This window comes from Paenarthrobacter sp. GQ52 (genome assembly GCF_059759005.1).
In genome coordinates, this window is sequence record NZ_JCAXEJ010000001.1 from 227,569 (window position 1) to 688,941 (window position 461,373).

Annotated in this window: 393 protein-coding genes, 5 tRNA genes, 2 pseudogenes and 2 riboswitches (2 of these 402 cut by a window edge); of the genes and pseudogenes, 229 read left to right on the forward strand and 171 right to left on the reverse strand. The window is 62.6% G+C overall.

Translation table 11 applies throughout. The features are described 5' to 3' along the window. Positions 1–94, reverse strand: the 5' end (the start) of a protein-coding gene (locus AC6CH8_RS01030) for a zinc-dependent alcohol dehydrogenase (protein WP_498188319.1). Its footprint begins 1,082 nt before the window's first position; 94 of the gene's 1,176 nt are visible here — the first part of the coding sequence; it begins with the start codon at positions 92–94; the stop codon falls past the left edge of the window. A 127-nt stretch (positions 95–221) separates the two neighbouring features. On the opposite strand from AC6CH8_RS01030, the gene AC6CH8_RS01035 reads away from it, so the two are divergent. From AC6CH8_RS01035 to AC6CH8_RS01100, 14 genes are all read left to right on the forward strand, one after another. Next, positions 222–425 (forward strand): hypothetical protein, encoded by a 204-nt coding sequence (locus AC6CH8_RS01035; RefSeq protein ID WP_498188321.1) that lies wholly within the window; start codon positions 222–224, stop codon positions 423–425. A 91-nt stretch (positions 426–516) separates the two neighbouring features. Further along, positions 517–939 carry a hypothetical protein gene (locus AC6CH8_RS01040; protein ID WP_498188655.1) on the forward strand — a complete coding sequence of 141 codons (423 nt, stop codon included), beginning with the start codon at positions 517–519 and terminating at the stop codon, positions 937–939. A gap of 110 nt (positions 940–1,049) precedes the next feature. After that, positions 1,050–1,580 (forward strand): hypothetical protein, encoded by a 531-nt coding sequence (locus AC6CH8_RS01045; RefSeq protein WP_498188322.1) that lies wholly within the window; start codon positions 1,050–1,052, stop codon positions 1,578–1,580. Between the two features lie 27 nt (positions 1,581–1,607). After that, positions 1,608–2,231, forward strand: coding sequence for an SIS domain-containing protein (locus AC6CH8_RS01050; protein ID WP_498188324.1), 624 nt, complete (start codon positions 1,608–1,610; stop codon positions 2,229–2,231). A gap of 54 nt (positions 2,232–2,285) precedes the next feature. Then, on the forward strand, positions 2,286–2,948 hold the full coding sequence (locus AC6CH8_RS01055; protein ID WP_498188325.1) for a hypothetical protein: 663 nt from the start codon (positions 2,286–2,288) through the stop codon (positions 2,946–2,948). Between the two features lie 91 nt (positions 2,949–3,039). Beyond that, positions 3,040–4,110 (forward strand): alkene reductase, encoded by a 1,071-nt coding sequence (locus AC6CH8_RS01060; protein WP_476116356.1) that lies wholly within the window; start codon positions 3,040–3,042, stop codon positions 4,108–4,110. Between the two features lie 70 nt (positions 4,111–4,180). Then, complete coding sequence (locus AC6CH8_RS01065) at positions 4,181–4,879, forward strand: GntR family transcriptional regulator (RefSeq protein ID WP_498188327.1); 699 nt, start codon at positions 4,181–4,183, stop codon at positions 4,877–4,879. Positions 4,880–5,164: 285 nt separating this feature from the next. Next, a complete protein-coding gene (locus tag AC6CH8_RS01070; RefSeq protein WP_498188328.1) occupies positions 5,165–6,166 on the forward strand; it encodes a sugar phosphate isomerase/epimerase family protein in 1,002 nt (333 codons plus the stop codon). Between the two features lie 3 nt (positions 6,167–6,169). Further along, the gene (dhaL, locus tag AC6CH8_RS01075) at positions 6,170–7,924 is read left to right on the forward strand and encodes a dihydroxyacetone kinase subunit DhaL (RefSeq protein ID WP_498188330.1); all 1,755 of its coding nucleotides are present in this window, start codon (positions 6,170–6,172) and stop codon (positions 7,922–7,924) included. Further along, on the forward strand, positions 7,921–8,403 hold the full coding sequence (locus AC6CH8_RS01080) for a ribose-5-phosphate isomerase (RefSeq protein WP_498188332.1): 483 nt from the start codon (positions 7,921–7,923) through the stop codon (positions 8,401–8,403). The genes dhaL and AC6CH8_RS01080 overlap by 4 nt, the downstream gene beginning before the upstream one ends. 2 nt (positions 8,404–8,405) lie before the next feature. Then, positions 8,406–9,392 (forward strand): 3-hydroxyacyl-CoA dehydrogenase family protein, encoded by a 987-nt coding sequence (locus tag AC6CH8_RS01085; protein ID WP_498188334.1) that lies wholly within the window; start codon positions 8,406–8,408, stop codon positions 9,390–9,392. Between the two features lie 20 nt (positions 9,393–9,412). Further along, positions 9,413–10,177 (forward strand): SDR family NAD(P)-dependent oxidoreductase, encoded by a 765-nt coding sequence (locus tag AC6CH8_RS01090; protein WP_498188336.1) that lies wholly within the window; start codon positions 9,413–9,415, stop codon positions 10,175–10,177. Between the two features lie 147 nt (positions 10,178–10,324). Then, complete coding sequence (locus tag AC6CH8_RS01095) at positions 10,325–11,674, forward strand: MFS transporter (protein WP_091465855.1); 1,350 nt, start codon at positions 10,325–10,327, stop codon at positions 11,672–11,674. A 6-nt stretch (positions 11,675–11,680) separates the two neighbouring features. Continuing rightward, on the forward strand, positions 11,681–12,448 hold the full coding sequence (locus AC6CH8_RS01100; RefSeq protein WP_498188338.1) for a triose-phosphate isomerase family protein: 768 nt from the start codon (positions 11,681–11,683) through the stop codon (positions 12,446–12,448). Positions 12,449–12,480: 32 nt separating this feature from the next. Here the strand turns inward: AC6CH8_RS01100 and AC6CH8_RS01105 are convergent, their stop codons facing one another. After that, positions 12,481–15,909, reverse strand: a complete 3,429-nt coding sequence (locus AC6CH8_RS01105) for a TM0106 family RecB-like putative nuclease (protein WP_498188339.1) — start codon at positions 15,907–15,909, stop codon at positions 12,481–12,483. A gap of 254 nt (positions 15,910–16,163) precedes the next feature. Here AC6CH8_RS01105 and AC6CH8_RS01110 point away from each other — a divergent pair, with 254 nt between their 5' ends. Further along, positions 16,164–16,616, forward strand: coding sequence for a nucleoside deaminase (locus AC6CH8_RS01110; RefSeq protein ID WP_498188341.1), 453 nt, complete (start codon positions 16,164–16,166; stop codon positions 16,614–16,616). A gap of 81 nt (positions 16,617–16,697) precedes the next feature. Here the strand turns inward: AC6CH8_RS01110 and AC6CH8_RS01115 are convergent, their stop codons facing one another. Further along, entirely contained in the window at positions 16,698–18,983 is a 2,286-nt protein-coding gene (locus tag AC6CH8_RS01115) for a hypothetical protein (RefSeq protein ID WP_498188343.1), read from the reverse strand. Positions 18,984–19,305: 322 nt separating this feature from the next. Here AC6CH8_RS01115 and AC6CH8_RS01120 point away from each other — a divergent pair, with 322 nt between their 5' ends. Beyond that, entirely contained in the window at positions 19,306–19,740 is a 435-nt protein-coding gene (locus tag AC6CH8_RS01120) for a CBS domain-containing protein (protein ID WP_091465862.1), read from the forward strand. A gap of 47 nt (positions 19,741–19,787) precedes the next feature. Here AC6CH8_RS01120 and AC6CH8_RS01125 read toward each other — a convergent pair whose 3' ends face one another. Further along, positions 19,788–20,084: a hypothetical protein gene (locus tag AC6CH8_RS01125; protein ID WP_420180379.1), complete on the reverse strand. Its 297-nt coding sequence runs from the start codon at positions 20,082–20,084 to the stop codon at positions 19,788–19,790. Between the two features lie 88 nt (positions 20,085–20,172). Here AC6CH8_RS01125 and AC6CH8_RS01130 point away from each other — a divergent pair, with 88 nt between their 5' ends. Next, positions 20,173–22,659 carry a Tex family protein gene (locus tag AC6CH8_RS01130; protein WP_498188345.1) on the forward strand — a complete coding sequence of 829 codons (2,487 nt, stop codon included), beginning with the start codon at positions 20,173–20,175 and terminating at the stop codon, positions 22,657–22,659. A 91-nt stretch (positions 22,660–22,750) separates the two neighbouring features. Here the strand turns inward: AC6CH8_RS01130 and AC6CH8_RS01135 are convergent, their stop codons facing one another. Then, positions 22,751–23,782 carry an alpha/beta hydrolase gene (locus AC6CH8_RS01135; protein ID WP_498188346.1) on the reverse strand — a complete coding sequence of 344 codons (1,032 nt, stop codon included), beginning with the start codon at positions 23,780–23,782 and terminating at the stop codon, positions 22,751–22,753. Positions 23,783–24,133: 351 nt separating this feature from the next. Continuing rightward, positions 24,134–25,048 carry an MSMEG_6728 family protein gene (locus AC6CH8_RS01140; RefSeq protein WP_091465870.1) on the reverse strand — a complete coding sequence of 305 codons (915 nt, stop codon included), beginning with the start codon at positions 25,046–25,048 and terminating at the stop codon, positions 24,134–24,136. Positions 25,049–25,131: 83 nt separating this feature from the next. Between AC6CH8_RS01140 and AC6CH8_RS01145 the strand changes: the two genes are divergently transcribed. The 3 genes from AC6CH8_RS01145 to AC6CH8_RS01155 all read left to right on the forward strand — a co-directional run bounded on the left by AC6CH8_RS01145 (position 25,132) and on the right by AC6CH8_RS01155 (position 27,614). Continuing rightward, on the forward strand, positions 25,132–26,163 hold the full coding sequence (locus AC6CH8_RS01145; RefSeq protein WP_091465871.1) for an adenosine deaminase: 1,032 nt from the start codon (positions 25,132–25,134) through the stop codon (positions 26,161–26,163). Between the two features lie 145 nt (positions 26,164–26,308). Beyond that, positions 26,309–27,235 carry a pullulanase X25 domain-containing protein gene (locus tag AC6CH8_RS01150; protein WP_498188347.1) on the forward strand — a complete coding sequence of 309 codons (927 nt, stop codon included), beginning with the start codon at positions 26,309–26,311 and terminating at the stop codon, positions 27,233–27,235. A 94-nt stretch (positions 27,236–27,329) separates the two neighbouring features. Next, entirely contained in the window at positions 27,330–27,614 is a 285-nt protein-coding gene (locus tag AC6CH8_RS01155; RefSeq protein ID WP_498188348.1) for an acylphosphatase, read from the forward strand. Positions 27,615–27,621: 7 nt separating this feature from the next. Here the strand turns inward: AC6CH8_RS01155 and AC6CH8_RS01160 are convergent, their stop codons facing one another. The 4 genes from AC6CH8_RS01160 to AC6CH8_RS01175 are packed head-to-tail and all read right to left on the reverse strand — an operon-like array spanning position 27,622 to position 30,036. Continuing rightward, a complete protein-coding gene (locus tag AC6CH8_RS01160; RefSeq protein ID WP_498188350.1) occupies positions 27,622–28,014 on the reverse strand; it encodes a type II toxin-antitoxin system VapC family toxin in 393 nt (130 codons plus the stop codon). Next, complete coding sequence (locus AC6CH8_RS01165) at positions 28,011–28,277, reverse strand: type II toxin-antitoxin system Phd/YefM family antitoxin (protein WP_498188351.1); 267 nt, start codon at positions 28,275–28,277, stop codon at positions 28,011–28,013. The genes AC6CH8_RS01160 and AC6CH8_RS01165 overlap by 4 nt, the downstream gene beginning before the upstream one ends. Positions 28,278–28,331: 54 nt before the next feature. Next, positions 28,332–29,225, reverse strand: a complete 894-nt coding sequence (locus AC6CH8_RS01170) for a ribokinase (RefSeq protein ID WP_498188353.1) — start codon at positions 29,223–29,225, stop codon at positions 28,332–28,334. 37 nt (positions 29,226–29,262) lie between these two features. Beyond that, complete coding sequence (locus tag AC6CH8_RS01175; RefSeq protein ID WP_420180387.1) at positions 29,263–30,036, reverse strand: GntR family transcriptional regulator; 774 nt, start codon at positions 30,034–30,036, stop codon at positions 29,263–29,265. 134 nt (positions 30,037–30,170) lie between these two features. Here AC6CH8_RS01175 and AC6CH8_RS01180 point away from each other — a divergent pair, with 134 nt between their 5' ends. Both AC6CH8_RS01180 and AC6CH8_RS01185 read left to right on the forward strand, forming a co-directional pair. Next, complete coding sequence (locus AC6CH8_RS01180) at positions 30,171–31,643, forward strand: MFS transporter (protein WP_498188355.1); 1,473 nt, start codon at positions 30,171–30,173, stop codon at positions 31,641–31,643. 97 nt (positions 31,644–31,740) lie between these two features. After that, positions 31,741–32,733 (forward strand): nucleoside hydrolase, encoded by a 993-nt coding sequence (locus AC6CH8_RS01185; protein WP_498188357.1) that lies wholly within the window; start codon positions 31,741–31,743, stop codon positions 32,731–32,733. A gap of 82 nt (positions 32,734–32,815) precedes the next feature. Here AC6CH8_RS01185 and AC6CH8_RS01190 read toward each other — a convergent pair whose 3' ends face one another. The 4 genes and pseudogenes from AC6CH8_RS01190 to AC6CH8_RS01205 form a co-directional block, all read right to left on the reverse strand. Beyond that, positions 32,816–33,568 carry an ArsR/SmtB family transcription factor gene (locus tag AC6CH8_RS01190; RefSeq protein WP_091467577.1) on the reverse strand — a complete coding sequence of 251 codons (753 nt, stop codon included), beginning with the start codon at positions 33,566–33,568 and terminating at the stop codon, positions 32,816–32,818. A 55-nt stretch (positions 33,569–33,623) separates the two neighbouring features. Then, positions 33,624–35,548, reverse strand: a pseudogene (locus AC6CH8_RS01195) (HNH endonuclease signature motif containing protein). Between the two features lie 44 nt (positions 35,549–35,592). Continuing rightward, entirely contained in the window at positions 35,593–36,087 is a 495-nt protein-coding gene (locus AC6CH8_RS01200; protein WP_498188359.1) for a DinB family protein, read from the reverse strand. Next, entirely contained in the window at positions 36,084–36,515 is a 432-nt protein-coding gene (locus AC6CH8_RS01205; RefSeq protein WP_498188361.1) for a VOC family protein, read from the reverse strand. The genes AC6CH8_RS01200 and AC6CH8_RS01205 overlap by 4 nt, the downstream gene beginning before the upstream one ends. 268 nt (positions 36,516–36,783) lie before the next feature. Here AC6CH8_RS01205 and AC6CH8_RS01210 point away from each other — a divergent pair, with 268 nt between their 5' ends. Both AC6CH8_RS01210 and AC6CH8_RS01215 read left to right on the forward strand, forming a co-directional pair. Then, positions 36,784–37,149, forward strand: a complete 366-nt coding sequence (locus AC6CH8_RS01210; RefSeq protein WP_498188362.1) for a hypothetical protein — start codon at positions 36,784–36,786, stop codon at positions 37,147–37,149. Between the two features lie 55 nt (positions 37,150–37,204). After that, complete coding sequence (locus AC6CH8_RS01215) at positions 37,205–37,894, forward strand: hypothetical protein (RefSeq protein ID WP_091465892.1); 690 nt, start codon at positions 37,205–37,207, stop codon at positions 37,892–37,894. A 115-nt stretch (positions 37,895–38,009) separates the two neighbouring features. On the opposite strand, the gene AC6CH8_RS01220 is transcribed toward AC6CH8_RS01215, so the two are convergent. Together AC6CH8_RS01220 and AC6CH8_RS01225 are read right to left on the reverse strand one after the other, a co-directional pair. After that, positions 38,010–38,510, reverse strand: a complete 501-nt coding sequence (locus tag AC6CH8_RS01220) for a GNAT family N-acetyltransferase (protein ID WP_498188363.1) — start codon at positions 38,508–38,510, stop codon at positions 38,010–38,012. Positions 38,511–38,658: 148 nt separating this feature from the next. Continuing rightward, positions 38,659–39,078, reverse strand: coding sequence for a hypothetical protein (locus AC6CH8_RS01225; RefSeq protein WP_498188365.1), 420 nt, complete (start codon positions 39,076–39,078; stop codon positions 38,659–38,661). A gap of 268 nt (positions 39,079–39,346) precedes the next feature. On the opposite strand from AC6CH8_RS01225, the gene AC6CH8_RS01230 reads away from it, so the two are divergent. Continuing rightward, complete coding sequence (locus tag AC6CH8_RS01230) at positions 39,347–40,084, forward strand: GAF and ANTAR domain-containing protein (protein ID WP_498188366.1); 738 nt, start codon at positions 39,347–39,349, stop codon at positions 40,082–40,084. A 57-nt stretch (positions 40,085–40,141) separates the two neighbouring features. Beyond that, complete coding sequence (locus tag AC6CH8_RS01235; protein ID WP_498188367.1) at positions 40,142–41,506, forward strand: MFS transporter; 1,365 nt, start codon at positions 40,142–40,144, stop codon at positions 41,504–41,506. A 78-nt stretch (positions 41,507–41,584) separates the two neighbouring features. On the opposite strand, the gene AC6CH8_RS01240 is transcribed toward AC6CH8_RS01235, so the two are convergent. Next, positions 41,585–41,797 (reverse strand): metallothionein, encoded by a 213-nt coding sequence (locus tag AC6CH8_RS01240; protein ID WP_498188369.1) that lies wholly within the window; start codon positions 41,795–41,797, stop codon positions 41,585–41,587. 180 nt (positions 41,798–41,977) lie between these two features. Between AC6CH8_RS01240 and AC6CH8_RS01245 the strand changes: the two genes are divergently transcribed. From AC6CH8_RS01245 to AC6CH8_RS01255, 3 genes are read left to right on the forward strand one after another with little or no spacing between them, the layout of a single operon-like run. After that, positions 41,978–42,973, forward strand: a complete 996-nt coding sequence (locus tag AC6CH8_RS01245; RefSeq protein WP_498188371.1) for an NADP-dependent oxidoreductase — start codon at positions 41,978–41,980, stop codon at positions 42,971–42,973. A gap of 32 nt (positions 42,974–43,005) precedes the next feature. Further along, positions 43,006–43,860 (forward strand): alpha/beta fold hydrolase, encoded by an 855-nt coding sequence (locus tag AC6CH8_RS01250; protein ID WP_498188373.1) that lies wholly within the window; start codon positions 43,006–43,008, stop codon positions 43,858–43,860. Between the two features lie 28 nt (positions 43,861–43,888). Beyond that, complete coding sequence (locus AC6CH8_RS01255; RefSeq protein WP_498188374.1) at positions 43,889–44,491, forward strand: TetR/AcrR family transcriptional regulator; 603 nt, start codon at positions 43,889–43,891, stop codon at positions 44,489–44,491. Between the two features lie 13 nt (positions 44,492–44,504). On the opposite strand, the gene AC6CH8_RS01260 is transcribed toward AC6CH8_RS01255, so the two are convergent. Then, positions 44,505–45,692, reverse strand: coding sequence for a TerC/Alx family metal homeostasis membrane protein (locus AC6CH8_RS01260; protein WP_498188376.1), 1,188 nt, complete (start codon positions 45,690–45,692; stop codon positions 44,505–44,507). 185 nt (positions 45,693–45,877) lie between these two features. Between AC6CH8_RS01260 and AC6CH8_RS01265 the strand changes: the two genes are divergently transcribed. Both AC6CH8_RS01265 and AC6CH8_RS01270 read left to right on the forward strand, forming a co-directional pair. Beyond that, on the forward strand, positions 45,878–46,321 hold the full coding sequence (locus AC6CH8_RS01265; RefSeq protein WP_498188378.1) for a hypothetical protein: 444 nt from the start codon (positions 45,878–45,880) through the stop codon (positions 46,319–46,321). Then, positions 46,318–46,623, forward strand: a complete 306-nt coding sequence (locus AC6CH8_RS01270) for a winged helix-turn-helix domain-containing protein (RefSeq protein WP_498188379.1) — start codon at positions 46,318–46,320, stop codon at positions 46,621–46,623. Before AC6CH8_RS01265 ends, AC6CH8_RS01270 begins: the two co-directional genes overlap by 4 nt. Positions 46,624–47,017: 394 nt before the next feature. Here AC6CH8_RS01270 and AC6CH8_RS01275 read toward each other — a convergent pair whose 3' ends face one another. The 5 genes from AC6CH8_RS01275 to AC6CH8_RS01295 all read right to left on the reverse strand — a co-directional run bounded on the left by AC6CH8_RS01275 (position 47,018) and on the right by AC6CH8_RS01295 (position 52,637). After that, positions 47,018–48,937: an ABC transporter ATP-binding protein/permease gene (locus AC6CH8_RS01275; RefSeq protein WP_498188380.1), complete on the reverse strand. Its 1,920-nt coding sequence runs from the start codon at positions 48,935–48,937 to the stop codon at positions 47,018–47,020. 41 nt (positions 48,938–48,978) lie between these two features. Further along, positions 48,979–50,121, reverse strand: coding sequence for an efflux RND transporter periplasmic adaptor subunit (locus tag AC6CH8_RS01280; protein ID WP_498188381.1), 1,143 nt, complete (start codon positions 50,119–50,121; stop codon positions 48,979–48,981). A 10-nt stretch (positions 50,122–50,131) separates the two neighbouring features. Beyond that, positions 50,132–50,956, reverse strand: a complete 825-nt coding sequence (locus tag AC6CH8_RS01285) for a hypothetical protein (RefSeq protein ID WP_498188383.1) — start codon at positions 50,954–50,956, stop codon at positions 50,132–50,134. 42 nt (positions 50,957–50,998) lie between these two features. Beyond that, positions 50,999–51,394: a peptidase inhibitor family I36 protein gene (locus AC6CH8_RS01290; RefSeq protein ID WP_498188385.1), complete on the reverse strand. Its 396-nt coding sequence runs from the start codon at positions 51,392–51,394 to the stop codon at positions 50,999–51,001. A 688-nt stretch (positions 51,395–52,082) separates the two neighbouring features. Continuing rightward, positions 52,083–52,637, reverse strand: coding sequence for a MarR family winged helix-turn-helix transcriptional regulator (locus AC6CH8_RS01295; protein WP_498188386.1), 555 nt, complete (start codon positions 52,635–52,637; stop codon positions 52,083–52,085). A gap of 36 nt (positions 52,638–52,673) precedes the next feature. On the opposite strand from AC6CH8_RS01295, the gene AC6CH8_RS01300 reads away from it, so the two are divergent. Further along, positions 52,674–53,573: an EamA family transporter gene (locus AC6CH8_RS01300; protein ID WP_498188387.1), complete on the forward strand. Its 900-nt coding sequence runs from the start codon at positions 52,674–52,676 to the stop codon at positions 53,571–53,573. 160 nt (positions 53,574–53,733) lie between these two features. Here the strand turns inward: AC6CH8_RS01300 and AC6CH8_RS01305 are convergent, their stop codons facing one another. From AC6CH8_RS01305 to AC6CH8_RS01370, 14 genes are all read right to left on the reverse strand, one after another. After that, complete coding sequence (locus AC6CH8_RS01305; protein WP_498188656.1) at positions 53,734–53,925, reverse strand: EcoRII N-terminal effector-binding domain-containing protein; 192 nt, start codon at positions 53,923–53,925, stop codon at positions 53,734–53,736. A gap of 331 nt (positions 53,926–54,256) precedes the next feature. Further along, positions 54,257–56,236 (reverse strand): AIPR family protein, encoded by a 1,980-nt coding sequence (locus AC6CH8_RS01310; protein WP_498188657.1) that lies wholly within the window; start codon positions 56,234–56,236, stop codon positions 54,257–54,259. 92 nt (positions 56,237–56,328) lie between these two features. Continuing rightward, on the reverse strand, positions 56,329–57,330 hold the full coding sequence (locus tag AC6CH8_RS01315) for a PD-(D/E)XK motif protein (protein WP_498188389.1): 1,002 nt from the start codon (positions 57,328–57,330) through the stop codon (positions 56,329–56,331). Further along, positions 57,323–60,043 (reverse strand): Z1 domain-containing protein, encoded by a 2,721-nt coding sequence (locus AC6CH8_RS01320; RefSeq protein WP_498188391.1) that lies wholly within the window; start codon positions 60,041–60,043, stop codon positions 57,323–57,325. The genes AC6CH8_RS01315 and AC6CH8_RS01320 overlap by 8 nt, the downstream gene beginning before the upstream one ends. Further along, complete coding sequence (locus AC6CH8_RS01325; RefSeq protein WP_498188392.1) at positions 60,040–60,498, reverse strand: hypothetical protein; 459 nt, start codon at positions 60,496–60,498, stop codon at positions 60,040–60,042. Before AC6CH8_RS01325 ends, AC6CH8_RS01320 begins: the two co-directional genes overlap by 4 nt. A 5-nt stretch (positions 60,499–60,503) precedes the next feature. Then, complete coding sequence (locus AC6CH8_RS01330) at positions 60,504–61,514, reverse strand: ATP-binding protein (RefSeq protein WP_498188393.1); 1,011 nt, start codon at positions 61,512–61,514, stop codon at positions 60,504–60,506. A 226-nt stretch (positions 61,515–61,740) separates the two neighbouring features. Beyond that, entirely contained in the window at positions 61,741–63,006 is a 1,266-nt protein-coding gene (locus AC6CH8_RS01335) for a type II restriction endonuclease (RefSeq protein WP_498188395.1), read from the reverse strand. 98 nt (positions 63,007–63,104) lie between these two features. Next, positions 63,105–64,352, reverse strand: coding sequence for a DNA (cytosine-5-)-methyltransferase (gene dcm, locus AC6CH8_RS01340; protein ID WP_498188396.1), 1,248 nt, complete (start codon positions 64,350–64,352; stop codon positions 63,105–63,107). Positions 64,353–64,694: 342 nt separating this feature from the next. Next, on the reverse strand, positions 64,695–65,567 hold the full coding sequence (locus AC6CH8_RS01345; protein ID WP_498188398.1) for an SDR family NAD(P)-dependent oxidoreductase: 873 nt from the start codon (positions 65,565–65,567) through the stop codon (positions 64,695–64,697). A gap of 67 nt (positions 65,568–65,634) precedes the next feature. Continuing rightward, positions 65,635–66,000 (reverse strand): TfoX/Sxy family protein, encoded by a 366-nt coding sequence (locus tag AC6CH8_RS01350; protein ID WP_498188400.1) that lies wholly within the window; start codon positions 65,998–66,000, stop codon positions 65,635–65,637. Positions 66,001–66,334: 334 nt separating this feature from the next. Beyond that, positions 66,335–67,615 (reverse strand): Wadjet anti-phage system protein JetD domain-containing protein, encoded by a 1,281-nt coding sequence (locus AC6CH8_RS01355; RefSeq protein ID WP_498188402.1) that lies wholly within the window; start codon positions 67,613–67,615, stop codon positions 66,335–66,337. Then, positions 67,605–71,021 (reverse strand): ATP-binding protein, encoded by a 3,417-nt coding sequence (locus tag AC6CH8_RS01360; protein WP_498188403.1) that lies wholly within the window; start codon positions 71,019–71,021, stop codon positions 67,605–67,607. Before AC6CH8_RS01360 ends, AC6CH8_RS01355 begins: the two co-directional genes overlap by 11 nt. Before the next feature lie 2 nt (positions 71,022–71,023). Next, on the reverse strand, positions 71,024–71,611 hold the full coding sequence (locus AC6CH8_RS01365; protein ID WP_454809909.1) for a DUF4194 domain-containing protein: 588 nt from the start codon (positions 71,609–71,611) through the stop codon (positions 71,024–71,026). After that, the gene (locus AC6CH8_RS01370; RefSeq protein WP_498188405.1) at positions 71,608–73,050 is read right to left on the reverse strand and encodes a DUF3375 domain-containing protein; all 1,443 of its coding nucleotides are present in this window, start codon (positions 73,048–73,050) and stop codon (positions 71,608–71,610) included. The genes AC6CH8_RS01365 and AC6CH8_RS01370 overlap by 4 nt, the downstream gene beginning before the upstream one ends. 303 nt (positions 73,051–73,353) lie before the next feature. Between AC6CH8_RS01370 and cspE the strand changes: the two genes are divergently transcribed. The 3 genes from cspE to AC6CH8_RS01385 all read left to right on the forward strand — a co-directional run bounded on the left by cspE (position 73,354) and on the right by AC6CH8_RS01385 (position 77,790). Next, complete coding sequence (cspE, locus tag AC6CH8_RS01375) at positions 73,354–73,557, forward strand: transcription antiterminator/RNA stability regulator CspE (protein WP_024819996.1); 204 nt, start codon at positions 73,354–73,356, stop codon at positions 73,555–73,557. Between the two features lie 391 nt (positions 73,558–73,948). Continuing rightward, positions 73,949–76,507, forward strand: a complete 2,559-nt coding sequence (locus AC6CH8_RS01380) for a helix-turn-helix transcriptional regulator (RefSeq protein WP_498188406.1) — start codon at positions 73,949–73,951, stop codon at positions 76,505–76,507. 20 nt (positions 76,508–76,527) lie between these two features. Further along, the gene (locus tag AC6CH8_RS01385) at positions 76,528–77,790 is read left to right on the forward strand and encodes an APC family permease (RefSeq protein WP_498188407.1); all 1,263 of its coding nucleotides are present in this window, start codon (positions 76,528–76,530) and stop codon (positions 77,788–77,790) included. A gap of 236 nt (positions 77,791–78,026) precedes the next feature. Here the strand turns inward: AC6CH8_RS01385 and AC6CH8_RS01390 are convergent, their stop codons facing one another. Further along, positions 78,027–78,440, reverse strand: a complete 414-nt coding sequence (locus AC6CH8_RS01390) for a hypothetical protein (protein ID WP_309074621.1) — start codon at positions 78,438–78,440, stop codon at positions 78,027–78,029. Positions 78,441–79,010: 570 nt separating this feature from the next. On the opposite strand from AC6CH8_RS01390, the gene AC6CH8_RS01395 reads away from it, so the two are divergent. After that, a complete protein-coding gene (locus tag AC6CH8_RS01395) occupies positions 79,011–79,598 on the forward strand; it encodes a hypothetical protein (RefSeq protein WP_498188408.1) in 588 nt (195 codons plus the stop codon). A 191-nt stretch (positions 79,599–79,789) separates the two neighbouring features. Here AC6CH8_RS01395 and AC6CH8_RS01400 read toward each other — a convergent pair whose 3' ends face one another. From AC6CH8_RS01400 to AC6CH8_RS01415, 4 genes are all read right to left on the reverse strand, one after another. Further along, complete coding sequence (locus AC6CH8_RS01400) at positions 79,790–81,205, reverse strand: UDP-glucose dehydrogenase family protein (protein WP_498188409.1); 1,416 nt, start codon at positions 81,203–81,205, stop codon at positions 79,790–79,792. Then, complete coding sequence (locus AC6CH8_RS01405) at positions 81,202–82,371, reverse strand: glycosyltransferase family 4 protein (protein WP_498188410.1); 1,170 nt, start codon at positions 82,369–82,371, stop codon at positions 81,202–81,204. Before AC6CH8_RS01405 ends, AC6CH8_RS01400 begins: the two co-directional genes overlap by 4 nt. A gap of 481 nt (positions 82,372–82,852) precedes the next feature. Then, on the reverse strand, positions 82,853–83,605 hold the full coding sequence (locus AC6CH8_RS01410) for a hypothetical protein (protein ID WP_498188411.1): 753 nt from the start codon (positions 83,603–83,605) through the stop codon (positions 82,853–82,855). Positions 83,606–83,879: 274 nt separating this feature from the next. Beyond that, positions 83,880–84,323, reverse strand: coding sequence for a MerR family transcriptional regulator (locus tag AC6CH8_RS01415; RefSeq protein ID WP_498188412.1), 444 nt, complete (start codon positions 84,321–84,323; stop codon positions 83,880–83,882). Between the two features lie 154 nt (positions 84,324–84,477). On the opposite strand from AC6CH8_RS01415, the gene AC6CH8_RS01420 reads away from it, so the two are divergent. The 4 genes from AC6CH8_RS01420 to AC6CH8_RS01435 all read left to right on the forward strand — a co-directional run bounded on the left by AC6CH8_RS01420 (position 84,478) and on the right by AC6CH8_RS01435 (position 87,717). After that, a complete protein-coding gene (locus AC6CH8_RS01420) occupies positions 84,478–84,900 on the forward strand; it encodes an Hsp20/alpha crystallin family protein (protein WP_091465968.1) in 423 nt (140 codons plus the stop codon). A gap of 225 nt (positions 84,901–85,125) precedes the next feature. Further along, a complete protein-coding gene (locus AC6CH8_RS01425; RefSeq protein WP_498188413.1) occupies positions 85,126–85,551 on the forward strand; it encodes a J domain-containing protein in 426 nt (141 codons plus the stop codon). After that, on the forward strand, positions 85,548–85,925 hold the full coding sequence (locus AC6CH8_RS01430) for a hypothetical protein (protein WP_179019331.1): 378 nt from the start codon (positions 85,548–85,550) through the stop codon (positions 85,923–85,925). Before AC6CH8_RS01425 ends, AC6CH8_RS01430 begins: the two co-directional genes overlap by 4 nt. Positions 85,926–86,385: 460 nt before the next feature. Next, positions 86,386–87,717 carry a cell division protein PerM gene (locus tag AC6CH8_RS01435; protein WP_178997746.1) on the forward strand — a complete coding sequence of 444 codons (1,332 nt, stop codon included), beginning with the start codon at positions 86,386–86,388 and terminating at the stop codon, positions 87,715–87,717. A gap of 25 nt (positions 87,718–87,742) precedes the next feature. Here AC6CH8_RS01435 and AC6CH8_RS01440 read toward each other — a convergent pair whose 3' ends face one another. Continuing rightward, on the reverse strand, positions 87,743–88,192 hold the full coding sequence (locus tag AC6CH8_RS01440; RefSeq protein WP_091465976.1) for a hypothetical protein: 450 nt from the start codon (positions 88,190–88,192) through the stop codon (positions 87,743–87,745). An 11-nt stretch (positions 88,193–88,203) separates the two neighbouring features. Here AC6CH8_RS01440 and purN point away from each other — a divergent pair, with 11 nt between their 5' ends. Both purN and AC6CH8_RS01450 read left to right on the forward strand, forming a co-directional pair. Then, complete coding sequence (gene purN / locus AC6CH8_RS01445) at positions 88,204–88,776, forward strand: phosphoribosylglycinamide formyltransferase (RefSeq protein WP_498188414.1); 573 nt, start codon at positions 88,204–88,206, stop codon at positions 88,774–88,776. 429 nt (positions 88,777–89,205) lie between these two features. Beyond that, positions 89,206–89,841, forward strand: coding sequence for a hypothetical protein (locus AC6CH8_RS01450; RefSeq protein WP_498188415.1), 636 nt, complete (start codon positions 89,206–89,208; stop codon positions 89,839–89,841). 74 nt (positions 89,842–89,915) lie between these two features. On the opposite strand, the gene AC6CH8_RS01455 is transcribed toward AC6CH8_RS01450, so the two are convergent. From AC6CH8_RS01455 to AC6CH8_RS01465, 3 genes are read right to left on the reverse strand one after another with little or no spacing between them, the layout of a single operon-like run. Then, positions 89,916–91,268 carry an MFS transporter gene (locus AC6CH8_RS01455; protein ID WP_498188416.1) on the reverse strand — a complete coding sequence of 451 codons (1,353 nt, stop codon included), beginning with the start codon at positions 91,266–91,268 and terminating at the stop codon, positions 89,916–89,918. Between the two features lie 51 nt (positions 91,269–91,319). After that, positions 91,320–92,270 (reverse strand): N-acetylmuramic acid 6-phosphate etherase, encoded by a 951-nt coding sequence (gene murQ, locus AC6CH8_RS01460; RefSeq protein ID WP_476116227.1) that lies wholly within the window; start codon positions 92,268–92,270, stop codon positions 91,320–91,322. Continuing rightward, positions 92,245–93,192 (reverse strand): N-acetylglucosamine kinase, encoded by a 948-nt coding sequence (locus AC6CH8_RS01465; protein ID WP_498188417.1) that lies wholly within the window; start codon positions 93,190–93,192, stop codon positions 92,245–92,247. Before AC6CH8_RS01465 ends, murQ begins: the two co-directional genes overlap by 26 nt. A gap of 191 nt (positions 93,193–93,383) precedes the next feature. Between AC6CH8_RS01465 and AC6CH8_RS01470 the strand changes: the two genes are divergently transcribed. Next, positions 93,384–94,358, forward strand: a complete 975-nt coding sequence (locus AC6CH8_RS01470; RefSeq protein WP_498188418.1) for an endonuclease domain-containing protein — start codon at positions 93,384–93,386, stop codon at positions 94,356–94,358. Between the two features lie 185 nt (positions 94,359–94,543). Beyond that, entirely contained in the window at positions 94,544–96,214 is a 1,671-nt protein-coding gene (purH, locus tag AC6CH8_RS01475; RefSeq protein WP_178997758.1) for a bifunctional phosphoribosylaminoimidazolecarboxamide formyltransferase/IMP cyclohydrolase, read from the forward strand. 130 nt (positions 96,215–96,344) lie between these two features. On the opposite strand, the gene AC6CH8_RS01480 is transcribed toward purH, so the two are convergent. Beyond that, complete coding sequence (locus AC6CH8_RS01480) at positions 96,345–97,454, reverse strand: trypsin-like serine peptidase (protein ID WP_498188419.1); 1,110 nt, start codon at positions 97,452–97,454, stop codon at positions 96,345–96,347. Positions 97,455–97,703: 249 nt separating this feature from the next. Here AC6CH8_RS01480 and AC6CH8_RS01485 point away from each other — a divergent pair, with 249 nt between their 5' ends. Further along, a complete protein-coding gene (locus AC6CH8_RS01485) occupies positions 97,704–99,923 on the forward strand; it encodes an NADP-dependent isocitrate dehydrogenase (protein WP_498188420.1) in 2,220 nt (739 codons plus the stop codon). Between the two features lie 63 nt (positions 99,924–99,986). Here the strand turns inward: AC6CH8_RS01485 and AC6CH8_RS01490 are convergent, their stop codons facing one another. From AC6CH8_RS01490 to AC6CH8_RS01510, 5 genes are all read right to left on the reverse strand, one after another. Beyond that, complete coding sequence (locus tag AC6CH8_RS01490) at positions 99,987–101,096, reverse strand: FAD-dependent oxidoreductase (RefSeq protein WP_498188421.1); 1,110 nt, start codon at positions 101,094–101,096, stop codon at positions 99,987–99,989. A 155-nt stretch (positions 101,097–101,251) separates the two neighbouring features. Continuing rightward, positions 101,252–102,106 (reverse strand): phosphonate ABC transporter, permease protein PhnE, encoded by an 855-nt coding sequence (gene phnE, locus AC6CH8_RS01495; RefSeq protein ID WP_091465995.1) that lies wholly within the window; start codon positions 102,104–102,106, stop codon positions 101,252–101,254. Continuing rightward, on the reverse strand, positions 102,103–102,888 hold the full coding sequence (locus tag AC6CH8_RS01500; protein ID WP_498188422.1) for a phosphonate ABC transporter ATP-binding protein: 786 nt from the start codon (positions 102,886–102,888) through the stop codon (positions 102,103–102,105). Before AC6CH8_RS01500 ends, phnE begins: the two co-directional genes overlap by 4 nt. Next, positions 102,888–103,802, reverse strand: a complete 915-nt coding sequence (locus tag AC6CH8_RS01505) for a phosphate/phosphite/phosphonate ABC transporter substrate-binding protein (protein WP_498188423.1) — start codon at positions 103,800–103,802, stop codon at positions 102,888–102,890. Before AC6CH8_RS01505 ends, AC6CH8_RS01500 begins: the two co-directional genes overlap by 1 nt. A gap of 53 nt (positions 103,803–103,855) precedes the next feature. Beyond that, complete coding sequence (locus tag AC6CH8_RS01510) at positions 103,856–105,073, reverse strand: TIGR03364 family FAD-dependent oxidoreductase (RefSeq protein ID WP_498188424.1); 1,218 nt, start codon at positions 105,071–105,073, stop codon at positions 103,856–103,858. 163 nt (positions 105,074–105,236) lie between these two features. On the opposite strand from AC6CH8_RS01510, the gene AC6CH8_RS01515 reads away from it, so the two are divergent. From AC6CH8_RS01515 to AC6CH8_RS01525, 3 genes are all read left to right on the forward strand, one after another. After that, entirely contained in the window at positions 105,237–106,004 is a 768-nt protein-coding gene (locus AC6CH8_RS01515) for a GntR family transcriptional regulator (protein ID WP_178997770.1), read from the forward strand. Next, the gene (locus AC6CH8_RS01520) at positions 106,001–106,672 is read left to right on the forward strand and encodes a phosphonatase-like hydrolase (protein WP_454809943.1); all 672 of its coding nucleotides are present in this window, start codon (positions 106,001–106,003) and stop codon (positions 106,670–106,672) included. The genes AC6CH8_RS01515 and AC6CH8_RS01520 overlap by 4 nt, the downstream gene beginning before the upstream one ends. 79 nt (positions 106,673–106,751) lie before the next feature. Continuing rightward, entirely contained in the window at positions 106,752–107,192 is a 441-nt protein-coding gene (locus tag AC6CH8_RS01525; protein ID WP_091466003.1) for a DoxX family protein, read from the forward strand. Between the two features lie 76 nt (positions 107,193–107,268). Here AC6CH8_RS01525 and AC6CH8_RS01530 read toward each other — a convergent pair whose 3' ends face one another. Continuing rightward, positions 107,269–108,339, reverse strand: coding sequence for a Gfo/Idh/MocA family protein (locus AC6CH8_RS01530; RefSeq protein ID WP_498188425.1), 1,071 nt, complete (start codon positions 108,337–108,339; stop codon positions 107,269–107,271). Positions 108,340–108,825: 486 nt separating this feature from the next. Here AC6CH8_RS01530 and AC6CH8_RS01535 point away from each other — a divergent pair, with 486 nt between their 5' ends. Genes AC6CH8_RS01535 through AC6CH8_RS01545 form a run of 3 tightly spaced genes read left to right on the forward strand, consistent with a single transcriptional unit; the run spans position 108,826 to position 111,839 of the window. Next, complete coding sequence (locus AC6CH8_RS01535) at positions 108,826–109,920, forward strand: efflux RND transporter periplasmic adaptor subunit (RefSeq protein WP_498188426.1); 1,095 nt, start codon at positions 108,826–108,828, stop codon at positions 109,918–109,920. Positions 109,921–109,932: 12 nt separating this feature from the next. Further along, a complete protein-coding gene (locus AC6CH8_RS01540; protein ID WP_498188427.1) occupies positions 109,933–110,661 on the forward strand; it encodes an ABC transporter ATP-binding protein in 729 nt (242 codons plus the stop codon). Further along, positions 110,658–111,839: an ABC transporter permease gene (locus AC6CH8_RS01545; protein ID WP_498188428.1), complete on the forward strand. Its 1,182-nt coding sequence runs from the start codon at positions 110,658–110,660 to the stop codon at positions 111,837–111,839. The genes AC6CH8_RS01540 and AC6CH8_RS01545 overlap by 4 nt, the downstream gene beginning before the upstream one ends. On the opposite strand, the gene AC6CH8_RS01550 is transcribed toward AC6CH8_RS01545, so the two are convergent. The 6 genes from AC6CH8_RS01550 to AC6CH8_RS01575 form a co-directional block, all read right to left on the reverse strand. After that, positions 111,817–112,509 carry an ABC transporter ATP-binding protein gene (locus AC6CH8_RS01550; RefSeq protein WP_498188429.1) on the reverse strand — a complete coding sequence of 231 codons (693 nt, stop codon included), beginning with the start codon at positions 112,507–112,509 and terminating at the stop codon, positions 111,817–111,819. The genes AC6CH8_RS01545 and AC6CH8_RS01550 overlap by 23 nt on opposite strands. Before the next feature lie 2 nt (positions 112,510–112,511). Beyond that, entirely contained in the window at positions 112,512–113,981 is a 1,470-nt protein-coding gene (locus tag AC6CH8_RS01555) for an ABC transporter permease (protein ID WP_498188430.1), read from the reverse strand. Positions 113,982–114,206: 225 nt separating this feature from the next. Next, complete coding sequence (locus tag AC6CH8_RS01560) at positions 114,207–115,304, reverse strand: substrate-binding domain-containing protein (protein WP_091466013.1); 1,098 nt, start codon at positions 115,302–115,304, stop codon at positions 114,207–114,209. Positions 115,305–115,358: 54 nt separating this feature from the next. Continuing rightward, positions 115,359–116,627 (reverse strand): multiple monosaccharide ABC transporter permease, encoded by a 1,269-nt coding sequence (gene mmsB / locus AC6CH8_RS01565; protein WP_091466014.1) that lies wholly within the window; start codon positions 116,625–116,627, stop codon positions 115,359–115,361. Between the two features lie 45 nt (positions 116,628–116,672). Next, the gene (gene mmsA, locus AC6CH8_RS01570; RefSeq protein ID WP_091466016.1) at positions 116,673–118,229 is read right to left on the reverse strand and encodes a multiple monosaccharide ABC transporter ATP-binding protein; all 1,557 of its coding nucleotides are present in this window, start codon (positions 118,227–118,229) and stop codon (positions 116,673–116,675) included. Between the two features lie 129 nt (positions 118,230–118,358). After that, positions 118,359–119,549, reverse strand: a complete 1,191-nt coding sequence (locus AC6CH8_RS01575; RefSeq protein WP_091466018.1) for an ROK family transcriptional regulator — start codon at positions 119,547–119,549, stop codon at positions 118,359–118,361. Positions 119,550–119,859: 310 nt separating this feature from the next. Here AC6CH8_RS01575 and AC6CH8_RS01580 point away from each other — a divergent pair, with 310 nt between their 5' ends. After that, a complete protein-coding gene (locus tag AC6CH8_RS01580; RefSeq protein ID WP_498188431.1) occupies positions 119,860–120,663 on the forward strand; it encodes a carbon-nitrogen hydrolase family protein in 804 nt (267 codons plus the stop codon). On the opposite strand, the gene AC6CH8_RS01585 is transcribed toward AC6CH8_RS01580, so the two are convergent. Both AC6CH8_RS01585 and alr read right to left on the reverse strand, forming a co-directional pair. Next, positions 120,660–122,273: a PucR family transcriptional regulator gene (locus AC6CH8_RS01585; protein WP_498188432.1), complete on the reverse strand. Its 1,614-nt coding sequence runs from the start codon at positions 122,271–122,273 to the stop codon at positions 120,660–120,662. The two genes, AC6CH8_RS01580 and AC6CH8_RS01585, sit on opposite strands and share 4 nt — an antisense overlap. Further along, positions 122,263–123,510, reverse strand: coding sequence for an alanine racemase (gene alr, locus AC6CH8_RS01590; RefSeq protein ID WP_498188433.1), 1,248 nt, complete (start codon positions 123,508–123,510; stop codon positions 122,263–122,265). The genes AC6CH8_RS01585 and alr overlap by 11 nt, the downstream gene beginning before the upstream one ends. Before the next feature lie 194 nt (positions 123,511–123,704). Between alr and AC6CH8_RS01595 the strand changes: the two genes are divergently transcribed. Together AC6CH8_RS01595 and AC6CH8_RS01600 are read left to right on the forward strand one after the other, a co-directional pair. Then, on the forward strand, positions 123,705–125,135 hold the full coding sequence (locus AC6CH8_RS01595; RefSeq protein WP_498188658.1) for an amino acid permease: 1,431 nt from the start codon (positions 123,705–123,707) through the stop codon (positions 125,133–125,135). Continuing rightward, positions 125,132–126,838, forward strand: coding sequence for a flavin monoamine oxidase family protein (locus AC6CH8_RS01600; RefSeq protein WP_498188434.1), 1,707 nt, complete (start codon positions 125,132–125,134; stop codon positions 126,836–126,838). Before AC6CH8_RS01595 ends, AC6CH8_RS01600 begins: the two co-directional genes overlap by 4 nt. Before the next feature lie 76 nt (positions 126,839–126,914). Here AC6CH8_RS01600 and AC6CH8_RS01605 read toward each other — a convergent pair whose 3' ends face one another. The 3 genes from AC6CH8_RS01605 to purU all read right to left on the reverse strand — a co-directional run bounded on the left by AC6CH8_RS01605 (position 126,915) and on the right by purU (position 129,044). Then, positions 126,915–127,433, reverse strand: coding sequence for a gamma carbonic anhydrase family protein (locus AC6CH8_RS01605; protein ID WP_498188435.1), 519 nt, complete (start codon positions 127,431–127,433; stop codon positions 126,915–126,917). A 72-nt stretch (positions 127,434–127,505) separates the two neighbouring features. Continuing rightward, positions 127,506–128,171 carry a class I SAM-dependent methyltransferase gene (locus tag AC6CH8_RS01610; RefSeq protein ID WP_498188436.1) on the reverse strand — a complete coding sequence of 222 codons (666 nt, stop codon included), beginning with the start codon at positions 128,169–128,171 and terminating at the stop codon, positions 127,506–127,508. Positions 128,172–128,192: 21 nt separating this feature from the next. Next, positions 128,193–129,044, reverse strand: coding sequence for a formyltetrahydrofolate deformylase (gene purU, locus AC6CH8_RS01615; protein WP_091466029.1), 852 nt, complete (start codon positions 129,042–129,044; stop codon positions 128,193–128,195). Positions 129,045–129,079: 35 nt separating this feature from the next. After that, positions 129,080–129,165: riboswitch (ZMP/ZTP riboswitch) on the forward strand. A 115-nt stretch (positions 129,166–129,280) separates the two neighbouring features. On the opposite strand from purU, the gene glyA reads away from it, so the two are divergent. The 5 genes from glyA to AC6CH8_RS01640 all read left to right on the forward strand — a co-directional run bounded on the left by glyA (position 129,281) and on the right by AC6CH8_RS01640 (position 134,427). Further along, entirely contained in the window at positions 129,281–130,576 is a 1,296-nt protein-coding gene (gene glyA / locus AC6CH8_RS01620) for a serine hydroxymethyltransferase (protein ID WP_364308261.1), read from the forward strand. Positions 130,577–130,717: 141 nt separating this feature from the next. Continuing rightward, a complete protein-coding gene (locus AC6CH8_RS01625; protein WP_498188437.1) occupies positions 130,718–131,611 on the forward strand; it encodes a bifunctional methylenetetrahydrofolate dehydrogenase/methenyltetrahydrofolate cyclohydrolase in 894 nt (297 codons plus the stop codon). Positions 131,612–131,811: 200 nt separating this feature from the next. Further along, on the forward strand, positions 131,812–132,741 hold the full coding sequence (locus AC6CH8_RS01630; RefSeq protein WP_091466034.1) for an ABC transporter ATP-binding protein: 930 nt from the start codon (positions 131,812–131,814) through the stop codon (positions 132,739–132,741). Next, complete coding sequence (locus tag AC6CH8_RS01635) at positions 132,701–133,597, forward strand: ABC transporter permease (RefSeq protein ID WP_498188438.1); 897 nt, start codon at positions 132,701–132,703, stop codon at positions 133,595–133,597. Before AC6CH8_RS01630 ends, AC6CH8_RS01635 begins: the two co-directional genes overlap by 41 nt. Further along, positions 133,594–134,427, forward strand: a complete 834-nt coding sequence (locus AC6CH8_RS01640; protein WP_498188439.1) for an ABC transporter permease — start codon at positions 133,594–133,596, stop codon at positions 134,425–134,427. Before AC6CH8_RS01635 ends, AC6CH8_RS01640 begins: the two co-directional genes overlap by 4 nt. A gap of 27 nt (positions 134,428–134,454) precedes the next feature. Here the strand turns inward: AC6CH8_RS01640 and AC6CH8_RS01645 are convergent, their stop codons facing one another. Beyond that, entirely contained in the window at positions 134,455–135,780 is a 1,326-nt protein-coding gene (locus AC6CH8_RS01645; protein WP_498188440.1) for an MFS transporter, read from the reverse strand. A gap of 50 nt (positions 135,781–135,830) precedes the next feature. Then, on the reverse strand, positions 135,831–136,922 hold the full coding sequence (locus AC6CH8_RS01650; RefSeq protein ID WP_498188441.1) for a C45 family autoproteolytic acyltransferase/hydrolase: 1,092 nt from the start codon (positions 136,920–136,922) through the stop codon (positions 135,831–135,833). A gap of 179 nt (positions 136,923–137,101) precedes the next feature. Here AC6CH8_RS01650 and AC6CH8_RS01655 point away from each other — a divergent pair, with 179 nt between their 5' ends. The 7 genes from AC6CH8_RS01655 (at position 137,102) to AC6CH8_RS01685 (ending at position 142,642) form a co-directional block, all read left to right on the forward strand. Continuing rightward, positions 137,102–138,154: a LacI family DNA-binding transcriptional regulator gene (locus tag AC6CH8_RS01655; RefSeq protein ID WP_498188442.1), complete on the forward strand. Its 1,053-nt coding sequence runs from the start codon at positions 137,102–137,104 to the stop codon at positions 138,152–138,154. A gap of 64 nt (positions 138,155–138,218) precedes the next feature. Beyond that, positions 138,219–138,785 (forward strand): hypothetical protein, encoded by a 567-nt coding sequence (locus tag AC6CH8_RS01660; protein ID WP_091466044.1) that lies wholly within the window; start codon positions 138,219–138,221, stop codon positions 138,783–138,785. Positions 138,786–138,795: 10 nt separating this feature from the next. After that, positions 138,796–139,629 carry an exodeoxyribonuclease III gene (locus tag AC6CH8_RS01665; protein WP_498188443.1) on the forward strand — a complete coding sequence of 278 codons (834 nt, stop codon included), beginning with the start codon at positions 138,796–138,798 and terminating at the stop codon, positions 139,627–139,629. 20 nt (positions 139,630–139,649) lie between these two features. Beyond that, a complete protein-coding gene (gene trpS / locus AC6CH8_RS01670; RefSeq protein WP_498188444.1) occupies positions 139,650–140,774 on the forward strand; it encodes a tryptophan--tRNA ligase in 1,125 nt (374 codons plus the stop codon). Between the two features lie 4 nt (positions 140,775–140,778). Then, the gene (locus AC6CH8_RS01675) at positions 140,779–141,456 is read left to right on the forward strand and encodes a 2'-5' RNA ligase family protein (RefSeq protein WP_091466047.1); all 678 of its coding nucleotides are present in this window, start codon (positions 140,779–140,781) and stop codon (positions 141,454–141,456) included. Further along, positions 141,383–142,468, forward strand: a complete 1,086-nt coding sequence (locus AC6CH8_RS01680; RefSeq protein ID WP_498188445.1) for a YihY/virulence factor BrkB family protein — start codon at positions 141,383–141,385, stop codon at positions 142,466–142,468. The genes AC6CH8_RS01675 and AC6CH8_RS01680 overlap by 74 nt, the downstream gene beginning before the upstream one ends. A 21-nt stretch (positions 142,469–142,489) precedes the next feature. Beyond that, complete coding sequence (locus AC6CH8_RS01685) at positions 142,490–142,642, forward strand: glycine zipper domain-containing protein (protein ID WP_166660232.1); 153 nt, start codon at positions 142,490–142,492, stop codon at positions 142,640–142,642. Between the two features lie 57 nt (positions 142,643–142,699). On the opposite strand, the gene AC6CH8_RS01690 is transcribed toward AC6CH8_RS01685, so the two are convergent. After that, on the reverse strand, positions 142,700–144,883 hold the full coding sequence (locus tag AC6CH8_RS01690) for a hypothetical protein (protein WP_498188659.1): 2,184 nt from the start codon (positions 144,881–144,883) through the stop codon (positions 142,700–142,702). 105 nt (positions 144,884–144,988) lie between these two features. Next, positions 144,989–145,837: pseudogene (locus AC6CH8_RS01695) on the reverse strand (glycoside hydrolase family 43 protein); the annotation flags it as partial. 79 nt (positions 145,838–145,916) lie between these two features. Between AC6CH8_RS01695 and AC6CH8_RS01700 the strand changes: the two are divergent. After that, the gene (locus tag AC6CH8_RS01700; protein WP_498188446.1) at positions 145,917–147,218 is read left to right on the forward strand and encodes an ABC transporter substrate-binding protein; all 1,302 of its coding nucleotides are present in this window, start codon (positions 145,917–145,919) and stop codon (positions 147,216–147,218) included. 81 nt (positions 147,219–147,299) lie between these two features. On the opposite strand, the gene AC6CH8_RS01705 is transcribed toward AC6CH8_RS01700, so the two are convergent. The 5 genes from AC6CH8_RS01705 to sdhC form a co-directional block, all read right to left on the reverse strand. Continuing rightward, positions 147,300–148,076: an alpha/beta hydrolase family protein gene (locus tag AC6CH8_RS01705; RefSeq protein WP_091466051.1), complete on the reverse strand. Its 777-nt coding sequence runs from the start codon at positions 148,074–148,076 to the stop codon at positions 147,300–147,302. A gap of 132 nt (positions 148,077–148,208) precedes the next feature. Further along, positions 148,209–148,991 (reverse strand): succinate dehydrogenase iron-sulfur subunit, encoded by a 783-nt coding sequence (locus tag AC6CH8_RS01710; RefSeq protein ID WP_011773975.1) that lies wholly within the window; start codon positions 148,989–148,991, stop codon positions 148,209–148,211. Continuing rightward, a complete protein-coding gene (gene sdhA / locus AC6CH8_RS01715; RefSeq protein ID WP_089594136.1) occupies positions 148,991–150,790 on the reverse strand; it encodes a succinate dehydrogenase flavoprotein subunit in 1,800 nt (599 codons plus the stop codon). Before sdhA ends, AC6CH8_RS01710 begins: the two co-directional genes overlap by 1 nt. 99 nt (positions 150,791–150,889) lie before the next feature. Further along, complete coding sequence (locus AC6CH8_RS01720) at positions 150,890–151,366, reverse strand: succinate dehydrogenase hydrophobic membrane anchor subunit (RefSeq protein ID WP_026542860.1); 477 nt, start codon at positions 151,364–151,366, stop codon at positions 150,890–150,892. 3 nt (positions 151,367–151,369) lie between these two features. Beyond that, on the reverse strand, positions 151,370–151,750 hold the full coding sequence (gene sdhC / locus AC6CH8_RS01725; protein ID WP_011773978.1) for a succinate dehydrogenase, cytochrome b556 subunit: 381 nt from the start codon (positions 151,748–151,750) through the stop codon (positions 151,370–151,372). Between the two features lie 255 nt (positions 151,751–152,005). On the opposite strand from sdhC, the gene AC6CH8_RS01730 reads away from it, so the two are divergent. The 24 genes from AC6CH8_RS01730 (at position 152,006) to AC6CH8_RS01845 (ending at position 176,964) form a co-directional block, all read left to right on the forward strand. After that, positions 152,006–153,139, forward strand: coding sequence for a mannose-1-phosphate guanylyltransferase (locus AC6CH8_RS01730; protein ID WP_498188447.1), 1,134 nt, complete (start codon positions 152,006–152,008; stop codon positions 153,137–153,139). A gap of 110 nt (positions 153,140–153,249) precedes the next feature. Beyond that, positions 153,250–154,455, forward strand: coding sequence for an amidohydrolase (locus tag AC6CH8_RS01735; protein ID WP_091466055.1), 1,206 nt, complete (start codon positions 153,250–153,252; stop codon positions 154,453–154,455). Between the two features lie 121 nt (positions 154,456–154,576). Continuing rightward, the gene (locus AC6CH8_RS01740; RefSeq protein WP_498188448.1) at positions 154,577–155,011 is read left to right on the forward strand and encodes a MarR family winged helix-turn-helix transcriptional regulator; all 435 of its coding nucleotides are present in this window, start codon (positions 154,577–154,579) and stop codon (positions 155,009–155,011) included. Between the two features lie 52 nt (positions 155,012–155,063). After that, on the forward strand, positions 155,064–155,495 hold the full coding sequence (locus AC6CH8_RS01745) for an organic hydroperoxide resistance protein (protein WP_091466059.1): 432 nt from the start codon (positions 155,064–155,066) through the stop codon (positions 155,493–155,495). Continuing rightward, a complete protein-coding gene (locus tag AC6CH8_RS01750; protein ID WP_498188449.1) occupies positions 155,492–156,505 on the forward strand; it encodes an NADP-dependent oxidoreductase in 1,014 nt (337 codons plus the stop codon). Before AC6CH8_RS01745 ends, AC6CH8_RS01750 begins: the two co-directional genes overlap by 4 nt. A 245-nt stretch (positions 156,506–156,750) precedes the next feature. After that, complete coding sequence (locus AC6CH8_RS01755) at positions 156,751–157,857, forward strand: BMP family lipoprotein (RefSeq protein ID WP_414698783.1); 1,107 nt, start codon at positions 156,751–156,753, stop codon at positions 157,855–157,857. A 135-nt stretch (positions 157,858–157,992) separates the two neighbouring features. Continuing rightward, positions 157,993–159,513, forward strand: a complete 1,521-nt coding sequence (locus AC6CH8_RS01760) for an ABC transporter ATP-binding protein (protein ID WP_179019259.1) — start codon at positions 157,993–157,995, stop codon at positions 159,511–159,513. Beyond that, the gene (locus tag AC6CH8_RS01765; protein ID WP_454809975.1) at positions 159,503–160,849 is read left to right on the forward strand and encodes an ABC transporter permease; all 1,347 of its coding nucleotides are present in this window, start codon (positions 159,503–159,505) and stop codon (positions 160,847–160,849) included. The genes AC6CH8_RS01760 and AC6CH8_RS01765 overlap by 11 nt, the downstream gene beginning before the upstream one ends. Beyond that, positions 160,846–162,135 (forward strand): ABC transporter permease, encoded by a 1,290-nt coding sequence (locus AC6CH8_RS01770; RefSeq protein WP_420180478.1) that lies wholly within the window; start codon positions 160,846–160,848, stop codon positions 162,133–162,135. The genes AC6CH8_RS01765 and AC6CH8_RS01770 overlap by 4 nt, the downstream gene beginning before the upstream one ends. Positions 162,136–162,137: 2 nt before the next feature. Beyond that, entirely contained in the window at positions 162,138–162,542 is a 405-nt protein-coding gene (locus AC6CH8_RS01775; protein WP_420180479.1) for a cytidine deaminase, read from the forward strand. Next, positions 162,539–163,849 carry a thymidine phosphorylase gene (locus AC6CH8_RS01780; protein WP_498188450.1) on the forward strand — a complete coding sequence of 437 codons (1,311 nt, stop codon included), beginning with the start codon at positions 162,539–162,541 and terminating at the stop codon, positions 163,847–163,849. The genes AC6CH8_RS01775 and AC6CH8_RS01780 overlap by 4 nt, the downstream gene beginning before the upstream one ends. A gap of 86 nt (positions 163,850–163,935) precedes the next feature. After that, positions 163,936–164,586, forward strand: a complete 651-nt coding sequence (locus AC6CH8_RS01785) for a DedA family protein (protein WP_091466072.1) — start codon at positions 163,936–163,938, stop codon at positions 164,584–164,586. 192 nt (positions 164,587–164,778) lie between these two features. Continuing rightward, on the forward strand, positions 164,779–165,468 hold the full coding sequence (locus tag AC6CH8_RS01790; protein ID WP_498188660.1) for a DedA family protein: 690 nt from the start codon (positions 164,779–164,781) through the stop codon (positions 165,466–165,468). 39 nt (positions 165,469–165,507) lie between these two features. After that, on the forward strand, positions 165,508–166,650 hold the full coding sequence (locus AC6CH8_RS01795) for an adenosine deaminase (protein ID WP_017198716.1): 1,143 nt from the start codon (positions 165,508–165,510) through the stop codon (positions 166,648–166,650). 115 nt (positions 166,651–166,765) lie between these two features. Beyond that, positions 166,766–167,365, forward strand: coding sequence for a MazG nucleotide pyrophosphohydrolase domain-containing protein (locus AC6CH8_RS01800; RefSeq protein WP_498188661.1), 600 nt, complete (start codon positions 166,766–166,768; stop codon positions 167,363–167,365). A gap of 116 nt (positions 167,366–167,481) precedes the next feature. Beyond that, entirely contained in the window at positions 167,482–168,762 is a 1,281-nt protein-coding gene (gene eno / locus AC6CH8_RS01805) for a phosphopyruvate hydratase (RefSeq protein ID WP_091466077.1), read from the forward strand. A 148-nt stretch (positions 168,763–168,910) separates the two neighbouring features. Then, positions 168,911–169,654, forward strand: a complete 744-nt coding sequence (locus AC6CH8_RS01810) for an FtsB family cell division protein (protein WP_498188451.1) — start codon at positions 168,911–168,913, stop codon at positions 169,652–169,654. 68 nt (positions 169,655–169,722) lie between these two features. After that, positions 169,723–170,406: a DUF501 domain-containing protein gene (locus AC6CH8_RS01815; protein WP_178997842.1), complete on the forward strand. Its 684-nt coding sequence runs from the start codon at positions 169,723–169,725 to the stop codon at positions 170,404–170,406. After that, complete coding sequence (locus tag AC6CH8_RS01820; RefSeq protein ID WP_498188452.1) at positions 170,403–171,365, forward strand: Ppx/GppA phosphatase family protein; 963 nt, start codon at positions 170,403–170,405, stop codon at positions 171,363–171,365. Before AC6CH8_RS01815 ends, AC6CH8_RS01820 begins: the two co-directional genes overlap by 4 nt. Further along, positions 171,362–172,774, forward strand: a complete 1,413-nt coding sequence (locus AC6CH8_RS01825) for a S8 family serine peptidase (protein WP_498188453.1) — start codon at positions 171,362–171,364, stop codon at positions 172,772–172,774. Before AC6CH8_RS01820 ends, AC6CH8_RS01825 begins: the two co-directional genes overlap by 4 nt. A gap of 38 nt (positions 172,775–172,812) precedes the next feature. Beyond that, the gene (locus tag AC6CH8_RS01830; protein WP_364308279.1) at positions 172,813–174,267 is read left to right on the forward strand and encodes an NAD(P)/FAD-dependent oxidoreductase; all 1,455 of its coding nucleotides are present in this window, start codon (positions 172,813–172,815) and stop codon (positions 174,265–174,267) included. Positions 174,268–174,369: 102 nt separating this feature from the next. Further along, on the forward strand, positions 174,370–175,290 hold the full coding sequence (locus AC6CH8_RS01835) for an N-acetyltransferase (RefSeq protein ID WP_498188454.1): 921 nt from the start codon (positions 174,370–174,372) through the stop codon (positions 175,288–175,290). A 21-nt stretch (positions 175,291–175,311) separates the two neighbouring features. Further along, positions 175,312–175,385: transfer RNA gene (locus AC6CH8_RS01840), tRNA-Leu, on the forward strand. 223 nt (positions 175,386–175,608) lie between these two features. After that, positions 175,609–176,964 carry an ABC transporter substrate-binding protein gene (locus tag AC6CH8_RS01845; protein WP_498188455.1) on the forward strand — a complete coding sequence of 452 codons (1,356 nt, stop codon included), beginning with the start codon at positions 175,609–175,611 and terminating at the stop codon, positions 176,962–176,964. Between the two features lie 438 nt (positions 176,965–177,402). Here the strand turns inward: AC6CH8_RS01845 and AC6CH8_RS01850 are convergent, their stop codons facing one another. From AC6CH8_RS01850 to AC6CH8_RS01865, 4 genes are read right to left on the reverse strand one after another with little or no spacing between them, the layout of a single operon-like run. Then, positions 177,403–178,176 (reverse strand): ABC transporter ATP-binding protein, encoded by a 774-nt coding sequence (locus AC6CH8_RS01850; RefSeq protein WP_498188456.1) that lies wholly within the window; start codon positions 178,174–178,176, stop codon positions 177,403–177,405. Further along, positions 178,173–179,165, reverse strand: coding sequence for an ABC transporter ATP-binding protein (locus AC6CH8_RS01855; RefSeq protein ID WP_498188457.1), 993 nt, complete (start codon positions 179,163–179,165; stop codon positions 178,173–178,175). Before AC6CH8_RS01855 ends, AC6CH8_RS01850 begins: the two co-directional genes overlap by 4 nt. Then, positions 179,162–180,130: a branched-chain amino acid ABC transporter permease gene (locus tag AC6CH8_RS01860; RefSeq protein WP_420180492.1), complete on the reverse strand. Its 969-nt coding sequence runs from the start codon at positions 180,128–180,130 to the stop codon at positions 179,162–179,164. Before AC6CH8_RS01860 ends, AC6CH8_RS01855 begins: the two co-directional genes overlap by 4 nt. 9 nt (positions 180,131–180,139) lie before the next feature. Further along, positions 180,140–181,537, reverse strand: coding sequence for a branched-chain amino acid ABC transporter permease (locus tag AC6CH8_RS01865; protein ID WP_091466096.1), 1,398 nt, complete (start codon positions 181,535–181,537; stop codon positions 180,140–180,142). A gap of 342 nt (positions 181,538–181,879) precedes the next feature. Here AC6CH8_RS01865 and AC6CH8_RS01870 point away from each other — a divergent pair, with 342 nt between their 5' ends. Further along, positions 181,880–182,791, forward strand: a complete 912-nt coding sequence (locus AC6CH8_RS01870) for a Bax inhibitor-1/YccA family protein (RefSeq protein WP_420180493.1) — start codon at positions 181,880–181,882, stop codon at positions 182,789–182,791. A 74-nt stretch (positions 182,792–182,865) separates the two neighbouring features. Here AC6CH8_RS01870 and AC6CH8_RS01875 read toward each other — a convergent pair whose 3' ends face one another. The 3 genes from AC6CH8_RS01875 to galT form a co-directional block, all read right to left on the reverse strand. Next, the gene (locus AC6CH8_RS01875; RefSeq protein ID WP_498188458.1) at positions 182,866–184,104 is read right to left on the reverse strand and encodes an acetyl-CoA C-acetyltransferase; all 1,239 of its coding nucleotides are present in this window, start codon (positions 184,102–184,104) and stop codon (positions 182,866–182,868) included. Between the two features lie 62 nt (positions 184,105–184,166). Then, the gene (galK, locus tag AC6CH8_RS01880) at positions 184,167–185,327 is read right to left on the reverse strand and encodes a galactokinase (protein ID WP_498188459.1); all 1,161 of its coding nucleotides are present in this window, start codon (positions 185,325–185,327) and stop codon (positions 184,167–184,169) included. Beyond that, positions 185,324–186,472, reverse strand: a complete 1,149-nt coding sequence (gene galT / locus AC6CH8_RS01885; protein ID WP_498188460.1) for a galactose-1-phosphate uridylyltransferase — start codon at positions 186,470–186,472, stop codon at positions 185,324–185,326. Before galT ends, galK begins: the two co-directional genes overlap by 4 nt. Positions 186,473–186,569: 97 nt before the next feature. Between galT and AC6CH8_RS01890 the strand changes: the two genes are divergently transcribed. The 4 genes from AC6CH8_RS01890 (at position 186,570) to AC6CH8_RS01905 (ending at position 190,766) form a co-directional block, all read left to right on the forward strand. After that, complete coding sequence (locus AC6CH8_RS01890; protein WP_498188461.1) at positions 186,570–187,520, forward strand: aldose 1-epimerase family protein; 951 nt, start codon at positions 186,570–186,572, stop codon at positions 187,518–187,520. A 94-nt stretch (positions 187,521–187,614) separates the two neighbouring features. Further along, complete coding sequence (locus AC6CH8_RS01895) at positions 187,615–188,895, forward strand: AI-2E family transporter (RefSeq protein ID WP_498188462.1); 1,281 nt, start codon at positions 187,615–187,617, stop codon at positions 188,893–188,895. Between the two features lie 3 nt (positions 188,896–188,898). Next, positions 188,899–190,137, forward strand: coding sequence for a threonine ammonia-lyase (ilvA, locus tag AC6CH8_RS01900; protein ID WP_091466109.1), 1,239 nt, complete (start codon positions 188,899–188,901; stop codon positions 190,135–190,137). Between the two features lie 14 nt (positions 190,138–190,151). Continuing rightward, complete coding sequence (locus tag AC6CH8_RS01905) at positions 190,152–190,766, forward strand: rhomboid family intramembrane serine protease (protein WP_498188463.1); 615 nt, start codon at positions 190,152–190,154, stop codon at positions 190,764–190,766. Between the two features lie 144 nt (positions 190,767–190,910). Here AC6CH8_RS01905 and greA read toward each other — a convergent pair whose 3' ends face one another. Continuing rightward, positions 190,911–191,405, reverse strand: coding sequence for a transcription elongation factor GreA (gene greA / locus AC6CH8_RS01910; protein WP_026542824.1), 495 nt, complete (start codon positions 191,403–191,405; stop codon positions 190,911–190,913). 152 nt (positions 191,406–191,557) lie between these two features. Continuing rightward, on the reverse strand, positions 191,558–192,016 hold the full coding sequence (locus AC6CH8_RS01915; protein ID WP_091466113.1) for a DUF4307 domain-containing protein: 459 nt from the start codon (positions 192,014–192,016) through the stop codon (positions 191,558–191,560). A 75-nt stretch (positions 192,017–192,091) separates the two neighbouring features. Between AC6CH8_RS01915 and mca the strand changes: the two genes are divergently transcribed. From mca to AC6CH8_RS01930, 3 genes are all read left to right on the forward strand, one after another. Next, positions 192,092–192,997, forward strand: coding sequence for a mycothiol conjugate amidase Mca (gene mca, locus AC6CH8_RS01920; protein ID WP_364308292.1), 906 nt, complete (start codon positions 192,092–192,094; stop codon positions 192,995–192,997). Between the two features lie 106 nt (positions 192,998–193,103). After that, positions 193,104–193,415 carry a hypothetical protein gene (locus tag AC6CH8_RS01925; protein ID WP_498188464.1) on the forward strand — a complete coding sequence of 104 codons (312 nt, stop codon included), beginning with the start codon at positions 193,104–193,106 and terminating at the stop codon, positions 193,413–193,415. Beyond that, the gene (locus AC6CH8_RS01930) at positions 193,393–195,567 is read left to right on the forward strand and encodes a thioredoxin domain-containing protein (protein ID WP_498188465.1); all 2,175 of its coding nucleotides are present in this window, start codon (positions 193,393–193,395) and stop codon (positions 195,565–195,567) included. The genes AC6CH8_RS01925 and AC6CH8_RS01930 overlap by 23 nt, the downstream gene beginning before the upstream one ends. A 21-nt stretch (positions 195,568–195,588) precedes the next feature. Here the strand turns inward: AC6CH8_RS01930 and trhA are convergent, their stop codons facing one another. After that, positions 195,589–196,230: a PAQR family membrane homeostasis protein TrhA gene (gene trhA / locus AC6CH8_RS01935; protein ID WP_498188466.1), complete on the reverse strand. Its 642-nt coding sequence runs from the start codon at positions 196,228–196,230 to the stop codon at positions 195,589–195,591. Between the two features lie 108 nt (positions 196,231–196,338). On the opposite strand from trhA, the gene AC6CH8_RS01940 reads away from it, so the two are divergent. Then, positions 196,339–197,145 (forward strand): isoprenyl transferase, encoded by an 807-nt coding sequence (locus AC6CH8_RS01940; RefSeq protein ID WP_017198688.1) that lies wholly within the window; start codon positions 196,339–196,341, stop codon positions 197,143–197,145. 237 nt (positions 197,146–197,382) lie between these two features. Beyond that, positions 197,383–198,777: an RNA 5'-3' helicase PhoH2 gene (phoH2, locus tag AC6CH8_RS01945; protein ID WP_498188467.1), complete on the forward strand. Its 1,395-nt coding sequence runs from the start codon at positions 197,383–197,385 to the stop codon at positions 198,775–198,777. A 168-nt stretch (positions 198,778–198,945) separates the two neighbouring features. Here the strand turns inward: phoH2 and AC6CH8_RS01950 are convergent, their stop codons facing one another. Both AC6CH8_RS01950 and AC6CH8_RS01955 read right to left on the reverse strand, forming a co-directional pair. Continuing rightward, on the reverse strand, positions 198,946–199,590 hold the full coding sequence (locus AC6CH8_RS01950; RefSeq protein ID WP_498188468.1) for a GNAT family N-acetyltransferase: 645 nt from the start codon (positions 199,588–199,590) through the stop codon (positions 198,946–198,948). A 32-nt stretch (positions 199,591–199,622) separates the two neighbouring features. Continuing rightward, a complete protein-coding gene (locus AC6CH8_RS01955) occupies positions 199,623–200,384 on the reverse strand; it encodes a hypothetical protein (protein WP_498188469.1) in 762 nt (253 codons plus the stop codon). Positions 200,385–200,443: 59 nt separating this feature from the next. Here AC6CH8_RS01955 and AC6CH8_RS01960 point away from each other — a divergent pair, with 59 nt between their 5' ends. From AC6CH8_RS01960 to AC6CH8_RS01970, 3 genes are all read left to right on the forward strand, one after another. Beyond that, entirely contained in the window at positions 200,444–200,995 is a 552-nt protein-coding gene (locus AC6CH8_RS01960) for a prepilin peptidase (RefSeq protein WP_498188470.1), read from the forward strand. A 133-nt stretch (positions 200,996–201,128) separates the two neighbouring features. Next, the gene (locus tag AC6CH8_RS01965) at positions 201,129–201,686 is read left to right on the forward strand and encodes an META domain-containing protein (RefSeq protein ID WP_309074520.1); all 558 of its coding nucleotides are present in this window, start codon (positions 201,129–201,131) and stop codon (positions 201,684–201,686) included. A 4-nt stretch (positions 201,687–201,690) separates the two neighbouring features. Next, positions 201,691–202,167 carry an NUDIX hydrolase gene (locus tag AC6CH8_RS01970; protein WP_178997886.1) on the forward strand — a complete coding sequence of 159 codons (477 nt, stop codon included), beginning with the start codon at positions 201,691–201,693 and terminating at the stop codon, positions 202,165–202,167. A 2-nt stretch (positions 202,168–202,169) separates the two neighbouring features. Here AC6CH8_RS01970 and AC6CH8_RS01975 read toward each other — a convergent pair whose 3' ends face one another. The 5 genes from AC6CH8_RS01975 to AC6CH8_RS01995 form a co-directional block, all read right to left on the reverse strand. Then, complete coding sequence (locus tag AC6CH8_RS01975; protein ID WP_498188471.1) at positions 202,170–203,846, reverse strand: MDR family MFS transporter; 1,677 nt, start codon at positions 203,844–203,846, stop codon at positions 202,170–202,172. Next, on the reverse strand, positions 203,843–204,529 hold the full coding sequence (locus AC6CH8_RS01980; protein WP_498188472.1) for a TetR/AcrR family transcriptional regulator: 687 nt from the start codon (positions 204,527–204,529) through the stop codon (positions 203,843–203,845). The genes AC6CH8_RS01975 and AC6CH8_RS01980 overlap by 4 nt, the downstream gene beginning before the upstream one ends. Before the next feature lie 130 nt (positions 204,530–204,659). Beyond that, complete coding sequence (locus AC6CH8_RS01985; protein ID WP_091466132.1) at positions 204,660–206,087, reverse strand: class II fumarate hydratase; 1,428 nt, start codon at positions 206,085–206,087, stop codon at positions 204,660–204,662. Between the two features lie 87 nt (positions 206,088–206,174). Continuing rightward, positions 206,175–206,789, reverse strand: a complete 615-nt coding sequence (locus AC6CH8_RS01990; protein ID WP_011774029.1) for a carbonic anhydrase — start codon at positions 206,787–206,789, stop codon at positions 206,175–206,177. Between the two features lie 52 nt (positions 206,790–206,841). Further along, positions 206,842–207,543 carry a DUF4245 domain-containing protein gene (locus AC6CH8_RS01995; RefSeq protein ID WP_498188473.1) on the reverse strand — a complete coding sequence of 234 codons (702 nt, stop codon included), beginning with the start codon at positions 207,541–207,543 and terminating at the stop codon, positions 206,842–206,844. A 200-nt stretch (positions 207,544–207,743) separates the two neighbouring features. On the opposite strand from AC6CH8_RS01995, the gene glpX reads away from it, so the two are divergent. After that, positions 207,744–208,766 (forward strand): class II fructose-bisphosphatase, encoded by a 1,023-nt coding sequence (gene glpX / locus AC6CH8_RS02000; RefSeq protein WP_017198677.1) that lies wholly within the window; start codon positions 207,744–207,746, stop codon positions 208,764–208,766. A gap of 1,447 nt (positions 208,767–210,213) precedes the next feature. On the opposite strand, the gene AC6CH8_RS02005 is transcribed toward glpX, so the two are convergent. Genes AC6CH8_RS02005 through AC6CH8_RS02025 form a run of 5 tightly spaced genes read right to left on the reverse strand, consistent with a single transcriptional unit; the run spans position 210,214 to position 215,838 of the window. Further along, on the reverse strand, positions 210,214–211,149 hold the full coding sequence (locus tag AC6CH8_RS02005) for a lipid II:glycine glycyltransferase FemX (protein WP_498188474.1): 936 nt from the start codon (positions 211,147–211,149) through the stop codon (positions 210,214–210,216). A gap of 3 nt (positions 211,150–211,152) precedes the next feature. Next, positions 211,153–212,403, reverse strand: coding sequence for a mannose-6-phosphate isomerase, class I (gene manA / locus AC6CH8_RS02010; RefSeq protein WP_498188475.1), 1,251 nt, complete (start codon positions 212,401–212,403; stop codon positions 211,153–211,155). Between the two features lie 50 nt (positions 212,404–212,453). Then, entirely contained in the window at positions 212,454–214,076 is a 1,623-nt protein-coding gene (locus AC6CH8_RS02015) for an LCP family protein (protein WP_498188476.1), read from the reverse strand. 14 nt (positions 214,077–214,090) lie between these two features. After that, positions 214,091–214,654, reverse strand: coding sequence for a 5-(carboxyamino)imidazole ribonucleotide mutase (gene purE / locus AC6CH8_RS02020; RefSeq protein WP_498188477.1), 564 nt, complete (start codon positions 214,652–214,654; stop codon positions 214,091–214,093). After that, positions 214,651–215,838 (reverse strand): 5-(carboxyamino)imidazole ribonucleotide synthase, encoded by a 1,188-nt coding sequence (locus tag AC6CH8_RS02025; RefSeq protein WP_498188478.1) that lies wholly within the window; start codon positions 215,836–215,838, stop codon positions 214,651–214,653. The genes purE and AC6CH8_RS02025 overlap by 4 nt, the downstream gene beginning before the upstream one ends. 179 nt (positions 215,839–216,017) lie before the next feature. Here AC6CH8_RS02025 and AC6CH8_RS02030 point away from each other — a divergent pair, with 179 nt between their 5' ends. Beyond that, the gene (locus AC6CH8_RS02030; RefSeq protein ID WP_091466143.1) at positions 216,018–216,584 is read left to right on the forward strand and encodes a GtrA family protein; all 567 of its coding nucleotides are present in this window, start codon (positions 216,018–216,020) and stop codon (positions 216,582–216,584) included. Positions 216,585–216,604: 20 nt separating this feature from the next. Here AC6CH8_RS02030 and AC6CH8_RS02035 read toward each other — a convergent pair whose 3' ends face one another. After that, positions 216,605–217,300 carry a TIGR03089 family protein gene (locus tag AC6CH8_RS02035; protein ID WP_091466145.1) on the reverse strand — a complete coding sequence of 232 codons (696 nt, stop codon included), beginning with the start codon at positions 217,298–217,300 and terminating at the stop codon, positions 216,605–216,607. 376 nt (positions 217,301–217,676) lie between these two features. Between AC6CH8_RS02035 and AC6CH8_RS02040 the strand changes: the two genes are divergently transcribed. The 3 genes from AC6CH8_RS02040 to AC6CH8_RS02050 are packed head-to-tail and all read left to right on the forward strand — an operon-like array spanning position 217,677 to position 223,304. Then, the gene (locus tag AC6CH8_RS02040) at positions 217,677–218,219 is read left to right on the forward strand and encodes a WhiB family transcriptional regulator (protein ID WP_091466146.1); all 543 of its coding nucleotides are present in this window, start codon (positions 217,677–217,679) and stop codon (positions 218,217–218,219) included. An 11-nt stretch (positions 218,220–218,230) separates the two neighbouring features. Then, positions 218,231–221,584, forward strand: coding sequence for a glycosyltransferase family 2 protein (locus tag AC6CH8_RS02045; RefSeq protein ID WP_498188479.1), 3,354 nt, complete (start codon positions 218,231–218,233; stop codon positions 221,582–221,584). Beyond that, positions 221,577–223,304, forward strand: a complete 1,728-nt coding sequence (locus tag AC6CH8_RS02050; protein WP_498188480.1) for a DUF5719 family protein — start codon at positions 221,577–221,579, stop codon at positions 223,302–223,304. The genes AC6CH8_RS02045 and AC6CH8_RS02050 overlap by 8 nt, the downstream gene beginning before the upstream one ends. A 5-nt stretch (positions 223,305–223,309) precedes the next feature. Here AC6CH8_RS02050 and AC6CH8_RS02055 read toward each other — a convergent pair whose 3' ends face one another. Next, positions 223,310–223,828: a metallopeptidase family protein gene (locus AC6CH8_RS02055; protein WP_091466152.1), complete on the reverse strand. Its 519-nt coding sequence runs from the start codon at positions 223,826–223,828 to the stop codon at positions 223,310–223,312. A 121-nt stretch (positions 223,829–223,949) separates the two neighbouring features. On the opposite strand from AC6CH8_RS02055, the gene AC6CH8_RS02060 reads away from it, so the two are divergent. From AC6CH8_RS02060 to AC6CH8_RS02080, 5 genes are all read left to right on the forward strand, one after another. After that, positions 223,950–224,348 (forward strand): DUF3499 domain-containing protein, encoded by a 399-nt coding sequence (locus tag AC6CH8_RS02060; protein ID WP_091466154.1) that lies wholly within the window; start codon positions 223,950–223,952, stop codon positions 224,346–224,348. A 150-nt stretch (positions 224,349–224,498) separates the two neighbouring features. Further along, positions 224,499–224,717: a Trm112 family protein gene (locus tag AC6CH8_RS02065; protein WP_017198664.1), complete on the forward strand. Its 219-nt coding sequence runs from the start codon at positions 224,499–224,501 to the stop codon at positions 224,715–224,717. Positions 224,718–224,762: 45 nt separating this feature from the next. Then, positions 224,763–226,241, forward strand: coding sequence for an adenosylhomocysteinase (ahcY, locus tag AC6CH8_RS02070; protein ID WP_178997908.1), 1,479 nt, complete (start codon positions 224,763–224,765; stop codon positions 226,239–226,241). Between the two features lie 128 nt (positions 226,242–226,369). Continuing rightward, on the forward strand, positions 226,370–227,590 hold the full coding sequence (locus AC6CH8_RS02075) for a L,D-transpeptidase (RefSeq protein ID WP_498188481.1): 1,221 nt from the start codon (positions 226,370–226,372) through the stop codon (positions 227,588–227,590). 187 nt (positions 227,591–227,777) lie between these two features. Then, positions 227,778–228,620 (forward strand): pentapeptide repeat-containing protein, encoded by an 843-nt coding sequence (locus AC6CH8_RS02080; protein ID WP_498188482.1) that lies wholly within the window; start codon positions 227,778–227,780, stop codon positions 228,618–228,620. A 122-nt stretch (positions 228,621–228,742) separates the two neighbouring features. Here AC6CH8_RS02080 and AC6CH8_RS02085 read toward each other — a convergent pair whose 3' ends face one another. Continuing rightward, on the reverse strand, positions 228,743–229,549 hold the full coding sequence (locus tag AC6CH8_RS02085; RefSeq protein WP_498188483.1) for an RDD family protein: 807 nt from the start codon (positions 229,547–229,549) through the stop codon (positions 228,743–228,745). A 105-nt stretch (positions 229,550–229,654) separates the two neighbouring features. Here AC6CH8_RS02085 and AC6CH8_RS02090 point away from each other — a divergent pair, with 105 nt between their 5' ends. Together AC6CH8_RS02090 and AC6CH8_RS02095 are read left to right on the forward strand one after the other, a co-directional pair. Next, positions 229,655–230,650 carry a stage II sporulation protein M gene (locus AC6CH8_RS02090; protein WP_420180522.1) on the forward strand — a complete coding sequence of 332 codons (996 nt, stop codon included), beginning with the start codon at positions 229,655–229,657 and terminating at the stop codon, positions 230,648–230,650. A 139-nt stretch (positions 230,651–230,789) separates the two neighbouring features. Beyond that, positions 230,790–231,989 carry a TIGR01906 family membrane protein gene (locus AC6CH8_RS02095; protein ID WP_498188484.1) on the forward strand — a complete coding sequence of 400 codons (1,200 nt, stop codon included), beginning with the start codon at positions 230,790–230,792 and terminating at the stop codon, positions 231,987–231,989. A 4-nt stretch (positions 231,990–231,993) separates the two neighbouring features. Here the strand turns inward: AC6CH8_RS02095 and AC6CH8_RS02100 are convergent, their stop codons facing one another. Both AC6CH8_RS02100 and AC6CH8_RS02105 read right to left on the reverse strand, forming a co-directional pair. Then, on the reverse strand, positions 231,994–233,826 hold the full coding sequence (locus tag AC6CH8_RS02100) for an AMP-dependent synthetase/ligase (protein ID WP_498188485.1): 1,833 nt from the start codon (positions 233,824–233,826) through the stop codon (positions 231,994–231,996). A gap of 13 nt (positions 233,827–233,839) precedes the next feature. Continuing rightward, a complete protein-coding gene (locus tag AC6CH8_RS02105) occupies positions 233,840–235,657 on the reverse strand; it encodes a dolichyl-phosphate-mannose--protein mannosyltransferase (RefSeq protein WP_498188486.1) in 1,818 nt (605 codons plus the stop codon). Between the two features lie 133 nt (positions 235,658–235,790). Here AC6CH8_RS02105 and rsmI point away from each other — a divergent pair, with 133 nt between their 5' ends. Then, positions 235,791–236,666: a 16S rRNA (cytidine(1402)-2'-O)-methyltransferase gene (gene rsmI / locus AC6CH8_RS02110; RefSeq protein WP_091467602.1), complete on the forward strand. Its 876-nt coding sequence runs from the start codon at positions 235,791–235,793 to the stop codon at positions 236,664–236,666. A gap of 160 nt (positions 236,667–236,826) precedes the next feature. Beyond that, positions 236,827–238,308, forward strand: a complete 1,482-nt coding sequence (locus tag AC6CH8_RS02115; protein WP_026542786.1) for an NAD-dependent succinate-semialdehyde dehydrogenase — start codon at positions 236,827–236,829, stop codon at positions 238,306–238,308. Positions 238,309–238,449: 141 nt separating this feature from the next. Here AC6CH8_RS02115 and AC6CH8_RS02120 read toward each other — a convergent pair whose 3' ends face one another. The 3 genes from AC6CH8_RS02120 to AC6CH8_RS02130 are packed head-to-tail and all read right to left on the reverse strand — an operon-like array spanning position 238,450 to position 243,492. Continuing rightward, positions 238,450–240,945, reverse strand: a complete 2,496-nt coding sequence (locus tag AC6CH8_RS02120) for a transglutaminase TgpA family protein (RefSeq protein WP_498188487.1) — start codon at positions 240,943–240,945, stop codon at positions 238,450–238,452. Then, the gene (locus tag AC6CH8_RS02125) at positions 240,942–242,390 is read right to left on the reverse strand and encodes a DUF58 domain-containing protein (RefSeq protein WP_420180528.1); all 1,449 of its coding nucleotides are present in this window, start codon (positions 242,388–242,390) and stop codon (positions 240,942–240,944) included. The genes AC6CH8_RS02120 and AC6CH8_RS02125 overlap by 4 nt, the downstream gene beginning before the upstream one ends. A 13-nt stretch (positions 242,391–242,403) precedes the next feature. Further along, a complete protein-coding gene (locus AC6CH8_RS02130) occupies positions 242,404–243,492 on the reverse strand; it encodes an AAA family ATPase (RefSeq protein ID WP_178997928.1) in 1,089 nt (362 codons plus the stop codon). Between the two features lie 196 nt (positions 243,493–243,688). Here AC6CH8_RS02130 and AC6CH8_RS02135 point away from each other — a divergent pair, with 196 nt between their 5' ends. The 5 genes from AC6CH8_RS02135 to AC6CH8_RS02155 all read left to right on the forward strand — a co-directional run bounded on the left by AC6CH8_RS02135 (position 243,689) and on the right by AC6CH8_RS02155 (position 249,811). Further along, positions 243,689–244,585, forward strand: coding sequence for a TatD family hydrolase (locus AC6CH8_RS02135; protein ID WP_364308312.1), 897 nt, complete (start codon positions 243,689–243,691; stop codon positions 244,583–244,585). Positions 244,586–244,876: 291 nt separating this feature from the next. Then, on the forward strand, positions 244,877–246,046 hold the full coding sequence (locus AC6CH8_RS02140) for a resuscitation-promoting factor (RefSeq protein WP_420180531.1): 1,170 nt from the start codon (positions 244,877–244,879) through the stop codon (positions 246,044–246,046). 26 nt (positions 246,047–246,072) lie between these two features. After that, the gene (rsmA, locus tag AC6CH8_RS02145) at positions 246,073–246,954 is read left to right on the forward strand and encodes a 16S rRNA (adenine(1518)-N(6)/adenine(1519)-N(6))-dimethyltransferase RsmA (protein ID WP_091466175.1); all 882 of its coding nucleotides are present in this window, start codon (positions 246,073–246,075) and stop codon (positions 246,952–246,954) included. Next, the gene (locus AC6CH8_RS02150; RefSeq protein WP_498188488.1) at positions 246,951–247,943 is read left to right on the forward strand and encodes a 4-(cytidine 5'-diphospho)-2-C-methyl-D-erythritol kinase; all 993 of its coding nucleotides are present in this window, start codon (positions 246,951–246,953) and stop codon (positions 247,941–247,943) included. The genes rsmA and AC6CH8_RS02150 overlap by 4 nt, the downstream gene beginning before the upstream one ends. 35 nt (positions 247,944–247,978) lie before the next feature. Next, positions 247,979–249,811 (forward strand): ABC-F family ATP-binding cassette domain-containing protein, encoded by a 1,833-nt coding sequence (locus tag AC6CH8_RS02155; protein ID WP_498188489.1) that lies wholly within the window; start codon positions 247,979–247,981, stop codon positions 249,809–249,811. Between the two features lie 308 nt (positions 249,812–250,119). Here the strand turns inward: AC6CH8_RS02155 and AC6CH8_RS02160 are convergent, their stop codons facing one another. After that, a complete protein-coding gene (locus AC6CH8_RS02160; protein ID WP_498188490.1) occupies positions 250,120–250,527 on the reverse strand; it encodes a VOC family protein in 408 nt (135 codons plus the stop codon). A gap of 291 nt (positions 250,528–250,818) precedes the next feature. Then, a complete protein-coding gene (locus AC6CH8_RS02165; RefSeq protein WP_498188662.1) occupies positions 250,819–251,418 on the reverse strand; it encodes a TetR/AcrR family transcriptional regulator in 600 nt (199 codons plus the stop codon). A 288-nt stretch (positions 251,419–251,706) separates the two neighbouring features. On the opposite strand from AC6CH8_RS02165, the gene AC6CH8_RS02170 reads away from it, so the two are divergent. From AC6CH8_RS02170 to sufU, 10 genes are all read left to right on the forward strand, one after another. Then, a tRNA-Gln gene (locus AC6CH8_RS02170) sits at positions 251,707–251,778 on the forward strand. Between the two features lie 123 nt (positions 251,779–251,901). Then, complete coding sequence (gene glmU / locus AC6CH8_RS02175) at positions 251,902–253,401, forward strand: bifunctional UDP-N-acetylglucosamine diphosphorylase/glucosamine-1-phosphate N-acetyltransferase GlmU (protein ID WP_498188491.1); 1,500 nt, start codon at positions 251,902–251,904, stop codon at positions 253,399–253,401. Then, entirely contained in the window at positions 253,398–254,378 is a 981-nt protein-coding gene (locus tag AC6CH8_RS02180; protein ID WP_011774071.1) for a ribose-phosphate diphosphokinase, read from the forward strand. The genes glmU and AC6CH8_RS02180 overlap by 4 nt, the downstream gene beginning before the upstream one ends. Positions 254,379–254,697: 319 nt before the next feature. Next, positions 254,698–255,273, forward strand: coding sequence for a 50S ribosomal protein L25/general stress protein Ctc (locus AC6CH8_RS02185; protein ID WP_091466180.1), 576 nt, complete (start codon positions 254,698–254,700; stop codon positions 255,271–255,273). Positions 255,274–255,392: 119 nt separating this feature from the next. Beyond that, a complete protein-coding gene (gene pth, locus AC6CH8_RS02190) occupies positions 255,393–255,977 on the forward strand; it encodes an aminoacyl-tRNA hydrolase (RefSeq protein ID WP_498188492.1) in 585 nt (194 codons plus the stop codon). Positions 255,978–256,118: 141 nt separating this feature from the next. Beyond that, entirely contained in the window at positions 256,119–258,851 is a 2,733-nt protein-coding gene (locus AC6CH8_RS02195) for a helix-turn-helix transcriptional regulator (RefSeq protein WP_420180536.1), read from the forward strand. Positions 258,852–258,892: 41 nt separating this feature from the next. Continuing rightward, positions 258,893–261,550, forward strand: coding sequence for an AAA family ATPase (locus AC6CH8_RS02200; protein WP_498188493.1), 2,658 nt, complete (start codon positions 258,893–258,895; stop codon positions 261,548–261,550). Between the two features lie 472 nt (positions 261,551–262,022). Continuing rightward, entirely contained in the window at positions 262,023–264,506 is a 2,484-nt protein-coding gene (locus tag AC6CH8_RS02205; RefSeq protein ID WP_498188494.1) for an ATP-binding protein, read from the forward strand. 79 nt (positions 264,507–264,585) lie between these two features. Then, positions 264,586–265,911 (forward strand): cysteine desulfurase, encoded by a 1,326-nt coding sequence (locus AC6CH8_RS02210; protein WP_498188495.1) that lies wholly within the window; start codon positions 264,586–264,588, stop codon positions 265,909–265,911. 69 nt (positions 265,912–265,980) lie between these two features. After that, on the forward strand, positions 265,981–266,433 hold the full coding sequence (sufU, locus tag AC6CH8_RS02215; RefSeq protein ID WP_420180540.1) for a Fe-S cluster assembly sulfur transfer protein SufU: 453 nt from the start codon (positions 265,981–265,983) through the stop codon (positions 266,431–266,433). Between the two features lie 16 nt (positions 266,434–266,449). On the opposite strand, the gene nhaA is transcribed toward sufU, so the two are convergent. The 4 genes from nhaA to AC6CH8_RS02235 form a co-directional block, all read right to left on the reverse strand. Next, positions 266,450–267,784, reverse strand: coding sequence for a Na+/H+ antiporter NhaA (nhaA, locus tag AC6CH8_RS02220; RefSeq protein ID WP_498188496.1), 1,335 nt, complete (start codon positions 267,782–267,784; stop codon positions 266,450–266,452). A 158-nt stretch (positions 267,785–267,942) separates the two neighbouring features. Next, complete coding sequence (locus AC6CH8_RS02225; RefSeq protein WP_498188497.1) at positions 267,943–268,164, reverse strand: SCO4848 family membrane protein; 222 nt, start codon at positions 268,162–268,164, stop codon at positions 267,943–267,945. Between the two features lies 1 nt (position 268,165). Beyond that, positions 268,166–268,663 carry a DUF2505 domain-containing protein gene (locus AC6CH8_RS02230; protein WP_498188498.1) on the reverse strand — a complete coding sequence of 166 codons (498 nt, stop codon included), beginning with the start codon at positions 268,661–268,663 and terminating at the stop codon, positions 268,166–268,168. Between the two features lie 47 nt (positions 268,664–268,710). Further along, positions 268,711–270,237 (reverse strand): SDR family oxidoreductase, encoded by a 1,527-nt coding sequence (locus AC6CH8_RS02235; RefSeq protein WP_498188499.1) that lies wholly within the window; start codon positions 270,235–270,237, stop codon positions 268,711–268,713. Between the two features lie 109 nt (positions 270,238–270,346). Between AC6CH8_RS02235 and mfd the strand changes: the two genes are divergently transcribed. Further along, positions 270,347–273,979 (forward strand): transcription-repair coupling factor, encoded by a 3,633-nt coding sequence (gene mfd, locus AC6CH8_RS02240; protein WP_498188500.1) that lies wholly within the window; start codon positions 270,347–270,349, stop codon positions 273,977–273,979. 4 nt (positions 273,980–273,983) lie between these two features. Continuing rightward, the gene (locus AC6CH8_RS02245) at positions 273,984–274,793 is read left to right on the forward strand and encodes a metal-dependent hydrolase (protein ID WP_014921147.1); all 810 of its coding nucleotides are present in this window, start codon (positions 273,984–273,986) and stop codon (positions 274,791–274,793) included. Positions 274,794–274,805: 12 nt separating this feature from the next. On the opposite strand, the gene AC6CH8_RS02250 is transcribed toward AC6CH8_RS02245, so the two are convergent. The 4 genes from AC6CH8_RS02250 to AC6CH8_RS02265 form a co-directional block, all read right to left on the reverse strand. Next, positions 274,806–275,942, reverse strand: a complete 1,137-nt coding sequence (locus AC6CH8_RS02250) for a right-handed parallel beta-helix repeat-containing protein (protein WP_498188501.1) — start codon at positions 275,940–275,942, stop codon at positions 274,806–274,808. A 9-nt stretch (positions 275,943–275,951) separates the two neighbouring features. Further along, positions 275,952–276,179: a hypothetical protein gene (locus AC6CH8_RS02255; protein WP_091466197.1), complete on the reverse strand. Its 228-nt coding sequence runs from the start codon at positions 276,177–276,179 to the stop codon at positions 275,952–275,954. A gap of 52 nt (positions 276,180–276,231) precedes the next feature. Continuing rightward, complete coding sequence (gene deoC, locus AC6CH8_RS02260) at positions 276,232–276,924, reverse strand: deoxyribose-phosphate aldolase (RefSeq protein ID WP_420180547.1); 693 nt, start codon at positions 276,922–276,924, stop codon at positions 276,232–276,234. Positions 276,925–277,039: 115 nt separating this feature from the next. Continuing rightward, positions 277,040–277,927 carry an FAD-dependent oxidoreductase gene (locus tag AC6CH8_RS02265; protein ID WP_498188502.1) on the reverse strand — a complete coding sequence of 296 codons (888 nt, stop codon included), beginning with the start codon at positions 277,925–277,927 and terminating at the stop codon, positions 277,040–277,042. A gap of 189 nt (positions 277,928–278,116) precedes the next feature. Here AC6CH8_RS02265 and AC6CH8_RS02270 point away from each other — a divergent pair, with 189 nt between their 5' ends. Both AC6CH8_RS02270 and AC6CH8_RS02275 read left to right on the forward strand, forming a co-directional pair. Beyond that, entirely contained in the window at positions 278,117–278,713 is a 597-nt protein-coding gene (locus tag AC6CH8_RS02270) for a dihydrofolate reductase family protein (RefSeq protein ID WP_498188503.1), read from the forward strand. 425 nt (positions 278,714–279,138) lie between these two features. Beyond that, positions 279,139–279,570 (forward strand): LexA family protein, encoded by a 432-nt coding sequence (locus AC6CH8_RS02275; protein WP_017199306.1) that lies wholly within the window; start codon positions 279,139–279,141, stop codon positions 279,568–279,570. Positions 279,571–279,758: 188 nt separating this feature from the next. On the opposite strand, the gene AC6CH8_RS02280 is transcribed toward AC6CH8_RS02275, so the two are convergent. From AC6CH8_RS02280 to AC6CH8_RS02290, 3 genes are read right to left on the reverse strand one after another with little or no spacing between them, the layout of a single operon-like run. Then, positions 279,759–280,247, reverse strand: a complete 489-nt coding sequence (locus AC6CH8_RS02280) for a GNAT family N-acetyltransferase (protein ID WP_498188504.1) — start codon at positions 280,245–280,247, stop codon at positions 279,759–279,761. Positions 280,248–280,270: 23 nt separating this feature from the next. After that, positions 280,271–280,618: an ArsR/SmtB family transcription factor gene (locus tag AC6CH8_RS02285; RefSeq protein WP_420180550.1), complete on the reverse strand. Its 348-nt coding sequence runs from the start codon at positions 280,616–280,618 to the stop codon at positions 280,271–280,273. A 59-nt stretch (positions 280,619–280,677) separates the two neighbouring features. Beyond that, the gene (locus AC6CH8_RS02290) at positions 280,678–281,418 is read right to left on the reverse strand and encodes an MIP/aquaporin family protein (RefSeq protein WP_498188505.1); all 741 of its coding nucleotides are present in this window, start codon (positions 281,416–281,418) and stop codon (positions 280,678–280,680) included. A gap of 45 nt (positions 281,419–281,463) precedes the next feature. Here AC6CH8_RS02290 and AC6CH8_RS02295 point away from each other — a divergent pair, with 45 nt between their 5' ends. The 8 genes from AC6CH8_RS02295 (at position 281,464) to AC6CH8_RS02330 (ending at position 288,217) form a co-directional block, all read left to right on the forward strand. Continuing rightward, complete coding sequence (locus AC6CH8_RS02295) at positions 281,464–282,138, forward strand: arsenate reductase/protein-tyrosine-phosphatase family protein (RefSeq protein ID WP_498188506.1); 675 nt, start codon at positions 281,464–281,466, stop codon at positions 282,136–282,138. A 156-nt stretch (positions 282,139–282,294) separates the two neighbouring features. Beyond that, a complete protein-coding gene (locus tag AC6CH8_RS02300; RefSeq protein ID WP_167269519.1) occupies positions 282,295–282,717 on the forward strand; it encodes an arsenate reductase/protein-tyrosine-phosphatase family protein in 423 nt (140 codons plus the stop codon). 31 nt (positions 282,718–282,748) lie between these two features. Then, positions 282,749–283,738, forward strand: a complete 990-nt coding sequence (trxB, locus tag AC6CH8_RS02305) for a thioredoxin-disulfide reductase (RefSeq protein WP_498188507.1) — start codon at positions 282,749–282,751, stop codon at positions 283,736–283,738. Positions 283,739–283,918: 180 nt separating this feature from the next. Continuing rightward, entirely contained in the window at positions 283,919–285,307 is a 1,389-nt protein-coding gene (locus AC6CH8_RS02310) for an FAD-dependent oxidoreductase (protein ID WP_498188508.1), read from the forward strand. 31 nt (positions 285,308–285,338) lie between these two features. After that, entirely contained in the window at positions 285,339–285,995 is a 657-nt protein-coding gene (locus AC6CH8_RS02315) for an arsenate reductase ArsC (RefSeq protein ID WP_420180556.1), read from the forward strand. Further along, positions 285,995–286,411 (forward strand): arsenate-mycothiol transferase ArsC, encoded by a 417-nt coding sequence (locus AC6CH8_RS02320; RefSeq protein ID WP_498188509.1) that lies wholly within the window; start codon positions 285,995–285,997, stop codon positions 286,409–286,411. Before AC6CH8_RS02315 ends, AC6CH8_RS02320 begins: the two co-directional genes overlap by 1 nt. 182 nt (positions 286,412–286,593) lie before the next feature. Further along, the gene (locus AC6CH8_RS02325) at positions 286,594–287,880 is read left to right on the forward strand and encodes an MFS transporter (protein WP_498188510.1); all 1,287 of its coding nucleotides are present in this window, start codon (positions 286,594–286,596) and stop codon (positions 287,878–287,880) included. Next, positions 287,840–288,217, forward strand: a complete 378-nt coding sequence (locus AC6CH8_RS02330) for an ArsR/SmtB family transcription factor (RefSeq protein WP_498188511.1) — start codon at positions 287,840–287,842, stop codon at positions 288,215–288,217. The genes AC6CH8_RS02325 and AC6CH8_RS02330 overlap by 41 nt, the downstream gene beginning before the upstream one ends. A gap of 125 nt (positions 288,218–288,342) precedes the next feature. Here the strand turns inward: AC6CH8_RS02330 and AC6CH8_RS02335 are convergent, their stop codons facing one another. Continuing rightward, the gene (locus AC6CH8_RS02335; RefSeq protein WP_498188512.1) at positions 288,343–289,371 is read right to left on the reverse strand and encodes a LacI family DNA-binding transcriptional regulator; all 1,029 of its coding nucleotides are present in this window, start codon (positions 289,369–289,371) and stop codon (positions 288,343–288,345) included. A 135-nt stretch (positions 289,372–289,506) separates the two neighbouring features. Here AC6CH8_RS02335 and AC6CH8_RS02340 point away from each other — a divergent pair, with 135 nt between their 5' ends. Next, positions 289,507–290,973 (forward strand): sugar porter family MFS transporter, encoded by a 1,467-nt coding sequence (locus AC6CH8_RS02340; RefSeq protein ID WP_498188513.1) that lies wholly within the window; start codon positions 289,507–289,509, stop codon positions 290,971–290,973. Between the two features lie 170 nt (positions 290,974–291,143). Beyond that, positions 291,144–292,442: a Y-family DNA polymerase gene (locus tag AC6CH8_RS02345; RefSeq protein WP_498188514.1), complete on the forward strand. Its 1,299-nt coding sequence runs from the start codon at positions 291,144–291,146 to the stop codon at positions 292,440–292,442. A 37-nt stretch (positions 292,443–292,479) separates the two neighbouring features. Here the strand turns inward: AC6CH8_RS02345 and AC6CH8_RS02350 are convergent, their stop codons facing one another. From AC6CH8_RS02350 to nirB, 4 genes are all read right to left on the reverse strand, one after another. After that, positions 292,480–293,268: a hypothetical protein gene (locus AC6CH8_RS02350; protein WP_498188515.1), complete on the reverse strand. Its 789-nt coding sequence runs from the start codon at positions 293,266–293,268 to the stop codon at positions 292,480–292,482. A gap of 259 nt (positions 293,269–293,527) precedes the next feature. After that, positions 293,528–294,685: a uroporphyrinogen-III synthase gene (locus AC6CH8_RS02355; RefSeq protein ID WP_091466214.1), complete on the reverse strand. Its 1,158-nt coding sequence runs from the start codon at positions 294,683–294,685 to the stop codon at positions 293,528–293,530. A gap of 12 nt (positions 294,686–294,697) precedes the next feature. Further along, positions 294,698–295,732 carry a uroporphyrinogen-III C-methyltransferase gene (gene cobA / locus AC6CH8_RS02360; RefSeq protein WP_091466215.1) on the reverse strand — a complete coding sequence of 345 codons (1,035 nt, stop codon included), beginning with the start codon at positions 295,730–295,732 and terminating at the stop codon, positions 294,698–294,700. 9 nt (positions 295,733–295,741) lie between these two features. Continuing rightward, positions 295,742–298,372 (reverse strand): nitrite reductase large subunit NirB, encoded by a 2,631-nt coding sequence (gene nirB, locus AC6CH8_RS02365; RefSeq protein ID WP_498188516.1) that lies wholly within the window; start codon positions 298,370–298,372, stop codon positions 295,742–295,744. Between the two features lie 281 nt (positions 298,373–298,653). On the opposite strand from nirB, the gene nirD reads away from it, so the two are divergent. Continuing rightward, positions 298,654–299,016, forward strand: a complete 363-nt coding sequence (gene nirD, locus AC6CH8_RS02370; protein ID WP_017199318.1) for a nitrite reductase small subunit NirD — start codon at positions 298,654–298,656, stop codon at positions 299,014–299,016. Positions 299,017–299,021: 5 nt separating this feature from the next. Here nirD and AC6CH8_RS02375 read toward each other — a convergent pair whose 3' ends face one another. From AC6CH8_RS02375 to AC6CH8_RS02395, 5 genes are all read right to left on the reverse strand, one after another. Continuing rightward, positions 299,022–300,767, reverse strand: coding sequence for a phospho-sugar mutase (locus tag AC6CH8_RS02375; protein ID WP_498188517.1), 1,746 nt, complete (start codon positions 300,765–300,767; stop codon positions 299,022–299,024). Positions 300,768–300,868: 101 nt separating this feature from the next. Then, positions 300,869–302,491: a glycoside hydrolase family 32 protein gene (locus AC6CH8_RS02380; protein WP_498188518.1), complete on the reverse strand. Its 1,623-nt coding sequence runs from the start codon at positions 302,489–302,491 to the stop codon at positions 300,869–300,871. 90 nt (positions 302,492–302,581) lie between these two features. Continuing rightward, a complete protein-coding gene (locus AC6CH8_RS02385; RefSeq protein ID WP_420180568.1) occupies positions 302,582–304,180 on the reverse strand; it encodes a glycoside hydrolase family 68 protein in 1,599 nt (532 codons plus the stop codon). Positions 304,181–304,255: 75 nt separating this feature from the next. Continuing rightward, positions 304,256–304,387: a hypothetical protein gene (locus AC6CH8_RS02390; RefSeq protein ID WP_498188519.1), complete on the reverse strand. Its 132-nt coding sequence runs from the start codon at positions 304,385–304,387 to the stop codon at positions 304,256–304,258. A gap of 254 nt (positions 304,388–304,641) precedes the next feature. Next, a complete protein-coding gene (locus tag AC6CH8_RS02395) occupies positions 304,642–305,442 on the reverse strand; it encodes a purine-nucleoside phosphorylase (protein WP_179019401.1) in 801 nt (266 codons plus the stop codon). A gap of 121 nt (positions 305,443–305,563) precedes the next feature. Here AC6CH8_RS02395 and AC6CH8_RS02400 point away from each other — a divergent pair, with 121 nt between their 5' ends. Beyond that, complete coding sequence (locus AC6CH8_RS02400; RefSeq protein ID WP_091466225.1) at positions 305,564–306,973, forward strand: NAD(P)H-quinone dehydrogenase; 1,410 nt, start codon at positions 305,564–305,566, stop codon at positions 306,971–306,973. A gap of 109 nt (positions 306,974–307,082) precedes the next feature. Here AC6CH8_RS02400 and AC6CH8_RS02405 read toward each other — a convergent pair whose 3' ends face one another. From AC6CH8_RS02405 to AC6CH8_RS02415, 3 genes are read right to left on the reverse strand one after another with little or no spacing between them, the layout of a single operon-like run. Next, on the reverse strand, positions 307,083–308,645 hold the full coding sequence (locus AC6CH8_RS02405) for an FAD-dependent oxidoreductase (protein ID WP_498188520.1): 1,563 nt from the start codon (positions 308,643–308,645) through the stop codon (positions 307,083–307,085). Beyond that, a complete protein-coding gene (locus AC6CH8_RS02410; RefSeq protein WP_498188521.1) occupies positions 308,642–310,828 on the reverse strand; it encodes a molybdopterin oxidoreductase family protein in 2,187 nt (728 codons plus the stop codon). The genes AC6CH8_RS02405 and AC6CH8_RS02410 overlap by 4 nt, the downstream gene beginning before the upstream one ends. Beyond that, positions 310,829–312,241, reverse strand: coding sequence for an MFS transporter (locus AC6CH8_RS02415; RefSeq protein ID WP_091466229.1), 1,413 nt, complete (start codon positions 312,239–312,241; stop codon positions 310,829–310,831). A 294-nt stretch (positions 312,242–312,535) separates the two neighbouring features. On the opposite strand from AC6CH8_RS02415, the gene AC6CH8_RS02420 reads away from it, so the two are divergent. Further along, a complete protein-coding gene (locus tag AC6CH8_RS02420) occupies positions 312,536–313,945 on the forward strand; it encodes an MFS transporter (protein WP_091466231.1) in 1,410 nt (469 codons plus the stop codon). 69 nt (positions 313,946–314,014) lie between these two features. On the opposite strand, the gene AC6CH8_RS02425 is transcribed toward AC6CH8_RS02420, so the two are convergent. From AC6CH8_RS02425 to AC6CH8_RS02465, 9 genes are all read right to left on the reverse strand, one after another. Next, positions 314,015–315,886 (reverse strand): acetyl/propionyl/methylcrotonyl-CoA carboxylase subunit alpha, encoded by a 1,872-nt coding sequence (locus AC6CH8_RS02425; protein ID WP_498188522.1) that lies wholly within the window; start codon positions 315,884–315,886, stop codon positions 314,015–314,017. A 60-nt stretch (positions 315,887–315,946) separates the two neighbouring features. Beyond that, positions 315,947–316,618, reverse strand: a complete 672-nt coding sequence (locus AC6CH8_RS02430) for a Maf family protein (RefSeq protein WP_429331603.1) — start codon at positions 316,616–316,618, stop codon at positions 315,947–315,949. A 149-nt stretch (positions 316,619–316,767) separates the two neighbouring features. Further along, positions 316,768–319,293, reverse strand: a complete 2,526-nt coding sequence (locus AC6CH8_RS02435; RefSeq protein WP_498188523.1) for an MMPL family transporter — start codon at positions 319,291–319,293, stop codon at positions 316,768–316,770. Position 319,294: 1 nt separating this feature from the next. After that, a complete protein-coding gene (locus tag AC6CH8_RS02440; RefSeq protein WP_498188524.1) occupies positions 319,295–320,020 on the reverse strand; it encodes a TetR/AcrR family transcriptional regulator in 726 nt (241 codons plus the stop codon). 138 nt (positions 320,021–320,158) lie between these two features. Beyond that, positions 320,159–320,599: a YbjQ family protein gene (locus AC6CH8_RS02445; RefSeq protein ID WP_091466238.1), complete on the reverse strand. Its 441-nt coding sequence runs from the start codon at positions 320,597–320,599 to the stop codon at positions 320,159–320,161. 94 nt (positions 320,600–320,693) lie between these two features. Continuing rightward, positions 320,694–322,127 carry a dicarboxylate/amino acid:cation symporter gene (locus tag AC6CH8_RS02450; RefSeq protein WP_091466240.1) on the reverse strand — a complete coding sequence of 478 codons (1,434 nt, stop codon included), beginning with the start codon at positions 322,125–322,127 and terminating at the stop codon, positions 320,694–320,696. Positions 322,128–322,392: 265 nt separating this feature from the next. After that, positions 322,393–324,075 carry a DUF885 domain-containing protein gene (locus AC6CH8_RS02455; RefSeq protein ID WP_498188525.1) on the reverse strand — a complete coding sequence of 561 codons (1,683 nt, stop codon included), beginning with the start codon at positions 324,073–324,075 and terminating at the stop codon, positions 322,393–322,395. Between the two features lie 65 nt (positions 324,076–324,140). Continuing rightward, the gene (locus tag AC6CH8_RS02460; protein ID WP_498188526.1) at positions 324,141–324,398 is read right to left on the reverse strand and encodes an acyl-CoA carboxylase subunit epsilon; all 258 of its coding nucleotides are present in this window, start codon (positions 324,396–324,398) and stop codon (positions 324,141–324,143) included. Then, the gene (locus AC6CH8_RS02465; RefSeq protein WP_178996528.1) at positions 324,395–325,978 is read right to left on the reverse strand and encodes an acyl-CoA carboxylase subunit beta; all 1,584 of its coding nucleotides are present in this window, start codon (positions 325,976–325,978) and stop codon (positions 324,395–324,397) included. The genes AC6CH8_RS02460 and AC6CH8_RS02465 overlap by 4 nt, the downstream gene beginning before the upstream one ends. Positions 325,979–326,195: 217 nt before the next feature. Between AC6CH8_RS02465 and AC6CH8_RS02470 the strand changes: the two genes are divergently transcribed. The 19 genes from AC6CH8_RS02470 to AC6CH8_RS02560 all read left to right on the forward strand — a co-directional run bounded on the left by AC6CH8_RS02470 (position 326,196) and on the right by AC6CH8_RS02560 (position 363,905). Further along, on the forward strand, positions 326,196–327,086 hold the full coding sequence (locus tag AC6CH8_RS02470) for an SDR family oxidoreductase (protein ID WP_498188527.1): 891 nt from the start codon (positions 326,196–326,198) through the stop codon (positions 327,084–327,086). 67 nt (positions 327,087–327,153) lie between these two features. Continuing rightward, positions 327,154–328,104, forward strand: a complete 951-nt coding sequence (locus AC6CH8_RS02475) for a biotin--[acetyl-CoA-carboxylase] ligase (protein WP_091466251.1) — start codon at positions 327,154–327,156, stop codon at positions 328,102–328,104. Further along, on the forward strand, positions 328,097–328,690 hold the full coding sequence (locus tag AC6CH8_RS02480; protein WP_498188528.1) for a PH domain-containing protein: 594 nt from the start codon (positions 328,097–328,099) through the stop codon (positions 328,688–328,690). Before AC6CH8_RS02475 ends, AC6CH8_RS02480 begins: the two co-directional genes overlap by 8 nt. Beyond that, on the forward strand, positions 328,680–329,858 hold the full coding sequence (locus AC6CH8_RS02485; RefSeq protein WP_091466255.1) for an adenylate/guanylate cyclase domain-containing protein: 1,179 nt from the start codon (positions 328,680–328,682) through the stop codon (positions 329,856–329,858). The genes AC6CH8_RS02480 and AC6CH8_RS02485 overlap by 11 nt, the downstream gene beginning before the upstream one ends. A 277-nt stretch (positions 329,859–330,135) precedes the next feature. Continuing rightward, a complete protein-coding gene (locus tag AC6CH8_RS02490; protein ID WP_498188529.1) occupies positions 330,136–336,270 on the forward strand; it encodes an Ig-like domain-containing protein in 6,135 nt (2,044 codons plus the stop codon). A gap of 250 nt (positions 336,271–336,520) precedes the next feature. Continuing rightward, positions 336,521–342,613: an Ig-like domain-containing protein gene (locus tag AC6CH8_RS02495; protein WP_498188530.1), complete on the forward strand. Its 6,093-nt coding sequence runs from the start codon at positions 336,521–336,523 to the stop codon at positions 342,611–342,613. A gap of 61 nt (positions 342,614–342,674) precedes the next feature. Beyond that, on the forward strand, positions 342,675–343,646 hold the full coding sequence (locus tag AC6CH8_RS02500; protein ID WP_091466258.1) for an AAA family ATPase: 972 nt from the start codon (positions 342,675–342,677) through the stop codon (positions 343,644–343,646). A gap of 42 nt (positions 343,647–343,688) precedes the next feature. Then, on the forward strand, positions 343,689–345,092 hold the full coding sequence (locus AC6CH8_RS02505) for a DUF58 domain-containing protein (RefSeq protein WP_498188531.1): 1,404 nt from the start codon (positions 343,689–343,691) through the stop codon (positions 345,090–345,092). Beyond that, on the forward strand, positions 345,089–347,572 hold the full coding sequence (locus AC6CH8_RS02510; protein WP_498188532.1) for a transglutaminase TgpA family protein: 2,484 nt from the start codon (positions 345,089–345,091) through the stop codon (positions 347,570–347,572). The genes AC6CH8_RS02505 and AC6CH8_RS02510 overlap by 4 nt, the downstream gene beginning before the upstream one ends. Next, complete coding sequence (locus AC6CH8_RS02515; protein WP_498188533.1) at positions 347,562–349,109, forward strand: RDD family protein; 1,548 nt, start codon at positions 347,562–347,564, stop codon at positions 349,107–349,109. The genes AC6CH8_RS02510 and AC6CH8_RS02515 overlap by 11 nt, the downstream gene beginning before the upstream one ends. Then, positions 349,106–350,032 (forward strand): PP2C family protein-serine/threonine phosphatase, encoded by a 927-nt coding sequence (locus AC6CH8_RS02520; RefSeq protein ID WP_498188534.1) that lies wholly within the window; start codon positions 349,106–349,108, stop codon positions 350,030–350,032. The genes AC6CH8_RS02515 and AC6CH8_RS02520 overlap by 4 nt, the downstream gene beginning before the upstream one ends. Continuing rightward, the gene (locus AC6CH8_RS02525) at positions 350,019–351,878 is read left to right on the forward strand and encodes an FHA domain-containing protein (RefSeq protein WP_498188535.1); all 1,860 of its coding nucleotides are present in this window, start codon (positions 350,019–350,021) and stop codon (positions 351,876–351,878) included. The genes AC6CH8_RS02520 and AC6CH8_RS02525 overlap by 14 nt, the downstream gene beginning before the upstream one ends. Continuing rightward, on the forward strand, positions 351,875–353,653 hold the full coding sequence (locus tag AC6CH8_RS02530) for a serine/threonine-protein kinase (RefSeq protein WP_498188536.1): 1,779 nt from the start codon (positions 351,875–351,877) through the stop codon (positions 353,651–353,653). The genes AC6CH8_RS02525 and AC6CH8_RS02530 overlap by 4 nt, the downstream gene beginning before the upstream one ends. Positions 353,654–353,698: 45 nt before the next feature. Next, a complete protein-coding gene (locus AC6CH8_RS02535) occupies positions 353,699–354,403 on the forward strand; it encodes a hypothetical protein (protein ID WP_017199350.1) in 705 nt (234 codons plus the stop codon). Next, positions 354,400–358,854 (forward strand): type VII secretion EssC family protein, encoded by a 4,455-nt coding sequence (locus AC6CH8_RS02540; RefSeq protein ID WP_420180590.1) that lies wholly within the window; start codon positions 354,400–354,402, stop codon positions 358,852–358,854. Before AC6CH8_RS02535 ends, AC6CH8_RS02540 begins: the two co-directional genes overlap by 4 nt. A 12-nt stretch (positions 358,855–358,866) precedes the next feature. Further along, positions 358,867–359,505, forward strand: a complete 639-nt coding sequence (locus tag AC6CH8_RS02545; RefSeq protein WP_498188537.1) for a hypothetical protein — start codon at positions 358,867–358,869, stop codon at positions 359,503–359,505. A gap of 39 nt (positions 359,506–359,544) precedes the next feature. Continuing rightward, positions 359,545–361,851 (forward strand): NAD-dependent DNA ligase LigA, encoded by a 2,307-nt coding sequence (gene ligA, locus AC6CH8_RS02550; protein ID WP_498188538.1) that lies wholly within the window; start codon positions 359,545–359,547, stop codon positions 361,849–361,851. After that, entirely contained in the window at positions 361,848–362,672 is an 825-nt protein-coding gene (locus tag AC6CH8_RS02555; protein ID WP_498188539.1) for an inositol monophosphatase family protein, read from the forward strand. Before ligA ends, AC6CH8_RS02555 begins: the two co-directional genes overlap by 4 nt. A 24-nt stretch (positions 362,673–362,696) precedes the next feature. Continuing rightward, complete coding sequence (locus AC6CH8_RS02560) at positions 362,697–363,905, forward strand: AAA family ATPase (RefSeq protein WP_498188663.1); 1,209 nt, start codon at positions 362,697–362,699, stop codon at positions 363,903–363,905. Positions 363,906–363,920: 15 nt separating this feature from the next. Here AC6CH8_RS02560 and AC6CH8_RS02565 read toward each other — a convergent pair whose 3' ends face one another. Continuing rightward, the gene (locus tag AC6CH8_RS02565) at positions 363,921–365,288 is read right to left on the reverse strand and encodes an LLM class flavin-dependent oxidoreductase (protein WP_498188540.1); all 1,368 of its coding nucleotides are present in this window, start codon (positions 365,286–365,288) and stop codon (positions 363,921–363,923) included. A gap of 296 nt (positions 365,289–365,584) precedes the next feature. On the opposite strand from AC6CH8_RS02565, the gene AC6CH8_RS02570 reads away from it, so the two are divergent. Both AC6CH8_RS02570 and AC6CH8_RS02575 read left to right on the forward strand, forming a co-directional pair. Further along, entirely contained in the window at positions 365,585–366,097 is a 513-nt protein-coding gene (locus AC6CH8_RS02570; RefSeq protein ID WP_498188541.1) for a GNAT family N-acetyltransferase, read from the forward strand. A 58-nt stretch (positions 366,098–366,155) separates the two neighbouring features. Continuing rightward, positions 366,156–366,548: a RidA family protein gene (locus AC6CH8_RS02575; protein WP_011774164.1), complete on the forward strand. Its 393-nt coding sequence runs from the start codon at positions 366,156–366,158 to the stop codon at positions 366,546–366,548. 79 nt (positions 366,549–366,627) lie between these two features. On the opposite strand, the gene AC6CH8_RS02580 is transcribed toward AC6CH8_RS02575, so the two are convergent. Together AC6CH8_RS02580 and AC6CH8_RS02585 are read right to left on the reverse strand one after the other, a co-directional pair. Beyond that, on the reverse strand, positions 366,628–367,287 hold the full coding sequence (locus AC6CH8_RS02580) for a response regulator (protein ID WP_498188542.1): 660 nt from the start codon (positions 367,285–367,287) through the stop codon (positions 366,628–366,630). Further along, positions 367,280–368,980, reverse strand: a complete 1,701-nt coding sequence (locus AC6CH8_RS02585) for a sensor histidine kinase (RefSeq protein WP_420181136.1) — start codon at positions 368,978–368,980, stop codon at positions 367,280–367,282. The genes AC6CH8_RS02580 and AC6CH8_RS02585 overlap by 8 nt, the downstream gene beginning before the upstream one ends. Positions 368,981–369,178: 198 nt before the next feature. Between AC6CH8_RS02585 and AC6CH8_RS02590 the strand changes: the two genes are divergently transcribed. The 5 genes from AC6CH8_RS02590 to AC6CH8_RS02610 all read left to right on the forward strand — a co-directional run bounded on the left by AC6CH8_RS02590 (position 369,179) and on the right by AC6CH8_RS02610 (position 375,256). Further along, positions 369,179–370,675, forward strand: a complete 1,497-nt coding sequence (locus AC6CH8_RS02590) for a CitMHS family transporter (RefSeq protein WP_498188543.1) — start codon at positions 369,179–369,181, stop codon at positions 370,673–370,675. Positions 370,676–371,225: 550 nt separating this feature from the next. After that, the gene (gene gatC, locus AC6CH8_RS02595) at positions 371,226–371,522 is read left to right on the forward strand and encodes an Asp-tRNA(Asn)/Glu-tRNA(Gln) amidotransferase subunit GatC (protein WP_017199363.1); all 297 of its coding nucleotides are present in this window, start codon (positions 371,226–371,228) and stop codon (positions 371,520–371,522) included. Between the two features lie 5 nt (positions 371,523–371,527). Continuing rightward, positions 371,528–373,081, forward strand: coding sequence for an Asp-tRNA(Asn)/Glu-tRNA(Gln) amidotransferase subunit GatA (gene gatA / locus AC6CH8_RS02600; protein ID WP_364306071.1), 1,554 nt, complete (start codon positions 371,528–371,530; stop codon positions 373,079–373,081). After that, the gene (gatB, locus tag AC6CH8_RS02605; protein ID WP_498188544.1) at positions 373,081–374,589 is read left to right on the forward strand and encodes an Asp-tRNA(Asn)/Glu-tRNA(Gln) amidotransferase subunit GatB; all 1,509 of its coding nucleotides are present in this window, start codon (positions 373,081–373,083) and stop codon (positions 374,587–374,589) included. Before gatA ends, gatB begins: the two co-directional genes overlap by 1 nt. 106 nt (positions 374,590–374,695) lie before the next feature. Continuing rightward, positions 374,696–375,256 (forward strand): DUF5666 domain-containing protein, encoded by a 561-nt coding sequence (locus tag AC6CH8_RS02610; RefSeq protein ID WP_498188545.1) that lies wholly within the window; start codon positions 374,696–374,698, stop codon positions 375,254–375,256. Here AC6CH8_RS02610 and AC6CH8_RS02615 read toward each other — a convergent pair. Beyond that, a complete protein-coding gene (locus AC6CH8_RS02615; RefSeq protein ID WP_498188664.1) occupies positions 375,253–376,269 on the reverse strand; it encodes a formylglycine-generating enzyme family protein in 1,017 nt (338 codons plus the stop codon). The genes AC6CH8_RS02610 and AC6CH8_RS02615 overlap by 4 nt on opposite strands. A gap of 390 nt (positions 376,270–376,659) precedes the next feature. On the opposite strand from AC6CH8_RS02615, the gene AC6CH8_RS02620 reads away from it, so the two are divergent. The 5 genes from AC6CH8_RS02620 (at position 376,660) to AC6CH8_RS02640 (ending at position 382,707) form a co-directional block, all read left to right on the forward strand. Further along, positions 376,660–377,694 carry an ABC transporter permease gene (locus tag AC6CH8_RS02620; RefSeq protein ID WP_420180601.1) on the forward strand — a complete coding sequence of 345 codons (1,035 nt, stop codon included), beginning with the start codon at positions 376,660–376,662 and terminating at the stop codon, positions 377,692–377,694. Positions 377,695–377,736: 42 nt separating this feature from the next. Continuing rightward, positions 377,737–378,660: a carbohydrate ABC transporter permease gene (locus tag AC6CH8_RS02625; protein ID WP_091466299.1), complete on the forward strand. Its 924-nt coding sequence runs from the start codon at positions 377,737–377,739 to the stop codon at positions 378,658–378,660. Positions 378,661–378,728: 68 nt separating this feature from the next. Beyond that, positions 378,729–380,387, forward strand: coding sequence for a type 2 periplasmic-binding domain-containing protein (locus AC6CH8_RS02630; protein ID WP_498188546.1), 1,659 nt, complete (start codon positions 378,729–378,731; stop codon positions 380,385–380,387). A gap of 56 nt (positions 380,388–380,443) precedes the next feature. Beyond that, positions 380,444–381,487: a LacI family DNA-binding transcriptional regulator gene (locus AC6CH8_RS02635; RefSeq protein ID WP_498188547.1), complete on the forward strand. Its 1,044-nt coding sequence runs from the start codon at positions 380,444–380,446 to the stop codon at positions 381,485–381,487. 17 nt (positions 381,488–381,504) lie between these two features. After that, on the forward strand, positions 381,505–382,707 hold the full coding sequence (locus AC6CH8_RS02640; protein WP_498188548.1) for a Gfo/Idh/MocA family protein: 1,203 nt from the start codon (positions 381,505–381,507) through the stop codon (positions 382,705–382,707). Positions 382,708–382,755: 48 nt separating this feature from the next. On the opposite strand, the gene AC6CH8_RS02645 is transcribed toward AC6CH8_RS02640, so the two are convergent. Beyond that, the gene (locus AC6CH8_RS02645; RefSeq protein ID WP_498188549.1) at positions 382,756–383,691 is read right to left on the reverse strand and encodes a LysR family transcriptional regulator; all 936 of its coding nucleotides are present in this window, start codon (positions 383,689–383,691) and stop codon (positions 382,756–382,758) included. A 107-nt stretch (positions 383,692–383,798) separates the two neighbouring features. Here AC6CH8_RS02645 and tdh point away from each other — a divergent pair, with 107 nt between their 5' ends. The 9 genes from tdh (at position 383,799) to AC6CH8_RS02690 (ending at position 393,302) form a co-directional block, all read left to right on the forward strand. Continuing rightward, positions 383,799–384,845: an L-threonine 3-dehydrogenase gene (gene tdh, locus AC6CH8_RS02650; RefSeq protein ID WP_454810122.1), complete on the forward strand. Its 1,047-nt coding sequence runs from the start codon at positions 383,799–383,801 to the stop codon at positions 384,843–384,845. A gap of 44 nt (positions 384,846–384,889) precedes the next feature. Further along, positions 384,890–386,083, forward strand: a complete 1,194-nt coding sequence (locus AC6CH8_RS02655) for a glycine C-acetyltransferase (RefSeq protein WP_498188550.1) — start codon at positions 384,890–384,892, stop codon at positions 386,081–386,083. 189 nt (positions 386,084–386,272) lie between these two features. Continuing rightward, entirely contained in the window at positions 386,273–387,370 is a 1,098-nt protein-coding gene (locus AC6CH8_RS02660) for an NAD(P)/FAD-dependent oxidoreductase (protein WP_498188551.1), read from the forward strand. An 11-nt stretch (positions 387,371–387,381) separates the two neighbouring features. Next, complete coding sequence (gene hutI / locus AC6CH8_RS02665) at positions 387,382–388,620, forward strand: imidazolonepropionase (RefSeq protein WP_498188552.1); 1,239 nt, start codon at positions 387,382–387,384, stop codon at positions 388,618–388,620. Between the two features lie 201 nt (positions 388,621–388,821). Beyond that, positions 388,822–389,739 (forward strand): SIS domain-containing protein, encoded by a 918-nt coding sequence (locus AC6CH8_RS02670; protein WP_498188553.1) that lies wholly within the window; start codon positions 388,822–388,824, stop codon positions 389,737–389,739. A gap of 10 nt (positions 389,740–389,749) precedes the next feature. Continuing rightward, a complete protein-coding gene (locus AC6CH8_RS02675) occupies positions 389,750–390,685 on the forward strand; it encodes an ROK family protein (protein ID WP_498188554.1) in 936 nt (311 codons plus the stop codon). Beyond that, positions 390,682–391,650: a 1-phosphofructokinase family hexose kinase gene (locus AC6CH8_RS02680; protein ID WP_017199380.1), complete on the forward strand. Its 969-nt coding sequence runs from the start codon at positions 390,682–390,684 to the stop codon at positions 391,648–391,650. Before AC6CH8_RS02675 ends, AC6CH8_RS02680 begins: the two co-directional genes overlap by 4 nt. Beyond that, a complete protein-coding gene (locus AC6CH8_RS02685; protein WP_498188555.1) occupies positions 391,632–392,486 on the forward strand; it encodes a class II fructose-bisphosphate aldolase in 855 nt (284 codons plus the stop codon). The genes AC6CH8_RS02680 and AC6CH8_RS02685 overlap by 19 nt, the downstream gene beginning before the upstream one ends. Positions 392,487–392,510: 24 nt before the next feature. Beyond that, positions 392,511–393,302 (forward strand): DeoR/GlpR family DNA-binding transcription regulator, encoded by a 792-nt coding sequence (locus AC6CH8_RS02690; RefSeq protein ID WP_178996457.1) that lies wholly within the window; start codon positions 392,511–392,513, stop codon positions 393,300–393,302. A gap of 24 nt (positions 393,303–393,326) precedes the next feature. On the opposite strand, the gene AC6CH8_RS02695 is transcribed toward AC6CH8_RS02690, so the two are convergent. Beyond that, positions 393,327–394,007: a histidine phosphatase family protein gene (locus AC6CH8_RS02695; protein WP_498188556.1), complete on the reverse strand. Its 681-nt coding sequence runs from the start codon at positions 394,005–394,007 to the stop codon at positions 393,327–393,329. A gap of 23 nt (positions 394,008–394,030) precedes the next feature. Here AC6CH8_RS02695 and AC6CH8_RS02700 point away from each other — a divergent pair, with 23 nt between their 5' ends. Further along, positions 394,031–394,804: a CPBP family intramembrane glutamic endopeptidase gene (locus tag AC6CH8_RS02700; RefSeq protein ID WP_498188557.1), complete on the forward strand. Its 774-nt coding sequence runs from the start codon at positions 394,031–394,033 to the stop codon at positions 394,802–394,804. 139 nt (positions 394,805–394,943) lie between these two features. On the opposite strand, the gene AC6CH8_RS02705 is transcribed toward AC6CH8_RS02700, so the two are convergent. Further along, complete coding sequence (locus AC6CH8_RS02705) at positions 394,944–395,582, reverse strand: VOC family protein (protein WP_026005588.1); 639 nt, start codon at positions 395,580–395,582, stop codon at positions 394,944–394,946. Between the two features lie 203 nt (positions 395,583–395,785). Between AC6CH8_RS02705 and AC6CH8_RS02710 the strand changes: the two genes are divergently transcribed. Further along, a complete protein-coding gene (locus AC6CH8_RS02710; protein WP_256870782.1) occupies positions 395,786–397,126 on the forward strand; it encodes a bifunctional o-acetylhomoserine/o-acetylserine sulfhydrylase in 1,341 nt (446 codons plus the stop codon). Positions 397,127–397,288: 162 nt separating this feature from the next. Continuing rightward, a riboswitch (SAM riboswitch) is annotated at positions 397,289–397,405 on the forward strand. 15 nt (positions 397,406–397,420) lie between these two features. Then, positions 397,421–398,542: a homoserine O-acetyltransferase MetX gene (gene metX / locus AC6CH8_RS02715; protein ID WP_498188558.1), complete on the forward strand. Its 1,122-nt coding sequence runs from the start codon at positions 397,421–397,423 to the stop codon at positions 398,540–398,542. A gap of 2 nt (positions 398,543–398,544) precedes the next feature. Here metX and AC6CH8_RS02720 read toward each other — a convergent pair whose 3' ends face one another. The 3 genes from AC6CH8_RS02720 to AC6CH8_RS02730 form a co-directional block, all read right to left on the reverse strand. After that, a complete protein-coding gene (locus tag AC6CH8_RS02720) occupies positions 398,545–398,994 on the reverse strand; it encodes a hypothetical protein (RefSeq protein ID WP_091466325.1) in 450 nt (149 codons plus the stop codon). A gap of 62 nt (positions 398,995–399,056) precedes the next feature. Next, entirely contained in the window at positions 399,057–400,235 is a 1,179-nt protein-coding gene (locus AC6CH8_RS02725) for a winged helix DNA-binding domain-containing protein (protein WP_498188559.1), read from the reverse strand. Between the two features lies 1 nt (position 400,236). After that, entirely contained in the window at positions 400,237–401,079 is an 843-nt protein-coding gene (locus AC6CH8_RS02730) for an SGNH/GDSL hydrolase family protein (protein WP_091466329.1), read from the reverse strand. A 70-nt stretch (positions 401,080–401,149) separates the two neighbouring features. Between AC6CH8_RS02730 and AC6CH8_RS02735 the strand changes: the two genes are divergently transcribed. After that, on the forward strand, positions 401,150–401,800 hold the full coding sequence (locus AC6CH8_RS02735) for an alpha/beta hydrolase (protein WP_091466330.1): 651 nt from the start codon (positions 401,150–401,152) through the stop codon (positions 401,798–401,800). Between the two features lie 12 nt (positions 401,801–401,812). On the opposite strand, the gene AC6CH8_RS02740 is transcribed toward AC6CH8_RS02735, so the two are convergent. Next, positions 401,813–402,040 (reverse strand): RNA-binding S4 domain-containing protein, encoded by a 228-nt coding sequence (locus tag AC6CH8_RS02740; RefSeq protein WP_062067368.1) that lies wholly within the window; start codon positions 402,038–402,040, stop codon positions 401,813–401,815. 23 nt (positions 402,041–402,063) lie between these two features. Between AC6CH8_RS02740 and AC6CH8_RS02745 the strand changes: the two genes are divergently transcribed. From AC6CH8_RS02745 to AC6CH8_RS02785, 9 genes are all read left to right on the forward strand, one after another. Then, entirely contained in the window at positions 402,064–403,068 is a 1,005-nt protein-coding gene (locus tag AC6CH8_RS02745) for a DMT family transporter (protein WP_498188560.1), read from the forward strand. Between the two features lie 113 nt (positions 403,069–403,181). Continuing rightward, on the forward strand, positions 403,182–404,567 hold the full coding sequence (locus AC6CH8_RS02750) for a glycine--tRNA ligase (RefSeq protein WP_091466335.1): 1,386 nt from the start codon (positions 403,182–403,184) through the stop codon (positions 404,565–404,567). Between the two features lie 2 nt (positions 404,568–404,569). After that, the gene (locus tag AC6CH8_RS02755; RefSeq protein WP_178996446.1) at positions 404,570–405,532 is read left to right on the forward strand and encodes a GNAT family N-acetyltransferase; all 963 of its coding nucleotides are present in this window, start codon (positions 404,570–404,572) and stop codon (positions 405,530–405,532) included. Between the two features lie 232 nt (positions 405,533–405,764). Further along, a complete protein-coding gene (locus AC6CH8_RS02760) occupies positions 405,765–407,246 on the forward strand; it encodes a YibE/F family protein (protein ID WP_498188561.1) in 1,482 nt (493 codons plus the stop codon). A gap of 113 nt (positions 407,247–407,359) precedes the next feature. Beyond that, entirely contained in the window at positions 407,360–408,541 is a 1,182-nt protein-coding gene (dusB, locus tag AC6CH8_RS02765) for a tRNA dihydrouridine synthase DusB (protein WP_179019072.1), read from the forward strand. A gap of 64 nt (positions 408,542–408,605) precedes the next feature. After that, positions 408,606–409,922: a deoxyguanosinetriphosphate triphosphohydrolase gene (locus AC6CH8_RS02770; protein ID WP_091466343.1), complete on the forward strand. Its 1,317-nt coding sequence runs from the start codon at positions 408,606–408,608 to the stop codon at positions 409,920–409,922. Between the two features lie 58 nt (positions 409,923–409,980). Then, positions 409,981–411,876 (forward strand): DNA primase, encoded by a 1,896-nt coding sequence (gene dnaG, locus AC6CH8_RS02775; RefSeq protein ID WP_498188562.1) that lies wholly within the window; start codon positions 409,981–409,983, stop codon positions 411,874–411,876. A gap of 52 nt (positions 411,877–411,928) precedes the next feature. Next, positions 411,929–412,001: transfer RNA gene (locus AC6CH8_RS02780), tRNA-Asn, on the forward strand. A gap of 116 nt (positions 412,002–412,117) precedes the next feature. Then, a tRNA-Asn gene (locus AC6CH8_RS02785) sits at positions 412,118–412,190 on the forward strand. 49 nt (positions 412,191–412,239) lie between these two features. On the opposite strand, the gene AC6CH8_RS02790 is transcribed toward AC6CH8_RS02785, so the two are convergent. The 5 genes from AC6CH8_RS02790 to AC6CH8_RS02810 form a co-directional block, all read right to left on the reverse strand. Continuing rightward, on the reverse strand, positions 412,240–412,647 hold the full coding sequence (locus AC6CH8_RS02790; RefSeq protein WP_011774207.1) for a hypothetical protein: 408 nt from the start codon (positions 412,645–412,647) through the stop codon (positions 412,240–412,242). Between the two features lie 44 nt (positions 412,648–412,691). Then, entirely contained in the window at positions 412,692–413,975 is a 1,284-nt protein-coding gene (locus AC6CH8_RS02795; RefSeq protein WP_498188563.1) for an alpha/beta hydrolase, read from the reverse strand. 22 nt (positions 413,976–413,997) lie between these two features. Beyond that, entirely contained in the window at positions 413,998–416,511 is a 2,514-nt protein-coding gene (locus AC6CH8_RS02800; RefSeq protein ID WP_498188564.1) for a bifunctional lysylphosphatidylglycerol flippase/synthetase MprF, read from the reverse strand. Between the two features lie 124 nt (positions 416,512–416,635). Next, a complete protein-coding gene (locus AC6CH8_RS02805; protein ID WP_017199401.1) occupies positions 416,636–416,815 on the reverse strand; it encodes a YMGG-like glycine zipper-containing protein in 180 nt (59 codons plus the stop codon). Between the two features lie 23 nt (positions 416,816–416,838). Next, positions 416,839–418,068 (reverse strand): multidrug effflux MFS transporter, encoded by a 1,230-nt coding sequence (locus AC6CH8_RS02810; protein ID WP_179019066.1) that lies wholly within the window; start codon positions 418,066–418,068, stop codon positions 416,839–416,841. A 172-nt stretch (positions 418,069–418,240) separates the two neighbouring features. On the opposite strand from AC6CH8_RS02810, the gene AC6CH8_RS02815 reads away from it, so the two are divergent. From AC6CH8_RS02815 to AC6CH8_RS02835, 5 genes are all read left to right on the forward strand, one after another. Next, the gene (locus AC6CH8_RS02815) at positions 418,241–419,089 is read left to right on the forward strand and encodes a phage holin family protein (protein WP_420180625.1); all 849 of its coding nucleotides are present in this window, start codon (positions 418,241–418,243) and stop codon (positions 419,087–419,089) included. Positions 419,090–419,136: 47 nt separating this feature from the next. Continuing rightward, positions 419,137–419,760, forward strand: coding sequence for a CDP-alcohol phosphatidyltransferase family protein (locus tag AC6CH8_RS02820; RefSeq protein WP_178996431.1), 624 nt, complete (start codon positions 419,137–419,139; stop codon positions 419,758–419,760). After that, positions 419,760–420,665 carry a DMT family transporter gene (locus tag AC6CH8_RS02825; RefSeq protein WP_091466355.1) on the forward strand — a complete coding sequence of 302 codons (906 nt, stop codon included), beginning with the start codon at positions 419,760–419,762 and terminating at the stop codon, positions 420,663–420,665. The genes AC6CH8_RS02820 and AC6CH8_RS02825 overlap by 1 nt, the downstream gene beginning before the upstream one ends. Before the next feature lie 107 nt (positions 420,666–420,772). After that, positions 420,773–421,969 (forward strand): glycosyltransferase, encoded by a 1,197-nt coding sequence (locus AC6CH8_RS02830; RefSeq protein ID WP_091466357.1) that lies wholly within the window; start codon positions 420,773–420,775, stop codon positions 421,967–421,969. Between the two features lie 84 nt (positions 421,970–422,053). Beyond that, positions 422,054–422,127, forward strand: a tRNA-Ile gene (locus AC6CH8_RS02835). Positions 422,128–422,192: 65 nt separating this feature from the next. On the opposite strand, the gene AC6CH8_RS02840 is transcribed toward AC6CH8_RS02835, so the two are convergent. Beyond that, positions 422,193–424,961: an AAA domain-containing protein gene (locus AC6CH8_RS02840; protein WP_498188565.1), complete on the reverse strand. Its 2,769-nt coding sequence runs from the start codon at positions 424,959–424,961 to the stop codon at positions 422,193–422,195. A 246-nt stretch (positions 424,962–425,207) separates the two neighbouring features. Between AC6CH8_RS02840 and AC6CH8_RS02845 the strand changes: the two genes are divergently transcribed. Then, positions 425,208–426,398, forward strand: coding sequence for an acyl-CoA dehydrogenase family protein (locus AC6CH8_RS02845; RefSeq protein WP_498188566.1), 1,191 nt, complete (start codon positions 425,208–425,210; stop codon positions 426,396–426,398). 65 nt (positions 426,399–426,463) lie between these two features. Here AC6CH8_RS02845 and AC6CH8_RS02850 read toward each other — a convergent pair whose 3' ends face one another. Beyond that, positions 426,464–426,958, reverse strand: a complete 495-nt coding sequence (locus AC6CH8_RS02850) for a M23 family metallopeptidase (protein ID WP_498188567.1) — start codon at positions 426,956–426,958, stop codon at positions 426,464–426,466. A 407-nt stretch (positions 426,959–427,365) separates the two neighbouring features. Here AC6CH8_RS02850 and rpsB point away from each other — a divergent pair, with 407 nt between their 5' ends. The 6 genes from rpsB to AC6CH8_RS02880 all read left to right on the forward strand — a co-directional run bounded on the left by rpsB (position 427,366) and on the right by AC6CH8_RS02880 (position 432,254). Continuing rightward, a complete protein-coding gene (rpsB, locus tag AC6CH8_RS02855; RefSeq protein WP_017199410.1) occupies positions 427,366–428,238 on the forward strand; it encodes a 30S ribosomal protein S2 in 873 nt (290 codons plus the stop codon). A 121-nt stretch (positions 428,239–428,359) separates the two neighbouring features. Next, positions 428,360–429,196, forward strand: coding sequence for a translation elongation factor Ts (gene tsf / locus AC6CH8_RS02860; protein ID WP_026541489.1), 837 nt, complete (start codon positions 428,360–428,362; stop codon positions 429,194–429,196). A 121-nt stretch (positions 429,197–429,317) separates the two neighbouring features. After that, positions 429,318–430,055: a UMP kinase gene (pyrH, locus tag AC6CH8_RS02865; protein ID WP_014921238.1), complete on the forward strand. Its 738-nt coding sequence runs from the start codon at positions 429,318–429,320 to the stop codon at positions 430,053–430,055. A gap of 101 nt (positions 430,056–430,156) precedes the next feature. Next, complete coding sequence (gene frr / locus AC6CH8_RS02870) at positions 430,157–430,714, forward strand: ribosome recycling factor (RefSeq protein ID WP_011774219.1); 558 nt, start codon at positions 430,157–430,159, stop codon at positions 430,712–430,714. Then, entirely contained in the window at positions 430,714–431,649 is a 936-nt protein-coding gene (locus AC6CH8_RS02875; RefSeq protein ID WP_091466361.1) for a phosphatidate cytidylyltransferase, read from the forward strand. Before frr ends, AC6CH8_RS02875 begins: the two co-directional genes overlap by 1 nt. Positions 431,650–431,669: 20 nt before the next feature. Beyond that, the gene (locus tag AC6CH8_RS02880; RefSeq protein WP_178996423.1) at positions 431,670–432,254 is read left to right on the forward strand and encodes a DivIVA domain-containing protein; all 585 of its coding nucleotides are present in this window, start codon (positions 431,670–431,672) and stop codon (positions 432,252–432,254) included. Between the two features lie 27 nt (positions 432,255–432,281). Here the strand turns inward: AC6CH8_RS02880 and AC6CH8_RS02885 are convergent, their stop codons facing one another. From AC6CH8_RS02885 to AC6CH8_RS02905, 5 genes are read right to left on the reverse strand one after another with little or no spacing between them, the layout of a single operon-like run. Then, entirely contained in the window at positions 432,282–432,980 is a 699-nt protein-coding gene (locus tag AC6CH8_RS02885) for a hypothetical protein (RefSeq protein WP_498188568.1), read from the reverse strand. A gap of 48 nt (positions 432,981–433,028) precedes the next feature. Then, the gene (locus AC6CH8_RS02890) at positions 433,029–434,495 is read right to left on the reverse strand and encodes a sodium/solute symporter (protein WP_454810146.1); all 1,467 of its coding nucleotides are present in this window, start codon (positions 434,493–434,495) and stop codon (positions 433,029–433,031) included. Beyond that, complete coding sequence (locus AC6CH8_RS02895) at positions 434,492–434,863, reverse strand: DUF485 domain-containing protein (protein ID WP_091466368.1); 372 nt, start codon at positions 434,861–434,863, stop codon at positions 434,492–434,494. The genes AC6CH8_RS02890 and AC6CH8_RS02895 overlap by 4 nt, the downstream gene beginning before the upstream one ends. Next, complete coding sequence (locus AC6CH8_RS02900) at positions 434,860–435,579, reverse strand: LytR/AlgR family response regulator transcription factor (RefSeq protein WP_091466370.1); 720 nt, start codon at positions 435,577–435,579, stop codon at positions 434,860–434,862. The genes AC6CH8_RS02895 and AC6CH8_RS02900 overlap by 4 nt, the downstream gene beginning before the upstream one ends. A 19-nt stretch (positions 435,580–435,598) precedes the next feature. Further along, a complete protein-coding gene (locus AC6CH8_RS02905) occupies positions 435,599–436,798 on the reverse strand; it encodes a sensor histidine kinase (RefSeq protein ID WP_091467619.1) in 1,200 nt (399 codons plus the stop codon). A gap of 208 nt (positions 436,799–437,006) precedes the next feature. Here AC6CH8_RS02905 and AC6CH8_RS02910 point away from each other — a divergent pair, with 208 nt between their 5' ends. Beyond that, positions 437,007–437,387 carry a DUF485 domain-containing protein gene (locus AC6CH8_RS02910; protein WP_498188569.1) on the forward strand — a complete coding sequence of 127 codons (381 nt, stop codon included), beginning with the start codon at positions 437,007–437,009 and terminating at the stop codon, positions 437,385–437,387. Then, positions 437,384–439,003, forward strand: a complete 1,620-nt coding sequence (locus tag AC6CH8_RS02915) for a monocarboxylic acid transporter (protein WP_498188570.1) — start codon at positions 437,384–437,386, stop codon at positions 439,001–439,003. Before AC6CH8_RS02910 ends, AC6CH8_RS02915 begins: the two co-directional genes overlap by 4 nt. An 87-nt stretch (positions 439,004–439,090) precedes the next feature. On the opposite strand, the gene AC6CH8_RS02920 is transcribed toward AC6CH8_RS02915, so the two are convergent. The 5 genes from AC6CH8_RS02920 to AC6CH8_RS02940 all read right to left on the reverse strand — a co-directional run bounded on the left by AC6CH8_RS02920 (position 439,091) and on the right by AC6CH8_RS02940 (position 442,689). Beyond that, positions 439,091–440,110: a PHP domain-containing protein gene (locus tag AC6CH8_RS02920; protein WP_420180634.1), complete on the reverse strand. Its 1,020-nt coding sequence runs from the start codon at positions 440,108–440,110 to the stop codon at positions 439,091–439,093. A 73-nt stretch (positions 440,111–440,183) separates the two neighbouring features. Beyond that, a complete protein-coding gene (locus AC6CH8_RS02925; protein ID WP_498188571.1) occupies positions 440,184–440,789 on the reverse strand; it encodes a hypothetical protein in 606 nt (201 codons plus the stop codon). Positions 440,790–440,832: 43 nt separating this feature from the next. After that, positions 440,833–441,240 carry a DUF4383 domain-containing protein gene (locus AC6CH8_RS02930; RefSeq protein WP_011774231.1) on the reverse strand — a complete coding sequence of 136 codons (408 nt, stop codon included), beginning with the start codon at positions 441,238–441,240 and terminating at the stop codon, positions 440,833–440,835. A 129-nt stretch (positions 441,241–441,369) separates the two neighbouring features. Continuing rightward, positions 441,370–442,071, reverse strand: coding sequence for a hypothetical protein (locus AC6CH8_RS02935; RefSeq protein WP_498188572.1), 702 nt, complete (start codon positions 442,069–442,071; stop codon positions 441,370–441,372). 147 nt (positions 442,072–442,218) lie between these two features. After that, a complete protein-coding gene (locus AC6CH8_RS02940) occupies positions 442,219–442,689 on the reverse strand; it encodes an Lrp/AsnC family transcriptional regulator (protein ID WP_091466379.1) in 471 nt (156 codons plus the stop codon). A gap of 195 nt (positions 442,690–442,884) precedes the next feature. Here AC6CH8_RS02940 and pdhA point away from each other — a divergent pair, with 195 nt between their 5' ends. From pdhA to AC6CH8_RS02955, 3 genes are read left to right on the forward strand one after another with little or no spacing between them, the layout of a single operon-like run. Further along, positions 442,885–444,054 carry a pyruvate dehydrogenase (acetyl-transferring) E1 component subunit alpha gene (gene pdhA / locus AC6CH8_RS02945; protein WP_498188573.1) on the forward strand — a complete coding sequence of 390 codons (1,170 nt, stop codon included), beginning with the start codon at positions 442,885–442,887 and terminating at the stop codon, positions 444,052–444,054. After that, the gene (locus AC6CH8_RS02950) at positions 444,054–445,064 is read left to right on the forward strand and encodes an alpha-ketoacid dehydrogenase subunit beta (RefSeq protein WP_498188574.1); all 1,011 of its coding nucleotides are present in this window, start codon (positions 444,054–444,056) and stop codon (positions 445,062–445,064) included. Before pdhA ends, AC6CH8_RS02950 begins: the two co-directional genes overlap by 1 nt. Then, positions 445,061–446,488: a dihydrolipoamide acetyltransferase family protein gene (locus tag AC6CH8_RS02955; protein ID WP_498188575.1), complete on the forward strand. Its 1,428-nt coding sequence runs from the start codon at positions 445,061–445,063 to the stop codon at positions 446,486–446,488. Before AC6CH8_RS02950 ends, AC6CH8_RS02955 begins: the two co-directional genes overlap by 4 nt. A gap of 94 nt (positions 446,489–446,582) precedes the next feature. Here the strand turns inward: AC6CH8_RS02955 and AC6CH8_RS02960 are convergent, their stop codons facing one another. Beyond that, positions 446,583–447,455, reverse strand: a complete 873-nt coding sequence (locus AC6CH8_RS02960; protein ID WP_091466385.1) for an NAD-dependent epimerase/dehydratase family protein — start codon at positions 447,453–447,455, stop codon at positions 446,583–446,585. Between the two features lie 206 nt (positions 447,456–447,661). Between AC6CH8_RS02960 and AC6CH8_RS02965 the strand changes: the two genes are divergently transcribed. Together AC6CH8_RS02965 and AC6CH8_RS02970 are read left to right on the forward strand one after the other, a co-directional pair. Next, positions 447,662–448,261: a TetR/AcrR family transcriptional regulator gene (locus tag AC6CH8_RS02965; protein ID WP_498188576.1), complete on the forward strand. Its 600-nt coding sequence runs from the start codon at positions 447,662–447,664 to the stop codon at positions 448,259–448,261. Beyond that, positions 448,258–450,051 (forward strand): alpha/beta fold hydrolase, encoded by a 1,794-nt coding sequence (locus AC6CH8_RS02970; protein ID WP_498188577.1) that lies wholly within the window; start codon positions 448,258–448,260, stop codon positions 450,049–450,051. Before AC6CH8_RS02965 ends, AC6CH8_RS02970 begins: the two co-directional genes overlap by 4 nt. A gap of 47 nt (positions 450,052–450,098) precedes the next feature. On the opposite strand, the gene AC6CH8_RS02975 is transcribed toward AC6CH8_RS02970, so the two are convergent. After that, positions 450,099–450,731 carry an SACE_7040 family transcriptional regulator gene (locus AC6CH8_RS02975; protein ID WP_091467621.1) on the reverse strand — a complete coding sequence of 211 codons (633 nt, stop codon included), beginning with the start codon at positions 450,729–450,731 and terminating at the stop codon, positions 450,099–450,101. Between the two features lie 139 nt (positions 450,732–450,870). On the opposite strand from AC6CH8_RS02975, the gene AC6CH8_RS02980 reads away from it, so the two are divergent. Genes AC6CH8_RS02980 through AC6CH8_RS03010 form a run of 7 tightly spaced genes read left to right on the forward strand, consistent with a single transcriptional unit; the run spans position 450,871 to position 458,704 of the window. Beyond that, entirely contained in the window at positions 450,871–452,481 is a 1,611-nt protein-coding gene (locus AC6CH8_RS02980) for a carboxyl transferase domain-containing protein (protein ID WP_498188578.1), read from the forward strand. A 2-nt stretch (positions 452,482–452,483) separates the two neighbouring features. Then, positions 452,484–454,625 carry an acetyl/propionyl/methylcrotonyl-CoA carboxylase subunit alpha gene (locus AC6CH8_RS02985; RefSeq protein ID WP_498188579.1) on the forward strand — a complete coding sequence of 714 codons (2,142 nt, stop codon included), beginning with the start codon at positions 452,484–452,486 and terminating at the stop codon, positions 454,623–454,625. Beyond that, entirely contained in the window at positions 454,622–455,785 is a 1,164-nt protein-coding gene (locus AC6CH8_RS02990; RefSeq protein ID WP_091466394.1) for an acyl-CoA dehydrogenase family protein, read from the forward strand. Before AC6CH8_RS02985 ends, AC6CH8_RS02990 begins: the two co-directional genes overlap by 4 nt. A 20-nt stretch (positions 455,786–455,805) precedes the next feature. Continuing rightward, positions 455,806–456,573 carry a CoA transferase subunit A gene (locus AC6CH8_RS02995; protein WP_178996401.1) on the forward strand — a complete coding sequence of 256 codons (768 nt, stop codon included), beginning with the start codon at positions 455,806–455,808 and terminating at the stop codon, positions 456,571–456,573. Next, a complete protein-coding gene (locus AC6CH8_RS03000) occupies positions 456,570–457,322 on the forward strand; it encodes a CoA transferase subunit B (RefSeq protein ID WP_364305595.1) in 753 nt (250 codons plus the stop codon). The genes AC6CH8_RS02995 and AC6CH8_RS03000 overlap by 4 nt, the downstream gene beginning before the upstream one ends. Further along, positions 457,319–457,804, forward strand: a complete 486-nt coding sequence (locus AC6CH8_RS03005) for a MaoC family dehydratase (RefSeq protein WP_498188580.1) — start codon at positions 457,319–457,321, stop codon at positions 457,802–457,804. The genes AC6CH8_RS03000 and AC6CH8_RS03005 overlap by 4 nt, the downstream gene beginning before the upstream one ends. Positions 457,805–457,849: 45 nt before the next feature. Beyond that, a complete protein-coding gene (locus tag AC6CH8_RS03010; protein WP_498188581.1) occupies positions 457,850–458,704 on the forward strand; it encodes an HpcH/HpaI aldolase/citrate lyase family protein in 855 nt (284 codons plus the stop codon). A 58-nt stretch (positions 458,705–458,762) separates the two neighbouring features. Here the strand turns inward: AC6CH8_RS03010 and AC6CH8_RS03015 are convergent, their stop codons facing one another. The 3 genes in view from AC6CH8_RS03015 to AC6CH8_RS03025 are tightly spaced (at most 49 nt apart) and all read right to left on the reverse strand, a layout consistent with a single transcriptional unit that may run on beyond the window. Then, on the reverse strand, positions 458,763–459,893 hold the full coding sequence (locus AC6CH8_RS03015; protein ID WP_498188582.1) for a Gfo/Idh/MocA family protein: 1,131 nt from the start codon (positions 459,891–459,893) through the stop codon (positions 458,763–458,765). Further along, positions 459,878–460,579: a ThuA domain-containing protein gene (locus AC6CH8_RS03020; RefSeq protein ID WP_498188583.1), complete on the reverse strand. Its 702-nt coding sequence runs from the start codon at positions 460,577–460,579 to the stop codon at positions 459,878–459,880. The genes AC6CH8_RS03015 and AC6CH8_RS03020 overlap by 16 nt, the downstream gene beginning before the upstream one ends. Positions 460,580–460,628: 49 nt before the next feature. Then, positions 460,629–461,373, reverse strand: partial view of a sugar phosphate isomerase/epimerase family protein gene (locus AC6CH8_RS03025; protein WP_498188584.1) — the 3' portion only. 260 nt of this gene lie beyond the right edge of the window; 745 of the gene's 1,005 nt are visible here — the last part of the coding sequence; its start codon lies off the right edge, out of view; it ends in the stop codon at positions 460,629–460,631.

A 461,373-nucleotide genomic window follows, 5' to 3' on the forward strand; every position in this document is an offset into this window, starting at 1 on the left:
TCCGGACTATCGCGTCTGTGGGTTCCTGGATGGAGGGATCGGGTACGTCTTCGACGCTGACGGAGCGCCGGCCTTGCCATGTCACTGCTTTCACGATTGATTCTCCCTGCGTTTCGGCTGGGTCCCTCGCTGCTGGAGACCCTCCCAGCGAAGCAGAGATGGTAGAGGTGCACAAGGCTGCCAGCCTCGACACCGCCAAGGGGCAGGCTTAGATTGAGGCTATGAGCGAAGAACCGAGCGAATCTGAACAGGCGCCCTCCAGAGCCTCGGAACCCGAGGTGCCTGCCGCCGTCGAGAATGACAACGATGCCGCGGGCGCGGGCGACTTCACCACTGAACTGGACCCAACCTTCATCCCGGACGAAAGTGCTGAGACGTCGGAAGAGAAGCGCGCCAGGGAGCACCCGGAAGCCACCGGAAGCTGAAACTAGTAAGCATCCTGATTATTAGTGTTAATATGGTGGAGGGAGAGAGTTTTCGGGCAGAGCTGACCGAGGAGTGATCGCATTGTCCACTATGAAGAACCCGCTGGTTACCGGGGGCGTATCGCACCTGCCTGCGAAAGCGCTTAGCTGCACCAAGTGCCGGACGAGTGATCGCCTGAGCTTGGAGACTATCGAATCCATCGAACCGCATGCAGGCGAATTGATGGTCTGGGTTTCCTACACCTGCTTGGGCTGCGAGGCATCCTATGCTCACAACGCGGCCTTCCGGGACGTCGCCGCCGTCCTTAACCGGAACGGTGCCGTGTCCGGCTTGCTCCAGTTCGGTGGGTCATATTTTCACTGTGGCGAGCCCATGTCTTTCGCTAAATCCTCTGCTCGCAGCGTGTACGCCCCCATAACAACCGACGACGTGGATGATGGCCTGCTGGATGTCTACCTGAAGACCCGCGTTATCCAATGCCGGTGTGGCTTCAGGATGGAGCTGCCCGCCTGAGAGTCCGGAATCGTTTCGAGGTGGCCCTATTGGGGTACACCTGAGGTACCAACCACAGCGTGGGCCACGGGCGGCGCCCACAGAAGCCGCTCACCAGGGAGGTAATCCACATGGATACAGGACAACTGGTACTTATTATCGTGCTGGCCGTCATCGTCATAGCCGCTGTGATTGTGGCTGTTGTTGTTGGGCGCCGCAAAAAGGCCGAGGTCAACCGCCACCGTGCCGAGGAGCTGCGTGAGAAGGCGGCTGAAGAAGCCATCGGTGCACACCAGGCGAAAGCTGAATCAGCACAAGCGGAGGCGGCCGCGCTGCAGGCAGAAGTCGAGGCGAATCGACTCCGTAAGGACGCGGAACGCCACGCCGAGAAGGCCAACGAAGCCCACGGACGCGTCGAGGAACACCTTCGCCATGCCGACAAACTTGACCCGAATGCGAATCCGGACGAGTCAAATGCTGCCGACAGGAGCAGGGGTGGGGACATGGACCGCGATCGTCCGGCGGACGCAGATCGCTCACGCGAAGTAGACCGCTCGCAGGACGCGGACCGCGATCGCTCCCATGTTGTCGAGGGAGAGCGCCTCACCCGGGACCGCAGCGGGCGTGAGGGCTCAACACGCGATGGTGACAGGAACCTATAGTTTCAACGGAGAAGCGGAGGCAGGGAAGTGAGTATCGTGGTGAGGCGAACAGGTCAGGCGATGCGGGCCACTGAGACGAATGCCCACAGGCATGCAGTTGACGTGGTATTGGGGCACTTGGGTGAAATCGGGCCGGCTGTCGCAGCCCTGCGCCGCGAATCTTCGAGGCTTGCAGAGTGGGGCGAAGAACTGGCCCGTGTCAGGTTGCGCGGTGGGAGTGTTTTCGCCGCAGGAAGCGACGGATCCTCGCACGAAGCGCAGAGGTTCACTTCAGAATTGAACGCCCACGATCCTGTGAGCGGGTCTGGGTTCAAAGCCATCTCCATCACCAAGGGCGCGGCCGGTTCCAATGGCTCTTCCGGAAGCATGGGCGACCAGGTAACCAAACAGGTTCGCCAGGGTGACATCGTGGTCCTGCTCGCCGCGAAGGGCATCACCGAGGAACTCCGGGAAGCTGCCGCCGCCGCTAAGTCGTTGGGTGCGCGTGTGTGGGCGCTGACTGGCAAGGAGTCCAAGGATCTCGCTCAGTCGGTCAACGAGGCAATATGCATCGACACGGATCCACCTCATGCGGAAGAAGCTCACCTTGTGGCGGTCTTGGCCCTGTGCGAGTGCTTCGAAGATGCCCTGAAGGCCGTCAACCCGGAGTAGATGCATGCGTGGCCAACACAGGTTCCCCTCGAGCCGTGTGTCACTGTGTTGTTCGTGAAGAATACTGTTATCGCCTACTTCGGTTTTCTGGCGCTCTCCGGGCTAGTCGCGTTAAGCCTGCTTGGGGCGTCACTGCTCCAAAACCGCGATCCCCTTGGCGTCCCGGTCTTGGCCATCGTGGTGAGTGGGTTGCTGCTGACCTTCATCCATGAGGTGGTCGCTGACCGCAGGACCCAAGCACAACGGGCAGATGCGGCCGTAGCACCCGACTTCAGGACCACCACAACAACGAGTTCCGCGGAGTACCGGTATTCCCCCGCTGCCGTCTGGTCTGCCATCCGGCCTGCAGAGTCCGCTCCGGCGTTGGACAGCGATGTCGCGCACGCTTTTACTGTTCCAGCCATCCCGGATGGACCACACGAACGGCAGTGCTTTTTTGGCTGGAATGGCAGTATCTCAATCATTGAAGTCCTCGAGGAAGTGCCGGAGCGGCTTGCCGTGACCCAACCGCTTTTCCCTCGCGGTGATGCCCTCGAGAAGGTGGTGTACCGACTCGATCCGACCTCTGTGGGTTGTAGGTTGACAGTCGAAGCCAGCGTTGAGATGCCCGACTACCTGGCTCCCAATCAAGCGGCTATGCAGGAATACAGCGATTCGTTCCTTGAGAACATAGAACAACTGCTGCAGAAGCGGGCGCTGGAGGAGGCCCGCGAGTAGCATCCAGTGTGATGTCCGGCTCATCAGGAATAGTTGCAGACGCCATGCAGTTGGGCAGAATGAACCTGTTTCATTCTGAAAGGAACTGCGCATGCTGTTTTCCCCACTGGCCCTCGGCGAACTTGAACTTTCCAACCGACTGGTGATGGCCCCTTTGACCCGGCTCCGCGCAGGACAGAACGGCGTGCCAGGTTCATTGATCGCCGAACATTACCGCCAGCGGGCCTCCCTCGGCCTGATCGTCAGCGAAGGAACGTACCCGACGCCTGCGGGCCAGTCGTACCCGGGACAGCCGGGACTTGTAACAGAGGAGCAAATTGCTGGCTGGAAGAAGGCCACCGACGCTGTTCACGCTGAGGGCGGCCGCATCTTCGCGCAGATCATGCACGGTGGGCGGGTTTCACACGCAGACATCACCGGGGGACACGAGATCGTTGGCCCCAGCGCTGTCGCGATTGATGGCGAGGTCCGCACCCCCAACGGCAAGCAGCCTTACCCGGTACCGCGTGAACTCCGCACCGACGAACTCCCGGGAGTCATCCAGGAGATCGTCACCGCCTCCAAGAACGCGATTGAGGCAGGTTTCGACGGCGTAGAGCTCCACTCCGCCAACGGTTACCTCCTTCACGAATTCCTGGCCCCGAATTCCAACGTCCGTACCGACAGCTACGGCGGCTCGCCGGAAAACCGTGCCCGCTTCGTTATCGAGACCGTCAACGCAGTAGTCGAGGCCCTCGGCGCCAACCGCGTAGGAATCCGCATCTCCCCGGAGCACAACGTCCAAGGCATTGCCGAAATTGATCCCGCCGACGTCCGCGCGACCTACGAGGTGTTGGTGGAAACCATCGCTCCGCTGAACCTGGCCTACCTGAGCATCCTTCACCACGATCCCAAGAGTGACTTGGTGCAGGACCTCCGCGAGCGTTTCAACGGCACATTCCTGGTGAACACCGGCTTCAGCGAAATCACTACCCGCGATGAAGCATTCGCGATCATCGAAGACGGCCTCGCCGACGCCGTGGTGGTTGGTCGCCCTGCCATCGCCAACCCGGACCTCGCCCGCCGCTGGCGTGAAAGCCTGCCGCTCAACGAGCCGGATGCTTCCACCTTCTACGCCGACGGCGCCGAGGGTTACACCGACTACCCGTTCTACGCGAACTAAAGCTGTACAAAACTCCGACGTCGGCACTCGCCTGAGTGCCGACGTCGTGCGTTCCTATAGGATTTGTGGCATGGCTGATCCTTCCTCGACCGTTGTCCGCGCTGGCTTTCCTGTCAGCCGGCAAGTGCTGGCCGACCATGTTTACGAGGCCCTCCTGGAGTGGCTCATGGATGGTCGGCTGGAGCCAGGAGCAGCAGTCAGCATTGACGGAATGGCGAGGGAACTCGACGTTTCGCCGACTCCTGTACGGGAGGCGTTGGCCCGTTTGGAGCACACAGGTATGGTGCGGCGTGTTGCTCTGAAGGGCTATCGGGTGGCTCCGGTCTTCACGCGAGAGGACTTCGCTGAACTCATGGAAGCGCGGTTGTCCATTGAGCCGGTGAACGCACGGTTGGCCTGTTCGCGTATGACGCCCGACGGCCTCGACGCATTGAAGCAAGCGGTGGAGGACCTCAAGACTGCTCCGCGAGGCGGTACCTTCGCTGAGTATCGCAGTTACCTCGAAGCAGATGAACGCTTCCATCAGCTCATCGCCGCGCAGGCCAACAATCAATTCCTGCTCGCGGCGTACAACACCTTGGGCGGCCAGATCCAGCGCTTCCGGCTGTTTGGGGGAGTGGGCATCACCGACGCCGAACAAGCAATTGCCGAGCACCAGGCAGTGCTCGATGCCATGACCAGCGGCGACCCGGAGAAGGCCGCGGCCATGATGGTGGATCACGTCGAAAAAGTACGCGGCCGGGCGATGGCGGACGCTCCGGAGGACTAATTCCGGCGCCCTCGCTTGAGGGGTACCACGTTCGCGCCCATTTCCGCCGGGCGCGCCCGTTCGTGCTTGGTGTCGCCCCCTTTCGCGCCGAATGCACCGGAGGTTACGGGTGCGATCGGCGGGTAGGGGTGCGCCCCCCGAAGCACTCCCCGTGAGCCAATTCGTGACCCTCTTCACACCCATATGTATGACATATAGGATCTAGGAAGTTTCGCAAAAGGGTTGACAGCTCCACTCGGTTCGTAAATCCTATAGGAAACAGGATTCCACGAAGGAGTGATCATCATGGCGTACACCGCCGAGAATTGGCCCATCACCGCGGCCCTCCTGCAGTTCCCCGGCACCGATGCCGCAGGACAGCACGTCAACGACGCCGACGCTTCGGTCTGGGCGTCCGTCCTCCAAGAAGTGAAAGAGGCTGGGTTCGCAAACGCAGACCTCACAGACAGCTGGGTCCGCCCGGGCGACCTCAGCAAGGAACGCCTCGTCGAGTTCAAGCAGACGGCCGACGAAGTGGGAATCGGCGTCCCCGTCATCTCCGCCATTCGCCGCAGCGTCATCCACGCGACGGATTGGGCCGACAACCTCGCCTACAGCCACCGCACCATCGACGCCGCTGCAGAGCTTGGCTGCGAAGTAGTCTCCTTCGGACTCCACCAGGCCATCACCCCCGAACAGCAGAAGCAGCTGTGGTTCTGGACCGTCGAGGGTTACAAGGACCCGGTCGGAGACAATGCAGCGTGGGGCAACGCGGTTTCCCGGATCCGTGAGCTCGGAAAGCATGCAGCAGAAGCCGGGATCCTCATTTCTCTGGAAATGTACGAGGACACCTACCTCGGCACCGCTGATTCCTCCGTGCAACTGGTCCAGGACATTGGCTTGGACAACGTTGGCCTGAATCCGGACCTCGGCAACCTGATCCGCCTGCACCGGCCTATCGAGGACTGGCGGGAGATGGTGGCGAAGACCCTGCCGTACTCCAACTACTGGCACATGAAGAACTACATCCGCGACGAAGATGTGGCCCGCGACAGCTACATCACCATGCCGGCCCCCATGGAAAGCGGGCTCATCAACTACCGCGAGGCATTCAAGGTGGCGCTGTCCGTCGGCTTCCAGGGCATCCTCTGCACAGAGCACTACGGCGGCGATGGCTTGAGCGTCACGGCCAGCAACCAGGACTACCTCCGCCGCCATGTCCTGCCGAAGTCCGAAGGCTACGAACTCGGCAACAGCCAGGTAGCCCAGGGACGTCAGGTACCGGCAACCCAGCTCGCAGGAGTTTAGGAAATGACACAGATTTTCGACAACCCGGCAGACTTTGCCGATGAAGCGCTGGACGGCTTTGTAGCCGCCAACCGCGGCTATGTTGCCCGAGTGGACGGCGGTGTAGTCCGCTCCACGGAGGTTCCCTCCGGCCGGGTGGCCCTGGTAGTCGGCGGCGGTTCGGGACACTACCCGGCTTTCGCTGGACTGGTAGGCCCCGGACTGGCGACGGGATCAGCCTGCGGCAACATGTTCGCCTCACCGGCAGCCGGCCAGGTGTACCGGGTAGCCAAGGCGGCCAACGCCGGCGGCGGCGTCCTGCTCAGCTACGGCAACTACGCCGGCGACGTCCTGCATTTCGGCCAGGCACAGCTCCGGCTCAACGCCGAGGGTATCGAAACCCGCACCGTCACCGTTACCGATGACATTGCCAGCGCGCCAATCGAGCAACTGGAGAAGCGCCGCGGAATCGCCGGCGACCTGACAGTTTTCAAGATTGCCGGCGCCGCCGCAGAAGCAGGACTGAACCTTGACGACGTCGAGCGGTTGGCCATCAAGACCAACTACCGGACGCGGTCGCTGGGCGTGGCCTTTGACGGTTGCACGCTCCCCGGCGCCAAGGATCCGCTGTTCCACGTTCCTGCCGGACAAATGTCGCTGGGCCTCGGAATTCATGGCGAGCCCGGAATCTCGGAGCACCCGATGCCCACTGCCTCCGAGCTGGCGGAGCTGCTGGTGACCAAGCTGCTCGCGGACAAACCTGAGGACGCCGGGGACCGGGTTGTGGCTATCGTCAACGGCCTTGGCACGGTGAAGTATGACGAACTCTTCCTCCTGTTCGGCAAGATCGAGAAGCTTCTCAGCGCTGCGGGCCTCACCGTGGTGGAGCCCGAATGCGGTGAGCTGGTGACCAGCCTGGACATGTCCGGGCTCTCGCTGACGTTGCTGTGGTTGGACGATGAACTTGAGCAGTACTGGGCTGCACCGGCCGACACTCCGGCGTTCCGCAAGGGCAGCATGTCGCCTCGCGCCCCTCGCGCTGAGGCAGCAGTCGACGACGCCGAAACCGCCGACGTCGAGCAGCCCACCCCGGCAGCCGCTGAACTCGGGCGGCAGGCTGTGGCCATTCTCGCCCAGGTGCGTGACGTCGTCGTCGAGCATGAAGAGGACCTCGGGAAGCTGGACGCGATCGCCGGCGACGGTGACCACGGTATCGGCATGCGGCGCGGCGTCGATGCTGCAGCCGCCGCAAGCGAAGGCGCCGAAGGTGCCTCGGTTGCTCGCGTTCTGACCGCAGCCGGGGAAGCCTGGAGCGAACGGGCCGGCGGGACGTCCGGGGCGCTCTGGGGTTCCGCAGTGATCGCTGCCGGGCTGTCGCTGGGCAACCGTGAAACGTATACCTCGGAGGACGCGGCGGCCGCTGTGAGGGACTTCGTCCGCGCCATTACCGAACTCGGCAAAGCCGATCCCGGGGACAAAACCATGGTGGACGCGCTCCTGCCCTTCCGGGACACCTTCCTCACGGAGCTCGACGGCGGGACTCCGGTTGACCGGGCCTTGGCAGTTGCCGCTGCGGCAGCTGAGTCCGCTGCCGCGAAGACAGCTGAACTCCGGCCGCTCAAGGGCCGGGCGCGTCCCCTCGCGGAAAAGAGCATCGGCCACCCTGATCCAGGCGCAGTGTCCTTTGGCTTGATCGCCGCCAGAATTTCCCACTTCATCGATTCACAACTGGCCACCGCGTCTTCAGCGGCAGCAGCAGGAAACGGAGCCCAAGCATGAGCAAAACCCACGGCTGGCGCATCATCGTCGGCAACGATGAGGCCGGTGTCGAGTACAAGCAGGCACTCGTTGCCTTGCTGGAAGCAGACCCGCGCGTGGCCTCGGTGACGGATGTCGGCGTCGGATTCAATGACTCCACCGCCTACCCGCACGTCGCCGTCGATGCCGCCCGCAAGGTGGCCGACGGGGAAGCTGACCGCGCACTCTTGATCTGCGGCACCGGACTTGGAGTGGCCATTGCGGCGAACAAGGTCCCGGGAATCCGCGCCGTCACAGCCCACGACAGCTACTCCGTTGAACGGTCAGTGCTGAGCAACAACGCCCAGGTCCTGACGCTCGGACAGCGGGTGATTGGCTTGGAGCTGGCCAAAAAGCTCGTAGGGGAGTGGCTCGACCACCGCTTCGACCAAACCTCGTCCTCCGCCGCCAAGGTGGACGCCATCTGCTCGTACGAGCCCGATTACACGAAGGCAGTCTGAACATGACCACTCCTGAAGAAGAACCCACCGCAAACAACGCAGCCCGGAAGATCGCCGTCGTCGGCTCCGGCTACATGGGCGGCGGCATCGCTCAAGTGCTGGCGCTCGGTGGCGCGCGCGTTGCCCTTGCCGATGTGTCTGCCGAGATCGCGCAGAAGAATTACGACCGCCTGCTGGTGGAGTCGGACCAGTTCATCGCCGATGGACTCTTCCCGGCGGGATCCACAGAGATCCTCAAGCAGAACCTGTGGGCAGCCAAGGACATTGAGGAAGCTGTAGCCGACGCTGACTTCATCGAGGAGTGCGTTCCCGAGGTACTGGAGATCAAGCACCAGTCCTTGGCCCGGATCAGCGCCGCAGCCCGCCCCGATGCCGTGATCGGTTCCAACACGTCCACCATTTCCATCGCTGCCCTCGCTGAAGCCGTGACCCATCCCGAGCGCTTCCTGGGTGTGCACTTCTCCAACCCGTCGCCGTTCATTCCCGGTGTCGAGATCATCCCCCACGCTGAGACTTCTGCCGGAACGGTGGCCGCATCGCGCGAGCTGGTCCATGCGGCCGGTAAGCAGACCGCAGTCGTCAAGGACGTCACGGGCTTCGTGCTGAACCGCCTGCAGTACGCGCTGTTCCACGAGGCAGCCCAGCTGGTTGAGCAGGGAATCGCAACGGCGGACGACGTCGACACTCTGGTGCGTACGACGTTCGGCTTCCGTTTGCCCTTCTTTGGTCCGTTCGCCATCGCGGACATGGCCGGCCTGGACGTCTACAACTTCTGCTACAAGTCGCTGCAGACCGGTTTCCCGGAACGCTTCGCGACGCCGAAGATCCTCTCCGACCTTGTGGAAGCGGGCAAGCTCGGCACCAAGACCGGCGCAGGCTTCCTCAACGTGCCCGCCGAGCGCACTCCGGAACTCATCGCCTACCGCAACAAGGCCTACGTCGCCATGCAGAAGCTCATTGAAGAGCTCGGCCCGGCCCCCATCAACTAACTCTTCCTAGGAGAAAACACATGACTTTCCCCGCTGAACGCACCGCAATCGTCACCGGCGCCGTCTCTGAACGCGGTATTGGCCGCGCTACCGTCAACTATCTGGCCGCCCAAGGCTGGAACATCGGCATCATCGATCTTGATGACGCCGCCTGCAAGATCGCAGCCAAGGAAATCGCCGCTGAGTATGGTGTGCGGGCACACGGCGTTGGCGCAAATGTGGCAAGTGAAGCCGAGGTCCGTACGGCCATTGACGAACTTGAGGCCGAACTGCCGCAGATCGTCGCACTGGCCAACGTTGCCGGTGTCAGCTCGCCGGTTGGCTACCTTGAGCTCGAACCCGCTGAGTGGGACCGCGTCCTGAACATCAACCTCAACGGCGTCCACTACGCCACCCGCCGCGTGGCCGAATCCATGGTCAAGAACCGGATCGGTCGCATCGTGAACATCTCATCGGTCTCCGCCCAGCGCGGCGGCGGCACGTTCTCCAAGACCCCGTACTCCGTGGCCAAAGCCGGTGTCATCGGTTTGACCCGCGCTACCGCCCGTGAACTTGGTGAGTACGACATCACCGTCAACGCTATCTCTCCAGGCCCAATCGACACAGACATCATGGGCGGAACCCTGAGCCAGGAACGCAAGGATGAGCTCACCAAGGACCTGGTAGTGAACCGTGTGGGCTCCACCCGGGACATCGCCGCCGCCATCGCCTTCCTCATCAGCGAGGACTCCGGATACATTTCCGGCCAGACGCTGAATGTGGATGGCGGACTGTACATGCACTAGGGCCCGTGCCGTGAAGACCTGGACACGAGAACGCAAGATCTACCTTGCCGTGGGCGTCCTCGCCTGCGCAGTGGGCATGGTGCTCATTTTCTTCCCGCGCTGATCGCGCTGCTCTAGTCATTTCCTGTCACTCAAAGAGGAGTTTCAATGTCTGTTGCCACCAATTCCACTAAGGAGTTGCTGGATACGCCGGTCTTGAAGTCGGCGATTTCCAAAGCCTCGCGGCGGCTCATGCCGATGCTCGTCATCCTGTACGTGGTGGCCTTCCTGGACCGCACCAACGTTGGCTTCGCCGAAGCCGCGCTGGAAGTGGATAAGGGTATTACCGCAGGTGCTTACGCGCTGGGCGCCGGTATCTTCTTCATCGGCTATGCACTGTTCGAGATCCCCAGCAACCTGCTGCTCACCAAGTTCGGAGCGAAGGTGTGGCTCGCCCGCATCGCCATTACGTGGGGCATCGTTTCGGCGTGCTTCGCTTTCGTCCAGGGTGAGACGTCCTTCATCATTCTTCGGTTCCTGTTGGGCGTCACAGAGGCCGGCCTCTTCCCGGGTGTCATCATGTTCCTGGCCGCATGGTTCCCCAACAAGGTCCGCGTGAAGATGTTCGCCATCTTCTACCTGGCCCAGCCGTTCTCCCAGATGATGGGCGCACCGCTGTCGGGGTGGCTCATCAACATCGGTGACCAGGTTCCGGGCGTAGCTGGCTGGCAGGTCATGTTCTTCGTAGAAGGCATGCTCGCCGTCGTGGCCGGTATCGCCGCCTACTTCTTCCTCATCAACAGCCCCCAGGACGCCAAGTTCCTCACCAAGGAAGAGAAACGGGCACTGTCCGATGTCATGGCACTGGAGGACACCGTGAAAGAAGAAACGGGTCCACGCGGCGTTCTGGCATCCATGCGCAACGGCCGGGTCTGGTACTTCACCGTCATCTACTTCTGCCTGCAGGTTGCGGTCTACGGCGTGACGTTCTACCTGCCACAGCAGGTGGCGCAGTTGACCGGTCAGAAGGTGGGTATCGCCGTCGGACTCCTGGCCGCGATCCCGTGGTTCTTCGGCATCTTCGCTTGCTACTTCATCGGCAAAGCTGCCAACACTGTGGAACGCCGCCGCCGTTGGGGCACCGCATTGTTCATCTCCACAGGCCTCTGCATCTTCGGCTCCGCATGGGCGGGTGCGAACCAGATGCCGGCCGTCGGCATCATCTTCATCACCCTCGCGGTGTGCAGCTTCCTGTCGACGGGCCCCATCTGCTGGTCATACCCGACGGCGTTCCTCACCGGAACTGCTGCGGCTGCGGGTATCGGGCTGATCAACTCCCTCGGAAACCTGGGTGGGTTCGTTGCCCCGATCCTGCGCACCACCGTCAACCAGGTCACCGCCTCGGACACCGGCACCATGGGTGTCTACGCGCTGGGTGTGCTGCCCTTCGTGGCGGCTGTCCTGATGTTCGGCACCAAGCGCTTCAGCAACAAAGCCGACGAACTGCTGGGGAAGTAGTCGTCCGTGAAGCTGCCCGCTACTGACGCACTGTTCATCGGTGTGAGCACCAAGATGTACATGGGCTACGCGCAGAGCCTGGAATGGCTGGAACAGTTGGTAGCTGAAGTGGACGCCCGTCCGGCCCTCGTGGCCGGGCGGGTGGTCCCGTTTGTGATCCCGTCGTTTCCGGTGCTGCCCGAGGCGGCGCGGTTGCTTGAAGGCACGCCATTGGTCCTGGGCGCCCAAAACTGTGGCTGGTCCGATGGTCCTTGGACGGGCGAGGTTTCGCCGTCGATGCTGGGGGAACTCGGTGTCGATCTCGTAGAGATCGGCCATGCAGAGCGTCGCCGGTACTTCGCTGAGGATGAGTCGATGATTGCGCTTAAGGTGAGTGCCGCCGTCGACGCCGGACTGACGCCACTGCTGTGCGTGGGGGAGCCTGAAACCCTGGCCCCGGCGGCAGCAGCTGACACGGTTTACCGGCAGATCAAGGCAGCTGTGTCCGGCGACTGGTCCGTTGCCTCTGGGCTGGTCATTGCCTACGAGCCTGTATGGGCGATCGGTGCAGCCGAGCCGGCTTCGGCAGGGTACGTTTCCCAAGTGGTGGACGCACTGCGGGATTCACTGGCACAGCATGGCCTGGCCCGATTGCCCATCATCTACGGGGGTTCGGCTAAACCGGGGCTCCTGCCGCAGCTGAACGGGGTGTCCGGGCTTTTCCTCGGCCGTTTCGCGCACGACGCCACCAACTTCGGCAGGGTGCTGGACGAAGCCCTTGCCGTCCCCAACTAAGTGCTACCCAGTTGGGTGGGGGAGACGGGTGGTCAGGGACGCGCCGGGGCGACTGCCCGCTGGCAGAGGGCCACGAAGCCACCAAGATTCTCAAGACCCTCGGGATGCGTCGGCAGGTAGTTGGTCAGTTCGGGTGAACGCACGACGACGGCACGCCACTGACCGCGCGACACCGCCACGTTGATGCGGTTCCGGGACAGCAGGAACTCCATACCCCGCGGGACTTCTCCGGCAGCTGACGCGGCCATGGAAACGATCACTACCGGAGCTTGCTGACCTTGGAACTTGTCAACGGTACCCACCCGCACCTTGCCTAGTCCGGCGACCCGGAGATGGTGTTTGATTAGCTGGACCTGGGCGTTGTACGCGGCGACCACCAGGACGTCGGTCTCTTCGAGGGGACGGGGCGCCGGCGATTCCGAAGGGTCGAGCCAAGTCAGGCCGAGGTGGGCCTGGACCTGCCGGACCACCTCCGCTGCTTCCTCGGGTGAGGACGTTGAGTTACCGGTATGCGGGACGTAGACGCAGGAAATGCCCGGAGCAACACCGTCCAGGTGCCGTTCCTTGGCCGCTGGGGCTGCCTCAAGTCGGTTGTCGTACGAAAGCTCGGAAACTGCGCCGCAAAGCTCTGGATGCATGCGCCATGAGAGCGCCAAAAAGTAGCCGAGTTCAGGCGGCAACGTGTTGTACCCGTCTGACAGCCAGCCGAGTGCTGATTCATCAACAGGTTCCGGATGCTTCCCTTGGGTGACCTGCGGAAGCTGCTGAGGGTCGCCTAAAAGCAGAAGCCGTTTTGCAGCCCGGCTAACGGCCATGGTGTTTGCCAAGGAGAACTGTCCGGCTTCGTCGATGACCAGGAGATCCAGCGAGCCCGCCGGAACCGAACTGCCCACCATGGTCCAGGCTGTTCCGCCAATCAAGGCCCCGCCCGGCTTGGACAACAGTTCTTCGACGTCGCCTTTGGCGCACTGTGTCCACGGCACGGGGTCGTCGTGTTTGACTTCCTTCGCCACCCGCTGGGGATCCGCACCGGCCTTCTCCACGGCAGCGCAGAGCATGTTCTCCACGACGGCATGCGACTGGGCCACGACGCCCACTTTCCAGCCAGCGGCGACGAGTCGGGCGATGACGTGGGATCCGACATACGTTTTGCCGCTCCCCGGAGGTCCCTGGACGGCCAGGTAGGAATTGTCCAAATCCTCGACCGCAGTTGTGATCGCGTCAACGTAGCCGTCCGCTCCGGCCGCGACGGCTGGCAGAGCTGGCAGTGTACGAAGCTTCGGAGGCTGCCTCCGCACAAGATCCAAGGAACAGTCGCGCGGCCACTGCGGAAGGGCAGCACTGAGTTTTGTGGCTAAAGCCGCGAGTGCTGCCCGCTGCCCGTTGGTGGCAATGGGCGGATCGGGGGTCAGCGCCATGGGCAGTTGGCTGAACTCCGTGGAGTCCTTGCGAAGGCCTTCGGAGATGGTGACTGTTTCGAAGTCCTCGTCGTCTCCCACCTCTGTGACCAAAGTTCCGTTCCAGCCTGCACGGCCAAGCGCGGCGGATTCCTTCGCCTGGAGCGAGTCCGGCAGAGGAGAGCCGTACATGCGGAAGTATTTCTTACCGGGTTCCAGCCCGGCGCCGTCACCGGACCGGCCATAGAGTTTCACGAGCCGCGCAGGGTTGCTCCGAGGTGTCGGTTTTGCCCAGTCCTGCAGCAGTTCGGCGTGGTCGACAACGAAGAGGTCGCGCTCGTCAGGCCACTGGGAGGTTGGTTTTTCCAAACGGTCGAAGTGTCCCCACCAGTGCTGCTTATCCTCGCGACGGTGATACCCGACGCCTGCGGCGACGATGCCAATAGCTCGGGAATCGGGAGTGGCTCTCAGGTCCTCGGGCAACGCGGCGAGGTAGTCGAAGAGTGCTTTCTCTTCCGGAGCCGCCTCATACTGATCCGGTTCGGTCTTATCCGGTTCGGTATCTTCGGGGGGCGCTTCGTCCGCACCCCCTGGCACGATGGAACGCTCCGCAGCACGGGCAAGCAACCAGTTCCGCAGTTCCAGAGTCGAAAGGCAGTCGTATTCGTTGTAGTCCCGGATGCCTTCGAGGATCACTGCTGCTTCTTCAGGGTTTCCGGTATCCCTGGCCATGCAGTAGTCCGCGTAGGCAACAACTGAGGCGCCGGCGTCGGTCACGTCACCCGAGCGCAGGTGTTGGCCCATGTAGAGAGGCTCGAGCTTTTTGATGCTGTAAGAGTTCTCTGAGGTCCGGATGCTGTGCCGGACGGTGTCGTAGAGGTCCACCAGAACGCCTTGGCGCAGGAGGTCGTCGACGGCGGATTCGCCCACCACGTGCGTCAAAGACAGGTTGCGCAGGGCCGTCTTTTCGTAGGCAGCGTAGTGGTAGATGTGCATGCCCGGATATTGTGCCCGCCGCTTGGCCACGTACTCAAGGAAGTCCACAAAGGCCTTGCCTTCTTCAGCCCGTGAGTGCGCCCAGAAGGGCCTGAACACCGGCTCGGTACCAGGTTCTACAGGGTTCTCAATGACCCCGAACAGGTACTCCAATCCCCACTTTTCGGTGACGGGGTCCTGCCACAGGGGATCGCCTTCGAAGTCGAAGAAGATGTCGCCCGGATCCGGTGCGGGTAGCCTGCCCAATGTGTGGTCCGGCAGGACGTTGTAACTGATGGCTTTGGCTTCGCCGGACTTGGCCGTGTACTTGACCGTGCCATCAGGCGCACCTGTTCCGGTCTGCAGCCGCGCCTGCTCACGGAGCCGCAGCAACGTGGGGTCGCCCGCCTCGGGCATGACTGCCAGTCCGTCAATGGTGGTAACGCCGGCCTCGATCAGCTTCTTGCGCCGACTGATCCGCATGCCGGCCACCATGAGGAGATCCCGATGAAGTTGTACTTGCTCAGCGCAGTAATCACACCGGCCACAGGCGGAATAGCGGTCGTCACCCCATTCCACAGGCCCGTTTTCCGAAACGTGCGCCTCGGTCATGCCAAGGAAGCGTTCCCGCCGTTCCCTGAAGACGGGAAGGACCTGGGCAAGGGGGTGGTCGCTGTGGACGCGGTTGCCCAGCACCAGGGTGACAGTGGGATGCGGTGTGATCCCAGCCTGGATGAGTTGATCTCCATAGGCTGCCAGCTGCAGGAGGGCTGTGACCTTGGCGTGCCGTGCGAGCTTGGTGTCGAAGACGGCATACTGCCCGCCGGGGCGCCTCACCAGGAAGTCGGAGCGGCCATGGAATTGGCCATCGAAGAAGGCGGCTTGGAAGACGACGTCCGCTCCGGAGCCCAGGGCGTCGATGGATTCCGCATGCTTGGCCGAAAGGGTGGCGCGGTCCATCGCTGTGGCGGGGACGACGTCGTAAACGCCTTTTCCTGCGGCCGCATCCCATGGCCCGAACTCAGCAACGAAATCATCCAGGACCCGGTGCTCGTGGACGTCGCCCAGCTTGGCTGTGCGCTCCAACATGGCGTCAGTTGCGAAGTCCGGCTTAGGCGTGCGGCCCAGTTTTTCGTCGAGTTTCCGGAGTAACTGGTACTCGCAGGTGGCGGCGATAACGAGGTCGCTGGCCGAGAACACCAAGTCCTGCGGGGCGCCCGCGATCTGAGGATCGAGAAAGAACAAAGCGACCCACCTGCCTTTCGATGCCGTGATTAAACCCTTGCAGCCAAGCTATCAGCGGGCCCTGACAATATAGAGCGCAGCCACTTTAGACTGCTCGCATGACTGAAACAGCCCCGACCCCGGACCTCGCATTCGAAGCCGCCTACCAAGCCGCACAAAAGAGCCTCAGCGAGGGCGGTATCCCCATCGGAGCCGCGTTGGCCCGTGGTGGGGAAGTCATTGCCAGCGGCCACAACGAACGCGTCCAGCACGGCGACCCGATCGCGCACGGAGAGATGGCCGCGCTGAGGGCGGCCGGGCGTCAGAAGAGCTACCGCGACACCACCCTCTACACCACCTTGGCACCATGCGCGATGTGCACGGGAACCATCATCCAGTTCAAAATCCCCCGAGTGGTGGTAGGTGAGGCCGAAACGTTCCCCGGTGAATTCGACCTCCTGCGTTCACGAGGCGTGGAGGTCGTGGTGCTGGACGACCCCCGGTGTGTGGACATGATGCGCACTTTCCAGGAGGATCACCCGGAACTCTGGGCAGAGGACATCGCGGAATAGCCACCGCAGCAGAAGAGGGAACGACGGCGGCACCAAGGGCGGGATGCCGCCGTCGCCGGCTGCGGGGGAGCCAGTTACCACCTAGCCATCCGACGGCCTTTTGGAGGGCTTCCCCGGAGACGACCGGCGGGAACGGGCCGCCGGAGTTGATGGGATCATTTCCTTGACCTGTGCTACCACAGCAGCGTTGGCCCCGCGGGTGCCCAGATCCTTGACCAGGGTCTCCACCTCAGTTTTTGCAGCCGCAGAATCGTCCGCTTTGGCATGCAACTCCGTCCGCAATTCCACCAGGCCTCGGTAGGCAAGGTTGCTCGCCGCGCCCCCTGTCTGCTGGTAACTGGCGAGACCTGCATCTGTCAGATCGAGGGCGCGCTGCGGATCTGCGCTATGGTGCTTGACCATTTTTTCGTCCCTGCGCCGGTAGAAGTCATCTCCCACGGACTGCGCGACGGCGGTTGCCGCCTTGACGCCCAAAGGCTCGCCTCCGAACCGCTCGGCCGCCTCGGTTAGAGCATCCAGTCCCTTAGCCAAATAGGGTGACATGGAACCTTCAAACGCCAGCGTCAATCCGACTTCGCGGGTGAAAAATTCCGGCGCAAAACGATCCTCTTCGCGTGTAACAGGAAAACCGACGCGAAGGGGCAGCGTATTGGACGCTTGGATGATGCCGTCCGTGGAGTAGACAGCGCGGATCAAGTACTGCCCGGGCTCGTCGAAAGCGAAGCCCTCCACGCCAAAGGCGAGCTGGACCAGTTGGCTGTAGCGGTCACCGCCATCGCTTTCGCCACCCGGTGCGGGGTCAAGTTCTATCATCTCGGGGAGGCCGTAAAAGCACACCACCGATTCATGCAGCACGATGCTCCCGTTCGGCTTTTGGACGTAAACCGTGGTGTTGCCGTAGCGAGGATCCAACCTGCCATCCACCAGCACCGGTGCATCGCTGGTGTTGCGCAGCCGGAACTCCACGAAGACCGGCTCCATGTAGTCAAAATGTGTCTTGGCCGATAGCGTCAGTTCGATATCACTGCCTGGGCCGCTCACCGTCATGGCGCCCGCAGGGGATTCCAAGTGGCCGCCGGACGCCCACGGATCGCCGCCCATGATCACGGCTGCACGATCACCGTGACGCATGTGGAGCAGCTCGTCGTCGTCGAACCGGAAGCGGAAGTTACCCCAAAAAGTGTCTGTGCCGTTGCGCTGATCGTATTTCCAGTCGTAGTTCATCCAGGACAACGAGTCCGGTCTGGCCTTGTCCCACGCATGCAGGAAATTGAAAGCATGCCCGGCCTCGTGGACCCAGGTGTAGAGGAAATGGCGCATGGCCCAGGCCTCGTCTTGGGTGGTCGGGTTGGCGACAAGGTCGGTGAACCAGGAGTGGTTCCGGAATACCGCAAAACCCTGGCGATCGGGTCCGCGACCCGCGCCACCGAAGCCTGCTGCGGCGTCGAACATGATGCCACCTACCCCGGCGCTGTCGAAAATGCCGGCCTGGATGCCCCACATATTCCAAGCAGGCCAGCCTGAGTTGAACTTGCCGAACGAGGTTTCCATGGCGTCATGGAGTTCGCCGACACTCCAGGAAGCGAAACCGGGAGCACTGTCGTCGATGACAGTATGCACCGGATCAACCGTGACGGCGATCCCGGCGTCCCGATACGAGGACTCGATGGTGATGTTCCTGTTGGAAAGATCGGCCGGACGGTTGTTGTGCGCGTGGCTGTTGTAGGCCGGAATCTTCGGTTCAACGTCCACAGAGGAGCAGTAGTCCAACTCCAGGTTCATATCTCGGAAGGAATCCGAGCGATAAGCGCAGGAGTATGGCCTGCCGGCAACACCGCCGGCAGTAAAGGAAGCCACGGCACCGGTGATAGCCCCTTGGAACCATGAGACCAGGATGTCCACTGCGGTGGCCGGGTGGCTTCCTTTCCAGTAGCGGACTGTTCCGGAAATGCGGGCGTTGCAGCGGGTGATGGACACGGTGGGGTTATCCACGACCCACGACTCGACATACGTTTTCACCAGTTGGAAACGGCCGGCGATTCGCACGAATCGCGTGCTGTAGAAGTCACCACTGACCTTGTTCAGGACTGGAGATTCCACGCTGCGGCGGGGATCGATATCCAAACGGAGGTCCAGCGAACTCCCAATCAGGGCTGGCCCGGCCTGGGTTCCTTCATAGCGACCACTGATGGGTGAGGAACGCCAACACCTCCACCAATCGTCCGGTGGCCGGGGGATGGGAAATGGTTGTGGGAAGGGCGGTTCCGGAAACGGCGAAGGGTCCGGAGGAAACGGCGGGACCGGGGTAGGGGTAGGGCCGTCAGGGACAGGGGTGTACTGGGAACCGGGGACGTTGGGGGAGTCCATGGGGGGATCTTTCTCGCTCTGCAAGCAGCCAATATGCGTCCGCACAGGCGCTGCTGCGGATGTGCGACATGACGGTTCAGGGCGGAGGGGTGCGCGTGGGAAAGCTCAGAAAGAGCCAAAGTGGCCAATGCCCAGAAGCCGTGTATAAACCCATCCTGAGGATACTCCAGCGAATGGATTATATCTAGGGGTGAACGTGATTTTCCTCCTCACTGCCGCCCGAATCATCTGGTCAGGAATAGACGCCGAGCGTAGGCTGGCATCATCGGCGTCGGTGCCGAGAGGCCCCGCGTCGATAACCCCAATCGATGAAGGAGGATCCATGAGTGTCGTACGTGAATTCATGACAACCAACGCGCAGTGCATCGAAGAGGACAAAACTCTTCAGGAAGCCGCCAGGCTGATGCGGGACATGGACTGCGGTTCACTTCCCATCTGCGGCCACGACGGCAAACTCACTGGCTTCATCACCGACCGCGACATCGTGGTCAAGTGTTTGGCAGAAGGTAAGGACGCCCGGGAAGTACGCGCCAGCGAACTCGCCACCGGCAAGCCCTTCTGGGTGGACGCCGATGCCAACGTTGACGAGGCCGTCACCATGATGGAAGAACACCAGGTGCGCCGCCTGCCCGTCATCAGCGACCACAAGTTGGTAGGCATCATCAGCCAGGGCGATATCGCGCGCAACCACTATGCAGAACAGCGCCTCGGCGAGATGGTGGAGCACATTTCAGCCAAGGAGCGCATGTCGCACTGATACCAAAGCCAACTGATAACCCAACCCAGCCGCCGCGAGGCATCCCTTTACAGGAACGCCTCGCGGCCCGTTCCCTCACGCAACACGAGTTCGCCGTCTTCAATCGAGACGAGCAGGCTCTTGGGTTTCCCCGCGAGCTTCTTCGTGGCGCTAAGCCTTCGGCTGCTGACCTCAACGCCCACGGTGGCACCCTTCGCGGGCAGCTCCACTGTTAGTTCATCGGCCATCCCCAACAGCATCTTTGTGGATACATCCCGCTCGGACACGGCCTCCTTGCCGTTGACGGTAACGGTCACGTCATCGGAAACAAACCCGTCCTGAAGGATGATGAGCAGTTCCTGCATGGTCCAACTACAGCACTAACTGCCCCCACGGGATAGGCCTTCCTAGTACCCGCCTTCGGAAACTGTCGGCCAGGTGAGGCAAACTGTCATGGTGACTTCAAATCTCCAACACCAGTCAGCTGACTCCGCCATCCACGCCATGATTGCCGAAGAACTCGGCGTCAAGACCTGGCAAGTCAAAGCCGCGGTGGAACTGCTCGACGCCGGATCCACCGTCCCTTTCATCGCCCGCTACCGTAAGGAAGTCACCGGGACGCTCGATGACACCCAGCTCCGCGACCTCGAGGAACGCCTCAGATATCTGCGTGAGCTGGAAGAACGACGCAAGTCCGTCTTGGAAGCGATCGCCGCCCAAGGCAAGCTGACCCCGGAACTGGAAGCCGCCGTCGTCGGGGCCGATACCAAGGCGCGCCTCGAGGACATTTACCTCCCGTTCAAATCCAAGCGCCGCACCAAGGCCCAGATCGCGCGCGAAGCCGGGCTGGAGCCGCTGGCCGATGTCCTGCTGGCCAACCCGCAACTGGACCCCGCCACCGAAGCCGCAAAGTACTTGAACGCCGAGCACTCCATCGACGACGCCGCCACAGCGCTCGCGGGAGCCCGCGCAATCCTGGTGGAGCGCGTAGGGCAGGACGCAGACCTCGCGGAGGACCTCCGTGAACGCCTCTGGAAGCAGGGACGCATGGTGTCGCGCGTCAAGAAAGGCATGGAGGCTGAAGGCCAGAAATTCAAGGACTACTTCGATTTCACGCAGGTGCCTTCCGGCATGCCGTCGCACCGTGTTCTTGCCCTGTTGCGCGGTGAGAAGGACGGCGTCCTTGAGTTGGATCTCGCCGAAGCAGACCCAGCCGACGACGACGCCCTGGCCGCCGCCCGCGGCCGCTATGAAAACGCTGTGGCCAAGTGCCTTGGGGTCGCCAATAACGGGCGGCCCGCGGATGCCTGGTTGACGCAAACCGCGCAGCTGGCTTGGCGGGGTCGCATCCTGGACCGGCTGACCACGGACCTTCGCGGACGCATGTTCGCCGACGCGGAAGATGAAGCTGTTCGCGTGTTCGCCGCCAACCTGCGCGATGTCCTGCTTGCCGCACCTGCCGGCAACCGGGCAACGCTTGGCCTCGACCCCGGACTCCGGACCGGCGTGAAAGTGGCTGTCGTGGACGGCACCGGCAAAGTTGTCACCACGGACACCATCTACCCGCACGCACCGGCGAAAAAGTGGGACGAGGCGTTGGCCACGCTCGGACGGCTCGCGAAGCAGTACAACGTGGAGTTGGTGGCGATCGGCAACGGAACGGCTTCCCGCGAAACGGACAAATTGGCGACGGAACTCATCAAGTCATTCGAAGCTTCAGGCTCCAAGGGGATCCAGAAGCTGGTGGTGTCAGAGGCCGGGGCTTCGGTGTACTCAGCCTCGGCCCTCGCGGCTTCCGAACTCCCTGGCATGGACGTCTCGCTTCGGGGTGCTGTTTCCATCGCCCGCCGGCTTCAGGACCCCTTGGCCGAGTTGGTCAAGATCGAACCCAAGTCCATCGGCGTGGGGCAGTACCAGCACGATGTCACCGCCGCCAAGCTCGACCGCTCGCTGGATGCCGTGGTGGAAGACTGCGTGAACGCCGTGGGCGTGGACGTGAACACGGCATCGCCCGCGCTGCTTAGCCGCGTGGCCGGCGTCGGGCCGCTGCTGAGCGAGAACATCGTGGCCTATCGGAACGAGAATGGGCCGTTCGCCAAGCGCAGCGACCTCAAGAAGGTGCCCCGGCTGGGTGCCAAGGCGTTCGAGCAATGCGCGGGCTTCCTCCGGATCACCGGGGGAGCGGAGCCATTGGATGCCTCCAGCGTGCACCCGGAAGCGTACTCCGTGGCTCGGAAGATCCTCGTAGCTGCCGGTGGCGGTCCCGCCACGGCGTTGGATCCGCAGGCATTCGTCGATGGCACGTTCGGCCTACCGACCGTCAAGGACATCATGTCCGAGCTGGAAAAGCCCGGCCGCGACCCCCGTCCCGCGTTCAAGGCGGCCTCCTTCTCTGAAGGCATCGAGAAGATCTCCGACCTCAAGCCCGGAATGATCCTGGAGGGCACTGTCACCAACGTGGCTGCGTTCGGCGCCTTCGTGGACGTCGGAGTGCATCAGGACGGGCTGGTCCACGTCTCGGCACTGTCCAACAAGTTCGTCTCGGATCCACGGGAGATCGTGAAGTCCGGCCAGGTGGTGCGGGTCAAGGTGTTGGAGGCCGATCCCGAGCGCAAGCGGATCTCCCTGACCTTGAGGCTCGACGACGAACCCGGCACTGCTGGTGGACGCACCTCGGGTGGACGTACTTCAGGCGGCGAACGTGCTGGTGGTCAGCGCGGCGGCGGTCAGGGTGCTGCCGAGCGCGGCGGCAGCCAAGATGCCCAGCGCGGCGGCCAAGCCGGGCAGCGTTCGGGCCAACCTGGCCAGGGTTCACAACGGCAGGGCCAGGGTGATCGGCGTCAGGGCGGCGCTCGCCAAGGCAAACCCCAGCAGGCTCCGGCCGCTCCTGCCAACACAGCAATGGCTGAAGCATTGCGAAGGGCCGGACTGGGTAAGTAAGCCCCGCTGCCAACGAATCCCGCCCTTGTTCGTGTGCCGTCCCGTTCTACGGTGAGTCGGACGAACACGGGACGGATTCGTGAGCGGATGCCTACAAACCCGCGGTCCGGGCCTCCCACGCCTCTGCGTTCGAAGCCTGCAGAGCCATCGGTAGCCAGCGCCCGATACGTTCGAACGCCTGGCGCCTGACCGGTTCCGGCGACAGGAAAATGTCGTGGAACGCGTTCGGCAGCCGGCTCACCGTGACGGTGTCCGCCAGGGACAACGCGCGGTGGGCCACGGCGTCGACGTTGAGTGCCACGTCAGCGGTGAGCGCGTCGGCGGACCACTTTGGTTGGAGATAGCTCTTGTCCGAGAGCAACACGAGTACCGGAACTTCGATGCCCAAACCTGCTGCGACGGTTGCCTGGCCACGAAACACGGCGTCGAGGAAGGCCGGAGTGATAGGGAATCCGCGGTCAGGCCGCCACTCGAGGTTGTAGTCCCATTCGCCGTCAAGAGTGGCTGATACGGCCCGGGTGTAGATGCCCGGATCCACTGGCGGCAGCGGCGTCAAGGGATGAAGACGGGCGTGGAGTCCCACGAGGGGTGCGATCGCCCGCCTGCCGAGTTCGGTCGCCTGGAATTCCAGCCAAGGGCTGTTGAGGATCACAGCCGATGCGATGCCGGTATGGCGGGCGGCCCACAGGCTGAGGGTGAGCCCACCGGTGGAGTGTCCCAACAGGATGAGCGGCCGGTCCACGCCCGAAACACCAGAGCGGCCCATAGCTGAAAGCGCTGCTTCGATGTCGGCGTCGTAGTCCGCGAGGTTGGTGACGAAGCCCGGCACCATTCCAGGGCTTAGGCTGCGACCATAATTATGCAGGTCCAGGGCGTAGAAGCGAGCGCCTGCCCGATGCCAGAACTCGGCCACATGCTTTTGAAAGAAGTAGTCGGACCAGCCATGGACGTACAGGACGTCGGCGTCGATTCCAGCGTCGTCGGGAATTTCGCCGGGGACCGCGAGCCACTCCGGGGCGACCCCGAGGTACCGCACCAAGGTGGCGGTAGCGCCGCCGTCGAGCTTTAGCGTTTGTTGCTCAAATCCCTCGCCAAGAATGTCCGGGGTCCACGGCTGCGTCATGCGGTTTTTTCCTTCTGCCACGGCCAGCGGCCCGTTATTTCGAGCTCAAGCATGGCCCTCTCTGCCTAGGTGCGTGCCTCCACCGTCTCACAGAGCAATCGCCAGCACGCACCTGTTGCCGCCGATTGCCCCTGTAACCGCTGGTGCGAATGGCGCGATGGGGTGCGGTGCCGGTGATCGTGTGGTGCGCGGCGCGGGAAAGGGTGCGCCGGGCGGGCGAGGGCGGGGTGTCACTTGGCTGTGCCAGGGGGTGCACGCAGCAAACAACGACGGCGGCAGCCGGGTTCCGTTCAGAAGAACCTGGCTGCCGCCGTCGGGCGTTGGTGAAAGGTGCCGCTACAGCGCCGGCCGCTACAGCGCCGGGGCCGGTACCGGGAAGAAGACCCGTGGATCCTGAAGCAGTGCGGGGTAGTCGAAGTCGGTGCGCTTGATCACCTTGGTGACCTCGAAGTTGCGCGCGAACCGGCCGTCAACGGTAATGGGTCGGCCCTGGATCAGGCCAACAGCGAAGGTTTGTCCACCGTCGAAGGGAACGGCAAGTTCGGTCTTGCCGGGCAGGGTGTTGAATGCCTGCTCCTGGGCCTGACGCTTGCGCGTGGGCTTCTTCTCTTGCTGCTTAACGGGCCGCTTCTTTGGGCCCTTAACCTGACGGCGGGACTTTTCCTCCGCGTACACGAACTGGTACTCGTCGGGGTCTGCCGGGGCAGCGGCACGGGCCTTGCCGTGCGGCGGCATGGCGACGGTGGTGAGCTGCTCCGGACGGAGGTCCTCCACGTTGGCGCGCAGGATCAGCAGGCGATCCTCTTCCGGGTCCTCCGGGTGGAACTCGTGCTTGGGTTCCGGCCACACGTACTCGAGCTTTTCCTCGGTGCCGGGGAAGATCAGGGAGTAGTGCTTGGGATCCTTGGAAATCAGCTTGGAGCGGTGGCTGAGGTGCAGGTCCTCGTGTCCGAGCCACGGCGGCATGACGATCCTGGAGGCGTAGTCAGGGTGGGCCGCCTGCGGGGCGAACTCCGTGATGTTGGTGCGCGTGTTGTCCGGGTGGCCGCGAGCAATCCACTCGTCGGCCATGGCCAGGCCGTACATGGTGAGCGCGGGGACGTGGCCCATCCACATGCGCACGGCGGGGTGGGACTGCCAACCGTACTCCGGGATCACCAACGCGCGGAGAACCTGGAGGGCTTCGACGCGCTGTTTGCCGAGCCTTGAAGTGTCGAGCGCCGCGGCACTCTCACGGAAATCGGCGAAAGGGAGGAAAGTCTGCATCCTTTCAGTTTGAGGGTGCCGGGCGTAAGAACCAAGTTGAGTGCTCCGGGACACGTGCCGGTGTTGGGGCCTAGAGTTGTCGGGTGGAAACTTTTGGCGAGAAAACTACGACCACGGCGCCTCCGGTTGCCGAACTGCACCTGCACATCGAAGGGACTCTCCAGCCAGAGCTGATCTTTGCCCTGGCCGAACGAAACGGCATCGAACTGCCATACGAAGACATTGAGGAACTCCGGGAAAAGTACGAGTTCACTGACCTGCAGTCTTTCCTGGACCTCTACTACGCCAACATGGCCGTCCTGCAGACCGAGCAGGACTTCACTGACATGACGCGCGCCTACCTGAAGCGGGCTGCGGCCGGGGGAGTGCGCCACGCGGAAATCATGATGGACCCCCAGGCCCACACCTCCCGAGGCGTGGCCTTGGAAACCTGCGTCAATGGTGTGGCCAACGCACTGGCCACCTCCGAGGAAGATTTCGGTGTCTCCACCCTCCTCATCGCTGCGTTCCTGCGTGACATGTCGGAGGACTCGGCTCTTGAGGTGCTGGACCAGCTCCTGGCAATGCACGCTCCGATCGCCGGAATCGGTTTGGACTCCGCGGAGGTGGGCAATCCGCCGTCGAAATTCGAGCGCCTGTACCAGCGCGCCAGCGAGGCCGGTTTGCGGAGGATCGCGCACGCGGGCGAGGAAGGACCTGCCTCCTACATCACCGAGGCCTTGGACGTACTTCACGTAGAACGGATCGATCACGGCATCCGCTGCATGGAAGACACGGATGTAGTGCAACGACTCGTCGCTGAGCAGGTTCCCTTGACCGTCTGCCCGCTCTCCAATGTCCGGCTCCGTGCGGTGGATAAGCTGGCTGACCACCCCTTGCCGGAGATGTTGGCAATTGGGCTGAACGTTTGCGTGAATTCGGACGACCCCGCATACTTCGGCGGTTACGTGGACGACAACTTCGAGCAACTGGTCAAGGTCCTGGAGTTCTCGGTTCCGGAGCAGGCCACCTTGGCTGCCAACTCCATCCGGTCCTCCTTTGCCAGTGACGCCCGCAAAGCGGTGCTGTTGGACGAGGTCACGGAGTGGGTCAAGGCATCCGTGACCCCCGCTTAAAGCACGGCAGCCGAGACCCGTGGATCACTTGCGGCGTCTGTGATGTCACACTCAGTCACGACACACGGTGTTTACCTTCCGCAGTCGCGGGAATTAACAATTCATTGGCAAACTTCTAGGGAGTATCCACCGTTGAAGGAGAAGCATGGGCGCGAACACCGCCGAGAACACCAACCTTCGTCTGAAGGCCGTACTGGACATCCTCGCTGAGAGCGTATGGTCCGGGGCTACGTTGAACGCCGGCGAGGTGCTGGCCGAAGCGATCGTCCGAGTACCTTTCAATGACCACGAGGCTGAACTTCTCAGTGGCGGCATCCCTCGCGGCCACAAGACCCTGACGTCCGCCTCGGCCAAGTTGGTCAAGGCTGGCTGGCTGGTCAAGGGCCGCTCGGGTTGGACCATTCCGGAGGACGGCCTGGGTGCGACTGTGGCCTTCCCGGACGCGCAGGCATTTGGAGCAGCGCTCGACGCCGGAACTCCGGTACCGGCCGACGTCGCCGTTCCGACGGCCCCGCCTGTGAAGCCACAAGCCAAGAAGACAGCTGCCACCAAGCGGGCCGCTGCGAAGAAGGCCACTGAGCCTAAAGTCGCAGCCGCTGATGTAGCTGAGCCGAAGGTTGCTGCCGCCAAGGTCTCCGCGCCGAAGGCCAAAGCTGCAACAGCCAAGGCTTCCTCCGCCGCGGCTGCACCCACCGCTACGAAGTCCACTGCGAAGAAGTCCACCCGCAAGACGCCGGCGAAAGCAGCAGCCGCCTCCGCCGTCGAGACCCTGCCGCAGCCTGACGCCGTGGCGATCGCCGGGGACTTCAACAAGATCCTGGGAGCACCCGAGGATTGGGCGCCGCAGTACGACGAAGCCCAGATGGAGTTCAACCCGCTGGTCCAGGTGTGGACGCTGACGGCTGAGCTGCCCGCCGGCTTTTACACCTACAAGATCGCGCTGAACCGTTCATGGGACGAGAACTACGGTGCGTTCGGCGCCCGTGATGGTGCGAACCACGAGTTGAACCACGACGGCGGTCCGATCACCATCACGTACAGCCACGCGACGCGGGACATTGTGGTCGGCTAGGTCTATTTCCGGCTCGAAACCTGCCCTTGTTCGTCCCACGTCCCGTTGTACGGTGAGTGGGACGAATGAGGGCAGGTCTCGTTAAGGTGGTTCCATGACTGACGAAACCCTTCGCCTCACAGCCCGCATCACCGGAGTGGTCCAAGGGGTCGGGTTCCGCTACTGGACGGCCCGTAAAGCTGACGAGCTCATGTTGAAGGGAACAGTCCGCAACGACCACGACGGCTCGGTGCTGTTGGTCGCTGAGGGGGAGCCATCCGAGGTCAGTCAGCTCACCTCCTGGCTCCACTCCACCCGGGCACCTGGGCGCGTGGACAACGTTGACTTTGAGATTTCCGAAGCAACCGGGGAGTTCGACGACTTCCGCATTGTGGGCTGAGCCGTTGCTAGGCCCCGGGCGATGCCGTGGTGAGCCCTGATTCGGTAGCGGCGAGGAGCAGCCCGTGGTCGTAAGCGACCAGCCTGTCGGTCTGCAGTCGAATGGCTGCTGCCAAGTGAATAGCGTCCGCACTCCTCAACTGTCTCGGGAGTGCCGCTGCGTACATGAGGTCTGAGCGGGCCACGTCTACCAAGTTGATTCCGGCCAAAACGGCGTTGACGACGTCGAACGGCAAATTCCTCCGACGAGCTGCGCAGTGCAGTTCCGTGTAGAGGAGCATGGAAGCCACGAGATGCGCTCCTGAGGCTGCCATCTCCACCAAGTAGGCAGCAGCGGCGGCTGATTCCTGTTCGTCAACCACCAACTTCATGGCGGCGGAAGTGTCAACGTAAACGATCACCGGTCACCGCGCAGATCGGCCAGGATATCGGCTGTAGTCATGTCGCTGCTGATGCGAGGCAGTATGGTGAAGTCCACAGGTGTCGCGCTTGCCGGCCGGACGCTACCTGCTTGAAGCAATCGCTCAAAAGGCGAAGCCGATGGTGGAATGAGGGTTGCCGCCACCTCGCCATTGTTGGTCACGTCAATGACTTCGCCATTCTTCACGCGTTCCAGAATCTTACTGCTCTGGTTACGCAGTTCCCGGTGCGGAATAGTTGTCATGATCGGCCTCCGTAGCAATCGTAGCATCCTGCGCGCCGACAGCGTTTCCGCTGGTCAGGCAGGCTGAGCTGCAGTCCGCGTCGCCTCGACGTAGTGCTCCAGCGGCTGCAGCGCAGGCTGCGAGGAGCTGTCCCTGACAGCGTCGGCACCAACGGCGTTGGCTACTGACAAGGCGTGCGCGTACTCAAGTTCGGACTGGAGCGCCAGGACCAGCGCGGCGCAGAAGGCGTCCCCGGCACCGATGGTGTTGGCAATGTCGGTGACTCGCACCGCCGGAGCGCCGGCCACCCGTTCGCCGTCGACGAAGATCGCCGAACCTTCGCCCCCGTAGGTCACTGCAACCAGCGGAGCGTCGCGGAGGGCCGGGATCAGTTGGTACTCTGTCTCGTTCACGATCACCAGGTCGCAACGTTCCAAGAGCTCGGGAATGATCGGTGCAGCAGGGGCGGCGTTCAGGACAAAGAACCCCTTGGCTTGGCGTGCGGCTTCCAGCACAACCTCCTGGTCCACTTCGAGTTGGCACAGGACGGCCTCGTCGTCAGCGAACGCAACACCCTCCACGCTCACCGAAGCGTTGGCGCCGGGGCACACCACTATCTGGTTCTCGCCCCCACCGTCTACCAGCACCAGGGCGGTTCCAGTGGCAGCATCCGCCCGGGAAACGTCCTGAACGTCGACGCCGGCGGCCGCCATCGCGCTGAGAAGGCTGGCGCCGGCGTCGTCCTGGCCCACGGCCCCCACCATGCGGGAGTGTCCGGTGAGCCGGGCCGCAGCAACAGCCTGGTTGGCGCCCTTCCCGCCGGGTTGTTGGCGGAGAACGCCTCCGCCAACGGTTTCACCGGGCGAGGGGAGACGGTTGGCTGTCGCCGTGATGTCGAGGTTAATGCTGCCCACCACCGTGAGCGTGGGGGCCAATTTGGGCGCAGGGGACTGCAGGGACGTGCTCATGGGAGAACCCTTTCGGGATATTAGCGGAGGGGAGATTTCAGGAGGACTGGATGACGGAGAGGTGGCCGGCCTTGGCGGCCACCAGGCATTTGGCGAGATAGAACGGAGAACCATTCCGGCGGACGTATTGGGTGAGGACCAGCACGGGATCGGAGGGGCGGAGGCCCAGCAACTTCGCGCGGCTGGGGCCGGCGGTGCTCAGGCTGATCTGGCATTCGCCGGGGCCAAGGGTCGCGCCGGGCAGCCCGCTGAGGACTTCCAAGAGCGTTGACGCGGAAAGCGTGGGAGCTTCTGCAGCTTCAGCCAGGGCCTCGGCTTCGGGGATTCCCTGGGCGACGTTCTCCTGGAGATGGGCCAGGGGCTCACCGTTCCGGATGAGCACACTTTCCCAGAACCACACGTCCTCGTCAGGCTGGACACCAATGCCTGGCGCCACGAATTCCGACGCCGGTTGCTTGATTGCGGCTACCCGTTTGACCTGGATGTCCTGGTCCGGTCCGCCAAGAAGCTGATCGAAAGGTCGAATGTGTTCAATGCCGATGCGGGGGAGCGAATCGGCAACAAACCGGCCAACTCCGCGTCGTGCCCGGGTGAGGCCGTCTTCTTCCAGCAACATCAGCGCTTCCCGGATCACGGTACGGCTGACGTCCATCATGCTGCCCAGCTCCGTCTCCGTGGGGAGCAGGGAACCCGGCGGCAGGATTTTGGTCCGGATCGCTTCGGCGATGCGGGAGTAGGCTGCGACGCGCAAAGGCTGCCCGGGTTGGGCGGCGATGGGTCGCGACAGGAACTGGACGGCGTTGTCGGTCAAGGGTGCCTCACTTGAGATGGGTTACGGATACTGTACCGGATGACTGTGATAGGTTGCACAAGCTCGTAATACATGCTTGTATAACAACTCACATCTTGTGGCGCCGCCCGCGCCCTCGGACAAAGGAGTTTGATGTGAACATCCCCAATACCGCGGTTGACCCGCAGTCTGTAGATCCCCAGCCTGTTGACCGGCAGTCTCCATCACAGGTGACATCAACTGAAGCAGCCGCAGACGAAGGCCGCTTTCACGGCAAGGCAGCCGCGCTGCTCATCACTACGCTGGTCCTGGCGGTGCTGGCATTCCAGCTCAACGCCAGCATGATCACCCCGGCACTGCCACACATCGGCTCCTTCTTCGGCGAAACTCCCGAAGCCGTGGCCCAAGTGCAGTCGATGTTCTTCCTCGCCGGCGCCATCGCTGGACCCGTGATTGGCCGCTGGAGCGATTTCATCGGACGCCGTAATGCACTCCTGCTGGTGCTGGCCATCATGGGCGCGGGAACCGTGCTGTGTATCTTCGCACCCACCCTGCCGTTGCTGGTCACCGGCCGCTTCATGCAGGGTGTTTCCAGTGCCATCTTTGCGCTCTCCTACATCGTCCTGAACGAGTACCTGCCTGTCCGACTCTTCGGAACATCCATAGGCATCATCGCTGCCATCAACGGTGGGGTTGGCGGCGTGGATGGCTACTTCGGAGGGCTCATGGCTGAGACCCTTGGCTTCCAGTCGATCTTCGTCGCAGTCCTGGTACTGGCCGCGATCGCCGTCGTGTGTGTCATTAAAGTGGTCCCGAGTGGCAGGTCCGCCGTTGCTCCCGGCCGGATGGACTGGTGGGGCGCAGGTTCGCTGTCCGTGTTCCTGGTGTTCATCACCTATTTCGTGTCCACGGGCTCTTCGGCGGGTTGGACCTCACCGGCAGCCCTTGCCCTGCTTGCCGGCAGCATCGCGTCCTTCACGGCCTTCTGGCTCATCGAGAAGAAGCGCGAAACCCCTCTTGTGGCCGTTCACCACCTCCGTTCACGTCAGGTGTGGCCCGTCATCGCCACCACCGTACTGACGCTCGCGGGCATCTTCGCCATCATCAACTTCACTGTGGTGTTGCTGAGCCAGGACAAGGAAAACGGCTTCGGATTGTCGGCTTCGGTCGCTGCCTTGCTGTTCCTCACACCCGCAGCACTCATTGGAGTGTTCGCGGCTCCGCTCGCCGGGTGGATCGCCGACCGCCGCGGCTGGATCAAGACCGTCCGCGTCGGCACGGCAACCAGCCTGGCCTGCGCAATCATCGCGGCGCTATTCGCCCACAACCAGGTAGCAGTGCTCATCGCCATCGCCGCTCTGGGCATCTTCTACAACGGCTTCTTCCTCACCGCCATCAACGGCCTGTCCGTGCTGCTCTCGCCAAAGGAAGCGCGGGCCGCGCTGCCGGGCATCAACGGTGCTTCCTTCGGCATCGGGGCGAGCCTTGGCGTTGTGGTCGTTGCACCGTTCGCAGGTCAGGGCACCGCAGCCGGATACTCTGCGGCCCTCTGGATTTCGGTGTCCATCACGGCGCTTGCCTTCATAGTCAGCCTGTTCATCGCGGCCCCCAAGGGCGAAAAGATCTAACGCACGACGCCGGCACGCGGCTGCGCGTGCAACTCACCGCAGCTTCAGCCCACTCCGCACAACAAGCAGTCCGCTTCACCTGAAACGAGAGACCAAAATGACCCAGCCCGCCCCCTTCTTCCTTGACTGCGATACCGGCATCGACGACGCCCTCGCCTTGGCCTACCTCCTCGCCTCCCCTCGGGCGGACCTCGTGGGCATTGGCACCGTGAGCGGCAACGTCAGTGCGGCAGGCGGGGCACGGAATACGCTGGACCTGCTGAACTTGGCCGGCCACCCGGACATTCCCGTGGCTATCGGCGCCCACGATCCGCAGGTTGGCACTTTTCACGGCGGCGCTCCGCACGTCCACGGTGATAACGGCATCGGCGGGGTAGATCTGGCCCCGTCGGACCGTGAGCCCGTCAAGGCCACGGCCGCGGAGCTGCTGGTTCAATTGGCGCACAAATATGCGGGGGAGCTTCGCCTTGTGGCCATTGGCCCGTTGACCAACATCGCCGAAGCCCTGCGCCTGGAACCGAAACTGCCCGAGCTGATCGCCGAGGTCACCATCATGGGCGGCGCAGCGTTGGCCCCGGGAAACATCACGCCTGTTGCCGAGGCCAACATCGCCAACGATCCTGAGGCTGCCGCCGAAGTCCTGGCCGCCGACTGGAACGTGACGCTGGTGCCGTTGGATGTCACCATGACTAACGTCCTGGAGGAAAACCACCGCCAGGAACTGCTCGCCACCGAGCACCCGGTCTCGCAGGCACTGGGCGAAATGCTTGGTTACTACTTCGGCTTCTACGTCGACATCTTCGGCCGGGCTTGCTCGGCGATGCACGATCCCCTTGCTGCGGCCATCGCTGTTAGGGGTGTGGAACTCGCACTGGCACCGACCGTCCGGGTCCAGGTAGATACCACCGACGGACCCGGCCGCGGCCAGACGGTCTGCGATCTCCGTGGCCAGTACGCGGGATTCCCGGCGCAGCGCGGCGCACGTTGCCGAGTGGTGCTGGAAATCGGCGAGGACTTCGCGCCACACCTGCTGGGTACCATGCAGGCGGCCTGGCTTACTGAGGCACAAGCGGTGGCACCGGTCGCCTGACTGGCGGAAGACTGAGGTATCGGCGACGACGGCGGCAGCGGCCCGCCGTCGTCGCCCTCTTTAAGCTGTAGTCCTCTGGCGACTACGCGTACATGAGCGAGCCGGGCGTGGTGAGGGTTTCGCCGGTTTCCAGCCAGGTTTTGAGGCCCGAGAGGATCATGGGCCAGCCGCCGTACAGTTGGTCGTTCGCGCCTTCGCGGAGCTGATCGTGCGTCACAGTGAGGTGGCATGAGTCGCCGACGGGCTCAATTTCCCAGGTGATCCGCGACGTTCCCTCGGCCTTCACATCCTCGCCCCAGAGCGCACGCATGGTTTGGACGAGCCGACGTGGGGGATCCACTTCGATGTTTTCGCCCTCGCCGAGTGGCGCGTCCGCCTTGACGTTGTGCATCTCGAAGCGGCTGCCCGGGGTCCAGTCCGAGGTGAAGGTGTTTCCGAACTGGTATTTGCTGCGGATCTCGCTGTTGGTTATGGCTTCCCAGAGCCGCTCCGGGGTGGTCTTGATGTAAATTTCGAAGATCTTTTCCATGGGACTTTCCAATCTGGATTTGAGGTCGCTGAGGGCAGCGGCCCATGGTTCTGCGTATTTGCTCACCCATCGATCGTGAATGAGTCGGATGGGAACTGGATTCAGGAAGTGCAGCTTTTCGCGCCCCCGACGGCGGGTGACCACCAAGCCCGCATCCTCCAACAGCTTGAGGTGCTTGGCGATACCGAAGCGGGTCATCTCGAACCGTGCCCCCAAGGCGGAGGCAGACTGACCGTCCTCGCGGAACAGCTCATCCAGCAGTTCCCTGCGGGTCGGGTCTGCCAGGGCCTTGAACACTACGTCCATGGGCTCAGAATAGGTGACCAATTGGTCACATGTCAATGGATTTTCTGTTGGGCTTTTATGTTCTCTGGGGTGTGTGGTGGTGGTTGCGTCGTGGTGTTTGTTGGGGGTCGAGGTGGGGTGGGGGGATGAACCAGGGGACTCCGGTGGTGATGTCGATGCGCCATTGTTCTTTGTGGATGAGGTGGTGGTGGTGGCTGCAGAGCAGGGTGCCGTTGTTGGTTGATGTGGTGCCGCCGCGGGACCAGTAGGTGGTGTGGTGGGCTTCGCACCAGGGTGCTGGGATGGTGCAGTCGGGGAAGGCGCAGCCGCCGTCGCGGGCGGTGATGGCTTTGCGGATGTGGGGTGGGAAGATCCGGGTGGTGCGGCCGATGTCCAGGACGCGGGAGTCGCTGCCGAGCAGGACGGGGATGATGTCGGCGTCGCAGGCGATTTTGCGGATGGTGTCGGGTGAATGGGGCCGGTGAAGGTTGCTGTGCCGGTGCTGAGCGGATTCAGGGCCGCTCCGGTGTTGCCGTGGTCGCTAGGTCGTGAGTTGTGGGTGAGTTGTTCGAAGAGGTCGCGGTGGTCGATGGTGACGGTGAGTTGGGGTCGGAGTCCGCCGTTGGAGGGCAGTTTCCCGGTGGTCATGGCGAGGGCGCAGGCTCCGACGAGGCCGTTGAGGAGTTTCTGGGCCCGGCTGCGGCGGTCCAGGTCCGGGCCGGTGGGCTTGGTGCCGGTGGGATGGTTGCCGGTGGTGAGTCGTGGGTTGGTGGCGGTGTTCATGGCGGTGGTGAGGGTTTCGTATTGTTCGGCGGTGGCGAAGATTTCGAGGTGGTGGAGTCCGTGGCGGCGTCGGCGGCGGAGGAACGCGCCTTGGAGTTGGCGGAGGACTTCTTCGGATGGTTCGGTACCGTCCTGGTCGATCCTGTCGGTCCAGCGTTTGGTCATTTTGGTGACAAAGTCCGGGTCGGATTCCATCGCGGTGGTGGTGAGGGCGTGTTCCATCCGGGTGATGGTGTCCTCATCGGTGAGTTGCCGGACGGTGTCCAGGGCGGTGCTGATGATCGTCGCCGAACGGGACGGTACCAGGGCTGAGGCCAGGGCGTCGGCCAGGACTTCGCGTCGGGCCGGGATTTGTTGCCCTGCGATTCCCGTCTGGGGGAGGACATCGGCCGCGAGGGCGAGCCTGCGGCGGGCTTCACCGATGCTGATCCGCAGCCGGGCCCGAAGGAACTCGGCCGCAGTCCGGTATCCGTCATCCAAAGGGCTCACTGTTGAATCGGCGGCCCGTCCTCCGGAACCCGCGCCGACGACGGAACCGGCCAGAGTTGCTGACTCCATACCGGTCACGGAATCTGCCCCGCGCACGGAAGCTCCTGCGCTTATGGAGCGTGCTTCACCAACGGAAACCGGCGCCACATCGGATCCTGGCTCTGGTTCAGTCCACCCTGTCCGCCACTCTGGCGCGCCAGCTGACGACCCCGGCGACGCTTGCTGTCCTTCCTTCCGGGTCCGTTCCACCGCCTGCGCCGCGACGACCTGCAAGTACTCCAACGACCGGGAGATCTCCTCGACCCTACCCGCGAAATCGGCAGCCTCAACAAAACCAAACAACCGCGCCTCATGGACTACGGATTCACGAAGCAACCCCAGGGCTTCGCTCGCCTGCTCAAGCGGCTGGCCCACAGCACTGGGTGAAGGCCGGCTGGCTTCGATCAGACTTGCTCTGCGCTTGATGTCGGCCGCCAAGACTACTGGCAAACCAGGCGCAGCGTCCAAGGAGTTCACGCCGTCACCGGTGCTGAAATCCGGTAAGCCGCTCAAAGACTCCAATCCGGGAAGCAGCCCAGCGCCTCGAGGGCTACCCGCGAAAGTGTCGGCCGCCGTCGAACCCCTTAACGTGGCCGTCCGGACAGGGACACTCGTGGACCTCAGGGACCGCTGACGCAGCAGGGCATCGGCACGCGGCGAACCCGCCCGCCGCTGCCCGATTGCTCCCATAAACCAACCCTGTCATGGAGCTCTGACATTATTAGCACGAGCAGTTACCGGGTGATCTGTTCGCGCAGGATATCGGCGTGACCACAGTGCTGTGCGAGTTCGCGGAGCATGTGCAGGTAAACCCACCTGAGGGGCAGCGGACCGCGTCGGTTGCCCAGCACCAGATCATCGAGTCCAAGGGGAGTGGCCGCCCGTCTGGAGGTTTCGCACGCCTCTCGATGCGCTGCCTGAATACTGGCAATGGTGTCTTCGTCGTCCAGAATGAACGACTCGTCAGGTGTGGCCGGGATGCCGATCTCGCTCCGCGGCCGAGAGGTGATGGCTTCGTCGAACCAGACTTTCTCCACGAACGTCACGTGCTTAACCAAGCCCAGAAGTGTTGTTCGGGAAGACACCAAGGATCGGCGTGCCTGCTCCTCCGTGAGTCCATCCAAGCACTCGTTGAGGGTTCGACGGTGCTCGTCGAGGAAGGCGTCGAACTGCGTCCGGGCATCGGATTTGATGACATCATCAGCCAAGGTCTGCGGTGTGGCACTCATCCGAAAACCACCGTGCCGTCGTCGTCAATGCTCCAGCCGGGGTTGTGCGCGATTTCCCAAACAATCCCATTCGGGTCCTGGACGTGACCGTGGAAGATGCCGCCAAACGCACCGGACTGGGCGGGTTTCACCACAGTTGCCCCGGCCGACGCCAGGGAGTCGATGGTGCTGGACACCTCAGCCGGGCTGCCGACGTTGTGTGAGAGCGTCACGCCACTGACTCCTGAAGTAGGAGTAGTGGTGCCGAGGTCCTGATCGAACTTTTCGGCGTCAAACAGGCCGAGCATTAGTCCCGGCGCAACCTGGAAGAAAAGGATCTCGCCGGGAATATCCATAGCCGGATCCCAGCCGAGCCCGTCCTTGTAGAAGGCGCGGGCGGCGTCGAGGTCCTTTGTGGCGAACGTGAGGAAATGCAGTCGCTGGTCCATACGGGAATCGTAGCGGGAAGGTACGACGGCGGTAGCCGACTATCGTCGCGGCGGCAGACCCGCGTAGGTGCTTCTGCAACGATCCGGTGGTCATTCGTGGGAATCAGGAACGCTGGCTGTCCACTCGCGGCAACAATGGGGCATGAGTTCTTCTGCACGCCCGACCCGGAGTCGGCTTCAACGCGCGGCCCTGCCGATATCAGTGGCGATGTTGGTGAGCTTGGCTTCTGCAGGTTGCGGTGCCTCGGTAGGAGGGGCACCGCCTTGCTTGCCGCCGGAACATACCGTCAATCCTTCCTCGGCGAAACCGGGCGATTCAGTCACTGTTTCTGCACTGGATGCCAAGTGCGATCCCCAATACGGTGACGACGCTCGGATCAGTATCGTCTTCGTTGATGCGGTCGGGGTCGAGGTACTCAACACGACAGCACCCATGGCCGACGCCGGCGGGTTCAACTTCACCGCGGAAGTCCCTTTGAACTCCGCCCCAGGCGTCATGGCTGTGAATGCCATGCCCCATGGCGTCGATTGGTGTGACGACACCGGCAAGAACAACCGGGTAAGCCAGGGCGAGCTTCCACTCGAGAGGGCATCCTGCGTCCTCCCCACGAAGCCACTCAACATCACCAATTAGGCCGACTTGCCGGGTCTTGTTGAGGCCCGGTCAAAGCTGGTGGGAGGATGGAGCAGTGGAACCCCTCTTCGACTTCCTTGGCAGTTACTGGTGGCTCATTTTTCCTATCGGCGGGATGGCTGGTGGCTGGGCAAGGTCGTGGTCGAAGGCCAGCGAGGAGCGCCACCGGCGCAAGGTTGAGTTGCTGAAGTTACGGAACCAACTGGCGGTCCACGAAGAAGCCAATCAAGCCGAGGTTGTTTCGCTGATTGCCGCGCATGATTCGGTGAACCACCGGTGGCTGGAGTACGAGCTCGACGTAGGGAACCTTATTGATTTCCCGCTTATGACGGACGTCCGCGAACCCCTTACGGTCGCGTTCCTACGAGCCAAAAAGGAAGCCGACGGCTTACGCCCAGCTGCACCCGAGGACATTTCGACGCCGGCCCGGTTGGCTGAGTACCGGACAGCTGTCCACAGTTTCGAACTCGCTTTCGACGTTGCCGAACGGGAAGCCCGGCGCATCAAGGACGGCAACTTCAGCGGCCCGGAACGGCAGCGATTGGCTACGGCAAGGAAGCTGCTCCGGATTGCTGAAGACACCGCAGCCACCCCAGCCGAACGCCAAACGGCGTACAAACGTGCCCGCAAAGAACTCGATGGCCTGATCGTCCTGCCTGAGGCAACGGTCGCCGCTCTTGAAAGCAAGATCATCAGCATGTTGGACACCCGCAAGGACCCCGACACGGACGTCCGGTTCGCTTGAGGCTCCGGTGGTGTGGCTTCCTGACCCTCTTTGAACCCGCAACGGGAGCCATTCAACCGAAATAGGGTGCTTTCTAATACCTCGGGATCCAAAGTGGATCGGGACGGCACAGCAGCTAACCAAACTCGACACCCATCACGGTCCGCACCAACGCCCCGCCCTGATCGTCCTCGAGCTGCCGCATTCCCAGCCGCTCAGCCACCCGACGCGAGGCTACGTTGTCCGGGTGGATAATCGCCACCAGGCGCCCAACCCTAAGAACATCCCGAGCAAGTTCCAGGCAGGCCAAAGCCGCCTCCGTGCCGTAACCGTGCCCCTGAAGGTCCCGGCGAACGTGGTAACCGACTTCGAGCTCGGACCGTCCGTTGACTTGTTGCCGCGTCAGCCCGCAGTCGCCGACGAACCCGCCGTCGTGCGTTTCGACGATCCACAACCCAAAACCGTCGCGAGCGTAATTCGTCTGGTTCCACTCGATCCAAGCCAGTGCTTCGCTCCGCGTTTTGGGCGCTGGGTAGTACCTCATTACTGCGGGATCGCCGAGCATCGAGCTCATTACCTCGAGATCGGCGAGCGTCATCTCGCGAAAGCGGAGGCGGGCTGTCGGGTGGGGGAGCATCCTCGAAGCCTAGCTGCAGCAGGGCTGTACCTTCACCACCTTCTTTGAACTCGGCAGGGCCCTAAAACAACCGTAATCGGCTGAATTAGAGCCCCTAAGAATCCAAAGTGGGTGGTGACGGCACGCCGTCTCTAGCCCGAGCCTCCTATTAGCCCCGGCCCATGCTGGTCGAGGGGTCGCCGCCGCCTTCTGAGGGGTCGGCGCGTAGGTCATCAGGGTCACCGCTCGGCAGACCGGCCGGGCCTGACACGTCGCCTGCGCCGGCAGAAGCGTCAGCGTCCGCCTGGCCGTCCCGGTGCGCGCCGGCGTCGTGCGTTCCGCCGTCATGCGCGCCGGCGTCGCGGTGCCTTGGCGCATCACCTGTCCCGGTGTGGCTCCGCTGGGCGTCATTCGGAGAGAGGTCCTCATCCATGGCGTTGGAGCCTTCGCTGATGGAGGAGTGAACCTGGACGTCGTCGTCTTTGTCGCCCGGCTCGGGGACGCGCCCGTCGTTGACGGGATCGGAGGTGCCGGCCAGGTCTTCCATCGCGTTTTCGGTGGCCTTGCGGATGCTGTCTTCAACGCCCATGAGATGACTCCTTTGCACGAATAGTCCGTATCACGGATCTCGGTTTGCATTAGTAAGCTTACTTACTTCCGCGAGCATACGAAACCCTTCCCTAGGTTGACAAACGCCTCTCTGTTACTCATGTATCCGCAGGTCAAGGCCGGTTGGGGCTGCACTTTGTACCGGTGATCGTTGGGCGATAAGGTATTGCCAGACCGTTTTGCAGAGGGCGGCCCTTATCGCTCCTTTGCTGTCTGCTGGGGACGCATTTCAGTCAGTAGGAACGTGCATGGTCAACCCCCGCCCTGAGCAGGAAGCTCTCCAGAATGGATACTTTTTGGATCTAGTCCTGGGCAGCGAAGACGTCGAAGCTTTTCTCGGCGAGCTCGCGGCTTTCTCCGCCGAAAGCCTCTCGCACCCGGAAGCGCCCGTCTTCTGTGGCATCACCGTATTGCGTCGTAAGAAGTCGGCCACCGCGGCCAGCAGCGATGATCGCGCCAGAGCAATGGATGAGCTTCAGAACGACTTTGATGGCCCTTGTTTCACGGCCATGGATAAGCTGACGCCGGTGATGGTGCCGGACCTTCTTCGGGAACACCGGTGGCCAGGGTATGTGAAGGCCGCGTCGCACCAAGGCTTGCGATCCATTCTGAGTGTCCCCCTCCTGGTGGAAGGCGATACACGTGCTGCGTTGAACCTGTACTCGGAGCAGCCGGATGCATTCAGCAACGACGACATTGAGCGGGCTGAAGTTTTCGCCTCCCACGCCTCAAAGTCGTTGCGCCTCGCCCTGAAGATTGCACAACTCAGCGATGCTCGTAATGATCTCGCAGCGGCCATGCAGTCCCGCACCGTGATCGATCTGGCGGTCGGGGCCATCATGGCGCAGAACCACTGCAGTCAGGACGAGGCCTTCACCATCCTCCGCACCGCATCCAGCAACCGCAACATCAAGCTGCGGCACTTGGCGAAGTCCATCATCTCGGCCGTTTCGTCAGGGAAGATCACCACGCATTTCGAGGAGTAGGTCCGCCTACCGAACCTGTTTCGTGACCCGAGGCAACCATGGAGCAGACTTAGACGGGTGACCGCCAATAAGCCCCGCCCCGGCCTTGCAATTGCTGCGCTGAGCCTCGGGACGGCGCTGAATCCGTTGAACTCGTCCATGATCGCTGTGGCGCTGGTGGTCTTGCGGGAGCATTTCGAGCTCGACGTCGCCACCGTCACTTGGGTGATCACCTCGTTCTATCTCGCGTCCGCCGCGGGCCAGCCGCTCATGGGCCGGCTCGCCGACCGCTTCGGTCCGCGCCGCCTGTTCATGTTCGGCATGGCATTGGTGGCGGTCACGTGCGCAATCGCACCGTTCCTGCCTAACTTCGCGTTGGTCTGCGTGGCCCGCGCGCTGATGGCTGTAGGGACCGCGACGGCGTACCCGTCCGCCGTCGTGATGGTCACCGAGTTGAGCCGGCTAATGAACCTGCCGTCCACGCGGCCATTGGGCCGGATCCAGATGGCGAACACATCTGCCGCGGCTGTGGGCCCTGTGGTGGGCGGGCTTTTGGTGAGTTTGGTGGGGTGGCAGGCGTTGTTCGCGATCAATGTCCCCATCGCTTTGTTGGCGATGATCGTGGTGTACAAGGTGGCACCGGTGGATTCCGGGCGCGAGACCGGCAAGCTCGGGCAGCTAATCCGCGATTCCGACATCCCCGGCATCCTCGCGTTCGTCACTTCGCTGATGCTGGCCATGATGGCGCTGCTCAACGTGATGCCCGGCTACCGCTGGTACCTGTTGGGTGCCGCCACGGTGATCGGCGCGCTGTTCGCCTGGCGCGAGCTGCGTTTCCAGCCGCCGTTCCTGGACCTCCGTTTGCTGGGCCGGAACCGGCCGTTGCTGCTGGTCTACTTGCTGTTTGTGGTGTTCAGCGGCGTCTACTACTTTGCGTTTTTCGGACTTCCGCAATTGCTGCAGGAGGCGGGAAATTACGACGCCGGCGTGGTGGGCCTGCTGATGCTGCCACTTGCGGCGTTGTCGGTTGTGGTGACGCCACTGACCGTGCGGTTCATTGAGCGCTTCGGCGTGCGTTCCGTACTGATCACCGGGGTGTTGATCCTGACGATCGCGACCGGCGCACTCGGGTTCCTGACAATGACCCTGTGGGCGCCGCTGGTCTTCGTCCTGACTGCCTTGATGGGTGTCCCGTATGGGGTGGTCAGCACGGCGTCGAACCAGGGCCTTTACGTTTCCGCCCGCCCCGGAGAGAGGGGAGTGGCCTCCGGGATCTTCCAGACCTGCCGCTACCTCGGGGCCATCACCGCCACTGTACTGATCGGCGTGCTCTATGGCCCGGGCGTGAACCAGGCGAACTGGGGGATCATGGTGCTGGTGATGCTTGGCCTCAGTGCTGTGGTGTTGTTGCTGGCTGTGATGTGGCGGAAGCCAGCGTTATAACGCCCCGAGCTCGCCCCTTCGTGTACCTAACTCGTTCGTGTACCTTACTCGCGCGGGTTGCTTACGTTCCGGTGTGGCCTATGCGCCGGTCTGCTGCGCGCAGTGCTCGCAGCAGAACATGCCGCGTTCGTTTTCCACACCGTGACCCAGAATGCGACAGCCGCAGTGTCCGCAGTTGGGGGCCATGGCGTGGATGGCGCATTCGAAGCTGTCGTAGGTGCCGGTTCGCTCGCCTTGGGTGATGGTGAAGGTCTTGTCGTAATCGTTGCCACATGTATCGCACGTTGCCATGGTGGAGCTCCATTTCGAAGAGGCGGACCCGGCTCCCGCTGGAGGTGGGAGCCGGGATGTTCTTAACATAAGCATGCTTACTTTTCCTCATCAAGATGCTGTCGAAAACGATCTCTTGACGAAATAATTGAGTCTGCTCATAATTGAGTTGAGTCAGTAATTAGTCAAGGGAGAGTTTCAGTGAAAGCCTTCGTCCTTACTCAGTACAAAGAACCGTTGCAGCAGGTTGATGTCCCGGAGCCGGTGCTCGGAGACCGCGACGTGCTGGTCGAAGTGAAAGCTGCCGGCCTGAACCAGTTGGACGAGAAGATCAGACTCGGGGAACTCAAGCAGATCCTCCCTTACAAATTGCCGCAGGTTCTTGGCCACGATGTCGCAGGCGTGGTTCTGCGGGTCGGGGCGAAGGTTCGGTCCTTCAATCCGGGCGACGAGGTGTTTGCCCGTCCCGGAAATGACAGCATCGGCACGTTCGCGGAGCGCATCGCCGTAGCCGAGGAAGACCTGGCTATCAAACCGGCAACCATCAGCATGGAAGAGGCCGGGTCGCTTCCGCTGGTGGCGTTGACCGCCTGGCAGGCGCTGGTAGAGCGGGGCTCGGTGCGCCCCGGCCAGAAGGTGCTCATCCACGCGGGTGCCGGGGGAGTGGGCTCCATCGCTATCCAGCTAGCCAAGTACCTCGGGGCCACGGTGGCTACTACGGTCAGTGCCGGGAACAAGGACTTTGTTCGGGACCTCGGCGCGGATGTGGTGATCGACTACAGGACCGAGGACTTCCCGGAGATCCTTCACGACTACGACCTTGTCCTGGACAGCCTCGGTGGCGAGAACCAGGAGCGCTCGCTGACAGTCCTGAAGCCCGGCGGAAAAGTCATCGGCATTGCCGGGCCTCCGGACGCAGGCTTCGCTCGCCAAATAGGTGCGAACGCCCTGTTGCGGGGTGTCATGACCCTGATCAGTTCAGGTGTGCGACGCAAAGCCAAGCGCCTTGGCGTCACCTACGAGTTCCTCTTCATGCAGGCCAGCGGCAAGCAGTTGAGGGAAATTGCGGCACTCATCGATGCCGGAGACATCAAGCCGGTAGTGGGACGAGTGGTTCCGTGCGATCAGACCTCCGATGTCCTGGCAGCACTTGAAAAGGGCGGCGTCCGTGGCAAGACCGTCGTCAGCCGTATCTAGCCACAACCATCCGAAACGTCAGGACCGAAACCATGAGCAGTGAACAGCAAAACCAGAGCAGTTACTTCCAGGTGCCCGCGAAAACAGTGACGGCCAACGGCGTCAGCTACGCATACCGCGAATTGGGGACCAAGGGTGGTGTCCCGGTGGTTTTCCTCATTCATCTTGCCGGGAACATGGACAATTGGGACCCGCGCATCATCGATCCCATCGCCGAAAAACATCACGTGATCACCTTTAGCAACCGCGGTGTGGGGGCGTCCACGGGAAGTGTTCCGGACAGTATCGTAGGCATGGCGGACGACGCTGCCACCTTCATCAAAGCCCTTGGTTATCCGAAGGTGGATCTCTTCGGCTTCTCGCTCGGTGGCATGATCGCCCAGTCGCTGGTGGTCAAGCATCCCGGGCTGGTCCGCAAACTTGTGCTCGCCGGCACGGGTCCTGCTGGTGGAGAAGGAATCCAGAAGATCATCGGAACCACGTGCTACGACATAGTCCGGGGTACTTTGACCCGGCAAGATCCTAAGGAGTTCCTGTTCTTCAACCGCAACTCTGCAGGCAAACTTGCTGCGCGGGCTTTCATCGAGCGACTGAAAGAGCGCACCACCAATCGCGAGGCACCCGTCAAGCTCCAGGCGTTCCAGACGCAACTGAAGGCCATCCGCAGGTGGGGACTGTCGCCGTCGGCCGATCTGGGCGTCATCATCCAGCCGACGCTGATCGCTAACGGTGACAACGACCGCATGGTGCCCTCGGTTCTGTCGAGCGACATGCACCGGAGGATTCCCGGCAGCGAGCTGGTCATCTACCCCGACTCCGGGCACGGTGGCATCTTCCAGTTCCATGACAGGTTTGTCCCTGTAGCCCTCGAATTCCTGGGCCGCTGATTTGTCGGGCCGCTGATACGGTAGCTGAATGCAGCCTGCGCCCCAGACACTTGGCCGACGTGAGCGGAATAAGCAGGAAAAGCTTGACCGCATCACCGCGGCCGCACGAGAACTTTTCACCCAGTACGGAGTAGACGAGGTCACCACCCAGCAGGTGGCTGAGAAGGCCGACGTCGGATCGGGAACCTTGTTCTTGTACGCCAAGACCAAGGCGGAGCTACTTCTCCTGGTGCACAACGTGAAATACGCCCAAGCCCTCGACTCGGGAATCGAAGCCGCCTCCACGGAAAAATCGGTACTCGACGCCGTGATGGCCATCATTCGCCCCATCATCGAGTGCAACCGCGTTCAGATCGAAAACGGCCGCACTTACCTGAGGGAAATCGTCTTCGGCGATCCTTCCGAGCCGCACCATGCAGAGGCGTTGTCGCACACTATTCGCACCGAAGCCGCCATTGCAGAGATCTTTTCCCGGGATGAGCAGCTGGTGGCCCGTGATCCGGAGAAGCTGGCCCGGATCGTCTCGTCGATCATGTTCATCAGCATGACGTCATCAGCCAACATCGGACACACGGACGCCCAGGTTGGCGACGAGATCCGGGATCAGATCAGCGTGCTCCTGGGCGCCTGACTTTGAGTGGGCTTTAGCGGTTGAGGAAGGCCTCGTGCTGGCGGTGCGCTTCGGCCACCTGCTCGCGGATCGTTTCCACGTCCTTGGCCTTGTTCCTGTACTTCAGGGGCATCTGAACGATCTGCGCTTCCTCTGCGGTCAACGCACGATAGATACGCTCGCGCTCGTTCGCGTCGGCCGTGTAGTCGAGGTCGAGGTAATTGACGGCATGCCGGCGGGCGTTGTTGATAGCTGTCTGGGCCTTGCCGGCAGGGCTGAGAAGCGAGAGCACCACGGTGATGATCAGCGTACCGACGATGACACTCAGGGAGAGGCCGGTGGTGATTTCGATGACGTTGACGTGCTCGCCGTCGTTGATAAACGGCAGGTTGTTCTCGTGCAGGGCGTGCAGGATCAGCTTGACGCCAATGAACGCGAGGATGGCCGCCAGGCCGTAGGAAAGGTAGATCAGGCGATCCAGCAGGCCGTCGATGAGGAAGTAGAGCTGGCGCAGGCCCATTAGCGAGAACGCGGTGGCCGTGAAGACGATGAAGACGTTCTGTGTGAGGCCGAAGATCGCCGGGATGGAGTCGAGGGCGAAGAGGATGTCCGTGCCGCCGATGGCCACCATCACCAGGAGCATGGGGGTGAGGGCCCGCTTGCCATTGACCACGGTGAAGAGCTTGTCGCCGTCGTACTTGTCCGTGGTGTGGAAGAACCTCTTGGCGAGCCGGATCATGAAGTTATTGGCTTGATCGTCGCCGTGGCCGTCGGGCTTGAGCAGGTTTCCTGCCGTCAGCAGCAGGATCAGACCGAAGATGTAGAACACCCAGGCGAACGAGTTGATCAGCGCGGCGCCCAGGAAAATGAAGCCTGTCCGGGCGATCAGGGAGAACACGATGCCGAAAAGCAGGACCTTCTGCTGATCCTCACGCGGTACCCGGAAGCTCGCCATGATGATCAGGAACACGAAGAGGTTGTCCACTGAGAGGGCCTTCTCCGTGATGTAGCCGGCGAAGTACTCCGACCCCATTTGGCCGCCGCCGAAGATCAGCACCAGGATGCCGAAGACCACAGCCAGTCCCACGTAGATGGAGGACCAGACGGCCGCTTCCTTCAGGGTGGGGACGTGCGCCTTCCGGATGTGGAAGAAGTAGTCGAAGGCGAGCAGCGCCAGAATGACGACGATGGTGATGCCCCAAATGAGGGGAGAGACGGTCATATGATCCTGCTTTCGTGAGGTGCGGCGTGGTACTCACCGAGGGTCAGAACTTCTGGGCTCAAATTTACCGGCTTCGTTGCGGCGGGTGATAACTGGATGACACTGCGCTGGTCAGGAAAGTAATTGACAAGTTGGAAAGTACTTTCCTAAAGTCAGGTCATTGGAAGCGACAATTTGGGGGAATCATGAACGAGAACACAGGCAGCGTGTCAGCAGCTGAAGCGCGCGAACTTCTGGCTAAGGCGGATTCGTTGGGCGCAACATCAATCAACGCTGCAGCTTGGCCCGTCGCCGTCACTTTCACGAGCCTGGCAATCATGGGTTCTCTGCTGATGATCGGTATGCACATCGTTGCCCACACCGGATACGGGGCGGCCCTTCTGGCCTGTTCAGTGGGCGCCTGGGGTGCGATCACTGCGTGCATCTGGCCCATGTTCCAAAGGTCAACGAAAGCCGGCTTCACCAAACGCTTCCTCACGTCCCTCATCGCCTACCTTGCCCTGTACGTTGTGGCGCTTGTTGGCGGTGCGTACTTCTTCCCGGACGGTAGTCTCTGGTTCTACATCCCGGCCGCTATCGCCCTGGCTGCCATCGGACTTGCCGCTGCCTTCCGTGAGCTGCGCGCATGAGCACGCCCACAGAACACCCGCGGCACAAGCTCAACGAGCTCGTCCACTCGCCAGTCCGTTTCTCCATCATGGCGGCCCTCTCCGGGGCGGAGTCGTTGGACTTCAAGGACCTGCGAGACGCCATACAGGTGAGCGACTCGGTGTTGAGCAAGCAGCTCTCAATTTTGGAGAAGGCCGAGTTCGTGAAGATCAAAAAGAGCTTCGCCGGCAAGATGCCCCGAACGTCGGCTAGCCTGACGGCTGCCGGCCGGGACGTATGGGCGGTGCACTTGCAGACGCTGCGGGAGATTGCTGGCGGCTGACGCGTTGTGGTGGTGATGGCCAATCACGGCAGTCGGGGCAGGCTGTTGCGAAAGATGCCGGTACCGATTGGTGGTTACTCAATGTTTCGGACCCTGAACTGACCCAGATTTTCTCAGAATCTTTCTGGTCCGAGAGCGGGCCAGCGTCAGGTAGAGCCGGTGCTGCACCTAGTCAGGATGGATGAGGACTGCGGTGCCGTGTGACCTGACCGTCAAGTGACAGGGGCCTATTTGAAGGGGACCGCATCGTCAACGACGTCTGGATGAGATGGATGCTCCTGGCAGTTGATCGCCCTGAGGACTTTCTCGAATGCTACCTTCCAATAGCCCACTATCACCGTTCTATTTTAGGCGGGCACAGGGCCGGGTTCTGGGCAGCATCGACCTTGGGCGCTCAACCTCGTATTGCCTGAGCAGGATCTGCTCGCGCGGCCGCGAACGCAGGATATATGGACGAGACAATCCCTGTGATGCCGCCAGCGGATATGCCTACTCCTACAGAATTCAGGGCCAGCACGGGTGACCAGCCCTGAATCGAACAGATAATCAGGACAGCGAAGATGCCAATGGCCGAACCAGTTACACCGCCGGCCAACCCCACAAGTGTCCCTTCGATTGTGAAAAGTTGCCTGATACTGTGGCGGCTGCTTCCGAGCGCGCGACGGAGGGCAATCTCTGCCGAGCGCGCTTGTACGGAGAGGTACATGGATGTGGCCGCAGATAGGCTGGCCAACGCGAGTAGGACCCAAGAGATAATTCCAATGAAGGTGCCCAAATCGTTTGCTACCCCAAAACGCAGTGCTCGTAGGTCCGCAACAGTGTTGACCTTGATGCTGGCGGGATTTCCAGGCGCAAGTATTTTCGGTATGGATTCAGAGAGGGGTGCAGGATATCCAGGCTGTGTGCGAACAACGAGCGATCCAGTGCCGTCGGACAACTCTGAGTGCCTTGAAATGATGACGCTGTTGACTAAAGCGCTGTCGCGGTTTGCTTCAGTCAAGATTGCGATGACATTCAACGGCGTTCCGTTGACCCAGACCCGTTTACCGGGTCCAGGCACTGAGATACCCAGCGCTTGGGCTGCTTTCTCGCCGACAATAGCGTTGGCTCTTCCATCAGATGCGTCAAGGGCATAACTCATGTGTGCAGGCGCGAGTTTGGCTTCGGAAAGGCTCAGGAGCGCTTCGTCTGCAACTACGACAGTTCCTTCGAAACCCGATTGACTCTGGAAACTAGATGGAGGCAGCAGGCTGACCGGTGCTTCGGCTGCCGGAAGGCTTTGGCGGTACCCGACGCCTCGCACTCCGTCGAGCGACAGAATTGCTGATTTTGCCGCATCAGCATCCATGGACGGGGTTGTGGTCACAATGACCTCGTCCAACGCGGCCTGGGTAAGGCGGTCGGAAACCTGAACGGCTGCACTCTGGCTGATTCCGACCGCCGTGACCAACCCTCCGGTGCCGAGCACAAAGGCCATGATCAACATCAGTGAGCGCAGGGGTTTCGAGGAAAGAGAAGACAGCGCATCGGAAATGTCATCAAGTAATCCACGCCAAGCCAAAAGGGCTTGCTTTGGCCTGCCTGCAGGTTTACTGCTTTGTTCTGGTTTCTGAGGTCGAGGCGATTCAAATTCAGTAGTCGAACCTGTCAGTTCACCATCAGTGATTAGAATCTGCCGGTTCGCCGCCGCGGCAACGTCCGGGTCATGAGTGATCACGACGATGGTTGTCCCCCGTTGGTTGAGCTTCTGCAAATACTCGATAACGAGGGAACTGTTGGCAGAGTCGAGGTTTCCTGTTGGTTCGTCGGCCAGCAGGACTTTAGGGGAGGTTGCAACGGCGCGAGCAAGTGCGAGCCTTTGTCGTTCACCGCCGGAGAGATTCTTGGCTGTTCTTTCCGCAGTGTGTGTCAAACCAAACTGGTTGAGAACGGCGGCCACGATGACTTCTCTACGAGAGCGCCGGAGCCCTTGGATTCTGATACCAAAAGCAGCGTTTCGTGCTGCTGATTCTTCAAGAATGACGTTTGAAGATTGGAACACAAAGCCAAACGTCTCCGCCCTCAGCCGGTCTCTCTCGGCTTCTTTGAGTCTGTGGGTTGCCACCCCATCAACGTTGTAGGTGCCGGCGTCAGGTCTATCCAGGAGCCCAATGATGTTCAGTAGAGTCGACTTCCCTGAGCCGGACGGACCCACTATGGCGACGAACTCGCCCCTCGAAATTTCAAGGTCAGCTCGACAGAGGGCCACGCTGGCGGAATTGGCTTTCCCATAGGCTCTCGCTACACCAACAAGTTGGAGAATAGGGTCATTCATTTTTCAGCCTCTACTACTCTTCTTGAGATTGGAAGCCACCCTCAAATCAGGACCTTTGCTCCTACGGGCAGTTCAGCGTTGGTTTCGATAGCGGCCCATCCATCGGCTTCCCGCAGTATCTTGACGTAGACCCTGTGCTCAGGTTGGGGAGTGGTTTCTGCCACGGTTTTAGGAGTGTAGCGAAGGACGTAGACACCTTCTGCATCTTGTCGAATCGCAATAACTGGTATGGCAGGGGAGCTCGGGGAATCAGTTCCATAGGTCACAAGAACCGGATCGTTGGGTCGGAAGTCGTTTCTAGCCTCATCCGGAACGGAGATAGCTATATCCATTCCGGCCGGCTTGTTCTGCTTCTCGTCCCCGGGGCTGAATGCGCTGGTCGATAGAATCCGCCCGGTTCTCGGCGTTCCGTCACCAGTCTGTATCCGGACGGTCTCACCCGTCTTCAGCTTGTCTGACTGCAGGACGGTGATGCGGGCTAAGACAACATCCGGTGCGGTTTGAATTACTGCAAAGGGTTGATCAAGCAAGACGGTTCCGACAGCGGAAGTTGAGAGAAACACCCCGCTGTCCCCAGGTATCTGGGTGAACTCACGCCAATCTATGTAGGCGTCCTTGCCAGTCCCGCCGGGAGGGATGACTTCAAATCTCTCGTATAGTCCTCGAACTGAAGCAAGGGTTTGTCTGTCTACTTTTCCCGTCGACGTGGTCGGGAACCCGAGATCCGTGAGGGCTAACTGGAACGTCCTGACGTCTTCACCTTGGTCATTTTCACGCATGTTGCGGTACAACGGCACCGATGACTGCAAGGTAATGAGTGGGCGACCCGAAATCATGGCCAGGAGTTGCCCGCTCGTGACGTTGTCGCCTGGATTCACGAACAGTTCTGATACGACCGCGCGGTCAGTTCCCTGGGGCGCCGCTGCCTTCACGTCAAACTTTGATCCAGGGACGACTGCTCCTTGGAGGGTGAGCCGATCTGTTACCACACGGTCTTCGATAGGAACGGCCGCGGGGATCTGAAAACTTGAAGCATCGATTGCTTTGGACCCGGGTGACTTTATTGTTGTTCCCAGGAAAAAGCCAATGAGGATGGAGACGATAAGGGCTGTAACGAATATCCAAAGCCTCAGAGGATGCGAGAAGAAAGGTATTCGTACTCTTCTTGTCTGTTCTGACAACATTTTCGTGGCCTTAGGAGCCGTACGACGAGACTACTTGGTCAGCCTTGGCCAGAACTTCGTCTCTCTTCTTCTGTTCGGCGATGAGCGCCGCGTGATTCTTGCCGATGTATTCTGACTGGAACCTAGCTAGAACATCACCAAGTCTTTGGACAAGTCGTACTTCCGTCTTGCACGCGACGTCCTGGGAAGCGATCCTAATCTGGCCTTCCCTGTCGTCGGGCAGTTCGGGACCCCATTGATTGTCAGCCCGTCTCGGTTTCAGGCCGTTCGCCTCCTGGCATTCGAACCAGTCTTCACGGGCTTGCTTCCAGTCGCTTGATGACGCGGCTTGCGACTTGGATTCATCTAGTCCCTTCTGAACAGGACTGCTGGTTCCAGCAACATTCGGTAGCAGCACAGGGAGCAGCTCTTCTGACAGCTTTTCCTTGCAACCTTCGAAGGTTGCGATGGACGCTTCTGTCGTTTCCGAGACGCCTGAGGCGTAGCCGATCTTAGTTAACCCGGGGACAGGGTCGTATCCATATCTCTCTGCGAACCCTGGGACCCAAATCCCGAAGCGTCGGTCGTCACCGATGGTGGCCGTGGTTTCGGCTGGCACCATTGGCTGGCCGGCGGCCGTCACACAGTCTTCTAGCAGCAAGTTGTTTGCCCTGTCGATCAGCAAGAATTGCTCTTTCGTCACTGAGTAATCGTCAAGAGGCAGCGAAATACTTCCAATGGACGGATCAAGTTTGGCGGTGCTGGTCCCGTCGGGCACTTTGGAATCGGCGGGTGAGCAGGCAGTAAACGCGAAAACTATGGATACTGCGAGACAAACTTGGATTGGCTTCTTCATCACTGTTCTCCAACGGATATATCGACAGGGCAAACGGCTTACTTAGTGGATACCGCGTTGGTGACTCTCGATTTCGTCATTCCATGACCATCCGGGGGCCCTGCCGGCATACACGTCCGAAAGCCACGGTTCCTGCTGACCTGAGGCCCAGTACACCGCATCTCCGCCGTAGTTGGCGTCTGCGTGAAACGTGATGTAATCGCCATAGCCCACGGCCAGGGCCGATGAGGCGTTGGATACCCATGAACCGACGTAATTACTGGTTCCATCCGGATCCGCGTAGACGTCACCCCCAAACCCCTCTTCACGCCAAAGGCAAGCGTTGTAACTGGAGCACGAGGCTGCCATCGCCGGTGCCGCGCCGAGGGTTATGCCTGCTATGCCCGCAATGACAGTTGCTGCAGCTGCAGTTGTTCGAATTACTCCTATTATCTGCATGATTCCCCAATTCTGTAACAATTCCGGTTACTAGATTGCGGGAAAGAGTAAAGGTTGATCAAGCCGATGCTGTCTCCCAAAACAGGAGCGTACTCAGCAGAGATCGAAATGCAACATTTGCGGAGGATCTGGATTAATCGCGGCAAATTGGTCGTCATAAAGAAAAAATTTGAGAAATCGTCGTCATGATCCCGGAGAGTCAGACACTGTATCTGTGGGGGAGTCTCTGCGGCAGGTTCGATCGGATCAGCTGGGCCCTATGATCGCCAAGTTATCCTTGTGTCGCGCTGCTGACAGGGGGACGGCGAGTGCTAGGGGCAGTCCGTTTCGGAGCGGTGCTCCATGTCAGAAAAGAAGCCTATAACGAAGCCTGTTTAGACGCAGCTTCCCTACAAGAGGTCGGCAACGGCCCGGTGAGAAACAACCTGTACACACTGGCTATTTTGACTTTGTGGGTTGGACCAAGCCTCTTCGAGAGGTGCCGGTACTCCCTACATGCAATTCTCTGCTTGATCGTTGGGAGACTTCGCACCGGCTAACGACGATGCCAGGAGCTTGGATGGCTGAGTCATGCTAAAAGGCTTTCACGAGGCAGCTCATCTTGAGGAGCAGATAGCTGCTCAGGCCCTTCCGATTACGATCGCCAGCTGCTCTGTGGAAGTGTCCACGCCTGATTACATGGGTGCGCTTAGGAGGGTTCGCCGTCGTTGTTTGTTAGTAGGAACTTGCGCAAGAGATTGGCGAGCTGCGTCCGCTCGGTCTTGGACAGTCCTTCGAGCATCTTGTGCTGGTTCTCCACGTGGTGCTCTACCACCTCCTCCACCAAGGCGAGTCCCTCAGGGGTGAGGCTGATCAGCAGTTGCCGGCGGTTGTCCGGGTTGGTCTCACGATGAACCAGCCCCCGGTTTACGAGTCGGTCCACGCGGTTGGTCATGGCTGCGGAACCGATCATGGTCAGGCTGGCCAATCGTCCGGGAGTCAGCGGCGCTTCTGCTGCCGAGCGCCGGAGCGTTGCCAGCACGTCGAACTCCCACGGCTCCAGGCCGAACTGGCTCATGAACTTCTGCACGTCCAGTGATGCCAGGCGGCTGGCCCTGTTCAGCCGGCCCAGAACGCCCATCGAACTGACGTCCAGGTCGGGGCGCTCCTTGTTCCATTGCTCAAGAATCGTGTCTACTGCGTCGCGGTCCATCATCCCTCCAAGCTTGACCTCAAACAGTACACCACCTAGATTGTCGTACATCAAATAGTTCGACATCAAAATATATGGAAGTGGACAATGGCTAAGGCGTCTCCTCGGGATCTATTCATCACTGCACTGGCGCCCATGGTCTGGGGATCGACTTACTTGGTGACCACCGAGTTTCTGCCCGCCGACCGGCCGCTCCTGGCCGCAACCGTCCGTGCCCTTCCGGCTGGCATCGTGCTGATGCTCGTCACCCGCACATGGCCGCGGGGGAGCTGGTGGTTCAAGGCGGCCGCCCTGGGCGCACTCAACATCGGGCTGTTCTTCTTCCTCCTGTTTTTCACCGCCTACCAACTGCCCGGCGGGGTGGCGGCGCTGGTCGGGTCGATTCAGCCGCTGTTCGTGTTGCTTCTTGGAGTGCCGCTGCTGGGGGAGCGGATCCGCATGACGCACATCGTCGCGTGCGCTGTGGGAGCGGCCGGTGTCGGCCTGCTGGTCCTGCGGTCCACCGCGACGCTGACGGTTATCGGTGTGCTTGCCGGGATGGCCGGCGCGCTGAGCATGGCGGCGGGGATTGTGCTCACCAAGCGCTGGGGAAGGCCCGACGGCGTGGGGCTGCTTGGGTTCACCGGCCTGCAGTTGGCGATGGGCGGGGCCATGCTCCTGCCGGTGACGCTGGTGGTTGAAGGGCTGCCGGGGTCGGTCTCGGTGCCTAACCTGGCAGGCTTTGCTTACCTCAGCGTGATCGGCGCTTTAGTGGCCTATGCCGTGTGGTTCCGGGGGATCCAGCGGCTGCCCACGATGGTGGTGTCGTTCCTGGGATTCCTGAGCCCGCTCGTTGCCACGGTGTTGGGGTTTGCGTTCCTGGGGGAGGCGTTGTCGGGCTGGCAGATTGTGGGGGCTCTGTTAGTCCTGGCGGCTGTGTTTTTGGTGCAGCGGCCGGTGGCTGGTGAGCATCTGGAACATCCGCGGAAGGCGGAAGCGATCAGATGACAGATGAGCGAAATGTTCGACGGCGCGGGCGCGATACTTTGGCGGTATGCTGTCGCCAGCTGGCGAGATGCGTTCCGTCTTGGGCACCCTCGGTTGGTTGCTGGCGGCAGTGGGCAATCCTTATGGGACGTACCCGGGTGCGAAACTGGTTGTTCGATACTCATTTTGCTTTTCCACACCACTTGATTTTTGATTCAGTTATTCGCCCATCTTGGCATTCAATCTGAACATCACTTTCTTGGTTCACGCCTTGCTTTGGTGGCGTAGGTGTAAAGATTTTCCAAGCATTCTTTGGCAAGTAGAAGCCCCGTTGGTGTGACTTTGTGGGCCCACAGTCGTTGGGAGGACGAATTTGAGGAGCGCAGCACCGAACTTCATTGCGGCCTGAATGGCAGCGTCTGAAAGGCTTGTCACGAGTTCTCTAAGGTTTGCTTTGGTCCATGATTGGGAGCTTAGCCAAGATTGCCGCAAAGGCTCTTAGGCATGATTCTGGTGGACAATCTGCTTCAATAGCGGAACGGAGCCGGTCATGCGACGCCATTCACAGAGCAGATCCCGGAACATATATTGGGCCATGGAGCATCGTAACGTTGGATCTTAGCGTTATGGCGCTCTTGCTAGATCAGTTGAAGACAATCCATCCGTGAGCGAGTGCGTCCTCGCCAACGATCAGACGTCGGCTGTCATATTTTGCTGAAACCAAGGTCCTGTATCTTCTGAAGGGCTCCAAGGATGAGTGCGCTCTGACGGTCTGTAGGGATGGAAGGGACGGGCTTTGCCACGAGTTTGAGGACACTGAGTTCCTTTTCTGTGAGCGCTCGATGCTGCTGGCCGTAGGTAATGGCTTCGGCCCAATCTGCGGGTGGGATCTGCATCACTTTCATTGTTGCGTTGATTCCATTGTCTATTTTTTGCGTAGCCGCGGCTTGGCGCCGTCGATCGATCTGTTCTGTAGGGGAGACAAGTACTTCAAGAAATGACTGCGGGACGTCGACGGGAATCTGCTGGATCAGAGTCCAACACTCGGCGCGTTTGGCCCATTCGGTCACGTTGTCAACGGGTCGGTTCGGAGAATTGAGCGCTTCGAGAACTAGCCTGCCAATGTCGACGGAAAATTCTCGTAGAGGTTGTGGGAGTGACTGCTGCGCCCAAATCGCATTGAAGTCCATTAGTCGACCACGGCCATTTTTCTCGATTTCCCACGAAATCTTGGCCATTGTGTAGGTGACAATATTGGCTAGGTAGCCCTTGTCGTACCAGTCAGCTTTGGCAACGTCGGCGCGGATGGTGTTGAACATGATCGCCCGGGCAACGATGTTTTTAAAGTACAGCTCGTTGAAGTCCGACTCCGAGCGCTCCCAGGTTTCCGCCACGGAGCTGGCGAAAGCCATGAAGTTTTTCTGAGCGCCTTGGCTGACGATATGGGGCTTTTGCTGCCAGGAAAGCTCGAATTTTGCCACATCCGTTTTTGTCATTACCTGGGTCTTCGGATTGCGCGCCTCGAATGCCTTGGCTTGGGCAGCGCCGCCGCGGGATTTTTCGTTCAGGTACTGTCCCCGGGTTCGTTCGTAGAACCAGTAGGTTTGGTACGACTTGCCTGCCATTGCAGGCGCTACCACTCGCCTGGATAGTTCCTCAACACGGCGGTGGAACGCACTGTTGGAGAAGAAGTCCGCGGCGCTGACCTTGTTTTGGCTGTTTGCATAGCGGGAGACGTCCGGGACGATCTCTTCTGCCTTTGTGGCCTCGACGACTATGAGTTTCATCTGGACGAAAATATTGGACAGGTCCGGCTTGGGGGATGTGTCCTTCCGCAGGTTGTAGAGCGAAGCTGTGGTTTGGCCACCGTTGACTATCTGGAGGTTGTTTATCCCGCGGAGGGCCGGCATACCTGAAGACGTATCGACCGACACTGCGGTTGCGGTAGCGGTAATGCCGTTGTTGTACGCAAGGAACATCTCCGGCTTGGAAAGGGCTGTGGTTTTTATGCCTTTGTTAACCTGTCCGCGGGCGCTGAGGTAGCTACGCACGTTGCTTTCGAGGAGCCGACTTCCGTACTGGCCGTACAGGTCGGCAACAACGTTCCCAGGCACGGATGCGAGGTACGTGACGAAATCGGCACTTTTTCCCTCGGTCTTCAGTACCGGAAGGCCTTTCGGGAGCCATGGGTCGAGATCGATTTCTATTTCGGAACGACCGCTGTTGGATTCTTGGATCTGGTGGAGCCGCTGCAGATCCCAGATGTGATATTCGATGGGGACTCCATTGAGTTCCGAACTAACCACGTCTTTTAGTCGGTCGCTGGTGCGTCCATCGGTCAGTAGGTACAGGCGGTAGCGGCTGACGTTACGCCCACGGGAACGAAGGTCCCGAGCGAGCTGGTAAGCGATGGAGCTTTCCTCCAGCGCGTCTTCCAAAAAGTTTTGGACAGATTCCGTCAGGAAATATTCAAGCGCCTTAAGCCGCTTTTTGGCGTCGGTTGTAGAAATGACTGCAATGCCTTCGGAGTCTCGCCAATCGACGACGGCGAGGGAGATTTGACCGTCGGTGTCATCAAGGTCGAATCCGTCGATGGCCAAGTTCTGACGTTTTGAGCCCAGACCCTCGTAGTGGAACACCTGAAGGTTGTCGATTTCTTCGACGTCGGACAGTCGCTCCGCCATCAGGCTGGCGAAGGCGCCGGCTGCGAAGTCATTTTCCGCTTCCGCCCGCGCCCTGACATCTGAGTTCAGATTCAGGTGGAATTCTTCGATGTTCATGGGCTGGCTTCTCCGGGGCTGGGAACGGATGTTGGTTCTTGGAGTTCGGAACTGAATGTCAAAAAAGGATTCAGGGCTGGAATCTTGATGCTGTAGGAAACATCAACCAACTCCGTGGCGATTTTGGAGGAGCGGATCGAAGGGAAGTCCGGGGAAACGGCAAAGCCCCGGTAACCCATTGGAAGGTAGTGATGTTCGGCGTAGTAGGGGTTGCTCTTGTCTACGCGGAGCTTATGTTCGAGCTTGAAGGCCAAGCTTTCAAGACTGGATAGGTCGCCGGCGTGCAGCTCTTCCACGTAGATGATGAGATCATGCAGCGTCCATGAACCGTCCACCTTCACAGGGGTTTCAGTGAGGGTGACTAGAACGAGGTCCATGGATGGTGCGTCCAGCTGCTCTGCTGAGGAAATTCGTACTGCTGCGGAGTCCGTATGAACGGATTTGACCTCGTAGAAGTGATCGCTGAACTTATAGTCTTGGTCGCTTCCCAACGGGCCCTGCCATGCCGTCTGGATCTGTTCTAAAGGCGCGGGGAAATGGCCAGAGACGAACCCGAACCACATTTCTGCCATCAATCCGCGAACCTGGGACTCAGAAAGGGTGTCCGAGTCGTGGAAGGTCATCAGCTTTTTCCACTCCCCGAGGGCAGCGGCAAACAGTGAAAGTCCCTCGGCTTCAGAGGAAGCATCTTTGCTGCGTTCGGCAAGGTCCCAACACAGACTCATGAATGTCTTTTTGAAGCGCAAGTCGGTCAGGGCGAACGTCATGGCCCACTCTCCGTCGTGTCGCAGACCCAGATCCACCCGGACGGCTGCCGAGACATCAGGTTTCCGTGGCCTGATGCTGGAGCGGACAAAGAATATGGGTTCCCCATTGTCTCCGTCGCCGAAATGGATTTTCAGGGGATGCCCGAGGGCCAGAAGCCGCTGCCGGCCTTCCTTACGCCGGAGGAGTTCCTCCCAAGAGGCCACGACGTCTTCTGGAACTTGGTTATTCATCGCCCCCACCATCAACATCCTCCGGGCCCATCATCTTGCGGAGCATCGATTTGGTGATCATGTACTCGATATCTTCGGTTCCATCCGAAGGGTCAGAGGACCCGTGCGGGAACGCCAGTTTGATGGCAATGACAGGGTCTTTGGGTTTTCGGTGCCCTGCGCCGTTGTCCTCTATCTTTTCGGGGTCCATTGCGTAGACGAAGAGGGCAGGGCGGTCTAATATCCGGATGTATTCCGACTCGGGAGGGTTGGAGGACGTATTGGTCTCCGCATACTTCTTCTCCATCGTCGAGACAGCTTGGGCGTCGATTACCAAACGAAAATCGCTGCTGCTGCCAAGCCGGCGGCCACTTCCGGCCACGGCATAGGAGTCGTCCGTCAGGGCAACCGCCCGCTGGTTCAAAGTAATCGTCCTGCCCCCGATTTCCTTGGTGGGCGCTTTCGCCGTTCCTGCCATAAAGACCACGTCCCAGTTGTCATAGTGCGACCCTGAACGCACGTGCCGTTCCAGAGCCGTCGAGAACTGGAAGTCCTTGAGATGGGCTGTGAACCCGCCGAGGAAGTCTGCGACGTGCCGGCGGTCGACCTGCGTCCAGCGGTGGCTGAGGGTCTTTTCCCGTGGGACGTACGTTGCTGCGGTGTCCTCTTCAATGGCCAGGACCAGTTTTTCCGCGGCTGCATAGTTGCTCTTGATGTGAGATGGTCGGGCAGACAGTTTGGTGGTTTCTGGTGACCTCCCCGAGAAGGACACGCGCACTTTCCACTCCGTTGCTGTTTTCATCTTGTTTCGGGCGGTGATCAGCATTGCGCCGGGGTGTTTGCGGACCGCGACACCGAAATCTGCCGGTGTATAGCCGTCGTTGTGCATGCTGATCAGGTCAGCCCTGAGCTCTTTCACGGACCGGTCGATGTAGGCGAAGTTGGCGGCCTGCTCAGCGGTAATCCACACCCGGCAGAGATCCTCATAACCCTCCCTGTAGCCAAACCAGCGTGCCATTTGAAGGAGGGTGTCCGTCGCCGTCGCATGGCGGAAGAAGTAGCTGACCATAAGGCCATCGAGGGTCAGACCGCGGCTGAGGACATCACCACCCACTACAATCTGTCGTGCCTGCTGTTTTTGACTCAGCGGTTCCGCTGTTTGCTTCTTGTTCAGCGAGGAGTTGATTACCACGGGTGTGATGTCAGCGACGGCTGAAGGCAGCTCCGTAAGCACTTCTTCCCAGCTAACCCCGGCCTGTGCATACTGCTTGGTGTAGGTCTCCTTGAGCTGATCCATCACTTGGTTGGCTTGGCCGGCCGCATAGGTTTTCGTGTGGAGGCCGATGGTGTTCTGCAGGTGAGTTAGTTCGCTGGTGACAAGCGTCAGTACCTGGTCCTGGACGTTGATGAACCGTGAAACATTGACCAGCATGGACCTTAGCTCGTCTTTATCTCCCCGGACGTCCCGGATGGCGTTGGCGACCAGATAAGTCCTGATCGCCTCGCGGAGGCTTTCGGGGATTCCGGAAACTACGAGTGAGGACTTGTGCTTGGGAGGGAAGAACGCGTCGGCGTCGGTCAAGTCCACGACAGGGTCCGTTGTATCGCCGTCTTCGGAGTTGAAGACCTTGTCCGCCCCTACATAGTTCGAGGGTGCTTGGAGAGCGTAGATGTAGTCTTTCGGGAACAGATCGTCTTCAACGTCGCTGTCGATGAAGATGTTAGCAAAAGGCGTTGCAGAGAACCCGATGTAGGAGCTGCGCTCGAACTTTGTGAGCAGTTCCCGAATGAGGGCGTTGATTACCGTGGGGTCATCATCTTCCTTGCTCGTGTCGACGGAGGCATAGTCCGATTCGTCATCCAGCAAGATCATTGGCAGTTCGAGTTTCCCGTTAGAACCGGTCTGTTCCTGAAATTCATTAACCAAGCTCTGGAGTATGTGTTTGTTCTTTTTAACGACAAACACGAAGGTCTGATCCGGCATTTTGCCGACATGGATCAGGGTCGTCTGCTGGGTGGCGGAGTTGAAATCTGACCAAACACTCGTCCTCGCTGCGACCCGGCCGACGAGCTCCCTGTTATTGACTCCGATGCCTACATAGCGTTCCGGGGATGCGTCCGTGCCGAGCTTGGAGCCTGGCATGGGTTTTGACATTCCGACGACGCCTTCGTCGACGCGTTTTTGAGTCTGCTGGCGAAGGTATCCTGTGTGTCCGCCCAGAACGACGATCAGCCTGTACCCGGCGTCGATCGCTTTGTTGAACAGTCCTAAGTAGGTTCCGGTCTTGCCGGACTGGACATCTCCCAGTACCAAGCCCACCCGGTTCCACGCCCCCGAACGGCGTGGGTCACCCACGAGGTCAAGAATGTCATCGGTCAGCACGCCCATGTCTTTTACTACACGCGGGGAGATGCCCTTTTCGTTCACCAGCCAGTCTTGGTAGGCGGTCCACCGTTGCCAGTCAATCTGGCCGCGTTGTTGCTTCACCCACGGCTCATAGTTCTCGGCGGTGAGGACCGTCCCGCGGTCCATAGAGACACCCATGGCCGCTTGGATTCGCTGGGCAATGCCGGCCAAATCGTTGGGGTCCAAATGCTGTCCGAACATCCCGGCCAGCAAGGTCAAATTGTTGTTCACTACGTCTTCTGTTACGGACTCTCCCACGAGCTGCGATTTCAGCATTCGTTCGAGCTGAGCCGACTCTTGAGCACGGATTTCTTCAAGAGTCGTCATGGCGTAACTCCCAGTCCAGTAACTTCGGTCAGTAGGGCATGCGTGTCCCGGCACCGGGAAAACTGTTCGGCCGCCTTGAACCCGTTGATGAAGTCCTCAGCGGATCCCCCGCCGGCGGACCACTGTCGCCAGTAGTCGATGGCAAGATTCTTCAGAGCAGTCTCCGTCGTTTCGGGCGACTTCTGAGGCTGGTCCCCGCTCAGCTTCACGTAAGCATCCGTGACAGGGAAGGAGGACTCGATGGCCTTCAAAGCCGTGTCGAAGGCAAGTAACTGTTCGGCGTTGAGCTGATCGATAAGGTTCTCCACGAGAGGATGCTCCCGGTTTATCTGGTAGTAGAACCCCTCCCTGCTGCTCAAACCCAACCACGTGCGCATCACACCGCGCCCGGAATCGTCAGCGACACCCTTATGGCGAAACGCCCTCTCGCTGGGCTGGATGATGCGATCGATCACTAGCTTCAAAGCCTGTCGAATTGCGGGCGGCGGACTGGCTGCGGACTTCTTGATATCCAAGGCCCTAGGTGGTCAAGGGTGTTGGGAATGTCCACCTGAACCCGGGCGAGTTTCCCCAGTTCACCTCGCGGAATCAACCGGAACCATGTTCCCCAGATCACCAGACGCTTGGCGCGGTAGATATAGAAGCCTTGGTTGTCTCTCAGCGGACCATTGAGCTGAGCTTGGCTCCGTTCTTTGGCAGACATCTTGTTAATGAACGGCAGGGTGTAGGGCCGGAAGGTGATTTCCCCGCCCTCGACACGGATCCGTTCCCGGTGCCCTGACTGAGTAGCCCTGTTGCGGCTGAGAAATGGGTCCGCTGGCTCGATTTTGTCCAAGTTCAGTCGGATGCTGATTTTCTGCCCATCTTCACCCTCCAAGAACCGGTGATAGACAAGGGCCAGATGTTCCTTAGCGGCGGCCATTCTAGCCGTAAAATCTTCGGTGAACCTCTGAGGGTCAGGGTCTGAAATGTCAATGTTTTCCCACAAGACAACGGTCCCCGACACTTTGTCGTCGAGGTAACGGGCGTGTGGCAGCTTGAGGAGGTCTTCATCGGAAAGGACTAACAGTTGCCACTGGCCTGATTCTGCGAGTCGGTCAAGATTCCACTGGACTCCCACCAAGCTTCCATTCCGCTTACTCATCAGAGTCAGAACTCGGCAATGTGAAAGAGAAGCAGTTTTCAGGCCCAGACCGAACCGTCCGAGATCAGAGGACGCTCTGGTGGACGTGGAGTTCCGGCCAGCAAGTTTCATCGCATTGCGCACCCCGTCGGCATCCATGCCGACTCCGTTGTCACTGATCGATACGTAAGTGTTGCCCGCCTCTGCGCTGAAGTTGATGTCGATTGTTGTTGCTTCTGCTGTTATCGAGTTATCAACGACATCCGCGATGGCCGTCTTCAGCGAGTAACCAACCGCCCTCATCGATTCCATGAGCTGCGGCCCCGGCGGCACTACTTCAAAATCCATTGTTTCCCCGATCCCTTAATACCTCGCAAACTTACATTAGCGCTGCGACATTAAGCGACAGGACGACAGAAACGGGCGTTGTTCGAGGGGCGGGGCTAGTGGCAGCCGGTAATGCCTGTTCACAGGTGTAAGCAATTCGGGACTATTGGACTTGGTTCGGTGTCAACATGCAGTACATACACGGCTTTTGATGATGCCAGGGCGTATCACAACGGGTCGGTGAGAGTCACTGGCTCGACGCAATTGGGGAAGGGTGTCCCGTCGAGGTTCGACGGTCGCGTTCTTTGGCCATTGCGATGAAATCGTCTACGTTCATTAGCCATCGTTGTTGCTCGGGCTTGTATGGTCCGTGCAAGGGTTGGGGGATGACGAGCTGAATTCTGTGATCCTTCATCTCGTCCGTTTGTGCCGGACTGATAGGGCTTTCCAGTGTCAGGAGGTGCTTGTGGTCTATTCGTTTTGCTTCACTAAGCACTTGTCGCCATCTGTCCTTGCACGTGGTCTTAACGCCGAGCATGGTGAGATCCGGTGAAGGAAAACTGGTGTCCCGGTATTGGTCAATGCTTGGGAAGACGAAGTCCGGCCGGGCCCTGTTCTCTGTGACGGGATTGAAAGTGTTGCGGACGTTCAACATCTTAAAGAGTGCGATGAGGTGGTTTTCCAGACCCTTGCCAGCTCTGCTTTTGCGTCTGTTGTGTAGGGAAAGTGATACCTCTATGAAGCTGTCGACATCCACGTGTCCGTCTGCATAGAGCGCATCGAGGGTGTCAGCCGCTAAGTGTCGTTCCAAAGTTCTGAAGAGCATTTCTTCCTGTTCGATCCAAGCCATGAGTACACCGTCCGGGTTATGGGCAGGGTGGAGATCGGGCAGGGTAGAACGGGCGAAGGCGCCGAATTCCGCCGACGTAGGGAACCGGGGCCCGAACTTTTGCAGAATCCTGTCGAGCCAGTCCTCGTTGCCTGGCTCGACGGCAATACCGAGCATGTCCAGCAAATACATTGCGGGCAGGCTAAGGCTGTCGTGGCCGGTCTCGAGGCCGCTCCGGACTGAGAAGCCTCGGTGTTGCAAGACGTCCGTGCCGAAGAGCCAGTCGAGCTGAGCGGCGACGCTTGAGTTCGCCGGTGCCACGATGAACAGGACGCCACCGGTCTTCTGTTTTGCGATGAAGACGATGTCGCCAGGCTGGGCCATCTTCATCGCATTGATGGATGCCGGATAGTAGAGACGGTATTCAGACCGGTTCGGAATGTTGATGCGGGCGTCGTAAAACGTCAAAATCCCGTCCTCAGTAACAGGTTCATCCGAGTCGTCGGAAACCTGAAGAAACCGGGTGGGAACGAAAAGTTTCTCGGTTGGGCGGCCGAATAATGCTTGGAGTGCTCGCACTCCGTCGAGCTCGTGCTGATTCGAGCTGCGGCCGACAGTTTCGACTGCGCTCAGAATCTTGGCCGCAACGCCGTCAAAGTGGTCTGCCAAGTCTCCGAAGTCCATAAGTCCCCCATGCCGCCGTGAGCTGGTGTGTTCGAGCATTGACAGTATCGTGGCGCCTGCCTAGAGCGGGCGCCACGACACGTCCGGAAGCCGCCGGATCAGGCAGAAATCGGCTCGGCGGCGGCCTCCTTGTCCGTAATTTTCAAGATGTGAGGCGTCATGATCCGGGCGATTTCGGACATCACCGGGGTGACGACACTGTTTCCGAACTGCTTGTAGGCCTGCGTGTCGCTGACAGGGATCCGGAAGGTGTCCTCGTAGCCCATCAGTCGGGCACATTCCCGCGGCGTGAGCCTGCGAGGCCGAAGCCCGTCCTGTGCCACAAGGATCTCGGAACCGTCCTTGTAGTACCTGGCAGACAGTGTCCGACTCGTCCCCGTGGGGTGAACTAGACCGAAGCCAAAGCCGTTACCCGCGGCCTTGTGCTTGGCGGCGTACGCCTGAAGATAGGCCCACAGTTTGGGGGTCAGAGTGAACTTGGGCTGCACTTCTGCATTGTCATGATCAAAGAAGCGGTCCCCATCCCACTCTAGGAACGGTTCAGTGCCGTCGGTCCTGTGCAGGATGGTGTCCAGTTTCGGGCCAACGGGCGGGATCTCCAGATCCTCCCAAGTGAAGTCAGTTTGCTCCCGGAATCCGACGATGATGATTCGCTCGCGGTGCTGTGGGGTGAATTTTATGGCGTCGATGACCTTCGTGTGGACTTCGTAGCCGAGCTCTTCTTGCAAGGTTTCCATAATCACTGCAAAGGTCCGGCCCTTGTCGTGCGAGCGGAGGTTCTTGACGTTCTCGAGCATGAAGCCGGCCGGGCGCTTTTCGTTGATGATCCGGGCCACGTCGAAGAATAAGGTGCCTTGGGTGGCGTCTTCAAAACCGTGCAGCCGGCCGAGGGAGTTTTTCTTGCTTACGCCGGCGATGGAAAACGGTTGGCAGGGGAAGCCGCCCAACAGGATGTCATGGTCAGGGACATCGCTGGCCGGGAACGGCTGGATGTCGCCGACGAAGGTGTGCGACTCTCCTTGGTCATCGGGGAAGTTGGTTAGGTACGTCTTTTCGGCATACTTGTTCCACTCGCTCGTGAACACGCAGCGGCCACCGTGGGCTTCAAAGCCTTTGCGAATGCCTCCGATTCCGGCAAAGAGGTCGATGAATGTGAAATCATCCGAGCCAACATCCGGGCGGATGCCAAGGAGTTCTTTTAATGCTGGGGCAAGCATCGTCGGACATGCTGTTTCTCCGCTTTCCCACCGCGCCACGGTGCGGTCTGAGACGTTGAGTTGCTCCGCGAGCTGTCGTTGTGTGTATCGTGCGCGGGCTTGATTGAGAAGCGCGGTTACCTTGTCCATTACGTCCTATCTGGGTTGTTCACCCGACATTCTGTCGTATTTTTGACCCGGATTCCGAATGACGCGCCGGTCCCCGGAGCAGTTTTGCTTGCTCTGAGGCCAGCAGGCCACGACAAAGCTCGTTCGTCGGAGGTTCCGATTTGCGGATGCGATTCCTACGCTGCCCTCAGGCTCTGACATTTTTGATGGGTTGTCGTTCACGTCGGGCTCGCATGGGCGCGTGCGTGGTCTATCCGGCCCTTCCTGACTCGCGGATTCCGCAAGCCTGCCCCGCAGTTGGAGCTTGAGCAAGGTTAGAGGCCGATAGTTCGGAAGACATCCTCTACGAGGACACTGCCCAGGTCACAGAATTTTCGACAGCCGCGTGCACTCTTCCCACAGCCGCTTCCGCGCGGCTGGATCAGAGCCCATACCCGGCGTCGGAAGTTCCTTGCGCTTCGCCCAGAGCTTGCCCGATACAGCCGCAGTTTCTGGCGAGGTGGCCAACCAGACGGCCGTGTCAGCTGCTTTCTCTGCGGGCCTGCCGAAGGTGTTCGTTATCCAACGGAACGGTCCGCCAACATCTTGCAGGAGACCGGTGTTCTTGACGAGGCCCGGGTGCACCGCGTTGACCACCACGTTTGATCCGCGAAGGCGCTCCGCGAACTCCTGAGTCAACAAAACCCTGCCCAGCATCGTCGGCGGGGTTGATCGCAGGTAACTGTAGGTGCCTTTCGCAGTTTGAAGGTCGTCGAAATCGATCTTGGTGACCGACGGGCCGCCCGAATACTTTGAGGCGATGTTTACGACCCGCGATGGCTGCCCCTGATCCCTGCTCGCGCCACGTTTGAGCGCATCCAGGAGCAGATTCGTGAGAAGGAAGTAGCCCATCACGTTGGTAGCGAATGTGACCTCGAGGCCATCCTCTGACACGTGGCGTTCCTTGCGGAAGACGCCGGCCGCGTTAACGAGTACGTGAACTTCATCGTGAAGGGAAAGGAACTCTTCAGCCGCCAAACGGATTGACGCCTGGCTTGAGAGATCGCAGGTAAGCGGCTCGAGGATTGCGTCCGGGACTGCGGCCCGAATGTCGCGCATAGCCTCTTCTGCCCGTGCTTCTGTCCGTCCAACCACGACGACGGTGGCACCTTCGCGGGCTAGTGCCGTGGCGATGGCCTTGGCAAGACCACCCGTTGCGCCGGTTACGAGCGCTGTTCGTCCTTTCATCGAGGCCATGGCTTGATCTCAGCACGAAAGGGCGGGTTTTGCGAGGGTCCTGCGATGCTTGCTGAGCGGACAGTGGTTACTTCTTGGGCGGACGCGACTTTGGCGCTTTCGGCGGGAACGAGGCCACATTGTCAAAGGCCTTGGCCACCCAGGGCTCGGCCTTCTCAGCGTCATCGTTCCAAGCTGCGGGAAGACCTGTGTATCCGCCCATGGGACGTTCTTCAGGGCCGAACGGTTGAGTTTGGTGGTTAGCTTCTAGCTCAGCTTTGTCAGCCTCGGAAAGGCGGACGCCGATGGTGGGGCCGAAGAGTCCAGCAAACATGTTGCCATTCACGAAAGCGCCAAGATTTCCGAACATTGGCTTGACGATGACATCCGGATGATCGGGCAGCACCGAACGGAAACGTTCCTTATCGGCGTCAGAGGGCTTGGGCATCTGCATGTGGTTGTCCTCCTGCCTTTGTCACGGCGTTCATGTCCGGACCCAAGGCTCCGGTCAGCGCGCCCTATGCAGGCTCCGGGGAAAGAGCGCTGGCAGGAAGGAAACCCCGGATAGCTGCCATGGGTGAACTTTACTCTGGCGTGCGCCGATGATCTATAAGGCGAGGGACCCCGGAGAGAACCTCTAGTTCGTAACAAGCATCAGGCACGTCGATAGAAGCTTGCAGGGCGTCGAAGACGGCGGGCGCCATAACGGTGACGTCATTACTGGCCGCGTCCCAGCTGGTTTCAGGATCTGCCACGAGTCCACCTCCGCCGCAACGCTACACGGGACCTCAGCGTCCGCGGCTGAGCCGCGCCAGTGCCCATTCCCAGCCAATCAATTCCTGCTCCAGCCGAACATTTTCACCATAGCTGCCTGCCTGCAATCCCTCGTAGACGCGAGCCTCCTCAGAGGTGAGTCGTCCCAACACAGCCTTTGAAGTGGAGGCTTCCACGCCCCAGGCATCTCGGTGTGCCAGCAGTGTTTCCTCGTCCATCAGGACGCTCGACACGTGCAGATGGACTGAGCGCAGTTGATCCAGGATTCGGAAGCCGTGCGTATCCAGATCACCCCAGTAAAGGACCTCACAATCCTGACGCCATGCCGCATCCCGGAGAGAGGTGAAGCCGTATCCGGCGCCGAAGATCGCCAGGGTGTCCGGACGATCCGGGAGGGCTAGGAAGTTCACGAGGTTCTCGGTGATGATCACTGTGCTCACCGGAAGTCTGAGGGACTCAAACGCCGAAGCAGTCATCGTGATGTCGCGGGCGTCACCCAGCAATGGGATTGCCGCATCCAACGCACGGAAGCGGACCTGCTCCGGCTGGTGAAGGAAACCGTGTCGCTCCGCAAACCGCGCGGCGGGTGTTCGGGCAATCGGTCGCCCCAGCAAGGACTCATCGACAGCCGAAGAATCGGCAACCTTTAGCAGCTCGTCGTCAGGCGCCCCGCCAAGGAATTGATCAGAACCTTCCAATGGCTCCAACACCGCCGCCATCTCATCAATTGTCCGGCGGTGCATCTCGATGAACTTGGTGTGAACCCCAGGCAGGCTCAGCTGTCGCACATAGATAGTAGGGGAGTGATGATCGCGTAGCCACAGCGCCACTCGTGCAGCAGTCAATGCTGCGTCGCCCAGCGCCAACAGCGCAAGTGGTCGCTTCAAAGCCCACCCCGTAAGAGCGGGGTCAAGTGCTACAAGCGAAGAAGCAAGAGAACGGAAACGCTCCAACTCTCGCGACTTACCAACAAACGCAACCTCGTCCTCCACCGAAGCAAACATGGCCACAGCGGGAAGCTGGTTGGATCCGATAGTGGTGCGGCCGACGTCGACCGTTTCCAGGCTGTACCGCCCAGCCGCGGCGAACAGCTCGGCAGCCCATTCGCGGGCGGCAGCGTAGTGGTCCCGCAGTTCCGTGGCGGATGGTCGCTTCAACACCCGACGCCGCGGATACAAGTCAGTCGGTTCCAGAGCCTCGCGCAGCAGTTGTCCACGGTCCCAGGCAGTTGCAGACAACGATCGCAGCCCTGCCAACGTCGTCCAACGACGGGACGGCGCAGACTTAGCCGGCACGTTTCTCCCGTTCCTCGCGATACTCGGTGATGGTCATGTTGCGCAGCTGGGAGTCGTTGCCGTTGGTGTTGGCGACGAAGCCCACGTGTGCCACAAAGGGCTCGATGACGTTGATCTTCTGAAGTGGTGTGACGATCAGCAGCTGCAGTTTCATCCGCTGGAAGAGCTCCATCCCGTAGCGGGCGGACTCGTCCGAGCCACGACCAAACGCTTCGTCGATCACCACAAACCGGAAGCTCCTCCCCTTGGCAGGACCGACTGCGCTGGAGCGTGAGGCGCCTCTAACCGAAGCCAATCCAAACTGGAACGCCAAGGCAGCGGCAAGGATCGTGTAAGCGAGCTTCTCTTTCTGTCCGCCGGACTTGCCGCCGGAATCCGTGAAGTGCTCAAACTCCTCGCCGGTCTCTGTCCACTTCTCCGATGCCGAGAACGTAAACCAGTTCCGCACGTCCGTCACCTTTGACGTCCAGCGCTCGTCCAAGGTGGTAAACCCCTCACGGCCACGGAAACGCTCAATCAGCCGCTCCACCTGCAGGTACTTCTGCTCCGAATACTGATCATCATCGCCAATGGTGCCCTCGGAGCAGGCCCTGAGGTCGATCCCAAACTGCCGCACATCCAAGTCCGTCGAGTTCTGATGCTCCAGTTGGATGTGCCTGCCCGGGTTGTACTCGATCTCCGCCAGGGACAGGTTGATCTCACTGATCCGGTTCACGATGTCCTGTCGGCGGCTGTCCAGGAACGCGTTGAAGGCCACCACTTCATGGATGGTGTTCTGCGTCAGTGAGTCCTTGAAACGCGCCTCGAACCTGGGCAGGTCATCGCGCTCCAGCTGTTCGAGGAGCCGGTTAAACTCGTCTGCAGCCTCCAGCGTCGCGTCGATGTCCGTGGTCTCGTTCGGGTACTTGTTGCGGAAGTCCGCCATGAGCCGCACCGTGGAAGCTGCAGCCGTCGCGATCTTTTTGGTCAGCGCATCAATCGTTCCGGTCAACCCGGAACGGACCGAACTTTCCGTAGAAACTGTATTCCGGTAGGTAAGGGACTTTTCACCGAGCGCCTTGGCGGTGAGCCGCGCTACGGCAGCCAGCACGTCGCCGTCGTCCGTTAGCGGTTGTTCCTGCAAGGTCAGGCGACATTCCTCGATCACCGCTGCGATGTCCCGGGAGTCCTTCTCGTTAGCCCCGAGCCTCTGCTGAACCTTGTCAGAGCGTTCCTGAAGCTTCTCGATCCTGGCAGAGACCTCAGACTCCTTGATCGTCAGCTGCTGCAGTACGCTGCTCGCCTGCTGGAGCTGCAGTTTCTCATCCTTGAGCTCCTGGACCCGGCGAGCGGTCACTTGCCAGCTGATCTCCGAAAACTCGGTTACGGACCCAACGTTGCCCAGCAAGCGGTTCAGCCGGGCGGCGTCACCCAAGGACGTGTCCACCTTCGCCAGCTGCGCCCCGATACTGCGATGTTTGCCGTCAACATCGTCCCGCTCAGCCCGAATCCGCACGATCTTTTCGTGATTGTCCCAGCCCAGGACAAACGTCCGCCGGTCCGTCAGGCCAGTGCGGTCGTCCTTCTCATGCCTTCCCCGCGAGCCTTTCAACTGACCATTGACTGTCAGAGCCTTGGGATGCCTGCGGAAGTCCTCCATAGTGTCGCAGCAGACGTAATCGAACCTGGTGCTGAGTTCATCCAGCAGAAAGTCGCGGAACGGCGTGCCCTGCTTGATTGCAATCTTTGCGCCGAGCGTCCCGGGTGCGGGAGGCCGTTGCGGGTACGAGTCACCGATCCGCCGGTACACCAGCTTGCCCTTGAGATCATTCGCGTCCACCCATGAGCTCACCACCGCGTAGTGGTCAGCGGATACCAGCAGCTGAAGTGCAAAGCTCCTCAGCGTACGTTCCGCCGCGCCTTCCCACTCGGCCTCGCCGTCGCGGACGCGCGACAGTTCGGCTGCGTAGGGGAGCGCGGACTCCGCAATGCCAGTGCCCACACAAATACGACGCCGGAGCTCAAGCTGCGGACGAGCCAACAGAGTCTGCCGGGAGCCGAGGCTGGCCAGTTCGGCGTCGAGGTCCTCCCTGCGCGCGGCCAGCTCCCTGAGCTCGGAATGCAAAGCCGTTCGCCTGTCCTGCAACTCCTCACCCTGGGCGGCGAGGTCCTGCTCAACCTGGCTCAAACGTTGCCGGTTAGCATCGAACAGCACCCGGTCTTCGGGAGTGTCCAATCCAAGTTCGACGGCGGCACTTGTGTATTGCTCGAAGCGATTGCGCTGCGCTTGGGACGCCGTTTCAAGCTGCGCCACTTCAGCGTCGATGGCAGCAAGCCTGCCGCCACCGCTGGTCCGAATGTCCTCTTGCACGATCGCAAGTTCGTGCCGTAGCCGGGCAATGTCCGAGGTCAGCTGGGTGCTGTCTTCGCGGAGCTTCTGTCCCGTCCGCTCCAGCTCAGCCTGATGTTCCAAACTCAGTGTCAACTGCTGATCGGTGAACCACGGATGCAGCTGATCCCGTTGCTTGCGTGCCTGGTTTTCGTCTGCGCTGAGCTTCTGGTGCGTGTCGGCACCTTCCCGGATCGGCTTCAGCAGGTCGATCTGGTCCTTGGCCCGGACCACGGCTTCGTGTGCTTTCTTGAGATCGTCAAAGTGGCCGATCAGCTTGCTGATCCTTGCTTCGACGTCATCATCTTCCAGCATGTTGGTTCGGACGAAGTGGGTGATGTTCTCCACTTGCTTCATGGAGACCGTTCGGTGGAACAGTTCCATGGCCTGATTGCCGCTGATGCCAAAGTGTCGTTTGAATGCGGCCGCATACGGATCGAAGGTGTCGTGAACGGTGACGCCTTCAGCACGTAGCTTCTTCTTCAGCTTGGCGGGATCCTGGCCGAAGTTGGAGAAGTCCTGAGCGATCGACTGCTCCTTCTCAGCCAAAGAGTAGAACCGTGTCGGCTGTCCCGCTTCCTGCATTGTCCACAAGGTGATGGCCAGTGTGACCGTCTTGTTGAGCACCGCGTTGTGAAAAACGCCGAGGACCACTGACAACGTGCCCGGTGCCCGCAGCGCTACGGGCTTGGAGTACTCGCCGCCGGTGCTCCTGGTGCTTTTATGGAAGCCCCTTACATAGGACATCAGCGTGCGTTCCCGCTTTTGCGCGCCGGCGGCCTTGTTGTACTCGATGCGGTTAGCCGGCAGAAGGAGCGTCGTGATTGCGTCCACCACAGTTGACTTCCCTGAACCGATATCGCCGGTCAGCAGGCTGTTGGCGCCATCCAAACGGAAGGTCCGCACCCCGCCGTGGAACGTGCCCCAGTTCAGCAATTCCAAACGCTGCAGTCTGAACCCGGGCGGCAGGCCGCCGTCGTGCGCCTTTCCCACTGTTTCATCGATGCTGAACAGCGTGTCCTGAGCGTCAGTGGTCATGGTCACTTGCTTCCGGTGAGAGAGTCACGATAGTCAGCCAACCGCGCGTCGAACTCTTCCAGCCACTGCGCGTCGACGTAAGCCTTCAAAATGCGCATCACTTCGTACGCTTCCGTTTCGCCCTTCAGTCTCCGCAAGAACCCGAGTTCCACGACCTTTTTGACGTTGGTCCCCAGCCGGTCCAGAATCCGAGCCTCATTGCTGGACTCGGGCAGGAAAACTGACACCATATCCTTGATTTCGGCCTCGGACATGATCAGCCGGAGCTCGCTGCTATTGGTATCGAACTCCAGCATCCGCTTCCGGAGGAGGGCGAGCAGCAGGCTGACATCGAAGGTGAGTTGCCTTCGGGGGATGAGCCGGGGGAGCGTGCCCTCAGGATCCTCGCGCGACTTCAGAAAGGCGTAGCCCTCCGACTCGTCAAGGATCAGGTTGAGCCCAAGCACCGCCACGTAATCCCTCACCTGGGACGTGAGCGTGATCAGCGACTGCCAGATCTTTTGATCGGTCTCCGCATACACCACGCCCTTGAAGAGCCTGGTCACGACAGCGGGCAGTTCCTCGGGGGTGCTTGCTGTTTCGGTTGTCATACCGGCCTCACGAAGATGATCTGGTCAATGGTTGCCTCTTTTAGCGTGCCATCCGGGAGTTGCCACTGGAGGTTCTGGGTTGTTTCCGCATCGACAGTGGCCCAGTCCGACTCGACCGCCAGCTGGTAATACTGCACCAGCTCCGCGAGCCCCTGGGTCAATGGATGTGCGGCGGTGATGTCTGCGAGCGTTGCCTGGTCCGCTTGTTCAAGGACATCGTCGATGTTCGACTTCAGACGTTCCCTGTCCACGTGGAATTGGCTGAACAGCGCGCTTGCATCCAAATCCTGGTCGTCCGCGGTGACTACGTCGTCCATCACCATCACACGGCTGCCGGGCTCGTAAAGCGGCCGCTCGAACGGCAGCGCTACGTCCACAGACGGCGCGTCGATCTCCATAAAAACATTCGACGGCGGGTTGTCCCGTGTGTCCAACGCGCTCGCCTCAACGCTTCGGATCAGTTGCATGATGCGTTTGTTCTCAAGGAAGACCTTGTCATCCAAAAGCCTGCGCATCTGCTGGGAGAGTTGCCGCACTGTGCTCTGTGTCTGCTCAACCGCCGGCAACCAGTCCTGGTGGAGGTTGGTGATGGTGTGGAGGTTGTCCGCTTGCGACAACGCCTCGATCTGTGTGGCTCGCTGGAGAAGGTCGTTCAGCTCGTTCCGCAGCTGGGGCGACATGAGGTAATCCCAGAAGCCCTGGAACGTGCGGCCTTGGAGGGAGCTGCCGATGTCCTGCTGATTTGCGAAGATCGTGTCCAGCAGTTCGCCTTGGGTGCCGTCCCACGTGGCGATCTGCTCGCGAACTTGGCGGTCCAGTTTCCGGAAGTTTTGTTCGACCTCCCGGAAATCGGACAGCAAGTCCTTGGCCAGCGCCGTGAGCTGCTGGAAATGATCCAGGGCCTCGGGACCGCTCATGACCTTGACGTCGCCCGCACGGATCCGCTGCATCTCCTGATCTATCTGGTCCCTTTGCTGCTGCAGTTCAGCTAGCCGCACATCCGGATCGGTTTCCGATTGCTGCACCAAGGTTTTCAGGACAGCGAAGATGCTGGTGAGCCTGGACTGCGTGGCCACGAACTCACGGCCCCTGAGGCTCTCCACCCACCTGACGACGTCCTCTGCCGCGGCTGTGAGATCGTAGTGGGGCTCGTCCTCACCGGGAACGTAGTACTTGCGCAGCCAAGCACGTTCCGGTGCTGCCCAGTCGTCAAGATACTCCGACGCGCTGCGGGGGAACTTGTCCTCGCCAAAGGTTTCCCGGACGCCGAACAAGGTGTCGTCCAAAGTATCAATCAGTTGCTGGCGGCCGACGTTGCGTTGGTTGGGGTCTGTGAAAGCTGCCATGAAGAAGTGCAGTGCCAGCGGGGCGTTCTGGGCGCGAAGGAGGGACCACCCTGCGTGGTTCTCACGCAGGGAATTTATGGCGTAGAAGTCCATGTGATCTCTCGACGGTCCGGGTCTGTACCGGCTCGGTGCCGGTCTCCTCATTCACAGGCTAAGGCAGATCACCGACACTTTTTGAGTCTTCTGATCAACATCGGATGGATAAATATTTCCCAGCACTAGCCATCTGCTCAAATCTCTGTAGACTAGTTGGTGTTGTTGTGTTTGGCATTTGGTAGTTCAGGCAGTCCCCACGATCCTTCCGGATCGTGACTTTCTGAAGTAACTGTGGAGAACACCCCACACCCGGAGACCCGAAAGTCGGGACAATCTCCACCTTCAGTAAGGACTGAAAAAATGGCTACAGGTACCGTAAAATGGTTCAACTCCGAAAAGGGCTTCGGCTTCATCTCTCCTGAAGATGGCAGCCAGGACGTTTTCGCTCACTACTCTGCGATCAACTCCTCGGGCTACCGCTCCCTCGAAGAGAACCAGAAGGTTTCCTTCGACGTCGAGCAGGGCCCCAAGGGTCCCCAGGCAGTAAACATCCAGGCTGTCTAGTCTTCGGATAACTCAAAAAGCAGGGCCGGTCACTGACCGGCCCTGCTTTTTTGTCTGCCCTCAGCAAGAAGATGTCTTCTAGTGCTTCTTTTGGTCATAGAACATATATCCACATAGTGAATTACACCCATGTAATTCACTTCCGGCTCTCCGTAACGTGGAACGTAGTCCACCCGCAGAGCTGAAGGAGCATCCTCATGGATCGCCCATTATTCGAACAGCCCCACCACCTAGACGGATCGTGCCAGCACCTAGTTTCGCCCGAATCACCACCTAGGCGGCCCCAAATCGGTCTGTGCAAGGCCGTTTTGCCACCTAGTCCCGTTTTCAAGATCTAGCCTGCGAAGTGAGCCTCATGTCGGGCATCCATAAAAACAGAAGGCTAGGTCGCGTGTTCGATTCAGAGGTTCAGCGAATCCTCGACTTTGTTGCCCGTGGCATTGGTGTCAGGGTTGTTGGCGCCCCGGGTAGCGGTAAGACGTCGGTGGTACGCAGCGTCATGAGCAATCTGGAGAAGACCGGAGTTTCCGTGCACTTCATCAGCGGACTCCGTACACACCGCACCATCCCGTACTCGGCCATCAAGGGGCTCGGTCTGGAAATGAGGCCTGGCCGTAGCGGTGTCTTCGATATTGCTGATGTGTTCTCGAGCCAGCTGGCCAAGGCCGGCAAACACCTGCTGGTAGTAGACGATCTCCACCTGGTGGATAGTGAATCGTTGGCAGTCTTGGAGGCTGTGAGGCGGAGATCCGATTGTCCTATGGTGGCCACGGCCCCGGAAACATGGGCTTTCTCCAGGGGTCAGTTGGCCGTGCTCAACAACGGTAGGGAGGCGCACCTGCAGTTGGATCCACTCCACTATGAGCAGGTCCACCTACTGATCGCGCAGGTTCTTGGTGCACCCGCAGACGCAGACACAACAGCGCGCATCCTCACCAAGTCGGCCGGAAACCCGCGGCTCATCGTGCGGATCGCAGAGACCGCCTCGCTGAGCAACCTCTTGGTCATGAAGAACAAGCAATGGTGCATGACTGCCGACACCCTATGGAACGAACACCTTCGCGGCACGCTGGAGGCCCTCCTGGCTGAACTGAGTGCTGAGGAGTTCACGGCGCTGCACATCATGGCGATTCTCGGCACCGCACGGGTTGATGTCCTCCACAAAGTCATCCAGCCCGATGCCTTGGAAGGCTTGGAGCGCAGGGGATTCCTGTCCGTCCTGGCGGACCACCACAATGGCTCAATAGCGGCCATCAGTCCGCCCGTCATCGCTGACTACTTCCGAGGGAACAAGAAGCTCCGGGACCGCAAACTGCTCCGCAGCAAGATCGCCGGCGTCCTTGAAGCTGCCCCTCAGGTGGCTCCGGAGAAGCACACCACGGCAGACTGCCTCTCCCGCGTGCTTTCATCGCTCCGTCTGGAGAAGGGCGACGACGACGCCATAACTTCCAGGCACTTCCACGACCACAACGCGGACCGGGAACGCATCCGCTTCGAACGCTGGCAAGCCAACAAGTCAGCCGCCAATGCCGCAGCCCTCCTCCGTATCTACTGGGGTGCCCCCGTGGATGTGGAGCGTGCCTGTCTCGTCTGCGCCGAAACAACAGACTTCGACGCCGATCCCAGAGACCGCCTGTTTGTCACCATCACTGAGGCCATGCTTGCGATCCACACGGGCCGCGGGCCAGGTGCCGCCGTCGACATCCTCCAAAAGTTCGCCGGGGACAATGCGCAGCTGGTAGCTGAAGTAGAGAACGCCATTCTGTTCATCAGCGCTTCCCACGGCAGGGTTCCAGCTGATCCCGCTGACGAACCAGGCGTTTCTGGCGGCCAAGGATCGGGAATGGGGATGTTGGTCCATGGGTTGCTGGAGCTGTACCGCTTCAAGCCAGCTGCAGCGTTGGAAGCCGTTGACGGCGGAGGAGATGATGATGCTTTTTCCCATCTCCGGCCGTTCATACACGGCTTCGCACTCTTTGCCGCCGGCCGCGTAGAGGAGTCGTTGGTCTTCGCTCTGGACTGGCGGGCAGAAGCCCGCAAGAATCTGGACCAGTTCGGCGTGGTCACCAGCAGCTACGTGGCCGCACACGGCCTGCTTTACCGAGGACACTTTGAAGAGGCCGAGTACCTCATGAGCAGTGTCTTTGCGATGGGGCGGCCGGGCTTCGTCGTCGACTCGCTCTACGACGCGATGCTCAGGTTGGCTGGGCTCCGGCACGCGACAACTGCCATAGTGCCGACGCTTTCCATAGCCGCACAGGCGCGGACGGAGGTGCCGGACGTTGGTCCGATACCCGGCATCGGCAAGGGAGCTTACGAGCTCATCGCTCACCACAACGCCCAACCTTCAGTGTTCGACCGCAAAGCCGCCAAACTCATCAAGCGGCAGTTGAAGAGCGGCTACGTCCTTGAAGCCATGATGACTGCGCTGCTTTGTACGTGCCTTTGCCCGGGCCGGCCAGTTTTGGATCTACTGCAGAAGATCTTGCGGGAGAGCGGCGTGACAGTCCATGACCAGCTCATTGCCATCGCTACCGCAGTGGTTGAAGGTGACCATAAGCTGCTGGGGCTGCTCCTCAAGCACTACGAACCTGACATCGACACCTACCAGGTGGGGATGCTGCTCCGAGGAGCCCTCAAGCGCCACGTGATCGACGGTGACGCTGCAGCAGCTGACGCATTGGCGCAGGCTTCATCCATCTTCGCTGTCCGCTTCCCATCGGCCAATGAGCAGCTCTCCTTCAATTCCTTCAGGACCACACCGCTGACCGAAAGAGAGATCGAGGTCGCCGTCTTAGCAGGACACCGCACCAACGTGGAAATCGCGGAACATCTCGGCATCAGCGCGAGGACAGTCGAAAACCACATCTCCAACGCGCTGCGGAAGACTGGTGCAACATCCCGCAATAGTCTTTTCATGCTGGTGGGGAATTCACTTCCGCCGCGCTGACCCGGATAGGCTGGATATCCGTGAGCAACTCTCCGGCTTTGGCCCGCCGACTAGGCACGTTCGACGCATCGCTGATCGGTTTGGGATCAATGATCGGTGCCGGTGTGTTCGCGGCGTTCACCCCAGCCGCTGCTGCCGCGGGATCAGGGCTGCTGATCGGGTTGGTAGTGGCTGCCTTCGTCGCCTTCTGCAACGCGACCTCATCGGCCCAACTGGCTGCGGCCTATCCAACGTCCGGCGGTACCTACATCTACGGTCGGGAACGGCTCGGCCCTTGGTCCGGCTTCCTGGCAGGATGGGGATTCGTCATCGGCAAAACGGCGAGTGCCGCTGCCATGGCGATGACCTTTGCGGCCTATGCCGCACCGCAAGGTTGGGAGCGCCCGGTGGCGATTGCCGCCGTCGTGATTTTGACTGCTGTGAACTATCACGGCGTGACTCGCACAGCCGGGCTTACGCGCGTGCTGGTAGTCGCCGTACTTGCCGCCCTGGCGATTGCTGTCGCGGCGGTCTGGGGTGGCTCTGGTCCTGACTTTGACAGCTTTATGGGCGAGGGGCTGCTGGCCCAAGGCTGGTACGGCATCCTGCAATCAGCGGGGCTGCTGTTCTTCGCGTTTGCCGGGTATGCGAGGATCGCGACGATGGGTGAGGAAGTGCGTGAGCCCAAGCGCACCATACCCCGGGCCATCAGCATTGCACTGGGGATCACCATCATCATCTACGCCGTCATAGCCATTACTTTGCTGGCGGCTCTCGGCCCCGACGGCGTGGCTGCTACGGCGACCCCCTTGGCCGACGCGGTAGGTGCGGGCACTTTGGCTTGGGCTTCGCCCGTGGTTCGCGTCGGTGCAGCCGTTGCGTCTCTGGGTGCGTTGTTGGCACTTGTCGCAGGGCTCGGCCGGACGAGCCTGGCCATGGCGCGCGAACACGATCTGCCGCACTGGCTCTCCGCTGTGCATCCGCGCTACAAGGTCCCGCATCGCGCTGAAGTCACGCTAGCCGTGGTGGTCTGCTTGATCATCGCAGTTGCTGATCTTCGCGGGGCAATCGGCTTCTCGTCATTCGGAGTGCTGCTCTACTACTTGGTTGCCAACATCGCCGCCTACACCCAGCCGTTGGAAGACCGCCGCTACCCGAAGTTCTTTCAGGTGGCGGGTGCTGTTGCGTGCGTGGTTCTTGTTGCCACCCTTCCGCCTGTGTCAGCCGGATTGGGTGTGCTGATGTTCGCGGTGGGCATCGTGTACCGTCTGGTGCGTCTGCGGATTAGTCGTCCTGCCAGCTGATGTTCCGGCTGGGCACGGCCCCACCTGGGGGTAGTCGGATGGAGCCGTGCCGCAGTGCCTCCTACGCGTGGAGCGAGTGGGGTAACCCGCCGGACACCGGGAATCCCGCCCCGAGAGGCACAAAAAGAGACTATGACCGGCAATCGGCCTCTAGGTGTTCAAATCCTCAAACTAGGTGGTCGAGAGACGCATAATTGGGGGCAAATTCATCAAAATTAGGTGCTGAGCGGCAGCGTCTAGGTGTTGGCCCGCCGTCGAGCGTTCCTGCGTTCCACGGACTCCATGTAGGTAACGATGCTCGCAATGGTCAGGGCTACCGAGCAGACAACAGCCAGCGCAGTGGACGCCTCCTGGAAGGGAACCACCACCAGAGGGCTGAGCATCATGGCATTGCCAAAGCCGGATGCGGCGAAGAGTCCTGCTTTCAGGAGCAGACAGGTGAACGGTTCGGCAATCAACATCGCTACGGGCGCCACAACTCCCAGCGCCATTGTGAGAACGACAGCCGTGGTCCGCAAATCTGAAGGATCAAGGATTTCCAGGCCTTCTGGAGGGGGCGCAGTTCCTAACAGGGTGGCCGACACCGCCGAGCAAACAGCTATGACGCAGGTGATGATGCGAAGCGCTGCTGGGTAGAAGTGCGTGATCACTGGTAAGTCCTTGTCGTTGTAGGTTCAACCCCCGTCCGTAGTGGTAGTAGTCCGTGCCAATGACATATGACGCGAAACTTCTCTTCGCGCTGAGAGAACTGCGAAGATTCGGGGAAGGGCGTTCTCAGCTGAGAAGAACCGATGCTGTTCCTGACGGGAGAAGTCTTTTCTTTTGGTTGGGTCGTCTAATGACTGCCATCGATGGCGTCGCTGGCAGCTGCAAATCAAACTCGCTCAGGATCTGGCTCCAGCCGTGCGGGAGCGCTCCCTTGTGACCAGCCGCGTTGACGATGTTCTCGCCCCGCCGGAAACTCGGGCTTCCGAAATATGTCACCGAAGGTCCGGCCGATCGTGCTACATCACCCGCATCAGAGAGTATCCAACCCAGACTCCTGGGGCGCGCCATAACCGGACAGCTCCTGCTTGCGTATACGGTTTGAAAGGACTTGAAACGGCGCTCTGTGTGGTCAGCGAACACTACAGAGTTGCGAAGGCGTACCTACGTCGTACAGAACTGGAGATTGAATCGTCATGGTCTTTTTCAGGGTAAGAGTTCTGCTCTGGCCTCTCGTGCTGATCACCCTGATGGTCGTTGCCGGAGTGGGCACCGCTTTCGCTTCCGGTGGGCTGAACGCTCTCGCTCTCGGTTCGCTGCTAACGAGCAGCTCGAACGAACGTGATTCGCAAGTGATGCAGTCTGTCACCCGCGTGCAGGAGGTTGCCTTGGTTAGCCTTCACATCGAGGGTGTCGCGAGGCACGAAAGCAATGGAGAGATTCTTGGCGTTGCCGTACCGGCTAGCGAGAAAACGACACTGATCCAGTACAGGTTCGATGCAAAACTTGGCATCGATGGGTCAGAGGTGAAGATCGAATCCACCGGCCCGGAGTCTTACCGGGTGACCATCCCTGAATTCATCGGCATCGGTTTCGACGATCCCGTCTTCGAAGACCCCCTAGAGAGCAGCGAGGCGTTTAGCTGGCTGACGCCATCAGCCGTTCAAACCCGCATGATCAACAATATTCTCAGCGATGAGAATAAGCAGAAGTACATCACCCAAAATGAAGCAGCGCTAAAAGAGCAGGCCAAGGTTTTCTACGCCGGGATCTTCGCGGGCGTCGATCCGGAAATCGACATCGAGTTTGAGTTCGCAAGGTAGCATCCACCGCAGCCTGTTGCGATGATCGCTAGAAACCGCCGAGAGACGGGGGAAACCCGGACCCAAACCATCCATCGATGCAGCGATATGTCGGTGCGCAGCGGCTCCACTGCGAGTACCCCCAGCAGTGGCCACGGCAACGCGGACAATGGAAAACACGCATCCTGTTGAGCCGCTCTCGATCGCTGAAGCTAGGCAACGCCAGCGATAGTGCAGCGCTTCACGCGCGCTGCGTGCTTTTTCCTGTCGGCGGGCTTCGCCTGGCCTCCGTCAGTGCCAACAACCGAAGCACCCGTCCCCAAGCCGCGGACCGTCCAACCTGCGCTCCGCCAAGCCTCAGCGTCCAGGACGTTGCGAGCGTCCAGCACCATCCGGCGTCGTACGAGTGCTCCCGCAACAACGGGCGAGAGCGACACGTATTCGTTCCATTCGGTGAGCAGCAGCACCAGTTCGGCGCCTTCGAGGGCGCGTTTGGTGGAGGCTTCGAAGCGGATTTGCGGGTAGCGGATCCAGGCATTGTTGATGGCTTTGGGGTCCGTGACGGTCACGTGTGCGCCGGCGGCCGCCAGCTGTTGGGCGACGTCAAGGGCGGGGGAGTCGCGGATGTCGTCGGTGTCGGGCTTGAACGCGGCACCAAGGATTGTCACCGTGCGGCCGGACAGGAAGCCGCGGCACATCTCGCGGGCGACCTCAACAGCGCGGGAACGCTGGTCCAGGTTCACCGAATCAACCAGGGCCATCCACTCATCCACAGACGGCACCGAAAGCTCGCGCGCCTGGGCACGGAATGACCTGATGTCCTTGGGCAGGCAGCCGCCGCCGAAGCCGAGCCCGGCGTGCAGGTATCGGTTGCCGATGCGCGGATCCAGGCCCATTGCTTCGCTGAGCTCGCTTACGTCGGCGCCCGATGCGTCGCACAGCTCAGCCATCGCGTTGATGAAGCTGACCTTCGTGGCTAGGAACGCATTCGACGCCGACTTGATGAGCTCCGCCGTCGCGAAATTGCAGACCAGCCGCGGGATACCGGCGCTGATCAGCGGCTCGTACACCGCATCCAGCACTGCAGTAATCGGCGCGCCTGCCGCGGCACCCTTGCCGCCAGGGACGCCGTAAACCAGGCGGTCAGGCACCAGCGAATCCTTGACGGCCGTGCCCTGACGCAGAAATTCGGGGTTCCAGCCGAGCAACACGTCCGAGCGGCGAGCCAAGATTGCGCGGAGCGTCTCAACCGTGCCTACCGGCACTGTTGATTTACCCACGACGGCGGCGCCCTTGGCCAGGTACGGCAGGAGGCTCTTCGTAGCGCCCATCAGGTACGAGAGGTCGGCGGTGTCTGAGGTCTTGGACTGCGGTGTACCCACGCAGAGGAAGTGGACTTGGGCATCAGCGGCAGCCGCGAAGTCCGTGGTGAACAGGAGCCGGCCGGTGGTGCGTCCATCTTTGAGGAGCTCATCCAACCCGGGCTCGTGGAAGGGCGCCATCGCCTTGTTGAGCTGCTCAACCTTGGAGGAGTCGACGTCGATACCCACCACGGTGTGGCCCATCGAAGCGAGCGTTGCTGCATGGACTGCGCCGAGGTAGCCGCAGCCGATCACGGAGATCTTCATGAGGAGGGTCCTTTGCTTGAGGTGAATTCGCTGGGCCCGATTGTTCCGCTGGGCACGCCGGAGATGACTTCGTTGTAATGGCGCACCAGGTCTGCGCTGAGGACAGGCCACGTCCGCCCTTGGACTGAAGCGGTAGCTGCCGTTGCGAACGCGCGGCGCTTGGCGTCGTCGCCGATCAAGTCCTGCACATAGCCGCGCAGCTGGCCAAGGTTGCCGGGCTCATACAGCCAGCCCGTGCGTGAGTTCTCGACGAGGTCCAAGGGGCCGCCGCGGCCGGTCGCGACCACAGGAACGCCCGATGCCATGGCTTCCTGGATGGTTTGGCAGAAGGTCTCGAACTCGCCGGGATGGACGAACAGGTCGAAACCGGCGACAGCTTGAGCCAGCGCATCCCCACCGAGGAAGCCGGCGAAGTGGGCGTTCGGCAGGGCCGCTTGGAGCGCTTCACGTTGCGGGCCGTCACCAACGATGACCACTTTCGTGTTCGGCAAATCCGCCAGTACGGCCAGATCCTCAATCTGTTTCTCGACGGCGAGCCGGCCAACGTAGCCGATGATGCGGTGACCGTCGGGCGCCACTGAGCTGCGCCACGCCGTCGAACGCTTAGCGGGATTGAAGCGCGCGGTATCCACACCGCGGCGCCACATGTCCACGCGCAGAATGCCGCGTCCGCGCAACTGGTTCAGCGCGAACGTTGACGGCACCAGTGTTCGGGTGGCCAGGAGGTGGATGTTGTCCACGCGGTTCCAAGCCCAGTTCTCCAGGAACGGCACACCGTACCGGGCGGCGTAGCTGGGGACTTCGGTTTGGTAGATCGCGACAGTCGGGATGCCGAGCTGATGGGCGGCCTGCACGGCGCGCCAGCCGAGGACGAAAGGGGAAGCGAGGTGCACGACGTCGGGGGAGAAATCGGCAAGGATTCGCTTGACCCGATTCACACCACCCAACGCAACCCGCACATTCGTGTAGCCGGCCAGCGGCACCGAAGGAAGCCGGTGCACATACGCACCCTTCTCGACGCTCGAAACATCAGTGTCCGACGTCGACGGCGCGATCACCATCACCTCATCCCCACGCTCCTGCAGATGCTCCAGCACTCGCAGTATCGAATGGGTTACCCCATTCATCAGTGGCAGGAATGATTCGGCGACGATTGCGATCCTCACGCCTACAACGTTGGTCGCGACGGTTGGCTTAGCGGGTTCGAACGGGTGGCTTGTGGGGGAAGAGTTGGTTAACAGGTGGGTGAGATGTTTGTCTCAGTGTGGCTATGGCTCATCGACTGGCTGGGCGGTCATGACTTCTGGAGTTTGTCACGTTTGCTGGGGGAAGGATCTCCTCTCGCACAGATGTCGACGCCGATGTTGGGGAAGGTACGGTCGTCGTCCAGGAGGTTCTGGCACTCTTGTCTGTGTCACTGTGGACCCGGTGGAAAGAGATGACGACGTTTCTTAGCGGAAGATGCATAGACCTGTGTCGCCACTGCTTGCTGCGGACAGTAATATGAATCGCTGCCTAACAATCCTCGGGAAAGGGATGACAAAGCCCCGGCATATGGTGGCTCTTCAAAGGTTGGACCAATAAGTTGGTTTCCGAATCAAGAAGGGCGACGCCATCTGCCAGGGCTTTGTGGTTCTCCTAGAATGTTTACTTGGTTGCTACGAATACTTTGTCGCCGAGCATTCCTGGTCGGACTGCGAGGACGCCCTGACCGGCAGTAGCGCTAGGTACCTCAAATGCTTTGTTCCCTGTAGCAGTGGCACCCTTGTACAGGGTGCTCATGTTGTCAATTGATTCCGGCGCCATTATGAGTTTATCGAGCCCATCAACCGTTTTACCTTCCGGCGTCACGTACTCAACGGACACAAAAGCCGGCATTTGTCCATTAGCGTCGTCACCTTTGTAGGTAGCGGAGTAGTTGACGAGAACGTACTCCGACCCTGCGGCCGGTGCTTCATTGAATTGGTTGGCCGCAATCACAGCATCCGTAGCCGCAAGCGTGACTGAGTTAATCACCACTCGCCAGTCCTCGGACTCGATCACTGAACCGATGGGGTATGGCTTCTCACGAGTTCCGGCGTTGTCGCCCGTGTCCGTCTTAGTGCCACCGTCGGGTGCGGCATCGTTGGAGGGTTCTACCACCGTGGTGTCGCCACTGCCCAAGGCGTTATCGAATGATGTCGCAACAACGGCAGTAAATACGACGACGCCGACTATTGTGCCGACGACGGATGTAATTAGGGCTGTGATTCCCATCCACTTGGCCTTGTCTTTGAGGAACAGCGAGACGAGGGCAAGTATGAATGCGATCGGCAGCAGAATCCAACCGACGATGAGTGCACCGGGTATGCACGCAAAAATAAAGCCGAGGACGGCCGTAATGAGCGCAATGAGACCCAATACGTTTAGCTGCTTTTTTGTGTTCAATGGTTGCGCTGGGAGTGTGTAGGTCGGAGTGCCTGCACCGTATGTGTGAGGTGTCTGCTGGTGATGGGGCGAAGGCTGCTGGGAGCCCTCCCCAGGGAGCTCTGGAGTTGTCATGGCATAACTATGGCAGAGCAAAGGGATTCCCTACTTTTAAGACACGATGCCAAAAACGGTGCGTTAGGAATTTGGCTACTCGTCGGCGTTCACTGTCACGCAAATGAAACCGTACTGTCAGATGATGGGGCGCTTATGACGCTCGGTCGCGCGCCCTCTTCAGATCCTTCCGCAACCCCCGGTTGTCCGCCCGCAGTTCCCGGTTATCGTCAGCCAACCCGCGGTTGTCCTCCGTCAGCCCCCGGTTCTCGGCCTCCAACTCCAGCACCAGCTTCACCCCGGCCAGGTTCAGCCCCTCGTCCAACAACACCCCGATCCTGCGCAGCGTCGCGAGGTCGCTTTCGCTGTAGCGGCGAGTGCCGCCGTCGGTCCTTTCCGGGGTGAGCAGGCCTTTGCGCTCGTACTGCCTGATGTTCTGCTGCCCCGTGCCGACAAGTTCAGCTGCCACCGAGATCGCGTAGACCCCGCGCGCGTCCCGGTCGTTAGCCGAACCCTCACCCGAGGTGCCGTCCGCACCAGAAGGAGCCAGGCCGCCGTCGTACTCTTCAGCGGCAGTCTCAACATCCGAAGCTGCCATCAAAAACCTCCAAAAATCTTCCGGAAAACTACTTGCATCAACTCTCTCACCGGTGCTATAAAAAATCTATACCAGCCAACATAGATCGAGCAGGACTGAGCAGGCTGGTACCCACAACAGAATCAGCATCAAGATCCAAAGGAGTGAGAACCACATGCTGATGCGCACTGACCCGTTCCGCGAATTCGACAGGCTCGCCCAACAGGTTTTTGGCACAACAGCACGCCCGGCCGGAATGCCGATGGATGCATGGCAGGAGGACGGACAATTTGTTGTTGCCTTCGATCTGCCCGGCGTAAGCCCTGATTCAGTTGAGCTGGACGTCGAACGGAACGTCCTCACGGTAAAGGCAGAACGCAAGTCGCCCGCAGGCGAGAACACCGAGATGATCGCCGCCGAGCGCCCACAGGGCATCTTCAGCCGGCAGCTCATCCTCGGTGACACCTTGGATACCGACGGCGTCCAGGCCAGCTACGACGCCGGGGTGCTCACCCTCCGCATCCCCGTCGCCGAGAAGGCCAAGCCGCGGCGCATCGAGATCCAATCCAGCGGGCAGAGGCAGGAAATCAACGCCTAATCCCGTCCGCCCTGCCGGAAGGCTCACCCGGGGTGGCCAACCGGCAGGGCGTCAGCCGGGAACAACGGAGGCGGCCGCATCGGAATAGTTGGGCGCAGGCTTCGCGCCACGTCACAGCGTTTTTTAACGCACATGAAAGCGGCCCCCGCCCGTCGTCTCCCGATTGATGGCCCCCGGTTCAGCCGGGGGCCATCTCCAAATCCGCAGCAGGAACCGGAACCAGCAGTGAGCACCCAACCTAACCACTACGCCGCTCTTCACCTGTCGCCGGACGCGACGGCCCGCGAGATCAGCCGCGCCTACCGCGCGCTGCTCCGGACCCATCACCCGGACACGCGCCAAAGGGTCGACGACGGCGACACCACCTCCGCGGCCGACCTCCAGGAACTGCACGCCATCATGCAGGCGTACGTCGTTTTGTCGGACCCAGAGAAGCGGGCGGCATACGACCGTGCGCGGCTGAGTCCTGTCGGTAAGAGCGGATCGGGCGGTACGGGCGGAACGCCTGTGAAGGTTCGGTTCCATCGGCGCGAACCTACCCCGGGACGAGAGTCTGCCGGCCGCGAAAGGGACCAGTCGCCGCTCGCGTTTGGGCCACCCCGCTGGGAACCTTCACCCCGCAATATGAGATCACCGAGGAGTAATCCATGAGTGCTTGGCGTCCGTACGACGGTCACATCATTCCAGCGTTCTACGAGCGGTTCGAGAAACGCTGGGGGAGAGGGACGGCCCCGTTCCTGGACCCCGAAGTCCACGAACAACCCATGCCACGTGCTCAATGGATCAATCCGGACACCGGGGCTGCCGTCGCCGTGGTCCCCATCTGGACCGACGACCCCGAGCACCGCTCCTTCGGCGTCTTCTACCTGCCGCCGGCCGGGGATATCTGGATGCTCCGCCCAGGGCCAACGACGTTCATGGAACCGAGCGGGGGAGCCAGTGGGGAGCAGGTGACTCTCCGCAATGACGCCTTCAAGAAGGCCGTCAACCACGCCAAGGAGTTCATCTACGGGCCCCAGCTCTGATGGCCGGCGGGGTCGGCACGTAGTTAACGCCCGCCGTCGACCATTCCTGACACCCAAATTCCTGAGGGCTGTCGATGACCACCCGCGCCACCTGGATGTGAGCAGCGACAGTGAATATACGTGGCGCAGGTCGGATTGGGCGGCGCAGGAACAACCAAAAAAGAAGGCTGGTGCAGCCTCTGGAAAGAATCCCAAGGCGGCTGCACCAGCTGCTAGTACGACTTTCTGTTATGAGTTGTGACACCTATCCATTGGCCGCTCCTAGTTCCCGGCTTCGATTGTTTCCGGGCCTTTCAAATCCTGTGCAGGGCGGGACGAAGCTGAGGTGGTCGTTGAGGGCTCCGTCCCCGGGAGAACACCTCCCATTTTACGGCGGCCTATGGGAAAAAGCGCTGGAATTCCCTGTATTTCAGGGGTGCCTGCCGGGGGAGTGCTGCCTACCGTGGCACGATAGATCACGATGAAACTGCGCGCTGATCAGACCGGAAACCGTGGCCTCCCGATGCCCCTTTGGCTACAGGGTGGTTTGGAAGCGGCTCAGGCAGCGTTCATTTCAGCCATTGTCGTGATTCTTCCGCTGGTGGGAGTGTGGGCTACCGACGGCTTCCAGAACCGGAACGTGGACGCCTTGGCGCGCCTGGCCGGCCAAGCATGGCTGCTGATCCACGGTGTCCCGCTGGAGTTGGCGCACGTCAACCTCGGCACTGCTGCCCAACCCGGTTCGGGTTTACTGTCCCTCATCCCGCTTGGCCTGACACTCATTCCGTTCCTGCTCGCTTGGCGTGCCGGCCGTCGACTCGCCCGGGCGTCGTACACCGACCAACTGTGGCAGGCGTTTCTGGGCGCGTTCGTGGTGTACGCAGCATTCGGGACGGCCACGGGATTCGTGTGCCGCACCCCCGAAGTCGTCATTAACCTGTGGTTCGCCATGACCATCCCGCTGATCTCCTTCGGCCTGGGCATGATCGTGGGCGCCCGACGCGAAGCGGGCTCGTGGAGCCGACTGATCGGCGTCGACGCCGTCGCCTGGCTCGCAAAGACCAGTCAGCATTCCCGCTGGGCCGGCTCATATGTGGGCTCGGCGTTGAAGGCCGGTTTCGTAGCAGCGATGGCCTCCGTTTGTTTGGCCGCGCTGTTGCTGGCTGTGACCATCGTGTGGCATTGGACGGACATCATTGCCGTCTACGAAGGTCTGCAGGCGGGCGCCATGGGTGGTGCCGTGCTCACCATCGCGCAGCTCGGCTTCCTGCCAAACCTCGTCATTTTCGCCCTGTCCTGGTCCACCGGCGCAGGCTTCTCACTCGGCGTCGGTTCAACAGCGGGTCCGCTGGGTACCGCCGTCGGACCGCTTCCGGCGGTTCCGGTTCTTGGGGCACTTCCCGCGGGACAGCTCGACGCCGGTGCCATGGCCCTGGCGCTTCCCGTCGTCGCCGGCATCCTGGCGGGTTGGTGGTTCCTGCGTGAAGGCGAGAACCATTTCGACGAGTGGCTTTCCATCAAGATCAAAGCCCGCTGGTTCACGGCTACCGCCTCCACCCTGTTCCTGGGCGCGTTCATAGGCATCGTTGCAGGGCTTCTCGGCGGGGCCTTAGCGTGGATCGCGCGAGGTTCAGCAGGAATTGGACGGCTCACGGAAATCGGACCCCACCCGATGTGGACGGCAGTCTGGCTGGCCGCCGAAGTGGGCATCGGCGTCGTGATTGGCTATGCCGTGGGGCCGTGGCTGGAACGCCGCCAAAAGCTGCGCGAGGCCAACCTCGACGAAGTAGCGTACGACGACGAGCACGCCTGAGCGGGTTCGCTCAAGTAACCCTGGGCTAGCGCAGCGGACCCGGCATCGAGTCCTCGAGCTGCGTCAGGCACTGTGTCTTGGCGGATTCCGTCAGCGCCGTGCGTGAGCAGTCCTGGTACGTGCTGACCTGGTTGAAGAAGAGCACGGATGTCAGGATCAGCAAGCACATGACGGCCGTGACAACCAGGCCCGAAATCGTTCCGAACAGCATCAGTTTTGGGTGCTTGTGCTTCAGCGTCCGCACCAGGACGACGATGCCCAACACCAAAGCTGCGAGCGTGAGGATGGCGCTCAACCACACGTAGTTCACGTTCAGTGAGAACACGAAGAACGCGCCCAAAGCCGCCAAAAGGAAAGCACGGAAGAGGTTCTGGCTCACGCCGAGGGCGGACTTTTCGGCCTCGGAGCGGGGTTGTTGGCTCGGCTTGGAACCGACGTCGGGATTCATGTTTTCCAGCCTACGCGAGCCGCCCATAAGCTAGTGCAATGCGCATTGTTGTCCTCGTCTCCGGTACCGGTTCAAATCTCCAGGCTGTCATTGACGCCGTGAAGTCGGGTGAACTGGATGTCGAGATCGCCGCTGTGGGCGCCGACCGGCCCGATACGTACGGCGTAGAGCGCTCCGACGAGGCTGGTATTGAGACGTTCGTGGTCAACTTCAACTCGTTTGAAACCCGCGCCGATTGGGATTCCGCCTTGCGCGACAAAGTCCTGTCCTACAAGCCGGATGTGGTGGTTTCCTCCGGTTTCATGAGGATCGTGAGCGCCGACTTCATCGACGCTTTCGGCGGCAAGTACGTCAACACCCACCCCGCGCTACTGCCGTCGTTCCCGGGCGCCCACGGAGTGCGCGACGCCATCGCATACGGCGTCAAAGTCACGGGCTGCACAGTCCATTGGGCCGACGCCGGCGTGGACACCGGCCCCATCATCGCGCAGGAAGCCGTTGCCATCCTGCCCGAGGACTCCGAAGAATCCCTGCACGAGCGCATCAAGGTAGTGGAGCGCCGCCTGCTGGTCCAGACCCTGGCGGACCTCGCCGCAGCCCCCACCCCCTGACCCAAGTAGGTCGCATTTAAGCGCGTTTAGACCCCTCAAAACGCGCTGTGCTGCTACCTAGTTTCCGTAGAGCATCTTCCGCCTGTGGATAACGGCGCACGGGTATGGCGATGTTTGTCAGCATGGGGCATGAAGACTCCTCGGCCGATGCCTGAACCACTCTCGTCGCTACCATTCACCTGGCAGGAAGCTGTTGTCGCCGGGATATCTCGACGGCGGTTGAGTCACCACGGTCTGGACTCGCCGAGCCGGGCGATTCGAGTCCCTCGTCTGAAAACAGAACATGCGTTCGCGGACATGGTTCGTCCGGTCACACTGGTCACGCCATTTTCGGCTGCCTCGCATGCCACTGCTTTTCTGCTGTGGGAGTTCCCAGGGTTTCTACCTGGCAGCGATAGCCCCGACATCCATATATCGCGGCCACACGCCATGGCCGTCCCTCGCCGGCGTGGGGTTGTAGGGCATCGGGGACAGTTCTTCGAGGATGAAATCACCACGTTTAATGGCCTGCTTATCACCAGCCGGGCCCGGACGTGGCTGGATTGCGCGCGGACGATGGATATTGACGAGATCACGGTTGTGGCCGATCACTTGCTCCGCATTCCCAGGCCGGAATTCGAGGGTCGCAGTGAGCCACACTGCACCTTGGATGAGCTCGAAGAAATGCTGGACCGGCACTGGGGGACACCGGGTATTCGGAAGGCCCGCCTCGCTTTGGAGCAAGCCTGCGTGGGGGCCGACTCTGCCCCCGAAACGAGGCTGAGGCTGGCGCTCAGGTGGGCTGGCCTGCCCACAGCGGAAGTGAACGTACGCACGGAGCTAAGTCCCGGCGTCGTACGTCAACCGGATCTCACGTATCGCGAGCAGCGCGTTGGCGTTGAATACGAAGGTGAAGGGCATTCGGATCCGGAACAGATCGTGCGGGACATTGCCCGCGAAGAAGACTTCAGCCGTGCAGGATGGATCCTTGTGCGAATCTCCAAGCGCCACATGTCCACCGGCGCGACGACCGCAGTGGCCAAGGTGAGGCGGGCGCTCGAACAACGCGGTTGGGCACCCAAGTAGGTCACATTAGTGCGCGTTTTGAGCGTCCAAAACGCGCACTAATGCGACTCAGTTGGGTACGGGAAGCGGGGCGGTTACTCGAGGACTCGCTGCTTTGTCTCCGGAGCGAAGAACGCCATCCACAGCACGGACAGCAGCACCAAGCCACCAGCCATCGCGAACGACTGCGCCAAGCCGAACTCCGGCCAGAAGAACGAGGCAAACACCAAGGGGCCGAAGCCTGCGCCGATGCGCGAGAACGTCGAAGACCAGCCGAAACCCGAGCCACGAAGCTCGGTGGGGTACAACTCGGATACATACGCATAGAGCACAGGAATGGCCACCTGCACCACGAAGCCGAACACCAGCAGCCAGAACACAGCGGCCGACGGCACATCCACCACGATCGCGACGATCACCAGCGTCAGCGCGGACAACGGACCAGTGATGGCGAGGATCCACTTGCGGCCCACGCGCTCCACCAGCAGCGCTGCAACAATGACGCCCAAAAGTCCGACGGCGGCCATGCTCGCCGTGGTGACGAACGCCTTGTACTCCTCGAATCCGGCGCCGATGAGAATCCGGGGCATCCACGTCAGCGACAAGTAATAGACCAACAGGACGCTGAAGAACAAAGCCCAGGCCGCCGTCGTGATTTTCCAGTTGAACTGCCAAATCCGCCGGAGCTGCGTCCACGCGCTGCCGGGGGAGAGGCGTGGCGCGGCCTGTGGTTCGGGCAGGCTGTAAGCGCGCGGCTCTGCACCGGTTGCTTCAACCAAACCATCAATCACCGCAGCCGCCTCAGCACGTCGGCCCGCCCGAATCAGGAACAACGGCGACTCGGGAACCGAACGCCGAACCCAGAAAACGAGCAGCGCGGGCAGCACCATGATCAGCATGGTGAGCCGCCAGTCGCCAAAGGCCGCAACCAGCCCCGCCGAGACGAAACCGCAGAGCGCAGCGCCGATCGGCCACCAACCATCCATGGCCGTGAGCACCTTGCCCCTTTGCTTCCGGGGCGTGAACTCACCCACCAGGGCATAGTCCACAGGGATGCAGCCACCCAAGCCGAAGCCGGCCATAAAGCGGAAGATGCAGAACCACACGATGTCGGGGGAGAACGCACCCAGAACTGTGAAGATGCTGAAAATGAGGAGGGTGGCCGTGAACGCCTTTTTGCGGCCGATGGTGTCCGCGATGGTGCCCCACGCGAACGCACCCACAGCCATGCCGATCAAGTTGGCAGTGCCGATCCACGCGGCGTCAGCCGGTTGCAGCGACCAGTGCTTGGACAGCAGCGGAATCAGGATGCCGTTGAGCGTGACATCCCAGGCGTCGAACATGAACCCGAGCCCGCCGATTAGGAAAATCCGTCCTTGGACCTTCCACCGCCATGGCAGTTCCTGCACAACTTGTTCGCCGCTGGGCACGGCCGTGTATGTATTCATTTGCCCTCCTGCATGCAACTTTATGCGCTTGGGCTAACCCCGCCGACCGCGTTACTTCTGGTTCTCGATGGCCCTCCGCAGGAAACCGCCGGCTTCTTCCAAGGCACCCTTGGCCTGACCAGCCTCGATGCCCGTCAGGAGGACCAAAATGGCTGCCTTCACTGAACCGCCAACGGAGTCCAGCGCTGCGGCGGCTTCCTGGGCGGACACACCGGTTGCGTGCTGGACCGTCCTTTGCGAGCGGGCAAGCAGCTTCTCGTTCGTGGCCCGCAGATCCACCATGAGGTTCCCGTAGGTCTTGCCCAGTTTCACCATCACCAACGTGCTGATCATGTTGAGGACAAGTTTCTGAGCCGTGCCCGAGTTCAGCCTGGTGGAGCCCGCGATGAACTCCGGACCCACAACAACCTCGATCGCGGCATCCGCCAGATGGCTAACGGCCGAGCCCTTGTTGCACGCCAACGACGCCGTAAACGCGCCCCGCTTCCGCGCTTCTTCCAGTGCGCCGATCACGTAGGGCGTCCGGCCCGAGGCCGTAATACCCACGACGGCGTCGGCTTCGGTCACGTTGATGTCGTGCAAGTCGCGCGCACCGGCAGTCGCGTTGTCCTCGGCATACTCAACCGGTTTCTGGATCGCCTGCACTCCGCCCGCAATAAGTCCGACGACGAGTCCCGGCGGAGTGCCGAACGTCGGCGGACATTCGCTCGCGTCGAGCACACCCAGCCTTCCGGCCGTTCCGGCTCCCACATACAAAAGACGGCCACCGCGCTGAAGCCGCTCCGCAACGGCGTCGACGGTTTGAACAATGGCGGGACTCGCAGCTTCAACAGCAGCGTGTACTCCTGCACTGTGCGCAAGCATCGCCGCAACCAGTTCCTGGGTGCCTAGGATGTCCAGGTTCTCCAAACCCTCGGCCGTGGCCTCGGTTTGCAATCCGGCCAGCTCCGTACGCAGGCCCGCTAATTTGTCGGCGTTAGTCGGGCCAGTTTGTTCCGTCACGGTGGATGTACCTTTCCTGGATGAGCCCGCGGCGCGTCGCAGCGAGGGCAGCACCGTCCAAACCATCGCCCAGCGGTGCAACCACCTCAATCCCAGCCGAAGCAAGGGACTTCCGCAAGAGCGCAGCGAAGAAGTCCGAACCCACCACTCCGCCCAGCAACGCCACACGGGCTGTGCTGCCGTTGTCGCCGCCGGATGCGAGCCCCACGGTACGGGTCAGGATGCGGCAAGCCTCACCGATAATGCCATGTGCGACGGCGTCACCCGCCTCCGCTGCGTGCAGAACCAGCGGCGCGAAACGGGCCATCGCCCGGTAGGGGTTCTCGTTGGCGGCGAGCCACCCCGGGAGCATGTCCGGTGACTCCACCAGAGCGCCGGCCGCAGCTGACAACGACGTAGCCGGGCCGCCGTCGTGCGCTTCAAGAACTGCCTGAAGACCCTGCTGGCCAATCCATCTTCCGCTGCCACGATCACCCAGATAAGGTCCCCAGCCGTCGGCCCGGTGCAGGACGCCGGCTTCGTCGAAGCGGAAGGCCACGGCACCCGTGCCCACGATGAGCGTGGTGCCGGGGGCACCTTGGAGAGCTCCGAGTTGGGCGGCCGTCGCATCTGAGAGGACCGCAGCAGGAACCGAGAACCTCCTGGACAACATGGTGGCGAGTTCCTGCGACTTTTCCGCGGATGCTTCGACGCCAGCAACTGCGGCGCCAACGCTGGTGATCGCGCCGAGGGGAAGCCCGGGTGGCAACAGGCTCACGGTTTCAAGGAGGAGCTCGAACGCGAGGGTGGGCCCGTTGTCCACGTGTACCCCGGGGAAGCCATGCTGGTCGGCGGCGCCCAGCAACTCCGTGCCGCTGCGCAACTCCACGCGGCAACGGCTCTTCCCTACATCGGCAACAAGAACGACCTCGGTGGCTTCCATGGATCAACCCTATGTTGCGGGGCCTGCTCTGCGCGGTAAACCAGGGAAATGGGGTGCAGAGCGGGCCTCGCAACGCCTGAACCCTGCGTTGTGAGGCCAGTTCTGCAGGGTATTGGGTGTGCTTTGCGTGCAGAGCGGGCCTCGCAAGTTCTGTGGAGGAATAGTCGCAGCGTCCTTCAGGGGCCAAATCTGTGGATAACGCAACGCTGCTGGCCGTTTCCGGCGAGCATGGTCCAATGCGGAAACCTATGCCTTTGCCGTCGGAGATCAACCCGGAAGGCTTCCTTGTCAGCGACGCCTACGCGGCCGGCGTGCCACGCGGGAGGCTGCAAGCGGCAGGCCTCATCACACCCAGCCGGGGAATCCGGCTTGACCGGAGCGATAGCGCCAACGTGGCGCTACTTGCACGGCTGCACACGGCCGTCACTCCACGTTGTGCGGTCAGCCATGTGACCGCTGCGCTCCTCTGGTCGATCCCCCTTCCGATATATCTCGAGGAGGAGGGCAACAACGGCGTTATTCACGTGACGCGACGACACGAGATCGGGCGGGTCAAACGTCGCGGCGTGGTCGGGCATCGAGCACCGTTGCTGACCCGAGACGTTCGTGCAGTGAACGGGGTGCAACTGACGTCGCCCGAGTGGACCTGGATGGATTTGGCCCGGCACATGGGACGGTCTTCGCTCGTGGCGGCCGGCGACTTTCTGTTGGCTCGGGAGAATCCGCTGTCTTCGATCGAGGCAATCCAGGAAGTCATTGACCGGCGGCCGAAGGTCAAAGGAATCAGGATGGCCAGGGAGATACTGCCGTTGCTGCGCGTCGGGGTGGACTCTCCTCAGGAATCCCGGCTGCGGTTGAAAATCGTCGACGCCGGGCTGCCGGAGCCAGCGGTCACGCAGCCCGTCTTCGATGAACAAAGCAGGTACGTATCCACGCCGGACCTCCAATACAAGGAATACAAAATTGCCATCGAGTATGAGGGGGATCATCATCGATCCGACCCGGTGCAGTGGGGTAAGGACATCGAACGCGACGACCGGCTTCGAGCATTGGGGTGGATCGTGCTGAAGTTCTCGTATGTTCAGATGAAAGGTGGATGGGCCAACGCCGAACGTAAGGTGCGCGATGCGTTGGTGTCGCGCGGGTGGCGCGGGCCGGCGTCGTAAGGGGTGGGGTTTGTGGGGCCTGGTGTGCAGGGTGTGGGGCTCGCTATGGGTGTAGAGCGGGCCTCGCAACGCAGGGGGTGCCAAGACGCAAAACGGGACCAACCACGAAACACGATAAACTCTCCGTATCCCCACCACCCGCTAAACCACCCGCGACATCTACGCGAACTAAGACGGAGACTTTTGTGAGCTTGACGCAGCTTGACCGTGTTCCCATCCGCCGTGCACTGATCTCGGTTTACGACAAGACGGGACTGGAGGAGCTCGCGAAGGGCCTGCATGCAGCGGGCGTCGCCATTGTTTCCACCGGCTCCACCGCCAAGAAGATCGCCGCCGCAGGCATCCCGGTCAAGGAAGTCGAAGAAGTCACCGGCTCCCCGGAAATGCTGGACGGCCGCGTCAAGACCCTGCACCCGCGCGTGCACGGCGGCATCCTGGCTGACCGTCGCGTCCCGGCACACATGGACACCCTCGCGGGCATGGAGATCGAGACCTTCGACCTCGTTGTGGTGAACCTTTACCCGTTCGTCGAGACCGTGAAGTCCGGCGCAGCGCAGGATGACGTCGTTGAGCAGATCGACATCGGAGGCCCCGCGATGGTGCGTTCGGCCGCGAAGAACCACGCCGCCGTCGCCATTGTCACGGACCCGAACTTCTACGGCGCAGTAGTCGACGCCGCAGCACATGGCGGTTTCGACCTGAACACCCGTCGCCGCCTGGCAGCCAAGGCCTTCGCGCACACGGCCAGCTACGACACCGCTGTTGCGACGTGGACTGCCAGCCAGTTCCTGGACGAAGACGGCGACGGCATCATCGACTGGCCCGCCTACGCAGGCCTGTCCTTGGAACGCTCCGAGGTCCTCCGCTACGGCGAAAACCCGCACCAGCAGGCCGCGCTCTACGTGGACAAGGCTGCTCCGGCCGGCATCGCCCAGGCTGACCAGCTGCACGGCAAGGCCATGAGCTACAACAACTTCGTCGACGCCGATGCTGCCCTCCGCGCTGCCTTCGACTTCGCTGAGCCTGCTGTCGCGATCATCAAGCACGCCAACCCGTGTGGTGTCGCTGTTGGTTCCGCCGACGCCGCAGACCCGATCGCCGACGCCCACGCCAAGGCCCACGCCTGCGATCCCGTCTCCGCTTTCGGTGGCGTCATCGCTGCGAACCGCACGGTCACGGCCGGCATGGCCCGCACGGTTGCCGACATCTTCACCGAGGTTGTCATCGCCCCGGACTTCGAGCCCGAAGCCGTGGAGATCCTTTCCAAGAAGAAGAACATCCGCCTCCTCGCCCTGCCCGAGGGCTACGGCCGCTACCCCTCCGAGATGCGCCAGGTTTCCGGTGGCGTCCTGGTCCAGATGAGCGACAAGGTAGACGCCGACGGCGACAACCCCGCCAACTGGACCCTCGCTGCCGGTGAAGCCGCCGACGAAGCAACGCTCGCGGACCTCGCCTTCGCCTGGACCGCTTGCCGCGCTGCCAAGTCCAACGCCATCCTGATCGCCAACCACGGTGCAGCCGTGGGCATCGGCATGGGCCAGGTCAACCGCCTGGACTCCTGCCGCCTGGCCGTCGAGCGAGCCAACACGCTGGGCGTGACGGTGGAGTCCGACGTCGAAGGTGCCGGCGGTGCGTCCAACACCAGCGGTGGCGACGCACCTGAGCGCGCACGCGGTGCCGTTGCATCCTCGGACGCGTTCTTCCCGTTCGCTGATGGGCTGCAGATCCTGATCGACGCCGGTGTCCGCGCCGTCGTCCAGCCGGGCGGATCCGTCCGCGACGAGGAAGTCATTGCCGCAGCCAACGCCGCCGGCATCACCATGTACTTCACCGGCGCACGCCACTTCTTCCACTAGAAGCACTGGGCCGCAGGCCCAGCAGCACGGCAAAAGCACCACAACGCAACGGCGGCCGCCCCCGGAAGGGGACGGCCGCCGTCGTGCTTAGCACGCACTTAACAGGGACGTGCCAGATACATCAGAAGCGCTACGAAGCCGCCGCAGCAGTGTTGTACGTGGACTGGATCACGGTGCCCCAGTACGGGCCGTACATGGTGGTGGAGTTGCTGCCGTATCCGTAGCTGTTCACGGAGTTCTGGTAGCCGGTGGAGCTGGTGCCGATGAACCACGGGCCGCCCGAGGATCCACCGGTCATGTTGCAGGGGATTCCCTGGCTGTTGAACTGCGGGTTGTAGGGATCGTTGGTGGCCTTGCCGGAGCAGCTCTTGAGCGATTCACCGTTGAAGGGCGAGCCTGCCGGGTAGCCGAAGGCCTTGTAGCTCAGGCCGCGGGCTGCGTTGAACTGGACGCCGGAGGAACCTACGACGTCGGCGAGGCGCTGGCCGTTGAGGGTGTTCATGACGGCGAACGCGGTGTCGTACTGCATGTTGCCGTTGGAAGCCCACTGTGTGGGGGCGTACAGCGCCTTTGCCGTCCACTTCCCGTAGGGTGCAGCACCGTTGAGGTAGGCGGGAACGAAGACGAAGTTGGTGGCGTAGGCGCCCGGGCCTTCGTTGAGGCAGTGTCCGGCGGTGGACACGGTGCTCTTGTTGGTTGCGGTGACGGAGTTGCCTGAGCAGACGTAGTTGGAGCCGCCCAGGGTGAAGAAGATCTTGCCGATGTGCTTGACCGGCGTCTCGCTCTGGTTCACTTTGCGGTCGATGGTCTTGGAATCGGGTGCTGCCTGCTGGCCTGCGATGCTGCTGGGGGTGCCCGGGGCTTCAGTGACCGGGGCTTTGCCGAGGTTGAGGAGCTTGCCGCGTTCCAGTGCTTTGGCGGCAAGGATTTCGCCGGACTTGGCATTCTTCATGCGTTCCGGCGTCCAGTAGTCTGCAGCGCCGGCGTCCGACACTACATGGCTGCTGACCGCAGCGCCGCTGGAGTCTGTGGTGTTTACCGGAGCCGCATTTGCGCTGGTGGTTCCAACCAGCGCCAGGATTGCGGCAGCGGACAGACTCAGCAGGCTTGTGGCCAGGGTCTTGGTTTTTGTCACGTTGTTCCTACCTATCGAGGGAGTGAGGCGGTCAGTGATGGCGACCGCCGACTGACGGAATTGAAGGTATCGAACGTATGACAAGTTTGTAAAGAGATGTTTCATAGTTTGTGATAATTTGCTGTCACTTCCAGTTGAGGCTAGGTGGGCCATGCTTGCGCGCCCGGATTCCGAAGGCAGAAGCAGCGTTCGACGACGGCGGGCAGCAGCGGCGGCCGGGCCGCCGTCGGGCGTTGGTCCCCGTTGTGAGCGGTAACGCAGAGAGTGATCCCGGACACGAAGGGCCGTCAAAACGGTCTACTCGGGTAAGTTAGAGATGTTGAAATCTGCAGACTTTCAGGGAGAACCCCGCCAATGGCCAAGATTATCTATACCCACACAGACGAAGCGCCGATGCTGGCAACTTACTCATTCCTGCCGATCGTTGAAGCGTATGCCTCGACCGCAGGAGTAGAGGTGGAGACCCGCGATATTTCGCTGGCCGGCCGCATCATCGCCGTCTTCGGTGATTTCCTGACAGAAGAACAGCGCACGGGCAACGCACTTGCTGAGCTTGGTGAACTGGCAAAGCAGCCGGAAGCCAACATCATCAAGCTGCCCAACATCAGCGCCTCCGTGCCGCAGCTCAAGGCTGCCATCGCCGAGCTCCAGGCCCAGGGCTACGCCCTCCCGGACTACCCGGACAACCCCTCCTCGGACACCGAGACGGACATCCGCTCGCGCTACGACAAGATCAAGGGCTCCGCTGTGAACCCGGTGCTGCGTGAGGGCAACTCGGATCGCCGCGCACCCCTGTCGGTGAAGAACTACGCTCGCCAGAACCCGCACTCCATGGGTGCCTGGACTGCTGAGTCCAAGACCAACGTTGCCACCATGGGCGAGAACGACTTCCGCTCCAACGAGAAGTCCGTTGTCCTGAAGGCTGACGATTCCCTGACCATCCAGCTGGTGCGCGAAGACGGCACCACCAAGGTCCTGAAGAAGGACTGCCCTGTCCTGGCCGGCGAAGTTGTGGACGCTACCGTCCTCCGCGCCGACGCCCTGGACGAGTTCCTCAAGGCACAGGTTGTCCGCGCCAAGGAAGAGGACATCCTCTTCTCCGCACACCTGAAGGCCACCATGATGAAGGTCTCGGACCCCATCATCTTCGGCCACGTGGTCAAGGCTTACTTCTCCGAGCTGTTCGACACCTACGGCAAGCAGCTCGCAGCCGCAGGCATCAGCCCCAACAACGGCCTCGCAGCCATCCTCAGCGGCTTGGAAGACCTGCCCGAGGACGTCCGTGAAGGCGTCAAGGCAGCCATCACCAAGGGCCTCGAAGACGGCCCGGCGCTGGCCATGGTCGATTCCGACAAGGGCATCACCAGCCTGCACGTCCCGTCGGACATCATCGTTGACGCCTCCATGCCTGCCATGATTCGTTCCTCCGGCCACATGTGGGGCCCGGACGGCAAGGAAGCCGACACTCTGGCTGTTATCCCGGACAGCTCCTACGCCGGGATCTACCAGGTTGTGCTGGACGACTGCCGCGCCAACGGTGCGTTCGATCCCACCACCATGGGCACTGTTCCCAACGTGGGCCTCATGGCGCAGGCAGCCGAAGAATACGGCAGCCACGACAAGACCTTCGAGATCCAGGCAGCCGGCACCGTGCAGCTCGTGGACAGCAAGGGCAACGTCCTCACCGAGCATCAGGTCTTCCCCGGTGACATCTGGCGCGCATGCCAGACCAAGGACGTCCCGGTCCGCGACTGGGTCAAGCTGGCCGTCACCCGTGCCCGCGCTTCCCAGACCCCGGCTGTGTTCTGGCTGGACGAGACCCGCGCACACGACTCCAACCTCATCGCCAAGGTCAACGAGTACCTCAAGGAACACGACACCGAGGGCCTGGAAATCAAGATCCTTTCCCCGGTTGAGGCCACGGCCTTCACCCTGGAGCGCATCCGCAAGGGCGAGGACACCATCTCCGTCACGGGTAACGTCCTCCGCGATTACCTCACGGACCTGTTCCCGATCCTCGAGCTCGGCACCAGCGCCAAGATGCTCTCCATCGTTCCGCTGATCAACGGTGGCGGCCTGTTCGAGACCGGTGCCGGTGGCTCCGCTCCCAAGCACGTCCAGCAGCTGGTCAAGGAAAACCACCTCCGCTGGGACAGCCTCGGCGAGTTCCTCGCCCTGGCCGTGAGCTTCGAGCACCTTGCCACCACCACGGGTAACGCCCGCGCACAGGTCCTGGCTGACACGCTGGACCGCGCCACGGGTACGTTCCTGCTGGAGAACAAGTCCCCGCGCCGCAGCGTCGGCGAGCTGGACAACCGCGGAAGCCACTTCTACCTGGCCACGTACTGGGCCCAGGAACTGGCCAAGCAGACTGAGGATGCCGAGTTGGCCAAGGACTTCGCGGCAATTGCCGAAGCCCTGACCTCCAACGAAGAGGCAATCGTCGGCGAGCTTGCCGCAGTCCAGGGTCCCGGCGTCGACCTTGGCGGTTACTACCGTCCGGACGCTGCCAAGGCCGCTGAGATCATGCGCCCGTCGGCTACGTTCAACAAGGTCCTCGCGACCCTGAAGTAGTCCTGGCATAAAGCAACCGGCCCGCAGGCATTGCCCGCGGGCCGGTTGCTTTTAAACGAGGATTCAGCGTTCCGCGTGGAACCGCTCAGGGGCCACACCGCCGTCGACGATGTCCTTCAGCACCCGGCCAATGGCGGGCGTGAACTTGAAACCGTGACCCGAGAAACCAGCGCCCACCACCAGCGGACCGAAGTGGTCCAGCACGAAGTCCTCGTTGGGCGTGGTGGTGTAGGTGCAGCTGATGGGAACCGCGGTGGAAGGGTCGACGCCGGGAAGCCACTCTTCTGCGTACCGCACCAAAGCTTCCATCTGGTGGGGGATGGGCTCGAACGTGCGCTCGTCCGGATCCATGACCGGGCCGACTCCGTGCCAGCCCGCCTTGACGCCTTCGCCGGGGGTGAGCATCCCGTAGACGGGGCTGTACCAGTACTCGTAGGCTTCGTTGTTGGGATCGGGGTCCGGGCTGTGGTTGAAGCTCGGCCACACCAGCGTGTTATCCCTTGGCGTGAAGTGGGCCGGCTGCTCCTGGGTTACCACCAAGGGCGGAAGATCCGTGAGCTTGCCGATGAGTTTCGGAGTCCAAGCACCGGCGGTGACCACCACGCGGCTGGCCGTGTACTCCGTTTCCTCCGTTACCACCACCGCTGATTCGCCGCCCGTGACTCGGATGTCCTTGACCGGCGTCGAGTATTTGAAAACGGCACCGTGGGCTTCAGCTGATTTCCGTAGTGCCGTCAGGGCGTCAGCCGCACGGATCCGGCCCGAGCCCGGCACGAAGAGGACATCGGTGGCGAAGTTCATCCCGAGCCATCGGTTAGCGGCTTCGTCGGGGGAGATGAAGTAGCTTTCGATGCCCCGGGCCTCGTGTGCCTCCCGGACCTGTTGCAGTAGGGGGACATTTCCGTGGTTCACAAGCCCCACCATGTCCAGGAGTGGTGCGCCATGCTCTGCCGCGAGCTCGTCCCAGAGGATTTTCGATTCGGCGAGGAGGTCCAGGTAGTCGGCTTCGGCGTAGGCGGTGTTGAAGTTGCGGGTGGCGCCGTGGGATGCGCCGATGTGGTGTCCGGCCTCGAACTGCTCCAACAGAACCACGGAGCGACCCGCCCGGGCGAGTTGCCACGCGGCAGCCGATCCCATGGCTCCTCCGCCAACAACTACAACGTCAACCTGCATGCCTGCTCCATCCACCGTCGGCCCTCTTGAAAACGCGACCCCCAAAGAGGGCCACCTCCCATTCTGCCCCCACTCACCCAACTAAGTCGCAGCACTGCGCGCTTTGAGGGGCCAAAACGCGCTCAACTGCGACTCAGTTGAGTCAGGCGGGTGGGTTAGGCGGCCAGGCGCCTGCGGATCCACGCGGAGAACTGGTCCACGACGATGATCAGCACCAGCACAATGAGAATGTGCGTGAGCATGGAGTCGAACTGGAACGACTTGATGGACTGGTTGATCAGCAGGCCGATGCCTCCGGCGCCTACCAGGCCAAGGACCAGCGAGGACCGTACGTTGACGTCGAAGCGGTAGAGCAGCAGGCCCACGAACTGCGGGACCACCATGGGCAGCGTTGCGTTGGCCACCTGCTGGATCCGGTTTGCTCCTGCGGTCCGGAGTGCTTCCTGGGGGCCGGCGTCGATTTCCTCCATTGACTCCGCCCACAGCTTCCCCATGACACCGGTGTTGTGGCAGATCAGCGCGAGCACACCCGCGAACGGACCAAGCCCGACGGCGGTGACGAAGATCAGCGCGAACACGATGTCCGGCACGGCGCGGAAGAAGGACAGGATGGCGCGCGCAGCCTGGTACACAAGCCGGTGCGGGCTGGTGTTCTCGGCGGCCAGCGCCGCAAGCAGCAGGGCGAACGGCACGGACAACGTGGTCCCCAAAAGCCCGATCCACAGGGTCACCAGCGTGGCTTCGAGGCCGGGCTTGAGCGTCTTCTCCCAGCTGAGGTCCGGCGGGAAGGCGTCGCCGATGAACGCAGCCATGCCCTTCCAGCCATCCACCAACAGCTCGGGTTTGAAGTCCGTCCCCTCGATGGCCACGGCGTGAAGTCCGACGACGGCGGCCGCCACTGCCGCCGTCGTGATCCACCGCAGCGGCTTCTTCGGGCGGACCAGTGCCACTCGGGTTTTGCTTGGGGAGTCCCGGCGCGCCACTGCCGGGGTCAAGGTGTGGGGTGTCATGCTGCCTGGGTCCTGTCTGAAACGATCGTGTCTGAAACGATCCTGTCCGGGGCGTACAAGGTGTCGAGGTGCTCCGCCGTGATCTCCGTGGAGGGGAGGTTGAAGGTCATGGAGCCCCGGAGCAGGCCGATGGACCTGTCCGCGTACCGCAGTGCGAGATCGGGTTGGTGCAGCACGGCGGCCACGGCCAGCCCTTCGGAATGCGCGAGTTCACGCAACAGCGCCATGACCTGCTCGGCGGCGTGCGGATCCAGGGCGGACACGGGCTCGTCGGCGAGCACGACGTCGGCCCGCTGGCACAGTGCCCGGGCTACGGCGACGCGCTGCTGCTGTCCGCCGGACAAACGGCCCACACGGTCGAAAGCACGGTCGGCCAGGCCGACCCGGTCCAGGCAGTCGAGGGCTTCCTGCTGAACGTCGGCCGGGAACAGCAATGGACTGAGTGACCGGACAGTCGGGATCCTCGACAGGGCGCCGGCGCAGACGTTATCCAAGGCGGTACGGCGGGGGACCAAGTGGATCTTCTGGAAAATCATGGCCATCCGCTGGCGCGCCTGCTGCAACTCACGGCCCTGCAGGGAATCCAGCGCGTTCCCGGAAATGCTGATGCTGCCGGAATCCGGGGAAGTGATGCCCATGACGCAGCGCAGCGTGGTGGACTTGCCGGAGCCGTTGGCGCCCAGGAAGGCCACCAGCTCACCGGCTGCAACTGAGAAGTCGACACCCTCCAGGACGGTCCGCCCGTTGAAGGACTTACGCAAACCCTGGACAGAAAGGAGCATTACAGATCCTTCTCGGTCAGGCCCATGGTCTCGGCGAGCTCAAACAATGGCGTGTAGTTATCTTTGGTGACCTCAAGCAAGGGGCCCGGAGGGGTGACGTCCAGGAACTCGCCCACTTTGGCTACATCGGCGGGATCAAGGCTCAGGAACGCGTCCTTCACGGCGGCCTTGAACGCGGGATCGGCGTCGCCGCGAACGGTGATGGGGTCATTGGGGATGGGGTTCGACGTCCACACCCGGCGGAAGTTGTCCGCAGTGAACGTGCCTGCGGCGATGGCAGTGGCCAGCGTCTGGGAGTTGATCTGGGCTGCGTCCACTTTGCCGTTGGTGAGCGCCAGCAGTGCTTCAGGATGACCGCCGGTGTAGTCCATCTTGATGTCGGCATCGGCAATTCCGGCTTCACGGAGGCCGAAACGGGGCAGTACGTCGCCCGAGGTTGAGCCGACACTGCCCAGGGCGAGGGACTTGCCCTTCAGGTCACCAATGGCTTGGATGGGGCTGTCCTTGGGAACCCAGATCCCCGCGGTGTAGGTGCTGAGTTCCTTCTCGGCAGTGCCGAAGGAGACCAGCGGCTCGGCGCCGGCCTTGGCGTCCGCGAACACGTAGCCCAGGGGACCGAACTGGCCCAGGTCCAGCTTGCCGTTGCGCATGGCCAGGACCTCGGCCGCATAGTCTTCAACCACCTGGACGCTCACCGGGCATTCAAGCTTCTTGGACAGGGCGGCCGCCAGGACATCGTAGGCCGGCTTCAACTTGGCGGGGTCCTCGTAGGGTTCGATGCCGAACTTGATCTCGCCGTTGGGGCAGGTGGCCTTGGTGGCTTCGGGGGAGGACTGTGCCGAGCCGCCGCAGGCAGTGAGCGCCAGAACGGTGGCGAGGGCAAGCGCGGAACCGGTGAGGAGCGTGGTTTTCATGGGGATCCTTATGCGAAGGGGATTGAGAGGGGAGAACGGATACCAAAGATGAATCAGTACAGGCGAGAAACGTTGCGGTGTGCCAGGCCGAAGGACAGGGTCATGCCGACGCCGGAGGTCACAGACACCACTGTGACGCCGGGCTGGACCTCGCGAACCAGGATCGGTGCCACCTCCGAGGACGCGTAGATGCCCTGCCAGCGCTGGATGATCTCCAGCGGTTCGCCGATCCGGCCGGTGATTTCAGAGTTGAGTGTGTCGGTCACGGATTCGTCCAGGAACGGATCGGCCGTGCGGTGGTAGTGGTGTGAGTCGCCCAGGATGATGGTGCCGTCGGGGCGTTGGGTGAACATGACGTTGGCGCCGATCTCCAGCAGTTCCGGCTGCTTCTCCAGTACTTCGGAGTGCAGGGCTGCAGCAGCGGGCATGTCCGTGAAAGCCGGGTACCGGAGCATCGATGTCGCAGTGAGAACCGCTGGCGCGAACTCGACGTCGGATGGCTTGGCCGCCAGCGACATCTGCAAGGCGCACCGCTGGATGTGGTGCTCGTCGGCAAGGTCCGGGAAGAGGTAGTCGACGTCGTGGCCAACACAGACAAAGACCTGCTTCGCGCGGAGCTCGCCGCGCGACGTCTGGACAGTCACGCCCTCAGGACTCTGGTTGAAGTCCAGCGCGGCCGTGTTCCAGTGAAGTTCGACGCCGGGTTGCTGGCTTAACCACTCGGCCAACTTTGCGACTGTTGTACGGGGATCTACTCGGAGGTCGTCCCGGAGGAAGGCGCCGCCCACCAGGCCGGGCCATTCGCCGCCCGAAGTACCGCCGTCGTCGTGCGGTTCTTCTGCCACGGAAGCTGTCGAGCCCAGGCGTGCCCGCGTCTCCGCAGGGGAGAGCAGTTCTACCTGTCCCGGCTCCCGCACGGCGGAGAGTTCGCGGAGGACGTTCATCTCAGCTTCGGTGCGGGCGAGAACCATGGCGCCGGCCTCGGCCGCCCAGAACCCGGCGCGCTCGGCAAACTCGAGCCAGTACTTCCGCGAGGTCTGCGCAAGTTCATACAGTTCGCCGGATTGGGCCGTGATGCAGCAGTGGCCGAAGTTGCGTACAGAAGCGCCGGCCGCATGATGGTCGCGCTCGATGATAGTGACGGTCAGGCCGTTGGCGACAGCGTGAGCGGCGTGGGCCAGTCCCACAATTCCAGCACCGACAATGACGACGTCGGTGGCCTGGCTCGCTCTGCTGTTGAAACGTGCGGGGGAGGTGCTTGGGTTGTTCACACCATTGAGACTGGCGGCTGATTGAAGGGGAATCAAGCCAAATCGGGACTTGTATATACAAGTTAACCTGATTTTAACTTCTGTTCACTTGAGTTCACGTCAAATTCATCTGAAGCCTCTCAAAACCAGTGTTTCCATTGGGCCGGACTTGTATTATCAACTTGTGAGCACACAGCAGAACGCACCCCTCCACGTCCGTCTCAGTGAGGAATTCATGCGCCGGATCACTGACGGCGACTGGCCGCCGGGCTTCCAGCTACCCAGCGAGGCGGAGCTGTGCCGCGAGTTCGGAACGTCGCGTGGACCCATCCGCCAAGCGCTCGCATTCCTTCGGTCGGAAGGAGCTGTGACCGGCGGCCGAGGCCGGCCTCCCATGGTTCGCTCGTCTGTACCGTCGCAGTCCTTTTCCACGTTCAACTCGTTCACTGAATGGGCCAGCGGGATCGGCAAGAAGCCCGGCCAACGAACCCTTGAAGTGGCCAGGCGCGAAGCCAGCCCGGAAGCGGCGGAGGCACTTGGTTTGATGCCCGGGACCACCGTGGTGGAGGTCCTGCGCGTCCGCTACCTGGATGACGCTCCGGCCATGATCGAGCGCACCACGTTCATCCTGGATGTGGGACGGAAACTGTTCGACTTCGATACCGATTCCGGGTCCATTTTTGCGTTCCTCAAGGAACAAGGCGTAGACCTGCACAGCGCCCGCCACACCATCGACGCCGTCGCCGCCAGTGACGAGGACGCCGAACTTTTGGAGCAACCCGAAGGTATTCCGCTCCTGCGCGAACGCCGCATCACCCGTTCCTCCGACGGACAGCCCCTCGAATACTCCGAGGACCGCTACCTGCCGGCACTCACAAACTTCACCATCGACAACACCGTGGAACGCCGGGCCGCCCTGGTCCGCATCCACACCGAAGGAGCCACCCCATGATCAAGCTAGTTGCCTGCGATATGGCCGGAACCACCATCGACGAACACGGCGACGTCTACGTAGCGCTGGCCCGCTGCGTTGAAGAAACCGGCGTGACCACCACGCCCGAAGCTGTGCAGGAGTGGATGGGCGCCGACAAAGTTGAGGCCATCACGTCGCTGATTGAAGCCGGGGGTGGAGTGGCCACGCCGGAAGTAGTGGCTGCCGCTTTCAAGCGCTTCAAGGAATTGCTCGTCGAGTTCTACGACGCCAACCCGCCGGTTGCGCTCGAAGGCGTGGAAGACGCGTTCCGTGCTCTCCGCCGCCAGGGCATCAAGGTGGCCCTGACAACCGGCTTCTCGCGCGACGTGGCCGAGCCTCTCCTGGAGCGGCTGGGTTGGAGCGTCGACGACGATAACCTGTTGGACGCCGTCGTATGCTCCGACGAAGTAGCCGCCGGCCGTCCGGCACCGCACATGATTCACCGGGCTATGGAGCTGACCGGCGTGCAGGATGTCCGCGCCGTGATCGCTGCCGGCGATACCGTGAACGACCTCGCCGCTGCCAACAACGCCGGCGTCACCGCCGTGGGTGTCCTGACCGGCAAGCTGGACCGCGACGCCTTGGCCGCGCACCCGCACCACCACATCCTGGACGGCGTGAAGGACATCCCGGCGCTGCTGTCGTAGCGCGACCGCGGATTGGAAGCAGGCGGGTTGGAAGCAGGCCGGTTGGCGGCAGGCCCGCAGGCATGGAAGATTGGAACCCGTGAAATTCCTGCACCCGTCTCCCACGTCCTCTGCCCGCGGCGTCACCATCCTGCGAGTGGTGTTCGGTGCGCTCCTGATGGTGCACGGCTTCCAGAAGTTCATGGCCGGGCATGCTGCGTTCGCCGCGTCGGTGGCGGCCATGGGCGTGCAGAAGCCGGAGATCGTGGCCTGGCTTGTGATCGCCGGTGAACTGGGCCTCGGCCTGCTCTTGGTCATCGGCGCCCTCACCAGGGTGGCCGGATTCCTGGCGGCGATCATGTTCGCCGGGATCTGGTTCGTGACCGAAGCGGGCAAACCCCTGCTCACTGACAAGTCCGGTGTCACGGCCGAACTCTTGATCATTTACGTCGCCATCTCCATCGCGTTCGTGTTTCTGGGGCCCGGCGCTCTGTCCCTGGACCGCAAGCTGGCAAGGCAACCGGCCCGCCACGGGCGTTAATACAGCTGAGTTAACTCACGACGGCGGCACGCGCCACGGCGGCACGCGCCACCGGGCCGGGCCACCGGGCTAGCAGTCACCGGGCGTCGTTGGGGTACCGGATCCCCAACTGCGACCGCACCCCGTCGAAGAGGCGCATGACGTTAATCGAGTCTTCCAGCGGCATGACCGGGCTCTCGGTGAGGCCTTGCTGGATGCAGCGGGTTACTTCCCGGAGTTCGTAGGTGTAGCCGGTGCCCACAACGTCAAAGTGCTCGCGGCGGGGTTCGTCCCACCCGATCCGGATCATCAGCTCACGGGGGTTGTTCACGGAGCCCACAGTCTGCAGGAACCCGAGCCCGCCGGCCACTGTTGCGGTTCGGGGGCCGTGGGCCATCAACGACGACGTCAACTGCGCCTGTGCACCAGTGTCGTAGCCCAGGGTCAGGGCGTTCTGGCTGTCCACGCCGTCGTCGTTGAGGGTGCCGATTGCGGTGACCGACTGCGGGAAGCCCAGCGTTCCCAGCGCCCAGAGCAGTGGGTAGACAGTGATGTCCAGGAGCGCCCCGCCGCCGTCATTGAGGGCCCAAATTCGTGCAGCGGGATCGTAGGGTGCCGGGAAACCGAGGTCTGCGCTGACCCACTGGATCTGTCCGAGCTCCCCGGAGGCCGCGATCTCGAACGCCCGCTGCATGCTTGGCAGGAAGCGGCTCCACACGGCTTCCATGAAGAACACGTTCTGCTCCCGGGCCAGTTTCACCAGCTCGCTGGCTTCTCGGGCGTTAATGGTGAGGGCTTTCTCGCACAGGACATGCTTACCGGCCCGCAATGCGGCGGCTGCAATCTGGAAGTGCTGGGCATGCGGCGTAGCAACGTAGACCACGTCCACGGCGGGATCGTCGAACAAGCGCTGGTAGCCGGGTACGTCGCCGTCGTCCCCGTAGCCCTTGGCGAAGCCGAGAGTATGGGCGAATGCATCCGCGGCTGCCTGGGTGCGGGAGCTCACTGCGTACAGCTCCGCATCCTCAAGCATTGCCAAGTCCCGGGAAACACTGTTGGCGATGTTGCCTGTAGACACTACTCCCCACCGCAAGGGCTGCCCGGTTGCTGCGCGGGGATCCTGATTGGTTTGGTTGGAAAGCCACGGCACGGCGATAGGAAGTGTCATGCCGTTCATCCTCTCATTCCGCAGTTATCAAGGACGTCGTGCGCACCCTTTCGCGCCGATCGCTACCGTAACCTCTGGTGCGCGTGGCGGGAACGGGTGCGCCCGACAGGAACCAGGGGTGCGCGCGGCGAAAACGGGTGCGCCGTTCACGGACAGGGCAGGGCCGGTCCAGACAAGTGAGGGAGTTTGGGTAAGCACGTGGTGCGCACCCTTTTACGCCGATCGCTGCAGTAACCTCTGGTGCGTGCGGCGGGAACGGGTGCGCCCGACAGGAACCAGGGGTGCGCGCGGCGGGAACGGGTGCGCCCGACAGGAACCAGGGGTGCGTGCGGCGGGAACGGGTGCGCCCGGCTCGCCAAGGCCCCCCCGACACGGTAAGCATTCTGTCAAGTCATAGGAATGCCCGGCGCGCAGAATTTCCTCCCTTAGGCTTAGGCAATCATCCCTCGCAGAGGTTCTGTGGGGAGTTACCGAAATGGAGCAGGGATGGGTACTTTTCGGCGCGTCATTTTGCCGGTTGCCTGGTTGTTGGTTTTCGCGATTATTGCGGTGGCCCTGGTTAAGATCGCTTTTGTGGATGGCCTGGAATCGGCCGCTGCCGAGCCCGCGCCTTTGGCCCAAGTGGACATCCCGGTAGTCCCGGCCACCCGGGCTACTGTCACCAACACCGTGGAAATCAAGGGCACCGTACAGAGCGACGCCGCCGAGACTGTCCGCAGCACCTCAGCCGGAAAAGTAGTCCAGGTGTTCGTTGAGCCAGGTGCGACCGTCACCAAGGGCGAGGTCCTTTTCCAAGTCAAGGCTGAGCGCGCGGTCGCCCCCGCGCAGACCACACAGGAGGGGCCGCAAACAGCTCCCAAGCCCGTGTACGACTACTTCGACATCCTCGCTCCAAGCGCCGGAACCCTGCAGCAGCTCACAACCCTCATTGACCAGCAGGTCACCGTGGGCGAGTCCGTGGGCAAGATCGATCCCGGAACCTACACCGTGTCGGGGTCAGTCACGGCCGCGCAGCAGTACCGCCTGCTGGGCAAACCCGGTCCTGCGGAAATCGCTTTGGTGGGTGGACCGGCGCCGTTCCAGTGCGCCGACGTGACGCTCAAGAACAACACATCCGACGACGGCGGTGCGGCTTCGGGCGGACTGGCCGCCACAGGCGGAGGTGCCGGAATGGGCGTCGGCGCAGCGATTGCGGGCCCCGGCGGAGGCAACCAACCGGAAGAGGGCGGCACTCCTACAGGAACGCTGAGCTGTCCGGTTCCTTCAGGCCAACAGGTCTTCGCGGGACTTGGCGCCACCATGACGGTCAGCGCCGGTGTTGCATCCGACGTAGTAACTGTTCCGCTGACATCCGTGAAGGGCAGCGTCAAGGACGGGATCGTATGGATCGCCGGCCCGGGAGGAACAGGTGCCGCTCCCGAGCAGCGCACTGTCCAGCTGGGGCTCAACGACGGCTCTGTGGTGGAAGTGACCTCCGGCCTGACCGAAGGCGAACAGGTACTGGAATTCGTGCCCGGGGCGCCGGCCGTTCAAGATCCCATGATGGGTCCAGGCCAGGCCGTCTACGGCCCGATGGGCTAGGCAGCGAACGGCATGGACGAATCACCTAAAGAAACTCTCGTTAGTCTGCGTTCAGTCACCCGATCCGTCAGGCTGCCCGACGACCAGCAGCTGAATATTCTCCGGGGCATCGACCTCGAGGTCCGCAGCGGGGACCACACTGCAATCGTGGGCCGTTCGGGTTGCGGCAAATCAACATTGCTCAACCTGCTTGGCCTCCTGGACATCCCGACGTCGGGGGAGCTGGAGTTCCTTGGCCAGCCCGCAGACCGGCTGGGTAACAACGCCCGTGCCCGGTTGAGGGGCTCTACCGTGGGCTTCGTGTTCCAGCAGTTCAACCTGTTGCCCGGACGCAGCGCGCTGGACAACGTCATTACGCCGCTGTTCTACGCCAAAGGCAAGGAGTTCTGGCGGCGTCGCGAGATTGCCATGGACATGCTGGACAGGGTTGGCCTCGCCTCCCGCGCCAAGACCATGCCCAACATGCTTTCCGGTGGCGAGCAGCAGCGCGTAGCCATTGCCCGTGCCCTTGTCCGCAGGCCGAGGCTCATCCTGGCCGATGAACCAACCGGTGCGCTGGATGTGGAAACAGGGCAGTCCGTGATGGCCCTCCTGGATACAGTGGCCACGGAAACGGCTGCCGCGTTGGTGACCATCACGCACGACACCAATGTCGCAGCCCTGGCCCGGGCCTGCTACCGCCTGGATTCCGGGGTGCTCAGCCCGCTGCCGGCACCCGCTCCCGCAGGAGTCAGCGCGTGACCGGCTTCATTTCGACGCTCGTTGAAGCGTGGCAGGAACTCCGCATCAACAAGGTTCGCATTCTCCTGGCCCTGCTAGGTGTTGCCTTGTCCGTTGCGGCGTTGACCTCCGTGGTGGGCGTGGGCAGTCTGGCCCGGGAAGGCATGAAAGTTCAGTCCGAACGTAGCGGCGGGCGGGTGGCCACGCTGTCCTTGAACGTCCAGGGGCCAACCATGCCGGACACGGTGAAACTTGAGAAGGCCTATCAAGGTATTCAACAGCGCTACGGCATCACGACCTCCACGCACGTCAGCCAGACCCAGGCCGGTTTTCAGTTTCCCCGTGGAGTGACAACAGTGAACGTGACCATTGTGGATGTCGGCTACGGCGTCATCCACCGGGTCCCCCTTCAGCGAGGAAGCTGGTTCGCTGCCGACGACGGCAAAAGGCTCGCACCCGCCGTCGTCGTCTCTGAATCCTTCTATAACCAAGCGGGCAGGCCCAACCTCACCACCCATCCCACGGTGAGCATCCCCGGAGATCAGCCGGCAACGGCGGTGATTATCGGCGTCGTGCCTGATTCCTACCCGGACTCGCCGCCTTCCGCGTTCATCCTTGCCGAGGGCGCGGCCATGACCGGGATCAAGCCGCAGATGTCGGAGTTCAAAATCTGGGTTGGCGAGGCACAGGCCGGAGCCCTCACGGCAGCAATCACGGCCGATCTCCAAGCCCAGTTCCCCGGCTACTACGCCCACGCCAACCGTATGGACTATGCCGCATGGGGAGATCCTTTGGCTCCCGTCCAGATGGTGGTGGGCGGCGTGGCCGGTCTGGTGCTCCTGCTCGGAGCCGTGGGAATGCTCAACATCTCCATGGTGACCGTGCGCTACAGGGTCCGTGAAATCGGCATCCGGCGCAGCTTCGGGGCAACGTCCGGACGGATTTTCGTGGGCGTCATGATGGAATCCGTGGTGGCCACCGCGGTTGCCGGCTTGGCCGGAGTCATGTTGGCAGTCGCAGTGGTGAAGCACCCGTGGATTGAATCGAAGGTGGCGCCAGGTCTGACCGAATACCCGGCCTTCCCCATCGAGGCCGCGCTGATGGGATTCGGCGCAGCAGTCCTTGTGGGCGCACTCGCCGGAGCCATCCCTGCGCTCGTTGCGGTGCGCGTCAAGGTCATCGACGCGATCCGGTTCTGACCTCCTCGGTGAGCCTGCCCTGCTGAAGCCGGAAGCAGCGCTCGGTCTTCTGCGCCAGGCTGCGATCATGCGTGACCACCAGGATGGTGGTGTTGTGATCGCGGCTCAGGGAACTCAACAGCTCGATGATGTGCTCGCCGGTTTGCTCATCCAGATTTCCGGTGGGCTCATCGGCGAGGATCAGCTTGGGCTCGTTGGCCAGCGCCCGGGCAATCGCCACACGCTGCTGCTCGCCGCCGGACAGTCGGTTGGTGCGGCGCGAGTGCTTCTCTGGATCCAACTGCACCTGCTCCAATAGCTCTTTGGCCCGCTGCAGCCTGGCCGCTTTGCGGACACCCGCGAACTCCATAGGCAGCATGACGTTGTCCACGGCACTGAGGTTGGGAATCAGGTTGAACTGCTGGAACACGAAGCCGATGTCCCGGCGACGGTACTCGGTCAGCTTGCCGTCCGGCAGTCCGGCCAGGCTGACGCCGTCCACGACGACGTCTCCCGAGGTGGGCTTGTCCAGCGCACCCAGGAGGGACAACAGCGTGCTTTTGCCGCTGCCGCTCTTGCCGACGATGGACGCCAGCGAGCCCTTGTCGAGCTCAAAGCTGACCTCGTTTACTGGCTTGATGGTCCGATCACCGGACTTGAACTGACGGACCAGGTCCTTGACTACGATCACGGCTATTCTCCTCGGAGTACTTCGATGGGACGGATACGGGCGGTCAGCAGTGCCGGTACCAGGGCACCGATGATGGCTACCGCGAAGACTGCGGCGATGCCTGCAGCGAGGACGCCGGGGGAGACGCTCGCAGTGACGGAGGTGAGCAGCTGCGACGCTCCACCGAAGGGGCCGCCCTGGCCGCCGCCCATCCCACCACCGGGCATCCCGCCACCCGGGACTGTGCCGTTGGGCATGGCCCCTGCAAGTCCGCCGCCGCGCTGGGTGGTGGTGGCCGCCGTCGTGGTGGTGTTTGAACTAATGAGTGCCGACGCGATGCCGCCGCTGGCCAATGAAGCGATCACAGCTCCCACAACACTGCCCAAGGCAACAAGGACCAACGACTCGAGGACGAACTGCAGGCCGATAGTACGGTTCCGGGCACCGATGGCCTTCAGGACGCCGATCTCGCGGCGGCGCTCGCGAACCAGCATGACCATGATGAGTAGGATGATGATTCCGGCGGTGGCTAGGGCCGCAATGAAGGCGATCATCGAGATGTTCTTGACGCTGTCCAGTGAGCTGACAGCCGTTTCGAGGTTGCGCTGGCCCTGGGTGACGTCGGCCTTGTCGGTGCCGAGCGCGTCCTGAACGGCAGTTTTAGTGCTGTCCACGTTCTCCATGCTGTTGACCGTGACGATCATGGTGGACAGCTCATCCGGGGTCTCCGCCAACGTCTGCGCTTCAGGAAGCGTGACGTAGACGGCGTTGTTCCCGAAGGTAGTGCCGGCGTCGAAGATTCCAGTTACGGTGAAGGTCTTGTCCTGGATGGTGAACGTGGAGCCTACGGTCAGGCCGTTCTTCTCAGCCAAGGACGTGCCCACCAGAGCCTTCGCCTCGGATGCCGCGTAGTCGCCCAGGCCTGTGCCGCTGGTGATCTCCAGGGCCTTGCCGGTGCTGTCCACTTCGGCGCCGATGCCCGTAGCGGTGATCGGCAGGGTGCGCGCGGGCTGGGTAGTTGTGCCGGTGGTTCCGCTCGCGTTGTTGCGGTTTCCCAGCGTGCCAGCGTCGACGGCGGCCGTCAGGTTGGTGCTGACCGTCGCCTGTTGCCCGCCGGGACCAAAGCCCCCGGCCGGGCCCGCCTGCTGGGTGGTGCCGGTGGCTGCGTCGGTGGTCCCCGTTGTGGTGGTCGTCTGGAGGCGCAGTGCCTTGGTGCCAACTACTGACGCCACGTTGGCGACCGACGCCGCAGTCTCAGCCTCCGCCGTCGTGAGCGGTTCGCCGCCGCCTTCAAAGCCTTGGCCGCCCGCCGGATTAACCGTCAAGGTGGTGCCAACGGAGGCGTTGAGCTCCTGGACCTTGGCGCCCACTGCCTGGTTGGCCACGAGCATGGCCAAAGCCAGGCCGATGGCTACGGCCAGCACGGCGACAACCGCCGTCGTTCTGATTTTGTTGCGGAAGGCATTGCCTACGCTTCGGGCAAGGACGCTCACGTTTCTCCTCTTGACCTGCAAGTTCGTGGGGCCCACTGGACGTGGGCTGCAGATCCAAGACTCGTGAGTTCTGCTGTGCGGAAAGCCTGCCCAAGCTATGCGTGGGCTGTGAAAGTACTCGAGCCTCGGTTGAAGGCAAGAGAAAGCCCCGACCCGCCGAATTGGCGGGCCGGGGCTTGCTGCTCTTAAGCGGTGTTACTTGGTGACCACTTACTTGGTGACCACTTACTTGGTGATCGGGCCGAGTACCGGATCGTCAACGTAAGCCGTCTTGACGTTCTCTGCCGTAACGATCTGCGGAGGCAGGAGGAATGCCGGGACGGTCTTGACGCCGTTCTTGTAGGAATCCTTGTCGTTGATTTCCAGTTCCTTGCCGGCCTGGAGGTCCTTCACCATGGTGATGGCGTGCTCAACGAGTTTGCGGGTGTCCTTGTTGATGGTGGAGTACTGCTCGCCTGCGATGATCGACTTCACGGACTCAACTTCGGAGTCCTGGCCGGTCACGACGGGCAGCGGCTTGCCGGCGGCCTTGACGGACGTCAGGACTGCGCGGGCCAAGGTGTCGTTCGGGGAGAGGACTCCGTCCAGGGAAGCGGTGCCGTAGCTGCCGGTGAGCAGCGTGTCAGCGCGACGCTGGGCGTTCTCTGCCTTCCAACCCTGAGTAACAGCCTGCTCGAACGAGGTCTGGCCGGAGACAACCTTGAGGGTTCCGTCGTCGATCTTCGGCTTCAGGACGCTCATGGCGCCGTCAAAGAAGACCTTCGCATTGGCATCGTCGGGGGAACCGGCAAAGAGCTCGATGTTGTACGGGCCGGAAGGCTTCTTGGCCTTCATACCGTCCAACAGCGCCTGGCCCTGGAGTTCACCAACCTTGAAGTTGTCGTACGCCACGTAGTAATCCACGTTCTCGGTGTTGAGAAGCAGACGGTCGTAGGCGATGACTGTGGCGCCGGAGTCCTTGGCCTGCTTGAGCTGCGTACCCAGCTGGGCGCCGTCGATGGCTCCCACGATGATCACCTTGGCACCCTTGGTGACCATGGCGCTGATCTGGTTCTGCTGCTCGGACACGCCGCCGTTGGCGAACTGGACGTCGGGCTTGAACCCGGCGCTGCTGAGGCCATCGTTGAACAGCTTCTCCGCGAGGACCCAGTTTTCACTGGTCTTCTGCGGAAGTGCGACGCCGATCATCGAGTCCTTGGGGAACGCTTCCCCGCCTGCTGTGCTGCTGCTTGAGCCGCTGTCACTGCGGCCGCAGGCTGTCAGCGCCAGTGCCGCGATGGCAGCGACTGCTGCTGCCTTTCCTGCTTTACCAAACATTCGCATATCTTGGTTCACTTTCTGTGTGGGTGGGGTGGAGCGAGTCTTTCAGGGAGCGGATTACGCTTCCTTGGAGATGACCTCCTTGGTGGAGGTGGTTTCGTCGGGCTTGATCTCGTTGTTGCGCTGGAAGTTCTTCATCAGCAGCCCGGTAATGGACCGCTTGCCCTGCGACTTGTTGTAAACATCGAAGGCGACTGCTGCAAGGAGCACCAGGCCCTTGATGATCTGGGTGAGGTCGGCGCCGACGCCCAGCAGCTGGAGGCCGTTGTTGAGGACAGCCATGACCAGGCCACCAACGATCGAGCCGATCACGGTGCCAACACCACCGGTGACGGCTGCGCCACCGATGAAGACTGCCGCAATGGCGTCCAGTTCCCAACCGACGCCGTCGAACGGACCGGAAGCGGTGGAACGTCCAACGAAGATCATGCCTGCCAGGCCAGCCAGGACGGACATGTTCATCATGACCAGGAAGTTGACCTTCTTGGACTGCACGCCGGACAGCTCAGCTGCGTGGCGGTTGCCACCCACTGCGTAGACGTGACGGCCGAGGACGGTCTTGTCAGCGATGAAACCGTAGATGAGAACCAGCACGGCCAGGATCAGGCCGGGGATCGGGAAGGACGTGCCGGGGCGACCCGTGGCGAACAGGTATGTAGCGTAGAGGATGGCGCCGCAGATCAGGACCAGCTTCGTGACCTCGACCCAAAGTTCAGGAACTTCGGCGCCCAGCGCCTTGCTGGTGGCGCGGGCACGCAGGGACATGATCACCACGAACGCAGCTGCAATGATGCCCAGCAGCAGGGTGAGGTTGTTGAAGCCTGTGTTGGGGCCAATCTCCGGCAGGTAGCCGGAACCAAGGAACTGGAAGTCCTGGGGAACGGGGATGGTGTTGGACTTGCCCACGAACTGGTTGAAGCCACGGAACAACAGCATGCCGGCCAGGGTCACGATGAAGGCTGGTATGCCCACATACGCCACCCAGAATCCTTGCCAGGCTCCGATCACTGCTCCCAGGAGCAGGCCGAAGAGCACCCCTGCCCACCAAGGCAGACCCCAGTCGCGCATTGCCAAGGCCACGAAGACGCCCACGAAGGCGGCAACGGAACCCACGGAAAGGTCGATGTGGCCGGCGATGATGACCAGGACCATGCCGATGGCAAGGATCAGGATGTAGGAGTTGCCGTTGAACAGGTTGATCACGTTGCCGGGCGTCAGGGTACGGCCGTCCGTGAAGATCTGGAAGAAGACGATAAGTGCCACCAGGGCGAAGATCATGCCGAACTGGCGGGTATTGCCACCAAATAGCTTCTTGAGCGCGTTCATTGTTTTGGTCCTTGTGTCAGGAAGGGGCGGGGCGAGGCCAAAGGGTCAGGCTGCTTTGCGTGCGGACGTCATAAGCTTCATCAGGCTTTCCTGGCTTGCTTCGTTTTTGTCCAGGACGCCTGTGATGGCGCCTTCGAAGATGGTGTAGATCCGGTCGGAAAGGCCCAGGAGCTCAGGAAGCTCCGAGGAAATGACAATCACTCCCTTGCCCTGGTTCGCCAGCTTCTGGATGATGCCGTAGATCTCGTACTTGGCGCCGACGTCAATGCCACGGGTGGGTTCGTCCAGGATCAGGAGATCCGGGTCTGTGAACATCCATTTGGCCAAGACCACCTTCTGCTGGTTGCCGCCGGAAAGCTTGGCAACGCCTTCCTCAACCGACGGGGTCTTGGTCCGCAATGATTTCCGGTACTCCTCGGCAACGGAGAACTCCTTGCGGGTGTCCACTACCGTGTAGTTGCTGATCTTGTTCAGCGCCGCTGAAACCGTGGTGGTCTTGATGTCATCCAGCAGGTTCAAGCCCAGGGACTTCCGGTCCTCAGTGACGTAGCCGAGTCCGGCGTCGATCGCTTGACGAACGGTGCGAAGGTTGACCTGCTTGCCGTCCTTGTAGACCTGGCCCTTGATGAACCGGCCGTAGGAATGCCCAAACAGGGAGCGGGCCAGTTCCGTGCGTCCTGCCCCCATGAGCCCTGCGAAGCCAACGATTTCGCCGCGGCGCACAAAGAAGTTGGAACCCTTGCAGATCAAGCGGTCCTGGATCTGCGGGTGCCCAACGGTCCAGTCCTTGACCTCGAAGAAGACCTCGCCAATCTTGGGTTCGTGATCCGGGAAGCGGGACTCGAGCGTCCTGCCCACCATGCCCTTGATGATGCGGTCCTCATCCACGCCGTCACGCTTGACGTTGAGGGTTTCGATGGACTTACCGTCACGGATGATGGTGATCTCGTCCGCGATCTGTTCGATCTCGTTGAGCTTGTGGGAAATGATGATCGAGGTGATGCCCTTGCCCTTCAGGCCAAGGATCAGGTCCAACAAGTGCTGGGAGTCGGACTCGTTCAGTGCGGCGGTGGGCTCGTCCAGGATCAGGAGCTTCACGGACTTGTTCAAGGCCTTGGCGATCTCCACCAGCTGCTGCTTGCCAACGCCGATTTCCTTGATGGGGGTATCGGGATCTTCCCTGAGGCCGACACGGGCCAGCAGCTCGAGGGAACGCTTCCGGGCTTCTGCCCAGTCGATCACTCCCCACTTGGTGGGTTCGTTGCCCAGGAAGATGTTCTCCATGATGGACAGCTCCGGGATCAGCGCCAGTTCCTGGTGGATGATCACGATGCCGGCCGCTTCGCTTGCGCGGATGTCCTTGAATTGCTGCGTTTCCGCCTGGTACACGATGTCGCCCGTGTAGCTTCCGTACCCGTAAACGCCGGACAGAACTTTCATGAGCGTGGATTTGCCGGCACCGTTTTCGCCACAGATGGCGTGGATTTCGCCGGCCATCACGCGCAGGCTCACATTCGACAAGGCCTTCACTCCGGGAAATTCCTTGGTGATGGAACGCATCTCCAAAAGGATGGGTTCACCTTGCGTGTCGAGGGATGTCATCAGCCCTTACGCCTCCAATGCATGACTTCGTTGTCGGCCCCGCAATGGCGAGGCTGTCTGATCAAAAAGTAAACTGGATCACCCATCTTGTCGTCAAGACTTGAACGCATGATCCAGCTAACGATTTCGTTACCTACCGGTAATCCCTGCGTGTTGGAACACCAAAGCGGCGGCTCCCAGGGCCTCTGCGCGTGCTCCGAGGGACGACATCGCCAGGTGGGTTGTCTCTCCCACCACGGGTACCGCATGCCGGACAAGGCCGCGGCGGATGGGGTCCAGAAGGAGGTCGCCGAGGCCCGCCAAGGGTCCACCGACGACGATCACTTCAGGGTTGATCAGATTAGAAACGTTGCCCAAGGCGCGGCCCACTGCCAGTCCGGCATCGTCCACCACACGCTGGGTGGCGGAGTCCCCGGCCAAACAATTGCGGACGATGTCCTGCGGGGTCAGAAGCTTCTCCTGCCCCCGACCCAGGAGCTCGATCATGGTGGTGGTTGAGGCAATGGTTTCCAAGCATCCGCGGTTGCCGCAGCGGCACACCAATCCGTGTTCATGGATGGTGGCATGGCCGATTTCTCCGGTGATGCCCACGTTCCCGTAATAGGGCAGTCCGTTAAGGATCAGGCCGGCGCCGATGCCCGAGCCGATCTTGAGGAACATGAGGTTGGAGACCCCGCTATGCGGGCCCCATGTCACTTCCGACAACGCACCTAGGTTGGCGTCGTTATCAACAAAGACAGGGCAGTTGAGCGCTTCCTCCAAGCGATGAAGGATGTCGATGCCCACCCATTCGGGGAGGATGGCGCCCTGGGCAACCGTACCTGTGCGGCGGTCTATGGGCCCCGGAATGCCGGCACCTGCTCCCACCACTGCGGTGCGGTCTATGCCATTTTCACGCAGCAGCCTGTCAAGGAGTGGGACTGCCGCCGCGATGCCCTCTTCCGCTTGGTGGCCTAGCGGTAGTTCCATATAATCCTCGGCAATCACGTGGTAACCCAGCGATGCCAACACCACCCTTAGGTGCCGGCGACCGAAGTCGATTCCGACGGCGACTGCACCGTTGCTGTTGAGTCTCACGTTGGTTGCCCGGCGCCCCGAGCTTGTGGTCGGCTCGGTGGAAACCAGTCCGGCGTCCTGCATGATTTTCACGATGTTGGAGATGGTGGCCGTGGAAAGGCCGGTCTGCCGGGAAAGCTCCGCCTGCGTAGACGGCCCGCTCAGCAAGCACTCGATAATGCGTTGCTGATTCAGGTGTCGCAGAGCGGACTGCGAGCCGGGTTTTCTTGGATGGCTCTTCGTTGAGCGCTGCGTAGCGGGCATGACAAGAAGATTGCCCCACAAGCAACCTTGTAGTCAAGAAGTGAACACAGCGAGTCAACCCTGCCCGACATACTCCAACGCAAGATCGAAACATAGGTACCCCTTGTGAGGCCCGTTATGCGCACTATGAACCCGTGTTTGCCTGCAGAGCGGGCCTCGCAACGGGGGAGCGGCGTGCATTGCGTCCCGATCCGGAGGTGCGCGGGTCCAATCGCCTCACCCGCCGAGCAAGTCCCGGGCCTACGCTGGAAGCAAGAAACGTCCCGGGCACGTGTATGAGGCATCGGGATCAGGCGAAACCAAGGTGGTAATGATGCTGCTCTCAGTCCTGCAGGCGAACGCTTCCGTGATGGACGTTGAGGCGAACCTGCACACAATCGACGACGCCGCGCAGCGCGCCGCCCAAGCCGGGTCCGGGCTGCTCCTCACCCCGGAGCTGTTCCCCGTGGGCTACGCACCCTTGCGGCTCCACGCCGAACTGGACTCATCTACGCTCCCCGGCATCCGTGAACGGCTGGCCGGCATCGCCCGGACCAACGGCATTGGCTTGGTTTATAGCCTTCCGGCACCGGCAGCGGGAAGCGAAGGGAGTTGGCACATCACCGCCACCCTCCTCGACTCGGCAGGCAACGAGGTCCTCAACTATGCCAAAGTGCACCTCTTCGGTCCGGAGGAGCACAAGGCGTTCGTCGGCGCCCAAGAACCTCCCGCCGTCGTGGATTTCAACGGGATCCGCACATCGATGCTGATTTGCTACGACGTCGAGTTCCCGGAAGCCGTCCGTGCCGCCGCCACACGGGGTGCTGAACTCCTGCTGGTGCCAACTGCCCTTTCCGCCGGGTTCGACAACGTGCCGCAGGTCCTTATCCGTGCCCGCGCGTTGGAAAGCCAACTCAACGTGGCCTACGCCAACCACAGTGGACACGAGGACATCTACAACTTCCTGGGCGGCAGCGTTGTTGCCGGACCAGACGGATCGTTGCTTGCCGCTGCGGGGGAGTCAGCCACTCTGTTGTTCGCGGAGGTCGGCACGGAGTCCGTAAAAGCGGCGCGCGAAGAAGTCCCGTACCTGCGCGAACGCCGGCCGGAACTCTACGAGAAGTGGGACAACTAGTCGCCCGTCGAATCACCGGAAAGGCCAGCGACCAGCTCCTCCACGTACTGCAACGCAAACCACAGCTCGGCCCGGACTTGGGCTTGGTTGAGGTCCATGTCAAGCAGCTCGCCGAGCACGCCGATCTGCCGCCGCACGCTGTTGCGGTGCAGCCCCAGCAGCTTGGCCGAGCCGTCCCAACTGCCGTTCTCGCTAAGCCAACCGCGCAGGACAGCAAGAAGCGGATCCCGACGGTCCGGTTCAAGCGCCAGCACGGGTGCAAGGAGTCGTTCGGCCAGCATGGTCCCGGCTTCGCGGCCCAAGAGTCCTGTGACAGACCACGTGACCTCGTCCACGCGGGCACTCTTCCCGGTGGAAAGAACGCGGCCGCGCAGGGAGCTGGCACGCTGGTAGGCCGCTTGGAGTCCAAGAAGCTCGGTCGGTTCGCCGATGACCAGCCGCCAACCCAACTTCTCCACGTCTGCCAGCAAAGAGTCGTCCACCCTCAAACGTGTAATGGCCGCGAAACCGTACTCGGTAATTTCCACCAGTTTGGTATCGAACAGCCTCCGCCACTGCAGTAGTTCCCTCACCGGTCCGTCGTCTGCCGCTCCGTCCACCCTGATGCCCTGCACCACCCGCATCTGCGCCGAACGAGTGGAAGACAGGCTCTGCGCCAGCAGGTCCTTGAGCCCGTTGACATGTTTAGTGCCACCCGACGCCACCGAATCCGGGTGCAACAAAACAGCCGTAGCCAGCTGGCTCGGTGCCAACGAGCCACTGGTCCGCTGCCTCACCAACAACTCCAGCAAGCCCACGGCTGACTGCACCACATTGTTTTGCGCAGGCGTCAGCGGCGCATCCGAACCGAGGATCAAAGCGCCAAGGTTGGCATCCTTAGTGCTGCGCAACGGGTGTCCGAACACCAATTCCGAACCCGGCTGTTCGAAACCGTCCATCTCCACCCGTGGACCGCTGCCGGACAGCAACCGCTCCAGGAGGGGTGTCAACAAGGAATGCTCGACGCCGCTGCTGCCGCCGGCGTTGTGCCCCCGGGCACGGACCCGTCCGTCAGCGCCCACCAGAACAGCCCACACGGGCACCCTCTGCACCAGGGCGGCCAACAGTTCATGTTCGGGCCGGGGGGAGAGGACCGCCCGCATGAGTTGGCGGTTGGTGTCGGCCAGTTGCCGGAAGACCCGCGCGTTGTCAGTTTCCAGAAGCTGGGAGAACTCCAAGCCAATCGCCGCGAAAGGCACAGACTCCGGTACCTCGAACAACGTGAGGTTGTGCTTGCGGCAAGCGTCCAGCAGGACGTCCGGGACGGCGTCGAAATAGGGCCTGATACCGAAGCCGAGGGCCGCAACCTTGGCACCCACGAGCCGCCGTACGTAGGCGTCCACCTTGGCCGCCGAGCCGCCCTTCCCAAGGAAGGGCAACCCGGCGGTGAGGAGGAACTCGCCCTCCGGCAGGTACGGCGTAGGGTCTTCGAGCTCACTCGGTTCCACCCACCGCAGCAGCGAGGTCCCGCTGCCGCCGTCGTGAAGCATTTTCAACTCCGGCGGCAACTGCTCCAGGAACTGCTCGAGCGTGACAAAACTCAGGCGGGCGGTGGCGGGCTCAGGCGACATTGCCCTGCCCGGCGGCGGCCGGCTCCTGGTAGTCGGGGCACTCGTACGCGGAGTCCTGGTTGGCGCTGCTTGCGTAGGCGCGTGGCAGGCGCGGTGCAATCCTGTTGATGATCTCGTCGCCGTGGCTTCCGATCGCGGCGCCCCAGTCGTCGGCGCTCGCCGCCCCGCATGCCGGGTCACCGAACAACACTGCGGTGTCCCCGACGTCGATTCCCGAAGCGTCCGGTCCGAGGTCCACCATGAACTGGTCCATGCAGACCTTGCCGATCACCGGCACCGCGCGCCCGGCCACGTTCACAACGGAGCGGCCGCTGATGCCCTTGGGGATACCGTCCGCGTAACCGAGCGGGATGAGCCCGAGGTAGCGCGGTTCGTAGGTGATGGCCTGGTGTTCGTAGCTGACGCCTGTGCCTGCCGGGACCTTCTTGACCATGACCAGCGGCGCCGTAACGCTGAGCGCCGGGCGCAGGCCAAAGTCAGCCGGGTTCAGGTGATCGGCCGGGGCAAGCCCGTAAATGGCCAGTCCCGCGCGGACCATGTCGAAGTGGAACTCCGGCCGGTCCAGGATGTTGGCAGAACTGGAAACATGCCTGAGGCCGGGGTTCAGTCCTGCCTCGCGCGCTTGGTGAACGGCGTCCTCGAACTCCGCGACGGCGGTGGCGTTACCGGGGTGCGCGGGGACATCTGCCCAGGCCAGGTGGGTCCAGAGGCCTCGAACACGGAGGGTCCCGTCCAGCTCAGCTTGCCGTGCCTGCGCCACAAGTTCAGCCCAGTCTTCCTTTCGTGCACCGCCGCGGCTCAGGCCGCTGTCCAGTTCCAAATGCACGACGGCGGGACGGCCAAGGCGTTTCGCGATGCCTGCCAGCACCTCCAGTTGGCTGACGCTTCCGAGGGACACATCAACGTCGTTTTCCAGTGCCTCAAGAATGGTGGCGCTTGTCTGGGATGCCAGATACAGCCACGACAGTATGGGAACGGTGATGCCCGCTTGGCGGAGTGCGATTGCTTCACTGAGCTGGGCTGTGCCAAGCCAGTCTGCACCAGCTTCCACGGCGGTGCGAGCAACTTCCACCAGGCCGTGGCCGTAGGCGTTGCCCTTGACTACGGCCATGAAGTGCGGCGCACCGGTGCGATTTTTCAGGGCCTTGACGTTGTCTGAAATGGCAGACAGGTCCACGTTGACCTGCCCGGAAAGGGCTGCAGCGGCAGCCTCTTGATAGTGTGCATTACGTCTCATGGTTGAACACTATAGGTCATTTTGCACCGCGGTGAGAGGTGGCTCACATGCCAGTCTTGTGGAGGGGAAATCGAAACTACTTTGAAGGGACGTCAAGGGTGACTGTGCCTGTGAACACCAAAAACCCGGCCGCGGCAAGCGTCGCCAGGCCGAGCCTCGGCGCGCAACTCCTGCGCCGCAAGCCAATTGGCCAGATGGTCAGCGAAGCCGGTAGCGGCGAAGGCGGAACGCCGCTGGTCCGCAGCTTTGGCGTCTTCCAGCTCACCATGATCAGCGTCGGAGCTACACTCGGCACCGGCATCCTGGTGATCCTCGGCGAATCAGTGCCGCTGGCCGGTCCGGCCATCTGGATCTCGTTCGTCATCGCCGGCCTCGCCGCCCTGCTTTCGGCAGTGTCCTATGCCGAAATGGCTGGGCTCGTCCCTGTGGCGGGCTCGTCCTACTCTTACTCTTACGCCACCATGGGTGAGGGCATGGCCTGGATTTGTGGATGGTGCCTGGTGCTGGAGTACGCGGTCTCCGTGGCAGCCGTTGCCGTCGGTGCCGGCCAGTATGTGAACGAGACCCTCGCCGCGTTTGGCCAGTTCCTGCCGGACGCGATGAGCCAGCCGCCAGGGGACGGCGGGCTGGTGAACGTGCCCGCCGTCGTGATCGTGATCCTGGCTATGCTCCTGCTGGTCCGGGGTGCCCGTGAGAGTGCGTGGATCAACACGGCAATCGTCGTGATCAAGGTGGGCATCCTGATCTTCTTCTGCGCAGTAGCCTTCACCGCTTTCAATGCCGGCAACTTCGAGCCGCTGCTGCCCATGGGCGCCGCCGGTGTTTCCGCCGCCGCATCCAGCGTTTTCTTCTCCTACATCGGCTTCGACGCCGCTTCCACCGCCGGCGAGGAAGCCAGGAACCCCAAGCGCGACCTGCCCCGGGCCATCATGCTCTCCATGGTCATCGTGACCACCATCTACGTCCTGGTTGCCGTTGCAGCCATCGGCGCCCGCCCGTGGGGTTGGTTCGACGGCACAGAGGCTGCACTGGTACAGATCCTGCACGAGATCACGGGTCAGCCGTGGATCGCCCTGGTCTTCTCAGTGGGCGCAGTGCTCGCCATCGCCAGCATCGTGCTGACCGTGCTCTACGGACAAACCCGCATCATGCTCTCCATGTCCCGCGACGGCATGGTTCCCAAAATCTTCGGCCGCGTTTCCCGCCGAACCGGTACTCCGGTGGCCGGCACGCTGATCATCGGTACCGCCGTCGCCCTCACCGCAGGCTTGGTCCCGCTGGGAGCCTTGGCGGACGCAACAAGCATCGGTACGCTCTTCGCGTTCGCGCTGGTCAACGTGGCCGTCATCTACCTGCGACGCAACCGGCCCGACCTGAAGCGCAGCTTCCGGGTCCCGCTGTACCCGATCACGCCAATCCTGGGCACCCTGATGTGCGCATATTTGATGCTCAACCTGGGCGCCGATACCTGGATCACCTTCGGTATCTGGATGCTGGTGGGCGTCGCCATTTACTTCGGCTATGGACGCCGGAACTCAAAGGTAGCCGCGCTCAGCGAGCAGGACTACCGTGAACTAACCACCAGGGCCGTGAGCCCGGAACCTGTGAAAGCAGCAAACTCATGACCATCGCCACAGAACTCCCTCTCATCGAGGAGCCAGACGCGCCTGACGCGGCCGCTGGAGCACCCATCACCATGCTGAACCCGGACTTCCCGTTCAGCTACGACCACTACCTGGCGCACCCCGATGGGCTCGGCTCAATCCCGGAGGAGCTTTACGGCACGGAAGTGGCCATCATCGGCGCAGGCTTGTCCGGACTGGTGACCGCCTATGAATTGATGAAACTTGGCCTCAAGCCCGTCATCTACGAGGCCGACCAGATTGGTGGACGCCTCCGCACTGCGAGCTTCCCATCAGCTCCCGGCGTCGTGGCGGACCTTGGCGGCATGCGCTTCCCGGTCTCCGGCAAGGCGTTCTACCACTACGTGGACCTGCTTGGCCTGGACACCCAGGACTTCCCGAATCCCATGGCGCCGGCAACCTCCTCCACAGTGATCGAACTCGCGGGCAAGAAGCACTACGCCACCACGGCTGACGAGCTGCCGGAGTTCTTCCTGGAAGTAGCCGACGCCTGGAAAGCAGCAGTCAACGATGGCGCTGCCTTCGCTGAGATGCAGGAAGCCATCAAGGCCCGCGACACCAAGCGGATCAAGGAACTCTGGAACGCGCTCTTGCCGGAGCTGGACGAGCAGACCTTCTACGGTTTCATCGCCGCCAGTAAATCCTTCAAAGAGGCCGGCTTTGCGCACCGAGAGGCCTTCGGCCAGGTGGGCTTCGGTACCGGCGGCTGGGACACTGACTTCCCCAACTCCATCCTCGAGATCCTCCGCGTGGTCTACACCGACGCCGACGACCAGCACCGCTCCATTGCCGGAGGAGCGCAAAGGCTCCCTGAGGCACTCTGGAACCACGCGCCGTCGGACCTTAAGTACTGGCCGGAGGGCACCTCCCTGGCGTCGCTGCACTCCGGCTCGCCCCGCGGGGCCGTGGACAACATCCGCCGGGTAGAGAACGGCGACCTCCTGGTCCGCGAGAACTGGGGACGCGAAGCCACCTACCAAGCCGTGGTGACCACCTGCCAGTCCTGGCTGCTGTCCACACGCATCCACACCGAGGAAGCACTGTTCCCGGCCGGGCTGTGGACCGCGATCGAACGCTCGCATTACATGCAGTCTTCAAAGACCTTCGTGATGGTGGACCGCCCGTTCTGGAAGGACATCGATCCCGAGACCGGGCGCGAGGTCCTGTCCATGACGCTCACCGACCGCCTCAACCGGGCCACGTACTTGCTCGACGACGGTCCGGACAAGCCCGCCGTCATGCTCCTGTCCTACACATGGAACGACGACGCCCTGAAATGGCTGGCCCTGACAGCGGACGAGCGCGTGAAGCTGATGTTGCACTCCTTGGAACAGATCTACCCGGGCGTAGACATTGCGAGCCACATCGTGGGGCAACCGATCACGGTGTCCTGGGAAGCGGATCCCAACTTCATGGGTGCGTTCAAGGCCAACCTGCCCGGCCACTACCGGTACCAGCAGCGCCTGTTCACGCACTTCAAGCAGGACCAGCTGCCGGAGCACCAGCGCGGCATCTTCCTCGCGGGCGATGACGTGTCCTTCACCGCTGGCTGGGCCGAGGGTGCCGTGACCACGGGCCTGAATGCAGTGTGGGGAGTGGTGAATCACCTGGGCGGTTCGTCCGCTGCCGGAAACCCGGGGCCAGGTGACCTGCTGGACGAGCTCGGCCCGATCTCCCTGGACTAGTCTCCTTACGTTGCGAGGCCCGCTCTGCGCCCTAAACCCTCAGGTTAGGGCACAGAGCGGGCCTCGCATTCGGCGTTTAAGCGTGCATCTCCCTGTGCGCCGCAGCGAGTTCCTTGTAATGCGCGGCGTTGTGCTTGACGCCCTCGAACTCTTCGTCGGTGAGTTCACGGCGGACCTTTGCAGGTACACCCGCAACCAGTGAGCGCGGGGGAATGACAGTGCCTTCCAACACCACGGCCCCGGCAGCGATGAGCGAGCCAGTGCCAATCACCGCGCCGTTGAGGATGGTGGCGCTCATGCCGATGAGGCAGTCGTCCTCCACAGTGCATCCATGGACCACAGCGCTGTGCCCCACGGAGACGCGTTCGCCTACCGTGCAGGGGAAGCCGGGGTCGGCGTGGAGGACTACGTTGTCCTGGAGGTTGGACCCTGCGCCGACGCTGATGGCCGCTGTATCGGCGCGGACGGAGACGCCGTAGAAAGCGCTCGAGTCCTCGGCCAACGTGGCCTTGCCAATAATGGAAGCCGTGGGCGCCAGGAAGGCGGTTTCATGGATGGCCGGGGTATCCCCGGCGAAAGTGTAAGAGGGAGCCATGGAGTCAGCTTAGTTCCCAAGTAGGTCGCAGCAGAGCGCGTTTTGAGCGCTCAAAACGCGCTCAATTGCGACTCAGTTGGGTGCAGGGGTGCGGAGGACCAGGAATTGATAGTGCTGGGACCAGTTTCCTGCGCCCGGCCCGGATTCCACTCCCACGCCCTCCGGCCACGTCCGGAAGTGCTCCACCGAACCGTGCTCGCCAAAAATACGCTGCACGGTTTCGTCGCTGCGACGGCTGAAGAAGCGCCGCGGTTCCTCGATGTCTTCCGGGTTCAAGACTTCGCAATCCTCACCTGACCAGAGCCCGACGGCGATTGGCGCACCAGGTGCCGTGACCCGCACAAGTTCGCGGACGACGTCGTGAATTCTGCTGTTGGGGACGTGCAGGAGAGTGCTCATGGTCCAGGCGGCTGAAAAGACTGCATCCGGAAACGGCAGGCTGCGGCCGCTGGCAACAGAAGCCTCAAGCCCGGCCGAGCGCGCCAAGTGAACGCTCTCCGAGGACAGGTCCACGCCGGTGTAGTGCAAGCCGGCGCGGACGAACTCCACGCCCTCAACCCCAGTGCCGCAACCCAGCTCAAACAACGAATGACGGCGCTCGGACTTCAACAGCCGGATGAACCACTCCCGGCTCTCAACCCGGTGCGGCGTCAGCGCGCGGGTGTTCCGCGCCGGTGCCTGGCGGTCGTAAAAGACGGCCAGGTCAGCCTCGTGGTCGGCGTCAGGGATGCCCCGCATACCCCCAGCATAGGAGTGGCGTTAGTTGAACACCACGGTCCGGGTACCGTCCAGGAGCACACGGTGTTCGGCGTGCCACTGGACCGCCTGAGCCAGCGTGCGGCCTTCGACGTCGCGGCCCATCTGGACGAACTGGGCAGCCGTGCGCGCGTGGTCAACGCGGATGACTTCCTGCTCGATGATCGGACCCTCATCGAGGTCGGCCGTCACGTAGTGGGCCGTGGCGCCGATGATCTTTACACCTCGTGCGTGTGCCTGGTGGTACGGCTTGGCGCCCTTGAAGGAGGGGAGGAACGAGTGGTGGATGTTGATGGCCTTGCCGTTCAACTCCGTGCACAGATCGTTGGACAGGACCTGCATGTACCGTGCCAGGACAGTCAGCTCGACATCGTGCTCGGCAATCAGCTTCAGCAGTTGCGCCTCGGCCTGCGGCTTGGTCTCCGGCGTTACCGGGATGTGGTGGAACGGGATGCCGTAGAACTCCGCCAGCGATTCAAGATCCCGGTGGTTGGACACAATCGCCGGAATCTCAATGGGCAAAGTGCCCGTGCGCTGCTGGAACAAAAGGTCGTTGAGGCAGTGCGCATCCTTGGAGCACAGGATGATGGTGCGGACCTTTTCGCCCACGGGGTTGATCTGCCAGGTCATGCCGAACGATTCAGCTACCGGCCGCAAGGCCGTGGCCAGTTCGGCCTGGGAGGACGACGTCGATGCCTCCACGCGCATGAAGAAGTTGCCTGTGCTGGGGCTTCCGTACTGCTGGGAATCGGCGATATTGCAGCCGGCATCAAGCAGGGCTCCGGCTACCGCGTGGACGATGCCGGGGCGGTCGGGGCAGGAAAGTGTTACTACGAAAGCGGTGGATTCAGTCACACGATCAAGCCTACCTGTGCTGCCTTGTTGTACTGTTAACGGGTCGCAACTGGCGTTGGGTGGACTACCACCAGGGAGCGGCAATCATGAAGACCACGGATCGTACGCCTGGGCCGAGGGTCATGTCTTACCGCTGCACGCACGTGACCGATCCCTCCGTCAAAAAGGGGACGCGGGAATGCTGCTGCCGGTAGCCTGACCTGTAGCACCACCCGTTGCCTAGCCAGGAGATTTCCGTGACTACCACAACCACTTCCGCGTCTGTCAGCAACCAGTCGCTCGCCGATCTCGATCCCGAGATCGCAGCAGTCCTCAACCAGGAACTCGGCCGCCAGCGCGGCACCCTGGAAATGATTGCGTCCGAAAACTTCGCCCCCCGCGCCGTCATGGAAGCTCAGGGCTCCGTCCTGACCAACAAGTATGCCGAGGGCTACCCGGGCCGCCGCTACTACGGCGGTTGTGAATACGTCGACGTCGCCGAGCAGCTTGCGATCGACCGCGTCAAGGAACTCTTCGGCGCCGAGTACGCCAACGTCCAGCCGCACTCCGGTGCCCAGGCAAACGCTGCAGCGCTCTCCGCCATGATCACCCCGGGCGACAAGATCCTGGGCCTCTCGCTGGCACACGGTGGCCACCTGACCCACGGCATGAAGCTCAACTTCTCCGGCAAGCTCTACAACGTAGCTGCTTACCAGGTTGAAGAGGACAACTTCCGCATCGACATGGACAAGCTCCGCGAGCAGGCCATCGCCGAGAAGCCGCAGGTCATCATCGCCGGCTGGTCCGCCTACCCGCGGCACCTCGATTTCGCTGCCTTCCGCTCCATCGCCGACGAAGTCGGCGCACTCCTGTGGACGGACATGGCGCACTTTGCCGGCCTGGTTGCAGCGGGCCTGCACCCGAGCCCGGTGCCGTACTCCGACGTCGTCACCTCCACGGTCCACAAGACCCTGGCCGGCCCCCGTTCCGGTGTGATCCTTGGCAAGCAGGAGTGGGCCAAGAAGCTCAACTCCAGCGTCTTCCCGGGCCAGCAGGGCGGGCCGCTCATGCACGTGATCGCGGCCAAGGCTGTTGCGTTCAAGATCGCCGGCGGCGAAGAGTTCAAGGAGCGCCAGGAGCGTGTCCTCGAAGGTGCCAAGATCATCGCTGACCGCCTGAACCAGGCCGATGTTGCCGAAGCCGGCGTCTCCGTCCTCACCGGTGGCACCGACGTTCACTTGGTCCTGGTTGACCTGCGCAACTCGCAGCTGGATGGCCAGCAAGCCGAGGACCTCCTGCACTCCGTGGGCATTACCGTGAACCGCAACTCTGTTCCGTTCGACCCCCGCCCGCCGATGGTCACCTCCGGCCTCCGCATTGGTACCCCTGCCTTGGCCACCCGCGGATTCGGTGCTGCCGAGTTCACCGAGGTTGCCGAGATCATCGCCGCCGCGCTCAAGGCCGGTACCTCGGCCGACGTCGAGTCGCTCCAGGCCCGCGTCGACAAACTGGCCGCTGACTTCCCGCTGTACCCGCAGCACGAGCAGTGGTAAATCCGCGGCCCCATAGCTGACAGCAGTAATAGAGCAACACCCGGACATTGAACCGGAGCTGACGGGATCCGCCGCCACACCTACGGCGGCGGATCCCGTTGGCATGAGCCATTAGGTCACCCACCAGAAAGAGCAGATGGAATGACACCGTCCACCGCACAGATCCTTGACGGCAAGGCCACCGCCGCAGCCATCAAGGCAGAACTGACCACTCGCGTTTCCGTCCTGGCCGCGAGGGGAATCGTCCCCGGCCTGGGCACCATTCTGGTGGGTTCCGACCCCGGCAGCACCTGGTACGTCGGCGGCAAGCACAAGGACTGCGCCGAGGTTGGCATCCAGTCCATCCGCCGCGACCTCCCCGAGGACATCAGCCAGGAAGACCTCCTGGAGGTCGTCCGCGAGCTCAACGACAACCCGGAGTGCACCGGCTATATAGTCCAGCTTCCGCTGCCCAAGCACATCGACCAGGACGTCATCCTGGAAGCCATGGACCCTGACAAGGACGCCGACGGCCTGCACCCCATGAACCTTGGCCGCCTGGTGGCCAACGTCAACGGCGAGATGAAGTCCCCGCTTCCCTGCACGCCTAAGGGCTGTGTGGAGTTGCTGCGCCGCCACAACATTGAACTCAAAGGCAAGCGTGTTCTGGTGGTTGGCCGCGGCGTCACCATCGGCCGCCCCATTGGCCTCCTGTTGACCCGCAAGGAAGTCAACGCCACTGTCATCCTGGCCCATACCGGAACGGTGGACCTGCCTGCGGAACTCAAGCAGGCAGACGTCGTCATTGCTGCCGCTGGCGTGCCGCACATGATCAAGGCTGAAGACCTCAAGCCGGGCGCAATAGTGCTCGACGTCGGCGTCAGCCGTGTGGACGACGGTAACGGTAAGGCTGTTGTTACCGGAGATGTTGACCCGGCAGCTGCCGACGTCGCCGCTTGGCTGTCCCCGAACCCGGGCGGCGTTGGGCCGATGACCCGTGCCATGCTGCTCGCGAACGTCGTGGAGAGTGCGGAGCGCCAGGCAGGCATCGCCTAAGTTCCTCCGACCATTGCAAGGCCCATTACGGGGCTAAGCTGCCGAAGATGCCGTGCGCACGGCATCTTCCGCAGGGAACCCCCGAAATGGCCTCGCATAAGTCAGGGGGCGCTACTAGTGTGCTGAGGGTGCACAATGAAGCAACCCGCTCTCCGACACCGTCACCCACACAGTCAGAATCGTCGCAATCCGGCTTCGACATGAACCGACCATCCGTCATCAGCGCGCGGAACCTCACCAAGGCCTATGGTGACCTCACCGCCGTGGACAACATCTCCTTCGACGTACCGGCGGGGGAGTCTTTCGGGCTGCTGGGCCCCAACGGTGCCGGCAAGTCAACCACCATGAAAATGATCGGCGGCGTATCCCAACGCACCTCGGGCACGCTCAGCATCATGGGCTTGGACCCGGAATCCCACGGCCCCGAAGTAAGAGCGCATCTGGGTGTGGTCCCACAGCAGGACAACCTGGATGAAGAGCTCAAGGTTCGCGAGAACCTGATCGTCTACGGGCGCTATTTTGGCCTGCCTTTGAGCTACCTCCGGCCGAAGGCTGATGAGCTGCTGGAATTCGCGCAGCTAACGGACAAGGCCAATTCCAAGGTGGACGCGCTCTCCGGGGGCATGAAGCGACGACTCACAATAGCCCGGTCGCTTATTAACGAGCCCCGCATTCTTCTCCTCGACGAACCCACCACCGGCCTGGATCCCCAAGCGCGCCACATTCTTTGGGACCGCCTGTTCCGGCTTAAGGAAAGCGGCGTAACCCTCATCCTCACCACGCACTACATGGACGAGGCTGAGCAACTCTGCGACCGCCTGATCGTGGTGGACAAGGGCAAGATCATGGCCGAAGGATCGCCCGCGGCCCTGATTCGTGAGCATTCATCGCGCGAAGTACTGGAGCTCAGGTTCGGCTCCGAGCGGAACGCGACCATCGGCGTCGAGCTTCAAGGCATTGGTGAGCGGCTGGAGACACTGCCGGACCGTGTGCTCATCTACGCGCACGACGGTGAGGCCGCGCTGGAGCAGGTCACTGCCCGCGGGCTGCACCCCATGACCTCGTTGGTGCGTCGCTCGTCGCTGGAAGATGTGTTCCTGCGGCTTACCGGCAGGAGCCTCGTTGACTGAGTCGGTGAACAAACCACGCACGACGGCGGAGCAGCCGTTGCGGGCCCACTCACCTGAGGTTTCGGCCGCCAGGGCGCGTCGCTGGGGTTCCTTCTTCTACGCTGAGCAGGTGCTCCGTGTCATGCGGAACTACGGCTGGTCCGTGATCCTGTACAGCGTAGGGCAGCCCGTGGCGTATCTCTTTGCCATGGGAGTTGGCCTCGCCAGCTTGGTGGACGCCAACAGCGAGGCGGCGTTCGGCGGTGTCAGCTATTTGGAGTTCGTGGCTCCGGCGTTGTTGGTCTCCGCCGCAGTGATGACGGCGTCGGGGGAGTTCTCGTACCCCATTATGGACGGCTTCAAATGGCGCCGCGTGTTTTATGGTCCGCATGCCTCGCCGCTGACACCGCAGCAGATCGCCAGCGGCCACGTCATGGCCAGTTCCCTGCGCTTCCTGTTGCAGTCGTTGGTTTATTTCGTGGTGGTGGCCATGTTTGGCGCTTCGCCAAGCCCCTGGGGCTGGGTCTCGGCCATCGTGGCCACGGTCGCGGCGCTCTCCTTCGGCTTGCCGCTGATGGCCTATGCCGCCAGCATCAAGCAGGACAAGGGGCAGTTCGCATTGGTGCAGCGATTCATCGTCATGCCGCTCTTCCTGTTCTCCGGGACGTTCTTCCCGCTGGATTCGCTGCCGATCGCAGTTCGTTGGATCGGTTGGATATCACCGGTGTGGCACGGAACTGAGTTGGGTCGGGTCTTCACCTACGGGATGGACCAAAACCCGTTGCTGACCATCACCCACGTGGTGTTCCTGCTGGCGACCGCCACTGTTGGCTGGATACTTGTCCGCCGCCAGTTCGTGAATAGGATGGGCTCTTGAGTGTCCTGACAGGTGGCCACAGCGCCACGGATCTTGCCCGTGAGCGCAAGTTCGGAGCCCTCTACTCCCGCAACGCCAAGGCAGTGGTGGGCCGTGGGCTGATGGCTGCCAAGAGCAGCACTTGGCTGGTGATGGTGTCGGGGTTCTTCGAGCCTGTGCTGTTCCTGCTGGCCATGGGCGTGGGCATGGGCTCCATAGTGGGCACTGTCCAGGGTCCAGGCGGCGAGGAAATCAGCTATGCGGCGTACATTGCGCCGGCACTCCTGGCGGTCTCGGCCATGAACGGAGCAATTTATGATTCCACGTGGAACGTCTTCTTCAAGATGAATTTCGCCAAGCTGTACCAAGGGATGCTCTACACATCCTTGGGGCCGTTGGACGTGGCGATCGGAGAGATCTTCCTGGCACTCCTTCGGGGCCTGCTGTACGCCACGGGATTCACCGCTGTCATGGGGGTAATGGGACTGCTCACCAGTTGGTGGGCCGTCCTGGTCATTCCTGCTTCGGTGCTGATCGCGTTCGGTTTTGCGAGCTTTGGGATGGGCATCACCAGCTTCATGAAGACCTTCCAGCAGATGGACTGGATCAACTTTTTCCTGCTGCCCATGTTCCTGTTCAGCGCCACGTTTTACCCGCTCAGCGTCTACCCGCAGGTCATCCAGTGGTTCATCCAGGCCATGCCCCTGTGGCACGGGGTGGAACTCCTGCGCCAGATCAGCGTGGGCTCGTTCAGCCCTGCCACTGCCATCCACGTGGGTTACTACGTTGTGATGATCGCGCTCGGGATCATGCTGACCACCGCAAGGCTGCGCCAGCTGTTCCTGAAGTAGGACCAGCCGGCGCAGCCCGCACAGGTCCTAGGCCGTCTCGATCTCAGCCATGGTCAGCTTTGCGTTGTCGCGCAGGCCCCAGGAGCACAGTCCCATGACTGCCAGCGCGGAGACTGTGTAAATCACGACGCCGATCGGGTCGCCATGCGTGGCGATCAGCAATGCCGTGGCCACAGTGGCTGCCGTGCCGCCTCCCAGGGCTGAGCCGATTTGATAGCTGGCCGAAATGGCCGAGTAGCGGGAAGCTGCCGGGAACTGTTCGCCAAGGAATGCCGGCAACGGGCCCTGCGGAACAGTGTTCAGCGCGCCGCCCAGCGTGAACATGAGGAGGGCAAGCCAGCCGGTGTGTGTCTCGATGGCCGGGAAGAACGCCAGGAAGTAGATGATGAGCATCACCGAACCACCTATCATCACCGGCTTACGGCCGATCCTGTCGGAAAGGATCGCAGCGAGAGGCGCGGAGATGACGCTGGCCAGGGCACCCCACAGCTGGAACTGAAGTGATTCACTGTCGGAATAGCCGCGCTGGAGCACGTACGACATGAGGAACACTGTGGCGATGTAGGTGAAGGTGTTGTAGCCGTAGCTGACGCCGATCGACATCAGGATCTGCCGCGGATGCGACTTGAGGACTGCCAGCAGTGGAATCCGGGGTGCCTGGGTGCCGGAAGGGCGTTCGTCCTGGGGGAGGGTCAGCCGGGCAATAAGGCCAGCCAGTACCAGCAGGCCGCCGATCCAGAAGGGTACCCGCCAAGCGAAGCTGGCCACTTCGCCGCCCGCGATGGCGTCAGTGAGCGTAAAAACGCCGGAACCCATGAGCACGCCCAGCCCAATGCCCATGCTGGTGAAGCTTCCCCACAGTCCTCGGCGACCCGCCGGTGCCGCCTCGATTCCCAACAAGGCAGCGCCTCCCCATTCACCGCCGGCAGAGAATCCTTGAACCAGGCGCAATGCTATGAGCAGCATAGGGGCCGCGGCACCGATCGAATCTGCACTGGGCAGGCAGCCGATCAGGAAGGTGCTCCCACCCATCAGGATGAGCGTGAGGATCAGGATCTTGCGTCGGCCGAGACGGTCGCCGAAGTGGCCCAGGACGATACCGCCCAAGGGCCGGGCCAGGAAGCCGGCACCGAAGGAGGCGAACGCCACCAATGTTCCGGTCAGAGGATCAAGGTTGGGGAAGAAGAGCTGCGGAAACACCAAGGCTGCAGCCAATCCGTAGATGGTGAAGTCATAAAACTCCAGTGCGGTTCCAAAACAGGAGACGAAGAAAGTACGGGCAGCTGAGACGGGGCGCTTGGACGACGGACCTTGTGGTTCCAGCGCAACATTGGGCTGAAGGGATTGCGGCAAGGAAGTGCCTTTCGTTGGTTGTTTTGTTGGGGTTGTGAGGCTGGTCGGGCTTAGAAGATCAGGAAGCCATCGCGTGCGGCGTCGGCGGGGTTGGCAGCTGCGTAAGCGAGGGAGCAGTCACCGGCATCGACGCTGATGGTCAGCAGCGTCTGCCACTGCTCGTGTCGCGGCGCCGAGGCGTCAGGATGGAAACAGACCACGGATGAAGCTCCCTCTGACGAGCAGAACTGCTTGGCCCGGTCCGCGATGCCCAGGCCGGCGAGCTCCGTCCTCACGCGCCCGAGGTGGGCCAGGCGCTGGGGCGACAACGCGCCGTCGTCGATTGTGTCCTCTTCCGCGAGGACGGGGTCCAGGAAGTGGTTCGTGTGGAGCAGCCAGCCGTCGCTGCCGGCATCCACGACGCCGGTGCCGGCGGGAGAGACCTCGATGCTGGCGGCCAGGCGCGGGGTACTGGTGCCGGAAGCGGTAGCTGTGAAAACAGTGAAGACGGTAGAGGCGCTAACTCTTGCTGAGGACGCGATGTCGATAGCTTGGTCGATGGTCGAGGCCTCATCGAGGATGCGGCGGGCGATTGCGTGGACCGGAACTCCAGCGGAGTCATCATCCTTGGAGTGGGCAAGGATGTTGAAATGCAGGCCGAGGCCCTCACTGTTGACACCGATCTTGCCCAGCGTCCCGAACTCCGTGAACGTCTTGGTGGTCCGACCGGGGGATGGGGTTACCTCGAGCAAGAGTCCGTCGGGGGCGAGGTGGTCATGCCAGTCCCAGGTCTGAATGGTCTCCGGCGCCGAAGCCCGGGCTGGTGCGTAGACCGCCGTCGAGCATTCATGGGAGGCGACCTTCCGGGGTGCGGCCGCAAGAATCTCAGTGCGTGCGTTGACCACACTCATCTCCCAGGTCTCGAGTCCGGCGCCGTTGGCCCAGCCCTCGGCTTCCTCTGCCAGTGCCGGGCACCAGGCGTGGAGGGCTGCATGGCTCTGCTCCGCAATGTCCCGGACTTTCTGCGGTGCGATGCCAAGCGTGGCGAAGAAGTCAAAGTAGAGCTTGGCGGTGTTGCGTGTTTGAGCCTCCCAGGTGCGGCCGATGTCGAGGCCGCGCTCGCGGGGATCGGGCACGGCGGATGTGTGGCGGTGAAGCTGCATAGGTCTCCTTGAGGGAGCCATCCCCGTCGGAGTGCGGGTGGGCTCTTGGATGAGGTGGATCACTTGTGACGCTCAAAGTACGGAAGAAAAACGTTTTTGTGTAGCTGGTCCGCGAGATTTATCGTTAATTTCGGAAGTCGGGTCTCGTGAGATCCCTCGGAGGCGAATGCAGGAGGCCCATGGCCCGCGAACTAGAACACGGCGCGACGATCTGGGACGTAGCGCGGAAAGCCGGAGTGTCGATCACCACGGTGTCGCACTCCCTCAATGGCAAGGGCAATATCAGCGAGGCCACCCGGGAACGGGTCCGCGCCGTCGCCTCGGAGATGGGTTACGTTGCAGACGCCATGGCACGGGGGCTTCGAAGTTCCAAGATGAATGCGATCGGGCTGGTCTTCCGCTCCTTGGACAGCTTGGGCAACTATGGTCCCAATGGCGTGGACGTCTTCATGAAACTCGCGGGAGCAGCCGCCGCCGAGACGCTGAATCGGAATCTGGGCCTGATGCTCGTCCCCGACTTGAGCCGTAGACCGCTTCCCCCGTTTTCCATGTCCCTGGACGGTTACATAGTTTTCGCCCCGCATTTGGATGACCCAGTGGTGGCTTTGCTGGGGAAGCGTGGAATTCCGTATGTGACCTGGGATCGCGATCCGGGCCGCCCCGACTTCCGGAACTGGGTCGCTCACGACGACGCAGCGTCCACACGAGTCGTCCTGGACCACCTGGCAGCCGCGGGCGCTGGATCCATCGCCTACGTGGGCGGCACGGACAGGAACGCCTGGAACTTCGATTGCGAGGCCGCCTACGTTGCCTGGTGCCTGGAAACCGGAAAGGAGCCCCGGATTTATCACGTACCGGAACGGGACGGCGTGGAGGGTGGTCGGCAAGTGGGCGCCAGGATTTTGGGCGACGGCCTGCCCGGCGCAGTTTTTTGCTTAACGGGTAGGCACGCCAGCGGGGCAGCCCAGGCCATGCAGGAACGTGGAGTCCGTATCCCGGGGGACCTGCTGGTGTGCACGGGCTCGGACTCTGAACACTCACGGCAGCACAAACCCCCGATTTCCGCCCTTGACGTGGATATTCCTGCCGCGGCCGCCGCGCTGGTTGAGCGACTCTGCGAAGTCATGGAGGGCAAGTCGGGGTCGGACCCGGTTCTGCTGGCGGCGCGGTTCCTGCACCGCAAATCCACGTCGCCGGGCAAGACCCGGAATCAGCAGAAGCGCGGATCCTAGCGTGGCATGTTCGCCGTCCGTGGAAGCGGACGGGGCACCTTTCCGCATTTGAGAGAATGGGTTCATGCAATCTCTCGGTGACCCGCACCCGTCCACGTCCCCCGCCGGTAAAGGCATGTTCAAGGGCTTCCGCATCGGCGGCCTGGGGATGACCGTCGTCATCATCGCTTTCCTGGTAGCCGTCATCTTTGCGGCCAACCAGAACGATGTTGTGGGCTGGGTTGTTGCCGTGGTCGCTTTCGGGTGGCTTGCCCTTGCAACGTTCGTGGTGCTGAGCATCCGCAAGGCCGCGCAGCGGGCCGGTGCCAAACTGAGCGAAGCGCAAAATGCCTTCAACGCCGCGGCCGGCCGCGCGCCGTCGTCGTCCGCTGCTGACAGCGGAGGCACGCGCATAGTTGCCGAGCGCAGCAAAGCCGATGAAGTGCGCGACCTTAAGCTGGACCACTCCTTCAAGATTGTCCAGGTGCAGGTCCGCGTGGTGGACGAGGAACGCGCCAAGGGCGCAACGGCCAACCAGGACACCATCAACCGGGCGCTCGAAACCATCGCCATTACGGCCACGAATGCGCGCGACATGATCAAGTCTTCAGGTGGCTCGGACGAGCCCGTGGCCGGCACCATCATCGACTAGAGTGGACCGGGTGAGTACGGCATTGAAGAAGGACTTCCTTCGCATCGCATCAGTTAACGTCAATGGCCTGCGGGCTGCCTACAAGAACGGCATGGCGGAATGGCTGGAGCCACGCGAGGTAGACATTCTTTGCCTGCAGGAAGTGCGCGCCCCTGACGACATCGTCAGGAAGCTGATCGGCGAAGGCTGGCACATCCTCCACACCGAAGCTGAGGCCAAGGGCCGCGCCGGTGTGGCCATTGCATCCCGCGAGGAGCCCACCGCCACTCGCGTTGGCGTTGGCGACGACTACTTCGATACGTCCGGGCGCTGGGTTGAAGCGGACTACACCGTCAGGAACACAGCCGGTGACCCCACCACCCTTACCGTTGTCAGTGCTTATGTGCACTCCGGGGAGGTCGGAACCCCCAAGCAGGAGGATAAGTTCCGCTTCCTCGATGCCATGACAGTCCGCCTGCCTGAGCTCGCGAAACACAGCGACCACGCTTTGGTGGTTGGCGACCTCAACGTCGGACACACTGAACTCGACATCAAGAACTGGAAGGGCAACGTCAAGCGTGCCGGCTTCCTCCCGGAGGAGCGGGCATACTTTGACCGCTTCCTCGGCGAAGAAATCGGATGGAGGGATGTCCACAGGGGCCTGGCAGGTAATGTCGCCGGCCCCTACACCTGGTGGTCCCAGCGCGGTAAGGCCTTTGACACTGACACAGGCTGGCGCATCGACTACCACCTGGCCACCCCGGACCTCGCAGCTGCCGCTTTCTCGGCTGTGGTGGACCGGGCGCCTTCGTGGGACACCCGTTTCTCTGACCATGCACCGCTGGTAGTCGACTACCGGCTCTAAGCTTCCTGAGGTATTGCTCCATGACTAGTTCCACCACGACTGAAACCGGCGCAGCGGCTGATGCTGCGATCGCACCGAAGCCCGTAACGTCAACCAAGCTTGCCGTTGGCGCCAAGCACCGGGTCCTGTCCGGCATGCAGCCCTCCGCCGATTCCCTGCACCTTGGCAACTACCTCGGCGCCCTGGTCAACTGGGTCCGGATGCAGGACGAGTACGACGCCGTGTACTTCATTCCTGACCTGCACGCCATCACCGTGCCGCAGGATCCGGCGGAACTGGCCCGGCGGACCAGGGTTACGGCCGCCCAGTACATCGCCGGCGGCGTGGACGTGAACAAGTGCACGCTTTTCGTCCAGTCCCAGGTTCCCGAGCACGCCCAGTTGGCATGGGTCCTGAACTGCATCACGGGAATGGGCGAAGCCGCCCGCATGACCCAGTTCAAGGACAAGGCACAGAAGCAGGGTTCGGACCACGCCAGCGTTGGCCTGTTCACGTACCCCATCCTGCAGGCCGCTGACATCCTGCTGTACCAGCCGCACGGCGTGCCGGTGGGTGAAGACCAGCGCCAGCACGTGGAATTGAGCCGCGACCTCGCCAACCGTTTCAACAGCCGGTTCGGCGAGACGTTCCAAGTGCCTGAGGCCTTCATTCAGAAGGAATCGGCAAAGATCTACGATCTCCAGAACCCGACCGCCAAGATGTCCAAGTCGGCGGAATCACCGGCCGGACTGATCAATCTGCTGGATGACCCAAAGACGGTGGCCAAGCGGATTAAGTCTGCGGTTACGGACACCGAAACTGAGATCCGCTATGACCGCGAGAACAAGCCGGGCGTATCCAACTTGCTGACCATCTACTCGGCCATCAGCGGTTTACCGGTGGACAAGATCGTGGCTGATTATCAGGGAAAGATGTACGGCCATTTGAAGGTTGACCTGGCCGAACTCGTCTCCGGACACCTGGCACCTATCCGCGAACGTGCCAACGAACTTCTGGCTGATCCCGCAGAACTCGACCGGCTCCTGGCCCTCGGCGCGGACAAGGCACGTGAAATTGCGGCCGCAACACTGGCGGACGTTTACTCCAAGGTTGGTTTCCTGCCCTACCGCGGCGATGCCTCCCACGGAAACCAGGGAGTCCGCTAAGTCCATGTGCTCCGCTGGCCAGCTCAACGTCAAGACCGGCACCCGACAGGGTGCCGGTCCGGACGACTCCCGCCAGCCCGCTGTTTCCGGCACCGATTGCGGCGCTGGAGACACCATGTGCGTCGGAGTGATCCTCGGTTTCCCACCGGAGATCGCCCGAGAACTCCAGGAGTGGAGGGCCTCCTTCGGTGATCCGATGGCTGAGGTCATCCCTGCCCACATCACCCTGATCACCACCACACCCACCCAGGACTGGGCCGCCACCCGGGAGCACGTCAGGGAAGTCGCAAGGACCCAGGAACCTTTCGAAATCACCATTTCCGGCACGGGTTCTTTCCGTCCCGTCTCGCCGGTGGTGTTCGTCAACGTGGAGGAAGGCTTTGAAGAGTGCGTGCAACTGCACGAGAAACTTCAAACCGGCCCACTCGAACGGATGTTGCCGTTCCCGTACCACCCGCACGTCACCGTTGCGCACGATGTCGCCCAGGAAAACCTCGATGAGGCCGAAACGGTTCTCAGGGATTACCGGGCGACCTTCCCTGTGGTTAGCATGGGACTTTACGAGCACGACACCAATGGAATTTGGCAGCTACGGGAAGAGCTCGACTTTGGCGGCGATACTGACGAAGCACAGCAAGCGGATCCAAGCCGCAGAGGCGGACGTTCCTCCGCTGCCAACTGAGCTGGCGAAACTCAAACTCCAGCTTCTCCGCAAGCGGCAGGATTGGGGCCATGCGAAGCGTGCCGGCGAGGGCTTGCCGAAAAAGGTTGGTGCATTTTTTGCACTCATCCTCGCCAGGCTGAATACCAACCGGGCCATGCGTTCCTTCCAGCACTACACCCGGCAGCACGGGCCGTTGTTGAGCGCCGGTATCGGCTTCAACATGTTCTTCTCCGTGACGGGTCTGCTCACAACCGGCTTCGCCATCGCAGGCATCGTGTTGGGCGGTAACCCCGCGCTGCAGGATGCCGTGATCGACAGTGTGGCCGCGGCTGCCCCCGGGCTCCTTCAAGTGGATGGCGGCGAAGGGCTGGTGGATCCACAATCCCTGCTCAACCCGTCGGGACTTGGGTGGACGGCCCTCATCGCAGCGATTGTCACGGTGTTTGTTTCCCTGGGCTGGATCGCCAGCATCAGGGAAGGCCTCCGGGGGGTGATGAACGCTGACCCCTTGGTACGCAACCCGATCCTTCAAAAGCTCATCGACGCCGGCACCCTGCTGCTCCTCGGCGTTATCCTTGTGATCAGCGCAGGCGTCTCGCTCGTCTTTGGGACCGCAGCGGACTGGCTTATTGCTTTGCTCAAGCTTGATGAGGGCGTTGTCGAGCCCATAGCGGCGACCGTCAAGATCGTGGTCCCCCTTCTGTTGAACTGCGCGACGGCGGCAGTGCTGTTCCGCATTGCGGGTGGCCTGAAGCTGGGGCGCCGCGCATTCCTGGAAGGCGTGGTGCTGGCGGGCGTAGGGACCACGATCTTGCAGTTCTTCAGCACCGAACTTCTGGCCCGGTCCGGCAACAATCCGGTCCTGGCATCGTTCGCCATCATTATCGGGCTGCTGATCTGGTTCAATCTGGTGAGCCAGGTGTATCTCGTCTCGGCGTCGTGGTCTGCTATTCGCGAGGCTGACACGGCATCGGGGGAGTCCCCCCGCAAGAAAGTCCTCGGTTCGCGTCGCGTGGCGCCCCGCAGCTGACAGTTTTATCCGGAGGCCGCCATGAACAACCAACTGTGGATCGCCTGTCTGCTCGGGGCTGCAGCGGGACTTGTGGTTGGCCAGTTGGTCTTCAATTCGCCCTTTCTGGGCATCCTCATTGGAGTTGGCCTTGGTGCCTTGGTCGGAGCCGCGGTGGGACCCCGCCGCGGTTAACAGGCGAGGTCCCTTTGCGGTGATATCCCGTAGTGACACTATCCAGCTGCGGCGATGCTAAGGGGCCTTGACCAGCCCCTCCCATGCAACGGCCCAGTCGGCCGGGAATCCGGGCGCGTGCCGGTCCGGTCCGTTGTCCCAACCTGCGGCCATCAGCGCGACAGCGGCCAGAAGCCCACCATTGCCTGGCAGGTACAGCGGGAGGGAGTCCGTCTGCCGGTTGTGCCCGTTGGGGAGGACGGTATTTTTGCCGGCGCTTAGGAGGAGCGCATCAACAGCGGCCCCCGGGTCCTCAAGTCGTGCGGCCGTCATGGCCATCACGGGGTAGTCCCAACCCCAGGTGCTGCCCCAGTCCCAGTCTGCCAGGACGTCTGAAAGGGTTGCTCTCATGATGGCCGGATCAATGAGATCAGTCTGGGGGAGGACTCCCAGGGCACACAGCATGGATGGATGGTCCGTGCGTATGGTGAACGGTTCGACGTCGATGGCCGCGTATACGCCATCAACCACATGTGGTTGCACCAGGCCATCCGCCACGTCCCCCCATGCCTGTACTGGTTCCAAACCCAGCCGTTCCCGCCAGGCAGTAGCAGTCCGTAGGCCCCACTGCCAGTACGCCAGTTCGAACGTGGGATTAGTGACCTTGGCCCGTAGTGAGCCGTAGCTCTCCTGCGCCGGAATCAGGGGAGGGCCCAGCTCAAACCCCCGCGACGTGGGATGCGCGAAGCTGGCCATGAACCCGGCCGATTCGAAGACGATCTCCGCGAATTCCTCCAACACTTCCCGACTCGGATTGGCGCGGTACACCAGTTCGGCCAGGTGGATGGGGTGGGGCTGCTGCCAGATCAGGAAGGTTCCGATGGGGCTCGGGCTTTCCCGCCCATCCGGTCCTACCTGCTTCGGCCAGCGAACGCCGTCGAATCCTTGCACTTTCGCCGTCTGCCGCGACGTCTCCAGCACTGTGGAGTACCACCGCAATGACGGCAGGAGCAGTTCTACACGATTCCACTGCGCAAAGTGCGCAGCATGCCACCAGTGCATCTCCAGGTGGAAGCGGCCGCGCCACGAATTGCAGACCAGCCCGGTCTCCTGCGGTGGCAACGAACCCGAGCAATTGATCGCGGTCAGGTATTGGGACAACACGATCCTGCGTTCCAATTCCTTGGCCCTGGGATCATCCGTGGCATTAAGTTCGATCGCCCCTCCCGAAGACCAGAATGCAGGCCAATAGGCTGCGGACGCGTCCGCCACACCGAGTGCAGGTGAACGTCCGACGCCGGAACCGGCGTGGGCGTCCATGCTTACTCCCGGCGTGGATCCGGCGAACCGGTTGTTGCCTCGGGGGATACAGTCGCCGTCCCCGACGGACAGGAAAGCAATGGTGACGTCCATGGTGGTGACGGCTGAGGCGGGTGAAACCCGGAGCCGGTGCTGCGCGGCCTGTTCTACTGTCAACTCGCGACCTGTGATGACCACCTGGTAGCGGGAATCGTCCAGCTCGCGTTGAGCTGTCCATGCTGCGGCACCGTCATGCCCGTGTGTGGGGAGCTTCGGGCCTTCGAGGGAGGTGGTGTGGGACTCCGGGTGCTTCCAGTCCGCGGCGTCATGCCATGCCTCGGACCCGTAGGGAAAGTCGACACCTATAACTAAGCCGGCAGCAAGTGCTGGCGACTCCACGCGAATGCCGAGCTCATCCCGGTCGGGGTGGCACGCCGTCGTCACTGTGACGGGATGACCCGCCAGCGTGAAGCGGCTGGTTACTACGCCGGTCCAGAGGTCGAGCGTTTGTTCAGCGTCAGCGATGTCCGCTGGCATGAGGTGACGTTCCACGCCGTCTTCCACCCAACGGAAACCGATACGCCCCAAATCCAGCCGGTGCACGTTCGCCCGGAGCCACGTTTCGGCCAGGGAGGTGTCCGTTTCACGGTCGTTCACGATGTCTCCCACCATGTCCACGTAGGGGACCGGGCCACGGGGTGAATCGTAGAGGACGGTTGAGCCGGCGAGGTCGTAGGGCTGTGGTGCGGGAATCGAGTGCCAGCCCCACTGTGACTGCGTCCCTAGAAGCGTTCCCGGGGGCAAGTCATCACGTGCTCCCACGGGGTAGTGGTTGGGGAACGACTGAAGCCCGGTGAGGTCCACGGTGAAGGCGAATTCTCCGTTACCCACCGACACCGGGCTTCGCGGGTCCAAATTCTGCTGCCGCACGTTGTGTCGCTGGACCAGAGCCTTGCGATCGATGGCGGGGCCAACGAGCGCGGGCTGAGCTGAAGCCAGGGCCACGGTGTCCTTGAGCTCACGGAGCGGGAAAATCGCCGCCCGTTCGTGAGGGCTGTTATTGGGCTGATGAAGGGTGAGGAACAGGCTGCCGTCCAAGGCCCGGCCGATCATGCCATGCCCGCCATCGATGCCCCACAGTGGCTCGGTTTCCTGGGTCCAGGGTCCCAGCACTGTGCCGGATTCGCTCCTGGCAATACCCATGGAATAGCCCTGGTCACCAAAGCTGGACCACAGCATGATGAGCGTCCCGCTGCCAAGCCGGAACAAGAACGGGCCGTCAGTGACATACGCAGGGGACTCCCTTTCCCGGATTGACGGAACATCCAGAGCGCGGGCCCACGGCGCTTCGGACGCGCTGAACAGGAAGATGGGCTCGCCCATGGCATGCCGCAGGTCCGGGCTGAGGCGCTGGGCCAGGATGGTGCCGTCATGGACCTGCTTCCACTCATGGCAGAACACCATCCATGGTGCCCCTTCATGGTCAACATGGAGCGTACCGTCCAGGCACTCCCAATCAGGTGGAGTGACGGGACCATCGCTCCACGGTTCGTAGGGACCTTCCGCCTTGGCGGCAGAAAGTACCTGCGTTCCCCGTGAACGTCCAGGAGCGGTAAACGTCGCAAACATGAAGTAGCGACCTTGATACTCATGCACCTCAGGCGCCCAATACTGTTCCTGGCTCCAGAACCCGTCCGGTGGGCGAAAGGCCTCAATAGGTCCCTCCCACAGCAACAGGTCACTGCTCCGATAGCAGTCGAATCCAGTGGCCGGCCCCGACCAGATGTTCTTGTCGGTGCTTCCGAAGAGCAGGTATTGCCCGGATTCCGGATGTGTAACCACGAAGGGGTCCCGGATCTGGATCTGGTCCAAGTGGTGGGTCAAAGCGTGCTCCTTTGGGCGGCCTAAATAGTTCATGGTGAAAACTATTGACGAATATACAGCCTCTTGATACGTTTCAGGAACCGTTTTTTTGAGTCTGAAAGAAGCTTACCCAATGGCGCGTAAATCTCTCCGAAGTATCCGCAAATCCATAGCATTCTTCACGGCGGTAGGCCTGCTTGGGCTTACCACAGGCTGTTCCAGCCCGACGTCCAACCAAGCCGAAGACGGCCCTGTAGAGATCCGGTTTTCGTGGTGGGGCAATGCCACCCGTGCCGAATTGACCAACAAGGCCATCAAGGAGTTCGAGGCCGCTAACCCTAACATCAAGGTGAAGCCGGAGTACGGAGACATCGGAGGCTACTTCGACAAGCTGGCTACCCAAGTCGCTGCAAACGACGCCCCTGATGTCATCACCATGGGTGGTGCCTACCCGGCTGAGTACGCCAATCGTGGCGCACTGCTGGACCTCTCCAAAGTTGAAGGGTCCCTCGACCTCTCCAAAATGGACCAAGGGGCCCTGGAAAACGGGCAGGTGCAAAGCAAACAGTACGGTGTCTCCACGGGTGCCAACGCATTGGCCATCGTAGTGAACCCCGCAGTCTTCCAAGCTGCCGGGGTAGCCCTTCCGGATGACAGCAAGTGGTCCTGGGATGACTTCGCCAAGACAGCCGAGGACATCACTGCCAAGAGCCCCAAGGGAACCTACGGGACAGCCACTGTCCTCACGCATGACTCATTGGATGCCTTTGCGCGTCAACGCGGAGAATCGCTGTACACGCAGGATGGCCAGTTGGGACTTGGCAAGGAAACCGTACAGGACTACTTCGATTTCTCCGTCAAACTCAGCGAGTCAGCTGCAGCACCCAGCGCCTCCGAAACCGTAGAGAAGCTCAACGTCAGCACCGAGCAGACACTCATGGGTATGGGGCAGGCCGGCATGATGCTGACCTGGACCAACTCCTTGACCGCGCTCAGCAAAGCATCAGGGGCCGAATTGAAGCTGCTGAAGCTGCCCGGTGAGACTCCCACGCCCGGCATCTGGCTCCAGTCTTCGCAGTTCTACACCATCTCCGCCCGCAGCAAGCACACGGATGCGGCCGCCAAGTTGGTCAGCTTCCTGGTGAACAATGAGGCCGCCGCAAAGATTATCCAGAGTGACCGTGGCGTGCCCAGCAACTCCGGCATGCGCACGGCCATCCAAGACCTGCTGACACCCCAAGGAAAGGTGGAAGCCGCTTACATCGACCAGATCGGCAAGATGGACTTCGCCCCAACGTTCATCGGCCCCACCGGTTCAACCGCCGTCTCCGAGATCACGGCCCGCATCAACACCGAGGTCCTGTTCAAGAGGCTGACCCCGGAGAAAGCTGCCGAGCAGTGGCTCAGCGAAAGCAAGGCGGCCATCGGCAAGTAGGTACCCATCTAGGTCGCAGATAATGCCGTTATGACAGCTCATAACGGCATTATCTGCTACCCAGTTGGGCCGGCAGGGTCATCAGCCAGCGTCGCGGACCTCGAGGTAAGGGTCCGCCCAGGCGCTGATGATCCGCGCAACCCGTGCTGCCTGGCCCTTCCCGGTGAGGAGATGCTCGCTGCCCTCCAGGGAGATGAAGCTCCGGGGGTGTCGGGCAGTCCGGAAGATCTCGCTGGCGTTGTCGATTCCCACGGTGTTGTCGGTGGGGGAGTGCATCACCATGAGCGGCTTGTGGAGGGTGCGGATGCAGTCGCGCAGATCGGCGCGTTCCACGTCCTCCACAAAGTGGCGGCGAACCTCCATGGGCCGTCCGCCAAGGTCCACCACCGCGCTGCCATCGCGGAGGATGGACTCGATCTCGGTGTCGAACATGTGCTCAACATGTTTCGGCTCGTAGGGTGCGCCAACCGTCACGACGGCGTTGAGGCCGGGAATGTCGCGGGCTGCGGCCAGCACCGCTGCACCTCCAAACGAGTGACCCACCAGGAGTGAGATTCCCCGGCCTTGCTCCCGCATGAAGTCCGCGGCCAGGATGGTGTCGGCTACCTTGACGCTGAACGACCCCGCAGACCATTCACCTGCGGAGCTGCCCAAGCCCAGGTTGTCGAAGCGCAGCATCCCCACACCCTGCTCCGCGAGTCCTTTGCAGATCCGGGACGCGGCCGGGCTGTCCTTGCCGAGTGTCAGGCCGTGCGAGTACAGGCCCCAGCCCCGGACGGGGCCCTCAGGCACGTCTACGACGCCGGCCAGGGTGTCGCCGGTACTTCCCGTGAAGCTGATCTTCTCAGAGCGTGACACGCTGATCTCCTTGCGTTGCGGTGACGGTTGCGGTGTAACCCGGTTACGGACGCGGATTAACGACGACGGCGCCACCCACCATCAGTGGTGAGCGGCGCCGTCGTCGTTTGGTTCCTTGGGGGACCGGCGAAACTAGATCTTGCGGGCCAGGATGGCCTGCTTGACCTCGGCAATTGCCTGGGTCACCTGGATGCCACGGGGGCATGCTTCCGAGCAGTTGAAGGTGGTGCGGCAACGCCACACGCCTTCTTTGTCGTTCAGGATCTCAAGGCGCATGTCTCCGGCGTCATCACGGGAATCGAAGATGAAGCGGTGGGCGTTGACGATCGCAGCCGGGCCGAAGTACTGGCCATCGGTCCAGAAGACCGGGCAGGACGAGGTGCAGGCGGCGCACAGGATGCACTTGGTGGTGTCGTCAAAGCGCTCACGGTCCTCGACGGACTGCAGACGTTCCTTGGTGGGCTCGTGGCCCTTGTTGATCAGGAACGGCATGACTTCGCGGAAGGACTGGAAGAAGGGTTCCATGTCCACAATCAGGTCTTTCTCCACGGGGAGGCCCTTGATCGGCTCGACGGTGATGGGCTTGGTGGTGTCCAGATCCTTCAGCAGCGTCTTGCAGGCGAGGCGGTTGCGGCCGTTGATGCGCATGGCATCCGAACCACACACGCCGTGGGCGCAGGAGCGGCGGAAGGAAACGCTGCCGTCAATCTCCCACTTGACCTTGTGGAGGGCATCCAACACGCGGTCCGTGCCGTACATGGTCAGCTTGTAGTCATCCCAGCGTGCTTCGTCCGAGATTTCGGGATCGTAGCGGCGGACACGCAGCGTGATGTGGAAGGTGGGGATTTCACCGTCGCCAGCAACGCTTGCCGGGAGCTCGATCTTGGAAGCGGGCTCTGCCATTTCGGTCGTCATTAGTACTTACGCTCCATCGGCTCGTAACGGGTGAAGATGACGGGCTTCGTCTCAAGACGGATGCCCGCAACAGATTCCGCCGAGGAGTCGACGGTGACGGAAGTGTCCAGGTAAGCCATGGAGTGCTTCATGAACTTCTCGTCATTGCGGTCCGGGAAGTCCTCGCGGTAGTGGCCACCGCGCGACTCTTCACGGTGCAGCGCACCGACGGTCATGACCTTGGCCATGTCCAGCAGGAAGCCCAGTTCCACTGCTTCGAGGAGATCCAGGTTGAAGCGCTTGCCCTTGTCCTGAACGGTAACGTGCTTGTACCGCTCTTCGAAGGAAGCGATGTCGCGGAGGACCTGCTCCAGCGATTCCTTGGTGCGGAACACCTGCATGTTGGCGTCCATGGTGTCCTGCAGTTCCTTGCGGATCTGTGCCACACGCTCGGTGCCGTTGCCGGTGAGCAGGCCGTCCAGGATGCCGCGGGTCATTGCCTCGGGGTCCTCGGGAAGCTCCACGTAGTCAGCTGTTTTGGAGTACTCCGCAGCGGCGATACCCGCACGCTTGCCGAACACGTTGATGTCCAGGAGCGAGTTGGTGCCCAAACGGTTGGAGCCGTGGACGGAGACGCATGCAACCTCACCCGCTGCGTACAGGCCCGGCACAATCGTGTCGTTGTCCTGCAGCACCTCGGTGGTGATGTTGGTGGGGATGCCACCCATGGCGTAGTGCGCCGTGGGGAACACGGGAACGGGATCGGTGAACGGTTCCACACCAAGGTAGGTGCGGGCGAACTCGGTGATGTCCGGAAGCTTGGCCTCAATGTGCGCAGGCTCAAGGTGGGTCAGGTCCAGGAGGACGTAGTCCTTGTTCGGACCACAGCCACGGCCTTCGCGTACTTCGTTGGCCATTGCGCGTGCCACGATGTCACGGGGTGCGAGGTCCTTGATGGTGGGGGCGTAACGCTCCATGAAGCGCTCACCCTCCGAGTTACGCAGGATGGCACCTTCACCACGTGCACCCTCGGTAAGGAGGATGCCCAGGCCGGCGAGGCCGGTCGGGTGGAACTGGAAGAACTCCATATCTTCCAGGGGGATGCCGCGGCGGAACGCGATGCCCATGCCATCACCGGTGAGGGTGTGTGCGTTGGACGTGGTCTTGAAGACCTTGCCGGCGCCGCCGGAAGCGAACACCACGGACTTGGCCTGGAAGACGTGCAGTTCACCGGAGGCGAGGTCGTAGGAAACCACACCGGCAACACGCTTCTGCTTGTACGGGGTTCCGTCTTCGCGAACTGCGTCTTCTTCGACGATCAGCAGGTCAAGGACGTAGTACTCGTTGTAGAACTCAACGTTGTGCTTGACGCAGTTTTGGTACAGCGTCTGCAGGATCATGTGACCCGTACGGTCCGCTGCATAGCAAGCACGGCGGACGGGTGCCTTGCCGTGGTCACGGGTGTGGCCACCGAAGCGGCGCTGGTCAATCCGGCCCTCGGGCGTGCGGTTGAACGGCAGACCCATCTTTTCCAGGTCCAGCACGGCGTCGATGGCTTCCTTCGCCATGACCTCGGCTGCGTCCTGGTCAACCAGGTAGTCGCCACCCTTGATGGTGTCAAAGGTGTGCCATTCCCAGTTGTCTTCTTCGACGTTGGCCAGTGCTGCGCACATTCCACCCTGGGCTGCACCTGTGTGCGAGCGGGTGGGGTAGAGCTTGGTCAGTACCGCGGTGCGTGCTCGCTGACCGGATTCGATCGCGGCGCGCATGCCGGCGCCACCTGCACCGACAATGACGACGTCGTACTTATGGACCTGCATACCAGATGCTCTCTCTTTCAAAAATTCAGATGGTCGGCGGAGGCTGCTCCGCTACGTCAGGCGAACCGGCTTACTCCAGGGAGCGGCCGGAAGGCGCCGCTACGGGGCCGGGCAGAAACCGCCAGGCAACTGAACGCCGTCGACGACGGGGCACGGGTTGAAGGTGAAGATCACCAGCGTGCCGAGGATGATGATGACCAGGGTGGCCGCGTAGAGGACCATCTTGAGCCAGAAGCGCGTGGAATCCTTCTCGGCGTAGTCGTTGATGATGGTGCGGACGCCGTTGGTGCCGTGCAGCATGGCAAGCCACAGCATGGCAAGGTCCCAGAACTGCCAGAAGGGATCGGCCCACTTGCCGGCAACGAAGCCGAAGTCGATTGCATGGATGCCCTCGCCCACCAGCAGGTTCACGAACAGGTGGCCGAAGATCAGCACCACCAGGACGATGCCGGACAGACGCATGAAGAGCCAGGCGATCATTTCGAAGTTGCCACGGCTGGAGCCGGTGCGGTTGTACTTCGGAGCGATCTTCCCGGAGCCGATTTTTCCGCTGCGTGGGGATTCGATGGTTGTCATGGCTTAGTGGCCTCCCAGCGCGAGGGAAAGGTGGCGGATGGCGAAGCCTGCGAACGTGACAAGCCACAGCGCAAGCACGACCCACAGCAACTGGCGCTGGTACTTCGCGCCCTTCTTCCAGAAGTCGATGGCGATCACGCGCAGGCCGTTGAAGGCGTGGAAAATGATCGCGGCGACCAGGCCCGTTTCACCCAGGGCCATGAGGGGGTTCTTGTATGCGCCAATGACGGCGGTGTAGGCCTCAGGGGACACGCGCACCAATGAGGTGTCCAGCACATGGACCAACAAGAAGAAAAAGATCACTACACCTGTAATGCGGTGTCCAACCCAGGACCACATGCCTTCACGGCCGCGGTACAAGGTGCCAGCTGGTTTTGTCGGCACTGATTAAACCTTCCTGCAACACAGCGGCGCTGGCATGGGATCCACGCGGGGGGAACGCCTGCTGCGAGAGCACTCGTAGCTCACGCCTAAATCTAGGCTTCGCTAACAGCATATTCAATTTAGGACGGGCTTCTCTGCTTGTTAATTCCATGTTTCCTGCCGATATTCAGGCGATTTTCGGCACTGCCTGAGACGAACGCCACACGTGTGTCCTGCTGCGGGGGCTTGCCGCCCGGCACAGGATAAAGTGTTGCGGTGAGTACAGAAGACGCGAAATACCCGGAATCGCCATTGAACCGCTTCCATGCGGTTATTCCGGCGGGCGGTGTGGGGACCCGGCTATGGCCACTCTCGCGTGCCGCTGCGCCCAAGTTCCTCCACGACCTGACCGGTTCCGGCAGCACGTTGTTGAGGGCTACCTATGACCGCCTGGAACCTTTGGCTGGTGAACGGGTCCTTGTTGTTACCGGCGAAGCGCACCGCGCCGCCGTGTGCCGCCAGCTCCCCGAAGTGGGGGATGACGAGTTGGTGTTGGAAAGTGAGCCCAAGGACTCCGGTGCCGCCATCGGGCTCGCCGCAGCCATCCTTTACCGACGCGATCCGGACACCATCATGGGGTCCTTTGCTGCGGACCAGGTCATCAGCCCGGACGATCTCTTCCAGGAGACCGTGCGCGAGGCGATCTTTACTGCGGCCACCGGCAAGATCGTCACCATCGGCATCAAGCCGACCCATCCCTCCACTGGATTCGGGTACATCCGCTCCGGTGCGGCACTGACTGTTGAGGGCGCCCCGAATGCGCTTGCCGTTGCGGAGTTCGTCGAGAAGCCTAGCCAGGAAGTGGCCAACAAGTACGTCGAAGCCGGGGATTACGTCTGGAATGCCGGCATGTTCGTCGCTCCGGTGGCTCTTATGCTCAAGCACCTTGAGGCCAACCAGCCGGAGCTGTTCAAGGGCCTTCAGGAAATCGCCGACGCTTGGGACACGCCGCAGCGCTCGGAAGTGACGTCGCGCGTGTGGCCCACGTTGCCGAAAATCGCCATCGATTACGCCGTGGCTGAGCCCGCAGCGGAAGCTGGAGACGTCGCCGTCGTGCCTGGCACTTTCCGTTGGGACGACGTCGGCGACTTCGCCGCGATCGGGCGCCTCAACAACGCAGGCGACGTCGACGAAGTAACGGTGCTTGGCGAGGGCGCACGCGTCTTCGCGGAGAACGCCAGCGGCGTGGTGGTGTCCGATACCAAGCGCGTCATCGCGTTGATCGGTATCAAGGACGTGGTCATTGTGGACACGCCGGACGCACTTCTGGTCACCACCAAGGAACACGCCCAACTGGTCAAGGGCACTGTTGACGCCCTTAAAGCCAGTGGAGACACGGACGTGCTGTAAAGCAATTGCTTATACCGTGAGCCACCTCTTTGGTTGTCCTGCGTCTGAACGCAGCGTAACCAAGAGGTGGCTTTCGTTCTTCGGGTGCCGCGCATGGCTAGAGTTGTGACGTGCGCAATTACACGACTGAAACCGAGCCCGCTCCCGTTGTGAGTCCTTGGGTTGATGAACTGCTTCCCGGACTCATCGACTTCCGGCGTGACCTCCATGCGCACCCCGAGCTTTCCTTCAAGGAGTTCCGCACCACCGACAAGCTGGTGGAGCGCCTTGAAGCAGCCGGGCTGAAGCCGCGGCGCCTGGAGGAGACCGGACTGACGGTGGACGTGGGCGAGGGCCCCATTGCCACAGCCCTTCGCGGGGATATCGACGCACTGCCGATCATTGAGGAAACCGGCCTGCCGTTCGCGTCGAAGAACCATGGTGTCACCCACGCTTGCGGCCACGACGTCCACACCACTGCCATGCTCGGCATCGCCCTCACGCTGCAACGGATGCACAAGAACAATCCGCTGGGGGGCACGGTCCGGATCATCTTCCAGCCTGCCGAGGAAACCATGCCGGGCGGCGCACTGTCCTGCATTGAGCAGGGAGTGCTTGAAGGCGTGCCGCGTATCCTGGCGCTGCACTGCGATCCCCGGATCAACGTGGGCCAGATCGGTACCCGCATCGGTGCCATTACCTCCGCCTCGGACACCATCAAGATTGAGCTCTCCGGACGCGGCGGACACACGTCGCGTCCGCACCTCACCGAGGACCTCGTCTTCGCGTTGGCGCAAATAGCGGTCAACGTGCCGGCTGTCCTTTCGCGTCGGGTGGATGTCCGCAGCGGCGTATCGGTGGTGTGGGGGCAAATTTCGGCCGGCTCCGCACCGAATGCCATCCCGGGCTCCGGCTACATGGCCGGAACCATGCGTTGCCTGGATCGGGATGCCTGGCATAGCGCGGGGGAGTTGTTGGACGACGTCGTCAGGCAGGTCGCCGCGCCCTACGGCGTGGACGTCCATCTTGAACACACCCGCGGCGTGCCGCCCGTAGTGAACTCCGAGCATGAAACGGCCCTCATCGAAGCCTCTGCCCGCGCGGAACTCGGCGAAAACGCGGTGGTCCTCACTCCGCAATCCATGGGTGGCGAGGACTTCGCCTGGTTCCTGGCCGACCTGCCAGGGGCCATGATGCGCCTGGGCACGCACACCCCCGGTGGCGAAGAGTACGACCTCCACCGTGGCGACTTCATCGTTGACGAGCGCGCACTCGGCTACGCCATCCGTGTCCTGACGGCCGCTGCCCTCCGCACCATCCGCGACCTCGAACAGTAAACCCAACTGAGTCGCATTTAAGCGCGTTTTGAGCTGTCAGAACGCGCTTAAATGCGACTCAGTTGGGTGCGGGGGCCGGGATAGGTTGTGCACAATTGAATTGTGCACTATCGTTTTAGTCATGAGTGATGCACCCCGCCTCCGCCACCAGGTCTGCTTTGCGCTGTACTCGGCATCCAAAGCGGCGACGGCGGTCTACCGTCCTGTGCTGGAGGACCTTGGCCTGACGTACCCGCAGTACCTGGTGATGCTGGTCCTCTGGGAGCAGGAACCGCGCAGCGTCCGCGAACTCGGTGCTGAACTGGGCCTCGACTCGGGCACCTTGTCGCCCCTGCTCAAGCGGCTGGAGGCCATGGGGCTGGTGGAACGCCACCGCTCGGCCGAAGATGAGCGCCGGGTGGACGTGGTCCTCACCGAGGCAGGCGCCGCCTTGAGTGACCGAGCACGGGCCGTACCCCAACGTCTCGCTGACGCCGCCGGCCTATCGCCCGATGAGATCGAGCAGCTACACGCAACGCTCGGCAAGCTCACGGCAGCGCTGAACAGCTCACTCTGACAAACCTCCGGAAAATCCCGGGACATCCATTCCCAAAGAGAACGGAAACACCATGAAGACTCTTTACACCGCCGAGGCACTGGCATCCGGCGAAGGCCGCGACGGCAACGCCCGCACCAACGACGGCAAGCTGGACGTCGCCCTCGCCAGCCCCGTGGAGCTCGGGGGCAACGGCGAAGGAACCAATCCTGAGCAGCTGTTCGCAGCCGGCTACGCCGCGTGCTTCCACTCGGCTTTGCGACTCGTGGGTCGCAAGGAACGCGTTGACCTCAGCGACTCTGCCGTTGCCGCCAAAGTCCACTTCGGTGCGCTGACGGACAGCGAAGGATATGGACTGGCCGCCGAGCTGGAAATCGCGCTGCCTGCCCTGGACCGCGGTACTGCGGAGCAGCTGATGGCCAAGGCGCACCAGATCTGCCCCTACTCCAACGCAACGCGCGGCAATATGGCCGTAGACCTCAAGCTCGTGGAGTTCGCAGCATGAGCGCCCTGGCAACCGAAACCCGCGAAATCCAGCTTGCCTCCCGCCCGGTTGGCCGCCCTGCTCCGGAGAACTTCCGGCTGGCAACAGCGCCGCTACCCGAGCTCGCGGAGGGCCAGCTCCTGGTGAAGAACCAGTTCATGTCCGTGGATCCCTACATGCGCGGCCGTATGAATGACGTCAAGTCGTACTCGGCGCCGTTTCGCCTGGATGCAGCGCTCGACGGCGGTGCGGTAGGTGAGGTCATCGCGTCCCGTTCGGACGCGCACAAGGTGGGTGACGTCGTCGTGCATCAACTTGGCTGGCGCGAGCACGCGGTGGTGGACGCCGCCGCGACTACGCCGGTTCCGTCGGGGTTGGCCCCCACTTCGGCGTTCCTTGGCGCGCTTGGCATGACAGGCCTGACCGCCTATGCCGGGTTGCTGAAGGTCGCTGAGTTCAAAGAGGGCGACGTGGTCTTCGTGTCCGGGGCGGCAGGTGCGGTCGGCTCGATGGTTGGCCAGATCGCCAAGGCCATGGGTGCTTCCAGGGTCATCGGCAGCGCCGGATCGCCGGAGAAGGTTGCCCGCTTGCTGGAGCTCGGCTTCGATGCTGCGTTCAACTACAACGATGCTCCCGTTCTGGACCAACTGAAGGAAGCAGCGGGGGAGCGCGGCATTGACGTCTACTTCGATAACGTCGGTGGCGAGCACCTCGAAGCAGCACTTGCCACGCTCACGGTTGGCGGCCGTGTAGCAATGTGCGGTGCGATTGCCCAGTACAACGCCACGGAGCCCCCGGTGGCGCCGCGGAACCTGGCTGTGGCCATCGGCAAGCAGCTCACCCTGCGCGGATTCCTGGTGGGCGGGCAGCGACAGCACGCCCCCGAGTTCGCGCAGAAGATGGCCGGCTGGCTGGCCGATGGGTCCGTCAGCTACGACGAAACAATCGTGGACGGACTGGAGAATGCACCGCAGGCATTCATGGACCTGTTGGACGGTGCGAACACGGGAAAGATGCTGGTTCGCCTCTAGTTCACGCGTGAAACGCGTGTGACTTGCGCACCCGGCTACTGCTTGGTAACAAAAGGTCAACAATCTGACCTGGAGTGATCATTTGTGGTAGCTGGGTGTGTTGCAGGCCACTAGTGTTGGTTTCATTAATGCGCTTCGGCGCAGCTGCGAGCATCAGTGAAAACAGAATTTCTGCCTCAGGTATAGGAAACGGACACTCATTGACCATCCGTCGTAGCGCCAATCACTTTCTTCCTGGAGGAAAATTGAAGAAACCACTGCGTGCCACCCTGAAGCGCGGTTCAATGGCCGGTGTTGCCACCCTCGGTGCAGCAGCGCTCCTGCTGACCAGCTGCGGCCAGGCTCCCGACGCCGGATCCGGCGGGGCGACCAAGAGTGACTTTACTGGCTGCATCGTGTCGGACTCCGGCGGATTCGACGACCAGTCCTTCAACCAGTCCTCGTTCGAGGGCCTCAAGAAGGCAGAGTCTGATTTGGGCATCACGGTAAAGTCGGCCGAATCCAAAGCCAACAGCGACTTCGAAACCAACCTCAACGGCATGATCTCCGCAGGCTGTAACCTCACTGTCACGGTTGGCTTCCTTTTGGGCGATGCCACTAAGGCCGCCGCAGAGAAGAACACCGACAAGCACTTCGCGATCGTCGACTACACGTACGAGACTCCGATCGCCAACGTCAAGCCGATCGTCTATGACACGGCCCAGGCTGCATACCTTGCAGGCTACGCGGCTGCAGCTACCACCAAGACCAACAAGGTGGGTACCTTCGGCGGCATCAAGATCCCCACGGTTACCATCTTCATGGACGGCTTCTACGACGGCGTACAGGCCTACAACAAGGCCAAGGGCAAGTCAGTACAGGTTGTTGGCTGGGACAAGAACACCCAGGACGGTTCGTTCACGGGCGACTTTGAGAAGCAGGACACCGGCAAGCAGGTCACCATCAACCTGCTGGACCAGGGCGCGGACATCATCATGCCCGTAGCCGGACCGGTTGGTAAGGGTGCAGGTGCTGCTTTGAAGGAAGCCAAGGCTGCCGGCAAGGACGTCAAGCTCATCTGGGTTGACTCCGATGGCTACCTCACCGCTCCCGAGTACAAGGACCTGATGCTGACCTCCGTGGTCAAGCAGATGGGCGAAGCTGTTGAAGCCGTGGTGAAGGACGACACGGAAGGCAAGTTCAACAACGAAGCCTACGTCGGAACGTTGGAGAACGATGGCGTTGCCCTCGCTCCGTTCCACGATCTCGACTCCGCTGTCACCGCTGAAACCAAGTCCGAGCTCGATGCCCTAAAGGCTGACATCGTCTCCGGCAAGCTGGTTGTCGAATCGGCAGCGAGCCCCAAGAAGTAAATCAATTCCTGGACGCGCCGCCAGTACCGAGTCCCGGTACTGGCGGCGCGTTTTTGCCCTGACTACGCTGGGCTTCAAAGCCAATGGCTTTGGAGCAGTACAGCCGTCCCTCGGACTCACAGAACGGTGGGAGTTGTGAAACTCGAATTGAAGGGGATCTCGAAAGCCTTCGGGACCTTCTACGCCAACCAAGACATCGACCTCGTGGTCGAATCCGGCCAGATCCATTGCCTCCTCGGCGAAAATGGTGCCGGCAAATCAACCCTCATGAACGTGCTGTACGGGCTGTACGAGCCAACAGCCGGCCAGATCCTTGTAAATGACCAGCCGGTCAATTTCCGTGGACCGGGTGACGCGATGGCGGCCGGCATCGGCATGGTGCACCAGCACTTCATGCTGGTCCCCGTCTTTACCGTGGCGGAAAACGTTGCCCTCGGCGCGGAACCGACCACGTTCGGCGGTGTGCTCAGCATCGACGAAACCCGGAAGAAAATCCGGGAGATTTCCGATCAATACGGCTTCGACGTCGATCCCGACGCCTTGGTGGAGGACCTCCCCGTGGGCGTGCAACAGCGCGTCGAGATCATCAAGGCGCTGGTGCGTGAAGCGAAAGTCCTCATTTTGGACGAGCCCACCGCGGTTCTGACGCCTCAGGAAACCGATGAACTCCTGGACATCATGCGGCAACTCAAAGCCGGCGGCACGTCCATCGTCTTCATCTCGCACAAGCTGCGCGAAGTGAAGGCTGTCTCGGACGTCATCACCGTCATCCGCCGCGGCAAGGTGGTGGGAGATGCGCCTCCCACTGCGTCAGCCACGGAACTGGCGTCCATGATGGTTGGGCGCCCGGTGAGCCTGAGCTTGAACAAAGCTCCCGCGCAGCCTAAGGAAACCACGTTCGTGGTGGAAAACCTGACAGTGCGCGCGGCGAACGGCACCAATGTGGTGGACGGAATCAGCTTCGACATCGCCCAAGGTGAGATTCTCGCCGTCGCCGGTGTCCAAGGCAATGGCCAAACGGAACTGACCGAAGCCATCTTGGGTGTCCAGGAGCATGTAACCGGCTCCGTGACCCTTGATGGCAAGCAACTGCTGGGCCTCCCCGTCAAGGACGTGCTGCGTTCCGGCGTCGGGTTTGTTCCGGAGGACCGGACGGTAGACGGGCTGGTTGGGCCGTTCTCCGTGGCAGAGAACCTGGTCCTGGACCTTTACGACCAAGCACCGTTCGCCAGTGGCATCAGCATGAAGCCTGCCAAGGTTGCGGAGCACGCGAAGGCCAAGATCGAGGAATTTGATATCCGGACTCCGTCCGCGGCATCGGCTGCCGGAACTTTGTCCGGCGGCAACCAGCAGAAAGTGGTCATGGCCAGGGAACTGTCCCGGCCCTTGCGGTTGTTTATCGCGAGCCAGCCCACACGCGGTGTGGATGTTGGTTCCATCGAGTTCCTGCACAAGCGCATCGTTGCCGAGCGCGACGTCGGAACGCCGGTCATGATCGTTTCCACTGAGCTTGATGAGGTCATTGAGCTCGCCGACCGGATTGCCGTGCTGTACAAAGGCAAGCTCGTGGGCATTGTCCCTGCTGGAACACCCCGCGACACCCTTGGCTTGATGATGGCCGGCGTCGGCCCTGAAGGAGGCTCCGATGACAACTAAAGACGAGTCAGGCAAAGACCAAACACCCGGGGAATCCACCTCTGAAGTGCGGGCGGCAGACGTCGCCCTGGACACCGCCGGAGGGACGCTGGAACCTTCCATAGTGCCCGTTTCCTCCCAAAGTGGGGACCCGGGACACCAGCAAGGCAGCCTCATGCGCCGGATCGTGATGGGCAGCGGCTTTGTCTCCGTCCTGGCGGTCATTGTGGCGCTCTTCCTCGGCGGCTTGCTGATTGCCAGCACGGACGCCCAGGTGGCAAAAACCGCGGGCTACTTGTTCGCACGCCCCACGGACTTCCTGAGTGCGTTGTGGACAGCCATGACCGAGAGCTACGTTGCACTCTTCCAAGGCGCTGTGTTCAATCCACGTGAAGGCTTCAAGCCCTTGCTCGAAACCATGACCGTGGCAACCCCGCTGATCTGTGCCGGCCTTGGCGTTGCACTTGCATTCCGCGCCGGCTTGTTCAACATCGGTGCCCAGGGGCAGATCATCATCAGCGCCACCCTCGCTGCCTACGTAGGGTTTGCCTGGCACCTGCCGTTCGGCCTGCACCTGCTGGTAGTCATCATCATGGGCGTCCTGGGTGGAGCTCTGTGGGGTGCAATTGTGGGTATCCTCAAGGCCCGGACCGGCGCGCATGAAGTCATCGTCACCATCATGCTGAACTATGTGGCATTGTTCCTGCTCGACTTCCTGCTGAACACTGCTGCGTTCCGGCGTCCGGGGGACAACAGCCCCATTTCGCCACGCCTCGATGAATCGGCAACGTATCCCGTCCTCATCCCCGGATCCCGACTCCACGTGGGCTTCCTCGTGGCAATCGCGCTGACCTACGGTGTGTGGTGGCTGCTGAACCGATCTACCATCGGCTTCGAGTTCCGTGCCGTCGGTGCCAACCCCGTCGCAGCGCGGACCGCCGGCGTCAAAGTATCCCGCGCCACCATCCTGGTGATGGCCATGGCCGGCGCCCTCGCCGCGTTCGGTGGTATTGCCCAAGTAGCCGGCACCGAAAAGGTGCTGACAGGCGGCGTCGCTGCCCAGATCGGCTTCGACGCGATCACTGTTGCGCTGTTGGGACGCAGTACACCGTGGGGGACGTTCTTTGCCGGACTGCTGTTCGGAGCTTTCCGTGCAGGCGCAGTACAGATGCAGATCCAGACCGGAACGCCCATCGACATCGTGCTGGTGGTGCAGTCGCTCATTGTGCTCTTCATCGCCGCGCCGCCCCTCATCCGTTCGATCTTCCGGCTTGAGCCCAAGAAGAAGAACAAGAACAAGACACCGAAGGCCGCCCCGAAAGCTGCCCTTGCCAACGCCACCGGAGGTGCCAAGTGAGCGCAACAACCACCGCTCCCAAGTCGGGATCAACGGCCCTGCCGGCGTTCCGGCCTTCCATGAAGGTTCCGCTTACCCTCGGCATCCTGGCGCTCATAGCATTGGTCTTCTTCGGATTCCTTGGCCCGGACCAGACAGCAGAGATGAAGATCAGCGACGCTGGCGACGCCGTTGCGGTCCCTGCCCTGATGATTCCGGGACAGGTGGGCGGAATTGTCCTCGGCATCCTGCTGCTGGCCATGGCCGCCTACTCGATCTACCTCTGGACCCAAGGAGAGCGGTCGCCCAAGTGGCTGCCCATCGCGTTTGCAGTGGTGTTCGTGTTCGCCTTGCTTGTTTGGATCGTGGCAGGCGCCCGCCAGCCCTCCATCTCGCTGGCAGGTCTCGTTGCCGGCTCGGTAACACTTGCTGTCCCACTGGTCTTCGGCTCGCTCTCCGGCGTGCTCTGTGAGCGTGTGGGCGTTGTTAACATCGCCATCGAGGGGCAGCTCCTGGGCGGAGCATTCACTGCCGCCTTGGTGGCCACCATGACGGGCAGCCCTTACATCGGCCTGATTGCAGCCGCTGCGGCGGGTGCTGCTGTGTCCATGGTCCTGGCCGTGTTCAGCATCAAATACCTGGTCAACCAGATCATCGTCGGTGTGGTTTTGAACGTGTTGGTCTCCGGCCTCACAGGCTTCCTGTACGGCACGTTGATGGTGCCCAACAAGGAACAGTTCAATACCCCGGGCCGCTTGGACATCCTGCCGATCCCGCTGCTTTCGGACATCCCCATCATCGGGCCCATCCTGTTCGAGCAGTCCATCGCTGGCTATCTCATGTACATTGCGGTGGCCGTGGTGTGGTTCGGCTTGTTCAAGACCCGCTGGGGCCTCCGCGTCCGGGCCGTGGGTGAACACCCGCAGGCTGCTGACACCTTGGGTATCAACGTCAACGCAACCCGTTTCTGGAACGTCACGTTGGGTGGTGCCATTGCGGGTATCGGTGGTGCCGTCTTCACACTGGTGACCATCGACTCCTTCACCAAGGACATCTCCGGTGGCCGCGGCTTCATTGCCTTGGCTGCCCTGATCTTTGGGCGCTGGAATCCGATCGGCGCGTTCCTGGCCTCGCTGCTGTTCGGCTTCGCCTACAACCTGCAGTCCATCCTGGGCATCATCGGCACCCCGGTACCGAGCCAGTTCATGGCCATGCTGCCGTACCTGGTGACCATCTTCGCCGTCGCCGGCCTGGTAGGTAAGTCGCGGCCACCGGCCGCAAGCGGCATACCGTACGTGAAGGGTTGACGATGCCAGCGGAAGATATCGACTGGCGGGCCTTGGAAGACGCGGCTAAACAGGCAATGCAACAGGCGTACGCGCCCTATTCCAAGTTCCCGGTGGGGGCTGCGGCGCTCACCGAGGACGGCCGGATCGTCAGCGGCTGCAACGTTGAGAACGCCAGCTACGGGCTGACTCTCTGCGCCGAATGTGCCCTGGTCGGCCAGCTCCACATGACAGGCGGCGGCAAAATCGCCGCGTTCTACTGCGTGGATGGGCAAGGCAACATCCTCATGCCGTGCGGGCGTTGCCGCCAGTTGCTTTATGAATTCAGGGCGCCCGGAATGCAGCTCATGACAACGCAGGGAATCAAATCCATGGACCAGGTACTTCCTGACGCCTTTGGTCCCGAACATCTGGAGGAAACCACGTGACCACCACTGAAGCGTTCGACGCCGTCCAGATCATTTCCATCAAGCGGGATAAGGGCACGCTCACTCCCGAGCAGATCGACTGGACCATTGATGCCTACACCCGCGGCGTGATCGCCGAGGAGCAGATGGCGGCGCTGAACATGGCCATCCTGCTGAACGGCATGGACCGCGCCGAGATTTCACGCTGGACATCGGCCATGATCGCCTCCGGCGAGCGGATGGACTTTTCGTCCCTGACAAGGCCCGACGGCGGCCGGAAGGCTACCAGCGACAAGCACTCCACTGGTGGCGTGGGGGATAAGATCACGCTGCCGCTGGCGCCGTTGGTGGCAGTGTTCGGCGTCGCGGTTCCACAGCTTTCGGGCCGCGGCCTCGGCCACACCGGCGGGACGCTGGACAAGCTGGAGGCCATCCCTGGGTGGCGGGCCAACCTGAGCAACGACGAAATCATGGCCCAGCTCCAGGACGTGGGCGCAGTCATCTGTGCTGCAGGTTCAGGGCTCGCACCCGCGGACAAGAAGCTCTATGCCTTGCGTGACGTCACTGGAACGGTGGAAGCCATCCCGCTGATTGCCTCCTCGATCATGAGTAAGAAGATCGCCGAAGGAACAGGCTCCTTGGTGCTGGACGTCAAAGTGGGTTCGGGCGCCTTCATGAAAGACGAAGCACGGGCCCGGGAGCTTGCAGAGACCATGGTGGCTTTGGGCAAGGACGCAGGCGTACACACCGTCGCGCTGATCACGGACATGTCCACACCGTTGGGGTTGACCGCGGGTAACGCCATCGAGGTGGAGGAATCAGTGGAGGTCCTTGCCGGCGGCGGTCCGGAAGACGTCGTCGAACTGACCGTCCGCCTGGCCGAGGAGATGCTGGCCGGTGCCGGCATCCACGATGCCGATCCCGCCGCTGCCCTGAAGGACGGTCGGGCCATGGACGTCTGGAACCGGATGATCGAAGCACAGGGTGGAGATCCCCGGGCCGCGCTGCCGGTGGCAAAGGAGTCCGAGGTCCTCTACGCTCCAGCGGACGGTGTCCTGGTGGAACTTGATGCCCTTTCTGTTGGTGTTGCCGCTTGGCGCCTGGGTGCTGGCCGTGCCCGCAAGGAGGACCAGGTTCAAGCCGGGGCAGGTGTCCGCATGCACGCCAAGCCCGGCGCGTTGGTCCGTGCCGGGGAACCGCTGATGACGCTCCTGACGGACACCCCGGAAAAGTTCGACAGGGCCAAGGAAGCGCTCCAGAGTGCCGTAGTGATTGCTCCTGAAGGGTCACGCCCGGCGCATCAGCTGATCATCGACCGCATCGCCTAGGCTTAAGTGTCCCGGGCTGTTCCTCGAACAGCCCGGGACACTAGCCATCCGGCGCCTGTGGGGGAGCCGGCTATCGTAAGGAAACCGTGCAGGGCATCAACGATTTCATCCTCGCCGCGGCGGAACAGCCGTGGGTGTTGGTCCTGGTGCTGGCCTGCTGCGTGATTGATGGTTTCTTCCCGCCCATCCCCAGCGAATCCGTGGTGGTGGGCCTGAGTGCCGTGTCCGGCAGCAGCGGCTCACCCAACGTGTGGCTGCTGGGCTTGATGGCAGCTATCGGTGCGTTCTCCGGGGATAACATCGCCTACATCATTGGACACCGCATTGGCATCCAACGCTGGCGCTGGATGCGCACCCAGCGGATGCAGGGCGCCTTTCGTTGGGCGGGCAAGGAACTTCGACGCCGGTCAGCCTCGCTCATCATGGTGGCCCGGTTCATCCCCATTGGCAGGGTGGCGGTCAACCTGACGGCCGGCGCAACGCACTTCCACCACCGCAAATTCGTAGCCCTGACCGCCATGTCGGCCGTCCTGTGGGCAACGTATTCGGTGATCCTCGGGTACTTCTTCGGTGTCTGGTTCGAGGACAACCACCTGCTGGGTGCCGTCATAGCGATCGTGGTAGCCGTGATCCTGGGAATCATCATCGATCGCATCATCAGCAAAGTCCGGGGATCAGTGCCGTTGGATGGCAAGAACATTCCTGAGGAAGACGCCCCGACTCCACCCACGGTATGACGATTCATGCCCCGGAAGATCAGCCTGGCGGTTGACGACGACAACCTCATCAAACCGATAGCGTTAAACGTGTGATCCCAAGGCTGGGACGTAGCGAACGACGTCCCGGCCGTGGGACACTAGAGCGACTTCCGTCACATCGTCAAGTCACATTCGTCTAGGAGCTACCCCCGCGTGGAGTTTTTGAATCAAATGCTCGAGCATGCAGCCGGGCAGCCCTGGATATACCCGGTACTTCTGGTCTTCTTTTTCATTGACGGATTCGCCACGATTCTCCCCAGCGAAACAGCCATTGTGGGCCTCTCGGCGCTGTCCCTTCACAGCGGAGAACCCAACCTGTGGATTCTGGGTGCAACTGCGTTGGTAGGTGCCATGGCCGGCGACAACATGGCTTACATGTTGGGCCGCAAGATCGGCCTCACCCGCTGGAAGTGGATGCGGCGACCCAAGGTCCAGAAAATGTTCGCGTGGGCACAGTACGAGTTGGACAAGCGCGGTGCGGTCCTGATCTTCACCGCCCGCTACATTCCGTGGGGTCGGGTAGCGGTGAACTACGTCGCCGGGCAGACCGGATTCCGCCACCGCACCTTCTTCTGGCTGGACGCCTTCGCCTGCATCACATGGGTTGGCTACTCAATCGGCATTGGCTTGCTCGCAGGTCAGTGGGTGCACCACAACCCGCTCCTCGGCGTCGGAATTGCAGTGGCCTTCGCCGTGGTCCTCGGTATCGTGGTGGACCATGCCTTGCGTTGGTGGCACAAGTACCTTGAGAAGAAGGATCAGGCCCGTGAAGCGGCCGCAAGCAATGCAGATCCCGCAGCGGAGCCGAATCTGTCGCAAAAAGCAGTTGCCGGGGCCGACCTCTCCAATCCTTCCGGCTAAGGACCTGCCGAGGGCGGCAGTGGGGACTAGTCTTAGTACGTGACTGAGCCCATTCTTGACGCTGCCCCTGCCCTTGACTTCGATCTGAAGAGCCTTCCCAAGGTTTCCCTCCACGATCATCTGGACGGAGGACTCCGCCCGGCCACCATCATCGAGCTGGCTGAGGCCGCCGGCCACACCCTGCCCTCCACCGATCCGGTGGCGCTGGGTGAATGGTTCCGTGAATCCGCTGACTCCGGTTCGCTGGTCCGCTACCTCGAAACGTTTGACCACACCGTCGCCGTCATGCAGACCAAGGAAGGCCTGTTCCGGGTCGCCAAGGAATTCGTGGAGGACCTGGCCGAGGACGGCGTCGTGTACGGCGAAGTCCGGTGGGCTCCTGAGCAGCACCTGCAGCAGGGCCTGACCCTGGACGAAGTTGTGGAAGCAGTCCAGACCGGGCTGGAAGCCGGCATGGATTCCGCCGAAGAGCGCGGCCAGCAGATTCAGGTCGGGCAGCTCATCACTGCCATGCGCCACGCTGATCGTGGCCAGGAGATCGCCGAGCTGGCCGTCCGCCACCGCGCCAACGGCGCGGTCGGTTTCGACATTGCCGGCGCTGAAGACGGCTTCCTCCCTTCCCGCTTCAAGGACGCGTTCACGTACCTGGCCGAGAACAACTTCCCGGCGACGGTCCACGCCGGCGAGGCTGCCGGCCTGGAGAGCATCCAGTCTGCCCTGGTGGACGGCCGTGCCCTGCGCCTTGGCCATGGCGTGCGGATTGCCGAGGACATCTCGGTGGAGTTTGAGGACAACTCCGACGACGACGGCGAGGACACCATCGGCATGGTGACCATCGGCAGCGTGGCAGCATGGGTTCGCGACCGCGGAATCGCCCTTGAAATCTGCCCTTCCTCCAACCTCCAGACAGGCGCCATTTCCGGCTTTGGCGACGGCATCGAAAGCCACCCGGTGGACATGCTCTTCCAGCTAGGCTTCAACGTCACCATCAACACGGACAACCGCCTCATGAGCGGCGTCACCCTTACCGACGAGTTCGAACTCCTGGTGGAGACCTTCGACTACGACCTCGATGATCTGCTCGAGCTGACGCTCAACGCGGCCGAGGCAGCGTTCCTGCCGCTGGACGAGCGTGAAGCCTTGGTTGAGTACATCAACGATGCCTACGCCAACCTCGGCTAACGATTCCAGCCTCCCGGAGCTGCATGGGCCCACAGCAGCCGGGGTCCCTGGCCGAGCTTGCGAGGTCGGGGAGCTGCTGGGGACAATTGCTGCCTTGCGGGAGCACTGCCCGTGGATGGGCGCCCTGACCCACGAGTCGCTGGTGGAGTACCTGATCGAGGAAGCCTACGAAGTGGTTGATTCGATCGAAGCCGGTGCTGTAGATGAAGAGCTCCGCGGCGAGCTGGGCGATGTGCTGCTTCAGGTAGTGCTTCATGCCCGGCTCGCCGAGGAGCGCGGCAGCTTTGATTTCGGGGACGTGGCGCGCAGCATCAATGCCAAGATGGTCCGGCGAAACCAGCACGTCTTCAAGGCCGACGGTTCCCTGCAGGAGAGTTTCCCGGCCAGCGTCGAGGAAATCATCGTCAAGTGGGACGCCGCCAAACGCGCGGAGAAGCCGGAGCGGAAGGACCCCTTCGAGGGGATTCCACCCCACTTGCCGGCATTGGCAGGAGCGCAGAAGTCCTTCGACCGGGCAGTTCGCGCCGGCATGCCCGTTGACGCCCAAAGCCGACTGGCCGCCGTCGGACTTCCTGTCATCCCGGCCTCGGAAGAGGCGCTGGGGGAGCTGCTGCTCGCCGTCGTCGCGGGCGCCCGGGAGCAAGGACTCGACGCCGAGCGGGCCCTCCGTGCCGCAGTTCGATCGTTTCAGAACAACCAGGCGCAGCCTTCATGACGTGAGCAGTTGGAAGCTGTGCCGTAACGTAAGCCACTCTCGACTACGCTAGTAGCGACGAGGACGTTGAGAATTTCCCTCCACATTCCTGTAATTCGCCCATAAGGAGCACATCCATGGCGCTTATCGATGCCATCCACGCACGCGAGATCCTTGATTCCCGCGGAAACCCGACCGTAGAAGTTGAGGTCCTGCTCTCCGACGGCCAGATCGGCCGCGCAGCAGTTCCCTCCGGTGCCTCCACCGGCGAGCACGAAGCCGTTGAGCTTCGCGACGGCGACAAGGGCCGTTACCTCGGTAAGGGTGTCCAGAAGGCCGTTGATGCCGTCATCGACGAGATCTCCCCGGCCCTGATTGGTTTCGACGCCACTGACCAGCGCAGCATCGACCAGGCCATGATCGACCTGGACGGTACGCCCAACAAGGGCAAGCTCGGCGCCAACGCCATCCTGGGTGTTTCCCTGGCCGTGGCCAACGCAGCTGCTGCTTCTGCTGACCTGCCGCTGTACAAGTACCTGGGCGGCCCGAACGCCCACGTCCTGCCCGTTCCGCTGATGAACATCCTCAACGGTGGCTCGCACGCCGACTCCGATGTTGACATCCAGGAATTCATGATTGCCCCGATCGGCGCCGAGACCTTCTCCGAAGGCCTGCGCTGGGGCGTTGAGGTCTACCACAACCTCAAGGCTGTCCTGCAGGAAAAGGGCCTCTCCACCGGCCTCGGCGACGAGGGTGGCTTCGCCCCCAACCTGCCGTCCAACCGCGCTGCACTGGACCTGATCCAGGAAGCCATCAAGAACGCCGGCTACACCCCGGGCACGGACATCGCACTTGCCTTGGACGTTGCGTCTTCCGAGTTCTACAAGGAAGGTGCTTACCAGTTTGAAGGCAAGGCACTTACTGCAACCGAGATGAGCGCCTACTACGCTGAGCTCGTTGCCGACTACCCGCTGGTTTCCATCGAAGACCCGCTGGACGAAAACGACTGGGAAGGCTGGAAGACCCTCACCGACACCATTGGTGACAAAGTCCAGCTTGTTGGCGACGATCTCTTTGTCACCAACCCGGTCCGCCTGCAGCAGGGCATCGAGACGGCCACGGCCAACTCCCTGCTGGTCAAGGTCAACCAGATCGGTTCCCTGACCGAGACGCTCGACGCCGTTTCCCTGGCTCAGCGCTCCGGTTACACCACCATTACCTCGCACCGCTCCGGCGAAACCGAGGACACCACTATTGCTGACATCGCCGTTGCCACCAACGCGGGCCAGATCAAGACCGGTGCCCCGGCCCGCTCCGAGCGCGTTGCCAAGTACAACCAGCTGCTGCGCATCGAAGAAGAACTCGACGACGCCGCACGCTACGCCGGCCGCAGCGCGTTCCCGCGTTTCAAGGGCTAGCCTTCAGCGAAAACACGTAACCGGTGGCTATGGTGGAAAGACCATGGCCGCCGGTTCTGTTTAACTCCGGTTCTGTTCACCACAGGCCAGGTCAGCAACAGCAAGCGCAGCAACCCGCCAGGCAAGCACCGGGCATTACAGGAGTGTCATGGCCACCCGTCGTCCAAAGGTACCCAGGGCCGACGCCCTTGGTCGCCCGTCAAGTGGTGCCCGTCCGTCTAGTGGTGCCCGTCCGGCCGGCGTATCCGGCGGGGCCGGCAAGGGTTCTGACGGCGCAGGTTCCGAGGGCGCCGACGTCATCAAGGCCGAGTTCGGCGGGCCGCGGGCTTCGTCAAAGACATCGACGGCGGCGGCTGGCGCCAAAGCCCCTGGCAACAGCAAGACGCCCACCAGTACCAAGGCGGGCAAGGAGAGCAAGCCGGCAGGCACTTCCACGAAGGCTGCGGACAAGGGCAAGGAAAAACCATGGCCCGGGGCGAAGGATGACGGTGAGCTGGATCCCGTACCGGCCAAGGCGTTCTCCGGGAGGATGCTTGCACTGGCCGTGGTGATGATTGCCATCACTATCCTGCTGGCCCCCACCGTGAAGATCTTCCTCGAGAAACGCGCCGAAATTTCAGCGCTGGAAGCGGAAATTGCGAGCAGGAAAGCGGAGCAAACCGAGCTGAACAAGCAGCTCTCCCGGTGGCAGGACCCCAACTACGTGAAACAGCAGGCCCGCGACCGCATTAACATGGTTATGCCGGGTGAAACAGGTTACTGGGTGTTTGGGGGAGAAGAAGCCGCCGGCACACCGGGTGGCCGCACCGGCTCCGGATCGTCGGCAAACCCGGAGAATCTGCCCTGGGTGGATGCTCTCTGGGAGTCAATCAGACGATCGGCAACTGACTAGACGCGGTGCCCGCCGCCGTCGTGTCCGCATGGGACGCGACAAAAGGGGCAGGAAGGTTGGCAGCGCAAGTGGAAGAGAACACGGCAGCCGTGCCGCAGGAATCCCGCCAGCCATCAGCACACGATCTTGAGGTACTCAGCCGACAGCTGGGCAGGCCGGTCCGGGATGTCGTGGAAATCCCGGCGAGGTGCGTCTGCGGCAACCCCTTGGTGGCAGCGACAGCTCCCCGGCTCAGCAACGGAACACCGTTTCCCACCACGTTCTACCTGACCCACCCGGTCATCACTTCGGCGGTGTCCCGCCTTGAAGCTGGCGGGCTCATGAACGAGATGAACGAGCGACTGACCGCTGACCAGGAGTTGGCCGGCGCCTACCATGGCGCGCACGATGCCTATCTGCAGGCCCGCAACCAGATTGCTGATCGCTCCGGCACCGGGGCAGTGCCCGAGATCGACGGTATCTCTGCGGGCGGTATGCCCACCCGCGTGAAGTGCCTGCATGTCCTGGTGGGTCATTCGTTGGCTGCCGGCCCGGGCGTCAATCCGCTGGGGGACGAGGCACTGGATGCTATCACTGAATGGTGGACCAAGGACCGCTGCTATTGCGACGGCGCCTGGGACACAGCCGGCGAGGCTCCTTCACGGGATTTGAGCCGCCATGGTCCGCAGGGGCTGCCTGACATCGTGGGGCGTCCCGCGCCGGTGCGGAAGTCCAAGATTGAATCCCTTGACGAGCAGGAAGGCACCGCATGAGCCGCGTGGCTGCCATTGATTGCGGTACCAACTCCATCCGGCTGCTTATCGCTGATGTCTCAGATGGACTACCTGACGCGCAGGGTCCGTTGACCGACGTCGTGCGTGAAATGCGCGTGGTGCGGCTGGGCCAGGGCGTCGATGCCACAGGCGAGCTGGCTCCGGAGGCCTTGGAGCGCACCTTTGCTGCTACGCGGGACTACGCCCGGCTCATCCAGGAACACGGTGCCGAACGAGTCCGTTTTGCCGCTACTTCGGCAACTCGTGATGCCAGTAACCGCCAGGTCTTTGTGGACGGCATCCGGGATCTCCTGGGCGTACGGCCAGAGGTCATTTCCGGTGACGAGGAAGCTGCGTTGTCCTTCGCGGGAGCCAGCAGCGTCCTGCCGGCCACGGGGGAGGACGCCATCCTGGTGGTGGACCTGGGCGGTGGGAGTACCGAATTCGTACTGGGCGACTCCAGCGGCGTTATCGCAGCGCGCTCGGTGGACATTGGCTGCGTGCGGTTGACTGAACGTCACCTTCGCAGCGATCCGCCCACGGCTGCGCAAATCACCGCAGCAGAGGCCGACGTCGATGCCGCACTTGATCTTGCCGCTCAGGCGGTACCGCTCGGCCGCGCCACAGCGGTGGTTGGGGTCGCTGGTTCCATCACCACCATCACCGCGCACGCGTTGGGCCTGAGCGAATATGAGCCGGGCCGAATCCACGGTGCTTCGCTGGATGTCGAAACCATCACCGACGCATGCACCAGCCTGCTGGAAATGACGCGCGAAGAACGTGCTGCCCTTCCCTATATGCACCCGGGACGCGTAGATGTGATCGGAGCGGGAGCTTTGGTTTGGCGCCGCATTCTGGCACGGATGGAAACGGTCAGCAACGGAACCATTCGCGCGGCTGTTTCCAGCGAACACGACATTCTTGACGGCATCGCCCTGAGTATCCGGGACGGCGAATGACGTTGCGGCACCGACGCGTCCTGTCCGCTGCGCTTGCCACCACGTTGGCCGGCGGGGCGCTTGCAGGTGCGCTGTTGTCGGCTCCGGCAGCCAACGCGGATGCATGGCGCGACAAGGAGTACTGGCTCAAAGAATCGGGTGTCACCAACGCCTGGCAGGTGTCCAAGGGTGCCGGCGTCAAGGTCGCGATTATCGATAGCGGTATTGACGGGAGCCACCCTGACCTCAAGGGCGTCGTGGTCGGTGGGACGGATGTCTCCGGCGCCGGGGCTCCGAATGGACAAAAGAGTATTGGCGCCAAGACCGAACACGGCACCCTGGTGGCAACGATGCTCGCCGGGCGCGGCCACACCACGCCCACCCCGTCGCCGTCGCCATCGGCGTCAGGGTCAGCAGCGCCAAAGCCGGCCGCACCTCCACCGCCACCCACCACCCCGCCCGCCGGGGGACCGGATGGGATCACGGGCGTGGCGCCCGAAGCGGAGATTCTCGCCATCTCAACGTGGCTCGGTTCGCCCAACCCGGGCGGCAAGACGGACCAGGAGCAAATACCTGAAGCCGTGCGCTGGGCGGTGGACAACGGTGCCAAGGTCATCAACATTTCCCTCGGCAGTACTTCGCCGGATTGGCCGCAGAGCTGGGACGCAGCGTTCCTGTACGCGGAGCAAAAGGATGTGGTGATCGTTGCCGCCGCGGGAAACCGGGTGGGTGGCAACGTCCAGGTTGGTGCCCCGGCAACTATTCCCGGCGTCCTCACGGTAGCCGGGTTGGATGGCGAGGGACGCGCCAGCGTTGACTCATCGTCCCAGGGCATCAGTATTGGAGTGGCAGCTCCGGCGGAGAAACTGGTGGGCGGCATTCCCGGTGGTTCGTATGCCGAGTGGGCAGGAACGTCCGGAGCGGCACCCATCGTTTCAGGTGTGGCGGCACTGATCCGTTCCAAGTGGCCGGAAATGAGCGCCACCCAGGTCATCAACAGGATCGTCAGCACTGCCAAGGATGCCGGCGCCCCAGGCAAGGACCCCCTCTATGGGTATGGCATCCTCAACGCTGAGGCCGCGCTCAAGAGCGACGTACCCACCACCAGCACCAACCCGCTGGGTTCCATCGCGGACTGGATCCGCGTCCACCGCCGCGGCGTCTTCAGCGAACCCTCACAAGCGCCCGTGGCGAGTCCTACCAGCGCCGCTCCGACGCTTGCCGATCCGACTGTCCCTGTCGCGAAGACGCCGGCCACCGTGGACGAAGCCCTTCCTGCCGCCGTCGTTCTGGGTTTTGGAGCGTTGTTCATTGTTCTCGTTGCAGGTGCAGCGGTCCAGCTGCGAAGGGTCCTACGGGACCCGCCAGTAGCTACTGAGGAGGCCGAAACAGGCGCCCTTTTGAAGGTGGATCCGCCTGCCCGGAAGTAGTTAGTGAAGATTTTCACAAAGTACTGTACTCTGGACTCATGGCAACCACCCCAGAGCTCATTGACCGTCCCCGGGTTCTCGTCGTCGGCGGCGGCTACGTCGGCCTGTACGTAGCACTCAAACTGCAGAAGAAGATCGCGAACGCAGGCGGAATCGTCACCGTCGTTGATCCACTGCCGTACATGACCTACCAGCCCTTCCTCCCGGAAGTAGCCGGTGGCAACATCGAGGCACGCCACGCCGTCGTCTCCCACCGTCAGCACCTCAAGCAGACTGAGCTCATCCAGGGCCGCGTCACCAGCATCGACCACGCCAACCGGACCGCGGTTATCGCCCCGTCCGACGGCGGCGAGAACTTCGAGATCCCGTACTTCGACGTCGTGATCGCAGCCGGCGCCATCACCCGCACGTTCCCCATCAAGGGACTCGCGGACAAGGGCATCGGCCTGAAGACCATCGAGGAAGCCGTTGCACTTCGCAACAAGGTGCTGGAGCGCATCGAATCAGCTTCCACCATGACTGACCCCGCAGAGCGTGCCAAGGCGCTGACCTTCGTTGTGGTGGGTGGCGGCTTTGCCGGCATCGAATGCCTCACCGAAATGGAAGACCTCGCCCGCGCTGCTGTGCGCAACAACCCCCGCATCCGCCAGGAAGAAGTCCGCTTCATCCTGGTTGAAGCCATGGGCCGCATCATGCCCGAGGTCACCGCCTCGCAGGCCGAGTGGGTTGTGGAGCACCTCCGCAGCCGCGGCATCGAAGTACTCCTGAACACTTCCCTTGACAGTGCCGAGGGCAACCTCAAGCTGATCAACCTCCCGGACAAGACTCCCGCCGGTGAAGTTGAAGCAGACACCCTGGTATGGGCTGCCGGCGTGCAGGCCAACCCGATGATCCGCTCCACCGACTTCCCGCTGGAACCGCGAGGCCGCGTTCGCGTCCTGCCTGACCTGCGCATCGCAGGCGATGAAGGCATCGTGGAGAACGCCTGGGCAGCCGGCGACATCGCCGCTGTTCCGGACCTCACGGGCAAGGGCCTGCCGGACGGCACCTGCGTCCCCAACGCCCAGCACGCCCTGCGCCAGGCCAAGAAGCTCGCTAAGAACCTCTGGGCCTCCCGCTGGGACAAGCCGCTGCACGACTACAAGCACAAGAACCTCGGTGCTGTAGCCGGTTTCGGCGAGTGGAAGGGTGTTGCAAACATCAACCTGCTCGGCCGCATCGGCCTCAAGGGCGGCCTCGCCTGGCTGGCCCACCGTGGTTACCACGGCATGGCGATGCCTACGGTGGAACGCAAGTTCCGCGTGATCCTCGGCTGGATTCTGGCCTTCTTCGCCGGCCGCGACACCACGCCGCTGATGGACCTGGACAACCCGCGCGGTGCCTTCGTGGCCGCAGCGACGCCGGCTCCCAAGCCTGCTGCCGCTCCGGCACCGGTGGAAGCCAAGCCGGTTGCCGAGGAAGTCAAGACTCCGGTAACTGCTGACGCCAAGTAGTACACGCTCGACGGCGGCCGTCCCCTTGCGGGGGATGGTCGCCGTCGGCGTTTAACGGCGTCGCCTGGGCGGGCGCGCCAAAGCTGCCCCTAGACTGTTGCCATGTCCGGCGAAACTGATCTGAAGACGCTCCTGGAGTCGCTTCATCCCGTAGCCCGCGATGGCGACTACGTTTACGCTCTTTGGCCGCACGGCCGGCCTTTGGAAGGTGGCATCGAAGCGGCAGTTCGCGAGGCCGAAGGCCTAACGGTGGTCCTTCACCGCGACGAAGCCGATTCTTTGGGACTTAGCTACGATTTCGTGGCCACATGGATCACGCTCCAGGTCCATTCGGCCCTCGAAGCCGTGGGGCTCACTGCTGCTGTCAGTGCTGCGCTGACGCACGCAGGGATCAGTTGCAACGTCCTGGCCGGTTTCCATCACGATCACCTGCTGGTGCCGTCGGAGGACGCCGGCCGGGCCATGGACGTGCTGCGGCTTCTTGCCCGCGGCGTGGTCCTGCGTTCGGAGCGGCCCGAGGACCGGGCCGAGATCCTGGAACTGACTGCACGGGCGTTTTCTGTCTCCCCGGTGACCGGTGAACCCGTTGACGGCACGCCGATTGAAGTGGGGCTCTTGCGCGAGCTTTTTGAGTGCAGCGAGTACGTCCTGGAACTCAGCATCGTGGCGGAAATGGGCGGTGAAATCGTGGGTCACGCCATCAGCACGCGGGCCTGGGTCGGAGAGCTCGAACTGCTGGGTTTGGGTCCCATAGGCGTGCTTCCGCCCTTCCAGCGGCGCGGGGTTGGTTCGGCGTTGATGCGCGAGACGGCGGCTCGTGCCACGGCACTCGGGGAACCCGGAATCGCCTTGCTCGGCAGCCCGCTCTACTATCCGCGTTTCGGCTATGTGCCAGCCACCTCCATGGGCGTTGAACCGCCTGAGGCGATGTGGGGCGAGCACTTCCAGCTTCTACCCCTACCGGAATGGCCCGACGGCGTCCGGGGCACCTTTCGCTACGCCGCGCCATTCAACCGGCTCTAGCTGGGATACCATGGTCCGGGCGCCCCAGTAGCCCAATTGGCAGAGGCAGCGGACTTAAAATCCGCGTGTTGTGGGTTCGAGTCCCACCTGGGGCACAAACGCAAGGTGAGAGCTCTTTCTCGCTTCGTGTGCACGGTTCTCCTCTTCAGGGACTTTTCCCAGCAAGCTCGTAGATTCCCCACAGGCAACGAGTGTTATAGGGATGTGACCTGAATCACTTATGTTCCCGGGGCAATTGCACTAGTTTGAGTCTTAATCAGGAACACCTGAGTAATCGCATCAAAGGCAGTTCGCACCTTTCGATCGAGGAGACAACGAATGTTTGATCTTTCCCCAGCGGCGCCCCGAGCCGCCAAGCTAACCGCGCTTGGCATTGGGGTCGCTCTCTTGGCCACAGCTTGTGGTGGGTCTTCGACACCTACCCAGACTGGGTCTCAATCCGCCGCCGCGGCAGGTATCGCCTGCCCGGCACCGAGCGGCGGGGCGGGAGCCGGCAACAGCCAGGCTGCCACCAACACGGGACCTGTACCTCCCTCGACCACCACCACGGCTACGCCGCTTAAGCTTGGATCGCTCCTGCCGACAACGGGGTCGCTGGCGTTCCTCGGCCCGCCTGAAATTGCCGGTGTCAACCTCGGCGTCAAGGAAGTCAACGACGCTGGCGGCGTTCTTGGCGCTCCCATAGAGGTGACCCACCGCGACTCCGGTGACACCAAGACCGACATCGCCACGCAGTCCACCACAGCCTTGCTGGGCCAGGGTGTGAGCGCAGTAATCGGTGCGGCCTCGTCCGGCGTTTCCAAGACGGTCATCAACCAGATCACCGGCGCTGGCGTCATCCACTTCTCCCCGGCGAACACTTCACCTGACTTCACCACATGGGACGACAAGGGCCTCTACTGGCGCACGGCACCGTCCGACGTCCTGCAGGGCAAGGTCCTCGGCAACTACATGGCTACCTGTGGCGCCCAGACTGTTGGCATGATCGTTCTCAACGACGCCTACGGAACCGGCCTGCAGAAGAACGTCAAGGAAGCCTTCGAGGCAGCCGGCGGCAAGGTTGTTGCAGAAGAACTCTTCAACGAAGGTGATTCGCAGTTCAGCAGCCAAGTGGACAAGGTCCTCGCAGCCAAGCCGGATGCGATCGCATTGATCACCTTCGACCAGGCCAAGAGCATCGTGCCCCTCATGACCGGCAAGGGCGTCAAGCCCACGCAGCTGTTCATGGTTGACGGCAACACCTCGGACTACAGCAAGGACTTCCAGGCAGGCACCATGAAGGGCGCACAGGGAACCATCCCCGGTACGTTCGCCAAGGACGCCTTCAAGCAGAAGCTCCTCGCGATCGATCCCGCCCTGAAGGATTACAGCTACGCAGGAGAGTCCTACGACGCCGTGAACCTGATTGCGCTGGCATCTGAGGCAGCCAAGAGCACCAAGGGCACGGACATCGCGGCCAAGCTCAAGGAAGTCTCTGAAGGCGGCGAGAAGTGCACCGACTTCCCGTCATGCGTCACCCTGCTCCGCGAGGGCAAGGACATCGACTACGACGGCCAGTCCGGTCCGGTAACGTTCTCCGATGCCGGCGACCCCACCGAGGCATACATCGGTATCTACGAATACCAGGACGACAACACCTACAAGCCGGTCCGCGAAGAGTTCGGCAAGCTCTAAGCTGAACGCCAACTAGACCGCAGTTAGCAACGGGTCCCCTTCCTCACAAGGAAGGGGACCCGTTGGGCGTTAACGCTTGCTGGCCCTGTGAGCGGTGTTGTGGGGCCTGGTGTGCGTGCTTAGGGGTGTGTCTGGGGCGCAGAGCGGGCCTCGCAACGAGCGGGGCGTGCGGCATCCACCCACTTTGAATCTGCAGCCCGTCCGACGCGCCGCATTCCTCGGGGTGTCACTATGTGTCGCCGTTCAAAGAAGGTGATAGCCGCACCGACTATGTGGATGGTGGGCTCGTGTTGTGGGGCCTGGTGTGCGTGCTTAGGGGTGTTTTTGGGGCGCAGAGCGGGCCTCGCAACGAGCGGGAGGTCCGGAGCCGTCGTAAGCAAAAGGAGGGCCCGGGGTATTCCGGAGCCCTCCTTTGCCCGTCCTTTGGGTGTGGGGCGATTAAACCTCGTCGGCCAAGGTACCCAGGTAGAGCTGGATGACCTTGGGGTCCTTCATGAGCTCGCGGCCCGTACCTGTGTACGCATCCTTGCCTTGGTCCAGGACATAGCCGCGGTCGCAGATCTGCAGGCAACGGCGGGCGTTCTGTTCCACCATGATCACCGAGACTCCGGCGCGGTTGATCTCATGGACACGGAGGAAGGTCTCGTCCTGTTTGACGGGGGAGAGGCCTGCCGACGGCTCGTCGAGCAGCAGCACAGCCGGGTCCATCATGAGTGCCCTGCCCATGGCCACCATCTGGCGTTCGCCGCCGGACAGGGACCCCGCGCGCTGGGCACGCCGCTTTCCCAACTCCGGGAAGAGGCTGGTGACAAAGTCGAAGCGTTCGGAGAAGTCCTTGGGCCGCTGGAACATGCCCATTTGGAGATTCTCTTCAATGGTCAGTGTGGCGAAGACATTGTTCGTCTGCGGGACGAAGCCCACACCCTGGGTGACCAGCTTGTTGGCCTTCAACCCCGTGAGGTCCTGGCCACGAACCACCACTGTGCCGGAGTGGACCTTCACCAAGCCGAACATGGCCTTCAGGAGTGTGGATTTACCGGCGCCGTTGGGGCCGATAATGCCTATCAACTCACCCTTGCGGGCCTCTATGCTGCAGCCATTGAGGATGTTGACGCCAGGAATGTAGCCGGCCACGAGGTTAGTAACCTTGACCACGGAATCACTGGCCGGCGCTGCAGCCGAGGCGGGCATTGCGCTGGTGCTGCTGCTCATTTCCCGTCCTCCTTCTTGGTTTCTTCGATCTCGGACAGGATGCCGGCGTCTTCAGTTCCCACTACGGACTCTTCGTCAGCTTCGAGTTCTGCCTCGAGCACCTTGATGCCTTCAGCATCGCCAAGGTCCACATCGTGGTGGGCACCAAGGTAGGCGTCGATGACGGCGGGGTTCTTCATGACTTCGCCCGGAGGTCCTTCGGCAACTACCTTGCCTTCGGCCATGACCACAACCCAGTCAGCAATGTGGCGGACCATGTTCATGTCGTGCTCCACGAAGAGCACGGTCATGCCCTCCGCCTTGAGGTTCTTGATGTGGTCCAGCAGAGACTGTGTCAATGCCGGGTTCACACCGGCCATGGGCTCATCCAGCATCACCAGCTTGGGCTTCACCATCAGGGAGCGTGCCATCTCCAGGAGCTTGCGCTGACCACCGGAGAGGGACGCTGCGTAGTCGTCCTTCTTGGTATCCAGCTTGAACTTCTCCAACAGCAAGTCGGCTTGGGCCGTGATTTCCTTTTCGCGACCTCCCCATATGCCTTTGAACAGGGCCCTGGACAGCCGTTCGCCGGGCTGGTCTGCAGCACCAAGGCGCATGTTTTCCATGACGGTCAGCTTGCCCATCACTTTGGTCAGCTGGAACGTGCGGACCATGCCCATACGGGCAACCTTGTACGACGAGACGCCGGCCAGGCTGTTGCCTTCAAACTGCCACTTGCCCGTGTTGGGGGTATCAAAGCCCGTGAGCAGGTTGAACAAGGTGGTCTTGCCAGCTCCGTTGGGCCCGATCAAGGCGGTGATCTTGTGTCGGGGGATCTCCAGGTATTCCACGTCCACTGCGTTAATGCCGCCAAAGGAACGTGTGACATCCTCTGCCACCACAATGGGATCGCGCTTCTTGCAGCCGGGGGTATTCTCCCCGACGGCGATGGGCCGCGAATCGGTCATGTAGTCGATATTTTCGGTGTTGCGTTCGTTGGTCTCACTCATGCGAAAGCAAGCTCCTTCTTATTGCCGAAGACGCCTTGCGGGCGGAAGATCATCAGGAGCATCAGTGCAACGCCTACCAGGATGTAGCGCAGCTGGCCTGCCTGGACGGTGGTCAGCCAGGTGACTGCCCCTGATTCGATGAGGCCGTAGAGCAGGCTCTGGGTCAGTGAGAGTACCACCCAGAAGATCATGGCTCCGATGACGGGCCCCAGGACCGTGGCCATGCCGCCGAGCAGGAGGCAGGTCCACAGGAAGAACGTGAGCTCTGTGCCGTAGTTGGACGGCTGGACGGCGCCGCGGGGGAGGGTGAAGATCATGCCCGCCAAGGCGCCGAGCACGCCACCAATGACCAGCGCCTGCATCTTGTAGGCGTAAACGTTCTTGCCGAGCGAGCGGACAGCGTTCTCGTCTTCGCGGATGCCCTTCAGGACGCGGCCCCAGGGGCTGCGCATCAGGAGCCACACCAAGAGGCAGCAAACGATGACCAGGCCCCATCCGACGACGCGGATAAAGAAGTCGCGGTTGTTCATGCCCATGTAGGACCCTTCAGGGAAGGGGTTCATGGCATAGAAGGTGTTCTCGAACGCTGCCAGGCCGTTGGCGGAGCCTGTGACGCTGGTGAGCTGGTTGGTAGTGACCACGTACCGCACAATTTCGGCGGCGGCGATGGTGACGATAGCCAGGTAGTCGGCACGAAGCCGCAGCGTAGGAATACCCAGGATGAACGCGAAGATCACCGAGCAAAGAATAGAGATGATCAGTGCAAGGAAGAACGGGGCGTCGAAACTCAAGGTAGAGATTGCGAAACCGTAGGCACCCACAGCCATGAAGCCGGCCTGGCCGAAGTTCAGCAGGCCTGAGTAGCCGAAGTGCACCGCGAGGCCCAAAGCGGCAAGTGCGTAGGCCGCCGTCGTCGGGCTGAACAGTTCGCCAAGGGCGCTGGAGAAAATAAATCCGAAGTCCATGGCCCGCTCCTAACCCACACGCTCACGCCGGCCGAGGATACCCTGCGGTCGGAACAGAAGAACAACAATCATGATGAACAGGGCACCGACGTACTTGAGGTCGGCGGGGAGGCCGAACACTGTGGTCAGTTCCACGAAGATGCCGACGACGATTGAGCCGATCAGGGCGCCGAAGACGGTTCCCAAACCACCCAGCGTCACGCCGGCGAAGATGAGCAACAGGATTTGCGAGCCCATGTCGAAGGTGACGCCAGGGCGGTAGTACGCCCACAGGATGCCACCGAGGGAGGCGAGGACGCCGCCGACGATCCACACAATGCGGATAACGGAGTCGACGTCGATGCCGGAGGCGGCTGCCAGCGCGGGATTGTCGGCTACTGCACGGGTTGCCTTGCCGAGACGGGTCTTCAGCAGGACGATGCCGATCAGGGCGATGACCACCGCACTGATGATCAGGGACCACAGGTTGTTCGGGGAGATCGAAACAGGGCCGATCTGGATCTCGGCACTCTGGGCGCCGGGCAGCTGCTGCGTTGCACCGCCGAAGAAGAACTGGATGACGTAGCGGATGGCCAACGCGAGACCGATGCTGACGATCATCATGGGGACCAAGCCTGAGCCACGTTTCCTCAACGGCCGCCAGAGCCCTGCGTCCTGGACGTAGCCGAAGAGACCGCCGCCCACCAGGGCAAGCAGGATGGCCAGCCAGAAGGGGAACCCAAAGGCGTTGAACATAAACACCAGTACTGCGCCCAGCGTCACCATCTCACCGTGGGCGAAGTTGGTCAGGCCGGTGGTTCCGAAGATCAGGGAGAGGCCGACCGAGGCGAGTGCAAGGAGGAGGCCGAAGCTCAGGCCCGCGACGAGGCGGTTGAGGAGGTTTTGGCCGAAGTCCTGTTGCTGGACCACGATGCCCTCGCCGAAGGCAAAGATCACCGACAAGTTGGACGTCTGGCTGAACGTGACATCGCGGGGATTGTCCTGGCCCTCGGCCAGTGCGATGCCCTCCGGCAAGGTGGAGGTGTCCAGCTCAATGGTGTAGGTGCCTTGGACGGGAACGCCGATGGTCCAGGCTCCGTTGGCTCCGGAGGTGGCTTCACCCTCAAACCCGTTGCCCGTGGCTTTGATCTTGACGCCGGGTATGGGAGCCCGGGCATCATCGCGGAGGAACCCGCTGATGTTGTTCTGGAAAGTCGTCGGGGACGGCGAAGGCGAGGGGGTGGTTGCCTGTGCCGAAGGGGCGGCGATCAACAGAGCGGTGATGAGGGCTGCGAACAGCGCCCCCACAACTCTCTGCAGTCCTTTGGACCGTCTCATGGACGGGTCGCGCAGTGTGCTTCTCAAAATGGAAACCTCCACAGTGGGGGTGGTCCCGGCTGCGCCTTTGCAGCCGGTGCGAACGGTCATGGGGCTTGTGAACAGTTCTTGCCTAGCTGCCTCGTTTGTGATCTAAGTCACCCATGTGTGGCCTATGTTACCGTCCGGTGGAGATAATAAATGCCCAGTTCGGGGGTGCGAAGATCGCGATCGGATAACAACTGTGAAGCTATAGGCAACTAGTGATGTAGCAATCCTTAAGTAAACCTTTGTTGTTTAAGGGTGCTACTAAACGTTCCCAGGGCGACAGTCTTCCAATTTCTTGTCACGGTTGAGTTTCGTCTGCGTGAACAAGGGAACTTTCCCTGCCACGCGCGCGTAGTACTTGGTACCGTGAACTATCACTAGCCCTTTTTCAGGAGGACACCCGCAATGGCACTTGGCGGAAACCCAGTCTTCAACGGAAAGAATTTCCGTGGAGCAAAGCAGGCCCCGCCTGTACCGCAGAACCCGTACGGCCAGCAGTTCAACCAGGCACCCGGCCGTGCACCGAGCCAGGTCATGGACGGCCATGCAGCATGGTCTGCCCAGCAGCAGAACATGACCAATGAACAGCTGCAGCAGATGTACAACCAGCCCGCTGCAGGCCCTGCCGACACTGGCCGCATGACCTATGACGACGTCATCATGAAGACTGTCGCCTGCCTCGTGGTTCTCATCCTCGGCGCCGGCGTCACACTCTTCGTGGCGCCCGCTCTCTCCACCATGCTCATGATCGTTGGTGCACTGGGTGGATTCGTCCTGGCGTTGGTGAACACGTTCAAGAAGCAGCCTTCACCGGCACTGATCCTTGCCTACGCCGGCCTTGAGGGCCTGTTCCTCGGTGGCCTTACCCGCATCCTGGACGGCATGTACCCCGGCGTCGGCCTCCAGGCCGTCATCGGTACGCTGGCAGTCTTCGGCGTCACCCTGGTGCTCTTCAAGAGCGGCAAGGTCCGCGCCACCCCCAAGATGGTGCGCTTCTTCATGATCGCCACCATCGGTTACGCGGTTTTCGCCCTGATCAACATGGTGATGATGTGGACCGGCGCTGTGCAGGAGCCCTTCGGCCTCCGCACAAGCTTCGAGATCTTCGGCATCCCGCTGGGTGTCTTCATCGGCATCCTGGCCATCGGCCTGGCAGCGTTCTCGCTGATCATGGACTTCACCAGCATCGAAGAAGGCGTCCGCGCAGGCGCCCCGGAGCGTTACTCCTGGGTTGCGGCGTTCGGCCTGACGGTCACGCTGGTTTGGCTCTACGTCGAAATCATCCGCCTCTTGGCGATCCTGCGAGGCGACGACTAGTTACAACAGCTCCAACGCGAAATGCCCCCGAGTTTCGGGGGCATTTTTGCGTCCCGGCATGTTTGCGTTTCTGACTAGGTCAGTCGTTCGAAAACAACCGCCATCCCTTGACCGCCACCGACGCACAAGGTGGCAAGCCCCAAAGTTCCGTCTCGTTCCTTGAGGCCGTTGAGGAGCGTGCTTGTCATCCGGGCGCCGGTCATGCCGAAGGGATGGCCCAGGGCAATGGCCCCACCATGGACGTTGAGCTTTGCGGGGTCAATACCCAACTCACGGGCGCTCGCCACCACCTGCACAGCGAAAGCTTCGTTGAGCTCCACCAGATCAATGTCATCCATGGTCAGGCCAGCTAACCCGAGGGCCCGTCGCGTGGATTCCACGGGCCCCATGCCCATGAGCTCGGGAGAGAGGGCGCTGACGGCGGTTGAAACCACCCGCGCGAGCGGCTGCAGGCCCAGTTCGCGCGCGCGTGAGTCACTCATGACCACTACCGCCGCGGCGCCGTCGTTGAGCGGGCATGCGTTGCCGGCTGTGACGGTCCCTTCTGAACGGAAAACCGGTTGCAGGGCGGATACAGCTTCGAGGGTCACACCCGCGCGGGGGGAGTCGTCCCGCTCCACGACGGTGCCGTCCTTGCGTGTGTAGGGCGTGATGTCCCGGGCGTAAAACCCTGCGTCGATCGCGGCTTCGGCACGAGTCTGGCTGAGGACGGCCCACTCGTCCTGCTCGGCCCGGCTGATGCCATAGCTGGTGGCAACGTTCTCGGCCGTCTGGCCCATGGAGATGTAGATGTCGGGCAGGCGGCCGCCCAGCCGGGGGTCGGTCCAAGGGATGTTGGACGCCGCGCGGGAGGCCGTACGTTGGGCTGCCGCGTCGAACAGCGGGTTGTGGTTGGAGGAGTCCGTTTCGCCGGCACCCGCCCAGTTCTGGTACCTGGACACACTCTCCACTCCCGCGGAGACAATCGCGTGGGCTTCCCCGGACCTGATGGCGTGGAAGGCCATCCTCAAGGTTTGCAGGCTCGAGGCGCAGAAACGGTTGATAGTGGCCGCTGGCACGCGGTCCAGCCCGGCAAGGACGGCCACCACTCGTGCCATGTTGGATCCGGCCTCGCCACTGGGTTCAGCGCAGCCCAGCAGGATGTCGTCCAATCCTTGGCCGTCCTCCGCTGCGGGATCGAAGCCCGGAACCTTCGCGAGGGCGGCCTGCACCATGGCGGTTGCCAGGTCGTCTGGACGTTCGTCCTTGAGGGAGCCTTTGAAAGCCCTGCCAATAGGGCTCCTTGCAGTAGCTACGATGACAGCCTCAGTCATGGCCCCAGCTTACGCCCGGCATCAGGTGGTACGCCGGGCGCTCGCAGGAGAAACCGGACGCCTCAGGCCAGGCGAAGAGCTCCAGCGGCCGGGGTAACGGTGAAGATGTCAGGGGCAGTGAAGCCCGCCTTCGCGAAGGAACGCACGACGGCGTCGCGTACCTGTTGCTCCTGGCCAACCGGTGCCAGTGCGATGGCGGAACCGCCAAAACCACCACCCGTCATGCGGGCGCCGATAGCGCCGTTGGCCCGGGAAGTATCCACGGCAAGGTCCAGTTCCGGGCAGGAGATCTCAAAATCGTCGCGCATCGAAACGTGGCTGGCATCCAGCAATGCTCCGATGGCGGCAGGGCCCTCGGTGCCCAGGACTTCCACCGTCTGGAGGACCCGATCGTTTTCCGTGACCACATGGCGGACCCGCCGAAGGGTAGTTTCGTCAAGCAGGCCTGATGCTTCCTCCAAACGCTCCACGCCGACGTCGCGCAGTGCCTTGACGCCAAGAATCTCGGCACCTAACTCGCAGGACGCACGGCGGGAGGCGTATCCGCCGTCGGCATGCGAGTGCGACACCTTTGTGTCGATAACCAACAGGACCAGGCCGGAAGCTTCTGCGTCGAACGGGACCAACTCCACATGCTGGTCACGGCAGTCCAGGAACACAGCGTGTCCCTTGGCGCCGCGCAGGGATGCTGACTGGTCCATGATTCCGGTGGGTGCTCCAACGAACACATTCTCGGCGCGCTGGGTTGCGAGGACCAGGTCCTCGGCAGCGAAACCGGCGCCCGTCAATTCGTTAAGGGCAGAGATGACGGCGCACTCAATCGCGTGTGATGAAGAGAGGCCGGCTCCGGACGGAACATCGGAATCAAGGAGGAGGTCAAAGCCGGGCACCTCGATGCCGCGTTCCTTGAGCGCCCAGGCGACGCCGAGCGGGTAGCGGGACCATCCCTCACCGGATCCGGGTTCCGAGTCCGCGAGGTCGGCTTCCACCACGCCGTGCCCGCCAAAGGTGGACAGCATACGCACCCTTGAATCGTCGCGGACCCGCAGTGCCACCTTTGCCGTCTTATCGATGGCGAAGGGGAGCACAAAGCCCTCGTTGTAGTCCGTGTGCTCGCCGATCAGGTTGACGCGTCCCGGTGCCTGCCACACGCCGTCGGCAGCTGCGCCGAACGTTTCCTGGAAGCGGGCTGCGAGGACGCCGGTCTCGGTGGTGGTGGTCATGCTCGTGTGCCTTCCAGGGTCTTGTTCGAAGGTGATGCGGCGACGCTGCGTAGCCGCTCCGCCACCGCCTCGGGGGTGGTGTCGTTGATGAAGGCTCCCATGGCGGCCTCGGAGCCGGCCAGATACTTGAGCTTATCGGCAGCGCGGCGAGGTGAGGTCAGCTGCAGGTGCAACTGGCCCGCAGGGCGAAGAGCCGGGTCCAGCGGGGCCTGGTGCCAGGCCGAGATGTACGGCATGGGGGTGGGGTAGAGGGCGTCGAGCCGCTTCAGCAGGTCCAAGTAGACCTGCGAAAGCTCATCGCGTTCTTCCCCCGTGAGTGCCGCAAGATCGGGGACGCTGCGGTGCGGAACGAGGTGGACTTCCAGGGGCCAGCGGGCCGCGAAAGGTACGTAGGCACTGAAATGCTTGGCTTCCAGGACCATACGGCTGCCGTCCTCGCGTTCAGCGTTGAGGAGTGAGGCCCCGAGCGTTTCCTTCGCGTCGACGTCGTCGTAGTACTTCCGTGCCACCGCACCGAGCTGGGCGGCGCGGGGAGTTACGTAGGGGTAGGCGTAGATCTGGCCGTGAGGGTGGTGCAGGGTGACTCCGATGTCCGCGCCGCGGTTCTCGAAAGGAAAGACCTGCTTGATGCCGGGCAAGGCGCTCAAAGCTTCGGTCCGCTGGGCCCACGCTTCAATGACCGTGCGGGCACGCGTTTCGCCCAGTTCGGCAAAGGAGCCGGTGTGCTGTGGCGTGAAGGCAACCACCTCACAGCGGCCATATGCCGCTCCCTTGACATTGTGGCCGGAGTGCCCCGACGCAGGAATCGGGGGGATGTCGCCCAAGGCCGGGCCGAGGGACGGGAAGCGGTTCTCGAACACCACGACGTCGTAATCCGATGCCGGAATTTCGGAGGGGTTCGCAGCTGTGGTGGGGCAGATGGGGCACTGATCAGCGGGGGGAAGGTGCGTACGCGTCTGGCGGTGGGCAGCCACGGCCACCCAGTCACCCGACAAGGCGTCATAGCGGACCTCACCCGGCTCACCGCGGGTTGGAAGCTCGCGGTGGTCCACCAACGAGTCCGGTGTTCGTTCCGGAGTCCCGGGGTCGTCGAAGTAGATCAGCTCTCGGCTGTCTGCGAGGCGGGTGCTGGTGATGCGGCTCATACGTCCATCATTCCACAAGTAACCAAAAACGCATAGTTTCTAACAAAAGCAAACATTTCTCGGTGGGAACCGTCCTCTAATGCAGTACGGTATTGCCATGTCTGCGTCCCTGTCGCCTGCCGATAACCCCCACCAGTCCGAGTCCCGCCGCTATGCTACGGGGCGTCAGTTCGAGCTCCGCAGGGACGACGCGCTCGCCGTCATCACCGAGCTCGCCGCGGGTTTGCGGCTCTACTCCCGGGGTGGAGTGCAGCTGACTGAAAGCTATGGAGACGGCGAAATTTCGCCCGGAGCCACCGGCATCACCCTGGCGCCGTGGGCCAACCGGGTAGAAGACGGGGTCTGGTACCTGGAAGGAAAAAAGCAACAACTCGATATCACTGAAGCGTCACGCAACAACGCCAGCCACGGCCTGTTGCGCAACACCGGGTACACCCTGGTGGACGAAACCGAGTTTTCCGTGACGCTGGAAGCCACGGTCTTCCCGCAACACGGCTACCCGTTCCTGGTGCGGCATCGGGTGCGTTACGAGCTCGATCAGAGCTTGGATCTCCGGGTCTCGCAGACGCTGATCAACGATTCCCAAGCCACGGCTCCCTTTGTCCTGGGCGCGCACCCCTACCTGCGTGTGGGTGATGTCGCTCCGGAGGACCTGGTTCTGACGGTCCATGCAGGCACCCGGTTGGTGGCGGACGAGCGACTCATCCCACGTAGCACCGCTCCTGTGGACGGCGCGTATGACTTCTCCGGGGGTGCCGTTGTGGGCAGCTTGTTGGTGGATGTTGCACTGACGGATCTGGCGTTCGACGGCGGGACGGCGCGCCACACGCTCACCGCACCGGATGGCCGCAGCGTAAGCCTTGAGCAGGACGAGAGCTGCCAATACGCCCACGTTTTCGTCACGGACACGTTCCCTGGCCGCTCCAAAGCCGTGGCTATCGAACCGATGACCGGCCCGGCCAACGCGTTCAACAGCGGCGACGGCCTTCGCTGGTTGGCCCCTGGCGAGGCGTTCACCATGCGCTGGGGAATCACAGCATCCCTGTAGGCCCTCGCTCCGGGAAATACCTCGGAATGTCTCGGATTGTCTCGGAAGTGAGAGCCGGTTTCCCATACGGCCCGGGCTACGGAATTATGGATTCATGACGCCAACACCGGACGCCAAAACACGTTCTGACCGCCAAATTGCCGAAGACATCCCCTACGGGGTGCGCATTGCTGCAGCCTGGTCCTGGCGGGCAGGCTTGATCCTTCTCATGATCGGTGCCCTCGTCTGGCTGCTGGGCAAGGTCAGCTTCCTCATTATCCCGGTGATGGTTGCCGCGCTGCTGGCCGGTTTGCTGCATCCGGTTGTGGCATGGCTGCGCAGTCGGAAGCTTCCCACCGGGGGAGCAGTCGCCATTACCGTGCTTGGTTTCATTGGCGTGATCGGTGGTGCCTTGGCACTGGTGGGCAGGCAACTTGTTACTGGCTTCGGTGCGCTATGGCACGAAGCACTGGCGGGCATCCAGCAGATCCAAACTTGGCTGGCCGATGGCCCGCTGCACCTGACCGCGGACCAGATTGACCAGTACATTTCCGACGGCGCCGATGCACTCCAGAACAACAGCAGCAGCATCCTCAGTGGTGCACTATCCTTCGGCAGCACCGCCGGACACTTTGCGGCAGGTCTTGTTCTGGCTCTGTTCATCCTCATCTTCTTCCTGCTGGAGGGGCCCAGGATCTGGGCCTTCATGGTTCGTCTCCTGCCCAAGAGCGCGCGGAGGGCCACCGATGGCGCCGGGCGACGAGGCTGGACGTCCATGGTCAGCTATGTGCGGATTCAAATGTTCGTCGCGTTCGTGGATGCTGTGGGCATTGGCGTTGGCGCTGCCATCATTCAGGTTCCGCTGGCTCTTCCCTTGGCTGTCCTGGTATTCATCGGCTCGTTCATCCCGGTGGTCGGTGCCTTGGTTACGGGGGCAATCGCTGTGTTGCTCGCCCTCGTTGCCAACGGGCCCATCAACGCGTTGATCATGCTGGCGATCGTTCTGGTGGTGCAGCAGTTGGAAAGCCACATCCTGCAGCCGCTGGTCATGGGCAAGGCGGTGGCACTGCACCCGGTGGCTGTGATCCTCTCGGTTGCCGCCGGTTCCTACCTGGCAGGCATCCCCGGGGCGCTGTTCGCGGTCCCGCTGCTCGCCGTAGTAAACACGGCAGTTCGCTACATTGCGGGCCGGACGTGGGAACATGATGAAGGATTGGGCGGTGTGGAGCTCCAGCCGGCAGCCGCTTCGGCGGGGCCAGGAGGCGACGCCAACTTCAAGGAGGTCCACCTTCCAAGGCCCGAATCCCGCCTCGGCAAAGGCGTCGCCGGCAAGACCAAGGCTTCGGGGAGCACCTCTGTTGAGGGGCCCCAAGCCGACACCAACAAAGGAGAATAGTCAGTGAATACCCTCGAAACCCTGCCCGTCACGCTGGACGATGTCCTCAAGGCGCAGGAGCTGCTCGAGGGCATTATTACCAAGACTCCGGTGGAGTCGTCCCGTGCGCTGGGCAGCCTCGTGGGCGGCAACGTCTTTTTCAAGTGTGAGAACCTGCAGCGTGCGGGTTCCTTCAAGGTCCGCGGCGCCTACGTGCGGATGGCCCGGCTGACGGATGAGGAAAAGAAGCGCGGTGTGGTGGCGGCCTCGGCCGGCAACCACGCCCAAGGTGTGGCGGTGGCTGCCAAGAGCCTTGGCATCAATGCCCGCATCTACATGCCCCTCGGCGTGGCCCTTCCCAAGTTGGCTGCCACCCGAAGCCACGGTGCCGAAGTCATACTGCACGGCCACAACGTGGATGAAGCGCTGGCGGAAGCGCAGCGTTACGCCAACGAAACAGGCGCGGTTTTCGTTCATCCCTTCGACAACGTGGACGTTGTTGCAGGACAGGGCACCATCGGGCTTGAAATCCTGGACCAGATCCCCAACGTGGACACCATTCTCATGGGAGTTGGCGGCGGCGGGCTGTTGGCCGGTGTGGCTGTCGCGATCAAGGCCAGGGCCAAGGAGCTCGGCCGTGAGATCAGGGTCATTGGCGTGCAGGCAGAAAACGCCGCCGCCTACCCGCCATCTTTGGCTGCCGATGCATTGGTGCCGCTGAAGAAGGTCACCACCATGGCTGACGGCATCGCGGTGGGACGTCCCGGGCAGCTTCCCTTCAGCATCATCCGCGAGCTTGTTGACGACGTCGTGACCGTGAGCGAGGACTCCCTCGCGCGGGCACTGATCTTCCTGCTCGAGCGCGCCAAGATGGTTGTTGAGCCTGCCGGGGCAGTCGGAGTAGCCGCGCTCATGGACGGCAAGATCGAAAACCCGGGGAACACCGCCGTCGTGCTTTCCGGCGGCAACATCGATCCCATGCTGATGCTCAAAGTCATCCAGCGCGGTCTTTCCGCCGCTGGCCGCTTCATGACGGTTCGGATGATGCTGGACGACCGCCCGGGTTCACTGGCCACCATCGCCCGCATCATCGCTGAAAACGATGCCAACGTCACCGGCCTGGACCACACCCGCTTGGGTGGTTCCATCAGCATGGGCGACGTCTCCATCACTATCAACCTGGAAACCAAGGGCCACGAGCACGGCGAGCAGGTTCTCGGCGCGCTCAGGGCCGAGGGCTTCCAGCCAATCGTGGTGCACTGACAGGAGGGGCGCCAATGGTGCTTGGAATGCCTGAGGGCTCAAAGGAAGCGGCTAGAGAGTCGCTCGCTGGTCGGGCGAAGGGCGGGCTGCTCTTCATGGGCGGATTCGTTATTCTGCTCTACATCATCGAGATCCTCAACACCTTGATGCGCCACGGGCTCAATCCAACCTTTGGCTTGCGACCCCGTTCCATGGACGGTGTGCTGGACATCCTGACGTTTCCGTTGCTGCACGCGAACCTGAACCATCTGCTGTCCAACACGCTGCCGTTGATCATCTTCGGTTTCCTGGTGTTCCTGTCCGGAATCCGGGTGTTCATCACAGCGTTGGCCTTCAGCTGGCTCGGATCGGGACTTGCGGTGTGGCTGATTGGCGGGGGAGGGGTGACCGTCGGAGCTTCCGGCCTGGTGTTCGGCTTTTTTGCCTTCCTGTTGGTGCGGGGATTCTTCAACCGCAGCTGGTGGCAGATCCTGCTCTCGGTGGTCCTGTTCATGGCCTACGGCAGCATCCTCTTCGGCGTTCTACCCACGGTGTTGGGCTACATCTCCTGGCAGGCGCACCTCGGCGGGGCCGTAGGGGGCGTCGTAGCGGCGATCCTGCTCCGTCCCAAGGCCAATCTCACCCCCTAACCCAACTAGGTCGCATCTGTGCGCGTTATGAGCGGTCAAAACGCGCTTAACTGCGACCCAGTTGGGTACGCACACGAAAAACGCCGGCCCGCCCCGCGAAGGGGTGGGCCGGCGTCGTGTATTTCAGGCCGTTTTAGCCGCTGCTTAGGCGACGTAGGGCTTGGCGGAAACGATCTCCACCGGGATTTCCTTGCCGTTGGGGGCGACGTAGCTCAGGCTGTCGCCTTCCTTGTGGCCGATGATTGCGGCACCCAAGGGGGACTTTTCGCTGAAGACGTCAAGGTCGGAGTCTCCGGCGATTTCGCGGGAGCCCAGCAGGAACGTCTCTTCGTCGCCGGCGATGCGGGCAACAACCAGCATGCCGGGCTCGACGATTCCGTCGTCGGCGGGGGCTTCGCCCACCTGGGCATCGCGCAGGAGAGCGGTGAGCTGGCGGATGCGGGCCTCGATCTTGCCCTGCTCCTCCTTGGCGGCGTGGTAACCGCCGTTTTCCTTGAGGTCGCCTTCCTGGCGTGCAGCTTCGATCTTCTGGACGATTTCCGCCCGGCCAGCGCCGGAAAGGTGGTCCAGCTCAGCCTGCAAGCGGTCGAAAGCTTCCTGGGTAAGCCAAGCCGCAGTGGCGCTATTGGTGGTAGACACGGATTTCTCCTCTAGATCTGACAATGCAAAAGACCCCGCCGAGTTGGCCACTCGTGAATCTCAGTAACCAACTTAACGGGGTGAAGGTTTCATCCATTGTAGTAAATCCTCTGGACGAACCCAAACCGGTTGAGTCGTGGGTCACATGATGGCTATTTCCCGCTGTCCACGATCCAGCAGTTGTCCACGATTCCGGAGACTGCCGGCGACTCGGTCCTCAGGACAGTCCGCTGCATGGTGGTGCTGCCGCCGTCGGGGTCGTCCTGGGGATCGTTGGGCCCGATTTCCACCACTTTCCAGCCGACCACTGCGAACTTGGAATCCAAGGCTTTGATGGCGCATTTGGCGGTAGCTCCGGGGTATTTCGTGACCTGGTAATCCACCTCAGCCTGGGTGTCGTCCACAGTGCTGTAACCGATGTCCTTGAAAGTGACCGGGGCCTGGGCTGAGCCAGTTGCTACATAGGCGGCGAACCCGATTCCGAGGACCAAGGCGGCGATGACAATGTTCCGCTTGGTTTTGCGGGTCATGGCGCGCTTTTGACCGCCGTAACGATTGGCTAGGCTGGTGCTTGCCGGTACTTGGGTGGCCGATAGGTCCTCTGAAGTCACCCATCCAGTTTAGTGCCGATCCCGGCGCCCCATCACCGCCCACAAAAGCATGATCCATGAAAGAGGAGCCGTCACGTGACAGCGTCCAGCAGTTCCGAGCAGCAGCTGCGTCTGCTCGCCGTCCACGCCCATCCGGATGATGAGTCCAGCAAGGGCGCAGCAACCATGGCGATGTACGCCGCGGCGGGAGTGGACGTCATGGTTGCCACATGCACGGACGGTTCGCGCGGTGACATCCAGAACCCCGCATTGGAGGACGCCCCCCATCCCAAACGTGACATGGCTGGCGCACGGCGCCTTGAGATGGCCAATGCGGCAGCGGTCCTGGGTATCCAGCAGCGCTGGCTCGGTTTTGTGGATTCAGGCCTTCCCGAAGGCGATCCGCTTCCGCCCTTGCCCCCGGGGTGCTTCGCCCTGCAGCCGTTGGAGCGCGCCACGGCGCCCTTGGTCCGGCTGGTCCGCAATTTCAAGCCCCACGTCATTCTTAGCTACGACGAAAACGGTGGCTATCCGCACCCGGACCACATCATGGCCCACAAGGTTGCGGTGGAAGCTTTTGAAGCCGCAGGCGATCCCGAGCGCTATCCCGGCATGGGCGAGCCATGGGCGCCCAGCAAGCTCTACTACGACCGCGCCTTCAGCCCCGAACGATTCCGTGCGCTGCACTTCGCCTTGGAAGAAGCGGGGCTGCAGTCCCCGTATGCCGAGCGGCTTGCGGCATGGCTGGAAGCCGATGCGGAAGGTCACACTGCGCCGGTGGCGGGGCACCAGACCACCACGCAAGTTGATTGTGGTGACTTCTTCGAGGCCAGGGATGACGCCTTGCGGGCCCACCGGACCCAGATCGATCCTCTCGGCTTCTTCTTCGCGGTATCGCCGGACCTGCAAAGGACCGCCTGGCCGTGGGAGGACTACACCCTGATCAAGTCCAGGGTCCCTTCCGAGCTGCCGGAGAAGGACCTCTTCGCGGGGATAAGATAGGAATGCCGGTAGTTTCTATCGCTCGTAGAAATTACCGTGTGGCCGGCCGGTTTCCCGGCTACGCGCTGCCAATCGGCACGCACCAGCTCCCATAGAAGGTTTGAAAGTGCATCACTTGATTCTTGCCCTGACCGTCACTCCGTCGCCCGATCCCACGGGCACACTGCGGCCTGGCCTGTCCGAGGATCAGGTGACGCCCGGTACGTGGGGCTTCGTCCTCACGGCCTTCATCGTGATCCTCACGACCTTCCTGATCGTGGACATGGTTCGCAGGATCCGCCGCGTTCGCTACCGCGCCCAGGTGGAGGAAGCACGCTTGGCGGCAGAAGCGGACGACGCGGACGGCGGAAGCGAAAGCGCTGTCGAAGCAAGTAGCTCCAACGACGAGAATGGCGATGGCGGCCCCCGGACCCGCTGAATCGGGTCAACCCGCTGAATCGGGTCGACCCAACTGGCCCGGGGCAAGTAACGCCCTGGGTTCGGAGCCTTCTGCTTACCTGCGGCAGCACGCGAACAATCCCGTGTTCTGGCGCCCGTTCGGTGATGAGGCTTTTGCCTTTGCTGCCGAGCGTGATGTTCCCGTCTTCCTCTCCATCGGCTACGCGGCATGCCACTGGTGCCACGTCATGGCCCACGAATCCTTCGAAGACCAGGAAACTGCCGATTACCTGAACGCCCATTTTGTCCCGGTGAAGGTTGACCGGGAAGAGCGGCCCGACGTCGACTCCGTGTACATGGCGGCTACGCAGGCAATCAGCGGCGAAGGTGGGTGGCCGATGTCCGTCTTCCTCACCCCGGACGGGCTCGCCTTCCACGCGGGAACGTACTTCCCGCCCATTCCTTTGCCCGGCCGTCCCTCGTTCCGCAATGTCCTGGAGGCAGTCCATGAGGCGTGGCTGGAGCGCCGCGATGCCGTGGAGCAGAATGCCAGGGGCCTGGCAGCGAACATGGCCGATGCACCTTTTGCCGGTGTGGTCAGGCTCGACGGCCCGCCTGAAATGCTGGATGCACGCCTCCTTCCGGAGGCCGTAGCGCTGCTGGCCCGTTCTGAAGACCCCGACGCCGGTGGGTTCGGCACCGCTCCCAAGTTCCCGCCGTCGGCGGTTCTTGAGTTCCTCATCCGGCACGCAGCCGCACCGTCGGATACTGCCCTTGCTGCCCGCGACATGGCAGCCCGGGGTCTTGCCGGCATGGCCCGCTCAGCCTTGCGCGACCAGCTCGACGGCGGATTCGCCCGCTACTCGGTGACGGCGGACTGGTCCGTGCCGCACTTCGAAAAAATGCTGTACGACAATGCGCAGCTGCTGCGCGTCTACGCACACTGGGTCCGGCTTGGCGGCAATGAGGTCTTCCCGGCGGACGAGGCAGCATCCGTGGCCTCGAGGTGTGCCGAGTGGCTGTTGGGTTCCCTCAAGCTGTCCAGCGGCGCGTTGGCCTCATCCTTGGACGCTGACACCGTGGTTGGAGGCGTGCATCATGAAGGCGCAACATATTTGTGGACTCCCGAATCTCTCGTGGACGCCCTTGGCGCGGATGACGCCGAGGCCGTGGCGACCATGATGAACGTCGGTGCGGAGGGAACTGTCTCTGAGCTGGGCTCGCCGCTACATCCTGGCCGGGCGTTGAAGGACGCAGAGAGCAGGCTCTGGGAACGGGTCCGGCCGGTGCTGTTGGCCTCCCGTAATCTTCGGAACCAGCCGGCCAGGGACGACAAAGTGGTGGCCGGGTGGAATGGCCTCGCCATGGCCGCCCTCGCCGAAGCAGGCGCCATCCTGGACCGCCCTGAATTGGTTGCCGCGGCCGAAGCCGTGGCGGAGTACCTCGCGGACGTTCATTGGAACAGCTCGTCACAGGTACTGGTCCGGGTTTCACATGACTCGCGGGCGCGGGGCATTGGCGGTCTGCTTGAGGACTACGCCTTCTGCGCCGATGGCCTCCTGGCGCTTTATGGCGTCACGGGAGCCACGCGCTGGTACCGCTTCGCGGAGGAGCTCATTCTTGCCGCATGTTCACGTTTTGTGGAGAACGGGAAATTGGCCGACTCCGCGGGGGAGTCCGCACAGGTTTTCAACGCCCAGGGCCAGCAAACTGCGCTGGACCCGTTCGACAATGCCACGCCCAGCGGTGCCGCCGGTTTCGCGGGCGCCTTGTTGTCTTTCGCCGCTTACTCCGGTTCCCACGAGCATCGCCTGATGGCCGGCAATATCCTCGGCCTGCTACCACCCCTCGCCACGCGGGCGCCACGTGTTGCGGGTTGGCTGCTGGCCACCGCGCAAGCTGCACTGGCGGGCCCGGTAGAGGCCGCCGTCGCAGGTTCGGACTCGCCGCTGCTACGCGAGTTGCACACTGCGCTGCTGAAGTCTCCCAGCCCCGGCCTGGTTATCGCCGTGAAAATGGACGACGGCGCGTTCCCGGCCGGGGAGGTGGAAGTTCCTCTGCTGCTCAACAGGTCAGGCGCGCCAGACAGATCGGCGCAGGTTTACTTGTGCCGCGACATGGTGTGCGAGAGGCCGCTGAGCGATGTGGCAGCGGTTCAGTCCCGGCTGGCGGCGATGGCGGCAGGCGACTGACACGGCCTTTCCAGCTCGGGCCTAGCTGAGCACTGCCATCATGATGGCAGCAAAATGCGCCGCGAACGCCAGCACTGTGAAGGCGTGGAAGAGTTCGTGGAAGCCGAAGTGCTGGACGCTGAAGTTCGGTTTTTTTATGGCGTAGAACACCGCGCCGGCGATGTACAGCACTCCACCGACGCAGATGAGTATTGCTGCCGGGGCATTGGCGGTGAAGAACTGGGGCAGGTAGAACAACGCTCCGCAGCCCAGTGCTATGTAAACCGGCACGTACAACCAGCGTGGAGCGTGTGTCCACAGAATTCGGAAGAGCACCCCGACTATTGCTCCGGACCAAACTAGCCACAGCAACGTCACGGCCTGTGATCGCTCCAGCAAGGACCACGCCAGGGGGGTGTAACTGCCGGCGATCACCAGCATGATGTTGGTGTGATCCAGTCTTTTGAGCAGCATTCGGACCTTGGGCGACCAGTTTCCGCGGTGATAAACGGCGCTGACGCCAAACAGCAGGAAGCCCGTCAAGGCATAGATGGCGGAGGTGACCTTGCGGTCGGGGGTGGGTGCGACGGTCACCAGGATGATCCCTGCCGCGAGTGCAAAGGGGGCGGCGACGGCGTGGATCCACCCACGCCATAGGGGCTTGGTTTCGAGGAGCTCAGCCATGGGTCAAGAATAACTTACGTTTCGGTAAGTTACCCACTGGTAACAAGTCCTGAAGACGAATTTGACCGTCTTCTGCACCGGCCCGGCAGCTCGGGACGGTAGCCTTGGATGTGCGCCGTCGTCGTACAAGCAAGGAAGTCAGGTGAGAGTCCGGTGGAGCTGCCCGGTTTCCTCTATGGCTTCTACGAGCGCAAACTGCTGCGATCGCTCAAGCAGGACAGAATCCCGCGGCATATCGGCGTGATGGTGGATGGAAACAGGCGCTGGGCGCGCCAGTTCAACGCACCCACCAGCCAAGGGCACCAAGCGGGCGCGGACAAGATCCACGAATTCCTCGGCTGGTGCCAGGAACTCGGCGTCAAAGTCGTAACCCTCTACATGCTCTCCACGGACAACATGAGCCGCTCCGGCGAGGAACTGGACCTGCTCATGGGCATCATCGCGAACACCATGGACAGGCTGGATGAAGACGAGGATGTCTCCGTCCACGCAATGGGCGCACCGGAACTCCTCCCGGACTACCTGGCCGAACGCCTTAACAAACTGACCGCCCGCACCCCGGTCCACGAAAAGATCCACGTGAACGTGGCCGTCGGCTACGGCGGACGCCGCGAAATCGTCGACGCCGTACGGGAACTCCTCCACGATGCCGACGCCAAAGGACGCAAGATGTCCGACGTCGCAGATGAACTTTCGGTGGACGACATCTCCCGGTTCCTCTACACCCGCGGCCAACCCGACCCGGACCTCGTCATTCGCACCTCCGGCGAGCAGCGGCTCTCAGGGTTCCTCATGTGGCAAAGCGCCTACAGCGAGTTCTACTTCTGTGAAGCCCTCTGGCCTGCCTTCCGCAAGGTCGATTTCCTACGTGCGCTCAGGGATTATGCCGGGCGCCAGCGGCGATTCGGGACCTAACCTTGCTGCGGTTCATCAGGAATTAATCAGCTGGCAATGCGACTTGCCGACGCAGGTTGCGGAATTTTCTGTGAGTGGGATTACGTTAATCCCATCAGCAGGCAAAACCGCCCGCTGATCGGGGAGGCCAGTATATGGAGCGGACTATCGCACCAGTTACATGGGAGGCCACGCCCGGCCTTCCGGCCGAGCCGCTTCACCATTAGGCCGGGCGAACTGCCCGGGGCTGGAGTCGATGTGGCTATTTCTGAGCAACTGCCCGCAGTGGTTTCCGACGGGGAAAGTGCAGCTACCTCTCGCACCAAGCGGGTCTCACAAAGAGCGCGGACCGCACCGTCCGCCACAGGCCGCAGCTACGTGATCGATACGTCCGTCCTGCTATCCGATCCACACGCACTGTTGCGCTTCGCTGAACACGAAGTCATCGTCCCCATCGTGGTCATCAGTGAACTGGAAGGAAAACGCCACGATCCCGAACTGGGCTACTTCGCCCGGAAAGCCCTAAGGCTCCTGGACGACCTCAGAATCGAACACGGCGGCTTGGACCACGCCATCCCCATCGGGAAAGACGGCGGCCTCCTCAGGGTGGAAATGAACCACATCTCCACGGAAGTGCTCCCCGCCGGATTCCGCGGAGGCGACAATGACAGCCGCATCCTGGCCGTCGCCAAAAACCTGGCAAACGAAGGCCACAACGTCACCGTCGTCTCCAAAGACCTCCCCATGCGCGTCAAAGCCTCCGCCATGGGTCTTCACGCCGACGAATACCGCAACGAACTCGTCAAAGACTCCGGCTGGACCGGCATGGCCGAAGTGGACGCAACCGAAGAAGAAATCACAACCCTCTACGGCCACGAACCCGCCTTCATTCCGGCCGCTGCGGAACTCCCCGTCAACACGGGACTGGTTCTCCTGTCCAACCGCGGTTCCGCCCTCGGCCGCGTAGGAGCAGACAAACAAGTCAGGCTCGTCAAAGGCGACCGCGACGTCTTCGGACTCCACGGCCGCTCAGCAGAACAACGACTCGCCATCGACCTCCTCATGGACCCCGCCGTCGGGATCGTCTCCATAGGTGGCCGCGCAGGCACAGGCAAATCCGCACTCGCCCTCTGCGCGGGCCTGGAAGCCGTCCTGGAACGCCGGGAACACCGCAAAGTAGTGGTCTTCCGCCCCCTCTACGCAGTGGGCGGCCAGGAGCTCGGCTACCTCCCCGGCTCCGAATCCGAAAAAATGAACCCCTGGGCGCAGGCAGTGTTCGACACCCTCGGGGCGCTCGTCAGCCAGGAAGTCGTGGAAGAAGTCATGGACCGGGGCATGCTCGAAGTCCTGCCACTGACCCACATCCGCGGGCGCTCCCTGCACGACGCCTTCGTGATCGTGGACGAAGCACAGTCACTCGAGAAAAACGTGCTCCTCACCGTCATGAGCCGCATCGGACAAAACTCCAAAATCGTCCTCACCCACGACGTCGCCCAGCGCGACAACCTCCGCGTGGGGCGGCACGACGGGGTGGCCGCCGTAGTGGAGACACTCAAGGGCCATCCGCTGTTCGGGCACATCACGCTGACCCGCTCTGAGCGGTCGCCGATTGCTGCTCTTGTGACTGAGTTGCTCGAAGGGGCTGAGATCTAGGTCATCCTGGGCTGGGCCGTGGTTCGGTTCGCCGGGCCACGGCCCTTCGCCGTCGCTTAGACACACCGCAAAAGGACCCCGAAGGTCGCTGGGCGACCTTCGGGGTCCGATGCGTCGCGATGCGCTCCTTCCCGGGAGACCGCCGCCTCGCTAATGCTTCTAGTGCCGTTAGAGCGTGAGGTAGGTTTTCAGCTCTTCGTGGCCTTGGACTTTTAGGGGCCAGTGGGGGCGGGTGAATGTGGTGGGGGTGAGTCGGACTCTTTGGACTTCCTCCACTTTTTCGCCCCAGCCGTCGCGGAAAGTGCCGTTCAGTTCGTAGCCGAGGCTGGTGGAGACGCCCAGGGACTGCTGGTTCCAGACCGCCGCTTCGGACTCGGCTACTTCCGCGCCCAGATGGTCAAAGGCGAAGCTCACGACGGCGGCACGCATCTCCTTGCCGAAACCCTGGCCCTGCGCGGACTGCTTGAGCCACGAGCCGGTGCTCACTGTTTTCAGGGTTTTGAAGCTCTTGGCGCCGACGTCCTGGACACCAAGGAGTTCGTCGTCATGCCAGACGCCGAGGAGGAGGGTCCAAGAGTCCTTTGTGAAGTTGGCGCGGCAGCGCCAGTACCACTGGGCCATGTTGGGAGCGAGCTCGTCGTCGGGAAGTTCTGTCCACGGCATGCTGAACGGGCTCTTGCCGGGCTCGTGGACACCGGAACGGGCCGCGGCCACGGCGGAAGGGATGTCTTCGTCGAGGACGGGACGGATGGTCAGCCTCGGAGTGGTGAGGGTGAGTCCGAAAGGGGGCCATATTTCTGCCAGCGATGTCATCGCCGTAGCTTAGCCCGGAAGGGGGCCACCCCTCAGGCGGCAGGGCCGATGTCCCACGAGATGTGGCGCCTGACGTCCGTGAGGTTCATCGATTCTGCCAGGAAGAGGTCGTCAAGCATGTACTCGTCCACTGCCAGGATCTTGAGCCAGTGCCCCTTGCCGGCGGTGTCGCCGTCCAGGCTCTGGCTGGCCACGCAAACGCCTGTGCCGATGTCGATCCTGATCAGTGTTCTGCCGGGGTGTGCCAAGGGTTCAGTGGGGTCGGAAGGGACATACGTCCGGCTGGGGGTAACGATGGTTTCCAAGGCAAGGCGGCCCTCATGGTCCACCTCGTGGGGTTGCTCCAGGAAGACCCGGTTGGTGTCCGGGAACTCCAAGGGGACTGGGGCGTTGCCGGCAAGCTCTACGGGGTCGAGGGCGGCGGCCAGGCGACCGTTACCAAAGGAGGGCTCACCGTAGGCGGCCTCAGGGCGCCGGCGGACAAGGCCGGCGTCGTCATAAACCGGTGTCACAAGGTGAGCCGGAAGCAGCCACGAACGGCGCGTGGAACTGATGTAAAGATCGTCCCGGGAGTCGTTGATGCCGGTGGTGCTGTGCAGAAGTTGGCCGTCCGGCGTCTCGAGGCGGAGGGCACCCGGGCGCCTAAGCCAAGCCCGGACCATGGCGGCGCCGGAGCCGGGCCGTTCGAGGTACTCAAAGCGGAGGCTGGTCCACTTCCACGGCGACGAACGGCAAAGATTGCGGAATGTGGAGGACAAGTCAAAACCCGGTCCAGCTGCACTGTAGCGCCCCATATCCACAGTTTACCTACGGGTTCAAGCGGGAATGGCGGCCATCGGGATAGCATCCGAAGGTGATCCGACGACTCTCCGACCTCTGGGATGCCAATCCGCTGGGCTTCTGGCTCGTGATGGCGTCATGCCTGTACTTCGTGGTGATGGCCGTCCGACTCACAGGGATAGATATCCGGAGCCACCTGTTGCCAAACCGGATCGTGTTTCCGTCCTACGCAGTGGCTGGAGTGCTGCTGCTGGCTGCGGCACTGGTGGTGTACTTCGCTGATTCAACCCCGGAGGGCGCACCGGCGGCTGTGGTCTTTGGTGTGCCCGGCCTGGGCGTCATCGCCGGCGGTGCCTTGCTCTGGCTGTTCTACTTCATACTCAGGCTCGTCCATCCACCCGGAATGGGCTTTGGGGACGTCAAGCTGGCCGGGGTGCTGGGCTTGTATCTGGGCTACTTGGGATGGGGCCACATCTTTGCGGGAACGTTCGCTGCCTTCCTCTTGGGAGGGCTGTGGAGCCTGGGCATCCTGGTGGCCCGGCGGGGCACGCTGCGCTCGGCCATCCCGTTCGGCCCCTTCATGCTGGCCGGGGCGACGGCCGCCATGGTGGTCCTGCCCGCGTGAAGCCGCAAACCACTCGTCCCATAGCAACTGCGGCCAAATTGCAACGCTCCCCGTATTCTCGGCGTTTACCGGGCTGGGTCATGCTTAGCCCAGCGAGTGTTCGGACGTGTATGAGGGCGGCAGGAGGTTTGCAGTGCGGCGAATCAGGTTGAGGTTCCTGCTGGGCGCGTCCATTGCCTGCGCAGTATTGCTGACCGGATGCGGGCAGACAGTCAACGAACCTCTTGTATCCACGGGACCCGGCATCCAGCCGGGGATTGGTATTCAGTCGGGGAATACGCAGCAGCCGGGCATTACTCAACCGCCGGATCCCACACGCAGCCCGGAGACCCCCTGTGAAGGTGGTCCGCTGGGCTGTTCCGAGTTCACGTCCGTGCGGGGAACCGACGCCACGGGAGATGTGGCATGGCTCGGAACGGACCCGCTGAGAGTGAGCTCGAGGCATGCCAACGGAGAGTGGACCCTCTTCGTCCACACACCGTGCAATTATCTCCAGGTGGCAGTTTCAGTGCAGGATGATGTCTTTACTCAGCTTTGGATGATGGTCACCGACCACGGCTGCGTGGAGCCAACGGACAACTACCAGGCGTGGACAGAGGAGCTCTTTGAACAGCCTGTTCAGTGGAAGCTCGACGGCGACACCCTCACCTTGAAGAACTCACATGCGACCATCGAATTGAAGGAAAGCTGACACCATGGGTGCACCGGAATTCGTGATCAAACTGCGGGAAAAGATCGGCAACGACCCGCTCTGGCTGCCGGCCGTGCGGGGAGTGGTGTTTGACGACGAAGGCAGGGTCCTTTTAGGCCAGCGTGCCGACAACGGCCACTGGACACTTATCACCGGAATGTTGGAACCGGGGGAGCACCCCGCGCCTGGTTTGATCCGCGAAATCTTGGAGGAAACAGCCGTTGTGGCCGAGACGGAGCGCATCATCGGCGTCGGAGTTGTGGGGCCTGTGACGTTCCCCAACGGCGACGTGTGCGATTTCCTGGACATCACGTTCCGCTGCCGATACGTCTCTGGAGAAGCCCGGGTCAATGACGACGAATCTCTGGCCGTCGGGTGGTTTGCGCTGGATGAGCTTCCGGAGATGAGTGCCGGGAACCTTGAGGCCATCAGGCTTGCCACGGAGCCCGAAGGCCCCGTGGCGTACCAAGTGGAGGACTAGCGTTACCGTCTGGCCGCATCTGCCGTCGGACGATCCTTTTCGATGCCATCCGAGGCAGCCAAGTCCGCTTCCAGTCGCGCAGTCTCCAGTCGCTCGGCCTCAAGCCGGTCCGCCTCTTCGCCACCCACAGCCTCGCCGCGTGCCACCATGCCGGCGGTGTCTGAGAGCGGGATCTGCTTCAGGGTGATGGCAAGGATCAGTGCGATGGCAATGAACGGCACCAAGTACCAGAAGACGGGCGCCAGCGAGTTGGCGTAGGCGTTGACGATCGCATCACGCAACTGTTCAGGCATCTGCGCCAAGGCTTGGGGATCCAGGGTACTGGTGGACTGTGAAGCCTGCTCGGCAGAGGCACCAGCACCTGTGAAGGCGTCGGTGAGTGATTCGGCCAAACGGTTGGTGAAGATCGCGCCAAAGACGGCGACACCCAGCGATGCCCCTACCTCGCGGAAGTAGTTGTTGGTACTGGTCGCCGTACCAATCTGGTCAGCAGGAACGGAGTTCTGCACTACCAGGACAATGACCTGCATGATCAGGCCCAAGCCGGCGCCGAAGATGAAGAGCTGCACGCAGATGACCCAGATGGGGGTTGCCGCTGTGAGCGTGGTCAGCCAGAGCATTGCAGCGATGGTGAGCGCAGCACCCAGGATGGGGTACATCTTGTACTTGCCGGTCTTGGAAATGCGGATACCGGAGTAGATGGACGTGCCCATCAGGCCCACCATCATGGGCAGCATCAGCAGTCCGGACTCAGCGGCCGACGTTCCGGAGGACATCTGCAGGAACGTGGGAACGAAAGCGATGGCGGCGAACATACCCAGGCCCAACGTAAAGCCGATGGCCGTGGCGTTGATGAAGATGGGGTTCTTGAACAGGCTCAGCGGAATGATGGGGTCCTCGGCGCGGCGTTCAACCATCACGAAGGCAAAGGCGGCCAGGACCATGCCGGCCCCAAACGCCCACGTAAGGGGTGAATCCCAGCCCTCGTCCTTCTTGCCGCCAAAGTCCGTGAAGAAGATGAGGCAGGTGGTGGCAGCGGAGAGGAACAGGACACCCAGGATGTCGATCTTCTTCTCTGCCTTCTTATTCGGCAGGGTCAAAGTGAACCAGGCGGTGATGAACGCAGCGATGCCGATGGGGATGTTGATGTAGAAAGCCCATTCCCAGGTGAGGTGGTCAACGAAGAAGCCACCCAGCAGCGGTCCGGCTACAGCGGATAGGCCGAAGATTGCGCCCAACGGGCCCATGTACTTGCCGCGCTCCTTGGCGGGAACGATGTCGGCAATGATCGCCTGCGAGAGGATCATGAGGCCGCCGCCGCCCAGGCCTTGAATGGCGCGGAAGATCACGAAGCCCCAGAAGTCGGTGGCAAACGCGCAACCCACGGATGCGAGGGTAAACAGGGCGATTGCGACGAGGAACAGGTTGCGACGCCCAAGGATGTCACCGAACTTGCCGTAGATGGGCATCACGATGGTGGTGGCAAGGAGGTACGCGGTGGTGATCCAGGCCTGGTGCTCCACGCCGCCCAGCTTGCCCACGATGGTAGGCATTGCGGTGGAAACGATCGTCTGGTCGAGGCTGGACAACAGCATGCCTGCGATCAGCGCCGAGAAGATGATCCAGATGCGTTTCTGGGTCAGCAGCAGCGGTTCGGCTGCTTTGGAGAGTGTACTCATGCGGGGTCCTTCGTGGTCTCAAGGGGGTTGGCGCCCAACTCTTGGTTCGTGGCCAGTGGTTGCGCAAAAAGTTTCCGTGCGGCGTTGAGGTTCTGTTCGAGGATCCCGCGGTAGGGGCGCGAATTATCCTCCGAGAAGAACTGCTGTGCTGTCTTCTTGGAGACAGCCCCGAACACCACCGTTGCCGTCATGACCTCGGGGTGCTCGGGGTCCAGCCCTTCGCGGGCGGCCACCAGCGCGGCGAATTGTCGTTCGCGGGCTTCCCCTTCCAGGGTGAGCCGCGCCAGTAGCTGTGGTTCGGCCGTAATGGCAGCGATGAACTGTTGGACCTCGGTCCGGCTGATGGATGAACGCTCCATCAGGGTCACGGTGAGCACGTGCAGGGCTGCCAAGAGAGTCCCGGAGATGCTGTCCGGTGTGGGGGAAGGGTTCTGGTTGAACGTTTCCAAGGCGTCCTCGGGCAACTCATCCGAAAAGGAACCGATGACGGCGTCTTCCTTGGAGTGGAAGTAATTGAAGAAGGTCCGGCGTGAAATCCCCGCCTCTTCGCAGACTTCTTCAACGGTGAAACCGCTCAGGCCACGTGCAGCGGTCATGGAACGCGCGACGGCGGTGATCGCCGTCCGCGTGGCAGCACGCTTGCGCTCACGGAGGCCACCATCAGTATTTGCACTATTGATCACAAAGTAAAGTTTTGCACTCAAGCACTAAAAGTGCAAAAAATTTCGGGTATGGCTTTGCTCATACTTTCGGGTACGACGACGGCCGGTACCTTTCGTGAGAAAGGTACCGGCCGTCGTCGTGCTTTGAGTATTAGTTCTTGTGAGCGGGGGACGTCATGGTGGTGACATCGAGGGCCTTGTCGAGCTCTGCCTCGGTAACCTTGCCTTCGCCCTCGCCGACGAAGCCAAGCTTCTCGGTGGCCTGGCGGATGGTCAGGCCCTCCTTCACGGCGATCTTGGCGATCTTGGCAGCGTTCTCGTAACCAATGAACTTGTTCAGCGGGGTCACGATGGACGGGGAAGCCTCTGCAAGGAAGCGCGCACGCTCAACGTTGGCGGTGATGCCGTCGATCATCTTGTCGGCCATGACGCGGCTGGTGTTGGCCAGCAGGCGGATGGACTCGAGCAGGTTGGCGGCCATCACGGGGATGCCGACGTTGAGTTCGAAGGCGCCGTTGGTGCCGGACCAGGCGATGGCGGTGTCGTTGCCGATGACCTGGGCGCAGACCATGATGGACGCTTCGCAGATGACCGGGTTGACCTTGCCCGGCATGATCGAGGAGCCCGGCTGAAGGTCCGGAATGGCGATTTCGCCGAGGCCCGTGTTGGGGCCGGAGCCCATCCAACGGAGGTCGTTGTTGATCTTCATGAAGGAGATCGCGATGTTGCGGAGCTGGCTGGAACCCTCGATCAGGCCGTCACGGTTTGCCTGTGCTTCGAAGTGGTCGCGTGCCTCGGTCAGCGGCAGGCCGGTGTCGGCGGCGAGGAGTTCGATGACGCGCTCCGGGAAGCCGGCCGGGGTGTTGATTCCGGTACCAACAGCGGTGCCACCCAAGGGAACTTCGGCAACGCGGGGGAGTGCGGCGTTGATGCGCTCGATGCCGTACCGGACCTGGGCAGCGTAGCCGCCAAATTCCTGGCCGAGCATGACCGGCGTGGCGTCCATGAGGTGGGTACGGCCGGACTTGACGACGTCCTTGAACTCCACGGCCTTGCGATCGAGGGAAGCTGCCAGGTACTCCAGTGCCGGGATCAGGTCGTTGATCAGGGCCGAGGTGGCGGCGACGTGTACGGACGTCGGGAAGACGTCGTTGGAGGACTGCGACGCGTTCACATGGTCGTTCGGGTGGACAACTTTGTCACTCCCCGCGGCCGCGAGGGCGCGCGATGCCAGCTCCGCGATGACCTCGTTGGTGTTCATGTTGGAGGAAGTGCCCGAGCCGGTCTGGAAAACGTCAATCGGGAAGTCGCCGTCGTACTTACCGGTGGCAACCTCATCGGCAGCGGCGGCGATAGCCTCGGCGAGCTCACCATCGAGCACCCCCAGTTCGGCATTCGCCAGTGCAGCTGCCTTCTTCACGCGGGCAAGAGCCTCGATGTGTGTGCGCTCGAGCGTCTTGCCGGAGATCGGGAAGTTCTCCACAGCACGCTGCGTCTGGGCGCGGTACAGGGCGTTCACGGGGACGCGAACTTCGCCCATCGTGTCATGTTCAATACGGAACTCAGTGGTGGAAGTCATGGGGCTAGCTTAGGGCGATTGGACGCTCCACAGAAAACCCGGAGAGGAGTGCTACGTGCTCCGGCGCTGGGGCCGGAGCACGCCTTCCTAGAGCTTGCCGATCCCGGAAACGAGCGCCGCACGGCCTTCGTCGAGCTTGTACGACAGGCCGATCACGGCAACCCGGCCGTCGTCGATGGCGTCGGAAATCACACGTGAGCTGTCAGCCAGGCGGGCAGCAGTCTGCTTGACGTGCTCCACCACCATGTCGTTGACGTCTTCCTGGCTATTGCGCTTGGCGGTCAGGACGGACGGTGTGATGCGCTCGACGAGGTCGCGGATGAAGCCCGGGGGCATCTCGCCTGTTTCTACGGCAGCCTTGGTGGCCTTCACGGCACCGCAGCTGTCATGGCCGAGGATGACGATCAGCGGAACCCGGAGTTCGCTGATGCTGTACTCGAGCGAACCCAGGACCGCATCGTCAATGACCTGGCCGGCAGTGCGCACCACGAAGGCGTCACCGAGTCCCAGGTCAAAGATAATTTCTGCAGCGAGCCGTGAATCCGAGCAGCCGAAGATCACGGCGAAGGGGTTCTGGTTCTCAATGAGAGAAGATCGCCGCGAAGCATCCTGGTTGGGGTGCAGGGATTCGCCGGAAACAAAACGTTCGTTGCCCTCGCGGAGACGGCGCCACGCCAGGGCTGGAGTCAGGTAAGTAGGCACGAGCCTTACTTTACGACGCGGACGGGGCAGTCCGTGAAACTGTTGCGCCGAGTTAGGCGGAGGGCTGCGCGGATGTAGTGGCGGTGGCCGGTGCGCTTGCAGGCGGTGCCTGCTCGGCGGACTTCACGACGGCGGCCGCCAAAGTTGCGAACTCATCCAGGTTTGCGGTGCCGTTCAGAATGATGGTGGTACCGCGGTACTCCAGGACCATGCTGCGCTTTTCCTTGCCTGAGTCGCGCAGCTCCCACTCCTGGCCGCCTGCACTACGCGTGCCAGTGACAGGAAGGTTCTCCGTTTTCTGCAGAACCCACGTGGGGTTTGCCTGGCTGGTCTGGGTGAGCCCGATGAAGTTTTCCTTGGGAGTCAGGAAACCAATCTCCCAGGTAGGAACGCCGCTTCCGCTGCCGGACTCCCAACGGGCGTAGTTGGGCTTGAATGTGTCGCCCGTATCCGGAGTGACAGGTGTGAATCCCGCCACACCCGTGGCGTTGCGGGATATGGACGCGACGTCAACATCCGGCCTGAAACCTTCGCCTTTGGGAGCCGGGTTCATCAAAACGATGGGGAGGAAAGCCAGCACACAGACAAGCAGCGCTATGACCATGCCGATGACCGAAGCGTTGGCCCGCTTGGCAGCTTTCGCCGCGATGACGGGTTTATAGGGGGCATCCGGGGATGCCTGGGCGCTTGTTTGGTTAGCCTCCGCGGCATCCGGCTCATTGCCGGCAGCGGGCTTGTCCTGCGTTTCACTCACCTCTCCATGATCGCTTATCGAGGCAGGGAACACACATCCGGCAACCTCACCGCCGGTATTGCGGGCCGTGGTCATCCAACGACTCCCGGACCACTCGGCGACTATGATCGTTGATAGAGGAACCCCGGGTTGCCTAGTGCAACCATGTCCGGTCCCGTGAATCGTCACTCGAAGAAGAGGTTCAAGTGTCTCCTGCACCAATGACCCAGCAGTATTCCACGATTTCGCCGTCGCTTGCCGTCGGCCTCGACGAACCCGACCGCAACCTTGCGCTTGAACTCGTCCGTGTCACCGAAGCCGCGGCAATTGCCGGTGGCCACTGGGTAGGTTTCGGCGACAAAAACAAGGCAGACGGTGCCGCCGTCGATGCTATGCGTTCGTTCCTTCACACCGTCCACTTCAACGGCGTCGTGGTCATCGGTGAAGGCGAAAAAGATGAAGCCCCCATGCTGTTCAACGGCGAGCAGGTTGGTGACGGCACCGGTCCCGAGTGCGACGTCGCCGTGGACCCCATCGATGGAACACGCCTGACCGCCCTGGGCATCAACAACGCCCTGGCAGTGTTGGCAGTTGCCGAGCGCGGATCCATGTTCGATCCTTCCGCTGTGTTCTACATGGAGAAGCTCGTCACCGGCCCCGAAGCCGCCGACATGGTGGACCTGCGCCTGCCCGTCAAGCAGAACCTGCACCTCATCGCCAAAGCCAAGGGCGTCAAGGTCAACCAGCTCAACGTCATGATCCTGGACCGCGACCGCCACCGCCCCCTCGTGGAAGAAATCCGCGAAGCCGGTGCCCGCACCAAGTTCATCATGGACGGCGACGTCGCCGGCGCCATCGCAGCAGCCCGCTCCGGTACCGGCGTTGACGCCCTGATGGGCATCGGCGGCACCCCGGAAGGCATCGTTGCAGCCTGTGCCATCAAGTCGCTCGGCGGTGTGATCCAGGGTCGCCTGTGGCCGACGTCGGACGAAGAGAAGCAGAAGGCCATCGACGCCGGACACGACCTCGACCGCGTCCTGTCCACCAACGACCTCGTCACCTCGGACAACTGCTACTTCGCAGCAACCGGCATCACCGACGGCGACCTCCTCCACGGTGTGCGCTACCAGAAGGACCGCGTCATGACGCAGTCCATCGTGATGCGCTCCAAGTCCGGGACGGTCCGCTTCGTAGAGGCTGAGCACCACGCATCCAAGTGGGAGACGTACGCGCGCAAGCCGTAACCTCCGCAGCTAACAGAAGGACGGCGAGCAACGCTCGGCGGCTATCTCCTCGTACCTTGTCGATTTGATGCCGCTTTCGCGATACTCGCCGTCCTTCTTTGTGCCCAGACGGCTTCGGTTGCGCGCTCCTGCGCAGCAGTGAGTGAGGTGTGCTCTCATCACCTACTTTGACTTTGGAAGCCTGCGGACACGCCGGGTGTCTGGGTGTGTCGTGATGCAGGCGCCCTCAAAGTGGGTGGTGGAGGTACGGGTTCCTCACCGCGCCGGGCACAATTTCGCTACGCAGATGGAGTGGTGGCGCCTGGACGACGGTGCCCATGGGAATTAGGGTGGCCTCGCCGGTTATGCGCACGGTCCGCCGAGGTGCCGACCGATCAACACGCAAGGGTTCGGCGACGGCGCTTCGGTGGTGCCGACGTCGGGCGCTCCTGCGCAGCAGTGCGCGAGGTGTGCTCTCATCACCTACTTTGACTTTGGAAGCCTGCGGACACGCCGAGTGTCTGGGCGTGTCGTGATGCAGGCGCCCTCAAAGTGGGTGGCGGGAGTACGGGTTCCTCACCGCGCCCTGCACAATTTCGCTACGCAGATGGAGTGGTGGCGCCCGGATCACGGTGCCCATGGGCAATTAGGGTGGCCTCGCCGGTTATGCGCACGGTCCGCCGAGGTGCCGACCGATCAACACGCAAGGGTTCGACGACGGCGCTTCGGTGGTGCCGACGTCGGGCGCTCCTGCGCAGCAGTGAGCGAGCTGCGCCGTCATCACCTACTTTGACTTTGGAAACCGGCGGGCACGCCGGGTGTGTGGGTGTGTCGTAATGCAGGCGCCCTCAAAGTGGGTGGTGGAGGTACGGGTTCCTCACCGCGCCGGGCACAATTTCGCTACGCAGATGGAGTGGTGGCGCCTGGACGACGGTGCCCATGGGAATTAGGGTGGCCTCGCCGGTTATGCGCACGGTCCGCCGAGGTGCCGACCGGTCAACACGCAAGGGTTCGGCGACGGCGCTTCGGTGGTGCCGACGTCGGGCGCTCCTGCGCAGCAGTGCGCGAGGTGTGCTCTCATCACCTACTTTGACTTTGAAAACCGGCGGGCACGCCGGGTGTGTGGGTGTGTCGTAATGCAGGCGCCCTCAAAGTGGGTGGTGGACGTACGGGTTCCTCACCGCGCCTGCACAATTTCGCTACACAAATGGAGTGCTGGCGCCCGGATCAAGGTGCCCATGGGCAATTAGCGTGGCCTCGCCGGTCAACACGCAAGGGTTCGACGACGGCGCTTCGGTGGTGCCGACGTCGGGCGCTCCTGCGCAGCAGTGAGTGAGGTGTGCTCTCATCACCTACTTTGACTTTGGAAGCCTGCGGACACGCCGGGTGTGTGGGTGTGTCGTGATGCAGGCGTCGTCAAAGTGGGTGGTGGGGGTACGGGTTCCTCGTGCTGACTTCGGGAGCTGGCCTAGCGCAGTTTGTCGCGGAGCTTCCTGGCAAGCTGGTAGGCGCCGTAGCGGAGCTTGTTGACCGGGAGGTCCCAGGTGCCCGGGTAGGAGACTTCGCGGCCTCCGAATGACTTTTTGAACGCAGTGAAGCCCGCCCATTTGTGGTCCGGCTGGTCTTCCGGCGCCACACCCCAAAGATCTACGTGTTTGAGGCCCTTCTCCTTGGCGTCAGCCATCAAAGTCACCAGGAGCGGGATGCCTGCGCTGAGCTTGCGGTGGGTGTCATCCAAAGCGGCATGGGCGTACACACGGGTATCAGCGGAGTCATAGGCGAAAGCAGCGGCGATCGGTTCGCCCTCAAGCTCCGCGATGAACAGCGTTCCCGCGCCATTGGGCAGCAGGGAAGCGGCTACTTGCGTGAGGTACTCGTCGCTTTGGGGCTTGAAGCCGTTCCGGGCAGCTGTCAGATGGAGGAAATGCAGAAGCACAGAGATGTCGGCGGGATCCTGGGAAGCGCGGAACGTGACACCCTTCTTGTGGATGTTCCGGTAGAGGTTCCTGTTGGTCGGCTTCATCCCGGCCAGGACGTCTTTGAAGTCGCCGTCAAGATCCACGATCCAGCTGAGCTCAGGCTGCTGGTTAACCGGCGCCGGCGTCATACCGCGGGCGCGAAGGAGAGCATCGGCGTCGGACGCTGTGAATCCGGCGGCAGCGGGCTCCAGCCGCACGAACACAGCACCCTCCGCCTTTGCCAGGGCCACCAAGGCAGCAGTGGCGGCGTCGAAAGCTTCCACGGACTCCGCTACGGGGCCGTAGGGGGCGTAGATGACCTTGCCGGCGGGGTTCTTCTCCTCGATCGCGAGGAAACTCCAGCCGGGCCCGGACTGCTCATGGACACGGCGTCCCAAGGAACGCTGGACAGCCGCCCATGCGGGCGTTTGCAGGAAAAACTCCATGAATCAGTTCCCCAGCCCCGTGGTCACCGCGAAGGCAACACTGGTGTCCGTCGCTCCCTGCACGGGGTGGACGTTCACGGGGGCCTCGATGTCGGGGATGAACGCTGCAGCGCCACGCTGCAGCTTGAGATCACTCTTGGGGGAGTCGAGCAACACCGAACCAGACACCACCACGACGACGGCGGGCCCGGTTTGCGCCAGCGGCACCGGTTCGGCGCCCGGGCCAAGCTCAATCCGCTGCAGCTGGAATTCCTTGAAGGGCGGCCGGTACAGTTCCTGCCCGAACTCGGTTCCGCTGGCCTCGATGCGGGGCACGCCGAGTGCTTCGAAGCGTACAGTCTTCAGCAATTCGGGGACGTCCACGTGCTTTGGCGTGAGTCCGCCACGGAGGACATTGTCAGAGGAGGCCATGACCTCCACGCCCAACCCGTGGAGGTAAGCGTGCACGTTGCCGGCTGGCAGGTAAACCACGTCACCGGGCTGCAGGGAAAGATGGTTCAGCAGAAGGGAAATGAGGACGCCGGGATCTCCGGGGAAGGCTTCATTGATGTCCACCATGGCGGTCAACGCTTCGCGGTGCGGCTCCAGCGGTGCGCCGGCGGACAGGACGGCGACTACCTCGTTGATGGCGTCGGAGACGCCGGTGCCACCCTCGATGAGTCGGCTGAAGGCTGCTTTCAGGGCTGCAGGCTCATCAGGCTGGCCGAGATCTGCGATGACGCCTTTGATGACATCGGGAACGTCCACTGCCGCGGAATCAAGGACGTGGGCCAGGTGCCCAAAGATGTCCCTGGACTCAGCAGGTGAACGGAAACCACACAATGCCTTGAACGGAGTGAGGGCGAAGATCATCTCCGGTTTGTGGTTGTCATCCCGGTAGTTGCGGTCTGCTGCATCGGCGGGGACGCCGGCCGCATTCTCCCGTGCGAATCCTTCCCGGGCCTGGTCAAGGCTGGGGTGCACCTGCAAGGACAGCGGCTGCTCTGCGGCCAGGAGCTTGGTGAGGAACGGCAGCCGTGGGCCGAATTCGGCGAGGCTTTCCGAGCCCAGGCAGCGCAGGGGATCCGACGCGATCAACGCGTCCAAGGGCTGGGTGACACCGTTGGGGTGAACGGCTGTGGAGGGCGAGTCCGGGTGGGCTCCGATCCACATTTCGGCTTCGGGACCACCTGACGCCGGCCGGCCAAGCAAGCCAGCGATCGCCGTCGTCGAACCCCACGCATAGGGTCGCAAAACATTCTCAATCTGGTACACGAAAGAAAGTCCTTATCGTTGCGCTGAACGTGGGGTGGGCGGAAGGCGGCTTACAGCGGTGCGCACTGTCCGTTGGTTGCCACGAGGTCACGGATACCTTGCTCATCGCCTTGGGCCTTGAGGCCGTTCAGCAACTCGATGGTGATCGGGGTGCCGTCGGGCGTGGTGGTCACCGGGGTGAAATCGGCCGAAGGCGACGGCAACTGGCTCAAGGGAACAGAACCCGCAACCGGCCCCGCGGCCATAATGGCTCCGGCCCCGGCTCCATCATAGGAAACGACGGCGTCGCTCGCCTTGGGGGTGTCGGACGAGGCCAGCACTTCCTGGACCTTGGAATGGATCAGGTCAAAGTCCGGCACCGTGGAGAAGGACGCGTCAAAGTCCGGGGGGCCGATGGTGAGGCGCTTGACGGGCTGGTTCTTGGACTTCAACGCTAGGTCCACAAAGCTGCCCAGCTGGTTCGAGGAAATGTTGGAGTCAACCACCTTGGTGCCGGCGTTGGCGATGTCCTCGAACTTGGTGAGGAGCGTGGCAGGGTCCAACTGCTTGAGCATGGCTTGCTGTACGCACTGCTGGCGCGCGATGCGGGCGTAGTCATCCACGAATTCGCGGGACCGACCGTACCAAAGGGCCTGGAAGCCATTCAAGTGTTGGTCGCCGGCAGGAATCCAACCGTCAGGCATGCCGTGAATTCCGTTGGCCTCGTCAGTGACGGGACCACTGATGGGCACCCAGCCGCCGGCTTTGATACGGATGCCGCCCATGGCATCGATGAGTTTGGCGAAACCGTCCATGTCCACCAGGACGTACGCCTGGACGGTGATGCCCAAGGTGCCGGACACGGCTTCGAGCGTGGCCTGCGCTCCGGGATCCGCGACCCCTGGATAGAGGTCCTGGTGGTTATTGGTGACCTCGGTGTTGACGGCGTTGATGAGGCATTCGTCCCCGCAGTTGTAGCCATCGGGGTAGATCCCGCGCATAGGCGAGCCCTCGCTGAATTGGGCGTTCTGAAGGTTTCGGGGGACAGAGATGATGGCACTCTCGCCGGTTTTCGCGTCGACGCTGATGACGGAAAGGCTGTCCGGGCGGCGGCCGGTCCTATCGTCCCCGGCGTCGCCACCCATCATGAGGAAGTTGTACCGTCCGTCCACTGGATCAATGGCGGGACCGGCATTGAAAATGCTGCCGATTGCATTGCGGCTTACGTTCAGGACGTAGGCGAGATAGCCCAGCGATCCGCTGGCGAGGACCGTGGTCACCGCCAGGACGACGGCGATGATGGGGCGCATTCCCGGTGCCAGGAGCGCGGGCCTGATGATCCTCAGGGTATTGAGGAACAAGAAGGCCCACCCCAAAGCCAACGCCACGAGGATCACGATGATGAACAACGAACCCACCGGATGCGTGACGACGCTGAGCAGCATCGTCCGGTTCACCAAGGCAATGAACAATGTGAGCAGGGCTAGGGCCCACACCGTGATGGTGACGCGCAAAGCGATGCGGCCAAGTTTGCGGTCCCCGGCAACAATTTGGGCGCTGCCGGGAACAAAGAGAGTGAGGAGGACCAGCACGAAGGCGCGTTTGGTCCGCACCGGAGCGCTGGCGCCGGACGGATAGCGGACGGGATCAGTCAGGGCGGAACCGGGCTGACTCGGGGTCTTGTGCATGGTCATCAACCGCTGCCTTCCTAGCGGGGGCTCCGGGCGGAGGCATTCGCAGGGGAAAAGACCTCTTCTACTTTGTGGCGCAGGTTTTCGCCCTTCTTTGTGGCAACGTCGTTCAACTCCTGGGCGAAGGTGAGGAGATCCGCGCGGAGCTTCGATGCAAGGTCGTCAGTGCCTGAAGCCAACATGCGAACGGCGAGAAGACCTGCATTGCGGGCACCGGCTATGGACACAGTGGCCACGGGAACGCCGGCAGGCATCTGGACGATGGACAGCAATGAATCCATGCCGTCCAACGTTTTGAGGGGGACGGGGACGCCGATGACGGGAAGGGGCGTGACTGAAGCCAGCATGCCGGGAAGGTGGGCAGCCCCGCCGGCCCCGGCAATGATGACGCGCAGGCCGCGTTCGTGGGCAGTCTGGCCGTAGCGGATCATCTCAGTGGGCATGCGGTGAGCTGACACGACGTCTGCCTCAAAGGGGATGCCGAACTCGGCCAGGGCGTCCGCGGCGGCCTCCATGACCGGCCAATCGGAGTCCGAGCCCATCACGAGCCCAACCAGCGGGGCTGTTGTTTCCGAAGTCATGCGGTCTCCTCAAGGGTGGTCTGCTCCGGCTTGCGGCCGTCACGGATGATGTTAGCCACGGCGGTGGCACGCTGGCGGACCGAGTCGACGTCGGAAACCGAGCTGCCAACCAGGTTCACATGGCCGATCTTGCGACCTGGTCGGACGGACTTGCCGTAGGAGTGCACCTTTGCCGCAGGCTCGAAGGCCAACGCCATGGGGAAGGCCTTAAAGAGATCCTGGTTGTCGCCGCCCAGGAAGTTCTTCATGACCACCACGGGGGCCAGGGCATCCGTTGCGCCCAACGGAAGGTCCAACACGGCCCGCAGGTGCTGCTCGAACTGGCTGGTGATGGAACCGTCCTGCGTCCAGTGGCCGGTGTTGTGCGGACGCATCGCGAGCTCGTTGATAAGGAAGCCTGCTCCGACTCCCGGAGTTTCGAACAGCTCTGCGGCCATGACCCCGGTGACGCCGAGTTCGTTGGCAATGCGCAGGGCAGCCTCTTCAGCGGCAGCAGCCACTTCAACGGAAATGTTCTGGGCGGGTGCGATCACTTCGTCGCAAACTCCATCCACCTGAATGGTGTGGACAACCGGCCATGCACGGGATTCCCCACTTGGGCTGCGTGCCACAAGGGCCGAGAGTTCGCGGCTGAAATCAACCTTGGCTTCTGCCAGCAGGGGACTCATTGCCTGGAACCAGTCGGCAGTTTCCAAGGCATCGTCCGCGGAGTCAACAATCCTGACACCCTTGCCGTCGTAGCCTCCGCGAGGGGTCTTCAGAACCACGGGCCAGCCGATCCTGTCGCCAAAGGCCACCAGATCCTCAACGCTATGGACAGCCGACCACTCAGGGTTCGGCAGGCCCAAACGGTCAATTGCAGCCCGCATCACCAACTTGTCCTGGGCGTTAACCAACGCGTCAGGGCCGGGTTGGACGTTGACGCCTGCGTCCAGGAGGGCTTGCAGGTGTTCCGTGGGGACGTGTTCGTGATCAAACGTGAGCACGTCCAGGCCCTTGGAGAACTCAAGAAGAGCATCCAGGTCCTTGTAGTCGCCAAGAGGCGCAGTGGCCACTGCGGCCACGGCAGAAACGTCCTCACCCTCGGCCAAAACACGGAGTTCGAAGCCCAAGGCGGTAGCGGGCGGAGCCATCATTCGTGCGAGCTGGCCGCCGCCAACAACGCCAATTACTGGAAAAGTCACAAGGTTCAGCCTACCGAACCGCCGGCAGGATCACTGATTCTGCCGTCCTTTGGGATGGTTTTCTGCGGCGTGAGGCGCCAGTATCGGCGTTCTCACAGCCCCTTCAAAGGCAGCACATGGAAATCGGCGCTAAAATGGGTGAGGCCCATCGGCCCACTTTTCAACGGCCATGGAGGGTCATGATCACCACACTTGCAGATCGCATCCGCGGACTTGCCTCACTTTTTTGGCGTGAGGTAGCAAAGTTCGGCGCCGTCGGCGGTGTTGCTTTCGTCATCGATTCGGCGGTCTTCATCTGGCTCTTTTCGGGCCCGATGCACGGCAGCGAAGTGTGGGCCAAGGCCATTGCAACCATTGTTGCAAGTATTTTCTCGTGGGTCGCGAACCGTTTCTGGACGTTCCGGCACCGTAAACAGGCCAACGTGGTTCGTGAAGCGGTGCTGTTTGCCATCATGAACCTTGTCGGGCTCCTGATTGCGTCGGGATGTGTGTGGTTCGCAAAGTACATCCTGGACCTCAACGACAAGCCTTCACTGTTCATCGCCGGCAGCGTCGTGGGCCTCATCCTGGGCACCATCTTCCGTTTCTTCGCCTACCGCTTCTGGGTATTCAACGAAGAACTGGATGCCGAACCCGAGTTCTCGCATGACCACGAGATCATCGAGCTGCACCACAAATCCAAGACCAATTCCGAATCCGGGGCCAACCCGGCGACCGGCGAATTCCCTTCAGTCAAGAACCTCTGACGCCCAAGAACCTTTAGAGGTTAAGAACGGCTGACGCGCTCGTTCTCCAGAAGGTGCTCGGTCACATCGAGGTCGGGGTGCACGAGTACTACGGAGCCGTCCTCTTTCCAAGCCCCCAGAGAAGCTGCCAGGCATGACTCCAGGCCGTCCGCCGCGCGTACCAAGAGCCGAACGCCTGGTTCCTGGGCGGCAGCAAAGCCTTCAATAAGGTCCTCATGGGGGAGTCCTGATGTTCCGCGTACGGCGGGCAGGGTTGCCTCGGGTTCGTTGTGCGCCATGAAGACATCGCCATGGGAACGGACTTCTGCCGCATAATCCACGACGCCGGACGGCAGCTCACCCGGCCAACGCATGGCCAGTGCAGCGAGCGGCACGGCGACCACAGCTTCGAAGCCCGCCCCGGCGCCGTCGTCGGGCTTATCGGTCGCCAGCAGATCCGCCGAGGTGTCGTCAAAGACCACCTCCATTCCCAGTTGCCACGCCGCCAGGGCCCAGACGAAGGATTTCCAATGTGCCGGGAGGTCCAGCCTGATGGACATTCCGGGTTCGGCGTCCAGTTCGTCCTGTAACAGGTTGCTGGTTTTGGCTACCCAGTTATCCAACACACGCCCCGAAAGCTCCACACGCTCGGAGTCGGGGCCATACCAGGTGAGTCGTGGTGACGTTGAATGACCGGATCGCAGGGCGGTCATCAGGTTCGCTGCCGGGATGCTCATGCATCAATCTTGCCACGGTGGCCCCGGAGCGTCCCCGGGCCGTGCGCCGTGATTGTGAAATGCGACACACTGGAATTTCTCAAGTCGTTGGGCTCAGTGGCGAACCGGAGTCCATTTCCGCGGAAATTCAATGAAAGTTCACTTGAAGCGATCCAGTGCTTCCATTTCCGGCAGGGACACGCGGCGGCGCGGCCAAAATGTTGGGCGTGGCGCATCCCACGTTTCTACAGATTCTTGATTATTATCCCGGCGTGGCTTGACTGGCGGGTAGTTACACGCGTGTAATTAGTAATCAACGCCGCTGCACAGATTCCCGGAACGACACAGGGAATCGGAAACACATCCAAGCAGCAGCTGCAAAATCAGGAGGGACGCCATGGGGCAAGCGTTGCGTATCCAGGAAGATGCAGTCGTCGCAGAACATGCGTCGGTGAAATACCGTTCAAGGGAAGTGCCGGGAGATTGGTACGTAGACCCGGCGGACCCGGAAGCGGCAGACCGATATAACCAGAATGTGCAGCAGTCCTTGGAGGATCAGGCAACTGCCCTCCTGGCAGCACATGAGGCGTTGGTGGGTGACCTGCCCGCTGGACCGGATGAAGATCTGGACGACCCTCCCATGGAGCTGCGTCGTCCGCTTGAAACTCCGGGGCAGCCCGTGTGGATCGGCTTGCCGCAAGGGGACTTCGATGACGAGGGCGAACTTGGCTGGCAGACGGACGCGCTGTGTGCACAGACCGACCCTGAAGCTTTCTTCCCCGAAAAGGGCGGATCAACGAGGGACGCCAAGAAGGTCTGCGGTGCGTGCAACGTCCGCTCGCAGTGCTTGGAATACGCTCTCGCGAATGATGAGCGGTTCGGAATTTGGGGCGGACTCTCCGAGCGGGAGCGTCGTCGGCTAAGGAAGCGAGCGGTCTAATTCTCAAGGAAGTGCATGTTACCGCCGTCGTGGTTTCCCACGACGGCGGCAACTATCTGCCCAGGACATTGGCGGCATTGTCGGACCAGACGCGTTCGGCCGATGCCGCCATTGGCATTGATACAGGTTCCACCGACACATCGCTGGACTTGCTCCGCGAGGCCCTCGGCCAGAACAGCGTCACCTCTTTCCAGCATGCGAGGTCCGGTTTCGGAGCGGCTGTTCGCGCTGGCCTGCAAGAGCTCGCCCCCGCCGACGGTGACACGCAGGGTGATTCCGTGCATTGGATCTGGCTTTTGCACGACGACGCCGCGCCCGCGCCTGATGCGCTGGCAGAGCTGCTCCATGCGGTTGAACGCGCCCCCTCGGTAACTGTGGCCGGCTGTAAGCAGCTTGGCTGGGACAATAAGCGGCACCTGGTCGATGTTGGACTCTCAACCAGCCGCTGGGCTGAACGCCTCACCTTGATCGACGCCGACGAAGTGGACCAAGGGCAATACGATGCCCGCACGGACACCTTCGCGGTGAACTCCGCAGGTATGTTGATCCGCCGCGACGTCTGGGAACTGCTGGAAGGATTTGACCCGGCCTTGCCTGGCAGCGGCGATGACGTGGACTTCTGCTGGCGTAACTGGCTTGCGGGCAATCGCGTAGTCGTAGTCCCCAGTGCCCGCATGTTCCATGTGGAGCACCGCCCGAATGGCCTGGGCACATCCTCCGCGGCACGTAAAGCCCAGATCCATCTGCGGCTCAAACATGCTTCCTGGTGGAAAGTGCCGTTCCAAGCCGTGGGCGCCTTGTTCGGCGCCATCATTCGACTCATGCTGAGCATCCTGGTTAAGGAACCGGGATATGGATTCTCCCAATTCACCGCCACCATCGCTGCCCTTGTCCGGCCGGTGGCCATAGCCCGGGGCCGCCGCGTTGCGGCCAGGACACGCCGGGTACACAGGTCCGTGGTCCGGGGACTTCAGACACCCACGCGGGAGGTGCGTGCCAACAGGCGCTCCTTATTGGAAGCAATCCGGCCCGCAGAAGAGACTCCCGCTGTCTCTGACCTTCTGGCCCCTGAACCCAGCGGGGATGCGGCGGATGACTTCGCCGCACTGGCCACCAGCGAACGTGGCTGGGTGGGCACAGGTGCCGTTGCAGCTGCATTGATAGCTCTTGCCGCAGCACTTGTGGGACTGCTGGGGCTGCTCCGTTCAGGCACCGTTGCCGGTGGTGGGCTCCTCCCTCTTTCGGCGTCACCAGGCGACATCTGGGCGAATGCGTCCACTTGGTGGATCTCATTGGGTGCAGGCCTGCCCGGACACGGCGATCCATTTGGCTATGTCCTGTGGCTGCTTTCCCTCTTCGGGGGCGGGGATGGCAACGCCGCAATGGTGTGGCTGCTGATCCTTGCCATGCCGTTATCCGCATTGGGCGCATGGTTCTCGGCGGGGGCGCTAACTACCAAGCGTCGCTTCCGGGTTGCGGCGGCCCTCGCCTGGTCCGGTGCTCCCGCACTTCTGATCTCCATCAACGAGGGTCGTCTCGGCGCCTTGGTGGCGCACGTCATGATGCCGCTGCTTCTCCTCGCGCTGTTGCGTGCCTCGGGATCGGCAGTCGCCCAAGGGGCCGCTTCGGCGGGGACCCAACTCAGCCGCCGTCCGGCCCTGATAGTCGGTAAGCCCGGCATCAACGGAACACCGTCATGGACTGCTGCAGCCGCCGCAGGTCTTGCCATGGCCGTTGTCACGGCCTCTGCCCCGTCATTGTTGGGGCCTATCGCCGTTGCAGTGATACTGGCTGCAGTAGTCCTCGGGCATCGGGGCAAGACGCTGTGGTGGTCGCTCCTGCCAACTCTCGCTTTGTTCCTTCCGTATGCGATATCCGTTTTGGACAGGCCGCGCTCGTTGCTTGCCGACCCTGGTTTGCCGCTGACGTTTGAGGCTGCTCCGTTGTGGCAACAGCTACTTGGCCAGCCGCTGGCCTTCGACATCGACGGCGGCTTGACCGGTTTGGCGGTCTTCGGTCCTGGCGCTGTGCCCTGGGCCCTGTTGCTCGCTCTGCTGGTCATCGCACCAGTCCTGATCCTGGCTGTTGCCGCCTTGTTCGTACCCGGTAAACGCGCTGCGCTGGCCCGGGTGTTTTGGCTGGTCGCTTTGGCTACGCTTTCGAGCGCTTGGCTGGTGGGCCACGTAGCTACCGGGGTCAATAACAATGTGATTGTTGGACCGTTCACCGGCCCGGCCGTATCGGCGGCGGGAATGTTGCTTCTGGGTGCTGCCGTTCTCGGTGCTGAGAAGCTCTTCACGGCACCGCGAAAGACGCCCAAGGCTTCCCGGCGCCACTTCCCGCTGCGGCGCGTAGCCTCGGCCGCGACCATGACGCTTCTGGTTTCCGGCCCTCTTGCCGGCATGGCTGCCTGGACTGCTCAGAATGTCCTGCAGCCTACGCCGACTGCCGTCACCATTGCGGCACCCGACACTGCCGAAAAGACGTCGTCCCTTGGCGCCGGCCGACAAATATGGCCGGTGGATACGGGCACGTTGCCTGCCACCGCCGTCGACCGTGGCCAGGGACCGGAGCGAACCCGAACGTTGGTCATCACCAGCGGTGAGCAGGGCGCCTTCTCCTCGTCCCTGATGCGGGGAGCAGGAACCACGTTGGACAGTTTGTCCACCATTGCCTCTGCACGGACCATCATTGGCGCGCCCGGACGCGAAGAAATCGCGGCCGATGACGCTGCCACCACGTCCCTCCGCCGGTCCGTGGCCACCATCGTGGCGGGAACCGGCGTGGATCCCCGTGCCGACCTGGAACAACTTGGGGCCGGATTCGTGGTCCTCAAGGCAGCAGACAACGCCGCCCAGTTGACGGCCAGCCGGATCGATGCCGTCCCAGGGCTCGTGGCTGTTGGCCAGACCGACGCCGGGTGGCTGTGGCGGGTGACGCCCCGGAGCCAGCCCGCGGCTACTGCCGCGGACACGGCACACCGGGTACGCATCGTGGACTCCGAAGGCGCTCTGCTACGTGCGCTGCCATCCGAAGAAGTGGATGTCGATGCCACTGTTGAATCAGGCAATGAGGGCCGAAAGGTGGTCCTCGCCGAACGGTCCGATCCCGGCTGGAGCGCCTGGTTGGATGGCCGCCAACTGCAGGCCACCACATCCGGCTGGTCACAGGCGTTCGAGTTGCCTGCCAGCGGCGGCGACCTTGAAATCCGCTACACCAACCCTTGGGCCTTGTGGATCGGGATCCTGCAGGCTGTGGTGATTGGATTGACGGTCCTTTTGGCCGTTCCAATGCCCGCACGCCGCAGCCGAACCGGCATGTCGAGGGATGAAGTCTCCCTCCGTAAGGAGTACAGCAGTGTCTGAGGACCAGAAGAACGAGTCCGGCGAAAGCTCTGGAACCTCGGAAGCCCCGAAGTCCCGTGCCGGGAACAACGGAGAAACAAACAGGTCGGGTAAAGGCCCGCGGAGTTCGAGTTCCCGCGACTCCGGTTCCCGCGGCACGAAGTCCCGCAGCTCCAACAGGGGAGTGGTCACTGGCGTCCTGTCAGCAGTGGTCATCCTTGCGGCTGGCGGCGGTGCCGTGGCCGCGACGTCGATGGTCCCGGAACCTTCCGGGGGTACCACCATGGATATCCGCCAGGCCGACGTTCCCGCGGGCCGTTCCATGGGTGTCTGTCCGGAACCTGCGAGGCTTGTGAGCGGAACCGTGGTGGGCACGGATGCTGACTTCAGCCCCGTGTCCACCACTGCCACCAGCGCCTTGAACGCCGTGGTGCTGAGCAACCCGGCCGGTACGGTGCCCGAAAGCGATGTGACATCGCTGGGTGGTGAGATGGTGGAGTTGATCGCCAAGGCTCCTACCAGCACGCCCACACCCACGGTTGGTCCGCCCGTGCTCGCGGCCGGAGTGGCGAACATCAGCCCGGTGGCGTCTCCCACCGTTGTGGGTGCCGAGGCCCTTGGAAACGAACAAGCGTCCTTGGCGGCCAATCTTAGCTACTCAGCGACGGACGGCGACCTTCGCGGCCTTGCGTCTACCCAATGCCAGCCGCCGGGCAACGACGCGTGGCTCCTGGGTGCCAACACGGCCGTGGGCCGAACGGCCGTCCTGAACGTGAGCAACGCCTCCGAGACCCCGGCCACAGTAAGCCTTGACCTCTACGGATCCGAGGGACAGATCCAAGCTCCCGGGGCCCGTGGTCTCCTGGTGGCTCCCGGAACCACCCGCTCGGTGAACCTGGCTGGGCTCGCCCCGGGCGAATCGCAGCTAGCCGTGCACGTGCGCAGCACAGGCGGTCCGGTAGCCTCCACTATCCAGCAGAGCGTGTTGCGTGGAATCGCCCCAGGCGGTGTGGAGTACCTCTCGCCGGGTGCGGCGCCGTCCAACCTGCAGGTGATGTCCGGCGTCGACATCCAGGACCCGGCGGCCATCAAGGCGCTGGCCGGTAAGTCAGGTTTTGCGGACGCCGCACCGGCACTCCAGATCGCAGTGCCCGGATCCACCGACGCCGTTGTGCAAGTAAGCCTTTACGGCGCCAACGGTGAACGAAAGATTCCCAATGGGGGAGTGGTGACGGTCAAGGGTGGGACAGTATCAACACTTAACCTTGAGGGCGTCCCGGCCGGCAGCTACACCGTCAGAGCCAGCTCGGATGTCTCGTTCCTGGCATCGGCGAGGGTTACTCGCGGTTCCAAGGCCGAGGAAGCAACCGACTTCGCGTGGTCGCCGTCGTCGGCCCGTCTTGGCAGCCAGCACCTGGTGGCCGTACCACGGGAAGGCCAGCGGTCTTTGAGCTTCGGTGTTCCCGAGGGGCGTGGCACAGTCAGTTACGCTCCGGTGACCGCTGATGGAAAAGTCGGCAAGGCCATTGACGTGGACATGTCGGGCGGGACGACGTCGGTGATCGGGTTACCGGACAAGTCCGGTAGTTCGGCTGTGGTGGGCTACGTGGTTTCGGCCGCGGGTGACCCGGTGTACGGTGCGCTGGTACTTGGAAAGCAAGGACGGACAGACGTTTCCGTCGTAGCAATTCAGGACGCAGCGGCCGGCCTTGAGAAGGTTCCGGTCTCAGTCGGCTACTAGCTAAGTTATTGGTAGCGGCGCCGGTAGACCGGGTCCAAGGTCTCCGGGGGCACGCCGAGCATCTCGGCGGTGTACTCCACTACGACGTCGTGGACAAGGTCCTGCAGTTCTTCGCGAGTGGCAGCGCCCTGCTCAACTACCCGGCGGTACACCGTAATCATGGGTGCCTCGCCGCGGCCACCAGGGGTGTAGGAGCCCATGGGGGCAGTGTTTCCTGTGGCAACCAGCTGCTCAAGGTTGGGTGGAATTTCATCGACTGCAAAGAGAACACCGTCGAGCTGTTTGCCCCACATGTCCTGGAGCCGCTCGGCAGAGTCCAGCACCATGTCATCAAAGCGTTCCGAGCGCGTGCGGAAGCCGGGGAGATTGGGGAGCATCAGCTCTCCACGCAGTCCCCGTCCGTGCCGGTTTCGCCGGCGTCGCCGGAAGCCCCGCGCTTCCGAACCGGCGTGTTCCTGGGCCTGATCGCCATCGGCGTCAGTCCACCGGATGTTGAACCCGGGAACATGTGGCTGTGACTGCATATATCGACTTTAGTCCTGAGGAACCGCCAGCGCGACATCAAGCCCCGCAGCGCGCCGCAGCGGCGGCTACTCGCTTGGAGTTCGCGGGGCACGGGCGGGCAATGCGCAATGAATGCGCCCAATGGCGCTAATCTGGGATGTTGTGGGTGCCATTCGTCAGTGTTCCAGATCAGCCTGCCGCCAGTCCGCGGTGGCCACTTTGACGTACGTGTACGCAGAGTCAACCGCAGTTTTGGGTCCCCTGGCCACGTACGCAGAACCGCATGCGTACGATCTTTGCTCGCAGCACGCTGAGTCACTCACGGTTCCGCGTGGCTGGGAAGTCCTTCGCCTTGCCATGCCCACAACGCCACAAGAGCCGGGCCCGGATGACTTGCTGGCACTTGCCAACGCGGTCAGGGAGGCGGCTTCGGCCACCACCGAAACTCCAGCCCGGCACAGCCACCCTCAGATGGAGCCGCCCGCCGGCACCGAAGGAACGCGTCGAGGGCACTTGCGCATCCTCCGCGAGCCGTCTTAGCCGGACCGTGCCCGTTTCAGCTGCCGGGCTTCGGCTACCGGACGCAATTCGTCGTCGGGATCAAAACAGGATCTCCCTGCGCGGTAGTCTGGAATCTGCAGATATATCCGCCAGCGGCGCCATGCCGGCGCCACCCAGGGAGCATCATTCATGCCAAAGGTCAGTCCTGAACTGTTGTCCATCCTGCGCTGCCCCGTGACGGGTTCACCGCTGGTCCAGGAGGGCGATGAGTTGGTTTCCACCGATGCCGCTGCGGACGGCGAAAAGCTCCGCTACACCATCGAGGACGGCATCCCGCTGCTCCTGCCACCCGAACTGCTGGCCGCAGCCAATGCGGCAACCTCAGGCCAGCACGATTCCAAGGCCTGACGCGCTTCCTTCCATCAAATCCGCACGGTACCCCTAAGGACTTCCATGACTTTTGACTTCAAAGTGGCTGACATCACTCTTGCGGAGGCCGGCCGTCACCAAATCCGTCTCGCCGAGCACGAAATGCCGGGCCTCATGTCGCTTCGCGCGGAGTTCGGTGCAGAGCAGCCCCTCAAGGGTGCAAGGATTGCCGGTTCCCTGCACATGACGGTCCAAACCGCAGTACTCATCGAAACCCTCACTGCCTTGGGCGCGGAAGTTCGCTGGGCTTCCTGCAACATCTTCTCCACCCAGGACGAAGCCGCTGCCGCCGTCGTCGTCGGCAAGGGTACCCCGGAAAACCCGCAGGGTGTTCCGGTTTTCGCCTGGAAGGGCGAAACCCTTGAGGAGTACTGGTGGACTGCGGAGCAGATCCTCACCTGGCCGGGCGCCGACACCAACCCGGAGTTGGGTCCCAATATGATTCTCGACGACGGCGGCGACGCCACACTGCTGCTTCACAAGGGCGTCGAATTCGAAGCCGCAGGAGCCGTGCCGACCGCCACTGAGGACGATCCGGAGGAATACGTCCTCATCCTGGACCTCCTGCGCAGGACCCTTGCCGCTGATCCGCAGAAGTGGACCCGCCTGGCCGCCCGCATCGAAGGCGTCACCGAGGAAACCACCACAGGCGTGCACCGTCTGTACCAGCTCGCGGAGCAGGGCAAGCTGCTGTTCCCGGCCATCAACGTCAACGACTCCGTGACCAAGAGCAAGTTCGACAACAAGTACGGCATCCGCCACTCGTTGCCGGACGGTATCAACAGGGCCACGGATGTCCTGATGGGCGGCAAAGTGGCGGTTGTATGCGGCTATGGCGACGTCGGCAAGGGCGCCGCTGAGGCGCTGCGCGGCCAGGGCTCGCGCGTCATCGTCACTGAAATTGATCCCATCTGCGCTCTTCAGGCCGCTATGGACGGCTACCAGGTTGCCAGACTGGAGACGGTGCTCGCCCAGGGCGACATCTTCATCACCACCACAGGCAACAAGGACGTCATCATGGCCGAGCACATGCTGGGCATGAAGAACAAAGCGATCGTTGGCAACATCGGCCACTTCGACAACGAAATCGACATCGCCGGGCTTGCCAGGATTCCGGGCGTCAAGAAGGTTGAGATCAAGCCGCAGGTCCACGAGTGGGTCTTCGAGTCCGGGACGGATTCCGAACGGTCCATCATTGTGCTGTCCGAGGGCAGGCTGCTCAACCTGGGCAACGCCACAGGACACCCGTCGTTCGTGATGAGCAACTCGTTCGCCAACCAGACCATTGCGCAGATCGAACTCTGGACCAAGAAGGACCAGCCCGCCGGTGAGCGCGAGTACCGGAACCAGGTTTACGTCCTTCCCAAGATCCTTGATGAGAAGGTTGCACGCCTCCACTTGGATGCTTTGGGCGTGGAGCTGACGGAGCTGAGCAAGGACCAGGCGGATTACCTGGACCTGGATGTTGCGGGTCCGTACAAGCCTGAGCACTACCGCTACTAAGCTGCACTATCCGCCCCCGGCGGTACCCAAATCGATGGCGAAAGGCCGGACACGCAACCAGCGTGGCCGGCCTTTCCGGTAGAATTGGGTGTTCGGTAATGCTTGTGGGGGACAGGATGACAGGAACCATGACGGAAGTCGCCAAACGTAAAAAGGGCAAGATCCTTGCCATCATTGGAGTCTGCGCAGCCATTGTCGTGGGTGGAATTGGCGTGGTCGCGGTGCCGGGCCTGCTGGCAGGTTCTCCGCAGGATGCGGCCGTAGCGCCGTCACCGACTCCCACGGTGGAAGCCAAACCCGTTGAGCTGGGCATCACCCCGCTGGATGGCGCCGTGGAGTGGAACCCTGTTGTGGGTCCCCAGATCAAAGCAGTCAACGGGAAGCTGAAGGACATAGTGTTGGCGCCGGTGGGCGGTGGTGCGCCTGTGCAAGGCACCACCAGCCCTGACGGCAGCACGTGGACAACTCTGGAAGTCCTGAAGTTCAAAACCCAATACAGCTACTCCTTCACCGTTGTGGATACGGCGGGGAAAGAGACTAAGAAGTCCCAAACTTTCACCACGGTTTCCGCCGCCTACGAGGCCGACGCTTCCATCTACCCCCGCCACGGCACCACGGCCGGCTCCGGTCAGCCCATTGAAATCAACTTCAGTGAGCCCGTTGTAGACAAGGTGGCAATGGAGAAGCGGGTGGCCATCACCGTTTCCTCCGGCCAGCCCGTTGCCTGGCACTGGTATTCGGACAAGAAGGTCCGGATCCGTCCCGAGGCTTTCTGGGCCTCCGGCACCACCGTCACCGTGGATATGAAGCTATTGGGCGTGGATTTCGGGAACAACATGATCGGCAACGCCGACGTGGTCTCAACGTTCACCACCGGCCCCCAGCGGGTGGCCGTGGTTGACGACAAAACCAAGACCATGAACGTGTATTCCGACGGCCAGTTGGTTCACACTGCACCTGTGTCCCTCGGCGGGGAAGATTGGCTTTCTCCCACCGGGTACGCGGTGATCATGGAACAGGAACGCCACTCGAACTTCAACGCCGGAACAATTGGCCTGAAGCCCGGCGACAAAGGCTACTACCCGCCCCTCGTAGTGGAATATGCCAACCGGCTCACGTGGTCTGGTGTGTACGTTCACCAGGCCCTTGAAGCCGCATGGAGCTCCATCGGGGTGGCTAACGTCTCGCATGGCTGTGTGGGCCTGCTGCCGGCGGATGCCGAGTGGTTCTTCAACAACATGAAGACCGGTGACGTTGTCCAGATCCTGAACACCGGCGCACCGGCAGTGGAACCGCTGGAAGGCTTTGGCGACTGGAACATTCCGTGGGCTAGCTACGCCCAGCGGTAGTCCTGCTGTTAAGATCCTTGTAGTGATTATTTCCTGCGCACTTTGACCCATTGCTCCAGCGCTGACACGACGTCGGCCCTGCTATTTGTGCTGCCCTCCAAGATGATTCCGGGTGTCCCTCAGGGGAACCCGCTCATGGGTTCCCCGGCTCCTTCCACCGGACCCTTTCTTATCACTTGGAGCACGCATGACCATTTCACCTACGCTCAGCCCCGACTGCGGCAATTGCTTCGCACTTTGCTGCACCGCGCTCGGATTTACCCGATCAGCTGACTTCGCCATCGACAAACCTGCCGCTTCGCCGTGCCCGAATATGGCGGACGACTTTTCCTGCACCATCCACCAACGCTTACGGCCGAGAGGCTTCCGCGGTTGCACGGTATTTGATTGTTTCGGCGCCGGGCAAGTAGTGTCCCAACACACCTTCGCCGGCACCAGTTGGACGCAGGACCCTGCGTCCAAGTCCTCGATGTTCGCCGTGTTCAAGGCGGTCAGGCAACTCCACGAGATGCTCTGGTACCTGGACGAAGCCCGGCAACGGACGTTTGATCCAGACCTCGCATTCACGGCGGAGCACCTCTCCGAGCGCATAGCGGACGCCGCACATGGGGATGCGTCCACGGTCCTGGCCACCGACGTCGAAACTCTCCATGGAGAAGTCCGCGCTCTCCTGATGGAGGTTAGCGAAGAACTACGCGCCTCCTACGGGGCCGAGGACAAGCCAAGGCTCGACGCCGGCCGCCAACCGGGTGCCGACGCGAGGCTGGGCGGCGCTGATCTGATGGGAGCCAACCTTGGGAACCAAAGCCTGTGCGGATGGGACCTCCGCGGTGCATACCTGATCGGAGCCAATCTACGGAAGTCCGACCTCACAGCCGTGGACCTCCTGGGAGCAGATCTTCGCGGAGCACAACTCCACGGAGCCGACCTCTCCAGCGCGCTCTACCTCACCCAACCGCAGATCAACGCCGCCGAAGGCGACCCCTCCACCCTCCTACCCCCACGACTCACAAGACCGGATCACTGGTGACTGCAGCGGAATCGGGACTAGCCGGTCGGCCGGCGTCCGGCAGCGTGCGTCTAAGCGAGGAACGAGCGAGCACGCCGAGGACGGCGGCCGCCCGGCGATGGCTGGTAACAGCCGCACCAGAGTTACGAATCGTGAGTGAACGGCAGCTTCCTGAGTCGTTCCCCTACGGTCGCGTTCCGCTGCTCCGCTTGGCGGAGTCGTGTGAGTTCGCGGTTGCGCCGTTCCCCGAGGACTGCGCCTATGTAGTCTTCGGGGATGGTGCCGGCGGGCGGGGGTGGGGCGACGTACCTTGCGAGTTCCGATGCGAGCGAGGCGGCCATGTTGACGCGTGAGGCCGGTGCCATGAGGTAGGCCTGCTGCACGAAGGTTCCTGCCCGGCGAGCGGTGGCATCCGGCACCCTGCCGATATCTGCCATCGCAACCCATGCTTGCAGGTGGTGGGGTGCTACGGGCATGATGCGGGGAGTTGAGGGTACTCGTTGCCGGAGGGAGTAGGTGCCTGCAACGATGTCGCCGAGGCGCTTGGATTTTTCGTTGAACAGTGCCACGCCAATTGCGAGGCCGCCGAAGGTCAGGTAGATCTCCAGGAAGCCGAGGAGGCCGCGGATGAGGGCGTGCCGGAAACGGATGGAGCCGCCGTCGTCGCGCACTATGCGGAGCCCTGTTGCGAGCTTTCCCAGGGACCGCCCTCGTGTCAGGGTTTCCACGGTGACGGGGACGATGACCACCGAGAAGACGACGCTGCTGAGGACCATTGCCTGTATGGCGGCGTCGTCGAGATCCCGGGAGGCGCTGGTGATCAGGATGATCAGGAGTATTGCGAGGGCGATTTGGGAGATCACGTCAATGATGAGCCCCAGTGCTCGCGCGGCGAAGGAAGCCGGGCGAAGCTCGAGGACCACGGCCTCGCCTGTGATGATTGAACTCATGCCTGCCCCCATGTTTCGCCAACGCTTCGGGCCACACGACTGCCCTCATCAACGAGTCTAGCGGCGGGCTGACCTGCCAGTGGATTCAGGCGCTAGGGTGGTGGCGTGGACATAGATGCCTTCTCGGCCGTACATGGGGACAAATGGTCGCGGCTTCATTTCCTGGCACATAAGCGAAGGCTTACGGGTGCCGAGGCCGATGAGCTTCTTCGCCTGTATCAAACGGTGTCCGGGCACCTGTCGCTGATCCGGTCTGTGGCGCCGGAGACGGGGTTGTCCGCATCCTTGTCTGCAGCGTTGGCCCAGGCCCGGACGAGGTTCACGGGGGCCCGCTCCAATTTCATGGAGGACCTGGCGCGGTTCTTTGTTATTTCCCTCCCTGCGGCCTTCTACCGGATCCGGTGGTTGACCATGTGGTGCGGGCTTGCTTTTCTCCTGGTGGCGGGTGCCTATGCTTTGTGGATTGGCACCTCTCCGGAGGCCCTGAGGGCCGTAGCATCCAGTGATGCCAAGGTGCAGCAGTATGTGGAGGAAGACTTCATCGACTACTACTCCGAGAATCCTGCGGCTTCCTTCGCCGGGTTGGTGTGGACGAACAACGCCTGGATTTCGGCTCAAGCTGTGGCTTTTGGCATTACCGGATTCTGGGTGCCATTCATCTTGTTCATGAACGCGCAGGGGCTGGGAATCGCGGCCGGTCTCTTCCTGGCCACCGGGAAGATGGACATTTTCTTCAGCTACATCCTTCCGCACGGCCTCATGGAACTCACAGCCGTCTTCATCGCCTGCGCGGCGGGGCTCAAGATTTTCTGGGCCATGGTGCGGCCCGGCCCACGGACAAGGCTGCAGGCTGTGGCCGATGAAGGCCGTTCGTTGATCACCATTGCCTTGGGGCTGGTGCTCGTCCTGCTGGTTTCGGGCATTGTTGAGGGCTTTGTGACACCGAGCCCGCTTCCCGTCTGGGCCAAGATCACCATTGGTGCGCTGGTTCTGGCCGGGTACTGGGCATACACCTTGGTGCTGGGTGGGAAGGCAGTCCGTGCAGGTGTCACAGGAGACATGGATGACAACGACGCCGGTTATCGCAGCATTGCTGCGTAGAGCTTACAGTTGCGTTTCAATCTGGTCGCGGCCGGGGTGGCACCGCGTGTCTCTGTAATGCCGGGCGGTAGGCTCGAATGCAGACAAGAGAGCCGGCAGCAAGCAATCGCCGGTGGATGCCTACGGAAGTGAACCCGCTGTGAGCGACAAGAGCCCAAAACCACAAGAACCGGACACGGAAGTCCACGAGGACCCCAACGAACCGGCCTTCGACTGGATGAAGCCGAAGACGTCCAGTGGTGCTTCTCCGGCCACTCCTGCAGCCAGCACCGCAGCCACACCCAAGACCGGTGCCACACCGTCGGACAACAAGCCGTCGGCCGCCACCGCTTCCACTCCCACGACGCCTGCCACCGGCCAGCCCGGGAGCCGCGCGGACCGGAAAGCGGCAGAAGCGGCCGACGTCGAGGTTGAGCCGCCGCTGTTCGCCGACACCTTGGCAGGCGCTTCCACCACCAAGCAGCCGTCGCACTATTCGGAACCCCTGCCGACGTCGGCTCTTCAGATCCGTCCGCCGGAAGACGAAGTGGCGCGACGAAACGCCGAACGCGAGCAGGCAGCAAAGGTGAAGCCGGTAGGCCCGCGGATCTTCCAGGTGCTTTTGGCGGTCTTCTACCCGGTGATCCTCCTGGTGCTTGCTGTTCGGGCAGTCACCAGCCCGCTGTTCCTGTGGGTGGAGTACAACCGCCCGGGTTTCCCCGGCGACGGCTACGGTTTCAGCACTGACGACCGTATGACGTACGGCTCATACGCCGTTGATTACCTCAGCAACTGGGCCGGCCCGCGCTACCTGGGGGGCTTGGTCAACCTGGACGGCGACAAGCTCTTCACCGACAGCGAAGTTTCGCATATGGCAGACGTGAAGCTGGTCATCCTGTCCGCCTTCGGCGCCGGGCTTTTGCTCATCGTCCTCAGCATCATCGCCATCCTGTATCTGCGTAAGCGAAGCACAGGCGGGATCCGCCGCGGTCTCTTTGCGGGCTCAATCGTCACGCTGGTCATCATCATTGGCCTCGCAGTATTGGCGGTCCTGGGCTGGCAGCAGTTCTTTACCGAGTTCCACCGCATCTTCTTTGCCAATGGAACGTGGACTTTCTCGCTGGAAGACACCCTTATCCGGCTCTTCCCCGGGCAGTTCTGGATTGACGCGGGCATTGTCATCGGGGCCCTGGTGTTCCTCGCAGCGACGGTGACGTTCATCCTCACGTGGCCTACCAAGCGGCGTCGCGGCCTTGCGACGGCACAAGCGGACGAGGATCGCGAGGAATCTGACGAGGCAACTCCCACAAACGACGATGCCGACAGCCTTCGCAAGGAACCGACGAGCGCTGCGCGCTAGCAGGCTACTTCCTGTACAGCTTTTCCACAGCCGCGGAGAAGTCGTTAAGCACCGCGGCCCGCTTCAGTTTGAGCGAGGGCGTCAGGTGCCCTGACTCGACGCTGAGATCCGCCGTGATGAATGCGAATTTCTTGATGGACTCAGCAGCTGAGACGAGTTTGTTGGCCTCGTCCACTGCCGTCTGAACGGCCGCTTTTACGCGGTCATCGGCAGCGGCTTCATCGGGGGTCATGGCCCCCACCTTGTTCTCGGCGCACCAGTCCGAAAGCCCTTCGGGGTCCAATCCGACGAGTGCCGCCACGAAGGGCCGGCCGTCGCCGACTACTACTGCCTGACCCACCAAGGGGTGTTCGCGCAGCTTCTCCTCCAAAGGAGCCGGTGCCACGTTCTTTCCAGCGGCGGTGACCAGGAGGTCCTTCTTTCGGCCGGTGATGGTCAGGAAGCCGTCGGCGTCGAGCTCTCCGAGGTCGCCGGTCCGGAAGAAGCCCTCAACGAAGGCAGCCTGCGTGGCCTTGTCGTTGTTGTGGTAGCCCTTGAAGACTCCAATGCCCTTGACCAGCACTTCGCCGTCCTGCGCCACCCTGACGGTGGTTCCAGGAAGAGGAATGCCCACCGTACCTATGCGGGACATGCTGGGAGTGTTGACGGTGCAGGGTGCCGTGGTCTCTGTCAGCCCGTAGCCCTCAAGAACAGGAACTCCCGCGCCGTGGAAGAAGTGGTTGTCCCGGAGGCTAAGGGGACTGGCTCCGGAAACCGTGTAGCCGACGTCGCCGCCGAAAACGTCCCGCACCTTGGGATAAAGGACCTTGTTGAAAGTGGAGCGCTTCAGGCCCAGAAGCCAACCCGGACCCGGTCCTTCGCCACGGTTGGCGAGGTCCACCGCCGTCGAATATTGCACCGCGGTGGTCGAAGCTGCCGAGAAGAGCGCGGACTTACCGCTCATGGCGGCTTTGTGGCTGGCACCAGCGTAAACCTTCTCGAAGATGCGGGGCACAGCGAGCAGGAAAGTGGGCTTGAAAGATCCGAGATCCGCCATGAGTCCGCTGGCGCCGGCACTGTGTCCCAGCGTGATGCCCGCCGTGAGGCAAACAACCTGGACAGCCCTGGCGAGGACGTGCGCCAAGGGCAGGAACATCAGCGTCCGTGCGCCTTGCTGCATGAGCAGCTCGGGGAGGAAAGGGATGACGTTACGCGCCACGAGGACAAAGTTGCCATGGGTGATTTCGCATCCCTTGGGCTTGCCCGTGGTTCCGGAGGTGTAAACGATGGATGCGACGCTCGCCAGGTTTGCCGCGCTGCGCTGGCGCTCCAGTTCGGCGTCCATGATGCCGATTCCGACGGCGGAGACGCTGGTCAGGTTGGGTGCGTCGCCGTCGTGCTCCATTCGGATGATGGTCACTGGGTCCTCGCCCAAGGCCGGCGACTGTTCCACCAAGGCACGGACGAGGCTCTCCTTGGCAGTGTCCTCCACAAAGATGCGCCGGGCGCCGGAATCCGTGAGGATCCACTCGATCTGGCTCGCCGAAGACGTCTCATAAATGGGGACAGTGACTCCGCCGGCCATCCAGATGGCGAAGTCCACCAGCGTCCACTCAAAGCTTGAGCGGGAAAGCACGGCTACCGGATCGCCGGGGTTGAGCCCGCCCGCGATCAGGCCTTTGGCCAAGGCAGTGACGTCGGCAAGGAACCTGGCTGCCGAAACGTTAAGCCAACCGTTCGCGGTTTTATGCGCGTACAGGTTACCGAACGGATCCTTGTGGCAGCGTTCCAGGAGGAGGTCCGTCACGTTGGTGTTCGGGTCCGCCTCGACCAGAAGCTCCGTGCTTGCTTCCCTCACTGCTTGCCTCCTCCTAAATCCACGATGGCATCCACATTCTCATCCGCCACTCCTGGTAGCTGATGACCTCCGCCGTGAGCACGGGATAGAAGAATGCCGTTGCCAGCACGGCCAGCACCAGGACGAGCGCCACTATGTAAAGGCCCGATCGTCGCCGCCAGACGGGGTCGCCGCTGCGTCCCAAGACCAACCCCAGCACATACGTCAAGCCCAGAACCAGGAACGGCTCGAAGGACACCGCGTAGAAGATGAACATGGTGCGTTCCGGGTACATGAACCACGGAAGGTATCCGGCGGCCACTCCGGCAAGGATGGCACCTGCACGCCAGTCCCGGCGGCCTGCCCACCAGAACAACAGGATGACCAAGGCGATGGTTCCACCCCACCACACCACTGGATTCCCCACTGGCAGGATGGCCGAGGAACACGTTTCAACAACACAGCCCGGGGTGCCCTGCTTTGGGGTCTGGTAGAAGAACGAGGTGGGACGGCCCATGATGAGCCACGTCCAGGGGCTGGACTCATACGGATGGTCGGAGCTGAGGCCTTGATGGAATTTGTAGGCTTCCAGGTGGTAGTGCGCCAGGGACCGTACGGAGTTGGGCAGCCAATCCCAGCCGGGGGCCGGGTTGGTGGCAGCCCATTGCCGGTAGTAGGCGTCCTTCGAGAGGAACCAGCCCGTCCAACTGACCACATAGGTGACGGCGGCAATCGGGATGATGGTCAGGAAGGCGGGGAGGCCGTCCTTGATGATGCCGGCGCTGAACCAGCTCCGGATGCCTGCGATGCGCCGGGCGCTCAGGTCCCACAGCACGGTCATCAGACCGAAGGCGGCTACGAAGAACAGCGCCGACCATTTGGTCCCCACCGCCAAGCCGAGGCAGAGGCCTGCCACCAGTCGCCACCACCGCATGCCCAGCCAGGGGCCGGCAACCAATTGGGTGGGTGTGGGGCGGGCTCCCGGCGAAGCAGCCGCTTGGGCGGCGAGCCGGGAAGCCAGACGACGGCGGCCGTCGTCGCGGTCCATCAACAAGGCACCGAAAGCGGCCAGGATCCAGAGCGCCAGGAAGACGTCAAGCAGCGACGTACGGGAGAGCACCAGATGGTGGCCATCAATGGCCAGCAGGAGCCCGGCGACGGCACCCAGGGTGTGCGAGCGGAACAGCTTCAGTGCGATAAGTGAAACGAGGAAGACCGTCAGCGTGCCTGCCAGGGCCGCACTGAACCGCCAGCCGAAGGGGTTGTCCCCGCCGAACAGCCACATGCCGAAGGCAATCATCCATTTGCCCACCGGCGGGTGGACCACATACTCCGGAGTGTTGAGGAGGATGTCCGGGTTGCCGGCATTGAAGGAATCGTTGGCGTTGGCCGGCCAACTGCGTTCGTAGCCGCTCACCACATAGGAGTAAGCGTCCTTGACGTAGTATGTTTCGTCGAAAACCAGGCTGTGCGGGGCATCAAGCCGGAAGAAGCGGAGGACGCCGCCCAGGATCGCCGTGATGGTGGGGATCAGCCAAAACCACAAGCGCAACGAGGCCGGGTAGTCGCGCCAGCTTTGGACACCACCGATCAGGCGTTCCTTCAACGCCTGGGCAGTGTAGGCCTCGGTCGGTCGGACGATCCAACGGTGACCTTCCAGCCCACGGCCGGGAAAAGTTCCGCCGGGGATGTCGGTCGGCGCCGACGCCTGCCGGGGCGCTGACCCGACGGCGCGTTTCGGTGCATCCTGCTGACTGCTGCCTAACTCCACAGTTGTGTCTTCGGGTTCAGGGGTCGCCGGGGACGCCGCCGGGGATCCGGAAGCGGTAGCAGGAACGGGCGACTGGTTCACCCGCCCATGCTACCTTTCCATCCTTGCTGTATCCCTGAACCCCGCGGCTGCATCCTTGAAGCGCGTGCGGCATTAGGCTTGGCAGGTGGACGAACAGCGCAGCACCCCGGATGAGACTCCCTTTAACGACGACCTGGATGAGTCAGCTTCTGCTGCCGATTCCGGTGCAACTCCCGGCGTCGGCAGGATCGTGCTTGCCGCTACGCCCATCGGCAACGTGGGTGACGCCTCCGCGCGCTTGATTGAACTCCTTGGCACCTCGGACATTGTGGCCGCAGAGGACACCCGGCGTTTGCACCGGTTGGTAACGGCACTGGGCGTCGAGGTCACGGGACGCGTCATCAGCTACCACGAGCACAATGAAGTGGCCAAGACTGGTGAACTCCTGGACCACGTGCGCGCCGGCAAGACCATCCTGATGGTCAGCGACGCCGGAATGCCCGCGGTTTCCGACCCGGGTTTCCGTCTGGTGGAGGGCGCAGTTGCCGCCGGACTGACCGTCACAGCCGTTCCCGGCCCTTCTGCCGTACTGACGGCCTTGGCGCTATCCGGCTTGCCCACCGACCGCTTCTGCTTTGAAGGCTTTCTTCCCCGGAAGTCGGGGGATCGGAACTCACGTCTGGCCGACCTCGCAAACGAACGCCGCACCATGGTCTTCTTTGAGGCCCCGCACAGGCTTGAGGTCATGTTGCGCGCACTGCACGAGCGCTTCGGGGCCGATCGCCGGGTTGCTGTGTGCCGCGAACTGACCAAAACGTATGAGGAAGTCATCCGTGGCACCTTGCGGGAACTGCTGGAGTGGGCGGAGAACAACGAGGTCCGCGGCGAAATCGCAGTGGTGGTGGGCGGTGCACCTGAGCAGGAACCGGGCAAGCCCGAGGATCACGTCGCCGCGGTGAACGAACTCATTTCCCAGGGCATCCGCTTGAAGGAAGCTGTGGCCGCAGTGGCCGACGATGCCCGGGTCAGCAAGCGGGAGCTCTATTCGGCAGTCCTCGCAGCGCGCTGACGTCCGCTGTGCAGCTGCACAAAATAGCGACCATGCGGCAGTGCGTGAAGGCGTAGACACTGCTTCTCGCGGGGCAGTACCGTGGCAGTAATTCAAGCCACTTCCGGCAACGAACCCCAGTGGTGCAATTCTCCAAAGCACCCAAGACGAAGGAGTCGCCATGACTGTCACGGTTGAACGCGAAAGCGAACTGCTGGCTTCCGTCCCTACCGGCCTGCTGATCAACGGTCAGTGGCGCCCGGCCGGATCCGGAAAGACCTTTGATGTTGAGGACCCGGCCACGGGCAAGGTCCTGCTCAGCATCTCCGACGCCGGTGCTGAAGACGGCGCTGCCGCCCTCGACGCCGCTGCTGCCGCCCAAGCCGATTGGGCCCGCACCGCACCGCGCGAACGCGGCGAAATCCTGCGCCGCGCCTTTGAACTGGTCACCGAGCGTGCCGAAGACTTCGCACTGCTGATGACCCTCGAAATGGGCAAGCCCCTTGCCGAAGCCCGTGGTGAAGTCACCTACGGTGCCGAGTTCCTGCGCTGGTTCTCCGAAGAAGCAGTCCGCGTGTCCGGCCGTTACTCAGCAGCACCTGATGGCAAGAACCGCCTCCTCGTGCAGAAGAAGCCCGTGGGCCCCTGCCTGCTGATCACCCCGTGGAACTTCCCGCTGGCCATGGCCACCCGCAAAGTAGCCCCCGCCGTCGCCGCCGGCTGCACCATGGTGCTCAAGCCGGCCAACCTGACCCCGCTCACCAGCCTGCTCTTCGCCCAGGTCATGCAGGAAGCCGGCCTCCCCGCCGGTGTCCTCAACGTCATCCAGACCTCCACCGCCGGCGCCGTCACGGGCCCGCTGATCAAGGATGACCGCCTCCGCAAGATCTCCTTCACCGGCTCCACCCCGGTGGGCCAGGCACTGATCCGTGAAGCAGCGGACAAGGTCCTGCGCACCTCCATGGAACTCGGTGGCAACGCACCGTTCGTGGTCTTCGAAGACGCCGACCTGGACAAGGCCGTTGAAGGCGCCATTGCCGCCAAGATGCGCAACATGGGCGAGGCCTGCACCGCAGCGAACCGCTTCATTGTGCACGAGTCCATCGCCGATTCCTTCGCCGAGAAGTTCGCCGCCAAAATCGGTTCCCTGACCACCGCCCGCGGTACCGAGCCCGAATCCAAGGTTGGCCCGCTCATCGACGGCAAGGCCCGCGACGGCGTCCACGCCCTCGTTTCCGAAGCCGTAGCAGGAGGCGCCACAGCTGTCACCGGTGGTGCCGCCGTGGACGGTCCCGGCTACTTCTACCAGCCCACCGTGCTGAAGAACGTTGCAGCTGACGCCCGCATCCTGCAGGAAGAAATCTTCGGACCGGTCGCGCCGATCATCACCTTCTCCACCGAAGACGACGCCGTTCGCTTGGCCAACAACACCGAATACGGCCTGGTTGCCTACGTCTTCACCAAGGACCTCAACCGGGGCTTGCGCATCAGCGAACGCATCGAGACCGGCATGCTCGGCCTCAACGCAGGTGTCATCTCCAACGCTGCGGCACCGTTCGGTGGCGTCAAGCAGTCCGGCCTGGGCCGCGAAGGCGGTTCCGAAGGCATCGAAGAGTACCTCTACACCCAGTACGTAGGTATCGCGGACCCTTACGCCGACTAATACTGCTCTTTCCACCAAGGAGCCCGGTCCGCCGCTCTCGCAACAAGAACGGTTGACACACGCAGGGGCCCGGCCCCGGAACCACAAGTTCCGGGGCCGGGCCCCTCGCTGTCTGTACCTGAAGACTGTTTGTACCTGCACCTAGCGGCGCTGGGGGAGCAGGCCCGCGAGCCTGTGCCACCACCGGCCAACCGCCCGGCCCATGGCTTTGCCGAGCCTTCCCACAGCCCGGAACGGTGCGCCGAGCGCGTGGACCCAGCGTTGCATCATCGACGGCGGCACCCAGTCGGCGCGGAAGCGCACCAACCAGCGGGCATTGTTTCGCAACGCCTCACGGACGACGGCGATGCGGCCCGCCGCTGCCGGTGCCGGGGCCGCCGTGCGACCGTAGCGTTGCCGTTCGAAGTCCGAGGTGAGCGAAGCCACTGCTGCGTGGGCGGCGTCGTCGAGTCCTCCTGTGTCACCAAGTGCGGTGCTGGACCGCAGCCGGGCGGAAAAATTCCTGGGCGTCTCGCTGGGCGTCGATGGCACGCCGTAATCCGTAGCGAGGTCCTGCAGTTCCGCCCAGGCAAGTTCCGGGGCAGGATCCTTGACACCGGGGATTCCGTCTTCATCCGGAGGTTTTTGATTCAGCCGGCGTTGCCTCAGGACCGTCCTGCTCAGCCTCGGCGACCAGAGGAAACCGACGAGCAGCAACACCCCGGCTGCGGCGGCGCCGATCGCTGGGAGCGGGTTCGTGGCGCCCGAACCCGTAGCAGGGGTCTCTACCCCTGGAATCGGGACGGGCGCTGCTGCCGGCGGTGCGGGGGTTGTGAGGACTTCTTTCTCGTCGGCGTTGGTGCTGAGATTACTGGGAACTGAGGATTCCGCGGCGTAGTCGGGGACGAAGCCCCGCGACGGCGTGGGCTCAAAGGGAACCCAGCCAAGCCCCTCAAAATACAGTTCGGGCCATGCGTGAGCATCCCGGGCGTCCACCTCGTACTCGGGGAAGGAACCCTGACCGACCAAGGCCACGGACTCGCCCGTGAGCCGGCCCGGCGCGTAGCCCACGGCGATGCGGCTCGGAATCCCTTCGGCCCGCGCCATGACGGCCATAGCCGAGGAGAAGTGAACACAATAACCGCTCTTGACGGCAAGGAAATCCGACAGGACCGAGAGGCCGTTACCGTCATAGCCGTTTTGCACGGGAGCTTGTAAGGAGTACGTGAACTCGCCGGAACGCAGGTACTTCTGGAGGGCCAGCGCTTTGGCGTAGTTGCTGCCCGCGGATGCCGTGACGGTATCGGCTGTTTGCCGCACGATGTCCGGAAGGTTGCCCGGGATCCTGAGGAAGTCATCTGAAATGCCCTGCGGGACGGAAGTGGCTTGGGACAGGGACTCTGATGTGATCCTGGGGGCTGCGGAGAAGACAACGTACCGTTGGGCGCGGGTGGTGGTCTCCGTGCTCATGATGCTCAAAGTAGCCGGATCCCAGGTCCAGCGTCCGTTGAGGCCGTTCACCGAAGCCGGAGCAAATGGGGCAGGGAGGTAAGGGCTGGTGAACAGGCCCGCGTTAATGGACGTCACGGCATTGACCACTTCGCCCTGGACGGCGTACCCCGTCTCGATCCTGTCAGCACCTACGCGGCGCTCGCCTGCACGATCATCCGGGGCCCAGGTTTCGCCGTCGAAGTGGTCAACAGTGACCGACCTCAAATACAGGGGTGCGCCGGCGCTCGTGGCATACGTGATGCGGCCCGAACCGGTAGGACTCCTGAGGCTGTTGCCCAGGGTGATCATGGGATTGAGCCCATTGGAGGTGCCCCACGGGCTGAGCCGTGAGCCCTGCGGAAAAGTGCCGGTCTCGAAACCGGGGATGGCCAAGGGGACGGTCATGGTCAATGCCAGCGCCAGGCCACCGGTGACAACTGAGCGCTTGAACTGGCCGGCACCGCGCCCCGAGCCCGACTGGAGCCTGGCATCAGGGGCGAACCAGTGGCTGCACCCCAGGATGAGCAGGTAACCCACGGCCGCGCCGATGAATCCGGCTACTCCCACGCTCTGCGGTTTGATAGTGGCAGGCACCACCATGACCGCCAGCAGGCCAATGCCGCTGGCCGCAGGCATGGAAAGTGGAACGGCCAGGGCATCGATGAGGATCACCAGGAGCCCAAGGCAGGCACACATGACGAAAACGATCCCGGCGTTAGGTGCCACCGGCGCGCTTTCGGACACCACTGTTTCGGCGGCCCGCTTAATGTGTCGTCCGACGGCGGTAAAGGTTTCGGTGGTGGGGATGAACCCCGCCAGGCTCTCCTGGCGGCAGAAGATGAAGCTGAGCGCAGCCGCCAGGGTGGCAAAGGAGCCCAAGGTCGCGATCAGCGGCTGGGCCCGGAGTGCCCGGAGGACAGCAAGCGTCAGCGCGACCACTACCACCGTGGTGATCAGCGGCATGAACCAGGCCCAGCCCCTGAGGACACCGTTCAAGGACAACGCCGCCCCTAGGACAGCCACCGCCACTGATCCTGCCATGGCCCATGGATAGGGCCCTGGACCCGGGACCTGCGGTCGGGGCGGCTTGCCGGACGAAGCCGTGCTGGCTGTTCCACCCGGTTGGGTCGGAGCGCTGGGGGAGCCCTGGTGGGATGTAGCGGTCATCGTGGCACCGCCGCTCCACGCCGGACATCCATGGCCGCATCTGCGGCAGCTACGATGCCGCCGGCATCAAAGGCTGACCAGGCAGCCGTCAGCTGGGTTTTCGATGTCACAGCGGCTGCCCTCCAACCAGCAACGCGCAAGATCTCAAGTATTTCCTCGTTGTTCCGTGAGGCATCGGTGATCACCAAGGCAAAGGCGTTGGCACCATAGCCGGCCGCCGGGGCAAGTGTCCTTGCCTCCGCAGGCGTCAGGTTGCCCACCAAGGCAAGCAGCGGACCGCGCAACCGGTGCGCTGAGAGTTTGTCCATCAGGCGATCGTTGAAAGGAGAATCGGCATTCTCCGTGCCCGCCGAGCCGGGGGAGCCCTCCTTGTGTTCGGAGATTTGCTCGGTCCTGTGGTGCTCCAGCCTGGTGTGCCTCGGGCCGCTTAGCTCCACTGCCGCAAGACTTTCTGCGATGGCCTGAAGTCCGCCCACGCCCGCGAACTCCTCCGCCTCCGTGTCCGGCGCCGACCGCGAACGATGGAACGCCGGGCTGCCGAATGCATCAAGGAGTCGTAACGAATAATTCCGTTCTGCCAAATGCGCGCTAATGGACATCGCCGCGGTGACCATCCACTCGAAGTTCGTACTGGTGACAAGGTCAGAGTTCTCGTCATGGCTCCCGAAGACAGAACCGGTTCCGGCGGCAAAGGCGGTGAATCTCTGGTCCAGGATGAGGGTGGCCTCCGGGGTGGTCACCGACTCCTCTTGACGCACCATGAGCTGGCCATGGCGGGCAGTCGCCGCCCAGTGAACGCGGCGCATGGGATCACCGTGCCTGTACTCACGGGTCATGATGTCGTCATCGCTGGGATTGGCCCGGATACGGGTCGCCGTCACGCCATCATTGCCACGCGCGCCGGCGAGGCCCGTGACGGGAAGTTCGACGGCGGCAGGAGTCACGGTGAGGATGTCGCCGTCGTCAATTGCATGCCGCCGCAGCGATAAGCCGAAAGGGTCACTGAACTCTGCGGTGACCGGACCAATCCGGAACTGTCCCCGCTTGCCCGAGCGCAAGTGATATTCGTAGCGGCTGGTGCCTCCGGATGCTGATCGGGCAGGAAAGCGGAAAGCGGGTGGCTCACCGAAGCGGGGAGGCAGTTGCTCCTCCATGATCACGTGCCCTGTGGAATATGACGACCGTGCAACAGCGAGGCGAACGGTTGTGGTGCCGGACGTCTCCACCGTGGACGGATTGAACTCCCGGTACACCTGGAACTTGGGTTTGAGCACCCGGACGCCGGCGAGCGCCACCAAGGGAAGGAGAATCAACAGGACAGCCAGAGTCAGGAGATCACGCCTGCCCATGACATACGCGCACCCCATGGAAAGGGCCCCGGCGGCCAGAAGCCCCCAGCCGCGGTTGGTGAATAAGTGTTTGGGAAGCCGATCCATGAGCGCCATACCGGCATCTCTCCTAAACGCTGTGCCTGTCCCTGCGCCACGCGCCGGGCGGTTCCTGAGCCACGGGCAAGGAAGCGAAGATGCCCCGGAGAATGCTCTGCGGCGTGTCGCCCGAACTCGCAGCCTTGCGGTCCAGGATGATCCTGTGGGCGAGCACTGATTCGGCCACGTCCACCACGTCATCCGGAAGGACAAAATCGCGGCCATCCAGGGCCGCCGTGGCCTTGGCCGCACGGAGCAGTTGCAGCAAGGATCGCGGGCTGGCACCAAGACGGAGCCGGGCACTGTCACGGGTTGCCCGTCCAATGGCCACCGTGTATTCCTTGATGGCAGTGGAGACATAAACCTGCTGGACGGTGGCGATCATGGCAGCCACGTCGGCCGCCGTGACCACGGGAGTCACCTTAATCAGGGGTGAGGACGCCTGATGTGTCTCCAACATCTCGATCTCGGCCTCCCTGTCCGGGTAGCCCATGGAAATCCTGGCCATAAAGCGGTCACGCTGTGCTTCGGGCAGCGGGTACGTGCCTTCCATCTCGATGGGGTTCTGCGTGGCCACCACCATGAAAGGCAATCCCAGCTGATACGAATGGCCGTCCACAGTCACCTGGTGCTCTTCCATGCATTCAAGCAAGGCGGATTGGGTTTTGGCCGAAGCGCGGTTGATTTCGTCGCCGATCACGATGTTCGCGAACACGGCACCGGGCCGGAACTCGAACTGCCGGGACGACTGGTTGTAGATGGACACTCCTGTGACGTCGGAAGGGAGCAGGTCCGGGGTGAATTGAATGCGGGACACAGTGCAGTCCACAGTGCGGGCCAGCGTCTTTGCGAGCAGGGTCTTGCCGACCCCCGGCACATCCTCCAGCAGAAGATGGCCCTGGGCCAGCAGCACAGTAAGGGCGAGCTTGGCGGCGTCGGCTTTTCCATCGATGACCTTATTGATGGAACCAAGGATGCGCTCGCTGGCATCGTGGAACCGTTCGGCGTCCATGACGTGCGGCCTGTGCCCATTGAGCCCAGCGCCGTCACGGGGCAGGGGACTGTAAGCCTCGCCCTGAACAGGAGAAGGTTCAACGGTGACTTGTCGCTTGGACTCCATGAATTGCCCTTCAGCCGTGGCCCCCGCAGCAGCTGTCTTCGCTGAGCGCTGCTGGTGTTGGCCGCTTGTCCGTTCCAGACTACCCAGACATTGGCCTGCGCTAACATAGTGCCCCGGAATTTATGTGGCAAACGGAATTTATGGCTCGCTCCTCCCGGGCGCCCGGGGAGGACCACGGTCCGAATAAGGTGGAAGCATGTGCAATTCCCTCGCTCCCGCACCTTACCGGGCGCCTTCCGACGCAGCAGACGAAAAAGACTCACGCCGGGAGTACCCCCCAGCGCCCGAACCCCTGCCTGTACCTGTGATGGACAATCACACGCATCTGGACTTCAGGCACGGCTTGATTGAGGTCTCGGTCCGGGACGCGATGGACTCCGCGGAAGCCGTTGGTGTGCAGGGCGCCATCCAAGTGGGCTGCGACCTCGAATCCTCCAGGTTCACAGTGCAGGCGGTGGAAGCTGACCCCCGGCTACTCGGTGCCGTAGCGATCCACCCCAACGACGCCCCCGAATACGCGGCCCGCGGTGAACTGGAATCAGCGCTCGCCGAGATCGAGGCGCTGGCCGGTCATCCGCGGATCCGGGCCATCGGCGAGACCGGGTTGGACTTCTTCCGAACCCACGGTGAGGGGCTGGCCCATCAGCGGTACTCCTTCCGGCGACACATTGACATCGCCAAGAGGCTCGGGCTGACACTGCAGATTCACGACCGCGACGCCCACGACGACGTAGTGCAGGTCCTGCGGGAGGAAGGCGCTCCGGATCGCGTGGTGTTTCACTGTTTCTCCGGAGATGAGGAACTAGCCCGGATCTGTAACGGGAACGGCTGGTACATGTCCTTCGCCGGCACCATGACGTTCAAGAACGCCGGGAATCTCCGCGCTGCCCTGGCCATTGCCGAGCCTGGCAGGATTCTGGTGGAAACCGACTCTCCGTTCCTCACTCCGCATCCCCACCGTGGGCGGCCGAATGCGAGCTACATGGTTCCCTACACAGTCCGGTCCATGGCTGACGTGACAGGAGATGACTTGGCCGAACTTTGTTCGCGGTTGGCCGAAAACACTCTGAATGCCTACGGTTCATGGGCCTAAGCCACCTTTTTTGACAACGAGACGGGCCCCGGGCCTGGATACCCGGTATGCACGATTCTTGGTTCGTTTATAACGGATCGGTTACTGTGTTAAACAAGTAGCCGGGGTCGGGGAAGGCCTTCGGACAACTGCACCGGTTGATTCCGGAGCAATCAGTTGAATGTTTTTTGGCGGCGCAGATGCCGGCAGCAAGTGTAGGACCAGGCTTATTGCCTGGCCCTCCGTTTTTGCGGTCGGCATTACTTTTGCGCTTTTCCCCGTGCCCGGATGGTCTGAGAGTAATGGGCGATCGTGATCAAGTTCTTCACAACGGATGGCAAGTTCAGTTTCCTCAAGGTAGGTACCCAGCTGCTGGTGGTTGCAGCGCTGGTGGTTGGTGTCGTCGCCTTCGTCGGCAACAACAAGACCGTCACCCTCAACGTGGACGGCAAAGTGAGCTCCATCCAGACCTTCGGCGGCACTGTTGACCAAGTGGTCAAAGCAGCCAAGGTCGAGTTGAAGGACGCAGACCGCGTTTCCCCTGCTCTTGACGCGCGGGTCGAAAACGGATCCGTAGTGAACGTCAACCTGGCCAAGGCCGTGTCCATTGAACTGGATGGCGCCCGGAAGACCGTGAACACCACTGCCCCTGACGTTGCAGGCCTGGTGAGCGAACTCGGTGTAGCAAGCTCCTCCGAAATTTCCCAGCCCAAAGAAGCGTCCTTGGAAGTCACCGGCTCCTTCGTGTCCATCTCCACTCCCAAGACCATCAGCGTGGTAGCTGACGGCAAGGACACCAGCACCACCACGACGGCGGACGACGTCGCCACCGTGCTCAAGGACACCGGAATCACCCTCGGTGCCAACGATCGCATCTCCCAGCCGGGCAATGCGCCCATCGTCCAGGACATGGTGATTAAGGTCTCCCGGGTGGACACCAGCAAGACCGCCGAAGCCACCGAAGAAGTACCGTTCGAAAGCGTGAAGAGTGACAGTGCTGAACTCTTCAAAGGCGAAGAGAAAGTGACCCAGGAAGGCGTGGCAGGGTCCCTGGTCAAGACGTTCAAGCTGGTCCTCGTGGACGGCCGCGAAGCGTCCCGCACTCTGGTCTCCAGCAACGTAGCCACCGAGCCGGTGACCGAAAAGATCAGCGTCGGCACCAAGGCCCGCCCCGTTCCCACCCCTGCCCCGCAGGCAGCAGCCGCAACTGCAGCACCCGCAGCCAGCGGCCCCACCGGCGCGCCGAACGAAGCCATGTGGGACAGGATCGCCCAGTGTGAATCGGGCGGAAACTGGTCAATCAACACCGGCAACGGCTACTACGGTGGCCTGCAGTTCTCCAGCCCCACCTGGCTTGCCAACGGTGGTGGAGCCTACGCTCCCAACGCCAGCCTTGCCACCAAGGCTCAGCAGATTGACATCGCCAACCGCCTCTACGCCAAGAACGGCCTCAGCGACTGGGGCTGCGCCCACGCAGCCTGACCCCGCACAGGCGATACGATACCTAGGTGACTGAACCGAATTCCGAACCCGCCGCCGTCGCGCCCTTGATGGGCGCCACAGATATCCGACGGCTCGCCGAGGAGATCGGTGTACGCCCCACGAAAACCCTGGGGCAGAACTTTGTGATCGACGGCAACACCATCCGCAGGATTGTGGCCGCAGCAAATATTGGCGACGATGAAACCGTGCTGGAGGTAGGCCCTGGGCTTGGCTCCTTGACACTCGGTTTGCTGGACGCGGCCAAGGCCGTGGTCGCCGTCGAAATCGACCCCGTGTTGGCGGAAAAGCTGCCGGCGACTGTGCGCGCTTGGCGGCCCGGTGCGGAGGACAACTTCCACCTGGTGTTGTCGGACGCCATGAAGGTCACCGAACTGCCTTTGCCACCCACCGCATTGGTGGCCAACCTGCCCTACAACGTGGCCGTTCCGGTGGTGCTTCACCTGCTGCAACATTTCCCCAGCCTCCAGCATGGCCTGGTCATGGTTCAGGATGAGGTTGCGGATCGCCTGGCCGCCACGCCGGGTTCCAAGATCTACGGTGTCCCGTCGGTCAAGGCGGCCTGGTATGGGCATATGCGCAAGGCCGGCGTCATCGGGATGAACGTCTTCTGGCCTGCGCCGAAGATCCATTCAGGCCTGGTCGCCTTCACCCGGCATAACCCGCCGGAAACGCATGCCACGCGTGAACAGGTATTCGCCGTCATTGATGCTGCCTTCGCGCAGCGGCGGAAAACGCTGCGCGCGGCACTCGCCGGTTGGGCCGGGAGCGCCTCCGAAGCGGAGCGGTGCCTCGTGGCCGCCGGAGTTGACCCCACGGCGCGCGGCGAGGTCCTGGACATCCATGCCTACGTCAAGATCGCCGAAGCCCGCCACCCCGTGGACGCATGAACCCGGGTAACCGCAAGCCAAGCAGCCTCCCGTTCGTGGGGGATCGCTTTCATGCCCGCACGGTTCGCGTCAAAGCCCCGGGCAAGATCAACGTCTCCCTGAGCGTAGGACCGTTGCGGCCCGACGGATACCATTCGGTGGCCAGCGTATACCTCGCCGTCTCCCTCTACGAGGAAGTGGCGGCCACAAGTACTGAGGCTGAAGGAATCACTGTCAGCATCAGCCCGGACAGCACACTGGACCTGGACGGCGTGGACATCCCCTTGGACGAACGCAATCTCGCCTACAAGGCTGCGGCCATCATGGCTGAAATGTCCGAGAAACCAACCGGCGTGCACTTGGAAATCACCAAGCGTGTCCCCGTGGCTGGTGGAATGGGCGGTGGCTCTGCAGACGCCGCCGCCACGCTGCTGGCCTGCGATGCGCTCTGGAACAGCGGCCTCTCACGAGAGGAACTGGCACACCTTGCAGCCGAGTTGGGCGCAGACGTGCCGTTCTCGCTCCTGGGAGGCACCGCCGTCGGGCTTGGCGTGGGAGATAAACTCTCGCCCGCGCTGGCCAAGGCGCAAATGGATTGGGTGCTGGTTTTTGCCGATTACGGGCTGTCCACCCCTGACGTGTTCCGAACCCTGGACGGGCTTCGGGACTCAGAAGGCGTGGAGATTCCCGAGCCCGTTGACGTGGACCCCACCATCCTGCAAGCCCTGCGGAACGGCGACCCCGAAACCCTCAGCCGCGTGCTGATCAACGACCTCCAACGGGCCTCCATTACGCTCGCACCCCAGCTTCACGACACCATCGGACTGGGTGAAGCGCGCGGTGCCCTTGCCGGCATGGTGTCCGGCTCGGGACCCACCATCGCCCTGCTTGCCAGGGATTCTGTCTCAGCTAAGGTCCTTGCTGAAGAGCTGGGCCACCGCGGACACACTGCCTTGGCGGTCCACGGCCCGGTGCCCGGCGCCCGGATCATCTCCGATACCCTCCTTTAGTACCTCCGCATTCCAGCAGTAGAAAGTAGTACCCATTGGCCCACCTGCTTGGCGGCGAAAACCTCACCGTTTCGTTCGCGACCCGCACTGTCCTCGACGGCGTCACCCTCGGTTTGGAGGATGGCGACCGCATCGGCATGGTGGGCCGCAACGGTGACGGTAAATCGACACTCATGCGCCTGCTCGCCTTGCGTTCGACGCCCGACTCGGGCCGTGTCACCAAGCGCGGAGACGTCAACGTCGGCTACCTGGACCAAGGCGACGTGCTCGACGGCGACCTGACAGTAGGCGCTGCGATCGTCGGTGACCGCGCGGATCACGAATGGGCGGCCAACGCCAAGATCCGCGAAGTCATGGGCGGACTGGTGGGCGACGTCGACTGGCACGCCAACGTCCATGCTCTATCCGGCGGCCAGAAACGCCGTGTTGCGCTGGCCAAACTCCTCATCGAAGACCACGACGTCATCATGCTTGACGAACCCACCAACCACCTCGACGTCGAAGGCGTGGCGTGGCTGGCCCGGCACCTCAAGACACGTTGGCGCGCCAACCAGGGCGCCTTCCTGGTGGTCACCCACGACCGCTGGTTCCTCGACGAAGTCTGCAACTACACCTGGGAAGTCCACGACGCCATGGTGGACATGTTCGACGGCGGGTACGCAGCCTACGTTTTGGCGCGCGCCGAGCGCGACCGTATGGCCGCCGTCGTCGAAGGTAAACGCCAGCAGCTCGTCAAAAAGGAACTGGCGTGGCTTCGGCGTGGTGCACCTGCCCGAACCGCGAAGCCCAAGTTCCGCATCGAAGCTGCCAACGACCTCATCGCCGATGTACCCGATCCCCGCGACTCCGTGGCCCTCAGCAAAATGGCCACCGCACGCTTGGGCAAGGATGTGCTGGACCTCGAGAACGTCACCCTTGACTTCCTCGACGGCGAGGACGGACAGAAGCTCTTCGACAACATCACCCTCCGGCTTGCGCCGGGCGAACGTCTTGGACTCGTGGGCGTCAACGGGGCAGGCAAGTCCACGCTCCTGAGGCTGCTGAACGGTGAAATCCAGCCGAGCTCGGGCAAGGTCAAGCGTGGCAAGACTGTGGTCACTGCCGTGCTGACCCAGGACGTCAAAGAGCTCGATGAAGTATCGGACCTGCGCGTCATTGAGGTCATCGAACGCGAAAAGCGGTCCTTCAGTGTGGGCGGCAAGGAATTTACCGCCGGACAGCTCGTGGAACAGCTCGGGTTCACCAAGGAAAAGCAGTGGACACCCGTCAGCGACCTCTCCGGCGGTGAGCGTCGTCGACTTCAGCTCCTGCGCCTGCTGGTAGGGGAGCCCAACGTCCTGATGCTCGACGAACCCACCAACGACCTCGACACCGACACCCTTGCCGCCGTCGAGGACGTCCTGGACGGCTGGCCCGGCACCCTGGTTGTGGTGAGCCACGACCGCTACCTCCTGGAACGCGTCACAGACAACCAAATGGCACTCCTGGGCGACGGCAAACTTCGTGGCCTGCCCGGCGGTGTGGACCAGTACCTCGAATTGCGCGAAGCTGCACTGGCCTCGGGCGCAGTTGGCGGCGGCTCAGGTGCTCCCACTTCCGCAAGTGGCGGCTCTTCGGGCGCTGCCGCTCCATCCGGTGCCAGCGAAGCCGAAAAACGCGAAGCCCGCAAGGACCTCAACAGGATCGACCGCCAACTCGGCAAGATCTCCCAGCAGGAAGAAAAGCTCCACACCCAGATGGCAGCCAAGTCCGAATCCGGTGAATTCGATGCCCTGGGGGAGCTCAACGCAAAGCTCCAGGAATTGCTCGAGGAGAAAGAAGGCCTGGAACTGGAATGGCTCGAGGCCGCCGAAATCCTGGGCGAGTAGGGGTGGGCCGGTGCCGGCCGGCCGCAAACATCCTCAGCGTGCTGCTACTTCGTCGCTTTACGTCGCGGGCGGCGGCCAGAGCTGTCTCGCCGTCGCCTAGCTACGTCCCAGCGGCACGCATCCTCCGCGTGCTGCTCCTTCGTCGCTTTGACGCACGCTTCCGGATGCCTGCCGCTGCGCCGACGGCCGATTACCAACCCTCTATCACATCCCTCGGGTTTGCGGCGGACCCTCTCTCACATCCCAAGGGTTTCGGGTCGATCGTCTCTCACGTCCCTAGGGTTTGGGGTGGATGGTCTCTCGCGTCCCTAGGGTCTATGCGCTTGTTCGTAGCCTATGAGCCAGTGCAGGCCGTGGCGGTCCACTACCTGGCCGTCTGATGCGCCCCATGGTTTCGGCGCAAGTGGGTCCACGATTCGGCCCCCGTCGGCGAGCTTGTTGAACCATTCGTGAAGGACTGCTGGTTCGGCTGCTCCCAGCAGTGAGAGCATGACTCCTTCTGTGCGGATGCTCTTTTCGCCGTTTGAAGTGTCAGATCCGCCCAATGAAACCACCCCGCGGAGGACTCCGTGGGCGATCGCATCAGAAGGGCCGTCGGTGCGATTGAATTCCTCGAAGGTGTACAGGGAAAGCTCCCCGCCGAAGATCTCCGCGTAGAAACCAAGCGCGTCACGAGCCGTTCCCGGGAAACTCACATAGATCTGCGGTGCGGTCATGAGCACATCCTACAAAGTACCAAGCAGGTGGGAATGAGAGAGGGTTGCCCGGAAGGCGCCGGGAGGTGAGAGAGGGGCGGGCTCAAGCAGACGGGAGGTGAGAGAAGGTGGGGCTCAAGGGCGTGTGATGTGAGAGAGCGTACCTTTTAGCGGCGCCGGCGGCCTTCGGGAAGGAGCGCATCGCGGCGCATCGGTGGCCTGAGGTCGCCCCCGACCGGAGGGTCACCTATGCGTTGTGTCTAAGCGACGGCGAAGGGCGGCGGTGCTGCGCAGGTGACCAAAGGAGGGGCTCTACGCTTCGGAGCGGAGCTCAGGCTCCTTTTGGAGGCCCGTCAGGCCGTTCCACGCCAGGTTCACCAGGTGAGCGGCGACAGCCCGTTTGTCGGGAGTGCGGCTGTCCAGCCACCACTGGCCTGTCATGGCCACCATTCCCACGAGCATCTGCGCATACATGGCTCCGTCCGCGGCGCTGAATCCGCGCCGCGCGAATTCGTCGGAGAGCAGGTGTTCCACCCGGGCCGTCACGTGGGTGAGCAGCGTGGAGAAGGCGCCCTCGGGCTGCGAAGGCGGGGCGTCGCGCACGAGGATCCGAAAGCCGTCGGTGCGGTCTTCGATGTAGCCAAGAAGTGCCAACGCAGCACGTTCAACCAGTACGCGGGGCTTTGCTTCGGTGCTGAGGGCCTCGGTGATGGAAGCCAGAAGGATCCGGAATTCGGTGTCCACCACTTGGCGGTACAGGCCTTCCTTGGAGCCGAAATGTTCGTAGATCACGGGCTTGGAAACTCCGGCGGCGGCAGCGATTTCCTCGATGGTAGTGCCATCCAGTCCTCGGGCGGCGAAGAGGGCACGACCGATGCCGACGAGTTGTGATTTCCGCTGCTGTCCGGTCATCCGTACACGCACTGCCGGGCCGCTGGTGACATGCTCTGCGGGCTCGGAGGCGGCCGCCGGCCGGGGGAGTTCAGTGCGGTTGCTCACGTGTCCATCATGCCCTAAGTGACTGCTGGAACGGGCGCAGGGCGGGTCCTCCGGTAGCGGAAGTGTGAATCCCGGAGCGGCCTCGGGGTGGTCAAGTCGCGAAGCATGCATTGGTCATGGCAAACTAGATTCTTGTGTGTGCATCCCGGTGATCCGGGAAACCCTCCGGGCCGCAAGATCCGGGGGATGAATCATGCACGGTCCGCTCTGGTGTAATGGCAGCACCCCGGCCTTTGGAGCCGTGGAGTATAGGTTCGAATCCTATGGGCGGAACGGTCGGAAAATGCTCTCCTTCTCTGTACCTGTAGCGGCTCTCACGGTGCCTGGGTCCATTGCTGGATGGCAGCATTCCGAAGCCGGGTTACCCGGGACATACCGAGCAAGGAGAGCCAGTACGTGAGCCCCGAAACCACCGGTCCCGCAGCGGTGATCGTTTTGGCCGCAGGTGCCGGAACGCGCATGAAGTCGCGGACTCCCAAGATCCTCCACGAAATCGGCGGTCGCTCCATGGTGGGCCACGCTCTCCTCGCCGCACGTGCCATCAACCCGTTGAAGCTGGCCCTGGTTGTCCGCCACGAGCGTGACCGCGTAGCAGAGCACGTTACCGGGCTGGATCCGGAAGCACTCATTGTTGACCAGGACGACGTTCCCGGCACTGGCCGCGCAGTGGAAGTGGCACTCAACGCTCTGGATGCCGACGCCGAACTTTCCGGCACCGTGGTGGTCACTTACGGCGACGTCCCGCTGCTGACCGGTCAACTGCTCGGTGAACTTGTGGCAACGCACGAGGCTGAGGGCAACGCCGTCACGGTCCTCACCGCGGTGCTGGCCGACGCGACCGGCTACGGCCGGATCCTGCGCGCCGAAGATGGCACCGTCACCGGTATTCGTGAGCACAAGGATGCCAGCGAGACCGAGCGCACCATCCGCGAGGTCAACTCCGGTATCTACGCTTTCGACGCCGCCGTTTTGCGCACCGCACTGGCGAAGGTCACCACGGACAATGCCCAGGGCGAGATGTACCTGACCGACGTCCTCGGGTTGGCCCGTGACGCAGGTGGCCGGGTAGCCGCCGTCGTGACTGAGGACCGCTGGCAGGTTGAAGGTGCCAATGACCGCATCCAGTTGTCCGCGCTTGGTGCAGAGCACAACCGCCGCATCATCGAGTCCTGGATGCGTGCCGGCGTGACCGTGGTGGATCCCGCCACCACCTGGATCGATTCCACCGTCACGCTTGATGAAGACGTCCGGTTGCTGCCCAACACCCAACTTCACGGTTCAACAACGGTGGCGCGCGACGCCGTCGTTGGTCCTGACACAACCTTGACGGACGTCAGCGTTGGCGAAGGCGCAAAGGTGATCCGTACGCACGGTTCGGGTTCCACCATCGGCGCCAAGGCGAGCGTTGGGCCGTTCACATACCTCCGCCCCGGCACGGTCCTGGGCGAGACCGGCAAGATCGGCGCGTTCTACGAAACCAAGAACGTGACAATCGGCCGCGGTTCCAAACTGTCCCACCTGGGCTACGCCGGTGATGCTGAGATCGGCGAAGACACCAACATCGGTTGCGGCAACATCACGGCCAACTACGACGGCGAGAAGAAGCACCGCACGGTGATCGGCTCGGGCGTCCGCACAGGTTCAAACACGGTCTTCGTAGCACCTGTGACAGTTGGCGACGGCGCTTACAGTGGCGCCGGTGCGGTCATCCGTAAGGATGTTCCCGCGGGAGCCCTCGCGCTCAGCCTGGCCGCACAGCGGAACGCCGAAGGCTGGGTAGCGGCCAACCGGCCGGGCACCGCCTCCGCGAAGCTGGCCGAAGCCGCGCAGGAGCCGGCGTCCGCATCCACATCTTCACAATCCCCGGCAACCATAGAAGAAGGCAAACAGGCATGAGCGAAATTACCGCACACGGCGAGAAGAAACTGATTCTCGCCGCCGGAAGGGCGCATCCGGAGCTGGCGCAGGAAATCGCGAAGGAGCTGGAGACCGAGCTCCTGCCCATCGACGCCTACGACTTCGCCAACGGGGAAATCTACGTCCGTTCGGCCGAGAGCGTGCGAGGCACTGATGCCTTCGTCATCCAGGCCCACCCGGCTCCGCTGAACAACTGGCTCATGGAGCAGTTGATCATGATTGACTCGCTCAAGCGCGCCTCTGCCAAGAGGATCACGGTTGTTTCCCCGTTCTACCCGTACTCCCGCCAGGACAAGAAGGGCCGCGGTCGCGAGCCCATCTCCGCCCGACTGGTTGCCGACCTTTACAAGACCGCCGGCGCGGACCGCATCATGTCCGTTGACCTGCACACCTCGCAGATCCAGGGCTTCTTCGACGGTCCTGTGGACCACCTGATGGCAATCCCGCTGCTGGCCGACTACATCCGCACCAAGGTGGAAGCGGACAACATCACGGTTGTTTCGCCTGACACAGGCCGCGTCCGGGTAGCCGAGCAGTGGGCTGAGCGCCTGGGCGGTGCCCCGCTCGCGTTCGTTCACAAGAGCCGCGACCTCACCGTCCCCAACCAGGCAGTCTCCAAGACTGTTGTTGGCCAGGTTGAAGGCCGCACCTGCGTCCTCATCGACGACATGATCGACACTGGCGGAACCATTTCCGGCGCCGTCCAGGTCCTGAAGAACGCCGGCGCCAAGGACGTCATCATTGCCTGCACGCACGCGGTCTTCTCAGATCCCGCCGCGCAGCGCCTCGCTGATTCCGGTGCCCGCGAAGTTGTGGTCACCAACACGCTGCCCATCCCGGCAGAGAAGCGCTTCCCGTCGCTGACGGTGTTGTCGATCGCACCGTTGATTGCCCGCGCCATTCGTGAAGTGTTCGACGACGGTTCGGTCACCAGCCTGTTCGACGGCAAAGCATAGCGCCGGACTGCTGAATTTGAGCGGGCCATTCGCCGCCTTCGGGCGTGCGGGTGGCCCGTTTTCATTGCCCGTTTTCAGAAAGGGCGCGAACCGCTGCTAAACTCTTGGGGATACCTTGGCGAGGGAGAGCACATCCGGTCCGCATTTGTGGACCAGGGTTGCGGGTCTCCGTTATCGACTGGGTCTGCATCTCCTTCAACACAGGCGGAACGGCTGCTCGGCGGCCGATCTCAGCCGGGCGTAGAAGGTCTCCAGACCTCCGCCCTTGCTGATAGACCAGCCCGGACTTCCCGGGTGCCACAGTAATCAAGGAGTACACATGTCTGAGCAGAAGCTCACCGCAGAACTGCGCACCGAATTCGGCAAGGGTTTTGCCCGCCGTGCACGCATGGCCGGCCAGATCCCGGCTGTCATCTACGGTCACGGCGCAGAGCCCATCCACATCAACCTGCCGGGCCGCGCCACCACGCTGGCAGTTCGCGTTTCCAACGCCCTGCTTGCAATCGACGTCGACGGCGAGCAGCACCTTACGCTCGTCAAGGACATCCAGCGCGATCCCGTTAAGCAGATCATCGAGCACGTTGACCTCCAGACCGTGAAGGCCGGCGAGAAGGTTACCGTCGACATCGCCATCCACGTTTCCGGTGAAGTTGCTCCGGGTGCTGTCGCCAGCCTCGAAGCCACCACGGTTTCCCTCGAAGCTGAAGCAACCCACGTTCCCACCGCCGTCGAGGTCAACATCGACGGCCTCAAGGCCGGCGAGAGCATCCACGCTTCCGACCTGGTCCTTCCGAAGGGTTCCATCCTGCTCACCGAAGGCGACACCCTGGTGGTCCGCATCGCTGAAGCCGCTGGTGCTGAAGAAGAAGAGAGCACGGAAGCTGCCGCTGAGTAGTCTTCTGACTGCTTGAGGCTTACGCCGTTGAGTGGCCGGGCACCCTTGGGGTCCCGGCCACTTCTTCTTTGCCACCCACCATCCCTGCTGATCAACCGAACCCTCCCTAGGATGAGACCATGACTGACACCTGGCTGATTGTCGGCCTCGGCAACCCCGGCAGCGAGTACAGCAACAACCGGCACAATGTTGGCCAGATGGTGCTGGACGAACTGGCTTCCCGCATGGGTGGGAAGTTCAAGGTCCACAAGGCTCGCGCCCAGGTGGTGGAGGGCCGGCTGGGTATTGGAGGTCCACGCGTGGTGCTGGCGAAGCCCATGACATACATGAACGTCTCAGGCGGACCCGTATCAGGGCTGTGCAACTTCTTCGACATCGCACCGGACCATGTCATAGCCGTCCACGACGAGATCGACATCCCTTTTAACACAGTCAAGCTAAAAATAGGCGGCGGAGAGGGCGGGCACAACGGTCTGCGGGACATCTCCAAAGCACTTGCCACCAAGGACTACCTGCGTGTCCGTGTAGGGGTGGGCCGACCGCCGGGCCGCATGGAGACGGCCGACTACGTCCTCCGGGATTTCGCCACCGCGGAGAAGAAGGAACTGCCGTTCCTCGTGGACGAAGCGGCTGACGCAGTGGAGCTGGTCATGGACCAGGGCCTGCTCGCCGCGCAACAGAAGCACCACCCTGCCAAAGCTTGAGCAAATCTTGAGGAAAGCCTGAGGAAAGCCTGACGGTCCCGAGGACCTTAAGGCCTACAAACTGTGGGCCCCCGGCGGTAGTGTGCATCTTACGCAAGTAAGCGGTGGGGGACTGTCGCGGATGTGTAGCTAAGGATGCGGATGTCGGCGGAGTTGCTAAACAGGAGCGGGGGAGGCGCAGCGAGAGCTGCGGCTCCCGATCTTGTGGGCGGCCCAACAGACCGCCAAACATGGTCACTGTTGGCCCGGAGCCACGATTTGTCCAAGGCGGGCAAACACCTCGAATCGCCCGACTCCTACGGAGTGGTCCTAACAGGGGAACGGGGAATCGGTAAGTCAGGCCTGGCAAGGGCAGTAGTGTCCTCTCTTGGTCCCAAAGTCCACAGCCTCCAGCTGCGCAACACAGTAGCAAGCGGCCAAACCCCCTATGGATGCCTTGGTTTCCTGCTGGCCCGGTTGCCTTCGGGTGCCGTGGGCTCGCCCACGGGCATCCTGCATGCGGTCACGAACCTGATCAGGACAGAAGCCGCGGGCCGCGAAACTGTCTTCATCGTGGACAACGCCGGCGGCATGGATCCCATGAGCACAGGCGTTCTGTTGAACCTCATGGCTACCGGCACGGCGAAGGTCATCGCCACCGTCCAACGCGCCAGCGACCTTCCAGCTGATTTCCATCGCCTGGTCCTTGAAGGAACGCTGGGTGAGGTGCATCTGAATACCCTCAGCGAGGAACAGACCAAGCAGGTCCTGGGTTCGGTCCTGGGGCACTATGTCTCTTCAACATTGGTAGGTTCACTGCACTCCGCCGTGGGTGGTAACCCCATGCTCCTGCATGCGCTTCTCGAGGAGCAACGGCATACTGGCAACCTGGTTCTCAACGACTCCGTCTGGACTCTCCGTGACCGAATCAAACTTGAGGGCGCCACGGTTGTGGAGGACTTTGTCCGCTCAAGACTGGCGCGCGAAGCGCAAGCCAGCAGGACCGTCGTCGAAATCCTGGCTTGTGCGCAGCGCGCAACACTGTTGGATCTGGCCGACATCTTCGGCACCGAAGTTCTGGTGGAGATGGAAGAGTCAGCCCTGCTGACCATTGAAAAGGACGGCGACCACTGGGTTTCGCTCCGGGACCCGTACGTGGGCGAGGTAGTGCGCGGCTGGTTGAGTACCCGCCGCATGCGTGAGCTGCGGTTGATGCTGCACGGTCCCAAAGAGCCTGAACTCCAAGCTTTGGCGCCGCAGGACCTCCTCAGCTATGCGGCGTGGATGCATGCCTCCGAGGACGAGCCCGCGCCCTCACCCGCGCATGCACTTGCGGCCGGGCGGGCCGCGCTGGATGACTATGACCCCAACTTCGCCATTCAGTGCACGCTGTCACTGGACCCGAAGGACAGCGAATGGGTGCCCGGGCAGAGGCTCAAAGCTGCGGCCTACCTCTTGCTGGACCTGCCGTTGCACGCAGCCCAGGCATTGGATGAGGTGTCGGACTCCCACATCGAGGCTTTGGAGCCATTGGAGTTCGCTGAAGTCATCGCAGCAAAATGCCAGGCGATGACGTGGATCGACGGTCGGTCAGCAATGGTGCCGGGGGTTATCGCCGCCGGTGTGGAGACGCTCGAAGCCAAGGCCGGGGATTACCCGGCACAGGCAATGACGGCGGCGCGCAACCGACTCCGGCTCTGCGGCTACGAGTACCAAACCTACATGGGTGAGTACGCCGCCATGATTGACGCCTTGGAGGAGGAACAGGCCAAAGATCCCTCGGAGGACCGCGAACATTGGCTCAAGTCATCCTTCTTCCTGATCGAGGCCCGCTGCATGCTTGGCAGGGAGTTGGAGGCACAACAGCTTGCGCGAACCGTTTCACGGCACTTGGGGGACACGGACCGCCCCGCACAGCTGGAGGAATCTTTCGCGAGGCACGCGTTCCTGGTCCTGCTGTTGTCCGGCCAATGGCGGAAGTGCATCGAACTCATGCGCCGCACACCCTCAGGGTCCTCACGCCTTCAATACCGGGGTGCGCTCACTGAACTGGGCGTTGGGCTTGCGTTCGCTTATGCGGGCAAGCCTGCCAGCGCAATCGAACCCCTGCGCTCGGCCGTTGCGCAATTGGAGCTCCGGCCCAGCATGAACATGAACAAGGTTGCCTATGCAGCCACCGCTTTTGCCTACGCTCAACTGGGCAATTCCGTGGAGGCAGGCCGGTACCTGGACCTCTACAGAACCTGCAGGGGAGTGGGGACGTATTTCTCCGAATCCGTCGCTGAGTTCTGTGCGGAGCTGGCCGGGCGGTGGATGGGTGACCCTGATGTGAAGCAGCGGCTCCTGGCCCGGGTGCGTACAGACATCGAGCAGCAGCGCTTCACCACGGCCGGCATCTACCTTTTTGGCGCCACCGTGGAAGGGACAGACGAGGAATACCGGTTGCTGGAGGATATTGCCGGCCGCCGCCAAGGGCCCTTGGCCAAGATTTCCGGCGATCTTGCGCGTGGCGCCCTGACCAAGAGCTCCCGCTCATTGCTGGCGGCCGCTGATGCTGCAGCATCCCTTGACCTGTTGGTGGTGGAAGCCCGGTGCGTGGCCATGGCACTTGATTACGCCAGGGACGCCGGGGAAACAACAGCGGCCCGAACGGCGCAGCTGAGGCTTGAACGGCTGGAACATTCGGTCCCGGCATTGCCGATCCAGCCACGCAGCGACGCGCCGGTGTTAACCGAACGGGAACGCCAGATTGCTAAACTCGCGGGAAAGGGTGTCAGCAACCGTGAAATCGCGATGGATATTGGGGTGTCTGTGCGAACTGTAGAAGGTCATCTGTACCAGGTGTTCACCAAGCTCGGCGTATCGTCTCGGGGCGAGCTCAATGGACTGCTGTGAGGCTAGCGGCGAAACTTCCGTAGACACGGTGTGGGTTGCCCATGCAGGCTGAGCACCTTGTAGGGCGGGACGCCGAACTGGAACTGGCCATGGAGATTCTGCGTCAGGAAGGCGCCGGGGCCGTGCTCCTGGTTGCGGATCCCGGCATCGGAAAGACCGCCCTGGCAGCGGAAATCGCAGCGCGCCTGGCTGGGGAAATGGTGGTGATGCGGGTTCATGGGAGTCCCGCCTTGTCCGCCGTGCCCTATGGCGTCCTTGCCCCGTACTTACTGGACCTTCCGGTTGAGCAAGCGACGTCGCCTGTGGCGATCCTGCGTGAGTTCTGGTCCCAATTCGAGAAACGGCGTGGCGGCGAAGGAGCGCGCCTGCTGTTGATCGTGGACGACGCACACGACCTCGATGAAGGCAGTACGCAGATTCTCGCCGAGCTGGTCACTGCGGGCTGGGCGCGGCTCGTAGCCACCAGCAGGCCCAGGCCGGGTTTGCCCGCGGCCCTGCTTCAACTCTGGTACGACGGACTGGCAGAACGGCTGGAGCTCCACCCGCTGGACAAGCAAACGGTCACTGAGCTGGCAGAAAAGACGCTCGGCGGGATCGTCATGTCCAGCGCGGTTGAGGTCCTGCACTCAGCGTCCGAAGGCAACCCATTGCTGCTTCACTGCCTCCTTGAGGATTCAAAGTCTGAGGGAAACCTGGTACGCCGGAACGGAGTCTGGCTCCTGACCCAGGCACTCTCCGGCAGCGGGGAAAGCCTGGCCGAGGTAGTCCGCAACAGGGTACTCCGGACCAGCGAAGCTGAACGGGAGGCGATGTACATCATCGCCCTGTCCGAGCCCGTCCCTGCCGCTGTGCTGGATACGCAGGTGGGCAGGGACACTGTACGGGCGTTGATGGACAGCCGGCTTGTACTCTCCGCCAATGGAGCCGGCGGGCCCCTCAAAATGTGGCACCCCATGTACAGTGAGGCGCTGCGCAAGATCGTTTCGCCTGCCCGCAGCCTCCAAATCCGCCAGCGCATGGAGCAGCAATTGCCCACGGAACCGTCCACAGCGGAGGGACTGCTCCGGATGGTGAGCTGGGCCCTGGACTGTGGCGCCGACGTCGATGATGAACGGCTGCTGCAGGCAGCATTCCTGGCCGCCAAGCTGCTTCAGAATCCCTTGGCGCTAGCTGCAGCGGGCAAAGTTCGGTCGGAGGCGCTGCGTCCGCGGGCGAGCGCGGTCATGGCCATGGTTCACTACAACGACGGCGACTACCGCAGTGCCGTCGGGTTGTTGGAGGAAGGCTCCGGGTTCCTGGACACTGATCCGTCGCGACCTTTGGGCGCAGGCCTTCTGTGGGCTGCCGCGCGCATTGCCGCGGGCGATCCGTCAGCTGACATCGTGGCTGATGCGCGGACCGCTGCCAAAGTCCTGATTGGTGACCGGGAGATCTCGGACCCTGTTGTCCGGCAAGTCGAAAGGCACGTGCGGGCGCTGGAATTGGCAGTGCTCGCCAATGACGGCCGCTACGAGGAACTCCGTGAGGGCCTGGACGGGTTCGCGGAAGCGCTCGGGGATGATGGGCCTGACCTTGCCATGAACCGGATTTTCCTGCTGGCGATGCAGTGTGAGCTCCTGACTGTGGAGGGGCAACCCGGGCAGGCTTTGGAGGCTGGCCGCGAGGCCTTGCTGCTGTTGGAAAACGATAATGACCTCCTGTACTTCAGCGACTTTGTTCTGCTGCGATATACCCTGGCCGCCTTGGAATCCGGAGATTGGGTAGCGGCCGCTACAGGCCTTGACCGCTACGCCGCCGGTTCGGCCATGGGACTCATCTATTTCGGTGGAGGCATCGAAGCGCTCAAAGGCATGTCACTGTTGCGCCAGGGCCGCCTGGAACAGGCAACGGAGCTGCTGACGCCCGCCGTCGAAGCGCTGCGGGTCAGGGACCCCCTGCAGTTGCGAGGCCTTGGAAACGCCTTGGCGTTCTATGCCGCAGCCAAGTCCGGCAACACACTGCTTGCCCGGCGCCTGGAAAGCGAGCAGCGAGCGGCAGCCGGCGCAGGCGCCTTTGTGGAAGCACTCGCGGAACTGTTCAGGCTTGCAGGCCAGGAACTTCTCGGTAAAGGCACAGGCCTGCAGAAATTGAGCCGACTTCCGGAATCCGGGTATCTGCACCGGTTGCCCGGCATTTTGCTGCAGAACCTGGTCCTTAGGGCCGAGGTCGGGGACGTGCAGGCCATGGAGTCCATCCAGGAAACGGCGTCGCCGATGGGCGGGGGCTGGGCAGCGGGCTGGCAGTCCATGGCGGCGGCACAGTTGCGCGGTGACGGCCAAGGGTTCGTGACTGCGGGCAATCTCTTGGCTGCTTCCGGAATGCCCGGGCCCGCCGCGGTGGCCTTCGACAGGGCTGCTGTGACCTTCGACGCTGAAGGCAAACGGCCCGAGGCGCGGCAAGCAGCTGTAATGCGCGATGTCAGCGAGGCCAGCCTGGGCGATGCCCTGGTTCATGACCCGCACACCGAGGCGGACCGGTCCGTGCCATTGACCCGACGTGAGCAGGACATCGTGGCATTGGCCGTCTCAGGACTGACTGATCGCCAGATCGCCGAGAAGCTCATGGTGTCGGTCCGGACCGTGGAAGGTCATTTGTACCGGAGCTACGCCAAACTGGGCATCCGGCGGCGTGAAGATCTGGGTGCGGCCGTCCGTCACTGACGCGCGCTGCTGAGTACCCGTTTCAGGGCCTCCCGGCCCACCTACCCCCGGAATCGCGCGGGATTTACCAAATCAATGGAGTAATGCGCGGGTATTCCGTGTCGAAACCAAGTAGTGCCCTATCCGGGGACTGAGTACAACAGAGTATGACGGCGCCAAATGCTGCCTACTTTTCGAGTACCAACTACTGATGTACGCGATGTTGCGCCCCGGCAATATTGATCTTGGAAGAACGGTTCAGCCCCAAGCATCACCGGGATTCCGAAAGTCGCATCACCCGCATCGGAGGTCTCTTGAGCCGATGCTCCGGCCGCCGAAAGGTGGTCCGGCCCTGTACGAAGCCGGCGGCGACAGAGTCTTCTGAGACCGAGACTCTCCCCCCAGCCGCCGCCGGCTTCTAGGCCAGGGACCCCGCGAACCGCGGACCCCCAACCCCCTCCCGCATCATGGGACTGCTGCTATTGGAGTGTGCATGTTGCCGGACCCCTGGCTGGACGAAGACACCGTCACAGCAGGGCTGAGGCCATCAACACTCCCGGACAGGGCGCAGCTGCTCAACCTCATTCTTTCCGCCGTTCCATCGGCTTCCACCAGTGGGATCGTGGTGGTGGGAGAACGGGGTTCGGGAAAGAGCCACCTTTTGCTCTCCCTCAAAGAGAGGCTCCCCAAAACCGTGGATGTCCGCACCTTCACCGGAAAGCCTGAACTTAGGGCACTCCACTTCGGCGCATTGGGAGCCGTTTCCGCAGGCGAAGCGGAGGAGGCTGCAGCTCCGGGCCTCCACGTGCTGCGGGCCCTCACCAATACTCTGGGACCAGCCGACTACTTGTACACACCCCCGCTTGGACGACGCCGGAACAAGCGGCACGCTCAACCGGCGCGGCCGCAGCTGGTCCTGTTGGTGGACGACATCCACTACATCGATCCAGCCTCGCTGGCGGTCCTGTTGCAACTCATTCCGGGATTCGGCGCAACGTTGGTGGCTACGGCGGAAAGCCGCTACCCCCTCCCGCAGGACCTCTACCAGCTCTGGGAAGAGGGCTTCCTGGAGCAGTACTTCCTGCCGCCCTTTAGCTTCAAAGAGGCTCACGCTCTGTGCGAGACAGTCTTGGGCGGACACGTCCAGCGACGAGCAAGCAGCCTCCTCGCTGCCATGAGCGGCTTCAACGTTGGATTGCTCTGCCTCGCGGTGGATGACGCCCGCCGCTCCGGTTTCCTGGTGCAGATGGACGGTTTCTGGACCATCGATGTCCGGGCGCACTGCGACTGGCCCAGCGTGGTTGAGCATGTCCGGGCGGAGAACGTTTCCCGCCCGCCGGAAGAACGCCAGGCGCTGGAACTCATCGCGCTGGCTGAGCCCGTGGCGTTGGAGGTAGTGGAGCGCCATTTCGGGCAGAAAGCCATGGAGCATCTCTTCACGAACCATGACATCAGGTTGTTGCCGGGCCGGCCCCTGCTGGTCCGCACGAGTTCCTGGCTGCGCGGGGAAGGAACCCGTTTGTCCGTGCCGCAGTCCAGGAGCCTGGCACTCCGGCTGGGTGTGGAGGAACCGGCACTGACTGTGGAGACGGCCCCCGCCATGCTGCGATGGATGACATGGACCCTCGACTGCGGACTGAGCCTCTCCGACGAGCTTCTCTTGGCCGCCGCTCCCGCCGCTGACAGGCCGTCCACGGCCGAACTCGCCCGGAGGTTTGCTTCAGCAGTGAGGGGCGCGGATCACGCAGACGAGGCCCGACTGCTCAGCACGCGGGCGCTGATCGCCGAGGGCCAGCTGGCGGAAGCAGCTCCGGAACTTCGGCGCTTGGTGGCCGCGGGTGGGTCCCTTGGAGTGAAGGTCGACGCCGCACACAGACTCATGGCCCTCGGATTACTGGGTGCCGCGCCTGGTGCCGGGCCTCTCGAAGCGGAGCCTGCTGGGTTGGAGCCTGTGGGGCAGGCGCCTGGCAGCCAGGGCTCCGGGGAACCCGCTGACCCTGCCGCCCTGATCGTGTGGAATGTGCAGGAAGCGGAGCGCCTGCTGCTTTCCGGTGCGGCGCCGGAAGCGCTGCAGGACTCCTCTGCTGCGATGGGAGCCATCAGTGCTGACCCGGCGATGGAGATGTTCCTGCCGGGGACGATGCTTCGGCATGTCGTGAGTCTCCGGTACAACCTGGCCTGGGGACTGGTGGACCCGCTTTTGGACTGTCCCGCCGAGTACGCCATGCCTCTGCACCTTTCGGCATGCCTGGACGTCGCCCGCGGTTACGTCCAGCTCAGCCAGGGGCTTCCGCGCGCAGCCCGCGTCACCTTGGAACCCGTCCTCGCTGAACTGCACGACGCCGGCCTGCCGCCGGTACTCGCCCTGGCGGCGGCCATGCTTGCCTACTGCGAGGCGTGGTGCGGGAACTCACTCCAGGCCATGGCGCGGGTCAAGCAGGGCAAGGCCGCGCAGGAAGCCGCTCGGAACACTGCGAGCCCTGATGGCCTCTTGCTACAGCTCAGCACCGTGTATATCGCGGCAGCGCAGGACCAAGCCTCCGGCACAGCAACTCATCTGTTGGCCTTGGCGGAAAGGTTGCACTCACAGGGGAGCACTTTGATGGAGGCTGAGGTGCTCTCGCTCCTGACACTTAACGCGGACAGTACCGCCGTCGACGATCTAGAGATCCTGCGCCGCCTGGGCGCTCTGGCCGCCACCCTCCACGGCGCGGGCGGTGCGGCGCTCGGGAGGTTCGCATCGGCCTTGACGGACAACGACCCCAAGGCACTGGAGTCGGCTGGGCGGAATTTGTCTGCAGACCGGCAGTTTGCCCACGCAGCACTTTGCTATTCGCGGGCGGCCAGCGGTTACGAGGCCAGGACGCGCGCTGCCGCGAGTCGTCGGGCCTCGGTGCTCGTCGAACGGCTCCGGAGTGCCTTCGACAGCGGTATGGTCCCACCACTGGGATGGGTGCCGGGGCGGGCCGGCAGCTGACGTGCTGTACGGCACACCGCCGGGTAGGGGCCAGCGTGGGATAATGAGGAGTCCCTGAAGGATTTCCAAGGAGCGCCCCTTGACTGCCGTATCAACTCCCGCCTCACTGCAGCGGTCCATGCATGCCATGGACAACGCGGAGGTGTTGCGGATCCGGAACGATTTCCCGGTGCTGGATCAGCTGGTCAACGGCAAACCCTTGATCTACCTCGATTCCGGCGCTACGTCGCAGAACCCGCTCAGCGTCATCGAGGCCGAGCAGGAGTACTACGAGCAACGCAACGCCGCCGTTCACCGCGGTGCACACCATCTTGCGGTGGAAGCCACCGAGGTTTTTGAGGACGCACGCCAGACCGTGGCGGACTTTATTGGCGCGCAGTACGAGGAAACCGTTTGGACCTCCAATGCCACGGAGGGCCTGAACCTCATCAGCTACGCGCTATCCAACGCCGCCCTGTGGGCTGCCCAGGGACGCGGTGGTTCCGGTCTGAAAGACCTGGCGATCGGTCCGGGCGACGAGATCGTCGTCACCGAAATGGAGCACCACGCCAACCTCATCCCCTGGCAGGAACTGGCCTTCCGGACGGGTGCCACACTGAAATACATCCCCGTCACGGACGACGGGATGCTCCGGCTCGATGCAGCGGGCGAAATTGTGGGGGAGCGGACCAAGCTCCTGGCCTTCACCCACGCATCGAACGTCCTGGGCACCATCAACCCGGTACCCGAACTGGTAGCCATGGCCCGACGTGTGGGTGCTTTGGTGGTCCTGGACGCTTGCCAGTCCGTTCCTCACATGGCCGTTGACGTCAAGGAACTGGACGTTGATTTTGCCGTTTTCTCCGGCCACAAAATGTTGGCCCCCACCGGCGTGGGCGTGCTGTACGGGAAGCAGGAGCTCCTGGATGTCCTGCCGCCTTTCCTCACGGGCGGTTCCATGATTACCACGGTCACCATGGAACGGGCAGAGTACTTGCCGGCGCCACAGCGGTTCGAGGCCGGAACGCAACGGATCTCCCAGGCTGTTGCGCTCGCAACTGCCGTGAACTATCTCACCGAGACGGGTATTGATCGCATCCACGCTTGGGAAGCGGAACTTGGCCAGCGTCTGGTGAAGGGGCTGGAGAGCATCGACGGCATTCGCGTGGTGGGTCCGGCGTCCGGCTCTGAACGAATCGGACTGGCAGCCTTCGACGTCGCCGGGGTCCACGCCCACGACGTCGGACAGTTCCTTGATGACCGCGGCATCGCCGTTCGCGTGGGCCACCACTGCGCCCAGCCGCTGCACCGCCGGCTCGGACTCACGGCAACCACCCGTGCGAGCACGTACCTCTACAACACCACGGACGACGTCGATGCTTTCCTCGACGCCGTTTCGGGTGTCCGGGCTTACTTCCAAGCCTGACACGCGGCACGGGCCTTCGGCCGCACAGCCGTCACCCAACGATTTCCCCTAGAAGAGGCAACAAGCATCATGAGTCTTGACCAGCTGTACCAGCAGATCATCCTGGACCATTCCAAGCAGCGGCACGGCAGCGGCCTGGCGGGAACGGATGCCCCGGACGGTACATCCACCGGTCAGTCGCACCAGCTGAACCCCGTGTGCGGTGATGAGGTGACCTTGCGGCTTGCAGTTTCCGATGGAACCGTCCAGCAGATCAGCTGGGACGGCGCGGGCTGTTCCATCTCCATGGCCTCGGCCTCGGTGCTCAGCGAACTGGGTGAGGGGATGTCCGTGGACGAACTGCACTCCGTTATTGATAACTTCCGCGAGGTTCTGCGTTCACGTGGGAAGGTCCAGGCGGACCCTGAGATTCTGGGCGATGCAGCTGCGTTCGAAGGGGTGGCCCGCTATGCCGCCCGCGTGAAATGCGCCATGATTTCCTGGGTTGCCGCCGAGGACGCGCTCAACCAAGCCACCGCGTAACAGCAGTACCTCCGCGTTAGGCGCGCGCAAAGACGTCAGGGACGCCGTCGCCGTCGTCATCCCGTTCTTCATCTGCCTGGACCTGGCGGTAGCGCCGGTTGCGGGCCTTGAGCACGACGGCGGCCAGCAGCGCCGAGATCAGGGAACCTGCCAGGATGGCTACCTTGGCGTGATCGTTATGGGCAGAGCCGGCGCCGAAGCTCAACTCGCCGATCAGCAACGAGACAGTGAATCCGATGCCGGCCAGCAGTGCCAGCCCGAAGAGGTCGATCCAGGCGATGCTGGAATCCAGGCTTGCACGGGTGGTTTTGGTGACCAGGAACGTGGTGCCGAAGACACCCACGGCCTTGCCTATCACCAGCGCGGCCACGATGCCCAAGGCCACCGGATCCCGGAGGGCGGCCCCCATGCCGTCCAACCCTCCCAAGGCCACGCCTGCGGAGAAGAACGCGAAGACAGGCACGGCGAAGCCTGCGGAGAACGGGCGTAGTTTGTGTTCGAGGTGCTCGGCCAGGCCCTCGGCCGGTTCTCCCTTTTTGCCGCTGGCCAGGACCGGAACGGCGAAGCCCAACAGCACTCCGGCCACGGTGGCGTGAATGCCGGAGGCATGGACAAAGCCCCACGTTGCCAGGGCGAGCGGCAGCAGGAGATACCAGCTACGGATCCGTTTCTGGACGAGGAACGTGAACAGCGCCAGCGGGACCAGCGCGGCCAAAAGCATGAGGGGCTGGAGCCCGGTGGAGTAGAAGAAGGCGATGATGCCGATAGCGATGAGGTCATCCACCACTGCCAGGGTCAGCAGGAATGTCCGGAGCGCGGCGGGCAAATGTGTGTTAATGACGGCCAGCACTGCGAGGGCGAAGGCGATGTCCGTGGCAGTGGGGATCGCCCAGCCTTTGAGGGTTTCTCCGGCTGTTCCGAGGTTGAAGAGAACGTAGATCAGGGCTGGAACCACCACGCCGCCAACGGCAGCGGCTACCGGGACAACTGCCCGGGCAGGTTTGCGGAGTTCCCCGGCGACGAATTCACGCTTGAGTTCGAGGCCCGCGAGGAAGAAGAACACCGCCAGCAAGCCATCCGAGGCCCAATGGCCCAAGCTCAGGTCAAGATGCCAGGGTTCGTAGCCGATCTTGACGTCGCGGAGTGCGAAATAGCCGTCTGCTGCAGGGGAGTTCGCCCAAATGAGGGCAACCACGGTGGCTGCCAGGAGGAGGGCGCCGCCAACTGTCTCCGTGCGGAGGATCGAGAGGATCCTGCGGTACTCGGGGTAGCTGGAGCGTGCGAAAACTTTGCCGGTCTGGCTCGATGCACCGGGCTCGGGTGCCGCGGGCTGGTTCGATGGCTGGGGCACAGGGGCTCCTCAAAAGTGGGCGGGCATTTGCGGGTACTGCAAAAGAACCGCCGACCAGACTTCCCGGCACACCACTATCCATCCTACCCAACTGAGTCGCAGTAGAGCGCGTTTTGAGCTCTCATAACGCGCACTGCTGCGACTCAGTTGGGTGAAACTTAGGCGACCAGGCCCGCGATTCCGATGGCCGCCGTCGCGAGTCCGAGCACCATGGAGATGGTGACCAGCACAACGTGGACCGTGAGGAACTTGGTGGCCTTCCCGGCGGCGTCGCGGGCTCGCGGATCCTTCATGACGCGCCTAAGGAACTGCGGCCACACCACCAAGGACCAGACACCGGCAACGATCAGGACGACCGCCAGGATTGCGGGGATCTCCACGCTAGTGGCTTTCGAGCCAGGCCTGCGCCTGCTGCGACTGAATGCCCAAGGCCTTGCCCACCATGGGCTCGGCAGCATCAGCGATCTTGCCACCGAGGAACGGAACCGAGGAGGTCACGTTGCCTTCGAGCTCGATCCGGGTGCTGCCGCCCTCGGCCACCAGGCGCTGGACCGCGGTGACATCAAGCGGAGCGCCGGAGATCTTCAGGGCAATCGTGCTGGACCGTGAACCGTCGGCAGCCGGGGCATCCCACTTCTCGGTCTGGGTCACCTTGAGGGTTTCGCCAACGAACTTGCGGGCGATATCCGGCAGGCGCGTGGTGGGCAGCGTGCGAACCGTGGTGGTGGTGAAAGCGCCGGCAGTGTCGCCGTCAACGGTGAACGATTCCAAGGAGCCGCCCACGTATTCGCTGGTGTGACGCAGGAAATCTTCGTTGACGAAGACGGCAGCTACGCGGTCAACGCTGTGGGGCAGGGTGGTGGATGCACTCAGGGCCATGGGTCCTCCGTGGATGGTTGTGGTGAAGCTTTTTAGCTCCCAACATCCTACGGGGTCTGGGTGGACACGCTTGAACCGGCCTCCTGGAGGGTAGTGGCCGCGGCAGAAATGTTGCGGGCCATTGAGGGAAAAATGAACCCGTGGAAGGGGTACACGCCAAGCCAGTAGAGCCTTCCAGCCAGGCCGCGCGGGAAGAAGATGGCGCGTTGCTTATAGAGGCTGCCGTCACCATCGGGCTCCACTGCCAACTCCAGCCAGGCGCCGCCGGGAGCCCGCATCTCCGCGCGCAATCGCAGCAGGTGCCCGCGGTCAATGGCCTCCACCCGCCACCAGTCCACCACTTCACCTGTGTTCAGGGTCTTCGGGTGCCGGCGACCCCTCAAGAGCCCTGCACCACCCTGCAACTTGTCCAGCCAACCCCGCACCCGCCAAGCCAGTGGAAGGGAGTACCAGCCGTTCTTGCCGCCGATGCCCTCAATGATGGTCCATACGTGCTCCGGCTTGGCCTCGCTGTGGAAGGTCCGTTCGTCAAGGAATACCTTGTAGCCGGCCCAGTCGGGGTCGCTTGGCAGGGGGTCGGCGTCAATGCCCGCGTTCGCCCACGTCGTCTCAACCTGTCCGTCCCGTTCCTTGCCCAGCGCCAAGGCGACGGCGCGCCGGTAAGGAGTCAGACCGCCGTCGGGCTGTGGAATGTAATCGTCGACGTCGTGCTCCCGCGACACCGCGTCGTGTTGCAGCGACTGCACCAAGGGCAGGGACATGGACAACGGAATGGGAGTCACCAGGGCTACCCACAAGCCCGCAAGCTTGGGAGCCGGCACCGGAAGCGCGACCACCAGCCGCCGGGGGAGCCCACGCTCCACGGCGTACTCGTTCATCATGTCCTTGTACTTCAGGACGTCCCTGGAACCGACATCGAAGGAACGGTTCAGCTTTTCCGGGAGTGCGGCGGCGGCCACAAGGTAGTGGAGGACGTCACGGACGGCGATGGCCTCCACACGGTTATTAACCCAGCTTGGCGCAGGCATGACAGGCAGGGTCTCAGCAAGGTGGCGGATCATCTCGAAAGACGCCGAACCCGAACCGATCACCACACCGGCCTGGAACACGATGGAGTCAACCGCAGACTCGAGGAACACCCGGCCCACGGTCTCGCGGGAGCGCATATGGATGGAAAGTTCCGCGTTTTCGGGGTGCAGGCCGCCGAGGTAGACGATCCTGTCCACGCCCGCATCCGTGGCTGCACGCGCCACGAGCCTGGCCATCGATTCTTCCTTGGCTTCAAATCCGCTGCCGGAAGCCATGGAGTGGACCAGATAGTAGAGGACGTCCACGCCGGTCAGGGCGGTCGCCAGGCGGCCGGCATCGGACAGGCTGTCCTGGATGATCTCAACCTGATCGTGCCAGGGAACATCGGCAATCTTCTGTGGTGTGCGGACCAGCACCTTGACCCTGTGACCGGCCTCGAGGAGCCGGGGGACCAACCGCCCGCCGATGTAGCCCGTGGCACCGGTGACCAGCACCGTCTTGGTGTCCTGCGGGGTATTGGAATGCGTAGCTTCCGAAGGCTGCAAAGGAACTCCTGTGGCTGGGGGTAGAGGTAGGCTGGAATGACCCGGCATTCATCTGAATTTCCGGGCATTTGTGTTGCCTGCCCTTGGACCCACCCTAGGAGTTTCTGCCATGAGCCTCAACGGTCTGCGCCGCGCACTGGCGGAGGACAAGACTTTTGCGCGCGTTCGTACGGAGGCACAGCGGTCCTTCAGCGACCGGAACGCCGACTACCAGATCAGCGCTCCCACTGGCATGCGTGCCGTATTGCTCGCCGAAATGGCCGATGCGCTGACTGATGCTGCTGCCGATGGCGCGGGCGCTCCCGTGGTCCTCGCCGTCACCGCCACCGGCCGTGAAGCCGAGGACCTCACCGCGGCGCTCGCCTCCTACCTCCCCGCGGAGTCCGTGGCCACTTTCCCCAGCTGGGAGACCCTCCCGCATGAGCGGCTTTCGCCCCGATCCGACACTGTGGGCCGCCGACTCTCCGTCCTGCGCCGCCTGACACACCCTGAAAGCTCGACGGCGGCCCCCTTGCGCGTGGTGGTGGCCCCGGTCCGCGCCGTGGTCCAGCCTATTGTGGCCGGCTTGGGCGACCTGGTTCCGGTGACGCTACAGGTAGGGCAGGAGCGTTCGTTCACGGAAGTTGTCAGGGCCCTGTCCGACGCCGCGTATGCCCGCGTTGATATGGTGACCCACCGTGGTGAGTTCGCGGTCCGCGGCGGCATCCTTGACGTCTTCCCGCCCACCGAAGACCATCCCATCCGCGTGGAATTCTTCGGTGACGAAGTGGACCAGATGCGCTGGTTTGCCGTGGCCGACCAGCGCTCGCTGTCCGCACCCGGAATCCACCACCCCACAGAACTGCATGCCCCGCCGTGCCGGGAAATCCTGATCACCGCTTCCGTGATGTCCCGGGCGGCCAAGCTCAAAGCCGACATGCCTGCCGCGGCTGACATGCTGGAGAAGATCGCGGGCGGCATCGCTGTTGAAGGCATGGAATCACTGGCCCCTGTGCTGGTAGATGCCATGGTCCCGTTCGTGGACCAGCTCCCGGCCGGCTCGCTTTCGGTGGTCATCGAACCGGAGAAAGTGCGCACCCGCGCGCACGACCTCGCAGCGACCAACGAGGAGTTCCTGGAAGCTGCTTGGTCAACGGCGTCCGACGGCGGTGCGGCGCCCCTTGACCTTTCGTCCCAGGCATCCGCCGACCTGCATGCCGCCAGTTTCCGTTCGCTCACCGACACCCGCTCGGCCGCCTTGGAACATGGCGTGTCCTGGTGGTCTATCACCTCACTCGCCTCCGATGAAGACCTGGTCCTGGACATCGATGTCCTCAACATGCGCGCCCGCGAACCTCGTGGCTACCAGGGTGATGTGGCCGAGATGCTGGAGTTCATTGGCTCCCGCGTCCGCGAGCAGTGGCGTGTGGTGGTGGTGACCGACGGTCCCGGTCCCGCCCAGCGCCTGGCCGAACTGTTCCATGACGCAGACATTCCTTGTTCCCGCGTGGAGTCCCTGGATAAGGAGCCCCAGCCGGGCATCATCGAGGTGACCACTGCCGCCGTCGGACGTGGTTTTGTCCTGGACGGACTGAAACTTGGCTTGCTGACTGAAGCCGATTTGCTGGGCCGTGCCACAGCGAGCTCCACCAAGGACATGCGGCGCATGCCGTCCAAGCGACGCAATGCAGTGGACCCGTTGCAGCTGCATGCGGGCGACTTCGTGGTGCACGAACAACACGGTATCGGCCGGTTCGTGGAGCTGATCCAGCGCAAGGTAACCGGAACGTCGTCGTCCGATGCCGGGCTGCGCGAGTATTTGGTGTTGGAGTACGCGCCGTCCAAGCGTGGCGCGCCGGGGGACCGGCTCTTCGTACCAACCGACCAACTGGACCAGGTGACGCGCTACGTGGGCGGAGACGCGCCGGCGCTGAGCAAGATGGGCGGCGCGGACTGGGCCAGCACCAAGTCCAAGGCACGCAGGGCCGTCAAGGAGATCGCCGGTGAGCTGATCCGGTTGTATTCCGCCCGCATGGCCTCCCGGGGCCACGCTTTTGCGCCCGACACCCCGTGGCAGCGTGAGCTGGAGGAAGCGTTCCCCTATGTGGAGACGCCGGACCAGTTGACCACCATCAACGAGGTCAAAGCCGACATGGAGCGGGAGATCCCCATGGACCGGCTGGTCTCGGGCGACGTGGGCTACGGCAAAACCGAAATCGCCGTCCGCGCTGCCTTCAAAGCCGTCCAGGACGGCAAACAGGTGGCGGTTCTGGTGCCCACCACGCTCCTTGCGCAACAGCACTACGAAACGTTCACCGAGCGCTTCTCCGGCTTCCCCCTGCGAGTGAAGCCGCTGTCCCGGTTCCAAAGCGGCAAGGAAGCCAAGGAGACGGCTGAAGGCGTTAAGAGCGGCGCCGTGGACGTGGTGATCGGTACGCACCGGCTGCTGTCCAAGGACTTCGAGTTCAAAGACCTGGGCCTGGTGATCGTTGACGAGGAGCAGCGCTTCGGCGTGGAGCACAAGGAAGCGCTTAAAAAGATGCGCACCAACGTCGATGTGCTGGCCATGAGTGCCACGCCGATTCCGCGAACCTTGGAAATGTCACTGACGGGCATCCGCGAAACGTCCACCTTGGCTACGCCCCCGGAGGAACGCCACCCTGTGCTGACTTACGTGGGCCCGTACACGAACAAGCAGACGTCGGCCGCGATCCGTCGCGAACTCATGCGCGAGGGACAGGTGTTCTTCGTTCACAACCGCGTCTCGTCCATCGAACGCATCGCTGCGCAGATCCGCGAGCTGGTCCCCGAAGCCCGGGTTGAAGTAGCTCACGGGCAAATGTCGGAGAGCCGGCTGGAGAAGATCATCGTGGACTTCTGGGAGAAGCGTTTCGACGTCCTTGTCTGCACCACCATCATTGAAACCGGCCTGGATATCTCCAATGCAAACACGTTGATTGTGGACGGGGCCGACAAATACGGTCTCTCGCAGCTCCACCAGCTCCGCGGCCGTGTTGGCCGTGGCCGGGAACGTGCCTACGCCTACTTCCTGTACCCCTCGGAGAAACCCTTGGGCGAAGTAGCATTGGAGCGCCTCAAAGCCGTGGCGGCCCACAACGAGCTGGGTGCCGGTATGCAGCTGGCCATGAAGGACCTGGAGATCCGTGGCGCCGGCAACCTGCTGGGCGGTGAGCAGTCCGGCCACATCCAAGGTGTTGGGTTCGACTTGTACATCCGGCTCGTGGGCGAGGCTGTTGCCGAGTACCGTGGCGAGGCAGAGGAGAAGGCAACCGAGATGAAGATCGAGCTGCCAGTCAACGCCCACCTGCCCCACGACTACGTGCCCGGCGAAAGGCTGCGCCTGGAAGCGTACCGGAAGCTGGCTTCCGCCATCACGTACGAGGCCATCGATGAAGTCCTGGCCGAACTCGTGGACCGTTACGGCGAACCACCGCTGCCCGCCCAAAACCTCATCGCCGTGGCCCGGTTCCGGGTGGGTGCCCGCGAAGCAGGCCTGTCCGACGTCGCACTCCAGGGCAACTTCATCCGCTTCTCGCCGGCGCAACTGCCCGAGTCCAAAACCATGCGCCTGAACCGCATGTATCCGGGTTCGCAGGTGAAGCCAGCCTTGGATGCGGTGCTGATTCCCAAGCCCAAGACGGCCAGGATCGGCGGACGCGATCTTCAGGACGCAGAGATCCTGCAATGGGCCAATAACGTCATTGAAGCGATTTTCGCTGAAGTACCTGTAAAGGCTGGCTAACTGCATGATGGGAGGACATCACGCCGCGTCGGGAGCCGCGGCGTGGATTGCTATTGCCTCGACAGGCCCGTACGCCCTGGGTTGGTACCCGTTGGACTCCACCGGGATCCTGATCGGCGCCATGGCGACGGCGGGAACTGCTTTGGTGGTCGACTGGGACCACCGCCACAGCACCATCGCGAATTCGCTGCCGCCGCTGTCCAATGTGATTGCCGTGGGGATCGAAAAAGCCAGCGGAGGGCACCGCCAAGGGACGCACTCGCTGTTGGGGGCTTCCGCGTTTGTGGTGCTCGCAGCCATGGCGGCCCAGTTCCAAATGGTGACGCCGGTAGGCAAGCTCTCCATAGGAGCCGGGCTGCTGTGCATGTTCATGATCAACTTGGCGGCCAAGGCGTTGAACCTGTTTCCAAAGTCCGGCTGGATTACCAATTGGCTGTTCGCTTTGGTGATGGCCGGCCTGGTGACGTGGTTTGCGCCGGATCAATGGGGTTGGCTGCCGCTGTCCATGCTCACCGGGGTGGTGGTGCACATCGTGGGGGACATGATCACTGTCGGCGGGGTGCCGCTTCTCTGGCCCATCGTCATCAAACCCCCGAAGTTCCTGCGAAAATCCATGATCCGGGGAATCTGGCGTCCCAATGGCGCTTTCTCCATCCCGTTGCTGGGGCGGGCCGGTTCCCGACGTGAATGGCTGGTCCTCATCCCTGTCAGCGGTTACGCCATGGTGGGCATGGGGGCCGCCGCATGGACGTTGGCACAACAGCATTGGCCCGGCGTTCTGGCGGCCTTGGGCGGCGTCGTGCAACTTCCCTGATGGGAGTCCAGGTCAGCAGTTCGTGCCGTTGTTGGCCACAATGTTTCCGGGTGCGTCCTCGAGCATGATGGTGCCGGCCTGACAGGTTACGTTATTCGTCACAACGATGTTGCCCAGGTCGCCGTGGAAATTGAGCCACGGGCCTTGAAGATTGGAAAATTCGTTGTTTATGACCGCTACGTCGTGAACCGCCGCGGTGCCGCCGTCGTAGTATCCGATCTTGACGCCATCGGGAGAACCCCGGAAGCGGTTGCCATCCACGCTGATGTTGTAGATCTCATGCTCGCCAACGGCCAGCTGCAATCCCGAACCGTGGGATCCGCCCCGCACGTCATTGTTTCGGTAGGACACGTCATGAACTGACGCGCCGAGGGTTTGGGCCACGAGGCCGTCGTCTCCGTCAGCTCCCTGGCGCTGGTCAACGGTGTTGCCCTCCACCACCCCTCCATGGGAGTCGGTGATGTGAATGCCGTCCAACTGATCGTATCGGCCGCTGCTGGTCACCAGTGTGTTGTTATCACGGACGCAGAAATTGCTGCTGGCCACCACTGCGATGGAGTACGTGTAGGGATTCCGGGTGGAGACACCCTCCACCAAGGCGTTGCTGGAGTGGCGGACGTCCACTAAATACTCATGCAGGCGTCCTGGAAGGTTCCCATCCAGCTCCGCACCGTTTTGGTCCGCCGTGAGCTGTGAGACGGTGACGTTTTGTGCGCCGTTGGTGGTGATCATGGGGTGGCCGCCGAATGGCCCCTCGAATTCAAGGAAGTCCGGACCTGCTTTCAGCACGGTGGTTGGCCCGACTCCCCTGAGGGATACATTGCTCTTCATAACCAAAGGACGTTCCAAGGTGAAGACGCCCTCGGGCAACTGCACGATCGCTCCGCCACTCTTGGACACGGAATCTATGGCATGTTGCAGGGATTTGGAGGTGTCCTCGGGGTCGAGGTATCCCTCCACCACCCATTCCTTGACGCTGGTTGCCTTGCTTCCCAACGCATCGCAGGAGGCTGCTTCCACGCGTTGGGGTGCATCCGGCTTGCTGAGGGCACCCGCTGAAGCACAGCCAGTGAGAAACAGCGTGGTCGCCAAGGAAACGGCCAACATAAAGGAATGGCCCAGGCGGGAGCCCGGGCCATTCAATGTCATCAGCGGGGTCTAGCTTTCGCCGGCAGAATCAGAGCGACCAAAAATGGTCTGCGGGATCCAAAACGCCAGCGCGAACAGGCCGAGGCAGACGGCCATCGGCCACGGGTTATCGAGCGTGAGGAAGGAAAGCGAGTAGATGGCACCCAGGAAGAGCACGATCATGACAAGGAACAGCACAATGCTGGTGCCCAGGCTGTTCTCTTTTTCAATGGGGGCGCTTGTGGCGTTCTTGGACATTCATTCCTCCTCGCCCCGCAGGGCTCAAAAATCTCTGACGGCAGCGGAAGCCTTAGTAGGCGGATGAACCCTGTTCACCCTTGACAATGGCAATTCCGGAGCTCGCTCCGATACGTGTTGCACCAGCAGCAATCATAGCCTGTGCATCGGCCAGGGAGCGCACTCCACCCGAGGCCTTCACGCCCACCTCCGGCCCCACGGTCTTGCGCATCAACGCAACGTCCTCGACGGTGGCACCGCCGCCATTGAATCCGGTGGACGTCTTGACGAAGTCCGCCCCGGCTTCCACGGCCGCTTCGCAGGCAATGACCTTCTGCTCATCGGTCAGCATGGAGGTCTCGATGATCACCTTCAGGATGGCCTCCCCGGCGTGGACTGCCTCGGACACGGCCCTGATGTCGTCCACCAGCGCGCCCTTGTCGTTGGCGCGGGCGGAGGCCATGTTGATCACCATGTCGATTTCATCCGCGCCGTCCAGTACGGCTCCGCGGGCCTCGAAAGCCTTGACGTCGCTGGGGGTGGCACCCAGGGGGAAGCCGATGACCGAGCACGTGAGCACGCCCGAACCTTTGAGGGCCTTGGTGACGGTCTTGACCCAAACCGGGTTCACGCACACCGACTTGAACTTGTACTCGACTGCCTCGGCGCACACCTTGAGGACGTCGGCCTGACTGGCCTCAGGCTTCAACAGTGTGTGGTCAATGTAGGAGGCAATATTTGCTTGCGCGACGGCTTCGTTGCTCATGGGATCCTTCCGTGCAGGGCGTGGCCGGCCCGGTGGCCGCAGGGTTGTCACTGCCCGTCAAAGGACCATCTTGCCACATGCGCCGGAGGTCACTGGGGCCGCCGCCAAAGGGGCGTCAGGCCGCGATCAACGCCTTCTGATCGTCTTTGCCCGCACTCAAGAGCAGGCCTGAGGCGCACAGCATCGCAGAGGACTCGGCGGACAGAAGCAGGCCCAGCCGTAGTCCGTCGCAGGACGCGGCATCGCCAATCGCCCAGATGCCTGGTACGGACGTGGCGAGGTCGCGACTTACCGAGATGCCGCCGTCGGGAGCGGTTGTGAGCCCGGCGCTTTCGGCGAGGTCGTTGCGGGCAGTGCGTTCCTCGGCCAGTACCACCAGGTCGCCTTTCATGCTGCTGCCGTCTTCGAAGAGGATGCCGGTGGCCGGCAGCATGGAACCCTGCGCACCCGTGCCGGTGCTGGCGGAAGGCACGACGGCGGTGGGGCGGAGGGTTGTGCGGACGGGGCGGACCCCGCGTGCACGCAGCACAGCCTCGGCCTGGCCCGCCGCCGGTCCGTTCCCAACGAGGATTCCCAAGGGGCGGCGGCCCACCAGGCGGGTGACGTCCTTGACCGCTTCGCCGATGTTCGCGGCGTCGTCGATGGTGGAGTAACTCAGGCCGGATTCGGCGCCTGGCACCGGCGGAAGGGCCGGGGCCGAGCCGGTGGCGATGACCAACTGGTCGTAGGAGAACTCCATGCCATCCACGGTGGTGACAATCCTTGCATCGGCGTCAATGAAGCTGGCTGCCTGCCCGAAGCGGACCGAGACCTGGGGGAGTTCGGCGAGTTCCAACAGGACGTCCGGGCACTCGTCGCGGTTACTGAGCACAGTGATGGTTCCGTGGAAAGCGCGCTGCCGGGACTCGGACGCTCCGGCTAGTCGCCGCACCAGAGCCTGGGCCGCGGGACCTGCCCCTGCAATGACGATGTGGAGGGAAGGTGCGGACGGGATGGCGGACATGTTTGGCCCTTTCGCTCATGTGACCTGCTGTTGATCATCAGCGTAGGGGGCCGGTTTTTCGCGGGTGTTTCGCCGCTGTTGCCATCTTTGGCCGATCCGTAGCGTGCTGTTTACCGGCCGGTAATAACGTGGATCACATTGCGCGCGCGGACCGTTCTGCCCCGACCGCCGTGGTGGCATGATGGGCGCATGAGCCAAGTCACATGCGATCTGACTGTTTCGCTGGATGGATTTGTTGCTGGCCCCAACCAGCGCCTGGAGGAGCCCTTGGGCGACGGGGGAGAGCTCCTGCACAGATGGATGTTCGAAGAGCCGGAGACGAACGCGCCGGAGATCGCAGGGATTCTCGCGGCTGGTGCGTTCATCATGGGGCGCAACATGTTTGCGGGGCCCGGACCGGCGGCGTGGGACACGGAATGGCGGGGCTGGTGGGGCGAGGAACCGCCATATCATGCACCCGTTTTCGTGCTCACCCACCATGGCCGTGAGCCGTTGGAGATGGAAGGCGGGACAACGTTCAACTTCGTCACCGATGGCATCGAATCGGCATTGGCGCAGGCCCGCGAAGCTGCCGGGGACAAAGATGTAGCCATTGCCGGCGGAGCGCAGACCGCCCGCCAGTATCTTTCGGCCGGGCTCATGGACGAGCTGCGGCTCCACATTTCACCCATGGTCCTGGGTGGTGGTGAGCGATTGCTCGACGGCGTGGGAAACCTGGAACTTGAACAGGCAGAGGTACGCGGGACTGGCCTGGTGACGCATGTGCGGTATCGGGTAATTCGCTAGTGGGTACGGTGCACCTCCACTGAAGCCCGTGTACTGCTCCGCAAGGATAGCAACGCCATAGAGCAGTTTTTTCGAGGCTCGTGAAACCTTTTGGCCGTTCCCGAGGCGGCGAAGTCCCGCATGCACAGGGCGCGACAACGAATGAAGAGAGCATTGAATGGGATTGCCCAGCCCGCACCCGCCTTGGAAGGACTTTCAGAAGCCCTGCGGACGCCTTGGCTTGGCAGGAGGCGCGCGGTAATAGAGCTGTGGCGATTCCTGTCTACGACGTGAACGGGAAGGAGGCATTGGGGAATTTGTCATCGGCGGTGGTGACGGGCATATGGTCGAGGTGCCGAACGAGGCCGCTCGTTGAGGAGTGGACACAATGTCTGTCACCCGCTGTACACTGAACTATCGAACATATATTCGAATAAAGGTGTGTTGTGGGCGTGATAGTCGGCCCCCGCGTGATAGATGCGGGCTTTTCCCTTATGTCAGTGCTGCTGGCGCCTATCCCCGTGGCTGCGGGCTATCCGTCGCCCGCCCAGGACTATTTTGATGGTCGAATCGATCTCAACGAGCACCTGATCAAGGATGTCACCAGCACTTTCGTAGTGAGGGTGACTGGCGAGTCAATGGAGGGCGCCGGCATAAGCGACGGTGACGAGTTGATCGTCAACCGCGCGCTGGAGCCCAAGGACGGGTCCGTCGTCGTGGCTGTCCTCGATGGCGAGCTGACCATCAAAAGGCTACGGGTCACGTCCTCGGGCGTAGTCCTGCAGGCCGATAATCCCAAGTATCCGGACATTCGCGTCCCTGCAATGTCGGAGTTGACCATTTGGGGTGTCGCCACCACGTGCCTGCATCACATTTAGTGCGCGCTTTTCCGTTAAATGGCAAGCCGTCTCGGTCTGACGCTGGCGTCATTGCTCCTCAAGCAGCTTGCCGAACACCCTATGCGGCTTGGATTTCAATGGCTTAGTCCCAAGTTTTCCCGGTTAATGCCCCCGGCAGGCATGGGGAACCCGACGCTGAAAGGGCGTGTGTGATTTGCTGCGACAGCTCAGCTAACAGCCGGTGAACGGCGTTCGAGCAGGAGTGTGTCCCGCCATTGGCCGGCGGCGGGGCCGTATGTCATGCGGGCGATGCGGCTCCTGCTGCCGATGATCCGGAAGCCGGCGGCTTCGTGGACCCGGAGGCTGGAGTGATTTTCCGGGAAGATGTTGGATTGGATGGTCCACACTCCACCTTGTTCAGTGGAGTTGATGAGGGCCTGAAGGAGGGCTTTGCCGAGTCCGAGGCCGCGGGCTTCGGCCGCAACGTAGACGGAGTGCTCGACCACGCCCGCGTATACAGGCCGGGACGAGACGGCGGAGACGGCGGCCCATCCCAGAACGCCTTGCACGGCGGTTTCGGCGACGAGCCTGTGCGCCGGCAACCTGGAGGTGTTGAAGGACTCCCAATCGGGGGCCTTCTCTTCAAAGGTCGCGTGCCCGGTCTCGATACCTTCCTGGAAGATGCGCTGCACAGCGGGCCAATCGGTTGGCGTCATGGTCCGAACTCCAAACCCGTGGTTCATAGGGCTGCGAGGGTTCCGGCGACGTCGTCCAAGGCTCCGGGGACCAGCGAGTAGTACGCCCAGGTGCCGCGCTTCTCGCGATGCAGTAGACCAGCCTCGACCAGGATTTTCAGATGGTGGGAGACAGTGGGCTGACCGAGATCCAGCGGTTCGGTGAGGTCGCAGACACAGGACTCCCCGCCGTCGGCGGCCTTGACGATGGAGAGCAGCCGCAGCCGGTTGGGGTCTGCCAGCGCTTTGAACACCACGGCCCGGCGCTGAGCTTCCTCAGCGCCAAGGGTTGGGGCGGCCGGCGGGCAGCATGTGGTCTGCGTGTCCGGTTCAAGCAGGGGCAGCGAGGTCATCTACCTATTATGCCGCAACATTGACGATCATCAATGTTTGGCCATCGTCGCGAGCAGACCTATTTCCTGGCTGCTTCGGCGGAGTGAGGGATGACGACGTCATCGGCGGCCCGGCCGGCATGCGGGAAGAGCAGGAGCAGAAGTCCCATGCCGACGGCGGCGCCGAGGAGCTGGACGGCGATGAACGGTGGGACGGAACCCGGTGCAATGCCGGCGAAGGTGTCGCTGAAGATACGGCCGATGGTCACGGCCGGGTTCGCGAACGACGTCGAAGATGTGAACCAGTACGCGGCACCGATATAAGCACCTACGGCGGGGGCGGCCAAGGCGCCGCGTTTGGTGGCTGCGAGGGAGAAGATCAGCAGGACCAGGCCGGCGGTCGCGACCACCTCGGCCAGCAGGTGACCCGCTGTCGCCCGCTCCTTGGTCGAGATAGAGGTGCCGACTTCGAACATCGCGTTGGCGAGGACACTGCCGCCGATGGCGCCGGCGATTTGGGCAAGGACGTAGAGGCCGAGGTCCGGCAAGGACAGGCCGGATCCGCTGCGCCGCCCAAGGAACCAGTCGGCCAGGGACACCACGGGGTTGAAGTGGGCGCCGCTGACCGGCCCGAACACCAGGATCAATACCGTCAGCCCAAGCACCGTCGCCGTGCTGTTTTGTAGCAACTGCAGGCCCACATCATTGGGTGAGAGTTGGGCTGCAGCGATCCCCGAGCCGACGACGACGGCAACGAGCAAAGCGGTGCCGAGGAATTCAGCGATGGCACGGCGCCACAGGGGCGGCTGGAGTGAAGTCATGCCAACAGCTTGACGCAAAGAATTAACTCAGTCAAAATTGAATCAATGAATATTGAAGCAGCTGACACATTCCAGGCACGGGTAGCTAGGCACGCGGCCCTTGCCGATCCGGCGCGCCTGCGCATCGTGGACCTGCTAACCCTGGGCGACTTCTCGCCCTCGGAGCTGCAGGCCGAACTGGGCATGCCGGCCAACCTGCTCTCCCACCACCTGCGCACACTGGAGGACGCCGGCCTGGCAACCCGGCAGCGCTCCGAAGCCGACAAGCGCCGCAGTTACCTCCGCCTCGCCACCGGCGCCCTGGATGGACTCGCCCCCGGGGCTGCGCATGCGGCAACCCGCGTCCTGTTCGTGTGCACCCGCAACAGTGCACGCTCGCAGTTGGCCACCGCCCTCTGGCGACAGGTAAGCGACATCCCCGCAGCATCGGCCGGAACCCATCCCGCAAACCGTATCGCCCGCGGAGCCATCGAGACCGCCCGACGCCACGGGCTGGACCTGCCGGACATTGCCCCGCGCACCCTGGAAGAGGTTGCAGGCGAGGCGGACCTGGTCGTGACCGTCTGCGACAACGCCCACGAAGAACTGACCGGGCTGGGCGGAATCCACTGGTCCGTGCCGGACCCCCTTCGCCTGGACACGGCCGCCGCCTTCGACCAGGCCTTCGACGACATCACCCACCGCATCCACGACCTCGCACCCCGCATCACCGCCGCCTAACCACCTGGCAACAGTTGCAATATTGACATTCATCAATCTACCGTCCGATACTCTCTATATCGATCATCATCAATGTCTCCTACGGAGAGCTTCCTTCTCGGGCGCACCGCTTCAAACCCACCACCCGTTCACACAACGATTCCAGGAGAGAAACCCGTGAGCACCGAAACCACCAAGAAGCCCTCCGTACTGTTCGTCTGCGTTCACAACGCCGGGCGTTCCCAGATGGCCGCCGCGTTCCTGACCACCCTGGGCAAGGGGGAGATCGAAGTCCGCTCCGCCGGCTCCCAGCCTGCCGACAAGGTCAACCCGGCCGCCGTCGAGGCCATGGCTGAACTCGGCATCGACATGTCCGCTGAAATCCCGAAGGTCCTCACCACCGAGGCCGTGAAGGAATCCGACGTCGTCATCACCATGGGCTGCGGCGACGAATGCCCCTACTTCCCCGGCAAGCGCTACGAAGATTGGGTCCTGGAAGACCCCGCCGGCCAAGGCGTCGAGGCTGTCCGCCCGATCCGCGACGAAATCAAGACCCGCATCGAGGGCCTGATCGCCTCCCTCGTCCCGGCCGCTAAGTAACCCACATTTTCGATTACCAGGAGAGACTCACATGAGCACCGACGTCCAGACCGAACAGCTGATCATTATTGGCTCCGGCCCCGCCGGATACACGGCGGCGATCTACGCTGCCCGGGCAGGCCTGAACCCGCTGGTCCTCGCCGGGTCGGTCACCGCCGGCGGGGCGCTGATGAACACCACCGAAGTGGAGAACTTCCCCGGCTTCCCCGGCGGGATCCAAGGCCCGGAGCTCATGGACGGGCTCCAGGAACAGGCCGAAAGGTTCGGCGCACGGATCGTGTTCGACGACGTCACCGAAGTTGACCTGAAAGGTCACCTCAAGCGCGTGGTCACCGGCGCCGGCCAGACGCACGAGGCACTGGCGGTCATCCTGGCCACAGGCTCGGCCTACAAGGAACTCGGCCTGCCGGAAGAGAAGAAACTCAGCGGCCACGGAGTGTCCTGGTGCGCCACCTGCGACGGATTCTTCTTCCGCGAACAGGACATCATCGTCGTCGGCGGCGGGGACTCCGCCATGGAGGAAGCGACCTTCCTGACACGCTTCGCCAAGACCGTCACCGTCGTGGTCCGCAAAGACGAACTCCGTGCCTCACGGATCATGGCCCAGCGCGCCAAAGACAACCCCAAGATCAACTTCGCCTGGAACTCCGCCATCACCAAGATCCACGGCGACAGCAAAGTCACCGGCGTGACCCTCACGGACACCCGCACCGGTGAAATCCGCGAACAGGACGCCACGGGCATCTTCGTGGCCATCGGCCACCTTCCCCGCACCGAGCTGGTCGCGGGGCAGGTTGATCTGGACGACGAGGGCTACATCAAGGTCGACTCACCCACCACGGTCACCAACCTCTCCGGCGTTTTCGCCTGCGGTGATGCCGTGGACCACCGATACCGCCAGGCCATCACCGCAGCCGGAACCGGCTGCGCCGCCGCGCTGGACGCCGAACGGTTCCTCGCCGCTCTGGCGGATGCCGACAGCATCGCCACGGCCCTGGTTGAAGAACCAACCCACGCCTAACCACGCGAAACGGGAAGGGGGTGAACTGGATGGACACCGGATGCTGCACCGACACGGGCTGCTGCGACGAGGACGATCTGGACTGCTGCTGAACAGCGCCGCCCCGGCCTGCCGGCCCCACAAGGACCGGCAGGCACCCCGACCGAGCCGCCGATACCAACGTATGAACAAGAGGACAGCATGGATTCAGTGAAGAACCTTCCCATCGCAGTGATCGGCGCAGGCCCGGTAGGACTCGCCACAGCGGCGCACCTGCTCGAACGCGGATTCGAACCGGTCATCTTCGAAGCCGGCCCCACTGCCGGCGCCGCCATCGAACAATGGCGCCACATCCGGCTGTTCTCTCCTTGGCGGTTCAACCTCGACGACGCAGCGGTCCGCCTGCTCGAACCCACTGGCTGGGAATCACCCCGCCCCACCGCATTGCCCTACGGCGGCGAACTCATCGACAACTACCTCACCCCGCTTGCAGCAACACCCCAGATCGCTTCCCTGCTCCAGACCGGTGCCCGTGTCATTGCCGTCACCCGGCAGGGCATGGACAAAACCCACGTCCGGGACCGCGACACTACTCCTTTCGTCGTCCGCGTCGAGCACGACGGCGGAGAAACACGGGACCACACCGTGGCCGCCGTCATCGACGCCTCCGGCACCTGGGCCACCCGCAACCCGCTCGGCACCTCAGGCCTGCCCGCCATCGGCGAGACCACAGCCACTGACCGGATTTCCTCGCCCCTGCCCGACGTTGCTGGCCGCAACCGCGCCTCCTTCGCCGGTCGCCGCGCCCTCGTCGTCGGGGCCGGTCACTCGGCCGCGAACACCCTGATCAATCTCGCCGACCTGGCCAAGGACGAGCCCGATACCCGCATCCTCTGGGCCGTCCGCGGCGCTTCGGCTGAGAAGGTCTACGGCGGAGGGGACGCTGACGGGCTGCCTGCGCGCGGCCAGCTCGGCTCCCGCCTCCGTCGCCTGGTCGAAGCCGGAACCATCGAACTGCACACCGGATTCGGCATCGCTGCCCTGAAAAACCTCGACTCGCACGTGAGCGTCGAAGCCGTGGATGGACGCACCATTGACGCCGACGTCATCGTCCCCTGCACAGGCTTCCGCCCGGACCTGGAGATCCTGCGTGAAGTGCGCCTGGACCTGGACCCCGCTGTTGAAGCCCCTACCGAGCTCGGGCCGCTGATCGACCCTGAATTCCACTCCTGCGGCACGGTCCCGGCGCATGGTGCGAAGGTTCTGGCCCACCCCGAAAAGGACTTCTACATCGTCGGAATGAAGTCCTACGGCCGGGCACCGACCTTCCTGCTCGCCACCGGCTACGAGCAAGTCCGCTCCGTCGCCGCAGCCCTCGCCGGTGACCAGCAGGCTGCTGACACCGTCCGCCTTGAACTGCCCGAAACCGGGGTCTGCTCCACGGACGCCGGCACCAGCTGCGACGTCCCGGCTGCAGTCACAACGCAGGAGCCCGAGGCCCAGGGCGGTTGCTGTGCCGCACCCGAACCGGCATTCGTCGGCTTCCCGACCGGGCTCGCACATGGCCGCTCCGGCACCAGCAACCAATAGCCAGTCACCAAACCAACATTGGAGCACTGTCATGACCGACCACCAGGAAACCACGCTCGGCCTGCAGGACAACACCGAAGTACTCCATCGCATCAGTGACCGGCTCGCCGGACGTTACGCAGGGATCTTCGCCGCAGAAACCGTCGAACGCTACGTCTTCGAGTCCTACACGGCCTTGGCCCGCACAGCGAAAGTCAGCGCCTACCTGCCCGCGACAACCGAGCACTTCGCCAACGACAGGCTCCACGCCCTGGCCAAGTCCAAAGGCTCCCTGGCCTCCGAAGTCCCGGAAGTGTTGTTCGTCTGCGTGCAGAACGCCGGCCGCTCCCAAATGGCCGCGGCCCTGCTCACCGTCGAAGCCAAAGGCAAAATCCGTGTCCGCTCCGCCGGGTCCCTACCCGCATCAGAACTCGACGCCAACGTCGTGACAGTAATGAACGAGATGGGCTTGGATCTGGGCAAGGAATACCCCAAGCCGCTCACCGACGACGTCGTCCGCGCCTCCGATGTGGTCATCACCATGGGCTGCGGCGACTCCTGCCCGATCTACCCCGGCAAGCGTTACGAAGACTGGGAGCTCACCGACCCGGCCGAGCAGCCCCTCGACACCGTCCGTGAAATCCGCGATGAAATCCACGACCGCGTTAAAAACCTGGTCGCCTCCCTCACGAAAGAAGCCGCACTCTAATGACCTCCGAACACCCCGCAGTCCTGTTCATCTGCAGCAAGAACGGCGGCAAATCCCAGCTCGCCGCAGGCCTCATGCGCGACCTGGCCGGGGATGACGTTACGGTCTACTCAGCCGGCACCAAACCCGGTGCGGCGTTGAACGCCCAGTCCGTGGAATCCCTGGCCGAACTGGGCATCGACGTCACCGGCGAGTATCCAAAACCGGTTACCGATGAAGTCCTCAACACCGTGGACGCCGTCATCGTCCTCGGAACCGAAGCCAAACTCGACCCACCGGCCGGCAAACGCTTCGAAATCTGGGATACCGATGAACCCTCCGAACGCGGCATCGAAGGCATGGAACGCATGCGCCTGGTCCGCGACGACATCAAAACCCGGGTCCAGGCTCTCTTCACCGAACTCGTAGGCAACTAGACCTCCGCAGGAATCGAGGTGCCCGGTTCGCCGAGCCGACGGGCGAGACTCCGACTTCACCGGTAACACCCGGCTGACGACTCCGGACAGGCAAGCAAGACTTTGATCTGATAGCCCATTCGAATTATCTTTAAGTGCATATACGTGCACATATGCACTTAATGGGTGAGGCGGGCTTTTCGATGTTGTCAGTGTTGCGGGAACGAACCTATCGGAGGCTGTTTTCGGCGCAGGTCGTGGCCTTGATCGGGACGGGCCTGTTGACGGTGGCGTTGGGGTTGTTGGCGTTTGATCTGGCCGGCAGCAACGCCGGTGCGGTGATGGGAACAGCACTGACGATCAAGATGCTGGCCTATGTGGGCTTCGCTCCGGTTATCAACGCTTTGGTCGCGCGGCTGCCGACGAAGCCGGTGCTGATCGCCGCGGACCTGGTCAGGGCTGCCATGGCCTTGTGCCTGCCGTTCATCACGGAAGCCTGGCAGATCTACGTGGTGATCTTCCTGCTGCAGTCCGCCTCGGCGACATTTACTCCGGCCTTCCAGTCCCTCATCCCCACGGTGCTCACAAACGAACGGGACTACACCCACGCACTGTCCCTGTCCCGACTGGCCTATGACATGGAAGCCCTGGTCAGCCCCGCAGCCGCGGGGCTGTTGCTGACTCTGGTCAGCTATAACAATCTGTTCCTGGGCACCGTGTTCGGATTCCTGTTCTCGGCCGGGATGGTCGCCGCCACCGCGCTGCCTAAGACCTCCGCAGACACCGGGGCTGCGGGATCACTCTGGCACCGCACCACCCTGGGTGCCCGGATCTTCTGGGGAAACCGCCGCCTGCGGTCCCTGCTCGCCTTGAACCTGGTGGTCGCCGCCCCCACGGCGCTGGTGCTCGTCAACTCGGTGGTCTACGTCCGCGACGTCCTCCACCGGCCAGAGACCGATCTTGCCCTGGCTCTGGCATGTTTCGGAGTCGGGTCCATGATCGTGGCCATCACGGCCCCCCGCGTGTTGGAGCGATACGGGGACCGGGCTGTGATGCTCACCGGCGCTGCTTTCATCCCGGTGGCCCTGGCAGGGGCAACGGCAGTGACGTTCGTTGCTACACCGGGGGTGGGCTGGTGGTGGCTGCTGGGGCTGTGGTTCCTGCTCGGCGCCAGCAACTCCACCATCCTCACCCCGTCCTCGCGGTTGTTGCGGGACGCCTCCACCGAGGCAACCAGGCCGTATGTCTTCACCGCTCAGTTCTCCCTCTCGCACGCCTGCTACATCCTCGCCTACCCGTTGGCTGGGTGGCTCGGGGCCGCGGCTGGTTTGGGCTGGGCTGCAGGGGCGCTGACAGTTCTTGCGATACTAGGAAGTACAGGAGCATTCCTGTCCTGGCCCCGGCACGCCATCACGGACGCAGGGGAACCCGTCACGAAGGAGCCACGCGTTGAGCAGCCAACCAAGCAGCCCGTACCCCGACGCTTCTGAAGAGCCTTCGCTGTTCCACCCGGTCACCCCCGGGCCGGAACTGCTTGAAAGCGCCGCCGGCACCCTGCGCATGCTGGCCGAGCCGACCCGATTGCACCTTCTCTGGCAACTCGCCCAAGGCCCGAAGTCCGTCACCGAACTCGTCGACGAAGCACTCGTTCCCCGCACTGTGGTCAGCCAGCATCTCGCCAAACTCCGGCTCAGCGGACTAGTCGATACCCGCAAAGACGGGCGGCACGTCATCTACTCCCTGCACGATGGCCACCTCGTCCGGCTCATCCAGGAGACCATCAACCACGCAGACCACCAGGTAACCGGCGAACCCACCCACGACTAACCCTCACACCCACACCGGGTCGGCATCCAAACAACCCAGACCGGCTCCGACAACACCGGCATATCGGAGCCACCTTGCCCCCTGGACCGGTTTCTAAAGCCCGAATAGCGCCAAAATGAATAACGCTAGTTACCGATATGACGGTTTCCAACTGGCGGGGCTGTCGAGTTTCGCACCACGAGCTGCGGTGTGAGGCGCCTGTCTGCGGCGGGCCCATCGGGATTGCTGAGGCGTTCCAGAGCAACGGTTCCCGCAATCTGCCCGAGTTCAACAGCGTGGAGGTCAACGGATGTGAGGTCGATGCCGTGAAGTCCGGAGGTCCTCGAGTTGTCGTATCCCACAAGGGAAAGCTCGGACGGCAACGAAAGGCCCTGTGCGTACGCAGCCTCGCGGGCGCCAAGGGCGAGCGGGTCGTTGTGGGTGAATATTGCCGTTGGCCGGTCAGTCATAGCGAGCAATTTTGCGGCCGCCCGCTGTCCGGCGTCCTGCGTAAAGTCATCGGCCTCGAGCAATAGTGGCTTCAGCCCGGCGTCGCGCATGGTTTGTGCGTAACTCTGCCTGCGGACCGTATGGCCGTCGTAGACGGGGCCCGCCAGGTGGGCGATTCTCGTGTGGCCCAGTCTGATGAGGTGTTCGGTGGCTGCGCGGGCGCCGGCGGCATCGTCTGAATAGACGCTGTCCACGCCATCCACGGGACGCGTCACGCTGACCAGTGGAACGATCTTGGCCAATTCATGGACCCGTTCGTCGGAATCCAGCAGGGTGGCGGCAATGATTATCCCCACTCGCGCCTCAATCAGTGATTCCAGCGCGCCGTGGTCCTCGCCGTCAACAGACCGGGAGACACTCAGGATGAGCCTGTTGCCGTCCTGGGGCAGTGCCATGCGGACGCCGCTGAGGATGTCAGCGTAGACCTCGTTGCGGATGTCCAGGAGATGGAGCCCGACGGCGGACCGATGCTTTCGTGCGAGATCGGCAGCTACTGCGTTGGGTCGGTAGCCCAGACGCTTTGCGGCATCGAAGATCGCCTGTTTGGTTTCCTCGCTGACGCCCGGCGCACCGCGGAAGGCAAAAGACACGAGGGTTCGGGAGACGCCGACTTCCCTGGCGACGTCGCTTTGGGTGGCCGAACGATGGCGGTTGTCGATAACCATGCCCTCATCCTCCCATGGCGGAAAGTCACGAACCCAGACATTTGTTAGTTTGACCTTACATTTAAGCCTTTCGCGCGTTAGTCTGTATCCAGAGCGGGTGAATATGACCCGCACCACACTGACAAAGGAGTCTTGATGTCTGCCACGCAAACGCAGCGGGGAGCCGCCGATGGCGCCTCACTCCCTCCGCTGACTAATGGTCCGCACAGAAAGCGCCTCGGCCTCGTTGCCTTGGTAGCCACCTTCGGCGGTCTTCTCTTCGGCTACGACACCGGAGTTATCAACGGCGCACTGAGGCCTATGACCGTGGACCTCGCATTGACGCCGCTGACAGAAGGAATCGTCACCAGCTCCCTTTTGTTCGGAGCGGCTGCCGGAGCGGTTGGCGGTGGGCGCTTGTCGGATGGTTGGGGTCGCCGCAAAACGATCATCCTGTTGGCCGTCCTGTTCCTTGCCGGGACCATTGCCTGCGTCTTCGCGCCGAGCTTCGAAGTAATGGTGCTGGGGCGGGTCATCCTCGGCCTGGCTGTCGGTGGCGCCTCTACCGTGGTCCCGGTATTCCTTGCCGAGCTGGCGCCGTATGAAATCCGTGGCTCCCTTGCGGGACGGAACGAACTCATGATCGTCATTGGGCAGCTCGCGGCTTTCGTAGTCAACGCCATTATCGGCAATGTCTGGGGTGAATTCGGGGGAGTCTGGCGCATCATGCTTGCGGTCGCAGCCCTGCCCGCCATAGCTCTGTTCTTCGGTATGCTGCGCATGCCTGAGTCGCCGCGTTGGCTCATTTCCAAGGGGCGGTCGCAAGAAGCGCTGGAAGTGCTGAAGACCATCCGATCCGTGGAGCGAGCCGAGGCTGAAATGGCCGATGTGAAGCACTTGGCTGACGAGGAACGGGCTTCAAAAGCAACCTCTTGGGGAGCACTCAAGGACAAATGGATCCTGCGCATTGTGCTGGTAGGTATCGGCTTGGGCGTGGCTCAGCAGCTAACCGGCATCAACTCGATCATGTATTACGGGCAGTCCGTGCTGGTTGAAGCCGGCTTCGACTCAAGTGGAGCCCTCATTGCCAACATTGCCCCCGGTGTCATTGCGGTGGTCGGTGGCGTCATTGCCTTGACGCTCATGCAACGGATTAATCGACGCACCACCCTGCTCCTTGGATTCACGCTGACCACTGTTTGCCACTTCCTCATCGGAATCGCCTCGATCGTCCTGCCCGTCGGCAATGCCGCACGCCCCTTCGTTATCTTGTTCCTGGTGGTGGCGTTTGTAGGATCCATGCAGACATTCCTCAACATCGCCGTGTGGGTGATGCTGTCCGAGATCTTCCCGCTGCATGTTCGCGGCTTCGCGATCGGCCTGTCGGTATTCTGCCTCTGGATCGCCAATGCCCTCCTCGGCCTCTTCTTCCCCACGTTGGTGGCGGGCGTGGGGATTACGGGAACGTTCTTCCTCTTTGGGATTGTTGGAATCCTGGCCCTCGTCTTCATCTACACGCAGGTTCCCGAAACCCGCGGACGCACCTTGGAAGCACTCGAAGAAGATGTGACCACCGGTGCGATCTACCTGGTGCACAAGAAGGAGCCGGCAGCAACCTCTTAGAACTCCGCACCGTTGGCATCCCGCCCGCCGGACTCCCGTAGTCCGGCGGGCGGGATGTCTTCTTGTCAGAGGCTGGAGGTACAGTGAAGGTATTCGAATATACGTTCGAATGTATGGCGTGTCGCGCGCACGAATGCGGGCACACGTGCTAGTGCGAGCCAAGGAGCGGAATGTCCAAGCCAGCGCTCATGCACCGCATGCAGGAGATCGCCCACGTGGATATCAACTGCTTCTATGCGTCGGCAGAACGTGCCTTCAATCCTGCGTTGGAGGGCAAGCCGCTGATCGTCCTGTCCAACAACGACGGCTGCGCCGTGACCAGGTCGCCGGAGGCCAAAAGACTGGGAATCGGACTCGGCGAGCCTTGGTTCAAGCTCGCTCCACGCGCCAAGGAATGGGGACTCATTGCACTCTCAAGCAACTATGAACTGTATGGAGACATCAGCTCTCGGGTGATGGAGCTCCTGGCCCGGTACTCAGCATGGCAGGAGGTGTACTCCATTGATGAAGCGTTCCTCGGAGTCAAAGGGCAACCCGACGATCTGCTGGAGCTAGGGCGCACCATCAAAGCTGCCTGCCAACGACACGTGGGGGTTCCCGTTTGCGTAGGAATCGCGCGCACCAAGACGCTTGCCAAGCTGGCCAACAAGTGGGCAAAGCACAACCCGGCCTTCAATGGCGTGTGCCGTTGGGACTCCATCCCGGAGCCCCAACGCGAAGCACTCATGGCACGGCTCTCCGTGATCGAAATCTGGGGCGTCGCCACCAGGCTCACGAAACGCCTGAACGCGATGGGGATCTTCTCCATCCTGGACCTGGTCCGTGCCGACCCCGTGGCATTGCGGGACAAGTTCTCCATCGTCATGATGCGGACTGTGCTGGAACTGCAAGGCACCCCCTGCATTCCCATGGAGGAGGAACGGATCGGACGGGATCAACTGATCTTCTCCCGGTCCTTCTCCACACCAATAACCTCAGCAGCCGAGCTGCGGCAGGTACTGAGTGTCTATGGCCAGATGGCCAGTGCCAGGCTGGCCAAGCATGACCTGCAAGCCAAGCTGCTGACTGCCTTTGCCGCAACATCGGTCTACAACCCCCACGACAAATCGTTCCCCACTGTCAATGTCAAGCTGCCAATGCCCACCTCGGATCCGGTGTTGCTGACCAAGGCCGCGCACGCGCTGGTTCCAAAAATCCAGGAAGGCGTGAGGTACGCCAAAGCTGGAATCATGGTCACGGACCTCCGACCCAGCGGCAACCAAAAACCGCTGGAAATCTTCGAGAACCGGCATGAAGAACGGGGCATAGGCCCCTTGCTCGAGCAGGTCAGCAAGCGCTATGGCCGTGGCTCCATCGGTTTGGGCCATGCGGGCATCAAAGGCGGCCCGGACTGGTCCATGAAACGCGACATGCTCAGCCCCCGCTACACCACCAACTGGGACGAGCTTCCCCTGGTGAAGGCGGCCTAGCGTGTCAGCGAGCGGGATTGGCCATCGGATCAGCTGATCACTTGTAGGACTCGAACACGATCGAGTCGAAGACAGTGCGCGCCTCTCTCATCAGCTCCGGATTGATCGATTCGTCGATATGGCCCACCGCGATGACAACCCGCTTACCGTTCAGGTCGACCACCCGGTAGGTCTCGTGTTCATTCTGAGTCGAGTACCAGTGTGTGCAGTGGTACATCATTTCTGAGTGGATGCAGAACTTGCCGCTGTCGCAGGCCGTGACGTCCACGTCGCCCTCGACGGAGTGGTCGAACTCGAAGCCGGAGTAATCGCCCACCATGACCTTGACAGGAGGAGTGCTTGCCGTTGACGACTGCGCCGCCATAGCCCTAGTGAAGGCCCAGTCCGCAGGACCGACATCGGCAAGGGCACCCCTCCAGTTGCATGCATCCATCGACACATAGAACGCGGACCCAAGAGTCAGGTAGACGGCCCATTCAGCCGGGTGATCCGGGTCATCCTTTCCCAGGCTATTGCCGTCGAGAGCAGACCAGCCGCCTGGGACGGTGATCTGGAAAGGCTCCTTGTAGCCGTCGACGGGGACTAGATATGTGCCGGCGTCGATATCGCCACTCTTCGGCAACGGCGGGACCGTGCGAGGGTCGCGACTCTCCGGCAGCGGTGGGTCCGTGCGAGCCTCCGTAATCGGAGAACTGGCAGACGGCAGGGATGCGTCGTAAGACTCATACTCGCACCCACCGAGGCATCCAATCAGTGCGATAGTCACCAAGGGCAAGAGATGGCGCGACCGCCGAGCGGCCTTTTCGGGGGTTGTCATGGAACTCATTGATCCACCAGGCCGCTACAAGGTGCTGTGAGGCCCCGCAGCCGGGTGGCCCCGCGGGCGGTCCAAGATGGAATGCCGTCGCCTCAAGTCTCCTACGACAGAGAACCCGTGACAATGAAGAGTTCGACGGAGAAAAGTTCGACTCGCCTGATCCCGAGGTGTCCCGAGCGACGTTCTACAGGCGGTCAGGAGTGCTTGGGGACCAGCAGGGCGACATTTAGCTCCGCAAAAGACCGCCGTTTATCGCCAACATTCACAGCTAAGCCCGCAGCCGGTAGCCGCGCTTTACTACGGTTTCCACAAGTTTGCCATCAGGAAGGGAAGACCTGAGCCTGCTGACCGTCATGTCCAAAGCGTGTACGGAACCGCGCAGGTCCAGCAGGTCGGAGAGAGCTTCCCTGGACAGGACAGCCCCACCCGCGCCGAGCAGCGCCCGCAGCAGCAGGAGGGGAGCCGGTGCAAGGTCCACCACCTCACCGTTGATCCGCAGGCAGCGTCCACGGAGCTCGATGGTGGCGCTCTTGGTTTCCAAGCGCCGCACGTGGTTCAGCGAAAGATGTTCGGTGACCAGCCTGATGAGAGCACCCATGCGGTAACGATCAGGGATCAACGGGGTGAGGCCGGCGTCGACCAGCGGTTGAGCGGTGACCGGACCGACGGCCGCAACAGTTACCGGGCCCTTGAGAGCTTCGATGAGCTGGCGGTACAGGCCCATTTCGTGTGCGGTGCTCCACATGGCGTCCACTGCCGGGGCGCTGGTGAACGTCAGGACATCGAGGTTTCCGCTGACCACGGCTTCGATCAGGCGTGGCAGTTTGTCTTCGCCGTCGGGCTTCACCCAGCGGTACGGAGTCACCGTCAAGACAGTAGCTCCGGACATACGCAGCCGTTCCAGCTGGCGGACGTCCGTGTAGCCGTGCAACTGGACGGCCACGGTCTTGCCGCGCACGCCTTCGGCCAGGAGCATGTCCACCAGTGTGGCGGTGGTTTCGTCACTGCTGATTCCGACGTCGGCAAGGCCGGCCGCCCGAACGGCACCGCGGGCTTTGGGGCCACGGACGAACATGCGGCAGGCGGACAGCGTGTCCAGCAGTTGCTCGCCGATGCCAAAGGAATCAGCGGCCTCACACCAGCGGCGCATGCCGTAGGCGGTGGTGGCGATGCAGATGTCCGGCTTGGCCTCGATGATGGTGCGGGTGTCCTCGATGAGGACCATGTCCTCCTGCACCGGGGCGATCTTCAGGGCGGGTGCGTGCAAAACGCTCGCACCGCGGCGCTCCAGTGCCTCAATGAGGTCGCGGGAGCGGCGGTGCGAGGTGACGCCAATGCGGAATCCGTCCAACGGCGCTTCTACGGCTTCGGCAACTTCCGGCGCGGCAGTAGCGTCCTGGACTTCGATGGCACGTGCAACAGTCATGTGTTCTTACCTTCAGGCTTCAAGGAGCGAAGCCGCGAGTCGGCTCAGTTCAGCGGATGCTTCGGCATGATTCCGGTTGGCTTCAGCAACCCGGACCACCTCGCCGATGACCAACACGGCCGGGTTGCTGCAGCCGGTGGCTGCCGTTTCGATGGTACCGAGGTCAGCGATGGTGGTGCGCTGTCCCGGCCGGTACCCACGTTCCACCACGGCCATTGGCATGTCCGAATTCATCCCCGCTCGGCGGAGCCCGGCCGCCAGCTGGGGCAGGGTGCCGATGCCCATGAGGACCACGATAGTCCCGCCCAGTCCGGCAAGGTGGGTGTGTTCCTTCTCCGTCAACGGGGCATGGCCGGATACCACGGTGAACATGTGGCTGACCTCGCGGTGCGTCACCGGGATTCCGGCTGCAGCGGGAACGGAAATAGCACTGGTGACACCGGAGATGACCCTCACCGGGACGCCGGCAGCAACACACGCAGCCACTTCTTCGCCGCCGCGGCCAAACACGTACGGATCGCCGCCCTTGAGCCTGACCACATTCTTGCCCAGAAGTGCAGCCTCCACCATCAGCTTCTCGATGTCCCTCTGAGTCACCTTGTGAAGCCCGGGCTGCTTTCCAACGTCCACGAGCTCCGCAGAGGTCAGATCAGCCAGTTCCTGATAGGGCGCAAGCCGATCGTAAAACACCACATCGGCATCGCGCAGGGCGTCCACAGCACCCACCGTGAGCAGATCCAGGGCTCCCGGGCCTCCACCCACCAGGGTCACGTGGCCCTCGGCGCCGGGTGCAGGCTCGAAGGCTACGGGAATCCCGGCGTCGCGGCAGCGTTCCACCAGCGGCAGCCAGCCGGACCCGCCGTCGTCCACTACCGCCACCAGGAACGGGCGCTCGGGAAGTTGGCCGTCGCCCGGCACACCTTCCGGGGCGCTCAGCCGGTACACGTTGGCACCGGCGCTCTGGTAGCGGCGGACCGCCTGGCGGGCAGACTTTTCAGATCCCGTGACAAGGACGTCACGGCCGGTGAGATCAATGGTGAGCTGCATGGTGAACCCCTAGTTTTCTACGCCGACGGTTTCGCTGCGGACCGGGATAGTGGAAGCGATGAGCACGCCGCCCTTTTCCTCGTTGGTGGCCGGACGGATCTGGCCGCGCTCCGGAACAAAGGAAATGGATTCGTCCTTCTGGTTGGGAGCGTTGACGAACGAACGGAAACGGCGGAGGCGCTCCGGGTCCTTCAGGGTCTCGGCCCACTCGTCCTCATAGGTGTCGATGTGCTTGGCCATGGCGGCTTCAAGCTCGTCGGCAATGCCCAAGGAGTCGTTGACCACTACTTCCTCGACGTGCTTGATTCCGCCGTCGAGCTCTTCCTGCCAGCGCGCGGTGCGCTGGAGGCGGTCAGCGGTGCGGATGTAGTACATGAGGTAACGGTCGATGTACTTCAGGAGGGTTTCGTCGTCCAGGTCCTTGGCCAGCAGCTGGGCGTGCGCCGGGGTGGCGCCACCGTTACCGCCTACATACAGGTTCCAACCGTCGGCCGTGGCGATCACGCCAACATCCTTGCCACGGGCTTCGGCACATTCACGGGCACAACCGGAGACACCCATTTTCAGCTTGTGGGGGCTGCGGAGGCCGCGGTAGCGCAGCTCCAAGGCGATGGCCATTGCCACCGAGTCCTGCACACCGAAGCGGCACCATGTAGAACCAACGCAGGACTTCACGGTACGAAGGCTCTTGCCGTAGGCCTGTCCGGATTCGAAGCCGGCGTCCACCAGTTCCTTCCAGATGTCCGGCAGCTGCTCCAGGCGGGCACCGAACATATCGATGCGCTGTCCACCCGTGATCTTCGTGTACAGGTTGTACTTCTCAGCTACGGCCGCGATGACGCCGAGACCCTTCGGCGTGATCTCGCCACCCGCGATGCGGGGGACCACCGAATAGGTGCCGTCCTTCTGCATGTTCGCCAAGGCGCGGTCGTTGGTGTCCTGCAGCGCACCACGTCCGGCATCCAGAACATAGGCGGAGTGCTGGCTGGCCAGGATGGAGGCAATGGTCGGCTTGCAGATATCGCAGCCCGCTCCGGTGCCGTACTTGGCCATGATGTCTTCGAAGGACGTGAGCTCAAGGACGCGGATGGCATCGAAGAGTTCCTGCCGGGAAAGGCTGATGTGCTCACACAGTGCCTTTGAGACCTCAATGCCGGACTTCTTCAGTTCGCCTTCAAGGAGCTTCTTGAGCATGGGAACGCACGAACCACACTGGGTGCCGGCCCTGGTGCAGCCCTTCAGCTCGCCGAGCTCCTGCACCGGGGAGTTGCCCTCGCAGGCTCCGCAGCCGTTGATGGTGTCACGGATACTTCCGGCGGCCACGTTGTTGCAGGAGCAGAGGATGGCATCGTCCGGAAGTTCGGTTTCAGGGGCCTCGCCACCTCCGGCAGCGCTCAGGTAGGCACCCGGTTCGGCGGACAGTTCGCGGCCCAGAAGCGGGCGGAGGCTCATGTACGGGGAAGCATCGCCCACGAAGATGCCGCCCAGGAGGGTCTTGGCATCATCTGTAGTGACAATTTTCTGGTAAACGCCACGCGCGGGGTCGGCGTAGACGATCTCCAGGGAGTGCTCGGTGCGGGCAAACGCGTCGCCGAAGCTGGCAACGTCAACGCCGGACAACTTGAGCTTGGTGGCAGTGTCAAAGCCCGGGAAGGTTGCTTCTCCACCGTGCAGGCGGTCAGCAACGATCTCGGCCATGGTGTTGGCAGGAGCCACGAGGCCCAGGCACATGCCCTCGAAGTTGGCCACCTCGCCGATGGCCCAGATGCCGTCCACTTCCGTGGCACAGAAATCATTGATGACAACGCCGCCGCGCTGGCCCAGGCTAAACAGCTGCTCTTCGCCTTCTGCCGCGCGGAAGAGGTCGTCCCGGGGCTTCACGCCGATAGCCACGATTACGAGGTCCGCGTCGATGGTCCGGCCGTCAGCCATCAGGACACCGGTGACGTTGCCGTCGTCGTCCGTGACTACCTCGGAGGGGAAGACGCCACCGTGGACTTCGAAGCCCTTGGCCTCAATCAGGCGGCCGAGGGCCTGGCCGGCACCCTCATCCAGCTGGGTGTTCATCAGCCACGGTGCGCCGTTGATGACGATCGGTGTGGCGCCCAGCTGTTCGGTGCCGGCAGCGGACTCAAGTCCAAGCAAGCCACCACCGATGGTGACCGCGTTGACTTTGCGGCCGAGCTTTTCGCGCAGCTCGGCGATGGCCTTGTTAATGGCCCAGACGTCCTCGAGGGTGCGGTAAACATGGGTGTGCTCGGAACCGGGGATGGGGAGCCGGGCCGCATCGGAACCCGAAGCCACCACCAGGTGGTCGTATTCGTACTTGTTGCCGGCGGCGGTGAGGACGCTCTTGGCAACGGAGTCGATCTTCACGGCGCGCTCGCCGGTGACCAAAGTCAGGGCTTCGTGGTCCCACATGGATGCATCGCCCAAGGTGAGGTCCACGCCGGTTTCCGTGAGCGCCTTGCTCAGCGCAACGCGGTCGTACGGGAGGTGTGCCTCTTCGGTCAGCACCGTAACCTGCCAACCTTCAAGTCCGCGATTGAACATGGCGTCGGCGAAACGGTGGGCAGCGGGGCCGCCGCCGACGACGACGATGCGGCGCGGGTTCTCTGTACTTGAAGTGTGTCCGGTCACTGGTGGGCCTTTCGCAGATGTTGCAGACGGATCTCCGCAACTTGTGGTTCCAGCCTAGGGACGGGCAGTTTCGCTTCAGTTTCCCTTTTGTTTCGTGATCTTAACTTCTGCATCACGAACGCATTTCGTGAGGTGTGAGGTCTCTTTTACGCGTTCGACACAAACGCGGACAACCGATGAAACACCCGGGTCCTAGCTTGGAGTAGTGGCCGCAAGTGTGGCCCGGTCCGGGGGAGTGACGGCGGAAAAGCCAACACCCGGACACAGTGAGAGGGGCTGAAATGACCGTAATTCTGGACCGTGCCGAGGACCTGACCACAACCGCCACATGGCACCGTGTTTGCCCGGTGGACGAACTCGAACTGGCTTGGGGCGAGGCTGCGTTGATCGCCGGCCGTCAGGTTGCGCTGTTCCGCACAGCGCCCACCGAGGTCTTCGCTGTGGCACAGCAGGACCCGGCGACGCTCGCCAACGTTATGGCCCGCGGGATCATTGGATCCCGCGGAAGCCGGCCGACCATCGCGTCGCCGCTGCACAAAGAGGTCTACGACCTTGAAACCGGTGAATGCTTCACCAACCCGGAACTCAAGCTCGACGCGTTCGCCACCCGTTTGGTGGACGGCTTCATCGAGGTTGAACTCTAGGAGTCCTATAAGCCCAAGGCTTCGCGGACGTCCCTGAGAACATCATCCAGGGATGTCCGCGCTGCCTGGCGTGCTGCGGGAAGTTCCGCCGCAGTTTCCACGGCCTGGATGACTTCCAGGTAGCACTTGAGCTTGGGCTCGGTGCCACTGGGACGGATGATGACACGACTTTGGTCCCGGGTCAGGTACAGCAGGCCGTCCGTGGGAGGCAGGGCTTCGCTTCCTTCCGCAAGATCGGTTGAAACCTCGACGGCGGAGCCTCCGAACGCTTCGGGCGGGTTGACCCGCAGGCGGTTCATCATGGCATCGAGCAGTCCCAAATCGGCCACCCGGATACTGAGTTGGTCGCTCGCATGCAGTCCGTGCACCAGATACAGGTCATCGAGGGTGTCGAAGATCGTCTTGCCCTCGGCCTTGGCAGTTGCGGCGAGTTCGGCGATCAGCACAGCCGCTGAAATGCCGTCCTTGTCGCGCACCAGGTCAGGCGCCACACAGTATCCCAGTGCTTCCTCGTACCCATAGGTGAGGCCGGGAACCCGTGAAATCCATTTGAAGCCGGTGAGTGTTTCCTCGTGGGCGTAGCCCGCTGCGGCAGCGATGCGTGAGAGCAGCCGGGAGGACACGATCGAGTTGGCGAACACTCCGGTCTGCGGCTCGTCCCCGGCACCGGCAGCCATTCGCGCTACTACGTGCGCACCAAGCAGCGCCCCCACTTCGTCACCGCGAAGCATCCGCCAGCTTCCCGTGGCGGGATCCAACGCGGCAACCGCGGCCCGATCGGCGTCGGGGTCGTTGGCCAAAACGATGTCCGCATCCGAGTCCGCAGCAGCGGCAAGGGCCAGGTCCAGCGCCCCGGGCTCTTCCGGATTAGGGAAAGCGACGGTGGGGAAGTCCGGATCCGGCTCGGCCTGTTCGGCCACGAGCGTGACATCGGCGAAACCGGCGGCGTTCAGGACGGAGACGGCCGTTTCACCGCCGACACCGTGCATGGGCGTCAGGACGATCTTGAGGTCCCGTGCCGGGAAGTGTTCCCTATCCACCAGTCCCGCCATCGCAGCTTCATATTCTGCGGCTACGGACGTGGGCAGCACTGTCCAGCCGTTTTCTGCGAGTTCAATGGAATCCAGCGCCCCCACGCCCTCGATCTTCGCGGCGATCTCAGCGTCGTACGGCGCCACGATCTGAGACCCGCGCCCGCTCTCAGATACTGCATGGCGTCCCAGGTAGACCTTGTAACCGTTGTCCTGCGGCGGGTTGTGGCTCGCTGTGACCATGACACCGCCGTCGCAATCCAGTGACCTGACCGCGTAGGCAAGCAACGGCGTCGGAAGCGCTGCCGGCATCAGGAAGGTTTCAATGCCCGCTGCCGTAAAGATTGCAGCGGTTTCCTGGGCGAAGATGTCCGAGTTGTACCGGGCATCGAAGCCGACGACGGCGCGCGGCCGGGTTCCCGGCGCAGCTGCGGCTACCGATTCGGTGAGGAAGGCCGCCAGGCCTGCAGCTGCACGGCGGACAACAACGCGGTTCATTCGGTTGGGGCCGGGGCCGAGCGCTGCGCGGAGGCCGGCAGTGCCGAATTGCAGGGTGCCGTTGAAGCTGTCGCCCAGTTCCTGGGCTGCTCCCGCATCACCGCCGCTGGCAAGCCCGGCCAACTCAACGAGAGCAGCCGACGTCGCCGGGTCCGGGTCTTGGGAAGCCCATTGGCGGGCGTCGGTGAGCAGCTGGTCAAATGCGGCATCGCTGGATGTCATAGGGACAAAACTATCCTCAATGGGCGCTTCCCGGGCAACGAGGAGTTGGATCTCGTCCTCAAGAGTGGTTGTAAAGGGTGAGATCCCGCCCTAGCGGGCCTTTAAAGACCGCGTGTCGTGACGGTGAAGTCCGTGTCGCCTTCCATGCTGAATGCCGAGGCCCCTGTGTTGTCCCAGTGCGGGAAGAACGTATCCGAAATCACCGCAGTTCCACCCGCCGCGAAGACTTCCACCGAGGACGAATCGAGGAGGATCGTGAGATGGACCTTGCCGCCTGGGGACGGCAGGGCTACTTCATGGAATGGGCTGAACTTTCCGGAGAAGTTGCTGGTTCCGGCCTGTGACCGGTCCACCCTGACACTGCCTGTTTCCTTGTTATAGGAGATCCGCAGTCCGGTCTCGGAAGCGGAGGATGAGTGGCGGAGGAGAACACCGGCTTCACGCGCCGACTTCAGGTCCATGTCCAGTTCGATCAGCTGGGCGCGTCCCCTGAACTCCTGGCCAAGGTCCTGGGGCGAGGAGCCAACGGTGAGGTTTTTGCTCTTCACTTCACCGGAGCGGTCCAGCGTTTCCCGCGCCGCGCCGGCTATGGCAGACCGGAGCTCAAGCCGTTTCGCCCCCCGAACCAAGGTCAGTTCGCGGGGAATAGCCATGGAGCCGCGCCACGGGGTGGTGGGCACATCCTGGGCGTAGTCCCAGTTGCCCATCCATCCCAGGAGAACGGGTTTGTCCCCGGGCGCGCCGGAGATGGAGTTGGCGGCATAGTAGTCTGCGCCGTGGTCCAGCCATTGGGATTCGGTGAGCGGGGCGCCGGGGGCTGCCGCGTTTTCCGCCGTAAAGCGCCTTCCATCGAATTCGCCCACGAAGTACTGCATACCCGAGCCGCCCGCAATGCCGCCGGGGTTGATGCTCAGCAGCATGACCCACTTCTTTGCCGTGGAGTCCTCCACGTCCATGTGGAGGAGTTCCGGCACCTCCCACAGGCCTCCTTGGGCGCCGACACCGGAGAAATCACTCAGGTATTCCCAACGGAGGAGGTCTGTGGACTTGAACAGCTTGACTACCTGGGCGTCGGCAACCACGGTGGTCATCACCCAGTATCGGCCGGGTTCGTACCAGGTGATTTTTGGGTCGCGGAAGTTGTTGTTGGTGGGTGCAAGATTCAGGACCGGGTTGCCTTGATACTTCTGCCACGTGGTCCCGTTGTCCAGGCTGAACGCGACGGATTGTGCCTGGGAGCCTTGAGGTAGAGCGCCGTTCTTGCCATAGGCGCTGGTGTAGAGGGCCACCATGGGTGGGGTTTCCGCCGAGCCAAGACCTGAGGCATTGTTCTTATCCATCACGACGCAGCCGGAGAAGATTTCCTCTTCGGGGCTCGCCTCCATGGCCACGGGCTGCTGCTCCCAATGCACCAGATCCTTGCTGGTGGAGTGCCCCCAGGACATGTTGCCCCACGAGTTGCCCTGCGGGTTGTACTGGTAAAAGGCGTGGTAAGTGCCGTCGTGGTAGACGAGGCCATTGGGATCGTTGAGCCAGTTCTTCTCAGCGGTGAGGTGCGCAACGGGCCGCCACGGATCTGAAGGGGTAGGTGCCGGACCCGCCGGGGTGGGAACCGGCGTCGGGCTTTCCGCTTGCGTGCAGGATGCGGCGGAGAAGGCGACCACGACGGCGGCACTTGCGGCCAGCATTTGGCGGCGGGACAGGTGGGGGCTGGGAAATGTCATGGGGAAGATCCTGGGGTTGGGGGTAGCAGGGGTGCCGGTCCTCGTGGGTCCGGCACCCCTGCCGTGGCCTGTCGGCCGGGGTGTTACTGCTTACTTATAGAGGCCCTCGCCGCCAACGCGAACGTTGGTGGGAAGGTAACCGAACGGGCCGAGGCCGTTCTGGCCGAAGCTGCGGTCAACCTGCGTCACGCCGTCCTTGAAGTTCATCTTCACGGTGGGGGACAGGGAACCGCCGCGGACGCCGTCCACGTTGTCGATGAAGGACTGGACCAGGCCGCCCGGCTGCACGTAGTGCGAGTAGGCCTGGAACTGACGGCCGTTCTGCCGCGGGTCCGGACCCTCCGGCGCGTTGGCCGGCATGTTCAGGTCCGTGGGGGAGCCCAGGGCCAGGCCGCTGTTGTTGACCGGCTGGTAGTCGGAGCGGACACCGTTGCCGACGAAGCCGTACACGCCGTCAGGGCCGCGCATTCCATCCGCGTACGTGAACTGGTGGCTGATGGTGAACAGGTAGTACTTGTTCTTGCCGTTCTCGTTCTGGATGAAGATCTGCGGACGTTCGGTCTGGTCGTTGACGCAGTTGGCCGAGAGGATCGGCGGCAGGAAGCTCCACTTGGTGAGGTCCTTGTTGTCCGCCACGGCGAGGCCAACGTTGGCAGTCTGGTACCAGGCGCCGGTGCTGTTGACCTGTGCCAAAGTCTCGGCGTTGGGGTCGCCCGGCTGGTAGCCGAGGTCTTCCTGCTTGCACTTGTAGGAGCCGCGGGTGCCGCCGGTGTTGCCTTCGAAGACCATGAAGGTTTTGCCCGGGTGGGCGGGATCCGCGAAGGTGTACGGGTCACGGAACGCGAAGCCGGGGTTCTGGGCTTTGTTCTGGTACATCTTTCCGTCCGGCTCCAGCAGTTTGGTGTGCTGGAAGCCGTCGAAGGTCACCCCGTCCTTGTTGGCGTGGATGTTACCCAATGCCTTGGCGATCGCAGCGTCCGGAGCGATTCCGCCGCCGCCTGCATTCCGCTCGGCGACGTCGTAGAACGTGGTGGCCGTGTAGAAGACGTTGATCTTGTTGCCCTGCATGAGGCGCGTGGAGCCGGACCACTCCGTGTTGCCGATGGACGTGTTGTCCAGGAACAGGTGTCCGCCGTAGTTCCATTTGTCCTTGGCGGGATCAGCGTTGGTCTTGCGGAAGAAGTAGCCGATCCTTGCGTTCCAGTGGCGCTGGTCGAAGCCGTAGCCCGCGTGCCTGTCAGCAACCAGGGAGAAGATGACATCCCAGCCCTTGTAGCTGATCTGGTTGGCGTTTTCGTCTGTCAGCGACCAGGTGTCCCAAACCCAGACGTCGTCGTTCATGGCCGGGAAGTCCTTGGGGATTTCCGGCATGGTGACGTTCGGGCTCATGGAGTTCTCGCCCGGGGCAACGTTGGGGTTGCTCTGGGCCATGATCTGCTTGGCGTCGGCTCGCGTCCACTTGGACGTGAAGTCTGCTGCCGGATCGTACGCCTGCTGGGTGTGCGTGGTTGGCAGCGGGAAGCCGGGCGTGGGCGCCGGCATGGTGCTCGACGGCGGGTCGGCCGGCAGGTTGGCTTGCGCAGCCGGCGTCACCAGCAGGATGCTGCCGGCCACGCCGGCCGCAGCTGCGAGGGCTACTGCCTGGCGCAGCCGGCGGCGCTGCCGTGGAGGGGTTGAGTGCGTGTTCATGCTTGCTCTTCTCGCGGAGTGTTGGACTTCGTGGAGTGGGGCGCATGCCCTGACCCCCTGTTGGGGGTTCTCTACTCAGGCGTCCACCGATCCGCTGTAGGCGTCATCGAGGGACGCCATCGTTTCGAGGTGCGGGGGAGCTTTGTAGCTATCCGCCGCGGTGGCTCCGGCACGTCGACTTACCGGGGCACTCTCCACGCTAGACACGTGTTAGGTCTGAGGGCAAAGGGCATTTCGCGGGCTTTTTCGGTTACTCGTCAGTACTTGCGCAAGCGCTTACATTGGCAACGTGCGCGCGTGACACATCCCGGCAGCTTCAATCAAATGTTTCGCAACAAATCAGATTTATCCTGAGAATTTACTGTGCGTTTACTTCTCCTCCGGAATTGTTAGCGCAAACCCTTAAATAGCGATGCGGGGCCACCTTTGGTGGTGACCCCGCATTCTGCAGACGTTTCGCCCTAGAGCTTGGCGATGATCTCCGCCAGAAGCTTCGAGATCCGCTTTCCCGCCGCGTGACCGGCTTCGAGGACTTCCGCGTGGCTCAAAGGAACAGGGCTGATGCCGGCTGCAAGGTTGGTGACAAGGGAGATGCCAAAAACTTCCATCCCTGCGTGGCGGCCGGCGATTGCTTCCAGCGCGGTGGACATGCCCACCAAGTCTGCGCCGATCCGTTTGGCGTACTGGACCTCTGCCGGCGTCTCGTAGTGCGGGCCCGTGAACTGTGCGTACACCCCTTCCTGCAGGGAGGAATCAACTTCACGAGCCAGGTCGCGGATCCGTGAGGAATAGAGGTCCGTAAGGTCGACGAACGTTGCGCCCTCAAGCGGTGAGGTTGCGGTGAGGTTGATGTGGTCGCTTATCAGCACCGGAGTTCCGGGGGTCCAATCTTCATTGAGCCCCCCACAACCGTTGGTGAGCACCAGCGTCTTGCATCCGGCTGCTGCGGCCGTGCGTACGCCATGGACTACGGACCGCACGCCGCGGCCTTCGTAGTAATGCGTCCGGGCGCCCAGGACCAGGGCTCGTTTGCCCTCCTTGGTGAGGACGGACCGGATGGTGCCAACATGGCCCACCACCGCTGGTTTGTGGAAACCGGGAACCTCGGAGGCGTTCAGTGTGGCGGTGGTTTCACCAATCAGGTCGGCGGCCTCCGCCCATCCGGATCCGAGCACCAGGGCTACGTCATGGGACTCGACGCCGGTCTCCGCGGCGATGAAGTCCGCGGCGGCCTTCGCGGCCTCAAAGGGGTCAGTGTTCATCAGCTCAGTGTTACTCACTGGTACAAGCTACCTTGCGGCTACAGGACTTTGGTAGGGATCGGAGCGGAGTGAGGTTGGGCTGGGTGGCAACCGGCGTGGCAATGAGCGAGAATTGAGCATTGTGACCACCCAAGTTGACTTCAGTGCCCCCCGTATCGCGATCCTTGGAGGTGGTCCCGGCGGATATGAAGCTGCCATGGTTGCCGCCTCGCTCGGCGCGCACGTCACCATCGTCGAACGGGCAGGCCTCGGCGGCTCCGCGGTGCTGACCGACGTCGTGCCTTCCAAAACCCTTATTGCCACCGCCGACCTCATGACGCGCGTCGGTGAGGCGGACGAACTCGGAGTGAAGTTCGACGGCGACGGCACGGCCTCCAAGCCTCGTGCCGACCTCAAACACATCAACGATCGCGTCTTGACCTTGGCTCATGGCCAGTCTGACGACATCCGTGCAGGCCTCGAGCGCCTGGGCGTGGAGATCGTCATCGGCTCCGGCAAGCTGCTGGACAACAACACCATCGAGGTCCTCACCCTCGAAGGAACACGCACCATCGACGCCGACGCGATCCTGCTGGCTGTTGGTGCTCACCCGCGTGAACTTCCCACCGCCAAGCCCGACGGCGAACGCATCCTCAACTGGGCCCAGATCTACAACCTGGACGAGCTTCCCGAAGAACTCATTGTTGTGGGTTCGGGCGTTACTGGCGCCGAGTTCGCATCCGCCTACAACGGTTTGGGCTCCAAGGTCACCCTGATCTCCAGCCGTGACCAGGTTCTGCCCGGCGAGGACACAGATGCCGCCAAGCTGCTGGAAGGCGTTTTCGAACGCCGTGGCGTACGCGTCCTGTCGAAGTCCCGCGCCAACGCAGTGGAGCGAACCGACGACGGCGTGAAGGTCACCCTGGGTGATGGATCGGTGGTGACAGGTTCGCACTGCCTGGTGTGTGTTGGCTCCATCCCCAACACCGCGGGCATCGGCCTTGAAGAAGCAGGCGTCACCCTGACCGAGTCCGGGCACATCAAGGTGGACGGCGTTTCCCGCACCACTGCCCCCAACATTTACGCCGCCGGCGACTGCACCGGCGTCTTCGCGCTCGCATCCGTTGCAGCCATGCAGGGCCGCATTGCGATTGCCCACTTCATGGGTGATGCCGTCAAGCCGCTGAAGCTCAACCAGGTGGCGTCCAACATCTTCACGTCACCTGAAATCGCCTCCGTGGGCGTCTCAGAGGCCGACCTCGCGTCCGGCAAGTACCAGGGCGACGTGGTGATGTTGTCCCTGCTCAGCAATGCCCGCGCCAAGATGCGGAACACCAAGGACGGCTTCGTCAAGATCATCGCGCGCAAGGGATCCGGCACCGTGATCGGTGGCGTGGTGGTTGGGCCCAACGCTTCGGAGCTCATTTTCCCGATCTCCGTCGCGGTGACCCAGAAGCTTCACGTTGATGACGTAGCCAGCGCTTTCACGGTGTACCCGTCGCTGACCGGCTCCATCTCGGAGGCTGCGCGGCGCTTGCACGTGCACATGTAGCTCCACGCTGACCAGCGTGGCGCCCGTTTCGATGGCCCCCCGCGGATCGTGCCGTGCGCACGGCATGATCCGCAGGGAACCCCCGAATCGGAGCAAGGACTAAGCGGCTTCAGGCGGCAGCCGCTTGGAAGTGTTTTTCGATGATCCCCTTGATGTCCTCATGGCACCCTCCGCAGCCTGTTCCGGCGCGGGTGGCCTTGGCTACCTCGCCCACGGTGCTGCAGCCTTCCACCACGGAGTCCTCGATGCTGGCCGCACTCACCCCGGCGCAGCGGCACACGGTCCGTTGGGGATCGTTGCTCGTGGCGCCGGCATCCAGCTGGTCAGGTCCATCCAGGCGGAGCAGCAAGGAGCGGTCCGCGGGCAGCTCCGAGGAACGCTCGAAGAGCACCACCAGCTCGGCAGCAGTCCGGGGCATACCTACGGCCACCAAGCCTTCCAGCACTCCTCCGCGGGTGGTCATCTTTACGTAGCGGCCGTGTTCGGGATCGGCCCACTGGGAGATTTGCCGGCGGGCACGCCCGGACGCGGCACCTGCTTCCAGCAACTCCTCGTCCCATGGATCGGCCTGGTTGTCGCCCGCCACGGCCAGGTTGATGCCGCGTGCCTTCAGGACAACCACCCCGGGCTTCTCCATGGGCAGCGCTTCCAAGGCATCTGCGGCGGCCTGGCCATCCCGGGCCAGGACCACGAGGTACTCGGCCAACCACTCAGCCTGCCGCCAGCCCGGACCCACCAGGCCGGAGGGCCCAGCGGCTGTCCGGCAATCAACGCAGGCAGCATCGGGGCAGCGCACTTCAGCGCAGTCGCCGATCGCGAACATGTGGGGCTCGTGATAGGTCCGGAGGTGGTGGTCCACGAGGATCCCTGTCGCAACAGGCAAGCCACAGCCTTCCGCCAGTTCGATGCGGGGGCGCACACCACATGACAGAACCAGCAGGTCGCCGTCGATCGCCGAGCCGTCATCCAGCAGCAAAGCCGAGAAGCTGCCGCCCGGTCCTGCCGTCTCCACACCAGTAGAACGTGCATTCCCTGCCATCCGGACACCGCCGGCTCGCAGACTGTTGATGAGCACGGATCCACTGCCGCGGTCAATGCTCCTGCCGAGGGGGAAGGGGCCATTGTGAACCACAGTTGCTTGGGCGCCTTCTTCCGAGGCAGCCAAGGCGGTTTCCAGGCCAAGCACGCCGCCACCCAGCACCACCACACGCTTTCCGTCGGCCACCGCCGCCCGAAGTACCGCAGCATCCTGTAGGTCACGCAATGCCGTGACGCCGGCCGGAAGCACCGGCCTGGAAGGATCCGGGTTGAGCCCTGTGAGGTTTGGAATGACGGGACGGGACCCGGTGGCGAACACCAGTCGGTCATAGTGCTCAGTGCTGTCATCGGACAGAACTATGTTTTGACGGGCACGGTCGATCCTTTTGACCTTGACGCCCAACCGCACTTCCACGCCGTCGGCTTCCAGCTCGGACGCATCAGCCATCGCGAGAGCCTCGGCTGTGGTGCGGCCGACGCCCAGCTCGGCCACCATCACGCGGTTGTACGCTGCCTCGGTTTCCTGGCCCACCACCAGCAGCTGCACCAGTCCCGAGCGGACGGCGGGGAGCAGTTCGTCCACGAGACGGGCAGCTACGGGCCCGAATCCAACAACAACAATGCGCTCGCTCATGATGCCTCCTTGACGTGCAGTGGCAGCCGGATTCCAGCTGGAACCCGTTCCTGGGTGGAGACTGCCTTCCGGACCCATACCCGGCTGGTCTTGAACTCCGGCATGCCGGAAATGGGATCTGTGGTCGCCTCGGTGAGGCGGTTGGCGTTTTCCTGGCCGGGGAAGTGGAACGGCAGGAAGACAGTGTCAGGGCGGACCGAGTTGCTGAGCTCGGCACGGCAGAGCACTTCACCGCGCTCATTTGTCACGGTGGTGTAGTCGCCGTCGGCAATGCCGCGTGAAGCCGCCGTTCCCGGGTGAATGAGGAGCCGGGCCTGGGGCTGCGACGCCAGGAGCTCGCTCACGCGTCGGGTCTGCGCACCGGATTGGTAGTGCTCCAGAAGCCTGCCGGTTGCCAGGGCCAGTGAATCATCCGCGAACGAACGAACAGCCCGCTTGGACGGCGTCACCGGAACCATGACGGCCCGGCCATCGGCATGGGCAAACCCGTCGGCGAAGAGTCGCGGCGTCCCGGCGCTGCCCACGGGGTAGGGCCAGTAGGCAGCTTCACCACGGTCCAGCATGGCGTAATCGATGCCCGAGTAGTCGGCAAGGCCGCCGGCGGAAGCCAAGCGAAGCTCTTCGAAAACGGTCTCGGGATCGTCACTGAAGGTTGAAGGGGCGTCCAGCAGTTCCGCCAGCCGCGCCATGAGCCACAACTCGCTGCGAACGCCCGGAGGAGGAGTCAGCGCTCGGCGGCGCCGGATCACGCGACCCTCAAGGTTGGTCAGCGTGCCCTCTTCCTCGGCCCACTGGGTCACAGGCAGAACCAGGTCCGCTTCAGCTGCGGTCTCGGACATGAAGAAGTCGCAAACCACCAGGAAGTCCAGGCTGCGGAGGCCTTGGATCACTGCGTTGGTATCGGGCGCCGACACCACCACATTGGCCCCGTGCACGAAAAGGCACCGGACGCCGTCGGGCTTTCCGAGGGACTTGAGAAGTTCGACGGCGGGGAGGCCGGGGCCGGGGATCAGCGACTCGTCGATGCCCCACACACCGGCGACGTGCGCGCGGGCGGCGGGATCGGTGATCTTGCGGTAGCCCGGAAGCTGGTCGGCCTTCTGCCCGTGTTCGCGGCCGCCCTGGCCATTGCCTTGGCCGGTGAGCGTGCCGTAGCCGCTGCGGGCCGAGCCGGGCAGGCCCAGGAGGAGGCTCAGGTTGATCGCCGCAGTGGCGGTGTCCGTCCCGTCCACATGCTGTTCCACTCCGCGGCCGCTGAGGATATAGCTGCCGCCAGCGCAGGCTCCTTGCGCCAAGCGGCGGGCGGTCTCGCGGATCAAGGTGGCGGGGACGCCGGTGATGGACTGCACGCGCTCGGGCCAGAACGCGGACAAGCTGCGCACCACCGCGGCGTAGCCGCTGGTGTTGGCCGCGATGTACTCAGCATCGGCCAGTCCTTCGTGGACCACCACGTGGCTAATGCCCAAAAGGAGAGCCAGATCGGTGCCGGGCGTCGGTTGCAAGTGGAGCCCGCCGCCGTCGGACGTGAACGCCGCAGTAGCCGAGCGGCGGGGGTCCACCACAATCAGCCCACCGGCGTCGCGTGCGCCCTGCAGGTGCTGGACGAACGGAGGCATGGTCTCGGCAACGTTGGAACCGAGCATGAGGATCACGGACGCGGTGTCCAGGTCCGTAACAGGGAAGGGAAGGCCGCGGTCCACGCCGAACGCCCGGTTGCCCGCAGCTGCGGCCGAAGACATGCAGAAGCGGCCGTTGTAGTCGATCCGTGAGGTGCGCAAGGCCAGGCGGGCGAACTTGCCCAACAGATACGCCTTCTCGTTGGTGAGGCCGCCGCCGCCGAATACGCCCACGGCGTCATTCCCGTACTGCTGCTGGGTGTCCTTGACGGCAGCGGTGATGATCATGAGTGCTTGGTCCCACGAGATGGGCTGATGCACGCCGTCGGAACCTTTGAGCATCGGTTCGGTGACGCGGCCGTTGTGACGCAATAACGACGCCGATGTCCAGCCTTTGCGGCACAGCCCGCCCCGGTTGGTGGGGAAGTCGCGCCCGGATACTTCCAAGGGCGGGGCGGGTGCTGCCTCCGGCGCGGGCACTGCCCCGGCTGCAGGTGCAGCCGGGGTCAGCGTCATGGCGCACTGGAGCGCGCAGTACGGGCAGTGGGTATCGGCGCCGTTGGGCATCTAGATGTGTCCGATCGTGTTGCGCTTCCGGGCGGGGCGGATGTAGCAGACCCAGCAGACGGTGAGCATGAGGACATAGGCTCCAACGAATCCGTAGAACGCCGGGGTGTAGGAGCCGCTGGCCGTGTTGGAAGCGTTGAGCACCTGTGGAATTACGAACCCGCCGTAGGCGCCGATCGCGGAGATCAGGCCCAGTGAGGAAGAAGCGAGTCGTGCGGTGGTGGCGCTCGGGGCGCCCGCACGGGCTGCCCGGCTGGATGTTGCGAAGATGACCGGGATCATGCGGTACGTTGCACCGTTTCCGAAGCCGCTGGCCAGGAAGAGCAGCAGGAACAAGGTGAGGAAGAGCCAGAAGTTCTTCAGGGGCAGCGTCCAGATCATGGTCAGCGTGATGACAGCCATGGAAGCGAACGATGCGATGGTCATCCGGGCACCGCCCATGCGGTCTGCCATGCGTCCGCCGTAGGGGCGGGCCAATGAACCGACCAGCGGGCCCAGGAAGGCCAGCGAGAGTGCCACCGCGCCGACGTGGATGGAGGAGAAGTCCGGGAAGTAGTCCTTGATCAGCTTGGGGAAGACGCCCGCGAAGCCGATGAAAGAGCCGAACGTACCGATGTAGAGGAACGCCATGATCCACAGGTGCGGTTCCTTGAGGGCAGCCAGGGAACCAGCCACATCACCCTTGGCGCTGGTGAGGTTGTTCATGTATTTGTAGGCGCCGAAGGCGGCGATGATGATCAGCGGGATCCAGATGATCCCTGCCATCGGCAGGTTGACGGTCCCGGCAGCCAGCAGCGTGATGGCGATAGGGACAACAAGCTGTGCGACGGCGGCACCGAGGTTACCGCCGGCAGCGTTCAGGCCCAGTGCCCAACCCTTTTCACGGGCAGGGTAGAAGAAGGTGATGTTGGCCATCGAGCTGGCAAAGTTGCCGCCACCGAATCCGGCGAGGCCGGCCATAAGGAGCATGACGCCAAAAGGTGTTTCCGGATTGGATACGCAGATGGCGAGGCCTGTGGTGGGGATCAGCAGGAGCAGCGCCGAGACGATGGTCCAGTTCCGGCCACCGAACTTGGGAACCATGAACGTGTAGGGGATGCGGAGCGTGGCGCCTACGAGGCTGGGGATGGAGATGAGCCAGAAGATCTGGTTGGTATCGAACTGGAAGCCGGCTGCGGGGAGCTGGACCACCACAATGGACCACAGCTGCCAGACGACGAATCCGAGGAATTCGGCGAAGATCGACCAGTAGAGATTGCGTTTGGCGATGGACCGGCCTTCGGCTTCCCACTGGCCCTTGTCCTCGGCATCCCAGTTGGCAATCCAGCGGCCGGGGCGGTGTTCAAGGGCGGGGGCGGCGGTGGCAGTGGACTGGACGGGGGCCAGTTCATCTGCGGAGCGGTCAACAGTCACGGAGTGCCTCCTTGGTGGGGGACGTTGTTATTCCAAGGTAGGTTTCGCGCATTTCGCGGACGGGCGCCGTTTGTAAACGTGCTGTGACATTTCCCTATCGGCGGGGTCACCGGCGCGTGAGGCGATGGTGAGGTAATGTGGCGCGGACCACAAGATGAGATTTTTCCGTTCGTCCGCATGTTGGACTTTGTTGTCCATTCAATGGACAGCGGGAACTATTATTGAACTCTCGAATAATCCTTCGCCGGGTGGCCTCCTGGAGAATCGGCCGGCGTGAAAGAAAGCTGCAAATACATGTCTTCCACTGCACCATCCAAGGAAGGCGAGTCCACTAAGCCAGTGAACTCGCGGGGCAAGGTGATCTTCGCGAGCCTGATCGGCACGACGATCGAGTTCTACGACTTCTACGCCTATGCCACCGCGTCGGTACTCGTCTTCCCGAAGCTCTTCTTCCCGGACGCCACTGACATCAACGCGCTGCTCAGTGCGTTCGCCATCTTCGGTGTTGCCTTCTTCGCACGTCCCGTCGGCGCCGTGGTCTTCGGCCACTTTGGTGACAAGATCGGCCGAAAGGGCACCCTGGTTGCATCCCTGCTGACCATGGGTATTGCAACGTTCCTCATCGGCCTCCTGCCCACGGCCTCCATGGCGGGATGGGCCATCCTGGCGCCGATCATGCTGGTCATCCTGCGCTTCTTCCAAGGCCTGGCCCTGGGTGGAGAATGGTCCGGCGCAGCATTGCTCGCCACGGAGAACGCGCCCGAGGGAAAGCGGGCCATCTACGGAACGTTCCCGCAGTTGGGCGCACCCATCGGCTTCATCATCGCCAACGTCATCTTCATTTGGATGAACGTGTCCCTAAGTGCCGAAGAATTCCTCGCCTGGGGCTGGAGGGTTCCGTTCCTGCTCAGCGCGGTCCTGGTCATCGTGGGCCTCTACGTCCGTTTGAAGCTGGTGGAGAGCGTGTCCTTCACCAAGGTGATTCAGCAGGAAAAGGTGCAGAAGCTGCCCCTCGCGGCTACCCTCAAGAGCCACTGGCGCCCCGTGGTGGCCGGTACGTTCATCATGTTCGCCACCTACGTGCTCTTCTACATCATGACCACGTTCACGCTGTCCTACGGCACCAAGCCCACGCTGGCCGGCGCCCAGGCAGCAGCGGAGAAGGCCGGTACGCCCATGACCCCGGAGCAGGTCGCAGCATTCGTCCCCGGCCTGGGAATCACCAGGTCCGACTTCCTCTGGATGCTGATCATCGGCGTCGTCTTCTTCGGTATCTTCACGATGGTCTCCGGGCCGCTCGCCGAGAAGTGGGGCCGACGCAAGTTCCTGCTGGGCGTCACCGCCGGCATCTTCGTCTTCGGTGCGCTCTGGTTCACCATGTTTGGCCCCGGCCAGGCAGCGGCCATGGTTGGCCTCATTGTGGGGTTCACCCTCATGGGCCTGACCTTCGGCCCCATGGCGGCCATTCTTCCCGAGCTGTTCCCGGCCAACGTCCGTTACACGGGTTCAGCAGTGGCGTATAACCTGTCCTCCATGATCGGAGCGGCACCGGCCTCCTTCGTAGCCATTGCCCTCTGGTCTGTAGCCGACGGCAGCACCTGGCTGGTGGGCGCCTACATGGCAGCCGCCGCTGTGGTCACCTTCGTCGCGCTGTGGCTCACGCGTGAAACCAAGGACACGGACTACGAGAACAACGTTGCCTAAGTAGCCAAATAACGACGTCGGCCCCGCACCAAACGGTGCGGGGCCGACGTCGTTAAGAGGTTCTTGGCGTTAGTCCTCGATGGTGGCGATGACTGCACCTGCGGCGACTGTCTCGCCTGCGGTGGCAGCGAGGCCGCGCACGGTACCGGCCTTGTGGGCGGTCAGTGGCTGTTCCATCTTCATGGCTTCGAGAACCACGATCAGGTCGCCCTCAGCCACAACGTCGCCTTCAGAAGCTGCCACCTTGACGATGGTGCCCTGCATGGGGGACGTCAGCGCGTCGCCGCCCGCAGCCGCAGCCGTCGCGCCAGCTGAACGGGAGCGCTTCTTGGACTTGCCGGACTTGGTGCCCGAACCGCCGGAAACCGCGGCGATGCTACCGCCCAGGCCGGACGGCAGGACGACCTCAAGCCGCTTGCCACCGACCTCGACGACGACGCGCTGGCGCTCACCGGCGTCGGACGCTTCAGCGCCCGCGCCGTTGGCAGACCATGCCGGGATGCTGTTGACGAACTCGGTCTCGATCCAGCGGGTGTGAACCTTGAAGGGTCCTTCCGTCGGAGCAAAGTCGGGATCGGTGACTACTGCGAGGTCGAAGGGGATGACAGTAGGAATGCCCTCAACCACCATCTCCTCCAACGCCCGGCGTGAACGCTGGAGGGCTTGCTCGCGGGTGGCGCCCGTGATGATCAGCTTGGAGAGCATGGAGTCGAAGTTGCCGCTGATGACGTCGCCCTGCTCAATGCCGGAATCGATCCGGACGCCGGGGCCTGTCGGGTTCTTCAGCGTGGTGATGGTGCCGGGGGCGGGCATGAAGTTGCGGCCCGGGTCCTCGCCGGTGATGCGGAACTCGAAGGAGTGGCCACGGACTTCGGGGTCGTCGTAGCCCAAGGCTTCACCGCGGGCGATGCGGAACTGCTCACGGACGAGGTCGATTCCCGTGACTTCTTCGGACACGCAGTGCTCCACCTGGAGGCGGGTGTTCACCTCGAGGAAGGAAATGGTGCCGTCCTGGCCCACCAGGAACTCGCAGGTGCCGGCGCCGAGGTAGTTGGCTTCCTTTAGGATTGCTTTGGAAGACTCGTACAGGCGCTTGTTCTGCTCTTCGCTGAGGTACGGAGCCGGGGCTTCCTCAACGAGCTTCTGGTTGCGGCGCTGCAGGGAGCAGTCGCGGGTGGAAACCACCACAACGTTGCCGAAGGCATCGGCCAGGCACTGGGTTTCGACGTGGCGCGGAGCATCGAGGAAACGCTCAATGAAGCATTCGCCGCGACCGAAAGCGGCCACTGCTTCACGGACGGCTGATTCGTAGAGCTCGGGAATCTCGTCCATGGTGCGGGCGACCTTGATGCCGCGTCCACCGCCGCCGAAGGCAGCCTTAATCGCGATGGGAAGGCCGAATTCCTCGGCGAACTTCAGGATTTCGTCGGCGGACTCCACAGGGTCGGCCGTGCCGGGGACGAGGGGTGCGCCTACTTTTTCGGCGATGTGGCGGGCCTGGACCTTGTCGCCCAGGGCCGAGATGGCCTCGGGGGAGGGGCCGATCCACGTGATGCCGGCGTCGATGACCTTGGCCGCAAACTCGGCGTTCTCGGCCAGAAAGCCATAGCCGGGGTGGATACCGTCGGCACCTGACTGCTTGGCGACGTCGATGATCTTGTCCATCACCAGGTACGACTCGGCTGCGGTGTTGCCGCCCAAAGCGTAGGCTTCGTCGGCGAGGCGGACATGGAGGGCGTCACGGTCGGGGTCGGCGTAAACGGCTACGGAGGCGATGCCTTCGTCCCGGGCGGCTCGGATGATGCGGACCGCGATTTCGCCGCGGTTGGCAATCAAGACCTTGGTGAGAGGGCTGGAAATGGGCTGCGCCGGGTTAGCTGACAAGTTGTTGACTCCTTCTGTCCTTGAGGAGCCTAGCGCGATTGTGAGGGTTCCGCCCATATTGATGGGGGATTCCGTGTGTGATGCGATGTTCCTTTGTAGGTTTGCTACAAACTACTTCTATTGGTTATCCGTGTCCCACAGCTCCGTGATGCCCACGTTCGCATGGACCAGCAGGTCCCGAAGGGTGGAGATGGAAAGCCCGACGACGGCGTGCGGGTCGCCGTCGACCTTGCGGATGAAGGCCCCGCCCAAGCCATCGATGGTGAAGGAACCGGCACAGTGAAGGGGTTCTCCGGTGGCGATGTAGGCATCGATGTCGTTCGTGCTCATCCGGGCGAAGTGGACCTCAGCGCTCGATACCGCGCCAACGGTGGCGCCCGTGCCTTCGGGAGTTTCATCTGCGCCTGCTTCTTCGTCCGCGTCAGCGGCGGTGTCCCGGCAGTCAACCAGCCAGTGGCCCGTGTGGAGCACTCCCTGCGAGCCGCTCATCCGCAGCATTCGTTCCCGCGCGACCTCCGCGGTGTAGGGCTTGCCGTGGGACTCGCCGTCGAACTCGAACACCGAATCGCAACCGATCACTAAGGCACCCTCGGCTTCGGGCAGGGCGGCAACGGCCTCGGCCTTGGCGCGGGCCAGCAAAAGCGCGGTGTCGTGGGCGTCAGTCACGCCGTACTTTGCCTGCACCGCATCCTCGTCGACGTCCGAGACCAGGACGTGATGCCGGATCCCTGCTTCCGTGAGGAGCTTGGTGCGGGCGGGGGACTGGGAGGCAAGGATCAATCGGGTCACGGTCCCAGCCTAATACGGCCCTCGATCACGTCCCGCGTGCTTCCCCCTGACGCTCGATCACATCCCGCGTGCTTAAACCGAACGCTCTCTCACTTGCGTCACGCAAGTGGGAGAGCGTTCGAGAATATTGGCTGTTACGTGAGAGAGGGCTAGTGGACGAGTTCCTCGGCAGAGGCCTTCCGGCGATCACTGCGGTCCAGCTTGGCGCCTTCCACATCCACATCCGGAAGGATCCGTTCCAGCCACTTGGGCAGCCACCAGGCCTTCTCGCCCAGGAGGTACATCACGGCGGGAACAATCGTCATGCGGACCACGAAGGCATCAATCAGCACACCGAATGCCATCGCGAAGCCGAGTGGTCGGACCATGGTGAGGTGGCTGAAGATGAAGCCGGAGAACACACTGACCATGATGATCGCGGCCGCGGTGACCACTGCTGCGGCGTGACTGAACCCGGAGCGGACAGCGTGCTTTGCGGACTCACCGTGCATGAAGGACTCCCTCATGCCGGAGGTGATGAACACCTGGTAGTCCATCGCCAGGCCGAACAGCACACCGATCAGGATGATGGGCAGGAAGCTCAGAACAGCGCCGGGATTGGCGACGTCGAAGATGCCTCCCAGCCAGCCCCACTGATACACGGCAACCACGGCACCGAAGGCAGCGGCCAGCGAGAGCAGGAATCCACCGGTGGCCAGTAGGGGCACCACGATGGAACGGAACACCAGCAACAACAGGAGCAGTGACAGCCCGACGACGATCGCCAAGTACGGCGGCAACGCCGCGCCGAGCTTGTTGGAGACGTCAATGTTGCCTGCGGTTTGGCCGGTCAGGCCGATGGTCACGTCCAGATCGTCCTGAATTGCTGAGCCCTTGGCGCGGAGATCGGACACGACCTGAACGGTGCCGGCGCTGGCGGGACCCTCCTTCGGAATGACCTGGAAGACGGCGGTGCGGCGGTCGTCGCTCAATGCGACCGGCACGGCGGCAATGACGTTTTCTACGCTGCGGAGCTGGTCCGCGACGTCGAACTGCTTGTTCCTGGCATCGTTTTCGCTGAGGCCTTCGGGGAATTCGCCAACGACGACGATCGGTCCCGTTACGCCTTCGCCGAAGCTGCTGCGCGTGAGGTCGTAGGCCTTGAAGGCTTGCGAATCCACTGGCTCGGAGCCGCCGTCGGGAAGTGCCAGCCGCAGCTGCGATGCCGGCAACGCCAAGGCACCCAGCAGGGCGACGCTTGCCACGAGGGCAACCCACGGGTGACGCGTGACCATACCGCCCCAGCCACCGCTGCTGCGCTTCTCTTCGCGTTCCCTGTCCGCAGCTTCGTGGCCGGGCTCGGCGTTGTGCTTCGCAGCCTTGGCCCAGGCGCGCTTGGAAATGAGTCGGCGGCCAATCAGGGCCAGGACGGCGGGCGTCAGGGTCAAAGCTACGACGACGGCCACGCCGACTGTTGCTGCGGCCGCAACACCCATGACTGCGAGGAACGGCAACCCGGGAACCACCAGGGCGGCGAGGGCGATGATGACCGTGAGGCCGGCGAAAAGCACGGCGTTACCGGAGGTACCGGTGGCCAGGGCCGCAGATTCCTCTGCGTCCATACCGGACAGGAGCTGCGTGCGGTGGCGGTTGACGATGAAGAGGGAGTAGTCGATGCCAACAGCGAGTCCGAGCATCAGGGCAAGCATGGGCGAGATGGAGCTCATGTCGATCACGCTGGTGAGCGCGAACGTTCCCCCGACACCTACTGCGACGCCGATCAGCGCCATCAAAAGAGGCAGGCCAGCCGCGATAAGCGTGCCGAGCATCAGGATCAGGACAAGGGCAGCGACTGCGACTCCCACGATTTCGGCAATGCCGAAGATCTCAGAGACGTCCTCGGTAATTTCCTTGCTGGCGTAGGCAGTAACACCGGCGGAAGAGACTCCGTGGACGATCTCCTGGACTTCCTCGCGGACGGCGGGGTCAACGGCGTTGATCGAGGTCTTGAACTGGACCTGCGCGATTGCAGCTCTGTTGTCACTGGAGACAAAACGCATACCCTCGGAGGCCTCAAGCTGTCGCTTGCCGAGGGCCAGCGTGGTGGCGCCGTCTGCCGCTTCCTTGATTCCGGCGTCGAGCTTTTCCTTGCCTGCGGCGAGTTCGGCGCGCTGCGTAGCCAGCTGCGCTTCAATCTGTGCAGGACTGAGGCCGGCCGCGGCCAGTTGCTGCTCCGCCCCAGCGAGCTGAGCTTCGCCTGCAGTCAGCTGGGAGCGAGCGGCGTCCAACTGGGTTTGTCCCTCGGCGGCCTTAGCTTCACCGGCGGCAAGGTCCGCGGCGGCCTTGTCCAATTGCTCCTGCGTTGTGAAGGGGTTTACGGTGCCCTGCACGTCCGGCATGGCTTCCAGCTTGATGAGCGCAGCGGCGACCGCGTCCTTCTTGGCTTGGTCGAAGCCTGCGTCTCCGGCGTCGAAAACTACGCTGGCCGAGCCGCCTGACGAATCGGGCAGGGCATCCTTCAGCTTGTCCGCCATCTGCTGGGTTTCGGTGCCCGGGATGGTGAAGTTGTTGGACATGGTGCCGTGGAACGCTGCGGCCGAGCCGCCCACTGCCACCATGACGGCCAGCCAAATGGAGATGACCAGCCAGCGGCGGCGATACGAAAATTTGCCGAGACGGTAGAGGAACGAGGCCATGTCAGAACCGATCTTTGGTGGTTGAAACGGAAGTTGAGGCTGCTGAGGCGCGTAGGGAAGCGTCCGACGGCGGCGCGAAGCCGGTGCCGAGAAGGCCCATCGCATCGATGAGGTGCTGGCGGAGGACGGCGAGGGATTTGGGGGAAAGGTCCGGTCCGTGTTCGGCGAACCAGACGGTCATTGCCGCTTTGCCGCAGGAGATGACGGAGCCTGCGAGGGCATGGAGGTAGAGCTCGCTGATGCCGGCGCCGAGCCGGCCGCGGGCAGCGTCAATGATCTGCTCGGTGCAGTGCTCCCAGGCTTCGAGCTCGGAGCGGGCCAGCTGACGGTTGTCCTGCGTCAGGCTGAACAATTCGGCCATGGGAGCCACGGACATGGGATCGGCCAGCGCCATGAGGGCGGCCTGCGCGGATTCGAGGATGGACTCATCTGCGGGACGCAGCCGGAACTGCTCCAGCGCGTGGTCCATAAAGCCGTCGGCAACGGAGGCCAGGGCAGCTTCGAGGCTTGGGAAGTAGTTGAAAAAGGTTCGCCGTGAGACACCCGCGCTGGCCGCGATGTCTTCTACGGTGAAATTTCCGGGCCCGTTGCTGCGCAAAAGGTCCAGGGCTGCGGAGGCGATGGAGCTGCGGGTGGCCGCCTTGTTGAGTTGGCGCCGTGAAGGGGTAGCGGGCTCAGCAGTGGTGGACGACTCCGCAGTGGCTTCCTGGCTACTGGTATGGGTCACATACTTACACTAAGTGCAAGTTTGCACTCTGCGCAATTTGGCGGTCCTTGGGGCACGCGAAAAGTCCCGCCCTGGTTCGTCCAGCCCACCGTTGAACGGGGTGGCGGACGAACCAGAGCGGGACTCGGACGCGTGGGGCTAGAACTGTGTTGGGGGCGCCGGGGGAGCGGGCGGAGTCGGCTGACCCTGCTGGGATGACTGTTGGGCTGCGGTTTTGGTCAGGTAGATGGACTGGCCCGTTGCTCCGGGCTCACCCTCACCCAGCGGCAGCACGTACACGGCGGTTCCGTAGGCACACACTTCGGTCCAGTTAGTGCCCATTTCCGAGGTGTCGAAGCGCATGGCCACGATGGCGTTGGCTCCACGCTGCTGCGCTTCGTTGACCATGCGTGCCATGACTTCCTGGCGGCTTTCGTAGAGGGCTTTGGTCATTTCGGGCAGCTCGCCTCCGCCAAGGGAGCGGAAGCCGGCAAGCATTTGCGACCCGATATCGCGTGAACGGACAGTGAGGCCCATGACTTCGCCGAAGACGGCATCGATGCGGTGGCCTGGGATTTCGTTGGAGGTGACGATCAACATGGTCCGAGCCTATCCAGACTCGACCCCTTAAACGGGGAAATCCCCCGGGGGAGAACTCCCCGGGGGATTTGTGCCCTTGCGAAGCGGCTGAGTCTTAGGCCTTTGAATCGGCCAGTTCGCGCTCGTTGACTTCTGCCGCTGCCTTGTCGGCTGCGAACTCATCCGCGAACGCTGCACCGTTGCGGGGTGCGTTGTACAGCGACTCATCCAGGATGCCCTGGCGCTTGGCCACGATGGCCGGGACCAGTGCCTGGCCCGCGACGTTGACGGCCGTGCGGCCCATGTCCAGGATCGGGTCGATCGCCAGCAGCAGGCCGACGCCGGCAAGCGGGAGTCCCAGCGTGGACAGGGTCAGCGTGAGCATGACGACGGCGCCGGTGGTGCCTGCCGTAGCGGCGGAACCGAGAACGGAGACCAGAACGATCAGCAGATACTGGCTGAAGTCCAGGTTGATGCCGAAGAACTGTGCCACGAAAATCGCAGCGATGGCCGGGTAAATCGCTGCGCAGCCGTCCATCTTGGTAGTGGCGCCCAGCGGCACAGCGAAGGAAGCATAGCCGGAGGGGACGCCCAGGTTCCGCTCGGTGACGCGCTGCGTGAGCGGAAGCGTGCCGATCGAGGAACGGGAGACGAACGCCAGCTGGACCGCCGGCCAAACACCGGAGAAGTACTGCTTGACGGACAGGCCGTGGACGCGGACCAAAATGGGGTAGAGGACGAAGAGCACCAGTGCCAGGCCAATGTAGATAGCGGCAGTGAACTTGCCCAATGAGCCGATGGTGTCCCAGCCGTAGATGGCCACAGCGTTACCGATCAGGCCGATGGTGCCCAGCGGGGCGATGCGGATGATCCACCACAGGACCTTCTGGATGACTGCCAGCGCGGATGCGTTGAAGGTCAGGAAGGCCTCGGCCTGCTTGCCCACTTTGAGGGCGGCAACGCCGATTGCGATTGCGATCACCAGGATCTGGAGCACGTTGAAGTTCACTGCGGTGCTGACAGTGGTGGCGGCGTTGGCGCTCTCGGTGACGGTGGAGCTGGCGCCGAGTCCGAGGAAGTTCTTGGGGAACAGGCCGATCAGGAACGCCCACCAGTCACCGGTCTTGCCGGCGTACTTGGCTTCTTCGGTGATGCCGGTTGCTGCACCAGGCTGCAGAAGTACACCCAGGCCGATGCCGATCAGTACCGATACCAGCGAGGTAATGGCAAACCACAGCAGAGTGTTCCACGCCAGCCGCGCGGCGTTGGAGACCTGGCGCAGGTTCGCAATGGAGCTCACCACGGCGGTGAAAATCAAAGGAACGACGGCGGTCTGCAGCAACGATACGTAGCTGGAGCCAATCGTCTGGAGAGTAGCGCCAAGGCCGTTGGGTGCAGTCTTGGTGCTGCCCGTGTACTTGGCGATGAGGCCAAGGACGAGACCGATGATGAGGGCTGCGATGATCTGGACGCCGAAGGAACCGGCCCACTTGGGGAGCCGGAAGCCGGTCTTGCCAGCTGCTGGGGAAGTGTTGGTTGAGGTGCTCACCGGAACACGTTAGGTGCATCGCAAATAACATAGCGAACGGACGTTGAGAAATGTTACGGGGCCGTTCAATCTGTTTGCCCCGCGACGCCCCTGCTTTCGGCGTAGAGCCGGAGTTTTGTGAAGTTATTCCCGCATGACGTGTGGCGATGATCTCTGGCCAAGGTGCTGACCCCCGCACCCGTTTGCGCCGATCGCACCCGTAACCACTGGTGCGAAATGGGGAAACGGGTGCGATCCCGGCGCCGAAGGGGTGCGCACAGGAAAACTAGCCCAGCAACGCCCGGCGCAGCACGTCCAAGCCAACCGAACCGATGTTCAACGCCTTGCTGTGGAAGGACTTGAGATCGAAGCCTTCGCGGGATTCAAGCTCTGTACGGATTTGCTCCCACAAACGCTGGCCCACCTTGTAGGACGGGGCCTGGCCTGGCCATCCAAGGTAGCGGGTGAATTCGAACTGGAGCTGGCCTTCGCTGATGTCGAGGTTGGCTTTGAGGAAGTCGAAGCCCTTCTCGGGAGTCCACGTTCCCGTGCCCCAGCGTTCGGGGACGGGCAGTTCCAAGTGGACGCCGATGTCGAACACCACGCGGGCAGCACGCATGCGCTGGCCGTCGAGCATGCCCATGTGGTCGCCCGGGTCCTTGAGGTAGCCCAGTTCAAGCATGAGCTGCTCGGCGTAGAGTGCCCAGCCTTCTCCGTGGCCGGACACCCAGCAGGCATTGCGGCGCCAGTTGTTGAGGAGTTCGCGGCGATACGTGGCCGTAGCTACCTGGAGGTGGTGCCCGGGAACGCCTTCGTGGAACACTGTGGTGGTTTCGGACCAGGTGGTGAAAGTGTCTTCGCCTGCCGGTACGGACCACCACATGCGGCCGGGCCGGGAGAAGTCGTCGGAAGGGCCGGTGTAGTAGATGCCGCCTTCATCGGTGGGGGCGATCATGCATTCGAGGGTTTTCATGACGTCGGGGATGTCGAAGTGGACATCGGCGAGCTCAGAGACTGCACGGTCGGAGAGTTCCTGCATCCAGGCCTTGAGGGCGTCCGTGCCCTTGATCTGGCGGGCGGGATCGTTATTGAGAATGCTCTTGGCTTCTTCAATGGAGGCGCCCGGCTTAATCTGGCCGGCAACCTTTTCCTGCTCGCTGATGAGCCGCTCGAGCTCCTGGACACCCCAGGCGTACGTTTCTTCCAGGTCGACTTCGGCGCCAATAAACGAACGGGACGCCAGGGCATACCGTTCACGGCCCACGGCGTCCTTCTCCGGGGCTACGGGGAGGAGCTCGTCCCGAAGGAAGTCGCCCAAGGCACTGTACGCAGAACGCGCGGCCGCAGTCCCGGCGTCGAGCTTTGACTGAACGTCCGCAGGCAGCGGCTGATCACCAACGGCGGCCGTTGACGCCATCTTGGCGAAGAAACCATCCTCTGCCGCGTACCTGCCGGTCTGCTCAATGACGATCCGCACTTGGCGGGCGGCGGATATTTTTCCGGCGGCAGCAGCCGAGCGAAGTGATGCAATATAGCCCTCAATCGCACCAGGAACGTTCGCAGCACGGCCGGCGATGTGTTCCCACTGTTCCACCGTGTCCGTGGGCATGAGGTCGAAGATGGCGCGAATGTCCTGGGCGGGGGAGGCGATGTTGTTGAGGTCGGCCTCATCCCAGCCGGACTCGTGGATCTCCAGGTCCAAGCCGAGCCGCTCGCGCATCGCGTCCAGGGTGACGGCGTCCACATCATCGGACGGTTCAAGGCCTGCCAGGGCATCCAAGGCCAATCTTGTGGCCTCCGCATGCGCCTCAGCCCCGGCAGGCGAGTAGTCCTGGTATTCCGTTTCGTGTCCCGGCAAGCCCAGCGTGGTGGCGAAGCTGGGATTGAGTTCGATCAGCTTTTCTGTATACGCGTCAGCCACGGCATCGATGGCGGACTTAGGGCGTACGGGAGTGTTTGCAGTAGTCACCCACAGAGCCTAGCCGCGACAACGCTTACGTGAAAGGGTTGTTGAACTTTCTACAGAGGAGGGAATTAACCCCGGCTGCGCTTCCAAGCACCTGGACCCGGTGTGGAGTCCAGGCGGAGTTGTTGGCGACGCACCCAGTGCCGGACGTTCGGCTTGGACGAGGCCTCTTCCTGCCGGACTCCCAGCGAAACCACGACGGCGGCAAGCGCCGCGAGCTCTTCGGTCGTCGGTTCGCCCTTGACCACCGAGAACATCGGTTCGGCAGGCGATGCGGCGGCTGCTCCGTCAGGCGCCAAATCGGCGCGATGCTTGGGCGCCATCACAGCGGGATGTTTCCGTGCTTCTTGGTGGGCAGGCTCGCGCGCTTGTCGCGGAGGGCCCGGAGTCCGCGGATGATCTGCAGGCGGGTATCCGAGGGAGCGATGACTGCGTCAACATAGCCCAGCTGCGCCGCCTGGTACGGGTTGAGCAGCTCTTCCTCGTAGCCCTGGATGATTTCGGCGCGCTTGGCTTCGACGTCGCCACCGGCCTCGGCTACGGCAGCGAGATCGCGGCGGTAAAGGATGTTCACTGCCCCCTGGGCACCCATGACGCCGATCTGGGCCGTAGGCCAAGCGAGGTTCAGGTCAGCGCCCAACTTCTTGGAGCCCATCACGATGTACGCGCCACCGTAGGCCTTGCGGGTGATGACGGTGAGCTTGGGAACGGTTGCTTCAGCGTAGGCGTAGAGGAGCTTGGCGCCGCGGCGGATGATGCCTTGGAACTCCTGGTCCTTGCCGGGCAGGAAGCCGGGGACGTCAACCAGCGTGATGATGGGGATGTTGAAGGCGTCGCAGTGACGGACGAAGCGGGCAGCCTTTTCCGAGGCAGAGATGTCCAGCGTTCCCGCGAACTGCATGGGCTGGTTGGCCACGATGCCCACGGTGTGGCCCTCAACGCGGCCGTAGCCGATCATCACGTTGGGAGCGTAGAGCGACTGCATTTCCAGGAAGTGGGCGTCGTCCACAATCTGCTCAATGACCTTGCGCATGTCGTACGGCTGGTTGGCGGAGTCGGGGATCAGGCCGTCCAGCGCGTGGTCGTCGTCGTTCAGTTCCAGTTCCTGGTCGTGCTCCACCACCGGGGCCTCGGACAGGTTGTTGGAGGGCAGGAAGTCCAGGAGTTCTCGGACGAATTCGATCGCGTCGGCTTCGTCGGAAGCCAGGTAGGTGGAGGTGCCGGTGGTGGCATTGTGCTGCCGCGCGCCACCGAGGGTTTCCATGTCCACGTCCTCACCGGTGACTGTCTTGATGACGTCAGGTCCGGTGATGAACATGTGGGATGTCTTGTCCACCATGACCACGTAATCAGTCAGCGCGGGGGAGTAGGCAGCGCCGCCGGCGCACGGGCCCATGATGAGGGAGATCTGGGGGACCACGCCGGAAGCGTGCACGTTGTTGCGGAAGATGTCCGCGAACATCGCCAGCGAAGCAACGCCTTCCTGGATGCGTGCGCCGCCGCCGTCGTTGATCCCGACAACCGGGCAACCGTTCCGGAGGGCGAATTCCTGGACCTTGACGATCTTCTCACCGTTGACTTGGCTCAGCGAGCCGCCGTAGACGCTGAAGTCCTGGCTGTAGATGGCGATGAGGCGGCCATCCACGGTTCCGTATCCGGAGACCACGCCGTCGCCGAGCGGCTTCTTCTTTTCCATGCCGAAAGCGGTGGAGCGGTGGACTGCGAGGGCGTCGAACTCGACGAACGATCCGGGATCGACGAGGAGGTCGATGCGTTCGCGGGCGGTATTCTTGCCGCGCGCGTGCTGCTTTTCGATTGCTTCCGGGCCGGAAGGCTGTTCTGCACGGGCCTGGCGGTCGCGGAAGTCGGCAATCTTTCCCGCTGTCGTTGTCAGATCGTGGCTCATCAAGTGTCTCCGGCTCTGTAGCTGATATTCGCTGGCGCAATCCCCGGCACGGACAAGTAGCTGACTTAAGTAGCTTCCGTACAAAGAACAGGCCCCGCAGGCCAGTCTAGTGACGCCTCTGCCGCGAACCGCTGTAGAAACCCTACAATTTTCCGTGCCCTCGCCAAAGCCAACACTATGTTACCCGCCAGTAACATAGTTGGGTTAGAGTGTCCCCATGACTTCAAGCAACGGCGCTTCCTCCGCCTCAACAGAGGGTCACACGCAACGCACCAGCCCCTATGTTGCCTCCGCTTCGCTCAAGGGCAAGACCATCCTTGTGTCCGGCGGCAGCCGTGGCATCGGCCTGGCCATCGCCACCCGTGCGGCCCGCGACGGCGCCAACATCGTGCTCATGGCCAAGACCGGCGACCCCCACCCCAAACTCGAGGGGACCGTCTTTACCGCCGCGGAACAGTTGGTCGAAGCGGGCGGCCAGGCGCTGCCGCTCGTCGGGGACGTCCGCAATGATGACGACGTCGCCGCAGCAGTCGCCGCCGCCGTCGAGCGTTTCGGGGGCATCGACGTCGTGGTTAACAACGCCTCGGCGATCGACCTTTCCCGCACCGACGCCGTGGACATGAAGCGCTACGACCTCATGCAGGACATCAACGTCCGCGGCACGTTCCTGTTGTCCAAGCTGGCCCTGCCCACCTTGCGCGAATCCAGCCACGGCCACATCCTCACCTTGTCTCCTCCCCTTAACCTGGACCCGAAATGGGCCGGTATGCACTTGGCCTACACCATGGCCAAGTACGGGATGAGCCTCACCACGCTGGGACTCGCCGAAGAGCTGAAGAACGACGGCGTCTCGGTCAATTCGCTCTGGCCATGCACCTTGATTGACACGGCTGCGATCCGGAACATGCCCGGTGGGCAGCAGATCGTGCAGGCGGCCCGCGGACCGGAGATCATGGCCGATGCCGCGCACGCCGTGCTGACGGGTTCGGGTGCTACCGGGAATTTCTATACAGACGAAGAGGTGCTGCGCGCTGCCGGCGTTTCGGACTTCACTCCGTACAGTCTCGGCGCGCCCGAAGATCGCTTGGTGCCGGACATCTTCCTTTAGGGAGATTCATAGCCGTTTTTCAGCGCAGCCATCATCCGGGGACGTCGCAACTGGATAGGATTCAGCTATGGATGCCGAACAGCCAGAGAGCAGCGAACCCCAGGTCTTGTCCGGAGAGGTCACGTCCGGGCACTCGCGTTCCTCTGTGGATCGTAGGGCGTTGGACCGTGATGCTCTGCTCCAGTCGGACTTCTTGTCGGCTACCGGCATCTCCCAGCTGAAGATTGTCGATTCCACGGGATCCACCAACCAGGACCTCGTAAGGGCTGTGACGGTGGAACCGAAAAAGTGGGCCGACCTTTCCGTGTTGACCGCCGAACACCAGACGGCGGCGCGCGGCCGGCTGGACCGCCACTGGGAATCACCCGAGCGGTCGGCGGTGTCCGTCTCCATGGTGCTGCGCCCCGTAACGGCAGAAGGAATGCCGGTCCCGACGCAGAGCTATTCCTGGCTGTCGCTCCTTGCTGCGGTGGCCCTGCGTGAGGCCCTGCAGGAAACCGCCGGAATCACCGCGGAGATCAAATGGCCCAATGACGTGCTGGTCAACGGGCGGAAGGTGGCTGGCATCCTGGCCCAGATGACTCCGCTGGGCGATGGCTCCGTTCCGGCCGTCATCTTGGGTGTTGGCCTCAACGTGTCCTTGGCCGAGGAGGAACTTCCGGTTCCCACAGCGACCTCGCTTGCCCTCGAAGGGGCCACGACGACGGACCGCACCGCGCTGCTGAAAAGCTACCTTTCCCGCTTTGCCAGGTTGTACCGCAGTTTCTGCAACTCCGAGGGAGATCCTGCGGCCGGTTTGGTAGGCGGCCCGTCCCTACACAAGCGCGTCGAGTCGGCCATGGTGACGTTGGGCCGGGAAGTGCGCGCTCACTTGCCTGGGGACCACGAACTCGTGGGCCACGCCTCGCGCCTGGACGAGCATGGCTCGTTGTTGGTGGTTGACCACGGCGGCAGGGAGCACGTAGTGACAGCCGGAGATGTGGTGCACTTGCGCGCCACAGAAAGCGGTTATGCGTAAAGAGTTACTTCCGGGGGAGCAGGTCATCACGATTACGCGCCAACAGGGCCGTTCGCTCTTCTTTCCGGTGCTGGCCTTCATCGTGGTACCCGCCCTGACGGGTTTTGCCTGTGCCTGGATCGTCAGGGAAAACCCCCAGCGCCTGGTGCCGTTCATCACTGCCGAATGGACGCCTTGGCTGGTGGGGACCGTTGTTGTGCTCGCGGGGTGGTTCCTCGCCGCGTACAGCCTCAAGCGTGTGTTGCGGTGGCGGTCGATCAAGTACGTCCTGACGAGCAGGCGTGTACTTGCCAAGAACGGAATGTTTCGGCGCAGTGATTGGCAGGTATCGCTGATGGCCGTCCGCAACGTTGGTGTCCAGCAAAGCATGCTCCAACGGGCATTGCACTCAGGGAATATATCCTTGGATACCGGGCACTCCGGAATAGCCGTCCTGGCCGATGTCCCCGAAGTGGGGAAGTTCCGGGGATTCATTCTTGACGCGATGGACGAACTCCCGCAAGGTGAGGTTTTTGAGGGTGAAGTACTGAGGGATTTTGAAGAATTGCCATGGGAGTTGAGAGAAGGTGGAAGAGATGAGCGTTGAGGATCAGCAGTCCGGCGAGGACCTGGACCAGGAGTTCGACGCCGTACCGGAACCTTCCGTCGACGAGGAGACTGAGGTCGGGCCTGCTCCGGCGTCGGTGCAAACAGGTCCGCCCACTGGCGTGATGTCCGCGGAGCGCCTGGCTATTAAAGCGCTTGAGGCGAAGCTCCTTGGCGGAGAACGAAAGCTCCGGCGTCGTGAAGTTGCGGCCGGTGCAGGCGTGTCCATCCTGTCGGCACGCAAAATCTGGCGCGCGCTGGGATTCCCTAACTTTGGGGACGAGGACGTGGCGTTTACTGAACGCGACCAAGCTGCCTTATCCAGCATCCTGGACTTGGTGCGTGCAGGGCTCCTGACGGAGGAAGCCGCGATCTCAGTTACCCGTTCCATCGGCCAAATGACGGACCGCATGGTGGTGTGGCAAATCGAAGCCTTGGTGGAGGACATGGTTTCCGAACAGGGAATCCCTGATGCCGTAGCCCGAAAACAGTTGGTCGGGCAGCTGCCTGCCCTGGTGGATTCCCTCGAAGAGATCCTGGTGTACTCCTACCGCCGCCAGCTCAACGCCGGCGTTCAGCGGCTTGCCGTTCGGGCGGAGGCGGGGCTGCAGGCCAGCGAGGAGGGTCGGGAGGGTGACGAAGACGATTCGCCGTTGCCCTTGGCCCGTGCCGTGGGATTCGCTGACCTTGTCTCTTACACCAGCCTGTCGCGCCGCATGAACGAGAAAACGCTCGCCCAGTTGGTGCAGCGTTTTGAGAATAAATGCGCCGAGATCATTTCCGTGGGTGGCGGACGACTGGTCAAGACCGTGGGCGACGAAGTCCTCTACATCGCTGAAACCCCCGCTGCTGGAGCGGAGATTTCCTTGGCACTGGCACAGGCCTTCACTGAGGATGAGATCCTGCCGCAATGCCGTGTATCCATGGTGTGGGGCCGCATCCTTTCCAGGCTTGGCGATATCTACGGGCCCACCGTTAATCTGGCTGCACGGCTGACTACGCTGGCGCAGCCCGGGACGGTTCTCGTGGACGCCATGACTGCGGCCGCCCTTGGACAGGATGACCGCTTCGTCCTGGTTCCCCAGAAGTCGGAGAACGTCCGTGGCTTCGGTGAGATCCATCCCGTGATGCTCGCACGCGGACGCGGCAAGGGTTTGGTGCTGGACTAGGCAGCCTGCTGACAGCCCGTCTGGGCCGCACGCTCTCTCACGTCCCTCGGGCTTCAGCCGTTCGCTCTCTCACTTTCTTGACGAAAGTGAGATAGCGATCGGGCTTAAGGGCTGTTATATGAGAGAGCGTTGGAAATATCTGCGGTTGCTGAGAACTGCGTCACGACTTAGCAAAACGATGGATTAACCCGGTAGTCTTAGCGTTGTTTGTGTCGTGGATGGCCGTGCGGTTTCGGTGTCGGCTGCCTCGGGCTGCCTAATTTGTGGGGGAATGTGGATGGCTCTGCCTGACGGGTCCGGGAACCGCCGTGCCAAGAACCGCCGTCGGAAGGTCATAGCGGCAACCGCTTTTTCCCTTGCTGCCGCAGTCCTGGTGACCGGCGCGATCCTCTACCCGGGGTTCAAGACCACTGAGGTGGACCTCAATGATGGCGGCGTCTGGGTGGTCAGCAAGTCCAAGAATGCCGCCGGCCGGCTCAACTACCCTTCCAAGTCCCTGGACGGTGCAGTGACACCGGCAAGCAAGGATTTCGACATCCTCCAGCAGGCCGGCGACATCTTCATTGATGACCCTGAAGGTGCCACCATCAACCCGGTCAGCGCCGCAAATATGCGACTGGGCGGAGACCAGAAACTGCCCGGCTCCGCAGATGTAAGTTTCGGCCACAAAGTGCTGGCAGTTACCGACCCCTCAAAAGGCAAGGTCTGGGCACTGTCGCCCGGATCAGTGGGCGGCTTCAGCGACGAGTCAGAGCCACTGTTCGAGCAATCGCCCGGAATTGTTTCGGTGGTGGGCGCAGACGACACCATTCACACTGTGGATCCGGAGTCCGGCAGCGTGACCGCAACCAAAGTGGACGCCAACGGCAGGTCAGTGGATTCGCAGGTCCGCAAGGATGATGCCCTCAAGGGCGCCGGAGACCTGCAGCTCACCGCCGTGGGTGACAAGGCCGTTGTGCTCAATGAAGTTACCGGAAACATCGTTCTCCCGGGTGGCGCAACTGTTCACCTGGATGACGCCCGGGACGCGAAGCTCCAACAAAGCGGACCCGCCGCGGATTTCGTGGCCATCGCCACCACCAAGGCCCTTCTGCTTCAGCCGTTGGATGGGGGTACAGCCAAAACCGTCCGGCCCAACGGCGAAGGCGTTCCCGCGGCGCCCGTCCAGCTGGGCACCTGCACTTACGGAGCATGGTCCGGTGCCAACAAGTACATTCGCGAATGCAGCAACGAGGCTGACAACCGCCGCGCCGACGTTCCCAAGGCGAGTGCGTCGCCGTCGTACGTTTTCCGCGTAAACCGCGACCTTGTGGTTCTGAACGACGTCAATTCCGGCAACGTCTGGATGGTCAACCAGAACATGCAGTTGGTCAACAACTGGGACGACGTTATCCCGCCCCAGCAGACATCGGACGACGCCGACAAGGACTCCGCGGATGAAGTCCAGCAGACGGTCCTGCCGGACCGCAGCAAACCCAACACCCCGCCTGTGGCCAAGCCGGACGCCTTTGGCGTGCGCGCCGGGAAGACGACCCTCCTGCCGGTTTTGGACAACGACGCCGATACCGACGGCGATGTCCTGACGGTCTCCGCTGACCAAGCCGTGAAGTCCGGCGCGTTGGCGCCTGTCTACGGCGGGACGGGTTTCCAGATCTCCGTCCCTGCGGAGCAATCCGGGGCCGAGACTTTCAAGTACTCCGTGGACGATGGCCGTGGCGGAACCGGCGCAGCGAACGTTGACCTCCGGATCGTGCCGTCCGGTGAGAACAACGCACCCCAGCAGAAGCCCAACAGGAACAACGCCTTGGTGGTGCAATCCGGGAAGATCGCCAACCAGTACATCCTCAGTGACTGGATAGATCCCGACGGCGATGACATCTTCGCGGTTGCTGCCAGCAGCAGCGATCCCGCCGACCAAGTACGCATCCGGCCGGACGGGTTACTGACGTTCCAGGACTCCGGGGCAGGGCCGGGCAAGAAGACCATTTCCGTGACGGTTTCGGATGGCGCACTGAGCACTGAGGGGCGCATCAGTGTGGACGTTCGTGCCCCTGGTGCCCTGCCGCCCATCGCCAACGCCGATCACGTGGTGGCGGTGGCAGGCCAGGACACGGTGATCGCCCCACTCAAAAACGATACTGATCCACAAGGCGGCACTCTGAGGCTGGCCCAGGCCCAGCCGGACGAACAAGCCACGGCTGTCATCGGTCCGGACCAGCAGACGTTTACCTTTAACTCCACGACTGTCGGCCCTCACTACGTCACCTATATGGTCACCAACGGCCCCGCGAGTGCGCAGCAGCTTGTGCGCGTGGATGTAGTGTCCGGAAATAACGACGGCGCTCCCGTTGCGGTCCGCGACATCGCGCTTCTGCCCAGCGGCGGCAGCACTGTGGTGGACGTGCTGGGCAATGATTCGGATCCGGCCGGCGGCGTGCTGGTTGTCCAGTCGGTCACTGCGGAGGACGGCCTGCCGGTCACGGTAGCGGTTCTGGACCATTCAGTGGTCAAGGTCACCGACATCCATGCGACCGGACAATTGTCCTTGAAGTACACGATTTCGAACGGCAAAGCGTCGGCCACGGGAGACATCTCGGTGCAGGTGGTGCCGGCACCGAGCAAGCTGCAGGCCCCACAGGCCAAGCCCGACGAAGTATCGGTACGCGTCGGCGACGTTGTGACCATCCCGGTCTTGGAGAACGATTCGGACCCCAACGGCGGAGAGCTCACCCTTGATCCCGCACTGGCGCAACAGCCCGACGCCGCGGACGGCAGGACTTTCATCGCTGGCAATTCCCTGCGCTTCATCGCAGGCGAGGTTCCCAAGACCGTCTATGCCATTTACAAGGTCAGCAACGCGTCGGGCCAGACCGATTCGCAGCAAGTCACTATCCGTATCCGCGCCAGGGACGACGCCACGAACACCCGCCCCGAGCCGCGAAACCTGACCGCACGTGTGGTGGCGGGCATGACCGTCAAGATCCCCGTACCGTTGGACGGCATCGATGCCGACGGCGACTCGGTGCAGCTCATTGGCGTCGACAAAGCGCCCGCACTTGGCACAGCCGTGGTGCGGGATGGATACATGGAGTTCACTGCTGCCGCCAATTCTGCCGGGACTGACACGTTCAGCTATCGCGTTCGGGACCGAATCGGAGCCGAAAACACCGGCACCGTGATTGTGGGCATCGCACCGGCAGAAGCGAACAATCAGAAGCCGATTGCCGTGGACGATGCAATTGACGTCCGGCCAGGTCGTCGGATTGCAGTAGATGCGTTGAAAAACGACTCGGATCCCGACGGCGATCCCCTTGGCCTGGTGAATTCCTTCGAAGCCAATCCGGAACTGCAGGTTGAGGCTGCCACCGGCAAGATCCTGTTGACGGCGCCCGGCGTTGCCGGAAACGAGAGCATCAGCTACCGGATCCAGGACGACAAAAAGGCTGAAGCAAGCGCTGTTGTCAGGGTTCAAACAAGCCCGACGGCGGCCCTCCACGTTCCGATTGCGGTAGACGATCGCATCACCCTGGCTGAGACGCTGGGCAAGACCGCCGTGGACGTCCCGGTACTGAAAAATGACTCTGATCCGGACGGCGTTGCGGAAGACCTGACCATCACGTTGCCGGATGCGACCCCGAACGCCAGGGTAGGGACCGCCGGCAACGTTGTGGTGACTCTTACTCCCCAGGACCAGCTGATTCCGTACACCGTGACGGACATGGATGGGCAGTCAGCAACAGCAGTGATGTGGGTCCCCGGACAAGGCCTGCAGTATCCAACGCTTGCCAAGACCGAGCCCGTTGAGGTCATGTCCGGCAAGGAAATTACGCTTTCGCTCGAGGAATACGTCCGCGTGCGGGACGGGCGCCAACCCCGGCTTACGGTGGCGGACAAGATCCGTGTACAGGGAGCCGATCCCAACAACGTTATTTCGGGCGACGGAAATGCTCTGCGGTATGCGGCACAGACGGACTACGTTGGCCCGGGGTCCATCACCTTCGAGGTGACTGACGGATCGGGCCCGGACGACTCGGAGGGGCTGAAGTCCACGTTGACCATCATCACCAAGGTGATCCCGGACCCCAACGCGAACCACATCCCCACTTTCAGCGGCGCTTCGATCGAGGCACCCAAGGGGGAAACCACGGACTTGGAACTGGCAAACCTCGCGAAGGATGTGGACGAGCGGGATCAGGGAAACCTCAAGTTTGAGCTCGACGGACAGCAACCCGCGGGCTTCCAAACCAAGGTGGAGGGAACCGTCCTCAAAGTCACCCCCGACCTTTCTGCTAATCCGGGCGTGGTGGGCACCTTCCCGCTAAAGGTCACGGACGGCCGCTCTGACGCTGTTCGTGCCACGGTGACGGCCACGGTTGTCTCGTCCAACAGGCCGCGTCCTGCAGCCAACGACGACGCTGTTGAGAAAGCCAACGCCGGACGCTCCGAGACCGTTAACGTGTTGGCTAACGACTTCAACCCCTTCAACGATTCACCGCTGACCATCGAGAGCGCCGCCGTGGAAACAGGCTCTGCGGCTGGTCAACCGACGGTCTCGGGCGATTCGGTCACAGTTACTCCTGCTGACAGCTTCAAAGGCGTCATGGTGGTGCGGTACACCGTGCTGGACAAGACCAAGGACCCATCCAGGCAGGCCGTGGGGCGTGTCCGGATCACAGTCCGGGACAAGCCCGACGCTCCGTCGGCGCCCGTAGCAACCGACGTCCGCAGCCGCACCGCGGTGCTCAAGTGGGCACCGCCGTCGGACAATGGCGCAGCCATCACCAAGTACACGGTGAAGGCGGCCGGCTTTGAGCAGGTGTGTCCCACCACTACCTGCACGCTCTCGGGACTGACCAACAACGTGAAGTACGTGTTCACGGTATTCGCCACCAATGAGGTGGGGGACTCGCCAGCATCGATCGCGTCCAATGAGATCCGCCCGGATGAGAAACCGTCGCCGCCGGACGCCCCCACGGTCAAAGCCGGGGACAAGAACATGGCTATTACGTGGACCCCTGCGAAGACCGAGGGCTCTCCTGTGAAGCATTACAACCTGGAGATCTCGCCGCCTCCGGCCAACGGCATAGCCGTCAAGAACGAGGTCACCGGCCTGAGCTACACATGGCCCGGGCTCAGCAATGGCGTGAAGTACAAGGTTCGTGCCCAGGCCGTCAACGAGCTCGGTCCGTCGGATTGGGGCATGTACTCCCTTGAGGACAACCCCGCTGGCCTTCCGGCGGCCCCGGCTGCCCCCACCACCGCTGTGGTGGAGTCCGTGGGAACAAGTAACCAGATCCGCGCGGATTGGGCCGAACCCGATATCAATGGTGATCCCATCAAGACGTACTACGTCACCATGAGCGGTGGAAACGGCGTGCCCCAGACCCAAACAATCCCGGGAAACGTCCGGTCAGCCACCTTTACCGCCCAGAACGCCGAAGCCGGCTACACGTTCACAGTGCAAGCTGAGAACAAGGCCGGGAAGGGTGGCGTCAGTGCCGCCTCAGCCCCTCGCCGTGCCACAGGCAAGCTCGGCACCGTTAACAACGTCACAGCGACACCGGCAAATACCGGGGGAGCGGGCCGGGCAGTCACCATCAACTTTGCGGTCCTTGACGACAAGCAACGAAACGGATCCACGCAGAGTGAGGTCAGCTACCGCTACCTGGCGAGTACCGGCCAGTCCGGTCCCATCACGCCCGGGCAAACGGTGGGTGGTTTCGCCAATGGGCAGGCTACCTCCATCACGGTCACGGCCGTTTCCTCCGTGGCGCCAAGTTCCAATGCCAGCGCACCGGCAACAACCACACCGTATGGTTCGCCCGGAACGCCGTCCGCTTCCGGTGCCAATGGTGGCCAGAACCAGACCACACTGACGCTGAACTGGTCCTCCCCGTCCACGGGCAGCAACGACGTAGCCGTGACCAAGATCAGGATCACCGGCGGTGGAACGGATACCGGGTGGATCAACGAATCCGCGTCGGGCAGCCGGGTAGTCAACACCGGTGGCTACAACCAGACCCGCACCATTGAGGTCCAGACGTTCAACTCCATAGGCCAAGGCGGAGGCGTGGCTACCGCAAGTGCTCAGAGCGGGCCGCAGAAGACCTCCTGGGATGCGACCTTGCCATCCGGCAGCTTCCGTACGTGCACGGACACCGCGCCATCCGGTCAGACGTCCTGGGACCCCAACACTCCGGGGCACCGCTGCGATGGCGTGGTCTATGGAGCCCCATGGCAGTACGAGTCCAATGGCACATTCACGGTTAACTGTTACATCAACCGCAGCACCCCGTACTTGAACTATGCGGCGTGGTACCGCCTGACCAGCGGCGCTAATGCTGGCCGTTTCATCGCCCAAGGCAACACCACCTTGGGAGACCCCGGACCCCATCAGATTCCGCAATGCTGACTCAATCGGTGCCGGGGCACCGGGCAGTTGTCCCCATCGCGCCCCGGGCCAGGGAGACAGTACGCTGTCAAAGCCAATGGATAGCCCGGTCTCGGGTTTCCTTGGCCGGCCGTGGGGCGCGTGGGATAGTCTTAGGGACTGAAATTTCCGCCGCCGCATGGGGGTACTGCGAAATGTACGGCCGCCGGCATCTGCCGGTTGGCTTGGAAGCCACTGGGGGGCGGCTGAACACAAAGGGAATTCTGGGGCTGTGACAACTTTCTTCGGCAAGCTGGGGCTGAAAAAGCGTCAAAACACGAAATTCATAGCGGGAACTGCCGCTACCGCGGCGGGCGCTTTGCTGATCACCGGGGCGATTCTGTACCCGGGGTTCAAGACCACCGAGGTGGACTTGAATGACGGCGGCGTGTGGGTCGTGAGCAAAACCAAGAACGCTGTGGGCCGGTTGAACTATCCGTCCCGCGTGCTGGATGGTGCCGTCACCCCCGCTACCACTACCTTTGATGTGCTGCAGCATGATGGCAACGTCTTCGTGGACGACGAATCCGGCTCAACCATCAACCAGGTATCGGCAGCAAACCTGAAGCTGGGTGGCGATAAGCAGTTGCCGTCGTCGTCGCAAGTCAGCTATGGCTCCACCGTTCTCTCTGTGACCGACCCGGCCCGGGGGAAAGTGTGGGCACTGTCTCCCTCCACCGTCAACGGCTTCGACGAAGAAGGAACTGAACCCGTACTGACAGGTTCCCCGGGCATGGTCTCCGCCGTGGGATCCGACAACCGGATCTACACAGCGGACCCGGGTAAGGGCGAAATCATAGTCACCACGGTGGACCCCAACGGGGAACGCACTGACTCACAGGTCAGCAAGGTGGACGAGCTCAAGGGCGCCGGCGACCTTCAACTGGCCGTGGTGGGCGATAAGCCCGTGGTCCTTGACGCCGCTTCCGGCAACCTCTTCCTGCCTGGCGGCCGCAAGCTGCAACTTCAGGATGCCCGCGAAGCCAAGCTCCAGCAGAGCAGTGAAGACAGCAGCTACGTCGCCATTGCCACACGAAAGGCCCTGCTGAAGCAGCCCTTGGACGGGTCCACAGCCGCAACCGTGAATGCTGACGGTGAAGGCGTCCCCGCAGCTCCGGTTCAGGTCAGCAAGTGTGTCCACTCAGCGTGGTCCGGCGCCAACAAGTACGTCCGCGACTGCGACAACGACGCCGACGACAAGAAAAACGACGTTCCCAAAGCCAGTGCCTCCCCAAGCTATGTTTTCCGCTTGAACAGGGACCTGGTTGTCCTCAACGACGTGAACTCGGGCAGCGTGTGGCTGGTCAACCAGAACATGCAGCTGGTGAACAACTGGGACGACGTTGTCCCGCCCAAAAACCAGTCTGACGACCAGGACCAGGAGTCCGCGGACAACAACACCATCAACGTCCTCCCGGACCGCACCAAGCCCAACCGTCCGCCCGAGACCAAACCGGACGAGTTCGGTGTCCGACCGGGCCGGACTTCCATCCTGAGCGTGCTGGACAACGATTCAGATCCCGACGGCGATGTCCTCACCGCGTCGGTAGGCGCCAACGGCCCCAAGATGGGTGCCCTGGAAAACATCTACGGAGGATCCGCCTTCCAGATCAAGGTCCCGGCAGATGCGAAACCGGGCACTGAAGTCTTCGACTACAACGCCGCCGATGGCCGCGACCTGTCCGCCGGCGGCAAGGTCACACTTCGGGTAGTGGCTCCGGAAGAGAACAAACCCCCGTCCTTCAAGCGAGGCGAGCCCACCACCATGCTGGTGGAACAGGGCAAGTCCGTCAGCCAGAACATCCTGACCGACTGGATGGACCCCGACGGCGATGACCTAGTCCTGCTGGATGCAAAGTCTGACAACGACCAGGACCAGGTGAAGGTACGCCGCGACGGTCTCCTGACGTACCAGGATTCCGGCGCAGCACCGGGCAAGAAGAACGTCACCATCACAGTGTGGGACGGCCGGGCCACCACCACCGGCCGCATCGTGGTCAACGTGCAGCCGCCGGGTGCCCTCGCGCCCGTGGTCAACGCTGACCACGTCACCGCAGTGGTGGGCCAGGACCTGGTCATCGCGCCGTTGAAGAACGATGTGGACCCCAACGGCGGCGCCCTACGTGTTGCTCATGTTGAGGCCGCGGGCCCCGCTGAGCTCGGCCCCGTAACCGACGGCGGCACGTTCACGTTCCGGAGCACCACCCCTGGCCCGATCTACTTGACCTACATCGCCAGCAATGGCCCCCAGAGCAGCCAAGGGCTGATCCGTGTGGACGTCGAGTCCGGCAAGGATGCCGGAGCTCCCGTCGCAGTCCACGACGTCGCACTGCTCCCGGTGGGTGGCAGCGTGCTGGTTGATCCGCTGGCCAACGACTCCGATCCTTCGGGCGGCGTGTTGGTTCTCCAATCCGTCACCGTCCCCGACAGCTCCTCGGCATCCGTGAGCGTGATCGACCACAGCGTCCTTCGCGTTACCGACGTTCTCGGAGCCAAGGAACCGTTCGTCTTCAGCTACACGATGTCGAACGGCCGCGCGTCTGCCACCGGCACAGTGGGCGTCGTCCCGGTGCCGGCTCCCGCCGTCGTCGAGGCTCCCCAGCCAAAACCCGACGAAGTCAACGTCCGCGTGAACGACGTCGTGACCATTCCGGTCCTGGACAACGACACCCACCCGCAGGGTGAGGAACTGTCCGTGGATCCGGTGCTGGCGCAGAGCATCCCGGAAGAGGACGGCAAAGCGTTCATCTCCGAGAAGACCCTGCGTTTTATTGCCGGACCCACGCCCAAAACCGTGCGGGCCATTTACAACGCGGTGGATCCGCAAGGGCAGAAGAGCGCCGCGGCAGTCACCATCCACGTCCTTCCGCTGGAGGGTACCCAGAATTCGCGTCCGCAGCCGCAAAACCTGACGGCACGCGTTGTGGCGGGCGGCAGCGTCCGGATCCCGGTTCCGCTGGACGGCATAGACCCCGACGGCGACTCGGTACAGCTCACCGGCATCGACAGCACACCCACCATGGGAACCGCGACGGCGGGCAGCAGCTTCATTGATTTCGTCGCCGCCGGTGACGGCGCCGGTACCGACACGTTCCGGTACAAGGTGATCGACCGCCAAGGTGCGGTCAACACCGGAACGGTGACGGTGGGCGTCGCGCCACGTGGCGAGGACAACCAGAAACCAGCTCCCGTAGATGACGAAGTCAAGGTCCGTCCAGGCCGCCAGATCGCTGTGGACGCGACCGCCAACGATACCGATCCCGATGGTGACATCATCCGTATCCTGACGGACAGCATCGAAGCTGACGCAGGCCTCGACGCCAAGGTCAGCCAGACCAGTGGCCGGATACTGGTAACCGCTCCCGCTGCGGAGGGCACCGTCAACGTTCGTTATTCCGTTGCCGACGACCGCGATGCCGTAGGACAGGCCAGTATCCGGGTGGTAGTCCAGAACGACCTGCCGTTGCAGGCGCCGATTGCCCGCGATGACCGCGTGACCTCGGCACAAACGCTCGGCAAAACGGCCGTGGATGTTCCTGTCCTGAAGAACGACGAAGATCCGGACGGGGTGGGGGAGAACCTCAAGGTCGCTACCGGTTTGGAAACCGCGCGTCCCGGTCCCGAAGGCAACGTCATTGTTGACCTCACCGAGCAGCCGCAACTGGTGCCCTACACCGTGGAGGACGTGGACGGACAGAAGTCCACGGCCATCATTTGGGTTCCCGGTATTGGCCAGCAGGTTCCCACGCTCGCCAAGGACGAGGTAGTGGAACTCGTCTCAGGCCAGTCCGTCACGGTAAACCTCGCGGAATGGGTCAAGGTCCGTGAAGGACGCTCACCCCGCCTGACCCAGACTGACCGCATCAAGCTCATCGGTGCCGACGGCAGCGACCCCGTGGCCAACGGTGGCACTGCCCTGAAATACACGGCAGGTGCAGAGTACGTCGGCCCCGGTTCCATCAGTTTCGAAGTCACTGATGGAACAGGTCCGGACGATCCCAACGGTCTGAAGTCGACGCTCAGCATCCGAACCAAAGTGCTGCCCGACCCCAATAAGAACAACCCGCCGGTTCTGCTGGGCAGCGACGTGGAAGTTCCCAAGGGCGATTCCGCAAGCCTCGACCTGGAGAAGCTGACGTCGGATCCGGACCAGGATGACGTGCAAAACATGAGCTACGAGCTGGTGGGCGCAGCCCAGGGCGGCTTCAAGGTGAACGTGGAGGGCAAGACACTCAAGGTCTCCACGGATGATTCCGTGCAGATTGGGCAGTCGGGCACCGTCCAGGTGAAAGCAAAAGACCGCCGCGGGCTCGAAGCTGTCGCAACGTACAAGCTGTCCCTGTCGGCCTCCAACCGGCCAAAACCGGTGGCAAACGACGACGCTGAACCCGAGGCGCAATCCGGGAAGCCTGTGACGGTCAACGTGTTGGCAAATGATTCCAACCCATTCCCGGAGACACCACTGAAAATCGCTTCAGCCGTCACCGAAACGGGCCAGGGAACGGCTGAAGCCGGCGGGGACAGCGTGACCGTCACACCCGCAAGCGGATTCACCGGAACCATGGTGGTTGCATACACGGTGGAGGATAAGACCGGCGAGATCTCCCGGTACGCCACTGCCCGCATCCGTTTGACCGTCAAGGACAAGCCGGCAGCACCAACCACGCCGCTTGCACAGTCCGTGGGCGACCAAACCGCCCTGCTCACATGGAACGCGCCGGCTGATCGCGGCTCGCCGATCACCAAGTACACGGTTTACGGCGAGAACGGCTTTAAGCAGGACTGCCCCGCGAATACCTGTACGTTGACCGGATTGACCAACAATGTGAAGTACCACTTTGCAGTCACTGCCACGAATGCGATCGATGAATCCGAGCGGTCTCCGGTGTCGGCCGAGGTCCGTCCGGACGTCAAGCCCGACACCCCGATTGCACCCACGCTGAAGTTCGGCGACAAGCAGCTGTCCGTGGCGTGGGTTCCTCCCGCAAGCAAGGGCTCGCCCATCAAGTCCTACGACCTTGAGATCTCGCCTGCGCCTGCCGGCCAGAACCCTCAGATCCAGAACCTCACGGCCAACAGCCATGTTTGGACCGGTCTGACCAATGGCGTGGCCTACAAGGTCCGGGTCCTGGCCAGGAATGATGCCAAGGAACCCTCGGAATGGAGTACCTACTCCGCAGCCGAAACTCCTGCGGGAGTGCCGGCGACCCCTGCGGCTCCTTCAGTTGCGGGCGCCGGTTCCGTGGGTACGCAGAGCCAGTTGCAGGTTAGCTGGGCGGCGCCGAATAACAACGGTGACGCGGTGTCCGCCTACACGTTGACCACGTACATGGGCGGCGCCGTCGTAGCTACCCAATCTGTGGGGGCCACCTCGCAGAACGTCACCGTGGCGAACTCCGAAGCGGACTACTCATTCACGGTGTCAGCCACAAACAAGGCCGGCGTCAGTGGTGTCAGCCAACAGTCGGCCCCAATCCGGGCTGCAGGCAAGCCCGGGATGGTGGGGAGTGGATCCGTAAAAGCGACCGGCGACTCTGGTCGGCTCGAGGTTGCCTTCACGCCGCTTACTGCAGCCGAGCGGAACGGCTCACAGGACAATGAGATCACTTACCGCTGGCAGACCGCTCATGGTTCCGGGCAGATTGCCCGCGGAGGCGGAATCATCGGTGGGCAGCCTAATGGAACCGACGTGGTGGTCAATATCATCGCCACGTCGGTGAAGAACGGCATGGCCGGCGATGCGAAGGCGATCGGCACAGGTAACCCCTATGCGCCCCCAAATGCGCCGAATGTCTCGGGCGGAAAGTCCGCCAAGGGCGACGGCCAGGTGCACTGGAACTGGAATCCACCGAACATGAATGGCCGCGCCCTGGACCACTACGAGGTCAATCTCGACGGCGGCGGCTGGACCAGCGTGGGCAAGGCAACAAGCTTCGACGCCGCAGGTGGCGGGTGGGACAAGACAAGGAAGCTCAACGTCCGGGCCTTCACAGTAGTGGCTGGCGCACATAGCGGCCAAGTCAACGCGACAAGTGGCGACGACCCCACGCCACCGCCGCCCCCACCGCCTCCGTCCACAACGATTCAGGCGCACAACAACACATGCCCGGGTAAACCGAACCAGCCGGATACCTACAACCCAAGCGGGCCGACATGTGGAGTTGGCTGGGTCTCCCGCTCTGAAGGACGCCTCAAGATCGACTGCACAAAGAACATTTACGGCGGGAGCACCAAGTGGTATCGAGTCACGGAGGGAAGCCACCCCGGATGGTTCGTCAAGGCCATCACGGTGGACCGCTTTGGCAATGAGCCCGGTGGCTGCTGATGCTCCGACAGGCCGTTCAACAACTCCATTCGCACACCTACCCAAGGAACAGGATCAACCGATGACCATGACAAACGAGCAGGCCGCGTGGTTTGCAGAAACGTTCGAGAAGCTCGTTGCCAACGTGGGCAAGGCCGTGTTGGGCAAGGAACACGTCATCCGGCTGACGTTCACGGCGATGATGGCCGAAGGCCACGTCCTGTTTGAAGACGCGCCGGGTACGGGTAAGACCTCCCTCGCCCGTGCCTTGGCCGCGACGGTCCAGGGTTCGCATAACCGCATCCAGTTCACGCCTGACCTCCTGCCGTCTGACGTGACGGGTGTGACCATCTACGACCAAAAGACACAGAAGTTCGAATTCCACAAGGGCCCGGTGTTCAACAACATCGTCCTGGCTGACGAGATCAACCGTGCTTCTCCTAAGACGCAGTCCGCGTTGTTGGAAGTCATGGAGGAATCCCGCGTAACCGTGGACGGTACTACATACGAGGCCGGCCGCCCGTTCATGGTCCTGGCAACCCAGAACCCCATCGAACAGGCCGGCACATACCGCCTGCCCGAGGCCCAGCTCGACCGCTTCCTGATTAAAACCTCCATCGGCTACCCGGATCACGCTTCCACCGTCCGGCTGCTGGGCGGGGCCAACCTGAAGGACCGTTCGAAGGACCTCAGCGCGTTGATCACCACTCAGGCCGTAGCGGACATGGCAGACCTGGCAGCCACCACCCACGTGGACACCGCGGTGCTCGAGTACATTTCCCGCCTCTGCGAAGAGACCCGCAATGCCTCTGAAACGCGGCTTGGTGTTTCTGTTCGTGGCGCTTTGGCCATGGTCCGCGCTGCGAAGGTGTGGGCCGCCAGCCAGAGCCGCAACTTCGTTCTGCCGGATGACATCAAGGAGCTCGCCCCAGTGGTGTGGACGCACCGTTTGGTAATGGACCCCGAAGCCGAATTCTCCGGCGCAACACCCGAGGTGGTGCTCAACCGCGTCCTCGCTGACGTCGCGGCCCCGCAGCAACGCGCGAGCGCCTAAACACTACTCCCCACCGCACCCAGCTCGAACAAAGGCCCAGACATGTCCTCCAGCACACCCCTGAACAGGGCTGCTGACTCGTTGAAACGCGCTACGTCCGCTCTTGGCGGCAAGATGCGTTCCCTGCGCGGCCCTGGCCACGAGCCGGGCAAGCGCCCCGGCCGGTCAAGCCAACGCGGCAAAACCAGCAAGCTCCACCCGGCAGCCGTATGGTCGGAAGCAGCCGGAACCGCAGGCGACTTCCTTGCGCCAGGGTGGAACAAGGTCAGGGCTGTCTGGCTGAAGTACGTGTGGCCCGTCCTCGCGGTAGTGAGCCTGCTCGGCTGGGTAGTGTTGGCTGCCTCCATCGGGCTCTGGTGGGCGGGACAGGCGTGGGGTTGGCAGGAAGCCAAGTCAGCTGCCATGGTGGCGTTCCTGCTGTTCCTCCTTGCCATCGGCTTCATCGTGGGCCGCTCGGCCTACGGCGTGGTTCTGGACCTCGCCCGCACACGGGTGGCTGTGGGGGACGACGCTGTGGGCAGCATTGCCGTGTCCAACGTGTCCACGAGGCCGTTGCTGCCTGCAGCGTTGGAGCTGCCCGTGGGTTCCAACACGGCCGTTTTCCATTTGCCCCGCATGAAGCCGGCACAGGTGCACGAGGATCTCTTTACCATCCCTACGGCCCGGCGTGCAGTGATTGTCGTGGGTCCGGTCCGCTCTGTTCGCGCCGACCCACTCCACCTGCTGCGGCGCCGCGTGATGTGGACCGACCCGGTGGACCTGTTCGTGCACCCCCGGACCGTATCGCTGGGGAGCTCGGCCGCAGGTTTCATTCGCGACCTTGAGGGCATGCCCACCACGGAGTTGTCCAGCGCGGATGTCTCCTTCCATGCTTTGCGCGATTACGTTCCCGGGGACGATCGGCGGCACATCCACTGGAAGACCACGGCCCGCACCAATAAGCTCATGGTTCGCCAGTTTGAGGAGACCCGGCGCGCACACCTGGCCATCTCGCTCTCCATCAACACGGACGAGTATGACTCCGGGCCCGAGTTCGAGATGGCCATCTCTGTGGCCGCTTCCATTGGCAGGCAGGCCATCCGCGAGCAGCGTGAGTTGGACGTCCTGACCCAGAAGGGGCCGCTCCGCTGCGAAACCGGCCGGAACCTGCTGGACGACATGACCCGCATTGTCGGGGCACCCATGCGGAAGACCGCCGTCGACCTCGCCCGCACCCTTTCGGACACCGTCCCCAACGCCTCCGTGGTGTTCTTCGTAGTGGGCAGCCACGTGACAGCCACGCAACTGCGCTCCGCGGCGTCGTCCGTTCCCCCGGGTGTGCGGAGCCTGGCGGTCCGTGTCCAACCCGGAGCGGCGCCGTCGAGGGCCAACATCGCGGACCTGACGGTCCTCACGGTCGGCGACCTGGACGATCTCGCCATAGTTCTTCGAAAGGCGGCAGCATGAGCACCGCTCCTCATCTCAGGGTGCGTCCCCGCGCAGCCAAGGCAACCCGGTCCGCCGCCCGCGGCACCGGATCAATATTCGACGACGGCAGGCCAGCCTGGCATTTCGCCGTCGACTGTGGGGCGCTCCTGGTGCTGCTGTTCCTTGGCGTCCTCGGTTTCACCCTAAGCTTCGGGGGAGACGCCCACTACCTCATCGCAGGTCTGGGTGGTGTGCTGCTGGGGCTGGGCATCGCTGTCCTCAACGTGCGCTTCCACTTGGGACTGCTCATCACGGCTGCCGTGACCTTCGGCGCTTACATGGTGTTTGGCTCGGCATTGGCCGTGCCGGATTCGGCTGTCTTCGGATTCCTGCCCAGCCTCGACTCCTTGCGTACGCTCCTGCTGGGCATCGTGTTTGCCTGGAAGGACATGCTCACCGTTGGCGTTCCTGTGGGCACAGCGAATGGCATGCTCATTGTGCCGTTCCTCAGTTCACTGGTGACCGCTCTGGCCGCTGGTCTGCTGACCTGGCGTTTGAAGAGCCCGTACTGGCCGTTGCTGCCGGTGCTGGTCCTCTTTGTCACGGGCATCGCTTTCAGTACCAGCGCGGGCTTCCTCAATGTGGAGCGCGGCGTCTCGCTGACCATTGTGTCCATCGTGTGGGCGACGTTCCGCCGTGATGTGCTCCGGCGGAACAGCACCAAGGCCGTTTCGGCCAATAGGCCGGGTTCCGACGCCGCCACAGCCCGCCGCGGCCAGCTCCGCCGCCTGGGGACTGCTGCAGCCGTGATCGTTGTTGCGGTGGGCGTCACCGCCATCGCCTCGCCGTTGGTAACCGCGAGCGATGACCGAAAGGTGCTCCGCAACACGATCGTTCCGCCGTTCGACCCTCGGGACTACATCACGCCGCTGGCGAGCTTCCGCAGCTTCGTCAAGGATGAGAAGGACAGCACGCTGTTTACGGTCAAGGGACTGCCCAAGGATGCCCGGGTACGGCTGGCTGCACTGGACGCCTTCAACGGCCTGAACTACACCATGGATCCCAACAGCTCCGGTAACTTCAGCAAGGTGGGCGATGCCCGGTCTTTGAACACCCTGGCCGATTCCGGGAGCCCGGTGGAGGGCACCAACTACACACTGGACATCACCGTAGAGGATTACCAAGGCTACTTTGTGCCTGGTGGCCGGCACACCACGGGTATGAGTTTCGCGGACACTTCGGGGGCCGCTTCCGGGCTCTACTTCAACGCCGGCACAGACACGGCCGTGACCACCAAGGGCCTGTCCAAGGGCGAGAACTACACCGTGCAGGTCTCGGACCCCGGGACGCTGGAGCACGGCCAGCTCACGCAGTACGACTTCGCGAAGCTCACGCTGCCGGAAGCGGAGGAAGTGCCACCGATCGTGGCTTCCCAGGCGAACCAGATTTCCGCGGATGCACCGACTGCCATTGACCGTGTCCGGCAGATTGAGGCACATTTCCAGAAGAGCGGTGCTTTCAGCAACGGCCTGGTGGCCGAAGGGCAGCTCCCGAGCCTTCCCGGCCACAGTGCTGCGCGCGTCCGCAACATGCTCTCGGCCAAGCAGATGCTGGGGGACGACGAGCAATACGCCGTGTCCATGTCCCTCATGCTCCGCCACCTTGGTATTCCTTCCCGCGTGGTCATGGGGTTCTATCCTGACCCCAAGAGCCCTGAGAATGGCGCCGGGGATATCAAGATCACGGGTAAGGACGTCCACGCCTGGGTTGAGGTGGCGTTTGACCGCGTGGGATGGGTTGCCTTTGATCCCACCCCGCCCAAGGACAACGTGCCCATCCCGCCGGACCCGGAAAACAAGTCCAAACCCAAGCCGCAGGTACTGCAGCCGCCGCCCCCGCCGCAGGAGCCCGCTGACCTGCCGCCGGATTCCACCCCGGATGCCCTGGATGCAGACGAGAAGAAAAACAACCCGTGGCTTTTCTGGGGTCCGCTGCTCGCGGCTATTGGCGTGGCACTGATTCCGTTGGGGATACTCGCCTTGCCGCTGCTGCTGATTCTCCTGCTGAAATCACGACGCCGGAAGGCCCGTTTCCGTGATGGCCACCCGGCCCAGAGGGTTGGCGCCGGATGGAACGAAGTGCTGAGCCTGGTCACCGATATGGGTGCCTCGATTGACACCAAGTCCACCAGGCGCGAGTCGGCCTCGGTCATTGCTGACGCGTTCCCCACTACAGGAACTACCACCACCCTGCTTGCCCACCGGGCGGACGCCGCTGTGTTCGGCGCGGGCCAGCCCAGTGAGGACCAGGTCAAGGAGTACTGGGAGATCGTTGACACATCGTTGACGGACATCACGGGAAGCGTCGGCTTCTGGAAACGGCAGCAGGCACGGTTCTCGCCGCGCTCGTTGCTGTCCGATGGCCGCGCGGCCCTTCGTCGCCGTCAACAGGGCACCACCGATCCTGCGAAGCGCCGTTTCACGTTGCCGTTCAAGAAGGACACCACTGATGAGCAATGAGACAGAACTTTGTCCGGCTTGCCGGCATCCGGTTCGCCCGGGCGCGACGTTCTGCACGCAGTGCGGTTCACCCCTGAATAACCGTGGTGCCCGCAAGGAAGGCAACATCAACCATGCCCAGAAGGCGGCGTTGGAGTTCGCCAACCGGCACGGCTTCTCCGATCCCGGTAGTATCTCGGTAGTGTCGGCTCCGGCGTCGCCGATGCAGCACGGAGGAAAAACCATGCCGGACGGTATGCCTGGGCCAGGGGGAGGGACCACAATGATCACCAAGCTCGAATTGGCGCCCGCCTCTGCCGGGAAACGCCTGGGTGCAGCTGTGCTGGACTGGCTGGGACCCTTTGCCGTGCTTGCCACCACGTTCGCTCTGGGAATCGCCGGCATCACGCAGACCCGCCGGAACGGCTTCATTGTCTATGACACTGGCCTGTTGGTTCTCCTGGGGAGCATCGGTTTAGGCGTGACCGTGGTGTACACCTTTGTCCTTCTCGGTCTGGAGGCGAAGTCAGGAAATACCATCGGCAACCAGCTCATGGGCATCCGCAGTGCGGATTCTGATGGCTATGCGCCAGGCGCTGGTGTTGTTTTTGTTCGAGGGATCCTCACTGGCGGCCTCTTGCTGCTGGGGTCCATTGTTGCCGTCATCTTGTCGGCGCTTGGACAGATCGGACTGGTGTTGTGGATCGCCCTGCCGCTGATGTTCCTCGGTGTAGTTTGGGCTTTCCTTGTAGTCGTATCCAACGCCTGGGACACCAATGGCAAGCTGCGTGGCTGGCAGGACAAAGTGGCAAAGTCCTTGGTGTTCGATGTGAACGCCGGTCGCAATCCGGTGACCACGGGTGGCATCCAAGGTCCCTACAGTTTCGCCCCGATGGACCTCCCTCCGGTTCAGCCCGTCGCCTCCCCGGTCCCTTCCGGGCCCTCACAGGGCGCGCGTCCGAGCGCGAATCCACTGCCGGCTCCGGCGCAGGCCACTCCTGCGGCACCGGCTGGCCAGCCTTCGCATGATCCGAACCAGTGGCGCCCACCCACAGCGCCCTTCACGCCGGCACCCCGCACACCAGCAGCGCACACACCAGCAGCACCGATCGCACCAGCGTCATCGAGCCCCGCCGTGGTCGCACCACAGCAGTTACCCGCGGCCGCCGCCCATCCGGACGACGACGTGGAGCGCACCCAGATGCGCCCCGGGGCAGCCCGTGCCCAGGCCGTCCTGCGGATTCGGATCGATGACGGCCAGGACGTCCAGTTGGGCGGGTCTGTCCTCCTCGGCCGGAACCCGGCGCCCCAGCCCGGGGAAACCGTGGAACAACTGCTGCCCGTGTCAGACCCCGGTCGGTCCATCTCCAAAACGCATCTGCACCTGCGCGTTGATGGCGACGGCGTCTGGGTCACGGACCGTAACTCCACCAATGGCAGTGCTGTCACCACCCCTGACGGCATCCAGACCAGGCTCCACCCGGGCGAAGCGAGCTTTGTCCGTCCCGGTTCCACCGTTCACTTTGGGGACCGTTCCTTCCACCTAGGACAAGCATGAATTCACAGCCGGCCACACCCGCCAACGCCGAAGCGGGTCCCGCCGCAGGCGGATCCTCTTTTCGGCTCAGCTACGGGTACGGAACGGACCGCGGGCTTCGCCGCGAACTGAACGAAGACTCGTTCATTGCGTCAGACCCCGTCTTCGCCGTTGCCGACGGCATGGGCGGGCATGAGGCGGGCGAGATCGCCAGCGGCATGTGCGTCAGGGCTTTGGGCAGCGCCCCTGAATTGTCGGCCGGCGTGCGCACCGCTTCAGCGGCCGACCTTCAGTTATGCTTGCTGAAGGCCGACGCTGCCATCCGCAACGCAACGGGAGCGCGCGCCGGGACTACGCTGTCCGGCGTCGTGGTGGTGGAGCAGATGGGCCTGCCCTACTGGCTGGTCATGAACATCGGCGATTCCAGGACTTACCGCCTCAGCCAAGGGGAGTTTGCACAAGTAAGCGTTGACCACTCCGAGGTGCAGGAACTGGTGGATTCCGGGGATATCACAGCGGAGCAGGCTACCGTCCACCCGCGCCGCCACGTTGTTACCCGCGCCCTGGGTACCGGCGACGAAACCGAGGCCGATTTCTGGTTGCTTCCCATCCAGGAAGGTGACCGGATCATGATCTGCTCGGACGGTCTCAACGGGGAGCTGGGCGATGACCACATGTTCCGCATCCTTAGCACCGTTGCCCATCCGCAGGATGCCGTGGACGCACTGATCCAGGCAGCCCTGAGAAGCGGTGGCAGGGACAACGTCACCGTCATCGTCGTGGACGCCAAGAACGTCCTGAACGACGCCGGCATCGCCACCACTGCGCCGCGTCCCGAGGTTGCGTCCGAGGTTGAAGAAGATACTCTTCCCAGGGCCTGGGTGAATGGCACCGACGAGATCGCAGGGGATGGGCAGGAGGAAGGCGCCGATGGCAAGCAGTAACCACCTTTCGCTGAGCAGATATCAGCAGGGTGACTGGTTCGGCGTAGTGCGGAACGGAACCGTGGTGCTTCTGGGCCCTGACACACCGCACGCACTGATCGACACCGTTTGGGAGTTGCTGGCGTCCGCACCCGAGGCCCACGAAGTACTTCATGAGGTGACGGATGCCTTTGGAGTTTCCCTCAGCCGCATCCCGCCTTTCGGAATCATCGACTCAAAGGACGCCCTTCGTGTGTTCCTCCGGGGGGATCTCGAACTCGTTGTGCAGATGGCCGGCGGCGAGGAACACCTCACGGGGCGTGACGTCACCACCTGGACTGAACGGCGACTTGCAGACGCCGGCTCTTACAGCGTCCGGATAGGGAACAAACCTGCCCCGTCTGCCGGAATTCCGACGTCGGGTGGAGGCCTGCCGCTGAATGGCTCGCCCCTGAACAGTCTTCCGCTGGGAGAGGGTGTGGTGCTCCTGGCCTCGCTCGAGGCCTCGGCCCGGGCTGCCGCCCCCGCTGACAGTGAACCTGAGGTCCGGCCCGCAGCCGTATCCGATGAAACCATGATTGGCTACGCGGAAGCGGACCTGGGCCTGACGATCGCACCGGGTCATGTGATCCCCGCCAGCGAACCTTCCAGCATCGAGCCTTCCGCAAGCGAGCCCTCCGCAAGCGAGCCCTTCATTGCCCGGGAACCGGCTGTTGCCGAAGCGCAGGCGTCCGTAGAGGAGAATGAGGTCGCCGCGTTACCTGTTCCTGAGGAAGCGGTGGCGCCGGCGAATCGGGTGGCCGGGGAAGCGCCTGAGCAGGCCGGGGATGCTGCACCGGCGCAGTCGGTTTCTCCCGTGGATGCGGAGCTGGAACCAGCCAGCGAGGCAGATACGGAAGCATCCGAGGTGCCCGTCCACACGAGTACCACTGATCCAAACCTTCCGTCGCTGGAAAACACCACAAACTATGACCACCTGTGGGACAAGACGGTGATGCGCAACATCGAGGACGCAGCAGTCCGCACGGACGAAGGGTCTGACGACCATGACTCGCCTGCGTCCGCTACACCGGACGCACCACCAGCTATGGACCAGATGTCGCCGGCGCCGGTGAACCTGTCTCCAACCCCGTCCGCCGAAGCACCAAGCGGCCTGATTGACTCCGTTCCCTGGCTGCGCAGCGGTTCCTCGGCCCCTGAACCGGGCAGTGAGCAGCAGTCAGTTCCGTCCAAGCCCGTAGCCGATCCTGCGGCCCAAGTGCCGGCCGCTTGGTCGTCGGCTCCGGCGGCCATGGCCGCGGACGAGGACTCTGACCATGACGGACAGACCATCATGAAAAGTAGCCTTCCCGCCGAAGAGTCCGGCGCAAAGGCTGTTGTTGGACGCGCGGAGGCGTCAGCCGTCAACGGGCCGAGCGTTTTGGCACGGATGTGCTCCCAAGGCCACGCCAACCCACCAACGTACCCGCAGTGTTCGGTGTGCGGTGTTGCCGTTTCCGGCGACGCCATCCACGTCCCACGTCCCAGGCTGGGCCGGATGCGGTTGTCTACGGGTGAGTTGATTGATCTTGACCAGTCGCTCATCATCGGCCGCCAACCGTCGGTATCCCGTGTGCAAGGCGGCACCATGCCGCGTCTGGTCCAAGTGGACAGCCCTGGTGGGGATATTTCCCGCTCCCATGTGGAGGTCCGGCTTGAGGGTTGGCACGTCATGTTGTGCGACCTGAAGGCAACCAACGGCACTGTGCTCATCCGGGAAGGCCAGGCACCCCGCCGGCTTGCCCAAAACGAAATGGCCATCCTGCTGGACGGCGACATCGCCGAGCTGGGCGACAACATTTCATTGCGTTTCGAGGAGATTCTTTGAGTTCCAAGAGGCCCCCCGCGCCGCCTCCACCCATCCCGGGTTTCAAGTACATCAGCCTGCTCGGCTCCGGTGGCTTCTCGGATGTCTACCTTTATGAGCAGGATCGACCGCGCCGAAAAGTAGCGGTCAAGGTGCTGTTGTCCGATTTGAAGACCGAAGGGGCCCGGCGCCGTTTCGAGTCCGAAGCGAACCTCATGGCGCAGTTGTCGTCGCACCCTTACATTGTGACGATCTTCGAAGCCGAGATCACCGAGAACGGACACTCGTACCTCGCCATGGAGTACTGCTCCAGGCCAAGCCTCGACGTCCGTTATCGTCGCCAGCGCTTCAGCGTGGATGAGGTCCTGGCCGTCGGCATCCAGGTGGCTTCCGCCGTCGAGACCGCTCACCGGGCCGGAATTGTGCACCGGGACATCAAGCCTGCCAACATCCTCGTCACCGATTACAACCGGCCTGCCCTGACTGACTTTGGTATCTCCGGTACGATCGGCGCTGACACCGAGGACGACGCCGGCATGTCCATCCCGTGGTCTCCGCCGGAGCAGTTCCGCGGAGGTGCCGTTGATGGTGTTCCTGTGGACATTTGGGCCCTGGGTGCAACGCTGTACACGCTGCTGGCGGGTCGTTCACCCTTTGTCCTCCCGGGACAGGACAACTCGCAGCGGGAACTGATCTCCCGCATCACGAACTCACCACTGCCCAGGCTGGGCCGTGCCGACGTTCCGGAGTCCCTGGAACTCGTTCTCGCCACGTCCATGGCCAAGTCACCGGAATCCCGTTATTCCTCGGCGCACGCTTTCGCGCTGGCACTGCAGCGGATCCAGGCTGAACTGAACCTGTCTGTGACGCCATTTGAGGTTCTGGAAGAACCCGGGCACGGGGACGACCAGCACCCGGACGACAACTTCGAGGAAACCCGGGTCCGGAGCATCGCTTCGATCGATCCCGACTCCTCAGGAACCGCCACCACAGGCTCAGCGCCCACTTTCCCGGCGCGAACCTTCCCGTCCACGGTTCCTAACGTCACCCAGACGCCGACACAACAACCGGCCCAGTCCGCCAACCCTCCGCAAACGGTCCCGTCCCACACCGGGGCTTCGGCCCCACCGCAGTTTCACGCTCCGGCATCGGGATACACGGCGCCGGGTTCGTACACTGCACCGGGATCGTACACAGCCCCCGGCAGCCAAAACGCTCCGGCCGAGCCTGACACGGCAGAGTCCACAGTGCTGCGTGGCTGGCAGCCTTCGCGTCCCCAGGAAGATCTTGGCGCAACGGTTAGCCGCTCCAACGCCCCCTCCGGTGCGTCGCCGGTCACGAAGGAGGATGCTCCGCCGGCAGATCACAGCAAGCGCAACCTGTGGTTTGCCGCCACTGGCGCGGCAGTGCTGGTAGTGGCCATTGTGGTGGGGGTGGTGTTGGGCGCTCAGGCGCAGCCCAAGGTTGCACCTACGGAAACGTCAAGCAAACCGCCAGCCGACGCTTTGAGCGACGGCAGTGTTCCGGAGGTTGCGGGAATGTCCGCGGCGCGGGACACCAAGGACCGGAATATCGTTGTCTTCTCCTGGACAAACCCGGACCCGTTGCCGGGCGACACGTTCAAATGGCGGGTCAAGTCGGCAAAGTCCGAAGGCGTCTATGAGACCACGTCCACTGGAAAGGCGTTCCTCGGCGCGCTGGCTGACCCGCCCATCTGCGTGCAGGCAATTATTGTCCGGGCTGACGGCAGTGCCTCACCCGGCGGGCCGGATTCCATCGCCTGCCTGGACGAGTAACCGGCACATGAGACTTACTTACCGCCGACTGAGGAGGCACAGATCATGGGGGATCTAGCAATAGATTTCTGTGGGGAATGGTACGAACCATCCGACGAGGACATCTTCGATATTGGACGCGAAGGTGACTTGGAAGTGGACGACAACCCTTATCTGCACCGACGCTTCCTGCAGATCGCGCGCTACGACGGCATGTGGTGGCTCAGCAACGTCGGCAGCATGCTGTCCGCCACCATTGCTGACGGCTCCGGCGGCATGCAGGCCTGGCTTGCGCCCGGGGCGAGGATCCCGCTGGTCTTCAGCCACACCAACGTGATTTTCACGGCCGGACCTACCACCTACGAGTTCGCTGTTCACTTGAAGACACCGTCCTTCCGGCACGAAGCACGCGATGACGACCAAGCGGGGGACACCACGATCGGACCCGTGGTCTTCACCGATTCGCAAAAGGCGCTCATCGTTGCCTTGGCCGAACCCATGTTGCGGCGCGATGGCACCGGCTTTAGCGCCATTCCGTCATCTGCCGAGGCCGCGAAGCGACTGGGCTGGGCCCTGACCCGTTTCAACCGCAAGTTGGACAACGTCTGCGACAAACTTGACCGCGTAGGCGTCGTGGGCCTGCGCGGCGGGGTTGGAAAACTTGCCACCAACCGCCGGGCGCGCCTGGTGGAACACGCCGTGACATCACATCTTGTGACTCCGGCTGACCTGCATCTCCTTGAAAAAATGAGTGGAGTCGACGAAGGATGAAGTTCCGCCTGACCTTGCGGCGTGACCCTGCGGAAGCAAAGGACCTCGCCGTAACGGTGGATGGTCGTGCCACCGTGGCTGATATTGCCACCGAACTTTGGGCTGCCGACCCCGCACGAAAGGGGACCGAACCGCCGTCGAACCTGTCCATCAGCGTGGACGAGGCTTTCGTTGGCGGCGGGCTCTCCGGGCACGTCCTGCGGCCGACGGACAACCTGTTGGAGTCGGGGCTGCGGCCGGGGTCCAAGGTCTCACTCGCGCAGGTCAGCGAGCAGTTCGCATCCAACGGGCACGCCAACGGCAATGGCAGGGGACCGGCAGCGGCGACGTTGCGCGTCATGTCAGGGCCCGACGTCGGACGCGAATTTTCACTGCCTTTCGGCACCAGCTACATCGGCCGGGACCGTGACGCCGACATTCGTTTGTCGGACCCGCTGACGTCCAAGCGCCATGCGCGGATCACGGTGGGCGAAACCGTGGAAATCGTGGACACGAACTCCGCCAACGGCCTCCTCATGGATGGGCTGCCGGTAACCCGGGCAACACTCGAATCCTCCGACACCGTCACTTTGGGTGATACTTCCGTGGGCGTCGTTGCCCTTTCCCGGAACCACGGCGGGGCTCCGTCGTCGCCGCTGGTGGATTTCAATCGCTCGCCGCGCGTGTTGCCCAGGTTCGAGTCGCCCAAGCGCGTGCCGCCTGCGGGGCCGAAGCGCCCGGAACACCAGCCCTTCCCGTACATCATGCTGATCGCGCCGCTCCTGATGGGCGGCGTGCTCTTCGCTTTCACGCAGAACCTGCTCTCCGTGATTTTCATGGCGATGATGCCGCTGTTCATTGTGGGGCACTATGTGGACCACAAAATGCAGAGCAAGCGGCAGGCCAAGGAAGGCCACAAACAGTTCAAAGCCGCCATGCTGGCGTTCCGTGAGGACATCGACAAGCAGCAGAACATTGAGCGCGCTGTCAGGCTCCAGGAAGCGCCGTCCGTGAGCGACACCGTGGACGCGATCTACAAACTCGGGCCCCTTCTCTGGACGCACCGCCCGGAGCATCAGCACTTCCTGGGGGTGCGCTTCGGATTGGGCTCCGCACCATCGCGCATCCAGTTCGACGAACCGGGCGCCAATGAAACTGAACCGCAGTACATGCGGGAAATCCAGGAATGCCTGCAGCAGGTCCGGGTCATTGAAGGCGTTCCGATCGTGTCGCAGCTGCGCACCTCGGGATCCTTTGGCGTGGCGGGGGACCGCAGCGTGGTGGACGACGTGGCCCGCGGCATGGTCCTCCAGTTGGTGGGACTCCATTCACCGGCCGAAGTTGTCCTCACGGCACTGACCTCGGCCCGTTCCCGTGAGCGCTGGGACTGGCTGCAGTGGCTCCCGCATGTCGGTTCAGGCCACAGCCCCATATCCGGCGATCATCTCGCTGCCGGCCCCGGTGCCGGTGCTGCCCTGTTGTCGCGGCTCGAAAACCTCGTGGAAGAACGCGAATCCATGGCCAAGGAGCCGGGCCCGCATCCGCGGCCTGGACTGAAGAACGAGCATGAAGAAGTTCCCGGTCCCGTGGTTCCGGCCGTCCTGGTGATCGTTGAAGACGACGCCCCCGTGGACCGCGGCCGTCTCACGCGGTTGGTGGAACGCGGCCCCGACTACGGCGTGCACGTCATGTGGGTGGCGGCCAACGTACAGTCCCTTCCCGCGGCATGCCGTGACTTCCTCTCGGTGGACGGCGATCACGGCACCACCACCGGCCAGGTCCGGTTGGGCCGCCACACGTACCCGGTGAGCTGTGAAAGCCTCGATGCGGACCTCGCCACGCAGCTGGCACGCATGATGTCGCCGCTGGTGGATGTGGGAAACCCGCTCGACGACGACTCCGACCTCCCGCGCGCTGTCTCCTACGCCACGCTGATCGGCAAGGATCTGATGGACAATCCACAGGCCGTGGCCGAGCGCTGGCAGGAGAACAACTCTGTCCATGCCACGGCCGTGCCCAACCGGAAGGACAACGGCAGCCTCCGCGCGCTGGTTGGTTCCAAAGGTGTGGAGCCGTTCTACCTCGACCTCAAGAACGAAGGTCCGCACGCACTGGTCGGCGGAACCACGGGTGCCGGTAAATCCGAGTTCCTCCAGTCCTGGGTGATGGGCATGGCGGCCGCCTACAGCCCGGACCGTGTCAGCTTCCTGTTTGTGGACTACAAGGGCGGCGCCGCATTCGCCGACTGCCTGCACTTGCCGCACACCGTTGGCCTGGTGACCGACTTGTCCCCGCACCTGGTTCGTCGTGCGCTGACATCCCTGCGGGCAGAACTCCACTACCGTGAACGGCTCCTGAACCGTAAGAAAGCCAAGGACCTCTTGGCGCTGCAACGCGAAGCCGATCCCGAGGCACCCCCGTACCTCATCATCATCGTGGACGAATTCGCGGCGCTGGCTACCGAAGTTCCCGAGTTCGTTGACGGTGTGGTGGACGTCGCCGCCCGTGGCCGGTCCTTGGGCCTGCACCTGATCCTGGCCACGCAGCGGCCCGCCGGTGTCATCAAAGACAACCTGCGTGCCAACACCAACCTCCGCGTTGCCTTGCGCATGGCCGATGAAGTGGACGCAACGGACATCCTTGGCGTCCCGACGGCCGCTTACTTTGATCCGTCCATTCCCGGCCGTGGTGCCGCGAAGACAGGTCCCGGCCGCATCCAGGGTTTCCAGACCGGCTACGCCGGCGGCTGGACCACTGAAAAGCCGCAGCGGCCCCGCATCGACATTGTAGAGATGGCGTTCGGGTCCGGCCCCACATGGGAACCGCCCTTGGTGTCGCAGGTTGAAGAAGAACCCGCCGGACCCAACGACATTGCCAGGATGACCGGAAACATCATCCGGGCAGCTGACGTCCTGTCCATCGAACCTCCCCGGAAGCCATGGCTCAACGAACTCGCTACAACTTACGATTTCTCCAAGCTTCCCAACCCGCGGACCGATGAGCGGCTCCTGCTCGGCGTGGCGGATGACCCCGCCCACCAGGACCAGCCCACAGTGTTCTACGAGCCGGACAAAGACGGCAACATGGCCGTCTACGGCACGGGCGGATCCGGTAAGTCGGCGGCACTGCGCGGGATCGCCATCGCCGCGGCTGTCACACCGCGTGGTGGGCCGGTGCACGTCTATGGCATCGACTGTGGTTCCTCGGGACTCAAGATGCTTGACGGTCTTCCGCACGTTGGCGAAATCATTAACGGCGACGACGTGGAGCGCGTTGGGCGCCTGCTGCGCTGGCTCAAGGAAGTGGCGGACGACCGGGCAGCACGGTTCGCTGAGGTCCGGGCCTCCACCATCGTCGAATACCGGCAGCTGGCCAACCGCCCGGAGGAGAAGCGCATCTTCATCCTGGTGGACGGTATGTCTTCCTTCCGTGAATCCTACGAGTACAGCAACTTGTCTGCGCTGTGGGACATCTTCCTTACTCTGGCCACCGACGGACGTCCCTTGGGCATCCACCTGGTAGTCAGCGGTGACCGCACCAACTCTGTTCCGGCGTCGCTCCTTGCCTCCATCCAGAAGCGGCTGGTCCTGCGCCTCAGCTCCGAAGACGACTACATGACCCTGGACGTCCCCAAGGATGTCCTCAACGCTGCATCGCCTCCGGGGCGTGGCCTGCTGGACGGGCTGGAAGTTCAGCTCGCCGTGTTGGGAGGGAACTCGAACCTCGCGCTCCAGGCCCGGGAAGTGGCCAAGCTCAGCCAGGCGATGCTCCGCCAGGGACTCGAGCAAGCACCGCAGATCCAGCGGCTTCCGGAACTGGTGGACCTGGACATCCTGCCCACGGGCGCCCCGGACAACCCAGTGATTGGTGTCGACGACGAAACGCTGGGTTCGGCGGCCATCGCCGCCAAGGGATCACTTCTGCTGGCTGGCCCCCCAGGCGCCGGACGCACAGTCGCCCTGGTCACCTTGGCCTACGCCTTGCGGCGTTCCAACCCGCGCACTGATTTGATCTACATCGGTTCCCGGCGTTCCGCCGTGGCATCACTGAACATCTGGAGCAGGTCATTGGTGGGGCCGGACGAGGTCTCGGACGTAGTGGATGACCTGATCGACAAAGCCTCGGACAACCCTGGCACCATGGCCATCTTCATCGAGGGCCTCACCGAGTTCACGGACACCCTGGCCGAATCCGGCGTGGGACGTTTGGTCACGGCCGCAATCAAGGCTGATCAGTGGGTGGTGGGCGAGTCTGAGACCTCCACATGGTCCCAGGCATGGTCCCTTGCCCAGCCGTTCAAATCCGGACGCCGCGGGCTTCTGCTCAACCCCGGAGATGTGGAAGGCGACAGCCTCCTCAACACCTCCTTGGGCCGCATCAGCAAGGACTTCATCCCGGGCCGCGGGTACATCGTGGGCCGTGGAAAGGTACGCAAGCTGCAAATCGCCATGCCGCCTGAAAACCGTAGCTAGGAGGCTGCCTACATGCGACGCCCCGTAATTCCAGCCGTCGTGCTGGCTGTTGGAATGCTGTTTGCGCCCGCTGTTCCTGCACACGCTGCGCCGTGCGATGGGAAGATCCTCTGCCTGCCCTCGGAGGCACCCACGGAACCGGAACCCACGCAGCCCGGGCTCGCTCCGGAAACGGACAAGATCCCGTCATCCAAACCGGAGCCGACCCGGGTCAGGGAGCCTGAGGTTGCTCCTGCGCCTGCCCCGCCGGTTCAAGTACCGCCGGTTCAAGCACCGCCGGTTCAAGCCCCGCAGCCTGTTCAGGTTCCGCCACAACCGGCGGTGACCCAGTTCGTCACTGTGGCACCCCAGGCGACCGGTGGGGCGTCGAGCTCGTCCGAACCCACCGCAACCCTTGATACGACGTCGGCGTCAGCAACGCCGTCGCCCTCTCCGTCCACGGGCTTCGCAAGCGCAAGCCCGGGCAAGTCGTCCAACTGGAACACGCCGGTGGATAAGGGCAAGGAGACGGAAGCGGGCACGGTGGCTTCGAGCTCATTTTCAGGGCCCAACATGCTCGGACTGTTCGGCCTCCTGGGGGCCGTCCTGGTGGTTGGCCTGGGAGGGCTGGCGTTCGCGTTATGGAGCAAGAACCGGCTGTCGTCCCACTAGCAACTCTTTAATGTCCGTGGGTTACGGCAAGATAGACCTGTGAGCACACCAGAGAATCCGGATCCGGTCGACACCACAACCCAAGACGCCGCTGCGGCAATCGTCGCGGAGGAAGGGACTCCGCCGTCGGAGTCCCTGCGGGATGAGTACGAGCAATTAGCGGACTTGGTCCGTAAGTACCGGTATGCCTACTACCAGGAAGACGCGCCAACGGTTTCCGATGCGGAGTTCGACGAACTCTACCGCCGGTTGGAGGAACTGGAAGCACTGCACCCGGAGCTCGTCTCCAATGACTCGCCCACCCAGGAGGTTGGTGGCGAGGTCTCGTCCGCTTTCGCGGCGGTGGAGCATCTGCAGAGGATGTACAGCCTTGACGACGTCTTCTCCTTGGACGAGCTTGAAGCCTGGGTCCGCAAGGCTGCAGCGTCGGTGGCGAAGCTCGGCGATTCCGTCCCGCCCATCGCCTGGCTGACTGAACTGAAGATCGATGGCCTTGCCGTCAATCTGCTGTACCGGGACGGGAAACTGGTCCGTGCCGCCACCCGGGGGGACGGCACCACAGGTGAGGACATCACTCACAACGTCCTCACCATCAAAGAGATCCCACGGCAGCTCAGCGGTTCAGGCTATCCGTCGGAAGTAGAAATCCGTGGCGAGGTGTTCATCCCCTCCAAGGCCTTCCTCGAGTTCAACGAGACGCTCGTCGCCGCCGGCAAAGCACCGCTTGCCAACCCCCGCAACGCCGCCGCTGGATCGCTTCGCCAAAAGGATCCAGCTGAAACTGCCAAGCGTCCGCTCAGCATGTTCGTCCACGGCATCGGCGCCCGTGAAGGGCTCGAAGCGAAGAGCCAGTCAGAAACGTACAAGCTCCTTGAAGAATGGGGGCTCCCGGTCAGCCCATACCTCAAGGTGTTGGACACGTTCGACGACGTCCTGAAGTTCATCGCCGACTATGGTGAGCGCCGGCATAAGCTCCTGCATGAGATCGACGGCATCGTGGTCAAGATCGATGACTTCGCCACCCAACGTGCACTTGGTTACACCTCCCGGGTTCCCAGGTGGGCTGCTGCCTACAAGTACCCGCCCGAAGAAGTCCACACCAAGCTCCTGGACATCGCCGTGAACGTTGGCCGAACAGGGCGTGTGACTCCCTTCGGCCTGATGGAGCCGGTGAAGGTGGCCGGTTCCACGGTGGGAATGGCTACCCTGCACAACCAGGACGTGGTCAAGGCCAAGGGTGTCATGATCGGCGACATCGTCGTTCTCCGTAAGGCAGGAGACGTCATTCCGGAGATCGTCGGCCCGGTGCTGGCCCTGCGTGACAAGCAGGATCCGCCGGTTCGCGAATTCGTGATGCCCACGGAATGCCCGTCATGTGGCACGCCGTTGGCGCCGTCGAAGGAAGGCGATGTGGACATTCGTTGCCCCAACGCCAAGTCCTGCCCCTCGCAGCTGCGGGAGCGCGTATTCCACCTCGCGGGCCGCGGCGCGTTCGATATCGAAGCGCTCGGGTGGGAGGCAGCTATTGCCCTCACACAGCCGACTGAGCCTGAGACGCCGCCCCTCACCAGTGAGGCCGGCCTGTTCAGCCTGACGCGTGAAGACCTGGAGGACGTCAAGATCCGCAGGGAAAAGCGGTCCAAGGGCGTGGGAACGGGCGAATACGAGCTCGTCCCGTACTTCTACACCAAGGGAACGGCTAAGTCTCCCTCCAAGCCCACTGCAACGACGGAAAAACTGTTCGTGGAGCTGGAAAAGGCGAAGTCGCAGCCGCTGTGGCGAGTACTGGTAGCGCTCTCCATCCGGCACGTCGGGCCAACGGCTTCCCGTGCTCTTGCCACCGCATTCGGAAGCATGGATGCCATTCGCAATGCCACGGAAGAGCAAATGGCTCACGTTGACGGCGTCGGACCCACCATTGCCGTGGCGCTCAAGGAATGGTTCGCCGTGGACTGGCATAACGAGATCGTGGACAGCTGGGCGTCCGCCGGGGTGCGCATGGAGGATGAACGGGACACCTCGGTGCCCCGGACCCTTGAGGGGCTCACGGTGGTAGTTACCGGTACGCTGCCTAACTTCAGCCGCGACGAAGCCAAGGAAGCCATCATCATCCGCGGCGGCAAAGCCTCCGGCTCCGTCTCCAAGAACACCAGTTACCTGGTGGCCGGTGAAAGTGCCGGCACCAAGCTGGACAAGGCCGAGCAACTCGGCGTACCGGTGCTGGACGAGGACGGCTTCCGCGAGCTCCTGGCCAACGGGCCGGCACAGAACGGGACGGAAGCTGAAGCCGCAACGGATGAAGCAACCGTAGTGGATGAAACAGCAGCGGAAGCGGCCTCCGAATGACGGACGCCGGAGAACTGCTTGCTGTAGCAAAACGTGCGGCGGCTGCGGGCGCTGCTGTCCTTGCACAGCGGTCCGCCACCGGCACGGGCGGCGACGGTCTGGAAACCAGCAACAAGGGCGAGGCCGGTGACTGGGTCACCGCTTTTGACGTCGCAGCTGAGAACGCGGTCCGTGAAGCGATCATTACCGAACGGCCCCACGACACCATCACGGGGGAGGAACACGGTACTACCCGGCCGGAACAGCCCTCGGGATACCGCTGGTCCATCGATCCCCTGGACGGGACCACCAACTTCATCCGCAACATCGTCTACTACGCCACCTCCGTTGCCGTAGCAGATTCCGACGGCGTCTGGCAGGCCGGCGTGGTTCACGCGCCGGCGCTGGCGCGCATCTATTCCGCGGCCCGCGGACATGGCGCGTGGATGGAAGCCGGGGGAGAGGCGACGCGCCTGGCGGGTCCGGTTCCCGGGCGCACCGGCCTCATCCTGGCCACCGGCTTCAGCTACGATCCCGCTACCCGGGCCAGCCAATCTGAAGGCCTCACCGGGCTCATGGACGGATTCGCCGACGTCCGACGCCTGGGATCGGCTGCACTGGACCTCTGCTTGGTGGCGGACGGAACCTTCGATGCCTACGGTGAGCGGGGCCTCAACGAGCACGACTTCGCTGCAGGTGCGCTGATTGCGGAAGAAGCCGGTTGCTGGGTGCGCCGGCCTCGCCTGGAGAGCCCACTGGATGGCGGACCGAGCACAAAAGACCGGTTGTCGGCCTGGATGTGTGCAGGGACCTTGGAACTCTCCGGCAAATTCCCGTTGTGAATGTCAGACAGTGACCATCAACCATTGATCAAAGCACTCGCCATCGCCAACTACCGTTCCATTCGGGATCTCGCCATCGAGTTGCATGGCCTGGACATCGTGACCGGAGCCAACGGCAGTGGGAAGTCCTCCCTCTATCGGGCACTTCGGCTGCTCGCCGAATGCGCCGGCGGTGACTCCGGAAACGTGGTGGGCTCCTTGGCCCGGGACGGCGGGTTGGCTTCCACACTGTGGGCTGGGCCCGAGTCCATCAGCGAGGCTATGCGCCGTGGTGAAGTACCCGTCCAAGGGACGGTCCGTCGGGAGTCGGTAAACCTGAAGTTGGGCTACTCCAGTGACGACTTCGGTTATCTGGTGGACCTAGGCATGCCGGCATCCAGCGGCGCCGGGTTTGACCCGGAAACTGGCCGTTCCCGGCCTTCGGCCTTCAGCCTGGACCCGGAGATCAAACGGGAACAGATCTTTTCCGGTCCCGTGGCACGGCCCGGTTCGCTGCTGGTGGACCGCAAGGGCAGCCTCGCCAAGCTGCGCGGACCGGAAGGCGAGTGGACCGAACTGTCCCGGCGCTTGGACACCTTCCAGAGCATGCTGACAGAGGTCTCGGACCAGGACCGGGCGCCGGAAGTCCTGAGGGTCCGTGACTCGGTTCGTTCATGGCGCTTCTACGATCATTTCCGCACTGATGCCGAGGCTCCTGCACGTCAGGCGCAGCTCGGGACACGCACCCCTGTGCTGCATCACAGCGGCAAGGATCTCGCCGCCGCACTCCAAACGCTGCGCGAGGTGGGCTTCGAGCGGCAGTTGGATGCCGCCGTCGACCACGCCTTTCCCGGAAGCCGGCTGGAGATCGCCGTCAGCGACGGCCGGTTCAGTGTGGAGTTGCGGCAGCCGGGCATGCTCCGGCCCATGAAAGCCGCTGAACTTTCGGACGGAACGCTGCGCTTCCTCCTGCTCACAGCAGCATTGCTGACGCCGCGGCCCCCGGAGCTCATGGTCCTCAACGAACCCGAGACAAGCCTTCACGTTGACCTGATGCCGGCACTGGCCGGACTGATTGTCCAGGCCAGTGCCAACAGCCAGATGATCGTGGTAACCCACTCCGAGGCCTTGCTCAAGGCACTTCGCGAAAGCGGAGTTGCCCACGAGCATGAGCTCTACAAGGATCTGGGCGAGACCAGGATCAAGGGCTTGGGACCGCTGAAAGGTCCGTTGTGGAGCTGGCCCAAGCGTTGAGAAGTTACGTCCGGTTCAGAACGCGGAGCCGATGGACGTGAGCTCCTGCGCGGCGCTCCCGGCGTAGCGGTTCTCCGGACGTGAGAGCCCGTAGTGTCCCCGGAGAGTGGACTCCGTGTATTCGGTCCGGAAGAGCCCACGCCCCTGCAGGATGGGCACCACGTGGTCCACGAAGACTTCAAGGCCTGAAGGAAGCACGGGCGGCATGATGTTGAAACCGTCAGCTGCGCCGGCGTGGAACCAGTCTTGGATAGCATCGGCCACCTGTTCCGGCGTGCCGGAGAAGGTCCTGTGACCGCGTCCGCCGCCCAAGCGCCCAATCAACTGCCGGACAGTGAGCTGTTCGCGCCTGGCCAGCTCCACAATCAGGGTGTAGCGGCTCTTGGCTCCCTCGATCTCGTCCTCTGAGGGCAGGTCAGCAGGTAGCTGGCGGTCCAACGGAAGGTCCTCGGGAGACAATCGGAGAGTCTTGGCCAGCTGCTCCCGTGCATACTCGGGCTTGATGAGTTGGTCCAGTTCACGCTCGAGTTTGAGGGCTTCAGCTTCGGTGGAGCCGATCACCGGAACAATTCCCGGCAGGATCTTGATGCCCTCCGGATTGCGTCCGGCAGCCGCCGTGCGTGCTTTCAAGTCGGTGTAGAAGGCTTGGGCGTCGGCCAGCGTTTGATGCGCTGTGAAGACGGCTTCCGCGTACTTAGCCGCCAGGTTTTTGCCGTTTTCCGAGGACCCCGCCTGCACGATCAACGGGTGGCCTTGCGGGGAACGGGGGACGTTCAGCGGCCCGCGGACGCGGAAGTGTTTCCCTTCGTGGTCGATGGTGCGGATCTTGGTGTCGTCACCCCAGACGCCGCCGGCTTTGTCTGCCGAGATGGCGTCGTCTTCCCAGCTGTCCCAGAGTTTTTGGGCCACTTCAATGAACTCGGCGGCCCGTTCATACCGGACCGCGTGTGCCGGTTGGTCGTCCACGCCGAAGTTTCGGGCGGCATCGGGCCCAGCCGTGGTGACAACATTCCAGCCGGCGCGGCCTCCGCTGACCCAATCAACGGACGCGAAGCGGCGGGCAAGGTTGAAAGGATCGTTGTAAGTGGTGGACGCCGTAGCTATCAGGCCAATCTTTTGGGTCGCTGCGGCGAGGGCTGTCAGCAGCACTGTGGGCTCCAACTTCCCGGCCGGACGCCGGCCCACCTCCCCGAAGAGAACGGGGGAGTCCGCGAAGAAGATGGAGTCCAGCTTTCCTCGTTCAGCTGTGCGCGCCAGATGCTGGTAGTGCTCCACTTTGGTAGGGGCAAGCGGGTCGCTTTCAGGGAGACGCCACGATGCTTCGTGATGCCCGGTGCTCATCAGGAACGCGTTGAGGTGCAGTTGGCGGTCTGGCAGGGTCATGGTTTCTCCTCGGAGTCAGGACGTTGGGGCCGATGTGTGGCAACTCAAACACGGTGCCCAAGACGTTTGCCAGCGGCCCGACATTTGCCCGCAACAGCAGGAAACCGGGGTTCACGGCACGCAACGCGGCTCAATTGGACGCCATGCGAGGCAACACAAAATGGAAACGAACGGCACCGCAGGCGAACAGCGCACCTCAACCATCCGGCGTCGTGCGTTTGTTCGTGACTGATAGTTCCATCACGGAAAGGCGCATTTAGCGTTGTTGGTGCGTGAAGGGCGACTACCATTGGTAGGTGCTTTCGCCGATTACCGTCCGTCCCGCCCTGCCCGAAGACTACGACGCCGTTGCCCGCATTACGCAGGACTCCTACGTCACCGCGGGGTACTACGGCGACGCCGATCACCCGTACCTGAAGAAGCTCCAGGACGTGGCCGGACGCGCGGAGCACGCAGATATCCTGGTGGCAGAGCGCAACGGTGAGGTCATCGGCTCCGTGACGGCAGCACCGGCAGGCGGCGGCTTCTCCGACATCGGCCTGGAAGACGAACTTGAACTGCGTACCCTCGTGGTGGATCCGGCAGTCCAGCGCTCCGGTGCGGGCCGCGCGTTGGTGCAGGCCGTCGTCGACCAAGCCAAAGCCATGAATGGCATCAAGGCTGTGTCCCTTACTACAGGCGCCACATGGGAAAGCGCCAACGCTCTCTATGCGCGGACGGGTTTTGAGCGGGCCCCGCACCGCGACTGGTTCGTTCCCGGCACCGACATAAAGCTGTTCGTTTACCGGCTGGACCTCCCGCGGTCATAAAGTTTCCTTCGTAAACGCCGGTCAACGGACCGTGCGAAAGCGACAGGAAAGGCGCGGCATGCGCAAGACATTCGGCACGGGTTCAGTCTGGGAGCAGACTCTGGGGTACTCCCGCGCAGTCCAGGTGGACAACACACTCTTCATTTCTGCCACGGCTGCCTCAGGGCTCGTTGATGGCAAACAGGCGATTGTTGGCGATGACTTCTACTCGCAGACCAAGTACATCCTGGAGAAGCTCGGCGCTGTGCTCGAAGACGCCGGGTTCTCTTACGAGGACGTGGTCCAGTCCAAGCTGTACCTGACGGACATCAGCAAATGGGAGGACGCCGGCCGCGCTCACGGTGAGGTCTTCGGCGAGATCCGTCCCACGCTGGCCTTGGTGCACGTCCTGCCATTCCTGGATCCCCAGATGCTGGTGGAGATCGAGCTCGTGGCGCAGAAGTCCGCGTAACCCACCTACCGCACCCAACTGAGTCGCATTTGTGCGCGTTTTGAGCCCTCAAAACGCGCACAAATGCGACCTAGTTGGGTTAGCCCGGGACGCCGTAGCGGTGTTCGGGGCGGCCTGTGCTTCCGTAGCGCAGTTGGATTTCGACGGCGCCATCGTCCGCTAGCGAGGACAGGTACCTTTGCGCTGTGGCCCGGGAAACGCCTACCCGCTCAGCAACCTCGGCGGCCGAATATTGCTCTCCGGGAAGCAACGATTCCAGAACCGCCGCCTCCGTCGCGGACCGCGGCTTGGCTGACGGTGTTACATCGCCCGGAATCAGGGACCGCTTGGCTCGCTCAATGGTGGTCTGGTCAACGGCTGTCTGGTGCCCCAGGATCCGGCGATACCGGGCGTAGGACCGGAGCTGTTGGGAAAGGGACTCGGCCGTGAACGGCTTCAGCATGTATCCCAAGGCGCCGCGCCGCAGTGCAACCTTGATGGATTGCGCGTCCGAGGCAGCAGTAAGCATGATCGCGTCAACGTCCAGCTGACCCAGCAGGTCCAAGCCTGAGCCGTCCGGCAAATACACGTCCAGCAGCACCAGATCGGGACGCAGGCTGTGGATCGCCTGCAGCGCTTGGGAAACCGACCCGGCCGGCGCCAAGGCCATGAAGCCGGCCACGGAATCCACATAGGCTGCATGGAGTCTTGCCACGTGGAAGTCGTCATCCACGATCAATACCCGCAAATCCTCAGCCATTGCTGTCCTCCCTCAACGTTAAGTCCGCCCCTGCGCCCGCGTGCTCCGCGGAATCCATGACGCCAGGGATGGTGGCCATGAACACTGCCCCCGGTCCGCCGTGGCTGCCGGGCTCCAGAACGCGGACATCACCTCCGCGCCGCCGCGCAAGCTGCCGCACCAGCGCCAGCCCCAAACCTTGTCCAGCCCCCGAGCGTACCGGTCGTTCCGACGTCGTAAATCCCTCAGCGAAAACCTCATCCGGCTCCAGGTTCCCCAAGCCGTCGCCCGAATCGCCCACCACGATGTGCAGGGTTCCACCGGTTTGGGTGACATCATCCAGCAGTTCAACTTCCACCCAACGTTCCGTTGAAGAACCGCCGACGGCGGCACTCACCGCGTTGTCGATCAGGTTGCCGAGCACGGTGGTCACGTCCTGGGGATCGGCCACGTGTCCACGGACCAGCGTTTCGGGTCCGATGCGGAGGGATACCCCGCGCTCGGATGCTTCCACCCCCTTGGCGCCAATGAACGCCTGAAGGTACGTGTCCTGGAGCAGTTCGGCCTGCTCCACCGGGAACTTCAATGGCCCTGTGGCCGAGATGCGGGCGAGGTACTCTTTGGCGGCATCGTGCTGGCCGATGCTCATGAAACCGGCGATGGTATGCAATTGGTTGGCGAATTCGTGGCGCTGGGCGCGGAGGGCCGTGGACATGGTCCCCACGGCGTCGAGTTGGCGGGTGAGTTGCTGCAATTCAGTACGGTCCCGCAACATGACAACCCAGCCCAGGTCCTCCTGCCGATGCCACGCTTTGCGCGCGCTGGCGACCAGGACGCGTCCGCCGGCAACAATTTCCACGGCTTCGGCGTCACGGGCTGCGGGCTGGGTGAGCTGCTTGAGTTGCTCGGGAACGGCGGCGGACGCCCAGTCCTGGCCGGTGGCGTCGGGCATGTCCAAGAGTCGTGCAGCGGCGGCGTTAAACACCGAGATGCGTCCGTCTGCGGCGATGCCGATCACGCCATCATCCACACCTTGGAGCACGGCAACCTGGTCGTGGACCAGGGTGCTGATTTCTTCCGGTTCCAATCCGAGCGTGAGCCGCTGCAGCCTGCGCCGGAGCAGGAAGGACGCCAGGACGCCGGCAAGAAGTGCACCGCCGGCGGTGAGTGCAATGGGCACGATGTCGCGGGCCAGGCTGTTGCTGAACGACTCCACGGAATAGCCAACGCTGACTTCGCCCACGATCGAGTCGGAACTCTCCGGCGCGAACACCGGGACCTTCGCCCCCGCCGATGGTCCCAACGTTCCCGTGTTGCGTGTGGTGATTTCCTGCCCGCCCAGTGCAACTGATGGATCCGTGCTGACGCGTTCGCCCAACCGTGCCGTGTCCGGGTGGGCCAGCCTCAGCCCCGTTTCATCGGTGATCACCACGAACAGGGCCCCGGTCCGGATCCGAACCGCTTCGGCCGCAGCCTGCAGCGTGCCGCCGGCGAGGACATCCGGGGGAGGCGTCCCTTCATCTTTGCTGATGGCTTGGACGCCGGACCTTATATCCGGATCCGCGGCGACCGTCCTTGCAAGGGTGAGTGCTTGGTTTTCGGCTTCGGTACCGATCCGTTCGTACACCAGCCAGGCATGGACCGTGCCGCTGAGCAGGACCACCAGCAGGACAACCCCCAACTGCAGGAGAAGGGTTTGGGTGGAGAAACGCATGCTGACCCGGCTGTTGCGCGGCACCTTTGCTCCTTTCCTCCTGATCCATTGAATCACTGAGCACAATGCGCAAAACGTTCGCAACGAGCAGTATTCCCAACAATTCCCGGAAACCCCTGTCCGTGACGGCCGCCACCATATCGTCTGTAGTGCGCATCACACCGACGTGGCGCCATTCACAGTAGTAAGGAGCCGGCCGTGCTGGTTTTGCTTGGATTCGCAATGATTGCGGTATTCATGGTCCTGATCATGACCAAAAAATTGACGCCAGTACTGGCGCTGATCATCGTCCCCACAGTCTTCGGCCTTTTCGCCGGAGCGGGCCTCGGCATCGGCGACATGGTGATGGACTCCATGAAGTCCATGACGTCCACGGCCGCGCTCCTCATGTTCGCCATCATCTACTTCGGCCTGATGATCGACGTCGGACTGTTCGACCCCCTGGTGAAGTTCATCCTGCGCAAGCTGGGCAACGACCCCGCAAAGGTTGTCCTCGGCACCGCCATCCTGGCGGCGGCTGTCTCCCTGGATGGCGACGGATCCACAACCTTCATCCTCACCACGGCTGCCATGCTCCCGGTCTACCTGCGTCTCAAGATGAGCCCAGTGGTCCTCACCTGTGTGGCGGGCCTCGCCAACGGCACCATGAACATCCTGCCCTGGGGCGGCCCCACGGCGCGTGCAGCCACCGCGCTTAAGCTTGATGTGAACGACGTCTTCGTCCCCATGGTCCCTTCACTGATCGTCGGCCTCATTGTGGTCATGGTCTTCGCGTGGCTGCTCGGCCTCCAGGAACGCAACCGCCTCCGCACCACTGCCCCCGAGATCTGGGGCGACATCGCCGATCCTTCGGAAGCGTTCGACGGCGGCACAGGCCGCGGCGGTTCGGTTGCCGCGGGTTCGGGTTCAGGATTTGGCGCTGGTCGTTTCGGCTTTGCCCGCACCGGCGCAACCGCAGGCAAGCCTGGCAGCGGCGGAGGTTCCGGCGTCGCGGTTCTTGAAGATCCGGCCACCCTGGTGGACGATCACGACACCGCCATGGCAGACACTGCCCTTGACCCCAACCGCTCAACGCTGCGTCCCAAGCTGTTCTGGTTCAACCTGGGCCTGACCGTTGCCGTCATGGTGGTCCTGGTGGCCAACATCGTTCCGCTGCCGTTCGTCTTCATGGTCGGCTCCGCGATCGCCCTGCTGGTCAACTTCCCCAAGGTCAAGGACCAAGGCGCACAGCTGATCGCCCACGCACCGTCCATCGTCGCCGTCGTCAGCATGGTCATGGCTGCCGCGGTCCTCACCGGTGTCCTCAACGGCACGGGCATGGTCAAGGCAATGTCCGAGTGGCTGGTCCAGATCATTCCCGCCGAGATGGGCCCGTTCATGGCGGTCATCACCGGCCTCCTCAGCATTCCGATGACGTTCTTCATGAGCAACGACGCCTTCTACTTCGGAGTCCTGCCGGTCCTTTCCGAAACCGCCGCGCACTACGGCGTAGATGCAGTGGACATGGCCCGCGCCTCCATCACCGGGCAGCCCTTCCACCTGCAAAGCCCCCTTGTTCCGGCGATCCTCCTGCTGGTCTCCCTCGCCAAGGTAGACCTGGGCGACCACCACAAAAAGGTCCTCTGGCGCACGGCCGTCATCTCGGTGGTCATGTTGGCAGTCGGCGTCCTGACCGGAGCAATCGGCATCGGCTAGGCTGCCGTTCCCAAAGCACCCGTCTGCACCTGAGGTGCAAAACCGGGCCAGACATCCTCCGCGCCGCGCCGCGAAACGAACCAGACATCCTCCGCTTGCTGCTCCTTCGTCGCTTTGACGCAAGCTTCCGGATGCCTGGTTCGTTTCGCGTTCAGGGCCAACCGGATGCCGGGTTCAGTTTTGCGTAGGAGGCCCACCGGCCGCTGCGGAGTCAGACCCAGTCCGCCCCCGCAAACCCACCCAGCGCCCAACCCAAAACAACAAACGGGACAGCAACGCGAAAATGGTCCGCTTTGCTGTCTCGCTTTGGTGTGGGGGGGTGACTCGGCGCTGGGTGGGTTCGGCGTTAGGAGAGCGAGGCACATTGGCGGTGGGCGGGACCTCCCGTAGGCTGCGTCTAAGCGAGGAACGAGCGAGCAGCCGAGGGAGCGTCGCGCGGACCGCCGAAAGGCGCCACGGCACCTGCTGCTCACCCATTCGGCGTCGGTATCGTCCCGCACAGCCAAGTAGACTGGTTCGGAAAACCATTTGAACTTTGCAGGGGAGATCCATGGCTGCGATCAACCGTGACGACGTCGCGCATCTTGCGCGTCTGGCTCACATTGAAATGAGTGCCGAAGAACTGGACAGGATGGCTGTTGAGCTTGCTGTCATTGTGGATTCGGTGAAGAGCGTGAGCGAAGCTGCGGGAGAGGACGTCCCGGCGACGTCGCACCCGATTCCGTTGACCAACGTGTTCCGCGAGGACGTTGTGGGCCACACGTTCACGGCTGAGCAGGCGTTGTCCGGCGCTCCGGATGCTTACGAGAACCGTTTCAAGGTCCCGGCAATCCTGGATGAGGACTAATCACTATGACTGAGCTGAAGAACGAACTCATCCACCACTCCGCTGCCGATCTCGCTGCGAAGCTGGCCGCCCGCGAGGTGACCGCCGTCGAGGTGACGCAGGCGCATCTTGACCGCATTGCCGACGTCGATGGTCAGGTTAACGCCTTCCTGCACGTCAATACTGAAGAGGCTTTGGCTGTTGCGGCCGAGGTTGACGCTGCCCGCGCCGCCGGTGGTTCCGCTGCCGGGGAGCTGCATGCCCTCGCTGGTGTGCCGATCGCAGTGAAGGACCTCATTGTCACGATCGGCCAGCCCACCACGGCTGGTTCGAAGATCCTTGAGGGCTGGCACAGCCCGTACGACGCTACCGTGGTGAAGAAGCTGCGCGCAGCTAAGATGCCCATCCTGGGTAAGACCAACCTGGACGAATTCGCCATGGGTTCCTCCACGGAGCACTCGGCGTACGGCCCCACCCGCAACCCGTGGGATCTGGACCGGATTCCCGGCGGTTCGGGCGGCGGTTCTGCTGCCGCCGTCGCCGCTTTCGAAGCGCCGCTGGCGCTCGGTACCGATACCGGTGGCTCGATCCGCCAGCCGGGTGCCGTCACCGGAACCGTTGGCGTGAAGCCGACGTACGGTGCTGTTTCCCGTTACGGTGCCATTGCCATGGCGTCGTCGTTGGACCAGATCGGCCCGGTTTCCCGTACGGTCTTGGACTCGGCGCTGCTGCAGGAAGTCATTGGCGGCCACGACCCCTTTGACTCCACGTCGCTGACCGATCCGTTCAACGATCTTGTTGCTGCCGCGCGCGTGGGCAACGTTGCCGGCATGAAGATTGGCATCGTGAAGGAACTTCACGGCGAGGGCTACCAGGCCGGCGTCGAGAACCGTTTCAACGAGTCCCTTCAACTGCTGAAGGATGCCGGCGCTGAAATCGTCGAGGTTTCCTGCCCCAACCTGAAGTACGCCCTGGGCGCTTACTACCTGATCATGCCGTCTGAGGTGTCCAGCAACCTGGCCAAGTTCGACGGCGTCCGCTTCGGCATGCGCGTGCTGCCCAAGGATGGTCCCATGACCATCGAGCGCGTCATGGGTGCTACCCGTGCTGCCGGCTTCGGCGACGAAGTGAAGCGACGCATCATCCTGGGAACCTACGCGTTGAGCGCCGGCTACTACGACGCTTACTACGGCTCAGCACAGAAGGTCCGGACGCTGATCCAGCGCGACTTCGACGCCGCCTTCGCGAAGGCCGATGTCCTGATCTCCCCGACGGCGCCCACAACGGCGTTCAAGCTGGGAGAGAAGCTGGACGATCCGCTGGCGATGTACCTGAACGACGTCGCCACCATCCCGGCCAACCTTGCTGGTATCCCGGGCCTGTCCCTGCCTGGCGGCCTGGCTGACGAAGACGGCCTGCCCGTCGGCATCCAGCTGCTGGCTCCTGCCCGCCAGGATGCCCGTCTGTACCGCGTGGGTGCTGTCCTCGAATCCATCCTTGAAGAGAAGTGGGGCGGCCCGATGCTTGCGCAGGCGCCTGTTCTTGGTTCTGCCACAACCACCGCCGGAGGTTCCAACTAATGTCCGTCGATGCAACCCTGAGCTTCGAAGAGGCCATGGAGAAGTACGATCCTGTCCTGGGGTTCGAGGTCCACGTGGAGCTCAACACCAAGACCAAGATGTTCTCCTCCGCACCGAACGTCTTTGGCGACGAGCCGAACACCAACGTCAATGAGGTGGACCTGGGCATGCCCGGCGTACTGCCCGTGGTGAACAAGACGGCCGTGGAGTCCTCCATCAAGATCGGCCTTGCCCTTAACTGCAAGATCGCCGAGTCCTGCCGCTTCGCCCGGAAGAACTACTTCTACCCGGACACTCCCAAGAACTTCCAGACCTCGCAGTACGACGAACCGATTGCCTACGACGGTTACCTCGACATCGAGCTTGAGGACGGCACGGTCTTCCGCGTGGAGATCGAGCGCGCCCACATGGAAGAGGACGCCGGCAAGCTGACCCACATGGGTGGTGCTGCGGGCCGTATCCAGGGTGCCGACTACTCACTGGTGGACTACAACCGTTCCGGTGTACCGCTGGTTGAAATCGTCACCAAGCCGATCGAGGGCGCCGGTAGCCGTGCGCCTGAGCTGGCCAAGGCGTACGTCGCCGCAGTCCGTGAGATCGTGAAGAACCTTGGTGTTTCCGATGCCAAGATGGAACGCGGCAACGTCCGTTGCGACGCCAACGTTTCCCTGCGCCCGCACGGCCGGGAACGGTTCGGCATCCGTTCGGAGACCAAGAACGTGAACTCGCTGCGCGCCGTCGAGCACGCCGTCCGTTACGAGATCCAGCGCCACGCTGCCGTCCTCGATTCCGGCGAGCCGGTTATCCAGGAGACACGGCACTGGCACGAGGACACACGTTCGACGACGTCGGGCCGGCCCAAGTCCGACGCCGACGATTACCGCTATTTCCCGGAGCCGGACCTGGTTCCCGTCGTCGCCTCCCGTGAGTGGGTGGAGGAACTCCGCGCCACCCTTCCCGAGCCGCCGGCCGAGCGCCGCAAGCGCCTCAAGGAAGCTTGGGGCTACTCGGATCTGGAGTTCCGCGACGTTGTGAACGCCGGCGTCATGGACTCCATCGAGGAAACCATCGCAGCAGGTGCCTCCGCGGATGTTGCCCGCAAGTGGTGGATGGGTGAGATCGTAGGCCGCGCCAAGGTTGCCGACGTCGATCCTTCCGAGCTTGGTGTCACACCGCAGGTCATCGTCGAGCTGAACAAGCTGGTTGAAGACGGCAAGATCAACAACAAGATGGCCACCCAGGTCCTGGACGGCGTGCTCGCCGGCGAAGGCACCCCGGCGGAGATCGTCGAGAAGCGCGGCCTCGCGGTTGTGTCCGACGACGGTCCGCTCCTGGAAGCCATCGACGCAGCACTGGCAGCACAGCCTGACGTGGCGGAGAAGATCCGTGGTGGCAAGGTCCAGGCCATCGGGGCGATCGTTGGCGGCGTCATGAAGGCCACCCGTGGCCAGGCCGACGCCGGACGTGTCCGCGAGCTCATCTTGGCGAAGCTTGGCGTCGAGGGCTAAGTCCCGCAGTTTGATGCCCAGGTAGCTCGCAGTTGTGGTTGTTTGAAAGCTCAGAACAGCCACAACTGCGAGCTGCTTTTGTGTGGAGAGGGCGCACAATGGATGCATGGCCACTCTCAAACCGGGCCTTCGCAAGGGCCTTCTTGCCGGCGGGATCGCTGTCGCCCTGACCGGCGGCGGGGCAGCCGCTGTGTGGGCGGGCACCCAACCCAGCCCTTCGCCGTCGAGCTCTTCTACTTCTCCCGGCTCTTCCGCATCAGGGAAGGCCAAGGCCACAGAAGGCCGTGGGCAGGCTATCCACGGCGAACACGTGGTGAAGCAGCAGGACGGGAGCTACCGCATCGTCGTGACGCAAGCCGGAACCATCGAATCGGTTAGCGACACCGAAATGACCGTGAAGAGCGAAGACAGCTTCACTCAACGCTATTTGATCACCGCGGATACACGGATCACCCAGGTTCCCACCGACCTCTCCGAGCTCAGGAACGGCAGGGGCAGGCCGTCGCTGCCTGCTGCCACCGTTGCCGACCTCAAGGCCGGCAACAAAGTAAGAGTCAGCGGCGCCAAGGACGGCGACGCCGTGACAGCGACAAAGATCGTGTCAGGAGAACTGCCGGCGGGCGTCAAGGGTCACGGACCAAAGCGCGGCCACGGCCCCAAGTTTTAGAGCGCCACAGTCCTGAAGCCCAGGTTGCCACTGGCAGAGTCCGGCGTGTTTGAGCTCCGCGCTGCGAGGCGGTAGCGGTTGCAGTACGAGTCGTGGCAGAGGTAGGAGCCACCGCGCATGACCCTTCCGCGGCCGACGCTGGGCCCCTGCGGGTTCTCCACTGTTCCTTGTGCCAGGCACGTCTTGTAGTACTTGGGAAGGAACCAGTCGCTGCACCACTCCCAGACATTTCCGCTGGTTTGGTACAGCCCGTAGCCGTTGGGGCGGAATGACCTGGCGGGCGCGGTGGTGAGGTAACCGTCGTCGATCGTGTTGAGGGATGGGAATTCCCCTTGCCAAATGTTGCAGTTATGAGCGGCTTGGTCGGGCGCTTCGTTGTGCAGGTCATTGCCCCAGGGATAGCGCTGCCCGGACAGCCCGCCGCGGGCCGCGTATTCCCACTCGGCTTCCGTGGGCAGGCGACGGCCGGCCCAAAGGCAGTACGCCAAGGCATCGTTGTGCGAAACATGCGTGACGGGATGGTCGGGGATGTCTGTCCAGCTGGAGAGTGGTCCGGCCGGGTGCGCCCAGTCGGCACCACGGACGTTGAACCACCACGGGACGTTGTTGACCCTGTTGAGGATGTCGCGTGGGTCTGCTTTCACGGCAAGGTGGAACACCGCTGACGTTCCGTAGGTTTCCGACTCGGTGCGGTGGCCAGTGGCGTCGACGAACTCGGCGAACTCTTCATTGGTTACGGTGGTGGCGCTGATCCGGAATTTTGAGACGGACACTTCGTGCACAGGCGACTCGCCGTCGTCGCCGTAGCCCTCGTTGAAGGGATCGCCCATGGCGAAGGTTCCCGCGGGAATCTCGACGTCATTGACTTCGCCTACGTGTGAGGCGCCGACGGCGGCGGAAGGCTCGACGGCGGTGCTCGCCGTCGGATGGTCGCCGGCGGTTCGAAGGGGGAGTCCCGGCCCCGGCTCGGAGTGCGCCCGGGCGCCAGCACCGGGGCTACAGCAATCTGCCATCTCAACCTTCTGTCTGAATTCCACCTGCTAGTACTTTAGCGGGGTCCGGTTGCCTGCCACACGCTGCACCCATCCAGCGAGCGCACCCGTTGCGGCTAGGCGCATCCTCGTACGCTTTGTGGCGCATCCCTTTCCGCCGGGCGCACCACTCATACGCCTGTGGCGCACCCTTTCCGCCGGGCGCACCCGTTTTTACGGGGGCGATCGGCGGCAACGGGTGCGGGCATCGGGCAGCCCCACACGCCGCAGAGTGATGAAAAGTGATTTCTGTGCTCAGTTTCGATCATCATCTTGCAAAAAGCGATGCGAGTCACTTATGGTTTGTTAAACGGTTAACGAGCGTGGTCTAAATCACATTGGTGGTTTCGGCACAGCACTTGAGGAGACAGCATGAACTCGACGACGGAAAAGGCTCCGGCATTGCCCGAAGCTCGCCGAGTCCCGGGTCCGCCAGGCGGAAACGCCTCCGGACCCGGTCCCAAGAAGCGGAAGAGGAGCAAGGTCCCGCAGCAGAGTTTCCGATCGCGCCTGCGACGTGACAAGCAGATGCTGCTCATGATGCTCCCGGGGGTGGCTTTCCTGTTGCTCTTCTTCTACATACCGATCCTCGGCAACGTCATAGCGTTCCAGGACTACCAGCCCTATCTGGGCATCGGTGACAGCCTGTGGGTCGGCTGGCAGAACTTCGTAGACCTTTTCGGCAATCCGGACTTCGTTCACGCTTTCTGGAACACCCTGTACCTCGCCGCCTGGCAGCTGGTCTTCCTGTTCCCCGTGCCGCTGGTATTGGCGCTGATTGTGGATTCACTGATCAGCACCAGGGTTCGGCGGATCTTCCAAAGCATCGCCTACCTGCCGCATTTCCTGTCCTGGGTGTTGGTGATCGCGTTCTTCCAGCAAATGCTGGGCGGTGCAGGCTTCGTCAACAACCTGCTCCGGGACTGGGGCATGGAGCCAATTCCCTTCATGACCAACCCGGAGACGTTCCCGGTGATGGTGGTGGTCCAGATGATCTGGAAAGACGCCGGCTGGGCCATGATCATCTTCCTCGCTGCGTTGGCCAGCATTGATGCTTCGCTCTACGAAGCTGCAGCGGCTGACGGCGCGGGACGATGGCGCAGGATGTGGCACATCACCCTGCCCGGCCTCAGGCCCGTGATCGTCCTCCTCCTCATCCTTCGCATCGGCGACATTCTTTCCGTCGGATTTGAACAGTTCATCCTGCAGCGGGACGCCGTGGGAGCCGGAGCCGCGGAAGTGCTGGACACCTTCACCTACTACACCGGCGTGGTAGGAGGCGGCTGGAGCTCGGGCGCGGCAGCCGGCCTGGCCAAGGGCGTAGTCAGCGCGCTGCTGATCTACGGCGCCAACAAACTTGCCCACCGCTTCGGCGAAGACGGAATCTTCGCAAAACAAGTGCGCTGAAAGCCACGCTGACCCGCGCGCCTGTCGCACAAGGAGAACCCCATGGCAACAACACTTTTCACCAAGAAACCCCGGGAGCTTAGCTACAACCCCAAGCGCCCCGTGTGGAAGGAAAAACCTTCCGCCCTGTATCAAACGGTCAAAGCGGTAGTCCTGATTGTCTTCAGCTTGTCCATCCTGACGCCCATTCTGCTGGTGGTCTCAACCTCCCTAGCCGACACCGAACAGCTCGTGGAGGCCGGCGGGTTCGTGCTCTGGCCGGAACGTCCAACCTTGGAGGCCTACGCCACCATCTTCAAGGGACCCATGGTGCTGCAATCACTCGGGGTCAGCATGCTGGTCACAGCGGTTGGCACCATCCTGGCGCTGTTCGTCACCATCACCATGGCTTACGCCACCAGCCGCACTGTTCTGTTCGGCCGGCCGGTGATCCTCGCAGTCCTGTTCACTCTCCTGTTTGCGCCGGGCCTGATTCCGTCGTTCCTGATGATCCGCCAACTCGGTCTGCTGGATTCGTTGTGGTCGCTGATCCTCCCGGGAATCTTCGGGGCCTTCAACTTTGTGGTGATGCGTTCGTTCTTCATGAACATCCCGGGTGAACTGATCGAAAGTGCCAGGATCGACGGCGCCAACGACTGGCAAATCCTGTGGCGAATTGTGATGCCGCTGTCCAAAGCCGTGATCGCCGTCGTCGGACTGTTTTACGCGGTCGGGTTCTGGAACTCGTTCTTCAACGCCCTGCTCTACATCAACGATCACAGCAAGTGGCCCATCCAGTTGCTGCTCCGCAACTTCGTGGTCCAGGGCAGCGGTGCAGCGGACCAGTTGGGAATCACCACCACTCCGCCGCCGCAGTCCATCCAGATGGCCGTTGTGGTGGTGGCACTCGTCCCGATCCTGATGGTCTACCCGTTCCTCCAAAAGCACTTTGCCAAGGGCGTCATCACAGGCGCCGTCAAGGGCTGATACAGCTCCTCAATGACCGAAACTCACAATCCTCAGAAATGAAGCAATTAACCAGAAAGGGTTATGCCATGACGAGCACTACCTCTCAGGCTGGATTCAGCCGCCGCGGTTTCCTTGGCCTTGCCGGCCTGGCCGTGACCGCTGCAGGTTTGTCCGCCTGCGGTGGTGGCGGAGCCGCGAGCAACGGAGGCGCTGCTGCCTCCGCGTCGGTCAAGCTGCCAACGTACAAGGAATTCACGGGTGTCACCCCGGACATCGCCGGTAACGCCAAGGGTCTCCAAGCCGGCTACTTCAAACTGCCCACTGCTGTGCAGTCCGTCAAAACGCCGCCGCTTAAGGGCAAGGTCACCGGCCTGACCGAAACCTTCGACACCATGAGCCCGGGCCTGAAGGACAACCCCTTCTGGCAGCGCCTCAATTCCAAGCTCGGCTGCGACCTGGAGCTGCAAATCGCCGAAGACATCGGAGACGGTTACCCGGCAAAGTTCGCCACTGTCCTGGCCAGCAACGATCTTCCGGACATGATGTGGGTTCCACCGAACCAGGGCATCCCCAACGTCGGACCCATGCTGGAGGCCAAATTCCAGGACCTGACGCCGTACCTATCCGGTGACGCTGTTCTTGAGTACCCCAACCTGGCCGCACTTAAGCCCGATTCCTGGAAGACCGCCGTCGTGAACGGCAAGATCTGGGGAGCTCCCATCCCCAGCACCCCGTTCGGTCAGGTGTACCTTGGCAACCACGAGATGTGGGCCCAGGTGGGTGGCTTCGAAGCTGCCAGTGCCGAAGAATTTTTGGAAAAAGCCAAGGAACTGACCCGTCCCGGCGACCAGAAGTACGCGCTGGAACCCGCGTACATCAATGCCCTCCACATGGTCACTGAATGGTTTGGTGCCCCAAACAGCTGGGCCGTCAATAAGGACCGCACCCTCACCCACCTGTACGAAACCGATGAGTACATGGCCGGCGTGGAGTTCACCGCCAAGATGTTCGCAGCGGGAGTCTTCTACCCTGACTCCAAAGCGACGGACATCCGGTCGCGCGTCGCCAACGGCAGCGTGGCAGCTCAAGTGGTGGTGGGTCCGCACGATATCCGCAGCTACCGTGCCCTGAACAAAGACGCCCAGTTCGACATCCTGATTCCGTTCAGTGCAGACGGCAAGGTCAAGCCCGTCTACGACATGGGCTACGGAACCGTGGGCTTCACCCCGTTCAAGAAGGCTGAAGAGGGCAAGATCCGCGAGCTGCTGGCGCTGATCAACTACCTGTCGGCGCCGTTCGGCACGGTGGAGTACATGCAGAAGAACTTCGGCGAGCTGGGCCAGGACTACACCATCGACGCCGCGGGCAACCCGGCGCGCACCGAAACAGGCACCACCAATGCGCCCGGCCTGGTTTCGGCGTTGAACATCATGTCCAGCCCGGAGAACGTCATCTTCAATCCGGGTTTCGACGACGACACACGCTACGTCAGTCAGCAGGAAGAAAAACTGCTCGAGTTCGCATGGCGCAACCCCACCAACGGTTCCTACTCAGACACCAACGCCAAGGTGGGCGCCAAGATCACCAAGCAGCTGCGCGACAAGGTAGTGGACATCATTACCGGCCGCGCCAAGATCGACGAACTCAAGGACGCAGTCAAGCGCTGGAAGAGTGAAGGCGGCGACAAGATGCGCGATGAATACCAGGCCGCGTTGGACCCCAACGCGCCGGTATTCAGGAGCTAGCCTCAAACCAACAACGAACCAAACACGCAAATACGAAGAACACAGCAGGGGGAACCATGGCAAAAGCGAGCAGCACAGGAGTCAGGCCGACCATCCGCATGGTGGCCGAACTGGCGGGCGTCTCCACGGCCACGGTTTCCTACGTGCTGTCGGGTCGCCGCGGTGATGGCGGACCAGGAGTGTCGGATCCGACGGCGGAAAAGGTCAAGGCCGCTGCGGAGCGGCTTGGCTACCGCCCCAACCAGGCGGCCCGGGCCATCCGGACGGGACGCACGAATACCGTGATCCTGTCATTGACCATGCTGTCCGATCCGTGGTCGTTGTCCGTCATTGAGGCTGTTCAGAAGGCGGCAGTCCCGCACGGCGTCACACCGATGATCCTGGGTGACGCCGATTGGGTCAAAGTCCTGGGTACTCATAATGCCGATGCTGTGTTCGTGGATGCGGTCCGTCCTGATCAGCGGGAAGCCCTGCGCAAGCTCGCCGAGCACGGCACCACGCTGGTGGTCTTTGACGAAGAGGTACAAGCGGACGGCTTCGATGTCATCCGTTCCATCGCCGGACCCGGCTGCCGCATGGCCGTGGAGCATCTGCTCCACGGCCACCGGAGGATTGCCTGCCTGACCCCGGCAACTGCAGCGGGCACCTCTGGCGGGACCAGGTACCGGGCCTACTCGGATGCCTTGGCCGCGGCGAAGATCCAGGAACGGGACGACTACGTTGGCCTGTTCGACGGCACCAGCGCGGGGGCATACGCGGCGGCAACGCGACTGTTGAGCCTGCCGGACCGTCCCACCGCCATCTATGCCACCACGGACTACGCAGCAGTAAGTGCCATCAACGCAGCCCAGCGCCTGGGCCTCGCCGTGGGCACCGACGTGGACATCATCGGTGTGGGCAACACCGTGGAGGGCGAACGGATGTCACCGTCACTGAGCACCGTGGGCCCTGTTGACTTCTTCGACAAACTCGCCCGGCTGCTCCTACGGCGGGCAACAGGTCACCCCGCGCCGGAGTCACCCGGCGTCCTCGACTTCCCCTGGCACTTGTTCGTGCGAGAATCGGCGCCGCACCGCAGCGCTGCAACCAAGCTTTACTAGGAATCAGCAGAAGGAAATTGCACATCATGGAAAAGGATTTGAAGGTCGGCATCGTGGGTTTCGGCCTGCGTTCAGGGTTGTGGAAGCACGCCCACAAGCCGGGCCAAGGCTCCGAGGTCACTGTTGTTTGTGACCTCAGCGAACGTGGCCGGGGAGACGCCGCTGAGCGCATCCCGTCGGCCCGCGTCACAGGGGATCTTGAGGAGCTGCTGAGCAGCGGGATCGACGCCGTCCTGGTCCTGACCCCCGATAACCAGCACGCCGCCGTCGCTGTCCGAACGCTCAAGGCGGGCATCCCCACCTTCTGCGAAAAGCCACTGGACATCACAGTGGAGGCTGCGGACCTGATCCTGAAGACGGCCTACGAGACCGGGACGCGTTTGTACGTGGGCCACAACATGCGCCACATGCCTGTGGTGGTCCAGATGCGCCAACTGATCGAGGACGGCAGGATCGGCGACGTCAAAGCGGTCTGGTGCCGCCACTTTGTGGGGCACGGGGGAGATTATTACTTCAAGGACTGGCACGCCCAGCGCGCCAACGTCACGTCCCTTCTCCTCCAAAAAGGTGCCCACGACATCGACGTGATCCACTGGCTGGCGGGCGGATACACCAAGCGGGTTGCCGCCGTCGGAGATCTTGCCGTCTACGGCGACGTGGCCAACCGCAGCAACAACGCCGGCAAGCGCATGGGGGACTGGTTCTCCATGGACAACTGGCCGCCCACCGAGCAGAAGGACCTGGCGGAGGTGATCGACGTCGAGGACATTTCCATGATGAACATGGTGCTGGATAACGGTGTCCTGGCCAGCTACCAGCAGTGCCACTTCACGCCGGACTACTGGCGGAACTACACCGTCATCGGCACCAAGGGCCGGATCGAGAACCTTGGCGATGGACCGGGGGAAACCATCAACGTGTGGACCAGCCGGACGTCCGGCTATGCGGCTCCGGACGAGGTCATCACCATTCAGGACGGTGAAGGTGGCCACGGCGGAGCGGATCCTCGGTTGATCGAGGAATTCCTGCGCTTTGCCTCCGACGGCGGCCAGACCCAGACAAGCCCGATTGCAGCGCGACAGGCGGTTGTGGCCGGCATCCTCGCGGCAGAATCCCTACGCGGTGACGGCTCGGCCCGCGAGGTACCGGAGCTCCCGGCCGAACTGGTGGAGTACTTCGACGCCGGCCAGCCCGCCCTCGTCCGCGACGGACCCAAGTAGGTCGCACTTAAGCGCGTTTTGGGCGCTCAAAACGCGCTCTGCTGCTACCTAGTTGGGTGAGCGTGGGCTCGATAGTTCGACAAGCTCGGTCATGACGGTTTGAAGTGACTCGCAAACCGTCATGACCGATTTTCGCTTCAGTGTCTCCGGCCGGGCCAGGATGTCGATCTTGCGCACCGAATTCACTCCCGACAGCGGACGCAGCACCACTCCCGCGTCCAGCACGCGGCGTGCCGTGAACCGCGGCAACAGCCCGATCGCGCCACCGGCAGACACCAGCGCCGCCACCGTCGAATAGTCGTTAATGCGGTGCAGTACCTCTGCCGGTCGTCCACTCACAGCAACGACGGCGGCAAGGACGTCTGCAGGGGAGTAGCCGTCGCGGCTGGTCACCCAGGATTCACCCACGACGTCGGACGGCTCCAGTTCGCGCCGGGATGCCAGCGGGTGATCCGCGGGGAGCGCAACGTCCAGAGGCTCATCGGCGAGTGGAATCACCGCTACCTTGTCTTCCGGCCAGGACGGGCTGTTGTCCATGCGGTGTGCCAAAACGAGGTCGTACCGTGCGGCCAACCCCGGGAAATCCTCCTGGGCCACATCCTCATCGGAGAGGCGCAGGCGAGGCGACTTCCCGCCGTCGGACGCCAACAGTGCCGCCAAAGGCGCAAACAGCGCCTGGCCCGCGCTGTGAAAAGCGCTGACGCTCACCGGCGCGTCCGGAGCGTCGTGATAGGCGCCGATCGCGGCCCGCGCGTCTGCCATGGCGTTCACGACGGCGGCACCCGCCTCTGCCAGGACGCGGCCCGCATCCGTGAGCACCAGAGCGCGGCCTTCTTTGCGCGTCAACGGCACGTCCACGGATTTCTGTAGCAGTGCGAGCTGTTGTGAAACTGCCGACGGAGTCACCATCAAAGTCTCAGCGACAGCCTTCACGCTTCCCAGGTCTCCGAGTTCGCGAAGCATCTGCAACTGATGAATTTCCATTAGCAAATACTAAATCGTTGATTGAGAAGATTCTAGTTGTGCTAAATCATGAGTGGAGCTCTAATGGATTGAGCAGCAGTGAAGCAGCCCCGGCAGTGAGGAATTCCATGAAGGCTCTCTACAAATCCGGACCCCACGCAGGGTTCGAACTCGTCGAACGTCCAGAGCCCCAAGCGGGCCCCAGCGACGTCAAGATCCGTGTGATGACCACCGGTATCTGCGGCACCGACCTCCACATCCAGAGCTGGGACGCCTGGGCGCAGGGCATCATCGAAACGCCCCTCATTGCCGGCCACGAGTTCTATGGCGAAGTAGTGGAAATCGGTGAGGATGTCCGTGACGTCAAGGTAGGGGACAAGGTCTCCGGCGAAGGCCACGTGGTGTGCGGAATCTGCCGCAACTGCCGTGCTGGACGTCGCCAGATGTGCATCCACACCGTCTCCGTCGGCGTGCAGCGCGATGGCGCTTTTGCTGAATACGTCGTCATCCCGGAAACCAATGTCTGGGTCCACCACGACGAGTCAGTTACCCCTGAGCTCGGCGCCATCTTCGACCCCTTCGGCAATGCCGTCCACACCGCACTGAGCTTCCCGCTGGTCGGCGAAGACGTGCTCATCACCGGTGCCGGGCCCATCGGCCTGATGGCCATCGCCGTCGCCCGACACGCAGGTGCCCGCAAGATCGCGATTACGGACGTGTCCGCACCGCGCCTGGAGCTGGCTCGCCAGATGGGCGTGGACCTTGCAGTCGACGTTTCAAAGATGCGCGTTCGCGAGGCGCAGCAGGAACTGGGCATGCGCGAAGGCTTCGACATCGGACTGGAAATGTCGGGACACCCCACGGCACTGCCTGAGATGATCGACAACATGAACCACGGCGGCCGCATCGCCATGCTTGGCCTACCCAGCCAGTCCATCGACATTGATTGGGGCAAGGTAGTGACCCACATGCTCACGCTTAAGGGCATCTACGGCCGTGAAATGTTCGAGACCTGGTACGCCATGAGTGCCATGCTGTCCTCCAACCCCGTGCTGCACCGCAGCATCTCCGCCGTCGTCACAGACAAACTGTCCGCAGCCGACTGGGAAAAGGGCTTCGAAATTGCCCGCAACGGAACCGGCGGCAAAGTGGTCCTCGACTGGACCGAACTGTAACCGGAACGCACTGCCAACGGATCCCCAAAGACTTTAGGAGCACCATGTACTCAGCCATCAAAGACCAGCTGCAGGGCGAACTGGAAGAGATCCGCAGCGCCGGACTCTTCAAGACAGAACGCCACATCGATTCCCCGCAGGCCAGCCACATCACGGCGGGCCAGCTCGGCGAGCCGGCCAACAAGGTCCTGAACTTCTGCGCCAACAACTACCTGGGCCTGGCCGACCACCCGGACATCATCGCCGCCGCCAAGTCAGCGATGGACGAGCGCGGCTTCGGTATGGCGTCCGTGCGCTTCATTTGCGGAACCCAGGACCTTCACCTGGAGCTTGAGAACCGCGTCTCCAAGTTCCTGGGAACTGAGGACACCATCCTCTTCTCCAGCTGCTTCGACGCCAACGGTGGCGTGTTCGAGTCACTCTTCGGTCCTGAAGACGCCATCATCTCCGACTCCCTGAACCACGCGTCCATCATCGACGGCATCCGCCTGAGCAAGGCCACGCGCTTCCGCTACGCCAACCAGGACATGGCAGACCTCGAAGCCAAACTGGTTGAGGCCGAGGGCTCCCGCCGGAAGATCATCGTCACGGACGGCGTCTTCTCCATGGACGGGTACCTCGCTCCGCTTGAGGCCATCTGCGACCTCGCCGAGAAGCATGACGCCTTGGTCATGGTGGACGACTCCCACGCCGTCGGCTTCATGGGCGCCACCGGCGCCGGCACCCCTGAGCACGCCGGCGTTTCCGAGCGCGTAGACATCTACACCGGCACCTTCGGCAAGGCTCTCGGCGGCGCCTCGGGTGGTTACGTTTCCGGCCGCGGCGAAATTGTGGCGATGCTCCGTCAAAAGGCGCGCCCGTACCTGTTCTCCAACTCGCTTGCCCCGGCCATCGTTGCGGCAACCATCAAAGCGATCGAACTCGTGCAGGAGTCCGGCGAACTCCGTACCCGCCTGTTCGAGAACGCAGCGCTGTTCCGTCGCCGCATGAGCGAAGAAGGCTTCGAACTCCTCGACGGCGAACACGCCATCATCCCCGTGATGTTCGGCGATGCCGTGGTTGCGGCAAAGGTTGCCGACGAAATGCTCAACAACGGCGTTTTCGTGACAGCCTTCAGCTTCCCTGTGGTGCCGAAGGGTGTGGCCCGCATCCGCGTGCAGCTCTCCGCTGCGCACAGCGCGGACGACGTCGAAGCGTGCGTTCAGGCGTTCGTCAAGAGTCGCGCCGCGGTCGCCTAAGCAACGCTCGCTCACATCGCGCGGGTTTGGGGCGGACCGTCTCTCACGTCCCTCGGGTTTGGGGCGGACCGTCTCTCACGTCCCTGGGGTTTGGGGCGAACCTTCTCTCACTTTCTTGACGAAAGTGAGCGAGCGTTCGGCTGAAGGGCTTGGGATGTGAGAGAGCGTCCGGTCTGTCAGGATGGAGCCATGGCTTCGAACTATGACGTGGTAATCGTTGGCGGCGGCATTGGCGGACTCTCGTTGGCCGCAGCGCTGGCAGGCAAGTGCACTGTGGCCCTTGTCGAGGCCGAGCAGTCCTTGGCTTTCCACACTTCCTCCCGCTCTGCCCGGCAATTGATCCCCAGCTACGGTCCGGCCGTGGTCCAGGATCTGACCATCCACACCCTCGAAGTGCTGGCCGCCCGGGACGCGGAGGCAACAACGCCCATCCTCACACCCCGTGGCTTCATGCTGGTGGGCGACGAAGAAACGGTACAGGCCGAGGCCAGCGGCAATATGCACACCATTACCCACGACGAGGCGATGAAGCTGTGCCCGGCACTGAAGCCCGCATCGTTCACAGCAGCAGGACTGGATAACGGCTCTTTCGGCTGCAACGCGCCCCTGCTTCTCGAGGAGCACCGCCGGACGGCGGAATCTGCGGGCGTGGACATCATCACCGGGGCCAAAGTGCACTCAGCGCAGCGGCTGGGGATCGGCTGGCAGCTGGGCGCGGGTACGGAGGGTTTCCAGTCCGGCGTCGTGGTTAACGCAGCAGGTGCCTGGGCGGACGAGTTGGCTGTCATCAGCGGTGTGGAGAAGCTGGGACTGCAGCCGTACCGCCGGACTGCGGCGATTGTGAACGTTGAGAATCCATTGTCGCCGGAAACGCCCATGGTGTGTGCCGCTGATGACTCGTTCTACTTCCGCGCTGAGGGCAACCAGGTGTTGATTTCGCCGTCGGAAACAGTGCCCAGCGGAGCCGAGGACGCCAAACCCTATGCCGGGGACGTGGAGGCATTGATCGGCAAACTCAACACGGTCACTTCCCTTGGAATCCGCTCCGTGGACCGTGCCTGGACGGGACTCAGGACAGAAGCGGCGGACGGAATCCCGGTAGTGGGTTTCGACGCCGAAGCGCCAGGTTTCTTCTGGCTCGCCGGTCAAGGGGGCTACGGTTTCCAAACATCCTCCGCCATTGCCGAGCTGGCCGCAGCGCTGATCCTTGGCGAGGTGAAGGAGCACAGTCCGGAATCCCGGACAGCGGAGCAGCTTGCGGCCGTACGCTGGTCCATCCGACGCTGAACAATAGGGGCATGAGCGGAATCACGAGCGGGAACAAAAGCAGCACCGTCATTACCAACATCGGCGAACTGATGACCCAGGACCTGGAGCGTCGGGTCCTGAAGGATGCCGCCATCGTGATCGAAGGCGAACGGATTTCATGGATCGGCACTGCCAAAGACGCCCCGTCCGCTGACGAAAGGATCGACGCCGAAGGCCGCGCCGTCCTGCCCGGCTGGGTTGACTCGCACTCGCACCTCGTCTTCGCAGGTGACCGCACCGCCGAGTTCGAGGCCCGCATGGCCGGCGAAAGCTACAGCGCAGGCGGGATCGCCGTCACCACGGGTGCCACGCGCAGCGTCAGCGACGACGAACTTACCCGCCTCGTGCGGGACCGTGTAGCCGAAGCCGTCTCGCAAGGAACCACGTACTTGGAGAGCAAGACCGGCTACGGGCTGGACGTGGAGAACGAGGCCCGCAGCGCCCGCATCGCAGCAGCCGAAGTGGACGAGGTCACCTATCTGGGCGCGCATCTGGTTCCGAACGGCTCCGATCCTGAGGAGTATACGGACCTGGTGTGTGGCCCCATGCTGGAAGCCGTCCTGCCGCATGTCCGCTGGGCTGACGTCTTCTGCGAGCGGGGTGCGTTCACGGAGGATCAGTCGCGTCGGGTCCTCACTGCTGCCCGCAACGCCGGGCTGGGCCTCAGGGTACACGGCAATCAGCTGGGGGAGGGCCCGGGGGTGGCGCTGGCTGTTGAGTTTGCGGCGGCGAGCGTGGACCACGTCAACTATCTCTCGGAAAAGGACATCGCGGTGCTCGCGGAAACGTGGGAAAGCTGGGACCCGGCCAGTGGCACGGGCAATCGCGGTACCGTCGCAACCTGCCTTCCTGCTTGTGATCTGTCCACCCGGCAGCCCCTGGCGCCAGGCCGTGAATTGATCGACGCCGGCGTTCAAATCGCCCTTGCGGCCAACTGCAACCCGGGGACCTCGTACACCAGCTCCCTGGCCTTCTGCGTCACCACGGCTGTGCTTCAGATGCACCTGAGCGTTCATGAAGCCGTCCGTGCGGCGACGTACGGCGGCGCTTTGGCGCTGGGCCGTGAGGCCGGGAACGACGTCGACGGCGAGCGGGCGGTGGGTTCGCTCGCCGTCGGACATCGCGCAGATTTGCACATGCTGAAGGCTCCGTCGGCCACGCATCTGGCGTACCGTCCGGGGATTCCGTTGACTCATTCGGTGTGGCGGGCCGGCGTCCGGGCTGTCTGAGGACAAGTTAAGAACAAGAAAGAGGGGCTGCGTTCCAGTTGGAACGCAGCCCTTCTTTTTCGGGTTTCGCGCTCCCCGCCGATGACGCGCAGTTACTGAACAGTCTTTGCACTCGGATGATCCTTGTGAGATCGAAAATGATCGTTTAGTGTTTCTATAGATCAGAAAACGTCATTAAGCTGAGCGGGAGCGGAACACACGATGAGCGAGAACACACTGGGTGCCTTTATGGAAGAAGAGCTGGTTTCCCAACCCGAGGTTTGGCAGCGCGCCGTGGAGCAGGCCCGTACGGAGCAGCTGCTTCCAGCGGACGGCAAGCGCATTGCCGTGATCGGCTGTGGCACATCGTGGTTCATGGCCCAGAGCTACGCCGCTGCCCGCGAATCCGCCGGTAAGGGGGTCACGGATGCGTTCGCCGCGTCGGAGGCTTTCCTGAACAGCAACAGCGCCGATCGCCAGTACGACGCCGTTGTGGCCATCACCCGGTCGGGTACCACCACTGAGGTGCTCGAGATTCTGGCTGAGTTGAAGGGGATTGTCCCCACCGTGGCCATCATCGGTGACACCTCCTCACCGATCGTCGATCGGGCAGACGCCGTGGTGGGCCTCCACTACGCCGATGAGCGCTCCGTGGTGCAGACCCGCTTCGCCACCACGGCGCTGGTCTACATGCTGACCAGCCTTGGCATCGATGTGCAGCAGGCAATCGAGGATGCCCGTGACGCAGTGACGGCAGAGGTCTCCCAGGAACTCCTGGACGCCGAGCAATTCACCTTCCTCGGCACCGGCTGGACGGTTGGGCTGGCCCACGAAGCCGGCTTGAAAATGCGCGAAGCCGTGCAGGGTTGGACCGAGTCATACCCTGCCATGGAATACCGCCACGGCCCCATCTCCATCGCTGCCCCCGGCCGGGTCACCTGGCTGTTCGGAACCCAGCCCGAGGGTTTGGACAGCGACATGGCCGTCACCGGCGCCCTTTACATCCACACGGATAAGCACCCCCTGGCCGAACTGGCACGTGTCCACAAAGTCACCTTGGAGCGTGCACGCGTCCGTGGGCTGAATCCGGACCTGCCCCGCAACTTGACGCGTTCCGTTATTCTCGACGCCTCGGCCTAGGCAGTCGATCATGGTTCTCGGAGCCGCAGAATCACCGGTCCTGTCTTTCGACGTTGGCGGGACGGACATCAAGGCTGGTTTGGTGGACGCCCGTGGAACCGTTCTGGGCATGCGCCGCGTCCCTACGCCGTTGGATCCGGCCCGCCCCGGCGAAGCGGTCCTGGACAGGCTAGCTGGGCTTAAAGCCGAGTTGGCCTCGGAGTTTCCGGAAGCCCCCGCCAAGGCAGCAGGCATCATCGTCCCCGGAATCGTGGACTCCGTGGCCGGTGTGGGTGTCTACTCCGCCAATCTTGGATGGCGCAACTTCCCGTTTAAAGCCGAAGCCGAAAGGCGGCTCGGCATCCCCGTCGCGTTCGATCATGATGTCCGTTCCGCTGCAGCTGTGGAACACAGCTTTGGCGGTTCCAAAGAGTTCAACGATGTTGTGGTGATGGTGGTGGGAACCGGCATTGCTGCAGCTGTGTTCTCGGGCGGCAAGGCCGTTACCGCAGGGGGATTCGCCGGAGAACTCGGCCACGCCCAGGTCCCGGACCCCGACGCCGGGCCGGACGCCACAGGCTCCACCATCCTGGAAGCAGTGGGCTCAGCAGGCGCAATTGCCAAGCGTTACCACCGGGCATCGGGCACCAGCGTGAACGGTGCCCGCGACGTCCTGCTCAAGGCCAGCGCGGGAGATGCGGTGGCCGCACGTGTTTGGGCCGATGCCGTTGATGCCCTGGCCTTCACTATCTGCCAGTGCGTGAACATCATGGGAACAGAAGCCGTGGTGATCGGCGGAGGCCTCGCTGAAGCGGGCGACGAGCTGCTCGAGCCACTCCGTAAGCGGGTTGACGCCATCCTGGACTTCCAGCGCAGGCCCCATCTCATCCGCGCGCAACTGGGGCAGGACGCCGGCTTGCTCGGCGCGGCACTGAACGCCCGGGCACTATTGGGAGGCACACGATGAAGCGAGCCAACGTGAACCGCATTATTACCGTCACTCCCAACCCGGCCATCGACATGACCTACACCGTCCACGGAATCACCGAGGGCTCCAGCCACCGGGTACCCACGCCCTTGAGCCGTGCGGGAGGCAAAGGCATCAACGTAGCCCGTGTCACTCACCAGTTGGGGTACCCCGTGCTCGCCATTGCCCCCACCGGCGGTGCGGCAGGGCAGACCCTCGCAGCTGAACTATGGACCAGCGGCGTGCCGCACACCCTGGTGGGAGTCGCAGCTGAAACCCGCCGCAGCATCGCGCTGGTGGACACCGTTGCAGGGGAAACGTCCATCTTCAACGAGGAGGGCCAGGCCCTTCTGCCGGATGACTGGCGCTCACTGCGGATCGCCGTAGTGGAGGCCGTGAGCGGGAACCGAAACCTGCCGGCCTCCGTCCTGGTCGGTTCGGGAAGCCTGCCGCCGGGCGCTCCCGCGGACTTCTACCCGGAACTGGTGCGCCTGGCCCACGACGCCGGTATCCCGGCGATCATCGACACCTCCGGTCCCGGGATCATCGCTGCGGCCAAAGCCGGCGCCGACATCCTCAAACCAAACCATCACGAGCTGGCCGAAGCAACGGGCGAGTCCAGTCTTGAAGCAGCCGCCCTCGCCCTGATCGACATGGGTGCCCGCACGGTCCTCGTCAGCGCCGGCGCGGACGGCATGCTCGCCTTCGACCACGCCGCCCCGGGCGGCTATTGGAGCGCCCGCTTACCGGAAGCGCTCAGCGGCAACCCCACAGGGGCAGGCGACGCCGGTGTGGCGGCTGCCGCCGTCGCACTCGCCGAAGGCATCACCGAGCCCCGCGAAATCCTTCGCCGGGCCACCGCATGGTCGGCCGCGGCCGTGCTCATGCCTGCCGCAGGTGAAATTTCGCCGCGGTACCAGGAACTCCAGGACCAATTGATCGTGACATGGAAGGAGACCCGGTGACCCTGGTCAACACTCGGGAACTCATGGACAGGGCCGCCGACGCGGGAACAGGCCAAGGTGCGTTCAACATTATCCACATCGAAACTGCCGAAGGCCTGGTGGCAGGGGCCGAAGCGGCCGGCGTCCCACTGATTCTGCAGATTTCCGAGAACTGCGCCAAGTACCACGGCGGATTCGAACCCATCGCTTCGGCAGCCCTGGCAATCGCGCGCTCCGCCGCTGTACCCGTTGCCCTTCACCTGGACCACGCAGAATCCGAAGACCTCGCGATCGCCGCCGTGGACCTTGGTTTCGGTTCCGTCATGTACGACGGCGCGCACCTGCCGTACGAATGGAATGTGGAAGTCACGCAGCGGGTGGCAAAGTATGCCCACGAGCGGGGTGTCTACGTGGAAGCCGAGCTTGGAAAAGTGGGTGGCAAGGACGGAGCCCACGCTCCCGGTGTCCGAACAGACCCCGGCGAGGCCCACTCATTCGTTGAGGCAACCGGCGTGGACGCGCTCGCCGTTGCTGTCGGCTCATCCCACGCCATGACCGAACGCAGCGCCGCGCTGGACCTGCACCTCATCACCAGACTGAAGACCGCGGTGGGAAAACCACTGGTCCTCCACGGCTCCTCCGGTGTGACAGATGACATGCTCATAGCCGCTATCCGTTCGGGTATGACTAAGATCAACGTGTCCACACATTTGAACGGGTTCTTTACCCGCGCCGTCCGTGAGTACCTCGATGCCAACCCTGCAGTGGTGGATTCCCGGAAATACGTCAAGGCCGGCCGGGATGCCCTTGTGCTGGAGTCCGCACGTATGCTGACTCTGTTCGCCAAAGCGAATTAGCTGGAAACCCGCGAAAGGCTCGTCATGACCCGCACCGATCGGCTCACTGCCATACTCGACCTCCTGGCCGAGTCCGGCCATGTGGAAGTCGAGGACATCGTGACCCGCCTGGGCGTCTCACCTGCCACGGCCCGCAGGGATCTCGACAGTCTTGCCAAGCAGCGGCTGCTCAGCCGCACCCGCGGCGGCGCCACCACTGGTTCCGTGGCCTATGACCTCCCAGGGCGCTACAACAGGGACGACCACGCCGTGGCCAAGCAGGAAATCGCTCTGGCGGCGTCTGCGCTGATCCGTCCCGGTGCTGTGATCGGGCTCAGCGGTGGAACAACCAACACCGCCTTGGCTCAACTGCTGTCCACCCGCGAGGACCTCAACGCGCCGTCCCACACGCCCACGCTGACGGTGGTGACCAACGCGATCAACATCGCCTCGCAGCTTGCGGTCCGGCCGAACATCAAGATCATGGTCACCGGTGGCATCCTCAACCCGCGATCCTATGAGCTGGTGGGTCCCTACACAGACGTCATCATGCAAAAAGTCGCCCTCGATATTGCGTTCATCGGCGTCAACGGCGTCGACCCGGACCTCGGGCCCACCATCACCGACGAAGGCGAAGCCATGGTCAACACGGTGATGGCACGCCGGGCCACCGAGTCCTATGTGGTTGCCGACTCTTCCAAAGTGGGCCGCCGCTCCTTTGCCGCCATGGCAGGCTACGACTTCAGGCACCTCATCACGGACTCCGGCATCAGCGCCGAACATAAAGCTGCGTTCGAGGCCAAGGGCACCGAAGTCATCGTCGCACCCGCCGGCTGACACCCGCCGGCTGAGCTGGAAAGGCTAGAAGCGCATCCTCGGTGCGTGCAGCACTGAGTCGTCTACCTCCCGGGGCACCCACTGGCTGAACGGTATATCCAGGCTGTACTGGTCGTCGTCGTTCTTGATCAGGGTCCGAAGCTCGGCGTTGTCCGGGTTGTTGAGCGACTCGAAGTACTCCACCGTCCAGTGGAACCATCGCATGCAGAAAAGGCGCATGGTCAGCCCGTGCGTGACCAGGAGCGTGTTTGGTGCGTAAGTAGGCTTCTGCCAGTGCCGGTACAGCGTCTCCATGAAGGATGACACCCGATCATAAACGTCCGAACCGGACTCGCCCTCGCGGAACCGATAGAAGAAATGGCCGTAGAGGTTGCGCAGTTCCTTTTGGTCCTCGATCTCCCCGGCGATCTGGAAGTTGGCCCAGTCCTGCTCGCGAAGCCGGGGTTCCTCAATCACCCGCTCGATCAGGGGATCGAGGTTCATGGCTTCGAGGGTCTGGTACGCGCGCAAGTAGGGGGAGACGTAGACGCAGACCTGTTCTCCATCGAGCTTGCGGCGCAGGTCCTCCCCGGCAATCCGTGCCTCCTCCACTCCGCGCTCCGTCAGCGGGATCCGGTAGTCCGGCACACGGTTGTAGATGGACGTGTCGGCATTCGCGGCAGACTGGCCATGCCGGATCATGAAGATTCTCTCAGGGGCACCCATCCCACCAAGCATAGGGTGGGTATATGTTCCTTGCTTCCCGTCGCCGGCTGCGCGCCGAAGTACTTATTGTCCTGGGCCTGTCCTTGGGCCAATCAGCCGTCTACTCCGTAGTTCAGCTGCTGGACAAGATGACGAGGGCACCTTTGGCGGATGCCACGTCAACGCTGAACAGGTCCCAAAGCACGCGTGAGTACTTCGACCTCACCTACCAGTTGCTGGACATCGTGTTCGCTCTGGTGCCCGTGGCCTTGGTGTTCTACTTCCTGTCCACCCATGCACCTGGCGGCCGGGAAGGTGGGGGCGGCTCGGCGTTCGCCCGGCTTGGCTTCAATTTTGCCCGGCCCGGCAAGGACCTTCTCCAAGGTGTTGGCCTGGCCGCTGCGATCGGCATCCCCTCGCTCGGCCTGTATGCGGCCGGTCGTGCGCTGGGAATCACCACTGCAATTGTGCCCAGCGGCCTTGACGCTTACTGGTGGACAGTGCCGGTGCTGGTCCTTTCGGCCGTGCGCCATGCGATCGTGGAAGAAGTGATCGTGGTGGGGTACCTCATGGACCGCTTCGGCAAATTCGGGTGGAGCGTGCCGGTGGCCATTGTGATCAGTGCCGTCCTGCGGGGAAGCTACCACCTTTACCAAGGCTTTGGGCCGTTCATAGGGAACGTGGTCATGGGCCTGCTGTTCGCGTGGATCTACACCAAGACCAAGCGGGTAATGCCCTTGGTGATTGCCCACGCACTGCTGGACATCGTGGCGTTCGTTGGATTCAGCCTGTTCGGCAAGGCAATGGGACTGGGGTAGTGGTCCGTTAAAAGTATCCGGCCGCCATCGGTGGGTGACGTCATTGGCACCCGCTGATGGCGGCCGAAGCTTAGCCCGGACATGATTGACTCCGGACATGGATGACCGGGGCCGGGACCAGCCCGGATGGATGGATCGGTCAGATGGTGACGGCTCCGGAGGCGGTTTCGAAAGTTACAGCGAGGATGCCTGGAGTGCCGTGCGGTGCCATCCACTGGACGGCGACATCCTCAAGCGGCTTCTCCACTGGTTCGCCCAACCATTCGGTGACGCGTTCAGCCGAGCCCGCAATGGTGAGGCTGGACATCTTGACGTCGCTCTCGTAGATCCTGGACGGGTGCAGCGAGGGGTCGCCCTCCCACTTGAGCAGGTAGGGCACTTGGGGATCCGCGATCAGGCCGAGGATGCCAATCTGCTGCCACACCAGTTCGCGTCCGTCGGGGAACTTGCGGTTGCCCGGAACAGCCGAGCGGCCAAGGCGGTCTTCGAACGGTGCAAGGTCGTCAACGGCGACGCACCAGCCCATCCATCCACCACCGGCAGCCGAGCGGGCACGGACGGCCTGGCCAAAGGGTGCTTTGTCGGAAGCGGGGTGGTCCAGGACCTCCACCACTTCCAGGTACTTGTTATCCGCAAGGGGAATGATCATGTTCCGGGTACCGAAGCGCGGGTGCACTCCGCCCCGGACAGCGTCCACTCCCAGTGCCGCGGAAATTCGTTCGGTAGTGGCCAAAAGGCCATCTCGTTCACAGGCGTAAGAGACGTGATCCATGCGCATGGCTTCATCTTGGCACTTTGTGATCGGGGTCTCAGCTAAGTCAAGCCTAACTAAGGTGGGATGTGTATAGCCGGTGGTAAGGGGCGTCATGGAGGGACGCGGGAAGACCGAAAGATCCCCCAGGCGTCACAAAGCTGCCTTCGCCTCCGGACAGTTCCTAGACTGGCCCCAGCTCGCACCGCTTCACCTTGCCCGCCAAACCCATGCGTCACGAACAGGAGAACTCCATGTCCCAAGGATGGTCTTTCGAAACCCGCCAGATCCACGCCGGTCAAGAGCCCGACGCCGCCACAGGAGCGCGCTCGCTTCCGATCTACCAGACCACGTCCTTCGTGTTCCCCAGTGCCGAGAGCGCCGCCAATCGCTTTGCCCTGGCCGAGCTCGCTCCCATCTACACCCGAATCGGCAACCCGACGCAGGATGCAGTGGAGCAGCGGGTTGCGAGCCTTGAGGGTGGCCTGGGTGCCCTCTTGCTCAGCTCCGGACAGGCTGCGGAGACGTTCGCCATCCTGAATATCGCCGAGGCGGGCGACCACATCGTAGCGAGCCCCAGCCTGTATGGCGGCACATACAACCTGCTGGCGCACACGCTGAAGAAGTTCGGCATTTCGGTCACGTTCGTCGAGGACCCGGACAATCTGGACCAGTGGCGTGACGCCGTACGGCCGAACACCAAGCTGTTCTTCGGCGAGGTCGTCTCCAACCCGCGCCAGGATGTCCTTGACATCGAGGGCATCGCCCGCACCGCACACGCGGCCGGCGTTCCCCTTATTGTGGACAACACCCTGTCCACGCCTTACCTCATCCGTCCCATCGAGTGGGGAGCGGACATCGTGGTCCATTCCGCGACCAAGTACCTGGGTGGTCACGGTTCGGCAATCGCCGGTGTGATTGTGGACTCCGGCAACTTCGACTTCGGCAAGGACCCGGACCGCTTCCCTGGCTTCAATACCCCGGACCCCAGCTACAACGGTCTGGTCTACGCCCGGGACCTCGGCAAGGACGGTGCACTGGGCGCGAACCTCTCCTACATCCTCAAGGCCCGAGTCCAGTTGCTTCGCGATCTCGGCTCTGCCGTGTCCCCGTTCAACGCCTTCCTCATTGCCCAGGGCCTGGAGACCTTGAGCCTGCGCGTGGAACGCCATGTTGCCAACGCCACCAAGGTGGCCGAATGGCTTGAAAACCACGACGACGTCGAATCGGTCGCCTATGCGGGCCTGCCGTCCAGCCCGTGGTACGACCGCGGCCGGAAGTACGGACCCAAGGGCACGGGCGCCATCGTTGCCTTCAACATCAAGGGCGGCGTCGAAGCCGGCAAGCGCTTCGTGGACGGCCTGGAGTTGCACTCGCACGTTGCCAACATCGGTGATGTCCGCTCGCTGGTCATCCACCCGGCGTCGACTACACACAGCCAATTGACGGTGGAGCAGCAGGTCGCCGCCGGCGTCAACCCCGGCCTCGTGCGCTTGTCCGTGGGCATCGAGCACGTTGATGACATCATCGCCGACCTCGAAGCGGGCTTCCGGGCCGCCAAGGGCGCCTAACGCCGCGGCTTAGAGTCTCAGTCCGGCTGCCGCCCGCGTCGACGATTATTCGCCGGGCGGCAGTTCCGGGTGCTCGTTCGTGAACGAAGACGCCCTAAACCGTCACACTGTTGTCACATTCTTCGCCAGAACCACCCTGCATTTCCTAGACTCTTGGTATTAGGTCATGAGTGCCAGCACACAGCCCCGGCTTGCTGGCCGGCAACCCTCCTACGCGGTGGGGTGCCCCGGGTGAAGACCTGGCCTGTTCGCACGCAAGGCGACGGGCAAGCGCGAGGTTAAGGTGTCAAAGGAATGACCATTACTGCTACAGCCCTTCCCAAATCCGGAGAAGAAGACGGAACCGTCAAGTACGCCGGCATCGGGCCGTTGGAACTTGAGGCCGGCGGATTCCTCCCCGATGTCGTCCTCGCTTATGAGACCTGGGGGCAGCTGAATGCCGAGGCCTCCAATGCCGTCCTCATCCAGCATGCGCTCACGGGCAGCACTCACGTAGCCCGTGGAGCCACCGACGAGGAAGGTTGGTGGGAGCAGCTCGTTGGGCCGGGTGCCACCATCGACACCAACAAGTTTTTTGTCATTTCCATCAACATCGTGGGCGGTTGTTATGGCAGCACCGGCCCATCGTCAGAAGCACCGGACGGACGTCCTTGGGGCTCACGTTTCCCGTTGGTCACGCTGCGCGACAGCACGGAGGCTGAGGCGCGCCTCGCCGATGCCTTGGGAATCGATGCCTGGCACGCCGTGTTGGGCGGTTCCATGGGCGGCGCCAGGGCCCTTGAATGGGCTGTTACGTTCCCCGACAGGGTCAAACGCTGCGCCGTAATTTCGGTGGGCGCCTACAGTACGGCCGAGCAGATTGCCTTTGCTCAAGCCCAAACCTTGGCCATCAGGCAGGACCCGAACTTCAAAAACGGTGACTATTACGGCGGCACTGCACCCGAACATGGCTTGGCACTGGCCCGACGCATCGCCCACATCACTTACCGCTCAGCCTTGGAGTTGGATTTCCGCTTCGGCAGGGAAGCCCAGCACCAGGAGGCACCACTCGCTGCCGCGGTGTTGGGGGAGCGTGGCCGCTACCAGGTGGAAAGCTATTTGGACCACCAGGGAACGAAGCTGGTCCGCCGTTTTGATGCCAACAGCTACATCGCCATCACCGAAGCCCTGATGTCCCACGACGTCGCCAGGGGCCGCGGTCCGCTGGAACAGGCGTTGTCGCGCGCTACGGCTGAGTTCTTCGTGGCGGCGGTGGACAGCGACAGGCTCTACTTCCCGGCACAGTCGCGGGAACTTGCCGCGGCGCTACCTGGGGATGTGCCGGTCCACCTCATTGAGGCTCCGATTGGTCACGATGGCTTCCTCACTGAGATCGGCCAGCTCTCGGCACAACTCCGCGAATCATTCTTCGCCTAGCCCTAGCCGTTCATGATTTCGCCGCGCTGCTTCATGTAATCCTCCATGGCGATCTCGCCGTTGCTGAACTTCGTGTCCAGCTCCGCCAACTTGCGGGCGCGGAATCCCTGCGGCTCCGAAGCGCCCGCTGAGGGGAACGGTGCCGGGGATGAAGGGTTCGACGGCGGCCCGGCCTGCGGTGTCGAATCCGCGGGGCGGATGACGGTCGGCTCGGAAGGGTACCCGGGGTAATTCTGACCTGGGTAACCCTGCGTCGGGTATCCCTGACCTGGATAATTCTGCTGCGGGTAATTCTGTGGCGGATACCCTGGTCCGGGCAGATTCTGCTGAGGGTAGCCGGGGTCGCGGAAGTTATTGTCCTGGATCCGACGCGCCCGGGAGCGGTTGTACATGCGGATCCCGAGTGGAATCAGCCAAGAGCAGACGATGATCCAGAAGATCAGATTGTTCACAGTGCAGGCCTCCTAGGTCTCATCCCAGCTTAGTCCTGGCCGGCAAAACCACGGCTGCTGCTTCAGGCCAGCTTGGTCTGCATGCCCAGGAACCGGCCGTAGCGATCCACCTCCGACTGCAGGGCCTCCTGCTCTTTTGCGGTGGTGGGCCGGTTCATTCGGACGTCCACTTCGCAGGTTCTGCCGGAGAAGCCATGGCGCCACCATCCGGCCAATCTGCCGTCCAGCAGGACCACGTGCATGGGTCCGTTGTCCTCGGGGAAGAAGGGCGCCGTGCCACCAAGGAAGTGCCGGGACTGTGAGTAGCCCATCACGTATTCGTCGTAGCACTGGATGAGGTCGACGCGGGGAAGCCCGGGATCCTCGGCGGGCGAAGGATCGTCGCCACCCGCGAGAGCGTCCGCTTCCTCGGAGGCCAGATAAAAGTCGAAACCATCACACTGCGCCGCCCCCAAGCTTCCGCGGGACATGTCACCCGCCACCTCGATTCCCCGCTTTACGTCTTTTATGGTCAACCCGGACCACGCCGCACAGTCCTTGACCGTGGCGGGCCCCCGGCTGGTGAAGTATCGGAGTGCCAACCGTCCAAGAGCCTGTTCGCGGCCTTCGGCGGTCAGAGGCTTAAGAGCCGAACCGGGTACCCGTTCGTCGAACAGGGCATACGTTTGTTTCAGGGCGCCGCCTGCAGAACGGACGAGTGAGCCGCTGACCAGGACACCGCTGATTTCCGCGTGCATGAGGTGGTAGATGAAGCCCAGACCCTTGCTGGGAAATCCGGACTGTCCCAGGACTTCGGCCAGTTCCTCGCGCGTCTTGTGCGCTCCATCGGCCACAGCGGCGGCGAGGATTCGGCCGCTCTTGGCAGCAGAGTCCTCATCGATTCCTGTTTGCCGGTACATGCCTTTGTTGCCTTGGTGGAGGCGATCTGCGGACAACGCCATCAACCAGCCAAGATCGTCCCGATGCACAAAATGCCACGTAGGCCGGAGAATATGCGTCCGCAGGATGGTTCCATCGGCTACCGCCTGCTCAACGCTTAAGGCAGTGACCATCGATGAAGCGCTGGTGGAGCTTCTCTGTGCGAGAGTCCACCTCGCATAGGGGAACTCCTGCGATTGGACGGCCAGAAGGTTGCGGACCACGTCCCCGGGACTTCCGGCGTAGGGAGCCCGCAACTGCTGCCGCCGCAACCGAATCCTCCGAATAGCCTCCGCATGCAGGGAGCCGGCACCCGACGTCACGTCAGCGGCGTGGCAGCAAGGTGCCGGTGGAACCGAAGACGGGTCCCGGCGTCGGACGCTTTGGCGTGATTCCGTCGCCGGAGGACTGATGCCGAAGGCGCCGGATCACCCATGGGACAAAGAATTCACGTGCCCAGACAAGGTCGGAAGACCGGGCCTGACGCCACGTGCGCGGCGGAAGGGGCTTGGGCATCAGGGGCTCAAGCGTGTGCTCGACGTTCAACGCCTCCAAAACCATCATGGCGATGGTGTGGTGGCCCAGCGGCGAGAAGTGAAGGCGGTCAACGTTCCACATCTGGGGATCCGCCAACTGCCGCAAGGACCACATGTCCGCGATGATGGCATCGTGCCGCGCAGCTACCGTCCTGAGGTTCTCGTTGTAAATGGCCACCTTGCCGCGGATGCGCCCGAGTACTGATGCTGCCGTGTCCGGGCCATTGAAAAGCACCACGGTGGCACCTCCCGAGCTCAGCTCCGCGACTGCGGCGTCGAGTTTTTCCGCCAACAGGTCGGGATCGCCGCCGGGACGGATGAGGTCGTTGCCGCCGGCCGAAATGGACACGAGGTCAGGCTGCAGTTCCAAGCAGGGGCCAACTTGTTCATTAATAATCTGCTGCAGCAACCTGCCACGGATAGCAAGGTTGGCGTAGGCGAAATCTTCCTGGCTGCGGCCCAGTTCCTCGGCAACCCGATCCGCCCAACCACGATAACCGCCGGGGTTCTGCGGCTCGGGGTCGCCGATGCCCTCCGTGAAGGAGTCACCCAGGGCCACATAGCGGGTCCAAGGGTGTTTTTGAACGGGCTCGCCCGGCTTCAGTAAAGGATTGTTCTCACTCACGCTCATATCCTGCACCGTGACGTCGACCCTACGCCACCGTAGGTTGTTACTGGTGGGTAACTGTAAGAATGGACCCATGACTGAAGCACCCACATTTCCCGCTCCCGTTGTCCTGTGGTCCCACGACGAATCCGAGCGTGCAGGTAAGCCACTCCTGGTCCTGCTGCACGGCTACGGCTCCAACGAGGACGACCTGTTCAGCCTGGCCGGATTGCTGCCCGAGGGTTTTGTGGTGGCCGCCCTTCGAGCACCGATGCCCATGGGGCCGGGCTTCACATGGTTTCCTCTCACGGCTTCCATCGACTACTCGTTGGAAGCTGTAAAGCAGGCAGCCGAGTACGCCCTCGAGTGGCTGGACACAGTCAAAGCCAACCACTCGTCCGTGACGTTGCTGGGCTTCTCCATGGGCATGGCGATGGCCACCACCATGCTCCGCTACCGTCCCGCGGACTTCGCTGCCGTCGTCGGGCTTTCAGGCTTTGTGATCGACGCCGGCGCTGACGCCGCATTCCGGGACGACGAACTGGACGGAACGCTACCGATGTTCTGGGGCCGCGACCAGCAGGATCCCGTCATCACCCAGGACAAAATCGAATACACCATGGGCTGGGTGCGCAAGCACGTCGACCTCACCAAAGTGCTTTACACGGGGATGTGGCACGGCATCAACCAGCAGGAGATCGGACACGTGGGCGAATTCCTCACCCACAAGGTGCTCACTGACTGAGGTTCCGATGTATCAGGCGGCGGTGATCCGGACCGTCTGGCCATTGACGGTCACGGTATCGCCGACGTGAAGCTGGCGTCCGCGGCGGTCATCGATTTCGTTGTTGACTTTGACCAAGCCGTTCTTGATGAGCTCCGTGGCTTCAACGCCGTCCTCCACCAAGTTGGCGAGCTTCAACAGCTGGCCGAGTCGGATCATGTCGTCACGGATGGGGATCTCTTCAATTTCGGGGTTGCTCATACAGCAATGATGCCTGAAGTAGTGTGGTGACGGTGCCGCAGCCTTCTCCCCGTCCCGCCCTTCCGCTGGTCATTGGCCTTCCCATTGCAGTAGCGACGGGCCTGGTGATCCCGCTTCAAGGGAGGATCAACGGGGCCCTCGGCGCCAAACTGGACGACGGCATTGCCGCAGCTGTTGTGAGCTTCACCACGGGACTCCTCCTCATCAGTGCCATCTCTCTTGCCACCCCCAAGGGCAGGGCAGGGCTACAACGCATCGTTCCTGCCGTCCGGAACCGCAGCTTCCCCCGGTTCTACGTGATGGCCGGTGCCATCGGCGCGTTGTTCGTCTTTGCCCAGTCGTTCACTGTTGCCCTGCTGGGTGTCGCGTTGTTCACGGTCGCAGCGGTGACCGGCCAGACGTTGAGCGGACTGCTCGTGGACCGAATGGGCATCGGCCCGGGAGGAAAACGCGCCATCACGGGAGTCCGGGTCCTGGGCAGTGTCCTGACGGTGGCCGCCGTCGCCTGGGCAGTTTCCCCGCGCTTCAGCGGCGACACCGACATCGCCTCGCTCGTCTTGCCTGTCCTCCTGCCGCTGGCCGCCGGTTTTTTCATGAGCTTCCAGCAGGCAATGAATGGAACTGCCACTGTTCATTACGGAACGCCCATCGCGGCCACGCTGGTCAACTTCATTGCAGGATCACTCATTCTGTGGATCGCGTGGATTATCAAGCTGGCTGTGGCCGGGCCGGGAAATCCGCTTCCCAGCGAGTGGTGGTACTACCTTGGCGGGCCCATGGGCTGCCTCTTCATCGGCCTGGCGGCGCTGCTGGTCCGGAGTCTTGGGGTCCTGATCACCGGTTTGGGCATGATCGCCGGGCAGTTGGTGGGGTCGCTGGTGCTCGACGTCGTGATCCCCAGTCCCGGCGCAGTGGTCGCCTTGCCCACGGTGCTGGGTACGGTCCTGACGCTCGCTGCGATCATCGTGGCCACACTGCCCTGGCCCAAGGGAGCTTTCGCACGAAGAGTCCCTCCCAAAGGCCGGTAGGGTAGGAATCAACAAACTTTCCCCCATCACCCCGCCGGACAACCTCGTCCGGATTCCGGGGCAAACCACCGCGGACCGCACCCAGCGGCCCTGTAGAACAAATGGAGTTACCCATGGCAGCAAAATCCGTCCTTGACCAGGTCATTTCCCTCTCCAAGCGGAGGGGCTTTGTCTTCCAGGCCGGTGAAATCTATGGTGGCTCCCGTTCGGCCTGGGATTACGGTCCCCTCGGCGCTGAACTGAAGGAAAACATCAAGCGCCAGTGGTGGCAGAGCATGGTCCGCGGCCGTGAGGACGTTGTAGGCCTGGATTCCTCCGTCATCCTTCCCCGCCAGGTATGGGAAGCCTCCGGCCACGTGGATGTCTTCTCCGACCCCCTGGTTGAATGCCTGTCCTGCCACAAGCGCTACCGTGCCGACCACCTCGAAGAAGAGTACGAAGAAAAGAAGGGCCGCCCGGCAGAAAACGGCCTGGCGGACATCGCCTGCGCAAACTGCGGCACCCGCGGCCAGTGGACCGAGCCCCAGGAATTCTCCGGCCTGCTCAAGACTTTCCTCGGCCCGGTGGCCAGCGACGAAGGCATGCACTACCTGCGTCCGGAAACTGCCCAGGGCATCTTTGTGAACTTCAACAACGTGCTCACCACCTCGCGGAAGAAGCCGCCGTTCGGCATTGGCCAGATCGGCAAGTCGTTCCGCAACGAAATCACGCCGGGCAACTTCATCTTCCGTACCCGCGAATTCGAGCAGATGGAGATGGAGTTCTTCGTCGAGCCCGGAACCGATGAAGAGTGGCACCAGTACTGGATGAAGGAGCGCATGTCCTGGTACACGGACCTGGGCATCCGTGAAGACAACCTCCGTTTCTTCGAGCACCCGCTGGAGAAGCTCAGCCACTACTCCAAAGGCACCACGGACATCGAATACCGCTTCGGTTTCCAGGGCTCCGAGTGGGGCGAGCTCGAGGGCATCGCCAACCGCACGGACTTCGACCTTTCCACGCATGCCAAGGCTTCTGGCACGGACCTGAGCTACTTCAACCAGGCCACCAACGAGCGCTACACCCCGTTCGTGATCGAGCCCGCCGCCGGCCTGACCCGCTCCTTCATGGCCTTCCTGATCGACGCCTACACCGAAGACGAGGCACCCAACGCCAAGGGCGGCGTCGATGTCCGTACAGTGCTGAAGCTGGACCCGCGCCTGGCCCCGGTCAAGGCCGCCGTCCTGCCGCTGAGCCGCAACGAGGACCTGTCCCCGAAGGCCAAGGCTTTGGGCGCCCAGCTACGCAAGAACTGGAACATCGACTTCGACGACGCCGGCGCCATCGGCCGCCGTTACCGTCGCCAGGACGAGATCGGTACCCCGTTCTGCATCACAGTGGACTTCGACACCCTTGAGGACCAGGCCGTGACCATTCGTGAGCGCGACACCATGAGCCAGGAACGCGTGTCCCTGGACAAGGTTGAGGGCTACCTGGCTGCACGCCTGATCGGCGCCTAGTCGTGGCTTTGGAGTACCGCGAATGGAAGGAGGGCGACGACCTCGCCCTCTTGGAAATCTGGGGCGGCCCGGAGACCCTTCCCGCTGAGCAGTTCCGTGCAGCCCTGGCGCCGTCCAGCAACCAGCCCTGGCGCCGCTGCATCGTGGCCGAGGACGTGGTGGACGGCGTGCGGATTCCCGTTGCCGCCGGCGTTGTCCACGAGGCATCCCTGCACCCGGAGCGACTCTGGGCCTACATCGAGGTTGCCAAGGACCACCGCCGTGAAGGCGTGGGTGCAACCCTGCTGACCATGCTTCGCCGCGAAGCCGGGAACTCGCCGTCGGGCGTTTCCAAGCTGCGCAGCAAGGTGGAGCCGGATACCGCAGGTGCGGCATTCGCTGCGGCTGCGGGACTTGCGCCCATCCAGCGTTCGCAGCTTGTTGTGGTGGCACCTGAACCCCTGTCATTGCCGCGGTTCGGCGATGGTTCCGAGGAAGCCGCTTCCGAGCGCGTGGAGGACCTGGCCACGGGTTCGGTGGAGCTGAGCGATGTGGTGGGGAAGTACTACTCGCATGTCCACCACTGGGACAGCCCGGGGGAGCTCAGCATCCCCACGGTGCAGCGCTTGTTCCTGCATGACCTGACTGGCGCCCACGGCGCAATCGTCCTGCGCGCGCCGAAGGCCAGTGCCTTCGGCCAAGGCGTTCCGGCGAGCCGCAAGGGCAAAATCCAGGCGTTTGCCATCAGTTACGCCCAAGGCGACTCGGATGAGCCTTCCGATGTCTTCCTTGGACACGACCCCCAGCTGTCCGCCGAGGAAGCAGCTTTTGCAGTGCGTGACCTCTTGGCGCTCATCGCCTACCAACACCCGGTCCTGCTGGAAGTTGACGAGTCCATGACGGCGCTGCGCACGGTTCTTGATCCGCTGTTGGAATCCGGAAAAGCCCACGTGCGGGGTGCCGACACCCTGATCGTCAGCGACTGATCAGAGCTTTCACGCGCCAGGATCCCACGCCGCCCGTTTTGCGGGCCGCGTGGGATCTTGCGTTATAGCTTCGCCGTACGACACCCATATTCGCTTGGGCCACCGCAGCGGGCCGGTGACCTCTGAATCCGCGCGTCCAAAGCCGGTCTTTGTGGCGAGGGGGAATTTGGGCGTCCTGCGTCGTGGGGTGTTCGGTCCCGCGTAGGGTTAAGGGCATGAGGTTTTGCTGCTGATGGGCCACTCCCACGGTCATTCTGAAAATTCCGAGCCAACGCCGCAGGCTCTTGCATCGCGGAAGAGGGCCAACTGGATTCTGGCGGCCATCCTTATTCCGCTGGGCGTCCTGACGCTCGTGGCCATGATGGTCATGTGGCCCTCAGGCAGTCGGGAAGGGATCTCGTTCTCGAGCCCGTACCAGGCTGCCCCCGGGGTCACGTTCGATACCGGTCGAATTCAGAGCGTGGTGGTGGAAAGCTGCACGCAGACGGGCCAAAGCAACACGGGCCAGCCCAACACCGGCCAGACTGACACCGGTCAAAACAACCAGTCCGGCGGGTCGCAGTGCACCTTCGCCTTTACGGAGCCGGACAAAGGCGGGGACGTAGTCAAGGTGGTCATCAACCCTGACGTCGCCATGTCCCATGGCGTGGACGTAGGGGACTCCATCCGGTACCTCAACCTGTCCGCGGTTCAAGGTGCGAACGCCGGAAGCGGCGCGCCTGCCTATGTTTTCGTGGACTTTGTCCGCAGCATCCCCATCGCGCTCCTGGCAATCCTGTACGCAGCGGTCGTCATCGCGGTGGCCCGCTGGCGCGGCTTCCGGGCACTTCTTGGCCTGGTGGGTGCCTACTTCGTCCTGGTCAGCTTCATCCTGCCGGGCTTGGTGGAGGGCAAGCCGCCACTGTTGCTGGCGTTGGTGGGATCCACGGTGATCATGATTGGGGTCCTGTACTTCGCGCACGGATTCTCGGCGCGAACGTCCACCGCTTTGTTGGGCACAATTTTCGGGCTTAGCATCACAGCCCTGTTGGCGGCGTGGGCTACGGACGCCGCCAACCTGGCGGGAGTGGGAAACCACGATGCGTCCACGCTGGTGAACATGTCGCCCCAGATCTCCATTTCAGGGATCATCCTTTGCGGCCTCATCATCTCCGGCCTGGGCGTGCTCAACGACGTCACCATTACGCAGTCCTCTGCGGTGTGGGAACTCTACGAACTCGCGCCCAACACCAGTGCCCGCAAGCTGTTTTCCTCTGCCATGAGGATCGGCCGGGACCACATTGCCTCCACGGTCTACACCATCGCTTTTGCGTACGCCGGAGCCGCGCTTCCGATCCTCATCATCGTGATGCTTTATGACCGCCCTCTCGATGAAGCACTGACCAGTGCTGAGCTGTCCGAGGAAGTAATCCGTACCCTGGTGGGGTCCATCGGCCTCGTCCTCGCCATCCCGGTCACTACGCTGATTGCCGTCCTGGTGGTTAAAGCCACCGGCATGAAGCGCATCGCCGCAGCCGGTGGGCCGACCGTAACTGCTGATGAGCTTAACGACACCGGTTCGCTGGCAGCAGCCGCCGCCGTCGTAGGTTCGGGTCAGCATGACAAGCACGACGCCGGTACGCGCCTTGACGATTCCGGCAAGCCGGCGCGGCCGGGCAGCCGCCGTGCCCAGCGGGAAGCTGAGCGGCGCGGAGACACGAACGACGCCACCTAAACCCGAGCTCTGCTCTTGTTCGCCACACCCGCCGTACTGCGGACGCGTGGGCGAACAAGCACGGGATTCGGCCGGTTGTCCGCCGATTTGCCCCGCTTTGCAACAATGGATAGGTGACTGTAGTAGCGACGCCCCCTGCACCAAAGCTCGAGCTCCCTCCTCTGAAACTCGGTGGGATTACCGTGGACACCCCGGTAATCCTTGCCCCCATGGCGGGCATTACCAACTCTGCCTTCCGCAGGCTCTGCCGCGAATACGGTGGCGGGATGTACGTGGCCGAGATGGTGACCTCCCGTGCCTTGGTGGAGCGCACGCCGGAATCGTTGCGCATCATCTCGCATGATGAGGACGAGAAAGTCCGGTCCGTGCAGCTCTACGGTGTTGATCCCGTGACGGTAGGCGCCGCAGTACGGATGCTCGTGGAAGAGGACCGTGCGGACCACATCGACCTCAACTTCGGCTGCCCGGTGCCTAAGGTCACCCGGCGCGGTGGCGGCTCGGCCCTGCCTTGGAAGATCGACCTCTTCACCTCCATTGTCCAGACAGCCGTCAAGGAAGCGTCCAAGGGCGATATTCCCTTGACCATCAAGATGCGCAAGGGCATCGACGAGGACCACCTGACATACCTCGACGCCGGTCGAATCGCGCGCGACGCAGGAGTGGCCGCTGTTGCCCTCCACGGCAGGACCGCAGCCCAGTTCTATTCCGGACAGGCCGACTGGTCCGCCATTGCCCGGCTTCGTGAGGCGCTCCCTGACATCCCTGTACTGGGCAACGGTGACATCTGGTCAGCCGAGGATGCTGTCCGCATGGTGCGCGAGACCGGCGTCGACGGCGTGGTTGTGGGCCGCGGCTGCCAAGGCAGGCCATGGCTGTTCGGTGATCTGCAGGCCGCCTTCGAAGGCAGCGACCAGCGGCACCGCCCGGGTCTCCGCGAAGTTGCCGAAGGCGTCTATCGTCACGCCGAGCTCATGGTGGAAACGTTCGGGAACGACGAATACAAGGCACTCCGCGAGATCCGCAAGCACATGGCGTGGTACTTCAAGGGCTACGTAGTGGGCGGAGAGCTCCGCGCCAAGCTGGCCACCGTACCCACCCTCGAGGTGCTGCGCGAATACCTTAACGAACTGGACATGGACGCGCCCTACCCGGGAGTCGATTCCGAGGGACCCCGCGGCCGCGCCGGTTCGCCCAAGAAGCCTGCGTTGCCCAAAGACTGGCTCGTGAGCCGTCAGCTGAACGCTGAACAGAGCGCGGATATCTCGGCCGCAGAGCTGGACGTTTCGGGCGGCTAGCCTCACACGTGTAAGACTGACTCAAGAAGCTCCACACCCCGGCGCTTGAAGGAGGCAGATACCCATGGGAACCGAAGCGATACTTGGCCAAGACGGGACGGCTCACGATTTTGTGCTGGCCATCCCCGGTTACGCCGAGGCAGATTCCGCGCGGTGGGTCGAAGAGCCACGCAAGAGCAACTATCGCTCGGATTTTGAACGGGACCGCGCGAGGGTCCTGCACTCCTCGGCGTTGCGCAGGCTCGGCGCCAAGACTCAGGTAGTCGCACCGGACACGGACGACTTTGTCCGAACCCGGCTCACACACAGCCTCGAAGTAGCCCAGGTGGGCCGCGAACTGGGTCGCTCCCTGGGGTGCGATCCTGACGTGGTGGACACTGCATGCCTGAGCCATGACCTCGGGCATCCGCCCTTCGGCCACAACGGTGAGTCCGCCCTGAACGAAGTAGCGCACACCATTGGTGGTTTCGAAGGCAACGCCCAGACCCTGCGGTTGCTGACCCGACTAGAACCCAAGGTACTCGCTGAGGATGGCAGGCCGGCCGGACTCAACCTGACCCGCGCCAGCCTGGATGCTGCGTCCAAGTACCCGTGGTCCGCCGTCGACGCCCCCGTCATCCATGGCCACCGCACCAGTAAGTTCGGCGCGTACGAAGACGATCTTCCGGTGTTCGAATGGCTCCGGGAAGGCGCACCGGGCAACCGTTCGTGCATCGAGGCCCAGGTCATGGACCTTGCCGACGACATCTCGTACTCGGTCCACGACGTCGAGGATGCGATTGTCGCCGGCCATTTCCAGCTCAAATGGATGGAAAACCCGGACCATCGTGCGCGCGTGGTGGGGTACACCAAGCAGTGGTACCTGCCACACAACGATCCCGCTGACATTGATGCCGCCCTTGCGCGGCTGGAGGCCACCAAAGTCTGGGTCCGCGAAGCTGATGGCAGCCGGAAATCCATGGCTGCCTTGAAGGACATGACCAGCCAGCTGATCGGCCGCTTCTGCCAGAGCGCAATGGAAACCACGCGCGCTCATTTCGGACCAGCAAATCTGACCCGCTATGACGCTGAACTCATGGTTCCCGAGGACACCGTCACCGAGATCGCGGTCCTCAAGGGCTTGGCTACCACCTTCGTGATCTCCACAGACCATCGTCAGCCGGTGTACGAGCGCCAACGCGAAGTGCTTCATGCGCTGGTAGGTGTTTTGAATGCCACGGGCGACCGTCACCTTGAGCCGATGTTCGCCGCGGACTGGCGTGACGCCGTCGACGACGGTGCGCGTTTGCGCGTTGTAATCGACCAGGTGGCGTCGCTGACGGACGTGTCTGCCCTGGCCATGTATGAGCGGCTTGTGGGCAGCCTCCCGTCGCTCTGGTAACCCTTCCTGCTTTCCGTTAACGGCGGGGACTCTTGGGGCAAGCGACTAGGATGGTCACGTGGCTGGCCTGATCAAACGTGAAGATATCGACGAAGTACGCCAGCGCACGGATATCAAGGAAGTCGTTGACGGTTACGTCACCCTCAAGGGCGCCGGGCTGGGCAGTTTCAAGGGCCTTTGCCCCTTCCATGACGAACGCTCGCCCTCCTTCACTGTTCGCCCGCAGGTGGGCAGGTACCACTGCTTCGGCTGCGGTGAGGACGGCGACGCCATCTCCTTTGTGCAGAAGATGGACCACAGTTCCTTCCACGAGGCTGTCGAGAAACTTGCCGCCAGAATCGGTTACGAGCTGCGCTACGAGGACGGCGGCACCGGTCCCAGTCGTGAGGAAGTGGGCAAGCGCCAGCGCCTGCTGGACGCCCACAAGACCGCCGATGAGTTCTTCCGCGCCCAACTGCTGACCCCCGGCGCGGCCGAGGGGCGCAACTTCCTGGATGGCCGTGGCTTTGACCGCGCCGCTGCCGAACACTTTGGCGTGGGATACGCGCCCCAGGGCTGGGACGCGTTGCTCAAGCACCTCCGCGGACGCGGGTTCACTGATGCGGAACTGAAGCTCACAGGCATGTTCTCCGAAGGAAACCGGGGCATCTACGATCGCTTCCGCGGCAGGCTGATCTGGCCCATCCGGGACATCGCGGGCGACACCATCGGGTTCGGTGCACGCAAACTCTTCGAAGACGATCAGGGCCCCAAATACCTGAACACCCCTGAGACCACGCTCTACAAGAAGTCCCAGGTCCTCTACGGGATCGACATCGCCAAGCGGAATATCGCCAAGGAACGGCAACTGGTAGTGGTGGAGGGATACACAGACGTCATGGCCTGCCACCTCGCAGGGGTCACGACGGCGGTTGCCACCTGCGGTACTGCCTTCGGTACCGAGCACATCAAGGTTGCCCGGCGGCTGCTCTCGGACGACGGCAGCGGGGGAGAGGTCATCTTCACTTTCGACGGCGATGCGGCCGGCCAGAAGGCGGCTCTGCGGGCTTTCGAGGAAGACCAACGCTTCACCGCCCAGACGTACGTCGCAGTGGAGCCCTCCGGCGCCGACCCCTGTGATCTTCGCCAACTAAAGGGCGACGCCGCGGTGCGCGAGCTCATCAGTACCCGCAAGCCACTCTTCGAGTTTGCTATCCGGGCCACTCTCCGCCGCCACAATTTGGACACCGTGGAAGGCCGTGTAGCTGCCCTGCGCGAAGCCGCCCCTGTGGTGGCACAGATCCGGGACTCCGCCACCAGGCCTGGCTACACACGCAACCTGGCAGGTTGGTTGGGCATGCCCATCGAGGAAGTCAGCGGTTACGTCGGGGCGGCCGCCAAGCGAGCCGCTTCCGGCGGCGCCGCTGGTGCCAGCACTGCAGGCCCGGCCGGACAGGCGACGACGGCGGCAGCACCGCCGTCGAGCGGCCCGGTCTTCCAACGACCCGACCCCAGGGACCCCATAGCCGGTATGGAACGCCAAGCGCTCGAGGTTGTCCTCCAGGAGCCGGGAGTGCTCGGCGGGGGAGCCTGGGAACGCTTCGAGGCCTCACACTTCACTACGCCTGCTTATGCGGCCGTCCACACTGCCGTGCGGGCTGCGGGCCTCGCCCACTCGGATGACCCTGTGGCCTGGGTGGAACAAGTCCGCCAGGAAGTCCCGGAACCGCTACGGCCTTTGGTCTCGGAGTTGGCCGTAACGCCCCTGCCGGCGAGCACCCCCGAGGCCATGCAGCGATACTGCCGCGACATCCTGGCCCGTCTCTTCGAATTGCAGATCACCCGGATCAAGGCCGACAAGATGGGGCAGCTGCAGCGCTTGGATGCAGGAGCCAATCCGGAGGAATTCCAGCGGCTGAACCGGGAGCTGATGCAGCTTGAGATGGAGCGCAGGGCACTACGCTCGGACGGCTAAAGCCACGATTTCGTTTTCCGGCGGGCCCCTGTTAAGCTAGTAACCGCTTCATTCCTCCGTAGCTCAATTGGCAGAGCATTCGACTGTTAATCGAAGGGTTACTGGTTCAAGTCCAGTCGGAGGAGCGCACAATACCCCCGTTCCGATCTTTCGGAACGGGGGTATTTTTATACCCCCTAGGGGTATCCGGCGCCGATTTCGCATTCCGGTAGAACCTTTGCTAAAGTCATAACCGCTTCATTCCTCCGTAGCTCAATTGGCAGAGCATTCGACTGTTAATCGAAGGGTTACTGGTTCAAGTCCAGTCGGAGGAGCATAAGGACCCCGTGCCGGCATCACTGCTGGTGCGGGGTTCGCCTTTTATCAGACGAAATCCATCTCCACTTGCAGGAAACGGGCGGCCTCGGCCACCGCAGCCAGGAATGAATCCTGCTCGGTTGGCGGAGTCCTGGGCTCGCGGGGATGCCACTCGTGGGGCGCCGAGTAGACGCGGGTGAAGCCACCACCCGGCGGGGCATAGAAGATGCCGAAGCGCTGGACCGGCCATTCAGGTGAGGTCTCCGGCGCGACCAGGAGCGCGGCGTCCGTTTCGGGGTTGTACCACTGGGCAATCGGGCGGCGACGGTCGTCTGTAAAGAGCCCGGCGGCGTAGAGTGCGGCCGACTGGGGACTGGTCACGGAGCACAGCCTGTCCCACCACAGCGGCAGGATGCGTTCATCCCGACGCTGCCACGGTGCCGGTAGCGGCTGCAGCTCTTGCCAATGTGGCACATCTCAACTTTATCGCCCGGGCGTGGGCCGGAAAAGGGCAAGGCCTACTTGGACAGGCCCAGCCTCGGATAAAGAACCTCAAAGCCCTTCGTGAGTCCCGCATTCAGCGCCAGGCCCACGTGACCGCCGTTGGGCACCTCGTAGTACGTCACAGTCATTCCTGCATCCCGGGCGGCTGCGGAGACCGCCTTGGCCGCCGCCACATAGGTTGTGTCATCCGAGCCCACGGTGAAAACGGCTGTTGTATTGGGGAACTGCCTGCCTTTCATGATGTTGATGGGCTTCTGGGCGTCGTAGGCAGCCTGGTTGCCGTTGAAGATCGCCGCGAGGTTGCCGGCCGGATCCTCTGCACCAGGGAATTCTTCGCCGGAGATGTCCACCACGTTGCCCCACATCTGCGGGTATTTGACCGCGAAGGAAATGGCACATTGGCCGCCGTTGGAGTACCCGGCAATGGTCCAGTGTTCGCGGTCAGAGAGGATGTTCAAATTGGCTTTGGCCCAGTTCACCACGTCCTCGTTGATGTACTTCTCCACGTTGCCGTACTTGGCGGTGTCCAGGCAGAGGGTGTCATTTTGGTCCGGGCCTATCTGGTCTGCGACGATCGCGATAGGGGCCAGGCCGTTGTTCCTGGCAGCGAACTCATCCAGGGCGGCGGAAATGTATTGAGGATCCGGCAGCCCCGGTTGGCCCATCATGAGGACGAACAGGGGCAGCTTGGGCGGATTGGCCGTCAGGGCGGCAGGGGGCAAATAGATGCCCGCGGGTCTGGCATCGAAACCGGAGGCGGTGGCTGGAATGACCTGGGTGCCAGCTTCGCCCTTCGCGTGGAGGTTGGCCGGGGGCTTCCAGCTTTGCCACAGGGGACCCGCCGGAATGGAGGCGTCCGGGTCCGGTTTGGCCAGTTGAATGGCATCCTCCGTAGAGATTCCCAAGGCCGAGCCCAATGTCTTGTTCAGTCCGAACTCCGTGTTGATGCCTAGGGCCGCGACCACCACGAACACTGGAATGGACACTGCAGCCACCGTTTTCCGCCACCGTGGGCTATGACGGAAGCTAACCACGGCAAGACCCAGGGCTGCGAAGCAGGAAATCGCCCAGAACCACACCCGCGGGGTGAGCCCCACATGGAAGACGTCCATCACGTCCTCTACGATCCACACGGTCAACCATCCCAACAAGGCTGCGACCACGACGGCCGTGATCGCGGTGAGGGCCCAGCGCGCGGACGGCCTAAGGAACAGCAGCAGGAAGAACCCGACGCCGATCACCCCGGCAATCGTCATGACCACAGGTCCGCTGATTTCAACCTTCAGGAGGTCGTTCATGGCTGGGGACTCCGCGTCGGCGTCATGCGGCGGGTTCCTTGGCTACCATCTGCCGCAGCAGCCCCGCGCTTTGTGCGGGGGAGAGTCCCGGCAGGTAGGCGGAACCCACAGCGATACCGATGGACGGCAAGGCCAACGGGTCCTGGTAGTACATGTACAAAGTCCGATGCTCAGGCTGGAACCGGGACTTGAAGGCGGCCAACGACTTGAAGCCGTACATGGGTTCCAGTGCGTTCCCGAGAAGCGCAAGGACCCGGTCCAGGGTGCTGTGGTCCACGGTGCTGTGGTCTCCCTCGCCGGCATCGGATCCTGCATTTGCGAGGGGAGAGCCGGACAACGAGATTTGGGGTACTTCTTCTTTGAAGTGCGTCACGGCAGAAGCAATGAGGAACTCCATGACGCCCTTGAAGCCTGTGGTGCGGCGGCGCATGAAGTCCAGGGTCCACCCTGAGATGACCCCGTCGCTGAAGACGGGCAGCCAGCTGGTGACTCCATGGACCAGGCCGTCATCGTCCACGGCTACGCAGCAGAGCACCTCGGGGTCTTTGAGCTCATTCAAGCCACCCAAGGTGAAGCCCATCTCAGGAAGTGCTTTGTCAGCCACCCACTCTTCGGAAATCTCGGCGAGCTGTGCCCTGATTCCCGGCGGCATCCCGGGGTAGCTGTACCAGTGGTCCTTGATGGAGAGCTTGTCTGCGCGGTTCAGGGCCGTGCGGACGTTCTGCCATTCCTTCCCCTTGAAGGTCATGGCCTGGACGTTGAGGAGTGTCTCTTCCGCTACTTCCAGTTTCCTGAAGCCATGGGGGATCAGCGCAGCGTCGAGCTCTGCCGTGGCTGAGTAGAAGCACGGAACCAGCCCAAGGCTGGAGCAGTGCTTTACGAAGCCCGTGGCCGCCTCAGGATGGAGTTCGCTTGCGCCAAAGGGCCCCGCAACTGTGAGGGCCACGCCGTTGTGGACCTGGTACGCAACACCGGCCTTCCTGTTCGGGGTAAACCAGTACTGGTTGTTGTCCCATAGAGCCATCCAGGACAGCGTTCCGCCGCCGTCATGCAACAGCTCCCTGGCATGGCCCAGATCTGCTGCCGGATCAGTGGCGAGCATCCGGAACCGACGGAAGTTGTTTAGGACAAGTACAAGGATGCACAGCCAAATGATGTCCCCGCCCAGTCCGTATACCACCGTGCTCAGCAGGCCTTGCGGGAGAGCCACCACAAATGGGACAGGGAAGGGAACCAGAATGTGTGTCAGCTGCCCGGCCAGATCCAGCAGGGTGGAGCGTCCCGGGTTGCCTTCAATGAACCAGAACGCGACGTAGAAGATCACGGCAGCAACGGCGAGGATGAGCGAGGTCCGGCCAAGGACCCTGTAACCGGCGTCGCTCGACTCGACCCGGAACTTATGCCGGTTTACCAGAAGCAGCGCCACGATGATGACAGGGGCGAGGACCGCGGGGACCGCGTACAGGAGGAGGTACGCGAAGTCGTCGTCGCCTAACGTGACGTCCGGATCTGTAACGTACTGGACGATGGACAGGACGGTTACGGCAGCCAGATACAGCTGGATAACGAGTGTCAGCCTGTATGCGAGCCGGCGGCCACGCCGGAGCCCCTCGGCGCAGACGAGCAGCAGAAGAACCGGAATCAGTGTCAGGATCGCCGCTCCGAAGCTCTGGACGCCGACGATGCTCTGTAACGTGACACAGTTGTTGTCGTTATTGCACGCTTCCTGCACCTCATCGGCGTCGGGACTGGCCTGGAGCATGACCTCGGAAACAACGGAGAGGGGCCCGATTTCCCACGTTCCGGTCAGTTGCGTGAGCAAAGGTCCAACCGCGAAGACACCCACCACGGTGCCCACCAGGAAGCGCGTCTCTCGAAGGCTTGAGGAGTGGAGCGATCCCGCCCGGTGGCGCAGCACCAGCGACTGGATGACCCAGCCCGCCAGGATGCCGATCACGGCTCCGGCAAGAGCCTGCAGGGTTTGGGCGACCCCCACGAACAGGGCAAACATCAGCGTCGCGGCCAGTAGCCACGTCCTCAGGCGACGTCGCCACAAAGCCTCGAGTGCCGCCGTCGAGCACCCTAACGCAGCGGCGGCGCCGCCGTAGGCACCCACAACGTATTCGCCGCCCAGGAAACTGAGCCATTGGTCGCTGGCATCCGTTCCGAAGGTTACGAGTGCTACAAGCACAAGGGCGCTGAGGGCTGAACCGGCTACGAAGGCGGCCAAAGCAAGCCAAGGGCCCATGACGCGTTCGGCGATGCCGACACCCACCAGGATCGCGGCTGTACAGGCCAGATAATCGAGCAGGGAGGAGGCGAAGAATGCTGATGTGAAGATGGACCACCACGGTCCGGGTTCCACCGCCAGGCCGATTCCCACTTGATCCAACAAGACTTGGCCGGGGCCGTTGACGAGGCTACCGGAGACGGCACCCAGCACCCAGAAGAGCCCTACGAGACCCAGCGTCAGCGGCAACCTCCGCACGGTTGCCAGCCCGCGCACGTTGCCCCGAAATCCAACAGCCGTGCTCATGTGATGTCCCCTTCACCGGTTGCAGCACCGGTAACCCCGGCTGGCCACCATTCTGCCCTGCAGCAGGCGGTTAGGGGAGGGTTTGGTAACTCTCGACGGCGGCGGGTCGCCGGTGGCAGTTAGCCTAGTCCCGCTTCCAAGGGCCAGGATTCACGCGGTACAGCACAGCGGCGCCGATCACGGCACCCAGGATGGCGCCAAACAGCGCACTGCCGGCGGCGCGACCGAGAAGGGCACCGGCGACGGCGCCGAGCAAAGCACCGAGGAACAAGCCCCTGCCGTTGCGGTGCGGTTTATTAGTCATGGTCACAGCCTACGGGGCTGCTGCTAATGGATGGAGGGAACAGAGCGGGGCCGGACTACCAGCCACAACGCGGCAATCGCGCCGGTGATGCATGCGGCCATAACGGCGCCCATGGGGACGGCGGAACTGACGCCCAACCAACCGACGACGGGCGGGACAATTCCAGCCATCATGAACTGGGACGCGCCCAGGAGGGATGCAGCGGTGCCCGCTTGTGCGCCGTGGTTGGCCAAGGACAGCACCTGGACGCACGGGAACATGAAGCCGGTTGCGCAGATGTAGAACCACAACGGAACGAGGATTCCCCACAGCCCCACATGGAACAGGTCAAGCGCCACGATCAGCAGGGCAGTGAACAGCATGAAGACCGTGGCCCCCGCCACGATCCACTGCGGGGCCACCCGCCGGATCAAGCGCGAGCTGATCTGCACGCCTGCCACGATACCCAGGGAGTTGATGCCGAACAGGATGCCGTATTCCTGCGGGGAAAAGCCGTAGACGTTCTGGAAGAGAAAGGTGGAAGCCGAGAGGTAGGCGAAAAGCCCGCCAAAATTCAGGCTTCCTACCAGAACCATGCCCACGAAGATCCTGTCCGTCAGGACGGTCTTGTAGCGTTGTCCCACTGTGATGGTGGACTTTCCGCGCTGGGCTGCCGGAAGTGTCTCCCGAATGAAGAAGATGGAGGCAATGATCACCAGCAGGCCATAACCGGCCAGGAAGTAGAAGATGCCCGGCCAGGGGAATGCCAGCAGCAGTTGGGACCCTATGACCGGTGCCAGGATCGGTGCCAGGCCGTTGACCAGTGACATCCTTGAGAACATCCGGACCATGGAGTAGCCGTGGAAGAGGTCCCGGACCATGGCCATTGCCACCACGCCACCTCCGGCAGCACCGATTCCCATGAGCACGCGGAAGAGGGAGAGCATCCCGATGTCCGTGGCCAGCGCCGCCCCCAGAGAAGATCCGATGTGCACAGCCGTCGCCAGGATCAAGGGCAGCCGGCGCCCCACTTTGTCGCTGAAGGGGCCCACCAGTAGCTGGCCGAGCCCGAAGCCAACCGTTGTGCCGGTCAGAGTGAGCTGGATTGCTGCCGCCGAGACATCAAAACTCTCTTCCAAGGCGGGGAACGCCGGAAGGTACAGGTCGATGGTGAAAGGACCCAGGGCAGTCAGTGCACCCAGCAGGAGAATGTAGACAAGTTTTTCGCGTCGGCTCAGAGAATCGCCCGGAGCAATGGGAGGGGTCACGATCATCTATCCTATGGCCCGGATCATATTTATTGGATGTATGACAGGCGCGCCACGGCGGGATCCCGAAAGTTCAGCAGGAACCTGAATGATAGCTTTGAGGACAGGTGTCCGTGGCAATGGTTTTCCGCCGCGTTCGCCCTACACGATGCCCAGAGGAAGCAGTTAGGCGGAACCCATGAGTGGACGTCACACCGGCCGGCCCAGTCAAGGACCAGCCATTCGTACTTTGCCAAAGACCCTCAAGCTCGTAGCAAGGCTGGCTCCGAGGCAACTCAACGACGAAATCGCCCTTGCGAAGGTAGAACTCAAGCGAAAGGCCACTCAGGTTGGCATTGCCGGCGCCTTCTTCGGAGTAGCGCTTGTCTTCCTGGCGCTACTGGTGATTGCGCTGGTTGTCGCGGCGATCCTGGGGTTGGCCACCATCATGCCCGGTTGGCTCGCGGCACTCATTGTTGCAGCCTTTTTCCTGATAGTTGTGGCTATCGCATCCTTGATCGGCATCGCCAAGTTCAAGAAGGCCATGCCCTTGGTCCCAGAGGACACCATCCGGGGGATCAAGCACGATCTCGGAATCGCCAAGGAAGGTTCCGACTTCGACGAGTCGATCCTGGATCCCAACTCACCTGCTGCCAAGGCTGCCAAGGCTGAAAAGGAAGCAGCGGCAGAGAAGGCCAAGGCAGAAAAGGCCGCGAAGGAAGCCGCCAAGGAAGCAGATGCCGTCAAGGCGCCCACCGAAGCTGAGCTTCGCTCGCGCCTGAAGCGGCGCCGTGAACACCTGACCGGTGTCCGCGATGAACTTGGTGAACAGCTGGACGTCAAGAAGCAGGGCCAGGCTTTGCTGGAAAGCGCAAACGGAAAGTTCCAAGAGGGCAAGGAATTTGCTGCGACGAAGTTTGCTGCCCTTGAAGACTCTGTCCCCGAAAGCCTGACCGAACGGCTTGCCGCCCGGTGGAAGGACCTCGCAGCGTTTGCCACTGCGGCCGTGGTCTTCGTTGTTGCGCTGCGGAAGTTGCTGAAGAAGTAGCAACTGCAGGCGGTGCCAAACACGGAAGACGAGGAGGGGGGGACAAGATGAGATTGATCGGAGCTGGGTCGCACCCCGACCGGCCGCAGGTTGATCATGACCTCATCTTCACTGTCCCCAACATCCTTACGGTCCTTCGCTTCATGGGTGTTCCCTTGTTCGTCTGGCTCGTGTTGTCGGAGCAGGAGTATGGCTTCGCGGTACTGGTGCTGGTGATCATGGGCAGCACCGACTGGGTGGATGGCTACATTGCCAGACGCTTCGACCAGACCTCCAAACTTGGCCGGATACTGGATCCGATGGCCGACCGGGCCGCCCTCCTTGCCGTCGCGTTCACGTTGGCGATTGCCGGCGTCGTGCAGTGGTGGTACCTGGCCGCGCTGCTGGTGCCTGACGCCGTCCTGGCCATCGCATCTTTGATCTACTTCCGCAGCCATCCGGACCTGCCGGTGAGTATCATCGGAAAAATCCGCACGGCTCTGCTGCTGGTCGGCACTCCATTGCTTGTCCTGTCCAAGCTGCCCATTGCTTTTACCGAGGTCTACTTCGTGGCTGCTTGGACGTTCCTGGGCTTCGGCCTGATCGGCCACTGGATTGCGGCCTACAACTATTTTTGGGCCATCTTGCGTAAGGGTAAAGAATTGAAAACCGACGACGGCGGACGAGGCTGATGGTCTGGCTGGCGGTATTTCTCGCGGTAGTTGGTGCCTTCTTCCTCGCTATCGGTGCCCAGCGGCAAGGCAGCGCGGTGAAAGCCGATACCGGGGGCCTTGCGCTCAGCTCCAATGGCTTCCTGAGGCTTCTGCGTAATCCCCGCTGGATGCTCGGGCTGTTGTTCCTTGCCCTCGGGATGGTGATGAACGCTATAGCTTTGGTGTCCGCACCCCTCACCGTGGTGCAGCCGATCGGTGCCATCGCGTTGGTCATCACCACGGTGGTCAACGCCAAGGACCAAGGCCTGAGCATCAACCGTGCCACTGTGGTTGCCATCAGCGCCTGTGTCACGGGTTCAGCGCTGTTCGTGCTGCTGGCAGTCAACGTCACGCAGGAGAATCATCACGTCAATAGCGACGACGAACTGACGATTGTTCTCCTCCTGGCTCTTGCAGTGGGCATTTTTGGAACCCTGGCCGTCATGTTCAAGCACCGCATGAGTGCCTTTATCTACATCCTGGGGGCCGGTGTCCTGTTCGGCTTTGTTGCCGTCCTTACCCGGATCATCGGCAAACACTTGCTCGATCCCAACGGCCTGTTCCTGCTCAACGTCCAGTGGTACACCCTCATCGCCATCGTGGCAGCCGGAGGGCTGGGCTCCTGGTTCGTGCAGAGTGCGTACTCGGGTGGTCCGCCGGACCTGGTCATCGCCGGGCTGACCGTTATCGACCCCATGGTGGGCATTGCAATCGGCATCGTGATCCTGGGTGAGCTTCGTCCCGATGTCCACGCCGTGATGGCCATCGCCATGGCCGCGGCCGCTACGCTTGCTATCGTGGGGGTTATTGCCCTGAGCCGGCACCATCCGGAAGTCACCAAACGCAAGAAGGACGCGAAGGCGGCTGCCAGCCGGAAGGCTTAGGGCAGGGCTTTACCTTGCGCCACCCCTATTGCGGGCGGCAACCCGGCGACATCGCAGCATTGCCACAAGCAATGCTGTCCGCACCGTGACCATCAGGAGTTCTCCACGTGACCATTCCCGACACCAACAAGCCCCTCACTATTCTGATTGCCGCGGATACCTACCCGCCGCACGTCAACGGTGCCGCCCAGTTCGGCTACCGCCTGGCCAAGGGGATGACTGCACGTGGGCACAACGTGCATGTGTTGGCCTGCCGTCCGGACACGGGCAAGAGCTACACCGAGTTCCGTGACGAAGCCACGGTTCACCGGCTCCGCTCCCATGGCGTCTTCACCCACGAGTACTTCCGGATCTGCTTCCCGTGGGAAATCAAGAAGGAAATCAGCCTTCTTTTCGACAAGGTCCAACCGGACGTCGTCCACATCCAGAGCCACTACATGATCGGCGAACACGTCCTCTATGAGGCTGTTAAGCGCGGAATCCGGATTGTTGCCACCAACCACTTCATGCCCGAAAACCTCAACCCGTTCCTTCCGTTCCCGCAGTGGTTCAAGGACATCGTTGGCCGTATTTCCTGGAAGGACATGGGCAAGGTCATGGGCCAGGCGGATGTGGTCACCACGCCCACGCCCCTTGCTGCCAAGGCCATGCACCAGCACGCCTTCCTGCGCAAGGTCCTGCCCCTTTCCAACGGCATCGACTCTTCGGCGTATGAGCTCCAGCCCGGTGAGACCATCGAGCCCCACGCCAACCCCACGGTCCTGTTCGTGGGCCGTCTTGCCGAAGAGAAGCACATCAACGTGCTGATCGACGCCGTCGCTAAAACCCCTCGCGAACTGAACGTGAACCTGGAAGTCGTGGGTGGCGGCGAAGTCCGCCCTGCCCTTGAGGCCCAGGTTGCGAAGCTTGGCCTGGGAGATCGGGTGAGGTTCCTCGGGTTGGCGAGCGACGAGGACCTGCGTGAGGCGTACATCAAGGCCGATATCTTCTGCATGCCCGGTACGGCCGAGCTCCAGTCACTGGTGACCTTGGAAGCCATGTCGGCTTCCACTCCTGTGCTGCTTGCCAATGCCATGGCGCTTCCGCACCTTGTTCGTGACGGGGAGAACGGCTACCTCTTCACCCCCAACGACAGCAACGAACTCGCTGCCAGGATCACCCAGCTCGTGGAGCTTCCCAAGGACGAGCTTGATGCCATGGGCAAGCTGAGCCGGGAGATGGTGGAGCCGCACAGCATCAACGGCACTCTCCAGACATTTGAGGACCTCTACCGGGGCGCTTCTTACGAGGACATGGTGGTGTGACAAAAGCACTCCCCGGCACCTATTAGAATTGCTGGAGTGCTTTGCCCGGAACTGCTGCTTTGCGGCGGCTGTCCCGGGCATCACGGGGCTATAGCTCAGCTGGTTAGAGCGCGGGACTCATAATCCTAAGGTCCTCGGTTCAAGTCCGAGTAGCCCTACATTTCACACGGGAGCCGTGGCCGACGATTCGTTCTTCGTCGCCCACGGCTCTTTTGCCGGCCGTTTAGCCCAATGCCGCTGCCAGTTCGGAGCGTATGCGGGTTTCCTCCCCGCTTCCCGTGGTCGGCAACCGCAGAAGACGGATCTTATGTGCACGGCAGATGGCATCTTTGAGGTCATCCCGGACTTGCTGCGCGGGATTGTTTTCGTGGTAAGCGAAACCGTCAACTTCAATGGCCAGGACGGGCATGTTGGTGACGCGGTTATAGACCACGAAGTCCAGGCTTGCCCGGTTCTGGACAAAAGAAGCCTGTTGGGACGTGAGCATCGCAGGATCGCGAAGCAAATTCTTCAGCAGGACCTGTGGCGCCACAGCTAAGTCGGAGAACAGTTCGTCCTCGAGGATCTCCGACAGGAGGGTCCAGATAATATTCTCCGACGTGTACGTGGAGCTGTTCCGGAGCCTGGCGGCCAAAGGGCGCAGCATTGCTGAGTATTCTCTGTACAGGAGGTCAAAGACGGACAGGACGTTGCTGTCGAAGACGCCATCCTCCGGATTTCGGTAGCGAATAAAGTGCACCAGATCTCGAAGGTGTCGGCTTTTCGGCAGCATCTCATTGTTGGTAACAAGCACGAACCGTTTCACTGCGCGGGAGACGGCGACGTTGACGAGGTGCGGGTCATCGACGAAGCTGACGCCTTGGTGACCGCTGTTTGTCTCGTCCAGGACTGTGCTCATGATGATCACGTCCTTCTGCCGCCCTTGGAACTTGTGGACTGTGTCGGCGTGGATGCTGTTGAGCAAGGCCTCGGTTACTTTGTCTACTTGCCGTCGATACGGGGTCACCACGCCGATCTGCTCATTGCTGATACCTGAGCAGAATTGCCCGAGGACCTCCTTGGCAATGACGTCCGCTTCACGCTGGTTGGTTCGGCCCCCGCTGTTGTGCTGCCGCATGTGGTTCCCCTCGGCTGTCCGGACGACCACCAACGGCTGACCGCCCGACCCGCTGGAGGTGTAGGGGACCAGCCTCCCGCCGTAGAACTTCCTGTTGCAGAAGTCGATGATCGCCGGATCGCAGCGGTAATGTTCCCGAAGCATGGTGCGGGGAAGGCCATCGCCGAACTGATCGATGATTGAGGACAGAATGTTGTGCTTCCTGTAGTCCACACTGGCGGACGGGGCCTTCTTGGAGTTCCTTGATGCTCTCTCATCGGCGATGTGCTGCAGTTGCTGAAGGTCGCCGACCACAATGACGTTCCGGGCGCGGGAGAGTGCCAGGCCAGCGGCGAGCAGATCAACTTGGGAGGCCTCGTCAATGATCAGGTAATCGAGGAGCTGTCCTGCAGGAACACTTCGTCGCAGGGAGTGGCACGTGCTCAGAATTACCGGGTAGTCAGCAGTGAATTCCGCGAAGGTTGACCTGTACGTGGCTTCTGAGTGGACCCGCCTGCGCGTCTGGGCGTAGCGGCTATGGAGAGATGCTTCGAGCGTCTGCCTGGAAGCCAGCCGATGCTCCTCCTCAAGACGTCCGTAGTCTTCATTCGCCAGCAGCTGCCCCGCTTGATCGATACGCGCTTCAAGCTCCTTGACCTTGCTGTCATAGTAGGCGCCCTGAAGCCGCAGAACGACGTCAGTGTCGTGGGGATCAACTCGTCCGAGTCGTCCGTATCGGAGGCGAAGTCTCAGGCGGCGGAAAAGTTTCCGGACCGGTCCGGACTCGACAGGCATGAATGCGGTGTCGGCGAGGAATTCGAGGATCCGAGCGGACGGAGCACGCAGTAGCGGGACGCCTTCCAGCGCGGGCAACTCATGGGTGTCGGCCTGGAGCAGGAAATGACGCCTCTCGAGCTGGTAGGCGTCGAGCTCTTGCTTCCACATGGCCAGTTGTCTGGCGGTCCCTTGCAGGGTCTGCAGGCGGCTGTCGAGTTCGGCCACATATTCTGCCGGGGGTGCCTCGGCAGGTGATTGCCCGACGAATTCATCCACCGCGGCGTTCCTGGCTTCCTGCCTGGCGAAGAATTCGGCAATTTTCTCCTTCCGACCGAGGTCAGCCACGATGTGTCCGTAGCCTTCCTCGGCCAGTTTGTCCCGGACATTTTCCACGGCGGCGTTGTTGAAGGAGACGATTCCAACTCTCTGGCCCGGAACGGTAACGATGTTGGCCACAAGGTTCAGTATGGTTTGGGTTTTTCCCGTGCCGGGTGGACCGTCGATCACCGTTATTCGATTGCTAAGTCCTTTCAGGAGAGCCTCGCGCTGGCTGATGTTTGACGAGAAAGGCAGTATCGGATGCCGCTGAATCTTCTCGGGGGAAGTCAGGGTTTGGCGCTGGAGCAGGACTTCAAGGGCGCTTCCTGCCGGGACGCGCCTGAAGTCCTCGTATTGCCGGCGTAGCGGATCGTCCTCCCTCAGTTTCGAAGCGACGTCACGCCAATAATCCAGCACGACCTGGGCTTCTATTTCTTCCTCGGACGGCTGGGAGATTGTTATCTGGGTGTCACGACAGGTTTCATATCCGGGTCCTGCGTCACCCGTGTGAAACACGCGCAACCAGGTTCCGTGGGGCGAATCGAAACGGAGGACCTCGGTGACGGCCTCAAACACCTTGCCCCGCACCGTGACTGTGTCGCGCGGCTTGAGGAATATGGGCGCTGGATTTCGGAGAACAACGACGTTGTCGGCCGAGTATTTGTATGTCTTTCCGGAACTAAAGGTAATGTGCGTGAAAGCACCGGCGGGACGATACCCGGTCACCTCCGGGGTCTTGTCATCAAGGCCATTCTGGTGACGATTGCGGACCAGAATCGCCTCGTAACGTGGATTGATCACTGTGCTTCCCCCCAAATTCATCTGCACCGTTGCACTACCGACGTTACAGAACTGTCCGCTGCGACAAGAGTTCTTTGGAACCAGAAAGGAAAACTCCAGCGTTGCGGGGAACGAAGAACCTGCGGTATGTTACTGATCAGTAACTTACTACTCGCCGGTAACTTGGCCGCCCTGGCGCCCCTTGGGTTCAGTGCGGTTGGTCCGGACATGACGTGGTCGCAGGTGACCACCCTTGAAGGAGCGAATATGTCCAACGCTGCATTCGACGCCGCAAACCTTCCGTATGCCGACGGCGACTTCTATGCCTTTGAGCAGATGCTGACAGAAAAAGAGCAAGATCGCCTGGCGGAGGTCCGCGAATTTCTTACACGTGAGGTCAAACCCATCGCGGTGGATTGCTGGAACCGTGGCGAGTTTCCGATGGATCTCATTCCCAAGCTCGGCGAACTGGACCTTGTCAGCCCCGTCCGCCGCCAGGGGTACTCCAACTTGTTCGCCGGCATGCTCCACGCCGAAGTGACCCGTGCGGATGCTTCGATTGCAACCTTTATGGGTGTCCACGACGGCCTCTTCACGGGCTCGATTGAAGCCCTCGCATCGCAAGAGCAGAAGGATGCCTGGCTGCCGGACATTTATTCACTGAAGAAGATCGGCGCCTTCGGGCTGACCGAGCCGCTGGGTGGCTCGGACGTAGCAGGTGGAACGCGCACCACCGCCCGGCGCGACGGTGATAACTGGATACTAAATGGCGCCAAGCGCTGGATCGGCAACGCCACGTTCTCCGATTGGGTGGTCATCTACGCCAAGGACTTGGCAGACAACCAGGTCAAGGCGTTCCTGGTGGACACTTCGCTGCCCGGCTACTCGGCCACCAAGATTGAAAACAAAATCTCCCTGCGTACAGTGCAGAATGCGGACATCGTTCTTGACAATGTGGTGGTGCCGGACTTCTTCAAGCTCGCCAACGGCAACAGCTTCCGCGACACAAACAAGGTCCTCAAAGTAACCCGCCTGGCTGTCGCGTGGCAGGCCGTGGGGCTGCAGATGGCTGCCTTCGATGTCGCCCGCAGCTACGCCGTGGAGCGTCAGCAGTTCGGGCGTCCGCTGGCAGCGTTCCAGTTGGTGCAAAACCAACTGGTGCAGATCCTCGGAAACACTGTGGCCTCCATGGGCATGATGGTTCGTCTGGCCCAACTCGAAGACGCCGGAGTGGCCAAGGACGAGCAGTCAGCCCTGGCGAAGGCCTTCACTACGGCGCGCATGCGCGAAAGCGTCGCCCTGGGACGCAGCATCCTGGGCGGCAATGGCATCGTCACGGACTACGGCATGGCCAAGATCTTCTCGGATGCCGAGGCCATCTACTCCTACGAGGGCACACACGAGATCAACACCTTGGTGACCGGACGTGCCATCACAGGCGTTTCGGCCATCGTCTAGAACATTCGCTGACCTGGCGGGGAGATGCGGCGGGAACGCGGCGGGGACTTGGACGTTGCCAGGGCTCAGTGGAGCGGCAGCAGTATGGATGGCCGCATGTCCGATACGAAGCCCAACGGATTGACGTAGTCCTCGCCGCGCCGCACCCCCCAATGCAGGCAGGTGGCGCTGCTGCAGTGGCCGGGTTCCAGGGTGCCGATGACCTGTCCCTTGCGGACAGCGTCACCTGTTTTCAATTCGCTGGTCACAGGTTCGAAGCTGCTCTTGAGGCCATTGCCTTGCTCGATGGCTAGTACCGGACGATCAACTACGACGCCGGAAAAGGTCACCACGCCATCAGACGGCGCGGTGACGGGAGCGCCGTCGTGAGTTGGCCCCAGGTCCACACCCCGATGCCCGCTGAGCCACGGTTTGTCCGGTGGGTCGAACGTCCGCAGGACGGAAGGCGTGGGGGAGAGCGGCCAACTCCACTGTGGTTCGGCTGGAGCAGCTGCGCCTGCGCTGCCAGTAACGACGGTGGAGACAAGAAGTGTGGTCAATGCGAGCTTGAAAACGGTCATGGAACCAGCCTCCCGGGGCAACCCGGGCGACGCGATACGTTGACTGCCGTATGTGGACAACGGGTGGTTTCCCGCGGTCAAATCGGTGGGGTCGCTGTAGTACACTTGGTGGAGCAGTTTGCTGTGCCCTCAAGCTTGTTCAGGAGCATGTCTCATTCAGATATGTGAGGGTCCCAGGCTGACTACGCGTATCCAGCCCTCCACCAGGTAAGCCTCAAGGCTTTATGCTGCGGAGGATTGCGCCTCTTGCGGTCCGGCCGAGCTCAGGCTCCGTGCCGGATGAGAAGTGCAATGGATGCCAGGAGCCACGCCCAACCGGGCAAAGGCTAAACAACCGTCAACTATTGGCAGGGTAAGAGCAGCCCCATGGGCTCTCTCATGAATGACCTGCCGGAAGGAGCGTCGGCATGCCCGTCGTAACTATGCGCCAGCTGCTTGACAGCGGCGTCCACTTTGGACACCAGACCCGTCGTTGGAACCCGAAGATGAAGCGCTTCATCTTCACGGAGCGCAACGGCATCTACATCATTGACCTCCAGCAGTCGCTGTCCTACATCGACCGCGCCTACGAGTTCGTCAAGGCTACTGTCGCCCACGGCGGCACCGTCCTGTTCGTTGGCACCAAGAAGCAGGCTCAGGAAGCAATTGCCGAGCAGGCTACCCGCGTTGGCCAGCCGTATGTCAACCAGCGTTGGTTGGGCGGTATGCTCACCAACTTCCAGACCGTCGCCAAGCGTATCCAGCGCATGAAGGAACTCGAAGAGATCAACTTCGACGACGTCGCCGGCTCGGCTTACACCAAGAAGGAGCTCCTGCTCCTCAAGCGTGAACTCACCAAGCTTGAATCCAACCTCGGTGGTATCCGCAACCTGACCAAGGCTCCCTCGGTTCTCTGGGTTGTTGACACCAAGAAGGAACACCTTGCTGTTGACGAAGCCAAGAAGCTGAACATCCCGGTTGTTGCCATCCTGGACACCAACTGCGATCCCGACGAAGTTGACTTCCCGATCCCGGGTAACGACGACGCCATCCGCTCCGTCAACCTGCTCACCCGCGTTGTTGCCGACGCCGTAGCTGAGGGCCTCATCGCCCGCAACCAGCGCGCAACGGGCACCACCGAAGCTCCGGAAGAGCCGCTGGCTGAGTGGGAGCGCGAGCTCCTCGAAGGCAGCAAGGCCGAAGAAGCAGCGGCAACCGAGGCTCCGGCAGCAGAAGCTCCCGCAGCCGAGGCTCCCGAAGCAACTGAAGCTGCAGCCGGCGAAGCCGAAGCAGCCAAGTAAATCTGGACCTTCCCTGATGCTGGATACAGCGTCAGGGGCAACTGACAGGATGGCGGCTCACACGGTGGGCTGCCGTCCTGTCAGTCCGTAAACACACAAATTTCTAGACAGAGGGGTTCACATGGCGAACTACACTGCTGCTGACATCAAGGCCCTGCGCGAGCGCACCGGCGCCGGCATGATGGACGTCAAGAAGGCTCTTGACGAAGCCAACGGTGACGCTGAGAAGGCCATCGAGATCATCCGCATCAAGGGCCTCAAGGGTGCTACCAAGCGCGAAGGCCGTTCCACTGCTGAAGGCCTGGTTGCTGCCAAGGTCAACGGCGGCGTCGGCGTAATGATCGAGGTCAACTGCGAGACTGACTTCGTCGCCAAGGCTGACAAGTTCATCCAGCTGGCCGATAAGGTCCTCAACGTTGCAGTCGAGTCCGGTGCAGCCGACCTCGAGACCCTGCTGGCCACCGAGGTCGACGGCAAGCCGTTGTCCGAGGTTGTTGTCGAAGAGGGCGCAGTCCTCGGCGAGAAGGTTGTTGTCCGCCGTATCTCCCGCGTTGAGGGCACCACGGTTGACGCTTACCTGCACAAGACGTCCAAGGACCTCCCGGCTCAGGTCGGCGTCCTGTTCGCTGTCGACGGTGAAGGCGAAGCCGCTGCCACCGCCGCGCACGACATCGCTGTCCACGTCGCAGCCATGGCTCCGAACTACCTGACCCGCGACGACGTCCCGGCCGAACTGGTCGAGTCCGAGCGCCGCATCGCCGAAGAGACCGCAAAGGCTGAAGGCAAGCCCGAAGCTGCTCTTTCCAAGATCGTGGAAGGCCGCGTGACGGGCTTCTACAAGGGTGAAGTTCTGGTTGACCAGGCATTCGCCAAGGACTCCAAGAAGACTGTTGCACAGGTCCTCGAGGAAGCCGGCGTCAAGGCAACCGCAGTAACCCGTTTCCGCGTCGGAAACTAGTAATTCATGAAAAGGGGTGGTCACTTCGGTGGCCGCCCCTTTTTCATGCACCCGTCCGGGTAGTACCTGCGCGGACCCACAGCACGATAATCTAGCCAGAGTCCACCAACGGGAAGGCACCATGGAAACCGTCAACACTGCTATCCAGCCCGAGAAGACCCGTCGACGTGTACTTCTGAAACTTTCCGGCGAGGTCATCGGCGGAGGCAAGCTCGGCGTCGATCCCGAGACCGTACGCGCCATCGCCAAGCAAATCGCGGCAGCAGTCACCGAGGTAGAAGTGGCAATCGTTGTCGGCGGCGGTAATTTCTTCCGCGGCGCCGAACTGTCGCAAAGCGGTATGGATCGCTCCCGCGCCGACTATATGGGCATGCTGGGCACTGTGATGAACTGCTTGGCGCTGCAGGACTTCCTGGAGCAGGCCGGTGTAGAGACCAGGGTCCAGAGCGCTATCACCATGGGCCAGGTCGCGGAGGCCTATATTCCCCGCCGCGCCATCCGCCACATGGAAAAGGGCCGCGTGGTCATTTTCGGCGCAGGCGCCGGCTTGCCCTACTTCTCCACCGACACCGTTGCGGCACAGCGGGCCCTTGAAGTGCACGCAGACGTGGTCCTCATGGCCAAGAGCGGTGTGGACGGCGTCTACACCGCCGATCCCAAGAAGGACCCCACAGCCGAGAAGTTGGATGTCCTCAGCTACGATGACGCCCTGCGCCGTGACATCCGGGTCATGGACCAGACTGCAATGACCATGTGCAAGGACAACAGTCTTTCCATGGTGGTGTTCGGCATGGAGGGTGAGGGCAACGTTACCCGCGCCATCCTGGGCGAAACGCTGGGAACCTTGGTTACTCCCTAGCAAGGGCTAGGATATTTCTAGGACCGTCCGCCCCTGGTGGCGGATCTTTACTGTGCATTGCCGCCTGCAGTTGGGTAGCAACTATTTCTGAGGAGAAACCCGTGATCGAAGAGACCTTGCTCGAAGCCGGCGAGAAGATGGATAAGGCGGTGGAGGTAGCCAAGGACGATTTCGCGTCGATCCGCACTGGCCGGGCCAACCCCGCCCTGTACAACAAGGTGATCGTCGAGTACTACGGCACACCTACTCCGCTTCAACAGCTGGCCTCCTTCGGTGTGCCTGATGCCCGGACCATCCTGATCACCCCTTACGACAAGACAGCGTTGCGCGACATTGAGAAGGCACTGAGCGACTCTGAGGTTGGCGCCAACCCTTCCAACGACGGCAACGTCATCCGCGTGACCATACCGGAGCTCACCAAGGAGCGCCGCAAGGAGTACGTGAAGATCGTCAAGGGCAAGGGTGAGGACGCGAAGGTATCCATCCGAAGCATCCGCCGTAAGGCCAAGGACTCCCTGGACAAGCTCGTCAAAGACGGCGAAGCCGGAGAAGACGAGGGTGCACGCGCTGAGAAGGAACTCGACGCCCTGACCAAGCAGCACGTGGACAGCATCGACGAACTGCTCAAGCGCAAGGAAGCCGAGCTGCTCGAGGTCTGATGAACCAGGCTGAGCCGGCACCCGCTGAGCGGGTCCCGACACGCGATACCCCCAAGCGCGTCAGGCGCGTGCGGAAGAACCCCACACCCAAGGCAGGCCGGAATCTTCCGGCGGCCATCGGCGTCGGGCTTGCCATGCTTCTGGCCGTTTTGGGTGGATTGCTTTTCCTCCCGCTGGGATTCGTCCTGCTCACTACTGCTTTCGCGGTACTGGGTGTTTGGGAGGTTTTCCGGGCGCTTGAAGCGCAGGGAACCAGGATGCCGATCGTTCCCGTGATGATCGGCAGCCTGGTGATGCCGGTGTCGGCCTACTTTGGCGGACTTGAGGGTTTGCTTTTCACTATGACGGCGAGTTCGGTGGCGGTTTTGCTGTGGCGCTCCATCGAGAGCGCTGCGGGGGCGCCGCGCAGTGTGTTTGCCGGCGTTTTCACCCTGGCTTGGATTCCGTTCCTCATCAGCTTCGCGGCATTGCCGCTCCACGCCACCGGTGGTGCCACCCCGTTCGGCTTTTGGCCGAACGGGATACCCGACGGCGCGTGGCAGATAGCGACTTTGTTGCTGTTGGTGGTCTCGAATGACACGTTCGGCTACATCGTTGGTGCTACTTTCGGTAAGCACCCCATGGCCCCCAAGATCAGCCCCAAGAAGTCCTGGGAGGGCTTCGCGGGATCAGTGGGCGGGGCCATGGTCATCGGCGTCCTTGCCTGCATCTTCCTGCTCGACAAGCCTTGGTGGGTGGGCCTTGTGCTGGCCGTGGGCATGGTCGCCGCATCAACCGCCGGAGACCTCGCCGAGTCCATGGTCAAACGCGAACTTGGCGTCAAGGACATGAGCAGCATCTTGCCCGGCCACGGTGGCGTGATGGACCGCTTGGACTCCATCGTGTTCGCAGCCCCTGTAGCCTATGTTCTGTTCGCGCTGCTGAGCGGCGTCTGACAACCAATGAAGGAAAATTAGTGGCCTTGGATATTCGACGCCAGATTCCCGCAACGTTCGATCGCGTGGAGCGGAGCAAGTACGGCTATAACGCCAAGCAAGTGGATGAGTTCCTCCAGCGAGCCCGGACGTCGTTTGAGAATCCTGTGGGCACGGCCGACCAAGTGGCCAGCGTAGATGTACGTGCCGTGGCTTTCGACCCCGTCAAGGGCGGCTACGACGCCAACAGTGTGGATGCTGCGCTGGACCGGCTGGAGGACGCGTTTGCGCGTCGGGAGAGGGACGAGCTCATCAGCCAGCAGGGCGAAGAGGCCTGGCTGCGCGAGATCGGCAAGCTCTCCGGCATCCTGCGGGGCAGGCTGCACCGGCCCGACGGCGAGCGCTTCCGGCGCCCGTCCGCGAAAAGGACCCGCAGCTACAACGTCCAGGATGTCGATGCGTTGTGCGCCGAGCTTATTGGGTACCTCGAGCACGATCAGGCCTTGAGCGTAGACACAGTGCGGCGTGCTGTTTTCCGTGCGGCCAAGGGCGCCGATGGCTACGAAGAGGCACAGGTAGATGCCTTTCTCGCCCGTGTTGTGGAGCTCATGGCGGCCATCGATTAGGAACCGCCATCGACCAGGACCAAGCAATCAAGCCTTCGGGGGAGTGGGCGAGATTGGCTGGTTGATCTTCCACACCGCGTAATACCGGCGCCCGCCGCGGACCATGGTGACTGCGAAAAAGGCCAGTGCGGCCACCACAGCCACGCTGATTGAGACGGGCGTGGGCACCTGAAGGACAGTCAAGACAGAGCCGATCAGCAGTGCAAGCAACGCCGAGTTGGCCGTCATGATGAACATCATGCTGCTGCCTGCTACTTGGCTGAATGAGCCCCGCCCGCCCAGGAAGTAGTAGGTCTGCTCCGAGCCTGCCTCGTCGTCGTGGTAGCCCGCCATCAAGTAGCGCGCCATGCCGGGATCGAGTTCGACGTAGGCGGCACGCAACCTGTTCATGGCGAGGACGTACATGAGGTCCTCCATGCCGACGTTCAAGACCCTGATCTGTGTTAACAGTCCTACGACGACGTCGATGCTGAGAATCGTCAGCGCGAAGGCCCTGAAGTCATCTGAAAATTGGGTAGCGTTACCAACGAGCGCCACACTGAGCAGGCTTGCCGAGGTGAACGTCAGGAACATGCTGATGCGGGTGAGGACTTCGCCTTGGGTGGTGCTCCTTGAAGCGAGCAGGCTCCAGTGCTCCGTGGCCAGTAATTGCGCCCGGACGCTGGGAGATAGCTCCGGCGTGGGCGCCGGCGGTTCGGGACCCGCTGCACCCGCTTCATCGGACATGGCGTCATTGTCCACCCTGTAGGGGCCGCCGACAACGGCTTGCTGCCGCTATCGCTCCGTGACTACCGGACGCTCCGGCACATGCAGGCGTGACATGACCCGGTTCACCGAGGCCGGTACGCGGTTCTTCGTCATGATCGACACTGTCACGGTCACCGCGAAGGCGGCCGGGACGCTCCACGCTGCAGGTTGCGCCAACCACGCGGGCGCGTTGCCTGGGCCCATGAGGGTGCCCGCCACCATGGCGCCGCCACAAAGAAGCGCACCAATCAGCATCCCGGCGATGGCGCCCGCATCCGTTAGCCCACGCCACCAGATCCCCAGCAGCAGCACCGGGCAGATAGTGGACGCCGTGAAGGCAAAAACCAAGCCGACGCTTCCAGCCAGCGCAAGTGTGTCAGTCATCAGGGCAAAGCCTAAAGGCACGACGGCGGCGAGTAACGCCGCGAGGCGGAAGCCTTTTACGCTTCCTCCAAAAAGGTCCTGGCTGATGACGCCGGAAAGCGAAACCACCAGCCCGGACGTCGTGGACAGGAAAGCGGCGAAGGCGCCCGCCACCACCAACGCAGACAGCATGTCACCGGCTACACCGCCTACAAACCTCCCGGGCAGCAACAGGACCAGGGCGTCGGCCTGGCCGGACTGCGCGAGGTCGGGTGCGAACATCCTCCCCAAGGCACCCGACAGCGTGGGAAACAGATAGAAGACGGAGAGCAGCCCCAACACGATCAGCGTGGTCCGGCGGGCCGATTGGCCGTCCGGGTTGGTATAAAACCTCACCAGGACGTGCGGTAGGCCCAGGGTTCCGAAGAGCAACGCCACCAAGAGCGATATGTGTTGGTATGCCCCGGCAGCACTTTGGCCGGTGGGGTTGAGGGGCAAGGGCGCCTGCGGCTGTGCACCATTGCCTGCCAGCACCAGAAGAACGAACACGACAGGTACCGCTAAAGCGGTCAATTTCAACCAGTACTGAAAGGCCTGGACAAAGGTAATCGAGCGCATTCCACCTGCCACCACCGTGAGGCACACGACCAGAACCACCGCCGTCGAACCTACCCACGACGGCAGTCCGGTGGTGATCCGGATGGTGAGCGCCGCGCCATGGAGCTGTGGAACGATGTACAGCCAGCCGACGGCCACCACCACCAGGCTTGTCACCCGTCGGACCAGCTTGGAGTCCAGCCGGGCTTCGGTAAAATCCGGAATGGTGTAGGCGCCGGAGCGGCGAAGGGGAGCGGCCACGAAGAGCAACAGCATCAGGTAACCGGCGGTGTACCCCACGGGGAACCAAAGCGCGTCAGTTCCGGAAAGCAGGATCAGCCCCGCGACGCCCAGGAAGCTGGCGGCGGACAAGTACTCGCCGCCGATTGCGGATGCGTTCCACCACGGGGGGACTGTTCGGGAGGCGACGTAGAAGTCGCCGGTTGTGCGTGAGATGCGCAAGCCATAGAAGCCAATGACCGCAGTCGCGATGGAAACGGCCAGAAAAGCGAAGAGCCCAACAGCAGGGTTCACTTATCCTCCACAAGGTCCTGGTAACGCGCCTCATTGCGGGCTGCCGCGCGATTGTAGAGCCAAGCGCTCAGCCCGATGACGGGGTAGATGCCCGCGCCCAGGACCAGCCAATCCAAGGGAATGCCGAAAATGCGGGTCTCCGCCACCCCGGGTCCATAGACCAGGAATACTGCGATCACGGCAAGAATGACCAGGAACCCGCAGGCCACCACCAAGGCCAACCGCAGCTGGGAGCGGATGAGCGAGCGGATGAAAATCCGGCCGGCATCGGAGTCCTCGGCAAGTTCCCCCGGGTACGGTAACTTTCCCGAGGCCCCCGGTGTCGCCGTGGCTGATTGGCGCGGGGCAGTGACGCGGACGCGTGTCATCCTTGGGGCCGGATGCGGGTGGACTGCAGCTTGTCCCTTACCGATGGCAAGTGCCTGCGGCTGATGGGCAGCTCGGCGCCGGCAACTGCCACGCTCGGCCCTGTGGCCGAAAGCTTGAGGTGCTGCACATGGTTCAAGGCGATGAGATACGAGCGATGAATCCGGATAAAGCCGGCGTCTGCCCACTTCTGTTCAAGGTCGCTGAGGGGAACACGGATCAGATAGCTGGCCTCGGCCGTGTGCAGTCTTGCGTAGTCACCCTGGGCCTGCACGTAGGTTACGTCGTCGCGGCGGATCATGCGGGTTGTGCTGCCGAGGTCCACCGTGATCATCTCCGGCGCGGGGGTTCCGTCCTTGATGAGCTCACTGATGCGGTCCACGGATCGTGAAAGCCGTTCAGCGCGCAAGGGCTTCAGCAGATAGTCGATGGCGGCGAGGTCGAAGGCTTCAAGCGCGCAGTCTTCGTCTGCGGTGACGAACACGACTGCCGGCGGACTGCTGCTGCGGGATATGGCGCGTGCGATGTCCAACCCTGAGAGCGCCGGCATGTGGATGTCGAGGAATACGGCGTCCACTGACTCTGTTTCCAAGGTCCGTAGCGCCTCTGCGCCGGACGATGCCCGGTGGATGGCGCCAATCCGCTCATCCCGGCCCAACAGGAAGGCGAGCTCCTCCACGGCGGGCAGTTCGTCATCAGCGACGAGGACGTTGATCATGATTAAAGACTAACCGGCCTCAGGCGTCGTGCCCGGGCTGCGATTTCGGCACCCGCATGGTGATCATGGTTCCTTCGCCCGGGGCCGTGTCGATGATGAGTCCGTGCTCGTCGCCGTAGACCTGTCGTAGGCGGGCGTCCACATTGCGAAGTCCCACGTGGACCCCGTCCGTGTGCCCGGCGAGCACAGACCGCAGATGCTCCGGGTCCATGCCGACGCCGTCGTCCTCGATGGTCACTTCGGCGAACGCGCCGGAATCATTCGCGCAAATGGTGATGTGTCCGGGTCCTTCCTTGGCCTCCAAGCCGTGCCTGACGGCGTTTTCCACCAGCGGTTGGAGGCTAAGGAACGGGATGACCGTGCTGAGGACCTCCGGAGCGATCCGCAGGCTCACTTGGACCCGCTCGCCGAACCTTGCGCGCTCCAGCAAGAGGTAACGATCAATGCAGCGGAGTTCCTCCGCCACAGTAGTGAAGTCGCCGTGGCGTCGGAACGAGTACCGGGTGAAATCGGCGAATTCCACCACGAGCTCCCTGGCGCGGGCCGGATCGGTGTTGATGAACGAGGCAATGGCATTCAACGAGTTGTAGATGAAGTGTGGGCTTATCTGGGCCCGCAGGGCACGGACCTCGGCCTCCATCAGGAGGGTGCGCGATGATTCCAGCTCCGCGAGCTCCAGCTGCGCGGCAATCCAATCGGCCACCTCGCTTGTTGCCCTCACCAAACCGGCCCCGGCCGCAGGGGCAAGTGCGGCCACAGAGCCGACAACCCTGGATCCAGCCCGGATCGGTGCGATGACAGCGCTAAAGTCGTGGTTGCCGTGATCCGGCTTAGCGGCTGATGGGTACCCGACAGCTACTACCACCGTCCGGCCAGTGGTTAATACTTCCTCCGCGAGCCGCATCAGCGATGGCCGGAGTTCCTCGGCGGCACCATCCCAGGCGAGCACGGCGTCGGTGTCCGTGATGGCCAGGGCATCGCAGCCCAGCAGCGCCCGTAATTGCTTGCTGGCCTTGGCTGCGCCGGCGGGATGGAGACCAGCGCGAAGGTGCTGCCCTGCCCTGGAGGCTGCATGGAGTGTGTTGTAGGTTGCACGTTCGGCGTCCGTGCCAAGGTCGCGGAACGAGCGGATCACTTTGAGGCCAACGCCCACGACGACGGCGACTGCCAGCACGATCACGGCGATCGCGGCTGCGGTGAAAAGCGGGGAATCGGGCATAAGGCCAGCGTAGCCGGACGCACTGGCGGGGTCCGCCCGCTTGCCCTGATGCTCCCTCACGGCCACCGTTTGGCGCAACGTCGCAACCGTTGGGCGACGGCAGTGGACGATTCTCTGGAACAGGTGCCACAGAGCGTTCGATAGTGATTGCAGTCACATTGGCAATGCGTGTGGAGCTGATGTGGACACATCACAATCAGGAGGAACCATGGGTAATGAGGCCCAACCCCAGGACGCAACGGCGTCCGTGGACTTCCAGGAAGTCCAACAGACGGAACGGTTCAAGACACTGCGCAAGCGGCACCGCAGCTTTGTCTTTCCAATGGCAGTGGTATTCCTGCTCTGGTATTTCGCCTACGTTCTCTTGGCCGACTATGCAGTCGGCTTCATGTCCATCAAGGTTTGGGGCAACATCAACGTCGGCCTGATTCTCGGCCTGCTGCAGTTTGTCACCACCTTCGGCATCACGGCCTGGTACGTGAGCTACTCCAACAGGAAACTGGATCCCATCGCTGCTGAAATCCGCAACGAGATCGAGGGCCACGAATTCGATAAGGACGGCAATGTGATCAGCGGGGCAACAAAATGAACACCATCGTCCCGGCAGCAGTCAACGTCGAAGCGCTGAAAGACACCACCCTGCTCAACATGGGCATCTTCGCCCTCTTCGTGGCGGTCACCATGGTGATCGTCTTCCGGGCAAGCCGGAACAACAAGACCGCGGCAGACTACTACGCTGCCGGCCGGTCCTTCACCGGCTCCCAAAACGGCACGGCCATCGCCGGGGACTACCTTTCGGCGGCATCATTCCTAGGTATCACCGGTGCCATTGCCATCAACGGCTACGACGGGTTCCTGTACTCCATCGGCTTCCTTGTTGCCTGGCTGGTTGCCCTGCTCCTGGTGGCTGAACTGCTCCGCAACACCGGCAAGTTCACCATGGCTGACGTCCTGTCCTTCCGCTTGCGCCAGCGCCCGGTCCGTATCGCGGCGGCGCTGTCCACCCTCGCCGTTTGCTTCTTCTACCTTCTCGCCCAGATGGCAGGTGCAGGCAGCTTGATTTCGCTCCTGCTGGGAATCAGCGACTGGGGTGGCCAAGCCTTGGTGATCATCGTCGTCGGCGCCTTGATGATCATGTACGTACTGATCGGCGGAATGAAGGGCACCACCTGGGTGCAGATCATCAAGGCCATCCTGCTGATTGCCGGTGCCGGAGTCATGACGGCTATGGTGCTTGCGATCTATGGCTTCAACCTGTCCAGCCTGCTGGGCTCTGCAGCCGAGGCCGCCAACAACCCGGCCATCCTGAACCCGGGCCTGCAGTATGGCAAGACCGAAACTTCCAAGCTCGACTTCATGTCCCTTGGACTCGCCCTGGTTCTCGGAACCGCGGCCCTGCCGCACGTCCTGATGCGCTTCTACACCGTTCCCACGGCAAAGGAAGCCCGGAAGTCCGTTGTCTGGGCGATCTGGCTGATCGGCCTGTTCTACCTGTTCACACTGGTGCTGGGCTACGGTGCAGCAGCCCTGGTGGGTGCAGAAACCATCAAATCCGCACCCGGCGGCGTCAACTCCGCCGCACCGCTGCTGGCCTTCCACTTGGGTGGGCCGTTGCTCCTGGGCTTCATTTCGGCGGTTGCCTTCGCCACCATCCTGGCGGTGGTGGCAGGTCTGACCATCACGGCGGCGGCATCCTTCGCTCATGACATCTACGCCAATGTCATTGCCAAGGGCAAAGCTGATGCTACTACCGAGGTGAAAGTGGCCCGACGAACGGTACTGGTGATCGGCGTCCTGGCTATCCTCGGTGGCATCTTCGCCAACGGCCAGAATGTGGCCTTCCTGGTGGCTTTGGCCTTCGCAGTTGCAGCCTCGGCTAACCTGCCCACCATCGTGTACTCCCTGTTCTGGAAGAAGTTCACCACCCAGGGCGCGGTCTGGAGCATGTATGGCGGCTTGGCTGCGGCCATCCTGCTGATCACTTTCTCGCCTGTAGTTTCGGGTGCCAAGACCTCCATGATCCCGGGAGCAAACTTTGCCTTCTTCCCGCTGAGCAACCCGGGCATCGTATCCATCCCGCTGGCCTTCTTCCTTGGCTGGCTGGGTACAGTCCTGGATAAGCGGCGCGAGGATCCGGCCAAGCAGGCGGAAATGGAGGTGCGCTCGCTGACCGGCGTCGGTGCTGAGAAAGCTGTAGACCACTAGCCCTGCCGACACCGAGCCAAACAGGGCCAACGCAACAGAAGGCTCCTCCTGCGAACGGCAGGAGGAGCCTTCTGGAGTCCGGATCAGTTACTTCTTCAGGCTCAGCCACTCCTTTAGCTGCTCCAGCGGCCACGTGGTGACAATCCGTTCCTTCGGCACCCCAAGGGCTTCCGCCCGCTCCGCACCGTACTGCAGGAAGTCGAGTTGGCCGGGGGCGTGGGCATCGCTGTCGATGCTGAACAGGCAGCCGGCGTCGAGGGCCATGTTGATGAGGTTGTCCGGTGGATCCTGCCGCTCTGGCCGTGAGTTGATTTCTACAGCCACACCCCATTCCGCACACTCTTTAAACACTTTGGCCGCGTCGAACTCAGACTCAGGCCTGGTACCCCGCGATCCTTGGACAAGGCGGCCCGTGCAATGCCCCAGGACGTTGGTATGGGGATCACTGATGCCGCCCAGCATTCGTGTGGTCATGGTCTTCTTGTCCGACCGAAGTTTGGAGTGAACGCTAGCCACCACTACGTCCAGACGGTCCAGCATGTCCGGTGTCTGGTCCAAGGTTCCATCCTCAAGGATGTCCACCTCGATGCCCTTGAGCAATCGGAAGCCGTCCTGTGCGGCATTGATGCCTTCCACCACGCCCAGTTGTTTCTCAAGCCGTTCGACGCTGAGGCCATTGGCGATAGTGAGGTTGGGGGAGTGGTCCGTCAGGGCAAGATACTCCCGGCCGAGAGTGCGGGCTGCGGCAACCATGGTTTCGATCGGTGAGCCGCCATCGGACCAGTTGCTGTGGCTGTGAAGGTCGCCTCGCAAGGCTGCCCGCAGGGTGTCGCCCCCAGCGGCCAAGGATTCTGTTCCGCGTTCACGCAGATCGGCCAGATAGTCGGGGGTACGGTCCTCCATGGCCTGCGTGATCACTTCGGCACTCCGGCTTCCGACGCCTTTGAGGCTGGTTATCCGCCCGCTGCTGACAAGCTTCGCCAGATCTTCCGGCGCAAGCTGCCGGACGGCGTCGGCTGCCTTGCGGAAGGCTTGGACCTTGAAAGTGGGAGCTTGGCTTCGTTCCAGCCAGAAGGAAATTTCGTCGAGCGCCTCGATGGGATCCATGGCTCCATGATCCACGAACCAGGCGCACCATCAACAGTGGGCAGTGTTAATGGTGCGCCGGTCCAGTCGCCGCCTAGTGGTGGCGACCCGGGTCCAGGGCGGGATTGGAGCCCTGGCCGTTGTTTCCGTCCGGCGACTGGCCGTGTTCACCATGGGGGACGGCGTGCTGTCCGGCCATCGAGGCTGCCAGGCCGGGTGTTGCCACTGTTGCAACAACGACGGCGGCTCCGAACGCGGCTGCCAGAAGCCGCCCGGTCCTTGGCTGGCCGTGGGCGCCGCCGTCGTTGGTCTTGTGCTGCCGCCTCAACCAGCCCGCTCCGGCAAGTGCCATGAGCGTTAGACCGAGGGCGGCGAGGTGGCTCACGTCAAGTGAGCGCTGGGTGGAGACGCCGGCCGCCATGACTGCGACGTGGGCCGCGGCAGCCACTGCCAAAGCCGGCACGGCATAGCGGGCGAAGACGAGTGAGTTGCGATGCAGGCCCCACAGAGACCAAGCCAGGAAGGCCAAGCCAGCCGTGAGGGTTGCCACCCCGGCAATGACCAAACCGGGCGTCACCGAGTTGATGCCGGTGAGATACCCGGCGGCAAGGGAAAGCTCGACCATCCCGGCCGCCATGGCAGCGAAGTACACGAACAGCAAGGTGGCTGCCTTCAACGTGGGGTGATTTCTGCTTTCCATGGCTCCCGCCGTCCTTTCGCTCGTAGTGGCGCGTAGTGGGTGATCAGGCGCGGGCGGAAGCTACGGCGGCCTTGTCCTGGGACAGTGCGACACCCAACAGGACAACTGCGCTGGCAAGGTGCAGCACGTTGTCTGCTCCGTTGAGGGCGATGATGTTCAGTGAGGAACCCACCAGGAAGAGCCCGAGGATACCCACCAGAAGGTAGACACCGCCCACGGCCGTGTTCACGGACTTGGACAGCGTGACGCTGTTCATGCCGGCATAGAGAAGGGCAGCGCCGATGGCCAGGTGGATGATGTTGTGAAGCGGGTTCACAGCGAAAATGATCAAGTTGGCGCCCTCGGTGGCGAAGAAGCCGATTCCCGAGGTGACAAAGAATCCGAGCACGCCTACCAAGAGGTAAACGGCTCCGAAGATGGTGGCGATCAAGCGATTGGGCGAAGTACGCATTGGTCCGAACCTTCCGGTGATGGCCGGAAATCCCGGCCGTCCTGCTGAGCCCCGGGTGGGGCTCTCAGGAAGTGATTCGGACCATTCGCGCAGGTGGATGGGTGGTGGGAAGGATTATTTTCCCGTCACTTAGGGGCGGAGTCGGATGCTGCTCATCTTCAGCTCGTTGGTGCCCTCGAAGATGTATTGAAGATCGATGGTCTTGCCGTCGCATTGGAGCTTGCCGGCAAGGTCCGCCTTGTTGTTTCCGTTCTCCGAGTTCACGTTCACGGAGTTGTAGTTTGGTTTGCATGAACTGTCCAGCTCCAGGCTGGCAATGCCATCAACGAACGATTGCTTGTCCAGTTCATCCTTCAACGGCTGGCTCAGGTAGTTGTCGTAGGCCTGCTCCGTTTGGCCTGACACCACCAGATTAGTGAATTCATCGGCCAGGGATCTTGCCTTGGAGGTTGCGTTGCCCACCACGTTGACGAGCACCAGTATGCCCACCACGGCCAGCACAACAACTCCCGCCACAACGCTGAGGACGATCCACAGCAATTTCCGGCTCTTTTTCGGTGGCTGCTGGCCGTATTGCCCCGGGGGATATTGCCCTGGCGGGTACTGGCCGGGCGGGTACTGGCCGGGCTGGTATTGGCCCGGCGGGTATGGGTTTTGGGGCTGGCCCGGCACGCCGTATTGCGGGTTGCCCTGGGGAGAAGCGGGCGACGGCGGCTGTTGCCACTGCGGGGAGCCGCCACTCTGCGGGGGGTACCCGGGTCCCGGCGGAACCGGCGGCGGGTTATACCCGGGTTGGTGATCCGGCTGGCTGGGTTCTTGCGGATTGCTCACGGTAGTGCCCCTTTCGGCAGCCTTCGGCAGCGCCACCACCTGGCCGGGAACCTCTGGACGGTCCCCGATGCGTCCTCTTGCATCAAATCGCATGTCCGCTTCCATGGGCAAGAGCGCGCCAGGAATAACTGCAGGTAGAAAGGGAATTCAGGCCTTCGTGCGCCGCCCCAGCAATGGTTGCACCCGATAGGGGATCATCTCGCGCATGGCCAGTGCCGTATCCGTCCGCTCCACGCCGTCGCAGCCGAGGATCTTCCCGTTGATCCGGTACAGGTCTTCCGCATCCAAGGCCACAACCCGCAGCAACAGGTCCGCGGAGCCCGTCAGGCCGAAACCTTCCAGGATCTCCGGAATGTCCGCGAGGTCCTGGGCAAGTGAGGCCAATTTCTGCTGTTGCACATGGACCGTGATGAACGCCGTCAACGGATAGCCGAGGGCCACCGGATTGATTCGCCGCTCGAATGATAGGAACGCGTGTTTCTTCTCGAGCTGGGCCATGCGGGCCTGCACTGTATTGCGGGACAAACCCAACTTTTGCGCCAGTGCCACCACCGTCCCGCGTGGGTCCTTGGCCATGGCGGAAAGGAGCCGGGTGTCAGTGCCATCCAAGGGTTGCATAATGCGCAAGATTAGCACGGAGCCCGAGTCCAAAACAGGGCAGAATGCTCAATTTCAACAAGGGTAGTTGTACCTGATGCGCGTTGTGAGTAGGGTCACAATTAACTCCGGCGAAGGTGCCGGAGGGCCGGTCTGCGACAGGATCACAAGTCCCGCCAGCGCCGACGAAAACGAGCCGGAAGGTTGCGATCACCTGTGTTAACGGATCAGGCGGGCAAGGGAGTGCACCATAACGCTCCACGCCCAGGACATAGTGCACAAAATCCCTTGAGGACCGGCGGCGACATGCTCCAGTTGGTGTCGCCGGACGGCGAACGCATCAGCCACCCGGAATTTGATATCTGGGTCAAGGACATCAGCGATGAACACCTGTGCTCCTTGTATGAGGATATGACGGTTATTCGCCGTATTGATGCGGAAGCTACGGCATTGCAGCGCCAGGGCGAGCTGGCATTGTGGCCCCCGTTGCTTGGGCAGGAAGCAGCCCAGATCGGTTCAAGCCGCTCCCTGCGGGACGACGACTTCGTTTTCCCGAGCTACCGGGAAAGCGGCGTGGCCTATGTGCGTGGCGCCCACCTCTCCGAGATCGCCCGCGTATGGCGAGGCAACGCCTCCTATGGCTGGGATCCCCTGCGCATCAATCTGGCGACTCCCCAGATCATCATTGGTTCCCAGAGCCTGCACGCCACCGGCTATGCCATGGGCGTCCAGTTGGATGGTGCCAACACTGCGGTCCTTGCCTACTTTGGCGATGGTGCCACGAGTGAAGGCGACGTGAACGAGGCCATGGTGTTCGCCGCGAGCTACCAGGCTCCCGTGGTGTTCTTCTGCCAGAACAACCATTGGGCAATATCCGAGCCCGTGCGTGTGCAGTCCCACGTTCAGTTGGCTGACAGGCCCACCGGATTCGGTATCCCGAGCATGCGGGTTGATGGCAATGACGTCCTGGCTGTCATGGCAGCGACTCGTGTTGCCTTGGACCGTGCGCGCAAGGGCGGCGGACCTACCTTCATTGAGGCGGTCACTTACCGCATGGGTCCGCACACCACCGCTGATGACCCTACCCGGTACCGTGACCCCAACGAGCTGGAGGATTGGGCCGCCAAGGACCCGATCCTGAGGCTGCGCAAACTGCTGGAGGCCAAGGGCCTGCTGACTGAGGACGTTGAAACCCAGGTGAAGGCAAAGGCTGATGCGGTGGCTGCGGAACTTCGGTCCAGCTGCATCGACATGCCGGACCCGCAGCCGTTGGACGTTTTCAACCACGTCTACAGCACCCCCAATTCCTGGATTGAACGCCAGAAGGACCACTACTCGCGCTACCTGAACAGTTTCAACCAGCCAGTCGAGGAAGGTGCACTCTGATGTCCAAGCTCACTTTTGCCCGGGCCATCAATGCCGGCCTCCGGAAGTCCCTCGAGAATGATCCCAAAGTAGTCCTCATGGGAGAAGACATCGGTTCGCTTGGTGGCGTTTTCCGCGTCACGGATGGGCTGCAGAAAGATTTCGGGAAGCACAGGGTGATCGATTCGCCGCTGGCTGAGTCCGGGATTATCGGCACCGCAGTTGGCCTGGCCTACCGTGGCTACCGGCCCGTTTGCGAGATCCAGTTCGATGGTTTCATCTACCCGGCGTTCGACCAGATCGTCAGCCAGGTAGCCAAGATGCACTACCGGACCCAAGGGCGCGTCAAGATGCCCATCACTATCCGTGTTCCGTTCGGTGGTGGCATCGGATCGCCGGAGCACCATTCCGAATCACCCGAGGCGTACTTCACGCACACCTCCGGCCTCCGGGTTGTAGCTGTGTCGAATCCGCAGGATGCCTACACCATGATCCAGCAGGCCATCGCGTCCGATGATCCCGTCCTCTACTTCGAGCCCAAGCGGCGTTACCACGACAAGGGCGACGTGGACGAGACCATTGACCTGTCCACTGCACTTCCTTTGGACAAGGCTGCCGTGGTGAGCCCTGGTTCCGATGTCACGCTGGTTGCCTATGGTCCACTTGTCAAAACGGCCAAGGCCGCTGCCATGGCAGCGGCCGATGAAGGCATTTCCGTGGAAGTCATCGATCTTCGCTCCCTGGCCCCTGTGGACTACCCCGTCGTCGAAGCTTCTGTCCGCAAGACCGGTCGGATGGTCATCACCCACGAGGCCGGCCAATCCGGTGGCCTCGGCGCCGAGATCGCTGCAAGCATCACCGAACGCTGCTTCCATTACCTGGAGTCGGCTCCCGTCCGCATCACCGGATTCGACGTTCCGTACCCATACTCGAAGCTCGAAATGCACCACTTGCCGGACTTGGACAGAATTCTCGACGGCGTGGACCGCGTCCTGGGCCGCCGCAACTCCCTGAGTGGACTGGAAGGATGACCGCCACCATGATCAAGGAATTCAGGCTGCCGGACCTGGGCGAGGGCCTGACCGAATCGGAAATCCTGAGCTGGAAAGTGGCGGTGGGGGATACCGTTACGCTGAACCAGGTCATCGCCGAGGTCGAAACCGCCAAGGCCGTCGTCGAGTTGCCCTCGCCCTTCGCAGGCGTGGTGGCTGAACTTCATGAGCAGCCCGGCACCGTGGTGGAGGTTGGCAAGCCGATCGTTTCGTTCGAGGTTGACGACGCCGGGTCCTCCAACGGGGGCGGCGCACCTGTTGCTGTTAAGGAGTCTGTCGGGACGGGTTCCGCAGGTGACCGTGCCGCCGTCGAGACATCTGCCAATGGTGCCGCCGCCGCTCCCGCCGATGGGGTGGGGAGCCCAGCGAAACGTGAGCCGAACCTGGTAGGTTACGGCGCCGTCGTCGAACATTCCGGTCGCCCGACACGGCGTGCCCGCGTACAGGTACAAAACGTGAAGGCCCCAGCGCCGGAGGCGCCCGCGACCGCCGTTCCCGTGGTGCCACGTCAGACGGAGGCCGAAACCTCCGAGCGACCGCGCTCCACCCCTCCGGTCCGGAAACTCGCCCGTGACATGGGGGTCGACCTGGAGCTCGTTCCCGGAACCGGGCCGGGCGGGCTCATCACCCGCGAGGATGTTCAGAACTTCTCCGGTACACCGGAAGCTCCAGCTGAGGCTCCAGGTTCTGCTGCACAGGGTGAGCGGGAAACCCGAACGCCCATTAAGGGTGTTCGCAAGTTCACGGCCGCAGCCATGGTGCAGAGCGCGTTCACTGCCCCGCATGTGACGGAGTTCCTCACGGTGGACGTCACGGCAACCATGGAATTGCTGGCCAGGCTCAAGGGCAATAAGGCATTCGAAGGCTACAAGCTGACGCCCCTGACCATTGCGGCCAAGGCGGTTCTGGTGGCGTTGCGGAACAACCCATCGTTGAATTCGCGGTGGGATGAGGCCAACCAGGAGATTGTCCAGTTCAATTACGTGAACCTGGGCATCGCGGCCGCAACACCCCGGGGCCTGACGGTCCCGAACATCAAGGACGCGGACCGCTTGACGCTTCGTGAGCTCTCCACGGCTTTGACTGAGCTGACCGATACGGCGCGGGCAGGTAAGACGTCGCCGTCGGAGTTGTCTGGTGGCACCATCTCCATCACCAACATCGGCGTGTTTGGCATCGACGCCGGGACTCCCATCCTGAACCCGGGCGAGGCCGCGATTGTGGCCCTTGGCGCTGTGAGGAAGGCGCCGTGGGTTGTTGACGACGAACTCGCGGTTCGGCAGGTCATGTCGCTCAGCCTGTCCTTCGACCACCGCTTGGTGGATGGGGAACAGGGTTCACGATTCCTTGCGGACCTCGGCTCAATCCTGGCCGACCCTGCCATGGTCATGACCATGATCTGACGCGTCCGAAGCTGCGCCGGCCCATCCCTTTACGAGTGCTTGCAGGAAACTGCAGCTAAGGGGTGGGTCGTCGCGCGTCGGCCGGTGGGCGGCGTCAGTCTTCGGTTGGCGTGGTGCGGTTGGAGTGGACGTTGCGCCAGCTATGCTCAGGCTCAAAGCCCAACAGCCTGCGGGCTTTGTCGATGGACAGCATGGTTTCGTGCTCACCCAGTTCCTTGAGGACCTCGACGCCGGGGAAGACTTCGGCTGCCAATTCGGCGCTGCTTCGACTCATCACGGTATCGGCGGCGGCAATGATGAAGGTCTCGAAGCCCGGTTCCCCATGCTCCAGGGACCGCACCACGGCAAGGGCGCCGTCCCGGGCATCGATGTAGCCCCAGAGGTTCCATTTCCGGAGCGTTGCGTCGGAGTCGAAGGCAGGGAAAGCGTCGTAATCCTCGGGGTCCATGACATTGGAGAATCGCAGTGCCGTGATGCTCAGTTCCGGATCCCACCGCGTCAGTTGGATGGCCATCTGCTCCTCGAGGTGCTTAACCAGCGAGTAGGTGCTTTCCGGTCGAGCCGCGTACTCCTCATCTACGGGAATGTAGGGAGGCTCGATGTCGAAGGGGAGTCCCAGCACGGTCTCGCTGGAGGCGTAGACCACCTTCTTGATGCCCGCCCTCCGTGCCGCTTGGAACACGTTGTAGGTGGACACCATGTTGTTCTCAAAGATCGCAGCGTCCGGGGCCAGCCCCGGCGCTGGAATGGCTGCCAAGTGGACTATCGCGTCCAAGCCGTCGTGTTGGTCATCCAAGCCCAGGACGACATCCAGGACCTGTCCGTAGTTGCGGAGGTCCACGTTGACGTAACCCCGGCCGCGCGTGCCTGCGCGGTCCATGTTAAGCACCTCGTGGCCGTCCTGCGTAAGACGTCGGACCACGCTCCTGCCCAGTTTTCCGCTTCCGCCGGTGACTGCAATCCTCATGGGGGGCTCCTCGATAGTGGCTGGTACCTCAGCCTGTTGCTTTGTAGATTCAACACGGGTTCGAGTTTCAGCCTAGGCGGCACGGCGGCGGAAAACAGCCTGTCAGGCTGGCCCTGGGAGTCCTAGGTACGACGGAACGACCCACTGCTGGCTTGTGCGCAGGGCAGTCAGTTTGCAAAATATATAGACCGGTCTATTATTTGGTTATGGCAATAAAAGGGAACCTGACAAAAGCACGGCTCACGGAGTCCATGCTCCAGCTCATCCAGACCAGTGGCTACAGCGGCACGGGGCTGAATGCTGTGATCGAACACGCCGGAGCACCGAAGGGATCGGTCTACTTCCACTTCCCCGATGGAAAGGAGGGTCTGGGCGTCGCAGCGGTCGAGCTCGCCGCGAAGCAGTTCGAAGCACTGATTGCAGAGGCCGCAGTGTCCGCGGGGAGTGCGGCTGAGGCTGCCCGCACGGCGATTGAGGTCTTAGCCGCCATCGTCAGTGAGAGCAACTTCCGGCTTGGTTGCCCGGTCTCCGTCGTCACCCTGGAGATGGGCGCGGAAAGCGAGCGGCTGAGGCAGGCGTGTGCCGCTGCCTTCGAGTCGTGGATAGCTCCGACGTCCGCGCTCCTCGAGGCCGGTGGTCTTGACGCCGGGGAGGCCCGCTCCTTGGCAACCGTTGTTGTATCGACGATCGAGGGGGCGGTGATCGTCTCTCGCGCCATGCAAAGCACTCAACCCCTGTTTTCGGCCGCTGACGTCGTGGCGGCGCTCATCAACCAGCGATGCAAGACCGTTGGCGGGGCGCGATGACACCGCACGAAGAATCCCGCCACGCCCTGGTCTTCGGGGCTTCGGGAATGGTCGGCCGGCACCTCGTCCTGTCCCTTGCTGAAGCTGGCGCTAACGTCACGGCGGCAGTTCGTACCCCAGAGTCCGGAGCGCGGGTCGAGGGATGGGCCAGGGAGCATGGTTTGGTGGGGAGCATCAGCACGACGATCGTCGACTTCGATGCTCCAGAGATCGTCGAGGGCGGTCCCTCGGCATTCCCGTTCATCACCGAGATCCATAACTGCGCCGGGTTGTATCGGTTCGGAATGACCGCGCAGGAGGCACGCAGTGCGAACGTCGGCATCGTCGAGAAGCTCATTGACTTTGCCGGAGAACTCCCCAATCTGCAGCGTGTCGTCCACGTCTCGGGCTACCGCGTCGGCGGGGAGGACCCCGCAACCGTTCCATGGCCAGAGGACCATCGCGCCGCGGTCTACGAGGAACTTGGAGCCTATGAAGCCTCAAAGGTGGAATCCGACGCCATCTTTCAAGCCCGGGCGCTGGAGCGGGGAGTCCCCTGGACCATCGTCAATCCGGCCAGTGTGATCGGGGACAGCGTGACCGGTGAGTCCGATCAACTCATCGGGCTGGCCACCACCATTGGGCAAATCTGGGACGGCACCATGGCAGCACTGCCTGGAAACCAAGAAACGTTCCTCCCGGTCGTCACGGTCGACTATCTGGCGGCCTTCATGGCTGCAGCGGCGGTCGATCCGGTTGCTGACGGCAAGGCCTATTGGATTCTCGACGACGCCACCCCGCCGCTTGCAGATCTGCTCACGCACGTTGGCCGTCATCTCGGTGTCAAGGTCCCGCGGGTAAGAATGCCGATCGGTGTCATCAAGCGGCTCCCGCAGCGGATCACCAAGGCAGATCCCGAGACGCTGACGTTCATGTCAGCTGACCGGTATCCGACAGATTCAGCCATCGAGTTCGCCGCCAGGCACAGGATCCCGATGCCGGATGTGCTGGTGTCGCTGGAGCGGTGGGCCGACCACCTGGCTGCGCATCGGTTTGGCGCCATCACGGCTGACGGTCGTCGATTCGCAGACGTTGGCGGTCTAAGGACATTTGAGCTCGGCGTAGCCAGGTCCAGCAGGGTGGTCTTTCCCGGCTTACCGGTCAACGCAGATACGTGGGCCGAAGTGGCGTCGGGTATCGGTGCCCGGGTTGTAGACCTTCCCGGACTCGGCCTCAGTGGTGGAACAGGCGTTCAGGACTGGGAAAAGTGGCTGCCTACTGTGTTGGGTGGGGAACCTGCTGACCTCATTGGCCACTCGATCGGTGCAGCTGCGGCGGTAGTTGCGGCTGACAGGCTCCCGGGGCAGGTCAAGTCCCTCACACTGATAGCACCGTTCTTTCTCCAGGTCCCGATGGGTGGCCCGGCCAGACTGCGGCCGCTCGTGTCCGCCTACTTGCGACACGTCAACCCGGCGCGGCTGTCACACCAACTGACCGGGTCAGGAGGGAGCGCGGTTGCTCTGGAGTCCAGTCTCAGTGACCTCAAGCGAAGCAGCGCCAAGAGGGTATCCGAGCACCTGGCCCTTGCGGGATCGATGCCGTGGCGTACCGAGCTTCGGGAAGCGCTGGGGCGATTCACCGGCACGGTCCGCATCGTCACGGGAGGCGATGACCCCCTGGCGCCGGGTGTGGTTGAGCAGCTCAAGTCACTTCCGAATGTTCAGCTGATCTCAGTGCCGGGTGCCGGGCACCATCCGCAACTGACGCATGGTGATGATCTCGTCGCGCTCATCAAGGGATCGCTCGAGTGAACAGGGCGCCCCGCGCCGTGTGAGAATCCGCCAACGAGGCGTGGCGATCACGCTGAAGTGAGAGCCGCCAAGGCCATCTGCTCCAGGATGGGCCTGGCTGACTTCACTGCGATCTTCCTGCCGTGGTGGCGCACCGAGTGGGGTGTGGAGTTGATCAAACCAAAGGCTGCGTGTGCACGGACACGGAGGCCGGGGACGTCTGCGTCCGTGTGAATGCGGGCCAAGACGTCTACCCATGTTTCGACGTAACTGCGCTGGAGGGATCTGACTTCTGCCTGGTCGGCGTCGCTGAGACTTCCGAAGTCCCGGTCCTGGACACGGATGACGTCAGGATTGCTGAGGGCGAAATCGACCTGGAACTGGATGAGTCCCTTCAGCGCGGTCCGGGGATCTTCGGACTCCGACACTACCCGCAATCCACCGTCCAGCAAGTCACGGCTGACGCTGAGTAGTAACTCTCCGAGGACCGCTTGCTTGCCGGGAAAATGCCGGTAAACGGCGGGGCCACTGACGCCTGCTGCTGCTCCGAGGTCCTCGAGCGACACGCGGGTGAAACCGTTCTCCGCAAAGAGTCCGGCAGCAGCGGACAACAAGGCCAATCTGCGGAGCTCCTTCGCCTGGCCGCGTTGCGTGGCGGCGGCGCGGGTGCCGTTGATGCTTGCTTCCTGACCTGCGGTCACATCTTCCTCCTTGCGCCAGTCCGGCCCAGCCCTTGCCGGGCCGCCTGTGCTGGACATCACAGTTAATAAAGACTAACCTAAATTTCAGTTACGTGGCACTAACCGAAATGGCCTGCGGCCGGGAATGGAACAGGGGTCAATGGAGACAATTGCCAGTCTGACGGGAGCCGCCAGTGGCACCTTTGAGACCAACCAGAAAGCGCAACTGGCCTTGGTGGAGGAACTGAGGGAGCGCCTGGCGACGGCGGCCCTTGGCGGCCCTGCCAAGTCCCGGGAGCGGCACATCGCCCGCGGGAAACTGCTGCCGCGGGAACGCATTGACCACTTGCTCGATGACGGCAGCCCCTTCCTTGAGATCGCACCCTTGGCTGCGAATGGCATGTACAACGACGATTCCCCGGGCGCCGGGGTTATTGCAGGCATTGGTCTGGTCCATGGCCGCCACGTTCTGGTGATCTCCAATGACGCCACGGTCAAGGGCGGCACTTACTATCCCATGACCGTGAAGAAACACCTCCGGGCCCAGGAGATCGCCTTGGAAAACAAGCTTCCGTGCATCTACCTCGTGGATTCCGGGGGAGCTTTCCTGCCCAAGCAGGACGAAGTCTTCCCGGACAAGGACCACTTTGGCCGGATCTTCTATAACCAAGCCAAAATGTCTGCCGCCAAGATCCCGCAGATCGCCTCCGTCATGGGGTCGTGCACGGCCGGCGGTGCCTATGTACCCGCCATGAGTGATGAGACCGTCATAGTCCGGAACCAGGGCACCATCTTCCTGGGCGGTCCGCCCCTGGTAAAGGCAGCGATTGGTGAGATCGTCACAGCAGAGGAACTGGGCGGCGGCGACGTCCATTCAAGGATTTCCGGGGTCACGGACCACCTGGCCGAGAATGACCAACATGCCTTGGAGATCGTTCGGGACATCGTGGCGACGTTGCCGAAGCCGGCGCAGCCGGCCTGGGACGTGTCCGACGTCGTCCTGCCGCCCGTCGTCGATCCTTCAGAGATCTACGGTGTGGTTCCCACGGACGTCAACGCCCAATACGACGTTAGGGAAGTCATCGCAAGGCTGGTTGATGGATCCGAATTCCACGAGTTCAAGAAGAACTACGGCACCACCCTGGTGACCGGATTCGCGCACCTGCACGGCCATCCCGTGGGCATCGTGGCCAACAACGGCGTCCTCTTCAGCGAATCGTCCCTGAAGGGCGCACACTTCATTGAACTCTGCGATCAGCGCGGCATACCGCTGATCTTCCTGCAGAACCTCTCCGGCTTCATGGTGGGCAAGGACTACGAGCAAGGCGGCATCGCCAAGAACGGAGCCAAAATGGTCACAGCAGTGGCTACTGCCCGTGTGCCCAAGCTGACGGTTGTCATCGGTGGTTCCTTCGGCGCTGGCAACTACTCCATGTGCGGCCGGGCATACTCGCCGCGGTTCCTGTGGATGTGGCCCGCGGCCCGCATCTCGGTGATGGGTGGAAACCAGGCCTCCAGCGTCCTGGCCACCGTCAAGAGGGATCAATATGAGGCGGCGGGCCAGGAATGGTCCGCGGAGGACGAAGAAGCCTTCAAAGCTCCCATCAAGCAACAGTATGAGGACCAAGGAAGCCCCTATTACTCCACCGCAAGACTGTGGGACGACGGCATTATCGATCCTGCTGACACACGGCGCGTCCTGGGAATGGCCTTGGACGTCGTCTCACGCCAACAACTGCCCGAGACCTCCTTCGGTCTCTTCAGGATGTGACCATGAGCCTCCCAACAACAACCACAGCCCCACCCAACCCGGCGGTCCAAGCCCGAACCTTCAGCGCCGTCCTTGTTGCCAATCGCGGGGAGATCGCCTGCCGCGTCATCAGGACCCTGAAGGAGATGGGCATCCGCTCCGTGGCCGTGTACTCGGACGTGGACAAAGATGCCAGGCACGTGGCCCTCGCCGATACCGCTGTCGCCATCGGTGGCACGGCACCCGCGGAAAGCTACTTGAAGATCGATGCCGTCATCGACGCGTGCCGTCGAAGCGGGGCGGAGGCAGTCCACCCGGGCTACGGCTTCTTGTCCGAGAACGTGGAGTTCGCCAAGGCGCTGGACGCCGCCGGCATCACGTTCATCGGGCCGGGAGTTGGTGCCATTGAAGTCATGGGCGACAAGATCCGGTCCAAGAACCACGTGATGGCCTACGACGTTCCCTGCGTACCGGGCATCGCACAACCAGGACTCACCGATCAGGAGTTGATCGAGGCGGCGCCGGGGGTCGGTTTCCCCTTGCTGATCAAGCCGTCCGCTGGTGGAGGCGGCAAAGGCATGCACATCGTGGAACGGCCCGAGGACATGGCCTCCACGCTCGTCACGGCAAGACGCGTGGCAGCGTCCGCCTTCGGCGACGACACTCTCTTCCTTGAGCGGCTCATTCGCGCGCCCCGGCACATCGAGGTCCAGGTCCTGGCCGACAACCACGGCAACGTCATCCACCTCGGCGAGCGCGAGTGCTCACTCCAGCGGCGCCACCAGAAGGTCATCGAAGAAGCCCCGTCCGCCCTCTTCGAATCACTGCCCGACGGCGCAGGGGAGCGGGCCCGCATCGGCGAGGCCGCCTGCAACGCGGCACGTTCGGTCAACTACAGCGGCGCGGGAACCGTCGAATTCCTGGTCTCCGACGACCACCCCGACGAGTTCTTCTTCATGGAGATGAACACCCGGCTGCAGGTGGAGCATCCTGTCACGGAGATGGTCACGGGCATCGACCTCGTCGAATGGCAGGTGAGGATCGCCGCCGGTGAGGTGCTCACCGTTGCGCAGTCCGACGTCGTACTTAACGGCCATGCCGTTGAGGCGCGCGTTTACGCCGAGGTGCCCGAGCGGAATTTCATGCCGTCGATGGGGCGCATCGTGGCGCTCGCAGAGCAGGGCGCAGGGGATGCAACCGTGTCCGGGCACCGACAGGCGCATGCGAACGTGCGGATTGATTCTGCCATGCGGGACAGGCTGGAGATCACAGGGGACTACGATCCCATGCTCGCCAAGGTCATTGCATGGGGCAAGGACAGGGCAGCGGCACTGGATACCCTTGACGCTGCGCTCGGCCGTTACACACTGCTGGGTGTCGACACGAACGTTGAATATCTGCGGTTGTTGATCAATGATCCCGAGGTCCGCGCCGGGCACTTGGATACGGGACTGATCGAGCGCAAGCTGCCGTCCCTGGCATTCAGGCACGTTGGTCCCGCTGAACTGATCGCCGCAGCGCTCACCCTCTGGCTGGAACGGAGCGGTGCGGTGCTGGCTGGCGACGCATGGAAGAGTGCCGACTCCTGGCGCGTCGGCGGCCGTGGCGCCTGGACAGTCACCTTTGGTGTTCCGGGCGGTGGAGTCGTTGCGGTGTCCATCACCGAGGAGGACAGTACCGTCACGGCAAGCATCGACGGCGGGAATCCCTCCAGCATCAAAGCGGTGGATCGGACCGCTACCAGCATCGCGTTGGAGCTCGACGGCGGCCTGGTCACCTTCGCGGTGGGCATCACCCTGGGTGATGCCCAGGAAATTTACGTCGGCAACGATGGCTGGTCCTGCAGGCTCGAGGTACTGAATCGTGCAGAGCGGCTGCGGCGGATGCTCGCCGGCATCGAGCGTGAAGACGGGGCGGCGGACCCGGAGGTGCGCTCGCCGATGCCCGGGACGGTGGTTTCCGTGTCCGTGGTCGACGGCGACTTGGTTGAGGAAGGCCAGGCGCTCCTTGCCGTGGAAGCGATGAAGATGGAGCACCAACTGGTGGCGTCCGTTGCGGGGACCGTCCACCTCACCAGCAAACCCGGCGACCTGGTCAAAGCGGACCAGGTGCTCGCCACCATTCACGTAGACAAGACCAGCACAGACGAGGAAGTCCAGCGATGAGCACGTTTGAACTCAATGAGGAATACCAGGACCTTAGCGACTCCGTCCGCGAATTCGCCGACGAAGTTGTGGCACCGGTTTCCGCCAAGCACGACGAAGAGCACAGCTTCCCCTACGAGGTTGTGAAGCAGATGGGGGAGATGGGCTTGTTCGGCCTCCCCTTCCCTGAAGAGTTCGGCGGGATGGGTGGAGACTATTTTGCCCTGGCGCTGGCATTGGAGCAGCTGGGCCGCGTTGACCAGTCTGTGGCCATCACCCTTGAAGCCGGTGTGTCGCTCGGTGCCATGCCGGTGTACCGCTTCGGCACGGAGGAACAGAAGCAGGAGTGGCTGCCCCAGCTGGCGTCCGGACGTTCCTTGGCCGGCTTCGGCCTGACCGAGCGCGAAGCCGGTTCGGATGCCGGCGGCACCAAGACCAACGCCCATCTGGAAAACGGCGAATGGGTCATCAACGGCAACAAAGAATTCATCACCAACTCCGGCACGGATATCACCACGCTGGTCACCGTCACGGCAGTTACGGGCCATAAAGAGAACGCTGACGGCAGTACCAAGAAGGAGATCTCCACCATCCTGGTACCGACTGAAACGCCCGGTTTCAGGGCGGAAAAGCCGTACAACAAGGTGGGATGGAACGCTTCTGACACTCACCCGCTCACCCTGGACAATGTCCGGGTTCCTGAAGCGAACCTCCTGGGCGAGCGCGGCCGGGGTTATGCCAACTTCCTTTCCATCCTTGATGAGGGCCGCATAGCCATCGCCGCACTGGCCACCGGCGCAGCCCAGGGTTGCGTGGACTTGTCCGTGAAGTACGCGAAGGAACGCAGCGCGTTCGGGCAGAACATCGGCAAGTACCAGGCCATTCAGTTCAAGATCGCCCGGATGCAGGCAAGGGCCCACACTGCCCGCCTTGCCTATTACGACGCCGCCTCCAGGATGCTGGCAGGCAAGCCGTTCAAGACCGAAGCGGCCATCGCTAAGATGGTCGCAGGCGAGGCAGCCATGGACAACGCGCGGGACGCCACCCAGGTGTTCGGCGGCTATGGCTTCATCAACGAATTCACGGTGGCACGGCATTACCGCGACTCCAAGATCCTTGAAATCGGGGAGGGCACCACCGAGGTTCAATTGATGCTCATCGCCCGCGAGCTGGGTCTGTAACCGTACGGGAAGGATCAAGGATGATTGACAAGGTTGTTGCCAGCGCCGCGGAAGCGGTGAAGGACATCCCGGACGGTGCCTCGCTGGCCGTCGGAGGTTTCGGTTTATGCGGTATCCCCGTTTCCCTGATCGATGCCGTCCACCAGCAGGGCACTACGGATCTTGAAACGGTCAGCAACAACTGCGGCGTGGACGACTGGGGCCTTGGCATTCTCCTCAAGGACGGACGTATCCGTCGAACCATCAGCTCCTACGTGGGCGAGAACAAGGAATTTGCCCGGCAGTATCTGGCGGGGGAGCTGGAAGTAGTCCTTACTCCACAGGGCACTTTGGCTGAGAAGCTTCGCGCCGGTGGTGCCGGCATTCCGGCCTTTTACACCAAAGCAGGTGTGGGAACCCAGGTGTCCGAGGGCGGCCTCCCGCAAAAGTACGACGCCGACGGGAACGTTGCGCTGGCCTCTTCACCGAAGGAAGTGCGCACCTTCAACGACGCGGACTATGTGCTGGAAGAGTCCCTGACCCCGGACTTCGGCCTTGTCCACGCCTGGAAGGGAGACCGGCACGGCAACCTGGTCTTCCACGCGACAGCGATGAACTTCAACCCCCTCTGTGCCATGGCGGCCAGGACCACCATTGCCGAAGTGGAGGAGTTGGTGGAACCTGGCGAGCTTGACCCGGAGCACATCCACACCCCGGGGATCTTCGTCCAAAGGGTAGTGGTGGCAACGTCGAACGAGAAGCGGATAGAAAAGCGGACGGTAGCGCTGACGGCAGGAGCGGATCGATGACCGACAATACCTACCACGACATCCCGCCCCGCCCGGAAGCCGTCCGGCACGAGTACCGTCGCGCCGACGTCGAACATCACGAGGCCAAAGGCTGGACCCGCAACGAACTGGCCGCCCGCGTTGCCAGGGAACTCACCAACGGGCAATACGTGAACCTGGGAATCGGGATGCCCACGCTGATCCCCAACTACATTCCCGATGGTGTGGAGGTCATTCTCCACTCCGAGAACGGGATCCTTGGCGTTGGTCCCTACCCCGCTGAGGACAGGGTGGATCCGGACCTCATCAACGCGGGCAAGGAAACGGTCACCACGAATGCGGGGGCAGCGTTCTTCGACTCGGCGTCGTCCTTCGGCATGATCCGCGGCGGGCACGTGGACGTTGCCGTCCTGGGCGCCATGGAGGTGGCCGCGAACGGAGACCTTGCCAACTGGATGATTCCCGGCAAGATGGTCAAGGGCATGGGCGGTGCGATGGACCTGGTGTTCGGCGCCAAGAAAGTCATTGTCATGATGGAACATGTAGACCGCAGCGGCCGGCCGAAAATCGTCCAGGACTGCACGCTCCCCCTCACAGGTAAAGGCTGCGTGGACCGGATCATCACGGACTTGGCTGTTATCGACGTCGTGAAGGACGAAGGTGACCCGCGCCTTGTCCTCCGTGAGTTGGCACCCAACGTCACCCTTGAGGACGTCCTGGCTGCTACCGGCGCCGAGCTGTTCGAGGAAGACCAGGAGCTCACAGTATGACGCGGGTGGTTGAGCAACGCGGGTTGTACTTCGATGAACTTGAAGAGAGCGTGATTTACGCCCACAAACCAGGCCGCACTGTCACCGAGACTGACAATGTCCTCTTCACCACCATGACCATGAACACGCAGGCGCTGCACTTGGACGCGGCCTGGAGCTCCGGGCAGCCGTTCGGACAGCGCCTGATGAACTCCATGTTCACCCTGTCCACCATGGTGGGGCAGTCCGTGACCCAGCTGACGCAGGGGACAATCATCGCGCAGCTGGGCTTGACGGATGTCACCTTCCCTCACCCGCTGTATCACGGCGATACGCTGTACACGGAAACGGTGATCACGGGAAAAAGGTTGTCGTCGTCCCGCCCGGGTCAGGGCGTGGTGACCATGCAGCACACCGGCCGCAATCAGGACGGTGCAGTGGTGGCTTTGGCAACCCGGACCTGCCTGATGTGGACCAAGGACGCGCACGCCGCGCAGTCCTAGCCCACCATTTCCAAACTCTGTAGGACACCAGCAGCAAGGACCTCCATGCTTTCTTCCAACGCGACTCCGTTCACCATGGGCCCGGCCCTCTTGTTCTGCCCTGCGGACCGTCCGGAGCGTTTCGGCAAAGCCGCTGATCGATCCGATGCCGTCATCCTGGACCTGGAAGATGCCGTAGCTCCTGCGGACAAGCCGGGGGCCCGCGAAGCGATTCTGAAACAGGCGGATACGGGTGGCCTGGAGCCAAGCCGCACCATTGTGCGCGTCAATCCTGTGGGGACGCCCGAGTTCGACCTCGACCTTGAGGCTCTGGCAAGAACGCCCTATCGCACGGTGATGCTGGCCAAGGCGGAGACTGCGGAGCAACTCAGGTCTTTGGAGGGCTATCAGGTCATCGCGCTGTGCGAGACTGCGGCGGGTATCGTCAACGCCTCCGCTATCGCCGCCGAACCGAACGTCGTGGGGCTGATGTGGGGTGCCGAGGATTTGTTGGCGTCACTGGGTGGCCTCTCCAGCAGGAACGACGACGGCGGCTACCGGGCTGTTGCCCTGCACTCCCGGTCCGCTGTACTGCTTGCCGCCAAAGCCGCGGGCAAGGAAGCCGTCGACTCGGTGTATGTGAACATCCCGGATCTCGAAGGCCTGTTGGCTGAGTCGCGCGACGCCATTTCCAGTGGTTTCGGTGCGAAGGCCTGCATCCATCCGAACCAGGTAGCAGTGGTCCGTGAGGCTTACGCTCCCACTCCCGAGGTCATAGCCCAGGCCACCGAGCTCCTGGAAGCGGCAGCATCTGCGGGCACGGGAGTGTTCCAGTTCAAGGGCAAGATGATCGACGGACCCATTCTCAAGCATGCCGAAGCGACTCTTCGCCGGGCCGGGCACCCGCGAGTTGCCAGTTAACACCCATGTTCGGCGGAAACATGGGTGTTAACTGGCATCTCGGCGGGCGGCCAGAGCGCTAGGCGCGCGCCGGCGTCGAGAGTTCGGTAGCTGCCGTAAGCCCCACCAGTTCCGTCAGTTCAACAACGGCGGGTCGGGAAGCAGTGCTCTTGATCGCGACCGACTGCCCGCTCTTGGCCGATTCCAGCACCGATTCCATGACCTCCAAGGCATGGAAAGCGAGTTGGCCGCCGGCGCGGGGTTCCTGTTCGGCCGGCGTCGTTGCGAGGTCGGCGATTCCAAAGCCTCGCCCTGAATCCACGTAGCCGGCAGAGACGGGGAGCGTCTCCCAATCCTCGGCGCCAAGTGCGAACAACTGCACATCGCCGTCAAAATAATTGGGGTCCGGAACGATCAGCGAACCAGTTTCACCGTGGATCTCAATGTTGGGGCTCTTCGTTTTGACGGCGTCGAAGCTCATGAACAGGGTGGATAGAGCTCCGGACGCATGCACCAGGACTCCGGTGACGTGCGAGTCGATATCCACCGGGACTTTCTGGCCTTCCCTGGGACCCGACTCAATGGTGCGCTCGCTGCGGGTGTGACTGGCAGCGCCCACCACGGAAACCACGGGTCCAAGCAGAGTGACAAGGGCCGAGACGTAGTAGGGACCCATGTCCAGCAAGGGTCCACCCCCCGGTTGGTAGTAGAAATCCGGGTTCGGGTGCCAGCGTTCGTGCCCGGGCGTTGCCATGGTGGCGGTTGCCGATATCGGCGCACCGATCAGTCCGTCGTCGATCGCCTTCCGGGCCGTCTGGATGCCGGTACCCAGCACAGTGTCTGGTGCGCAACCAACAGTAACTCCCGCCGCGGCGGCCGCATCCAGTACCTGCCGGGCCTCCGCGGTGGTGGCAGCCAACGGCTTTTCACCGTAGACGGACTTGCCGGCCGCGATAGCCCTGAGCGCGATGTCGGCATGCGCTGCGGGAATGGTCAGGTTCAGGACGAGGTCAACGTCGTCCGCGGCCAGGAGGTCGTCCACGGTCAGTGCCCGGACGCCCTCGTATGAGTCCGCGACGGCTTGTGCCCGGGCAGGATCAAGGTCCGCAACCGCCACGAGGTTAATGGAATCCAGCCGGCGGAAGTTGGCCAGGTACTGGGCGATGATGGCACCACAGCCGATGACCCCTACATTTAGCGGCTTGCCCACAGCATGCCCCTTTCGATGATGGTGCGGACGTTGCTGTCCTGAAGAATTTCCACGCGGTGACCTGGTGTGCAGACGAAGATCTTTCCTTTGCCCCACTGCCGGGTCCAGATGGCGGGAGAGGTGACTTCACGGTTCCACGGGTCCCACTCGCGGACTTTCTGGGTGGTGGTAGCCAGGACGTCGATGTAGTCGTCGGACAGGACCCAGTACTGTTCCGTGACGAGCTCAAAGTCGCCGATGCCCCGCGTGATCGGGTGTTCGGACGCAGCGGGCAGCATGTCAACGGTGTAAGGGATGTAGTTGTCTGACTGTTCGCCGATCTGCTCGTCAGCATGCTTGCCGGGGTGGCAGGCGAACTGGCCGCCGATCAGGTGCAGGTAGTCGGAGTTGTTGCGGTAGGAATCGGCGATCCCGCCGTGCCAGCCGGCCAGGCCGGTGCCGTTTTCGACCGCAGCGCGCAGGCCCTCGAACTCATCCTTCTCAATGGTGGTCATGGTCATGCATTGCACGATCAGGTCCACGGCGGCCATATATTCGGGGTCGGCGTAGATCTTGGGGGATTCCTCCACGCGGACGTCGTAGCCGTTGTCCTTCAGGTACGGAATGAACAGCTCTGTGGCCTCCACCGGTTGGTGTCCGTCCCAGCCGCCGCGAACCACCAGCGCTGTCTTGTTGTTGCTTGTCATGGTTTCCTTCGTTTTGGGGCGTATCTCATTGAGTCAGGGCTTGTTGCGATCAGCGAGTTGCAAAAGCAGCGTCAAAAGCGGAAGCCGGTGGGCGTATGGCAGCCAGTTCCCGTACCACGCGCAGCGCCTGGGGAGCTCCCACGAGTCGGTCCATTCCGGCGTCCTCCCACTCGATGCTGGTGGGGCCTTCATAGCCAATGGCGTTCAGCGTGCGGAAGATTGGCTCCCACTTCACGTCGCCATGACCGGCTGTGACAAAGTCCCAGCCACGACGCGGATCAGCCCACGGCAGGTGCGAACCCAGCCGACCGTTCCGTCCATTGAGTTGTCTGACCGACTCCTTCACATGGACATGGAAGATCTTGTCCGCGAAGTCCTGGAGGAACATCACGGGGTCCAGGTCCTGCCAGATGAAATGCGACGGATCGAAGTTGAGGCCAAAGTTCTTACGGCGCCCTACCGCGTCCAACGTTCGTTTGGCCGTCCAATAGTCGTAGGCGATTTCAGAGGGATGGACTTCCAACGCGAATCGGACGCCCACTTCGTCAAAAACATCCAGAATGGGATTCCAGCGGTCAGCAAAGTCCTGATAGCCGCGCTCGATCATGGCCTCCGAGGCGGGTGGGAACATGGCCACGCACTTCCAGATCGACGAGCCCGTGAATCCTGTGACCGTCTCTACTCCCAGCCTGGCGGCAGCGCGTGCCGTGGTCTTCATGGCTTCCGCGGCCCGCTGACGGACGCCCTCCGGATCGCCATCGCCCCAGACTGTGGGGCTGAGGATGTCCTGATGA

Excerpts from the sequence above, each read along its gene's own strand:
- AC6CH8_RS02885 (WP_498188568.1), bottom strand. The coding sequence starts at position 432,980 with ATGTCCGATGAAGCGGGTGCAGCGGGTCCCGAACCGCCGGCGCCCACG.
- AC6CH8_RS01860 (WP_420180492.1), bottom strand. The coding sequence starts at position 180,130 with ATGGACTTCGGATTTATTTTCTCCAGCGCCCTTGGCGAACTGTTCAGC.
- AC6CH8_RS02635 (WP_498188547.1), top strand. The coding sequence starts at position 380,444 with ATGGCAAAAGCGAGCAGCACAGGAGTCAGGCCGACCATCCGCATGGTG.
- AC6CH8_RS02685 (WP_498188555.1), top strand. The coding sequence starts at position 391,632 with ATGGAAGGAGACCCGGTGACCCTGGTCAACACTCGGGAACTCATGGAC.
- AC6CH8_RS01420 (WP_091465968.1), top strand. The coding sequence starts at position 84,478 with ATGCTGATGCGCACTGACCCGTTCCGCGAATTCGACAGGCTCGCCCAA.
- dcm (WP_498188396.1), bottom strand. The coding sequence starts at position 64,352 with ATGGACAAGGTAACCGCGCTTCTCAATCAAGCCCGCGCACGATACACA.
- AC6CH8_RS02805 (WP_017199401.1), bottom strand. The coding sequence starts at position 416,815 with ATGACTAATAAACCGCACCGCAACGGCAGGGGCTTGTTCCTCGGTGCT.
- hutI (WP_498188552.1), top strand. The coding sequence starts at position 387,382 with ATGAGCGGAATCACGAGCGGGAACAAAAGCAGCACCGTCATTACCAAC.
- AC6CH8_RS01530 (WP_498188425.1), bottom strand. The coding sequence starts at position 108,339 with ATGACACTTCCTATCGCCGTGCCGTGGCTTTCCAACCAAACCAATCAG.
- AC6CH8_RS02900 (WP_091466370.1), bottom strand. The coding sequence starts at position 435,579 with ATGATCAACGTCCTCGTCGCTGATGACGAACTGCCCGCCGTGGAGGAG.
- AC6CH8_RS01225 (WP_498188365.1), bottom strand. The coding sequence starts at position 39,078 with ATGGGCGTTGAAGACAGCATCCGCAAGGCCACCGAAAACGCGATGGAA.
- AC6CH8_RS02290 (WP_498188505.1), bottom strand. The coding sequence starts at position 281,418 with ATGACTTCACTCCAGCCGCCCCTGTGGCGCCGTGCCATCGCTGAATTC.
- AC6CH8_RS02585 (WP_420181136.1), bottom strand. The coding sequence starts at position 368,980 with ATGCGTTTCTCCACCCAAACCCTTCTCCTGCAGTTGGGGGTTGTCCTG.
- AC6CH8_RS01675 (WP_091466047.1), top strand. The coding sequence starts at position 140,779 with ATGTGCTCCGCTGGCCAGCTCAACGTCAAGACCGGCACCCGACAGGGT.
- AC6CH8_RS01155 (WP_498188348.1), top strand. The coding sequence starts at position 27,330 with ATGACTGACGAAACCCTTCGCCTCACAGCCCGCATCACCGGAGTGGTC.
- AC6CH8_RS01560 (WP_091466013.1), bottom strand. The coding sequence starts at position 115,304 with ATGCGAATGTTTGGTAAAGCAGGAAAGGCAGCAGCAGTCGCTGCCATC.
- AC6CH8_RS02545 (WP_498188537.1), top strand. The coding sequence starts at position 358,867 with ATGCGACGCCCCGTAATTCCAGCCGTCGTGCTGGCTGTTGGAATGCTG.
- AC6CH8_RS02120 (WP_498188487.1), bottom strand. The coding sequence starts at position 240,945 with ATGACCGCTACATCCCACCAGGGCTCCCCCAGCGCTCCGACCCAACCG.
- AC6CH8_RS02375 (WP_498188517.1), bottom strand. The coding sequence starts at position 300,767 with ATGACATCCAGCGATGCCGCATTTGACCAGCTGCTCACCGACGCCCGC.
- mfd (WP_498188500.1), top strand. The coding sequence starts at position 270,347 with ATGAGCCTCAACGGTCTGCGCCGCGCACTGGCGGAGGACAAGACTTTT.
- trpS (WP_498188444.1), top strand. The coding sequence starts at position 139,650 with ATGACTAGTTCCACCACGACTGAAACCGGCGCAGCGGCTGATGCTGCG.
- AC6CH8_RS01080 (WP_498188332.1), top strand. The coding sequence starts at position 7,921 with ATGAGCAAAACCCACGGCTGGCGCATCATCGTCGGCAACGATGAGGCC.
- AC6CH8_RS01630 (WP_091466034.1), top strand. The coding sequence starts at position 131,812 with ATGAACCGACCATCCGTCATCAGCGCGCGGAACCTCACCAAGGCCTAT.
- AC6CH8_RS03020 (WP_498188583.1), bottom strand. The coding sequence starts at position 460,579 with ATGACAAGCAACAACAAGACAGCGCTGGTGGTTCGCGGCGGCTGGGAC.
- AC6CH8_RS02810 (WP_179019066.1), bottom strand. The coding sequence starts at position 418,068 with ATGATCGTGACCCCTCCCATTGCTCCGGGCGATTCTCTGAGCCGACGC.
- gatB (WP_498188544.1), top strand. The coding sequence starts at position 373,081 with ATGTCCGTCGATGCAACCCTGAGCTTCGAAGAGGCCATGGAGAAGTAC.
- AC6CH8_RS01275 (WP_498188380.1), bottom strand. The coding sequence starts at position 48,937 with ATGAATGACCCTATTCTCCAACTTGTTGGTGTAGCGAGAGCCTATGGG.
- AC6CH8_RS01625 (WP_498188437.1), top strand. The coding sequence starts at position 130,718 with ATGACACCGTCCACCGCACAGATCCTTGACGGCAAGGCCACCGCCGCA.
- AC6CH8_RS02435 (WP_498188523.1), bottom strand. The coding sequence starts at position 319,293 with ATGGCCTCGTTCCTCTACCGTCTCGGCAAATTTTCGTATCGCCGCCGC.
- AC6CH8_RS01710 (WP_011773975.1), bottom strand. The coding sequence starts at position 148,991 with ATGACGACCGAAATGGCAGAGCCCGCTTCCAAGATCGAGCTCCCGGCA.
- AC6CH8_RS01065 (WP_498188327.1), top strand. The coding sequence starts at position 4,181 with ATGGCTGATCCTTCCTCGACCGTTGTCCGCGCTGGCTTTCCTGTCAGC.
- AC6CH8_RS01250 (WP_498188373.1), top strand. The coding sequence starts at position 43,006 with ATGAGCAGTGAACAGCAAAACCAGAGCAGTTACTTCCAGGTGCCCGCG.
- AC6CH8_RS02645 (WP_498188549.1), bottom strand. The coding sequence starts at position 383,691 with ATGGAAATTCATCAGTTGCAGATGCTTCGCGAACTCGGAGACCTGGGA.
- AC6CH8_RS01260 (WP_498188376.1), bottom strand. The coding sequence starts at position 45,692 with ATGACCGTCTCTCCCCTCATTTGGGGCATCACCATCGTCGTCATTCTG.
- AC6CH8_RS01165 (WP_498188351.1), bottom strand. The coding sequence starts at position 28,277 with ATGACAACTATTCCGCACCGGGAACTGCGTAACCAGAGCAGTAAGATT.
- dhaL (WP_498188330.1), top strand. The coding sequence starts at position 6,170 with ATGACACAGATTTTCGACAACCCGGCAGACTTTGCCGATGAAGCGCTG.
- AC6CH8_RS01535 (WP_498188426.1), top strand. The coding sequence starts at position 108,826 with ATGGGTACTTTTCGGCGCGTCATTTTGCCGGTTGCCTGGTTGTTGGTT.
- AC6CH8_RS01610 (WP_498188436.1), bottom strand. The coding sequence starts at position 128,171 with ATGCGGGGCATCCCTGACGCCGACCACGAGGCTGACCTGGCCGTCTTT.
- AC6CH8_RS02960 (WP_091466385.1), bottom strand. The coding sequence starts at position 447,455 with ATGAGGATTGCAGTCACCGGCGGAAGCGGAAAACTGGGCAGGAGCGTG.
- AC6CH8_RS01360 (WP_498188403.1), bottom strand. The coding sequence starts at position 71,021 with ATGACCACTGACGCTCAGGACACGCTGTTCAGCATCGATGAAACAGTG.
- AC6CH8_RS02770 (WP_091466343.1), top strand. The coding sequence starts at position 408,606 with ATGGGAACCGAAGCGATACTTGGCCAAGACGGGACGGCTCACGATTTT.
- AC6CH8_RS02350 (WP_498188515.1), bottom strand. The coding sequence starts at position 293,268 with ATGAGTTCCATGACAACCCCCGAAAAGGCCGCTCGGCGGTCGCGCCAT.
- AC6CH8_RS02705 (WP_026005588.1), bottom strand. The coding sequence starts at position 395,582 with ATGCGCATGGATCACGTCTCTTACGCCTGTGAACGAGATGGCCTTTTG.
- AC6CH8_RS01820 (WP_498188452.1), top strand. The coding sequence starts at position 170,403 with ATGAGCCGCGTGGCTGCCATTGATTGCGGTACCAACTCCATCCGGCTG.
- AC6CH8_RS01170 (WP_498188353.1), bottom strand. The coding sequence starts at position 29,225 with ATGAGCACGTCCCTGCAGTCCCCTGCGCCCAAATTGGCCCCCACGCTC.
- AC6CH8_RS02825 (WP_091466355.1), top strand. The coding sequence starts at position 419,760 with ATGGTCTGGCTGGCGGTATTTCTCGCGGTAGTTGGTGCCTTCTTCCTC.
- rpsB (WP_017199410.1), top strand. The coding sequence starts at position 427,366 with ATGCCCGTCGTAACTATGCGCCAGCTGCTTGACAGCGGCGTCCACTTT.
- AC6CH8_RS01255 (WP_498188374.1), top strand. The coding sequence starts at position 43,889 with ATGCAGCCTGCGCCCCAGACACTTGGCCGACGTGAGCGGAATAAGCAG.
- AC6CH8_RS01950 (WP_498188468.1), bottom strand. The coding sequence starts at position 199,590 with ATGACATCGCTGGCAGAAATATGGCCCCCTTTCGGACTCACCCTCACC.
- AC6CH8_RS02475 (WP_091466251.1), top strand. The coding sequence starts at position 327,154 with ATGGATGCCGAACAGCCAGAGAGCAGCGAACCCCAGGTCTTGTCCGGA.
- pth (WP_498188492.1), top strand. The coding sequence starts at position 255,393 with ATGACTGACACCTGGCTGATTGTCGGCCTCGGCAACCCCGGCAGCGAG.
- AC6CH8_RS02245 (WP_014921147.1), top strand. The coding sequence starts at position 273,984 with ATGATGGGAGGACATCACGCCGCGTCGGGAGCCGCGGCGTGGATTGCT.
- AC6CH8_RS02740 (WP_062067368.1), bottom strand. The coding sequence starts at position 402,040 with ATGAGCAACCCCGAAATTGAAGAGATCCCCATCCGTGACGACATGATC.
- AC6CH8_RS02980 (WP_498188578.1), top strand. The coding sequence starts at position 450,871 with ATGGAGACAATTGCCAGTCTGACGGGAGCCGCCAGTGGCACCTTTGAG.
- AC6CH8_RS01230 (WP_498188366.1), top strand. The coding sequence starts at position 39,347 with ATGGTCAACCCCCGCCCTGAGCAGGAAGCTCTCCAGAATGGATACTTT.
- purN (WP_498188414.1), top strand. The coding sequence starts at position 88,204 with ATGCGCATTGTTGTCCTCGTCTCCGGTACCGGTTCAAATCTCCAGGCT.
- AC6CH8_RS01110 (WP_498188341.1), top strand. The coding sequence starts at position 16,164 with ATGACTGAAACAGCCCCGACCCCGGACCTCGCATTCGAAGCCGCCTAC.
- AC6CH8_RS01040 (WP_498188655.1), top strand. The coding sequence starts at position 517 with ATGAAGAACCCGCTGGTTACCGGGGGCGTATCGCACCTGCCTGCGAAA.
- AC6CH8_RS01365 (WP_454809909.1), bottom strand. The coding sequence starts at position 71,611 with ATGACAACCGAAACAGCAAGCACCCCCGAGGAACTGCCCGCTGTCGTG.
- AC6CH8_RS01800 (WP_498188661.1), top strand. The coding sequence starts at position 166,766 with ATGGGCGCCCTGACCCACGAGTCGCTGGTGGAGTACCTGATCGAGGAA.
- AC6CH8_RS02075 (WP_498188481.1), top strand. The coding sequence starts at position 226,370 with ATGACGGAAGTCGCCAAACGTAAAAAGGGCAAGATCCTTGCCATCATT.
- AC6CH8_RS02510 (WP_498188532.1), top strand. The coding sequence starts at position 345,089 with ATGAGCACCGCTCCTCATCTCAGGGTGCGTCCCCGCGCAGCCAAGGCA.
- AC6CH8_RS02630 (WP_498188546.1), top strand. The coding sequence starts at position 378,729 with ATGACGAGCACTACCTCTCAGGCTGGATTCAGCCGCCGCGGTTTCCTT.
- AC6CH8_RS01940 (WP_017198688.1), top strand. The coding sequence starts at position 196,339 with ATGTGCGCCGTCGTCGTACAAGCAAGGAAGTCAGGTGAGAGTCCGGTG.
- AC6CH8_RS02055 (WP_091466152.1), bottom strand. The coding sequence starts at position 223,828 with ATGCAGTCACAGCCACATGTTCCCGGGTTCAACATCCGGTGGACTGAC.
- AC6CH8_RS01905 (WP_498188463.1), top strand. The coding sequence starts at position 190,152 with ATGGTGCTTGGAATGCCTGAGGGCTCAAAGGAAGCGGCTAGAGAGTCG.
- AC6CH8_RS02800 (WP_498188564.1), bottom strand. The coding sequence starts at position 416,511 with ATGAGCACGGCTGTTGGATTTCGGGGCAACGTGCGCGGGCTGGCAACC.
- AC6CH8_RS01790 (WP_498188660.1), top strand. The coding sequence starts at position 164,779 with ATGCTCGAGCATGCAGCCGGGCAGCCCTGGATATACCCGGTACTTCTG.
- AC6CH8_RS02490 (WP_498188529.1), top strand. The coding sequence starts at position 330,136 with ATGGCTCTGCCTGACGGGTCCGGGAACCGCCGTGCCAAGAACCGCCGT.
- AC6CH8_RS02670 (WP_498188553.1), top strand. The coding sequence starts at position 388,822 with ATGAGCGAGAACACACTGGGTGCCTTTATGGAAGAAGAGCTGGTTTCC.
- AC6CH8_RS01105 (WP_498188339.1), bottom strand. The coding sequence starts at position 15,909 with ATGTTGGAGCGCACAGCCAAGCTGGGCGACGTCCACGAGCACCGGGTC.
- AC6CH8_RS02710 (WP_256870782.1), top strand. The coding sequence starts at position 395,786 with ATGCGTCACGAACAGGAGAACTCCATGTCCCAAGGATGGTCTTTCGAA.
- AC6CH8_RS02500 (WP_091466258.1), top strand. The coding sequence starts at position 342,675 with ATGACCATGACAAACGAGCAGGCCGCGTGGTTTGCAGAAACGTTCGAG.
- AC6CH8_RS01635 (WP_498188438.1), top strand. The coding sequence starts at position 132,701 with ATGTGTTCCTGCGGCTTACCGGCAGGAGCCTCGTTGACTGAGTCGGTG.
- AC6CH8_RS02970 (WP_498188577.1), top strand. The coding sequence starts at position 448,258 with ATGACACCGCACGAAGAATCCCGCCACGCCCTGGTCTTCGGGGCTTCG.
- AC6CH8_RS01850 (WP_498188456.1), bottom strand. The coding sequence starts at position 178,176 with ATGAGCAGCAGCACCAGCGCAATGCCCGCCTCGGCTGCAGCGCCGGCC.
- AC6CH8_RS02125 (WP_420180528.1), bottom strand. The coding sequence starts at position 242,390 with ATGGCGCTCATGGATCGGCTTCCCAAACACTTATTCACCAACCGCGGC.
- AC6CH8_RS01595 (WP_498188658.1), top strand. The coding sequence starts at position 123,705 with ATGGTCAGCGAAGCCGGTAGCGGCGAAGGCGGAACGCCGCTGGTCCGC.
- AC6CH8_RS01270 (WP_498188379.1), top strand. The coding sequence starts at position 46,318 with ATGAGCACGCCCACAGAACACCCGCGGCACAAGCTCAACGAGCTCGTC.
- AC6CH8_RS01335 (WP_498188395.1), bottom strand. The coding sequence starts at position 63,006 with ATGGACTTCGGAGACTTGGCAGACCACTTTGACGGCGTTGCGGCCAAG.
- AC6CH8_RS02695 (WP_498188556.1), bottom strand. The coding sequence starts at position 394,007 with ATGGGTGCCCCTGAGAGAATCTTCATGATCCGGCATGGCCAGTCTGCC.
- AC6CH8_RS02555 (WP_498188539.1), top strand. The coding sequence starts at position 361,848 with ATGACGGACGCCGGAGAACTGCTTGCTGTAGCAAAACGTGCGGCGGCT.
- AC6CH8_RS01440 (WP_091465976.1), bottom strand. The coding sequence starts at position 88,192 with ATGGGCGGCTCGCGTAGGCTGGAAAACATGAATCCCGACGTCGGTTCC.
- AC6CH8_RS01315 (WP_498188389.1), bottom strand. The coding sequence starts at position 57,330 with ATGAATAACCAAGTTCCAGAAGACGTCGTGGCCTCTTGGGAGGAACTC.
- AC6CH8_RS02270 (WP_498188503.1), top strand. The coding sequence starts at position 278,117 with ATGAGCCAAGTCACATGCGATCTGACTGTTTCGCTGGATGGATTTGTT.
- AC6CH8_RS01320 (WP_498188391.1), bottom strand. The coding sequence starts at position 60,043 with ATGACGACTCTTGAAGAAATCCGTGCTCAAGAGTCGGCTCAGCTCGAA.
- AC6CH8_RS01835 (WP_498188454.1), top strand. The coding sequence starts at position 174,370 with ATGTCCGGCGAAACTGATCTGAAGACGCTCCTGGAGTCGCTTCATCCC.
- mmsA (WP_091466016.1), bottom strand. The coding sequence starts at position 118,229 with ATGACATCCCTCGACACGCAAGGTGAACCCATCCTTTTGGAGATGCGT.
- AC6CH8_RS02575 (WP_011774164.1), top strand. The coding sequence starts at position 366,156 with ATGCGCAAGACATTCGGCACGGGTTCAGTCTGGGAGCAGACTCTGGGG.
- AC6CH8_RS02485 (WP_091466255.1), top strand. The coding sequence starts at position 328,680 with ATGAGCGTTGAGGATCAGCAGTCCGGCGAGGACCTGGACCAGGAGTTC.
- AC6CH8_RS01185 (WP_498188357.1), top strand. The coding sequence starts at position 31,741 with ATGACCCAGCCCGCCCCCTTCTTCCTTGACTGCGATACCGGCATCGAC.
- pyrH (WP_014921238.1), top strand. The coding sequence starts at position 429,318 with ATGGAAACCGTCAACACTGCTATCCAGCCCGAGAAGACCCGTCGACGT.
- AC6CH8_RS02930 (WP_011774231.1), bottom strand. The coding sequence starts at position 441,240 with ATGCGTACTTCGCCCAATCGCTTGATCGCCACCATCTTCGGAGCCGTT.
- deoC (WP_420180547.1), bottom strand. The coding sequence starts at position 276,924 with ATGAGCAACGAAGCCGTCGCGCAAGCAAATATTGCCTCCTACATTGAC.
- AC6CH8_RS01310 (WP_498188657.1), bottom strand. The coding sequence starts at position 56,236 with ATGGCGGAGCGACTGTCCGACGTCGAAGAAATCGACAACCTTCAGGTG.
- AC6CH8_RS02080 (WP_498188482.1), top strand. The coding sequence starts at position 227,778 with ATGACCATTTCACCTACGCTCAGCCCCGACTGCGGCAATTGCTTCGCA.
- AC6CH8_RS01580 (WP_498188431.1), top strand. The coding sequence starts at position 119,860 with ATGATGCTGCTCTCAGTCCTGCAGGCGAACGCTTCCGTGATGGACGTT.
- AC6CH8_RS02015 (WP_498188476.1), bottom strand. The coding sequence starts at position 214,076 with ATGACCATGCACAAGACCCCGAGTCAGCCCGGTTCCGCCCTGACTGAT.
- AC6CH8_RS01720 (WP_026542860.1), bottom strand. The coding sequence starts at position 151,366 with ATGACAACCATCGAATCCCCACGCAGCGGAAAAATCGGCTCCGGGAAG.
- AC6CH8_RS01285 (WP_498188383.1), bottom strand. The coding sequence starts at position 50,956 with ATGAAGAAGCCAATCCAAGTTTGTCTCGCAGTATCCATAGTTTTCGCG.
- cobA (WP_091466215.1), bottom strand. The coding sequence starts at position 295,732 with ATGCAGCTCACCATTGATCTCACCGGCCGTGACGTCCTTGTCACGGGA.
- AC6CH8_RS02160 (WP_498188490.1), bottom strand. The coding sequence starts at position 250,527 with ATGACCGCACCGCAGATCTATGTGAGTTTCCCGGGAACGGCTCGTGAC.
- nirD (WP_017199318.1), top strand. The coding sequence starts at position 298,654 with ATGACCGTAATTCTGGACCGTGCCGAGGACCTGACCACAACCGCCACA.
- AC6CH8_RS02410 (WP_498188521.1), bottom strand. The coding sequence starts at position 310,828 with ATGCCCAACGGCGCCGATACCCACTGCCCGTACTGCGCGCTCCAGTGC.
- AC6CH8_RS02580 (WP_498188542.1), bottom strand. The coding sequence starts at position 367,287 with ATGGCTGAGGATTTGCGGGTATTGATCGTGGATGACGACTTCCACGTG.
- AC6CH8_RS01330 (WP_498188393.1), bottom strand. The coding sequence starts at position 61,514 with ATGGATTTTGAAGTAGTGCCGCCGGGGCCGCAGCTCATGGAATCGATG.
- AC6CH8_RS02200 (WP_498188493.1), top strand. The coding sequence starts at position 258,893 with ATGCAGGCTGAGCACCTTGTAGGGCGGGACGCCGAACTGGAACTGGCC.
- AC6CH8_RS02285 (WP_420180550.1), bottom strand. The coding sequence starts at position 280,618 with ATGACCTCGCTGCCCCTGCTTGAACCGGACACGCAGACCACATGCTGC.
- AC6CH8_RS01970 (WP_178997886.1), top strand. The coding sequence starts at position 201,691 with ATGGGTGCACCGGAATTCGTGATCAAACTGCGGGAAAAGATCGGCAAC.
- AC6CH8_RS02925 (WP_498188571.1), bottom strand. The coding sequence starts at position 440,789 with ATGGAAAGCAGAAATCACCCCACGTTGAAGGCAGCCACCTTGCTGTTC.
- AC6CH8_RS01150 (WP_498188347.1), top strand. The coding sequence starts at position 26,309 with ATGGGCGCGAACACCGCCGAGAACACCAACCTTCGTCTGAAGGCCGTA.
- AC6CH8_RS02955 (WP_498188575.1), top strand. The coding sequence starts at position 445,061 with ATGACCGCCACCATGATCAAGGAATTCAGGCTGCCGGACCTGGGCGAG.
- AC6CH8_RS03005 (WP_498188580.1), top strand. The coding sequence starts at position 457,319 with ATGACGCGGGTGGTTGAGCAACGCGGGTTGTACTTCGATGAACTTGAA.
- AC6CH8_RS01740 (WP_498188448.1), top strand. The coding sequence starts at position 154,577 with ATGAGTGATGCACCCCGCCTCCGCCACCAGGTCTGCTTTGCGCTGTAC.
- AC6CH8_RS01200 (WP_498188359.1), bottom strand. The coding sequence starts at position 36,087 with ATGAGTGCCACACCGCAGACCTTGGCTGATGATGTCATCAAATCCGAT.
- AC6CH8_RS02540 (WP_420180590.1), top strand. The coding sequence starts at position 354,400 with ATGAAGTTCCGCCTGACCTTGCGGCGTGACCCTGCGGAAGCAAAGGAC.
- AC6CH8_RS02940 (WP_091466379.1), bottom strand. The coding sequence starts at position 442,689 with ATGCAACCCTTGGATGGCACTGACACCCGGCTCCTTTCCGCCATGGCC.
- AC6CH8_RS01575 (WP_091466018.1), bottom strand. The coding sequence starts at position 119,549 with ATGCCCGCTACGCAGCGCTCAACGAAGAGCCATCCAAGAAAACCCGGC.
- AC6CH8_RS01655 (WP_498188442.1), top strand. The coding sequence starts at position 137,102 with ATGGCCCGCGAACTAGAACACGGCGCGACGATCTGGGACGTAGCGCGG.
- AC6CH8_RS02820 (WP_178996431.1), top strand. The coding sequence starts at position 419,137 with ATGAGATTGATCGGAGCTGGGTCGCACCCCGACCGGCCGCAGGTTGAT.
- AC6CH8_RS02150 (WP_498188488.1), top strand. The coding sequence starts at position 246,951 with ATGAACCCGGGTAACCGCAAGCCAAGCAGCCTCCCGTTCGTGGGGGAT.
- AC6CH8_RS01845 (WP_498188455.1), top strand. The coding sequence starts at position 175,609 with ATGTTTGATCTTTCCCCAGCGGCGCCCCGAGCCGCCAAGCTAACCGCG.
- eno (WP_091466077.1), top strand. The coding sequence starts at position 167,482 with ATGGCGCTTATCGATGCCATCCACGCACGCGAGATCCTTGATTCCCGC.
- AC6CH8_RS02420 (WP_091466231.1), top strand. The coding sequence starts at position 312,536 with ATGTCTTCCACTGCACCATCCAAGGAAGGCGAGTCCACTAAGCCAGTG.
- AC6CH8_RS01855 (WP_498188457.1), bottom strand. The coding sequence starts at position 179,165 with ATGAGTGAGACCAACGAACGCAACACCGAAAATATCGACTACATGACC.
- purE (WP_498188477.1), bottom strand. The coding sequence starts at position 214,654 with ATGACTTCGGAAACAACAGCCCCGCTGGTTGGGCTCGTGATGGGCTCG.
- AC6CH8_RS02065 (WP_017198664.1), top strand. The coding sequence starts at position 224,499 with ATGCCAAAGGTCAGTCCTGAACTGTTGTCCATCCTGCGCTGCCCCGTG.
- AC6CH8_RS01190 (WP_091467577.1), bottom strand. The coding sequence starts at position 33,568 with ATGGACGTAGTGTTCAAGGCCCTGGCAGACCCGACCCGCAGGGAACTG.
- AC6CH8_RS02230 (WP_498188498.1), bottom strand. The coding sequence starts at position 268,663 with ATGGCCCTGAGTGCATCCACCACCCTGCCCCACAGCGTTGACCGCGTA.
- AC6CH8_RS01090 (WP_498188336.1), top strand. The coding sequence starts at position 9,413 with ATGACTTTCCCCGCTGAACGCACCGCAATCGTCACCGGCGCCGTCTCT.
- AC6CH8_RS02615 (WP_498188664.1), bottom strand. The coding sequence starts at position 376,269 with ATGGCAGATTGCTGTAGCCCCGGTGCTGGCGCCCGGGCGCACTCCGAG.
- trhA (WP_498188466.1), bottom strand. The coding sequence starts at position 196,230 with ATGGCTGAGCTCCTCGAAACCAAGCCCCTATGGCGTGGGTGGATCCAC.
- AC6CH8_RS02660 (WP_498188551.1), top strand. The coding sequence starts at position 386,273 with ATGGCTTCGAACTATGACGTGGTAATCGTTGGCGGCGGCATTGGCGGA.
- AC6CH8_RS02965 (WP_498188576.1), top strand. The coding sequence starts at position 447,662 with ATGGCAATAAAAGGGAACCTGACAAAAGCACGGCTCACGGAGTCCATG.
- AC6CH8_RS01775 (WP_420180479.1), top strand. The coding sequence starts at position 162,138 with ATGCCAGCGGAAGATATCGACTGGCGGGCCTTGGAAGACGCGGCTAAA.
- AC6CH8_RS02060 (WP_091466154.1), top strand. The coding sequence starts at position 223,950 with ATGGCGCTAATCTGGGATGTTGTGGGTGCCATTCGTCAGTGTTCCAGA.
- AC6CH8_RS02625 (WP_091466299.1), top strand. The coding sequence starts at position 377,737 with ATGGCAACAACACTTTTCACCAAGAAACCCCGGGAGCTTAGCTACAAC.
- AC6CH8_RS02135 (WP_364308312.1), top strand. The coding sequence starts at position 243,689 with ATGTGCAATTCCCTCGCTCCCGCACCTTACCGGGCGCCTTCCGACGCA.
- AC6CH8_RS01450 (WP_498188415.1), top strand. The coding sequence starts at position 89,206 with ATGGCCGTCCCTCGCCGGCGTGGGGTTGTAGGGCATCGGGGACAGTTC.
- AC6CH8_RS02620 (WP_420180601.1), top strand. The coding sequence starts at position 376,660 with ATGAACTCGACGACGGAAAAGGCTCCGGCATTGCCCGAAGCTCGCCGA.
- AC6CH8_RS02690 (WP_178996457.1), top strand. The coding sequence starts at position 392,511 with ATGACCCGCACCGATCGGCTCACTGCCATACTCGACCTCCTGGCCGAG.
- AC6CH8_RS01400 (WP_498188409.1), bottom strand. The coding sequence starts at position 81,205 with ATGAAGATCTCCGTGATCGGCTGCGGCTACCTCGGCGCAGTCCATGCA.
- ahcY (WP_178997908.1), top strand. The coding sequence starts at position 224,763 with ATGACTTTTGACTTCAAAGTGGCTGACATCACTCTTGCGGAGGCCGGC.
- AC6CH8_RS02165 (WP_498188662.1), bottom strand. The coding sequence starts at position 251,418 with ATGACCGGACAGCAGCGGAAATCACAACTCGTCGGCATCGGTCGTGCC.
- alr (WP_498188433.1), bottom strand. The coding sequence starts at position 123,510 with ATGAGACGTAATGCACACTATCAAGAGGCTGCCGCTGCAGCCCTTTCC.
- AC6CH8_RS02005 (WP_498188474.1), bottom strand. The coding sequence starts at position 211,149 with ATGGAGTTTTTCCTGCAAACGCCCGCATGGGCGGCTGTCCAGCGTTCC.
- AC6CH8_RS02470 (WP_498188527.1), top strand. The coding sequence starts at position 326,196 with ATGACTTCAAGCAACGGCGCTTCCTCCGCCTCAACAGAGGGTCACACG.
- AC6CH8_RS02425 (WP_498188522.1), bottom strand. The coding sequence starts at position 315,886 with ATGGGCGGAACCCTCACAATCGCGCTAGGCTCCTCAAGGACAGAAGGA.
- AC6CH8_RS01350 (WP_498188400.1), bottom strand. The coding sequence starts at position 66,000 with ATGCAGATGCCCAAGCCCTCTGACGCCGATAAGGAACGTTTCCGTTCG.
- AC6CH8_RS02905 (WP_091467619.1), bottom strand. The coding sequence starts at position 436,798 with ATGCCCGATTCCCCGCTTTTCACCGCAGCCGCGATCGCCGTGATCGTG.
- sufU (WP_420180540.1), top strand. The coding sequence starts at position 265,981 with ATGAGTCTTGACCAGCTGTACCAGCAGATCATCCTGGACCATTCCAAG.
- AC6CH8_RS01480 (WP_498188419.1), bottom strand. The coding sequence starts at position 97,454 with ATGAAACATCTCTTTACAAACTTGTCATACGTTCGATACCTTCAATTC.
- AC6CH8_RS01930 (WP_498188465.1), top strand. The coding sequence starts at position 193,393 with ATGGCGGCCCCCGGACCCGCTGAATCGGGTCAACCCGCTGAATCGGGT.
- AC6CH8_RS01070 (WP_498188328.1), top strand. The coding sequence starts at position 5,165 with ATGGCGTACACCGCCGAGAATTGGCCCATCACCGCGGCCCTCCTGCAG.
- AC6CH8_RS02995 (WP_178996401.1), top strand. The coding sequence starts at position 455,806 with ATGATTGACAAGGTTGTTGCCAGCGCCGCGGAAGCGGTGAAGGACATC.
- gatA (WP_364306071.1), top strand. The coding sequence starts at position 371,528 with ATGACTGAGCTGAAGAACGAACTCATCCACCACTCCGCTGCCGATCTC.
- AC6CH8_RS02700 (WP_498188557.1), top strand. The coding sequence starts at position 394,031 with ATGTTCCTTGCTTCCCGTCGCCGGCTGCGCGCCGAAGTACTTATTGTC.
- AC6CH8_RS02205 (WP_498188494.1), top strand. The coding sequence starts at position 262,023 with ATGTTGCCGGACCCCTGGCTGGACGAAGACACCGTCACAGCAGGGCTG.
- phnE (WP_091465995.1), bottom strand. The coding sequence starts at position 102,106 with ATGACACCCCACACCTTGACCCCGGCAGTGGCGCGCCGGGACTCCCCA.
- AC6CH8_RS02280 (WP_498188504.1), bottom strand. The coding sequence starts at position 280,247 with ATGACGCCAACCGATTGGCCCGCTGTGCAGCGCATCTTCCAGGAAGGT.
- AC6CH8_RS01685 (WP_166660232.1), top strand. The coding sequence starts at position 142,490 with ATGAACAACCAACTGTGGATCGCCTGTCTGCTCGGGGCTGCAGCGGGA.
- AC6CH8_RS02405 (WP_498188520.1), bottom strand. The coding sequence starts at position 308,645 with ATGAGCGAGCGCATTGTTGTTGTTGGATTCGGGCCCGTAGCTGCCCGT.
- AC6CH8_RS02465 (WP_178996528.1), bottom strand. The coding sequence starts at position 325,978 with ATGAGCCACGATCTGACAACGACAGCGGGAAAGATTGCCGACTTCCGC.
- AC6CH8_RS01085 (WP_498188334.1), top strand. The coding sequence starts at position 8,406 with ATGACCACTCCTGAAGAAGAACCCACCGCAAACAACGCAGCCCGGAAG.
- AC6CH8_RS01465 (WP_498188417.1), bottom strand. The coding sequence starts at position 93,192 with ATGGAAGCCACCGAGGTCGTTCTTGTTGCCGATGTAGGGAAGAGCCGT.
- AC6CH8_RS02310 (WP_498188508.1), top strand. The coding sequence starts at position 283,919 with ATGGATTCAGTGAAGAACCTTCCCATCGCAGTGATCGGCGCAGGCCCG.
- AC6CH8_RS02480 (WP_498188528.1), top strand. The coding sequence starts at position 328,097 with ATGCGTAAAGAGTTACTTCCGGGGGAGCAGGTCATCACGATTACGCGC.
- AC6CH8_RS01870 (WP_420180493.1), top strand. The coding sequence starts at position 181,880 with ATGGCACTTGGCGGAAACCCAGTCTTCAACGGAAAGAATTTCCGTGGA.
- AC6CH8_RS01280 (WP_498188381.1), bottom strand. The coding sequence starts at position 50,121 with ATGTTGTCAGAACAGACAAGAAGAGTACGAATACCTTTCTTCTCGCAT.
- AC6CH8_RS02655 (WP_498188550.1), top strand. The coding sequence starts at position 384,890 with ATGTACTCAGCCATCAAAGACCAGCTGCAGGGCGAACTGGAAGAGATC.
- AC6CH8_RS02085 (WP_498188483.1), bottom strand. The coding sequence starts at position 229,549 with ATGAGTTCAATCATCACAGGCGAGGCCGTGGTCCTCGAGCTTCGCCCG.
- AC6CH8_RS02515 (WP_498188533.1), top strand. The coding sequence starts at position 347,562 with ATGAGCAATGAGACAGAACTTTGTCCGGCTTGCCGGCATCCGGTTCGC.
- AC6CH8_RS01220 (WP_498188363.1), bottom strand. The coding sequence starts at position 38,510 with ATGCTCCCCCACCCGACAGCCCGCCTCCGCTTTCGCGAGATGACGCTC.
- AC6CH8_RS02845 (WP_498188566.1), top strand. The coding sequence starts at position 425,208 with ATGTCCAACGCTGCATTCGACGCCGCAAACCTTCCGTATGCCGACGGC.
- AC6CH8_RS02340 (WP_498188513.1), top strand. The coding sequence starts at position 289,507 with ATGTCTGCCACGCAAACGCAGCGGGGAGCCGCCGATGGCGCCTCACTC.
- AC6CH8_RS02345 (WP_498188514.1), top strand. The coding sequence starts at position 291,144 with ATGTCCAAGCCAGCGCTCATGCACCGCATGCAGGAGATCGCCCACGTG.
- AC6CH8_RS02195 (WP_420180536.1), top strand. The coding sequence starts at position 256,119 with ATGTCGGCGGAGTTGCTAAACAGGAGCGGGGGAGGCGCAGCGAGAGCT.
- galT (WP_498188460.1), bottom strand. The coding sequence starts at position 186,472 with ATGAGCCGCATCACCAGCACCCGCCTCGCAGACAGCCGAGAGCTGATC.
- AC6CH8_RS02950 (WP_498188574.1), top strand. The coding sequence starts at position 444,054 with ATGTCCAAGCTCACTTTTGCCCGGGCCATCAATGCCGGCCTCCGGAAG.
- AC6CH8_RS01810 (WP_498188451.1), top strand. The coding sequence starts at position 168,911 with ATGGCCACCCGTCGTCCAAAGGTACCCAGGGCCGACGCCCTTGGTCGC.
- AC6CH8_RS01045 (WP_498188322.1), top strand. The coding sequence starts at position 1,050 with ATGGATACAGGACAACTGGTACTTATTATCGTGCTGGCCGTCATCGTC.
- AC6CH8_RS02535 (WP_017199350.1), top strand. The coding sequence starts at position 353,699 with ATGGGGGATCTAGCAATAGATTTCTGTGGGGAATGGTACGAACCATCC.
- AC6CH8_RS01300 (WP_498188387.1), top strand. The coding sequence starts at position 52,674 with ATGGCTAAGGCGTCTCCTCGGGATCTATTCATCACTGCACTGGCGCCC.
- AC6CH8_RS02380 (WP_498188518.1), bottom strand. The coding sequence starts at position 302,491 with ATGACATTTCCCAGCCCCCACCTGTCCCGCCGCCAAATGCTGGCCGCA.
- AC6CH8_RS01435 (WP_178997746.1), top strand. The coding sequence starts at position 86,386 with ATGAAACTGCGCGCTGATCAGACCGGAAACCGTGGCCTCCCGATGCCC.
- AC6CH8_RS01135 (WP_498188346.1), bottom strand. The coding sequence starts at position 23,782 with ATGACGCAGCCGTGGACCCCGGACATTCTTGGCGAGGGATTTGAGCAA.
- AC6CH8_RS02445 (WP_091466238.1), bottom strand. The coding sequence starts at position 320,599 with ATGTTGATCGTCACCTCCAACGAAATCCCAGGCCACCGCATCGATGCC.
- AC6CH8_RS02255 (WP_091466197.1), bottom strand. The coding sequence starts at position 276,179 with ATGTCCAAGAACGCCACAAGCGCCCCCATTGAAAAAGAGAACAGCCTG.
- AC6CH8_RS01825 (WP_498188453.1), top strand. The coding sequence starts at position 171,362 with ATGACGTTGCGGCACCGACGCGTCCTGTCCGCTGCGCTTGCCACCACG.
- AC6CH8_RS01605 (WP_498188435.1), bottom strand. The coding sequence starts at position 127,433 with ATGGCTCCCTCTTACACTTTCGCCGGGGATACCCCGGCCATCCATGAA.
- AC6CH8_RS02895 (WP_091466368.1), bottom strand. The coding sequence starts at position 434,863 with ATGACACGCGTCCGCGTCACTGCCCCGCGCCAATCAGCCACGGCGACA.
- AC6CH8_RS02325 (WP_498188510.1), top strand. The coding sequence starts at position 286,594 with ATGTTGTCAGTGTTGCGGGAACGAACCTATCGGAGGCTGTTTTCGGCG.
- AC6CH8_RS01140 (WP_091465870.1), bottom strand. The coding sequence starts at position 25,048 with ATGCAGACTTTCCTCCCTTTCGCCGATTTCCGTGAGAGTGCCGCGGCG.
- AC6CH8_RS02130 (WP_178997928.1), bottom strand. The coding sequence starts at position 243,492 with ATGGAGTCCAAGCGACAAGTCACCGTTGAACCTTCTCCTGTTCAGGGC.
- gatC (WP_017199363.1), top strand. The coding sequence starts at position 371,226 with ATGGCTGCGATCAACCGTGACGACGTCGCGCATCTTGCGCGTCTGGCT.
- AC6CH8_RS01745 (WP_091466059.1), top strand. The coding sequence starts at position 155,064 with ATGAAGACTCTTTACACCGCCGAGGCACTGGCATCCGGCGAAGGCCGC.
- AC6CH8_RS01485 (WP_498188420.1), top strand. The coding sequence starts at position 97,704 with ATGGCCAAGATTATCTATACCCACACAGACGAAGCGCCGATGCTGGCA.
- AC6CH8_RS02610 (WP_498188545.1), top strand. The coding sequence starts at position 374,696 with ATGGCCACTCTCAAACCGGGCCTTCGCAAGGGCCTTCTTGCCGGCGGG.
- AC6CH8_RS01600 (WP_498188434.1), top strand. The coding sequence starts at position 125,132 with ATGACCATCGCCACAGAACTCCCTCTCATCGAGGAGCCAGACGCGCCT.
- AC6CH8_RS01290 (WP_498188385.1), bottom strand. The coding sequence starts at position 51,394 with ATGCAGATAATAGGAGTAATTCGAACAACTGCAGCTGCAGCAACTGTC.
- AC6CH8_RS01455 (WP_498188416.1), bottom strand. The coding sequence starts at position 91,268 with ATGAATACATACACGGCCGTGCCCAGCGGCGAACAAGTTGTGCAGGAA.
- AC6CH8_RS01985 (WP_091466132.1), bottom strand. The coding sequence starts at position 206,087 with ATGACTTCCACCACTGAGTTCCGTATTGAACATGACACGATGGGCGAA.
- AC6CH8_RS02795 (WP_498188563.1), bottom strand. The coding sequence starts at position 413,975 with ATGAACGACCTCCTGAAGGTTGAAATCAGCGGACCTGTGGTCATGACG.
- AC6CH8_RS01115 (WP_498188343.1), bottom strand. The coding sequence starts at position 18,983 with ATGGACTCCCCCAACGTCCCCGGTTCCCAGTACACCCCTGTCCCTGAC.
- AC6CH8_RS02265 (WP_498188502.1), bottom strand. The coding sequence starts at position 277,927 with ATGTCCGCCATCCCGTCCGCACCTTCCCTCCACATCGTCATTGCAGGG.
- mmsB (WP_091466014.1), bottom strand. The coding sequence starts at position 116,627 with ATGAACGCGCTCAAGAAGCTATTTGGTGGCAATACCCGCCAGTTCGGC.
- cspE (WP_024819996.1), top strand. The coding sequence starts at position 73,354 with ATGGCTACAGGTACCGTAAAATGGTTCAACTCCGAAAAGGGCTTCGGC.
- AC6CH8_RS01660 (WP_091466044.1), top strand. The coding sequence starts at position 138,219 with ATGCAATCTCTCGGTGACCCGCACCCGTCCACGTCCCCCGCCGGTAAA.
- AC6CH8_RS02910 (WP_498188569.1), top strand. The coding sequence starts at position 437,007 with ATGGGTAATGAGGCCCAACCCCAGGACGCAACGGCGTCCGTGGACTTC.
- AC6CH8_RS02030 (WP_091466143.1), top strand. The coding sequence starts at position 216,018 with ATGATCACCACACTTGCAGATCGCATCCGCGGACTTGCCTCACTTTTT.
- galK (WP_498188459.1), bottom strand. The coding sequence starts at position 185,327 with ATGACCACCACCACCGAGACCGGCGTCCTCGCAGCCCGCTTCCAGGAA.
- AC6CH8_RS02520 (WP_498188534.1), top strand. The coding sequence starts at position 349,106 with ATGAATTCACAGCCGGCCACACCCGCCAACGCCGAAGCGGGTCCCGCC.
- AC6CH8_RS02735 (WP_091466330.1), top strand. The coding sequence starts at position 401,150 with ATGACTGAAGCACCCACATTTCCCGCTCCCGTTGTCCTGTGGTCCCAC.
- AC6CH8_RS02295 (WP_498188506.1), top strand. The coding sequence starts at position 281,464 with ATGAATATTGAAGCAGCTGACACATTCCAGGCACGGGTAGCTAGGCAC.
- trxB (WP_498188507.1), top strand. The coding sequence starts at position 282,749 with ATGAGCACCGACGTCCAGACCGAACAGCTGATCATTATTGGCTCCGGC.
- AC6CH8_RS02335 (WP_498188512.1), bottom strand. The coding sequence starts at position 289,371 with ATGGTTATCGACAACCGCCATCGTTCGGCCACCCAAAGCGACGTCGCC.
- AC6CH8_RS01890 (WP_498188461.1), top strand. The coding sequence starts at position 186,570 with ATGTCTGCGTCCCTGTCGCCTGCCGATAACCCCCACCAGTCCGAGTCC.
- AC6CH8_RS01415 (WP_498188412.1), bottom strand. The coding sequence starts at position 84,323 with ATGGCAGCTTCGGATGTTGAGACTGCCGCTGAAGAGTACGACGGCGGC.
- AC6CH8_RS02385 (WP_420180568.1), bottom strand. The coding sequence starts at position 304,180 with ATGAACACGCACTCAACCCCTCCACGGCAGCGCCGCCGGCTGCGCCAG.
- AC6CH8_RS03010 (WP_498188581.1), top strand. The coding sequence starts at position 457,850 with ATGCTTTCTTCCAACGCGACTCCGTTCACCATGGGCCCGGCCCTCTTG.
- AC6CH8_RS01240 (WP_498188369.1), bottom strand. The coding sequence starts at position 41,797 with ATGGCAACGTGCGATACATGTGGCAACGATTACGACAAGACCTTCACC.
- AC6CH8_RS01370 (WP_498188405.1), bottom strand. The coding sequence starts at position 73,050 with ATGGACTTCTACGCCATAAATTCCCTGCGTGAGAACCACGCAGGGTGG.
- AC6CH8_RS01060 (WP_476116356.1), top strand. The coding sequence starts at position 3,040 with ATGCTGTTTTCCCCACTGGCCCTCGGCGAACTTGAACTTTCCAACCGA.
- AC6CH8_RS01540 (WP_498188427.1), top strand. The coding sequence starts at position 109,933 with ATGGACGAATCACCTAAAGAAACTCTCGTTAGTCTGCGTTCAGTCACC.
- AC6CH8_RS02990 (WP_091466394.1), top strand. The coding sequence starts at position 454,622 with ATGAGCACGTTTGAACTCAATGAGGAATACCAGGACCTTAGCGACTCC.
- AC6CH8_RS01975 (WP_498188471.1), bottom strand. The coding sequence starts at position 203,846 with ATGAGTACACTCTCCAAAGCAGCCGAACCGCTGCTGCTGACCCAGAAA.
- AC6CH8_RS02185 (WP_091466180.1), top strand. The coding sequence starts at position 254,698 with ATGTCTGAGCAGAAGCTCACCGCAGAACTGCGCACCGAATTCGGCAAG.
- AC6CH8_RS01205 (WP_498188361.1), bottom strand. The coding sequence starts at position 36,515 with ATGGACCAGCGACTGCATTTCCTCACGTTCGCCACAAAGGACCTCGAC.
- AC6CH8_RS02875 (WP_091466361.1), top strand. The coding sequence starts at position 430,714 with ATGAACCAGGCTGAGCCGGCACCCGCTGAGCGGGTCCCGACACGCGAT.
- AC6CH8_RS02760 (WP_498188561.1), top strand. The coding sequence starts at position 405,765 with ATGGGCCACTCCCACGGTCATTCTGAAAATTCCGAGCCAACGCCGCAG.
- AC6CH8_RS01955 (WP_498188469.1), bottom strand. The coding sequence starts at position 200,384 with ATGGGGCGCTACAGTGCAGCTGGACCGGGTTTTGACTTGTCCTCCACA.
- AC6CH8_RS03000 (WP_364305595.1), top strand. The coding sequence starts at position 456,570 with ATGACCGACAATACCTACCACGACATCCCGCCCCGCCCGGAAGCCGTC.
- AC6CH8_RS01125 (WP_420180379.1), bottom strand. The coding sequence starts at position 20,084 with ATGCAGGAACTGCTCATCATCCTTCAGGACGGGTTTGTTTCCGATGAC.
- sdhA (WP_089594136.1), bottom strand. The coding sequence starts at position 150,790 with ATGCAGGTCCATAAGTACGACGTCGTCATTGTCGGTGCAGGTGGCGCC.
- AC6CH8_RS02815 (WP_420180625.1), top strand. The coding sequence starts at position 418,241 with ATGAGTGGACGTCACACCGGCCGGCCCAGTCAAGGACCAGCCATTCGT.
- tsf (WP_026541489.1), top strand. The coding sequence starts at position 428,360 with ATGGCGAACTACACTGCTGCTGACATCAAGGCCCTGCGCGAGCGCACC.
- AC6CH8_RS01430 (WP_179019331.1), top strand. The coding sequence starts at position 85,548 with ATGAGTGCTTGGCGTCCGTACGACGGTCACATCATTCCAGCGTTCTAC.
- AC6CH8_RS02315 (WP_420180556.1), top strand. The coding sequence starts at position 285,339 with ATGACCGACCACCAGGAAACCACGCTCGGCCTGCAGGACAACACCGAA.
- AC6CH8_RS02320 (WP_498188509.1), top strand. The coding sequence starts at position 285,995 with ATGACCTCCGAACACCCCGCAGTCCTGTTCATCTGCAGCAAGAACGGC.
- AC6CH8_RS02920 (WP_420180634.1), bottom strand. The coding sequence starts at position 440,110 with ATGGATCCCATCGAGGCGCTCGACGAAATTTCCTTCTGGCTGGAACGA.
- AC6CH8_RS01585 (WP_498188432.1), bottom strand. The coding sequence starts at position 122,273 with ATGTCGCCTGAGCCCGCCACCGCCCGCCTGAGTTTTGTCACGCTCGAG.
- AC6CH8_RS02680 (WP_017199380.1), top strand. The coding sequence starts at position 390,682 with ATGAAGCGAGCCAACGTGAACCGCATTATTACCGTCACTCCCAACCCG.
- AC6CH8_RS02675 (WP_498188554.1), top strand. The coding sequence starts at position 389,750 with ATGGTTCTCGGAGCCGCAGAATCACCGGTCCTGTCTTTCGACGTTGGC.
- AC6CH8_RS01120 (WP_091465862.1), top strand. The coding sequence starts at position 19,306 with ATGAGTGTCGTACGTGAATTCATGACAACCAACGCGCAGTGCATCGAA.
- AC6CH8_RS01520 (WP_454809943.1), top strand. The coding sequence starts at position 106,001 with ATGATCAAGCTAGTTGCCTGCGATATGGCCGGAACCACCATCGACGAA.
- AC6CH8_RS01035 (WP_498188321.1), top strand. The coding sequence starts at position 222 with ATGAGCGAAGAACCGAGCGAATCTGAACAGGCGCCCTCCAGAGCCTCG.
- AC6CH8_RS01750 (WP_498188449.1), top strand. The coding sequence starts at position 155,492 with ATGAGCGCCCTGGCAACCGAAACCCGCGAAATCCAGCTTGCCTCCCGC.
- AC6CH8_RS01500 (WP_498188422.1), bottom strand. The coding sequence starts at position 102,888 with ATGCTCCTTTCTGTCCAGGGTTTGCGTAAGTCCTTCAACGGGCGGACC.
- AC6CH8_RS02115 (WP_026542786.1), top strand. The coding sequence starts at position 236,827 with ATGACTGTCACGGTTGAACGCGAAAGCGAACTGCTGGCTTCCGTCCCT.
- AC6CH8_RS01765 (WP_454809975.1), top strand. The coding sequence starts at position 159,503 with ATGACAACTAAAGACGAGTCAGGCAAAGACCAAACACCCGGGGAATCC.
- AC6CH8_RS01700 (WP_498188446.1), top strand. The coding sequence starts at position 145,917 with ATGGCGCGTAAATCTCTCCGAAGTATCCGCAAATCCATAGCATTCTTC.
- AC6CH8_RS01505 (WP_498188423.1), bottom strand. The coding sequence starts at position 103,802 with ATGAAAACCACGCTCCTCACCGGTTCCGCGCTTGCCCTCGCCACCGTT.
- AC6CH8_RS02250 (WP_498188501.1), bottom strand. The coding sequence starts at position 275,942 with ATGACATTGAATGGCCCGGGCTCCCGCCTGGGCCATTCCTTTATGTTG.
- AC6CH8_RS01490 (WP_498188421.1), bottom strand. The coding sequence starts at position 101,096 with ATGCAGGTTGACGTTGTAGTTGTTGGCGGAGGAGCCATGGGATCGGCT.
- AC6CH8_RS01345 (WP_498188398.1), bottom strand. The coding sequence starts at position 65,567 with ATGGCCTCGATGAAAGGACGAACAGCGCTCGTAACCGGCGCAACGGGT.
- AC6CH8_RS01895 (WP_498188462.1), top strand. The coding sequence starts at position 187,615 with ATGACGCCAACACCGGACGCCAAAACACGTTCTGACCGCCAAATTGCC.
- AC6CH8_RS01875 (WP_498188458.1), bottom strand. The coding sequence starts at position 184,104 with ATGACTGAGGCTGTCATCGTAGCTACTGCAAGGAGCCCTATTGGCAGG.
- metX (WP_498188558.1), top strand. The coding sequence starts at position 397,421 with ATGACCATTACTGCTACAGCCCTTCCCAAATCCGGAGAAGAAGACGGA.
- AC6CH8_RS01295 (WP_498188386.1), bottom strand. The coding sequence starts at position 52,637 with ATGTACGACAATCTAGGTGGTGTACTGTTTGAGGTCAAGCTTGGAGGG.
- AC6CH8_RS01865 (WP_091466096.1), bottom strand. The coding sequence starts at position 181,537 with ATGACCGTTCGCACCGGCTGCAAAGGCGCAGCCGGGACCACCCCCACT.
- AC6CH8_RS01130 (WP_498188345.1), top strand. The coding sequence starts at position 20,173 with ATGGTGACTTCAAATCTCCAACACCAGTCAGCTGACTCCGCCATCCAC.
- AC6CH8_RS02035 (WP_091466145.1), bottom strand. The coding sequence starts at position 217,300 with ATGAGCATCCCGGCAGCGAACCTGATGACCGCCCTGCGATCCGGTCAT.
- AC6CH8_RS01650 (WP_498188441.1), bottom strand. The coding sequence starts at position 136,922 with ATGCAGCTTCACCGCCACACATCCGCCGTGCCCGATCCCCGCGAGCGC.
- AC6CH8_RS01095 (WP_091465855.1), top strand. The coding sequence starts at position 10,325 with ATGTCTGTTGCCACCAATTCCACTAAGGAGTTGCTGGATACGCCGGTC.
- AC6CH8_RS02850 (WP_498188567.1), bottom strand. The coding sequence starts at position 426,958 with ATGACCGTTTTCAAGCTCGCATTGACCACACTTCTTGTCTCCACCGTC.
- AC6CH8_RS02505 (WP_498188531.1), top strand. The coding sequence starts at position 343,689 with ATGTCCTCCAGCACACCCCTGAACAGGGCTGCTGACTCGTTGAAACGC.
- AC6CH8_RS02525 (WP_498188535.1), top strand. The coding sequence starts at position 350,019 with ATGGCAAGCAGTAACCACCTTTCGCTGAGCAGATATCAGCAGGGTGAC.
- AC6CH8_RS02565 (WP_498188540.1), bottom strand. The coding sequence starts at position 365,288 with ATGACCCTGCCAGACCGCCAACTGCACCTCAACGCGTTCCTGATGAGC.
- AC6CH8_RS02730 (WP_091466329.1), bottom strand. The coding sequence starts at position 401,079 with ATGAGCGTGAGTGAGAACAATCCTTTACTGAAGCCGGGCGAGCCCGTT.
- AC6CH8_RS02985 (WP_498188579.1), top strand. The coding sequence starts at position 452,484 with ATGAGCCTCCCAACAACAACCACAGCCCCACCCAACCCGGCGGTCCAA.
- AC6CH8_RS02915 (WP_498188570.1), top strand. The coding sequence starts at position 437,384 with ATGAACACCATCGTCCCGGCAGCAGTCAACGTCGAAGCGCTGAAAGAC.
- AC6CH8_RS01830 (WP_364308279.1), top strand. The coding sequence starts at position 172,813 with ATGGCAACCACCCCAGAGCTCATTGACCGTCCCCGGGTTCTCGTCGTC.
- AC6CH8_RS02040 (WP_091466146.1), top strand. The coding sequence starts at position 217,677 with ATGGGGCAAGCGTTGCGTATCCAGGAAGATGCAGTCGTCGCAGAACAT.
- tdh (WP_454810122.1), top strand. The coding sequence starts at position 383,799 with ATGAAGGCTCTCTACAAATCCGGACCCCACGCAGGGTTCGAACTCGTC.
- AC6CH8_RS02395 (WP_179019401.1), bottom strand. The coding sequence starts at position 305,442 with ATGAACACTGACCCCTTTGAGGCCGCGAAGGCCGCCGCGGACTTCATC.
- AC6CH8_RS01265 (WP_498188378.1), top strand. The coding sequence starts at position 45,878 with ATGAACGAGAACACAGGCAGCGTGTCAGCAGCTGAAGCGCGCGAACTT.
- AC6CH8_RS02355 (WP_091466214.1), bottom strand. The coding sequence starts at position 294,685 with ATGACTGTTGCACGTGCCATCGAAGTCCAGGACGCTACTGCCGCGCCG.
- glpX (WP_017198677.1), top strand. The coding sequence starts at position 207,744 with ATGACCCAGCAGTATTCCACGATTTCGCCGTCGCTTGCCGTCGGCCTC.
- AC6CH8_RS02180 (WP_011774071.1), top strand. The coding sequence starts at position 253,398 with ATGAGCGAAATTACCGCACACGGCGAGAAGAAACTGATTCTCGCCGCC.
- AC6CH8_RS02750 (WP_091466335.1), top strand. The coding sequence starts at position 403,182 with ATGGCAGCAAAATCCGTCCTTGACCAGGTCATTTCCCTCTCCAAGCGG.